The organism is Streptomyces sp. S465, from assembly GCF_026898115.1.
GTDB lineage: Bacteria > Actinomycetota > Actinomycetes > Streptomycetales > Streptomycetaceae > Streptomyces > Streptomyces luomodiensis.
On record NZ_CP114036.1, the window covers coordinates 6,418,995 to 6,880,367 of the forward strand.

General features: G+C 71.3%; 362 protein-coding genes, 6 tRNA genes, 3 rRNA genes, 6 pseudogenes and 2 riboswitches (2 of these 379 running past the window's edge). Of the genes and pseudogenes, 245 read left to right on the top strand and 132 right to left on the bottom strand.

Annotated features, from left to right (window positions below; all coding sequences use genetic code 11):
* From N6H00_RS27250 to N6H00_RS27260, 3 genes are all read left to right on the top strand, one after another.
* Positions 1–43, top strand: the 3' portion of a protein-coding gene (locus N6H00_RS27250) for a 3-hydroxyacyl-CoA dehydrogenase family protein (protein ID WP_268974458.1). 806 nt of this gene lie to the left of the window's left edge; only the last 43 of its 849 coding nucleotides appear in the window; its start codon lies off the left edge, out of view; it ends in the stop codon at positions 41–43.
* A gap of 155 nt (positions 44–198) precedes the next feature.
* Positions 199–522 (top strand): STAS domain-containing protein, encoded by a 324-nt coding sequence (locus N6H00_RS27255; RefSeq protein WP_211123629.1) that lies wholly within the window; start codon positions 199–201, stop codon positions 520–522.
* Between the two features lie 224 nt (positions 523–746).
* The gene (locus tag N6H00_RS27260; RefSeq protein ID WP_268974459.1) at positions 747–3,473 is read left to right on the top strand and encodes an ATP-binding protein; all 2,727 of its coding nucleotides are present in this window, start codon (positions 747–749) and stop codon (positions 3,471–3,473) included.
* A 217-nt stretch (positions 3,474–3,690) separates the two neighbouring features.
* On the opposite strand, the gene nucS is transcribed toward N6H00_RS27260, so the two are convergent.
* Positions 3,691–4,353 (bottom strand): endonuclease NucS, encoded by a 663-nt coding sequence (nucS, locus tag N6H00_RS27265; RefSeq protein ID WP_030823911.1) that lies wholly within the window; start codon positions 4,351–4,353, stop codon positions 3,691–3,693.
* A 211-nt stretch (positions 4,354–4,564) separates the two neighbouring features.
* On the opposite strand from nucS, the gene N6H00_RS27270 reads away from it, so the two are divergent.
* The gene (locus tag N6H00_RS27270) at positions 4,565–4,957 is read left to right on the top strand and encodes an SCO5389 family protein (RefSeq protein WP_182472042.1); all 393 of its coding nucleotides are present in this window, start codon (positions 4,565–4,567) and stop codon (positions 4,955–4,957) included.
* 37 nt (positions 4,958–4,994) lie between these two features.
* Here N6H00_RS27270 and N6H00_RS27275 read toward each other — a convergent pair whose 3' ends face one another.
* Entirely contained in the window at positions 4,995–6,062 is a 1,068-nt protein-coding gene (locus N6H00_RS27275; protein WP_268974460.1) for an LLM class flavin-dependent oxidoreductase, read from the bottom strand.
* 208 nt (positions 6,063–6,270) lie between these two features.
* On the opposite strand from N6H00_RS27275, the gene N6H00_RS27280 reads away from it, so the two are divergent.
* Positions 6,271–6,597, top strand: coding sequence for an ATP/GTP-binding protein (locus N6H00_RS27280; RefSeq protein WP_268974461.1), 327 nt, complete (start codon positions 6,271–6,273; stop codon positions 6,595–6,597).
* Between the two features lie 46 nt (positions 6,598–6,643).
* On the opposite strand, the gene N6H00_RS27285 is transcribed toward N6H00_RS27280, so the two are convergent.
* The 6 genes from N6H00_RS27285 to mce all read right to left on the bottom strand — a co-directional run bounded on the left by N6H00_RS27285 (position 6,644) and on the right by mce (position 16,759).
* Complete coding sequence (locus N6H00_RS27285) at positions 6,644–7,657, bottom strand: ABC transporter permease subunit (RefSeq protein WP_268974462.1); 1,014 nt, start codon at positions 7,655–7,657, stop codon at positions 6,644–6,646.
* Positions 7,654–8,934, bottom strand: coding sequence for an ABC transporter ATP-binding protein (locus tag N6H00_RS27290; RefSeq protein ID WP_268974463.1), 1,281 nt, complete (start codon positions 8,932–8,934; stop codon positions 7,654–7,656). The genes N6H00_RS27285 and N6H00_RS27290 overlap by 4 nt, the downstream gene beginning before the upstream one ends.
* Before the next feature lie 81 nt (positions 8,935–9,015).
* On the bottom strand, positions 9,016–9,927 hold the full coding sequence (locus N6H00_RS27295) for a hypothetical protein (protein ID WP_268974464.1): 912 nt from the start codon (positions 9,925–9,927) through the stop codon (positions 9,016–9,018).
* A gap of 816 nt (positions 9,928–10,743) precedes the next feature.
* On the bottom strand, positions 10,744–11,682 hold the full coding sequence (locus N6H00_RS27300) for a cellulose-binding protein (RefSeq protein ID WP_268974465.1): 939 nt from the start codon (positions 11,680–11,682) through the stop codon (positions 10,744–10,746).
* Between the two features lie 229 nt (positions 11,683–11,911).
* Entirely contained in the window at positions 11,912–16,060 is a 4,149-nt protein-coding gene (gene scy / locus N6H00_RS27305; protein WP_329618562.1) for a polarized growth protein Scy, read from the bottom strand.
* Between the two features lie 246 nt (positions 16,061–16,306).
* Positions 16,307–16,759, bottom strand: coding sequence for a methylmalonyl-CoA epimerase (mce, locus tag N6H00_RS27310; RefSeq protein ID WP_268974466.1), 453 nt, complete (start codon positions 16,757–16,759; stop codon positions 16,307–16,309).
* Between the two features lie 156 nt (positions 16,760–16,915).
* Between mce and N6H00_RS27315 the strand changes: the two genes are divergently transcribed.
* Both N6H00_RS27315 and meaB read left to right on the top strand, forming a co-directional pair.
* On the top strand, positions 16,916–18,091 hold the full coding sequence (locus tag N6H00_RS27315; protein ID WP_268977135.1) for an acetyl-CoA C-acetyltransferase: 1,176 nt from the start codon (positions 16,916–16,918) through the stop codon (positions 18,089–18,091).
* Positions 18,092–18,093: 2 nt separating this feature from the next.
* Positions 18,094–19,053 (top strand): methylmalonyl Co-A mutase-associated GTPase MeaB, encoded by a 960-nt coding sequence (gene meaB / locus N6H00_RS27320; protein ID WP_268974467.1) that lies wholly within the window; start codon positions 18,094–18,096, stop codon positions 19,051–19,053.
* Between the two features lie 219 nt (positions 19,054–19,272).
* Here the strand turns inward: meaB and N6H00_RS27325 are convergent, their stop codons facing one another.
* A complete protein-coding gene (locus N6H00_RS27325; RefSeq protein ID WP_268974468.1) occupies positions 19,273–19,884 on the bottom strand; it encodes a PepSY domain-containing protein in 612 nt (203 codons plus the stop codon).
* 124 nt (positions 19,885–20,008) lie between these two features.
* Here N6H00_RS27325 and N6H00_RS27330 point away from each other — a divergent pair, with 124 nt between their 5' ends.
* Positions 20,009–20,665 (top strand): response regulator transcription factor, encoded by a 657-nt coding sequence (locus N6H00_RS27330; protein WP_268974469.1) that lies wholly within the window; start codon positions 20,009–20,011, stop codon positions 20,663–20,665.
* Entirely contained in the window at positions 20,658–22,070 is a 1,413-nt protein-coding gene (locus N6H00_RS27335) for a sensor histidine kinase (protein WP_268974470.1), read from the top strand. Before N6H00_RS27330 ends, N6H00_RS27335 begins: the two co-directional genes overlap by 8 nt.
* A 67-nt stretch (positions 22,071–22,137) precedes the next feature.
* Here the strand turns inward: N6H00_RS27335 and N6H00_RS27340 are convergent, their stop codons facing one another.
* From N6H00_RS27340 to N6H00_RS27355, 4 genes are all read right to left on the bottom strand, one after another.
* Positions 22,138–22,614 carry a MarR family winged helix-turn-helix transcriptional regulator gene (locus N6H00_RS27340; RefSeq protein ID WP_268974471.1) on the bottom strand — a complete coding sequence of 159 codons (477 nt, stop codon included), beginning with the start codon at positions 22,612–22,614 and terminating at the stop codon, positions 22,138–22,140.
* Between the two features lie 94 nt (positions 22,615–22,708).
* Positions 22,709–23,389 carry an AIM24 family protein gene (locus tag N6H00_RS27345; protein ID WP_268974472.1) on the bottom strand — a complete coding sequence of 227 codons (681 nt, stop codon included), beginning with the start codon at positions 23,387–23,389 and terminating at the stop codon, positions 22,709–22,711.
* On the bottom strand, positions 23,386–24,036 hold the full coding sequence (locus N6H00_RS27350) for an AIM24 family protein (protein WP_268974473.1): 651 nt from the start codon (positions 24,034–24,036) through the stop codon (positions 23,386–23,388). The genes N6H00_RS27345 and N6H00_RS27350 overlap by 4 nt, the downstream gene beginning before the upstream one ends.
* On the bottom strand, positions 24,036–24,674 hold the full coding sequence (locus N6H00_RS27355) for an AIM24 family protein (protein WP_268974474.1): 639 nt from the start codon (positions 24,672–24,674) through the stop codon (positions 24,036–24,038). The genes N6H00_RS27350 and N6H00_RS27355 overlap by 1 nt, the downstream gene beginning before the upstream one ends.
* Before the next feature lie 163 nt (positions 24,675–24,837).
* Between N6H00_RS27355 and N6H00_RS27360 the strand changes: the two genes are divergently transcribed.
* The gene (locus N6H00_RS27360; RefSeq protein WP_268974475.1) at positions 24,838–25,182 is read left to right on the top strand and encodes a DUF3817 domain-containing protein; all 345 of its coding nucleotides are present in this window, start codon (positions 24,838–24,840) and stop codon (positions 25,180–25,182) included.
* A complete protein-coding gene (locus N6H00_RS27365; RefSeq protein WP_030823850.1) occupies positions 25,179–25,472 on the top strand; it encodes an MTH1187 family thiamine-binding protein in 294 nt (97 codons plus the stop codon). The genes N6H00_RS27360 and N6H00_RS27365 overlap by 4 nt, the downstream gene beginning before the upstream one ends.
* Before the next feature lie 81 nt (positions 25,473–25,553).
* Here the strand turns inward: N6H00_RS27365 and N6H00_RS27370 are convergent.
* Positions 25,554–26,341: pseudogene (locus N6H00_RS27370) on the bottom strand (ArsR/SmtB family transcription factor); the annotation flags it as partial.
* Positions 26,342–26,428: 87 nt separating this feature from the next.
* Between N6H00_RS27370 and N6H00_RS27375 the strand changes: the two are divergent.
* The 4 genes from N6H00_RS27375 to N6H00_RS27390 all read left to right on the top strand — a co-directional run bounded on the left by N6H00_RS27375 (position 26,429) and on the right by N6H00_RS27390 (position 30,532).
* Positions 26,429–27,760, top strand: coding sequence for an MFS transporter (locus N6H00_RS27375; RefSeq protein WP_268974476.1), 1,332 nt, complete (start codon positions 26,429–26,431; stop codon positions 27,758–27,760).
* 43 nt (positions 27,761–27,803) lie between these two features.
* Positions 27,804–28,313: a MarR family winged helix-turn-helix transcriptional regulator gene (locus tag N6H00_RS27380; RefSeq protein WP_268974477.1), complete on the top strand. Its 510-nt coding sequence runs from the start codon at positions 27,804–27,806 to the stop codon at positions 28,311–28,313.
* Positions 28,314–28,367: 54 nt separating this feature from the next.
* Positions 28,368–28,700, top strand: a complete 333-nt coding sequence (locus N6H00_RS27385) for a DUF3817 domain-containing protein (RefSeq protein WP_268974478.1) — start codon at positions 28,368–28,370, stop codon at positions 28,698–28,700.
* A 131-nt stretch (positions 28,701–28,831) separates the two neighbouring features.
* Positions 28,832–30,532, top strand: a complete 1,701-nt coding sequence (locus N6H00_RS27390; protein WP_268974479.1) for an acyl-CoA mutase large subunit family protein — start codon at positions 28,832–28,834, stop codon at positions 30,530–30,532.
* Positions 30,533–30,598: 66 nt separating this feature from the next.
* Here the strand turns inward: N6H00_RS27390 and N6H00_RS27395 are convergent, their stop codons facing one another.
* On the bottom strand, positions 30,599–31,282 hold the full coding sequence (locus N6H00_RS27395) for a TetR/AcrR family transcriptional regulator (protein WP_268974480.1): 684 nt from the start codon (positions 31,280–31,282) through the stop codon (positions 30,599–30,601).
* A gap of 137 nt (positions 31,283–31,419) precedes the next feature.
* Here N6H00_RS27395 and N6H00_RS27400 point away from each other — a divergent pair, with 137 nt between their 5' ends.
* The 4 genes from N6H00_RS27400 (at position 31,420) to N6H00_RS27415 (ending at position 35,558) form a co-directional block, all read left to right on the top strand.
* Positions 31,420–32,391, top strand: coding sequence for a tetratricopeptide repeat protein (locus N6H00_RS27400; RefSeq protein ID WP_268974481.1), 972 nt, complete (start codon positions 31,420–31,422; stop codon positions 32,389–32,391).
* Positions 32,392–32,951: 560 nt separating this feature from the next.
* The gene (locus N6H00_RS27405; RefSeq protein ID WP_268974482.1) at positions 32,952–33,569 is read left to right on the top strand and encodes a DUF6230 family protein; all 618 of its coding nucleotides are present in this window, start codon (positions 32,952–32,954) and stop codon (positions 33,567–33,569) included.
* Positions 33,570–33,706: 137 nt separating this feature from the next.
* Positions 33,707–34,234 carry a DUF6114 domain-containing protein gene (locus N6H00_RS27410; RefSeq protein WP_268974483.1) on the top strand — a complete coding sequence of 176 codons (528 nt, stop codon included), beginning with the start codon at positions 33,707–33,709 and terminating at the stop codon, positions 34,232–34,234.
* Positions 34,212–35,558, top strand: coding sequence for a hydrogenase expression protein HypF (locus N6H00_RS27415; RefSeq protein ID WP_268974484.1), 1,347 nt, complete (start codon positions 34,212–34,214; stop codon positions 35,556–35,558). The genes N6H00_RS27410 and N6H00_RS27415 overlap by 23 nt, the downstream gene beginning before the upstream one ends.
* A gap of 129 nt (positions 35,559–35,687) precedes the next feature.
* Here the strand turns inward: N6H00_RS27415 and pyk are convergent, their stop codons facing one another.
* From pyk to pta, 3 genes are all read right to left on the bottom strand, one after another.
* Positions 35,688–37,115 (bottom strand): pyruvate kinase, encoded by a 1,428-nt coding sequence (gene pyk, locus N6H00_RS27420; RefSeq protein ID WP_268974485.1) that lies wholly within the window; start codon positions 37,113–37,115, stop codon positions 35,688–35,690.
* 71 nt (positions 37,116–37,186) lie between these two features.
* Positions 37,187–38,332 carry an acetate kinase gene (locus N6H00_RS27425; RefSeq protein ID WP_268974486.1) on the bottom strand — a complete coding sequence of 382 codons (1,146 nt, stop codon included), beginning with the start codon at positions 38,330–38,332 and terminating at the stop codon, positions 37,187–37,189.
* Positions 38,329–40,437, bottom strand: a complete 2,109-nt coding sequence (gene pta, locus N6H00_RS27430) for a phosphate acetyltransferase (protein WP_268974487.1) — start codon at positions 40,435–40,437, stop codon at positions 38,329–38,331. Before pta ends, N6H00_RS27425 begins: the two co-directional genes overlap by 4 nt.
* A 210-nt stretch (positions 40,438–40,647) precedes the next feature.
* On the opposite strand from pta, the gene N6H00_RS27435 reads away from it, so the two are divergent.
* The gene (locus N6H00_RS27435; protein ID WP_268974488.1) at positions 40,648–41,673 is read left to right on the top strand and encodes an ATP-dependent 6-phosphofructokinase; all 1,026 of its coding nucleotides are present in this window, start codon (positions 40,648–40,650) and stop codon (positions 41,671–41,673) included.
* A 252-nt stretch (positions 41,674–41,925) separates the two neighbouring features.
* The gene (locus tag N6H00_RS27440) at positions 41,926–43,011 is read left to right on the top strand and encodes an XRE family transcriptional regulator (protein WP_268974489.1); all 1,086 of its coding nucleotides are present in this window, start codon (positions 41,926–41,928) and stop codon (positions 43,009–43,011) included.
* Positions 43,012–43,194: 183 nt separating this feature from the next.
* Here N6H00_RS27440 and N6H00_RS27445 read toward each other — a convergent pair whose 3' ends face one another.
* The 6 genes from N6H00_RS27445 to N6H00_RS27470 form a co-directional block, all read right to left on the bottom strand.
* Entirely contained in the window at positions 43,195–47,469 is a 4,275-nt protein-coding gene (locus N6H00_RS27445) for a caspase, EACC1-associated type (protein ID WP_268974490.1), read from the bottom strand.
* Positions 47,470–47,473: 4 nt separating this feature from the next.
* Positions 47,474–47,842 (bottom strand): effector-associated constant component EACC1, encoded by a 369-nt coding sequence (locus N6H00_RS27450; RefSeq protein WP_268974491.1) that lies wholly within the window; start codon positions 47,840–47,842, stop codon positions 47,474–47,476.
* Between the two features lie 68 nt (positions 47,843–47,910).
* Entirely contained in the window at positions 47,911–48,813 is a 903-nt protein-coding gene (locus N6H00_RS27455) for a carbohydrate ABC transporter permease (protein ID WP_443073054.1), read from the bottom strand.
* 225 nt (positions 48,814–49,038) lie between these two features.
* Entirely contained in the window at positions 49,039–50,322 is a 1,284-nt protein-coding gene (locus tag N6H00_RS27460; RefSeq protein ID WP_268974492.1) for an FG-GAP repeat domain-containing protein, read from the bottom strand.
* Between the two features lie 300 nt (positions 50,323–50,622).
* Positions 50,623–51,396, bottom strand: coding sequence for an SDR family NAD(P)-dependent oxidoreductase (locus N6H00_RS27465; protein ID WP_268974493.1), 774 nt, complete (start codon positions 51,394–51,396; stop codon positions 50,623–50,625).
* 18 nt (positions 51,397–51,414) lie between these two features.
* Entirely contained in the window at positions 51,415–52,332 is a 918-nt protein-coding gene (locus N6H00_RS27470) for an SDR family oxidoreductase (protein ID WP_268974494.1), read from the bottom strand.
* Positions 52,333–52,383: 51 nt separating this feature from the next.
* On the opposite strand from N6H00_RS27470, the gene N6H00_RS27475 reads away from it, so the two are divergent.
* A complete protein-coding gene (locus N6H00_RS27475; protein WP_268974495.1) occupies positions 52,384–53,061 on the top strand; it encodes a TetR/AcrR family transcriptional regulator in 678 nt (225 codons plus the stop codon).
* Positions 53,062–53,108: 47 nt separating this feature from the next.
* Here N6H00_RS27475 and N6H00_RS27480 read toward each other — a convergent pair whose 3' ends face one another.
* From N6H00_RS27480 to N6H00_RS27510, 7 genes are all read right to left on the bottom strand, one after another.
* Positions 53,109–53,846, bottom strand: coding sequence for an MIP/aquaporin family protein (locus tag N6H00_RS27480; protein WP_268974496.1), 738 nt, complete (start codon positions 53,844–53,846; stop codon positions 53,109–53,111).
* Complete coding sequence (locus N6H00_RS27485) at positions 53,843–54,982, bottom strand: glycerol dehydrogenase (RefSeq protein ID WP_268974497.1); 1,140 nt, start codon at positions 54,980–54,982, stop codon at positions 53,843–53,845. Before N6H00_RS27485 ends, N6H00_RS27480 begins: the two co-directional genes overlap by 4 nt.
* A gap of 146 nt (positions 54,983–55,128) precedes the next feature.
* A complete protein-coding gene (locus N6H00_RS27490; protein ID WP_268974498.1) occupies positions 55,129–56,046 on the bottom strand; it encodes a carbohydrate ABC transporter permease in 918 nt (305 codons plus the stop codon).
* 13 nt (positions 56,047–56,059) lie between these two features.
* Positions 56,060–57,436 (bottom strand): ABC transporter substrate-binding protein, encoded by a 1,377-nt coding sequence (locus N6H00_RS27495; RefSeq protein WP_268974499.1) that lies wholly within the window; start codon positions 57,434–57,436, stop codon positions 56,060–56,062.
* A gap of 133 nt (positions 57,437–57,569) precedes the next feature.
* The gene (locus tag N6H00_RS27500; protein WP_268974500.1) at positions 57,570–58,568 is read right to left on the bottom strand and encodes a chitinase; all 999 of its coding nucleotides are present in this window, start codon (positions 58,566–58,568) and stop codon (positions 57,570–57,572) included.
* Positions 58,569–58,730: 162 nt separating this feature from the next.
* Positions 58,731–59,438, bottom strand: coding sequence for a response regulator (locus N6H00_RS27505; protein WP_268974501.1), 708 nt, complete (start codon positions 59,436–59,438; stop codon positions 58,731–58,733).
* A gap of 899 nt (positions 59,439–60,337) precedes the next feature.
* Positions 60,338–61,984, bottom strand: a complete 1,647-nt coding sequence (locus N6H00_RS27510; RefSeq protein ID WP_268974502.1) for a sensor histidine kinase — start codon at positions 61,982–61,984, stop codon at positions 60,338–60,340.
* A 164-nt stretch (positions 61,985–62,148) separates the two neighbouring features.
* Here N6H00_RS27510 and N6H00_RS27515 point away from each other — a divergent pair, with 164 nt between their 5' ends.
* Positions 62,149–63,594: a cation:dicarboxylate symporter family transporter gene (locus N6H00_RS27515; protein ID WP_329618563.1), complete on the top strand. Its 1,446-nt coding sequence runs from the start codon at positions 62,149–62,151 to the stop codon at positions 63,592–63,594.
* 202 nt (positions 63,595–63,796) lie between these two features.
* On the opposite strand, the gene N6H00_RS27520 is transcribed toward N6H00_RS27515, so the two are convergent.
* Positions 63,797–63,991 (bottom strand): hypothetical protein, encoded by a 195-nt coding sequence (locus N6H00_RS27520; RefSeq protein ID WP_268974503.1) that lies wholly within the window; start codon positions 63,989–63,991, stop codon positions 63,797–63,799.
* 283 nt (positions 63,992–64,274) lie between these two features.
* Here N6H00_RS27520 and N6H00_RS27525 point away from each other — a divergent pair, with 283 nt between their 5' ends.
* Positions 64,275–67,301: an AfsR/SARP family transcriptional regulator gene (locus tag N6H00_RS27525; protein WP_268974504.1), complete on the top strand. Its 3,027-nt coding sequence runs from the start codon at positions 64,275–64,277 to the stop codon at positions 67,299–67,301.
* Between the two features lie 27 nt (positions 67,302–67,328).
* Here N6H00_RS27525 and N6H00_RS27530 read toward each other — a convergent pair whose 3' ends face one another.
* The 8 genes from N6H00_RS27530 to N6H00_RS27565 form a co-directional block, all read right to left on the bottom strand.
* The gene (locus N6H00_RS27530; protein WP_268974505.1) at positions 67,329–68,750 is read right to left on the bottom strand and encodes a glycoside hydrolase family 16 protein; all 1,422 of its coding nucleotides are present in this window, start codon (positions 68,748–68,750) and stop codon (positions 67,329–67,331) included.
* 146 nt (positions 68,751–68,896) lie between these two features.
* A complete protein-coding gene (gene glgB, locus N6H00_RS27535; RefSeq protein ID WP_443073244.1) occupies positions 68,897–71,137 on the bottom strand; it encodes a 1,4-alpha-glucan branching enzyme in 2,241 nt (746 codons plus the stop codon).
* Between the two features lie 612 nt (positions 71,138–71,749).
* A complete protein-coding gene (locus N6H00_RS27540; RefSeq protein WP_268974506.1) occupies positions 71,750–73,276 on the bottom strand; it encodes a maltokinase N-terminal cap-like domain-containing protein in 1,527 nt (508 codons plus the stop codon).
* A 420-nt stretch (positions 73,277–73,696) separates the two neighbouring features.
* Positions 73,697–75,433, bottom strand: coding sequence for a maltose alpha-D-glucosyltransferase (gene treS, locus N6H00_RS27545; protein WP_268974507.1), 1,737 nt, complete (start codon positions 75,431–75,433; stop codon positions 73,697–73,699).
* Complete coding sequence (locus tag N6H00_RS27550) at positions 75,430–77,424, bottom strand: alpha-1,4-glucan--maltose-1-phosphate maltosyltransferase (RefSeq protein WP_268974508.1); 1,995 nt, start codon at positions 77,422–77,424, stop codon at positions 75,430–75,432. The genes treS and N6H00_RS27550 overlap by 4 nt, the downstream gene beginning before the upstream one ends.
* A gap of 288 nt (positions 77,425–77,712) precedes the next feature.
* Positions 77,713–78,927 carry a S8 family peptidase gene (locus N6H00_RS27555; RefSeq protein ID WP_268974509.1) on the bottom strand — a complete coding sequence of 405 codons (1,215 nt, stop codon included), beginning with the start codon at positions 78,925–78,927 and terminating at the stop codon, positions 77,713–77,715.
* A gap of 182 nt (positions 78,928–79,109) precedes the next feature.
* Positions 79,110–79,901 (bottom strand): pectate lyase, encoded by a 792-nt coding sequence (locus N6H00_RS27560; RefSeq protein ID WP_268974510.1) that lies wholly within the window; start codon positions 79,899–79,901, stop codon positions 79,110–79,112.
* A gap of 31 nt (positions 79,902–79,932) precedes the next feature.
* Positions 79,933–81,783 (bottom strand): rhamnogalacturonan lyase, encoded by a 1,851-nt coding sequence (locus N6H00_RS27565; RefSeq protein ID WP_268974511.1) that lies wholly within the window; start codon positions 81,781–81,783, stop codon positions 79,933–79,935.
* A 243-nt stretch (positions 81,784–82,026) separates the two neighbouring features.
* Between N6H00_RS27565 and glgP the strand changes: the two genes are divergently transcribed.
* The 5 genes from glgP to N6H00_RS27590 all read left to right on the top strand — a co-directional run bounded on the left by glgP (position 82,027) and on the right by N6H00_RS27590 (position 87,472).
* Positions 82,027–85,047, top strand: coding sequence for an alpha-glucan family phosphorylase (glgP, locus tag N6H00_RS27570; RefSeq protein WP_268974512.1), 3,021 nt, complete (start codon positions 82,027–82,029; stop codon positions 85,045–85,047).
* Positions 85,048–85,300: 253 nt separating this feature from the next.
* A complete protein-coding gene (locus tag N6H00_RS27575; protein WP_268974513.1) occupies positions 85,301–85,456 on the top strand; it encodes a hypothetical protein in 156 nt (51 codons plus the stop codon).
* A 141-nt stretch (positions 85,457–85,597) separates the two neighbouring features.
* Complete coding sequence (locus N6H00_RS27580) at positions 85,598–86,014, top strand: nuclear transport factor 2 family protein (protein WP_268974514.1); 417 nt, start codon at positions 85,598–85,600, stop codon at positions 86,012–86,014.
* 125 nt (positions 86,015–86,139) lie between these two features.
* Positions 86,140–86,676, top strand: coding sequence for a VOC family protein (locus tag N6H00_RS27585; protein ID WP_268974515.1), 537 nt, complete (start codon positions 86,140–86,142; stop codon positions 86,674–86,676).
* Complete coding sequence (locus N6H00_RS27590; protein ID WP_268974516.1) at positions 86,669–87,472, top strand: MerR family transcriptional regulator; 804 nt, start codon at positions 86,669–86,671, stop codon at positions 87,470–87,472. The genes N6H00_RS27585 and N6H00_RS27590 overlap by 8 nt, the downstream gene beginning before the upstream one ends.
* Positions 87,473–87,790: 318 nt before the next feature.
* On the opposite strand, the gene N6H00_RS27595 is transcribed toward N6H00_RS27590, so the two are convergent.
* Positions 87,791–88,120, bottom strand: coding sequence for a hypothetical protein (locus N6H00_RS27595; RefSeq protein ID WP_268974517.1), 330 nt, complete (start codon positions 88,118–88,120; stop codon positions 87,791–87,793).
* Between the two features lie 204 nt (positions 88,121–88,324).
* Here N6H00_RS27595 and N6H00_RS27600 point away from each other — a divergent pair, with 204 nt between their 5' ends.
* Together N6H00_RS27600 and N6H00_RS27605 are read left to right on the top strand one after the other, a co-directional pair.
* Positions 88,325–89,176, top strand: coding sequence for a helix-turn-helix domain-containing protein (locus N6H00_RS27600; RefSeq protein ID WP_268974518.1), 852 nt, complete (start codon positions 88,325–88,327; stop codon positions 89,174–89,176).
* A 14-nt stretch (positions 89,177–89,190) separates the two neighbouring features.
* Entirely contained in the window at positions 89,191–89,391 is a 201-nt protein-coding gene (locus N6H00_RS27605) for a DUF397 domain-containing protein (RefSeq protein WP_268974519.1), read from the top strand.
* A gap of 51 nt (positions 89,392–89,442) precedes the next feature.
* Here the strand turns inward: N6H00_RS27605 and N6H00_RS27610 are convergent, their stop codons facing one another.
* From N6H00_RS27610 to N6H00_RS27620, 3 genes are read right to left on the bottom strand one after another with little or no spacing between them, the layout of a single operon-like run.
* Positions 89,443–90,285, bottom strand: coding sequence for a helix-turn-helix domain-containing protein (locus tag N6H00_RS27610; protein ID WP_268974520.1), 843 nt, complete (start codon positions 90,283–90,285; stop codon positions 89,443–89,445).
* Entirely contained in the window at positions 90,282–90,818 is a 537-nt protein-coding gene (locus tag N6H00_RS27615) for a DUF6879 family protein (protein ID WP_268974521.1), read from the bottom strand. The genes N6H00_RS27610 and N6H00_RS27615 overlap by 4 nt, the downstream gene beginning before the upstream one ends.
* Positions 90,819–90,823: 5 nt before the next feature.
* Positions 90,824–91,027, bottom strand: coding sequence for a hypothetical protein (locus tag N6H00_RS27620; protein ID WP_268974522.1), 204 nt, complete (start codon positions 91,025–91,027; stop codon positions 90,824–90,826).
* A gap of 336 nt (positions 91,028–91,363) precedes the next feature.
* On the opposite strand from N6H00_RS27620, the gene N6H00_RS27625 reads away from it, so the two are divergent.
* On the top strand, positions 91,364–91,675 hold the full coding sequence (locus N6H00_RS27625) for a hypothetical protein (RefSeq protein WP_268974523.1): 312 nt from the start codon (positions 91,364–91,366) through the stop codon (positions 91,673–91,675).
* Positions 91,676–91,983: 308 nt separating this feature from the next.
* The gene (locus N6H00_RS27630) at positions 91,984–92,406 is read left to right on the top strand and encodes a hypothetical protein (RefSeq protein ID WP_268974524.1); all 423 of its coding nucleotides are present in this window, start codon (positions 91,984–91,986) and stop codon (positions 92,404–92,406) included.
* Between the two features lie 41 nt (positions 92,407–92,447).
* On the opposite strand, the gene N6H00_RS27635 is transcribed toward N6H00_RS27630, so the two are convergent.
* Positions 92,448–93,092, bottom strand: a complete 645-nt coding sequence (locus tag N6H00_RS27635; protein WP_268974525.1) for a TetR/AcrR family transcriptional regulator — start codon at positions 93,090–93,092, stop codon at positions 92,448–92,450.
* A 113-nt stretch (positions 93,093–93,205) separates the two neighbouring features.
* On the opposite strand from N6H00_RS27635, the gene N6H00_RS27640 reads away from it, so the two are divergent.
* The gene (locus tag N6H00_RS27640) at positions 93,206–94,144 is read left to right on the top strand and encodes an alpha/beta hydrolase (RefSeq protein ID WP_268974526.1); all 939 of its coding nucleotides are present in this window, start codon (positions 93,206–93,208) and stop codon (positions 94,142–94,144) included.
* On the opposite strand, the gene N6H00_RS27645 is transcribed toward N6H00_RS27640, so the two are convergent.
* Complete coding sequence (locus N6H00_RS27645; RefSeq protein WP_268974527.1) at positions 94,134–95,135, bottom strand: GlxA family transcriptional regulator; 1,002 nt, start codon at positions 95,133–95,135, stop codon at positions 94,134–94,136. The genes N6H00_RS27640 and N6H00_RS27645 overlap by 11 nt on opposite strands.
* 158 nt (positions 95,136–95,293) lie before the next feature.
* On the opposite strand from N6H00_RS27645, the gene N6H00_RS27650 reads away from it, so the two are divergent.
* The 3 genes from N6H00_RS27650 (at position 95,294) to N6H00_RS27660 (ending at position 98,889) form a co-directional block, all read left to right on the top strand.
* A complete protein-coding gene (locus N6H00_RS27650; protein WP_268974528.1) occupies positions 95,294–96,256 on the top strand; it encodes an NADP-dependent oxidoreductase in 963 nt (320 codons plus the stop codon).
* Positions 96,253–97,230 (top strand): NmrA/HSCARG family protein, encoded by a 978-nt coding sequence (locus tag N6H00_RS27655; RefSeq protein ID WP_268974529.1) that lies wholly within the window; start codon positions 96,253–96,255, stop codon positions 97,228–97,230. Before N6H00_RS27650 ends, N6H00_RS27655 begins: the two co-directional genes overlap by 4 nt.
* A gap of 105 nt (positions 97,231–97,335) precedes the next feature.
* Positions 97,336–98,889, top strand: coding sequence for a substrate-binding domain-containing protein (locus tag N6H00_RS27660; RefSeq protein ID WP_268974530.1), 1,554 nt, complete (start codon positions 97,336–97,338; stop codon positions 98,887–98,889).
* Positions 98,890–98,981: 92 nt separating this feature from the next.
* Here N6H00_RS27660 and N6H00_RS27665 read toward each other — a convergent pair whose 3' ends face one another.
* From N6H00_RS27665 to N6H00_RS27680, 4 genes are all read right to left on the bottom strand, one after another.
* Complete coding sequence (locus N6H00_RS27665) at positions 98,982–100,628, bottom strand: M4 family metallopeptidase (protein ID WP_268977139.1); 1,647 nt, start codon at positions 100,626–100,628, stop codon at positions 98,982–98,984.
* A gap of 299 nt (positions 100,629–100,927) precedes the next feature.
* Entirely contained in the window at positions 100,928–103,168 is a 2,241-nt protein-coding gene (locus N6H00_RS27670; protein WP_268977140.1) for a M4 family metallopeptidase, read from the bottom strand.
* A gap of 623 nt (positions 103,169–103,791) precedes the next feature.
* Positions 103,792–104,523 carry a dipeptidase PepE gene (pepE, locus tag N6H00_RS27675; protein ID WP_268974531.1) on the bottom strand — a complete coding sequence of 244 codons (732 nt, stop codon included), beginning with the start codon at positions 104,521–104,523 and terminating at the stop codon, positions 103,792–103,794.
* A 43-nt stretch (positions 104,524–104,566) separates the two neighbouring features.
* Entirely contained in the window at positions 104,567–105,379 is an 813-nt protein-coding gene (locus tag N6H00_RS27680; protein WP_268974532.1) for an IclR family transcriptional regulator, read from the bottom strand.
* A gap of 178 nt (positions 105,380–105,557) precedes the next feature.
* On the opposite strand from N6H00_RS27680, the gene N6H00_RS27685 reads away from it, so the two are divergent.
* From N6H00_RS27685 to N6H00_RS27700, 4 genes are all read left to right on the top strand, one after another.
* The gene (locus tag N6H00_RS27685; protein WP_268974533.1) at positions 105,558–106,520 is read left to right on the top strand and encodes a DUF1177 domain-containing protein; all 963 of its coding nucleotides are present in this window, start codon (positions 105,558–105,560) and stop codon (positions 106,518–106,520) included.
* A gap of 73 nt (positions 106,521–106,593) precedes the next feature.
* Positions 106,594–108,291, top strand: coding sequence for an OPT family oligopeptide transporter (locus tag N6H00_RS27690; RefSeq protein WP_268974534.1), 1,698 nt, complete (start codon positions 106,594–106,596; stop codon positions 108,289–108,291).
* 107 nt (positions 108,292–108,398) lie between these two features.
* Positions 108,399–109,160, top strand: a complete 762-nt coding sequence (locus N6H00_RS27695; protein ID WP_268974535.1) for an AroM family protein — start codon at positions 108,399–108,401, stop codon at positions 109,158–109,160.
* 558 nt (positions 109,161–109,718) lie between these two features.
* Positions 109,719–110,393: an aspartate/glutamate racemase family protein gene (locus N6H00_RS27700; protein ID WP_268974536.1), complete on the top strand. Its 675-nt coding sequence runs from the start codon at positions 109,719–109,721 to the stop codon at positions 110,391–110,393.
* A 146-nt stretch (positions 110,394–110,539) separates the two neighbouring features.
* Here the strand turns inward: N6H00_RS27700 and N6H00_RS27705 are convergent, their stop codons facing one another.
* The 3 genes from N6H00_RS27705 to glgX are packed head-to-tail and all read right to left on the bottom strand — an operon-like array spanning position 110,540 to position 116,470.
* Positions 110,540–112,408, bottom strand: a complete 1,869-nt coding sequence (locus tag N6H00_RS27705; protein WP_268974537.1) for an ABC transporter ATP-binding protein — start codon at positions 112,406–112,408, stop codon at positions 110,540–110,542.
* On the bottom strand, positions 112,405–114,240 hold the full coding sequence (locus tag N6H00_RS27710; RefSeq protein WP_268974538.1) for an ABC transporter ATP-binding protein: 1,836 nt from the start codon (positions 114,238–114,240) through the stop codon (positions 112,405–112,407). Before N6H00_RS27710 ends, N6H00_RS27705 begins: the two co-directional genes overlap by 4 nt.
* A 52-nt stretch (positions 114,241–114,292) precedes the next feature.
* The gene (gene glgX, locus N6H00_RS27715; RefSeq protein WP_268977141.1) at positions 114,293–116,470 is read right to left on the bottom strand and encodes a glycogen debranching protein GlgX; all 2,178 of its coding nucleotides are present in this window, start codon (positions 116,468–116,470) and stop codon (positions 114,293–114,295) included.
* A gap of 503 nt (positions 116,471–116,973) precedes the next feature.
* Here glgX and N6H00_RS27720 point away from each other — a divergent pair.
* Positions 116,974–117,413, top strand: a pseudogene (locus N6H00_RS27720) (helix-turn-helix domain-containing protein); the annotation flags it as partial.
* A gap of 68 nt (positions 117,414–117,481) precedes the next feature.
* Here the strand turns inward: N6H00_RS27720 and N6H00_RS27725 are convergent.
* Positions 117,482–118,438: an NADP-dependent oxidoreductase gene (locus N6H00_RS27725; protein WP_268974539.1), complete on the bottom strand. Its 957-nt coding sequence runs from the start codon at positions 118,436–118,438 to the stop codon at positions 117,482–117,484.
* A gap of 58 nt (positions 118,439–118,496) precedes the next feature.
* Here N6H00_RS27725 and N6H00_RS27730 point away from each other — a divergent pair, with 58 nt between their 5' ends.
* From N6H00_RS27730 to N6H00_RS27755, 6 genes are all read left to right on the top strand, one after another.
* A complete protein-coding gene (locus N6H00_RS27730; RefSeq protein WP_268974540.1) occupies positions 118,497–119,114 on the top strand; it encodes a TetR/AcrR family transcriptional regulator in 618 nt (205 codons plus the stop codon).
* A gap of 165 nt (positions 119,115–119,279) precedes the next feature.
* Positions 119,280–120,509, top strand: a complete 1,230-nt coding sequence (locus tag N6H00_RS27735) for a L,D-transpeptidase (RefSeq protein WP_268974541.1) — start codon at positions 119,280–119,282, stop codon at positions 120,507–120,509.
* Between the two features lie 168 nt (positions 120,510–120,677).
* The gene (locus N6H00_RS27740; protein ID WP_268974542.1) at positions 120,678–121,445 is read left to right on the top strand and encodes an enoyl-CoA hydratase/isomerase family protein; all 768 of its coding nucleotides are present in this window, start codon (positions 120,678–120,680) and stop codon (positions 121,443–121,445) included.
* A gap of 277 nt (positions 121,446–121,722) precedes the next feature.
* Positions 121,723–122,232: an ATP-binding protein gene (locus N6H00_RS27745; RefSeq protein WP_268974543.1), complete on the top strand. Its 510-nt coding sequence runs from the start codon at positions 121,723–121,725 to the stop codon at positions 122,230–122,232.
* A 456-nt stretch (positions 122,233–122,688) separates the two neighbouring features.
* The gene (locus N6H00_RS27750; protein WP_268974544.1) at positions 122,689–123,330 is read left to right on the top strand and encodes an N-acetylmuramoyl-L-alanine amidase; all 642 of its coding nucleotides are present in this window, start codon (positions 122,689–122,691) and stop codon (positions 123,328–123,330) included.
* 122 nt (positions 123,331–123,452) lie between these two features.
* Positions 123,453–123,683, top strand: coding sequence for an EF-hand domain-containing protein (locus N6H00_RS27755; protein WP_268974545.1), 231 nt, complete (start codon positions 123,453–123,455; stop codon positions 123,681–123,683).
* Positions 123,684–123,712: 29 nt separating this feature from the next.
* Here N6H00_RS27755 and N6H00_RS27760 read toward each other — a convergent pair whose 3' ends face one another.
* The 8 genes and pseudogenes from N6H00_RS27760 to N6H00_RS27795 form a co-directional block, all read right to left on the bottom strand.
* On the bottom strand, positions 123,713–124,021 hold the full coding sequence (locus N6H00_RS27760; protein WP_268974546.1) for a hypothetical protein: 309 nt from the start codon (positions 124,019–124,021) through the stop codon (positions 123,713–123,715).
* Between the two features lie 190 nt (positions 124,022–124,211).
* Positions 124,212–124,760 (bottom strand): annotated as a pseudogene (locus tag N6H00_RS27765) (glycoside hydrolase family 25 protein); the annotation flags it as partial.
* A 599-nt stretch (positions 124,761–125,359) separates the two neighbouring features.
* Positions 125,360–126,091, bottom strand: coding sequence for a DUF7873 family protein (locus N6H00_RS27770; protein WP_268974547.1), 732 nt, complete (start codon positions 126,089–126,091; stop codon positions 125,360–125,362).
* 163 nt (positions 126,092–126,254) lie between these two features.
* Positions 126,255–127,109: a YhjD/YihY/BrkB family envelope integrity protein gene (locus N6H00_RS27775; protein WP_268974548.1), complete on the bottom strand. Its 855-nt coding sequence runs from the start codon at positions 127,107–127,109 to the stop codon at positions 126,255–126,257.
* 18 nt (positions 127,110–127,127) lie between these two features.
* Positions 127,128–128,480, bottom strand: coding sequence for a hypothetical protein (locus N6H00_RS27780; RefSeq protein ID WP_268974549.1), 1,353 nt, complete (start codon positions 128,478–128,480; stop codon positions 127,128–127,130).
* Between the two features lie 489 nt (positions 128,481–128,969).
* On the bottom strand, positions 128,970–129,350 hold the full coding sequence (locus N6H00_RS27785; protein WP_268974550.1) for a hypothetical protein: 381 nt from the start codon (positions 129,348–129,350) through the stop codon (positions 128,970–128,972).
* A 5-nt stretch (positions 129,351–129,355) separates the two neighbouring features.
* On the bottom strand, positions 129,356–134,548 hold the full coding sequence (locus N6H00_RS27790; protein ID WP_268974551.1) for a DUF6531 domain-containing protein: 5,193 nt from the start codon (positions 134,546–134,548) through the stop codon (positions 129,356–129,358).
* 179 nt (positions 134,549–134,727) lie between these two features.
* The gene (locus N6H00_RS27795; protein WP_268974552.1) at positions 134,728–135,453 is read right to left on the bottom strand and encodes a DUF4386 domain-containing protein; all 726 of its coding nucleotides are present in this window, start codon (positions 135,451–135,453) and stop codon (positions 134,728–134,730) included.
* A gap of 152 nt (positions 135,454–135,605) precedes the next feature.
* On the opposite strand from N6H00_RS27795, the gene N6H00_RS27800 reads away from it, so the two are divergent.
* The 4 genes from N6H00_RS27800 (at position 135,606) to N6H00_RS27815 (ending at position 139,783) form a co-directional block, all read left to right on the top strand.
* On the top strand, positions 135,606–136,172 hold the full coding sequence (locus N6H00_RS27800; protein WP_268974553.1) for a MarR family winged helix-turn-helix transcriptional regulator: 567 nt from the start codon (positions 135,606–135,608) through the stop codon (positions 136,170–136,172).
* A gap of 114 nt (positions 136,173–136,286) precedes the next feature.
* Positions 136,287–138,422 carry an RNase A-like domain-containing protein gene (locus N6H00_RS27805; protein ID WP_268974554.1) on the top strand — a complete coding sequence of 712 codons (2,136 nt, stop codon included), beginning with the start codon at positions 136,287–136,289 and terminating at the stop codon, positions 138,420–138,422.
* Between the two features lie 102 nt (positions 138,423–138,524).
* Complete coding sequence (locus N6H00_RS27810; RefSeq protein WP_268974556.1) at positions 138,525–139,136, top strand: contact-dependent growth inhibition system immunity protein; 612 nt, start codon at positions 138,525–138,527, stop codon at positions 139,134–139,136.
* Positions 139,137–139,216: 80 nt separating this feature from the next.
* Complete coding sequence (locus tag N6H00_RS27815; RefSeq protein WP_268974557.1) at positions 139,217–139,783, top strand: Uma2 family endonuclease; 567 nt, start codon at positions 139,217–139,219, stop codon at positions 139,781–139,783.
* A 115-nt stretch (positions 139,784–139,898) separates the two neighbouring features.
* Here the strand turns inward: N6H00_RS27815 and N6H00_RS27820 are convergent, their stop codons facing one another.
* Both N6H00_RS27820 and N6H00_RS27825 read right to left on the bottom strand, forming a co-directional pair.
* Positions 139,899–140,762 carry an RNA polymerase sigma-70 factor gene (locus N6H00_RS27820; RefSeq protein ID WP_268974558.1) on the bottom strand — a complete coding sequence of 288 codons (864 nt, stop codon included), beginning with the start codon at positions 140,760–140,762 and terminating at the stop codon, positions 139,899–139,901.
* On the bottom strand, positions 140,759–141,328 hold the full coding sequence (locus N6H00_RS27825; protein ID WP_268974559.1) for a carboxymuconolactone decarboxylase family protein: 570 nt from the start codon (positions 141,326–141,328) through the stop codon (positions 140,759–140,761). The genes N6H00_RS27820 and N6H00_RS27825 overlap by 4 nt, the downstream gene beginning before the upstream one ends.
* Positions 141,329–141,571: 243 nt before the next feature.
* Between N6H00_RS27825 and N6H00_RS27830 the strand changes: the two genes are divergently transcribed.
* Positions 141,572–143,725 carry an ATP-binding protein gene (locus tag N6H00_RS27830; RefSeq protein ID WP_268974560.1) on the top strand — a complete coding sequence of 718 codons (2,154 nt, stop codon included), beginning with the start codon at positions 141,572–141,574 and terminating at the stop codon, positions 143,723–143,725.
* Here the strand turns inward: N6H00_RS27830 and N6H00_RS27835 are convergent.
* The 5 genes from N6H00_RS27835 to gcvT form a co-directional block, all read right to left on the bottom strand.
* Positions 143,646–145,055: a hypothetical protein gene (locus tag N6H00_RS27835; protein WP_268977142.1), complete on the bottom strand. Its 1,410-nt coding sequence runs from the start codon at positions 145,053–145,055 to the stop codon at positions 143,646–143,648. The genes N6H00_RS27830 and N6H00_RS27835 overlap by 80 nt on opposite strands.
* A 475-nt stretch (positions 145,056–145,530) precedes the next feature.
* Positions 145,531–146,913 carry an L-serine ammonia-lyase gene (locus N6H00_RS27840; protein ID WP_268974561.1) on the bottom strand — a complete coding sequence of 461 codons (1,383 nt, stop codon included), beginning with the start codon at positions 146,911–146,913 and terminating at the stop codon, positions 145,531–145,533.
* Between the two features lie 183 nt (positions 146,914–147,096).
* On the bottom strand, positions 147,097–148,377 hold the full coding sequence (glyA, locus tag N6H00_RS27845; RefSeq protein ID WP_268974562.1) for a serine hydroxymethyltransferase: 1,281 nt from the start codon (positions 148,375–148,377) through the stop codon (positions 147,097–147,099).
* A 25-nt stretch (positions 148,378–148,402) separates the two neighbouring features.
* Entirely contained in the window at positions 148,403–148,783 is a 381-nt protein-coding gene (gcvH, locus tag N6H00_RS27850) for a glycine cleavage system protein GcvH (RefSeq protein ID WP_268974563.1), read from the bottom strand.
* 187 nt (positions 148,784–148,970) lie between these two features.
* Positions 148,971–150,098, bottom strand: coding sequence for a glycine cleavage system aminomethyltransferase GcvT (gcvT, locus tag N6H00_RS27855; protein ID WP_268974564.1), 1,128 nt, complete (start codon positions 150,096–150,098; stop codon positions 148,971–148,973).
* Positions 150,099–150,274: 176 nt separating this feature from the next.
* Positions 150,275–150,385, bottom strand: a riboswitch (glycine riboswitch).
* Positions 150,386–150,538: 153 nt separating this feature from the next.
* On the opposite strand from gcvT, the gene N6H00_RS27860 reads away from it, so the two are divergent.
* The 11 genes from N6H00_RS27860 to N6H00_RS27910 all read left to right on the top strand — a co-directional run bounded on the left by N6H00_RS27860 (position 150,539) and on the right by N6H00_RS27910 (position 163,861).
* Positions 150,539–151,249, top strand: coding sequence for an AAA family ATPase (locus N6H00_RS27860; protein ID WP_443073245.1), 711 nt, complete (start codon positions 150,539–150,541; stop codon positions 151,247–151,249).
* 296 nt (positions 151,250–151,545) lie between these two features.
* Positions 151,546–152,352 (top strand): enhanced serine sensitivity protein SseB, encoded by an 807-nt coding sequence (locus tag N6H00_RS27865; RefSeq protein ID WP_268974566.1) that lies wholly within the window; start codon positions 151,546–151,548, stop codon positions 152,350–152,352.
* A 111-nt stretch (positions 152,353–152,463) separates the two neighbouring features.
* Positions 152,464–153,258 carry an enhanced serine sensitivity protein SseB C-terminal domain-containing protein gene (locus tag N6H00_RS27870; RefSeq protein ID WP_268974567.1) on the top strand — a complete coding sequence of 265 codons (795 nt, stop codon included), beginning with the start codon at positions 152,464–152,466 and terminating at the stop codon, positions 153,256–153,258.
* Positions 153,259–153,736: 478 nt separating this feature from the next.
* Positions 153,737–154,741 (top strand): ABC transporter permease, encoded by a 1,005-nt coding sequence (locus N6H00_RS27875; RefSeq protein WP_268974568.1) that lies wholly within the window; start codon positions 153,737–153,739, stop codon positions 154,739–154,741.
* 158 nt (positions 154,742–154,899) lie between these two features.
* The gene (locus N6H00_RS27880; protein ID WP_268974569.1) at positions 154,900–156,660 is read left to right on the top strand and encodes an ABC transporter substrate-binding protein; all 1,761 of its coding nucleotides are present in this window, start codon (positions 154,900–154,902) and stop codon (positions 156,658–156,660) included.
* Between the two features lie 135 nt (positions 156,661–156,795).
* Positions 156,796–157,794, top strand: coding sequence for an ABC transporter permease (locus N6H00_RS27885; RefSeq protein WP_268974570.1), 999 nt, complete (start codon positions 156,796–156,798; stop codon positions 157,792–157,794).
* On the top strand, positions 157,791–158,936 hold the full coding sequence (locus tag N6H00_RS27890) for an ABC transporter ATP-binding protein (protein ID WP_268974571.1): 1,146 nt from the start codon (positions 157,791–157,793) through the stop codon (positions 158,934–158,936). Before N6H00_RS27885 ends, N6H00_RS27890 begins: the two co-directional genes overlap by 4 nt.
* 20 nt (positions 158,937–158,956) lie before the next feature.
* Entirely contained in the window at positions 158,957–160,033 is a 1,077-nt protein-coding gene (locus N6H00_RS27895) for an ABC transporter ATP-binding protein (protein ID WP_268974572.1), read from the top strand.
* A 52-nt stretch (positions 160,034–160,085) separates the two neighbouring features.
* The gene (locus N6H00_RS27900; RefSeq protein WP_268974573.1) at positions 160,086–160,745 is read left to right on the top strand and encodes a trimeric intracellular cation channel family protein; all 660 of its coding nucleotides are present in this window, start codon (positions 160,086–160,088) and stop codon (positions 160,743–160,745) included.
* A gap of 274 nt (positions 160,746–161,019) precedes the next feature.
* Positions 161,020–162,189, top strand: a complete 1,170-nt coding sequence (locus N6H00_RS27905; protein ID WP_268974574.1) for a cysteine desulfurase family protein — start codon at positions 161,020–161,022, stop codon at positions 162,187–162,189.
* A 292-nt stretch (positions 162,190–162,481) separates the two neighbouring features.
* On the top strand, positions 162,482–163,861 hold the full coding sequence (locus N6H00_RS27910; RefSeq protein WP_268974575.1) for a hypothetical protein: 1,380 nt from the start codon (positions 162,482–162,484) through the stop codon (positions 163,859–163,861).
* 47 nt (positions 163,862–163,908) lie between these two features.
* Here the strand turns inward: N6H00_RS27910 and N6H00_RS27915 are convergent, their stop codons facing one another.
* Complete coding sequence (locus tag N6H00_RS27915) at positions 163,909–164,586, bottom strand: N-acetylmuramoyl-L-alanine amidase (RefSeq protein WP_268974576.1); 678 nt, start codon at positions 164,584–164,586, stop codon at positions 163,909–163,911.
* A gap of 157 nt (positions 164,587–164,743) precedes the next feature.
* Between N6H00_RS27915 and N6H00_RS27920 the strand changes: the two genes are divergently transcribed.
* From N6H00_RS27920 to N6H00_RS27940, 4 genes are all read left to right on the top strand, one after another.
* Complete coding sequence (locus N6H00_RS27920; protein ID WP_268974577.1) at positions 164,744–165,655, top strand: TIGR03619 family F420-dependent LLM class oxidoreductase; 912 nt, start codon at positions 164,744–164,746, stop codon at positions 165,653–165,655.
* Between the two features lie 45 nt (positions 165,656–165,700).
* Positions 165,701–166,861, top strand: a complete 1,161-nt coding sequence (mnmA, locus tag N6H00_RS27925) for a tRNA 2-thiouridine(34) synthase MnmA (RefSeq protein WP_268974578.1) — start codon at positions 165,701–165,703, stop codon at positions 166,859–166,861.
* Between the two features lie 489 nt (positions 166,862–167,350).
* The gene (locus tag N6H00_RS27935; protein WP_268974579.1) at positions 167,351–167,878 is read left to right on the top strand and encodes a TIGR00730 family Rossman fold protein; all 528 of its coding nucleotides are present in this window, start codon (positions 167,351–167,353) and stop codon (positions 167,876–167,878) included.
* Positions 167,879–168,020: 142 nt separating this feature from the next.
* Positions 168,021–168,710 carry an SDR family oxidoreductase gene (locus N6H00_RS27940; protein ID WP_268974580.1) on the top strand — a complete coding sequence of 230 codons (690 nt, stop codon included), beginning with the start codon at positions 168,021–168,023 and terminating at the stop codon, positions 168,708–168,710.
* Between the two features lie 44 nt (positions 168,711–168,754).
* Here the strand turns inward: N6H00_RS27940 and N6H00_RS27945 are convergent, their stop codons facing one another.
* A complete protein-coding gene (locus tag N6H00_RS27945; RefSeq protein ID WP_268974581.1) occupies positions 168,755–170,020 on the bottom strand; it encodes an outer membrane protein assembly factor BamB family protein in 1,266 nt (421 codons plus the stop codon).
* A 124-nt stretch (positions 170,021–170,144) separates the two neighbouring features.
* On the opposite strand from N6H00_RS27945, the gene N6H00_RS27950 reads away from it, so the two are divergent.
* The 7 genes from N6H00_RS27950 (at position 170,145) to gatB (ending at position 179,828) form a co-directional block, all read left to right on the top strand.
* The gene (locus N6H00_RS27950; RefSeq protein WP_268977143.1) at positions 170,145–171,098 is read left to right on the top strand and encodes a methionine synthase; all 954 of its coding nucleotides are present in this window, start codon (positions 170,145–170,147) and stop codon (positions 171,096–171,098) included.
* A gap of 15 nt (positions 171,099–171,113) precedes the next feature.
* Complete coding sequence (gene ligA / locus N6H00_RS27955) at positions 171,114–173,324, top strand: NAD-dependent DNA ligase LigA (protein ID WP_268974582.1); 2,211 nt, start codon at positions 171,114–171,116, stop codon at positions 173,322–173,324.
* A gap of 386 nt (positions 173,325–173,710) precedes the next feature.
* Complete coding sequence (locus N6H00_RS27960) at positions 173,711–175,807, top strand: putative bifunctional diguanylate cyclase/phosphodiesterase (protein WP_268974583.1); 2,097 nt, start codon at positions 173,711–173,713, stop codon at positions 175,805–175,807.
* 192 nt (positions 175,808–175,999) lie between these two features.
* Positions 176,000–176,296 carry an Asp-tRNA(Asn)/Glu-tRNA(Gln) amidotransferase subunit GatC gene (gene gatC, locus N6H00_RS27965; protein WP_268974584.1) on the top strand — a complete coding sequence of 99 codons (297 nt, stop codon included), beginning with the start codon at positions 176,000–176,002 and terminating at the stop codon, positions 176,294–176,296.
* A 5-nt stretch (positions 176,297–176,301) separates the two neighbouring features.
* A complete protein-coding gene (gene gatA / locus N6H00_RS27970; protein ID WP_268974585.1) occupies positions 176,302–177,795 on the top strand; it encodes an Asp-tRNA(Asn)/Glu-tRNA(Gln) amidotransferase subunit GatA in 1,494 nt (497 codons plus the stop codon).
* A gap of 272 nt (positions 177,796–178,067) precedes the next feature.
* Complete coding sequence (locus tag N6H00_RS27975; RefSeq protein WP_268974586.1) at positions 178,068–178,307, top strand: hypothetical protein; 240 nt, start codon at positions 178,068–178,070, stop codon at positions 178,305–178,307.
* A 15-nt stretch (positions 178,308–178,322) separates the two neighbouring features.
* A complete protein-coding gene (gene gatB / locus N6H00_RS27980; protein ID WP_268974587.1) occupies positions 178,323–179,828 on the top strand; it encodes an Asp-tRNA(Asn)/Glu-tRNA(Gln) amidotransferase subunit GatB in 1,506 nt (501 codons plus the stop codon).
* 69 nt (positions 179,829–179,897) lie between these two features.
* Here gatB and N6H00_RS27985 read toward each other — a convergent pair whose 3' ends face one another.
* Positions 179,898–181,388 (bottom strand): M81 family metallopeptidase, encoded by a 1,491-nt coding sequence (locus N6H00_RS27985; protein WP_268974588.1) that lies wholly within the window; start codon positions 181,386–181,388, stop codon positions 179,898–179,900.
* A 299-nt stretch (positions 181,389–181,687) separates the two neighbouring features.
* Between N6H00_RS27985 and N6H00_RS27990 the strand changes: the two genes are divergently transcribed.
* Positions 181,688–181,876 (top strand): hypothetical protein, encoded by a 189-nt coding sequence (locus N6H00_RS27990; protein ID WP_268974589.1) that lies wholly within the window; start codon positions 181,688–181,690, stop codon positions 181,874–181,876.
* Positions 181,877–182,054: 178 nt separating this feature from the next.
* Positions 182,055–185,189 (top strand): helix-turn-helix transcriptional regulator, encoded by a 3,135-nt coding sequence (locus N6H00_RS27995; protein WP_268974590.1) that lies wholly within the window; start codon positions 182,055–182,057, stop codon positions 185,187–185,189.
* Positions 185,190–185,313: 124 nt separating this feature from the next.
* Here N6H00_RS27995 and N6H00_RS28000 read toward each other — a convergent pair whose 3' ends face one another.
* The 3 genes from N6H00_RS28000 to N6H00_RS28010 all read right to left on the bottom strand — a co-directional run bounded on the left by N6H00_RS28000 (position 185,314) and on the right by N6H00_RS28010 (position 188,028).
* On the bottom strand, positions 185,314–185,481 hold the full coding sequence (locus tag N6H00_RS28000) for a DUF6191 domain-containing protein (protein WP_268974591.1): 168 nt from the start codon (positions 185,479–185,481) through the stop codon (positions 185,314–185,316).
* A gap of 123 nt (positions 185,482–185,604) precedes the next feature.
* The gene (locus N6H00_RS28005) at positions 185,605–186,795 is read right to left on the bottom strand and encodes a PQQ-dependent sugar dehydrogenase (RefSeq protein ID WP_268974592.1); all 1,191 of its coding nucleotides are present in this window, start codon (positions 186,793–186,795) and stop codon (positions 185,605–185,607) included.
* Positions 186,796–187,029: 234 nt separating this feature from the next.
* Entirely contained in the window at positions 187,030–188,028 is a 999-nt protein-coding gene (locus N6H00_RS28010) for an aldo/keto reductase (protein WP_268974593.1), read from the bottom strand.
* A 76-nt stretch (positions 188,029–188,104) separates the two neighbouring features.
* Here N6H00_RS28010 and N6H00_RS28015 point away from each other — a divergent pair, with 76 nt between their 5' ends.
* From N6H00_RS28015 to N6H00_RS28055, 9 genes are all read left to right on the top strand, one after another.
* Entirely contained in the window at positions 188,105–189,103 is a 999-nt protein-coding gene (locus N6H00_RS28015; RefSeq protein WP_268974594.1) for a 2-hydroxyacid dehydrogenase, read from the top strand.
* A gap of 346 nt (positions 189,104–189,449) precedes the next feature.
* The gene (locus N6H00_RS28020) at positions 189,450–192,383 is read left to right on the top strand and encodes a putative bifunctional diguanylate cyclase/phosphodiesterase (protein ID WP_268974595.1); all 2,934 of its coding nucleotides are present in this window, start codon (positions 189,450–189,452) and stop codon (positions 192,381–192,383) included.
* A 230-nt stretch (positions 192,384–192,613) separates the two neighbouring features.
* Positions 192,614–194,464, top strand: a complete 1,851-nt coding sequence (locus N6H00_RS28025; protein ID WP_268974596.1) for an acetolactate synthase large subunit — start codon at positions 192,614–192,616, stop codon at positions 194,462–194,464.
* 33 nt (positions 194,465–194,497) lie between these two features.
* Positions 194,498–195,022, top strand: a complete 525-nt coding sequence (gene ilvN, locus N6H00_RS28030; RefSeq protein WP_030823522.1) for an acetolactate synthase small subunit — start codon at positions 194,498–194,500, stop codon at positions 195,020–195,022.
* Between the two features lie 126 nt (positions 195,023–195,148).
* The gene (gene ilvC, locus N6H00_RS28035; protein WP_268974597.1) at positions 195,149–196,147 is read left to right on the top strand and encodes a ketol-acid reductoisomerase; all 999 of its coding nucleotides are present in this window, start codon (positions 195,149–195,151) and stop codon (positions 196,145–196,147) included.
* A gap of 272 nt (positions 196,148–196,419) precedes the next feature.
* The gene (serA, locus tag N6H00_RS28040; protein WP_268974598.1) at positions 196,420–198,021 is read left to right on the top strand and encodes a phosphoglycerate dehydrogenase; all 1,602 of its coding nucleotides are present in this window, start codon (positions 196,420–196,422) and stop codon (positions 198,019–198,021) included.
* 276 nt (positions 198,022–198,297) lie between these two features.
* Positions 198,298–199,005 carry a TetR/AcrR family transcriptional regulator gene (locus N6H00_RS28045; protein WP_268974599.1) on the top strand — a complete coding sequence of 236 codons (708 nt, stop codon included), beginning with the start codon at positions 198,298–198,300 and terminating at the stop codon, positions 199,003–199,005.
* A gap of 45 nt (positions 199,006–199,050) precedes the next feature.
* The gene (locus N6H00_RS28050) at positions 199,051–200,547 is read left to right on the top strand and encodes an MFS transporter (RefSeq protein ID WP_268974600.1); all 1,497 of its coding nucleotides are present in this window, start codon (positions 199,051–199,053) and stop codon (positions 200,545–200,547) included.
* 187 nt (positions 200,548–200,734) lie between these two features.
* Positions 200,735–201,319 carry a Uma2 family endonuclease gene (locus N6H00_RS28055; RefSeq protein ID WP_268974601.1) on the top strand — a complete coding sequence of 195 codons (585 nt, stop codon included), beginning with the start codon at positions 200,735–200,737 and terminating at the stop codon, positions 201,317–201,319.
* 16 nt (positions 201,320–201,335) lie between these two features.
* Here the strand turns inward: N6H00_RS28055 and N6H00_RS28060 are convergent, their stop codons facing one another.
* Together N6H00_RS28060 and N6H00_RS28065 are read right to left on the bottom strand one after the other, a co-directional pair.
* The gene (locus tag N6H00_RS28060; RefSeq protein ID WP_268974602.1) at positions 201,336–202,292 is read right to left on the bottom strand and encodes a glycoside hydrolase family 6 protein; all 957 of its coding nucleotides are present in this window, start codon (positions 202,290–202,292) and stop codon (positions 201,336–201,338) included.
* A 507-nt stretch (positions 202,293–202,799) separates the two neighbouring features.
* Positions 202,800–204,485 (bottom strand): MFS transporter, encoded by a 1,686-nt coding sequence (locus N6H00_RS28065; RefSeq protein WP_268974603.1) that lies wholly within the window; start codon positions 204,483–204,485, stop codon positions 202,800–202,802.
* Positions 204,486–204,581: 96 nt separating this feature from the next.
* On the opposite strand from N6H00_RS28065, the gene N6H00_RS28070 reads away from it, so the two are divergent.
* Entirely contained in the window at positions 204,582–205,196 is a 615-nt protein-coding gene (locus N6H00_RS28070) for a TetR/AcrR family transcriptional regulator (protein WP_268974604.1), read from the top strand.
* Between the two features lie 31 nt (positions 205,197–205,227).
* Here the strand turns inward: N6H00_RS28070 and N6H00_RS28075 are convergent, their stop codons facing one another.
* Complete coding sequence (locus tag N6H00_RS28075; protein ID WP_268974605.1) at positions 205,228–206,475, bottom strand: PucR family transcriptional regulator; 1,248 nt, start codon at positions 206,473–206,475, stop codon at positions 205,228–205,230.
* A 164-nt stretch (positions 206,476–206,639) separates the two neighbouring features.
* Between N6H00_RS28075 and N6H00_RS28080 the strand changes: the two genes are divergently transcribed.
* From N6H00_RS28080 to N6H00_RS28090, 3 genes are all read left to right on the top strand, one after another.
* On the top strand, positions 206,640–207,566 hold the full coding sequence (locus N6H00_RS28080) for a proline dehydrogenase family protein (protein WP_268974606.1): 927 nt from the start codon (positions 206,640–206,642) through the stop codon (positions 207,564–207,566).
* A gap of 89 nt (positions 207,567–207,655) precedes the next feature.
* Positions 207,656–209,287 (top strand): L-glutamate gamma-semialdehyde dehydrogenase, encoded by a 1,632-nt coding sequence (pruA, locus tag N6H00_RS28085; RefSeq protein WP_268974607.1) that lies wholly within the window; start codon positions 207,656–207,658, stop codon positions 209,285–209,287.
* A gap of 533 nt (positions 209,288–209,820) precedes the next feature.
* A complete protein-coding gene (locus tag N6H00_RS28090) occupies positions 209,821–209,943 on the top strand; it encodes a hypothetical protein (RefSeq protein WP_268974608.1) in 123 nt (40 codons plus the stop codon).
* A gap of 13 nt (positions 209,944–209,956) precedes the next feature.
* On the opposite strand, the gene N6H00_RS28095 is transcribed toward N6H00_RS28090, so the two are convergent.
* Positions 209,957–211,540 (bottom strand): purple acid phosphatase family protein, encoded by a 1,584-nt coding sequence (locus N6H00_RS28095; RefSeq protein ID WP_268974609.1) that lies wholly within the window; start codon positions 211,538–211,540, stop codon positions 209,957–209,959.
* 166 nt (positions 211,541–211,706) lie between these two features.
* Between N6H00_RS28095 and N6H00_RS28100 the strand changes: the two genes are divergently transcribed.
* The 5 genes from N6H00_RS28100 (at position 211,707) to N6H00_RS28120 (ending at position 218,142) form a co-directional block, all read left to right on the top strand.
* Positions 211,707–212,750, top strand: a complete 1,044-nt coding sequence (locus N6H00_RS28100) for a 3-isopropylmalate dehydrogenase (protein WP_268974610.1) — start codon at positions 211,707–211,709, stop codon at positions 212,748–212,750.
* Between the two features lie 201 nt (positions 212,751–212,951).
* Positions 212,952–214,037: a branched-chain amino acid aminotransferase gene (locus N6H00_RS28105; protein ID WP_268974611.1), complete on the top strand. Its 1,086-nt coding sequence runs from the start codon at positions 212,952–212,954 to the stop codon at positions 214,035–214,037.
* A gap of 325 nt (positions 214,038–214,362) precedes the next feature.
* Positions 214,363–215,961: a citramalate synthase gene (cimA, locus tag N6H00_RS28110; RefSeq protein WP_268974612.1), complete on the top strand. Its 1,599-nt coding sequence runs from the start codon at positions 214,363–214,365 to the stop codon at positions 215,959–215,961.
* 308 nt (positions 215,962–216,269) lie between these two features.
* Positions 216,270–217,853 (top strand): acyl-CoA carboxylase subunit beta, encoded by a 1,584-nt coding sequence (locus N6H00_RS28115; protein ID WP_268974613.1) that lies wholly within the window; start codon positions 216,270–216,272, stop codon positions 217,851–217,853.
* A gap of 55 nt (positions 217,854–217,908) precedes the next feature.
* The gene (locus N6H00_RS28120) at positions 217,909–218,142 is read left to right on the top strand and encodes an acyl-CoA carboxylase subunit epsilon (protein WP_268974614.1); all 234 of its coding nucleotides are present in this window, start codon (positions 217,909–217,911) and stop codon (positions 218,140–218,142) included.
* A 131-nt stretch (positions 218,143–218,273) separates the two neighbouring features.
* Here the strand turns inward: N6H00_RS28120 and N6H00_RS28125 are convergent, their stop codons facing one another.
* From N6H00_RS28125 to N6H00_RS28160, 8 genes are all read right to left on the bottom strand, one after another.
* Positions 218,274–218,852, bottom strand: coding sequence for a GTP-binding protein (locus N6H00_RS28125; RefSeq protein ID WP_076970722.1), 579 nt, complete (start codon positions 218,850–218,852; stop codon positions 218,274–218,276).
* Positions 218,833–219,492, bottom strand: coding sequence for a DUF742 domain-containing protein (locus N6H00_RS28130; RefSeq protein WP_268974615.1), 660 nt, complete (start codon positions 219,490–219,492; stop codon positions 218,833–218,835). Before N6H00_RS28130 ends, N6H00_RS28125 begins: the two co-directional genes overlap by 20 nt.
* 82 nt (positions 219,493–219,574) lie before the next feature.
* On the bottom strand, positions 219,575–219,988 hold the full coding sequence (locus N6H00_RS28135; RefSeq protein WP_020868201.1) for a roadblock/LC7 domain-containing protein: 414 nt from the start codon (positions 219,986–219,988) through the stop codon (positions 219,575–219,577).
* Between the two features lie 10 nt (positions 219,989–219,998).
* Positions 219,999–223,085 (bottom strand): sensor histidine kinase, encoded by a 3,087-nt coding sequence (locus tag N6H00_RS28140; protein ID WP_268974617.1) that lies wholly within the window; start codon positions 223,083–223,085, stop codon positions 219,999–220,001.
* A 333-nt stretch (positions 223,086–223,418) separates the two neighbouring features.
* A complete protein-coding gene (locus tag N6H00_RS28145) occupies positions 223,419–224,003 on the bottom strand; it encodes a GTP-binding protein (protein ID WP_268974618.1) in 585 nt (194 codons plus the stop codon).
* Positions 223,984–224,394 carry a DUF742 domain-containing protein gene (locus tag N6H00_RS28150; protein ID WP_268974619.1) on the bottom strand — a complete coding sequence of 137 codons (411 nt, stop codon included), beginning with the start codon at positions 224,392–224,394 and terminating at the stop codon, positions 223,984–223,986. Before N6H00_RS28150 ends, N6H00_RS28145 begins: the two co-directional genes overlap by 20 nt.
* Before the next feature lie 105 nt (positions 224,395–224,499).
* Positions 224,500–224,913, bottom strand: a complete 414-nt coding sequence (locus N6H00_RS28155) for a roadblock/LC7 domain-containing protein (protein WP_020868201.1) — start codon at positions 224,911–224,913, stop codon at positions 224,500–224,502.
* Between the two features lie 9 nt (positions 224,914–224,922).
* On the bottom strand, positions 224,923–229,011 hold the full coding sequence (locus tag N6H00_RS28160) for a nitrate- and nitrite sensing domain-containing protein (RefSeq protein WP_443073058.1): 4,089 nt from the start codon (positions 229,009–229,011) through the stop codon (positions 224,923–224,925).
* A 567-nt stretch (positions 229,012–229,578) separates the two neighbouring features.
* On the opposite strand from N6H00_RS28160, the gene N6H00_RS28165 reads away from it, so the two are divergent.
* From N6H00_RS28165 to N6H00_RS28200, 8 genes are all read left to right on the top strand, one after another.
* Complete coding sequence (locus tag N6H00_RS28165) at positions 229,579–229,785, top strand: hypothetical protein (protein ID WP_268974621.1); 207 nt, start codon at positions 229,579–229,581, stop codon at positions 229,783–229,785.
* A gap of 120 nt (positions 229,786–229,905) precedes the next feature.
* Positions 229,906–230,697, top strand: a complete 792-nt coding sequence (locus N6H00_RS28170; RefSeq protein WP_268974622.1) for a fumarylacetoacetate hydrolase family protein — start codon at positions 229,906–229,908, stop codon at positions 230,695–230,697.
* Complete coding sequence (gene gltX / locus N6H00_RS28175) at positions 230,690–232,177, top strand: glutamate--tRNA ligase (protein WP_268974623.1); 1,488 nt, start codon at positions 230,690–230,692, stop codon at positions 232,175–232,177. The genes N6H00_RS28170 and gltX overlap by 8 nt, the downstream gene beginning before the upstream one ends.
* A gap of 167 nt (positions 232,178–232,344) precedes the next feature.
* A tRNA-Gln gene (locus N6H00_RS28180) sits at positions 232,345–232,416 on the top strand.
* A gap of 50 nt (positions 232,417–232,466) precedes the next feature.
* Positions 232,467–232,539, top strand: a tRNA-Glu gene (locus N6H00_RS28185).
* Between the two features lie 31 nt (positions 232,540–232,570).
* A tRNA-Glu gene (locus N6H00_RS28190) sits at positions 232,571–232,643 on the top strand.
* A 13-nt stretch (positions 232,644–232,656) separates the two neighbouring features.
* Positions 232,657–232,728 (top strand) — tRNA-Gln (locus tag N6H00_RS28195).
* A 38-nt stretch (positions 232,729–232,766) separates the two neighbouring features.
* Positions 232,767–232,842, top strand: a tRNA-Glu gene (locus N6H00_RS28200).
* A gap of 250 nt (positions 232,843–233,092) precedes the next feature.
* Here the strand turns inward: N6H00_RS28200 and ndgR are convergent.
* A complete protein-coding gene (ndgR, locus tag N6H00_RS28205; RefSeq protein ID WP_030834082.1) occupies positions 233,093–233,809 on the bottom strand; it encodes an IclR family transcriptional regulator NdgR in 717 nt (238 codons plus the stop codon).
* 142 nt (positions 233,810–233,951) lie between these two features.
* Between ndgR and leuC the strand changes: the two genes are divergently transcribed.
* The 4 genes from leuC (at position 233,952) to N6H00_RS28225 (ending at position 237,056) form a co-directional block, all read left to right on the top strand.
* Positions 233,952–235,382 (top strand): 3-isopropylmalate dehydratase large subunit, encoded by a 1,431-nt coding sequence (leuC, locus tag N6H00_RS28210; protein WP_268974626.1) that lies wholly within the window; start codon positions 233,952–233,954, stop codon positions 235,380–235,382.
* A gap of 6 nt (positions 235,383–235,388) precedes the next feature.
* Positions 235,389–235,982, top strand: a complete 594-nt coding sequence (gene leuD / locus N6H00_RS28215; protein WP_268974628.1) for a 3-isopropylmalate dehydratase small subunit — start codon at positions 235,389–235,391, stop codon at positions 235,980–235,982.
* A gap of 124 nt (positions 235,983–236,106) precedes the next feature.
* Entirely contained in the window at positions 236,107–236,352 is a 246-nt protein-coding gene (locus N6H00_RS28220) for a hypothetical protein (RefSeq protein WP_268974629.1), read from the top strand.
* A gap of 125 nt (positions 236,353–236,477) precedes the next feature.
* Positions 236,478–237,056 (top strand): HU family DNA-binding protein, encoded by a 579-nt coding sequence (locus N6H00_RS28225; protein WP_268974630.1) that lies wholly within the window; start codon positions 236,478–236,480, stop codon positions 237,054–237,056.
* A 511-nt stretch (positions 237,057–237,567) separates the two neighbouring features.
* On the opposite strand, the pseudogene cofC reads toward N6H00_RS28225, so the two are convergent.
* A pseudogene (gene cofC, locus N6H00_RS28230) lies at positions 237,568–238,182 on the bottom strand (2-phospho-L-lactate guanylyltransferase); the annotation flags it as partial.
* 170 nt (positions 238,183–238,352) lie between these two features.
* Here cofC and N6H00_RS28235 point away from each other — a divergent pair.
* Genes N6H00_RS28235 through N6H00_RS28245 form a run of 3 tightly spaced genes read left to right on the top strand, consistent with a single transcriptional unit; the run spans position 238,353 to position 241,316 of the window.
* Positions 238,353–239,111, top strand: a complete 759-nt coding sequence (locus tag N6H00_RS28235; protein WP_268974631.1) for a lysophospholipid acyltransferase family protein — start codon at positions 238,353–238,355, stop codon at positions 239,109–239,111.
* Positions 239,108–240,109: an NAD(P)H-dependent glycerol-3-phosphate dehydrogenase gene (locus N6H00_RS28240; RefSeq protein ID WP_268974632.1), complete on the top strand. Its 1,002-nt coding sequence runs from the start codon at positions 239,108–239,110 to the stop codon at positions 240,107–240,109. The genes N6H00_RS28235 and N6H00_RS28240 overlap by 4 nt, the downstream gene beginning before the upstream one ends.
* A 34-nt stretch (positions 240,110–240,143) precedes the next feature.
* On the top strand, positions 240,144–241,316 hold the full coding sequence (locus tag N6H00_RS28245; RefSeq protein ID WP_268974633.1) for a D-alanine--D-alanine ligase family protein: 1,173 nt from the start codon (positions 240,144–240,146) through the stop codon (positions 241,314–241,316).
* A 23-nt stretch (positions 241,317–241,339) separates the two neighbouring features.
* On the opposite strand, the gene N6H00_RS28250 is transcribed toward N6H00_RS28245, so the two are convergent.
* Together N6H00_RS28250 and N6H00_RS28255 are read right to left on the bottom strand one after the other, a co-directional pair.
* Positions 241,340–241,792, bottom strand: coding sequence for a DUF3515 domain-containing protein (locus tag N6H00_RS28250; protein ID WP_268974634.1), 453 nt, complete (start codon positions 241,790–241,792; stop codon positions 241,340–241,342).
* Between the two features lie 62 nt (positions 241,793–241,854).
* Complete coding sequence (locus tag N6H00_RS28255; protein ID WP_268974635.1) at positions 241,855–242,088, bottom strand: Lrp/AsnC family transcriptional regulator; 234 nt, start codon at positions 242,086–242,088, stop codon at positions 241,855–241,857.
* A 137-nt stretch (positions 242,089–242,225) separates the two neighbouring features.
* Here N6H00_RS28255 and N6H00_RS28260 point away from each other — a divergent pair, with 137 nt between their 5' ends.
* Positions 242,226–243,194 carry a thiamine-phosphate kinase gene (locus tag N6H00_RS28260; RefSeq protein WP_268974636.1) on the top strand — a complete coding sequence of 323 codons (969 nt, stop codon included), beginning with the start codon at positions 242,226–242,228 and terminating at the stop codon, positions 243,192–243,194.
* A gap of 106 nt (positions 243,195–243,300) precedes the next feature.
* Entirely contained in the window at positions 243,301–244,128 is an 828-nt protein-coding gene (gene thiD, locus N6H00_RS28265) for a bifunctional hydroxymethylpyrimidine kinase/phosphomethylpyrimidine kinase (RefSeq protein WP_268974637.1), read from the top strand.
* Positions 244,129–244,348: 220 nt separating this feature from the next.
* Here the strand turns inward: thiD and rpmB are convergent.
* Positions 244,349–244,459 (bottom strand): annotated as a pseudogene (gene rpmB, locus N6H00_RS40605) (50S ribosomal protein L28); the annotation flags it as partial.
* A 264-nt stretch (positions 244,460–244,723) separates the two neighbouring features.
* On the opposite strand from rpmB, the gene N6H00_RS28275 reads away from it, so the two are divergent.
* The 9 genes from N6H00_RS28275 to mutM all read left to right on the top strand — a co-directional run bounded on the left by N6H00_RS28275 (position 244,724) and on the right by mutM (position 254,167).
* Positions 244,724–246,520 carry a DAK2 domain-containing protein gene (locus N6H00_RS28275; RefSeq protein WP_268974638.1) on the top strand — a complete coding sequence of 599 codons (1,797 nt, stop codon included), beginning with the start codon at positions 244,724–244,726 and terminating at the stop codon, positions 246,518–246,520.
* Positions 246,521–246,689: 169 nt separating this feature from the next.
* Entirely contained in the window at positions 246,690–248,837 is a 2,148-nt protein-coding gene (recG, locus tag N6H00_RS28280) for an ATP-dependent DNA helicase RecG (protein WP_268977145.1), read from the top strand.
* 146 nt (positions 248,838–248,983) lie between these two features.
* A complete protein-coding gene (gene rsmD, locus N6H00_RS28285) occupies positions 248,984–249,571 on the top strand; it encodes a 16S rRNA (guanine(966)-N(2))-methyltransferase RsmD (RefSeq protein WP_268974639.1) in 588 nt (195 codons plus the stop codon).
* Positions 249,568–250,077: a pantetheine-phosphate adenylyltransferase gene (coaD, locus tag N6H00_RS28290; RefSeq protein ID WP_268974640.1), complete on the top strand. Its 510-nt coding sequence runs from the start codon at positions 249,568–249,570 to the stop codon at positions 250,075–250,077. The genes rsmD and coaD overlap by 4 nt, the downstream gene beginning before the upstream one ends.
* Before the next feature lie 123 nt (positions 250,078–250,200).
* Positions 250,201–251,307, top strand: a complete 1,107-nt coding sequence (locus N6H00_RS28295) for a cell division initiation protein (protein ID WP_268974641.1) — start codon at positions 250,201–250,203, stop codon at positions 251,305–251,307.
* Between the two features lie 176 nt (positions 251,308–251,483).
* Positions 251,484–252,074: a YceD family protein gene (locus N6H00_RS28300; RefSeq protein WP_268974642.1), complete on the top strand. Its 591-nt coding sequence runs from the start codon at positions 251,484–251,486 to the stop codon at positions 252,072–252,074.
* A 2-nt stretch (positions 252,075–252,076) separates the two neighbouring features.
* Complete coding sequence (rpmF, locus tag N6H00_RS28305) at positions 252,077–252,250, top strand: 50S ribosomal protein L32 (protein ID WP_009714764.1); 174 nt, start codon at positions 252,077–252,079, stop codon at positions 252,248–252,250.
* Between the two features lie 19 nt (positions 252,251–252,269).
* On the top strand, positions 252,270–253,106 hold the full coding sequence (gene rnc / locus N6H00_RS28310; RefSeq protein ID WP_268974643.1) for a ribonuclease III: 837 nt from the start codon (positions 252,270–252,272) through the stop codon (positions 253,104–253,106).
* A gap of 125 nt (positions 253,107–253,231) precedes the next feature.
* Positions 253,232–254,167, top strand: coding sequence for a bifunctional DNA-formamidopyrimidine glycosylase/DNA-(apurinic or apyrimidinic site) lyase (gene mutM, locus N6H00_RS28315; protein WP_268974644.1), 936 nt, complete (start codon positions 253,232–253,234; stop codon positions 254,165–254,167).
* Here mutM and N6H00_RS28320 read toward each other — a convergent pair.
* Positions 254,083–254,556, bottom strand: a complete 474-nt coding sequence (locus N6H00_RS28320) for a winged helix-turn-helix transcriptional regulator (protein WP_268974645.1) — start codon at positions 254,554–254,556, stop codon at positions 254,083–254,085. The genes mutM and N6H00_RS28320 overlap by 85 nt on opposite strands.
* Positions 254,557–254,639: 83 nt before the next feature.
* Entirely contained in the window at positions 254,640–255,539 is a 900-nt protein-coding gene (locus N6H00_RS28325; protein ID WP_443073060.1) for a CAP domain-containing protein, read from the bottom strand.
* Between the two features lie 191 nt (positions 255,540–255,730).
* Here N6H00_RS28325 and N6H00_RS28330 point away from each other — a divergent pair, with 191 nt between their 5' ends.
* The 4 genes from N6H00_RS28330 (at position 255,731) to N6H00_RS28345 (ending at position 262,453) form a co-directional block, all read left to right on the top strand.
* The gene (locus N6H00_RS28330; RefSeq protein WP_268974647.1) at positions 255,731–256,012 is read left to right on the top strand and encodes an acylphosphatase; all 282 of its coding nucleotides are present in this window, start codon (positions 255,731–255,733) and stop codon (positions 256,010–256,012) included.
* Positions 256,013–256,384: 372 nt separating this feature from the next.
* Positions 256,385–256,588, top strand: a complete 204-nt coding sequence (locus N6H00_RS28335) for a hypothetical protein (RefSeq protein ID WP_268974648.1) — start codon at positions 256,385–256,387, stop codon at positions 256,586–256,588.
* Positions 256,589–256,828: 240 nt separating this feature from the next.
* Positions 256,829–260,818 carry an AAA family ATPase gene (locus N6H00_RS28340; protein WP_268974649.1) on the top strand — a complete coding sequence of 1,330 codons (3,990 nt, stop codon included), beginning with the start codon at positions 256,829–256,831 and terminating at the stop codon, positions 260,816–260,818.
* Between the two features lie 216 nt (positions 260,819–261,034).
* Positions 261,035–262,453: a sugar porter family MFS transporter gene (locus N6H00_RS28345; RefSeq protein ID WP_268974650.1), complete on the top strand. Its 1,419-nt coding sequence runs from the start codon at positions 261,035–261,037 to the stop codon at positions 262,451–262,453.
* A gap of 42 nt (positions 262,454–262,495) precedes the next feature.
* Here N6H00_RS28345 and N6H00_RS28350 read toward each other — a convergent pair whose 3' ends face one another.
* Positions 262,496–263,482, bottom strand: coding sequence for an LLM class flavin-dependent oxidoreductase (locus N6H00_RS28350; RefSeq protein WP_268974651.1), 987 nt, complete (start codon positions 263,480–263,482; stop codon positions 262,496–262,498).
* A 229-nt stretch (positions 263,483–263,711) separates the two neighbouring features.
* Between N6H00_RS28350 and N6H00_RS28355 the strand changes: the two genes are divergently transcribed.
* The 5 genes from N6H00_RS28355 (at position 263,712) to ftsY (ending at position 268,840) form a co-directional block, all read left to right on the top strand.
* On the top strand, positions 263,712–264,110 hold the full coding sequence (locus tag N6H00_RS28355; protein WP_268974652.1) for a hypothetical protein: 399 nt from the start codon (positions 263,712–263,714) through the stop codon (positions 264,108–264,110).
* Positions 264,111–264,250: 140 nt separating this feature from the next.
* Positions 264,251–264,565: a hypothetical protein gene (locus tag N6H00_RS28360; protein WP_268974653.1), complete on the top strand. Its 315-nt coding sequence runs from the start codon at positions 264,251–264,253 to the stop codon at positions 264,563–264,565.
* Between the two features lies 1 nt (position 264,566).
* On the top strand, positions 264,567–267,008 hold the full coding sequence (locus tag N6H00_RS28365) for a sensor histidine kinase (protein ID WP_268974654.1): 2,442 nt from the start codon (positions 264,567–264,569) through the stop codon (positions 267,006–267,008).
* Positions 266,911–267,579, top strand: coding sequence for a response regulator (locus N6H00_RS28370; RefSeq protein ID WP_268974655.1), 669 nt, complete (start codon positions 266,911–266,913; stop codon positions 267,577–267,579). The genes N6H00_RS28365 and N6H00_RS28370 overlap by 98 nt, the downstream gene beginning before the upstream one ends.
* A 34-nt stretch (positions 267,580–267,613) precedes the next feature.
* Entirely contained in the window at positions 267,614–268,840 is a 1,227-nt protein-coding gene (gene ftsY, locus N6H00_RS28375; protein WP_268974656.1) for a signal recognition particle-docking protein FtsY, read from the top strand.
* Positions 268,841–268,969: 129 nt separating this feature from the next.
* On the opposite strand, the gene N6H00_RS28380 is transcribed toward ftsY, so the two are convergent.
* Complete coding sequence (locus N6H00_RS28380; RefSeq protein WP_268974657.1) at positions 268,970–269,644, bottom strand: bifunctional DNA primase/polymerase; 675 nt, start codon at positions 269,642–269,644, stop codon at positions 268,970–268,972.
* 468 nt (positions 269,645–270,112) lie between these two features.
* Here N6H00_RS28380 and nsdA point away from each other — a divergent pair, with 468 nt between their 5' ends.
* From nsdA to ffh, 5 genes are all read left to right on the top strand, one after another.
* A complete protein-coding gene (nsdA, locus tag N6H00_RS28385) occupies positions 270,113–271,612 on the top strand; it encodes a transcriptional repressor NsdA (protein WP_268974658.1) in 1,500 nt (499 codons plus the stop codon).
* A 206-nt stretch (positions 271,613–271,818) separates the two neighbouring features.
* Positions 271,819–273,117 carry an ammonium transporter gene (locus N6H00_RS28390; RefSeq protein ID WP_268974659.1) on the top strand — a complete coding sequence of 433 codons (1,299 nt, stop codon included), beginning with the start codon at positions 271,819–271,821 and terminating at the stop codon, positions 273,115–273,117.
* A complete protein-coding gene (locus N6H00_RS28395; RefSeq protein ID WP_268974660.1) occupies positions 273,114–273,452 on the top strand; it encodes a P-II family nitrogen regulator in 339 nt (112 codons plus the stop codon). Before N6H00_RS28390 ends, N6H00_RS28395 begins: the two co-directional genes overlap by 4 nt.
* 49 nt (positions 273,453–273,501) lie before the next feature.
* Entirely contained in the window at positions 273,502–276,066 is a 2,565-nt protein-coding gene (locus tag N6H00_RS28400) for a [protein-PII] uridylyltransferase (RefSeq protein WP_268974661.1), read from the top strand.
* Positions 276,067–276,247: 181 nt separating this feature from the next.
* Complete coding sequence (gene ffh / locus N6H00_RS28405; RefSeq protein WP_268974662.1) at positions 276,248–277,795, top strand: signal recognition particle protein; 1,548 nt, start codon at positions 276,248–276,250, stop codon at positions 277,793–277,795.
* Between the two features lie 89 nt (positions 277,796–277,884).
* On the opposite strand, the gene N6H00_RS28410 is transcribed toward ffh, so the two are convergent.
* A complete protein-coding gene (locus N6H00_RS28410) occupies positions 277,885–278,772 on the bottom strand; it encodes a methyltransferase domain-containing protein (RefSeq protein WP_268974663.1) in 888 nt (295 codons plus the stop codon).
* A 317-nt stretch (positions 278,773–279,089) separates the two neighbouring features.
* On the opposite strand from N6H00_RS28410, the gene proS reads away from it, so the two are divergent.
* The 18 genes and pseudogenes from proS (at position 279,090) to N6H00_RS28500 (ending at position 293,835) form a co-directional block, all read left to right on the top strand.
* Positions 279,090–280,505 (top strand): proline--tRNA ligase, encoded by a 1,416-nt coding sequence (proS, locus tag N6H00_RS28415; protein WP_268974664.1) that lies wholly within the window; start codon positions 279,090–279,092, stop codon positions 280,503–280,505.
* Between the two features lie 159 nt (positions 280,506–280,664).
* On the top strand, positions 280,665–281,258 hold the full coding sequence (locus N6H00_RS28420) for a hypothetical protein (protein WP_030834213.1): 594 nt from the start codon (positions 280,665–280,667) through the stop codon (positions 281,256–281,258).
* Between the two features lie 155 nt (positions 281,259–281,413).
* Positions 281,414–281,857 carry a 30S ribosomal protein S16 gene (gene rpsP / locus N6H00_RS28425; protein WP_268974665.1) on the top strand — a complete coding sequence of 148 codons (444 nt, stop codon included), beginning with the start codon at positions 281,414–281,416 and terminating at the stop codon, positions 281,855–281,857.
* A gap of 2 nt (positions 281,858–281,859) precedes the next feature.
* Entirely contained in the window at positions 281,860–282,099 is a 240-nt protein-coding gene (locus N6H00_RS28430) for an RNA-binding protein (protein ID WP_005311361.1), read from the top strand.
* A gap of 81 nt (positions 282,100–282,180) precedes the next feature.
* Positions 282,181–282,756: a ribosome maturation factor RimM gene (gene rimM, locus N6H00_RS28435; RefSeq protein WP_268974666.1), complete on the top strand. Its 576-nt coding sequence runs from the start codon at positions 282,181–282,183 to the stop codon at positions 282,754–282,756.
* Positions 282,753–283,583 (top strand): tRNA (guanosine(37)-N1)-methyltransferase TrmD, encoded by an 831-nt coding sequence (gene trmD / locus N6H00_RS28440; protein ID WP_268974667.1) that lies wholly within the window; start codon positions 282,753–282,755, stop codon positions 283,581–283,583. Before rimM ends, trmD begins: the two co-directional genes overlap by 4 nt.
* Positions 283,584–283,715: 132 nt before the next feature.
* Positions 283,716–284,066: a 50S ribosomal protein L19 gene (gene rplS / locus N6H00_RS28445; RefSeq protein WP_268974668.1), complete on the top strand. Its 351-nt coding sequence runs from the start codon at positions 283,716–283,718 to the stop codon at positions 284,064–284,066.
* 72 nt (positions 284,067–284,138) lie between these two features.
* Entirely contained in the window at positions 284,139–284,990 is an 852-nt protein-coding gene (gene lepB / locus N6H00_RS28450) for a signal peptidase I (protein WP_268974669.1), read from the top strand.
* Positions 284,983–286,053: pseudogene (gene lepB / locus N6H00_RS28455) on the top strand (signal peptidase I); the annotation flags it as partial. The gene lepB (N6H00_RS28450) and the pseudogene lepB (N6H00_RS28455), both read left to right, overlap by 8 nt.
* Positions 285,965–287,071 (top strand): signal peptidase I, encoded by a 1,107-nt coding sequence (gene lepB / locus N6H00_RS28460; protein WP_443073246.1) that lies wholly within the window; start codon positions 285,965–285,967, stop codon positions 287,069–287,071. The pseudogene lepB (N6H00_RS28455) and the gene lepB (N6H00_RS28460), both read left to right, overlap by 89 nt.
* Before the next feature lie 96 nt (positions 287,072–287,167).
* Complete coding sequence (lepB, locus tag N6H00_RS28465; protein WP_268974671.1) at positions 287,168–287,941, top strand: signal peptidase I; 774 nt, start codon at positions 287,168–287,170, stop codon at positions 287,939–287,941.
* Positions 287,934–288,464, top strand: coding sequence for an NUDIX hydrolase (locus N6H00_RS28470; protein ID WP_268974672.1), 531 nt, complete (start codon positions 287,934–287,936; stop codon positions 288,462–288,464). The genes lepB (N6H00_RS28465) and N6H00_RS28470 overlap by 8 nt, the downstream gene beginning before the upstream one ends.
* 39 nt (positions 288,465–288,503) lie before the next feature.
* Positions 288,504–288,812 carry a DUF2469 domain-containing protein gene (locus tag N6H00_RS28475; protein WP_009714730.1) on the top strand — a complete coding sequence of 103 codons (309 nt, stop codon included), beginning with the start codon at positions 288,504–288,506 and terminating at the stop codon, positions 288,810–288,812.
* A gap of 93 nt (positions 288,813–288,905) precedes the next feature.
* Positions 288,906–289,265, top strand: coding sequence for a YraN family protein (locus N6H00_RS28480; RefSeq protein ID WP_268974673.1), 360 nt, complete (start codon positions 288,906–288,908; stop codon positions 289,263–289,265).
* Positions 289,265–290,884 (top strand): YifB family Mg chelatase-like AAA ATPase, encoded by a 1,620-nt coding sequence (locus N6H00_RS28485; protein WP_268974674.1) that lies wholly within the window; start codon positions 289,265–289,267, stop codon positions 290,882–290,884. The genes N6H00_RS28480 and N6H00_RS28485 overlap by 1 nt, the downstream gene beginning before the upstream one ends.
* The gene (dprA, locus tag N6H00_RS28490) at positions 290,884–292,239 is read left to right on the top strand and encodes a DNA-processing protein DprA (protein ID WP_268974675.1); all 1,356 of its coding nucleotides are present in this window, start codon (positions 290,884–290,886) and stop codon (positions 292,237–292,239) included. Before N6H00_RS28485 ends, dprA begins: the two co-directional genes overlap by 1 nt.
* 129 nt (positions 292,240–292,368) lie before the next feature.
* A complete protein-coding gene (gene whiG, locus N6H00_RS28495) occupies positions 292,369–293,202 on the top strand; it encodes an RNA polymerase sigma factor WhiG (RefSeq protein WP_268974676.1) in 834 nt (277 codons plus the stop codon).
* A 93-nt stretch (positions 293,203–293,295) separates the two neighbouring features.
* Entirely contained in the window at positions 293,296–293,835 is a 540-nt protein-coding gene (locus N6H00_RS28500; RefSeq protein ID WP_268977146.1) for a TetR/AcrR family transcriptional regulator, read from the top strand.
* Here N6H00_RS28500 and N6H00_RS28505 read toward each other — a convergent pair.
* A complete protein-coding gene (locus tag N6H00_RS28505; protein WP_268974677.1) occupies positions 293,789–294,616 on the bottom strand; it encodes a murein hydrolase activator EnvC family protein in 828 nt (275 codons plus the stop codon). The two genes, N6H00_RS28500 and N6H00_RS28505, sit on opposite strands and share 47 nt — an antisense overlap.
* A gap of 315 nt (positions 294,617–294,931) precedes the next feature.
* Between N6H00_RS28505 and rpsB the strand changes: the two genes are divergently transcribed.
* From rpsB to N6H00_RS28550, 9 genes are all read left to right on the top strand, one after another.
* Entirely contained in the window at positions 294,932–295,813 is an 882-nt protein-coding gene (gene rpsB, locus N6H00_RS28510; RefSeq protein ID WP_268974678.1) for a 30S ribosomal protein S2, read from the top strand.
* 110 nt (positions 295,814–295,923) lie between these two features.
* Positions 295,924–296,760: a translation elongation factor Ts gene (tsf, locus tag N6H00_RS28515; protein WP_268974679.1), complete on the top strand. Its 837-nt coding sequence runs from the start codon at positions 295,924–295,926 to the stop codon at positions 296,758–296,760.
* Positions 296,761–296,915: 155 nt separating this feature from the next.
* The gene (gene pyrH / locus N6H00_RS28520; RefSeq protein WP_137979772.1) at positions 296,916–297,698 is read left to right on the top strand and encodes a UMP kinase; all 783 of its coding nucleotides are present in this window, start codon (positions 296,916–296,918) and stop codon (positions 297,696–297,698) included.
* A 104-nt stretch (positions 297,699–297,802) separates the two neighbouring features.
* A complete protein-coding gene (gene frr, locus N6H00_RS28525) occupies positions 297,803–298,360 on the top strand; it encodes a ribosome recycling factor (protein ID WP_268974680.1) in 558 nt (185 codons plus the stop codon).
* Positions 298,360–299,532 (top strand): phosphatidate cytidylyltransferase, encoded by a 1,173-nt coding sequence (locus N6H00_RS28530; RefSeq protein ID WP_268974681.1) that lies wholly within the window; start codon positions 298,360–298,362, stop codon positions 299,530–299,532. Before frr ends, N6H00_RS28530 begins: the two co-directional genes overlap by 1 nt.
* A 72-nt stretch (positions 299,533–299,604) precedes the next feature.
* Positions 299,605–300,711, top strand: coding sequence for a 23S rRNA (adenine(2503)-C(2))-methyltransferase RlmN (gene rlmN, locus N6H00_RS28535; protein ID WP_268974682.1), 1,107 nt, complete (start codon positions 299,605–299,607; stop codon positions 300,709–300,711).
* Positions 300,712–300,784: 73 nt separating this feature from the next.
* Positions 300,785–300,890, top strand: a riboswitch (TPP riboswitch).
* Entirely contained in the window at positions 300,886–301,959 is a 1,074-nt protein-coding gene (locus tag N6H00_RS28540; RefSeq protein WP_268974683.1) for a thiamine ABC transporter substrate-binding protein, read from the top strand. Its footprint overlaps the riboswitch before it by 5 nt.
* Before the next feature lie 95 nt (positions 301,960–302,054).
* The gene (locus N6H00_RS28545) at positions 302,055–303,668 is read left to right on the top strand and encodes an ABC transporter permease (protein ID WP_268977147.1); all 1,614 of its coding nucleotides are present in this window, start codon (positions 302,055–302,057) and stop codon (positions 303,666–303,668) included.
* Positions 303,669–304,706 (top strand): ABC transporter ATP-binding protein, encoded by a 1,038-nt coding sequence (locus N6H00_RS28550; RefSeq protein ID WP_268974684.1) that lies wholly within the window; start codon positions 303,669–303,671, stop codon positions 304,704–304,706.
* A gap of 115 nt (positions 304,707–304,821) precedes the next feature.
* On the opposite strand, the gene N6H00_RS28555 is transcribed toward N6H00_RS28550, so the two are convergent.
* The 7 genes from N6H00_RS28555 to N6H00_RS28585 all read right to left on the bottom strand — a co-directional run bounded on the left by N6H00_RS28555 (position 304,822) and on the right by N6H00_RS28585 (position 313,535).
* Positions 304,822–305,919, bottom strand: a complete 1,098-nt coding sequence (locus N6H00_RS28555) for an LOG family protein (RefSeq protein ID WP_268974685.1) — start codon at positions 305,917–305,919, stop codon at positions 304,822–304,824.
* A gap of 99 nt (positions 305,920–306,018) precedes the next feature.
* Positions 306,019–307,275 carry a hypothetical protein gene (locus N6H00_RS28560; protein WP_268974686.1) on the bottom strand — a complete coding sequence of 419 codons (1,257 nt, stop codon included), beginning with the start codon at positions 307,273–307,275 and terminating at the stop codon, positions 306,019–306,021.
* Positions 307,257–307,982, bottom strand: a complete 726-nt coding sequence (locus N6H00_RS28565) for an ABC transporter ATP-binding protein (RefSeq protein ID WP_268974687.1) — start codon at positions 307,980–307,982, stop codon at positions 307,257–307,259. Before N6H00_RS28565 ends, N6H00_RS28560 begins: the two co-directional genes overlap by 19 nt.
* Positions 307,983–308,124: 142 nt before the next feature.
* Positions 308,125–309,807 carry a thiamine pyrophosphate-binding protein gene (locus N6H00_RS28570; protein WP_268974688.1) on the bottom strand — a complete coding sequence of 561 codons (1,683 nt, stop codon included), beginning with the start codon at positions 309,805–309,807 and terminating at the stop codon, positions 308,125–308,127.
* A 133-nt stretch (positions 309,808–309,940) separates the two neighbouring features.
* Positions 309,941–311,416: a sodium:solute symporter gene (locus N6H00_RS28575; RefSeq protein WP_268974689.1), complete on the bottom strand. Its 1,476-nt coding sequence runs from the start codon at positions 311,414–311,416 to the stop codon at positions 309,941–309,943.
* A 245-nt stretch (positions 311,417–311,661) separates the two neighbouring features.
* Entirely contained in the window at positions 311,662–313,059 is a 1,398-nt protein-coding gene (locus N6H00_RS28580) for an aspartate aminotransferase family protein (RefSeq protein ID WP_268974690.1), read from the bottom strand.
* Between the two features lie 2 nt (positions 313,060–313,061).
* Positions 313,062–313,535, bottom strand: a complete 474-nt coding sequence (locus tag N6H00_RS28585; protein WP_030834287.1) for an Lrp/AsnC family transcriptional regulator — start codon at positions 313,533–313,535, stop codon at positions 313,062–313,064.
* A 178-nt stretch (positions 313,536–313,713) separates the two neighbouring features.
* On the opposite strand from N6H00_RS28585, the gene N6H00_RS28590 reads away from it, so the two are divergent.
* A complete protein-coding gene (locus tag N6H00_RS28590) occupies positions 313,714–315,165 on the top strand; it encodes a gamma-aminobutyraldehyde dehydrogenase (protein WP_268974691.1) in 1,452 nt (483 codons plus the stop codon).
* Between the two features lie 209 nt (positions 315,166–315,374).
* Here N6H00_RS28590 and N6H00_RS28595 read toward each other — a convergent pair whose 3' ends face one another.
* Both N6H00_RS28595 and N6H00_RS28600 read right to left on the bottom strand, forming a co-directional pair.
* The gene (locus N6H00_RS28595; protein WP_268974692.1) at positions 315,375–316,064 is read right to left on the bottom strand and encodes a glycerophosphodiester phosphodiesterase; all 690 of its coding nucleotides are present in this window, start codon (positions 316,062–316,064) and stop codon (positions 315,375–315,377) included.
* Entirely contained in the window at positions 316,061–317,083 is a 1,023-nt protein-coding gene (locus tag N6H00_RS28600) for an adenosine deaminase (protein WP_268974693.1), read from the bottom strand. Before N6H00_RS28600 ends, N6H00_RS28595 begins: the two co-directional genes overlap by 4 nt.
* Before the next feature lie 112 nt (positions 317,084–317,195).
* Here N6H00_RS28600 and N6H00_RS28605 point away from each other — a divergent pair, with 112 nt between their 5' ends.
* On the top strand, positions 317,196–318,152 hold the full coding sequence (locus tag N6H00_RS28605; protein ID WP_268974694.1) for a DUF4190 domain-containing protein: 957 nt from the start codon (positions 317,196–317,198) through the stop codon (positions 318,150–318,152).
* Here the strand turns inward: N6H00_RS28605 and N6H00_RS28610 are convergent.
* Positions 318,098–318,724, bottom strand: a complete 627-nt coding sequence (locus N6H00_RS28610) for an NADAR family protein (RefSeq protein WP_268974695.1) — start codon at positions 318,722–318,724, stop codon at positions 318,098–318,100. The genes N6H00_RS28605 and N6H00_RS28610 overlap by 55 nt on opposite strands.
* 116 nt (positions 318,725–318,840) lie before the next feature.
* On the opposite strand from N6H00_RS28610, the gene N6H00_RS28615 reads away from it, so the two are divergent.
* From N6H00_RS28615 to N6H00_RS28645, 7 genes are all read left to right on the top strand, one after another.
* Entirely contained in the window at positions 318,841–319,284 is a 444-nt protein-coding gene (locus tag N6H00_RS28615) for a DUF4190 domain-containing protein (protein WP_268974696.1), read from the top strand.
* A gap of 188 nt (positions 319,285–319,472) precedes the next feature.
* Positions 319,473–320,993: a gamma-aminobutyraldehyde dehydrogenase gene (locus N6H00_RS28620; protein ID WP_268974697.1), complete on the top strand. Its 1,521-nt coding sequence runs from the start codon at positions 319,473–319,475 to the stop codon at positions 320,991–320,993.
* Positions 320,994–321,083: 90 nt separating this feature from the next.
* Positions 321,084–322,331, top strand: a complete 1,248-nt coding sequence (locus N6H00_RS28625) for a polyamine ABC transporter substrate-binding protein (protein ID WP_268974698.1) — start codon at positions 321,084–321,086, stop codon at positions 322,329–322,331.
* A 20-nt stretch (positions 322,332–322,351) separates the two neighbouring features.
* Positions 322,352–323,503: an ABC transporter ATP-binding protein gene (locus N6H00_RS28630; RefSeq protein ID WP_268974699.1), complete on the top strand. Its 1,152-nt coding sequence runs from the start codon at positions 322,352–322,354 to the stop codon at positions 323,501–323,503.
* On the top strand, positions 323,500–324,411 hold the full coding sequence (locus tag N6H00_RS28635; RefSeq protein WP_268974700.1) for an ABC transporter permease: 912 nt from the start codon (positions 323,500–323,502) through the stop codon (positions 324,409–324,411). The genes N6H00_RS28630 and N6H00_RS28635 overlap by 4 nt, the downstream gene beginning before the upstream one ends.
* Positions 324,411–325,205: an ABC transporter permease gene (locus N6H00_RS28640; RefSeq protein WP_268974701.1), complete on the top strand. Its 795-nt coding sequence runs from the start codon at positions 324,411–324,413 to the stop codon at positions 325,203–325,205. The genes N6H00_RS28635 and N6H00_RS28640 overlap by 1 nt, the downstream gene beginning before the upstream one ends.
* Before the next feature lie 18 nt (positions 325,206–325,223).
* Positions 325,224–326,681 (top strand): NAD(P)/FAD-dependent oxidoreductase, encoded by a 1,458-nt coding sequence (locus N6H00_RS28645; protein WP_443073061.1) that lies wholly within the window; start codon positions 325,224–325,226, stop codon positions 326,679–326,681.
* A gap of 81 nt (positions 326,682–326,762) precedes the next feature.
* Here N6H00_RS28645 and N6H00_RS28650 read toward each other — a convergent pair whose 3' ends face one another.
* Positions 326,763–327,665, bottom strand: a complete 903-nt coding sequence (locus N6H00_RS28650; RefSeq protein ID WP_268974702.1) for a phosphatase PAP2 family protein — start codon at positions 327,663–327,665, stop codon at positions 326,763–326,765.
* Between the two features lie 102 nt (positions 327,666–327,767).
* On the bottom strand, positions 327,768–329,117 hold the full coding sequence (gene gabT, locus N6H00_RS28655) for a 4-aminobutyrate--2-oxoglutarate transaminase (protein WP_268974703.1): 1,350 nt from the start codon (positions 329,115–329,117) through the stop codon (positions 327,768–327,770).
* Positions 329,118–329,363: 246 nt separating this feature from the next.
* Here gabT and N6H00_RS28660 point away from each other — a divergent pair, with 246 nt between their 5' ends.
* The 3 genes from N6H00_RS28660 (at position 329,364) to N6H00_RS28670 (ending at position 335,177) form a co-directional block, all read left to right on the top strand.
* Positions 329,364–331,529: an ATP-binding protein gene (locus N6H00_RS28660; RefSeq protein WP_268974704.1), complete on the top strand. Its 2,166-nt coding sequence runs from the start codon at positions 329,364–329,366 to the stop codon at positions 331,527–331,529.
* Between the two features lie 155 nt (positions 331,530–331,684).
* Entirely contained in the window at positions 331,685–333,517 is a 1,833-nt protein-coding gene (locus N6H00_RS28665) for a PucR family transcriptional regulator (RefSeq protein WP_268974705.1), read from the top strand.
* Positions 333,518–333,716: 199 nt separating this feature from the next.
* A complete protein-coding gene (locus N6H00_RS28670) occupies positions 333,717–335,177 on the top strand; it encodes an aldehyde dehydrogenase family protein (RefSeq protein WP_268974706.1) in 1,461 nt (486 codons plus the stop codon).
* 100 nt (positions 335,178–335,277) lie between these two features.
* On the opposite strand, the gene N6H00_RS28675 is transcribed toward N6H00_RS28670, so the two are convergent.
* Positions 335,278–338,385: a glycoside hydrolase family 3 C-terminal domain-containing protein gene (locus N6H00_RS28675; protein ID WP_268974707.1), complete on the bottom strand. Its 3,108-nt coding sequence runs from the start codon at positions 338,383–338,385 to the stop codon at positions 335,278–335,280.
* A 427-nt stretch (positions 338,386–338,812) separates the two neighbouring features.
* Here N6H00_RS28675 and N6H00_RS28680 point away from each other — a divergent pair, with 427 nt between their 5' ends.
* The 5 genes from N6H00_RS28680 (at position 338,813) to N6H00_RS28700 (ending at position 345,231) form a co-directional block, all read left to right on the top strand.
* Positions 338,813–340,483 carry an extracellular solute-binding protein gene (locus tag N6H00_RS28680; protein WP_268974708.1) on the top strand — a complete coding sequence of 557 codons (1,671 nt, stop codon included), beginning with the start codon at positions 338,813–338,815 and terminating at the stop codon, positions 340,481–340,483.
* The gene (locus tag N6H00_RS28685) at positions 340,483–341,463 is read left to right on the top strand and encodes an ABC transporter permease (protein WP_268974709.1); all 981 of its coding nucleotides are present in this window, start codon (positions 340,483–340,485) and stop codon (positions 341,461–341,463) included. Before N6H00_RS28680 ends, N6H00_RS28685 begins: the two co-directional genes overlap by 1 nt.
* Entirely contained in the window at positions 341,460–342,419 is a 960-nt protein-coding gene (locus tag N6H00_RS28690) for a carbohydrate ABC transporter permease (RefSeq protein WP_268974710.1), read from the top strand. Before N6H00_RS28685 ends, N6H00_RS28690 begins: the two co-directional genes overlap by 4 nt.
* Positions 342,420–342,499: 80 nt before the next feature.
* Positions 342,500–344,560 carry a beta-galactosidase gene (locus N6H00_RS28695; RefSeq protein ID WP_268974711.1) on the top strand — a complete coding sequence of 687 codons (2,061 nt, stop codon included), beginning with the start codon at positions 342,500–342,502 and terminating at the stop codon, positions 344,558–344,560.
* Complete coding sequence (locus N6H00_RS28700; RefSeq protein ID WP_268974712.1) at positions 344,530–345,231, top strand: glycoside hydrolase family 12 protein; 702 nt, start codon at positions 344,530–344,532, stop codon at positions 345,229–345,231. The genes N6H00_RS28695 and N6H00_RS28700 overlap by 31 nt, the downstream gene beginning before the upstream one ends.
* 107 nt (positions 345,232–345,338) lie before the next feature.
* Here the strand turns inward: N6H00_RS28700 and N6H00_RS28705 are convergent, their stop codons facing one another.
* A complete protein-coding gene (locus tag N6H00_RS28705) occupies positions 345,339–346,355 on the bottom strand; it encodes a LacI family DNA-binding transcriptional regulator (RefSeq protein WP_268974713.1) in 1,017 nt (338 codons plus the stop codon).
* Positions 346,356–346,644: 289 nt separating this feature from the next.
* Between N6H00_RS28705 and N6H00_RS28710 the strand changes: the two genes are divergently transcribed.
* The 7 genes from N6H00_RS28710 to N6H00_RS28740 all read left to right on the top strand — a co-directional run bounded on the left by N6H00_RS28710 (position 346,645) and on the right by N6H00_RS28740 (position 355,960).
* On the top strand, positions 346,645–348,579 hold the full coding sequence (locus N6H00_RS28710; protein WP_268974714.1) for an acyl-CoA dehydrogenase family protein: 1,935 nt from the start codon (positions 346,645–346,647) through the stop codon (positions 348,577–348,579).
* A 64-nt stretch (positions 348,580–348,643) separates the two neighbouring features.
* Positions 348,644–349,906, top strand: coding sequence for a 1-deoxy-D-xylulose-5-phosphate reductoisomerase (dxr, locus tag N6H00_RS28715; protein WP_268974715.1), 1,263 nt, complete (start codon positions 348,644–348,646; stop codon positions 349,904–349,906).
* A complete protein-coding gene (locus N6H00_RS28720; protein ID WP_268974716.1) occupies positions 349,903–351,204 on the top strand; it encodes a M50 family metallopeptidase in 1,302 nt (433 codons plus the stop codon). The genes dxr and N6H00_RS28720 overlap by 4 nt, the downstream gene beginning before the upstream one ends.
* Positions 351,205–351,345: 141 nt before the next feature.
* On the top strand, positions 351,346–352,506 hold the full coding sequence (ispG, locus tag N6H00_RS28725) for a flavodoxin-dependent (E)-4-hydroxy-3-methylbut-2-enyl-diphosphate synthase (protein ID WP_268974717.1): 1,161 nt from the start codon (positions 351,346–351,348) through the stop codon (positions 352,504–352,506).
* Positions 352,507–352,681: 175 nt separating this feature from the next.
* A complete protein-coding gene (locus N6H00_RS28730; protein ID WP_268974718.1) occupies positions 352,682–353,527 on the top strand; it encodes a GNAT family N-acetyltransferase in 846 nt (281 codons plus the stop codon).
* Positions 353,528–353,552: 25 nt separating this feature from the next.
* Positions 353,553–354,122, top strand: a complete 570-nt coding sequence (locus N6H00_RS28735; RefSeq protein WP_268974719.1) for a GNAT family N-acetyltransferase — start codon at positions 353,553–353,555, stop codon at positions 354,120–354,122.
* 125 nt (positions 354,123–354,247) lie between these two features.
* Positions 354,248–355,960 (top strand): proline--tRNA ligase, encoded by a 1,713-nt coding sequence (locus N6H00_RS28740; protein WP_268974720.1) that lies wholly within the window; start codon positions 354,248–354,250, stop codon positions 355,958–355,960.
* A 451-nt stretch (positions 355,961–356,411) separates the two neighbouring features.
* On the opposite strand, the gene N6H00_RS28745 is transcribed toward N6H00_RS28740, so the two are convergent.
* The 3 genes from N6H00_RS28745 to N6H00_RS28755 form a co-directional block, all read right to left on the bottom strand.
* Positions 356,412–357,356: an aminoglycoside phosphotransferase family protein gene (locus N6H00_RS28745; RefSeq protein WP_268974721.1), complete on the bottom strand. Its 945-nt coding sequence runs from the start codon at positions 357,354–357,356 to the stop codon at positions 356,412–356,414.
* A gap of 78 nt (positions 357,357–357,434) precedes the next feature.
* Positions 357,435–357,938 carry a ferritin-like domain-containing protein gene (locus N6H00_RS28750; protein WP_268974722.1) on the bottom strand — a complete coding sequence of 168 codons (504 nt, stop codon included), beginning with the start codon at positions 357,936–357,938 and terminating at the stop codon, positions 357,435–357,437.
* A gap of 57 nt (positions 357,939–357,995) precedes the next feature.
* A complete protein-coding gene (locus N6H00_RS28755; RefSeq protein WP_268974723.1) occupies positions 357,996–358,571 on the bottom strand; it encodes a hypothetical protein in 576 nt (191 codons plus the stop codon).
* A gap of 254 nt (positions 358,572–358,825) precedes the next feature.
* Here N6H00_RS28755 and rimP point away from each other — a divergent pair, with 254 nt between their 5' ends.
* The 8 genes from rimP to N6H00_RS28795 all read left to right on the top strand — a co-directional run bounded on the left by rimP (position 358,826) and on the right by N6H00_RS28795 (position 367,034).
* Positions 358,826–359,374 carry a ribosome maturation factor RimP gene (gene rimP / locus N6H00_RS28760; protein WP_268974724.1) on the top strand — a complete coding sequence of 183 codons (549 nt, stop codon included), beginning with the start codon at positions 358,826–358,828 and terminating at the stop codon, positions 359,372–359,374.
* A gap of 2 nt (positions 359,375–359,376) precedes the next feature.
* Positions 359,377–360,369, top strand: a complete 993-nt coding sequence (nusA, locus tag N6H00_RS28765; protein ID WP_268974725.1) for a transcription termination factor NusA — start codon at positions 359,377–359,379, stop codon at positions 360,367–360,369.
* 96 nt (positions 360,370–360,465) lie between these two features.
* Positions 360,466–360,753, top strand: a complete 288-nt coding sequence (locus tag N6H00_RS28770) for a YlxR family protein (RefSeq protein WP_268974726.1) — start codon at positions 360,466–360,468, stop codon at positions 360,751–360,753.
* Between the two features lie 152 nt (positions 360,754–360,905).
* Complete coding sequence (infB, locus tag N6H00_RS28775; protein WP_268974727.1) at positions 360,906–363,980, top strand: translation initiation factor IF-2; 3,075 nt, start codon at positions 360,906–360,908, stop codon at positions 363,978–363,980.
* Positions 363,981–364,104: 124 nt separating this feature from the next.
* Positions 364,105–364,401: a DUF503 domain-containing protein gene (locus tag N6H00_RS28780; RefSeq protein WP_268974728.1), complete on the top strand. Its 297-nt coding sequence runs from the start codon at positions 364,105–364,107 to the stop codon at positions 364,399–364,401.
* Positions 364,402–364,471: 70 nt separating this feature from the next.
* Positions 364,472–364,945, top strand: coding sequence for a 30S ribosome-binding factor RbfA (rbfA, locus tag N6H00_RS28785; RefSeq protein ID WP_268974729.1), 474 nt, complete (start codon positions 364,472–364,474; stop codon positions 364,943–364,945).
* Positions 364,942–365,856, top strand: coding sequence for a tRNA pseudouridine(55) synthase TruB (gene truB, locus N6H00_RS28790; protein ID WP_268974730.1), 915 nt, complete (start codon positions 364,942–364,944; stop codon positions 365,854–365,856). Before rbfA ends, truB begins: the two co-directional genes overlap by 4 nt.
* Positions 365,857–366,080: 224 nt before the next feature.
* Complete coding sequence (locus N6H00_RS28795) at positions 366,081–367,034, top strand: bifunctional riboflavin kinase/FAD synthetase (RefSeq protein ID WP_268974731.1); 954 nt, start codon at positions 366,081–366,083, stop codon at positions 367,032–367,034.
* Positions 367,035–367,139: 105 nt separating this feature from the next.
* Here the strand turns inward: N6H00_RS28795 and N6H00_RS28800 are convergent, their stop codons facing one another.
* The 3 genes from N6H00_RS28800 to eccE all read right to left on the bottom strand — a co-directional run bounded on the left by N6H00_RS28800 (position 367,140) and on the right by eccE (position 372,726).
* Positions 367,140–370,328, bottom strand: a complete 3,189-nt coding sequence (locus N6H00_RS28800; RefSeq protein ID WP_268974732.1) for an SCO5717 family growth-regulating ATPase — start codon at positions 370,326–370,328, stop codon at positions 367,140–367,142.
* A 269-nt stretch (positions 370,329–370,597) separates the two neighbouring features.
* Complete coding sequence (locus tag N6H00_RS28805; RefSeq protein ID WP_268974733.1) at positions 370,598–371,350, bottom strand: hypothetical protein; 753 nt, start codon at positions 371,348–371,350, stop codon at positions 370,598–370,600.
* Positions 371,351–371,478: 128 nt separating this feature from the next.
* Positions 371,479–372,726: a type VII secretion protein EccE gene (eccE, locus tag N6H00_RS28810; RefSeq protein WP_268974734.1), complete on the bottom strand. Its 1,248-nt coding sequence runs from the start codon at positions 372,724–372,726 to the stop codon at positions 371,479–371,481.
* 225 nt (positions 372,727–372,951) lie between these two features.
* Here eccE and eccB point away from each other — a divergent pair, with 225 nt between their 5' ends.
* From eccB to N6H00_RS28865, 11 genes are all read left to right on the top strand, one after another.
* On the top strand, positions 372,952–374,523 hold the full coding sequence (gene eccB / locus N6H00_RS28815) for a type VII secretion protein EccB (RefSeq protein ID WP_268974735.1): 1,572 nt from the start codon (positions 372,952–372,954) through the stop codon (positions 374,521–374,523).
* 17 nt (positions 374,524–374,540) lie between these two features.
* Entirely contained in the window at positions 374,541–375,788 is a 1,248-nt protein-coding gene (gene mycP / locus N6H00_RS28820; RefSeq protein ID WP_268974736.1) for a type VII secretion-associated serine protease mycosin, read from the top strand.
* Positions 375,789–375,968: 180 nt separating this feature from the next.
* A complete protein-coding gene (locus N6H00_RS28825) occupies positions 375,969–376,307 on the top strand; it encodes a WXG100 family type VII secretion target (protein ID WP_268974737.1) in 339 nt (112 codons plus the stop codon).
* Positions 376,308–376,348: 41 nt separating this feature from the next.
* The gene (locus tag N6H00_RS28830) at positions 376,349–376,630 is read left to right on the top strand and encodes a WXG100 family type VII secretion target (RefSeq protein ID WP_268974738.1); all 282 of its coding nucleotides are present in this window, start codon (positions 376,349–376,351) and stop codon (positions 376,628–376,630) included.
* A gap of 113 nt (positions 376,631–376,743) precedes the next feature.
* Complete coding sequence (locus tag N6H00_RS28835; protein ID WP_268974739.1) at positions 376,744–377,226, top strand: hypothetical protein; 483 nt, start codon at positions 376,744–376,746, stop codon at positions 377,224–377,226.
* Positions 377,227–377,248: 22 nt separating this feature from the next.
* Positions 377,249–378,793, top strand: a complete 1,545-nt coding sequence (locus N6H00_RS28840; protein ID WP_268974740.1) for a WXG100 family type VII secretion target — start codon at positions 377,249–377,251, stop codon at positions 378,791–378,793.
* Positions 378,794–378,845: 52 nt separating this feature from the next.
* Positions 378,846–380,090: a type VII secretion-associated serine protease mycosin gene (gene mycP / locus N6H00_RS28845; protein ID WP_268974741.1), complete on the top strand. Its 1,245-nt coding sequence runs from the start codon at positions 378,846–378,848 to the stop codon at positions 380,088–380,090.
* A gap of 185 nt (positions 380,091–380,275) precedes the next feature.
* Positions 380,276–381,031: a YbaB/EbfC family nucleoid-associated protein gene (locus N6H00_RS28850; RefSeq protein ID WP_268974742.1), complete on the top strand. Its 756-nt coding sequence runs from the start codon at positions 380,276–380,278 to the stop codon at positions 381,029–381,031.
* A 21-nt stretch (positions 381,032–381,052) separates the two neighbouring features.
* Positions 381,053–381,352 carry a hypothetical protein gene (locus N6H00_RS28855; RefSeq protein ID WP_268974744.1) on the top strand — a complete coding sequence of 100 codons (300 nt, stop codon included), beginning with the start codon at positions 381,053–381,055 and terminating at the stop codon, positions 381,350–381,352.
* Positions 381,353–381,385: 33 nt separating this feature from the next.
* A complete protein-coding gene (locus tag N6H00_RS28860; protein WP_268974745.1) occupies positions 381,386–382,123 on the top strand; it encodes a hypothetical protein in 738 nt (245 codons plus the stop codon).
* Between the two features lie 31 nt (positions 382,124–382,154).
* Positions 382,155–382,520: a hypothetical protein gene (locus tag N6H00_RS28865; protein WP_268974746.1), complete on the top strand. Its 366-nt coding sequence runs from the start codon at positions 382,155–382,157 to the stop codon at positions 382,518–382,520.
* A gap of 106 nt (positions 382,521–382,626) precedes the next feature.
* Here N6H00_RS28865 and eccCa (N6H00_RS28870) read toward each other — a convergent pair whose 3' ends face one another.
* Positions 382,627–386,592 carry a type VII secretion protein EccCa gene (eccCa, locus tag N6H00_RS28870; protein ID WP_268974747.1) on the bottom strand — a complete coding sequence of 1,322 codons (3,966 nt, stop codon included), beginning with the start codon at positions 386,590–386,592 and terminating at the stop codon, positions 382,627–382,629.
* Positions 386,593–386,808: 216 nt separating this feature from the next.
* On the opposite strand from eccCa (N6H00_RS28870), the gene eccD reads away from it, so the two are divergent.
* The 6 genes from eccD (at position 386,809) to N6H00_RS28900 (ending at position 395,306) form a co-directional block, all read left to right on the top strand.
* Positions 386,809–388,296, top strand: a complete 1,488-nt coding sequence (gene eccD / locus N6H00_RS28875; protein WP_268974748.1) for a type VII secretion integral membrane protein EccD — start codon at positions 386,809–386,811, stop codon at positions 388,294–388,296.
* Between the two features lie 59 nt (positions 388,297–388,355).
* Positions 388,356–389,030 carry a hypothetical protein gene (locus N6H00_RS28880; protein ID WP_268974749.1) on the top strand — a complete coding sequence of 225 codons (675 nt, stop codon included), beginning with the start codon at positions 388,356–388,358 and terminating at the stop codon, positions 389,028–389,030.
* 256 nt (positions 389,031–389,286) lie between these two features.
* Positions 389,287–389,757, top strand: a complete 471-nt coding sequence (locus tag N6H00_RS28885; RefSeq protein WP_268974750.1) for a hypothetical protein — start codon at positions 389,287–389,289, stop codon at positions 389,755–389,757.
* A gap of 1,601 nt (positions 389,758–391,358) precedes the next feature.
* On the top strand, positions 391,359–392,561 hold the full coding sequence (locus N6H00_RS28890) for a S8 family serine peptidase (RefSeq protein ID WP_443073064.1): 1,203 nt from the start codon (positions 391,359–391,361) through the stop codon (positions 392,559–392,561).
* Positions 392,562–392,899: 338 nt separating this feature from the next.
* Entirely contained in the window at positions 392,900–394,759 is a 1,860-nt protein-coding gene (locus N6H00_RS28895; RefSeq protein ID WP_268974752.1) for an alpha/beta hydrolase, read from the top strand.
* Between the two features lie 73 nt (positions 394,760–394,832).
* Positions 394,833–395,306, top strand: coding sequence for a hypothetical protein (locus tag N6H00_RS28900; protein ID WP_268974753.1), 474 nt, complete (start codon positions 394,833–394,835; stop codon positions 395,304–395,306).
* A 251-nt stretch (positions 395,307–395,557) separates the two neighbouring features.
* Here the strand turns inward: N6H00_RS28900 and N6H00_RS28905 are convergent, their stop codons facing one another.
* Positions 395,558–396,022 (bottom strand): hypothetical protein, encoded by a 465-nt coding sequence (locus tag N6H00_RS28905; protein WP_268974754.1) that lies wholly within the window; start codon positions 396,020–396,022, stop codon positions 395,558–395,560.
* A gap of 224 nt (positions 396,023–396,246) precedes the next feature.
* On the bottom strand, positions 396,247–400,524 hold the full coding sequence (eccCa, locus tag N6H00_RS28910) for a type VII secretion protein EccCa (protein WP_268974755.1): 4,278 nt from the start codon (positions 400,522–400,524) through the stop codon (positions 396,247–396,249).
* A gap of 573 nt (positions 400,525–401,097) precedes the next feature.
* Here eccCa (N6H00_RS28910) and N6H00_RS28915 point away from each other — a divergent pair.
* Positions 401,098–402,687 (top strand): outer membrane protein assembly factor BamB family protein, encoded by a 1,590-nt coding sequence (locus tag N6H00_RS28915; RefSeq protein ID WP_268974756.1) that lies wholly within the window; start codon positions 401,098–401,100, stop codon positions 402,685–402,687.
* A gap of 119 nt (positions 402,688–402,806) precedes the next feature.
* On the opposite strand, the gene N6H00_RS28920 is transcribed toward N6H00_RS28915, so the two are convergent.
* A complete protein-coding gene (locus N6H00_RS28920; RefSeq protein ID WP_268974757.1) occupies positions 402,807–403,037 on the bottom strand; it encodes a DUF397 domain-containing protein in 231 nt (76 codons plus the stop codon).
* A gap of 335 nt (positions 403,038–403,372) precedes the next feature.
* On the opposite strand from N6H00_RS28920, the gene N6H00_RS28925 reads away from it, so the two are divergent.
* From N6H00_RS28925 to N6H00_RS28965, 9 genes are all read left to right on the top strand, one after another.
* A complete protein-coding gene (locus N6H00_RS28925; protein WP_268974758.1) occupies positions 403,373–405,868 on the top strand; it encodes an outer membrane protein assembly factor BamB family protein in 2,496 nt (831 codons plus the stop codon).
* Positions 405,869–405,877: 9 nt separating this feature from the next.
* Entirely contained in the window at positions 405,878–408,178 is a 2,301-nt protein-coding gene (locus N6H00_RS28930) for an outer membrane protein assembly factor BamB family protein (protein ID WP_268974759.1), read from the top strand.
* 5 nt (positions 408,179–408,183) lie between these two features.
* Positions 408,184–410,361 carry a protein kinase domain-containing protein gene (locus N6H00_RS28935; RefSeq protein WP_268974760.1) on the top strand — a complete coding sequence of 726 codons (2,178 nt, stop codon included), beginning with the start codon at positions 408,184–408,186 and terminating at the stop codon, positions 410,359–410,361.
* A 67-nt stretch (positions 410,362–410,428) separates the two neighbouring features.
* Positions 410,429–412,486, top strand: coding sequence for a serine/threonine-protein kinase (locus N6H00_RS28940; RefSeq protein ID WP_268974761.1), 2,058 nt, complete (start codon positions 410,429–410,431; stop codon positions 412,484–412,486).
* A 197-nt stretch (positions 412,487–412,683) separates the two neighbouring features.
* Complete coding sequence (gene rpsO / locus N6H00_RS28945; protein WP_020868053.1) at positions 412,684–412,971, top strand: 30S ribosomal protein S15; 288 nt, start codon at positions 412,684–412,686, stop codon at positions 412,969–412,971.
* Positions 412,972–413,375: 404 nt separating this feature from the next.
* On the top strand, positions 413,376–415,613 hold the full coding sequence (locus tag N6H00_RS28950; protein ID WP_268974762.1) for a polyribonucleotide nucleotidyltransferase: 2,238 nt from the start codon (positions 413,376–413,378) through the stop codon (positions 415,611–415,613).
* A complete protein-coding gene (locus tag N6H00_RS28955) occupies positions 415,610–416,989 on the top strand; it encodes a M16 family metallopeptidase (RefSeq protein ID WP_268974763.1) in 1,380 nt (459 codons plus the stop codon). The genes N6H00_RS28950 and N6H00_RS28955 overlap by 4 nt, the downstream gene beginning before the upstream one ends.
* Before the next feature lie 40 nt (positions 416,990–417,029).
* Entirely contained in the window at positions 417,030–417,782 is a 753-nt protein-coding gene (dapB, locus tag N6H00_RS28960; RefSeq protein ID WP_268974764.1) for a 4-hydroxy-tetrahydrodipicolinate reductase, read from the top strand.
* A gap of 10 nt (positions 417,783–417,792) precedes the next feature.
* Positions 417,793–418,254 (top strand): tetratricopeptide repeat protein, encoded by a 462-nt coding sequence (locus N6H00_RS28965; protein WP_268974766.1) that lies wholly within the window; start codon positions 417,793–417,795, stop codon positions 418,252–418,254.
* 26 nt (positions 418,255–418,280) lie between these two features.
* Here the strand turns inward: N6H00_RS28965 and N6H00_RS28970 are convergent, their stop codons facing one another.
* Both N6H00_RS28970 and N6H00_RS28975 read right to left on the bottom strand, forming a co-directional pair.
* Complete coding sequence (locus N6H00_RS28970; protein ID WP_268974767.1) at positions 418,281–418,832, bottom strand: PH domain-containing protein; 552 nt, start codon at positions 418,830–418,832, stop codon at positions 418,281–418,283.
* Between the two features lie 108 nt (positions 418,833–418,940).
* Positions 418,941–419,183, bottom strand: a complete 243-nt coding sequence (locus N6H00_RS28975) for a hypothetical protein (RefSeq protein WP_268974768.1) — start codon at positions 419,181–419,183, stop codon at positions 418,941–418,943.
* A 179-nt stretch (positions 419,184–419,362) separates the two neighbouring features.
* Here N6H00_RS28975 and thyX point away from each other — a divergent pair, with 179 nt between their 5' ends.
* The 8 genes from thyX to N6H00_RS29015 all read left to right on the top strand — a co-directional run bounded on the left by thyX (position 419,363) and on the right by N6H00_RS29015 (position 429,582).
* The gene (gene thyX, locus N6H00_RS28980) at positions 419,363–420,103 is read left to right on the top strand and encodes an FAD-dependent thymidylate synthase (RefSeq protein WP_268974769.1); all 741 of its coding nucleotides are present in this window, start codon (positions 419,363–419,365) and stop codon (positions 420,101–420,103) included.
* 196 nt (positions 420,104–420,299) lie between these two features.
* Positions 420,300–421,199, top strand: a complete 900-nt coding sequence (dapA, locus tag N6H00_RS28985; protein ID WP_268974770.1) for a 4-hydroxy-tetrahydrodipicolinate synthase — start codon at positions 420,300–420,302, stop codon at positions 421,197–421,199.
* 124 nt (positions 421,200–421,323) lie between these two features.
* Positions 421,324–423,009, top strand: coding sequence for a ribonuclease J (locus N6H00_RS28990; RefSeq protein WP_268974771.1), 1,686 nt, complete (start codon positions 421,324–421,326; stop codon positions 423,007–423,009).
* A 510-nt stretch (positions 423,010–423,519) separates the two neighbouring features.
* Positions 423,520–425,046 (top strand): 16S ribosomal RNA (locus N6H00_RS28995).
* Positions 425,047–425,334: 288 nt separating this feature from the next.
* Positions 425,335–428,455: ribosomal RNA gene (locus N6H00_RS29000) — 23S ribosomal RNA — on the top strand.
* Between the two features lie 71 nt (positions 428,456–428,526).
* Positions 428,527–428,643: ribosomal RNA gene (rrf, locus tag N6H00_RS29005) — 5S ribosomal RNA — on the top strand.
* The 16S, 23S and 5S rRNA genes sit together here, the layout of an rRNA operon.
* A 107-nt stretch (positions 428,644–428,750) precedes the next feature.
* Complete coding sequence (locus N6H00_RS29010; RefSeq protein ID WP_268974772.1) at positions 428,751–429,449, top strand: DegT/DnrJ/EryC1/StrS family aminotransferase; 699 nt, start codon at positions 428,751–428,753, stop codon at positions 429,447–429,449.
* 60 nt (positions 429,450–429,509) lie between these two features.
* Positions 429,510–429,582, top strand: a tRNA-Thr gene (locus tag N6H00_RS29015).
* A gap of 105 nt (positions 429,583–429,687) precedes the next feature.
* Here N6H00_RS29015 and N6H00_RS29020 read toward each other — a convergent pair.
* Positions 429,688–432,315 carry a SpoIIE family protein phosphatase gene (locus N6H00_RS29020; RefSeq protein WP_268974773.1) on the bottom strand — a complete coding sequence of 876 codons (2,628 nt, stop codon included), beginning with the start codon at positions 432,313–432,315 and terminating at the stop codon, positions 429,688–429,690.
* 251 nt (positions 432,316–432,566) lie between these two features.
* Here N6H00_RS29020 and N6H00_RS29025 point away from each other — a divergent pair, with 251 nt between their 5' ends.
* The 9 genes from N6H00_RS29025 to N6H00_RS29065 all read left to right on the top strand — a co-directional run bounded on the left by N6H00_RS29025 (position 432,567) and on the right by N6H00_RS29065 (position 446,922).
* The gene (locus N6H00_RS29025; protein ID WP_268974774.1) at positions 432,567–438,113 is read left to right on the top strand and encodes a HAMP domain-containing protein; all 5,547 of its coding nucleotides are present in this window, start codon (positions 432,567–432,569) and stop codon (positions 438,111–438,113) included.
* A gap of 274 nt (positions 438,114–438,387) precedes the next feature.
* Positions 438,388–439,065, top strand: coding sequence for a response regulator (locus N6H00_RS29030; protein WP_268974775.1), 678 nt, complete (start codon positions 438,388–438,390; stop codon positions 439,063–439,065).
* Positions 439,066–439,232: 167 nt separating this feature from the next.
* Positions 439,233–442,067 (top strand): DNA translocase FtsK, encoded by a 2,835-nt coding sequence (locus N6H00_RS29035; RefSeq protein ID WP_268974776.1) that lies wholly within the window; start codon positions 439,233–439,235, stop codon positions 442,065–442,067.
* A 189-nt stretch (positions 442,068–442,256) separates the two neighbouring features.
* The gene (locus N6H00_RS29040; protein WP_268974777.1) at positions 442,257–443,090 is read left to right on the top strand and encodes a helix-turn-helix domain-containing protein; all 834 of its coding nucleotides are present in this window, start codon (positions 442,257–442,259) and stop codon (positions 443,088–443,090) included.
* 63 nt (positions 443,091–443,153) lie between these two features.
* Entirely contained in the window at positions 443,154–444,650 is a 1,497-nt protein-coding gene (gene rimO / locus N6H00_RS29045) for a 30S ribosomal protein S12 methylthiotransferase RimO (protein WP_268974778.1), read from the top strand.
* Positions 444,647–445,282 (top strand): CDP-diacylglycerol--glycerol-3-phosphate 3-phosphatidyltransferase, encoded by a 636-nt coding sequence (gene pgsA / locus N6H00_RS29050; RefSeq protein ID WP_268974779.1) that lies wholly within the window; start codon positions 444,647–444,649, stop codon positions 445,280–445,282. Before rimO ends, pgsA begins: the two co-directional genes overlap by 4 nt.
* A complete protein-coding gene (locus N6H00_RS29055) occupies positions 445,279–445,794 on the top strand; it encodes a CinA family protein (RefSeq protein WP_268974780.1) in 516 nt (171 codons plus the stop codon). Before pgsA ends, N6H00_RS29055 begins: the two co-directional genes overlap by 4 nt.
* A 109-nt stretch (positions 445,795–445,903) precedes the next feature.
* The gene (locus N6H00_RS29060; RefSeq protein WP_268974781.1) at positions 445,904–446,290 is read left to right on the top strand and encodes a helix-turn-helix domain-containing protein; all 387 of its coding nucleotides are present in this window, start codon (positions 445,904–445,906) and stop codon (positions 446,288–446,290) included.
* A gap of 149 nt (positions 446,291–446,439) precedes the next feature.
* Positions 446,440–446,922: a Dps family protein gene (locus tag N6H00_RS29065; RefSeq protein ID WP_268974782.1), complete on the top strand. Its 483-nt coding sequence runs from the start codon at positions 446,440–446,442 to the stop codon at positions 446,920–446,922.
* 473 nt (positions 446,923–447,395) lie between these two features.
* Here N6H00_RS29065 and N6H00_RS29075 read toward each other — a convergent pair whose 3' ends face one another.
* Both N6H00_RS29075 and N6H00_RS29080 read right to left on the bottom strand, forming a co-directional pair.
* On the bottom strand, positions 447,396–448,202 hold the full coding sequence (locus tag N6H00_RS29075) for a DNA-formamidopyrimidine glycosylase family protein (protein WP_268974784.1): 807 nt from the start codon (positions 448,200–448,202) through the stop codon (positions 447,396–447,398).
* Between the two features lie 218 nt (positions 448,203–448,420).
* Positions 448,421–453,085: an ATP-dependent helicase gene (locus N6H00_RS29080; RefSeq protein WP_268974785.1), complete on the bottom strand. Its 4,665-nt coding sequence runs from the start codon at positions 453,083–453,085 to the stop codon at positions 448,421–448,423.
* Between the two features lie 80 nt (positions 453,086–453,165).
* On the opposite strand from N6H00_RS29080, the gene N6H00_RS29085 reads away from it, so the two are divergent.
* Genes N6H00_RS29085 through N6H00_RS29095 form a run of 3 tightly spaced genes read left to right on the top strand, consistent with a single transcriptional unit; the run spans position 453,166 to position 455,058 of the window.
* Positions 453,166–454,017 carry an AraC family transcriptional regulator gene (locus N6H00_RS29085; RefSeq protein ID WP_268974786.1) on the top strand — a complete coding sequence of 284 codons (852 nt, stop codon included), beginning with the start codon at positions 453,166–453,168 and terminating at the stop codon, positions 454,015–454,017.
* A 1-nt stretch (position 454,018) separates the two neighbouring features.
* A complete protein-coding gene (locus tag N6H00_RS29090) occupies positions 454,019–454,759 on the top strand; it encodes an AzlC family ABC transporter permease (RefSeq protein ID WP_443073066.1) in 741 nt (246 codons plus the stop codon).
* Positions 454,756–455,058 (top strand): AzlD domain-containing protein, encoded by a 303-nt coding sequence (locus tag N6H00_RS29095; RefSeq protein WP_268974788.1) that lies wholly within the window; start codon positions 454,756–454,758, stop codon positions 455,056–455,058. Before N6H00_RS29090 ends, N6H00_RS29095 begins: the two co-directional genes overlap by 4 nt.
* 95 nt (positions 455,059–455,153) lie before the next feature.
* On the opposite strand, the gene N6H00_RS29100 is transcribed toward N6H00_RS29095, so the two are convergent.
* Positions 455,154–456,161 carry a hypothetical protein gene (locus tag N6H00_RS29100; protein WP_268974789.1) on the bottom strand — a complete coding sequence of 336 codons (1,008 nt, stop codon included), beginning with the start codon at positions 456,159–456,161 and terminating at the stop codon, positions 455,154–455,156.
* 79 nt (positions 456,162–456,240) lie between these two features.
* On the opposite strand from N6H00_RS29100, the gene N6H00_RS29105 reads away from it, so the two are divergent.
* The 4 genes from N6H00_RS29105 to recX all read left to right on the top strand — a co-directional run bounded on the left by N6H00_RS29105 (position 456,241) and on the right by recX (position 459,612).
* A complete protein-coding gene (locus tag N6H00_RS29105) occupies positions 456,241–456,435 on the top strand; it encodes a DUF3046 domain-containing protein (RefSeq protein WP_268974790.1) in 195 nt (64 codons plus the stop codon).
* A 79-nt stretch (positions 456,436–456,514) separates the two neighbouring features.
* Positions 456,515–457,720 carry an AI-2E family transporter gene (locus tag N6H00_RS29110; protein WP_268974791.1) on the top strand — a complete coding sequence of 402 codons (1,206 nt, stop codon included), beginning with the start codon at positions 456,515–456,517 and terminating at the stop codon, positions 457,718–457,720.
* 137 nt (positions 457,721–457,857) lie between these two features.
* The gene (gene recA, locus N6H00_RS29115; RefSeq protein ID WP_268974792.1) at positions 457,858–458,997 is read left to right on the top strand and encodes a recombinase RecA; all 1,140 of its coding nucleotides are present in this window, start codon (positions 457,858–457,860) and stop codon (positions 458,995–458,997) included.
* Positions 458,998–459,000: 3 nt separating this feature from the next.
* On the top strand, positions 459,001–459,612 hold the full coding sequence (recX, locus tag N6H00_RS29120; RefSeq protein WP_268974793.1) for a recombination regulator RecX: 612 nt from the start codon (positions 459,001–459,003) through the stop codon (positions 459,610–459,612).
* A 113-nt stretch (positions 459,613–459,725) separates the two neighbouring features.
* On the opposite strand, the gene N6H00_RS29125 is transcribed toward recX, so the two are convergent.
* The 4 genes from N6H00_RS29125 to N6H00_RS29135 all read right to left on the bottom strand — a co-directional run.
* A complete protein-coding gene (locus N6H00_RS29125; protein WP_268974794.1) occupies positions 459,726–460,163 on the bottom strand; it encodes a rhodanese-like domain-containing protein in 438 nt (145 codons plus the stop codon).
* 4 nt (positions 460,164–460,167) lie between these two features.
* On the bottom strand, positions 460,168–460,743 hold the full coding sequence (locus tag N6H00_RS29130; protein ID WP_443073068.1) for a cysteine dioxygenase: 576 nt from the start codon (positions 460,741–460,743) through the stop codon (positions 460,168–460,170).
* Between the two features lie 60 nt (positions 460,744–460,803).
* Positions 460,804–460,884 carry a putative leader peptide gene (locus N6H00_RS40235; RefSeq protein ID WP_311039996.1) on the bottom strand — a complete coding sequence of 27 codons (81 nt, stop codon included), beginning with the start codon at positions 460,882–460,884 and terminating at the stop codon, positions 460,804–460,806.
* 190 nt (positions 460,885–461,074) lie between these two features.
* Positions 461,075–461,373: the 3' end of an FAD-dependent monooxygenase gene (locus N6H00_RS29135; protein ID WP_268974795.1), read on the bottom strand. The gene runs 1,426 nt beyond the window's last position; the window shows 299 of its 1,725 coding nt (coding positions 1,427–1,725); its start codon lies beyond the right edge, outside the window; its stop codon occupies positions 461,075–461,077.

Below are 461,373 nucleotides of genomic sequence, written 5' to 3' on the forward strand. Positions count from 1 at the left end.
GGACATCGGCCGCAAGAGCGGCGAGGGCTTCTACCGCTACTGAGGGTCCTGGTGCGGCGCCAGGGCCGGAACTCACCCTCGCGGGTGAAATCGGTATCGGTTCGCTTACAGACGGCAACTTCCTCGTATGAGAGGCAGTCAGTTCTGTAGACAGAAATGGCGCATTGACGACACGACGCACCGTAGTGGGGAGCGCATATGCACATCAGGGGCGACCACGCCGAGCTGGTCGTCGGGGGCCGACTGGACGTCCGGAGCGCGGCGGACGCCCGTACGGCCCTGCACACCGCCGTCGACGCCGGCGGCGGGGATCTCGTTCTCGACCTCACCGAACTGGACTCCTGGGACGCCACCGGACTCGGGGTGATCATGGGTGCGCACCGCCGGGCCGGCCGGATGGGCAGACGGCTCGTGCTGCGCGGGGTGCCGCCCCAGATGCAGCGGCTGCTGGTGGCCACCCGGCTGCACCGCATCCTGGCGATCGAAGGCGGTCTGGAGGCGGAGTCGCTGCCGCGGGTCTGAGCGGCGTACGCCGGTTGCCCGGGGGCGCGTTGGCGGGGGTGGCGCGTTGCCCGGGGTGGCGCGGGCGCCGTCCGGCGCGGTGGATACTGTGAGCAGGTCAAGGCCGTCGCATACGGCCCGGGGTTCGGTGGACGCCGGACGCACTCTCTACGGCGGCACCGGACCAGAAGCGAAGGCAGGCCGGGGAGCCTTACAGCACGCCACGCCTCTGGGGGGCAAGGACCATGGACCCGAAGAACGACAGACCGGAAGAGCACGGTCACGACGACGCCGGGCCGGGCGGGGCCTCCGGCGCGCCTGTGACGGACGGCGACGGCTCGTCGTCGCGCCCGTCCGCCGCACGTGTGCCGGGGCTGTCGGGAGACGAGCCGACGCCCCCTCCGGGCGGGCCGGTGCCCGGCTCGTCCGCCCCTTCGGTTTCCTCCGCCTCCACCGGCTCTGCTGCCTCCACCGGCTCTGCCGCGGGGCCGGTCCGCACCGCGCGCATCGTCACCGGTGACCATCTGCTGACGGTCAACCCCGTGGACGGCAGCGAGATAGAACCCTGCCCGCCCGGAGAGCGCCCCGACCGCCCCGAGCGCCACGGCCCCGACGAGCGCGAGGAGTTGCGCCGCGCCGCCGCCGCGCCGCGTCCGTCCGGCACCGTCGTACCCGAGCTGCCGGTGCTGGAGCGCGACGACGAGCGGGACCGGCTCGCCCGGCTGGTCGCCCGCGGCCGCTCGGTGCGGGTCACCGGGCCCTCCGGCGCGGGGCGCAGCACCCTGCTGGAGGCTGTCGCCGCCGACTGCGAGCGGCTCGCGCCCGACGGTGTCGTACGCCTCTCCGGCTACCGCCGCACCCCCACCGACCTCCTCCACGACCTCTACGCCGCCGTCTTCAGCGCCCCGCTGTACCGGCCCGACCGGGCGGAGCTGCTGGACGCGGTCCAGGAGATCGGCGCGGTCGTCGTCCTCGACGACATCGAGTTCGGCGGCACCGCGCTGGACGAGTTCCTCGACGCGACCCCCGAATGCGCGTTCCTGATCTCCGCCACTCCCGACGTCCCGGACCCGTCCCCCGACGCGCACCTCGAGGAGGTCTCCCTCTCCGGGCTCAGCCGTACGGCCGGTCTCGAACTGCTGGAGCGGGCCGCACGGCGGCCGCTGGCGGAGGACGAGGTGAGCTGGGCGGCGGATCTGTGGTTCGAGTCCGAGGGGCTGCCGCTGCGCTTCGTGCAGGCGGGCGCGCTGCTGCGGCAGCGGGACGCCCTGCGCGACGCCCCCGCCGAGCCGGAGGCGGACGAGGGCCACGAGGCCGCGCTGCCCTCGCTCGCCGAGGCGGCGTCCCCCGCCGCGCTGCTCGCCGCCCGGCTGAGCGAAACGGCCCGCGACGCCCTGCGGTTCGCGGTCGCGCTCGGCGGCGAATGCCCGCACCGGGCCCATCTGCCCGCGCTCACCGGGGACACCCACGCGGACGCGGCCCTCGGCGAACTGCTCGGCTGCGGCCTCGTCACCCCGGCCGGATCGCACTACCGGCTGGCGGCGGGCGTCACCGCCCACCTCGCGCAGGAGGGCTACGCCGACGAGGACGCCGGGCGTGCGCACACCCTCGCCGAGCACTACGCCTGGTGGGCCGGCCACCGCTCGGTGGCGCCCGAGCGCGTGGCCGCCGAGGCCGACGCGATCCTCGCGGCGATGGCCGCGCTCATCGGCAGCCGCGAGGCGGGCCACGCCGACGCCGCCGTGCGCCTCGCCCGCGCCGCCGCACCCGCCTTCGCCGCGGCGCTGCACTGGGGCGCCTGGGAGAGGGCGGTGCGCCACGGCCAGGAGGCCGCGCGGCTGGCGGGACAGGTCGCGGACGAGGCGTACTTCCACCATGAGCTGGGCGTCCTCGCGCTGTGCACGGGCAATCTGGACCGGGCCCGCGCGGAGTTGGAGGCGTCGATCGGGCTGCGCGGCGTCCTCGCGGACAAGCGGGGCACGGTCGCGGGCCGGCGCGCGCTGGCCCTGGTCGCCGACCGCTCGCCGGGCTCGGCGATGGCCGGGGCGTTCGGGGTGAGCGGCAAGGGCCGTACGGGGGCGGGCGAGGGCGTGGCGTCCTCGAGTGCGTCTTCCGGTGCGCCTTCGGGTACGTCCTCGGGCGCGTTCGCGGGTGCGTCCTCGGGCGCGTTCTCGGCGGCGGGCGCCGGGCCGGACGACACGGAGACCACGATCGTCACCCCGAAGGTGGCGGCGACGACGTCGCTGGCCGCCCTGGGCACCACGGCGGTGACGGCCACGGCGGCGACGGCGGCGATCCCGGCCGTCTCCCGGACCTCGGTGGCCGCTTCCGCCACCCCGGCGGCCCCGGGCGCCGCGTCCGCCTCCGCCGGGTCGTCCGCCGGGCTCTCCGGCGGCAAGCCGCGCGGTCTGCGCCGCCTGGCGGCGCACGGTGCCCGGCGCAATGTGGTCGCGGCGGCCGCCGGTGTGCTGCTGGTGGCCGTGCTCGGCACCGTGGTGACCCTGGGCGCCACCTCGGGCAACGACCACGACGCCCCCACCGACAAGGTCAAGCCGGGCCGGTCGGCCACGCAGCGGGACGACGACCCGACCGCCGACGAGCCCACGAGCGGCACCAGTCAGGCCCCCCAGCCGGGCCTCAGCGGGGCGCCGCAGGCGCCCGCGTCCCCGTCCGTGCCGAGCAGCGGCTCGCCCAGCGGGTCCCCGGCGTCGGGCGGCCCGTCGTCGACGAGCGGCGCGCCCTCGGACAGCGGGCAGCCGCCCTCGCCGCCGTCGTCGGACCCCACGACCCAGCGTCCGAAGCCCACGAGCAAGCCGCCGACGGACAAGCCGACGACCCCGACCGGTCAGCCCAGCGAGCCGACGCCCTCGACCTCCGCCCCGACCACGACCCCCACCGACGGCACCTCCAACACCGCGAGCGCCCCCACCACCCACACGGCCTCGGCCACCGCCGGCCCGGTCGGGGCGTAACCCCGCTCCCGCCGCGGCCGGACGCCGGACGCACACGCACCGGGACACCAGGCGGACGCCGGGCGGACCGCAGGCGGACGCCGGGCGGCCACAGGCGCCGGAACGAGCCGGATCCCGCCCGGCCCCCGTGGCGCGATGTGGTCGGCTCAGGGGCCGGGGAAGGGTCCGTACGACAGAAGAAGGCCCGGGGCCGTCGGCCCCGGGCCCCAGCGGCCGGTCAGAAGAGGCGGAGCTTGTCGTCCTCGATGCCCCGGAGCGCGTCGTAGTCCAGCACCACGCAGCCGATGCCCCGGTCGGTGGCGAGGACGCGGGCCTGGGGCTTGATCTCCTGGGCGGCGAAGATGCCCTTCACCGGGGCGAGATGCGGGTCCCGGTTGAGAAGTTCGAGATAGCGGGTGAGCTGCTCGACCCCGTCGATCTCACCACGGCGTTTGATCTCCACGGCGACCGTCGCGCCGTCCGCGTCGCGGCAGAGAATGTCCACGGGGCCAATGGCAGTGGGGTATTCACGCCGAATAAGCGTCCAGCCATCGCCGAGTGTCTCGATACGGTCGGCGAGCAGCTCCTGGAGATGCGCCTCGACCCCGTCCTTGATCAGCCCGGGGTCCACGCCGAGTTCGTGCGAGGAGTCGTGGAGGATCTCCTCCATCGTGATGATGAGCTTCTCGCCCGCCTTGTTCACGACCGTCCACACATCGCCGTCGCCTTCCTTCAGCGTGCACGGCGGAGACATCCAGTTGAGGGGTTTGTAGGCCCTGTCGTCCGCGTGGATGGACACGCTGCCGTCGGCCTTGACGAGGATCAGACGGGGTGCCGAGGGAAGGTGGGCGGTGAGGCGGCCGGCGTAGTCCACAGAGCACCGGGCGATGACGAGACGCATGGTCGGCAACGCTACTCGACCACCACCGCCTCACGCGATTCGTCCGTCGATGGCCCCCTTCGGCGATGGCTGGTTGTGTGCCCATTCTCCTGGTGCGGGGGCAGTGGCCGAATTACCGTTGAAGCGGGTGGTCGTCGGATGGGTACGCTGCGTCGCCGTCCGCCCTTCCCGTCCCTGAGACCCCGCTCGCGGGGTCGCGAGAGGAGAACCCATGTCGCTCGACGTCTCACCGGCCCTGCTCGAACAGGCCGAGCGAGGCGAGGTCGACGAAGCCGCCTTCGTCGACTGCGTCAGGAACTCCCTACCCTACGCATGGGAGATGATCAGCTCACTGGTGGCACAGCTGAAGGTGGACGGCGGGGAGTTCGCCGACAACCAGACGCCGCCGCCCGACGAGCAGGCACGCGGTCAGCTGCTCCGCGCACTGGCGAGTGACGCGATACGCGGTGCACTGGAGCGCCACTTCGGGGTGCGACTGGCCTTCCAGAACTGCCACCGGGTCGCGGTCTTCCCGATGGACGCCTCCGCCGACGAACGCCTCGCCCGCTTCACCTCGGTCCGGGGGCAGCTGCTCAACCAGTCACCCGAGCTCCGCGACTGCTGACGGGACCTCCGCTGCCGCTCCGCCAGGGGGAGGTGTATCAGCGCAGGAGCGGCAGCACCTCACCACCGAGCCGACGCACATTCTCCTCCGTGGTCGCCAGATCCCCCGACCCCTCGACCAGCAGCGCGAACCGGCGGATACCGGTGCGCTCCGCGGTCGCCGCCAGCCGGTCGGCGCACAGCCGCGGCGACCCCACCGGATGCAGCTCGCACAGCAGCTCCGCGTAGGCCACGGGATCACGCATCCGGCGCGGCCGGCCGTCGACCGTCACATGCGCGTCCAGCCCCTGCCGTAACCAGCCGGGCATCGCCTTGACCAGGGTCTCGGCCGCCGTCTGCCGGGAGTCCGCGACCTGCACCACCCCGGCCGAGACATGCCGCGCCGCCACCGCCTCGACGTCCTCCGGGGCACGGCCCGCCTCCAGCGCGCACTGCCGCCACAGGCCGACCACCTCGGCTTTCTCCTCGTCGCCGCAGTGCATGCCGAGCAGCATGGGCAGCCCGCGCTCGGCGGCGAGCCGCACACTGGCGGGCGAGGTGCAGGCGACGAGCACCGGCGGGACGCCCACCGCCTGCCCTCCCCGTCCTTCCCGGACTTCCGGTCCGCCGAGGGCGTCGTCGGCGCGCGGCACCACCGCCACCTCGCGGAAGGAGTACCGCTCCCCGTCCGCCCCCACCCGTGGCTCGCGCAGCCAGCGCAACAGCAGATCGAGCGATTCGGGGAAGCCCTGCTCGTACGCCCGCAGCCCGGAGCCGAAGACCTCGAGATCCACCCAGGGGCCGCCGCGGCCGACACCCAGCGTGAACCGGCCACCGGAGAGGAGATGGAGCAGTGCGGCCTGCTCACCCAGCGCGACGGGATGCGCGGTCGGCAGTACGCTCACCGCCGTACCGACGCCGATCCGGCGGGTACGTCCCAGCACCAGCCCGGCCAGGGTGACCGCGGACGGACAGACCCCGTACGGAACGAAGTGGTGCTCGGCGATCCAGACCGCGTCCAGTCCGGTCTCCTCGGCCAGCTCGGCCGACCGCACCGCCCGGTGCAACGCCTCTTCCTGTCCCTGGCCAGGGAATTGAGCGGCCAGGATAAAAGCCCCCACATCCATTGCGAACTGCCTCCTTGTCGCGGCTCAGCTGCCGACGCGGGCATTCCCCCTCATAGGCATTAACGCCTGACACGTGCCAAGGGCACGGGCGGGCATGAAGTTTTCATGATGATCGGAGGGCGGGTGTGGACGACGGCTTACCGGGGCGGTGACTGTAGCGCGTACGCTGGTCACAGCCCGTTAGCTCCCAGTTCTGTCGAGGTGCCCCGTGTCTCCACGCCGAAACCGCCCGCGAGGCGGCGAGAAGCCCGAGAAGTCCGTCGGTCGCGAGGGCACGGACCGTTACGGCCTCGATCGCGTGGAGAGCTGGCAGGGGGAGGAGTGGGTGGTCCGGCAGGTCGGCGGCACCGCCGCCGCCAAGCACTACCGCTGCCCCGGCTGCGACCAGGAGATTCCGCCGGGGGTGGCGCATGTGGTCGCCTGGCAGCAGCACATGGGCGCGGACGACCGGCGCCACTGGCACAAGGCCTGCTGGAACGCACGGGACCGCCGGAGCGCCAAGCTCCAGCGGTCCCGTAGTGCGCCGCGATACTGACTCAGGCCCCCCGCCGGCCCTCCTCATCGCTCCTACACGTCAATCGCTACACATCGCGCCTCTCCAGCAGCACATACGCCCCGACCAGCGCCCCCGCCGCGATCGCGGCCAGCACTCCCAGCTGAGGCCAGCCGCTGTTCAGGCTGTCGTCGATCCGGAAGAGGGAGGCCAGCGCCTGGGGCGAGGCGTACTCCTGCATCTTCACGCCCAGATCGCGGAGGCTGTCCGACATCATCAAGAACGCGGGGAGGATGGATGGCAGCAGCACCACACCGAGCATCGTGGTGATGGCGCCCGCGGAGTGCCGCAGCATCGACCCGACGGCCAGCGACAGCAGCCCCAGCAGCGACACATACAACCCCGCGCCGACCGTCGCGCCCAGTATCTGGTCATCCGTCGGCTCCATGACCTCCGGCCCGCTGTGCATCCCCATGCTGGCGTAGGCCACCAGCGTGAGCGCGAGCGTCGTGGTGGTGAACGACAGGGCGAAGAAGACCAGCACCTTGGCGGTGAGCACCCGTGAGCGCTGCGGGGAGGCGGTGAAGGTGGTCCGGATCATCCCGGTGCCGTACTCGGAGGTGATCACGAGCACCCCGAGGGTGACGATGCACAGCTGGCCGAGCAGGATGCCGAAGAATCCGGGGAGGGTGGTGGGGACGTCGTTGTAGTCGGTGTCACTGGTGCCCGCCGCCACCAGCAGCCCGACCCCGGCGACCAGCGCGACCATGACGCTCAGCGTCCAGATCGTGGAGCGCACCGACTTGATCTTCGTCCACTCGGAGGCGAGGGCGTTGCCGAGGTGGGTGCGCCGGACCGGGATCGGCGAGGTGTACGGGCCGACGGCGGCGTATGGCTGCGAGGGAGAGCCGAACGGCATCGGCTGGTGTGCCTGCGGCTGCGGCTGCGGCTGCGGTTGCGCCTGCGCGTGCGGTCCGGGGTGCTGCGGCGCCGCCTGGTGCGGTTGCCGCGGCGGCATCGGCGGGGCTGCTTGCGGAGGACTCTGGGGAGGACCCTGCGGGGGGACGGGCGCCTGGGACTGGTGCTGGTACGGGGTCGTCATCGGGCGTCCTCGGTGTCGCTCTTGTTCAGATCTGCGGGGGCGGGCGGCGCCGCGGGCGGCTGAGCCGGGGGAGCCGGGGGAGCGGTGGGCGGCATCGCGGGCGCGGCGTCGGCCGCGGGCGCGGCGGCGGAGGCGGCTGGCGCGGCGGGAGAGGGTGCCGCGGCGGGAGAGGCCGGTGCGGCGGGCATCGCCAGGCCCGGGGCGTGCGGCTGCGGCGGGGCCGGCGGTTCCGCGTACCCCGGCAGAACGGTCCCGGGCGGGAAGCCCACGGGCTGTCCCGGAGCGCCCGGCGCATAGCCGTACGGCCCGCCCTGCGGCACCGCGCCGGGGACCGCCTGCTGGAGGGCGGCGCGCTCGTCGAGGGTCGAGCGGTAGTCCACCGCGCCCTGTGTCATCCGCATGTACGCCTCCTCCAGCGACGCCTGGTGCGGGGAGAGCTCCCACAGCCGGACGTCTGCCTCATGCGCCAGATCGCTGATGCGCGGCAGCGGCAGCCCGGTCACCCGCAGCGCGCCGTCCTGCTCCGGCAGCACCTGGCCGCCCGCCTCGCTCAGCGCGGCGGTCAGCTTCTCGCGCTGCTGCGGATCGCCCTCGGGGGTGCGGACGCGTGCGAAGTCCGCCGAGTTGTAGGAGATGAAGTCCTTGACGCTCATATCGGCGAGCAGCTGTCCGCGTCCGATCACGATCAGATGGTCGGCGGTGAGCGCCATCTCGCTCATCAGATGGCTGGAGACGAAGACGGTGCGGCCCTCGGAGGCCAGCTGCTTCATGAAGTTACGGACCCAGAGGATGCCCTCGGGGTCCAGGCCGTTGACCGGCTCGTCGAAGAGCAGCACCTGGGGGTCGCCGAGGAGGGCGGCCGCGATGCCCAGACGCTGTCCCATGCCGAGCGAGAAGCCCTTGGAGCGCTTGCGCGCCACGTTCTGGAGTCCCACCACGCCCAGCACTTCCTCGACCCGGCGGGCCGGGATCCCGGACAGCTGGGCGAGGCAGAGCAGATGCTGCCGTGCGCTGCGGCCGCCGTGCACCGCCTTGGCGTCGAGGAGCGCGCCCACCTGGCGGGGGGCGTTGGGCAGTTTGCGGAACGGGTAGCCGCCGACCGTGACATGGCCGGCGGTGGGCTCGTCGAGGCCCAGGATCATCCGCATCGTGGTGGACTTGCCCGACCCGTTGGGCCCGAGGAAGCCGGTGACGGCACCCGGCCGCACCTGGAAGGACAGGTTGTACACGGCCGTCTTGGCGCCGTAGCGCTTCGTCAGGCCGACTGCCTCGATCATTCTCCGCCCCTCATGAGCATGGGTCGGGCGTGCTCGCCCCCGGTGAGGCTTAGGAGGATAACGGCGTGTTGACGGTTCCCGTTATTCGAGGGATGAGAGCGCATCGTAACCCTGGGGCCCTCCGGGGCCGCCGCGCTCGTCCTCCGGGCAGCGCAGGAGGGCGAGTTGGGGCAGCGCCCAGCCCTCCTCCTGGAAGATCCGGGTGCCGGTCGCCCGCACGGCGGGGTCGGCGCCCGCTCGGGCGACCCAGGCCCCAGGGTCGGGGCCGAGGAGTGCGCGCAGCCGCGCCGAACCGGCGAGCAGACGGGTGAGCAGGGCGCTTTGGTCGCCGCCGCCGGGGAGGGGGCGTTCGGTGCCGTCCGGGGACATCAGCACCCCGCGCTCGCCGACGTAGAGATACGCGCCCCGGAGCCGCTCGCCCGACGGCATGACCATCGGGTACTCCGCGCCGGGCAGCAGGACGCGGCGGTAGTTGGGGTACTCGGTGGCGTCCACGGCCGCCAGCTGGTCGGCGTCGAGCCAGCTGACGACCAGGGGGGTGCGGGCTCCGGGCGCCGTGTACGGAGCGGAGGCCACGTAACCGTACCGGCCGATGTGGGCCGAGCAGCCGACCGCGATGCCGTGCACGTCGACCGGGACCATGGGGACGGCGGCCGGGCGGCCGGGGCCGGAGAGCTTGTGGTGCAGCTGGGCGGGGGAGGCGTTGGAACCGACCGCGATGACGGGGTGGCGGTCGGCGGTCGGGGCCCGGCCCAGGCGGTTGAGAACGGCGTCGAGCGGCTCTTGCCGCCTTTGGTTCCGCTCTCCGCTCCGTGCTCCGCCGGGCGTTGTGACGACCGGCCAGGTGCCCAGCCGGCCCGGCGCGGGCTCCAGCTCCCACAGCTCTCCGGCGGTGAGGAGGGTGGGACGGGTGATGGGGCGGCCGGGGTAGGTCAGGGGCTGCTGGGCGGGGACGTCGGCGAAGCCGAGGGCGCTGAGGCTGCGGTCGGTCACGGGGAGTGCCTCCCCCGCCCCGCCCCTCCCCGAAACCGGCCCTGACAAGGGGGCTCCGCCCCGGGCCCCGGCCGTCCCGTGGGGCTCCGTCCCGGGCCCCGGCCGCACGCGGGGGCTTCGTCCCGGGCCCGCGCTGCTTGAGGGGCGGAGGGCTCGTGTTCCGGGCTCTGCCTCGGGTCTCGTGCGGGGTACCGGCCCTCCGGGCCGCCGCTCCGCAAGCTCCGGAGAGCCGGGGCTTACGGAGCGGCGGCCCGGAGGGCCGTCTGACGTCTGCCGGGGGCTGGGCAGCCGCCTGCTCCGGGGCGGAGCCGCCGCGTCGTGGCCGGACGGGGAGTCAGGGGGTGACGCACCGAGGGCGCCCGGAGCGCCGGGACTCGTGTGGCGTCGTGGCCGGACGGGGAGTCAGGGGGTGACGCACCGAAGCGGCCCGGAGAGCCGGGACTTGGGTGGCGGCGGGGCCGGAAAGCCGCCGCCCCCTGCCCAGCGAGCGGCCCGAACGTCTGGCGCGGCGGCCGCCGCGGCCCCCTCCACGGCCCGGTGGGCGGCCACCGCCGGCACCGCCGCGATCGCGGCGGCGGTCGCGGCGGGAGCCGGCCGCGCCGCCGTGCGACACCTGCGTCGCGCCGACGAGGTGATCCAGGATCGTGCCGGGACCGGGACGAAACGGCCGCGTCGTGGCGGGGGCGGAAGCGAGGTGACGTACCGCGGGGGCGCCCCGCAGATCCGTGATGAGAGCGCCGCCGGGCCCCGGACATGCGCGTGCCCCGCGCCGCTCGTGGCGGCGCGGGGCATCGTGGGCTGCGTGGTGAGCCAGGGTCACCGGGTCTGCTGGGCGGGGACGCCGCGGCTGACCGCGTCGTCGTCGCCCTGACCGCCGGCCGCGGCCACGGCCGCGCCGGTCAGCGTGGCCAGCATCTCGCGGACGTTGGTCAGCTGGGCGTTGATGCTGTCGCGACGGTTGGTGAGGGCCGCGAGCTCACGCTCGGACTCGCTGCGGATCCGGTCGGCCTTGGCGTTGGCGTCGGCCACGATGTCCTCGGCCTGGCGCTGCGCGGTCTCCACGGTCTGGCGGGCGCGGCGCTCGGCGTCGGTGCGCAGCTTCTCGGCCTCCAGGCGCAGCTGCTCGGCGCGGTGCTCGATCTCGGCGAGCCGCTTCTCGGCCTTGGCCTGACGGGACGCCAGGTCGCGCTCGGACTGCTCGCGGCGCTTGGCGAGGTTGGTCTCGAAGTCGGCGGCGGCCTGGGCGGCCTTGGCGCGGGTCTCCTCGAAGAGGGCGTCCGCCTCCTCGCGCTTGGACTGGGCGTCCTTCTGCGCGTCCTGGCGCAGCGTGGCCGCCTCGCCCTTCGCCTTCTCGACGATCCGCGCGCCCTCGTCCTCGGCCTTGGCCTTGCGCTCGGCGGCGAACGCCTCCGCGTCGTTGCGGACCTGCTGAGCGGCCGACTCGGCCAGGTCACGGTGCTGTTCGGCGGCCCGGCGAGCCTCCTCGCGCAGTTCCTTCGCCTCTTCCTCGGCGAGACGGAGGATCTTCTCGACCCGGGCGCCGAGCCCCGCGTAGGACGGCTCCGAATCGTTGATCTGGGCCTGAGCGTTCTGCGTCTCGAGGTGCAGCTCCTCGATGCGCTTTTCCAGAGAGGTGATACGGGCCAGTGCACTGTCACGGTCGGCGACGAGCTTGGAAATGCGGTCGTCCACCTGACCGCGGTCGTACCCACGCCGCACGAGCTCGAAGCCGAAGGGGGAGGAAGTGTCGCTCATGGGGTTCCTGTCGAAAGAGACCGGTGAGGTGATAGAGGGAATCCTAGGGGGACAAGCGGCGTGTCATCGAGTCAACGGCTGTTTGATCTGCAATATCTCCAGCCTTTTGAGTGGCGGTAAGGCGGAGACCTCGTCACTCGTCGGGATGATACGGACACGCCCCGAAGGACGCTGCTGACTCAGATTGCCACAACCGGCCCCCGCTCTGCGCGAACGGGCCCCCCTCCGACTACCCTTCCGATCGCTTTCCACTCCTCGTCGCTCCCGCGCCCGCCGCCGTTTTGACTCCGCCGTTCTCCTTGCCGCCCGCGCCGCCCGATGCGGGGGTCTCAAAGGACTCCAACGCCTCGAGCACGTCCTGGACACGGGAGATCTCCGCATTGATGTCCTCGCGGCGCCGCTTGAGCAACTCCAGCTCGCGCTTGCCCTCGTCGACGATCTGCTGGGCCTCCTCCGTGGCCCGGACCCGGATCCGCTCCGCCTCCCGGTCGGCTTCGGTCTTCTTCTGCTCGGCTTCCTTGATCAGACCCTCGGCCTTCTTCACCGCCGCGATCCGCACCCGGCTCGCCTCGCTGTTCGCGTCCGCCACCAGCGACTTGGCCTTCTCCTCGGCCTTCATCAGCTGCGCGGTGGCCGCCGCGACGAGCTTGTCCACCCGCTCGCCGGTGGCCTTCATCTGCTCCGCGGACTCCCGGCGGGCCCGCTCGTGCAACTCCTCGACCTCGGACTCGGTACGGGTGCGCAGCTCCTCGGCGCGCTCCCGGATGGCCGTGGCGTCGCCCCGGGCCTCGCTCAGCATGGTGTCGGAGTCCGTACGGGCCTTCTCCACCAGGGAGTTGGCCTCGGCCGTGGCCTCGGAGACCAGCCGCTCCGCCTCCTTGCGGGCCGCGCCCACCATGGCGTCCGCCTGCTCCTCGGCGGCGGTCGCCGTGCGCAGCGCGGCCTCCTGCGCCTCGGCGGTGAGCCGCTCGGCCTCCGCCGAGGACTCGGTGACCAGCCGGTCGGCCTGCTCGGCGGCGTCGGAGCGCCGCTTGTTGGCGTCCTCGCGCGCCTTGTCGATCAGCCGGTCGGCCTCGGCCTGCGCCTCGTTGCGGATGCGCTCCGCCTCGGCCGCCGCCGCGGCCTCGACCCGCTCGGCCTCGGCGCGGGTGCGCGCCGCGTGCTGCTGCGCCGACGTGACCGTCTCCGCGGCCTCGCCACGCAGCCGCTCCGCCTCGGCGGTGGCCTCCGCGTGCAGCCGCTCGGCCTCGCGGGTGGCCTCGGCGACCAGCCGGTCGGCCTGGCCGGCGGCCTCCGAGCGAATGTTGTTGGCGTCGCCGCGGGCCTGGGCCCGGGTGCGGGCCGCGTCCTGCTCCGCCGTGGCCCGCGCGTCGGACGCCTCGGTACGCAGCGCCTGCGCCCGCGCGGTGGCCTCGGAGACCAGCCGCTGCGCTTCCTCGGTGGCGCCGCTGATCAGTGTGTCGGCCTGTTCGGCGGCCTCGGTGCGGGTCTTGTTGGCCGAGCGGCGGGCCTCGTCGAGCGTCTCGTCGGCCTCGGCCCGCAGCCGCTGTGCCTCCTCGGTGGCGCCGCTGATCAGTGTGTCGGCCTGTTCGGCGGCCTCGGTGCGGGTCTTGTTGGCCGAGCGGCGCGCCTCGTCGAGCGTCTCCTGGGCCTCGGCCCGCAGCCGCTCGGCCTCGTGCGTGGCCTCGGTGACCAGCCGGTCGGCCTGTTCGGCCGCCTCGGTGCGGCGCCGGCCCGCGTCCTCGCGGGCCTGTGCGGTCAGCCGCTCGGCCTCCGCGATCGCCTCCGCGACCGTGTGCTCCGCGAGCGCCTTGCCGGCCTCGGCCTCCTCGTGGGCCTCCTGCCGCACCCGCGTGGCGTCCTGCGAGGCGCGCTCCCGCTCGGCGTAAGCGTCCGCGCGGACCCGGTCGGCCTCCTGCTGGGCCTCGGTGCGCACCTGCTCCGCGGCGTGCTCCGCGGCCGTACGCAGCCCGGTGATCTCCTGCTCGGCCTGCTCGTGCAGCCCCGCGACCGAGTCCCGCACCTGCTGCGCGGTCTGCTCGGCGGCGGCCACCAGGTCGGCGGAGCGCTGCTCGGCCTCCTCGACCAGCCGCTGTGCCTCCGCCTGTGCCTCGGAGACCCGGGTCCGGGCGGCGGCCAGCAGCTCCTCGCTCTGTTCGCGTGCCGCCGTCCGCTCCGCCTGCGCCTCCTCGCGGGCGTCGGCGAGCAGTTCCTCGGCCTCGCGGCGGCGGCGGGCCGCCTCCTCCTGGGCGGCGGCCAGGGCCTCCGCGGCCTCCGTGCCGATCCGCTCGGCGGCGCTCGTCGCCTCCGCCCGCACCCGGTCGGCCGTCTCCTGGGCCTCGGTGCGCAGCCGCTCGGCCTCCGCGGCGGCCTCGCCGCGCAGCCGTACGGCCACCGACTCGCCCTCGGCGCGGGCGTTCGACGCGTCCGCCGCGGCCTCGTCGCGCAGCCGGGCGGCCTCCTCCTCGGCCTGCCGGCGCAAGCCGCTCAGCCGTTCGGCGGACTCCGCGCGCTGCCGCTCGATCTCCTCGGCGGTCTCCTTGCGCAGCCGCTCGGCCTCTTCGCGGGCGTCCCGCAGCGCCTCGTCGGCGGAGGAGAGCCGCTGCTCGGCCTCCTGGTGCAGCCGGTTCAGCTCGGCCTCGGCCTCGGCGCGGCGGTCCTCGGCCGCCCGCTCGGCCGCCTCGCGCAGCTCGTCGGCCGCGGTGGCCGCCTCCGACTTGACCCGCTCGGCCTGCTCCTCGGCCGAGGTCACCAGCTCATCGGCCTCGGTACGGGCCCGCTTCAGCAGGTCATCGGCCTGCCGGCGCAGCGCGTTGGCCCGCTCGATGGCCTCGGTGCGCACCCGCTCGCTCTCGGCGGTGGCCCCCGCGCGGGTCTCCTCGGCGTCGGCCTTCGCCTTGGTCAGCAGGTCCTCGGCGGTGCCGGCCGCCTCCTCGATCTGCTGGACCGCCTCCCGGCGCGCCTCGGCGAGGATCTTCTCGCCCTCGGCGACCGCGTCGGAGCGCAGCTGCTCGGCCTCGCCGCGCAGCCTGCGGGCCTCCTCCTGGAGCTCGACGGTCTTGGCGCGGTACTCCTTGGTGTCGTCCTTGGCCGCGCCCTTGAGCTGTTCGGCGGTGTCGTGCGCCTCGGCCCGCAGCCGGTCCGCCTCTTCCTCGGCCTCGCGCCGGATCCGCTCCGCCTCGTCGGTGGCCGCCTTGGTGGTGGCCTGCGCCTTCTCCGAGGCGCGGCTGAGCACCTCCTCGGCGCTCCGGGCCGCCTTGGCCAGCTGGGCCGCCGAGTCCTCGGCGGCCTTGGCGCGCGCGTCCTCGCCCGCCTCGGCGAGCAGCCGCTCGGCCTCGGCGCGGGCGTCGTCGCGCAGCTGCTCGGCCTCGGCCCGCAGCCGCTCGGCCTCCTTGGTGGCCTCACCGACCAGCCGGGCGACCTCCGCCTTGGCGGTACGGGTGCGCTGCTCGTTGTCCGACTCGGCGGCGGCGAGCTGCTTGGCCGCCGCCTCCTTGGCCTCGGTGACCACCTTCTCGGCCTCGCTGCGCGCCTCGCGCAGCGCCTGCTCGGCCTCCTGCATCCGCTGCTCGGCGGCGCGGGTCTGCTCGGCCGCCGCACGGCGGGCCTGGTCGGCCTCGGTGGCGGTGGTGGCGCGCAGCTGCTCGGCGTGGTCGGTGGCCTCCTGGGCCTGGGCGCCGGCGCTGGTCAGCAGCCGCTCGGCGTCGGCGCGGGCCCGGCGCAGGATCGCCTCGGCCTCGGCGCGGGCGGCCTCCGCCTCCGAGCCCAGCCGCTGGCGGGCCTGTTCGGTCAGGCGCTGGGCCTCGGCACGGGCCTCGGCCAGGGCCTGCTCGGCCTCCGCCCGGGACTCGTCCATCAGCCGGCGGGCCTGCGCCTCGGTACGGGCCCGCAGTTGCTCGGCCCAGGCCACGTTCTCGTTGACGTGCGACTCGACGGTGGCGCGGCGCTCGGCCAGCTCCTGGTCCAGCCGCTGACGCCGTGCCACGGCCTCGGCGTGCAGCTCGGCTTCGAGCCGGGCCTGCCGCTCGGCCTGCTCCTGGAGCAGCCGCTGGGTCTGGGCCCGGGTTTCGCGCAGCTCCCGTTCGGCGTTGGCGCGCAGCTGGTCCGCCTGGATCTGCGCGTCCCGCAGCAACTGCTCTGCCTGGTAGCCGGCGTTGGCGCTGTCGTAGGCGGGGCGGGCCGCCAGATTGCGGCGCGCCTCGTGCAGCTTGGCGCGCAGCACCTCGACTTGGTAGCCGAGGTCGTCGGCGTGCTGGACGGCCTTCTCCCGCTCGGTCTTCAGCCGCTCCATCTCGGCCTCGAACTTCGAGAGCTGATCGTCAGGCTCGTAGCGGTCGTAGCCCCGCACTGCGCGGTCCCATCCGTCCCCTGGTCGCATTGGCGGCCGACTCCGTAACCATCGCGGCCCCCGTGGTCCCTTGCGGTGCCCCGGGGCTCCTCTGCGGTTCCCTTGCGGTACCGACCAGGCGAGGTGCGTGCCGGGTCGGACCGGAGCTGGCCCTTCCGAAGAAATGGTGTCAGATCATCGGCGTAGCCTGGGCCGGACCCCGATCCCTTTCCGATTCCGTACCCGGGCCGATGCTGCACTCTACCGGCCGGGGAAGGGGTAGGTCAGTGGTCCGCTTCAGTGATCCTCTTCGCCCGTGTGCGCGGCGGGGTTCGCGGCGGTGACGAGCTCGGTCAGCACACCGTGACAGTCCTTGGGGTGCAGGAAGGTGATCCGGGAGTCCATCGAGCCACGGCGGGGCTGTTCGTAGAGGACCCGGACGCCCTTGTCGCGGATGGCCTCGGAGTCGGTGTCGACGTCCGCGGTGCCGAAGGCGATGTGGTGGACGCCCTCACCGTTCTTGGCCAGCCACTTGCCGACCGCGGAGTCCTCCCGGATCGGCTCCAGGAGCTGGAGGTACGATGCCCCGCCGTCGGAGGTTTCATTGATCTTGAGCATGGCCTCGCGGACGCCCTGCTCCTCGTTGATCTCGGTGTGGAACACCTCGAAGCCGTAGGTGGCACGGTAGAACTCGACGGTCTTGTCGAGGTCGGAACAGGCGATCCCGATGTGGTCGATTCTCGTCAGCATGGGACCAGTGCACCGCCGCACGGCCGGTTACGCAACGTGCGCGCGATCACACCGGTGGGCCGGTGACCGCGCGGGTACTCGTCAGTACATTGACGATAACCCTCGTTAACTTCCTTCTCCTCGTGAAGGGACGCTCCAATGACTCGTACGACCTCAGTGATGGTGGCGGGCGCCCGTACGCCCATGGGCCGGCTGCTCGGCAGCCTGCGCTCGTTTTCCGGTGCCGACCTGGGCGGAATCGCGATCAAGGCCGCGCTGGAGCGGGCCGGGGTCGGCCCCGAGCAGGTGCAGTACGTGATCATGGGGCAGGTGCTCCAGGCGGGTGCCGGGCAGATCCCGGCCCGGCAGGCGGCGGTCAAGGCCGGTATCCCGATGAGCGTGCCCGCCTTGACGATCAACAAGGTCTGCCTCTCCGGACTGGACGCGATCGCCCTGGCCGACCAGTTGATCCGGGCGGGTGAGTTCGACATCGTGGTCGCGGGCGGCCAGGAGTCCATGACCAACGCCCCCCACCTGCTGCCGAAGTCCCGCGAGGGCTACAAGTACGGCGCGATCGAGATGCTCGACGCGATGGCGTACGACGGGCTCACCGACGCCTTCGAGTCCATCGCCATGGGCGAGTCCACCGAGAAGCACAACACCCGGCTGGGCATCCAGCGCCCCGAGCAGGACGAGTTCGCCGCCCTCTCCCACCAGCGGGCCGCCGCCGCCCAGAAGAACGGCCTCTTCGACGCCGAGATCACACCGGTGGAGATCCCGCAGCGCAAGGGCGACCCTGTGGTCTTCGACAAGGACGAGGGCATCCGCGGCGAGACCACCGCGGAACTGCTGGGCCGGCTGCGGCCCGCGTTCGCCAAGGACGGGACGATCACGGCGGGCACGTCGTCGCAGATCTCCGACGGGGCCGCGGCGGTCGTGGTGATGAGCAAGGCCAAGGCGGAGGAGCTGGGGCTGGAGTGGCTCGCCGAGATCGGCGCCCACGGCAATGTGGCGGGACCCGACAACTCCCTCCAGTCGCAGCCGTCCAACGCGATCACCCACGCCCTGGGCAAGGAGGGGCTGACGGTGGAGGACCTCGATCTCATCGAGATCAACGAGGCGTTCGCCGCGGTCGCCGTGCAGTCGATCAAGGATCTAGGGGTTTCCCCCGAAAAGGTGAATGTGAACGGGGGCGCGATCGCCCTCGGCCACCCCATCGGGATGTCCGGCGCGCGGATCGCGCTCCATCTGGCGCTGGAGCTGCGGCGGCGCGGTGGCGGCACGGGTGCGGCGGGCCTGTGCGGTGGCGGTGGGCAGGGTGACGCGCTGATCCTCCGCGTGCCGGGGAAGTAACCATGGCTGATGTGGCCACGCTGGTGGAGCAGGCGCGGCAGGGGCGGCCGCGTGCGGTCGCCCGGCTCATCTCGCTGATCGAGGGCGACTCGCCGCGGCTGCGCGAGGTGATGGCCGCGCTCGCGCCACTGACCGGGGGCGCGTATGTGGTCGGGGTGACCGGCGCACCGGGGGTCGGCAAGTCCACCTCGACCTCCGCGCTCGTCTCCGCCTACCGGCGGGCGGGGAAGCGGGTGGGCGTGCTCGCCGTCGACCCCTCCTCGCCGTTCTCCGGCGGGGCGCTGCTCGGCGACCGGGTACGGATGTCGGAGCACGCCTCCGACCCCGGCGTCTACATCCGCTCCATGGCCACCCGCGGCCACCTCGGCGGGCTCGCCTGGGCCGCCCCGCAGGCCATCCGGGTGCTGGACGCGGCCGGCTGCGATGTGGTGCTGGTGGAGACGGTGGGCGTCGGCCAGTCCGAGGTCGAGATCGCCGCCCAGGCCGACACCAGCGTGCTGCTGCTGGCGCCGGGGATGGGGGACGGGATCCAGGCGGCCAAGGCCGGGATTCTGGAGATCGGCGATGTGTACGTGGTCAACAAGGCAGACCGGGAGGGGGCCGACGCCACGGCCCGCGAGCTGGGCCACATGCTGGGCCTGGGCGAGGCGCGGGCGCCGGGGGACTGGCGGCCGCCGATCGTGAGGACCGTGGCGGCGCGCGGCGAGGGGATCGACGAGGTCGTCCAGGCGCTGGAGAAGCACCGCGCGTGGATGGAGGAGCGCGGTGTGCTCGCGGAGCGCCGGATGCGGCGGGCGGCGGGCGAGGTGGAGACGATCGCGGTGACGGCGCTGCGGGCGCGGATCGGCGATCTGCACGGGGACCGCCGGCTGGGGGCGCTCGCGGAACGGGTCGTCGCCGGTGCGCTCGACCCGTACACGGCGGCGGACGAGCTGGTGGCGGGGGTGACCGAGCGGGGGTAGCGGGTTCGCCCGGGTGGGCTCGGGCGCGCCGAGAGTGCGTTCCGGGTGCGGGGCCGGGGTTTCCGGGGCGTGGTCCTGGACCGTGTATGTACGGCGCCGACGGCCGTTGAGCGTGGGGTGGGCCGGTGATGGGCGCCACCCCTACACGTAAGTGTCCACAACCCCGCCCCTCCGACCCCGCCCCCTCCCGCCTCGTCGGCGGCTCTCCCCCGGTCCTCGTCAGTCGTCGTCGCCGTGGTCGTCATCGGCCGGGGCCTGGGTGACCTTGCCCGACTGGAGGCCGACGGTCAGGTCGTGCTCCTTGTGGTTCTTGACGACCTCGACCTCCCACACCGCCGTGTGGTCGCCGTCGAACTCCACAGAGGTCACCGTGCCGTGGGACGCGGCCTTCCGGGCCGCCTCGGTGGCGGACACCGCGGCCTTCTTCAGCGCGGCGGCCTCGGCCGCGTCCTCGGCGGCGTCCTCGGCGTCGTCGTCCCGGTCCACCCGCTGGTCCACGACCTTGGCGTCGGAGGCGTCCAGGGTGACCTCGTGCCACGCGCCGTCCTTGCCCAGGACGTCGGCCTCCCACTGGCCGTGGTCCAGGTCGAGGGAGGCCAGCGTGCCCGGGACCGCCTTGAGGGCGGCCTCGGCGGCGTCGGAGAAGGACGCGCGGGTGGTCGTGGAGGCGCCGTCGGCCCGGTCGCCGGACTGGCCGCCGGCCCAGGCGTCCGCGGCGGCGGCGGACGAGGACGGGGCGCGGTCCGCTCCGCCTCCCGCCACGGCGAAGGCCGTACCGCCGGTGAGGAGAGCGGCCGCGGCGACGGAGGCGATGACGATGTTGCGCTTCATGTGTGGGTTCCTCCCCATGCGTGTCCATCCGTGTTCGGACGACAACCACCTTGCGGGAGCGATGCTGAAGGTGACCTGAAGTCACCTGAAGAGTTCTTCAGGTTCGCTCTGGGACGCTGTCCCCATGCGTTTGCTGATCGTGGAGGACGAGCGGCGGCTCGCCGTGTCGCTGGCCAAGGGGCTGCGGGCGGAGGGGTTCGCCGTCGATGTGGTGCACGACGGCCGGGAAGGGCTGCACCGTGCCCGGGAAGGGGTGTACGACCTCGTCGTCCTCGACATCATGCTGCCGGGGCTGAACGGGTACCGGGTGTGCGCGGAGCTGCGGGCGGCGGGCAGCGAGGTGCCGATCCTGATGCTCACCGCCAAGGACGGGGAGTACGACGAGGCGGAGGGGCTCGACACCGGTGCCGACGACTACCTGACCAAGCCGTTCTCGTACGTGGTGCTGGTGGCGCGGGTGCGGGCGCTGCTGCGGCGGCGCGGGTCCGGGGCCTCGCCCGTGGTGCGGGTGGGGACGCTGACGGTGGACCGGGGCACCCGCCGGGTGGAGCGGGACAGCCGGGAGGTGGCGCTGACCGCCAAGGAGTTCTCCGTGCTGGAGCAGCTGGCGACGCGGGCCGGCGAGGTCGTCTCCAAGCCGGAGATCCTGGAGCACGTGTGGGACTTCGCCTACGACGGCGACCCCAACATCGTGGAGGTCTATGTGAGCGCCCTGCGCCGCAAGCTGGGCGCCGGGCTCATCGAGACCGTACGGGGAGCGGGGTACCGGCTCCGTGCGTAGGGTGTTCGGTTCGGTGCGGGCGCGGGCCGCGCTGGGGGCGACCGTGGTGGTGGCGGTGGCCCTGGTGGCGGCGGGGATCGCGGTGCTCCAGGTGCTGGGCGCCGACCTGTCGGACCAGGCGCGGCTGAAGGCCCAGATGGACGCGCGGGGCGTGGCGTCGAAGATAGCCGCCGGGGTGGGGTACCGGGCGCTGGAGCTGGACGAGAGCGTCCCGGTGCAGGTCGTGGACGACGACGGCCGGGTGCGGGCGGTCAGCGAGGACTTGGAGGCCGTGACGGGCACCGGGAGCCGGTCCGTGAAACCCGTCGCCGCCGCCGCGCCGGACGACGACGGCGACGACGGCGACGACAGCGGCGACGGCGACGCGGGCAGCGTGTCCTCCGACGAGGAGTACAGCGAGGGTTCCGCCCGGATCGACGGGGAGACCGGGGACTACGTCTGGGCCGCCGTGGAGGCCACCGACCGGCGGGGCGAGGACGTCACCGTCTACGCGGGCGCCCCGCTGGCCACCGAGCGCGGCGCGGTCTCCACCGTGCGGGACGCGATGCTGATCGGACTGCCGCTGCTGCTGCTGGTCGTGGCCGCCGTGACCTGGCTGGTGACCCGGCGCGCGCTGCGGCCCGTGGAGGGCATCCGGCGCGAGATGGCCGCCATCACGGCCAGTACGGACCTGTCCCGGCGGGTGCCCGAGCCGGGGTCGCACGACGAGGTGGCGCGGCTGGCCCGGACCACCAATGAGACGCTCGCGGCGCTGGAGACGTCCGTGGAGCGGCAGCGGGCCTTCGTGGCCGACGCCTCCCATGAGCTGCGCTCCCCGGTGGCCTCGCTCCGTACCCAGCTGGAGGTGGGCGCCGCCCATCCCGAACTGCTGGACGTGGACGGGGCGGTGGAGGACGTGGTGCGGTTGCAGCGGCTCGCGGCCGATCTGCTGCTGCTGGCGCGGCTGGACGCGGGGGAGCGGCCCCATGGCGAGACCCCGGTCGCGCTGGACGCCCTGGTGCGCGAGGAGCTGGCCCAGCGGACGGCGGACCGGGTGCCGGTGCGCGGCGAGACGGCGCCGGTCGCGGTGCGGGGGTCGCGCGGGCAGCTGGCCCGGGTGCTGGGCAATCTGGTGGACAACGCACAGCGGCACGCCCGGGGCGGGGTGCGGGTGGCGGTGCGTGCGGAGGGCCGGTGGGCGGTGCTGGAGGTGGCGGACGACGGTGCGGGGGTGCCCGAGGGCGAACGGGAGCGGATCTTCGAGCGGTTCGTACGGCTGGACGACGCCCGCAGCCGCGACGATGGCGGGGCCGGGCTCGGCCTCGCCATCGCGCGGGACGTGGTGGCGCGCCACGGCGGCACCCTGACGGTCGGAGCGGCGCCCGAGGGCGGCGCCCTGTTCAGGATGCGGCTGCCGGTCGGTTAGCGGCTGCCGGTCGGTTGGCGGCTGCGGGTCGGTCGGCGGTGGCGGCCGGGGCCGCCCCGGGGCCGCCTCAGACCCGGCCCCGCTGGACGCGCAGATGCTCCGCGACGGGCACCAGCGATCCGTGCAGCGCCTTGAGGTCCTCCGGCGCGAGCAGATCGATGAAGTGCCTGCGCACGGAGTCCACATGGTGGGGGGCGACCTTGCGCATGGTGTCCCAGCCGTCCTCGGTCAGCACGGCGTAGAGCCCCCGCCGGTCGGATTCGCAGTTCTCGCGGCGGACCAGACCGGCGTTCTCCATCCGGGTGATCTGATGGGACAGCCGGCTCTTGGACTGAAGGGTCGCGGACGCGAGGTCGCTCATCCGCATCCGGTGGTCCTCCGACTCCGAGAGGTTGACCAGGATCTCGTAGTCGTTCATCGTCAGGCCGAACGGCTGGAGGTCCTTCTCGAGCTGGTAGGTCAGCAGCCGGCTGACGTCCAGGTGGGTGCGCCATGCACGCTGTTCCTCATCGCTGAGCCAGCGAGTGCCGTTCTCGGTCTCCATGGGATGTATTCTACCTATAGAAGTTGAATTCCGAACCAATGGATGTTGCGGGCTAGAGGTCACACGTTCGACGTTACACTCCGCACGCTCACGCTCACGAACCGGTACCCCCTGTCTCGCCGACCGCTATCTCGGCCATGACCTGCTCCGTGGACTGGAGCAGTACGGTCCCCGCGCCCACGAACTCGAACTGGTGCTCCTCGCCCGAGGTGCCCCCGATGCCGGTGTGCGCCCTGATGCCCCCGAGGACACCGCGCAGATACTCGTGGTCGTAGTGGTGGCACGGGGTGGGGCAGTCCGCCCAGCCCACCAGCGCCTGCGGATCGACCCGGATCGGCGGCTCCATGAAGACCACGGGCCCATTGGAGGCGGCCACGAACTTCCCGGTGCCGATGAGGGTGAGGAAGCCCGGCACGATCGACTGCTTCAGGGACAGCGAGGGCTGGAAGGCGAGCAGATTGCCGGACCGGATGGACAGGTTGCCGTCGTCCAGGTCGTAGGAGTTGACGTCGAAGGCGCGGTCCGCGAGCACCATCTTGCCGTGGCCCTCGGCCACCACCCAGTCCGCCGCGTGCAGCGGGGAGTGGAAGCTGTGCGCGATGAGGCGGTCGAGGTGGCCGAGCCCGACGCCCTGGAAGTCGATCTGCCCGTAGTAGGCGACCATCTTCCCCTTCTGGAGGAACCACTGGCCGTTCAGGTCCACGCTGAAGGCGTACGGATTGATGTTGTCGTCGACGGGCAGCGTCCAGGCGTCGTGGATCACGGGGCCGTTCACAGCTTCTCCTCCGATGCCTGGACGTAGACCATGCCGTTGCCGGACAGCTCCAGTTGGAACGCCTCCCCCGAGCCGCGGCCCACCATTTCGCGCCAGCCGATCGCCGTCGAGAGCTTATTGCGAACATCACCCCGGTGGGCGACATAGGCTTGCGGATCGACATGCACCGGACGTCCCGGGCCGATCGGCAGTTCCAGCACCCCGCCGTGCGCCATGACCGCCGCCGAGCCGTACCCCTCCAGCGTGGTGGTGAACAGCCCCTGCCCGGTGACCTGGCCGCGCACCATGCCCATCACCCCGCCCTGGGAGCCCATGAACATCGTGCCCTGGCGCAGCGATCCGTCGAAGGCCAGCAGCCGGTCCGACTCCACGTAGAGCGTGTCGCCGACCAGGTCGATCACCTGGACGTGGTGGCCGCCGTGCCCGAACATCACCGTGCCCTGGCCCTCGACGGTCATCAGCGGGGTGGCCTCGCCCGCGACCCGCCGCCCGATCATGCCCCGCACCCCGCGCTGCCCGCCGGTGATGCTGGGGGTGAACCGTACGTCCCCGCGGTACGCGAGCATCGCGCCGCGCTGGCTGAACAGGGTCTGCCCGGGGATCACCTGGGCCTCGACCATCCGTGAGGTCAGGGCGGTGAACGGCATCAGAGATCGCCTCCCACCGTGTTGCGCTCACTCGGCTGCACGTACACCAGGCCGTCGCCCTCGAAGCGGATCTGGAAGGACTCCCCGCCGCTCTCGCCTATGAGCGCGCGGAAGTTCACCCCCGACTGGAAGTGCTGCTCGAGACCGCCGGTGTGGGCGATGTACGCGCCCGGGTCGACCTGGAGCGGTGTCTGCGGGGTGACGCGCAGCACGATCGCCGCGCCGTCGGAGACGAGCGCCGCCTGGCCGGTGCCCTCGACGGTGGTGGTGAACAGGCCGTTGCCCTGCGAGGAGCCGCGCAGCCCGGTGAAGGAGGTGCCGGTACGCAGCGCGGCGTCCGTGCACAGCAGGTTGCTGGACTCCACATAGAGCTTCTCGCCGTGCAGCGACACCAGGTTGATCTCGCTCGCCCGGTCGGCGAAGTAGCACGTGCCGTGCCCCTTCACCTCCATGACCTCCATCTGTTCACCGGTGAGCCGCCGGGTCACCATCCCGCGCAGCCCCTCCCCGCCGCCCGTCCTCTTCTTGAAGGTCATCTCCCCCTCGTACGCGACCATCGAGCCGTTCTTGGCCTTTACGGAGTCGCCGGTCAGGTCGACCGCGAGCACCCTGCTTTCCTGGAGCCGAAACTGAGCCACGGAGCCGACGGTATCGGCCCCTGACGTCGGTGGACAGGGAGCACGGGGCAGCGCGGGTGCCCCCGGGGCGGTGACCGCCCGCGCTGCTGCGACAATGGGCGAAGGCTTGTGCATTCCTTCACAAGCCACTCCGTGTCCTCTCTCTTCACGCGAAGGTGCTCTCGTGGACTTCAAGACCGCCACCGCGCTGCGCCGGCTCCGCCTGGTCTCCGCGCCCGAGGCCGTGTCCTTCCTGCTGCTGCTTGTCTGCTCGGTGCTCAAGCGCACCACGGACTTCAACGCGGTGCCGGTGATGGGCATGGTGCACGGTGTGCTCTTCATCCTCTACCTGGTCTTCTGGGCGGACGCCTGGAACCGCGCCAAGTGGACGTGGCAGACCGCGGCCCTGTACTTCGTCCTGTCCGTCCTGCCCACCGGCGGCTTCTTCGCCGAGCGCAAGCTGAAGCGGGAGGCCGAGGCCGGTGTGATCGCGGCCCGCGCCCGCAAGGAGGGCGTGGTCAACGCATGATCGTCGCCTTTTCGGTGACGCCGCTGGGCGTCGGTGAGGACGTGGGGGAGTACGTCGCCGACGCGGTGCGGGTGGTCCGGGAGTCGGGGCTGCCGAACCGTACGGACGCGATGTTCACGTCGATCGAGGGCGAGTGGGACGAGGTCATGGACGTCGTCAAGCGCGCCGTCGCCGTGGTGGAGGCGCGGGCGCCCCGGGTCTCGGTGGTCCTCAAGGCCGATATCCGGCCAGGCGTCACGGACGGTCTGACGTCCAAGGTCGAGACGGTCGAGCGGCACCTGTCCGCGTAGCGGGAACGCCCGGGTCCGGGGGTGGTCCCCGCCCGGGTCACCCTCCTCACGCCCCTCCCGGACCGGGAGGGGCCCGCCTACCCCCCCGCCCACCAGGGCCATCCCGAGCGGGGTGCGCTCGTACAGCACCTGATGGCCCTGGCGCCGTGAGCCGAGCAGTCCGGCGTCGCGCAGCACCGCCAGATGCGCCGAGACCGACGAGGGCGCCAGGCGGTGGCGGGCAGGCCAGGGCCGTGGTGGTGGCCGGTTCCTCCAGACCGGAGAGGATCGGGTGCCGTCGGCCCAGCGCAGGCTCGGCCGCAGATCCGCGAACAGCCGCTCCAGACCGCCGTCGGCCGGCTGCCGTGAGCGATAGGCGATATCGGCCTCCAGCAGGGCCCGCAGCCGGGGCCAGTCCGGTGCGACCAGGGCCCGCCAGGCCCGTTCGGTCAGATCGGCGAGCCGCTGTACGGCCCGTGCGGGGTCGGCCGGCATGGCCCGGCCGTGCGGGGTGTCGGCGGCGCCCGGTGTGCGGTCGAGCGACAGGACCAGCTCACGGTGGGCCACGGCGGGGTCCGTGGCCCGCATCCGGGTCAGCTCCTCCTCGGACGGGGCGTAGGGCACCTGAGGCGGCGGCCCCAGGAAGTCCGGGGTGTAGCCGCCCCGCCCCGGCATCAGCAGCCACAGCTCCGACAGATCGAGCCCGGCCACGGCCTCCCGCACCCGGCGCAGCCACGGCAGGTGGTAGCCGTGCCGCTCGGGGCGGCGCAGGGTGCGCACGGCCCGGGGGCACCTCCCAGCGGTAGCTGGGGGCGGGTCTGGCACAGCGGCGAGACGGCGAACCGGCAGCGCAACAGATCGTCGGCGCCGACGTGCATGTGCAGCGGCACGGCGTCCCCCGTCCCCTCCGGATCCCGAAGATTCGGCTCAGGCCGAAACACTGGAGCCCGCCCCGCCCGCACGGGCACGCTTCCGGCATGTCGACACCCTCCGGGCCCGGTACGACGGGCCCCATCGAGCCGCCCCCCGATGCGCATGCCTCCCGACCCGAGCCCGCGCCCGGCGGTGGCGAGGGGCCGGTGCCGGGTCCGGGGAGCGTCGGCTACGGCGCCGTGTTCGGGGTCCGGGAGTTCCGGGCGGTCTTCGCCGCGCACCTGGTCTCCATGCTCGGCGAGATGATCGGCCAGATCGCGCTGTCCGTGCTGGTGTACCGGATCACCGGATCGCCGCTGCTGAGCGCCCTGACGTTCGCCACCTCGATGGTGCCGTACGCGATCGGCGGCGCCCTGCTGTCCTCCGTCGCCGACCGCTTCCCGGCCCGCCGGGTGCTGGTGGTCTGCGATCTGGTGCACGCCGGTTGCGTGGCCGCCATGGTGGTACCGGGGATGCCGGTGGCCGTGCTGCTCGCGCTGCGCTGTGTGCCCGCCGCCATCTCCCCGGTGTTCAGCGGGACCCGGTCGGCCACGCTCGGCGACATCCTCGGCGAGGGCGACGCCTTCGTCCTGGGCCGCTCGGTCATCCGGATCACCGCGCAGACCGCGCAGCTCGCCGGGTTCGGGGCGGGCGGGCTGCTGCTGGCCGCCGTCTCGCCGCGGGCCGCGCTGGCGCTCACCGCGGCGGCGCTGGTCGGCTCGGCGCTGGTGCTCCGCTTCGGCACCCGCCGCCGCCCCGCGCGGCAGCCGGCCGGGGACGGGGCCGCGCTGCTCGGGGACTCCCTCGGCGGCGTACGGCGGCTGTTCGCGGACCGGCGGATCCGGGCGCTGATGCTGCTGTCGTGGGTGCCGCCGATGTTCGTGGTGATGCCGGAGGCCCTGCTGACGCCGTACTCCGATGGGCTGGGGCTCGGCTCGGCCGGGCTCGGGCTGCTGATGTGCGGGATGCCGGTCGGCGCGATCGCCGCCGAGGCGCTGGTGGGTTCGCTGCTCGGACCGCGCGCCAGGGCCCGGCTGACGCTGCCGGTGGGCGTCGCCGCGATGCTGCCGGCCCTGGGGTACGCCTGCCGTCCGTCGTTCGGCTGGGCGCTGGCCCTGCAACTGCTGACCGGCTGCGGTATCGCCTACAGCCTCGGCCTGGACCAGTGGTTTCTCGCCGCCGTACCGGACGGGCTGCGGGGCCGGGCGATGACGGTGCTGACGGCCGGGCTGATGACCTTCCAGGGGCTGGGCATGGCGGTGTCGGGCGCGGTCGCGGAGTTCGCGCCGGTCCATGTGGTGGCCGCGGCCGCGGGTGGCTGCGGCGCTCTGTGCTCGCTGCTGGTGGCCCTGGAGGTGCGGCGTACCGTCGCCCGGCCGGTCGGGGCCGAAGTGTGAGATGGGGCTGACCGCGATATGACCGGCCGGTAGGGTCGGTGGTGTGCCGAAGCCGCTCAGTCTGTCGTTCGATCCCATTGCCCGCGCCGATGAACTGTGGAAGCAGCGCTGGGGGTCCGTGCCCTCCATGGCCGCGATCACCTCGATCATGCGCGCCCAGCAGATCCTGCTCAGCCAGGTCGACGCGGTCGTCAAGCCCTACGGACTGACCTTCGCCCGCTATGAGGCGCTGGTGCTGCTCACCTTCTCCAAATCCGGTGAGCTGCCGATGTCCAAGATCGGCGAGCGGTTGATGGTCCACCCGACCTCGGTCACCAATACGGTGGACCGCCTGGTCAAATCCGGTCTGGTCGACAAGCGGCCGAACCCCAACGACGGCCGCGGCACCCTGGCCTCCATCACCGACCGGGGGCGTGAGGTGGTCGAATCGGCCACCCGCGACCTGATGGCGATGGACTTCGGGCTCGGGGTCTACGACGCCGAGGAGTGCGGTCGGCTCTTCGCGGTGCTGCGCCCGCTGAGGGTCGCCGCGGGGGACTTCGAGGAGGAATGACGAAGACCCGGGGGCGGCGAAGATCGCCCCGGAACGGACGGTTACGCTCAGGGCATGAAACGCAGCGTGCTGACCCGCTACCGGGTCATGGCTTACGTCACCGCAGTGATGCTGCTCGTGCTCTGCACCTGCATGGTGTTCAAGTACGGCTTCGATACGGGCGAGGGTCTCACGCTCGTGGTCTCCCAGATCCACGGCGTGCTCTACATCATCTACCTGGTCTTCGCCTTCGACCTCGGCTCCAAGGCCAAGTGGCCGTTCGGCAAGCTGCTGTGGGTCCTGATCGCGGGCACCATCCCGACGGCCGCGTTCTTCGTCGAGCGCCAGGTCGTCCGCGAGGTGGAACCGCTGGTCAGCGGCGCCGAGCCGGCGCCCGCGCAGGTCTGACCGAGCCGAGGCCCGGCCCTTCCGCGCGCCGCGTCCGCGGGGCGGGGCGTGCGGAGAATCACCCGATCCGCCCGGCGTGGCGGAGCGTCTCGCGTCGACAATTAGTAGGACGTCCAAGTAAATTTGAACGCATGGACGCCGAAGGCATTGAGGCGGGCCGCCGACGCTGGCAGGCCCGGTACGACGCGGCGGGCAAGCGCGACGCCGACTTCACCACGCTGTCCGGAGACCCCGTCGAGCCGGTCTACGGACCCGCCCCGGGCGACACCGTGGCGGGGTTCGAGCGGATCGGCTGGCCCGGCGAGTTCCCGTTCACCCGTGGCCTCCACGCCACCGGTTACCGGGGCCGGGCCTGGACCATCCGCCAGTTCGCGGGGTTCGGCAACGCCGAGCAGACCAACGAGCGCTACAAGATGATCCTGAAGGCGGGCGGCGGCGGGCTCTCGGTCGCCTTCGACATGCCGACCCTGATGGGCCGCGACTCCGACGACCCACGCGCGCTCGGCGAGGTCGGCCACTGCGGTGTCGCCATCGACTCCGCCGCCGACATGGAGATCCTCTTCAAGGACATCCCGCTCGGTGACGTCACCACCTCGATGACCATCAGCGGCCCGGCCGTCCCCGTCTTCTGCATGTACCTGGTCGCCGCCGAGCGCCAGGGCGTGGACGTCGCGCGGCTCAACGGCACGCTCCAGACGGACATCTTCAAGGAGTACATCGCGCAGAAGGAGTGGCTCTTCCCGCCCGAGCCGCATCTGAAGCTGATCGGCGACCTGATGGAGTACTGCTCCCAGGGCATCCCGGCGTACAAGCCGCTGTCCGTCTCCGGCTACCACATCCGGGAGGCCGGGGCGACGGCCGCGCAGGAGCTCGCGTACACCCTCGCCGACGGCTTCGGCTATGTGGAGCTCGGGCTCTCCCGGGGGCTGGACGTCGACACCTTCGCCCCCGGACTGTCCTTCTTCTTCGACGCGCACGTCGACTTCTTCGAGGAGATCGCCAAGTTCCGCGCCGCCCGCCGGATCTGGGCCCGCTGGATGCGCGACGTGTACGGGGCCACCACCGAGAAGGCGCAGTGGCTGCGGTTCCACACCCAGACCGCCGGCGTCTCGCTCACCGCCCAGCAGCCGTACAACAACGTGGTGCGGACCGCCGTGGAGGCCCTCTCCGCGGTCCTCGGCGGCACCAACTCCCTGCACACCAACGCCCTGGACGAGACCCTCGCCCTGCCCAGCGAGCAGGCCGCCGAGATCGCCCTGCGCACCCAGCAGGTGCTCATGGAGGAGACCGGGATCCTCAACGTGGCCGATCCGCTGGGCGGCTCCTGGTACGTCGAGGCGCTGACCGACCGGATCGAGGCCGACGCCGAGAAGATCTTCGAGCAGATCGCGGAGCGCGGCCGCCGCACGGCGCCGGACGGGCAGCGGCCGAAGTGGCCGATCACCGCCGGCATCCTCCAGGGCATCGAGGACGGCTGGTTCACCGGCGAGATCGCCGAATCCGCCTTCCGGTACCAGCGGGCGCTGGAGAAGGGGGACAAGAAGGTCGTCGGCGTCAACTGCCACGAGGGCTCGGTCACCGGCGACCTGGAGATCCTGCGGGTCAGCCATGAGGTCGAGCGCGAGCAGGTGCGGGTGCTGGGCGCCCGTAAGGCCGCCCGTGACGAGGCCGCGGTCGCCGAGGGACTCAAGAGGATGATCGCCGCCGCCCGCGACGGCTCCAACATGATCGAGCCGATGCTGGCGGCCGTGCGCGCCGAGGCGACGCTCGGCGAGATCTGCAACGCCCTCCGGGACGAGTGGGGGGTCTATACGGAGCCGCCCGGCTTCTGAGCCCCGTCCGGGGCGGGCCCGGCCGGACCGCCGCGAGCTGGGCGGGGGCTTTTCACCGGGGGCTTTTCAGGGGGTGCCCGGTGCGGGGGCGCCCGGCGAGGCGGTGCCCGGCGAGGCGGTGCCCGGCGCGACGCCGGGCCCCGCCCCGGTCAGCCCGTACAGCAGCAGCTCGGTGAAGTTCCGGGACCACCGCGGATCCACCGGCTCCCCGCTGACCATCAGCCGGTGCAGCACCGTCCCGGCGACCACATCGAAGATCAGGTCCGCGTTGTGGGCCGCCTCGTCCGGGTCCTCCTCGCGCGGCAGCTCACCGCGCAGCCGGGCGCGCTCCCGGCCGACGGTGACCAGCTGTTTCTGCCGGTCCACGATCGCCGAGCGGACCCGGGCCCGCAGCGCTTCGTCGTGCACGGCCTCCGCGATGACGGCCATCAGCGCGGTGCCCGTCTCGGGCCGCTCCAGCAGCGCGCCCAGCTGGTTCACCGCGGCCTCCGCGTCGGCCCGCAGGCTGCCGTGGTCGGCCACTTCCAGATGCTCGTCGAAGACCGCCGCGACCGCGTCCACCACCAGCTCGCACTTGCTCGCCCAGCGGCGGTAGAGCGTCGTCTTGGCGACCCCGGCGCGGGCGGCCACATCGCCCAGCGTCAGCTTCGCCCAGCCCAGCTCCACCAGGGCGGCACGCGTGGCGTCCAGGATGGCGCGGTCGGCCTCGGCGCTGCGCGGGCGCCCGGTGCGGCGTGCGGACGGGCTCATGTCCAAAACCCTACCGGCCAGTACCGGAGGGCGTCCCGGGTGAGTTACGCTACGGCTCGTAGCGTAAGGGTGTGCCCGGCCGGTCCGCCGGCTGGAGCGCTTTTCCCTTCACCGGGGGAAGAGGGGAGGATAGGACCATGCAGCCACGGAACATGTCCATGAGTGGAGTGGTCGACCTCGCCGCGGTGAAGGCGGCCGGAGAAGCGAAGCAGAAGGCGGAGAAGGCACGGGCCGAGGCGGCCCGCACCGGGAGCGCGCCCGCGCCCGGCCGTCTGATCTTCGATGTCGACGAGGCGGGTTTTCAGCAGGACGTCCTCCAGCGCTCCACCGAAGTGCCGGTCGTGATCGACTTCTGGGCCGAGTGGTGCGAGCCGTGCAAGCAGCTCGGTCCCGTCCTGGAGCGGCTGGCCACCGAGTACGCGGGGCGGTTCGTCCTCGCGAAGATCGACGTCGACGCCAACCAGATGCTCTTCCAGCAGTTCGGCGTCCAGGGCATCCCCGCGGTCTTCGCGGTGATCGCGGGTCAGCCGGTGCCGCTCTTCCAGGGCGCCGCGCCCGAGGCGCAGATCCGGCAGGTGCTGGATCAGCTGATCCTGGCGGCGGAGCAGCAGTTCGGCATCGTGGGTACACCCATCGAACCCGGCGCCGAGGCCGAAGGCGCCGGACAGGACGGTCCGGCGGCGCCCGAGTCGCCGCGGGACGCCGCGCTCGCCGCGGCCCACCAGGCGCTGGACGCCGGTGACCTGGGCGGTGCGGTGCGGGCGTACCAGAACGTGCTCGCCGACGACCCCGCCAACAACGAGGCGAAGCTCGGTCTGGCCCAGGCCCAGTTGCTGGAGCGCGTTCAGGGTGTGGACGCCACCGAGGTGCGCAAGGCGGCCGCGGACAACCCAGCGGATGTCAAGGCCCAGATCGCGGCGGCCGACCTCGACCTGGTGGGCGGTCATGTGGACGACGCCTTCGGGCGGTTGGTGGACACGGTGCGCCGCACCGCGGGGGAGGACCGGGACGCCGCCCGCGTTCACCTCCTGAGTCTGTTCGAGGTGATCGGCGGTGAGGACCCCCGAGTGGTGGCGGCGCGCGGCGCGTTGGCGCGCGTGCTGTTCTGACCTCTGAGTCCTCAAACGACACAGCGACCGCTCTTTACCAAAACTTGGTAAACGCGGTCGCTGTTACTGCTAGTAAAGAACCGCCCGGTGTTTGTCCGGTCTTGGAGTAAATCTCCCTCTGTTTCCGGTCACTGAGCGGCAACCCTGCGTGCCCGGTCTCGACCGTCCTGCCGCACTTCGGTTATCCGTCCGTTACTCGCTAGTAACGAACCCCTTGTGCCCGCGCCGGGAATGGACCACGATCGGCCAAGCTCGGTCCATCCCCCGTAGCTCGGCATCCGGTCGGTGCGACGGTGTGGTTGGGTCCCCACCGGGCGGCCGGCGGCAGTGGCGCCGGCCATGGACAGGGGGGTCTCTGCCCGACCGGCAGGGCCTGTCCATGAGGTTGCGCGAGATTGCGTGGCCAGTGGTTGTCGCTCGGGGGTGATCGCCGGTGTTGCGGGTGCGGTGTGCGCCTGTGAGACGTGGGCGCTCTCCTTCCCGAGGACGTAGCACTTCTCCCATCCCAGGACCGGGGCCTCGCCCCGGCCGGAGATGTACGTCCGAGAAGGAGGAAAGTCATGGAGTCCGTGGCTCGTGGCGGCACCAGATGGAAGCGGTTCGCCGTTGTCATGGTGCCGAGCGTTGCTGCCACGGCCGCGATCGGCGTCGCCCTGTCCCAGGGTGCGCTCGCGGCCTCGTTCAATGTGTCCGGTCAGCAGTTCAAGGTTTCGGTCGACCGGCTCGACGGCACCGGGTTCGCCCAGTACGGGGCGCTTGACACCCAGCACGGGGGCAAGAACGTCCCCGTCGCCGTGTCGGCGTTCAAGAGCGCGAAGCTCAAGGGCCTGTGCCAGTCCGTGGTGATTCCGGTTCCGCTCTTCGGCGATGTGTCGCTGAAGCTGTCGGCCGGTAACGGCGCCAAGCGGGTCGAGGCCAAGAACCTCTTCATCGACCTCGATCAGCTGGACGCGGACGCGACGTTCCGCGGGATCGACATCGGTGTGGCGGCCGGCGACATCAACAAGGGTCCCGGTATCAAGGACGGCGACAAGGCCATCGCCGGCTCGTTCGCCCAGCAGGCCGATACCGCGACGCTGACCGGTGTGAAGCAGACCGCCTGGGCGACCAGCGCGGGCACGTTCAAGCTCTCGGGCCTTTCGATGAAGGTCAGCAAGGGCAAGAACGAGTGCTTCTGACGCGCTGAGCTGAGGGTGGGGGGCCGCGGCGCTGCCCCTCACCCGGGCATCGCCCGGCAGCGCCAGTGCGCCACGCTTAGTACCGCTGTAGAACATCTGCGATCACACCGATCGCCAGCCCCAGGGAGCTGTTTTCGATGAGTGCCGAGTCGCCGGGGGCGCGTGACCGTATCAGCCGCTGGCGGGGATCCTTCAGGGCGTGGCGCTGGCAGCGCCCGTTCTGGGCGGGACTGTTGAGCCTGCTGGCGGGGTTGCCGATCATGTACTTCCCGTACAACGACCTCAACGCGGGTGGTTTCACCATCAACATGTCCACCACCGCCGGATCGGCCTCGCTGATCATCGGCGTGCTGTTGGTGGTCCTGGGCCTGACCATGTGGTTCCAGCCGATGGTGCGGGTGTTCGCCGGAGTCGCCACGATCCTGCTCGGTCTGGTATCGCTCCCCGTCTCGAACTTCGGCGGCTTCCTCATGGGATTCCTGCTCGCGCTGTTCGGTGGCGGCATGAGCATCGCCTGGGCGCCCGGTGAGACCCCCTCGCAGCAGCCGGCCGAGAAGCCGGGAGCCGCGCCGGAGGACGGTGACGGTGGAAGTGTGCCGGAACCGGCCGGGGCCGGGTCCGCACCGGACCAGGAAGCCAAAAATGGGAGGCACCGTGCGGGGTGAAGACCGACCCGAGCAGTCGGAGGGCTCGAGCCCTCGCCGGGTCAGAACGGGCCCGCGGCACGCGGCGCCGAAGAAGTCGGTGCTCACCCGTCTTCAGGTGCCCGCGGGCAAGGCCATAGCGCTGGCCGCCATGCCCACGGCCGTGCTGATGGGAATGGGACTCACCCCGCAGCTCGCCTCGGCCAACCCCAGGCCGGAGGACCGGTACAAGGCCGGACCGTGTGTGTCCCAGCCGGACGAGACGGACAAGAAGGACGCCAAGAGCGGCAAGGACGCCCCGGATTCGCGGAGCGAGGACCAGGACGCGAAGGACGCCAAGGGCAGCGACGGCGCCAAGGACAACGAGAGCGCCAAGGACAGCAAGGACTCCAAGGACGGCAAGGACGCCGGGGACTCCAAGGGCACCGAGGGTTCGAAGGACGCGTCCGCCGGGTCGTCGGACGACGCGGCCACTCCCACGCCGTCCGCGTCCCGGCAGGCGGAGGAGCCCTCGGCCTCGCCGAGCCCCTCCAAGTCGAAGAACCCCCTGGACCCGCTGGGCCTCGGGGACGCGCTCCACGACATCCTCACCCCCGATGAGAAGGACGCGTCGGCCGAGCCGAGCGCCTCGCCGAGCGCCGGGCCCAGCTCGTCGCCGTCCCCGGACCCGGCGAAGTCCTCGTCCTCCGGCACCTCCACCGATCCGGTCAAGGACACGGTGGACAAGGTGGGCAAGGGCGTCGAGGACACCGTCGACAAGGCGGGCAAGACCGTCGAGGACGCCAAGGACAAGACCGACGAGGCGCTTCCCACGCCGTCCTCGTCCGCCTCCAAGGGCGCCGACGACGGCAAGGAGCCGTTCCCCTGTCCGGAGTTCGACGCCGACGCGTACGAGAACGCCGAGAGCGAGCCGACCGCGAATCTGCTGCCCGAGGACCCCTGGACGCTCAAGAGCACCCTGCTGACCCTGCACGGCCTGGACTACAAGGGCATCGTGGAGGTCAGGACGCAGGGCGGCCAGATCAAGAAGGTCCTGAAGTTCACCGCCTCGGGCGTGGACATCAAGGATCTGCACCAGCTGGTGGTGGGCCCGGCCGGGACCACGACCCATGTGCAGGCGCGTGAGGGATCGACCTCGACCATTCGCAACGGCACGGTGACCATGTACACCGAGGAGCTGTCGGGCAACCTGCTGGGGCTCATCCCGATCACCTTCAGCCCCAAGAGCCCGCCGCCGGTGAACATCCCGGAGGTGTTCTTCACCGGTGTCACGGTCAAGCAGGCCGGTCAGTTCGGTGGCGATCTGACCGTACCGGGTATGCATCTGTTCAAGACCGGGGAGTGATCCCGGGACACCAGGACCCGTTCGGGAGCCGCACATCCCTCCTCCGGGAGGGAAACGCCCGTGGGCACCGCCTCCAGTCGGAGACGGTGCCCACGGTCGCGTTCGGCGAAGGGTTGCGGCGAGCGGGGGTTACGCGCTCGCGCCGCCCAGGTGGTGGACCCGGACCATGTTGGTGGTGCCGGGGACGCCGGGGGGCGAACCAGCGGTGATGATCATGGTGTCGCCCTCGTTGTAGCGGCCCAGCTTCGACAGCTCGGCGTCCACCAGGTCGACCATCGCGTCGGTGTGCTCGACATACGGCACCACGAAGGACTCCACGCCCCAGCTCAGGGTGAGCTGGTTGCGGGTGGCCACATCCGTGGTGAAGGCCAGGATCGGCTGCTGGGCGCGGTAGCGGGAGAGCCGGCGGGCGGTGTCACCGGACTTGGTGAAGGCCACCAGCGACTTGGCGCCCAGGAAGTCGGCGATCTCGGCCGCCGCGCGGGCCACCGAACCGCCCTGGGTGCGCGGCTTCTTGCCGGGCACCAGCGGCTGGAGACCGCGCGAGAGCAGCTCCTGCTCGGCGGCCTGGACGATCCGGGACATCGTCTTGACCGTCTCGATCGGGTAGGAGCCGACCGAGGACTCGGCGGAGAGCATCACCGCGTCGGCGCCGTCCAGGATCGCGTTGGCGACGTCGGACGCCTCGGCGCGGGTCGGCCGGGAGTTGGTGATCATCGACTCCATCATCTGGGTCGCGACGATCACCGGCTTGGCGTTGCGGCGGCAGAGCTCGATCAGCCGCTTCTGCACCATCGGGACCTTCTCCAGCGGGTACTCCACCGCGAGGTCACCACGGGCCACCATCACCCCGTCGAAGGCCGCGACGACCTCCGCCATGTTGGCGACCGCCTGCGGCTTCTCCACCTTGGCGATCACCGGCACCCGGCGGCCCACCTCGTCCATGACGCGGTGCACGTCCCGGACGTCGGCCGCGTCCCGGACGAAGGACAGGGCGACCATGTCGCAGCCCATCCGCAGGGCGAACCGCAGGTCCTCGATGTCCTTCTCGGACAGCGCGGGCACATTGACCGCCGCACCCGGCAGGTTGATCCCCTTGTGGTCGGAGATCACCCCGCCCTCGATGACGATGGTCCGCACCCGGGCGCCCTCGACCGCGGTGACCCGCAGCTCGACGTTGCCGTCGTTGATCAGGACCTGGTCGCCCTTGGACACATCGCCCGGCAGCCCCTTGTAGGTGGTGCCGCAGATGGTCCGGTCGCCCTCCACGTCCTCGGTGGTGATGATGAACTCATCGCCGCGGACCAGCTCCACCGGACCGTCCTTGAAGGTCTCCAGGCGGATCTTGGGGCCCTGGAGGTCGGCGAGCACGCCGACCGCGTGCCCGGTCTCCTCCGATGCCTTGCGGACGCGGTGGTACCGCTCCTCGTGCTCCGGGTGGCTTCCGTGGCTCATGTTGAACCGGGCCACGTTCATCCCGGCCTCGATGAGGGACTTCAGCTGGTCGTAGGAGTCGACGGCAGGGCCCAGAGTGCAGACGATTTTGGAACGGCGCATGGGGCAGATCCTATCGGTTTGTTTCGGAGCGGAATTTTCTAGCTCGGGCAGAGCGGAGCTGTCCCCGGACATCAGGCGCTGACCAGGTCGAACGTCTGGCTGGCGATCTCCAGCTCCTCATCGGTGGGCACCACGGCCACCGCGACCCGGCTGCTCCCCGTGGAGATCAGCCGCGCCGCGCCGGACCGCAGCGCGTTGCGGACGGTGTCCACCTCGATGCCGAACGCGGTGAGGCCACGCAGCGCCGCCTCCCGTACCGCCGCGGAGTTCTCCCCCACGCCGGCGGTGAACGCGATGGCGTCCACCCGCCCGAGCACCGCGGTGTACGCGCCCACATACTTGCGCAGTCGGTGGATGTAGATGTCGAAGGCGAGCTGCGCGGCCGGATCGCCCTCGCCCATCCGGCGGCCGATCTCGCGCATGTCGTTGTCCCCGCACAGCCCGGCCAGTCCGCTGCGCTTGTTGAGCAGCGTGTCGATCTCATCGGTCGACAGACCGCCCACCCGGGACAGATGGAAGATCGCCGCGGGGTCGATGTCTCCCGAACGGGTGCCCATCACCAGCCCCTCCAACGGGGTCAGCCCCATCGAGGTCTCCACGCAGGTGCCGCCGCGCACCGCCGAGGCGCTGGCCCCGTTGCCCAGGTGCAGCACGATCGTGTTGACCTCCGCGGGCTCCTTGCCCAGCAGCGCGGCGGTGGCCCGGGAGACGTACGCGTGCGAGGTGCCGTGGAAGCCGTAGCGCCGCACCCCCCAGCGGTCGGCGGTCGCCACGTCGATCGCGTAACGTGCCGCCGCCTCCGGGATCGTCGAGTGGAACGCCGTGTCGAAGACCGCCACCTGCGGCAGGTCCGGGCGCAGCGAGCGGGCCACCTTGATCCCGGTGACGTTGGCCGGGTTGTGCAGCGGGGCCAGCGGGATCAGCTTCTCGATCTCCTCGACCACCTCGTCGGTGATCAGGGTGGGCTCGGTGAACCGGGTGCCGCCGTGCACCACCCGGTGGCCGACCGCCGCCAGCTCGGGCGAGTCCAGGCCGAGGCCCTGTGCGGCCAGCTCGTCGGCGACCTGCTTGAGGGCCGCCGCGTGGTCGGTGACGGGGCCCTCGCCGATCCGCTCCACGATGCCGGAGGCCGGCCGGGAGCCGTCGGCCATGTCCAGCAGCTGGTACTTCACGGACGAGGAGCCGGAGTTGAGGACGAGGACTCGGGTGCCGTTCACGCGGACTGCGCCTTCTGTGTCAGGGACGGGGCCGGTACGGGGGACTGGGCCTGGACGGCGGTGATCGAGACGGTGTTGACGATGTCCTGGACGAGTGCCCCGCGGGACAGGTCGTTCACCGGCTTGCGCAGACCCTGGAGCACCGGGCCGACCGCGACGGCGCCCGCCGAGCGCTGCACGGCCTTGTAGGTGTTGTTGCCGGTGTTCAGGTCCGGGAAGATCAGCACCGTGGCCTTGCCCGCCACCTCGGAGCCGGGCAGCTTGGTCGCCGCGACCGCGGCGTCCACCGCCGCGTCGTACTGGATCGGGCCCTCGACCAGCAGATCGGGGCGGCGCTCGCGGACCAGCTCGGTCGCCTTGCGGACCTTGTCCACATCCGCGCCGGAGCCCGAGGTGCCGGTGGAGTACGACAGCATCGCGATCCTCGGCTCCACCCCGAACTGGGCGGCGGTGGTCGCCGACTGGATGGCGATGTCCGCGAGCTGCTCGGCGTCCGGGTCGGGGTTGACCGCGCAGTCGCCGTACACCAGCACCCGGTCGGCCAGGCACATGAAGAAGACCGAGGAGACGATCTGGGCGCCCGGGGCGGTCTTGATGATCTCGAAGGCGGGCCGGATGGTGGCGGCGGTGGAGTGCACCGCGCCCGAGACCATGCCGTCGGCCAGGCCCTCCTGGACCATCAGGGTGCCGAAGTAGGAGACATCGGCCACCACGTCGTAGGCCAGCTCGTAGGAGACGCCCTTGTGGGCGCGGAGCCCCGCGTAACTCTCGGCGAAGCGCTCCCGCAGCGGCGAGGTCTGGGGATCGACGATCCGCGCCTCGGCGAGCTGGATGCCGAGTTCGGCGGCGCGCTTGCGGATCGCCTCCTCCTCGCCCAGCAGTGTGAGATCGCACACATCGCGGCGCAGCAGTACGTCGGCGGCGCGCAGCACCCGCTCCTCGGTGCCCTCGGGCAGCACCACCCGGCGGCGGCCCGCCCGGGACCGCTCGATCAGCTCGCGCTCGAACATCATCGGGGTGACCCGGCTGGAGCGGCCCACCGCGATGCGCTCGGTCAGCGCGGCGGTGTCCACATGCCGCTCGAAGAGGCCCAGCGCGGTCTCCGCCTTGCGCGGCGAGCTCGCGGTGAGCTTGCCCTCGATGGCGAACAGTTCGGCCGCGGTCGGGAAGGACCCGCCCGCCACCGACGCCACCGGGGTTCCCGGGGCCAGCCGGGAGGCCAGCGCCAGGATGTCGGGGCCGGGCCGCTCGTCCAGGGTGAGCAGCACCCCGGCGATCGGCGGGGCGCCCGCGCTGTGCGCGGCGAGCGAGCCGACGATCAGGTCCGCGCGGTCCCCGGGCGTCACCACCAGACAGCCCTCGGTCAGCGCGGGCAGGAAGCTCGGCAGCATCGCGCCGCCGAAGACGAAGTCCCGGACGTCCCGGGAGAGTCCGGTCTGATCGCCGAGCAGCACCTCGGCGCCCAGGGTGCGGACGATCTGGGAGACGGTGGGCGCCGACAGCGCCCCGTCCTCGGGCAGCACATAGCTGGGCACCGGGAGCCGGGCGGCCAGCCGCTCGGCGATGGCCCCGCGGTCCTCGGGCGCCACCCGGTTGACCACCACGGCGACGACATCGCAGCCCCGCGCCTGGTAGGCGCGGTAGGCGTTGTGCGCCTCGGCGCCGACCGACTCGGCGCTCTGGTCCTGACCACCGACGACGGTGATCACCGAGGCGCCGGACTCGTTGGCGAGCCGTGCGTTCAGCCCCAGCTCGTCGGGGAGGCTGGTGGCCGCGTAGTCGCTGCCCAGCACCAGTACGTAGTCGAACGCGCCGGCGACCTCGTGGAACCGGCCGACCAGCTGCGAGACCAGCTCGTCGGTGCCCCGCTCGGCCTGGAGCGTGGCGGCTTCCTGGTACGTCATGCCGGAAGCGGACTCCGGCGACTGGCTGAGCCGGTAGCGTGCCCGCAGCAGGTCGAAGAGGCGGTCGGGGGCGTCGTGCACCAGGGGGCGGAAGACGCCGACCCGGTCGACATGGCGGGTCAGGAGCTCCATGACTCCCAGCTCGACGACCTGGCGTCCGTCGCCACGCTCGACCCCGGTCACGTACACGCTGCGCGTCACGCGTGCTCTCCGTTCCTCTGGCGTTCCTCGGTGTTTTCCTTCAGTGCGCCTATCGGACACACATTGGCCACAATGAACGGCCCAGTCCTCTTGACAATACCTGTGGTCGTGATTAAGGCGCTCGTCATCTTGGGGGATACAGCACCACCCCGCCCATGAAACAATCGGACTGGCTCACATCTACCCGTAGGGAGCAGGAGACACAGCACGATGCGCATCGGAGTTCTCACCGCAGGCGGCGACTGCCCCGGCCTCAACGCTGTGATCCGGTCGGTGGTCCACCGCGCGGTCGTCGGCCACGGAGACGAGGTGATCGGGTTCGAGGACGGCTTCAAGGGACTCCTGGACGGCCGGCACCGCAAGCTCGACCTCGACGCCGTCAGCGGCATCCTCGCCCGCGGCGGCACCATCCTCGGTTCCTCCCGGCTGGAGCGCGCCCGGCTCCGCGAGGCCTGCGAGACCTCGAAGGACCACGCCCGCGACTACGGGATAGACGTGCTGATCCCGATCGGTGGCGAGGGCACCCTCACCGCCGCGCGGATGCTGTCCGACGCGGGACTGCCGATCGTCGGCGTCCCGAAGACGATCGACAACGACATCTCCTCCACCGACCGCACCTTCGGTTTCGACACCGCCGTCGGCGTCGCCACCGAGGCGATGGACCGGCTGAAGACCACCGCCGAATCGCATCAGCGGGTCATGGTCGTCGAGGTCATGGGGCGTCACGCGGGCTGGATCGCCCTGGAGTCCGGGATGGCGGGCGGCGCCCACGGCATCTGCCTGCCGGAGCGGCCCTTCGAGATCGACGGGCTGGTGAAGATGGTCGAGGAGCGCTTCGCCCGCGGCAAGAAGTTCGCGGTCATCTGCGTCGCCGAGGGCGCGCACCCCGCCGAGGGCTCCATGGAGTACCAGAAGGGCGAGATCGACCAGTACGGCCATGAGCGGTTCACCGGCATCGGCAACCGTCTCGCGGCCGAGCTGGAGCGGCGGCTGGGCAAGGAGGCCCGCCCGGTCATCCTGGGCCATGTGCAGCGCGGCGGCACGCCCACCGCGTACGACCGCGTGCTGGCCACCCGCTTCGGCTGGCACGCCGTGGAGGCGGCGCACCGCGGCGACTTCGGCATGATGACCGCGCTGCGCGGCACGGACATCACGATGGTGCCGCTCGCCGAGGCGGTCACCGAGCTCAAGACCGTTCCGGTCCACCGCATGGACGAGGCCGAGTCGGTCTTCTGATCTCCTGATCCGCCACCTCCCCGGCCCCCCTTCCGCTTCGTGTCCGGCCGCCGCGGTCTTGATCATCCCCCCGTGGAAGATCAAGACCGCGGCGGCCTTCGTGCTGTTGGCGAGCTCCACTCTTGAACGAGAAGCCGGAGTGAACAAGGCTGTCCCCTGTCCGGGACAGGCTCCGCGACAGTCCCGGACAGGGCTGGGACACAGATGCGGAAACACAGGGGCGGAAACACAGGGGCGGGGGAAGCAGCACAGATGGCCGATGCCGACAGGGCTCCGGATCCACGGCGGGCGCGGAACGCCCGCGAGTTCATCGCCGAGTTACAGGCGCTCAAGGACTGGTCGCGGCTGACCTACCGGGAACTGGCCGCACGCGCCGACGCGCTCGGCGAGGTGCTGCCCCGCAGCACGGTCGCCAATATGCTCGGGCGCGCCACGCTGCCCCGCGAGGAGCTGGTCGCGGTCTTCGTACGGGCCTGTGGTGTGGGGCCCGCGGAACTCACCGTCTGGCTGGCCGTCCGCAAGGACCTCGCGACCCGCGCCACGGAGCCGGACGGTGCCGTGGACGCCGCGACCGCCACCCCGTCCGAGGAGGGGGAGCCGGGCCCGGCCTCTGGCTCGTCCTCCGCTCCGTCCTCCCCATCGGCCGAGGCAGCCGAGGCAGCCGAACCGGCCCCACCGGCCGAGGCGGACCCACCGGCCGAGCCGGGTCCCCGGCGCTCCCGGCTGCCGATGCTGGGGGCGGCGCTCGGACTGACGGTGGTCGTCGCCGCGGCGGCCGTGCTCGCGTGGCGGACGCACGACGACGGGGACGACCGGTCGGACGCGAGCGGTTCCGTGGCGGCCTCCTCCGGCAGCCCGGCGCCCGAGCCCGGGAAGTACCGCATCCGGGCCGTCCACTCCTCGCTGTGCCTGTCCGAACGTCCGGCGGTCGACAAGAAGAGCATCGCCTGGGTCTACCAGGCGCCGTGCGCGGAGGTCTTCCCCGCCTTCTCGCTCGAGCGCCTGGACGACGGGCTGTGGCGGATCGCCACCCTGCACCCCTCGGAAGGTCCGGGCTGCTCCGGAATCATGGGCCAGAGCAAGGCCGAGGGCGCCTGGCTGGGCGACGACTACTGCGAGAGCCGGGGAGCGGCCGAGGAGTTCCGGCTGGAGGCCGTCGACCGGCCCGCCGAGGGGTTCCGGCTGCGGCCCGCGCACACCGATCTGTGTCTGGGACTGCCCGACGGCACGACCCGGCGCTGGGCCCATGTGGTCCAGCTGCCGTGCCGGTCCGGCGCCCCGGGGCAGGTCTTCCGCTTCGACCCGGTGGACTCGGGGGCGAAGGGGCGGACGGAGTAGGGGGGACGGGCGGGGCGCGTGGTTCATGGGCCGGATGTGGCCGCGCCGCGGCACCCTCGTCGTACCGACGGCGGTGGTGGGGACCGGGGAGCCGTCCTCGCACCCGGAGCGCCTGCTCGCGCCACCCGCTCGGCCACTCACCACGGCCGCGCCGGGCCGGCCTCGCCGGGTGGCTGAGGACGGTCAGGCCGCGGGGAGGGGCGGCGGGACGTCGTGCAGGTTCTGGAGCTCCTCCTGGGCCTTCTCCCGGTGTGCCGGGTCGCAGAGCTCATCGGTGGCGATGGCTTCCAGGAGCGTCCGGGCCGCCGCGTGATGGGCCCGGCCGATCCTGCCGATCCGGGCGGCCGCCTGGACGCGGTACTGTGCCGGGCACGAGTCGTCGGCGGCGATGGCCACCAGGGCGTCCACCAGGGGCTCCAGCGCCCTGGGATCGATGCTTGCGAGGTCGTCCGCGGCGTCCAGCCGTATCCCGGTGGCGGTCGCGTCGGTGACCCGGTCCTGGAAGACGCTGATGAGCTCGGTGCGCTCCTGGGCGCCGCCCAGCTCTGTCAGCCCTCTGGCGAGCCAGTAGTACTCACTCGGCTGCGTGGCCGACCCGGTCAGCCGCGACCGCAGGACGCGGACCGCGGCTTCACGCTGTCCCGGGTCGATCTCGGCCGCGGCGGTAGCCGTCAACCACGTGTAGAACGCCCCCGGTTCCGCGGCCGCCTGGCTCATCAGCGTCTCGACGACGCGGGCCTGGACGCGCGGTGCGATACGGACCAGGGCACGCGCGGCTTCCACGCGTTCGTCCGCGCTGAGGGACAGGGACTCCAGCGCCCGGATGAGGATCGTCTTCGTTTCCTCGATGCGTTCCGGAGCGAGCTGGGCCAAGGTCTTGGCCAGTTCCCAGGACTCCCGCAGTCTCGTGTCCGGTGCGCCGATGCGTTCGAGCAGCACGCGGATGACGTGCGTGCGATGGCCGTCACTGAGCTTTCCCAGGTGGCCGGCGGCCTTCGCCCGGTTGCGTGGTTCCACCCTCGGGGCGCTCAGCGCCTCTTCCAGAACGGGGATGACCTGGTCGACGTTCTGCGGGTCCAAGTCGCTCAGGCTCGAGGCCGCGCGAAGCCGTTCGTCCCAGTTGTGGGCGGGATCCACCGCGATGGAGGCGAGCAGGGCCAGGCAGCGGTCCCGCTTGCGGGGCTCCAGGGAAGCGGACTTCACCGCCGACCGGATGCCGGTGCTCGCGTCGCAGTGCGGGGACCGTGCCAGCTGGTACAGCTCATCGGCCATCTCGGCCCGATGTGCCGCGTCGAGATTGGCGAGCCGTTCCGCCGCGTCCATCCGGTCGTCCAGGTCCAGGCGGGTGTTGCGCACCAGGTTCCCCAGCACGTCCACGGCCGGCTCGCCGCGGTCCGGTGCGATCTGCGCCAGTGTCTGGGCGGCCTTCGCCCGGGAAGCGGCGGCGACCCTGCCCGACGTCATCAGGTCTTCGAGCACATCGAGGGAGCGCGGTCTGCGGCCGGGGTCCAGCAGGGCGATGACGCGCAGGAGGTCGATCCGGTTGTCGACGGAGGTCGCCGGGTCCTCGGCCAGTGTTTCCAGGGCCGACAGGGCGTCGGCGGAGGGGACGGGGGAGAGCTTGGCGAGGGTGTCCGCGACCGACACGAGAAGGCGGGCGGGGGCACCGGGGTTCCGCATCAGGTCGACCAGGCATCCGCGTGCCTGCGCCGGACGGTCGCCGCCGAGGTTCGCCAGGGCCTCCGCCGCCCTGCGGCGTTCGGCGACGTCGATCCGGTCGTCACGGGCCGTGGCCAGCAGTGCCTCGGCCGCCCGGTCGCGCGAGGGGTGCCGGGTCCTGGCGACCGCGGCTGCCGCGCGCACCCGGTCCGGATCCGGGATGCGGGGGTTGTCGATGACCGTCCACAGGTAGTCCACGGCCGTGTCCGCCATGGTCCCGCTGCGCTCGCTGAGCAATTGGGCCGCGACGACGCGGCCGGTGGTGGCGGCCGCCTCGTCCGCCATGACCTGGGCGAGCGTCGCCGAGACCTCGGGGTCACCGAGGAGCGCCGCCGTGGTGAGCCAGTCGTCACGTTCGTGCGCCTGGAGGAACAGGACCCGCCGGAGCGTTGCGCAGAAGGTCGCCAGGACCGGCCCGGTGGCTCGGGCTCCGCGCAGCAGCAACTCACCCACCAGCGCCTGGTGGTGGTCCGTGCGCTCCTGGAGCCAGGGGAGCAGGGTGCTGTTCGCGTGGTGGTGGGTGTGCCGGACCAGCACCAGCCGGGCGACCTCCTCCTGCCCGGAGTCGCCGAAGATCCGGTCGAGCCATCCGCGCCAGACCTCCGCCGCCGGGTCGAACGTGGCGGGAAGGCCCGCCTCATGGACCTCCGCCGCCAGATGCTCGGCGAACGACAGGTGCCAGAAGCGGACGTTGTCCCCGTCCCGGGTGACCAGACCGGTGTACTCCGCGAGCGCGAACAGCGTCTTGCGCCACCCGGGAGTGACGGGAATGGCCACGCCCAGTTCCTCGGCGAGTTGCCGGATCCAGGTCTCGGCACGGCCCAGCAGGTCCGTCTCGCCCTGGGAGGCCGCCACCGCGAGCCGCTTGCCCAGCTCCGACCGCCGCTCCCGGATCTGGTCGACCAGCCGTCCACTGTTCGGCAGGTCCTCCAGCAGGGTCCGCAGGCCCTCCTTCACCCGCTTGCCGCGCCCCTCCGCCAGATGCGTCAGGAACTGTTCGTACAGATCGAACCGCTGCTTGGGCAGCGGGGTGTCCGGGGAGTTCTCGAAGACGATCGCGGCGATGGTGGCCAGCAGCGGCACCTTGGCCACGTCCAGGAGGTGGCCCTCGCGGAGTTGGGCGAGGAACCGCTCCGCCTGCCCGGTGGTGGGGGCGTCCTGGAACCACCCCGCCGCGAAGCGCTCCAGGCCGTCCGTGGTGAAGGGCTCCAGGGTGTAGTGGACCATGCCCGCGCGGATCAGCTTGTGGCGGTTGGCCGGAGTCGGCGGCCGGCTGGTGAGGATCAGCCGGAACGGCAGGTCCCGCGGTGGACCCAGGATGCCGTCGAGCCAGTCCACGAGCCGGTCCCGGGCCCCGATCTCGTTGACCTCGTCGAGCGCGTCGATGAGGATCACCCACTGCCCGCCCGGGACGGGCCGGTCCGGCAGCCGGTCCAGCCCGGCGGGGAGCCTGCCTTCCTCGACCGAGGCGGCGATCGCCTCCTGCCAGGGCTTGTGGCTGAGCGCGTGCGGGGCCAGGCGCTTGGCCGTGACCCGGATCGGCACCGCGTCCCCTGGCAGGTCCCGGGGCAACTGGCTGATGAGCGACGACTTGCCCATGCCGGGGCCGCCGGTGATCAGCAGATGGTCCGGCGCCTCCAGGACGGACTTCAGGGTCTGGGACACCCGGCGGTCCTGCTTGCCCTCCAGGGCGGGGGCGCCGGCCTCGGCCCGCCGCTCCTCGCGCTCCCGCGACCGGGACCACTCGCCGGGCCGGGACGGCTCCGGTTCGCCGTCGCCGTAAGTCTCGGCGTCCGGGCCCTGGGCCGCCATCTGCTGGCGTACGTACACCTCGGTGAAGCGGGGGCGGCGCAGCCCCTCCAGGAGGTCCTCGTACGGGAAGCTGTCCGCCTCCTTCTTCTGGGCCTCGATCAGGCGGTCCAGGTGGTACCGGCTCAGCGGTACGGCGGGCGCGGGGGCGTCGCCCGTCGGGGGACAGACCGGTGGCAGCTGCGGCACCCAGGCCCGGTTCCGTACGAGGGCGACGCGATCGGCCTGGTCGGTGGCGAGTTTGTGCGGTCGGGTGAGGCCCTTGTGGGCGGCGGCCCGCCGGATTCCCTGGTAGAGGTCCTCGACGGTGAGCAGCTCCGGCCCGCCCGGCACGCCGTCCTCGACGAGGGACAGCAGCTCGCCGGTGAACTCGGTCAGCTCCGCGCCCTTGCGGGCCCATGACCAGTCGCCGGCCCCGGAGGAGGCCAGGACGTACGCGCCCTCGATCTCCGCTTCGTCCCGGAGGTCGGACGGGCCCATGGCCACCGCCGCCTGTCCGCTGAAGCAGCAGTCGAGCACGACCACCTTGCGCCGGGCCCGCCGTGGCCGCTGGACCTTCTCCCGTACGTCCTTGTAGCGCAGCGCCCAGTGGAGCCGGGCCTCCTGATCGGCGGCCGGAAGCGCCAGACAGAGCCGGTCCGACGGGTCCGTCGCCTGTTTGTCGATCAGTCCGTGACCGGAGTAGTAGACGAACAGCGTGTCCTTCGCCTCGTCGGCCGCCTGCGCGAGCGCGTCGACCACCTCCGGACCGTAGTGTGGCTGGCTGATCACCCGGCAGTGCTCCTTGGGCAGCCCCCACAGCTCCGGGTCGGTGAGCGCGTCGTGCAGCCGTTGGACGTTGTTCTCGACGGCGGGCAGGTCGTCGAGGTGGTCGAACGCGTGGACGCCGATCAGCACCGCCCGCGAGGTGGCCGGGTCTGGCAGGTGCACGCCCTCAGTCCTCCGGCCCGGCCTCGGGCCCGTTCAGGGCCTCCAGCAGCCGGCGCACCGCCTCCGGGTCGTCGGTGTGCACGGTGACGGCCGTCCCGTTCGCCTGGGCGTTCAGCGGGGGTGCGGACGGGTGGGTCTTGCGCCATGTGGCCAGGGCCAGCGCGAGGTTGGCCAGCGCGGTGGCGTGCGTGAGCACGACGTTCACCACGTCCCAGGCGCCGCCCATGGCGCCTTCCTCCGGTGGCGCCTCCGACAGCGAGACCTCGGTCGTCCGCTCCAGTGCGTCGTGCTTGTAGAGCCACTGGTACAGCGACAACAGCGCCTCGCGCTCGTCGTGTTCGTTCTGCTCCTGGATACGGATGCGGAACTCCACCTGCGCCCCTTCCCCGTTCACCTCACCTGCCACCACAGGCCGTGGCAACGGATTTTCTCACGAACCCGTCACCCCTTGACGGCGCCGCCCAGCGCGAAGCCGCCACCCAGGCGGCGGGAGATCAGCACGTAGAGCAGGATCACGGGGGTCGAGTAGAGGATCGAGAAGGCGGCCAGCTGGCCGTAGACGACCTGGCCGTAGTTGCCGAAGAAGGTGAAGATCGAGACGGACGCCGGGAGTTGTTCGGGGGAGAGCAGCAGCATGAAGGGGACGAAGAAGTTGCCCCACATCATGATGAAGCTGTAGATCATCACCACCGTGATGCCGGGGCCCATCAGCGGCAGGATCACCCGCGTCAGGCTCTGGAACCAGGAGGCGCCGTCGGTCCACGCGGCCTCCTCCAGGATCACCGGCACGCCGTCCATGAAGTTCCTCATCAGCCAGATGGCGAAGGGGAGTTGGGAGGCGGCGAGGAACAGCGCGGTGCCGGACATGGTGTCGACGAGGTTCACCTGGACGAAGAGCCCGTAGACCGGAACCATGATCGCGGTGATCGGCAGGCAGGTGGTGAACAGCACCGTCAGCAGATACGGGCGCACCACCCGGGAGCGGAAGCGGGAGAGGGGATAGGCGGCGAGCGCCGCGCAGGCGACGGTCAGCAAGGTGGCGCCGCCGCACAGGAGCAGGCTGTTGAGCATGGGCGTGAAGGTGATCTCGTCCGTCCACACCGCCGAGAAGTTGTCCAGCGTGGGGGAGCCCGGTGCCGAGACCCGCAGGGTGGCGTCACGGTCGACGGAGGCCAGGACCAGCCAGGCGAGCGGCAGCAGGAACGCGGCCGCGACCACCAGCAGCGCGGCGTCGGCGGTCAGCCGGCGGCGCAGTCGCGGGGACCACCAGCGGGAACGGGAGGCGTGCGGCGGGTGGTACGGACGGGGCCGGGGGCGGGCGGTGGGGGCGGAGAGTGCGGACAACCTCGGACCTCCTCGCGCGCTCGCGAGCGCGGTCGATCGGCGTGCCGTCCATGAAACCGTTTGCCACGCGCCCGGGGGAAGACGTGTGCGCGATCGGTCGACCTCGGGCAGCGGCGCCCCCGCGAGCCGTCCACCACCGCACCGCCGGATGTCACGGCCGGTCCCTCCCGCTTGCGTCTCCTCCCGCTTGGGGTCGCGGACCAGGGCGAGGGGCGCCGTCGACCGTCAATCAGCGGACGAGCCCTGGCGTGCCAGGTCCCCGGCGTCGAAGGAAAGCACATCCCGTCCCGCGGCGTCGACGAACCACCAGTCCTTGCCGGCATCCGGCTGGTAGGAGGTGGCCAGGAGGAGTTCGTCGCGGCCGTCGCCGTCGACATCGGCCGCGCCCACCGGCCGGCCCGCCCAGTGCTGCGGTTCCACCGGATCGGGGTCGGGTACGTGGCGGGAGCGGCGCAGGTGACGCCACGGCTGGGAACCGAGGCCGGGGGAGGAGCCGCCGCGCAGGATGTCGACGCTGCCCTCCTCTCCCCAGCGGTCGCCCGCGAGCTGGACGGCGAGTTCGTCGCACCCGTCGCCGTTGAGGTCCCCGGCGACCAGGCCGATGCCGAAGCCGCCCTTGCGGGTGCCGCCCTCGATGACGACGGGAGCCTCGGGCGCCTTGCCGTAACGGATGGTCACCTTGCCCTTGCGGTCGGCCGGTTCCTCCTCCTCGTCCATGGATATGCCGCTGTCGCCGAGGGCGATGTCGGCCCGGTCGTCGCCGTCGAAGTCGCCGACGGCGATGGACTCGCCCTTCGGCAACCGCTCGGGCTCCTCGGCCAGCCCGGTCGCCGTGCCGGCGCCGCCGGCGAGGAGAAGGGGGGCGTCCGCCTCTCCGGGCCGGTACACGATCAGGTCGGTGGCGCGGTCGCCGGTGATCTCCGCCGGGATCAGCTGGAGGTTGGTCACGGCATCGGCTCCCCGCGGGTCCGGGTCGGCGCGCTCGCTGGTCCGCGCGGGCTCTCCGGCGCGCGTGAACGGGCCGTGCAGCACCACCAGCCGCCGCTTGTGCAGACCGGTGCGGTAGGTGGCCAGATCGGTGTGGCCGTCGCCGTCGAAGTCCCCGGCCACCGGCGGGTCCTCGTAGACGTCGTTGCCCTTGCTGATGGCCACCGGGTGGCCCTCGCCGATCCGGGGCAGCCGGACGCGAGCGGGCCGGTGGTCGGGGTCCGGGCCGTGGGGGCCGCCCCACTGCACATGGGCGCTGCCCCCCGCGACGAGGTCGAGGTGGCCGTCGCCGTCCAGGTCGGCGACGGTCGGGCCGGGCAGGTGGCCGGTCATGCCGTCGTGTTCGGGCAGCTGGAAGTCCTTGGGGGTGAACACCGTCCGGTGTTCGGGCCGCGGGCCGTGTGCCGAGCCGCGCACCAGGGCGATCCGGCCGGTCTGGTAGACGTCCCCGTTGCCGGCCGGTACCTCGAGTGCGAGATCGGGGTGGCCGTCGCCGTCGACGTCGAAAGCGGGTGTGCCCACCCGCTCAGCGGGTCCGGACGGGCCGGCCGACGCGGACGCCGACGCCCGGCAGGCGCTGTCCGGGATCGGCGGTCGCAGCTCCTGGTTCCGTGCGCCCGTGACGGTGCCCAGCACCACTACGGCGGCGAGGAGGCCGAGACCCCCTCGCCGCCGGAACCCTGTACGACCATCCGCTGCCGACTCGTGCTTCATAGGGCCACTACAACGGATGTTCACCTTCGGTTCCAGGGGCCGAGATCACTCCGTTACGCCCGAGCGGACGAGAGGATTCCGCACCCGGCCGCCCTCACCGCACGCCGATCAGAACATGCGGGGCTGGCCCGAGGAGGCGCGGAGCCCGCCGTCGACCGGGATGTGGACGCCGTTGACGAACCGGGCATCGGCGCTGGCCAGGAAGGCGATGACGGCGGCGACTTCCTCGGGCTCGGCCGGACGCTGCATGGGGATGCGCTGGCGGAACGCGGCCATGGCGGTTTCGTTGCCCACGAGGGGCGCGGCCATCTCGGTGGCGGTGAGGCTCGGGTGCACCGCGTTGACCCGCACCCCTTCGGCGGCGTGGTCCAGCGCCATGGCGTTGGTCAGATTGGCCACCGCGCCCTTCGCCGCGTTGTAGGCGGCCAGGCCCCAGTCCCCGCCGAGAGCGGAGGCCGAGCCGACGTTCACGATGTTGCCGCCGACGGCCCGCAGATGCGGCAGCGCGGCCCGCGAGGCGTAGAAGGTGCCGTCGGCGACGATGTCCATGACCCGCCGCCAGCCGGCCGTGTCGATGTCCCCGACGGTGCCGACGGTGGCTACGGCCGCGTTGTTGACCAGCACGTCCAGACGGCCGTACTCGGCCGCCACGCCATCGATGACGGCGGTGACAGCCGCCTCGTCGGAGACGTCCGCGACGCGTGCGACGACCGTCGAACCGGCGGGCGCGGTGGCGGCCGTCTTCCGCAGCTTCTCCTCGGTCCGCCCGACCGCGATCACGGTGGCGCCCTCACCCGCGAAACGGTACGCCGTGGCCGCACCGATACCGGACCCGGCGCCGGTGATGAGAACGACCTTGCCGGCGAAACGGTCCTTGCTCACGCTTGTTCTCCTCGGTGGTCATGCTTTTCGGTCAGTCGCCCCTGGAACTGCCCTGTGGGGGGTCGCAGTTGACGGTACGCCCTTCGGGTGGTGGCGGCGCAGGTTGGTGGCGAGGACGCGGTCGAGCGTGCGGTCGGGCAGAAACCGGCCCAGGCGCATGATCAGAGCGGCATCCCGGCCGGCGGTGTAGCGGGTGCGCGGTTTGCGGGTCGTCACGGCCTTGGCGATGACCCGGGCGGCGGCGTCGGCGGTCAGGCCCGACGCGGTACCCGAGGCCATCAGCGCGTTGTTCGCCTCCACCAGGCTGCCGTAGCGCGCCTCCTGGTCCGGCGTCATCCGGGCGGCCAGGTCATTCGCCGTCGCGACCCCGCGGGCGGCTATCTCCGTGCGGACACCGCCGGGCTCGACGACGACCACCTGTACGCCCAGCGGCGCGACCTCCCGGCGGAGCGAGTCGCTGACCGCCTCCAGGGCGAACTTCGAGCCGGCGTACGCGCCGTAGGTGGCCATGGCGAACTTGCCGCCGACCGAGCTGATGTTGACCACGCGGCCCTTGCTGCGCAGCAGCGCGGGCAGGAGCGCCTGGGTGACGGCGATGTGGCCGAACAGGTTGACCTCGAACACCCGCCGCCACTCCGCCATCGGCAGGGCTTCGACCGGGCCGTTCACCTGGATGCCGGCGTTGTTGACGAGCGCGTGCGGCGCGCGCGGGTCGTCGGCGACCCGCGCGGCGAGCGCCTCCACCTGCTCGGACCGGGTGATGTCGAGGATGACCGGCTCGATACCGGTCGACCGGATGGCGTCGGCGTCACGGTCGCGTCGCACGCCGGCCAGCACGTGGAACCCCTGGCGAGCCAGTTCGCGGGCGGCTGCCGCGCCCATGCCCGTGGAGGCTCCGGTGATGACGACCAGCTTCTGTTCGGATGACGTTGTCACCTTGGCTACGCTACCAGCACAGATGACACTGTCAACTGTATGATGGAGGCCATGGTCACTCGTGCGGAATCCGCCGCCCTCACCCGCCGCGCTCTGCTCGACGCGGCCGCCGGCCTCCTCGACCTCGGCGGCCCCGAAGCGGTCACCCTGCGCGAGGTGGGCGCGCGGGCAGGCGTGAGCCGGGGGGCGCCGTACCGGCACTTCACGGGCAAGGACAGTCTGCTGACCGCCGTCGTGACCGAGAGCTGGGAACGGATCGCCGACCAGGTCCACGCCCTGCGGACCGACCCGACCCGGTCGGCCTCCGACAAGCTGCGCGGCGCTCTCCGCACGCTCATCGGCGTCGGCCGGGACCAGCCGCACCTGTACCAGATGTTGTTCAGGCGCCCCGGACACCGTCCCGAGGAACTCGGTGAAGGACTCGATCACGTCCGGCGTCAGCTGTGCGCACCGGCGGGCGACCCGGCCGCGGATCGCGTCCGCGCGGCCGGACGCTTCCAGGACGAGTTCCTGGCCATCGTCGCCGACCTCGTCGGGGAGCGGAACGCACGGCACTACGGCGCCCTGCTGCTGGCCGGCGCCCACGGCGTCGCGGACATGGAGCTCACCGGCCACCTCGACACGGACGCATTGCGCACCACCGCCGAGGAACTCGTCGACACCCTGGTCCGCATGGTCACCGACGTCGGCGAACGACACGGCGACGTCGGCCGTGCGGGCAGCGGGTGAGGGCGGCTGCCCCCGGGGACAGCCGCCCTCACCGCTACCGACAGCACCTACACGGCCGACAACGCCTCGGCGGCGAGCCCCGCGATGACCGCACCGGCGATCGGCCCGGCCACCGGGATCCAGGAGTAGCTCCAGTCCGCCGAGCCCCTGACGGGCAGCAGGGCGTAGGCGACGCGTGGGCCGAGGTCACGCGCCGGGTTCATCGCGTACCCCGTCGGGCCGCCGAGGGAGGTGCCGAGACCGATGACGACGAACATCACGGCCGCGTATCCCAGCGCGGAGTTGCCGAAGTCCGGTATGCCCTCCGGGCCGGGCCGCGCCGCGGGGGTGAGGATGATCCACAGCACCAGCACGAACGTCGCGACGGTCTCGGTGACGAGGTTCCACGGGGTGTTGCGCACGGTGGGCCCGGTGCAGAAGACGCTGCGTGTGGTGTCGGGGTCGTCGTGGGTGTCGAACTGAAGCTTGTAGGCGGCCCAGCAGACGAACGCGCCGATCGTGGCCCCGACCATCTGCCCGGCCAGGTAACAGGGAACCTGGCTCCACGGAACCTGACCGTTGACCGCCAGGCCGATGGTGACCGCGGGGTTGATGTGCGCACCGGAGGGGGCCGCGATGCTGGCGCCGACGAACACCGCGACGCCCCAGCCGAAGGTGACCAGGAGCCAGCCGCCGTCGTACCCGAGCGAGCGGCGCAGGGTCACGTTCGCCCCCACTCCGCACCCCAGCAGGGTGAGCATGGCGGTGCCCGACAACTCCCAGACGAAGATGTGGGCGGCGCTCATCGACCGGCCCCGTGGTGGGGCGCCTTGTACGGGGCCGGGCCCGGCAGCTTCGCGTCCTCGCGGACCCGGGCGGCGAACCGGTCCAGGGCGGCCAGCGCGCCGACGACGTCATCGGCGGCGACGTCGAACGGCATCGAGTGGATGGTCTCTCCCGCCACGGTGGACGCGTCGGCGACGGTGCGCAGCGAGTCCGTGTCATCCGGGTCGAGGCCCACTTCGACGAGGGTCGTCGGCAGCCCCACTCGTGTGGTGAACTCGATGAAATCACGGATTTCACTGGTCGGAGCGCCTTCGAGCACCAACTGCGCCAAGGAGCCGATGTTGACTTTCTGGCCGTGGGCGAGTCCGTGCGTCGCGTCGACGGCCGTGAGCCCATTGTGAATCGCGTGGGCGGCGGCGAGTCCGCCCGACTCGAAACCGAGCCCGGACAGCAATGTGTTCGCCTCGATGAGCTTTTCCACCGCCGGGGTCACCTGATGGTCCCGGACCGCGTCGATGGCGGGCAGGGCGTTCTCCCAGAGAATGTCCCAGCTCAGTTTTGCCAACGCGGTTCCGGTGAGGGTGGGCAGGCCGCCGGCCATCGTCTTCGCATGGGACTGCGCGGTCGCGCGGGCTTCGAGCCAGGTCGCCAACGCGTCGCCCACGCCGGCGATGAGGAAGGACGCGGGTGCGTTCGCGACCACCTGGGAATCGACCAATACCAGATCCGGGTTGCGGGGAAAGAATCGGTATTCCTCGAATGCGCCGTCGTCCGTGTAGATGACGGCCAGCGCGCTGCACGGTGCGTCCGTCGACGCGACCGTCGGGCAGTTCGCCCAGCGGGTGCCCGCCAGAAAGCCCGCGGCCTTGACCGCGTCGATGGTGCTCCCCCCGCCCACCGCCACGACGACGTCCGCGCCGACCTGCTGGATGACGTCGACGAGGCGGGTCACCTCGCGGGAGCTGGCTATTCCGTTGAATGTCTCGCGCCGCAGCGGCAGATTCGCTTTCCGCAGCGATGCCTCGATATCGTGCCCTACGAATCCCCATACGAGGTCGTCAGCCACGAAGAGTGGCGATGAGCCGAGCTGTGCGAGGAATTCGCCCACCCGGTGGATGGCTCCTTTTCCCTGCACATAACGGCCTGGGCTGATCATTGTTCGCATGGTGTGCATGTCGGTCTCCGTCCCGGTGGTGACCCCCATTGACGGAAAGCGACATTAGGCAGCCGGCATCGGACGGGCATCCCCTCGCCTGTCTCACTTTGAGACAAGCGAGGAGGCAGCCGCGTCGCCGGGCCGGGTCAGACCTCTTCCTTCATCAGCCGCAGGTACACCATCGAGAACAGGGCCCCCACCAGCAGCAACAGCAGAGCCACCGCCGTGCCGTAGCCGATCAGGGACTTGTTGAACGCCTGGTCGTACATGAAGACCGGCAGGGTCTGGCTGCGGTTTCCCGGGCCGCCTCGGGTCATCGCCCAGATGAGGCCGAACACCGACAGTGTCTGCAAGGTGTTCAGCATCAGATTGGTGCCGATGGAGCGGCGGATCATCGGCAGGGTGATGTGCCAGAAGCGGCCGAGGCCGCCGGCGCCGTCGACCTCCGCCGCCTCGGTGATCTCCTTGGGGATCTCGGACAGGGCGGCGGAGTAGACCAGCATCGAGAAGGCCGTGCCACGCCAGACGTTGGCGAAGGACACGGCGAGGATGGGCAGGGTGTAGAGCCAGTTCTGGGACGGCAGGCCGAGCCCGTCCAGCAGCGCGTTGAGGGTGCCCTCGCGGCGGAAGAACGCGTACAGCAGGAAGCCCGCCACGATCTCGGGAACGACCCAGGCCGCGATGACGATCGCCCCCGTCAGCGTCCGCACCGGTTTGGAGGCGCGCTGCATCAGAGCGGCCAGGGCCAGGCCCAGGGTGTTCTGGCCGATGAGGGAGGAGAGGAGGGTGAAGACGAGGGTGAGGACGACGGCGTTGCGGAAGTCCTCGTCACCGAAGGCGCGGCGGAAGTTGTCCAGGCCCACGAAGTCCGTGGTGGACGCGCCCGTCAGCTGCATGTCGGTGAAGGCGATGTAGCCGCAGTAGACGATCGGGCCACCGAGGAAGAGCAGCAGCATGACGGTGGCGGGGGCGAGCGGAAGCCAGCGCAGGGGGCGGCCGCGACGGGGACCCGGCCGGGCCGGGGTGACCGTCGGGGCCGCCGCCACCTTGGTCGCGGTTGCCATCGGCGATCGGCCCTCAGCCCCGGTCCGCCGCCGCCACCGTGGCGCCGTCGGCGATGGATGTCAGCTGGTCGTCGTAGGACTTCGCGGCCTTCTCGGGTGAGGAGCCGCCCGCGGTGGCCGCCTCCATGGCCTCGCCGATCGCCGTGGACACCTGCGGATAGACGGGGGTGGTCGGGCGGTAGTGGGTGTACTTCACCAGACTGGTGAAGAAGGTGATCCCCGGCATGGAGGAGGTGTACTTCCGGTCCTGGGCCACATCCTTGCGGACCGCGATCTGGGCGTCGACGATGTCCCAGGTGACAGCGTTGTCCTTGGTCTGGAGCTGTTCGATGAACTTCCAGGCCAGATCGGGATTCCGGGACTTGGCACTGATCGCCCAGGTCCAGCCGCCGGACATGCTGACCTTGCCGGGCGCCTGGCCGTTCTGGGTGGGCATCGCGGCCAGGCCGAGGGTCTTGGACCACTCCGACCAGGGCTTGCCGCCGGTCTCCAGCCAGTTCTGGCCCAGCCAGGAGCCGTCGAGGGCGATGGCGAGCTTGCCCTCGGGCAGCCATTCGCTGTAGACGGTGGTGCCGACGTTGGGGTCGAGGGCGTCGGAGATGTCCGGGCCGAGCTTCTCGGCGTAGACCGTCTTGAGGAAGTTCAGGGCGTCCTTGAAGCCCTTGCCGCCAGTGACCCACTTCTTGGCCTTCGGATCGTAGAGCGGGTCCGCGCCCGCGTCGCCCGTGCCGTACAGCAGCATCTCGAAGCTCTGCATCACGGAGGTCTCGCCCGGGGCCTTGCCGGTGTAGACGTTGAGCGGGATGACGCCGGGGACCTTCTTCTTGATCGTGCGCGCCGCGTCCAGGATGTCGTTCCAGCTCTTGGGCGACCAGTCGGCGGGCAGCCCGGCCTTCGCGAGGATCTTCTTGTTGAACCACAGACCCCGGGTGTCGGTGCCGTCCGGCACCCCGTACGTCTTGCCGTCCTCGGCCTTGGCCGCGTCCTTGGCGGTGTCGACGAACTGGTCCCAGCTCTTCCACTTCGCCAGGTAGTCGTCGAGGGGGCGCAGATAACCCGCCTCGATGTCGGAGTTGATCCGGAAGGTGTCCTCGTAGACCAGGTCAGGGGCGGTCTTGGGGGACCGCATCATCTGCTGGACCTTGGTGGCGTAGTCGTTGTCCTGCGCCTGGATCGGGATCAGCTTGACCTTCTTGCCGGGGTTGGCCTTCTCGAACTGCTTCTTCACCGCGGCCAGGTGGTTGTCCTTGAAGCGGATCTTGTTGTCGGTGGACCGGTTGTAGGCGACCTTGACGGTGTCCGGGTCGCTGCCCGAACCGCCACCGCAGGCGGTGAGCCCGGCGGTGGCGGCGAGGGTGGCGGCGAGGATCAGTGGGGTGGTGGGGCGCACGGGCACGGCCTCCTTGCTGGCCTCTGTGGGCTGCGGGCCGACCGTAAGGTCGTCTTCAACAGAAGGTCAATCCCCGTGACCTGGCTGGTCACTTGATCGCATGCCGTCCCCCTCGGGGCCGAGCGGACGCGGTTCAGCCGTTGTAGCCCGCGAGCACCTTGGTGAAGTCGTACGTGCCCTGCTCGATACCGCTGCACGCGTCCGCCCCCGTGCCGGAGCCGCACGCGCGGTCCCGGTTGAGGGACCAGAAGCTGACCCGGGCCAGGTGGTGGCTGGTGGCGTAGGACACCATGTCCTTGAAGTCGTCGAGCGATATGGTCTCGCCCGCGACGTCGGTCGTACCGTTCATCGAGGAGAAGCCGACCTTGCGGTAGGCGTCGTCGGAGGAGAGGCCGTACGCGCTCGCCACGGTGTCCTTCAGACCGTCCACCGCCGACTTGGTGGCCGCCGCCATGTCGATGTCGCCCTGGCCGAAGTCGAACGGCATGACCGCCCAGCCGTCCACGTCGAGCCCGGCCGCGGCACCGCGCTGGACCAGGTCCTTTCCGTTGGCGTCGGGGCCGGTCGTGGAGGTGCCGAAGGTGATGTACACCTTGACGTCGCTGTTCTTCTCCTTGACCGTCTTGAGCGCGTCGATCACCCGCTGGCGGACCGTCTCGTTCTCGAACTCGGTCGATTCGATGTCGATGTCGATCGACTTGAGCTGGTAGGCGTCGATGACCTTCTGGTACGCGGCGGCCAGGTCGGAGGCGGAGGAGCACTTCTCGCCCAGCTTGTTACCGCTCCAGCCGCCGAAGGAGACGGTGACATCGCCGCCCGCCGAGCGGATGGAGTCGATGGTGGACTGGTCGGCGCCGCCGGTGAGCGCCCGGGAGCCGTCCCACTTGGGCTCGCAGCCCCCGTCGGAGAGCATGAAGGCCATCGTGAACTGCTGGGTGCCGGTCTCCGACATGACGTCCGTGGCGTTGGGCGGGGAGCCCCAGCCGAGGTAGAGGTAGGGGCCGTTGAGCCCGCTGGGGGCGGCGGCGGTGTGCGGCGCCGCCTGCGCGGTGGCCACCGTGGTGGCGGCCCCGGCGATCAGGCCGAGGGCGGCGGAGAGGGCGAGCCTGCGGGTTCGCTTGGAGCGAGGCATGGCGAACGGATCCTCCTGATGTGGGGGGTGGGAGGGAGGTCGGAGCCGAACCTAGCGAGGCGGCATGGCCGCGACAAGATGCCGGATAGGAAAGTTTCCTATCGCGGCTTCCTTGTCGCGGCTCGCCGCAGGTCCCGGTGGCTGACGGCCGCAGTGCGCCCGTCAGTGCTCGCTGAGCCAGCGGTAGAGCAGCTCGGGCCGCCCGATCTGGCCGTAGTGCGGGGCGCGGGCGGCCCGGCCCGCGTCCACCAGATGCTCCAGATAGCGGCGGGCGGTGATCCGGGAGATCCCCACGGTCTCGGCGGTCGCCGCCGCCGAGATCCCCTCCTCGGCGGCGCGCAGCGCCTCGGTGACCGCGTGCAGGGTCGCCTGGGTCAGCCCCTTCGGCATCGCCACGGGCTGCGGCGCCCGCAGCGCGGCCAGCGCCCGGTCCACCTCGTCCTGCCCGCTGGCTTCGCCGGCGGTCGCCCGGAACTCGGCGTACCGGAGGAGGCGGTCCCGGAGGGTGGAGAAGGTGAACGGTTTCAGCACGTACTGCACGACCCCGAGGGACACCCCGTCGCGGACCATCGCCAGGTCCCGGGCCGAGGTGACCGCGATCACATCCGCCCCGTTCCCGGACGCGCGCAGCGCCCGTACGAGCTGGAGGCCGTGCCCGTCGGGGAGGTAGAGGTCCAGCAGCAGCAGATCGACGGGCGTCCGCTCCAGCAGCCGCTGCGCGTCCCCACCGCTCCGCGCGGTCCCGACGACGCCGAAACCGGGGACGCGCTCGACGTACATCCGGTGTGCGTCCGCCGCGACGGGGTCGTCTTCGACGACGAGAACCCGGATCGGCGCCGGTTCCCCCGGTTTCGCCTGCGGCGGGCTCATGGGCGGATTCCTCTCGGACGCGGTGCGCGCGCCCAGCGCGCGAAAAGCTCAGGCTTCCAATTTACGGAGCGTAACTGTCGGCGGCCAGGTCCCGGCGGTGACGATTCGGCTGACCGGCCGTGGTACGCACGGGACTCCCCGCCCGGCACGGCGCGGCGGCGCCGTGCCCACGACGGTGCCGTGCCCACGGCGCCGCCAGCCGGACCCGCCGTGACGGCGGGGCGGGGGGCCGCGGGGCTACGCCCTGGCGCCCGCTCTGGGACGTTTGCCGTCCGGCCGGGCGGCCATGGCCCTCGGCGCTGGGGGCGTTCGCCGTCCGGCCGGGTGGGGCCCCGGCGCCCGCTCAGGGGCGTTGGGCCGTCCGGCGGGGCGGGGCCGTGGGCCGTCTCCGCGAGGAGGTTCGGGCCGCGGGGCCGGCACCCCGGCTGGGTGTGGCTGGACATGGTCGCCCGGCGATGGGCGGATGCGACGGGCGGCGGGCCGGTGGGCGAACGCAGCGGGGCTGTTCCTCGGGCTCGCCCTTGTACGTGGCGGGGCGACGTCATGGGCTGCCCGCGTGAGGGGCCGGGCGGCCGGGCGCCGTGGGGCCGTGGGCCGGATGCGCCGTGGCGGCGGGGCGGGGCGGGACTGCGGGTGCGTGCGGCGGGGCTGCGTCCCGGCCCCTGCTCGGGGGACGTTGCCGTCCGGCGGGGCGGGGCCGTGGGCCGTCCCCGTGGGGAGGTCTGGGCCTCGGGCGTGACGGGCCCGTGGGTCGGGGCCGTCACGGGGTCGAGCCGGGGCCGTCAGGGGTCGGGGCGGGGCCGGGTTGAGCCGGGGGCACCCCGGGGCCGTGGTGGGCCGTCACGGGGTCGAGCCAGGGCCGTCACGGGCCGGGGCGGGGCCGGGTTGAGCCGGGGCCGTCATGGGGCGTGGTGGGCCGGGGCGGTTGGGGTTGTGGCTGGGGTGGTGAGGGGGAGGCGGACGGTGAAGGCGGCGCCGCCTTCCGGTGCGTCCGCCACGTCCACCGTGCCCGCGTTCCGGCGGGTGGCCTGCTGGACCAGGGCGAGGCCGAGGCCGCGCCCCGGCGACTTCGTGCTCCAGCCGCGCCGGAAGACCTCCTCGGCCGCCGCCGGGTCGAGCCCGGCCCCGGTGTCCGCCACGCGCAGCGTCAGCTCGCCGGCGTCCGCGCGGGCGGTGACGGTGACCCGGGCGCTGCGGGGAGCCGTGCCGTGGCCGACGCCCTCGGCGGCCGCGTCCGTGGCGTTGTCGATGAGGTTGCCGAGGATGGTCACCAGGTCGCGGGCGGGCAGACCGGGCGGGAGGACGCCGTCGTCGATGCGGCTGTCGGGGGCCAGGACGAACTCGACGCCGCGCTCGCTGGCCTGCGCCGCCTTGCCCAGCAGCAGCGCGGCCAGCACTGGCTCGGCGACCGCCCCCACCACCTGGTCGGTCAGCGCCTGGGCCAGTTCCAGCTCGGCGGTGGCGAAGTCGACCGCCTCGTCCTCCCGGCCCAGTTCGATCAGGGAGACGACGGCGTGCAGCCGGTTGGCGGCCTCATGGGCCTGGGAGCGCAGGGCCTCGGCGAAACCGCGCACCGAGTCCAGCTCGCCCGAGAGCGCCTGGAGCTCGGTGTGGTCGCGCAGGGTGACGAGCGTGCCACGCTGCTCACCGCTGCTCACCGGTGAGGTGTTGACGACCACGACCCGTTCCGCGGTCAGGTGCAGCTCGTCCACGCGCGGCTCGGTGGCCAGCAGGGCGCCGGTCAGCGCGGGGGGCAGGCCCAGGTCGGAGACGTAGCGGCCGACGGAGTCCTCGGGCAGGCCGAGCAGCTCCCGGCCGCCGTCGTTGATCAGCGCGATCCGCCGCCGGCCGTCGAGCATCAGCAGCCCCTCGCGCACGGCGTGCAGCGCGGCCTCGTGGTAGTCGTGCATCCGGCTCAGCTCGGCCGCGTTCATACCGTGCGTATGGCGGCGCAGCCGGGCGTTGATGACGTACGCGCACAGGCCGCCGACCGCGAGCGCGGCGGCGGCCACGCCGAGCAGCGCGAGCAGCTGGCGGCGCACCTGGGCGCTGATGGTGTCCACGGTGATACCCGCGCTGACCAGCGCGGTGATCCGGCCGCCGGCGCGGTCGTCGCGCACCGGGGCGATCACCCGCACGGAGGAGCCGAGGGTGCCGGTGTAGGTCTCGGGGAAGACCCGGCCGCGCAGTGCGGGCTTGATGTGGCCGAGGTAGGTGGCGCCGATCTGGTCCGGGTCGGGGTGGGTCCAGCGGACGCCGTGGGTATTCATGATCGTCACGAAGGTGACGCCGGTGTCCCGGCGTACCTTCTCCGCGTACGGCTGGAGCCGGGCGCTGGGGTTCTCGGCCCGTACCGCCTCGGCGACCGAGGGCGAGTCGGCGACGGCGACCGCGGCGGCCGTCGCCCGCTGCCGCGCGGCGACCTCCGCCTGTTCGCGGTCGGTGGCGTAGGCGAAGACGGCGCATCCGGCCACCAGGGCGGCGACCAGCACGACCTGCATCGCGAACAGCTGGCCCGCCAGGCTCCGGGGGTGGGGGATGCGCATGGCCATCAGTCTGCACACGCATCTTTGTATGAACGAAATGAACGGAAGGGTGACCCCCATCACAACGTGGGGCATAGTCGCCGGGACCGTTCAAGGCGGTGTGCGAGCCGCACACAAGTACAGCGCCGGGACAGTTGGACGGCAGAACAGAAGGAGGCAGCACCGTGGCTGCGCGGACCTCGACGCCCGAAGCGGGACGTACCGAGCCTGAGCGGGCGAAGAAGGAAAGGATTCACTACCTCTACCTCGCCGTGATCGGCGCGGTGGTGCTCGGCATCATCGTGGGCTTCGCGGCTCCCGGTGTGGCGGTGGAGCTCAAGCCCATCGGCACCGGTTTTGTGAATCTGATCAAGATGTTGATCTCGCCGATCATCTTCTGCACGATCGTGCTCGGCATCGGTTCCGTACGGAAGGCCGCGAAGGTCGGTGCCGTCGGCGGTCTCGCGCTCGGCTACTTCATGCTGATGTCGACCGTCGCCCTCGGGATCGGTCTGGTCGTCGGCAACTTCCTCGACCCCGGCAGCGGCCTGCACATCACCCATGAGGCGGCGCAGGCCGGGCAGAGCCAGGCCGAGGGCGCCCATGAGTCGATGGCGGACTTCCTGGTCGGCATCATTCCGACCACGCTCGTCTCCGCCTTCACCAGCGAATCGGTGCTCCAGACCCTGTTCGTGGCGCTGCTGGCCGGCTTCGCCCTCCAGGCGATGGGCAAGGCCGGCGAGCCGGTGCTGCGCGGCATAGGCCACATACAGCAGCTGGTCTTCAAGCTGCTGTCGATGGTCATGTGGGCCGCCCCGATCGGTGCCTTCGGCGCGATCGCCGCCGTGGTCGGCGAAACCGGTGTGGACGCGCTCAAGGCGCTCGCGGTCATCATGATCGGCTTCTATGTCACCTGCATCCTCTTCGTGGTCGTCGTCCTCGGGACGATCCTGCGCCTGGTCGCGGGCGTGAACCTCTTCCTGCTGCTGAAGTACCTGGCGCGGGAGTTCCTGCTGATCCTGTCGACCTCCTCCTCCGAGTCGGCGCTGCCGCTGCTCATCGCGAAGATGGAGCACGCGGGCGTCAGCAAGCCGGTCGTCGGCATCACCGTCCCCACCGGCTACTCCTTCAACCTGGACGGCACCGCCATCTACCTGACCATGTCCTCGCTGTTCATCGCCGAGGCCATGGGCGAGCCGCTCTCCATCGGCCAGCAGATCTCCCTGCTCGTCTTCATGATCATCGCCTCGAAGGGCGCGGCCGGTGTGACCGGCGCGGGCATGGCCACGCTGGCGGGCGGTCTCCAGTCGCACCGGCCCGAGCTGGTGGACGGCGTCGGCCTCATCGTCGGCATCGACCGCTTCATGAGCGAGGCCCGCGCCCTCACCAACTTCGCGGGCAACGCGGTCGCGACCGTCCTGGTCGGCACCTGGACCAAGGAGATCGACAAGGAGCGGATGCAGCAGGTCCTCTCCGGCCGGCTGCCGTTCGACGCCGCCGCGTTCGCCTCCAAGGGCGGCGGCCACGGCCCGGCCGCCGACGCGGACTCCGATGACTCCGGCGAGGGCGAGGGCAAAACCCTCCCCGAGCCGCGTGACGGTGACACGGCGAAGGAGCACGTCCCCGCCTGACACCCCACGCACCGGCGGCCCTGCCCTCCTGAATCGGGGCAGGGCCGCCGGTGTGTCAGGAGCGCGGCCACACGGCACACGCGGCCTTACGAGACGTGCGGGCAGACGAGAGACACAAGGCGCCTCGCGTCCTCCCCCCGTTGGAAGACGCGAGACGCCGCCCATGGCCCCCGGTGGTCCTGGATGACGTGGCGGCGCCCGCTCAGTGCTCGCCGTCCGCCACGCGGCGGAGCTGCTCCGGGAGGGCCGTCCACTCGGGGCCGTCGTGCAGGGGTTTGACCCAGGCGATGTTGCCGCCGGTGTCGACGTAGGCGACCCGGCCCACGGCCTCGCGTTCGAGGTCGTAGACGAGTTCGCCGATGCGCGGTGTGCTGCGTGTCCCGCCGGCGGTGGTCATAGGCCGTCCCTTCGGCACCTCAACTCCATGCCGTCCCCCGTTCATGGTCGGTGGAGGGTCCCCGGGACCGGCCACGTCCGGCCCGATCGCCGCCGTGGTGGACCGGGGTGCGCTTCTGGTGCCCGTGGGACCCTCGTTGACTCGTAGGGTGCTACGGGCCGCTGATATCCCGCTGATGCCTCGCTGACCCGAACCCGTGGGTAGGCTGCGAAGTGGGCAAGGAAATCTCTGGTACCGACGGGGGCAGTGCGTGGACGGGACCGAGTTTCGCCTGTTAGGACCGGTGGGCATATGGCGGGGCGAGCGGCCGCTGGGGCCGACCGCCGCGCAGCAGCGGTCCGTATTGGCGATGCTGTTGATGGCATCCGGCCGGGTGGTGTCCGTGGACCGGCTGGTCATGGCGGTATGGGGCGAGGACCCGCCGGGGTCCGCGCGCAACGCCGTGCAGGTGCAGATATCCAAGCTGCGGCGGATCCTGTCCGAGCTGCCCGGAGCCGAGCTGACGACGTCGGCGAAGGGCTACGCCCTGACCGTCGCCCGGGAACAGGTCGACCTGCACCGGTTCCGCGATCTGGTGCGGGCCGCGCGGGAGACCCCCAAGGGCACCGAGAACACCGAGAGCGCCGAGGACCGGGCCGCGCGGTTGCTGCGCGCCGCGTTGCAGCTGTGGCGCGGGCCCGCGCTGGCGGATGTCGCGGGCGGCTGGCTCGCCGAAACCCTGGGCGCCGGTCTGGAGGAGGAGCGGCGTACGGCGGTCGAGGAGTGCGCCGCGATCGACCTGCGCTCCGGGCGGCACCACGAGGCCGCCGCGGAGCTGTCCCTGCTGGTGGCCGAACACCCCCTGCGGGAGCGCTCGGTGGCGCTGCTGATGGAGGCTTTACGGCGCTGCGGGAGGCGGGCCGACGCGCTCGCGCTGTTCCGCTCCACCCGCCGCACGTATGTGGAGGAGCTGGGCATCGAACCCGGCGACGCATTGCAGCGGCTCCACCGGCAGGCGCTCGAGGACGGCGGGGACGGCCGCCCCACCACCGATCCGTCGATGTCGTCCGGCATGCGCGGGAGCGCTCCCGCGACGCAGGCCCCCACCCCGGCCCCGGCCCCGGCCGCGGACGAGAGCGCGGGTGCGGCCGCGGCGGAGGCCGCCCCGGCTTCCGACGAGCCCCACGGGCCCGCCACAGCTCCGTCCGCCACCGCCACCGTCACCACGCCCGCGTCCGCCACCGCCGCACCCACACCCGCCGCCACGTCCGAACCGGCCGCCGCCATCACCGCCGTACCGCAGCAACTCCCCTCCGACGTCGCCCACTTCACCGGCCGGGAGCGTGAACTGGCCGGGCTGGACGCCCTGCTGCGCGCGGGCTCGGGCGAGGGCGGGGGACGGGCGCCCACGGCCGCGATGATCACCGTCATCGCGGGCAGCGGCGGCCTCGGCAAGACGACCCTCGCGGTGCACTGGGCCCACCGGGTCCGCGACCGCTTCCCCGACGGTCAGCTCTATGTGAATCTGCGCGGTTTCGGCCCCACCGGGTCGGCCATGACCGTCGCCGAGGCGGTACGCGGCTTCCTGGACGCCTTCCAGGTGCCCGCCCACCGGATCCCCGCGACCGTCGAGGCGCAGACCGCCCTGTACCGGAGCCTGGTGGCCGACCGCCGGATGCTGATCCTGCTGGACAACGCCCGGGACGCCGAGCAGGTGCGGCCCCTGCTGCCCGGCTCACCCGGCTGCCTGGTGGTGCTGACCAGCCGTAACCAGCTCACCAGCCTGGTCGTCGCCGAGCAGGCCCAGCCGCTGCCGCTGGAGCTGCTCGACCGTGCCGAGGCGCGGGAGCTGCTGATCAACCGGGTGGGCGCCGAGCGGGTGGCCGCCGAACCGCAGGCGGTGGAGGAGGTGATCACGGTGTGCGCCGGGCTGCCGCTCGCGCTGGCCATCGTGGCCGCCCGCGCCGCCACCCACCCCCGCTTCCGTCTGGAGGCGCTGGCCGGGGAGCTGCGCGACGCCCGCGGCAGCCTCGACGCGTTCGAGGGCGGCGACGCCACCACCGACGTCCGGGCCGTCTTCTCCTGGTCGTACCACACCCTGGGCACCGACGCCGCCCGGCTGTTCCGGCTGCTGGGCGTCCACCCGGGCCCCGACATCGCCGCCCCGGCCGCCGCCAGCCTGGTGGGCATCCCCGTACCGCAGGCCCGCCGGCTGCTGGTCCAGCTGACCCGGGCGCATCTGATCACCGAGCGCACCCCCGGCCAGTACGGCTTCCACGATCTGCTGCGCGCCTACGCCATGGAACTCACCCAGGCGTTGGACGCGGAGGGCGAGCGCCGCGCCGCGCTGCACCGGGTGCTCGACCACTATCTGCACACCGCCGTGGCCGCCGGGGTGGCCTTCACCCCGCACCGGGAGCCGATCACCCCCGAGCCGGTCCAGCCGGGGGTCAGCGTCGGCGAGTTCAGCGGGCACAGCCAGGCGCTGATGTGGTTCATCCTGAACCATCCGGTGCTGATCGGGGTGTCCCAGCAGGCCGCGGAGGCCGGGTTCGAGACCCACGCCTGGCAACTGGCCTGGTCGCTGGCGGAGTTCCTGGACCAGTTCGGCCACTGGCACGACCAGCGCTCCGTGCACCGCATCGCCCTGGCCGCGGCCCACCGGATCTCCGACCTCACCGGCCAGGCACACGCCTGCCACGGCCTCGGCCTCGCCGATCTGCGGATGGGCCGCTACGACCGGGCCCGCGGCCATCTGATGCGCGCCCTGAACCTGCACCGCGAGACCGGCGACACCATCGGCCAGGCCATGGTCCATGTCGCGCTCAACGTGGCCAGCGAGCGGCAGGGCCGCCACGACGAGGGGCTGGACCACGCGCTGCGCTCCCTGAAGCTGTACCGCGCGGCGGGCCACCGCAGCGGTGAGGCGTACGCCCTGAACAACGTGGGCTGGGCGTACGCCATGCTGGGCGACTTCCAGCAGACCCTCGTCCACTGCGAGAAGGCGCTGAACATGCTGCGCGAGGCGGAGGACGGGCGCGGTGAGTCCGCGGCCTGGGACAGCCTCGGCTACGCCCACAGCCACGTCGGCGACCACGAGCAGGCCATCACCTGCTACCGGAACGCCGTGGAGCTGCGGCGCGGCCGGGGCGAGCGGGTCCGGGAGGCCGAATCCCTCCACCGGCTCGGCAGCGCGCAGCTGGCGGCCGGGGACCGGGCCGGGGCCCGCCGCAGCTGGCGGCAGGCCCTGAGCCGTTTCGACACCCTCGGCCACCCCGACGCCCACCGGGTCCGGGACGGGCTCACCCGGCTGGGCGGGCCCGACGACTGACGGGCGTGGGGGCGGGTCCGGCGCGCGTCAGCTGAACGGAATGCGCACGTACGACTGGTTGCCGATGCCGAGGGTGCTGGCGCCGTTGCCGATCGCGTTCCAGACCTCGACGCGGACCTTGCCGCCCGAGAGGTTGGACAGCGCCGCGCCGGTCGTGGACTTCACGCCGCGGGCCTGGGTGTAGTGCTCATAGCCCGGAACCGGGTCGGTGGCGAAGTACTGGTAGGTCTCGGCGCGGTCCCAGGTCCCGTCGCCCGTGAAGTCGTAACTGACCCTGACCTGCGTCCCGTTGGCGACCGTGGTCCCGGCGTCCACGAACAGGTCGAAGGCGGTCGAGCCGCCGCTGTACGTCCTGGTGATCCCGGACGAGACGTACGTCTGCGGCTGGTACGGCGTCCCGTCGTGGTTGGTGCCGCCCGCCGAGGCCAGGGTCGCCGAGCTGGCGGACGCCGCTTCGCCGAGCGCGCCGCCGGTGCGCAGGTACTGGGTGGCCGAGCCGCCGGGCTCGGTGCCGCCGCCTCCGCCCCGCGTCCACACCGCCACGTAGTCCACCAGCATCGGGTGGCCGGGGTCGGTGGCGGCGGTGGGCGTCCTGGAGCCCTGGACGCCGTCGGGGAAGCCGCCGCCGATCGCCACGTTCAGCAGCAGGAAGTAGCCCGCGTGGTCGGTCATGTTCGACCAGGTGGCGGCGTCCACCTGGCTCTGGCTGACGCTGTGGAACTGGGTGCCGTCCACGTACCAGCGCAGCTGGTTGGGCGAGGTGGAGCGGTCCCATTCGAAGCGGTAGGTGTGGAAGGCGGACTGGCAGCCGGCGCCGGGGCAGGCGCGGTTGGCGCCGAGGCCGCTGGTCTCCTGGCACGGGCCGCCGGGGTTGGTGCCGCAGTGCAGGGTGCCCCAGACGGAGTTGATGCCGTTGACGTTCTCCATGAAGTCGAACTCGCCGATGCCCGGCCAGTTCTGGTAGTTGCCCCGGTAGGGGCTGCCCAGCGCCCAGAAGGCGGGCCAGTAGCCGAGGGCGGCGCTCCCGGTCACGTTGGGCATCTGGATCCGGCCCTCGACCCGCAGCACGCCCCCGGCCGGTGCCTTGAAGTCGGCGCGCTTGGTCTCGATGCGCGCCGAGGTCCAGTTGCCGGCGCCGTCGCGGAGCGGGGTGATGCGGAGGTTGCCGCTGCCGTCGAGGCTGAGGTTGCTGGTGGAACTGGTGTAGCTCTGCACCTCGCCGGTGCCCCAGTTGGATGGGCCGCCGGGGTAGTTGTGCCCGGTGTCGATCTGCCAGTTGGCGGAGGAGGGGAGGGTGTTCGCGGAGCCGTTGAAGTCGTCGCCCCACTGGAGGGTCCAGTCGGGCACCGACGGTATGTCGGCACGGGCCGTGGCCGCGCCGAGGAGCGCCAGTGCGGTGGCGGTGAGGGCGGCGAGGGTGGATCTGAGCCGGTGGCGGCGGATGCGCATGAGGGGACCTCCAGAGGGGGGTGAGAGCGCTCTCACCCCTCTCTTTAGGCGTGCCCACGTCAGGCGTCAATCGTTTGCGCGCAATATGCGCAAGGACGGCTCGCGCCCCGCTGCTCGCGCCAGGCTGCTCGCGCTCGGCGCGACGCTCAGGCGGGCCGCAGCCAGATCGTGGCCAGCGGCGGCAGTACCGGCAGTACGGAGGCCGGACGGCCGTGCCACCCCGTGGCCTCGGCCTTCAGCGGTTCGGAGTTGGCGACCCCGCTGCCGCCGTAGCGCCGGTCGTCGGTGTTCAGCACCTCACGCCACATCGGCACCGCATCCGGCACCCCGATGCGGTACTCATGGCGCACCACCGGCGAGAAGTTGCTGATGGCGAGCAGCGGTGAGCCCTCGGCGTCGAACCGGAGGAAGGCGAAGACGTTGTCCTCGCGGGCGTCGCCCTCCACCCAGGAGAAGCCCTCGGGGCTGGTGTCCCGCTGCCACAGCGCGGGCGTGGCCGCGTACACCCGGTTGAGGTCGCGGACCAGGTCGCGGACGCCCCGGTGGTCGGGTTCGGCGGAGTACGACGGGTCCAGCAGCCACCAGTCGGGCCCATGGGCCTCCGACCACTCGGCGCCCTGGGCGAACTCCTGCCCCATGAACAGCAGTTGCTTGCCCGGATGGGCCCACATGAAGCCGAGGTACGCGCGGTGGTCGGCGCGCCGCTGCCACCAGTCGCCGGGCATCTTGGACACCAGGGACCGCTTGCCGTGCACCACCTCGTCGTGGGAGATCGGCAGCACGTAGTTCTCGCTGTACGCGTACACCATCGAGAAGGTCATCTCGTGGTGGTGGTGCTTGCGGTGCACCGGCTCATGCGCCAGATAGCCCAGCGAGTCGTGCATCCACCCCATGTTCCACTTCAGCCCGAAGCCGAGGCCGCCGAAGCCGCTGGGGCCCGTGTGGTGGGTGGCCCGGGTGACCCCGTCCCACGCGGTCGACTCCTCGGCGATGGTGACCACCCCCGGACAGCGGCGGTAGACGGTGGCGTTCATCTCCTGGAGGAAGGCGACCGCGTCCAGGTTCTCCCGGCCGCCGTGCGCGTTGGGCGTCCACTGGCCGGGCTCACGGGAGTAGTCGAGGTAGAGCATGGAGGCGACGGCGTCCACCCGCAGACCGTCGATATGGAACTCCTCGCACCAGTAGACGGCGTTCGCGACCAGGAAATTGCGCACCTCGGTGCGGCCGTAGTCGAATTCCAGCGTGCCCCAGTCGGGATGCGCCGCCCGCAGCGGGTCGGCGGGCTCGTACAGCGGGCGGCCGTCGAACTCCGCGAGCGCCCAGTCGTCCTTGGGGAAGTGCGCGGGCACCCAGTCCACCAGGACCCCGATGCCCGCCTGGTGCAACGCGTCGACCAGGTACTTGAAGTCGTCGGGGGTGCCCAGCCGGGCCGTGGGCGCGTAGAAACCGGTGACCTGGTAGCCCCAGGAGCCGCCGAAGGGGTGCTCGGCCACCGGCATCAGCTCGACATGGGTGAAGCCCAGGTCCGCCACGTACGCCGGGAGCTGCTGGGCCAGTTGCCGGTAGGTCAGCCCCGGCCGCCAGGACGGCAGATGCACCTCGTAGACGGAGAACGGCAGCTCATGAACGCGCCCACCTTTTCGCCGCGCCATCCACGCCCCATCGCCCCAGCGGTGGTGCGAGGCGTGGACGACGGAGGCGGTGGCGGGCGGGCACTCGGTGCGCCGCGCCATCGGGTCGGCGCGCAGGGTGCGGCCGCCGTCGGGCCGGGTGATTTCGAACTTGTAGAGCGCGCCCTCGCCGACACCGGGCAGGAACAGCTCCCACACACCGCTGCCGCCCAGCGAGCGCATCGGCAGGGCGGTGCCGTCCCAGTAGCTGAAGTCGCCGGTCAGCCGCACCCCGAGGGCATTGGGCGCCCATACGGTGAAGCGGGTGCCGGACACGCCCTGGTGGGTCATCGGACGCGCGCCCAGCGCCCGCCACAGCTCCTCGTGGCGGCCCTCGCCGATCAGGTGCAGATCGAACGGGCCGAGGGCGGGCAGGAAGCGGTACGGGTCGTGCAGCTCCAGCTCGGCGTCCTCGTACGACACGAGCAGCCGGTAGTCCGGGATCTCCCGGAGCGGCAGCACCCCGGAGAACAGCCCGTCCCCCTCGGCCCGCAGCCGGGCGCGCAGCCCGGCTGCGGTGACGGTCACCGACCGGGCGTACGGACGCAAGGTCCGGAAGAGCACACCGCCGCGCACGGGGTGGGCGCCGAGCAGCGCGTGCGGATCGTGGTGCGCGCCGTCCAGCAGCCGCCGCCGCTCCTCGCCCCCGAGCGCGGGCGCGGCCCGCACGCCCCGCTCGGCGTACGCCTCGTCCTCCGGCCGGTCGCCCCCGGCCACCGGCCGCCCGGTGACCCGCGACGGCTCGGCCCCGCCGCCGGGCTGGTCCGCACCACCGCGTCCGGCGCCGGGACCGGCCTCGGCGGCGCCGCCGCGCTCCTCGTGCTGCCCCTCGTCCGCGCGCGGCGCGCGGGGCACGGGCGGGGCGCCGTAGGACACCTGCCTCTCGCGGCCGGAGCGGCGGCTGTCGGCGGCTGCCCGCCGCCCCGGCCCGTCGCCGCCGACGAACGCCTCCCGGCCCGGCCCGCCGACGGCCGCCTCCTGCCCGGCCGGGCCCGCCTCCGGGGCCGCCGCGTCGGCGGGGTTCTCGGGACCGGGCCGGTCCGGGGCCGGGCGCCCGGCCCCGGCCGTCGCTTCCTGGGGATGCGGACGGGTACGGCCGGGGAGGAACGTCGGCGGGACCGCCGGGCCGGTCGGGGCGCCGGGGGCGGCGGGCGGGTGGCCCGGTCCCTTGTCGGACGGGTGTTGGCCGGACGGCGGTCGTGCGGTCACGGGGTGGTCCTCCCGGGGGTGTCGGGGGTCGGGGGTCGGAAGCGGCGGGCGGGCGGCGATCCGGGGGCGGGCCGAGGGGCGGCCGGGGTCCGGACCTGGTGCCGCTCGGCGGTCCCGGGCTCAGTCGCGGGCGTTGGCGAGGCGGCGGATGGCGGTCATGGGGACGGGGAGCCAGTCGGGACGGTGCCGCGCCTCGTAGAGCACCTCGTAGACGGCCTTGTCGGTTTCGTGGGCACGCAGCAGCTCCGGCTCGTCGCGCGGATCGGTGCCGGAGGCGTCGGCGTAGCCCGCGCAGTACGCGGCGCGGGTGCGGCCGGCCCACTCCTGCGGGTGCTCATGGCGTCCGACGGCCGCCGCGTAGTCGAAGGACCGCAGCATGCCCGCGATATCGCGTACCGGCGGCTGCGGACGGCGCCGCTCGGCCAGCGGACGGGACGGCTCGCCCTCGAAGTCGATCAGGGACCACCGGCCGCCCCCTCCGCCACCACCCCGGTCGCCGCCGTCCCAGGTCAGCAGCGCCTGCCCCAGGTGCAGATCGCCGTGGATGCGCTGGGCCGCCCAGGTGCGGCCCGCGCGCCCCAGCGCGGCCAGGTCCCCGTACGCCCCGTGCAGCGCGGCGCGGTACGGCTGGAGGGCGGGCACCGCGGCGGCGGCCGAGTCCAGCCGCTCGCTCATGGTGGCGGCCAGGTGCTCGATCTGCGGGCGGCGCAGCACGGAGGTGGGCAGTGCGCGGGCCATCGCCAGATGCACCTCGGCGGTGGCGCGCCCCAGCGCGCGGGCGGCGTCGGTGAAGTCGCCCCGGGCGGCCAGGGTGTCCAGCGCGAGCTGCCAGCCGTCCCGGGAGCCGGTCAGGAAGGGTTGCAGCACCCCCAGGGTGAACGGTTCCGGGCGCGGCCCGGCGGCGCCCTCGGCGGGTGGTTCGGCCTCGAACCAGGCGGCGGGCGCGGGCACCCGGGAGCAGCCGGTGCGGGCGAGCGCGAGGGGGAGTTCCAGGTCGGGGTTGGTGCCGGGACTGACCCGGCGGAACAGCTTGAGAACAAACGTATCGCCGTAGACCACCGACGAGTTGGACTGTTCGGCGGTCATCAGCCGGGGCGTGAGCGCGGAGGGGATGGCGCTGGACGGCTCCCGTACGAAGCGCAGCGGGCCGAGCCGGCCGGGCATCCGCAGCCGTTCCAGCAGCAGTGTGGTGAGCCGCGGGTCGGACAGCGCCTCGTAGACCGCCTGCCCGTCCAGCGGCCCGCCACTGGGCCGGCCGACGAGCGCGGGGGCGAGCGGCGGCGGGAGGGTGGGGCGCACTCCGAGCAGGATCTGGTAGCAGTCGCTGGCCGCCGCCCCGCGCCGGTGGCCGCAGCCGAAACCGTGCCGGTGGCCGGGCGGCTCGGGCTGCTGGGCGCGGATGAGCAGGTGGAGCAGTCCGGGCGTGCTTCCGCTCGTCGCCCACGGCAGCAGCTCGGTGGCGCAGACCAGCGCGAAGCCGGTGACGGGACGGCCCTTGCCCGCGAACCAGCGCTGCCGGGGCAGCCACTCGGCGAGCAGCGGCGCGAGCGAGGCGAGCAGCCCGGACGGGCCCGCGGCCGCGGCCGTGGCCAAGGGTGCGGCGGTCGGCGGGTGCTGTGCCCCCCGGGAGAACGGAGCTTCCGGCATGGCGTCGCGTCCTTTCCCCGGGCACACGACAGATCAGGGCAAAGTGTCCCGGATTGCGGCATTGACTGTGCGACGGTGCGGGACGTGTCGGGCGAGGATCGTCCGTACGGCGAACTCGGAGTACGCGATCGGGTCCGCCGATGGCGGATGTGAGTATCAGAGTGCCCATGACGCACAGTCGAAAACGCCCGTACGCGCCCGAGATGGACGCGTACGGACGGGCGAGGGGTGCGCCCTGGCCGAAAACCGGCGGGCACCGGAAGAACTCGGCCGCGTCGGAGGGGCCAGCCGCGCGGCAACGGCCCAGCTGTGCCAGAACAACCCAGCCAGGCCGGAGCAGCGACCCACGCGCGCCAAAGCAACTCACGCGCGCCAAAGCAACCCACGCGCGCCAAAGCAACCCACGCGTGCCGGAAAGACTCAGTCCACCCAGTGCCCCACGGCCTCGTTGCGCCGCAGCCGGAACCAGTAGAAGCCGTGCCCGGCCAGGGTCAGCAGATACGGCAGTTCGCCGATGGCCGGGAAGCGGACCCCGCCGATCAGCTCGACCGGGTGGCGGCCCGCGAAGGACTGGAGGTCCAGCTCGGTGGGCTGGGCGAAGCGCGAGAAGTTGTTCACGCACAGCACCAGGTCGTCCTCGCCGTCCCGGGTGGTCGGGGCCTCACGGAGGAAGGCGAGGACGGCCGGGTTGGAGGACGGCAGTTCGGTGAAGGAGCCGAGTCCGAAGGCGGGGTTCTGCTTACGGATCTCGATCATCCGGCGGGTCCAGTGCAGCAGCGAGGACGGGCTGCTCATGGCCGCCTCGACATTGGTGACCTGGTAGCCGTAGACCGGGTCCATGATGGTGGGCAGGAACAGCCGTCCCGGATCGCACGAGGAGAAGCCCGCGTTGCGGTCGGGGGTCCACTGCATGGGGGTGCGCACGGCGTCGCGGTCGCCGAGCCAGATGTTGTCGCCCATGCCGATCTCGTCGCCGTAGTAGAGGATCGGTGAACCGGGCAGGGACAGCAGCAGCGCGGTGAACAGCTCGATCTGGTTGCGGTCGTTGTCCAGCAGGGGCGCCAGTCGGCGGCGGATGCCGATGTTGGCGCGCATTCTGGGGTCCTTGGCGTACTCCGCGTACATGTAGTCGCGCTCTTCGTCGGTGACCATCTCCAGCGTCAGCTCGTCGTGGTTGCGCAGGAAGATTCCCCACTGACAGCCGGAGGGGATGGCCGGGGTCTTGGCGAGGATCTCGGAGACCGGATAGCGGGACTCGCGCCGCACCGCCATGAAGATGCGCGGCATCACCGGGAAGTGGAAGGCCATATGGCATTCGTCGCCGCCCGCCTCGAAGTCGCCGAAGTAGTCGACGACGTCCTCCGGCCACTGATTGGCCTCGGCCAGGAGCACGGTGTCGGGGTAGTGGGCGTCGATCTCGGCCCGGACGCGCTTGAGCAGCTGGTGGGTGCGCGGGAGGTTCTCGCAGTTGGTGCCCTCCTCGGCGTACAGATACGGGACGGCGTCGAGCCGGAATCCGTCGATGCCGAGGTCCAGCCAGAAGCGCAGGGCGGCCAGTACTTCTTCCTGGACGGCCGGGTTCTCGAAGTTGAGGTCCGGCTGGTGCGAGAAGAAGCGGTGCCAGTAGTACTGCTTGCGTACCGGGTCAAAGGTCCAGTTGGAGGTCTCGGTGTCGACGAAGATGATCCGCGCGTCCTGGTACTGCTTGTCGTCGTCGGCCCATACGTAGTAGTCGCCGTACGGTCCGTCCGGGTCGCTGCGGGACTCCTGGAACCACGGGTGCTGATCACTCGTGTGGTTCATGACAAAGTCGATGATCACGCGCATCCCGCGCTGGTGCGCGGCGTCGACGAACTCCACGAAGTCCGCGAGGTCTCCGAACTCCGGCAGTACGGCGGTGTAGTCCGAGACGTCATAGCCGCCGTCGCGCAGCGGCGAGGCGAAGAACGGCGGCAGCCACAGGCAGTCCACGCCCAGCCACTGAAGATAGTCCAGCTTGGCCGTCAGGCCCTTGAGGTCGCCGACGCCGTCGCCGTTGCTGTCCTGGAAGGAGCGGACCAGGACCTCGTAGAAGACGGCGCGCTTGAACCAGTCGGGGTCACGGTCCTTCGCGGGCGTGTCCTCGAAGGTGTCCGGTACGGGCTCGTTGACGATCATGTTGTGGGTGACCCTCCGATCGGTGAGGACGGTCGCAGGGACAGCACATGTGCCGGAGCCATCCGGCGCCCCGGCTCCAGGCGCACATAGTTGTCCCTGCCCCAGTGATAGGTCTCGCCGGTGAGCTCGTCGCGCACCGGGACGGACTCGTGCCAGTCCAGGCCGAGTTCCGGCATGTTCAACGAGACCGTCGCCTCCTGGGTGTGGTGGGGGTCGAGGTTGACGACCGTGAGCACGCAGGAATCGCCGGTGCGCTTGGAGTAGACGATGACGGAATCGTTGTCGGCGTGGTGGAATCTGAGGTTGCGCAGCCGGCGCAGCGCGGGGTGGCGGCGGCGCACCCGGTTCAGCCGGGTGAGCAGCGGGGTGATCGTTTCGCCCGCGCGCTCGGCCGCCGCCCAGTCGCGCGGCCGCAGCTGGTACTTCTCCGAGTCCAGGTACTCCTCGCTGCCGGCGCGCACCGGGGTGTTCTCGCACAGTTCGTAGCCGGCGTAGACGCCCCAGGTGGGGGAGAGGGTGGCGGCCAGCACGGCCCGCACCTCGAAGGCGGGGCGGCCGCCCTCCTGGAGGTAGGCGTGCAGGATGTCGGGGGTGTTGACGAAGAAGTTGGGCCGCATCCAGGCGGCCGCGTCCCCGGACAGCTCGGTGAGGTAGTCGGTGAGCTCCTGTTTGGTGGTGCGCCAGGTGAAGTAGGTGTACGACTGGTGGAAGCCGATCGCGCCGAGGGTGTTCAGCATCGCCGGGCGGGTGAACGCCTCGGCGAGGAAGAGCACATCGGGGTCGGTGCGGTGGATGTCGCCGAGCACCTTCTCCCAGAAGACCACCGGTTTGGTGTGCGGGTTGTCCACGCGGAAGACCCGCACCCCGTGCGCCATCCAGAAGCGCAGCACCCGCTCGGTCTCCCGGACCAGGCCCCGGAAGTCCCGGTCGAAGGCCACGGGATAGATGTCCTGGTACTTCTTGGGCGGGTTCTCGGCGTACGCGATGCTGCCGTCGGCGCGCTGGTGGAACCACTCCGGGTGCTGGGCGACCCAGGGGTGGTCCGGGGAGCACTGGAGCGCGAAGTCCAGCGCCACCTCCATGCGCAGTTCGCGGGCGCGCGCCACGAAGTGGTCGAAGTCCTCGATGGTGCCCAGGTCGGGGTGGATGGCGTCGTGGCCGCCGTCGGCCGAGCCGATGGCCCAGGGCGAGCCCACGTCGAAGGGGCCCGCGGAGAGCGCGTTGTTGGGGCCCTTGCGGAAGGCGGTGCCGATGGGGTGGATGGGCGGCAGATAGACGATGTCGAAGCCCGCGGCGGCGATGGCGGGCAGCCGTTCGGCGGCGGTGCGCAGGGTGCCGCTGACCGGCGGCCGCCCCTCGGTGATCCTGGCCCCCTCCGAGCGCGGGAAGAGCTCGTACCAGGAGCCGAACAGCGCTCGTTCCCGGTCCACCTGGAGCGGCATCGGGCGCGAGGAGCTGACCAACTCCCGCAGGGGGTGGCGGTCGAGGGCGGCGGTCACATCGGGGGCGAGGGCGGCGGCGAGCCGGTCGGCCACCGGGCGGCGCTCGTCGCGCAGTCCGTCGACGGCCGCCAGCACCGCCTCCCGGCCGTCGTTCTTGGGCACACCGGAGGCGGCCCGCTCATGCAGCAGCGCCCCTTCCGCCAGGACCAGATCGGTGTCGATCCCGGCCGGGACCTTGATGCGGGCGTGGTGGCGCCAGGTGGCGATCGGATCGCTCCACGCCTCGACGGTGTACGTCCAGCGGCCGGGCGCGCCGGGGGTGACCTCGGCGCCCCAGCGGTCGGTGCCGGGGGCGAGTTCACGCATCGGGGTCCAGGGGCCCGAGCGTCCGGACGGATCGCGGAGGACCACATTGGCGTTGACCGCGTCATGGCCCTCCCGGAACACGGTGGCGCTGACCTCGAAGGTCTCGTCCACGACCGCCTTGGCGGGGCGGCGGCCGCAGTCGACCAGCGGGCGGATATCCAGAATGGGAATGCGACCGATCATAGGATCACCTGACGGCGTTGCGGGTTGATGCGCTGGGGCGGCTTTTGTCCTTTGTATCGGTTCTGCCGCCGGGCGATGGGTTGCGGGCATGACAGCTCCTGTCCGCGTTCACTCTGGTGGGCGGATGGGGTCGGCCATGGGGGGCGCGCCTGGAAAGCCTTCCCCTGCGGAACGGGCGGACAATCCGGGTTCCCGTTAACTACCGGTTCGTAACGCCGGGTACACGAAACGACCCCGCCCGTAGGCGGGGCCGTCCGGGCGGCGCGTATCGGCCCTTCTGGCGCGTAGTCAGTTGACCACCCGCAGCAGACGGTTCGGCGAGTTGGCGCCCGCGCCGCGCACCCGGCCCTTGCTCGCCATGGCCGTCAGCGCCGCCCCCACCTGGGCCGCGGTGGCACCGCGGTGGCCGGCCAGGTACAGCGCGGCGGCGCCCGCGACATGCGGGGCCGCCATCGAGGTGCCCGACAGCGTCCTGGTCGCCGTATCGCTGGTATGCGACGCCGAGACGATCCGGTCCCCGGGCGCGAACAGGTCAATGCCCGCGCCCCAGTTGGAGAAGGCCGAGCGCCGGTCGGCGCGGTCGGTCGCACCGACCGTGAGCGCCTGCCGCACCCGGCCCGGGGAGAAGGCGGCGGCGGGCCGGTCCTGGTTGCCCGCCGCCACGGTGAAGACCAGACCGGCGGCCGTCCCGGCCCGCACCGCGGCGTCCCACTCGGGCAACGGGGTGGCGGACGCCGCCCCCAGGCTCAGATTGACCACCGCGGGCCGCTCGGCGTGTCGCAGCACCCAGTCCATCCCGGCCAGCACCTGGGCGATGGTGCCCTCGCCCCGGTCGTCCAGCACCCGGACGGCCACGATCGCGGCCCGCTTCGCCACTCCGTACCGGGTGCCCGCCGCCGTGGCGGCCACATGGGTGCCGTGGCCGTTGCCGTCCTCGGCCACCGGATCGTCGTCCACGAAGTCCCAGCCGGAGCGGGCCCGGCCGCCGAAGTCCTCGTGGGAGGCGCGGATCCCGGAGTCGATGACGTAGATCGTGGTCCCGCGTCCGCCGTCGGCGGGCGCGGTGTACGTCCCGTCCAGCGGCCGGTCCGGCTGGTCGATCCGGTCCAGCCCCCACGGCGGGTCCGCCCGGCCCCGGGACGGCGACGGCGGACGCGCCCGGGCCCACCGCGGGGACACCCGCTCGTCCCGGGTCACCGAGGCGATCCGCGGATCGGCCGCCAGCCGGCCGGCCTGTGCCGCGTTCGCCACCACCGCATAGCCGTTCAGCGCCGTGCGGTAGACCCGGCGCACGCGCGCCCCGTACCGTTCCACCAGCGCCCGGCCCGCCGCCGACGCCGCCGCGGGCGCTCCCGCGCTCCGCTTCAGGGCGACGATATAGCCGTGGTCCGGCCCGGCCTGCGTGGGCGCGGCCTGCGTGAGCGACAAGGCCACCAGGACCGCCGCGACGACGGCGGCCGGCGCCGCCATCCTCCGCCGGGGCCCCGCGGATGCGCATGCCATGGAACGATCCCCTCCCCAACTGAGCGACGGCGCCAGCGTGGCGTGGGAGGAAAGATCCCGACAAGGGCGCACCAGGGGGCGTGAAACCGGACCGCCCACCGCCCCGTGGGGACGGGCACGCGCCGTGCCCGTCCCCACGGGGACCGGACACGGCGCGCGGCCAACCGGCGATCAGCCGGCGATCACTTGTAGGTGATGTCGGAGGTGCTGTACTTGCAGTAGGTGCCGTCGGGACCGCTGCCGTTCTTCGAGGGCTCGTCGCCGTCGTCGTTCCCGATGTACTTCTGACACGGGACGATCTTCTTGCTGCTGTCCCCGACGATGGTGATGGAGCGCAGGGTCAGCGAGTCGCCGTAGTTGGTGTTGATCCCGCCGATGACCTTGCCCGGGGCGGTGATCTCGGTGTTGCTCACATTGATGGTGCGCTTGTACTGCGTCGAGCAGTTGCCACAGGACCGGACGAAGGTGGAGAAGTCCTGGCCGGCGAAGTTGGAGATGTTGAGCGTGCCGCCGCCGTTGAACTGGAAGATCTTGTCCTCGGCCTTGCGGGCACCGCCACCGACGACGTTGTACGTCTTACCGCTGCCGCGGAAGGTGGCGGCGTCCTCGCCGACGTCCTCCCACCACACGTTCTGGAGGGTGCAGCTGCCCTCGCAGTGGACGCCGTCGGCGGCCGGGGCGCCGAGGATGACGTTCTTCAGGGTGGCGCCGTCCTTCAGCTCGAACAGCGGGCCCTGGTCCTCGTCCTGGCCGTCCGAGCCGAGGTCGCCGGTGCCGTAGTAGCGCTTCATACCACCGTCGGTGGTCCCGCTGACGCTGATGGTCGTGCCGACCGCCTGGGTGCCGCTGGCCGAGGGCCAGGTGGCGGCGGAGGCCGTGGGCAGGGTCAGACCGGTGGTGATCGCGCCCGCGGTGAGGGCGACGGCACCGAGGGCGCCGGCCAGCGCCCGGTACCTGGTGTGTTGTTGAGCCATGTCGGATCTCCTTCCGGGGGATGTGCGGATTTCAGGGGGTGGTGATGGTCGGCCGCGGCGGGGTCGCCATCTTGTTGCCAATGAAGAAGCTGGGGTGCGGGGGCTGGTTGTAGGCGGTGTTCTGCCAGGCCAGCGCCTCGCGGTACTGCCGGTCGTGGAGCAGCGTGGTGATCTTCCGGTCGGTCTGGTACGGCGTGGAGTAGATCCGCAGCGCCTTGTTGTCACTGGTCGGCCAGACCACCTCCTCGCGCCAGTCGCCGAGGATGTCGCCGGACAGCGACGGGGTGGCCTTGGTGCCGTTGTTGGAGTGCACCCCGGACCCGGTGAGCAGCCGGGTGTCACCGGAGGTGCCGTACTTGTCGATATGCGTGTCGTCCAGCAGCTCGCGCACCGGATCGCCGTCCCACCAGGCCAGGAAGTTGATCGAGGACGGCTTGCGGCCCTTGGCGCCGCCGCCCTCGTCGCGGATCTGGTCGTCCCGCGCGGACCACATCTCGGCGCCGTCGCTGCCCGCCCAGATGTCGTCGGCCACCCCGCGCCCGTTGTCGCCGCCCGACGCGGTCGACCACAGCACCTGGCCGGTGCGGGCGTCGGCGAAGTACGAGCCCGGCTTGGAGGTGTCCTCGTCGACCTTGAAGTACTCCAGGCCCGCCCGGGACGGGTCGAGATCGCCGAGGTGGGCCGCGTCGCCATGGCCGTATCTGTTGGTCCACAGCCCGGCGCCGTTGTCGTCCACCGCCATCGAGCCGTAGACGATCTCGTCCTTGCCGTCGCCGTCCACATCGCCGGTCGCCAGGGCGTGGTTGCCCTGCCCGTCGTAGCCCTTGCCGGTGTTGGTGGAGCTGTTGGTGTCGAACGTCCACTGCCGGGTGAGCTGCCCTCCGCTGAACTTCCAGGCGGAGATCACGGTGCGGGTGTAGTAGCCGCGCGCCTCGATCAGCGAGGGGGTGGAGCCGTTGAGATACGCCGTCCCGGCCAGGAACCGGTCCACGCGGTTGCCGTAGGAGTCGCCCCACGAGGAGACGGTGCCGCGCGGCGGGACGTAGTCCACCGTGCTCATCGCGGCGCCCGTGCGCCCGTTGAACATCGTCAGATATTCGGGCCCGCTGAGCACGTAGCCGCTGGAGTTGCGGTAGTCGGCGGACGCGCTGCCGATGGTCTTCCCGGCGCCGTCGACCGTGCCGTCCGCGGTCTTCATCGCGACCTCGGCCTGGCCGTCGCCGTCGTAGTCGTACACCTGGAACTGGGTGTAGTGGGCGCCGGAGCGGATGTTGCGGCCCAGGTCGATCCGCCACAGGCGCTGCCCCTGAAGGGTGTAGCCGTCGACGATGGTGTTGCTGGTGACGCCCGACTGGGAGTTGTCCTTGGCGTTGGTCGGCTGCCATTTGAGGACGAAGTCCAGGTCGCCGTCGCCGTCCAGGTCGCCCACCGAGGCGTCGTTGGCCTCGTAGGTGTAGTCCGAACCGCCCGACGGGGGCGAGATCGCCACGTCGTAGTACCCGGGGCGGAACTGGACCGCGCTCGGCGAGGCGGGCTGCTCCACCCCGTTCACGATGGCGCGCACGGTGTAGTCCGCGCTGTTCGGGGCGTCCTGGTGGAGGTAGTTGGTGGTGGTGATGGGGGAGGAGTTGACCTTGACCGAGCCCCGGTAGAGGTTGAACGTCACATCGTCCGGGTCGGTGGCCAGCCAGCGCCAGCTGATCAGGTTGTCATCGCCGGTGTGCACGCTCACCAGCCCCCGGTCCAGCTTCTCCAGCTGGGCCGCGGCCACCGCTTTCGGGCTCGTGGCCCCGGCCGTCCGGCTGCCCGGCTCGGCGGCTCCGGAGACGTTCGCCAGGGTGGTGACGGTCAGCGCGGCCGCCGCGCATCCGGCGGCCAGCATCCGGCCGCGGGTCAGCGCCTTCCGGCCGGAGGCCGGCGCTGTCCGGCCGGGTGCTCCGGGCGGATGAGCGGGGGGCGGAGTGGGCGAACTGTCCCGAGAGCGCACGAGGTCCTCCAAGGCATGGGGGGAAGGTGTGCCCCCTAGTCGCCCCCTTGGCCGGAAAGGTTGCCGCCTTGGGGGCGACTTCTCGGGGGCGGGGCGAAACAGCCGAAACGGGGACGCCTCGGCCGCTACCGTCGAAGGGTGAAGGCCATTCGTCGATTCAGCGTGCGCCCCGTGCTTCCGGAGCCCCTGCGACCGCTCAACCGGCTGGCGCGCAACCTGCGCTGGTCCTGGCACCCCGAGACCCGCGAGCTGTTCGAGTCCGTGGACCCCGAGGGATGGCGGGAGACGGGCGGCGACCCGGTACGGCTGCTGGGCGCCGTACCCGTCTCCCGGCTGGCGGCCCTCGCCGAGGACCGCACCTTTCTGCGCCGCCTCACGGCGGCCGCGGACGACCTGCACGACTATCTGACGGCTCCCCGCTGGTACCAGGGGCTGACCGCCGCCCACCAGGGGCGGCCCGCCGCGGATTCGCCGTCCGGCGGTGGGGGTTCACCGTCCGGCGGTACGGGTTCGTCGTCCGGCGCCGGTTCGTCGTCCGGCGGTACGGGGTCACCGTCCGGCCCGCCCCTGCCCTCCGGGCTGCCGTCCACCGCCGTACCCTCCGCCGAGGACGGCGCCGGGCCGCCGTCCACCGCCCCCGTACCCTCCGCCGAGGCCCGTGACGAGCCGCCGTCCGGCGCGCACGAAGGGGGGACCGCCGCGCACGAGGGGTGGACCGCCGCCGAGGCCCGCGGCGGGCCGTCGCTGGGCTCGCTCGCACCGTCCGGTGAGGACCGGGCAGGGCCGCCGCCGGGCTCGGGGTCGCCGCCGGGCTCCGGGCCGCTGCCTGCCGGACCGCGGCCCGGCGGGCCCGCGCCCTCCGTACCGCCGCCGGGCGGGCCGGTGCCCTCCCCGCTGCCTGCCGCGATCGCCTACTTCTCGCCGGAGTTCGGGATCACCGCCGCCCTGCCCCAGTACTCCGGCGGCCTGGGCATCCTCGCCGGTGACCACCTCAAGGCCGCCAGCGATCTCGGCGTGCCCCTGATGGGCGTCGGACTGCTCTACCGCCACGGCTACTTCCGCCAGTCGCTCTCCCGCGAGGGCTGGCAGCAGGAGCACTATCCGCTCCTGGACCCCGACGAGCTGCCGCTCACCCGGCTGTGCGAGGCGGACGGCCGGCCCGTCCGGATCCCGCTCACCCTGCCCGGCGGCCGCCCGCTGTCCGCACGCGTGTGGCTCGCCCAGGTGGGCAGGGTGCCGCTGCTGCTGCTCGACTCCGACGTGGAGGAGAACGGCCACGGCGAGCGCGATGTCACCGACCGGCTCTACGGCGGTGGCAGCGAGCACCGGCTGCGTCAGGAGATGCTGCTGGGCATCGGCGGTGTGCGCGCCGTGCGCGCGTACTGCCGGCTGACCGGCCACCCCGAACCCGAGGTGTTCCACACCAACGAGGGGCACGCCGGTTTCCAGGGCCTGGAGCGCATCCGCGAACTGATGGCCGACGGGGCGGACTTCGATGCCGCCCACGAGGCGGTGCGGGCCGGGACCGTCTTCACCACCCACACCCCCGTCCCCGCCGGTATCGACCGCTTCGACCGCGAGCTGGTGGCCCGCCACTTCGGCGCCGACGCCGAGTTGCCCGGGATCGAGGTCGAGCGCGTCCTCGCCCTCGGCATGGAGACCTACCCCGGCGGTGAGCCCAATCTCTTCAACATGGCCGTGATGGGGCTGCGCCTGGCCCAGCGCGCCAACGGCGTCTCGACGCTGCACGGCCGCGTCAGCCGTGAGATGTTCGCGGGCCTGTGGCCGGGATTCGACGCCGAGGAGGTGCCCATCACCTCCGTCACCAACGGGGTGCACGCCCCCACCTGGACGGCGCCCGAGGTCACCCGGCTCGGCGCCCGCCGGTTCGGCCCCCTCTCCGACGGCGAGCTCTGGGAGCTCCGCCGCACCCTGCGCAAGCGGCTGGTCACCGAGGTCCGGCAGCGGCTGTACGACTCCTGGCGGCAGCGCGGCGCGGGCACCGCCGAACTCGGCTGGATCGACGGGGTACTCGACCCCGACGTCCTCACCATCGGCTTCGCCCGCCGCGTCCCCTCCTACAAGCGGCTCACCCTGATGCTGCGCGACCGGGACCGGCTGATGGAGTTGCTGCTCCACCCCGAGCGGCCGATCCAGATCGTCGTCGCGGGCAAGGCCCATCCGGCCGACGACGGCGGCAAGCGGCTGGTCCAGGAACTCGTCCGGTTCGCCGACGACCCCCGGGTCCGCCACCGCCTGGTCTTCCTGCCCGACTACGGCATGGGCATGGCCCAGATGCTCTACCCCGGCTGCGACGTCTGGCTCAACAACCCGCTGCGCCCGCTGGAGGCGTGCGGCACCAGCGGCATGAAAGCGGCCCTGAACGGCTGCCTCAACCTCTCCGTCCTGGACGGCTGGTGGGACGAGTGGTACGACCCGGACTTCGGCTGGGCCATCCCCACCGCCGACGGCGACGCCATCGACGACACCCGCCGCGACGACCTGGAGGCCGCCGCTCTCTACGACCTGCTGGCACAGCGGGTCGCCCCGCGCTTCTACGACCACGGCCCGGACGGCCTCCCCGGCCGCTGGATCGACATGGTCCGGCGCACCCTCACCACCCTCGGCCCCAAGGTGCTCGCGGGCCGCATGGTGCGCGAGTACGTCGAGCGGCTCTACGCCCCGGCCGCCCGCTCCCACCGCGCCCTGACTCCCACGGCGGCCGCCGGACTGGCCACCTGGAAGGCCCGCCTGCGCGCCGCCTGGCCGGACGTCGCGGTCGACCACGTCGAGGCCCAGCTCACCCCGCCCGCGCCGGGCGGCGCCGCCGAACTCGGCTCCACGCTCTCCCTCCGCGTACGGGTGCGCCTGGGCGGCCTGGACCCGGCGGACGTGGCGGTCCAGGCGGTGGCGGGCCGCGTCGACGACGCCGACCGCATCACCGACCCCACCCCCGTCCCCCTCAAACCCACCACGGGTCCCGATCCCGGGGGCCGCCACCTCTACGAGGGCCCCCTCGCCCTCGACCGCACCGGCCCCTTCGGCTACACGGTCCGCATCCTCCCCGCCCACCGCCTCCTGTCGCACCACGCCGAACCGGGCCTGATCGCCGTCCCGTCGGAGACGACATCCGAAGCCGCCGGAGTCCTGATGCGCTGAGCAGGTGACGGCTAGACTGACGGTGGACCGTGGAGCACGGGGGAGTGTTGCACTCATGTCCGACGTCATGTGGTGCACGGAAAAAGCCGGCCGGACGGCCGGAATTGCCGCGGTCCCGGAGAGCTCTGTTCTCCGTAGCACGCATTGAGATCTTGGACGTCGGCAGGACCTCAGCTGACCACCATACGAGGTGGTCGGGCTGAGCCTGCCGGGCCATCGGTTCGACCACCCGACGTGAGGGGTGTGAGAACTGGTGGACTGGGACACCGTCACCCTGCTCGTGCTCGCCGCCTTCGGCCTGGCCGGGCTGATACTGACCCTGGCAGCGGAGCTTCTGTCCAAGGTCCCGGCCGTCATCGAGGCGTGGCGCCGGGTGCGGAGCACATGGCGCGGAGGCGACGACGGCTAGGCGGTTTCGTTCGGATCATGGTCAGTTCCTGGCTGGGGAGCCTTGACACGGGCTGGGAGCCGTGTACACCGTTCCCCCGGCTCGTCCGAGCCGGCCAGGGCCCAGGGCCCACGGCGCCGCTTCTTCACGTGAGGTTGTCCCATGAGTCATCTCGCCGATCGTGCCGCCATCCACGATCTCAACACTCGTTACGCGGTTGCTTTCGACGGCTTCCGGCTGCATGAGTCCTCCGGCTGCTGGGCCGAGGATGGCGTCCTCGACGAACGCGAGACCGGCTTCGGCCTGTTCCAAGGGCGCGAGGCGATACGCGACTTCTTCCGCGACTCACTCTTCGCCCATGCCCGCAACGTCATCCACGTCATGTTCAACCACCTGGTGACGGACATCGAGGGCAACCGCGCGGCGGGGAGTGTCTTCTGTCTCGTGGAAGTGGTGAAGAACGACGGCGGTTACGTTCGCTCCCACGTCAAGTACGAGGACGAATACGTTCGCGTGGACGGACAGTGGAAGTTCGGCAGCCGCGTCATCAAGCCGTCCTTCCCGGGCGCCCCGTCATGATCTCAGGGAAGTTCCCTCTGGGTCACCTTGCGGACCAGAGGAAGATGCCTGCGATGTGATGCCGGTGGCTTCGTGCGCGGACTCGGCTTGACCCTCACGTCGCGTGAGGCTGTTGGGTGGGGCGCATGAGCGACTACTACAACGCGTTCGAGATGAGTCCCGTGCCCGCTCCCGGTCCGGACGCGGTTCCGCCGGAGCCGTTCCGTGGCATCTATGGAATGCCCGCGTTCGTGACGATCCCCACGAGCGATCTGGCGGCGTCGGTGGACTTCTGGGTGCGTGGGCTCGGGTTCTTCGAGCTGTTCAGCATCCCCGGCGGCGTTGTGCATCTGCGCCGGTGGGCGTTCCAGGACGTACTCCTCGTCCCGGCGGGGAGCGTTCCGGAGCGGGCACCGGCGATCAGCGTCAGTTTCGCGTGCGTGCTCAGCGAGGTCGATTCCCTTGTCGGGGCCTGCCGCGCGGTGCGCCCGGACTCGGTCGACGGTCCACGGGACACTCCCTGGAACACCCGCGACGTGGAGGTGATCACCCCCGAGAACGCACGGATCGTTTTCACCGCGGCGAAGCCCTTCGACCCGGCCAGTCAGGAGGCGCGGAACCTTGAAGCCGTCGGCATCACGGCACCGGGCGTCGGGCGCGGCGACAATGAGGACCATGCCTGACGCAATCGACGCCGATGGCCTGACCGTCGGCCAGGTCTCGGCGCGTCTGGGCGTGACCGTCCGCGCGCTGCACCACTGGGACGAGACCGGTCTGGCGCGGCCGTCGCTGCGCACGGCCGCCGGATACCGGCTCTACACCGCCGCTGATCTGGAACGCCTGCACCGCATCGTCGTCTACCGCGAGCTCGGCCTCGGCCTGGACCGGATCCGGGCCATCCTGGACGACCAGGCGGCGGACGTGCCCGGCGCGTTGCGCGCGCAGCGCACCCAGGTCGCGGAACGGATCGACCGCCTCCAGCAGCTCAGCGCCGGCCTGGACCGGATGATCGACGCCCACGAGCGCGGCCTGCTGCTGACCGCCGAGCAGCAGGCCGCGATCTTCGGCCCCCAGTGGAACCCGGACTGGCCCGCCCAGGCCCGTCAGCGCTACGGGGACACGACGCAATGGCGGCAGTACGCCGAAGCCGCAGCCGGTCGCGGTCCGCAGGAATGGCAGACCGTCGCCGACGCCGTCACCGACCTCGACCGCGCCCTCGGGGACGCGATGGACGCCGGCGTCACACCTGGCAGCCCAGAAGCGAATCAACTCGTCGAGCGGCACCGCGAAGTCTTCGCTTCGTACTTTCCCCTCACCCGGCAGATGCAGGTCTGTCTCGGCCGCATGTATGAGGCCGACCCGGGATTCGCCGCCCACTACGACGGCGTCCGCCCCGGCCTCGCCACGTGGTTCCGCCGCATCATCGACGCCAGCGCACGCGCCCACGGCATCGACCCCGACACCGCGACCTGGCAGTAGCGCGCGGGCCCGGAAGCCCGCGCCCGTGGGGGCGTCCGACGCCGTCACAAACCCGGAGGTTCTCCTGACGCCGGACCCTGTGACCTCGCCCGGCGTCACACAGATGACGGTCCCTGCGCCTGAAACTCCCTGGTGGGCACGGCGTGGTGCCATGCGGCATCACGGACCTGACAGGCGCGGACCACCGCGTTTTTGCTCCTTGGGTGCGTAACGCGTCAGCGACTCGCGCGGGACGACGACGAATGCCTCCGACTTCTTGACGTCTCGAAGCTGGGTGCGGTGCTTGGAGTCGGTTAGCGGCGATCCGTCGTAGGGATCTCAGACGGCCAGTTCGGGGTCGAGTGAGGCGGCGGTGGCCGGGGCGAGCCAGACGAGCTGTGCGGTGACCGCACCCCGGGAGAACCACGCCTCCGCGCGCTCGGCCGAGGCCAGCACCAACCGCTGCCCCGGCCCCACCACTTCGGTGCGCCCGTCCTCGTAGGCCATACCCCATGCCGCGATCTCCACGTCGGCTTCTCCGGTGTCCTCGTACGGGTGGATGCGCGCTACGGCGAAGAGACGGGGCGCGGTGGCGAGGGCGAGTGCGCGGAGCTCTTTGCCGAGGTCGAAGGGGGCGGATTCGGTTCCCTGCGGGGGTGCGGCGGTCATGGTGAGTCTCCTTACCGGGAGGTGGAGTTGATCGCTTCGGGGCCAGGCGCGCCAAATCGGCGACGACAGTGGTCGACTCGGAGTGGTCTGCCTCACAGCGTAGAGCAAGCTCTAGAAGAATTTCTATGTTGTGTTAGATGATCTTCTAGTTGTTGTGGATGTGCGTTCGCGGCACACTGTGCCCAGGTGCGAGAGGGAGGGCCGATGCCACCGAGGGACGTACTGACCGTCCGGCAACGCCGCTTGGGGGCCGAGCTGCGAAAGCTGCGTGAACGCGCGGGCCTTTCCTCCACTGCGGCGGCTGTGCTCAACGGCGTCAACCAAGCACGGATCAGCAACCTCGAGGCTGGTCGGTATGCGGTCAGCGCCGAGAGGGTGCGCACGCTGGCGCGCGGTTACGACGCTGCCGACCCGGCGCTCATCGATGCGTTGGCGGCCATGGCCGGTCGGCGAGAGCGTTACTGGTGGGAGGACTACCGGGATGTCCTGCCCAAGGTGATGCTCGATATCGCCGAGCTGGAGCAGGATGCCTCGGGCCTGCGGGTCGCCTTGGCCGTCCACATTCCTGGCCTGCTGCAAACCGTGGATCACGCCCGCGCGCTCTACCGCGAGACGGTCCCGGCTCTGGAACCGTATGAAGTGGAGCACCGTGTCGCGTTCCGTATCCGCAGACAGGGCATCCTTCACGGCGAGCGTCCGATGCCGTACAAGGTCATCATTCACGAGGCCGCTCTGCGGCTGGGCTGTGGTGGGCCGAAGGTGGCCCGCGCACAGTTGGAGCACCTCATGGCCATGAGCGAGCGCGACAACATCACCGTGCTCGTCATTCCCTTCGGCCGTGGCTCCTTCCCCGGGTCCGGCCAACCGATCGATTACGTATTCGGTCCCGTGCCCCAGCTCGATACGGTGACGCTGGACTCCGATCACGGTTGCGAGTTTCTGGATGCGGAGGCTCAACTGGCGAAATACCGGTCCGTCCTGGACCGGCTGGAGGAGACCGCGCTGACTCCGGAAGCGTCGCGCGATCTGATGCGCCGCGTCGCTCTCGACGCCTGAGAAGGGAACCGTACGTGTCTGAATGCCGTTGGCAGAAGTCCTCCTACAGTGTGGAGGGGTCCAACTGCCTGTATGTCGCAGCGGGGGAGCGCGACACGATAATGCTCCGCGAGAGCGAACAGCCCGAGGTCGTCCTGTCGACCACCCGGGCGCACCTGAGAACCTTCATACGCGCTGCCAAGGCGGGCCAGCTCGACCACGTTACCGAGTGCTGACATTGGCTGAGGCTCGCATCCGTATCCGATGACGTGGACCCGGATGGTGATCTATGAGCGGCTCAGACTGGCCCTTGCGCGTGCGATCAGACGGTGTGCCTGGGCTCCGTAGGCGGCGGACTCGCTGAGCCGTTCCCACACGCGTTTGTACAGGGCGACATCATCCGCCGACTCAAGATGCAGCTCGGTGTTAATCGTTTCGACGATCACACGCTCGTCGTCGAAGATCCAGAAACCGTGCTTGGGCGTGAGTTTGAGAGGGGCGCCGAGTGGGATGACGCCGAATGAGACGCGGCTCATCCCGATGATGCCGACGAGCCGGTCAAGCTGTGCCGCCATCACGTCGCGGGGGCAGACCAGGGCGTGGAGTACGCCCTCCCAGATGAGGATGTCGAAGCGCTTGTCCGGTTCGTAGAGAACCTCCTGCCGCTTGACCCGCGCCCGTACCGCCTCTTCGGTGTCCCGCGGCGTCCGCATCAGTTCGGCGTTCTGCAGCAGCAGGCAGCGGGCGTACTCCGGAATCTGCAACAAGCCCGGGACGACAGTGGCCTCGTAGCCCTGGAGGGTCGAAGTCCGGCGGTATTCAACGACGTATTTCTCCTGTACGCCGCGATGGCCGGCAGCGAGTTGGCGCCGCCACGATCGCTGCTGTGATTCGAGTCCGCGTAGACGTGCCTTCAGATCCTCGGCCTCGGAGCGAGCGCCAACCGCACCGGCCCATGCGTCGAGGTCTCTGGCGGTGGCGGTCTGTTTGCCGTTCTCCAGCCTTGAGACCTTCGAACGCTGCCAGCTGAGTCGGGCCGCCAGTTCCTTGCCGTTGAGACCGGCCTCGGTGCGCAGCTCCCTTAGCCGCGCACCGAGGGCGATACGGCCGACCTGAAAGTCAGTGCTCACACAGACGACGGTACCTGTGCCTGAAACTTCCTGGTCGGTACGGCGTGGTGCCATGCGGCATCACGGACCTGACAGGCGCGGACCACTGATTCCGCGTCCTCCAGGACGTGCACGCCGAGCGTCGTTCCCGCACTGTCGATGACGAACTTGATGACGGAGCGGGAATCGAACAGCCAGAAGTCATAGTCCGGCAGACCGATACGTGCCGCGTCCGACCGGAAGAGATTCCGGATGTCCTCTCCGGCCTCGACGTTGCCGAGCCCGGATGCGAGCAGGAACCGTTGCCCCTCTGTGGGAGGCTGATCCACCAGCCGCACTCGCTCGTAGCGCTTGCCTCGCATCGTCTGTTCGCGGACGTTGGCGTGCCAGGGGCTGTCCGGGTCGTAGCCGAAGGTCTCCCCACGCTGGAAGCGCGGCCAGTTGGGACTGGCGAGGTCGGAGGCGTAGCCCCGCTGTGTCTCAAGCCGCCATGCGGTGTGCTCGAATTCATCGAAGAAGTGCGAGACGTCGTCGAAGGGAATGAGGTTGGGCACGTTTTCTACTCCTTGGGTGCGTAACGCGTCAGCAACTCGCGCGGGACGACGACGAATGCCTCCGACTCCTTGACGTCTCGGAGCTGGGCAAGGTGCTTGGAGTCGGTGAGCAGATCCCCCTGGACGACAAGATCGCCCGTTTCTTCGATCTCGTACAGCGTTGGACAGTTGCCGTGCTCGGACGTTGTGCCGAGGAACCTCAACGCCATGGCGTTCCCCCTCCTGTCGGAAGTCGATCAGGTCATCAGAATGTCGCGGATAACGTCGGCGTGTTAGCTGATTGCGCGGGATTGCGGCTGTCATTCACCCCTGCGTGTCGCTCTTGGCTTCTCTGGGTGCGCGGAAGCCGGTAGTCGTCAGGTATGTCGCTGGACACGAGAGGGCGGGCTGGTCCATGAACCGGGCACGGCGTCCGGTACCAGCCCGTCTGGCCACGACAGCGACCCGCCCGAGCTCGTCGAGCAACTTCCAGCAATCGCGTTGAGCAGCCATGAGTGCGCTCCGTAGCGTCTACGTCACCCACTCGCACGGAGAAGTTGGCAGCCATGAGAATCACCGATGAGGCCATCGACGGCATGCGTTCCGAGCGTCACCGCGCGGCCGGAGCCGAGGCGAGAGCCGTCGCTGAACTGCTTCGCGAGGCGCTGGGCCGTCTCGGTTTCATCCCGGACGTGGCCGTGCCCCACGGAGAAAAGGACGAGGCTCTGTGCTGGCCGGTTCTGCGGGGTGAGGTGACGGTCTCGGGGCATCCGATGGTGGCTCTGGGACGTATTCCGCTGGATAGCGCGAATCGGCTCGTGGACATTCTCATGCGCGCCGCGCTGGAGGAGCGGACCAAGAAGGCCACCGCTCGGTGAGCCGTTTCTGAGACCCCCGTCCCGGCTGGACCGGAGCCCTGGCAGGTCGAGCCCAGCGCGGAACGGGTGCATGTGCACGACGGCGCGAGGAGGGTCCTCACGCTGACCGCACCGGAGGGAATCATCTCGATGCGCTTACGTGGATTCAAGGCTGTTGTCCGCCAGGACCCGGAGGACGACGGGCCGACCGAGGGCGGCCAGCAGGGCGGATGTGGCGACGGTGACGGCTGCGGCCGGCGGTAGGTACGTGAGCTGGACGGGCGGCCCTCACCTCGCGTGGGGGCCGCTCTCACCGAGAGAGCGAGTACATGCACCACCACGGCTACACCTGGTTCGGGTCCGCACACGAGTTGCTCAAGGACGGCCCCCGGCGCCCCTCGCACCTGGAGTTCAGGTCCAGCAGGGTCGTGCCCCTGGAATGCGCCCACTGGCTGCTCAAGCCGGCCTCTTTCGTCCAGGGGACATGGACCGATCCTCGGCAGGCGGCCGAGTGGTTCGGCCGGCAAGTGCGGTCGCACGCCGCATCGTTCGCATCCCAGCACGACCGTGAGACCGCTCCCCGACTCGCCGACGCGGTCGGCGGCAGGGCCGAACGGGTGGCGCGTGGCGAGGATGTGGTCGGCGGCTGGTATCTGACAGGGCAGAGGTTCCTGTCCGTATGCCTGATCGCGTGCGATCCGCACCGCCTGCGGCCCGAGATTCCCTGCCCGGCCGCCACCACCTCTCCGTGACGGCGGTCCGGACGGTGAGCCATGAGCGGCTCAGGCGCGGCTCAGGCGGTGTCGCGCGGGACGTAGCTCTCGATGCGGTCGATCACGACCGACACGGCCTGGCGGTACGCGGTGCTCGATCGGCGGATCTGTGAGAGCAGCATGCCGCCCTGGATGGCGGCCAGCAGGGCGGTGGCCAGGGCGGCGACGTCGGCGCTGTCGCTCAGTTCGCCGCGTGCCTGCATGCGGGCCAGTCCCGATCTGATGGGCGCCTCCCACCGGTCGAAGGAGGCGGCCAGGTCGGTCCGGGCCGAGGGGTCGGTCTCGGCGAGTTCGCTGGCGAGCGATCCGATCTCGCAGCCGCCCGCGCAGCCCATGGCGTCCTGCCGGTCCGCCGCCCTGTCGCACCACTCGCGGAGGGCCTCGATGCTGTCGAGGCTGTCCAGCAGGGGGCGCTGCTGGTCGAGTTTGGTGTCGGTCTGGTAGTCGATGACGGCCAGGACCAGGCCCTGCTTGTCGCCGAAGTAGTGGTAGATCTGCGACGCGCTGACGCCGGCGGCCGCCTGGATGTCCGGGATGCTCGTGCCTCCGACGCCGCGGTGGAACATCAGCTCCGCGGCGGTCTCGATGATGCGGTCCCGGGTTTTCCGGCCGGGCCCGGTGAGCCGGCGCTGTCCTGGCCTTTCGGTGTCCACTGGCGCGTTCATGCGGGCACCGTACCAAGGTTGGAATTGACATTCCAATCGTGCGGCGCATATCTCTGGAGAGCTCATTCCAACTTCCCGCGCGGTCCTCTCGCGGCCCATCGAAAGGCGCCCTCATGTCGCTCGACCCCCAGATCGAGATCCTGCTCGAGCAGATGGCCGAAGCAGGCGGGCCGGCCCCGGAGAGCCTGACCGTCGGAGAGAACCGTGCGGCCGCGAGCGCCTTCACCGCCCTGGCCGGTGACCCCGAGCCGGTCGGCGGCGTGCGCGACACCACCGCGGCCGTCGACGGTCGCGAGATCCCGGTCCGTATCTACCGGCCCGCCGCACCGGGCTCCGGGCCTCTTCCCGTGACGGTCTTCTTCCACGGCGGCGGATGGGTCTTCGGGGACCTGGACAGCCAGGACCAGATCGCCCGCATCATGACCAACCGATCCGGCACGATCGTGGTCTCCGTCGACTATCGGCTGGCGCCCGAGCACCGCTTCCCGGCCGCGCTCGACGACGCCTACGCCGCCCTCACCTGGGTCGCCGCCAACGCCGGCGGCTTCGGGGGCGACGGGGAGAGGATCGCGGTGTTCGGCGAGAGCGCCGGTGGCAACCTCGCCGCGGCCGTCGTACAGGAGGCACAGCGGCGCGGCGGGCCGCGCGTCGCGCTCCAGGTGCTGGCATACCCGCCGGTCGACCGGTTCGACGACAGCCCCTCCATGTACGAGAACATGGCCGGACCGATCCTGACCCGCCCGTGGCTGGAGTGGTTCTGGGGCTGCTACCTCAGCACGCCGGACCAGGGCGCCGACCCGCGCGTCTCGCCGGCGCGCTCGGAGGATCTGGCCGGGCTCCCGCCCGCCGTCGTGGTCACCGCCGAACACGACCCGCTACGGGACCAGGGCGACCGGTACGCGCGGAAGCTCGCCGAAGCCGGTGTGCCGGTCACCCACCTTCCGGTCGAGGGCGCCACCCACGCGCTGCTCTCGTTCACCGGGTCGGTGCGGCTCGCCCGGGATGTTCTCGACCGGCTCGGAACCGCCGTGGCCGCGGCGTTCACGTACTGAGGCCGTAGTGCGCCCTCGTCGCCGCCGGGGCCGGGGCGTTGTGGGCGCGGCGGTAGGCCAGCGGGGACAGGCCGAGGTGGCTGTAGAAGTGTTTGCGCAGGGCCACGGGGTCGCCGAAGCCGCTGGCCGTGGCGACGCGGGCGACGGTCAGGTCGGTGGACTCCAGCAGGTGACGGGCTTGCGCCAGGCGGCGCTGCAACAGCCACTGGAGCGGGCTGGTGCCCACCTCGCCGCGGAACCGCCGGGTGAAGGTGCGCACGCTCATGTGCGCGTGCCGGGCCATGTCCTCCAGCGTGAGGGGTTCGGCCAGCCGGTTCAGGGCCCACTGCCGGGTGGCCGAGGTGGAGCGGTCGGCGTCCTTCGGCACCGGGTGTTCGATGAACTGTGCCTGTCCGCCCTCGCGCCACGGCGCCACGACGCACCGGCGCGCCGCCGCGCCTGCCACCGCCGCCCCGTGGTCCCGGCGGATCAGATGCAGGCAGGCGTCGATGCCGGCGGCCCCGCCGGCCGAGGTCAGGATGCGCCCGTTGTCGATGAACAGGACGTCCGGATCGACCTCCACGTGGGGGAAGAGCCGCGCGAACGCGTCGCACAGCGCCCAGTGCGTGGTGGCGCGCAGGCCGTCCAGCAGCCCGGCCGCCGCGAGCAGGAACGCCGAGGTGCACAGGCTGACGACGCGGGTTCGCGGACCGATCCGGGCGAACGCGGCGGCGACCTCCCCGGGCAGCTCGCCGGTGGCGAGGAGGTGTTCCTCGGGCTCCTGGGTGGCGATCACCACGGTGTCCGCGGTCTCCAGGAGCGACTCGTCATCGTCGACGACGATCCGGAAGCCCTCGTTGCTGCGGATCGGCCGGCCGCCGGGCGAGCAGGTCGTCACCGAGTACAGGGGTGCGCCGGACGGGTCGCGCGCCTGGTCGAACACGCGGGCCGGGATGCCCAGGTCCATGGTCAGGACGCCGTCGAGGGCGAGAACGGCAACACGGTGCGTCATGGCCCGAAGGGTACTGGCCCGGATGCCGCTGGCTCGAATGGTACGACTGATGGCCTTCCGGCCACTCACCGCCTTCGTCGCGGCGGGGCGAAGCTGAGGATCACCGGGCCCCGGTCCGGACCGAAGGAGATACCCGAGCGACACAGAGCGAGGAGAGCATGAGCGAGCACACCATGCGCGCCGTCACCATCAGCGAGTGGGGCGGACCGGAGGTGCTGAGCGTCGGAGAGGTCGCGCGCCCCGAACCGCTGCCGACCGAGGTGCTGGTGCGCGTGCACGCCGCCGGGATCAACCCGGTGGACTGGAAGACCCGCGCCGGCCAGGGCATGGCGGGACTCCAGACGCTGCCGCTGATCCTCGGCTGGGACGTGTCCGGCGTCGTCGAGGAAGTCGGCTTCGGCGTCACCACGCTGGCGCCCGGTGACGAGGTCTACGCCATGCCGTGGTTCCCCCGCCCGGCCGGTGGTTACGCCGAGTTCGTCACGGCGCCGTCCCGCCAGTTCGCGCGCAAGCCCGCCTCGATCGGGCACACCGAGGCCGCGGCCCTGCCCCTCGCGGCGCTCACCGCCTGGCAGGCCCTGGTCGACACGGCCGAGGTCAAGGCCGGTCAGCGGGTGCTGGTACACGCCGCGGCCGGCGGCGTCGGGCACCTGGCCGTGCAGCTGGCCAAGCACCTCGGCGCCGAAGTGATCGCCACCGCCCGTGAGCCCCGGCACGCGTGGCTGGGGGAACTGGGCGCCGACGAGACGATCGACTACACCCGGCAGCGGTTCGAGGACGTGACCGGCGAGGTCGATGTCGTCATCGACCTGATCGGCGGGCTGGACGCCACCGACGTGCGGTCGGTTGCGGTGACCCGGGCCGGCGGCCTGGTCGTCTCCATCCCGAGCGGTGTTTCCGAGGAGCTGGCCGCCGCGGCCGGGCAGGCCGGAGTGCGCACCAGCCCGCTCCTGGTCGAGCCGGACGCCGCCGCCCTGACCACCATCGCCGGCCTGGTCGACTCCGGCGCGGTCCGGGTCGAGGTCGAGCGCACGTTCGCCCTGGAGCAGGTCGCCGAGGCACACCGCCTGGGCGAGACCAACCGTACCCGCGGCAAGCTCGTGCTGGACGTGGCGCGGTGACGGAGACGACCGCACTCGTGATCGGCGGCACCGGCGCCATGGGCTCCCGGGTCGTCCGCGCCCTCGCCGCACGGCCCGGCACCACCGTACGGGTGCTGACCCGGGACCCGTCCTCGCGGCGGGCGCTCACGCTGGCCCGGGACACCCCCGGCGAGGTGCGGCTGGTCCGCGGTGACCTGGACGGCGAACAGTCGCTGAAGGAGGCCCTCCAGGGGGTCGACCACGTCTTCTGCAACACCGACTTCTTCGCCACGGCCAGCCCGGAGAGCGAGTACGCACAGGGGCTGAGGGCGCTGCGCGCGGCACGGGAGGCCGGGGTGGACCGGTTCGTCTGGTCGTCGCTGGACAGCGCCGCGGTCCTCACCGACGGACGGATTCCCGTCCCGCACTACGACGCCAAGGCCGCGGTGGAGGCCCGTATCGCACTGCACCGCTCCGAGGAGGCCATGCGGCAGGAGACCGACGGCTGGTTCTCGCGGCACGTCGCCGTCCTGGTGACGGCACCCTACTTCGAGAACCTGTACGACCTGGCGCCACGGCGGACCCGGCTGCCCGACGGGCGGGACGGTCTGCTGTTCACCCTGCCGCTCGGCGAGGCCGGCCGGTGGCCGCTGATCGGACTCGATGACATCGCCTGGTTCGCCCGCCATATGGTCGACCACTGGGACGACTGGGCGGGCCGGACGCTGCGCGTCGCCGCCGACAGCCTCACCGGTGCGCAGATCGCGGCGACGTTCGAGCGCGTGACCGGGGTGCCGAGCGCCTACCAGGCGGTGGAGCTGGACGAGTTCAGCCGATCCCTGCCCGGAATCGGTCACGACCTGGCCGCCATGTTCGCGTTCTTCCAGGAGTACGACCTGTTCTCCCGGGACCGGGACCCGCGGGCGCTGCGCGCCCTGCACCCCGGGCTGGCCACCTTCGCCGACTGGCTGACCGCCACCGGATGGGATGGCTCCGGCCGGAGCGGAGGTTGAACACGGGACGAACATTGCATGAGAGGCAGGCCACATCGGCCCCCGGCGCGCCATGGGCACATACATTCGCCCCCTGAGGCCATTGCATGTACGGGGGAAAAAACCATGAAGTGGCTGGAACAGCTCATGGCGCCCGAGAACCTCCTGGCGCTGCTCGGTGTCGTCGTCACGGTCGGGGGGCTTTCGTACGAGCGGCTGATCCCGGGGCGGAAGCGGATCGGCTACCGCGTGCAGATGGACACGCTGATCGACGACACCCGCCAGGACGGTCCGGCTCATCAGCGGCTGCGGATGCTGGAGGACACCCCGGACCTGGCCGGGGCCTCGCTGGTGCTGCTGCGGATCGAGAACGACGGGTTCCGCAGCATCGACGCCGACGACTACATCACGGCGCCGTCGACCGAGCACCGCGGGCTCACCGCCACCTTTCCCCAGCGCGTCGTCCAGGACGTGGCCGTGACCGAGCCCAGCCATCCGGATCTGCTGCGGCACCTGCGGCAGCGGGGGACTCCGGAGCGGCCCGGTCTCATCTACGAGGGACACCAGATCTCCCTGCCGAGGGTGCCGCTGAACAAGGGGGATCACTTCAAGCTGCTGGTGCTGCTGACCGGCGCCGGGACCGACAAACCGCCGCATGTGGGCGGACGGATCAAGGAGGGGCGGGTCCGGAACAACGAGAAGTTCCGGCGGCCCAGCAACCGGGTGCTCGGGCTCATCGGGAGCCTGCTGGCCCTGCTGATCCTCCAGTCGTTCGGTACACCGCTGCTGCGGGACGATCCGCTGCCGCGCGGCTGCGCCACGGGCACGTTGACGATCGTCGGATCGACGGCGTTCGCACCGGTGGCCGAGGATCTGCGCGGGGCGTACCAGAGTGACTGCCGGGGCGCCGTGGTGACGGTGGCGGCCCAGGGGAGCGGGCAGGGGGCGGGGACGCTGCGGGCCGCCGGGGAGGCCGCCAAGGGCGGGTTCCCCGCGTACCTCTCCTTCTCCGACGGTCCACAGGGCAACGGCGATCAGCGGCTGAAGGAGCACTTGGTGGCCGTGTCCGTCTTCACCCTGGTGCTGAACAAGGACGTCCGGATGACGAACCTGTCTCTCACCGATCTGCGCAGGGTGTACGCGGGCGAGATCACCAACTGGAAGCAGCTCCCCGGCGGGCCCGATCTGCCGGTCAGGCTGGTGAGCCGGGACGCGAACTCCGGGACGCGCAAGGTGTTCGAGAAGCGCCTCCTGAACCGCAACGAGCTCTCCCGGACGTCCGACGACTGCCGCAGCCCCCAGTTCCGCCACGACAAGGTGGTGCGCTGCGAACTCGGCGGCACCCCGGAGGTGGTGAGGACGGTGGCGCGGACGCCGGGCGCCATCGGCTACACCGAACTGCGCCACGCCGAGGTGCGGGCCGCGCACGGCGATGTCGACCTGCTGGACCTGGACGGTGTCCGCGCCTCCGTCGACGCGGTGAAGGAGCGGACGTATCCCTTCTGGGAGCCCGAGTACGCCTATACGTACACCGCGCCCCCGGACAACTCCCTGACGTCCAAGTTCCTCGACTACATGGCGGGGGACACCGGACGGAACCTCATCGAGAAACACGGCCATCTGCCGTGCTCCGTACCGGAGAACCAGAACGCGTGCCGGCGGGCCGACCGAGGGCGGTAGCCGGGGGCCGGTGGCCGGGGACGGAACACAGCGGTGCCCGGGGCGCGAGGCCCCGGGCACCGGCGAGTGTTCCGCGGTGAACCGCGCGGGGACTACTTGACGTTGACCCCGGCCCAGGCGGCGTCCACGCCCTTGTACTCGGCGCTGTCGGCGCCGTAGAGGTCCTCGGCGGCCTTCAGCGTGCCCTCACGGGCCGCGTGGTAGTCGGTGTTGGAGGTGAAGTACGTGGTCAGGGCCTTGTACCAGATCTGCTCGGCCTTGTCCCGCCCGATGCCCTCGACGGTGGAGCCGTCGGAGGTGGGGCTGTCGTACTGCACACCGTTGATCTCCTTCGCGCCGCTGCCCTCGGACAGCAGGTAGAAGAAGTGGTTGGCGACACCGGAGGAGTAGTGCACATCGAGGTCGCCCACGCTGTCGGACCACTCGTCCGCGGACTGGCCGTCCTTGCTGGGCTTGTCCTGGTAGCGCAGCGGGGTGCCGTCGCCGTTGATGTCGATCTTCTCGCCGATGAGGTAGTCACCGACGTCGGTGGCGTTGTCGGCGTTGAACTCGACGGCGGTGCCGAAGATGTCGGAGGTGGCCTCGTTGAGGCCGCCCGACTCACCGCTGTACTCCAGGCCCGCGGTCGCGGAGGTGACGCCGTGGCTCATCTCGTGCGCCGCCACGTCGAGCGCGGTCAGCGGGGCCTTGTTGCCCTCGCCGTCGCCGTAGGTCATGCAGAAGCAGCTGTCGTCCCAGAAGGCGTTGACGTAGCTGTCGCCGTAGTGCACGCGGGAGTACGCGCCCTTGCCGTCGCCGGCGATGCCGTCGCGGCCGTGCACCTTCTTGTAGTAGTCCCAGGTGGCGGCGGCGCCGTAGTGGGCGTCGACGGCGGCGGTCTGGGGGTCGTCGGGCTTGCCGGTGCCCCAGTTGTCGTCGTCGTCGGTGAACGGCGAGCCCTCGCCGCTCTCCTGGTTCTCCAGGTTGGTGGTCTTGTGGCCGCCGCGGTCGGCGTCGGTCAGGGTGTAACCGTCGCCTTCCTTGCTGGTGCCGAGCTCGACCGAGCCGCTGTACTCGCTCTCGCCCTTGCCGTTCTTGATGCCCTGGTACTCGTAGAGCTTCTTGCCGGTGGCGGCGTCGGTGATGACGTGCAGCTGGTTCGGGGTGCCGTCCTTCTGGACCCCGCCGACGACGGTCTCGTAGGCGAGCACCGGCTTGCCGGTGGCGGCCCAGATCACCTTGCGCGGGGCCTGGTCGGCCGCCGCCTGGGTGGTGTCGTCGGCTTGGGCCGCCTTGACGGCGGCCTTCGCCGCGGCGCTCGGGGCGATCCCGGCCGAGGTGGAGGCGACCTTGATGGTGGCCTTGGTGGCCTTGGTGACGGACTTGACGTCACCGCCCTTGGCGCGGTGGACGACCAGGTCGCCGCCGAGGACGGGCAGCCCGTCGTAGGTGCGGTCGTAGCGGGTGTGGGTGGTGCCGTCGACGTCCTTGATGACGTCCTTGACGACCAGCTTCTCCTTGGCGCCGAGACCCAGCGACGTGGCGGTGTCCGCCGTGGTCGCGGTGGCCTCGCGCAGCAGCTCGGCGCGGACCGAGGCGGTGAGCGCCGCGGGCTGGGCGCCGGCCTTGGCGCTCGCGCCGTCGGCCGGTGCGGCACCGGCGGTGCCGGCGGTCAGTCCGGAGGCGAGCAGGGCCGCCGCGGCGACGGCGGTGCCGGCCGCGATGGCCGAACGGCGCTTGCCGGACGTGGTTATGGGCATGCGGAAGGTCTTGCGCACGCGATCTCCTCGTTGCTGTGGGGGGTCAACGCCGGGCTGCGGGGAAGTGCGGCCCGGTGTTGAACAAGAGGTACTGATGCGTAATGCGTGGGCAGACTGTCACACAAGTCCGGTACATGTCACGGGTTTCACGGCGGGTCCAGGGGAAAATGTTCGTTGAATGCTGATCAATCTTCGGATACCGGACAGTCGAGAGCGGCCGCGCACGCTAGAGAGGCGCCGCCAGGGGGAGTCGGGTCGACCCCTGGCGGCGCCTGTTCATGGGGAGCTCGGACGCTCCGTCAGAAGGTCAGCTTCCAGCTGTTGATAGAGCCGGTGTCCGCCGCGTACAGGTCCTGGACCTGGAGCTTCCAGACTCCGACCGCCCTCTCGGCGGACGCGTCCACGGTGTACGTGGTGCGCACGTCGTCCGCCGAGTCGAACAGGCTGGAGTTCTTGAGCCGGTAGGACGTACCGTCCGGGGCGATCAGGTCGATCACCAGGTCGCCGCGGTAGGTGTGCACGATGTCCACGCCCACCTGGAGGTCGGCGGGCGCGTTGCCGGCCCGGCTCACCGTGATCGGCGAGGTGACCGGCTCACCGGCGTCCGGAATGGAGACGTCCGCGGTGTTCTCGAAGACGTTGCCGCCGCTGGTGTTCACCGTCCAGCCGAAGGACGCGGTGCCGCTCTCGCCGGTCGAGTCGGTCACCGTGACCGTCACCGAGCTGGTGCCCAGGGCGGTCGGCGTGCCGGAGATCAGCCCGGTCGAGGAGTCGATGGCCAGGCCCGCGGGCAGCCCGGTGGCCGCGTAGCTCAGCGCCCCCGGGTTGGAGCTGGTCGCGGTGATCTGGAGGCTGGTGGCCTGGTCGACGATGCTGGTCTGGTCGCCGGGCGGGGTGACGGTGACCCCGTCGGCGATCCGGGTGCCGACGTTGACCCCGGCCCAGGCGTTGGCCACCGCGTTGTACTGGGCGCTGCCCTGGCCGAAGAGCTCGCCCGCCGCCCACAGCGTGGCGTCGCGGGCGCCCGCGTAGTTGGTGCTGGAGGTCATCCGCTGGCTCAGCGCCTTGAACCAGATCTGCTCCGCGTTGTCCCGTCCGATGCCGGTGACCGGGAGGTTGTCGGAGGTCGGGCTGTTGTAGCCGACGCCGTTGATGACCTTGGCGCCGCTGCCCTCGGACAGCAGGTAGAAGAAGTGGTTGGCGATGCCGGACGAGTAGTGGACGTCCACGTTGCCGACACCGGAGTACCAGTTGTCCTTGGACCTCCCGTCCTTGCTGGGCTGGTCCATGTAGCGCAGCGGGGTGCCGTTCCCATTGATGTCGATCTTCTCGCCGACGAGGTAGTCCCCGGGGTCGCTCGCGTTGTCCGCGTAGAACTCGACCGCGGCGGCGAAGATGTCGGAGGTGGCCTCGTTGAGCCCGCCGGACTCACCGCTGTAGGTGAGGTTGGCGGTGGCCGCCGTGACCCCGTGGCTCATCTCGTGGGCCGCGACATCGAGGGAGGTCAGCGGCTTGGCGTTGGCCGAGCCGTCGCCGTAGGTCATGCAGAAGCAGGAGTCCTGCCAGAACGCGTTGACATAGCCGCTGCTGTAGTGGACCCGGGAGTACGCCCCGACACCGTCGCCCCTGATGCCGGTGCGGCCGTGGACGTATCGGTAGTAGTCCCAGGTCTCGGCGGCGCCGTAGTGCGCGTCCACCCCGGCGGTGGCGGCGTCGGAGGTGGTGCCGTCGCCCCAGACGTCGTCGGCGTCGGTGAACAGCGTGCCGGTGCCCGAGGTGGAGCGGTTGAGGTTGTACGTCTTGTGGCCGCCCCGGCCGGAGTCGGTGAGGTTGTACGAGCCCGCGCTGCCCGAGGTGCCGAGGGTGACCTCGCCGCTGTACTGGCTGTTCCCGGTGCCGGTCTTGACGCCCTGGAACTCGAACAGCTTCTTGCCGGTGGCCGCGTCGGTGATGACGTGCAGCTCGTTCGGGGTGCCGTCCTCCTGGAGGCCGCCGACGACCGTCTCATAGGCCAGCGTGGGCGTGCCCTTCGCGGCCCAGATCACCTTGCGGGGCGCCCGGTCGGCCGCGGTCTTCCGCGACCCCTGCGCGTTCGCCGCCCGCACGGCGGCCTTCTCGGCGGTGGCGGGCGCGACGGCGGCGGTGGTGGTCGGGACGGACACCCGGGCCTTGGTCGCCTTGGCGACGGTCAGCGGCGCACCGCTCTTCGTGGCGTCGACGACCAGATCGCCACCGAGGACGGGCAGCCCGGCGTAGGTGCGCTCGTAGCGGGTGTGGGTGGTGCCGTCGGCGTCCTTGACGACGTCCTTGACGACCAGCTTCTCCTTGGCACCGAGCCCGAGATCCTCGGCGGTCGCGCCCTTGGCGGCATCGGCCTTGGCGATCAGCTCGGCGCGCTGGGCGGGGGACAGCTTCGCGGGGAGGGCGCCGGGGTCGGGCGCGCCGGATATCGTGCGGGCGGCGGGGCGGTTGGCCGCGTTCCCGGCGGAGTCGTCCGGGCGGGCGGCGGCGGTACCGCTCTGGAAGCCGACGCCGATCATCGCCGCCGCGACGACCAGCGCACCGGTCGCGATGGCGCGCCGGCCCGGGGCGCGACCGGAGGTGCGGCTGCCGGGTCTGAGGTGCCGTTGGGGGAGAGGTCTCACGCTGACTCCTTCTGCGCTGGCCGCACGGTGGCACGGCCGGGACGACCGGGCGGCTGGGTCGCCGTCCGGGCAGGGCGTGGCAGAACGGGGTACCTTCCCCTGGCGTTACCGGGTGCGCCCTGGCGCAGGTGCGCGACGGGGCGCGGCCGCGGTGCGACCGGGGGTTTCCCTGGCGTTACCGGGTGCGCCCTGCCGCGGACGTACGACGGGGCGCGGCCGCGGTGCGACCGGGGGTTTCCCTGGCGTTACCGGGTACGCCCTGCCGCAGACGTACGACGGGGCGCGGCCGCGGTGCGACCGGGGGCGTGGGGGGGATGGCTTGAGGAGCAGCCTCATTCTGTGGGGATGCCGCACCTCGGCCGAGGGAAGCGTGCCACCGGTGGACTACACCTGTCAGGACCGCGACAAAAAGTTGACCGGAAAGCGTCCGTTGACACGTATGCCGCGTTCGCATCGCGGTGACGTTCGATCAATTCCCGCCACACGCACCGTCAGCGACCCCAGGACGAGGCCCGCCCTCAGCGCACCGCCGTGTCGAAGCGGGGCTCCTCGCGCAGCAGCGCGCTCAGGTCGTCGCCGGGGCGCAGCTCGGCCGGGTCCGTACCCCTGCGGAAGAGGATCGCCCCAGCCTCGATACCGCCCAGCGTCAGCCGGTCCGCGTCCCGGCGCAGCCAGGTGCCCTCGCGCAGCCCGACCACGGGGACGTCGTTCTCCTCCAGGAACTGCTCGAGCCGCTGGGCCCGGGTCTCGCCCATATGCGCGGTGTCCGGCTTGGCGTCGAGATAGTGCGGATTGATCTGGAACGGCAGCAGCCCCAGCGCGTCGAAGCTGGGCGGCTGGACGATGGGCATGTCGTTCGTGGTGCGCAGGGTCGGGCAGGCCATGTTGGTGCCCGCGCTGGAGCCCATGTAGACGGCGCCGGAGGCCACCCGGTCCCGGATCGCCCGGACCAGGTCGCGCTCGTGCAACGCCTTGAGCAGTCGGAAGCTGTTGCCGCCGCCGACGAACACCGCCTGCGCGTCGCGCACCAGCGCGGCCGGGTCGTCGGCGGTGTGCGCACCGGTGACCGCCACGCCCAGCGGCTCCAGGGCCGTGGCCACCTGGGCGGTGTAGCCGTCGTGGTCGGCCAGCGCGTACGGCACGAAGACCAGCCGGCGCGCGCCGTCCAGCGCGGAGGCGATCTCCTCCCGTGCGTGGTCCAGGTAGCCGCGGCCGGGCGCGGTGGAGTTCGACAGCAGCAGCAACTGCATGAGGGGGCCTTTCTCGAGCCGACGGAGGTCGGAGGGGCGGGGCTCAGCGCCGCTCGCGGTGCGGGGCGCGCCGCGGCCGGGCCGGCGTCAGCAGCCTGCCCAGGTCGGCGGTGCCCTGGAGCAGCGGTGCGACCAGCTGTTCCCGGCGGGGGCGCAGCACCTCGGGGGTGGCGGCCAGGGTCAGGGTGCCCACCGGACGTCTGCCCACCAGAACCGGCGCCGCGAGCGCCGCGGTGTCCGGATCGTACTCGCCCTCGGAGTAGGCGTAGCCATTGCGCCGCACGTCCAGGAAGCGCTCCTCCAGCCGCACCGGGTCGGTCAGGGTGTGCTCGCTGAAGCGTGCCATCGGGCGGCCGTACAGCAGTGCGGACCGGTCACCGGGCGGGAGCATACCGAAGTAGGCGCGGGAGGTGGCCCCGGCGTGCGCCGGGTACAGCTCGCCCGCCAGCACGTAATAGCGCAGCGGGCCGGTGGCGCCGTCCACCGCCGCGACGCAGCGCATGTGCACCCCGTCCGGGACCGCGAACAGCGTGTTCACCCCGACCGTCTCGGCCAGCGCCTCCAGGACCGGCCGGACCAGACTGGCCATGCCGCCGCCGCGCTCCCACACCCGGGACAGATGCCACACCGCCGGGCCCAGCCGGTAGCGGCGTGAGCGCTTGTCGGAGACCAGGAAGCCCCGGTAGGCCAGGGCGGCCAGCAGCCGCTGGGCCACCGACTTGTCCAGCCCGAACTCCTCGGCGACCTCGGTGACACCCCACTCCGGGCGCTCCCGGTCGAAGGCGAGCAGCACGTTCAGCACGCGGTCCGCGGTCTGCAGGGGCGGGGCGCCGGTTACGGGCGTCTTCTCAGTCATGATGAAAGGGTAAACATTCTCGGATATCGAGAAACTATTGCGTACTGCGCGACGCCGGGATGACCCTGGCCAGACCGACGCCCGGTGGCAGTGCCCGCCCCGCGCGCCGCTTCCCCTCGTTCGCCCGGTCGGGCCACAGGCGCCGCCGACCGCACCACCCCGCCGTGAGAGGCCACCCGTGCTCAAACACGTCCTTGACATCATCGAACTCCTCGACCGCCCGCAGACCAGCGGCGCTCTCCTCGCCGATCATCTGCGCGCGGTCCAGACCGCGGCCGGAGCCGACCCGGCGACCGCGCCGCGGATCGAGGTACGCACCGTCGAGGGCGACAAGGGCAGCACGGACTTCGTCTCCGTCACCGTCCCCGGCCGCCGCGGCAAGCTCGGCGGCGGCGACGCCCCGACCCTCGGCATCCTCGGCCGGCTCGGTGGGGTCGGCGCCCGCCCGGAGCGGATCGGCCTGGTCTCCGACGCCGACGGGGCGGTGGCGGCGCTGTCCGCCGCGGCCAAGCTGCTGGACATGCACGCCCGGGGCGACGTCCTGGACGGCGATGTGACGCTTTCCACCCACGTCAGCGGCTGGGCCCCCACCCAGCCGCACGATCCCGTACCCTTCATGGACTCCCCGGTGGACACCCTGGTGTGCAACCGCGAGGAGATCTCGCCCGCGATGGACGCCGTCGTCTCCATCGACACCACCAAGGGCAACCGGCTGCTCAACCACCGCGGCGTGGCCCTGTCGCCGACGGTCTGCCAGGGCTGGATCCTGCGGGTCAGCGAGGACCTGGTGTCCGTCCTGGAGAGCGTCACGGGCGAGCCGGCCCGCATCCTGCCGATCACCACGCAGGACATCACCCCGTACGGCAACGGGGTGCACCACCTCAACTCCATCCTCCAGCCCGCCGTCGCCACCACCGCCCCCGTCGTCGGCCTCGCCATCACGGCGGGTACGGCGGTGGCCGGATGCGCCACCGGTGCCAGCCACGAGACCGACATCGCCGTCGCCGCCCGGTTCGCGATCGAGACCGCCAAGGAGTTCGGCCGCGGCACCGCCCGCTTCCTGGACCCCGAGGAGTTCGCGCGCCTCGTCGAGCTGTACGGACCCATGACCCACCTCCAGGCCCTCACCCCGGCGGGGTGACCGACCCGGGGTGACCGACCCGTCCCTACCCGGACCCCCACCCGGGCCCCACCCGGACCCCGCAGGAGTCCCCATGAACACGAACACCCAGGCCACCGCCGCGGCCGCGGACGCCCCACCGCGGTCGCACCCCAGAGCCTTCGAACCCGTCACCCTCGTCCTCACGATCGTGCTGTCGGTCCTCGGCGCCCTGATCGGCATCGTGCTGATCACCACGCTCGGGGTGTCCCCCAACACGGCCGTGATCGGCGCCCTGGTGGCGATGCTCATCGGCCGCATCCCGGTCGGCGTGCTGGCCCGGATGCGCTCCCAGCACCGGCAGAACCTGGTGCAGTCCGCCATCTCCGGCTCCACCTTCGCGGCGGCCAACTCCCTGCTCACCCCGATCGCGGTGCCGTTCGCCCTGGGCCGTAACGACCTGGTGTGGCCGATGCTCGGCGGGGCCGTCATCGGACTGGCCGTCGACAGCTGGGTGCTGTTCCGGGTGTTCGACTCCAAGCTGCTGCCCGCCACCGGCTCCTGGCCGGCCGGTATCGCGGCGGCCGAGACCATCAAGGCCGGGGACACCGGCGGGCGCAAGGCCGCGGTCCTGGGCGTGGGCGCGCTGGTCGGCTTCGTCGGCGCGCTGTTCAAGCTGCCGACCAGCGCCGCGGGTGTGGGCTTCCTGGGCAACATCTGGGCGCTCGCCATGTTCGGCATCGGCCTGACCGTCGGCCAGTACGCCCCGGACTTCGGCTTCGACCTGGGCGCCCGCCATGTGCCGCACGGTCTCATGATCGGCGCGGGGCTCGTCGCCCTGGTCCAGGCGCTGCTGCTGATGCGGACGCGCAAGAGCGGGACGGACGCCGCCGACCGGACTGACCGGACTGACGAGGCGGGCCACGGCCCGGACGCCCCGGCCGCCGACGGCAGCCCCACGGTCCAGGCCCCGCAGCTGCGCCGGGGCCTGCTGGAGGGCATGGGACTCTTCCTCTGCGGCGCGATCGTGGTCGCGATCGCGGGCGGCGTGGTCGGCGGGCTCTCCCTGCCCGCCCTGGTCGGCTGGGTGCTGCTGGCCGGTGTCGCCGCCATCGTGCACCAGCTGATCGTGGGGCTGGCGGCGATGCACTCCGGCTGGTTCCCCGCCTTCGCCGTCACCCTGATCTTCCTGATCATCGGTCTGGTGCTGCACATCCCGACCGTGCCGCTCGCCCTGCTGGTCGGCTACACCGCCTCCACCGGCCCCGCCTTCGCCGACCTCGGCTACGACTTCAAGGCGGGCTGGCTGCTGCGCCGGGACGCCGCGCCCTGGCGGCCCTTCGAGCTCGAGGGGCGGCGCCAGCAGTACCTCGCCCAGCTCGTCGGCTTCGGTGTGGCGCTGGTGGTCGTCGCCGTCGCCTGGAAGACCTTCTTCTCCGACGGCAAGGTGCCGCCGGTCGCCGAGGTCTACGTCACCACCATCAAGACCGGTCTCGAACCCGGCACCATGACCACCATGCTGCTGTGGGCGATCCCCGGCGCGCTCGTCCAGCTCCTCGGCGGACCCTCCCGGCAGATGGGCGTCCTGCTGGCCACCGGACTTCTGGTGGCCACGCCCCAGGCCGGATGGATGGTCCTCGGCGCCCTGCTGGTCCGTCAGCTCTACACCCTGTGGCGACGGCGCGGGATCGCCGACCCGGCGGCCCGCAAGGAGTCCGACGAGCAGGCCGAGAACGACCTGTCGCTGGTCGGCGCCGGACTCGTCGCCGGAAGCTCCCTGAACGACGTCGGCCAGCTCACCAAGGCCCTGTGAGGTAAGGCTCTGTGAACGGCACTGCGAATGGCTCCGCGGACGGCACTGCGGACGGCACTGCGAATGGCTCGGCGGACGGCACTGCGAATGGTCCTGTGAGGGAGAACGTGCGCACTGGGGACGACACCACGCGGACCGCGGACCTCGACCGCCCGGCGGACGCCCCGGCCCTCGGCCTCGTCACCATCGGCCAGGCCCCGCGCGCCGACCTCCGCCCGGACGCCGAGCCGCTGCTGCCCGGGGTGCGCCTGGTCGAACACGGCGCGCTCGACGCCGACCGGTTCGACGGTGACGCCGAGGCCGCGACCCGCCGGCTGCTGGCCCCCGAGGACGGCGAGGCTCCGCTGGTCTCCCGGCTGCGCGACGGCCGCTCGGTGCTCCTCGGACACGGGGCGCTCGTCCCGCGCATCGAGGACGCGATCGGCCGCGCGGAACGGGACGGCGCCGCCGCGACCCTGCTGCTGTGCACCGGCCACTTCCCGGCGGTGCGGGCCCGGCGGCCCCTGCTGTTCGCCGAACCGCTGGTGCAGCAGGCCGTCGCCGCGACCGTGGGCACCGACCCCGTGGGTATCGTCTGCCCGCACCCCGACCAGGCCGAGGACGCCTCCCGGCGCTGGGCGGAGCTGCTGCCCGGCCGCGTCCAAACCGCCGTCGCCGATCCGTACGGCCCCGCCGAGCGGGTCCTGGACGACGTCGCCGCCGCCGCGCGCACCCTCGCCGACCGCGGCAGCTCCTGGCTGGTCCTGGACTGCATCGGCTACACCGAGCGGATGCGCACCGCCGCCCTGCGCGCCGCGGGCCGCCCCGTCCTGCTGGCCCGTGCCATCGCGGTCCGGATGGCGGCGGAGGTGGTGGCGGCCTCGGGCTGAACAGCGCACGGCACCCCCGCGCACCCGCCTCACCTCGGCACCCGCGAGCCGGACCGAGGCGACGTGAGCGCCCACCCGCACCGTCCCATGCGCGCTCGCCCCGCGGCGTCACCGGCACCCGCCTCGTGCGCGCTCACCTCACGGCGCTACCACCGCCCCGTGAGCGTCCACCCGCGTCACCCTCGCATCCGCTCCGTGCGCGTCCACCTCGCGGCGTCACCACCCTCCGCGCCCGCCTCGTGCGCGCCCATCTGGTTGCGTCACCGTCGCAGCCCGCCTCGTGCGCGCCGCTTCACGGCGTCACCACGCCTGCGCCGTCCCGTGAGCGTCCACCTGCGTCACCTCGCATCCGCTCCGTGCGCGTCCACCTCGCGGCGTCACCACTCCCGCGCCGTCCCGTGCGCGTCCACCCGCGTCACCCTCGCATCCGCTCCGTGCGCGTCCACCTCGCGGCGTCACCACCCTCGGCGCCCGCCTCGTGAGCGTCCCCCTCACCTCCACCACCACGTCGCACCCTCAGCCCGCACCCATCACCCACTCACCCACCGGAGGTCCACCATGTCCGTGCCCTCGTCCGCCGTCCCGGCGCGGCCCATCGGGGTGATCCGGGTCCTCACCAGTGACGACCCGGCCGCCGTTGCCGCCCATGGCAGGGTCATCGAGGAGCGTTACGGTCTGCCGACCGTCTCGCGGTGCATCCCCGACCAGCCCCACGGCATCCACGACGACGCCTCCGAGGCCCGCGCCGAGCCGAAGATCGTGGCCCTTGCCCGGGAGCTGGCCGACGCCGGTGCGCACGCCCTGATCATCAGCTGCGCCGCCGACCCGGCGCTCCAGGAGACCCGTCAGGCCGTCGGTACCGGCGTCCCCGTCATCGGCGCGGGGTCGGCGGCCGCCGCCGTCGCCCTGGGCCTCGGCCGCCGGATCGGCGTGCTGGGCATCCGGGACGAGGCGCCGCCCGCCGTGCGGGCGGTGCTCGGCGACCGCTTCACCGCCTCCGCCCGCCCCCACGGTGTCCACCGCACCACCGACCTCCTCGCCCCGGAGGGCCCCGCGGCGGTGCTGGAGGCCGCGGCGGGGCTCGTCGCGGCGGGTGCGGACACCCTGCTCCTGGCCTGCACGGGTCTCAACACCATCGGCGTCCGGCCCCTCCTGGAGCGGCGGCTGGGCGTCCCGGTCGTGGACCCGGTACTCGCCGCCGGGCTGCTGGCCTCCTACGGGCGTGCCGACTGACCGGTTCGTCAGGAGGCCCCTGTCCGGGCCGGGCCCGGGGTGCGACGCCGGACCCGCTGAGCGGTCATCAGGAGGCCCCTGGCCGGGTCAGACCCGGTTGCGAGGCCGAACCCGGTTGCGAGGCCGAATCCCGGTGCCCGGCGCCGTCATACCAAGCTGTCCCGCCATGCCCGGTGCAGCGCGGCGAACCGGCCCTCGCCCGCGATCAGCTGGTCCGGCGGGCCGTCCTCCACGATCCGGCCGTCGGCCATGACCAGCACCCGGTCGGCCGTCTCGACCGTGGACAGCCGGTGGGCGATGACGACCGCGGTACGGCCGCGCAGCACCGTGTGCATGGCGCGCTGGACCGCCCGCTCGCCCGGGATGTCGAGGGAGGAGGTGGCCTCGTCGAGGATGAGGACCGACGGATCGGCGAGCAGGGCGCGGGCGAACGCGACGAGTTGGCGCTGGCCCGCGGAGATCCGGCCGCCGCGCTTGTGCACATCCGTGTCGTAGCCCTCGGGCAGGGCGGCGATGAAGTCGTGCGCGCCGATCGCCTTGGCGGCCTGCTCGATCTCGGCGCGGGTGGCGTCGGGGCGGCCGATGGTGATGTTGTCGGCGATCGTGCCGGAGAACAGGAACGCCTCCTGCGTCACCATGACCACACCGCGCCGCAGTTCGGGCATGGCCAGCTCGCGCAGATCCACCCCGTCCAGCAGCACCCGGCCCTCGCTGGGGTCGTAGAACCGGGCCAGCAGCTTGGCGAGGGTGGACTTGCCCGCGCCGGTGGCCCCGACCACCGCGACCGTCTGCCCGGCGGACAGGGTGAGGTCGAAGCGGGGCAGCACCTCGCCGCCGGTGCGATAGGCGAAGCGCACCCCGTCGAAGACCACCTCCCGGCCGGGGGTCTCCGCCGGGCGCGGCGGCAGCGGCTTGGGGTCGGCGGGCTCGGGGACGGAGGGACGCTGGGCCAGCAGGCCCGCGATCTTCTCCAGCGAGGCGGCCGCCGACTGGTAGGAGTTGAGGAACATCCCCAGGCGGTCGATCGGGTCGTACAGCCTGCGCAGATACAGCGCCGCCGCCGCGAGCACGCCGAGCGCGAGCGAGCCGGAGGCCACCCGGTAGGCGCCCCAGAGCACGATGGCGGCCACCGCCGCGTTGGCGACCAGCCGGGAGCTGACCACATAGCGGGCCATCTCCAGGATCGCGTCCCCGTTGGCGCGCTCATGGCGGTGGTTGAGCTCGCCGAAGCGGGTGTCGTTGGCGCGCTCACGGCGGAACGCCTGCACCGGGCGGATGCCGTTCATGGTCTCGGTGAACGTCACGATCACCGCCGCGATGGCCGTCGACCGCTTGCGGTACACCCGCATGGAGCGGCGCTGGAAGGAGCGGATCAGCAGATACAGCGGCCAGAAGGAGAGCACGGCCGCGCCGCCCAGGCCCCAGTCGAGATACAGCAGCGTGACGGAGATGTAGACGACCGACAGCGCGACCCCGAGCAGCTCCTCCAGGCCCTCGGTGAGCAGCTCGCGCAGCGACTCGACGTCCGTCGTGGCGCGGGAGATCAGCCGGCCGGAGGTGTAGCGCTCGTGGAAGTCCACGCTCAGCGCCTGGGCGTGGCGGAAGATCCGGCCGCGCAGATCCAGCAGCACGTCCTGGCCGATCCGGGCGGAGGAGCGGATGAACCCGTACTGGAGCGCCCCGGAGGCGCACGCACAGCCCAGATAGCCCGCGCCGACGGCGATCAGCGGGCCGTGGTCGCCGTCGCGCAGGGCGGGCACCGCACGGTCGATGGCGTACGCGACGAGCAGCGGACCCGCCTGGAGGGCGGCCTGCTGGAGCAGCAGCAGGACGGCCGCCAGCCAGACCCGCCGCCGGCGCGGGGAGAGCAGTGAACGCAGCAGGGCGAGGGACGCGCCCTTGGGCACCGGCAGGACATCGCGGTCGAACGGGTCGTCGGATGGCGCCCGGCCCCCGTCCCCGGTCCCGTCCCAGTCGTCGTCCGTGTGGTCCCGCTCCTCCTCGACCGTCGTCATGGGCTCCTCTCCCCCTCCTCGGCTTCCTGCCCGGACATCAGCGACCGGTATTCCGCGCTCTCCGCCAGCAGCCGCTGATGGGTGCCGACGGCGGCGATCCGGCCCCGCGACAGCAGCGCCACCCGGTCGGCCAGCAGCACGGTGGACGGCCGGTGCGCGACGACCAGGGCGGTCGTGGACGCCAGCACCTGCCGCAGCGCCGCCTCCACCAGCGCCTCGGTGTGCACATCGAGCGCGGACAGCGGATCGTCGAGCACCAGGAACCGGGGGGCGCCCACGACGGCCCGCGCCAGTGCGAGCCGCTGCCGCTGCCCGCCGGACAGGCTGAGCCCCTGCTCGCCGACCTCGGTCTCGGTGCCCTCGGGCAGGGCGTGCACGAAATCGGCCTGCGCCACCTTCAGGGCCCGCAGCAGGTCCTCCCGGCCCGCGTCGGGGGCGCCCATGAGGACGTTCTCCCCCGCGGTGGCGGAGAACAGCGTGGGCTCCTCGAACGCGACGGCCACCAGGGCGCGCACCTCCTCCCGGGGGAGCGCGGTGATGTCCCGGCCGTCGAGGGTGATCCGCCCGCGGGTGACCTCCAGGAGCCGGGGGACGAGAGCGGTCAGGGTGGTCTTCCCCGAACCCGTCGCCCCGACCAGGGCCATGGTCTCGCCGGGCCGGATGTGCAGATCGACCCCGCGCAGCACGGGCGGCTCCTCCGGCGGCGCGTCCGGGTACCGGAACTCCACCCCCTCGAACCGCAGCCCGCCCTCCTCCCGCGGCCCGCCCTCGCCCTGTCCCCGGGGCGGCGCGGGCCGGGGCTGGTCGGTGGCGGCGGCCGGCTCCGCGTCCCTGACGTCGAAATAGCGGTCGGTGGCCGTGGCCGCGTCCTGGCTCAGGGCGAGGAGGAAGCCGAGCGACTCCACGGGCCAGCGCAGCGTCAGGGCGGTGGACAGGAAGGCGACCAGCGTGCCCGCCGACAGGTCCCCGTCGGCGACCCGCACCGTGCCGAGCAGCAGCGCCGTGCCGATCGCCAGCTCCGGCAGGGTCATGATCACCGCCCAGAGCGAGGCCAGCAGCCGTGCCTTGCCCAGCTCGGTGGAGCGGACCTGCTCGGACAGGACGCGGAAGGCGCGGGCCTGGCTGCGGTGGCGGCCGAAGCCCTTGACGATCCGGACGCCCAGCACACCCTCCTCCACGACCGTCGTCAGATCGCCGGTCTGGTCCTGCGCGGTGCGGGCCACCGTCGCGTACCGCGTCTCGAAGAACGAGCAGAGGATCACCAGCGGCACCGCCGGGACCACCAGGACCAGGCCCAGCGTCCACGCCTGCGCCAGCAGGATGGCGAACCCCACGACTATGGTGACCCCGTTGACCAGCAGGAAGGTGAGCGGGAAGGCCAGGAACATCCGCAGCAGCATCAGATCGGTCGTGGCCCGCGACAGCAGCTGGCCGGAGGCCCAGCGGTCGTGGAAGGAGACCGGCAGCCGCTGGAGATGGCGGTAGAGATCCGCGCGCATCTCGGCCTCGACGGCGGCCAGCGGCCGCGCCACCAGCCAGCGCCGCAGCCCGAAGAGCCCGGCCTCGGCCGTGCCGAGGGCCAGCAGCAGCCCACCGCCCAGCCACACCCCGCCCGGGTCCCGGTGGGCGATCGGTCCGTCCACCATCCACTTGAGGACGAGCGGGATGACCAGCCCCAGGCAGGAGGCGACGACCGCGGCCGCGGCCGCGGTGAACAGCCGCGCCCGCACCGGGCGCACATACGGCCACAGCCGCAGGAGCGAACGCGTGGTGGAGCGGCGCCGCGGGGCGGCTCCGCGTTCCTGGGCGCGGGGTTCACTCGTCACAGCCATCAAGGGGGAAGACTACGGTCCGCCACCGACAGTGCTCACTCGGTTTTTCGGCCTAGGTCCGGTCCGGGCCCGTGGCGGTGAGGGCGCGCAGCAGCAGGACCGAGCGCCCCGGAAGCTCGATGGGCGCGCCCGCCGCGAACCGTGTGCCGGGGGGCGCGTCCTGGTCCTCACGGGCGGTGTCCAGCAGGAGTTCGTACCCCTGGGCCCAGGGCGGGCCGGGCAGGGTGAAGGAGAGCGGCTCCGGGCCCGCGTGCAGCACCGCCAGAAAGCTGTCGTCGGTGGCCGGGGCGCCGTGCGGATCACGCTGGGGCAGATCGCGGCCCCAGAGGTAGGCCCCGAGTGCGGTCGTCGGCGCGTACCAGTCGGATTCGGCCATCTCGGTGCCGCGCGGGGTGAACCACGCCAGGTCGCGCAGCCCCTCCGGGGGCCGGGCCAGGCCCGAGAAGAAGGCCGTGCGGCGCAGCACCGGATGGGCGCGGCGCAGCCGTATCAGCCGGGCGGTGAGCTCGGTCAGGGCACGCCAGCCGGGGTCCTCCAGCAGCGACCAGTCGAGCCAGCCGGTCTCGTTGTCCTGGCAGTACGCGTTGTTGTTGCCGCCCTGGGTGCGGCCCAGCTCATCGCCCGCGACCAGCATCGGCACCCCGGTGGACAGCAGCAGGGTGGCCAGCAGGTTGCGCAGCTGGCGGCGGCGCAGCGCCTGGATGTCCGGGTCGTCGGTCTCTCCCTCCGCGCCGCAGTTCCAGGCGCGGTTGTCGGGGGTGCCGTCGCGATTGCCCTCCCCGTTGGCCTCGTTGTGCTTGCGCTCGTAGGAGACCAGGTCGCGCAGGGTGAAACCGTCGTGCGCGGTGATGAAGTTGACCGAGGCGTGCGGGCGGCGGCCGCTCAACGCGTACAGATCGCTGGACCCGGAGAGCCGGTAGCCCAGCTCGCGGGCGTCGGGCAGTGCCCCGCGCCAGAAGTCCCGCACCGCGTCGCGGTAGCGGTCGTTCCACTCCGCCCACAGCGGTGGGAAGGCGCCCACCTGATAGCCGCCCGAGCCCACGTCCCACGGCTCCGCTATCAGCTTGACCCGGCGCAGCACCGGATCCTGCGCGATGACGGCCAGGAAGGGGGAGAGCATGTCCACGCCGTGCGCGGCGCGGGCCAGCGCGCTGGCCAGGTCGAAGCGGAAGCCGTCCACCCCCATCTCGGTCACCCAGTAGCGCAGCGAGTCGGTGATCAGCCGCAGCACCTGCGGCTGGAGGACGTGCAGGGTGTTGCCGCAGCCGGTGAAGTCGGCGTAGCGGCGCGGGTCCTGCTGGAGCCGGTAGTAGCCGTGGTTGTCCACACCGCGCAGCGAGAGGGTGGGGCCCAGCTCATTGGCCTCCGCGGTGTGGTTGTAGACGACGTCGAGGATCACCTCGATCCCGGCGGCGTGCAGGGCCCGCACCATCCGCCGGAACTCCCCGACCTGCTGGCCCCGGGTGCCGCCGGCCGCGTATCCGGCGTGCGGCGCGAAATAGCCGATGGAGTTGTAGCCCCAGTAGTTGCGCAGGCCCCGCCGCAGCAGATGGTCCTCATGGGCGAACTGATGCACCGGCAGCAGCTCGACCGCCGTGACCCCGAGCCGGGTCAGATGCTCGACCGCCGCCGGATGCGCCAGCCCCGCGTAGGTGCCGCGCAGCTCGGGCGGCACCTGGGGATGGCGCATGGTGAAGCCGCGCACGTGGAGTTCGTAGATGACCGACTCGGCCCACGGCGTCTTGGGCCGCCGGTCGTCGGTCCACTCGTCGGGCGCGCCGGCCGCGGCGTCGTCGCCGACGACTACCCCCTTGGGGACGTACGGGGCGGAGTCGCGATCGTCCCGGACGGTGTCCGCCACATGCTGCTGCGGCCAGTCCCGCACATGTCCGTAGACCTCCGCGGGCAGCGCGAAGTCCCCGTCCACGGCGCGGGCGTACGGATCCAGCAGCAGCTTCGCCGGATTCCAGCGGGCGCCGGTCCACGGGTCCCAGCGGCCGTGCACCCGGTAGCCGTACCGCCGGCCGGGCAGCACGCCGGGGACGAAGCCGTGCCAGACCTCATGGGTGAACTCGGTGAGCGGACAGCGGGTCTCGCGCCCGTCCTCGTCGAACAGACACAGCTCGACGGCCTCGGCACCGCCCGCCCACAGCGCGAAGTTGGTCCCCCACACCCCGCCGGGCCCCCGGCGGGGCCGGGCGCCGAGCGGCTCCGGGCTGCCCGGCCACACGGCGGGACCGGAAGCCGGGGCGGCGCTCCGGCCGCGCTGCGGCGCGGGTGCGGTGGGGTGGTGATGACCGACGGGACGTCCCCCCGCCGTCGCCGAGGGGCGTCCGGGAACGCCGTCGCGCGTCTCCTGCCCGGCTGCACTGGACACATCGGCCTCCGCGGCTCGCGGCCAACCGCCCCGCCCCGTCCGGGGAGGCGGGCAGCACCCGATGGCGGGCCGGCGGACCCCGCGGCGTCCCGTACCGCGGGGCGCGGCCCGCGCCCTCAGCGGTGTTCTGCCCGCGAATCCGCCGGCGCTCCCTCTTTTTCGGGGCTCGGTTCTCCCCCGGCCACCGCCGGGAGGCGCCCCCGGCCGGAAGCTCCCAGCACCCGGAAGCTCCATGGGACCGTTCGGGCGGGGGCCATCGGCCGATCACCTGGTGCTGTGACGGCGTAAGTTCACCGGGGTCGGTGGTCGTAGCGATTGGCTGTGCGGTGACGTCCGATCCGACCGCTGGAGGCGCGGTGGCTGAGCCTGTCCGGGCGCGCAGACTGACCGACCAGGAAGGGCGGCATATGCAGCAGATGGTGCGTCGCGGCAGTACGGGTTCGGTGCGCTATCGGCGATGCTGCTGCTGACCTCGGCCGGCAGGAACCGGGTGCCGGTGATCGCCCAGCTGGTGCAGGCCGACGAGGACACCGTCCGGAACGTGATCCACCGCTTCGGCGAGATCGGTCTGGCCTGCCTGAACTCTCAACGGGCGGAAGGCCGTCCCCGCCTGCTCAGCCCTGACGACGAGGACTTCGTCATGCAGACGGCCACTACCCGCCCTGCGAAGCTCGGACAGCCCTTCACCCGTTGGTCACTACGCAAACTCGACGCCTGCCTGCGGAAAGTCCACGGCCGGGGCATCCGCGTCGGTCGCGAGGCATCACGGTGCCCGCTCGCCCGGCGCGGGGCATCCGCTGGGGCGGACGGCCTCTCTACAACCGCAGCCTGACCGCAACCCGGCAAACCCACGGGGTCACAGCACTAGAGGTGGATGACGACCTTGCCTCGCACGTGCCGGCCGGCCTGGAGCTCGGCCGCGCGGCGGATCTGCTCGATCGGGAAGCTCGCCGCGATGGGCACCCGCAGTCGGCCCGCCGCGATCAGGCGGGCGATCTCTTCCAGGGCGCCGGGAGCCGCGTTCGCGCCGTTGGCCGCCGGCACGCCGTCGACCTGTGCGGCGATGGTGCAGATACGACTGTCCGGGACGCCGAGTTCCCTTGCGGCGTGCACTGTCTCCACCCCGTGCAGGTCGATGGCGGCGGTGACTCCGCCGGGAGCGAGGGCTCGGACCCGGTCGGTCAGGCCGTCGCCGTAGGCGACCGGCTCGGCTCCGAGATCGCGCAGATAATCGGCCGATGCCGCAGATCCTGTCCCGATCACACGCGCTCCTGATATCCGGGCCAGCTGGACGGCGAACACCCCGACCCCGCCCGCCGCTCCGCCGATCAGCACGGTGTCGTCCGGGCCGGGGTCGACCGCGGCGAGGGCGGCGGATGCCGTGCGGCCGGCGATCGTGAGGGTGGCGGCGGTGCGGTCGTCGACGCCGTCGGGCGTGTGGTGGGCCTCGTTCGCCGCGATCCCCCCGGCCGGGTCGATCACCACGAAGTCGGCGACCGCGCGGGACAGGGCGCCACCGAACACCCGGTCGCCGGGTGCGAAGCCGGTCACCCCGTCACCGACCTGGTCAACCACTCCCGCGTAGTCGGTCCCGAACCCGACCGGCAGGCTCAGGCCGAACCGGGCGGCAGTGTCCGCGTCGGCGGTCATGATCCAGTCCATCGGATTCAGACCGGCCGCAGTGACCCGTACACGGACCTGTCCCGGGCCGGCCTGCGGAGGGGGAACCTCGCGGACGTCCAGGACTTCGGGGCCGCCGAATGAATGCAGCCGGACCGCCCTGCTCCCGTCCGTGGGTGGTTGCTCGCTCTGTGTCCGCATGTGTGCCTGTCTCCTTGGGACCGAGGGAACGCATCGAAACGGACTATGCTCCGTTTACATGGATGACCGTAACACAAACGGAGCACGATCCGTTTCGGTTGAGGTGGGGAGCCGCGCGCCACGGGCGGACGCAGCCCGCAACCGTGACCAGTTGCTCGCAGTGGCGACCCGCGTGTTCATGTCGGCCGACACCGAGCCGTCGATGCGTGCGATCGCCCGCGAGGCCGGGGTCGGCATCGCCACGCTCTACCGGCACTTCCCGACCCGTGAGTCGCTGGTCGACGCGGTCTACCAAGACCAGGTCGTGCGGCTGACGACCGGCGCCCGCGAGCTGCTCGGCCAGCTCCCCCCGGCTGCAGCGATGCGGCGCTGGATGGACTTGTTCGGGGACTGGATCGCGACCAAGAACGGCATGCTCGACACGCTGCTCGCGATGATCGAGTCGGGCGAGATCACCCATGCACAGACACGGACCGAGCTTCTGACCGCCGTCACCACGATTCTCGACGCAGGCCGCGCGGCAGGCGACCTCCGTTCCGACGTCACCGCCGAAGACATCACCGCCTCCCTCATCGGCATCTTCACCGTGACCCCCCGGCCGGAGCATGAAGCCAAGGCCAAGCGTCTGCTGAACCTCCTGATGGACGGCCTTCGGCCCGCCGCCCAGCCGACCTGAGTCCGCCCGGTCGGAGCACTGGTGACCGCTCCCGCCTGGGACTGAACCGTGACCATCGAGGTGGAGCCCACTGTCGGTGCCGTGTGATTACCTATCGCCAGGCGCGCCTGCGCGCGTGATCGGGGGTTGTCGCGGGGGCGCGGCCCTGGGGAGGGGAGAGCTGTTGTGACGGTGCGGCGGATATCAGGGGCGGCGCGGGGCGGCCGCAGGGGGCTTCTCGCGCTGCTGCTCGGGGCGTTGCTGATGGCGGTGGCCGCGTGCGGCGGGGGCGGTGGCTCCGACGACGACGGTAAGAAGGGCAAGGACGGCAAGGGCGAGGACCGGTCCAGGGCATCGCGGGCCGTGGTGACGATCGCGCCCAAGGACGGCACCAAGGGCGTGGACACCAGCGGTGCGCTGAAGGTCACCGCGGCCAAGGGCACCCTGTCCTCGGTCGAGGTCAAGGACGCCAAGGGCACTCCGGTCGAGGGGAAGGTCACCGAGGGCGGCAAGAGCTGGCGGCCCGACGCCCATCTCCGCTCGGACACCACCTACACCGTGGACGCGGTCGCCAAGGACGCCGACGGCCTGACCACGGCCGAGCACACGACCTTCACCACGCTGCGCCCCAAGAAGACCTTCCTCGGCGTCTACACCCCGGAGGACGGCTCGACGGTCGGCGTCGGCATGCCCGTCTCGCTCCACTTCACCCGCGGCATCACCCACCCGGCGGCCGTGGAGAAGGGGATCGAGGTCAGCGCCTCGCCGTCGGTGCCGATCGAGGGCCACTGGTTCGGCAACGACCGGCTGGACTTCCGGCCGGAGAAGTACTGGAAGCCCGGCACCAAGGTGACGCTCCGCATGGATCTGGACGGGGTCGAGGGCAGGCCGGGGGTCTACGGCGAGCAGCGGAAGTCCGTGACGTTCACCATCGGCCGCAGCCAGATCTCCGTCGTGGACGCCAAGTCCAAGAAGATGACGGTCAAGCGGGACGGCAAGACCGTCAAGACCGTCCCGATCACCTCCGGCGCGCCCGGCCATGAGACCTACAACGGCACGATGGTGATCAGCGAGAAGCTTCCGGTCACCCGGATGGACGGCGCCACCGTCGGCTTCGACGGTGAGTACGACATCAAGGACGTGCCGCATGCGATGCGGCTGTCGACCTCCGGCACCTTCATCCACGGCAACTACTGGGCGGGCCGGGCCACCTTCGGCTCGTCCAACGTCAGCCACGGCTGTGTGGGCCTGTTCGACCAGCGCGGCGGCGGAGACCCCTCCACCCCGGCGTCCTGGTTCTTCCGTACGTCGCTCATCGGCGATGTGGTCATCGTGAAGAACTCCGATGACGAAACCATTCAGCCGGACAACGGGCTCAACGGCTGGAACATGTCCTGGAAGAAGTGGAAGGCCTGACCCGGGCCCGAGCCTGACCCGGGCCCGAGCCTGACCCGGGCCTGAGCCTGACCCGGGCCCGAGCCTGACCCGGGCCCCAGCCTGGTCTGGCCCCCAGCCTGGTCTGAGCCTCAGGCTGGTCTGGCCCCGCCCCTCCGATTCCGTGTTAGCGGGCGCTAACCTGCGCTCATGACTGTGAACCTCGAGGTCGCCGACGGCGTGGCCACCTTCCGCCTTGACCGCCCCCCGATGAACGCGCTCGACGTCGCCACCCAGGACCGGCTGCGGGAACTCGCCGCCGAGGTGACCCGCCGCGACGATGTGCGCGCCGTGGTCATCTGGGGCGGTGAGAAGGTGTTCGCGGCGGGCGCGGACATCAAGGAGATGCGGGAGATGGACCACGCCGCGATGGTGGCCAGGTCCGGCGACCTCCAGGAGTCCTTCACCGCCGTGGCCCGGATCCCCAAGCCCGTGGTCGCCGCCGTCACCGGCTACGCCCTCGGCGGCGGCTGCGAGCTGGCGCTGTGCGCCGACTTCCGGATCGCCGCCGAGAACGCCAAGCTCGGCCAGCCCGAGATCCTGCTCGGCCTGATCCCGGGCGCGGGCGGCACCCAGCGGCTGGCCCGGCTGGTCGGCCCAGCCAAGGCCAAGGACCTCATCTTCACCGGCCGTCAGGTGAAGGCCGACGAGGCGCTCGCCATCGGCCTGGTGGACCGGGTCGTACCGGCCGAGGAGGTCTATGAGCAGGCCCACGCCTGGGCGGCGCGGCTGGCCCGGGGCCCGGCGATCGCGCTGCGCGCGGCCAAGGAGTCGGTGGACCGGGGGCTGGAGACAGATCTTGACAGCGGCCTGGCCATCGAACGGACCTGGTTCGCCGGGCTGTTCGCCACCGAGGACCGGGAGATCGGGATGCGCAGCTTTGTCGAGGACGGGCCGGGCAAGGCCACGTTCCGCTGACACCCGACCGATTCCGATCATGTCGGCCGGGAGCGCGACCCCGCGCATGCCCCGTGCGAGCGAATTTTCTTCGCCAACGGTCGGCCCTCGGATGACCGGTTCCGGTACGCTGGGTGATCGCGCGTGCGCGCGGTGACACCGCTGGTCGGGTGGGGTGTTGGGGTGCCCCAACTGCCTTTGGCATATGTCGGATCGGTTTTATGGAGCCTGGGGCTCCGGTGTTCGGAATCCCATGGTTCCGCCCCGGATGGCCTTTTGGGCGGCCATGATGGGGGGCATGGCGGGCTTGGAGGGAATGGAGCAGCCGCAGCCGCAGCCGCGCATGGGTACGGCGGCGGTGCGGGGGGCGCCGGCCGTCGAGGACGATCAAGCCCTCAAGGCGCTCGACCTCTTCGGAAACCCCGCCGCCGAGGAGGTGCGGCTGCCCTCCCGCCCCGAGTCCGCGGCGACCGCCCGCCGGCTGGCCGGATTTGTGGTGGTGCGCGACTGGGGTCTGGGCTTCCAGCTCGCCGAGCACACGGTGCTGCTGGTCTCCGAGCTCGTCGGCAACGCCGTACGGCACACCGGCGCCCGTACCTTCGGGCTGCGGATGCTGCGGCGGCGCGGCTGGATCCGGGTCGAGGTCCGTGACCCCTCCCGTGGGCTGCCGTGTCTGTTGCCGGTGGGGGAGCTCGACACCAGTGGGCGCGGGCTGATGCTGGTCGACCAGCTCTCCCAGCGCTGGGGGGTCGATCTGCTGCCGTGCGGCAAGACGACCTGGTTCGAGATGCGGGTGGCCGAAAGCTGATCGCATGGAGAGCCGTGCACACAGGGCCGTACAAAGGGAAGGGGCCCCTGTGCCGTCGCGCACCGACGGCACGGGGACCCCGTCCGGCCCCGGCCGTGGCGCGAAAGGGGTGTTCGCCCTGGCATTCGGGGGAAGCGACCTCGCTCGGGTCAATGGGGGTCGCGGCCCTGACTATCGCAGAGACGGAAGGGCGCTTCCAAGCCAATCCATGGTGAGGTGCAACACTTGCCTTGTTAATGGCGGGTAGCGGGACAAGTTTCCTTCGTTGTCCACCTCTCTCGAACGAATTTCCAGTGGTCCAGACCGTGGCGCGAAATCTTTCTTTGCCTGATGGTCCTTGGCATGGCCCTGCCCAGCGTCCACCATGGAACCGCGCTACGCGCGTCACACCCCCCAACGCGTCACACCTCCACGCGTCACATCCCCTTGTCCCGCTACGACTTCGGGAGACCCCCCATGGAAGCGCACGGCCGCACCCCCACCACCCGGCGCGCCCTGCTCCGCTCGGGCGCCCATCTCGCCACCGCCGCCACCGGACTCGCCGTCACCGGATTCGCCACGGCGGCCACCGCCGCCACCGCCCGCGCCGATGACAGACGCGGCCGCCGCGCGGCCGCCTACCCGCCCACCCACTGGATCCCGGCCTCGACCTCCAACTACCGGGTCTCCAGCCGCCCGACCTCATATCCGATCGACTTCATCGTCATCCATGTGACGCAGGAGACCTTCCCGGACGCGATGAAGATCTTCCAGGACCCGGCCAAGCAGGTCTCGGCGCACTACATGGTCGCCTCGGCCGACGGCTACATCGGCCAGTTCGTCCGGGAGAAGGACGTCGCCTGGCACGCGGGCAACAAGGACTACAACAACCGCAGCATCGGCATCGAGCACGAGGGCTGGGTGGACCAGCCGAAGTGGTTCACGGACGAGATGTACGCCTCGTCCGCCGCCCTGACCGCGGCCATCTGCGACCGCTACGGCATCCCCAAGACCCGCGACCACATCATCGGCCATGTGGAGGTTCCCGGCGCCGACCACACCGACCCCGGCCCGCTGTGGGACTGGGACCGCTACATGTCCTTGGTCAACGGGGCCTGACGTCCCCGGCCGCCGAAGAACAACGGGGTCCGAGCCGCGAACACGGCGACACGGCCGCCGGGCCGTTCGCCACCGACCGCTAATCTGTGCGGGTCAAGCACACGCACGGAAGGGGCGGACAGGTGGCGGACATCGAGGCGGCGCGCAAGGCGTTCGAGCGGTATGACCTCAACGGTGACGGTCAGATCACCGCGGCCGAGTACAAGAGCGTGATGGCGCAGCTGGGGGACCCGTATGTCACGGAGCCCGTCGCCCAGGCCGTCATCAACGCCCACGACTCCAACGGTGACGGGCTGCTCACCTTCGACGAGTTCTGGGCGGCCCAGAACAAGGACGACAAGAAGAAGGTCTGACCGGGCCGCATAGCGGCACGGCCGGCGCGTCAGCGCCAGCCGCGCCGCTGTGCGCTCGCCCGCCGTCTGCGGTCGTTGCACAGCAGACAGCGGCCGTAACCGGGCGGCAGCGGGTCGTCCGGATCCCCGTACAGCGGATCGACGGCCCCGCGCGGATGCTGGGCGCAGCCCGTGGCACCGTGCTCGGCGGTCAGCGACCCCGCCGCGGCGAGCGCCCGGCGCAGGGCGTCGGTGAGCACCTCCGTCTCTCGCCCGGAGGGTGCGGCGTCCAGCGAGAAGGCGATGTCCGACGCGGTGGTGAGCGCGCTGCGGAGTTCGCGCAGGTCTGCGTAGCTCATACCGGGCAGCGTAGGCGCACCCACCGACAACGCTTCGAGCGACCGGTCAGTCCGCGCTCTCCCGCGCCTCCGCCTCGGACCCGGCGGCCTCCTCTGCCCCGGCGGCTTCCTCGGACCCGCCGTCCACGCCCTCCGCCGCGTGGACGTCCTCCGCGTCCGCCGTCTCCTCGGCGGTGAGCGCCGCCGAACCGGGATTGGCCCATGCCTGGAGCGCGGCCTTGCTGGAGAAGTTCGCCACGTCCTTGTCCAGCGGGCGGTCGGTGTACTGGTGGATCTTCCACTTGGCCTTGATGCGCGGCTTGCCCGCCGTCACGTAGTCCGCTATCCACAGGCCGTCCCCGGCGTAGGACGTGGTGTCGTGGTTGAGCCAGAAATTCCGGTTGCAGTAGAGCAGGACGCGGTGCGTCGGACGCAGCTTCTTGACCTCGCGGATGAACCGGTCCTTCTCGGCGTTGCTGGCCCGGGTGCCGGAGCCGGTGGTCTCCCAGTCCACGGCGAGCAGATCGTGCTTCTGGGACGCGCACTTCTCGACGAAGTAACGCGCCTGCGCCGAGATGTTGCCCGGCCACAGGAAGTGGTAGAACCCGACGACACACCCCGCCTTGCGGGCCCGGGAGGCCTGCGAGCTCTGCTTCGGGTTGATGTAGGACCGTCCTTCGGTGGCCTTGATGAAGACGAAGGCCAGTCCGTCCGGGTCGAAGGTGGACTGGTACGAACTCACGTCGATGCCGTTCAGCATGGCGCCTGCCTCGGTTCAAGAACGGGTGAAAACACGGGTGTTATTCCCCCTCTCGCACCAAGGACCCTACTGGGACGGGATCGCGGTCCGCAGGCGTTCGGACGCACACAAAGGGTGCGAAGAGTACGAGAAGAGCGCAGGACGAGCACGAAGAGAAGCGGACCCGAGGGTTTGGCCATCCCCCGGGCCCTGTGGTGCCGCCCAATTGCACACGCCTGCCCGGATGGGAACGGGTCAGTCTGATGTCGTCGTGTTCTTCCGTTGAACTACCGCTCCACGAAGCGGGGCGGGCCGGATTCGAACCGGCATCCGACGACCGAGCCCGTGCCCGGTCGGTGCGGCGATCGGCGGCGAATGCTGAGGCTGGAGCAATAATCTGAGATTGAACGCGTGCCACGGGGGCACGGCCCGCCCGAGGACCGGGGGCTAAACCCGGCTACCTCCGTGAGGCGGACCCTTCCCTCTCGTGACCAAGTGCTCGGAGAGGTGGTCAAAACCTCCCGGACAACCGCGTGCATCACGACGAGCTTCAGTTTCAGCTTGCGCTCCTCGCGCACCCCGCGCCGCCGCTTGACCCGGCGGACGGGGAGTCCATGACGCTACCCGAACAGGTAGCCGAAGACCACCTCACCCACGCGCTGATCGGTGACGTCGATGCCGTTGGCCTCCTCGCGGGCGTACTTGACCGCCTGCTGGAGCTTCTCCACCCGGTCGAGCAGCTCATTGACGCGCCGCGCCGGGAGGGCCCCGGAGAACTTGACCGTCGTCCAGTAGCCGACGGGGATGTCCTCGTAGTAGACCTCGACCTGCGCCGGGTGCTTCTCCGTGGCCTCCGCCTTCACGTGGTTGCGGGGCACCTTCTTCGTACGGACGGTCCGTACGGCCTCGGTCTTCCAGCAGTCCGTCGACGGGTCGAGCGACCACGACTCGGCGGCGTCCAGGGTCGGCAGCCTGCGGATGAGAGCGGCGAGATCCGTCAGCTGCTTCTCCAGGAACAGCAGATACGAGACCGGCACATCGCGGAGCAGTGTGCGCCCCTCGACCTCGATGTCCGCGCGGGCCGCGCAGTTCGTCCAGTCCTTGGTGGCGGTCACATCGAACAGCCGGGTCAGTGTCGTCGCGGTGTCGCGGAGCACATCCTCCGCCTTCACCTGCACCCGCGTCGACTCGGGCGGCAGCTGCTCGCCCTCCTCGTCCTTCGGCTGATAGGTACGGGAAATCCCCGCCAGCAGTGCAGGCTTGTCCAGACGGCGCTGGGACGCCGTGAGGTCCGCCTGCGTCTTGGACTTGACGCCCTTCTCCACTGCGATGATCTGATTGAGTTTCGCCACGTGCGGCACGCTAGCAGGGGCGGCCGACCGTACTCGAACGATATTCGAAGGCGCTTTTTCGAGGCGGCGATTCCGAGTGCGGTGATATCCGGTATCCGAGTGCCGGCGATACTCGAGTGCGGCGATATCCGAGGCGGGCGTCAGGGGGTCTGGTCTCCCGGGGTCACGGGGGCTCCCGTCCGTCGGCGGGCTCCCGGCCCCGCAGCAGGCGGGTGGTCCGCGCGTACCAGGCCGACGAGGCCACCGCCGGCCCGGCCGCGAGACCGGCCACGGCCACCAGAAAGACCACGATGAGCCAGGTCAGAAGCGTGAAGACGGGACCGAGCGGGCCGAAGTCGGCGAGCCCGCGGGCCATCGCCACGGGCATGAGCAACCGGGAGAGGTAACCGAGCAGGACGGTTCCCGTACCGGCGAGCACGGCGCCCGGCAGCAGATGCGCCCAGCTGACCCGGGCGCTCAGCAGCAGATGCTGGGTCCACCACCACAGCAGGGCGGTCGACAGCAGGGACAGCACCAGCCCGGAGACGACCCCCGTACCGAACCCCCTGCGCAGCGGCGCCTGGACGAGGAGCGCCGCGAGCCAGACCAGCAGCCACAGCAGCCAGCGCCACGCCGCCACCCGGACCGTCGCCCTGGGCAGCCCCCAGCACCGTTCGCAGACCGCCTGGAGTGCCCGGCTGAACGCCGTCGCGGACACCAGGGTGACCAGCAGCCCGACGGCCCCCGAGGGGGTCTTGGCCGCTCCGGGGCCGGTGAACGTACGGCGCACCTGGTCGAGGACGTCACCGCGCACGCCCACCACCGAGCGCAGGGAGTCCGCCAGGAGGTTCTGGAGGGTGTCGGGGACGAAGGCCGCCACGACCATCAGCAGGGGCAGGGCGGTGAGGAACGCCTGGGCCGCCAGCCGGGTGGCGGCTTCCAGCGCGTTCACCGCCACCAGCCGCTCCAGGAACCGGGCGGCCGGGCCGCGGCCGACCGCGGTACCGACGCGCTCCCGCAGTGCCCGTAGCGCCCTCATGGCACACCGACCCGGCCGTCAGGGGTTCTCCCCCTGGCGGCCGCCCGCGGCGTCGGGGAGCCCGGTGGCACCGGGCGGGCCGGAGGCGCCGGCGAGGACGCCGAGCAGCGCCAGGACCGCCACGACGATGCCGAGGACGAGGCCGACGGAGGCCGGGGTGGGGTGGTTCCACAGCAGCAGGGCCAGCGCGCCGCACGTGATCACGACACCGGTGGTCCAGGCCCGGTGGGTGTCCAGCCAGCGGCCGAAACCCCCGGTGCGGGCTCCGGCGCGGGCCAGGCCCCGGCCGATGGCGCCGGTGCCGCGCGCCGCGGCCGAGCGGACGGCGCGGGCCCCGCGCCCGGGGCCGTACAGATGGGCGGCGAGCGCGGTGACGATCGCGACGACGAGAAGCGTGCGGGTGCTTTCGCGCAGGAAGCGTACGAGCGTGTCGAAGATGAAGGCCGCCGCGTCCCGGGGCAGGGTCGCGGGCGGGACGGAGTCCAGGTAGACGCCGCGCACCACGGCCAGGGCGACCAGCAGCGCGACCATCATCACCGCCGTGCCGACCCCGGCCGCCAGCAGTGTGAGCCGATGCGCGGGGGAGGCCCACACGGCGGACGCGGCGAGCACGGCCGTCACGGCGGGCAGCCAGGGGGCGACAATGTCGAGGAGACGCATCGCGCCCTGTGCCTCGTCGAGCTTGTCCGTCCGCAGCAGCGTGAACTCCCGGTCGATGTGCGGGATCTTGGCGGCCTTCTCGTAGCCCGCCCGGACGAGGCGCTGTTTGACGTTGTCGATGAGGGTGCCGATGTCCAGGACGACCGCGTTCCCACGGGCCTGGACCGCGCTGGTGCCCTCGCCGGTGAGGACCTTCACGACGGCGGCGTGGGCGCGCCGGTTGGCCGCGTCCCACACCAGCGGGAACTGCTCGCTGGTGATCGCCTTGTGCACCACCCGGTGCACGGCGTCGGTGAGGGCGCCCTCCAGCGGCCCGCCGAGCATCCGGGTGCCGTCCACGATGACGGACGGGGCCCCGGCCTTGTCCAGGTTCCGGGCGAGCTGGGCGGCGATGGCGGGCACGTCGACCTGGTCGACCACGCGTTTGGTGAGCCGGTTGGTGACGGCGGTCTGGACGGAGGGGTTCCTGGCGATCGGGGCGACGGTCTGTACGTACCGGTGCGGGTCGGTGATCTCTTCGTGCAGCCAGATGGCGACGACGGCCAGCGGGGAGAGCAGGACCGCCAGGACGAGCAGCACGCACGCGCCCGCGTGGCGCAGCCGCCGATGACGTACGGCCGCCGCCCCGCGCAGCCGCTCGTACTCCTGCCGCTCGCCCCCGCTGAGTGGGGGCGGCCCGGCGGGGCCGGCGGCGTCTTCGGGCGGAGCCATGAATCCTCCCTCGCGCGGGAGGGGGGAGGCACCACCGGAAAGCGGAGAGCGGCGGCGTTACGGGGCAACTCCTCGACCCGCGGGTCCGAGGTCCGAGATCCTGGAAACGCGGCGGTGGGCCGTAACGATTCGCGTCCGGACACTTTCCGCTGACGGCGGCCCGCACCCGGGACCGGCCCCGGAGGGCGCCGGGGCCGGTCCAGAAGACGGGTGCGGTGCCTCACCCGCCGCCGGGTACCCATGGGGACGGCGCCGGGACGTGGACCGCCCGTGGAGGCGTGGACGTCGTTCACCACCGCCGTGCGCGGCGGAGAGTTCCCGACCGCCTGAGTCGTGGCGCCACGCGGCCTCGTCGTTCTCGCTCGCACCCGGGAACAACGGAGCCGCGTCCCTTGGGTGTGCCCCAAGAAGCCGTAAGAAAATAGATCCACCCACGGCGACCGTGAGCTGGACAGTCGGGCAGACTGGGCGTGGCGTTGCCGGGATGGTTCAGTTCGCCTCGGTGGCTTGTGAGGCGGTGATGATTTTCTGTTTTTCCGACTCGTAAACTTCCAGAGCTGAAGGGTCGTGATCGTAGTAGGACTCCCAGAACCCTGGTCGGCTCCATGGTTCTGGGCACAGGGTGAACGACCCTGTTTCGTAATGTGCGTAGCGCCAAGTTGGTGGCAGGGCGGTTGAGGTCACGGTGAAAACCCTGCTGTCGAACAACGCCGGCTGCTCGCTCTCCGTGAATTCGATCCGGAAAAGTGCGCTTCGGCCGTAGGGAGTAAAAATTTCAAGGACGATGTATTCTCTTCCCTCTTTGAGGGCGTCGGTTCCTTGCAGCATCACGGTGTCTTCTGTGCGTGGTGGTGTGAACCTTGCGCGCATCTTTGCTATCTCCTGTTCAGGACGGCTTTGTAGTCATAGTTCAGCATTCGCCCTGTGGCGGGATTGTAGTAGTAGTGCACCTGGAAATCTCCGTAGGGTGATTGATGTGTGAGTGTTGTGTATTTACCCCAGTCGCTGAGTGTGCTGCCGTCCGAAGTCATGAGCCTGCGCACCTCGGGATTGCCGATCTGATCGCCGGGAATTATTCGGTACGATTTTGCTCTTGCCTCCGGGGTGAGCCAGCCGTTCTCGTTGAAGGGAGATGTGGCTGATTCTCGACGCAAGTTGTCGGCTAGGTGTTTTCCTCTCGCCGATCCAGATACAAAGTTTTCATTGGTGTCTTTCCCGTCCTTTCCCAGTACGTTCAGGCATTTCGGAGCCAGCCCATGGAGGTCCGTCCAGGTGTGGGGGTTGTGGACGTAGGTGGCCGGGTTGGGGGCAGGGGCGAGGCCCAGGGGGTCGGGGGTGAGATAGCGGGCGGAATCCGGATCGTAGTAGCGGTGGTGGTTGTAGTGGAGGCCGGTTTCGGGGTCGAAGTATTGACCGGGGAAGCGGAGAGGGGTGTATGTCGTGCTGTCGGCGGCCCAGGTGGTGGTGCCCCAGAGGGTGGTGCGGGTGTGCCACGCGATGGTGCCCGATTCGTCGACGAGCTCGGTGGGGGTGCCGACCAGGTCGGTGACGATCGCGAAGAAGCGGGCGTCGATCTCGCGTTGGGTGGTGGTGTCGGTGACGCGCTCGGTCTGGGCCAGGGGGCGGAGTCCGTCGTGGTCCCAGGTGAGGGTGACCGGGTGGGGGAGGTCCGGGGCGGTGGTGGTCTGTTCTATGAGGGTGGGGCCGTCCCAGGTGAAGGTGGTTTCCTCCGCGACATCACCCGTGGCGGTGAGGCGTTGTTTGGCGGTGCGGCGGCCGAAGGGGTCGTAGTGGTAGCGCCAGACCGTGCCGTCGGGGGTGGTGACCGAGGTGAGGCGGTCTTCGGTGTCCCAGGTGTAGTGCCAGATGTCGGGTTTGCGGGAGAGACGAGTCTGCTGGCGGAGGGTGAGGCGGCCGGCGGCGTCGTGTTCGTAGCGGACCGAGCCCGCGCCGGTGATGCGCGTGCCGGTGTAGGTGCGGGGGCCCGTCGCCTCCTGCGCGGGTTGTGTGCTCGGCCAGGTGGCGTGGGTTTGGTTGCCCGCTTCGTCGTAGGCGTAGGTCTCGGTCCAGCCGTCGGCGTGGACGGTGGTCACCCGGCCTGTCGGGTCCAGGCTGAAAGTGCGCCGGCCTGACAGGTGGTCGTCCACCGCGATGAGGTGGCCGTCGGGTCGGTAGATGTACGCCCGGTGGTGGATGGTGTCGGATGCGCCGGCCAGCGATTGCGTGGTCAGGCGGCCGAGCGGGTCCCAGGCGTTGGTGAGGGTGAGGGTGTGGCCGATGCGGCGCGTGGTTTCGCGGCCCGCCGCGTCGTGTGCGGAGGTGAGGGCGTGGTTCCCGGCGGTCAGCGTGGTGCGGTTGCCCGCCGCGTCGTAGGCGTAGGTGGTCTCCGCTCCTGCCGGGGTGCGGCGGGAGACACGCTGCCCCGCTGCGTCGTAGGCCAGGTGCAGGCTGCGGTTGTCCACGGTCTCGGACAGCATGCGGCCGACGGGGTCGTAGGTCCGGGTCAGTCTGGCGTCCGGGCCGACGGCCTCGAGTAGTTCTCCGGTCGGGCTCCAGCGGAAGGTCGATACCTGCCCGGCGGCGTCCCTTGCCACCAGGCGGCCCAGCGCGTCGTGGACGTAGCGGGTGCGCCGGCCCAGCGGGTCGGTACGGAGGCTGAGTTGGCCGGCCGCGTCGTGCTCGTACGTCACCCTACGACCGTCAAAGTCCGTCTCCGCTATCAGGTGGCCTGCCGGGTCGTAGGTGTAATTCCACGTCAGGCCCTGCGGGTTGGTGACCTGGGTCAGCCGCGCCGCCGCGTCGTGGGTGAAGGTGTAGCGGGCCCCGTCCGGGTCGGTGCGGGCGGCCGGCAGGTCGAAGTGGGTGTACTCGTACACGGTCGTACCGCCGACGGCGTCGGTGTGCGTGGTGCAGTTGCCCTCGCCGTCGTACGTCCACGACTCCGTCGACCCGTCCGGCCGGGTGCGGCGCAGGAGTTCGCCTTCCGGGTTCCACTCGTAGCGGGTCACCGCGCCCAGGGGGTCGGTCTCGGCCACGACGCGGCCGAACGCGTCCCGCCGGTAGTGGGTGGTGGCTCCCAGCGGGTCCGTGATCTCGATCGGGAGCCCGGCCCCGTCGCAGCGCACCCGGGTCGTCGCGCCCAGCGGGTCGGTGATGGCGAGCAGGCCGCCGCGCGCGTCGTAGAGGTAGCGGGTGGTGGCGTCGAGCGGGTCGGTGAGCGCGGTGCGGTTGCCCGCCGCGTCGAAGGTCTGCCGCCACACCGCGCCGCCCGGGTCGGTGATCCGCACCGGGTTGCCCTGTACGTCGAGCACCGCGTTGATCTCGCTGCCGTCCGGGCGGATCACGGCCGTCGGATGCCCGTGCTCGTCGTAGCGCAGGCCGGTGGTGCGGCCCAGCGGGTCGGTCTCCGCGACCGTACGGCCGGCCAGGTCATACGTGGTGCGGCTGACCGCGCCGGCCGCGTCGATCTCCCCGACGACCTGGTGCGCCTCGTCGATCAGACAGCGGGTGACCGCACCGTCCGGCGAGGCCAGGGTGGTGATCTTCAGACCGGGGAAGTCCGGGTCCACTCCGTCGTAGCCGATGCGGAGGGTGTGGTGACCGCCCTCGCCGCCCTCGGCGATGACCCGGTCGTGCTCGTCGTAGGCGTAGGAGTACCAGCGGTGGTTGGTGTCGGTCCAGGACGTGATCCGCCCGGCCTGGTCGTAGCCGAAACGCAGCGGCAGCCCCGCGGAGCCCGTCACTTCGGTGAGGTGGCCGTCGGTGTAGCCGTAGCCCCGCACCCGCACGTCCGCCACGTACAGGCCGGTGATCCGCTCGTTCTCCGACGTCAGCCGCAGCCGGTAACCACCGCTGTGGAGGATCTCGACAGGCGTGCCGGAAGCGTCGTAGGTGAAGGTGACGCGGTTGCCGTTGCGGTCGGTGATCTCCCGCAGCAGTGCCAGTGCCTCGTCGCGGTACGGGGTGAAGGCGCGGACGAGTCCGGTCCGCGGGTCGGTGACGGTGTACGTGCCGCCGTCCGCCGTCCGTGCCAGGGGCCACCGCGGCCCCTCGGCGGGCAGGACCGCGGTGCCGCCCGGCACCGGATGCGGATAGCCCAGCAGCAGGCCGTCCTCGGTGAAGAAGACCACGCCCTGCTGGTCGAACTCCAGTCGCTGGTCGGCCGTTGAGGCCCAGGCCGGGCCGAACCACCGCCCGGCGCGGTATCCGGAGTCCACCCGGCGGGAGAACACCAGCGGCAGCACACCCGGCAGCGCCACATCCGTCTGCGGCAGGAACATCCGTCCGGTCGCCACATCCACCGGATCGGTCCGGCCGTGCCGCACCCGGTCCCAGGTACGGGAGAACGCACCCCGGCCACGGCTCCGGAGGGCGCCGCGCGCCCATCGCATCGCCTCACGCGTCGCCAGTCTGGCCCCGACGCGGGAGGCGATCGGGGCCAGGGCACGCGGGGCGAGGCCCATCAGCAGGGTGTCTCCCAGCCCTCCACCCATGGCGAGTTCCAGCGGCAGCGCGTACGGCATGGCGAACATGGCCAGGGTGAGGAGAAGGGGAAGGCCGACCTCGAGGAGCTTTTCCAGAAGGAAGCGGTCGGTGCCGAGGATGTCGTAACCGGCGAGCGGGGCCTCGCCGTCGGCGATCGCCGGCCAGCGGGACAGCAGCAGGACGCCGACCACGAGGGTGCCCGCGCAGACGGCGACGCGGAACTGGACCAGGGCGACGGTCTCGCCCAGGGGAGAAGCGCTCGCGGCCCGGTAGCCGCGTACGGCGGAGATCAGGCGCCACAGGGTCAGGGCCAGCCCGGCCAGGCCGACGCCGATCAGGATGCGCAGCCCGGTGCCCTCGGCGAAGTACTCCTGGAGATCCTTCGTGGCCGGGAAGGAGCCCACCGCCAGATACAGCAGGGAGGGGACGGCCAGCAGCAGGCTGAGCATCAGGAGGACCTTATCGTGCCGTGGCCGGCGGGGCCGCTGCTCCTTCGCCCGGCGCCACAGCTGCCGTAAGGTCACGCCGTGCCATGCCTCCTGGCTGGAGGTGGCGTCCATGCGCCGGGTCTGCTCGGCGACCGGCTCGCGCAGCGGCCGCAGCTTCTCCGCGCGGGTGCGGGGGTGGGCCGTGGCGTACAGCAGAGCTCTGCGCCGCCGGGCGTAGCCCAGGGCGATGATCCAGGTGGCCGGGGAGCGCAACAGGGCGTATCCGAAGAGAGTTTCGGGGGCGGTCCGGCCCTGGCGTTCGGCGGCCAGCGCGACCTCGGGCTCGCGCCGCCGGCCTGCGCGGGACCGGCGCAGATCCCAGATCCACGCGGCGGCGAGGCACCCCAGGATGATCCACAGGCCCCACTCCCCGGCCAGCCTCTCCCGCCACTCCATCGCGGTGTCGTTGCCCTGGAAGGCGGCGGCGTAATTGGTCACCCAGTGGATCGCCACCGCCCCGGCCATCGGCAGCAGCGCCGCCGCCCGGGTCAGCGCGCGGGTACCGCACCACAGCAGGCCCACCGCCAGCCCGCCGAGCACGCCGGCGACGATGTGTACCTCGTAGGGGAGTGTCGGCCCGTCGACGACGTCGATGGTGCCGGCCGGTGACGGAAACCAGCTGCCGAGGATCTGCCCGAGGCCGGGAACGTACGGTTGACCGCTCAGTCCCTGGGCGATCAGCCAGCCTCCCTCATCCGAGGGAACGGCCTTGCCCGCGGACTCGGCGTACATCAGAAGGTTCTCCAGCAGGCTGAACCCCGCCCCGGCGGCGCCGCCCAGCACCACGAAGTCCGCCAGACCCCACTGCATCCGCCCGCGCAGCGCCCACCCCACGAGCAGGAGCGGTGCGACCTTCAGCAGCTCCTCCACCGCCGGGGCCGTCGTCCACGACACCACATCCATGACGGCCGCCAGAGACTTTTGCCTCGCGGTGGCCAACTGCCGTGCCACCACGAGCTCCAGCAGCATCGAAAGCACACCGCAGCCGTACGCGCCCACCCCGAAGGCGAGGAGCACCGTCGGCCACCGCACCGTCCGCACCGGCCAGGACAGCAACAACAGCTGTAGCACGGCCCATACCGACGCAAGCGCCATCCATAACGCCACGCCCCCAACCCCTCCGACGGTGTTACCGATCCGTCACGCTAAGTCGAACCGCCGTGCCGGACAAGGGACTTCATGGGCGAGTGGTACGGATGTGGCCGCACCGGAACGTGAACGAGTGCGCCACCCCTCGGGGTGGCGCACTCGGCCACGTTCCGGGCGTCCGGCGCTCACTGGTGCCGTGACGGGCGGGTGCGGGGCAGCAGGGCGGCGGTGATGACCAGCCAGACGAGCCCGCCGAAGCGCACGACCGGCAGCAGGTAGCTGAACGGGTCGGCCACCAGCGAGAGCATGGAGAGCATCCCCGCGGCGGCCAGGGCCAGCCCGGTCCAGGTCAGCGGGCGGGGCAGCAGGCGGGCCATCAGCCCGGTCACCGAGATGCCGGCGACGAGCATCGCGAACGTCACCGAGTAGGCGGCGCCGCCGGACAGGAACGACAGGTCGGCCAGCGCGCGGGCCAGGGCCGGATCGGCGTCCATGGGCAGGCGGCCACCGGCCCAGCCGAACAGCGCGCTGCCGCTCAGCGCCGCGGCCGCCAGCACCCCGCCCACCAGCGTGATCGCCGAGCCCGGTGCGGTGATGCCCAGCGCCCGCAGCCGGCGGTAGAGCACCGCTGCCATGAGCGCCAATGGCGTGGCCGAGGCGAACAGCAGCAGCGAGCCCAGCTCGATGGTGGTGCCGTGGTCCCGCGCGTACGTCAGCACGTCCTTGCCGGAGGCGTCGGGGCGCGGGGTCGAGCGGTTGACGACGACGTAGCCGATGGTCAGGACGGCGAACGCGAGCACGGGGGCCAGCAGCGGGGGCCCGCCCTGGGGGCGGCGGCCGGGGGTGTGCTCACCGGGGGTCGTCCGGGTGGGAGGGGTGGGGGATGTGGTCTGGGGGGTCGTGCTGGGCATGGCTTCTCCTCCGTTGGTCGGCCGGGTCCGTCGGTCGGGTCCGTCGGTCGGCCGGGTCCATTGGCCGGTCAGGACCGCTGGTCTGCCAGAAAACCGATACGGAAGATAATGATTACAAGTTGGAACGATTGTCAACCGAGTACGATGTCCGCATGGGAACGACCAACGAAGGTGAACGGCCACCAGGCCCACCCCCCACCGGTGCCGCCTTTCTGCTGGCCCAACTCGGCGCCCACGCCGCCAAGCTGTTCGCCGAGCGCTTGGTGGAGCTGGACCTGACCCCGCCGCAGGGCGGCCTGCTGCGGCTGCTGGCCGGTTCCCCGGGCCGCAGCCAGCGCGAGCTCGCCGACGACTTGGGCATGCCGCCGAGCCGGTTCGTCGCGTTCGCCGACGAACTGGAGCGGCGCGGGCTGATCGAGCGCCGTAAGAACCCTGTCGACCGGCGCCTGTACGCGGTCCATCTGACCGACGAGGGCGGGAAGGTGCTGGCAGAGCTGCGGAAGGTGGGCGCGGAGCACGAACGCCGGATGACCGAGGGCCTCTCGGAGGAGGAGCGGGAACAGCTGACCGGGCTGCTGCGGCGGCTGGCGGACCGGCAGGGCCTCAGCCCCGGCGTCCACCCCGGCTTCCGCTCCGTACGCGCCGAGCGCTCCGGCCGCCGGGCGGGCCGTCAGCAGACCGCGTCTGCCGGTGACGTGGAAGCCGACCCCGCCCCGTAAGCGGCGGACGAGTGGCTCCGCGCGCGGCGGTGCGCCAAGGCGTCATCTTGTCGCGCTCATGGGCCAAGGCATAGCCTCGCCACCCGAATCGGACGGCCGTTGGGGGAGGCCGGTGTGGCTCTGCTGATGCTGGCCGCGACCGTGTACGGCGTGGCGCAGTTGCTCGTGTTGTCGTCGCCGACACGGTCCGTGCGGATGTCCACGGCGCTGCTGGCCATCGCGGTCGGCGTCTACGGGTGCGGGGTCGCGGCGGCGCTGCTGGAGTTGGCGTACACGCGTGGGGTCGCCGAGGCCACTGGGGAGTCGCCGGCCGAGGTCGTGAAGGCTGCGAGCTATACGGCTGACCCGGTCATCGAAGAGCTGATGAAGCTGGCTCCCTTGCTGTTCGTGGCGTGGAACGTCAGGGTCCGCCGGCAGTGGGGGCTCACGGATTACGTGGTGCTCGGGGCGGCTCTGGGGGCCGGTTTCGGGCTGCTGGAGGCGGTGGCGCGGTACGGGCTGGATGCGGACCGGGCGATTCCGCACCCGGCCGGCGGCTGGGTCATTCCCGACAGCCTCCGCGCGCCGTACATCCCGGGCGTTGAGCAGGTCTTCTCCGCCTGGCTCCCCGCGCCGCAGGGGGTTGTGGAACTCGGTGAACGGACCCCGGCCGCTGTCACCAGCCCCCACCTGGTCTACACGGCCCTGGCAGCGCTCGGCGCCGGCGTTCTGCTGCGCGGCCGGGGCTGGATGCGCGCGCTCGGCGTACTGCCGTTGGTCGCGACGTCCGCGCTGCACATGCTGACCAATTACGCCGCCGCGCACCCGATGGACCGGGAGGCGGCGTCGCGGGTCGACACGGTCGAGGGAATGCTGTGGGCGGTGCCGCTGGGGTGTCTGGCGGTTGCGGTGGCCGTCGACCTGCGGCAGTTGTGGTGGGGGAAGGCGGTCGTGCCGGGCATCCTGCCGCAGGCGGAGCGGGCGGGCCGGTCCGGTGTGAGCGCGCTGGCGGCGTACGGTGCTTGGTGCGTGCCGTGGTCCACGCTGATCGCCTTACGCTTCGCCCGGCTGCGGCGGTCTCTGCTGTACGGGGCGGCGGCTGGGGAACCGTATCCCGGTGCCGAGACCCTGCACCGTACGGTCGCCTGGTCCGCCACCCAGATCGACGCCTCCGACCGCGAACACGCCTGGCGGGGTGTCGGCTTACGGGCTGTGGCGCAGGCTGCTCGTGGCCTGCGGGACCGGCGCCGCAAGTGGTACGTGCTGGTATCCGTCGGCCTCGCGATGCCGGCGTTACTCCTCCTGGTCATCGGCTCTTTCCCGGCCACGGCCGGTCTTCAGCGGCGCTTGGGGTCGGGCACCGGCCTGTACGTCCTGGTCGGCTTCGGGAGCGCGGGCTTGCTGTGGACGGGCTGGCAGCTCGGGCGGCTGCTGCGCGCCTGGCGGACGGCCCACGCGCTGCCGCACGGCGAGGTGCTCGCCATCATCCGCTTCCGCGTAGGGACCGCGCTGGGCGGCTGCCTCGTCGGCGCCCTCCTGCTGCTCAGACTGGGGAACGGCGCGGCCCCGGACGCCCCGGTGATCCGTAACCTCCACCTCCTGGACGCGCTGAACAACTTTCTCGCCTACCTCGGCTTCGCCCTCCTCCTGCTGTCCCTCCTGGCCCTCGTCTCACCCGGCGGCGGCCTCGGACTCGCCCTGACGGGCGTCCGTGTGGGCGCGACGGTCATCACTCCCGAAGCCGCCATCCACGCGGCCACGTACGGAGCCCTGGGTATCGTCCTCATGGCGGCTTCCGGAGGCGGGTCCGGGGTAAACGCCGAGGGTCGGAACGCGTGGCCACGGGAAAAACGCAAAGGGGCGACCAAGCAGCAGCACCGCGCAGACATCAAGGGAGACGAGGGGAAGAACGGATCTCACACCATTGAGCGCCACGTGGAGAAGACGACCCAGGATATGCGAAATCGCCTGAGGTCGGAGCCAGGGATAGAGGCCGACTCGCGGTTCATCGATGAGGGATCGGCTCAACGGTTTGTGGATGAGACGCTGGCTCGATACCAGGGCAGGATTACAACGTGGCTGAACGGCACAAAACCGAAACTCCCTCTCCCCGCGACCGAATTCAGCGAGCGCACGGGGCTGACCCTGAGCAGGGACAGTTACTTGAGAGGCGATCCGCCAAGCTGGGTTAATAAGGTGAGGGTCGTCCTCAAGCGCGACCCATCAGCGGCATCCGGATACCGGGTGCTCACCTCCTACCCTGTTCCCTGACCGCTTCGAGCCGATTGGATCGCCATGACGCACCCACCCGCGCCTGGGCATCGCTTCCAGGAGATCCAAAATCTCCTTCGCGCGTATACTCAGGCGGGTTATGTGTTCACCGACACTCCGAGCATTCCGGGGCCGGCCTTGCGGGGATATCTGCGCGTGATCTCGCGGTTCCCGGAGCGGGGCGTCCGTGCGGTCCAAGAGATCGACGACCTCCTCGCCGCGGGACTGTTCTCCTCCGAAGTGGCGGACGAGGTGAACCTGATGCCCCGGGTGCGTCCCGTGGAAGGGAAGAGCGTCGAGGAATGTCTCAGTATCGCCCGCGACCACATTCGAGCCGCGCTGCGGAATCCGCAGAATCACGCAGGGCAGGTGCCGCAAATGGAATGGGAATGGGAGGACGCCTTTCCCTCCCTGGGAGAGCTCATGGGGGGATATTTTCACCAGGATTTCCCACACGAATACTCTTCGCATCGCGAAGCCATCGATGACTACCTACAGGGCATGCCCGATGAGGACCTCCACCGGGCTCTCCTCGAGATCCCGGAGCTGCTCGCCATGGCGGAGTCCGATGAGGACCTCACCCGCGCGGTCAGGGCACTGGGCATGGGCGTCAGGCCGCCGAACGGCGTCAGCCTGAGGCAATGGCTCCTCGATGTAGCGCACATCATTCGACGGCATCTGGGCGGCCGACCGGTCGGAGACGGGGATCGGTGAGTCCAGAAGCGGGGGCGCCGACCCCGGTACGCTGAGCGCAACAGCATCAGGTCCGTCGCGCAGGTTCGGGGAGGTGAGTCATGACCGCTGAGATGGTCGCTCCCGCGTGGATGCACGAGCAGATCACGGCGGAGCAGTACGACTCCTGGTCCGAGGAGCAGTGCGCGGGCGTCGAGATCGTGGACGGGATGGTCGTGGTGAGCCCCAGCGCGTCCAAGCGGCACAACCGCCTGGCCCGGATCCTCGCCAACGCCCTGGACGACGCCGCGGGCGCCGATTGGAACGCCGATACGGATTTCGACGTACGGCTCCAGGATGTGCCGCTCACCAATCGCCGTCCGGACGTGGTCGTGTACCGCGCGGAGACGATCGACGTCACGCCCACCCGTCCCGAGCACGTGCTGCTGGTCGCCGAGGTCGTATCGCCGGGTTCGGAGACCACCGACCGCGTCGTGAAGGTCGATCAGTACGCCAAGGCCGGGATCGCCTTCTACTGGCGGATCGAGCAGGCCGCCACGGGCGTCCCGCTCGTCTACACCTCCGTTCTCGACCCCGCGACCAGGACGTACCGGGAGGGAGACGTGTTCACCGGAGTGGTGAAGGTCGCGGCTCCGTTCCCGGTGGAGATCGACCTGGGGCAGATCTGAGGGCCACGGTCCGCTGAGCGCGTCGGTGATCGCCGCCGGGCCGACCGGCGGCGGGCCGACCGGCGGCGGGCCGACCGGCGGCAGGGCGACCGGCGGCAGGGCGACCGGCGGCGCCTCACGCCTGTGTCCGCGCCAGGTGCCGCAGCTTGTCCGGGTTGCGGATGATGCGGATCTCGGTGATGCGGGCGTCCGCGATCTCCGCGCAGGCGACGGTGTCCGGGCGGCCCGCGACCGTGAGGAGCAGTCCCGGGCGGCCGTTGACGTCGACCGGGTGCACCTGGGGGTCGTCCATCGGCTGGGAGACGACGGCGGCGAGGAAACGGGCGACCTTGTCCGCGCCGTGCTGCGGGCGGAGCGCGGCCTTCACCTTGCCGCCGCCGTCGCTCCACGCCGTCACATCGGGGGCGAGCAGTTCCATCATGCGGTTGAGGTCGCCGCCGAGACAGGCGGCCAGGAACTCATCGGTGACCCGTCGCCGCACCTCGTCCGGTGCGTCGTAGCGCGGTCGCCGGGCCTGGACGTGTGATCTGGCCCGGCGGCCGACCTGCCGTACGGCCGCCTCGCCGCGTTCCAGCATTCCGGCGATCTCCTTGAAGGAGAAGCCGAAGACCTCCTTGAGCACGAAGACCGCCCGCTCCAGCGGGGAGAGGCTTTCGAGGACGACGAGCAGGGCGAGCGACACCGATTCGGCCAGCTCCACCCCCTCGCCGGCGTCGGGCTGGGTGACCAGCGGCTCGGGCAGCCAGGGACCGACGTACCGCTCGCGGGTGGCGGCGGCCGAGGTGAGCCGGTTGAGGGCGAGGTTGGTGACCGTACGGGCCAGATAGCCGGCCGGGTTGTCCACCGGGGTGGACACCTGACTACAGCGCAGCCAGGTGTCCTGCACCAGGTCCTCGGCGTCGGCGACGCTGCCGAGCATGCGGTAGGCGATGCCGAACAGCATGCGCCGGTGTTGTTCGAAGGTGGTCGCGTCGATCACGTCCGCGACGGTACCCCGGACGGTACGCCGCAGGTGTCCGAGAATCCCTGACTGGTCAGGCCGAAGGCGCTGTTGACGCGCGAGCGGTAGTTCTCCAGGCCGACCATGGCGGTGAGTTCGACGAAGGCCGCCTCACCGAGCCGCTCGATCAGGGCGGCCGCGAGCTCGTCGGTGACGCGGGGTTCGGTCTCGGTCATCGCCTCGGCGTAGTCCAGGACGAGCAACTCCAGCTCGGTGAAGGCGTCCTGGTGGTCGCGCCATCCCGGCACCTTGGAGATCTTCTCCATCGGGAGTCCGAGGGAGTCGGCCTCCCAGTGGCCGAAATCCAGGCACCACGAGCAGTTGATCCTGGCCGACACGGCCATGACCGCCAGGTGCTTGAGGCCCGCGTCGAGGCGGTTCCACTTGGCGGCACCGCGCTCGGCCCGGACGTAGGTGAGCAGCACCCGCGCGTTGTGCCCGGCGGCCAGACCGGGGTCGAGCACCTTGCCGTAGGTGCGCCGGGAGTACCAGGCGCCGATGCGGTTGAGCAGCGTGTCGGGCGGGGTGAGCGAGATACGGACCATGGCGGGTCTCTCCATCGTGTCGTACGGATCGCGGGTCGCACCCGTGACTCGGGCGGCTGCCGAGCGGGGCTCACGAAGGTTTCCGCAGGTGCGACAGACCAGGCCGCCGGAGTGTGACATCCGGGGGTTACTCGTCGCGGCGAACCCGGCCGGGGGCCGCCGAGGCCGGATGGTTTTCCCGGGCAGGTAGTGCGGGGATACAGTCCGGCCAGGGACCGGACCGGGACCAGGGGAGGGGCCGGTGTGATCGAGATCGTCACGGTGAGCGCGCTCACCGCATTCCTCGCGGCGGTGGGGAACGGCGCGGCCGGAGAAGTGGGCAAGCAGCTGCTCGTGTCGACGGGCACGCTGGTGAGACGGACCCTGGGCCGGGAGACGCCGCTGCCGGCCACCGCGGAGGGGCGGGAGGCACTGGCGCGGCAGATGCACGCGCGCCTGAGTGACGAGGACGGGCGGTCCGGCGAGTGGGCCCTGCTGCTGCGGAGCCTGCCGGACGCGGCGGTGGCGCTGCGCCCCGTGGCGGGACTGCCGCCCGCCACACGGGACTTCACCGACCGCGAGAGCGTCCTGAGGCAGCTGAAGCGGGAGGCGACCCGTGCCGCCGCCGGGCGGCCGCGGGTCGCGCTGCTGCACGGGCCGCCCGGCATCGGCACCAGCGCGGTGGCCCTGCACTGGGGCGCCGCCCAGATCGCGCGGTACCCCGACGGGCAGTTCTACGTCGATCTGCGCGACGCGGCCGGGGAGGGTGGGCTGGAACCGGCCGCCGTCCTGCTGCGCCTGCTGCGGCAGATGGGCGTCGAGCCCGAGCGGATTCCGCCCACGGAGACGGGGCGGGAACAGCTCTACCGGCGGTTGACGGCCGGCCGCCGGGCGCTGGTGGTGATCGACCACGCCTCCTCGGTGGCGCAGGTCCGCCATCTCGTTCCGGCCACGCCGGAGGTCTTCTTGCTGGTGGTGGCCTCCGGTCCGCCGTTCGCGCTGGAGGCGCTGCGCATCGCCGTACCACCGCTGGGCGAGCGGGACGCGCTGCGGATGCTGAGGAAGGTGGCCGGGGCCGAGACGGTCGCGCGGGTCAAGCCGCGGCTGCCCGCCCTGCTGGACACCTGCGCGGGCAATGCCTTCGCTCTGAAGGCGGCGGCGATGCGCCTGTTGGCGGAGGGTACGGCCGAGGAAATGAACGATGCGCCGGACTGCCCGGATGTATCCCCCGCGTCCGCGCGGTCTCATCCGGTGCACACCGTGACACGGGAGGCGTGTCGCCGTCTCGGGCCGGAGCCGGCGCGGCTGTGCCGGCTGACCGCGCTGGGTGGCTGGCCCGCGATCGACGCCCGGCTGGCCTCGGACGCCGCCGCCGTCACCGAGGCGGAAGCCGCCCGGATGCTCGCCGAGGCTGCGGACGCGCAGCTGGTGGAGCCGGTGGGGGACGGACGGTACCGCTTCCGGCCCGAGGTGCGCCGCCATCTGGCCGACGCCGCCGGGCCGGAGCACGGTATTCCGGAGTGCTTCGCGGCGGTGTCACGGGTGCTCGACGGGCTGCTGAACCGGGCGCTGCACGCCGCCCACGCCGCCCTGCCGCAGAGCTGGCGGACCGAGCCCGCACCCGCGCGGGGGACTCCGTACGGTGGCGCGGCCGAGGGCATGGCGGCCCTGCTGGCCGAGGCCGGGAACCTGGTGCGGGCGGTCTCGGTGGCGGACGAGTACCAGTACATCGACACGGCGCTGCGGCTGGCCCGCGCGCTGTGGCCGCTTCAGCTGAAGGCCGGACACTGGGACGAGGTGCTGCCCGCCCTCCGGATCGCGGCCCGGTGCGCCGACGAGCACCAGCCGCGCACCCGCATGGCGGGCGCGCTCCACTTCCAACTGGGCCACTGCCTGGGCGAGCTGGGGCGCTGGGAGGAGGCCGAGCACGCGGTGCGCGCCGCCGTCGCCGGTGAGCGGGCGGCGGGCCACGTACGCGGTGAGGCGTCGTCCGTGGAGTTCCTCGGCCTGTTGTCGCTGTACCGATGGCGGTACGACGCGGCGTACGAGCGGTTCGTCGAGGCGGAGGGCATCTACCGGCGGATCGGCCCCGGCCAGGAGGGCGCGGCGGACCTGCCGCGTGCCCTCGCCCTGATCGAGCGCCACCAGGGGCGTGCCCTGCGCGGCCTGGGACGGCTGGCGGAATCCCGCCTCCGTCTGGAGGCCGCGCGGGACTTCTTCGCGGACCGGGGAGAGGCGTACAACCAGGCCCGTACGCTCACGGACCTCGCCGAGACGCTGCACGACGCCGGTGAGCACGCCGAGGCTCTGACGAGGATCGCCGAGGCTGAACGCCTGCTCAGTCCGGAACAGGCGACTGTGCACCTGGGTTATCTGGCCCGGCTGCGGCTGCGCTGCGAGGCCGCCCGGTCCCGGTAGCGGGGGTCACCGTCACCGGGTGCACACGGCCGGCCGTGTGCACCCGGAGGGTCACCCCGCCCGGCGGCACCGCACCGCCACCGGCCAGCCACGCGTGCAGGGCCGAGGCGTAGGCCGCCGGATCGGCGTCCGCTCCCGGGGCCGCCGACAGCTGGAACACGCCGTGCCGCCGGGCGCGCACGGTGCAGCTGTGCGGACCGGTCACATACCCGGCGAGCGAGCAGTGCGGATACCGGCGCAGCACCTCGGCGGTCCACTCCGCCGGGCCGCCCAGGCGGGGGTCGTCCGGCCGCCCGTCCCGGTAGATCACATCAGCCGACGTCAGGTCGCCGGGGTCGCGGGTGTCCTCGTGGACGGCGCGGTGTGTCTCGCCGGCCGTGTCGTACGGCCTGCCGTATGCCGTGTCGTACGCCGCCTCGTACGGGTGCCCCATGGAGCGTTCGATCCAGACGTCCTCCGCTCCCCGGGCCCGCGCACCCACATGCGTACGGACGTCCAGGGGAGCCGTACGCCGTGGGGGTTCGTACGGCGGCAGGGGCAGCGGTTCCAGCAGGGCGGGAGCCGCGGGCTCGGGCAGGTCCATCAGCGTGTAGAAGAGCCTCCGCAGCAGCCCCGCCGAGGCGCCCGGTGCCGAACTGGTGAACTCCGCCGGACCGGCCGGCGGGCGGTGCCGCGCCAGCAGGTCCTCCAGCTGGCCCCGCAGCGGGCCGTACGGGTCGAGCCGGGGGGCCTCCCGGACGAACGTCGCGAGCGGCGCTTCGGGGTCCAGCCGGTCCCGCGTGGCCGACGCGAGCAGCACGGGGATGCCCAGCGCCGCGGCGTAGTAGGACACCGCCCCGAAATCCCCCAGTACGACATCCGCCGCCAGCAGGGCCTGCCGCCACGCGTGCACGGGGTCGATCAGGGTCAGTCCGCCGCGGCGGGCCCGGTCCAGCCAGACGCGGATCTGCCCCGGCCCGTGCCCGTACCAGATGTTCGGATGCAGTACGGCCGCCAGCCGGTAGTCGTCGGCCGGCAGCTCGGAGGCGAGGCGCGGCAGCAGGCCCGGCAGGACGTCCTGGCCGCCGCCGTTCCCGAAGAAACCCTCGGGGTTCCAGGTGGAGTTCAGTACGACGAGCCGCTGACCTCGGCGTACGCCCAGGGCGCGGCGGAACCGCTCCCGGTGGCGGCGCCCGGCCAGCATGCGGTCGAAGCAGGGGTCGCCGGCGAGTACGGAGGTCTTCTCGGCTTCCGGGCACACCCGCCGCAGCCGCTCCAGCTGCTCCGGGTGGGAGAGGACGAGGCCGTCCACGAACGGCTCACCGTCCGCCAGCAGCCACTCCCGCGACAGGCCGAAGGTCGGCTCGGGGTTCGGGGGGCTCGCGGCTCTCGTGTCTCGTGTCTCGTGACTCGTGACTCGTGACTCGTGACTCGCCCAGTTTCTTAGTGTATCCAACTCCATGGGACAAAACAGCCAATTTGCCTTGTATGTCCTGAAGTTGCCCACCGAAGCTCGCGGAAACCGCCAGATCCACCGGTGTCGCCAACGCCTGTTCCCAGGGCAGCACGGGCAGCCCCAACTCCGCGAACAACGCCCCGATTCCGCTCTGGAACGCGGATGACCCGGTCGAGGTGACCAGGAGTTGGACCCGGAAGTCGTCGTGGAACAGCGGCAGTACGTCCAGCAGGCGGCCGGCCGAGGTGACGTTGTGCACCACGAACAGGACCCGTCGGCTCGTCGCCCGGCTGGCCCAGCGTTCCGCGCCCTCCCCGACCGGCACCCGTAGCGCCGGGGCGTCAGCCCACCCCACTCGCCGTTCCCTCCGTCAGCACTCGATGACGTTGACCGCGAGTCCGCCCCGCGCCGTCTCCTTGTACTTGACCTTCATATCGGCCCCGGTGTCCCGCATGGTCTTGATGACCTTGTCGAGCGAGACATGGTGGCGGCCGTCGCCGCGTAGCGCCATCCGCGCGGCGGTGACCGCCTTGACCGAGGCCATGCCGTTGCGCTCGATGCAGGGGATCTGGACCAGGCCGCCCACGGGGTCGCAGGTGAGGCCGAGGTTGTGTTCCATGCCGATCTCGGCGGCGTTCTCCACCTGTTCCGGGGAGCCGCCGAGGACCTCGGCGAGACCACCGGCGGCCATGGAGCAGGCGGAGCCGACCTCCCCCTGGCAGCCGACCTCGGCGCCGGAGATCGAGGCGTTCTCCTTGAAGAGCATGCCGATCGCTCCCGCGGCGAGCAGGAAGCGGATGACGCCCTCCTCGTCGGCGCCCGGGACGAAGCGGGTGTAGTAGTGCAGGACGGCGGGGATGATGCCGGCCGCGCCGTTGGTCGGGGCGGTGACCACGCGTCCGCCCGCCGCGTTCTCCTCGTTGACCGCCATGGCGTAGAGGGTGATCCACTCCATGGCGCGGGCGGCCGGGTCGCCCTCGGAGCGCAGGGCGCGGGCGGCGGTGGCGGCGCGGCGGCGGACCTTGAGGCCGCCGGGCAGGATGCCCTCCTGGGACATGCCCCGGGCCACGCACGCCTTCATGACGTGCCAGATCTCCAGGAGGCCCGCCCGGACCTCCGACTCCGTGCGCCACGCCTTCTCGTTCTCCAGCATCAGGCCCGAGATGGACAGACCCGTCTCGCGGGAGAGCCGCAGCAGCTCGTCACCGGTGCGGAAGGGGTGGGTGAGGACGGTGTCGTCGAGCTTGATGCGGTCCTCGCCGACCGCGTCCTCGTCCACCACGAAGCCGCCGCCGACCGAGTAGTACGTCTTCTCCAGCAGCGGATGGCCCTCGGCGTCGTACGCCAGCAGCGACATGCCGTTGGCGTGGTACGGCAGGGAGCGGCGGCGGTGCAGGATCAGCTGGGCCGGCTCATCGAAGTCGATCTCCTGGCCGGAGCCGATCTCGGCGCCGAGCAGCCGCAGCCGCTTGGTGGCGCGGATGCGCTCCACCTCGCCGTCGGCCGCCTCGACGTCGACGGTGCGCGGGGAGTGGCCCTCCAGGCCCAGCAGTACGGCCTTCGGGGTGCCGTGACCATGACCGGTGGCGCCCAGTGAGCCGAAGAGCTCGGCCCGGACGGAGGCGGTGTGGGTCAGCAGGCCCTCGTTCTTCAGCCGGCGGACGAACATCCGCGCGGCCCGCATCGGGCCGACGGTGTGCGAGCTGGACGGGCCGATGCCGATCGAGAAGAGGTCGAAGACGGAGATGGCCACCGGGGGACTCCTTTGTCTGCACGTGAGGGTGCGTGCGGGGGTGGTGCGGGGGCGCGCCGGGGTGGGCGCGCCCCTGTGCCCGGGACGGTTCCGGGACCGCTGCGGCGTTCGGCCGGGTCCGGCCGGGGTCGCTCCCGAATCCGGCCGGGTCCGCTCCGGAACCCGGCCGGGTCCGCGCCGGGGTTACTCCGACAGATGCGCGTACAGCGGGTGCTTGTCGGCCAGGGCGGTGACCCGTGCCTTCAGCGCCTCCGCCTCGGCCGCCCCGAAGGAGGAGGACGCCTTGAGCGTCTCGGCGATCACGTCGGCGACCTCGCGGAAGTCGTCGGCGGTGAAGCCGCGCGTGGCCAGCGCCGGGGTACCGATCCGCAGACCCGAGGTGACCATCGGGGGCCGGGGGTCGTTCGGGATGGCGTTGCGGTTGACCGTGATGCCGACCTCGTGGAGCCGGTCCTCGGCCTGCCGCCCGTCCAGCTCGGAGTGGCGCAGATCGACCAGGACCAGATGGACGTCGGTGCCGCCGGAGAGGACGGAGACGCCCGCTTCGCGCACATCGGGCTGGGCCAGGCGCTCGGCGAGGATCTTGGCGCCCTCCAGCGTGCGCTCCTGGCGCTCCGTGAAGGCGGAGCTCGCCGCGACCTTGAAGGCCACCGCCTTCGCGGCGATCACATGCTCCAGCGGACCGCCCTGCTGACCCGGGAAGACCGCCGAGTTGATCTTCTTGGCCAGCTCGGCGGTGGAGAGGATCACACCGCCGCGCGGACCGCCCAGGGTCTTGTGGGTGGTGGTGGTCACCACATGGGCGTGCGGGACGGGCGAGGGGTGCAGCCCGGCCGCCACCAGACCCGCGAAGTGGGCCATGTCGACCATCAGGTACGCGCCGACCTCGTCCGCGATCCGGCGGAAGGCCGCGAAGTCCAGCTGGCGGGGGTAGGCCGACCAGCCCGCGATGACCAGCTTGGGGCGGTGCTCCTTGGCCAGCCGCTCGACCTCGTCCATGTCGACCAGACCGGTCTCGGCGTCCACGTGGTAGGGCACCACGTTGTACAGCTTGCCGGAGAAGTTGATCTTCATGCCGTGGGTCAGGTGGCCGCCGTGCGCCAGGTTCAGGCCCAGGATCGTGTCGCCGGGGGAGAGCAGCGCGAACATCGCGGCCGCGTTGGCCTGGGCGCCCGAATGCGGCTGGACGTTCGCCGCCTCCGCGCCGAAGAGTTCCTTCACCCGGTCGATGGCGATCTGCTCGACCACATCGACGTGCTCACAGCCGCCGTAGTAGCGGCGGCCGGGGTAGCCCTCGGCGTACTTGTTGGTCAGGACCGAGCCCTGGGCCTCCATGACCGCCGCCGGAGCGAAGTTCTCGGAGGCGATCATCTCCAGGGTGGACTGCTGGCGGTGGAGTTCGGCGTCGACAGCGGCGGCGACGTCCGGGTCGAGGTCGTGCAGGGAGCTGTTGAGAAGCGACATCAGGGTCCCGATCGGAAGAGGAGGGTCAGTTTTCGGCGAAGGCGGTGTACTCGTCGGCGGAGAGCAGGTCCTCCGGCTCGCCGGTCACCCTCACCTTGAACAGCCAGCCGCCCTCGAAGGGGGCGGAATTCACCAGCGCCGGGTCGTTCACCACGTCCTCGTTGATCTCGGTGACCTCACCGGAGACCGGCGCGTACAGGTCGCTGACCGACTTGGTGGACTCCAGCTCACCGCAGGTCTCACCGGCGGAGACGGCGGAGCCGACGTCCGGGAGCTGGACATAGACGACGTCGCCGAGCGCGTTGGCCGCGAATTCGGTGATGCCGATCGTCGACACGCCGTCCTCGTCGGCGGCCGACAGCCACTCGTGCTCCTTGCTGTAGCGCAGCTGCTGGGGGTTGCTCATGGTCCGATTCTCCTGGATAGGGGGGAGGGCTTGGGAAATGGGTCTTAGCTGGTGGGATGCGACGCGCCGGGGAACGAGGGGACGCCTCCCGGGGAGCCGTCTTCCGGCAAGCCGTCTCCAGAGAAGCCGTTCCCTGGTAAGCCGTCTCCCGGGAAGGCGTCTCCCGGACAAGGGCGAGGGCGGTGGCTCAGCGCTCGCGCCGGTAGAAGGGGAGCGCCACGACCTCGTACGGCTCCTGGCTGCCGCGGATGTCCACCGAGACCCCCTCGGTGCCGGGCTTGGCGTACTCCGCGTCCACGTACGCCATGGCGATCGGCTTGCCCAGCGTCGGGGAGGGCGCGCCCGAGGTGACCTGGCCGATCCGCGAGCCGTCGGCGGCCAGCACGGCGTATCCGGCGCGCGGCACCCGGCGGCCTGAAGCGACCAGGCCGACCAGGGTGCGCGGGGTGACGCTGTCCGCCCGGCGGGACGCGGCCTCCAGGGCCTGGCGGCCGATGAAGTCGCCCGGCTTGTCGAACTTCACCACCCGGCCGAGCCCCGCGTCGAAGGGGGTGGTGTCGGTGGACAGCTCATGCCCGTACAGCGGCATCCCCGCCTCCAGGCGCAGGGTGTCCCGGCAGGACAGACCGCAGGGCACCAGGCCCACCGGGGCGCCCGCCTCGGTCAGCGCCTCCCAGACCCGCTCGGCGTCGCCCGGCGCCAGGAACAGCTCGAAACCGTCCTCGCCCGTGTAGCCGGTGCGGGCGATCAGGGCCGGGACGCCCGCGACGGTGCCCGGCAGCCCGGCGTAGTACTTCAGCCCGTCCAGGTCGGCGTCGGTCAGGGTGCGCAGGATGCCCGCGGACTCGGGCCCCTGGACCGCGATCAGTGCATACGCGTCCCGGTCGTCCCTTACGACCGCGGTGAAACCGCGGGCGCGCTCGGTCAGCGCGTCCAGCACCACCTGGGCGTTGGCGGCGTTGGCGACGACCAGGAACTCCTCGTCCCCGAGGCGGTAGACGATCAGGTCGTCCAGGATGCCGCCCTCGTCGTCGCAGATCATGGTGTAGCGGGCGCGGCCCACGGCGAGCGCGGACAGATGGCCGACCAGCGCGTGGTCCAGGGCCTGCCCGGCCTGCGGACCGATGAGAGAGATCTCACCCATGTGGGAGAGGTCGAAGAGCCCGGCGCGGGTGCGCACCGCCGTGTGCTCATCGCGCTCGCTGCCGTAGCGCAGCGGCATGTCCCAGCCGGCGAAGTCGGTCATGGTGGCGCCGAGCGCGCGGTGCCGCGCGTCCAGCGCGGTACGGCGTGGGGTGGGCGGGGCGTCGGTCACGGTTCAGGCTCCAGGAGGTCAGGTCGGGGTCGCGCGACGGAGAGGTCGGACGGCAAGGACGCGTACGTCCTCCCCATCTGTCATCGGAACCTGAGAGGTTCGCCGTGACGCCCGTAAGGGGCCCGGCTTGCACCGTGGGTGGAGCCGCGCCCGCGCGGCCCGCTTTTCAGATCTGCCTCGTCCGCGCGGTATCGGGGCCTGAGAGATTCAAGGGAGGACTTGCTCCTTCGGCGCCCTGGACCTCCGGCACCACGGCCGGTGACCAAGGACTCTCCCGCGCGGCTTCAAACGGCCGGTATGGAGTTGCGGGGCACATCATCGCACGTATGGCCGAGAAGGGAAGTCCCGATCCGGGCGGTCCGCCGGAGGCAGCCTTGATGGACATTACCTTTTCTTGACACTCTGCGGGTACGAGCAGCGATGACCGACCTGGGAGGACGATCACGGTGCATGGGCAGGGAACGTACGCGACCGCACACAGGCTCCTGCCGACGCCGCCCGGCCGCGTCCCCTCCGGGCCGGCGGTCCGTCCCGGCCGAAGAGCCCCGGTGCGCGATCTGCGCGGCGCGGCGCCGGGCGGGGAGGCCGGCGCGGCCCCGGGCGAGTTGCGCTATCCGGCGGGAGACGTGCTGGTCGCCTCCGGGTTGCCGGGCAGCGGCAAGAGCACGCTGATCAATCGGACGGTGCCCCTGGTGGACGAGACGGGCGCCGTCGTCATGCGGGTGGACTCGCAGCACACGCGGGAGGCGTGGGAGCGCCGGCTGCCCGGCTGGCTGCCGTACGCGCTCTACCGCCCGCTGGTCCGGTGCGCCCACTACGCGGGGCTGCGCCGGGCGCTGCGCGCGGACGTGAGCGTCGTGGTGCACGACTGCGGTGCGCTGCCGTGGGTCCGCCGCTGGCTGGCGCGGGACGCCCGGCGCCGGGGCCGCAACCTCCATATGGTGCTGCTGGACGTGGACGCCACGGTGGCCCTGGAGGGGCAGGCCGCCCGCGGCCGCGGCGTCTCCGGCTATGCCTTCGCCCGGCATCTGCGCGCGATGCGGCGGCTGATCGAGAGGATCGAGCGGGGACGGCCGCCGGAGGGGTGCGCCTCGGCGGTGCTGCTGGACCGGCCGGCCGCGAGCGCGCTGCGCGGTATCTCGTTCGAGTGATCCCCGCGTCCCGTACGAGCGATCCCCGCCTCTCGTGCGAGCGATCCCCGAGTCTCACGCGAGCGATCCCACCCGCGCCGAAGGACCGGTGAGCGCCGGGTGACCTTGGCGGAAACCAGCCCTCCGCACCTCACCCAGCGTGACGACGGCGAGCCGGGCGGCGGAGGGGAGCGCCGCGGCCGCGGGCCGGGCGAGGTGGGGAAGTGCTGTGGAGATGACGCCCGCCCCGCAGGTCCCGCGCCGCCCAGCCGTTAGGGTGCTTTGGGCAGGTCGGACGAGATGGCGGTTGGACGAAGATGAGCTTCCCGGAGCAGTACGGTGTGGCACCGGCTCATGGAGGATTCCCCGACGGCGCGCATGCCGCGTATCCGGCGTTTCCCGGCAATGAGCTCGAAGAGGTGCTCGCCGCCTCCGTGGACGTCCCCGGGGCCGGGGCGCGCATTGTCGAGACGCTCTCCCGCAGCCACGTCTGGGTTCCGCTGCCCAACGGCGGGGGTCCGGACAGCCCGAACCTCGATCTGCCCACCATGGAGCTCGAAGGCGCCGCGTATGTCCCGGTGTTCAGCTCCGAGCAGCAGTTCCTCCAGGTCGTCGGCTCCCATATGTCCTTCACCATCGCCCCGGCGGTGGAGTTCGCCCGCGGCTTGCCGCCCCAGCTCGGCATCGCGGTGAACCCCGGTGGCGCGGTGGTCGTACCGCTGCCCCCGCCCGCCGTCCGGGAGCTGTGCCGCGCCGGGCGTACCGAGCTCGACGGCCCGGCCACCGGCGGCCGGGTGCGGCTCTTCGAACCCGACTGGCAGGACGAGCCGGTGGACTTCCTGGCCGCCGCCGGGATCGAGTTCGCCAAGGGCACCGGAGTGCGGACCGCCCGGCGCGCCCTGGCCAGCGTCGAGGGCGACGAGCCCGCGCTCTTCGTCGGCGTGCAGCTCGACACCCCGGGCCCGGACGGCCAGGCGCGCGCCGTGGACGCGCTGGGCCGCGCCCTCGGCGCGGTGCCGGTGCCGTGGAAGGTCCAGCTGGTCGCGCTGGACGTGGCGCAGGGGGACCCGGTGGCCGACTGGATGCTGGGGCGCGTACGGCCGTTCTACGACCGTGACCTCTGACGTACCCCGGGGTCCGCTGCCGGGGCCCGTAAGCTGGTTTGATGACCAGGCGGAGTGTGAGCACGCTCCCCGGTGAGATGCGGGCAAGGCCGAGAGAAGGGGCGGACCCAGGTGAGCGCGGGCGCGGATTGGGGGGCGGCGGCCGGCCAGGTTGAGCGAGCGTTGCAGCAGGTCGCTCCCGGCCGGTACGACGCCTATGAGGCGCTGTTGCACGCCATCGGCGAGGGCCAGGTCTGGATGCTGCTGTGGCACGGCGCGCCCGGCTCGCCCGACGCCCAGTACGGCAACATGGACGTGGACGGCCTCGGTTACGCCCCGTGCGTGACCTCCGCCCAGGAACTGGCCGCGAGTGGCTGGAACCGCGCGCACGAGGTGGTCGACGGACGCCTGATCGCGGACTCCCTCTACCGCGACCGCTACGGCCTCTGGCTCAACCCGCACGCCCCCGGCGGCGGAGTCGGCATCCCCTGGCTGGACCTGCGCCGGATCGCGGGCGGTCTCGACCGGCTGCCCGCCGGGCCGCTCCGGGTGAGCGAACCCGGTATCGACATCCCGCAGTTCTACGCCCTGCTGGGGCAGAACGCGCATCGCACCCCCGTGGTGCGGTCCCTGCGGCGCGCCTGGGTGCAGCCGACGCTGGGCGCCCCGTATCTGGCGATCGGTCTGGATCTGTACGACACCAGCGCACCGTCCGTGCAGTCGGTGCGGCTGATGATGGAGCAGTCGATCACCGCTGTGCCGGACGGGCTGCCGGTCTCCACGGTCGCGCTCTCCGACGAGTACGACCCGGTCGCCCTGTGGATGCGGGCCAACGCCCGCCCGTTCTTCGACCGTGACGCCTACGGCACCGCGCCCGCCGCGCCGTCCTACGGCTACGGCTACCCGCCGCCGCGGCACGCCTACTGATCCGGGGCCGGGTCACGCGTACGGACCTGGTGCCCGGTCACGCGTGCTGATCCGCCGCCGCGTCGCGCCTGCTGATCCGGACGCCATGGGACGGTACCGCCCGCCCGGCCGGCGGGAGCGCCTGCCCCGCTGACGGGACCGCCTGCCCGGCCGGCGGGTTTGCCCGCCCGGCCTTCCGGGTGAAAGAGGCCGAACACCCCATAGCGAGCGCGATGTTACTGCTGCGTTCTCGTGTCGCGACCGTCCGTATAGCGGAGGGTCCTCCTCACATCACGGTTAGGCATCCATTGCCCGGGAGCACTGGCGGGTGATCACGAGCGCGTTGAAGACTCCCGCTCCAAGGGGTGCGGTTCCCGCGTACGTCCCCTTCCGACAAGGTTCCGTACGACAACGCGACTTTCGCCCAGGTTGTGAACAGAGCCGCCACAGCGGCGAGTCGTGGGCCGGTCACCACCGGTCGAGAGGGGTCTCCACCACGATGACGGCACCATTGCACGGCACGAGCACGGACAGCGATCCGGTCGCGACTGCCGATGTAGCGGCGGATGTGGTCAAGGCATCCGTCGAGGGCAGATCGCTGCGCCAGATCGCCTGGACGCGTTTGAAGCGAGACAAGCTCGCGCTGGCGGGTGGCATCGTTGTCGTCTTTCTGATCCTGGTGGCGATCTTCGCCCCGTTGATCGTGAGTCTGCTCGGGCATCCGCCCAACGAGTTCCACCAGGAGGAGATCGACCCGCTGTTCGGCACCCCGAAGGGCGGACTGGGCGGTATCAGCTCGGACTTCCTCTTCGGCGTGGAGCCGTCCAACGGCCGCGACGTGTTCAGCCGGGTCGTCTACGGCGCCCGGATCTCGCTGCTGGTGGCCTTCCTCGCGGCGCTGGTCGCGGTGGTCCTCGGCACCGTGTTCGGCATCATCGCCGGATATTTCGGCGGCTGGGTGGACTCGCTGATCAGCCGGGTGATGGACATGCTGCTGGCCTTCCCGCAGCTGCTCTTCATCATCTCCCTGGTCTCGGTGCTCCCCAACGATCTGCTGGGACTCACCGGCAGCGGGGTGCGCATCGCCATCCTGGTCTCGGTGATCGGCTTCTTCGGCTGGCCGTACGTCGGCCGTATCGTGCGCGGCCAGACGCTGTCGCTGCGCGAGAAGGAGTACATCGAGGCCGCGCGGAGCCTGGGCGCCGGCCGGCGCTACATCCTCTTCCGCGAGCTGCTGCCCAACCTGGTGGCGCCGATCACCGTCTACACGACGCTGATGATCCCCACCAACATCCTCACCGAGGCCGCGCTCAGCTTCCTCGGGGCGGGCGTGAAGCCGCCCACCGCATCCTGGGGGCAGATGCTCTCCAAGGCGGTCGGCACCTATGAGGACGACCCGATGTTCATGATCATCCCGGGTGCGGCGATCTTCATCACGGTGCTGGCCTTCAACCTCTTCGGCGACGGCGTCCGCGACGCGCTCGACCCGAAGGGCACCCGATGACGGCGAGGCCCGCGGCACCGTCCGCGCAGGCCGCGGCACCCACCGCGCAGGGCCTGCCGCACCCGAACGCATCAGCCCCTGCCACAGCCGGCAGAAGGCTCCCCGAAGAATTCCGCGGCGCCATGCCCAGAACCGCTACCCCGGAGGTTGCAACCACTATGAAACGGCTCTCGAGAAGCAGGCGGATCGCCGGAGCGGCGGCTGTCGTAGGCGCTCTCCTGGCCACCGCGGCCTGTGGCGGCGGCGGTTCCGACGACGAGGGCTCGGGTCCCGGGTTCAACGCCGCGGTGAAGGGCATCGCCAACAAGTCCGCCAAGAAGGGCGGCACCCTCAAGTTCATCAACAAGCAGGAGTTCGACTCCCTCGACCCGCAGCGTCAGTACTACGGCTTCGCCTGGGACTTCTCGCGTTTCTACGCGCGCCAACTGATCTCCTACGCACCCAAGCCGGGCAACGCCGCCAACGAGCTGGTCCCGGACCTCGCCACCTCCACCGCCAAGATCACAGACGGCGGCAAGACGTACACCTACACCCTGCGCGACGGGATCACCTGGGAGGACGGCTCCCCGATCACCGCCCAGGACGTCAAGTACGGCATCGAGCGCATCTGGGCCAAGGACGTGGTCTCCGGCGGTCCCGGCTATCTGCGCCAGGTCCTGGACCCCAAGGGCGAGTACAAGGGTCCCTACAAGGACAAGTCCAAGGACAAGCTGGGCCTCAAGGCGATCCAGACCCCGGACGAGAAGACCGTGGTCTTCCACCTCGCCAAGCCCAACGGTGACTTCGAGCAGATGCTCGCGATGCCGACCGGCTCTCCGGTGAAGGCGGACAAGGACACCGGCGCCAAGTACACCAACCGGCCGTTCTCCTCCGGCCCGTACAAGGTGCAGTCGTACACCCCGGGCAAGAGCCTGTCGCTGGTCCGCAACCCGAACTGGAAGAAGGAGTCCGACCCGATCCGCCCGGCCCTGCCGGACAAGGTCACGGTCACCTTCAACTCCAACCTCGAGGCGATAGACCGGCTGCTGATCAAGGGTGACTACGACGTCTTCCTCAGCGCCACCGGCATGACCCCCTCGGGCCGCAACGACGCGCTCAAGCAGCACAAGGGCAACGTCGACAACATCACCACCAGCTTCGTCCGGTACGTCGACATCGCCACCAAGGTCAAGCCGTTCGACAACATCCACTGCCGCAAGGCGGTCATCTACGGCGCCGACTACAAGTCGATCCAGACCACCCGCGGCGGCCCGCAGGCCGGCGGTGACCTCGCCACCAACATGCTCCCCAAGAGCGTCAAGGGCGCGGACGACTACGACCCGTACGGCATCCTCAAGCGCGGCGGCAAGCCGGACGCGGCCAAGGCCAAGGACGAGCTGAAGCAGTGCGGCAAGCCGAACGGCTTCTCCACCACCATCGTGGCCCGCAACGACCAGCCCGCCGAGGTCGAGGCCGCCGAGGCGCTCCAGGCGTCGCTGAAGAAGGTCGGCATCACCCTCAACGTGGAGCCGATCCAGGGCCAGTCCTCCGCCAGCATCACCGGTTCGCCGTCGGTGATGAAGAAGCGCGGCTACGGCCTGTCGATGACCGGCTGGGGCCCGGACTTCCCCACCGGCCAGGGCTTCTCCCAGCCGCTGATCGACGGCCGCTTCATCGAGCAGACCGGTAACTACAACGTCTCCGAGACCAATGACCCGGAGATCAACAAGTTCTTCGACGAGGCGCTCAAGGAGACCGACCCCACCAAGGCCGGTGCCATCTACCAGCAGATGAACCACAAGGTCAGCGACCTGGCCGTGCAGATGCCGTTCATCTACGAGAAGAACATCACCTGGCGCAGCTCGCGGCTGACGAACGCCTTCTCGTCGGCGGCCTACAACGGCCGCTACGACTACTCCCAGCTGGGCGTCGTCAAGTGACGGCCGGTCACCCGATCCGCCGCACACCTCAACCTCGCCGCACCCGATAGGCCCGAAGGGCAGGTGATGGCCGCGGGTGGTGGCCCGTGATCCCCCTCCTCCGGGGGACCACGGGCCACCCCTGGGCCGCGCACAGTGCTTGCTTATCTCATCCGGCGCTTGTTCGCCGTCGTCGTGATGCTGTTGGTCGTCACCCTCACGACCTTCGCCATCTTCTTCGTGATCCCGAAGTGGGCCGGTACCGACCCCGCGCTGCTGTTCGTCGGCAAGCAGGCCGACCCCGCGGCCATCGAGGGCATCCGGGAAAAGCTCCAGCTCGGTGATCCGGTCCTGGTGCAGTTCTGGCACTTCGTCCAGGGCCTCTTCGTCGGCCGGGACTACGCCAACGGCACGGATGTCACCCACTGCCCGGCGCCCTGCTTCGGCTACTCCTTCCGCACCGAGCAGGCGGTGTGGCCGCAGCTGACCGACGCGATGCCGGTCACCCTCTCGCTCGCCGCGGGCGCCTGTCTGCTGTGGCTGATCGGCGGCATCACCACCGGTGTCGTCTCCGCGCTGCGCCGGGGCAGCCTGTGGGACCGCTCGGCGATGACGGTCGCGCTGGCCGGTGTCTCGCTGCCGATCTACTTCACCGGTCTGCTCTCGCTGGCGATCTTCAGCTACTCGCTGAAGTGGGTCAACGTGGACTACAAGCCGTTCGGCGACGATCCGGCGATGTGGTTCGAGAGCCTGATCCTCCCGTGGATCACCCTCGCCTTCCTCTACGCGGCGATGTACGCCCGGCTCACCCGGGCCACCATGCTGGAGATCATGGGTGAGGACTACATCCGCACCGCCCGCGCCAAGGGCCTGCGGGAACGGGTGGTCATCGGCCGGCACGCGATGCGCTCGACCTGGACCCCGATCCTCACCCTGCTCGGCCTCGACCTGGGCGCGCTGCTGGGCGGCGCGGTCCTCACCGAGTCCACCTACAACCTGCCCGGCCTCGGACGGCTCGCGGTGAACGCGATCACCGACAAGGACCTGCCGGTCATCCTCGGCGTCACCCTGATCGCGGCCATCTTCATCGTGGTCGCCAACCTCGTCGTGGACCTCCTGTACGCCGTCATCGACCCGCGAGTGAGGCTCGGATGACCGATATGACCAAGTCCGGACAGCCCGAGGGCGGCGCCGGCGATCAGCCGGCCACCGGGACCGCCGCGGTGGGCGAGGTGGCCGCGGCCGGCTCGCCCGCCCCCACCGCCTTCCTCGAGGTGCGTGACCTGCGCGTGCACTTCCCGACCGACGACGGTCTGGTGAAGTCCGTGGACGGGCTCAGCTTCCGGCTGGAGAAGGGCAAGACCCTCGGCATCGTCGGCGAGTCCGGTTCCGGCAAGTCGGTCACCTCGCTCGGCATCATGGGGCTGCACACCGCCGGGCAGTACGGCCGCCGCAAGGCGCGGATCTCCGGTGAGATCTGGCTGAACGGCCAGGAGCTGCTCGGCGCCGACCCCGACGAGGTGCGCAAGCTGCGCGGCCGCGAGATGTCGATGATCTTCCAGGACCCGCTGTCCGCGCTGCACCCCTACTACACCATCGGCCGTCAGATCGTCGAGGCGTACCGGGTGCACCACCAGGTCACCAAGGAGGTGGCCCGCAAGCGCGCGATCGAGCTGCTGGACCGCGTCGGCATCCCGCAGCCCGACAAGCGCGTGGACAGCTATCCGCATGAGTTCTCCGGCGGGATGCGGCAGCGCGCGATGATCGCGATGGCGCTGGTCAACAACCCCGAGCTGCTGATCGCCGACGAGCCGACCACCGCCCTGGACGTCACCGTGCAGGCGCAGATCCTCGACCTGATCCGCGACCTCCAGAAGGAGTTCGGCTCCGCGGTCATCATCATCACCCATGACCTGGGCGTGGTCGCCGAGCTCGCCGACGACCTGCTGGTGATGTACGGCGGCCGCTGTGTCGAGCGCGGCCCGGCCGAGAAGGTCTTCTACGAGCCCCAGCACCCGTACACCTGGGGGCTGCTGGGCTCGATGCCCCGGATCGACCGCGACCAGACCGATCGGCTCATCCCGGTCAAGGGCTCCCCGCCCAGCCTGATCAATGTGCCGTCCGGCTGTGCCTTCCACCCGCGCTGCCCGTACGCCGATGTGCCCAAGGACAACATCACCCGTACCGAGCGGCCGGAGCTGCGGGAGGCCGGCGGTGGCGGGCACTTCTCCGCGTGCCATATGACGCAGGAGGAGCGCACCCGGATCTGGACCGAAGAGATTGCGCCGAAGCTGTGACCGACACGAAGGATCCGAAGATGACGGTCCCGGAGAAGGCGACGACGTCGCCCGAGCCCCTGCTCAAGGTGTCGGGCCTGGTCAAGCACTTCCCCATCAAGAAGGGGCTGCTGCAACGGCAGGCCGGTGCGGTGCAGGCGGTCGACGGGCTCGACTTCGACGTCCGGCCGGGGGAGACCCTGGGCGTGGTGGGCGAGTCGGGCTGCGGCAAGTCCACCATGGGGCGGCTGGTCACCCGGCTGCTCGAACCCACCTCGGGAAAGATCGAGTTCGAGGGCAAGGACATCACCCACCTGGGCACCGCCCAGATGCGGCCGATGCGCCGTGACGTCCAGATGATCTTCCAGGACCCGTACTCCTCGCTGAACCCCCGGCACACCGTCGGCGCGATCATCAGCGCGCCCTTCCGGCTCCAGGGCGTCACCCCGGAGGGCGGCATCAAGGCGGAGGTCCAGCGGCTGCTGGCGCTGGTCGGGCTCAACCCCGAGCACTACAACCGCTACCCGCACGAGTTCTCCGGCGGTCAGCGGCAGCGCATCGGCATCGCTCGCGCGCTGGCCCTCAAGCCCAAGCTGGTCGTCGCCGACGAACCGGTCTCGGCGCTGGACGTGTCGATCCAGGCGCAGGTGGTCAACCTGCTGGATGACCTCCAGGAAGAGCTGGGCCTCACCTACGTGATCATCGCGCACGACCTGTCGGTCATCCGGCACGTCTCGGACCGGATCGCGGTGATGTACCTCGGGAAGATCGTCGAGCTGGCGGACCGCAAGGACCTCTACGAGCGGCCCATGCACCCGTACACCAAGGCGCTGCTGTCCGCGGTGCCGGTGCCGGACCCCAGGCGGCGCGCCAAGCGTGAGCGGATCCTGCTCAAGGGCGATGTGCCCTCGCCGATCTCCCCGCCGTCCGGCTGCCGCTTCCACACCCGGTGCTGGAAGGCGACCGAAGTGTGCAAGAGCCAGGAGCCGCCGCTGGTGGCGCTGGCCACCGGCCACCAGGTGGCCTGCCACCACCCGGAGAACGCATCGGACCAGGTACCGCAGGAGAAGGCCGGGGCCGAGTCGGCACGGAAGGTGACGAAGAAGACCGACAGCTGAGACGGGACGGGGCCGGGACCGGGCTCGGGGCATCCGCTGTTAACAATGGCGGGTGCTCATCGAACTGTTCACCCCGTCCGTCCAGCACGCCCTCGAAGTCGCCGGGATCTTCGTCTTCGCGATATCCGGCGCGCTGCTCGCCGTGCGCAAGAACTTCGATGTCTTCGGCATGGCGGTGCTCGCGGAGGTCACCGCGCTGGGCGGCGGGGTCTTCCGCGACCTGGTGATCGGCGCGGTGCCGCCCATCGCCTTCACCGACCTCGGCTACTTCCTCACCCCGCTCGTCGCCACCGCCATCGTCTTCTTCCTGCACCCCGAGGTCGAGCGGATCACGGCGGCGGTCGGCGTCTTCGACGCGGCCGGACTGGGGCTGTTCTGCGTCGAGGGCACGATGAAGGCCCATGACTTCGGACTCGGTCTCACCTCGTCCGTGACCCTCGGCATGGCCACGGCGGTCGGCGGCGGTGTGCTCCGCGACCTGCTCGCCCATGAGGTGCCCTCGCTGCTGCGCTGGGACCGGGACCTGTACGCCGTCCCGGCCCTCGTCGGCGCCTCGATCGCGGCCCTGCTGCTCCACTTCCACGTCCTGACGGCCGCCACCAGCGCGCTCGCGGCCGCCGTGGCGTTCGTGGCCCGGCTGCTGGCGATGCGGTTCGGCTGGCGCGCGCCGAGGGCGTGGAACCGGCGCAGCACGGCGACGGAGGAGGTCTGACGTCCTCCTGCACCAGGCGGCCGGCGCCCGGGATCAGCTCCCCGCCACACGTACGACGAGAACGGCGTGCCGTGCAGAGCACGACCGGCGGCGCGTCCGGTGAGCCGAGCTCGGCCCAGCGGACCTCGCCGGAGGCGCTGCGGTAGGTGCGGTCTCGCTGTCGAGGGGCATGGCGAGGCGGCGGGGTAAGACGGGGCGGAAGGCGGCGCGGAAGCCGTGCGCACAGGCACGCGGTACGTCGCACTCCCGCAACGCCTCGTAGAATCGGGGCACCATGGTTTATCTCGACCACGCCGCCACCACCCCGATGCTCCCGGAGGCGGTGCAGGCGATGACCGCCCAGCTCGCCGTCACGGGCAACGCCTCCTCGCTGCACGCCGCCGGCCGGCGTGCCCGCCGTACCGTCGAGGAGTCGCGTGAATCCCTCGCCGCTTCGCTGGGCGCCCGCCCGAGCGAGGTCGTCTTCACCGCCGGTGGGACCGAGGCCGACAACCTCGCGGTGAAGGGGCTCTACTGGTCCCGCAAGGACGCCGACCCGAGCCGCGTCCGGGTGCTCGCCAGCCCCGTCGAGCACCACGCCGTCCTCGACGCCGTCGACTGGCTCGCCGAGCACGAGGGGGCACGGGTCGAATGGCTGCCGGTCGACTCCCTCGGGCGGGTCCACCCCGACGCGCTGCGCGAGGCGATCGCCCGCGACCCCTCGGACGTCGCCCTCGCCACCGTCATGTGGGCCAACAACGAGATCGGCACCATCCAGCCGGTCCGCGAACTCGCCGCCACCGCGGCAGAATTCGGCGTTCCGCTGCATGCCGACGCGGTCCAGGCGTTCGGTCAGGTCGAGGTCGACTTCGCCGCCTCGGGGCTGGCCGCGATGACCGTCAGCGGCCACAAGATAGGCGGTCCCTACGGCATCGGCGCGCTGCTGCTCGGCCGTGAGCACACCCCCGTGCCCGTACTGCACGGCGGCGGTCAGGAGCGTTCGGTGCGTTCCGGGACCCTCGACACCCCGGCCATCGCCGCCTTCGCGGTCGCCGGTGCGTACGCCGCCGAGCGCCGTGAGGAGTTCGCCCGCGAGATCGGCGCGCTGCGCGACGGGCTGATCACCGCCGTCCGTACGGCCGTCCCCGACGCCGTGCTCGGCGGCGACCCCGACCCGGCGGGCCGGCTGCCGGCCAACGCCCACTTCTCCTTCCCCGGCTGCGAGGGCGATTCGCTGCTTCTGCTGCTGGACGCGCAGGGCATCGAATGCTCGACGGGCTCGGCCTGCACGGCCGGTGTCGCCCAGCCCAGCCATGTGGTCCTGGCCACCGGCAGCGACCCCGACCTGGCCCGTGGCACCCTGCGCTTCTCGCTCGGCCACACCTCGACCAAGGCCGATGTCGAGGCCGTCGCGGAGGCGATCGGCCCGGCGGTGGAGCGGGCGCGCGGCGCGGGGCTGAGCTGACCGACCCGCCGGAGCGAGTAAAAGCACCGGAACGCGGCCCATCATAACCAGGGAATTCCCATTGTTCTCCCGGTCATTTCACCTGACCTACGGAACAGCGGTTTCCGCTTGAAAACGCGGAGATTCGTGGGAAAGGATTTACCCCGTCAACGGACCTGCCATGCGCGGAAAGCGCATACGTCATCTCGCAGGTTGTTTTGCAACGGGGAAATCCGGGAGTTCATCGATGTCGCAGCCTTCGCTGCCGCCGCACCACCCATCACCGCATCGGCCCGCGCGGCCGCGTGGGCCGATGCGACCGTCGTCGCCGTCGGGCCGGCGTGCCAAACCGGCCCTGAAGCTCATCGCGGGCGGGGTCCTCGCGGTCGCCCTGGTCAGCGGCTGCGGGTCCGGAGGTGATGACGACGGCGGTAAGAGCGGAGGGTCCTCCGGGGGCGCCCAGGCGAAGACGCTGGGCAAGGTCGCCATGCCGAAGGTCGGCAAGGAGACCAACACCATGGGCACCTGGGTGACGGACACGAATTTCGTCAAGGGTGAGGTCAATGAAATCGTCGGCTACTCGCTCGACGGTGCCACGTCGAAGTGGAAGATACCGCTCGACGGACAGATCTGCTGGGCGTCACCGCATATGACCGAGGAGGGTCTGACCGCGGTCCTGTTCCGGGATGGCGCAGGGGAAGACGCGCTGTGCACCCAGGTCGGTCTGGTCGACCTGAAGAAGGGCAAGCTGGTCTGGCAGAAGGAGGGGTCGGACACCGAGGGCAACGCCGGGGTGCAGTTCGACCAGGTCACCATCGGCGGTGGCACCGTGGCCGCCGGCGGCAGCGGCGGCGGGGGAGCCTGGTCGCTGGACGGCACACCCCTGTGGAAGCCGGAGTACCTCGCGGACTGCGACGACAACGGCTACGCGGGCGGCGATGACAAGATCGTCGCGATCCGGGGCTGCGACAGCGAGGACTCCAGCACCCAGCGGCTGGAGGTGCAGACGGTGAATCCCCGGACCCGTGCGGTGACCTCGTCCTACCCGCTGGACGAGAAGGTCGAGTACGCACACGTGATCTCCACCGCGCCGCTCGTCGTGGCCGTCGACACCGGCGACTCGGACGCCGGAACGGGCACCACGGACATCCTGACCATCGACGACAGCGGCAAACGGGGCAAGCTGCTCAGCACGATCGACGTGCTGGCCAAGGGGTACCAGCCCAACTGCCCGGCCACGAGCGTCGAGGGGTGCACCGAGCTCGCCCTCGACAAGGCGAGCAGCACCCTCTACCTCTCCTCGGAGGTGGACGTGGACCACGGCGGCCCGGGGGACCGGATCACCGGCCTGAACCTGAAGACCGGCAAGGAGACCGGCAGGACGAAGATGGCCGAGAGCCGGTCGCTGACCCCCGTCCAGACCGAAAAGGACGGCTCCCTCATCGCCTATCTGGGCTCGATGTACAGCGAGGCGGGCGGAGTCGTGCGCATCGACCCCACGTCGTTCGCCATGGAGACGCTCCAGAAGCACCCGGACGACATGAAGGACGCGGAATCCGGCATGGACGTCTACGGGGACTGCACCATGATCTACAAGGGCAAGCGGCTGTACATCGGCGACAGCCGGGCGTCCAGGCCCACCAGCGGCGACGGCGGGACCCGCCCGCTCGCGGTCGTCTTCGGCACGGCCTGATCCGCTGATCCGCACGGCCTGATCCGCACGCCCTGATCGCGGGCCGGTCAGCTCGCGGGCTGCTCCACGCGCACCGCTCGCACCAGCCGCATATAGCGGTCCCAGTCCCAGTGGCGGCCCGGGTCGGTGTGATCGGTGCCCGGCACCTCCACATGGCCGACGATGTGCTCCCGGTCCCTCGGTATGTCGTACCGCTCGCAGATCGACGCGGTCAGCCGTGCCGAGGAGCGGTACATCGCGTCCGTGAAGGAGCTGGGCTCGCTGACCCACCCTTCGTGCTCGATGCCGATGCTGCGCTCGTTGTACGGGCGGTTGCCCGCGTGGAACGCCACGTCCAGCTCGCGGACCATCTGAGCGATATGCCCGTCGCGGCGCACGATGTAGTGCGCCGCGGCGAGGTGCTCGGGGTCCTTGAAGACCCGCACCGCGTCGTCGTAGCTGCCCTGGACCACATGGATCACCACCCGGTCGATCGGGTAGTCGTCCGGCCGGTCCGCCCACCGCCAGTTGGCCCCCGAGGCCGCGATCCACTCCGCGCCCGGCTGGTCGACCGCGCCCGCCGTGCGCGGCTTCTCGATGCCGGGCAGCCGCCACCACATCCGGGCCAGTTCGTCCCGCGCGGCATACGCCGCGACACCGGCCGCGCCGAGCCCGGCCGCCGAGCCGCCGAGCAGCAGCGTACGTCTGCTGACCCGGCGTCCGCCGCCGGTCGTGGTCTCGCTCACGGAGGGTTCAACGCGCGGCGGAGGCCGTCCGGTTCCGACATTTTCCGGATCATGGCGGGAACCGTTCGTTCCGCGCCGTCGCCCTCTGGTCTCCGGTGTAGATGAACGTTGAACTGTCCATGGTCTGTGTCCATCCGCTCGACGAGGAGCTGACGGTATGCGCATCGGTTTCGCCCTCCCCCAGTTCGGCCCGCTGGCCCACCAGCCCGAGGACATCGCGAGATTTGCCCGCCGGACCGAGGAGCTCGGCGCGGACAGCCTGTGGGTCGGCGACCGCCTGCTCGCCCCGGTCGACCCGAGCGTCGGCTACGGGGGTACCGATGTGATCCCGCCGGAATTCCGCACCGCGCTGGACCCCTTCACCGTGCTGGCCACCGCCGCCGCGGCCACCGAGCGGGTGCGGCTCGGCAGCGACGTCATCAACGCCCCCTGGTACCCGCCCGCGGTGCTCGCCCGCTCCCTCACCACCATCGACCTGCTGAGCGGGGGCCGGCTGCTGGTCGGACTCGGCACCGGCTGGTCCCCCGAGGAGTACGAGGCCGTGGACATCCCCATGAGCGAGCGCGGCCGGCGCCTCGACGAATGCCTCGACGCCCTGCACGTCTGGTGGACCGAGAACCCGGTCGAGTACCGCGGAGACCACTGGACCGTGCCCGCCTCCCACATCGACCTCAAACCGGCCTCCCGCCCCCACCCGCCGGTCTACCTCGCCGCCTTCGCCCCCGCGGCCGTGCGCCGGGTGGCCCGGCGCGCCGACGGCTGGCTGCCCGTCGCGGTCGTACCCGCCAAGCCCGGAGCCCCCGACCCCGTCGCCGCGCTCACCGAGCAGCTGGGCGGGGTACGGGCGGCGGTCGAGCGGGAGGGACGGGACCCGGCGGCGTTCGACGTGATCCTGCGCATCAACCCAAGCGCCGACGCCTCCGTGGACGACATCGTGACGACCCTGGTCCGGGCCGAGCGGGAGGCGGGCGTCCAGCACGCCTTCGTCGATCCGACCTACCTCGCGAAGAACGCCGACCAGGCCCTGGACCTCGTCGAGCGGGTGCTGGAGCGGGCCCGCGCGAGCTGAGCGGCGCGGCAGTAGCCGCACACGTGGCTTTATGCTGGCCTGGTTATGACTGACTTCCCCGGTGCGCCCACAGGTCCTCGCGACGGCCGTCGGCTGCGCGTCCTCGCCGCCATGTCCGGCGGTGTGGACTCCGCGGTCGCCGCCGCGCGGGCGGCCGAGGCGGGCCACGATGTGACCGGCGTCCACCTCGCGCTCTCCGCCAATCCGCAGTCGTTCCGCACCGGCGCCCGTGGCTGTTGCACCATCGAGGACTCGCGGGACGCGCGGCGCGCCGCCGATGTGATCGGCATCCCCTTCTACGTGTGGGACCTCGCCGAGCGCTTCCGCGAGGACGTGGTCGAGGACTTCATCGCCGAGTACGAGGCGGGCCGCACCCCCAATCCGTGCCTGCGCTGCAACGAGAAGATCAAGTTCGCCGCGCTGCTGGACAAGGCCATCGCCCTCGGCTTCGACGCCGTCTGCACCGGGCACTACGCCACGATCGTCACGCGCGAGGACGGCTCCCGGGAGCTGCACCGGGCCAGCGACATGGCCAAGGACCAGTCCTACGTCCTCGGCGTGCTCGACGAGCGCCAGCTCGCCCACGCGATGTTCCCCCTCGGCGACACCCTGACGACCAAGGACGAGATCCGTGCGGAGGCGGAGCGGCGGGGCCTGGCCGTCGCCAAGAAGCCCGACAGCCATGACATCTGCTTCATCGCCGACGGCGACACCCAGGGTTTCCTGGCCAAGCACCTCGGTACGGCCGAGGGCGACATCGTCGACGAGGACGGCCGCAAGCTGGGCACCCACGAGGGCGCGTACGGCTTCACCATCGGCCAGCGCAAGGGCCTGCGCATCGGCCACCCGGCGCCCGACGGCAAGCCGCGCTACGTCCTGGACATCTCCCCGGTGAACAACACGGTCACGGTCGGCCCCGTCGAGGCCCTGGACGTCGCGGCGCTCACCGCCATCAAGCCGCGCTGGTGCGGAGCCCCGCCGACGGGCCCCGGCACCTACACCGCCCAGCTGCGCGCCCACGGCGGCGAGACCGAGGTGACGGCCGAGCCGATCGGGGGCAGTGAGCTGCGGGTGACCTTCACCGAGCCGGTACGCGGCGTCGCCCCGGGCCAGGCGATCGTGCTCTACGACGACACCCGCGTGGTCGGCTCGGCGACCATCGCGACGACCGAACGGGCGGCGGCCCGGACGGCGACGGCGAGCTGAGGCCGACGCCTCCCGCTCGCACCAAACAGCGACACGCCGACGTGACGGCGCTGATCCGACCGCCCGGCCCCCGCTCGACCCGCCGCTCCAGCCAGCCCTCCGCCTCCAGCTCGTTGAGCGCGGCGGAGATGCGGGCCCGGCCCTCCTTGAAGTGGGCGCAGAGCGCGTCGATGCGGATGGAGGCGCCGTCGGGGAGCGACCGCCCCACCGGGCGACGGCCACTCGGCATCCGGTCCGACAGGAGGCTCTTGGTGACGACGCAGCCGTGGACGCCGACGGGCGATCGCGTCCACCACGCCGCAAGGCATCTGACCACGCTCAGTTGATGTTGGCCCGGGGCTGGCGGACGGCGAAGGCGATGAAGTCCGCCCAGGCGGGCGCGGTGACGGTCAGGGCCGGTATCGCCGTGTCCTTGACACCCTCCGCGTGGCGCGGAGCCGTGTGGGTGGGTGAGGGTGGGTGTCCGACCCGGCTCGTAGAGTGGCGGCCATGAACATCTGCGTCTTCTGCTCCGCCGCCGACCTCGACGACCGCTACACCGCCCCCGCCCGCGAATTCGCCGAGCTGATCGGCAAGGGCGGTCACACCCTCGTGTGGGGCGGGTCCGACGTCGGGCTGATGAAGGTGATGGCGGACGGCGTGCAGGAGCACGGCGGGCGGCTGGTCGGGATCTCGGTGGAGTTCCTGGCCGCCAAGGCCCGGGAGAACGCAGACGAGATGGTGATCGCCAAGGACCTCGCCGAGCGCAAGGCGCAGCTGCTGGCCCGTGCCGACGCCGTGGTGATCATGGTGGGCGGGACCGGGACGCTGGACGAGGCCACCGAGATCCTGGAGCTGAAGAAGCACGGGCTGCACATCAAGCCGGTGGTGCTGCTCAACGCGGCGGGGTTCTACGACGGTCTGAAGCAGCAGTTCCAGCGGATGGAGGAGGAGGGGTTCCTGCCGGTGCCGCTGAGCGAGCTGGTCTTCTTCGCGGAGAACGGGGTGGAGGCCATGACGTACCTGGAGTCCGTCTAGTCCACGCGCCCGTTACGGGGAGCGCCGTGCCCGTTACCGGACGGGAGCGGCCGGCGGGAAGCCCGCGCCCGTTCCGGGCGTGGGATCGCGCCAAGCCGGGACCGTCGTCGGGGCGCACCCCTGGGTGAGGCAAGCTGGGGGCATGGGAACGCATCTGATCACTGGGGCAGGCTCGGGCATCGGCGCGGCGGTCACCGAGCGGCTGGCCGAGCGCGGCGAGGAGCTGTGGCTGCTCGCGCGGGACGCGGGGCGGGCGAAGGAGCTGGCGGGGCGGTTCCCGGGAGTGCGGACGGTCGTCGGTGACCTGGCGGACCCGGAGAAGCTGTCGTGGGCGTTCGGCCACCAGACGCTGCCCGACCGGCTGGACTCGCTGCTGCACATCGCCGGAGTGGTCGACCTGGGCGAGATCGGGGAGCTGACCCCGAAGGCGTGGAACCGCCAGCTCGCCGCCAACCTCGTCGCGCCCGCCGAGCTGACCCGGCTGCTGCTGCCCCAGCTGCGGCTGGCCCAGGGGCACGTCGTCTTCGTCAACTCCGGCGCCGGACTGCGCGCCAACCCCCAGTGGGGCGCGTACGCCGCCAGCAAGCACGGGCTCAAGGCGCTGGCCGACGCGCTGCGCGCGGAGGAGAGCGGCAACGGCGTACGGGTGACGACGGTCTACCCGGGGCGCACGGCCACCCCGATGCAGGTGAAGGTGCACCAGCAGGAGGGCAAGACGTACGACGCGGAGCGCTGGATCGCGCCGGAGACCGTGGCGACGACCATCCTGACCGCCCTCGACCTGCCGCGCGACGCCGAGATCACCGACCTCCAGGTGCGGCCGCGCGGCTGACGGGCGCGCCCCGCCCGGTTCCGCCGAGAGCCCTCGTCACGGCGTCAGTCGCTGACGATGGTGAGGCTGCCGGCAGCGTCGCCGGGAACGCCCTGCCATCCCACGGCCACGATGCCGTCCCGCACCGCCCGAACGTCCAGGCTGTCCTCGGAGTCCTCCCGGTCAGGCACGGGTACGGGGGCGGTGTGCAGCGGCTTCCCGCTTGTCAGGTCAAGGGCCAGGAGCCGGGCGGGACCGCGCTGACGGCTCTCTTGCGGCTGCTCCACGACGTACACGCGGCCGTCGGCGACCAGCGCCCGGCCGAACCTCCTGTCCTTCGGCGCGTGACGGGTCCACCTGACGCGGCCATCGTCCGTGCCGCGCGCTCGGAGCACGTTGTTTTCCTTCCACTGCTCGCCCTCCTTCCCGAACGTCGTCAGCACGGTGGTGCGGTTCTGTCCGTCCCAGGCCAGGTCCGGGTTGGGCGCGGTGCGGATGACCGGCTTGGTTCCGGAGACGTCGATCACGGCCCCGCGGTCCGCGTTGTTCCAGTGGGGGGCGTACACGGTGTGGTCGGTGAGCGGCAGATAGCGAAGGCCGCCCATCCAGTCGGGGTGACGCCAGCGCACCGTGCCGCGCCGGACGTCGATCCCCAGGACGACGTCTTCGGGGCGGGGCCCGCTGCCGCAGGTGGCCTCGACCCCGAAGGCGGTGCCCACGGTGAACACGACGTCGCCGAGGTCGCAGGATGCGGGCACGTCGGCGGTCCACGACCGCTTCCCGGTCGTCAGGTCGACCGCGATGAGCTTGTCCCCGGTGTACGTCGCCACGACGCCGTTCGCTATCCACAGCCGGTCGCCGAAGCGGGACTTCTTGGGAAGGTCCTGGCGCCAGCGCCGCTCGGCGGAGCGCGCGTCGATGGCGATCAGCGTGCCGTCGTCGTACCGCAGGACCGCGGTGCCGTCCACGACGCGCACGGCCCTGATGACGTTCCCGCCCCGCTGGTAGTGCCAGTACGTCGTGCCGGTACGCAGGCTGCGGGCTGTCAGGCCCTCGGGGGAGCCGTCGTCGTTCTCGTCGGCCTCATGGAAGGAGAGCCCGCCGTCGACCGCCACGGCGTTGTCGACCTTCCGCACGAAGCGGCCGGGCGCGGCCGGGGCGCCGGTGCCGAGGGTGGCGGGGTACGCGCCGTGCGGGCCGCTGACCCGCTCGCCGTATGGGGGGTCCGGGCGGGTCAGCCACCAGGTCACCCCGGCGCCGGCGGCCAACGCGAGAACGACCAACAGCCCTAACGACCGGCGCGACCGCCAGTTGACCTCGACCACGACCATGCCCCCCCGGTCTCTGCGGCGTGACCATGACACCCTATCCAGTCGCGATCACCCCTACCCTTTCGGCGTGAGCGAGAAGCAGAAGCACAGTTGGGGCGCCGGGGCCGCGAGTGGCGTCGGCTCGATGCCGGGCGGTGATGCCCGGGAGGCCGTGAAGACCGTCACCGGGTCGCTGGAGACGTTGCCGTATCTGCCGGAGCTGCCCGCGCGGGGGCCCGGCGCGGACATGATCGGGCGCACCGCCGGGCTGCTGGTCGAGCTGTACGCGCATGTGGAGCCGAGCGGGTGGCGGATCAGCGACCGGCCGGGCCGGGACACTCGGCGGGCGCGCTCCTGGCTGGGCGAGGACCTCGACGCGCTGGAGGAGTTCACCCAGGGGTACCAGGGGGCGCTCAAGGTGTCGGCCGTGGGGCCCTGGACCCTGGCCGCCTCCCTCGAACTGCGCGGCGGCGAGGCCGCGCTGAGCGACCCGGGCGCCTGCCGCGATCTGACCGCCTCGCTCGCCGAGGGGGTGCGGGCGCATCTGGCGGAGGTACGCCGCCGGGTCCCGGGCGCCGAGGTGGTACTCCAGCTCGACGAGCCGTCGCTGACATCGGTGCTGCGCGGCAGCGTCCGTACGGCCAGCGGCTACCGCACTCACGCCGCCGTGGACCGGGGCGTGGTCGAGGGCGCGCTGCAGACTTTGGTGGAGGCGGCCGACGGGCCGGTGGTGGTGCACTCGTGCGCCCCGGCCGTGCCGTTCGGGCTGCTGCGGCGCGCGGGCGTCGCGGGGGTCTCCTTCGATCTGTCGCTGCTCACGGAGAGTGAGGAGGAGTCGATCGGGGAGGCCGTGGAGGGCGGGACGTCCCTGTTCATCGGCGCGGTGCCGGGCACCGATGCCCCGTTGTCGGACCCTGCCGGTAGCGTCGGGGGTGTCAGGACGCTGTGGCGCAGGCTGGGGCTGTCACCGGGGACTCTCGCGGAGTCCGTGGTGATCACCCCGTCGTGCGGGCTCGCGGGCGCGTCGCCCGGGTACGCCCGTGCCGCGCTGGCCCACTGCGTCCGGGCGGCGAGATCGCTCGCGGACAACCCTGAGTAACGGGAGGACGACACGGTGGCCGGCGAACAGCAGTCGACGGTGCCCGCGGAGGCACGGGATGAGCACGTCAAGCTCGCTGAGCAGGTCGAGGAGCACCGCTTCCGGTACTACGTGAAGGACTCCCCGGTCATCAGCGACGCGGAGTTCGACAAGCTCCTGCGCAGGCTGGAGGCGCTGGAGGAGGAGTACCCCGAGCTCAGGACGCCGGAGTCGCCCACCCAGAAGGTCGCGGGCGCGTACGAGACGGAGTTCACCGAGGTCGAGCACCGCGAGCGGATGCTCAGCCTGGACAACGCCTTCGACGACGAGGAGCTGGCCGGCTGGGCGGACCGCATCGCCAAGGAGCTGGGCAGCGGCTCGTACCACTTCCTGTGCGAGCTGAAGGTGGACGGCCTCGCGGTCAACCTCACCTATGAGCACGGGCGGCTGACCCGCGCCGCCACCCGTGGTGACGGCCGCACCGGCGAGGACATCACGCCCAATGTGCGCACGATCGCCAAGATCCCCAACCGGCTCACGGGCGACCGCGTCCCGGCGCTGGTGGAGGTGCGCGGCGAGGTCTTCCTGCCCCGGGAGCGGTTCGCCGAGCTGAACGCGCGGCTGGTGGAGGCCGGCAAGCCGCCGTTCGCCAACCCGCGGAACGCGGCGGCTGGTTCGCTGCGCCAGAAGGACCCGAAGGTCACCGCGAGCCGGCCGCTGGACATGGTGGTGCACGGCATCGGCGCCCGGGAGGGCTTCGACATCGACCGGCTGTCGCAGGCGTACGAGCTGCTGCACGAGTGGGGGCTGCCGACCGCCGCCCACTTCAAGGTGGTGGACTCGATCGAGGGCGTCCGTGAGTACATCGCGTACTACGGGGACAGCGAGCACCGCCACTCGGTGGAGCACGAGATCGACGGCGCGGTCGTCAAGCTGGACGAGATCCCGTTGCAGGGGCGGCTCGGCTCCACCTCCCGGGCGCCGCGCTGGGCGATCGCCTGGAAGTTCCCGCCCGAGGAGGTCAACACCAAGCTGGTCGACATCCGGGTGGGGGTGGGGCGCACGGGGCGGGTGACGCCTTATGCGGTGGTCGAGCCGATCACGGTCGCGGGCTCGGAGGTCGAATTCGCGACACTGCACAACCAGGATGTCGTCAAGGCCAAAGGCGTACTGATCGGTGACACCGTGGTGCTGCGCAAGGCGGGCGATGTCATTCCGGAGATCCTGGGGCCGGTCGTCGATCTGCGGGACGGCAGCGAGCGGGAATTCGTGATGCCGGCCGCGTGCCCCGAGTGCGATACGCCGCTCCAGCCCGCCAAGGAGGGCGATGTCGATCTGCGGTGCCCCAACAGCCGGTCCTGCCCGGCGCAGTTGCGCGAGCGGATTTTCTATCTCGCGGGGCGCAAATCCCTGGACATCGAGAACCTCGGTTATGTGGCCGCGGCCGCCCTCACCCAGCCGTTGGAACCCGCCGAACCGCCGCTGAGGGACGAGGGCGATCTGTTCGATCTGAAGATCGAACAACTGCTGCCCATTCGCTCGTACGTACTCGACCCGGACAGCGGACTGCCCAAGCGCGATCCGGAGACCGGCGAGGAGAAGGTCGTCACCTTCTTCGCCACCCAGAAGGGTGAGGCGAAGAAGAACGCCCTGGCGATGCTGGCCAATATCGAGGCGGCCAAGGAGCGCCCGCTGGCCCGGATCATCACCGGTCTTTCGATCCGTCATGTCGGCCCCGTCGCGGCCACCGCGCTGGCCCGTGAATTCCGCTCCCTGGACCGGATCGCCGAGGCGGACGAGGAGGAGCTGGCGGCCGTGGAAGGGGTGGGCCCGACCATCGCCGCCTCGGTCAAGGAGTGGTTCGCGGTCGACTGGCACCGCGAGATCGTCGAGAAATGGCGGCGAGCCGGGGTCCGGCTGGAGGAGGTGGGCGGCGAGGACGAAGGGCCCCGTCCGCTGGCGGGACTCACCGTCGTGGTCACCGGCACGCTCCAGTCGTACACCCGGGACGGTGCCAAGGAGGCGTTGCAGAGCCGTGGGGCCAAAGTCACCGGATCGGTTTCGAAAAAGACTGATTTCGTGGTGGTCGGCGACAATCCGGGTTCCAAGTACGACAAGGCCGTGCAGGTGAAGGTTCCCGTGCTCGATGAGGGCGGATTCGGCGTGCTGCTCGAACAGGGGCCCGACGCGGCGCGAGAGGCCGCGCTGACGCCTCCGGAAGAGTCGGGGGAGCAGGCCGGTGAGTAGCCAGGTGAGTAGGCGGGGGAGTAGGCCGGTGAGTACTCCCCGGGAGTAGCCGGGGAGTAGTCCGGGAGTGGTCCTCGGGAGTGGTTCGCGAGTAGTACGGACCGCCCGTGGAGCGGCGGTTGGCGTAGCCGTTCCACCCATCCGGCGCAGTGGCCCGGCCATCTTGTCCGTTCAACGGGTACAAAGCTGGCCGGATTACGACTGGGAGCACTTCCCGGCTACAGCCGGCGGGCATCACCCTTACAGCGCATAGCAGAAGGTCATGGATCGTCGGGCGGCATTCGGGGAACCGTCGCCGATCGCCGCCCGTCTTCCCCTTCTGCCGCCTACTGTTGAGGTGTGCGCCTGCCGTGGCGCTGGCACCGCCGGCTGTGAGAGGGACGGGTATGAAACCGACCGAAAGCGCCGCCCCGGCGTCGCGGCTGCGCCGGGCCGTGCTGCCCGCGCTGCCCGCCATGGCCGCTTTCGCACTCGGCATCGGAGTTTTCCGAGTGCTCGACGCGGGCAACGCGCTCTTTCCGGACGGCACCGTGGGCTGGTCGCTCGCCGTGCTCACCGGAATCATCGTCGGCCATCTGGTCGCCCTCGGCCGCGACCGCTGGTGGGGCGGCACCGGCTCGGGGGCCGCGTTAACCCTGGCCGCACTGCTGCTCTACGGCTGGATCCCGGCCGTGCTGGTCAGCCTGGCCGTGGTCGTCCTGGTCGGCGCCGCCCGCCGGCACCGGTGGCGGCAGGCGGTCCTGCACGGCGCGGTCGACATCCTCGGCGTGGGCGCGGCCGCCCTCACCCTCGCCGCCTTCGGCACCACCCCCTCCGTCGAGCACCCCTGGGTCACCGACACCTGGCACATGTCCGCCGTCCCCCAGACGGCCCTGGCGGCCTTCGTCTATCTCGCCGTGTCCCGCGCCCTGTTGTGGTGCTCCCTCGCCCCGCCCGGCGCCGGACTGCCCACCGTCGCCCGCACCGCCCTCTTCCGGCAGGCCCTCGTCGGCATCGCGCTCCTCGGCATCGCCCCCCTCATCGTCGTCGTCGCCGGGGACACCCCGCTGCTGCTCCCGCTGTTCGCGGTGCCGCTGGTCGCCCTCGACTCCACGCTGTGGATCGCCCGGGTCCGCGCCGAGGAGCAGCTGCGCGACCCGCTCACCGGGCTGCCCAACCGCCAGTGGCTGCTGGAGCGCACCTGGACCGCGCTGGACGAGGCCGAGCGGGCCGGCACCCGGACCGCGCTGGTGCTGCTGGACCTCGACCGGTTCCGCTCGGTCAACGACACCCTGGGCCATCTGGCCGGCGACCGGCTGCTGCTCCAGATCGCCGAGCGGCTGCGGCTCGCCCTGCCGCGCGGGGCGGAGGTCGCCCGCCTCGGCGGTGACGAGTTCGCGGTGCTGCTGCCCACCACCGACTCGCTCACCAGCGCCCAGCGCAGCGCCCGCGTGCTCGTCGGCGATCTCGGCTCCCCCCTCGATCTGGACGGGCTGACCCTGGTGCTGGAGGCCAGCGCCGGGGTCGCCGTCTACCCCGACCACGCACTGGACGCCGAGGGGCTGCTGCGCCGCGCCGACGTCGCGATGTACCAGGCCAAGCGGGACCGCAGCGGTGTCGAGCTGTACGAGGCGCGGCGGGACGGCAACACCCCCGACCGGCTCGGTCTGCTCGGCGACCTGCGGCGCGCCCTGGACGCGGGTGACGTCGAGCTGCACTACCAGCCCAAGGTCGGCTTCGACGGGCATGTGGCGGGCCTGGAGGCGCTGGTGCGCTGGGTGCACCCGGACCGGGGGAAGGTGCCGCCGGACGAGTTCATCTCCATGGCCGAGAGCTCCGGGCTGATGCCACGGCTGACCGAGTACGTCCTGGAGACGGCGCTCGGCCAGGTCGCGCGGTGGCGCGCCGACGGCCTCGAGGTGCCGGTCGCCGTCAACGTCTCCCCGCGCGACGTCCACACCCCCGGTTTCGCGGGCGCGGTCGCCGGGCGGCTGGCCCGGCACGGGGTCCCGGCGGGCGCCCTCCAGCTGGAGATAACCGAACACGTCCTGCTGGAGGACCCGCAGCGGGCCGCCGACACGCTGGCCGGGCTCACCGGCCACGGCGTGAAGATGTCGCTCGACGACTTCGGAACCGGCTATTCCTCGCTGGTCCACCTGCGCCGGCTGCCGGTCAGCGAGCTGAAGATCGACCGTTCCTTCGTGGCCCGGCTGGCCGTGGACAACGAGGACGCGGAGATCGTCCGCTGCACGGTCGACCTCGCGCACTCCCTGGGCCTGCTCGTGGTGGCCGAGGGCGTCGAGGACGACGAGACCTGGGAGCGGCTGCGGGACCTGGGGTGCGACGCGGTGCAGGGCTGGCTGGTGGCCGCCGCGATGCCGCCGGAGGAGATGACGGCGTGGCTGCGGGCGCGGGGGGAGGGCGGCTGGCACCGCGAGCCGGCGGAGCCCTCGGACCAGGAAGCCGCTCCCGCGGAGGAGGACGCGGACCAGCCCGTGACCTGAGGGCGTCGCCCCTCGGCGTTTTGTCGCCGGATGCGGGCCGGTGAGTGGCGTGGTGCGCGCCCGCCGGCCCGCGGAACGACCGCCCGTGAACGACTGCCCGTAACGGGGCGCACCCAAAGCCTTTCGCGTGGCGAGCGTGGGGAGCCATAGGATTGGGCCGAAACACTCCACACTCACCCTGAGGATCGCTGCATGCCTGGCATCACGCGCGAGGAGGTCGCCCACCTCGCCCGGCTGGCGCGTCTGGAGCTGAAGGCCGAAGAGCTCGACCACTTCGCCGGACAGCTGGACGACATCATCGGCGCGGTCGCCCGCGTCTCCGAGGTCGCCGACCAAGACGTTCCGCCGACCTCTCACCCGCTGCCGCTGACCAACGTCATGCGCTCGGACGAGGTCCGTCCGTCCCTGACCCCGCAGCAGGCGCTGGCCTGCGCCCCGGCCCAGGAGCAGCAGCGTTTCAAGGTGCCGCAGATCCTGGGGGAGGAGTGACCACCGTGACCGATCTGACCAGGCTCACCGCGGCCGAGATCGCCGCCAGGATCGCCTCCGGCGAGGTCACCGCCGTCGAGGTGACCGAGGCGCACCTGGCCCGTATCGAGGCCGTCGACGAGAAGGTGCACGCCTTCCTGCACGTGGACCGTGAGGGGGCGCTCGCCCAGGCGCGCGCCGTCGACGAGAAGCGGGAGCGCGGTGAGGAGCTGGGCCCGCTGGCCGGCGTTCCGCTCGCGCTGAAGGACATCTTCACCACCAAGGGGATCCCGACCACGGTCGGCTCCAAGATCCTCGAAGGGTGGATCCCGCCGTACGACGCGACGCTCACCAAGCGGCTGCGCGACGCGGACGTGGTCGTCCTCGGCAAGACCAACATGGACGAGTTCGCCATGGGGTCCTCGACCGAGAACAGCGCCTTCGGCCCCACCGGGAACCCCTGGGACCTCACCCGTATCCCCGGCGGCTCCGGCGGCGGCTCCTCCGCCTCGCTGGCCTCCTTCCAGGCCCCGCTCGCCATCGGCACCGACACCGGCGGCTCGATCCGCCAGCCGGCCGCCGTCACCGGCACGGTCGGGGTCAAGCCGACGTACGGCGCGGTCTCCCGCTACGGCATGGTGGCCTTCTCCTCCTCGCTCGACCAGGGCGGCCCCTGCGCCCGTACCGTGCTGGACGCGGCGCTGCTCCACGAGGTGATCGCCGGGCACGACCCGCTGGACTCCACCTCCATCGACGCGCCGGTCCCGGCGGTCGTCGAGGCCGCCCGCAACGGCAGTGTCCAGGGCATGCGCGTCGGTGTCGTCAAGGAGTTCGCGGGCGAGGGCTACCAGGCCGGTGTCATGCAGCGCTTCAACGAGTCGGTGGAGCTGCTGCGGGAGCTGGGCGCCGAGATCGTGGAGCTCTCCTGTCCGTCCTTCGACAAGGCGCTGGCCGCGTACTACCTGATCGCGCCGTCCGAGTGCTCCTCCAACCTGGCCCGCTTCGACGCCATGCGCTACGGCCTGCGGACCGGCGACGACGGCACGAAGTCCGCGGAGGAGGTCACCGCGCTCACCCGCGCGGAGGGCTTCGGCCCCGAGGTCAAGCGCCGGATCATGCTCGGCACCTACGCGCTCAGCTCCGGCTACTACGACGCGTACTACGGCTCCGCGCAGAAGGTCCGCACGTTGATCAAGCGTGACTTCGAGAAGGCGTTCGAGCAGGTCGACGTGGTGGTCTCGCCGACCACCCCGACCACCGCCTTCCCGATCGGCGAGCGCGCCGACGACCCGATGGCGATGTATCTGGCCGACCTCTGCACGATTCCCGCGAACCTCGCGGGGAACGCGGCCATGTCACTGCCCTGCGGTCTGGCGCCGGAGGACGGTCTGCCGGTCGGACTGCAGATCATCGCCCCCGCCATGGCCGACGACCGGCTCTACAAGGTCGGTGCCGCGGTCGAGGCCGCGCTCACCGCCAAGTGGGGCCACCCGCTGCTTGAGGAGGCACCGTCACTGTGAGCGACGCGCGCGCGGCCACCGGGCCGCAGATGATGTCGGAAGCCGCACCTCTGCGCCGCGCGGGCGGAGAAGCGAACGGAGAGACCCTGTGAGCGACGCGCGCGCGGCCACCGGGCCGCAGATGATGTCGGAAGCCGCACCTCTGCGCCGCGCGGGCGGAGAAGCGAACGGAGAGACCCTGTGAGCGACGCGCGCGCGGCCACCGGGCCGCAGATGACGTCGGAAGCCGCACCTCTGCGCCGCGCGGGCGGAGAAGCGAACGGAGAGACGCTGTGAGTGCGATCAAGAAGGCCAAGGGCTTCAAGAAGTCCAAGCCCGGCACCTACCTGTCCATCGCGACGTCGCTGTTCGGCGCGGTCAGCGTGGCCAAGCAGGTCAAGAAGGCCCGACTCGAGAACGACAAGCTACAGCTGGCCGACGCGGTGGTCTCGGCCGCCGCCATCGTCACCGGCGTCGCCCTGCTCGTCCGCGAGCTCAAGCGCATGGGCGACGACGACGTCCTCGCGGACTGAGAGGTTAGTTTTTCCGTGACCGTCACTGAACTGGTGTCGTACGAGGACGCCCTCGCCGCCTACGACCCCGTGATGGGGCTCGAGGTGCATGTCGAGCTCGGCACCAAGACCAAGATGTTCTGCGGGTGTGCCACCACGCTGGGCGCCGAGCCCAACGCGCAGACCTGCCCCACCTGCCTCGGCCTGCCCGGCTCGCTGCCGGTGGTCAACGCGACCGGCGTCGAGTCCGCCATCAAGATCGGACTCGCGCTGAACTGCGAGATCGCCGAATGGTGCCGCTTCGCCCGGAAGAACTACTTCTATCCGGACATGCCGAAGAACTTCCAGACCTCGCAGTACGACGAGCCGATCGCCTACAACGGCTATCTGGACGTCGAGGTCGACGGGGAGGTCTTCCGCGTCGAGATCGAGCGCGCCCACATGGAGGAGGACACCGGCAAGTCCACCCACGTGGGCGGCGCGACCGGCCGTATCCACGGTGCCTCGCACTCCCTCCTCGACTACAACCGGGCCGGTATCCCGCTGATCGAGATCGTCACCAAGCCGATCGTCGGCGCCGGGGACAAGGCCCCGGAGGTCGCCAAGGCCTACGTGACCGAGCTGCGCGAGCTCATCAAGGCGCTCGGAGTCTCCGAGGCGCGCATGGAGATGGGCCAGATGCGCTGCGATGTGAACCTGTCGCTGCGCCCGCAGGGCGCCGAGAAGTTCGGCACCCGCTCCGAGACCAAGAACGTCAACTCGCTGCGGTCGGTCGAGCGGGCGGTGCGCTTCGAGATCCAGCGCCACGCCGCGGTGCTGAGCGGCGGCGGCACGATCATCCAGGAGACCCGTCACTTCCACGAGGAGGACGGCTCCACGACCTCCGGCCGGGTCAAGGAGGAGGCCGAGGACTACCGCTACTTCCCCGAGCCGGACCTGGTGCCGATCGCCCCCTCCCGGGCGTGGGTGGAGGAGCTGCGCGCCGGGCTCCCGGAGCTGCCGCGGGTGCGCCGCAAGCGGCTGCGCGAGGAGTGGGGCCTGTCCCGGCACGAGATGCAGTCGGTGCTCAACGCGGGCGCGATCGACCTGATCACCGCCACCATCGACGAGGGTGCCCCGGCCGACCAGGCCCGTAAGTGGTGGATGGGCGAGCTGGCCCGCCGCGCCAACGAGGACGGTGTGGAGCTCGCCTCGCTGCCGATCACTCCGGCGCAGGTCGCCCGGGTGTGCGCGCTGGTCAAGGAGGGTTCGCTCAACGACAAGCTGGCCCGTCAGACGATCGAGGGCGTCCTCGCGGGCGAGGGCGACCCGGACGAGGTCGTCGCCAAGCGCGGACTGAAGGTCGTCTCGGACGAGGGCGCGCTGGGCGCCGCGGTCGACGAGGCCATCGCGGCCAACGCGGCCATCGCCGACAAGATCCGCGGCGGCAAGGTCGCGGCGGCGGGTGCGCTGGTCGGCGCGGTCATGAAGGCCACACGCGGCCAGGCGGACGCGGCGCGGGTGCGTGAGCTGATCCTGGAGAAGCTGGGCGTCGAGGGCTGATCAGCCGTCCGTACGGCGGCGGGGTGTGCCAGGTGCACGCCCCGCCGCCGTCGTTCGTCCGGGCCCCGGTCACAGCAGCAGCGGCTCCAGGTGCGGGACCTCGAACCCCTCGTCGTCGAAGGGGTACAGCGGCCGGGCGAGGCGCCGGTGGCCGAGGCGGGCCAGATCCTGGTCGACCCCGCCGGGGGTGAGCGCGAGCCGCCAGTCCGCCGCCAGGTCGTACAGTTCGGGCTCCGGATAGCCGATCTTGACGACGACGAGGTCGTAGCCGCGCGGGTCCAGCTCCCCGAAGTCTGCCAGGGTGTGGAACGGTTTGCGGCGGCTGACCAGCACCGCCGTGACGCCCCCGTGCCGCACCGCCGCGAGGTCCCCGCCGACCGGGTCGTCCCGGCGCAGGGCGACCACCTCGCCGGTCAGCTCGCAGGGCTCGGCGTGGTCCGCCGTCCCCCGGCTGATCCCGCCGCCGACGGACAGCCGGACCGTGGCGCCCGGCCCGGCGGCGAAGCACTCCGCGACCGCCGCCGGATCGGTGATCCCGAGGTGCAGGGCGGTGGCGCGGCCGGCGGCCAGATCCTCGTTGGCCAGCAGCCGCCCGAGCATATAGGCCAGGTCCCCGGCGCCCCCGGCCGTGGGGTTGTCGCCCGAGTCGCTGATCAGGAACGGGCGGGCGGCGGAGGCGACGGCCTCGGCGACGCACTCGTCGGCGCCCCCGGTGGGGCCGACGAAGGCGAAGTCACGGCGCATCTCCCAGTACTCGCGGGCGAGCGAACGCGTCTGCTCGACCGCGAGCACGGGGTCGTCGCCGGTCACCACCACGGCCGCCCGGCAGCGCGGCTCGTCGGCCCAGGCGTAGCCCACCCACATCGCCGCGTCCACGACGCCGTCCATCGCCTCCACGGCGGCCAGCCGCCCGTACAGCGACTTGGCGGGCTCCAGGCGGGTGCTGGTCCGCTCGCCGGGCAGCAGCACCGGGATCTGCACCCAGGCCAGATGCGGGCGGCCCTTGCCGGAGGCCAGACGCTCCACGAGCTTGCGGGCGGCGCGCTCACGGGTCTCCCAGGCATCCTCGTGCGGGGCGAGGCGGTGGGCGGTGATCAGGTCGAGCCGGCCGGCGAAGCGGCGGGAGACATTGCCGTGCGGATCCATGGCGGCGGAGATCAGCGCCTCCGGCCCGATCGCCTCCCGTACGGCCTCGGTCAGATCGCCCTCGGCGTCCTCCATACCCACCACGCTCATCGCGCCGTGGACGTCGTACACCAGCCCGTCCAGCGGCCCGGCCGCCCGCAGCCGCTCGATCAGCTCGCCCTTGATCCGGTCGTAGGCGCCGGGCTCGACCGGGCCGCCGGGGAGCGAGACGGCGTGGAGGATGGGCACCCACTCCACCCGCCCAGCGAGATCGCCGTCCGGGCGCGCCCAGGCGTAGCGGTCCAGCAGCTCGGCGCCGCGGGTGATGCGGAAGTCGTCGTAGCCGGTGCGGTGCGGGCTGAAGGTACTGGACTCGATGTGCATACCGCCGATGCCGATGCGCGGGCGGCGGCCTCGGGACGCGATGGAGGTCATGCTCTCCCTCTGGGTCATGCTCTCCGACTTCCCGCACATTCATGGAGTGAAGTCCACAAAGGGGGTAAAGGGAATTTTCCGCTGGTACGGAGTGCACCGACGTCCCGGGGCTGATACGGCACGGTCGACGGTGCCCTGACGGTGCCCTAAGGACCCTCCCCGGGCTTCCTCGGCCGTGCCGGTACGGCGCCTAAGGCCCTGGGCCGAGCGGAGATCGGGCAGCCTCCCGATGTGCCGGACCCTCCTGGGCGGCGAGGGTGGACGCATTCCACGAAACCGTCGCCACCAGGGAGAACGCCATGTTGCACCACGAGTTGCACCGCATCCGCGAGGCCGAGCTGCTGCGTGAGGCCGCTGCCCACCGGCTGGGCCGGGAGGCGGCGGTGGAGCCCGGCGGCCGGTCGGCGGACGACTTCGCAGGACGGGTGAGCCCGGCCCCGCGGTGGCGCGGCCGTCGCGCACAGCGGTCCTACCGCACGGCGGCCTGACCGCGGCCGGGGAGTGCCGCTCAGCGTGAGCACCGTAAGGACGGCCGCCGCGACAACGGGCGCCGTAAGGGTGGATGCCGGGGGAGCGGGCGCTGGGGGAGCGGGCGCCGGGAAGGCGGGTGGTGCCGGGGACACCGGGGCCCGAAAAGCCGGTGCAGCCGGGGCGGGGCCCTGTGCGATGCTCGTCGACGTGCACACCACGTCTGTCAGCCCGGTGTTCGTCGGCCGCGCCGAGGAGTTGGCCACCCTCAGGGACGCGCTCGCCCGCGCCACCGCGGGCGAGCCCCAGGTGCTGCTGGTGGGCGGGGAGGCGGGGGTCGGCAAGACCCGGCTCGTCGACGAGTTCCTGGCCTCGGCCGTGGCCGAAGGGGCCGTCGCGGCGGTCGGCGGCTGCGTGGAAATCGGCGCCGACGGTCTGCCGTTCGCGCCCGTGTCCACCGTGCTGCGCTCACTGCGCCGCACGCTCGGCCCCGAGCTGGACGGGGCCGCCGCCGGCCAGGAGGGCGAACTGGCCAGGCTGCTCCCCGAGTTGGGCGAGACCGCCCGCGCGTCCCACGACGGGGACGGCCGGGCCCGGCTGTTCGAGCTCACCGTCCGGCTGCTGGAGCGGCTGGCCGCGGAGCGCACCCTCGTCGTCGCCATCGAGGATCTGCACTGGGCCGACCGCTCCACCCGCGAACTCCTCGGCTATCTCTTCCGCTCGCTGCTCAGCGCCCGGCTGCTGGTCGTGGCCACCTACCGCTCCGACGACATCCACCGCCGCCATCCGCTGCGCCCCTTCCTCGCCGAGGTGGACCGGATGCGCGAGGTGCGGCGCATCGAGCTCCGCCGCTTCACCCGGGGCGAGGTGCACGCCCAGCTCACCGGGATCAACGGGGCCGAGCCCGAGCGCGACCTGGTCGACCGGATCTTCGAGCGCAGCGACGGCAACGCCTTCTTCGTCGAGGAGATCGCCCGCTCCCTCAACGAGGGCTGCGGCACCGGGCTCAGCGAATCGCTGCGCGATCTGCTGCTGGTGCGGGTCGAGGCGCTGCCCGAGGAAGCCCAGCGGGTGGTGCGGATCCTCGCCGAGGGCGGCTCCTCCGTGGAGTACGCACTGCTGCGCGCGGTCGCCCGGCTCGGCGAGGACGAGCTGATCGACGCCCTGCGCTCGGCCGTGGGCGCCAACATCCTGCGCCCCACGGCCGACGACAGCGGCTACCGCTTCCGGCACTCGCTGGTGCGCGAGGCCGTGGTGGACGATCTGCTGCCCGGTGAGCGCTTCCGGATCAACCGCCGCTTCGCCGAGGCCCTGGAGGCCGAGCCCGTGCTGGTGCGGGCCGACGAGCGGGCCGCCCGGCTGGCCAGCTACTGGTACCACGCGCGGGACCCCGCCAAGGCCCTCCCCGCCGTGCTCAGGGCGTCCGTCGAGGCACGGCGGCGGTACGCCCACGCGGAGCAGCTGCGGCTGCTGGAGCGGGCCATGGAGCTGTGGGAGGACGCCCCCGAGGAGATACGGGAGGCGCAGCGCCCCCTGGACCACGCGGAGGCGTACCCCGCCTGCGGCTGTGCGGACCAGGCGCTGCGCCGGCTCGATCTGCTGGCCGAGGTGGTGGTGGCCGCGCGGCTGTCCGGGCAGCGGGAGCGGGCGCTGGCCGTCAGCAAGCGGGCGCTGCGGGCCCTGCACCGAAGCGGTGACGACCCGCTGCGGGCCGCCTGGTTCTGGACCCAGCGATCCGGGCTGATGACGGGCCTGGCGCGGGGCGACGGCTGGGCGGAGCTGAGCCGCGCCCAGGAGCTGGTGCGGGGACTGCCGCCGTCCCCCGTGCACGCCGAGGTCATGGCGCAGGTGGCGGGCTGGACGATGACCCACCGGCCCGGCCCGGAGGGACTGGCCGCCGCCGAACGGGCGGTGGAACTGGCCCGGATGGTGGGCGCCGAGAGCACGGAGCTGAACGCCCGGCTGACGCTGGCCTACTTCATCGCGGACTCCGGAGACCCCGACCACGGGCTGGCCGAGATGCGCGAGGTGTGCGCCCAGGCCGTGGCGCTCGGCGACATCAGCGTCCTGGGCCGGTGCTACGTCAATCTTGCCTCGGCGCTGGAGGGGGTCGGCCGGTCGGCCGAGGCGGTGGAGACCGCCGAGGAGGGCGCCCTGATCCTGGACCGCGTCGGTCTGGTGGACTCCCGGGCCTGGGTGTACGGGAATCTGGCCGAGTCGCTGTTCGCCCTGGGCCGCTGGGACGAGGCGGAGGCGGCGGCCCTGAAGACCCGGCGGCTGGCCCTCGGCACCAAGCCGCGCGGCACCGCCGCCAGCCGGCTCGCCCAGCTCGCACTGGCCCGCGGCGAATGGGACACGGCGGAGCGCGAGCTGGCCGCCGCCCGCGAGCACTACGGCGCCCACAACACCGAACCGCAGTACACCCTCCAGGTCGCGGGGCACACCATCGAACTCGCGGCGGCGCGCGGCCGGATCCTGGAGGTCCGGGCCGTGCTGGACCAGGTCGTGGAGGCCGGCTTCCCGCCCGGGACGCAGCGCTACGCCTGGCCGCTGCTGTACGCGGCCACCGCCGCCGAGTCGGCCGCCCGCGGACTGCCCACCGCCGAGCCGGGCCGGGGCGAGGTGCTGGCCCGCATCCGCGCCGCCGCGAAGCGGGTGTCGCAGCCGGTGCCGGTATGGCGCGCCTACGCGGCGATGCTCCAGGCGGAACTGGAGCGCGCCGAGGGGCGGGACCGGCCCGACCTCTGGGCCGAGGCCACGGATGCCTTCGCGGCGCTGGACTGCCCGTATCCGCTGGCCCGTGCCCGCAACCGCTGGGCGGAGGCGCTGCTCGCCCCGGGCCGGGGCGCCACGGCCACGGCCCAGGCCGATCGCGAACACGCCGCCGAACTGCTCGCCCAGGCGCATGCCGTGACCGAGTGGCTGGGCGCCCGCCCGCTGCGCGAGGAGATCGAGCTGCTGGCCCGGCGCGCCCGGCTGCCCCTGGCCTCCGCCGCGAGCCGCGCCGCGCTCGACGCGCCCACGGCAGGCGCCCCCGCGCTGTCCCCGGCCCTGGGCTCCCCGGCGGGCTCCCCGGCCCCCGCCGCCGAACCCGCCGATCCGGCCGAGCAGCTGGGACTGACGCCCCGGGAGCGGGACGTGCTGCGGCTGGTCGCCGCGGGGCGCAGCAATCGCCAGATCGCCGAGAACCTGTTCATCTCCCCCAAGACGGCGAGCGTGCACGTCTCCAACATCCTGGCCAAACTGGGCGTCTCGGGTCGGGGCGAGGCGGCGGCCGTGGCCCACCGGCTACGGCTGGTCGACGGCCTGACCGACGGCGCGACGGCACGCTGACCGCTCACCTGAGGACGGACGGGCCGCCCGGGACGGACGGGCCACCCGGGACGGACAGGCCGCCCGGGACGGACGGGTCGCGCTAGGTAGGTGCGCGCTGTGCGAGCGCCGGCAGCTCCCCGGGTCAGCCGCCTTCGCGGGGCCGGATCACCACCCGGCCGGAGTCGAGGTCTATGGGGCCCTTCCCCGGGTCGTTGCTGCCCGTCTCGTCCAGCGTGAACTCCAGCCGGTTGCGCTCTTCCTCGGTGTGTTTGCGGCTGGGCGCGAACAGTTCCTCGATGAGGTTGAACATGACGACCCCCGTAGGCGTGCGACTGCCGCCAGTGTAGGCAGACTCTTCACAGAACGGGCACGCCGCGACATGTCCGGCGAACTCGGCGCCACGATTGGCCGGTTCGCCCGCCCTTCGGCCTCCTCAGCGGACCTCCAGCCGCAGGATGCGGTCGTCCTGCCCACCCGGCTTCCCACGTCCGTCGGTGTTGCTCGTCGTCAGCCACAGCCCCCCGTCGTCCGCCGCCACCACGCTGCGCAGCCGCCCGTACTTCCCGTCCAGGAACGACTGCGGCTTCGCCGTCGGCTTGTCGCCCTTCAGCGGGATGCGCCACAGCCGCTCACCGCGCAGCCCCGCCATCCAGATCGAGCCCTCGGCGAAGGCGATTCCGCTCGGCGACGCGTCCTTGGGCTTCCACTGCTCGACCGGGTCGACGAAGCTCTTCTCACCGGCCTTGCCCTCGGCCTTCGGCCAGCCGTAGTTCTTGCCCGGTTCGATCAGATTGAGCTCGTCCCAGGTGTCCTGGCCGAACTCGGAGGCCCACAGCCGCTTGTCCTCGTCCCAGGCCAGGCCCTGCACATTGCGGTGCCCCCAGGAGTAGACGGCCGACTCGGCGTCCGGATTGCGGGGCGCGGGCTCGCCGTCCGGGGTCATCCGCAGGATCTTGCCGCCCAAGGAGTCCGTGTCCTGGGCGAGCCCGCGGTCACCGCTCTCTCCCGTGCCCGCGTAGAGCATCTTGTCCGGACCGAAGGCGATCCGGCCGCCGTTGTGGATCGTGCCCTTGGGGATGCCCTTGAAGATCGTGTCCGGGGCGCCCAGCTGATCGCCCGCGGGACGCCTGTCGTCGTACATCATCCGGGCGATGCGGTTGTCCGAATCGGTGGTGAAGTACGCGTAGATCATATGGTCCGCGCCGAAGTCGGAGGAGACCGCCAGCCCCAGCAGCCCGCCCTCGCCGGCGGCGGAGACCCCCGGGACGGAGCCCACCTCGGTCTTCTTCCCCGTGTCCGCCGAGACCTTGAAGATCTTCCCGGTGTCACGCGAGGAGACCAGCAGATCCCCGCCGGGCAGCGCCGCGAGCCCCCAGGGGGAGTCGAGCTTCGTGGTGAGGGTGCGCACCACCTTCACCGAGCCCTTCGCGGGCGCCGCGGACTCTGTCGGCGAAGGCGTGCCCGCGTCGGACCTTTCGCTTCCCGACTTCGCGGGTGTGGAAGTCCGGCCGACCGGTCTGGTGATGCTGTCGCCGTCGGACGAGCAGCCGGCCACGAGCAAGACGGCGGCAGCGGCGAGAACAGAGGTGACGCGAGGACGTCGCACGGTCGGATTCCTCTCCATGAACACGTGTGCCGCGGCACGGCACTGATTCTTATACACCGCTGCCCCGCACCGGGTTCCCGTCCCCGGACCGAGCCCGGACCGGGCCCCGTTCCCCGCACCGGCCCCCAGCGCCACGACCTCAGCGCCACGATCCCGCCCCACGGCCCCGGCTTCCCCGCCCCACGGCCCCGGCTTCCCGGCCCCTCGGCCCCGGCCCCTCGGTCCCGGCCCCACGGCCCCAGCCCCACGGCCTCAGTCCCACGACCCCAGCGCCGTCGGCAGTTCCGCGATCTCCGCGAGGTCCTCGTGCGACAGCAGCACATCGGCCGCCGCGCAGTTCTCCGCCGCCCACCGCGCCCGCTTCGTCCCCGGCACCGGCACCACATGCGGCCCCTGCGCCAGCAGCCAGGCCAAGGCCACCTGCGCCGGGGTCACCGTGTCCCCGTGCCGCTGGGCGACCCGCCGCAGACCGGCCACGATCGGCTGGTTCGCGGCCATCATCTCCGCCGTGAACCGCGGATGCCGGGCCCGCATGTCGTCCGGCTCGAAGCCCTGCCCGGGGGTCAGCGTCCCGCTCAGGAAGCCGTTGCCGAGCGGCATCGCCGCCAGGAAGCCGACCCCGCGCGAGGCGCACCACGGCACCAGCGCCTCCAGCGCCTCGGGCGACCACACCGACAGCTCCGCCTGCACACAGCTGACCGGGAAGACCTGTTGGACCCGCTCCAGCTGGCGCACCGTGGCGTCGTGCATCCCGGCGCCCGCCCGCCGCTGCGCCCGTGCACCCACGGCGCACAGTCCCAGCGCCCGCACCTTCCCGGCCGCGACCAGCTCCGCCATCGCGCCCCAGGTCTCCTCTATCGGCACCTCCGGGTCGGCCCGGTGGAGCTGGTAGAGGTCGATCACATCGGTCTGGAGCCGGCGCAGCGAGGCGTCGCAGGCCCGTTTCACATAGCCGGGCCGCCCGTTGGCCACGATGTGCTGCTCACCCACCAGCAGTCCGCATTTGGTGGATACGAAGGCGTCCGCCCGTCGCTCCCTGAGCACCCGCCCCACCAGCAGCTCATTGGTGAAGGGGCCGTACATGTCGGCGGTGTCCAGCAGGCTCGCGCCCGAGTCGAGCGCGGCGTGCACGGCGCGCTCCGAGTGCTCGCCGCTGCGCTGCGAAGCGGTGTACGCCCAGCTCATCGGCATGCATCCAAGGCCGATCGCACCCACTTCGAGCGCCGCCGCTCCGAGTCTCCTGCGCTCCACCTGGCCTGACCCCTCCCGTTCCCTCGGACCCCAAACTAACCTCTGCCAACCCTGGGTGATCGCATAGCCTCCTGGCATGAGTGCAGACCACAGCGATACGCTCCGGCGCCACGACGCGACGCACGGTTCATCCGAGGCGCGTGACCTGGTGTGGCTGCCGATCCCGCCCGAGGAGATCGACGGCCTGCCCGACACCCTCGAATACGCCCACTGGGACGGCGGTCCCGACTTCCCCACCGACCCGGCGCGCTGCGCGTTCTACTGCGTCCCCTACATGAAGAAGCCGGAGGTGTGCACCCGCCCGCTGGCCGCCATGACCAACCTGCGGGTGGTGCAGACCCTCACCGCCGGAATAGACCACATCAAGCCCGCGCTGGCGGATCTCGCGCCCGGAGTGCGGCTGTGCAACGCGCGCGGGGTGCACGACGCGAGCACCGCCGAGCTCGCCCTCACCCTCATCCTGGCCTCGCTGCGCGGCATCCCCGACTTCGTCCGGAACCAGGACGCCGGGGAGTGGCGCTCCGGCTTCCGTCCCGCGCTCGCCGACAAGTCGGTACTGATCGTCGGCTACGGGGCCATCGGCAGCGCCATCGAGGACCGGCTTGTGCCATTTGAGTGCGAGCGGGTGGCGCGCGTCGCGCGCTCCCCGCGCACGACCGAGCGCGGCCCGGTGCATCCGATCGACGAACTGCCCCGACTGCTTCCGGAAGCCGATGTGGTGGTGCTGGTCACACCGCTCACCGAGGCCACCCGCGGTCTGGCCGGGGCGGACTTCCTGTCCCGGATGAAGGACGGGGCACTGCTGGTGAACGTCGCGCGTGGCGCGGTGGTGGACACCAAGGCCCTGCTCAGCGAGGTCGAGTCGGGTCGGCTGCGGGCCGCGCTCGATGTGACCGACCCCGAACCACTGCCCGCCGGGCATCCGCTGTGGCACGCTCCAGGAGTGCTCATCACCCCGCATGTGGGCGGCCCCTCGTCGGCGTTCCTCCCGCGTGCCAAGCGGCTCTTGCGGGACCAGCTGGACCGCTTCGCGCGCGGTGAGTCGCTGGAACATCTCGTCGCCACCACGGGGTAGACATGCCTCTGGCACCACATACAGGCACCGATTGACTTCACTCCGTATATACAACGCCGTAGTCGGTTACGGTGCGTAGATGGCCTATGTCCCTGAGTGACCAGTCTGGTGTATCGTCCCGAACGGGGGCTGCGCCACTGACCTGACGGCGTCAGCGATGGACCGGAACTCGAGGGGGGCGACGGGCGATGTGTGGCCGATGGACCGACAACCCGACGCAGCTCAGGCGTCAACCGCGACACTTCCGCGCAGCCGCGCGGTTCTCCGACTCGATGAGGCCCGCGGGGATAGCGCTCCCGGGGTTCCCGAGGCGTCAGCGGTCCGCCACGCAGTGGATGGCAGTCCGGTGAGCGCCTCCGGAGCGGTGCTCGCCCGGTCGTCGGTCTCCGGCGGCGCGGGGCTGTTGCCGCAAGTGGTCCTCGTCCTGGCCTGCGGCGGCTACGCGGCGGGCGCGGCCCTGGGCTGGGGCTCGTCCCGGCTGGCCCTGTTCATGGGCGACTTCGGGCTGAGCGCCGTCGCGTTCGCCGCCGCGGCGTCCTGTCTGTGGCACGGCCGGCGGCACGCCGGGCGGCTGCGCCCGGCGTGGCTCATGTTCGCGGTCTCCTCGGCCATGGCCGCGCTGGGGAACGCCGTATGGGGCTGGTACGAGGTGGTGCTCGGGCGCCCCGTGCCGACCCCCTCGGCCGCCGACTTCTGCTTCCTGCTCTTCGCCCCGCCCGCCATCGTCGGGATGCTGGTGCTCGCCAAGCGCCCGACGAGCCGGGCCCGGTGGATCTGTCTGGGCCTGGACGCCTGGCTGATCGCCGGATCGCTGGTCACGCTCTCCTGGAGCCTCGCCCTCGCCCACACCGGACAGTTCGGCGGGGACGGCGCCTCCGTGGCCCGCCGGGCCCTGGCGCTCGCCTATCCGCTGCTGGACATCGTGCTCGTCAGCATGGTGATCGTGCTGCACTTCCGGCGCTCGTCGGCCAACCGCTCCGCGATCAACACCGCGATCGCCGCCTTCGCGCTCACCGTGCTGTGCGACGCGCTGTTCACCTCGCCGCTGCTGCGCGAGCACTACCGCTCCGGGCAGATACTCGACGCCGGGTGGTTCGCCGGGTCCGCGCTGCTGGCCTACGCCCCGTGGGTGGCCCGCCGCGAGGCCGCCCAGAACCCGCCGCCGGCGCGCCGCTCCGCCCAGCAGAGCGTCCCCATCGCCGGCTCGCTCGCCGCACTCGCGCCCTATCTCGCCGCCGCCGTCTGCACCCTGGGGGTCCTGTTCAACGTGATGGACGGCCGGCCGATCGACGGGGTGGTGCTCCTCACCGCCTGCGCGGTCGTGCTCGCGCTCGTCGTCCGGCAGGCGATCATGCTGATGGACAACATCCGGCTCACCCAGGAACTGGCCCAGAAGGAGAACCACTTCCGCTCCCTGGTGCAGAGCTCCAGCGATGTGATCATGATCGCCGCGCCCACCGGGATCCTGCGCTACGTCAGCCCGGCCGCCTCCGGGGTCTACGGCCGTGACGCGGATGAGCTGGAGGGCTCCGAGCTGGCCTCCCTCATCCACCCCGAGGACCTCGGATCGGTGGTGCACGAGGTGCGCCGGTTCCTGGCCGCCTCACCGGGCGAGGAGCCCACCACCCGCATCGAATGCCGCTTCCGCTCCGGCTCCGGCGACTGGCTCAACGTGGAGTCGACGATCAACCGCCACCACGGCGGGCTGATCTTCAACAGCCGCGATGTCACCGAGCGGGTCCGGCTCCAGGCCCAGTTGCAGCACAATGCCGAGCACGACCCGCTCACCGACCTGCCCAACCGCGCGCTGTTCACCCGGCGGGTCCGGCACGCGGTCGCCGGCCGCCGCCGTACGGACGCGGGCACCGCCGTGCTCTTCATCGACCTCGACGGCTTCAAGGCGGTCAACGACACCGTCGGCCACCACGCCGGTGACGAACTGCTGGTGCAGGCCGCCCGCCGGCTCCAGGAGTCCGTCCGGTCCGGGTCCGGCGACTGCGCGGCCCGGCTCGGGGGCGACGAGTTCGCCGCTCTCATCGTCGGCGACGGCGCGGGGGACGAGGGCGCGCGCGAGCGGCGCATCATGGAGATCGCCGACCGGCTGCGGGTCCGGCTCTCCCAGCCCTACCGGGTCGAGGGCGGCACCGAGGTCCGCGTGGCCGCCAGCATCGGCGTCGCCTTCGCCGAGCCCGGGACCAGCCCCGGCGCCCTGATGCGCAACGCCGATCTGGCGATGTACCGCGCCAAGGCCGCGGGCAAGAACCGCGTCGAGCTGTACGCGCCGCAGATGCAGGCCGAGGTGGCGCGCCGGGCCGAGGTCGCCACCAGACTGCGCGCCGCCCTGCACGACGGGGAGTTCGTCCTGCTGCACCAGCCCGTCGTCGAGCTGACCAGCGGCCGGATCACCGCGGTCGCGGCGCAGGCCCGCTGGCGCTCGGCCCAGGGCATCCTGTTCACCCCCGCCGAGTTCCTCCGGGTCGCCGACAACGGCCGTGGCGGCGGCGAGGACACGACCCGCACCGCCGAGCTGGCCCACTGGATGCTGGAGGCGGCCGTGGAGCAGGCCGCCCAGCGGCGCCGCGACGGCCACCTCGTGCCGGTCTGCGTACGGCTCCCCGCGAGCCGGCTGGTGGACAAGTCGATGCCGCCCAAGGCCGTGGAGGCCCTGCTGACCCGCCATGGGCTGCCGTCCAGCGCGCTGATCCTGGAGCTGACCGACAGCGATCCACGCGTGCCGCTCGACGAGCTCGAGCACCGCCTCGGCGCGCTGCGCCGCCTGGGGGTGCGGATCGCCCTCGACGGCTTCGGCAGCGGCTATGCCGCGATCAGGGCGCTGCGCAGGCTCCCCATCGACGTACTGAAACTGGACCCCGGGCTGGTCGAGGGCGTGGTCGAGTCCTCACGGCTCCACAAGATCACCGCAGGGCTGCTGAGGATCGCCGGCGACCTCGGGATGCAGTCCATCGCCGAGGGGGTGGAGTTGCCCGAGCAGATCGTTACCCTGCGCGGTATGGGATGCACCCACGCCCAGGGGGCGGCCTTCAGCGGACCGCTCGATGAGCACCGGCTGCGCCGGGCGCTGCTGCGCGGCGGTTATCCGGTGCCGCGCTCGGAGCCCCCGCTGCTGGTCGGCGGCGGCGTCCTGCCGCTCCGGCACGGTGGCCACGGCGGACATGCCGGCCACGGGGGCCACGGCGGCTCCCATGGGCCGCGCCGTACGGAACCGCACACCCACCCGCCGACCCGCTCAAATACTGAGACGCCCGTCCCACCCACTTGACACCCGATATGCGCCGGGGGGAGGGTCGGAGCCATGCGCACCCGAATTCTCGTACTTGGACAGCGCGTCGGCTGAGCAGGGTTCCTTGAAACCCTGCGGACCCTCACCGGCGCGCTCCCCTCGCTTGCCTAACGGCACGAGGGGTTTTTTGTTGCACTGGCACTTGGTGCACCGTCCCGCACCGCCCTCTCCCTCCCGCACAGAACCTCATCTTCGAGAAGAGATTGCCGATGACCGAGCAGGCCTCCGGGTCCCATCATCCCCAGCCTCGGCCCCGTAGCGGCGGACCGCAGTCCGCCCCGGTCGAGCACGTCACGGGCGCTCAGTCCCTCATCCGCTCGCTCGAGGAAGTGGGTGCCGACACCGTCTTCGGCATCCCCGGCGGCACGATCCTCCCCGCCTACGACCCGATGATCGACTCCTCGAAGGTCCGGCACGTGCTCGTCCGCCATGAGCAGGGCGCGGGCCACGCCGCCACCGGCTACGCCCAGGCCACCGGCAAGGTCGGCGTCTGCATGGCGACCTCGGGCCCCGGAGCCACCAACCTGGTCACCCCCATCGCCGACGCCAACATGGACTCGGTCCCGATGGTCGCGATCACCGGCCAGGTGGCCTCCAAGGCCATCGGCACGGACGCCTTCCAGGAGGCGGACATCTGCGGCATCACCATGCCGATCACCAAGCACAACTTCCTGGTCACCAAGGCCGAGGACATCCCGCGCACGATCGCCGAGGCGTTCCACATCGCCTCCACCGGCCGCCCCGGCCCGGTCCTGGTCGACATCCCCAAGGACCTGCTGCAGGCGCAGACCACCTTCTCCTGGCCGCCGCAGACCGATCTGCCGGGCTACCGCCCGGTCACCAAGCCGCACGCCAAGCAGATCCGCGAGGCCGCCCGCCTGATCACCCAGGCCGAGCGCCCGGTGCTGTACGTCGGCGGCGGCGTGATCAAGGCCCAGGCCACCGCCGAGCTGAAGGTCCTGGCCGAGCTGACCGGCGCGCCGGTCACCACCACCCTGATGGCGCTGGGTGCCTTCCCCGACACCCACCACCTCCACCTGGGCATGCCGGGCATGCACGGCACCGTCGCCGCGGTCACCGCCCTCCAGAAGTCCGACCTGATCGTGGCGCTCGGCGCCCGCTTCGACGACCGCGTCACCGGCAAGCTCGACTCCTTCGCCCCGCACGCCAAGATCATCCACGCGGACATCGACCCGGCCGAGATCGGCAAGAACCGGGCCGCCGACGTGCCGATCGTCGGGGACGCCCGCGAGGTCCTCGCGGACCTGGTCGTCGCCGTCCAGGCCGAACACGACGCGGGCCGCACCGGTGACTACACCGGCTGGTGGGAGGACCTGAACCGGTGGCGGGAGACCTACCCGCTGGGCTTCGACCAGCCCGCCGACGGCAGCCTCTCCCCGCAGCAGGTCATCCAGCGGATCGGGCAGCTGGCGCCGGAGGACACGATCTTCACCGCGGGCGTCGGCCAGCACCAGATGTGGGCCGCCCACTTCATCGACTACGACACCCCCGCGACCTGGCTGAACTCCGGCGGCGCCGGCACCATGGGCTACGCCGTCCCGGCCGCCATGGGCGCCAAGGCGGGCGTCGGCGACCGTACGGTCTGGGCCATCGACGGTGACGGCTGCTTCCAGATGACCAACCAGGAGCTGGTCACCTGCGCGCTGAACAACATCCCGATCAAGGTCGCGATCATCAACAACGGCGCGCTGGGCATGGTCCGCCAGTGGCAGACCCTCTTCTACAACCAGCGCTACTCCAACACCGTGCTGCACTCGGGCCCCGACGCGGTCGGGCAGCCGAACGCGGGCACCCGCGTCCCCGACTTCGTGAAGCTCGCGGAGGCCATGGGCTGCGTCGGGCTGCGCTGCGAGGACCCGTCCGAGCTCGACGCCGTGATCGAGAAGGCCAACGCGATCAACGACCGCCCGGTGGTCGTGGACTTCATCGTCCACGAGGACGCCATGGTCTGGCCGATGGTCGCGGCCGGCACCTCCAACGACGAGATCCTGGCGGCGCGCGACACCCGCCCGGACTTCGGCGACGGCGAAGACGACTGAGGCCAGGACCGAGAGAGAGAAGAGACCGAGCCCATGTCCAAGCACACGCTCTCCGTCCTGGTGGAGAACACCCCCGGCATCCTCGCCCGGATCGCCGCCCTGTTCTCCCGCCGCGGCTTCAACATCGACTCGCTGGCCGTCGGCGTCACCGAGCACCCCGACATCTCCCGCATCACCATCGTGGTGAATGTCGAGGAGCTGCCGCTGGAGCAGGTCACCAAGCAGCTCAACAAGCTCGTCAACGTCCTGAAGATCGTCGAGCTGGAGGACGGCCAGGCGATCCAGCGGGAGCTGGTCCTGGCCAAGGTCCGCGCCGACAACGAGACCCGCTCCCAGATCGTCGAGATCGTCCAGCTGTTCCGCGCCAAGACCGTGGACGTCTCCCCGGAGGCCGTGACCATCGAGGCCACCGGCAGCAGCGACAAGCTCGAGGCCATGCTCAGGATGCTGGAACCGTACGGCATCAAGGAGCTGGTCCAGTCCGGCACCATCGCCATAGGGCGCGGTGCCCGCTCCATCACCGACCGGAGCCTGCGCGCGCTCGACCGGTCCGCCTGACCCTCCCGACCAGAGGGCGGTCCGGCGCGGGAGCCCGCGCCGGACCGTATGGCGAGACCCCGAAACCTTCACCCGCCCGCCCGTCATACGGTGGGACGCACAACCCACACACGAGGAGTTCCCGAAGTGGCCGAGCTGTTCTACGACGACGACGCCGACCTGTCCATCATCCAGGGCCGCAAGGTCGCCATCCTTGGCTACGGCAGCCAGGGGCACGCCCACGCGCTGTCGCTGCGCGACTCGGGCGTCGACGTCCGGGTCGGTCTGCACGAGGGCTCCAAGTCCAAGGCGAAGGCCGAGGAGCAGGGCCTGCGCGTGGTCACCCCGGCCGAGGCGTCCGCCGAGGCCGACGTGATCATGATCCTGGTCCCGGACCCGATCCAGGCCAAGGTCTACGAGGAGTCCGTGAAGGACAACCTGAAGGACGGCGACGCGCTGTTCTTCGGGCACGGCCTCAACATCCGTTTCGACTTCATCAAGCCCCCGGCCAACGTGGACGTCTGCATGGTCGCCCCCAAGGGCCCGGGCCACCTGGTGCGCCGCCAGTACGAGGAGGGCCGCGGCGTGCCGTGCATCGCGGCCGTCGAGCAGGACGCCAGCGGCAACGCCTTCCCGCTGGCCCTGTCGTACGCCAAGGGCATCGGCGGCACCCGCGCCGGCGTCATCAAGACCACCTTCACCGAGGAGACCGAGACCGACCTCTTCGGTGAGCAGGCGGTCCTGTGCGGCGGCACCGCGGCGCTGGTCAAGGCCGGGTTCGAGACCCTGGTCGAGGCCGGTTACCAGCCGGAGATCGCGTACTTCGAGTGCCTCCACGAGCTCAAGCTGATCGTGGACCTGATGTACGAGGGCGGCCTGGAGAAGATGCGCTGGTCGATCTCCGAGACCGCCGAGTGGGGCGACTACATCTCCGGTCCGCGGATCATCAACGACTCCACCAAGGCCGAGATGAAGAAGATCCTCGGTGAGATCCAGGACGGCACCTTCGCCAAGAACTGGATGGCGGAGTACAACGCCGGCCTGCCGAAGTACAACGAGCTGAAGAAGGCCGACGAGAACCACCTGCTGGAGACCACCGGCAAGGAGCTGCGCAAGCTCATGAGCTGGGTCGACGAGGAGGCGTAAGCGCGCCTGGCGGCGCGGCGGCCGCGCCCCGGGTGCGGTGGGGGTTCCGCGAACCCCCACCGCACCCGGTTCGCGCTTTGTCCATCGCGCACCACCACGTGCGGGTGATCCAGCCGCATCGGCGCATGACGCAGGCCCGAACGCCACTACACTCATCAACAGCAAGCGCGTCAGGCTCACAGCGTCGTGCGTCTTCCACGCGGCTGACCCCTTCACCGCCAGCGGCCGTCGGGACGGCCGTCCGCTGAGGACTAGTGAGGACTGAAGACCACGTGAGCACTGCTTCCACTGGTAAACCCGTCGTACTCATCGCCGAAGAGCTCTCTCCGGCGACGGTTGATGCCCTGGGCCCGGATTTCGAGATCCGGAACTGCAACGGCGCGGACCGAGCCGAGCTGCTTCCCGCCATCGCCGATGTGGACGCGATCCTCGTCCGCAGCGCGACCAAGGTCGACGCCGAGGCCATCGCCGCGGCGAAGAAGCTGAAGGTGGTCGCTCGCGCGGGCGTCGGCCTGGACAATGTGGACGTCTCGGCCGCCACCAAGGCGGGCGTCATGGTCGTCAACGCGCCGACGTCCAACATCGTCACCGCCGCCGAGCTCGCCTGCGGTCTGCTGGTGGCCACGGCCCGGAACATCCCGCAGGCCAATGCCGCGCTGAAGAACGGCGAGTGGAAGCGCAGCAAGTACACCGGTGTGGAGCTGAGCGAGAAGACCCTTGGCGTCGTCGGCCTCGGCCGCATCGGCGTCCTGGTGGCTCAGCGGATGTCCGCGTTCGGCATGAAGGTCGTCGCGTACGACCCGTATGTGCAGCCCGCGCGGGCCGCGCAGATGGGCGTGAAGCTGCTCTCGCTGGACGAGCTGCTCCAGGTCTCGGACTTCATCACGGTCCACCTCCCCAAGACCCCCGAGACGGTCGGCCTGATCGGCGACGAGGCGCTGCACAAGGTCAAGCCGGAGGTCCGGATCGTCAACGCCGCGCGCGGCGGGATCGTGGACGAGCAGGCGCTGGCCGCCGCCCTCAAGGAGGGCCGGGTGGCCGGGGCCGGGCTGGACGTCTTCTCCAAGGAGCCGTGTACCGACTCCCCGCTGTTCGAGTTCGACAATGTGGTGGTCACCCCGCACCTGGGCGCCTCCACCGGTGAGGCCCAGGAGAAGGCGGGTATCGCGGTCGCCCGCTCGGTGCGGCTGGCGCTGGCCGGCGAGCTGGTCCCGGACGCGGTGAACGTCCAGGGCGGTGTCATCGCCGAGGACGTACGCCCCGGGCTGCCGCTGGCCGAGAAGCTGGGGCGGATCTTCACCGCGCTCGCGGGCGAGGTCGCGGTCCGCCTCGATGTCGAGGTGTACGGCGAGATCACCCAGCACGACGTCAAGGTGCTGGAGCTGTCGGCGCTCAAGGGCGTCTTCGAGGACATCGTCGACGAGACCGTGTCGTATGTGAACGCCCCGCTGTTCGCGCAGGAGCGCGGTGTCGAGGTGCGGCTCACCACCAGCTCGGAGTCGACCGAGCACCGCAATGTGGTGACCGTGCGCGGCACCCTCGCGGACGGCGAGGAGGTCTCGATCTCCGGCACGCTGGCCGGCCCCAAGCACCAGCAGAAGATCGTCGCGGTCGGCGAGTACGACGTGGATCTGGCGCTCGCCGACCACATGGCCTTCCTCCGCTACACCGACCGCCCCGGTGTGGTCGGCACGCTCGGCCGCATCCTGGGCGAGGCGGGGATCAACATCGCGGGCATGCAGGTCTCGCGGGCGGTCGCGGGCGGTGCCGCGCTGGTGGCGCTCACCGTGGACGACACGATTCCGCAGCCCGTGCTCACTGAGATCGCCGAGGAGATCGGCGCCACCTCGGCCCGCTCGGTCAATCTGGTCTGAGATCCGGTCTGACACTGGTCCGAGACCCGGTCTGATCCGGTCTGATCCAGTCTGAGACTGGTCCGAGCCGCGTAGGCAGTCACCCACCTGGGCCCGGCCCCCCGCTTCGGCGGGAGGCCGGGCCCAGGTCTTTGTATGCCGAGGCGACAGCCCTGCCGAGGGGGCTCGGAGACTATTTCATCGAGTGTTGAATAAAGCGCGTCGGCTCGCTACGCTCAGAGCTATATGGAGAAAATTTCTCCATATAGCTGTCCTATGCGCTGTCAGGAGAGCCCCGTGTCCGCAGACACCGACGCCACCGCCGACTCCTCGGCCCCCATGCGCGCCGACGCGCGGCGCAACCGGGAGCAGATCCTGCGCGCCGCCCGCGAGGTCTTCGCCGATCAGGGGCCGGACGCCCCGCTGGACGAGATAGCCCGGCGCGCCGGGGTGGGCATCGCCACCCTCTACCGCCGGTTTCCGCGCCGCGCCGATCTGCACCGAGGGGTCGCCGTCGAGGTCCTGACCGCGCTGGGCGAGGCCGCGCACCGAGCCGCCGCCGAGGAGCACGATCCTTACCTGGCGCTGCGCCGCTTCATGCACGCCGCCCTCGACCTCAAGATCGGCTCGGTGATGCCCTCGCTGCTGGGCCGTTTCACCGTCGACGACATCCTCGACGGCGTCCCGGGCGACGCCGTCGACCCGGTCGACGCGCTGCTCGTCCGCGCCCAGGCCCAGGGGCGGATCCGGCTCGATGTGGTCTTGGGCGACATCACGCTGATGATCGTCCGGCTGTCGCGGCCGCTGCCCGGTGGCGGCCGGTTCTCCGCCGACGACGCCCTCGCCCACCGTCAGCTGGACGTCTACATCGACGGCCTGCGCCCCACCGGCTCCCCACGGCCCACCACTGAGCTCGGCGGCCCGGCCGTCGACGCCGTGGCGTTCAAGCGCTTCCGGGAGCAAATGATCGGCGAGGCGTACGACGCCCAGGCCGACGACGACTGACCTCCCTCTCCGCCCGCCTTCGGGAAGACCCAGAAAGGCATCGCCATGTCCCAGTCCCAGCCCTCAGACGTGCCGCCCGGGGCGAACCCCCGGCGCTGGCTCGCGCTCGTCGTCATCGGCCTGGCCCAGCTGATGATCGTCCTCGACATCACCATCGTGAACATCGCCCTGCCGTCGGCCCAGAAGGACCTCGGCATCTCCGACGGCGACCGGCAGTGGGTCATCACCGCCTACACCCTGGCGTTCGGCAGTCTGCTGCTGCTCGGCGGCCGGATCGCGGACTACACCGGCCGCAGGCGCACCTTCCTCATCGGCCTGGCGGGCTTCGCCGGGGCCTCCGCGCTCGGCGGCACCGCCCCCGGCTTCGAGGTGCTGCTCTCGGCCCGCGCCCTCCAGGGCGCGTTCGCCGCGCTGCTCGCCCCCTCGGCGCTGTCGCTGCTCGCGGTGAGTTTCACCGAGGCTCGTGAGCGCGCCAAGGCGTTCGGCATCTTCGGCGCGATCGCGGCGGGCGGCGGTGCGATCGGTCTGGTCGTCGGCGGACTGCTGACCGAGTACCTCGACTGGCGCTGGTGCCTGTACGTCAATGTGCCGATCGCCGTCGTCGCCGCGCTCGGCTGGTCCGTGCTGCCCGGCGACGCCCGTGCCGAGGGCCGGGCCCGCTTCGACATCCCCGGCGTGCTGCTGGCGGTGTGCGGGCTGGTGGCGGTGGTCTACGGATGCAGCGAGGCCGAGTCCGAGGGCTGGGGCTCCCGGCTGGTGACCGGGCTGCTCATCCTGGGCGCGGTCCTGCTCTTCGCCTTCGTCATGGTGGAGCGGAGCGTGGCGCGGCCGCTGCTGCCGCCGCGCGTGATCGGGGACCGCACCCGCGGCAGCGCCTATCTGGCGGTCGGCCTCTCGGTGGTCGGCATGTTCGCGATGTTCCTCTTCCTCACGTACTACATGCAGCTCGTCAAGGGGTACTCGGCGCTGCTCACCGGGGTGGCGTTCCTGCCGATGACCGGGGCGGTGCTGGTCGGCGCGGGCGGAGTCGCCTCGCGCCTCATCCCCAAGGTGCCGCCGCGCCTGCTGGTGGTGCCCGGTCTGCTGATCACGGCCACCGGTGTCGCCCTGCTGGTGCCCCTGGACGTCGACAGCTCGTACGCGGCGGGGGTGCTGCCCGCCGAGCTCCTGGTCGGCTTCGGCATGGGCCTGGTGATGGCGCCCTCCATGAACTACGCGACCCACGGGGTGGGGGAGGGGGACGCGGGCGTCGCCTCCGCCACCGTCAACACCGCGCAGCAGATCGGCGGATCGATCGGTACGGCGATGCTCAACACCATCGCCACCAGCGCGACCTCCGACTACATGGCCTCGCACGCCGGACTGCCGACACGGCGGACCGCCAAGGCCGGTCTGGTCGAAGGCTTCTCGGACGCGTTCGTCGTCTCGTCCTCGATCCTCGTGGGCGCCGCGGTGGTCGTGGCGCTGCTGATGAACACTCCGCGCCCGGTACGGAAGCCGGGTGCGGACAGCGGCACCCCGGTCCCCGCGCACCTGGGCTGACGGCCGCGGTCCGCGTTCCGGCGGCCCTCCGCTCCACGACCGGAGCGGAGGGCCTGTGCCCAGGGCGCGGAAAGCGGTCGGCCCGTGTCAATGCCGGGAGGCGCCGCCACTCGTGTGGGTGGCGTCCCCGGCGTTCCTGCCCGCTACCCTTGGTCACGCGGCCAGAATCCCGTCCATGGGAGGAACCATGACTGCTGAACCGCTTCCGGCCTGGGCGTTTCCGCCCCCGGGCGGATTCACCGCAGACGATCTTGACCGCATGCCGGAGCTCCCGCCGCACACTGAGCTGATCGACGGGAGCCTCGTCTTCGTGAGCCCGCAGAGGCGTTTTCATTCGCTGGTCATGTACTTGCTGGAGAAGGGACTCTGGGCATCGGTACCTGAGTCACTCCGGGTCTGTCGCGAGATGACCATCGCCCTCGACAAGCGCAACCGGCCCGAGCCCGATATCTCCGTCCTACGCGCCGAGGCCCTATCCGCTGAGGCGCGTGAGACGGGTTATGACGCGGCCGACGCCGTGCTCGTGGTGGAGGTTGTGTCGCCCGAGTCGGAGTCACGTGACCGCAAGCGCAAGCCGCAGCTCTACGCCGAGGCGGGGATTCCGCACTTCTGGCTGGTCGAGCAGGGTGCGGGCCGCCGTCCGGTCGTCCAGGTCTTCGAGCTGAACACGGTGACGCGCACGTATGTGCCGACCGGCATCTACCACGAGCGGCTCAAGCTTCCGGTCCCGTTCACCATCGACATCGACCTGACCGAGATCGACCACTTGTGAGCCGGGAGCGCGTCTCTCAGCCCGCCAGCTCGTACGCGTAATCCGGTGAGAACGTGCCCGCCGCGCCCGCGCAGCCGTCCAGTTCGCCGGGCGGTTTGATCCACAGGTAGGCGTCGATGGCGGGGTCGCCGGTGTTGGCCGTCGGGTTCTCGCCGACCTTGCGGCCGTGGGGATCGCACCAGGTGTTGTCGGAGGCGGGGCCGTTGCCGTTGCGGCTGGTGTCGATGACGGCGGTGAGCCCCGAGGAGGTGCCGAGCTGGGTGAGCACGCTCTTGGCGAAGGCCACCTCGTCCGTCGTGCGGCGGAAGTTGGAGACATTGCTGTAGATGCCGTCGCCGCTGGTCAGCACGCCGGCCGAGCGGAGCCGTGACGCCTGGACGGCGGCGCTGTTCCAAGCGGAGTGGCCGGCGTCGAAGTAGACCCGGGCGTTGGGGTTCGCGCTGTGGATGGCGGTGGCGGCGCGGGCCAGCGAGGCGTAGCGGCCGCTCAGCTCGGAGGACGACAGACAGCTGATGAGCGCTATCGAGTCGGGTTCGAGGATGACGACGACGGGCCCGCTGCCCAGCCCGGCGGCGAAGCCGCGCACCCATGCGTCATAGCTCGCGAGGTCGGGGGCGCCGCCCGCGGAGGCCCCGCCGCAGTCGCGGTTGGGGATCTGATACGTCACCAGCACGGGGGTCTCGCCCTTGGCGGAGGCGGCGGAGGTGACCTCACGGACGTCCTCGGTGACGGTGGTGGGGGTGTACCGGGAGAACCACACCGCCTGGGGCTGACTGGCGATCCGCGAGGCGATGCGCGGCTGTCGGGAGTCACCCGGATTGGCCGCGACCCACTTGTTGACCTGCGATTCGGGGTCGTTGAAGAAGCGTGTGCCGCCCGGCAGTTCGCCCGCGACGGCCTGTGGTGTGTGGGCCGCGCCGATCAGGAAGGCGGCGGCGAGCCCGGCCGCCGCTAACGCTCTGGTGATGCGCACGGTGCGTCACTCCTCTCGCGTGGGGCTGCTCAGTCCATTGGCCGCCGTCCCTGGCCGCCGTCCTCTGGTTGCCGCCGGGTGGGAGATGGTTGCCGCCGTTCGACGGAAATTCGACGCGCGCGGCCCCGGTGCGCCGTACCGGGGCGGGGTCGCCGTGCGGCGTCCGGGTGTCCGCGGTGGCCGTGCGGCGTCCGGGTGCGTGCGGTCGCCATGCGGGGTACCGACGCGTGACGCCGCCGTGCGGCGCATCGAGTCCGTGTGGCTACCGTGCGCCGTATGGACGCATGGGGTCATCGTGTGCCGTACCGAGTGCGCGCGGCCACTCTGGTTCGTACGGACGCGTGCGGACACGACGCGGTGCACCGCGCGCGTACGGCAGCCACGCGGCGTACCGACGTGTGCGGCTACCGAGCGCGTGAGGTCGCCATGCGGCGTACCGCGTACCGTCCGGCTGCCACCACCGGAGGGGCCCCACCGCCTGGCGGGGCCCCTCCGACGTTCCACGGCTCAGCGGCCCGGCACCGTCTCCGGCGCCGCCGTGTGCGCCGCCCCGCCGTGGTGGCCCATCGCCCCGCCGTGGCCCGCCGTCCCCGCGCGGTCGGCCGTCCCGCCGGCGCCCGTTGAGACGGCATCATCGGCCGCCTCGTCGGCCGTGGGCCCCACCCCGCGCAGCGTCATCAGGGCCAGGACGGCGGTGGCGACCAAGACCACCGCCCCGGCCGCACACGCGAGCCGCATCCCGTGGGTGAACGCCTCGCGGGCCGCGTCCAGTAGCTCTGTCCCGGCTTGCCCCTTCAGCCGGCCGGCCACCGCGATGGCGGCACCCAGGGTCTCGCGCACCTGGTCCAGCGCGTCGGTGGGCAGTGAGCCGGTGCCGGCCGCCGAGTCGTGGACCTCGCTCCGGTAGACGGCGGTGCCGACGCTGCCGAGTACCGCCATGCCCATCGCCCCGCCGAACTCCTGGCCCGTCTCCAGCAGTGCGGCCGCCGAGCCGGCCCGCTTCGGCGGGACGGTGCCGATGGCCATGTCGGTGACCAGCGACATCACCATGACGATGCCGCTGGCCAGGACGGCGGCGCCGATCAGTACGGTCCGCAGCGCGTCCGTACCGGCCAGGGCCAGGATTCCGTAGCCGATGGCTCCGGTCAGGAAACCGGCGCCGATCACATGGGCCCGGTTCGCCCCGCGCTGGACCAGCGCGGCCGCCGCCGGCCCGGCGATGCCGACGCAGACCGACGGCGCCAGGCTCCACAGCGCCGCCTCCAGCGGGCCCTTGCCGAGCACCGACTGGAGGTACTGGGTGGTGAAGTAGGCCGAGCCCATCATGGCGAAGGTGGCCAGCGCGTTGAGCGCGATCGACGGGCCGAAACCGCGGTGGTGGAACAGCTCCGGGCTGATCATCGCATCGCGCCGGGTGAGCTGACGCCGTACGAAGACGGCGCCGATGGCGAGTCCGGCCACGATGGCCAGTACCGGGATCGGGCCGGCGCCGTTGTCGGCGGCCGTCTTCTTCAGGCCGTAGATCACCGGAAGCACGGCGGCCATCGACAGCGGCACGCCCGCCAGATCGAACGCCCCGGGCTTCGGGTCCTTGAACTCCGGCACCAGGAGCGGCACCAGGACCAGCAGCAGCACCATCGCCGGGACATTGATCAGGAAGACCGAGCCCCACCAGAAGTGCTCGATCATCACCCCGCTCAGCACCGAGCCCAGCGCGACGCCGCCCGCCATGGCCGACGACCAGATCGCGATCGCCTTGGCCCGCTGCTTCTCGTCGAGGAAGAGATTGCGGACCAGCGCCATCGTCGAGGGCATCAGCGTCGCGCCGCCGATCCCGAGCACCGCCCGTGCCGCGATGAGCATTTCCGCGCTCGGCGCGTATGCCGCCGCGACGGACGCGGCGCCGAAGGCGGCGGCCCCGAACATCAGCAGCTTCCGCCGTCCGAAGCGGTCGCCCAGCGCGCCCATGGTGATGAGCAGCCCGGCGAGGGCGAAGGCGTAGATGTCGAAGAGCCACAGCTGCTGGGTGGCGCTGGGGTGCAGCTCCCGGCTGATGGCCGGCACCGCGAAGTACAGCACCGACACATCCATGGAGACCAGGAGGAGCGGCAGCATCAGGACCACGAAGGCGGTCCATTCCTTGCGCCCGGCGCGGCGGCCGGTGGCGGGCGAGGGCGGGGTCGAGGTCGTCATGGCGGCGAATATACGGATGTATTAAACGTGCGTCTAGTACGGCCGTGTAAAACAGGCGTCTTGGACGCTCGTATGGGGCCGGGATACCCTGGGGCCATGGGACATCGAGAGGATCTGCTGGCCGGTGCCAAGCGCTGTTTGCAGGAGAAGGGCTGGTCCCGTACGACGGCCCGGGACATCGTGGCCGCCTCGGGCGCCAACCTGGCCTCCATCGGCTACCACTACGGCTCCAAGGACGCCCTGATGCGGGAGGCGCTCTTCGCGACCATGAGCGACTGGGCCGATGACGTCCAGCGGTCCCTCGAGGCGGAGGCCACGACCGGCGAGGGCTCGGACGCCGGGCTGCGGGATCGGTTCGAGACCGGGTGGACCCGGGTGCTCGAGCTGTTCGACAAGCACCAGGCGGTGTGGCGCTCCCAGTTGGAGGCCACCTTGCAGGTCCGGCACGACCCCGAGCTGCGCGAGGCCTTCGGCCGGGTCCAGCCGGCGGGGCGCCAGGGACTCGTGGCACTCCTCCACGGCATCGACGAGGGCGAGGTCGACGAGGAGACCTCACGGGTCATGGGCGCGTTCTACATGACGCTGGTGAGCGGGATGGTCGTCCAGATGGCCATCGACCCCGACCTCACGCCCAGCGCCCAGGACCTGGTCGAGGCGATGCGGCGGATCGTCGGCGACGCCCCCGCGGCCCCCGCGCCCCCCGCCGGCTGACCTCGAGTCTCAGTGCCGCTGACCTCGGGCCTCAGCGCCACGGCGGCCCGAGGCGGGCGGCTTTGAGGGTCATGTGGAGCAGCAGCCGGTCCTCGCCCGCGTCGAGGTCGAGCCCGGTGAGCTGCCGCACCCGGGAGAGGCGGTAGTACAGCGTCTGCCGGTGGATGCCCAGCCGCTGGGCGGTGCGTCCGGCCTGGCCCGCACAGTCGAGGAAGGTCTCGGCGGTGCGGGCGAGTTCGGCGTGGGCGGGCTCCAGCAGGGGGCGTACGGCGGCGTCGGGCCGCAGCGCGGGCAGGGTGGCCAGCAGGCGGTACGGGCCGATGGCGGACCACTCCGCGACCGGGCCCAGACGGGCATCGGCGTGCGCCGCCCGCGCGGCGGCCAGGGCCTCCTGCCAGGCGGCGGACAGCTCCTCCAGTCCGCGCCGGGGAGCGCTGACCCCGGCGGCCGCCTTCGGGGGCGGTCCGTCCGGGGCGCTGCCGGCGGTGGTGGCCCGCGGGGAGCGCAGCAGTTGCTCGGCCGTCGCGCGGGCCGGGTCCAGGGCGGTGGCCGTGCGCAGCCGGATCAGCGCCGCCAGACCCGCCCCGGCCGCCGTGCTCCCGGGCAGCACGCACGCGGCCACGATGCCCGGCAGATGGGGGAGGCCGGGATGGTCCGCGTCCTCACCGGTCCCCGGCGTCCAGGGCACCACCGCCACCAGCGCCAGTGGCCCGTCGGCCGCCCCGCGCAGCGCGGCCCCCAGCCCGGCGCGGGCGGCGTCCCGGCCGGCCGGCGGCCCGGTCAGCACCTCGCGCAGCAGCTCGCCGAGTTCCTCCCCGGCCCGTGCCTCGGCCGCCAGCAGCGCTCCGATGCGGGCCGCGGTCTCCATCGCGCGGGCCAGCCGGGGGTCCGGTGCGCCGCCGGGGCCGCCCAGCTCCAGATCGGCCAGATGGCCGTCGTCCAGCAGCCAGACATAGCCGTGTACCACCCCGCGGTGCCGGACGGGCAGGCAGATGCGGCCCATGAAGACCCCGGCCGCCGGGTCGGGCGGAATCCGCAGCGGCGCCTGCGCCCGTGCGATGCCGAACGCCTCGAACCAGGCCCGCACCGCCGCCGTCGAGCGGCGCTGGAGGATCGAGCGGGTGCGGACCGGGTCCAGGGCCGGCTCCTCCGTGTCGTCACTGTCGTCGCTGTCCTGGGCGCCGAAGGCGATCAGCGCGAAGTCGCGGTTCTCCAGGGTCGCGGGCGCCCGGAGCACCGTCGTGATCTCGTCCACCAGCTGCTGGTAGTCGTCGCGCATGGGTCCCGCCTTTTCCCGGATTCGCCCCTCACATTCTCATACAGATGTCTGAGATCTCGGCCACGGATGCGTGACAGCTGTCGATGGCCCGGGATCCGAGCGATCCTTAAGTTTCACGGTGAGTTGTCGATGCCGTTCGTCGGCCGTCATCGTGGAGGTGCCCCGTGCTGGGTCCCGTACTGCTCGCCGCTTCGCGCAGTGCCGCCATCCGCCGTGCCGTCTCGGCCGCGCCGGTCACCCGCCCGATGGTGGACCGCTTCGTCGCCGGGGAGCGGCTGGCCGAGTCCCTCGCGGTCGTACGGTCGCTGACCTCCCGCGGCCTGGAGGTCACCCTGGACCATCTGGGCGAGGACGTGACCGACCGGGCCGAGGCGCTGCGCAGCCGGGACGCCTATCTGGCGCTGACCGAGGCGCTGGCCGCCGAGGGGCTCGCCGGGCGGGCGGAGATGTCCGTGAAGCTCTCCGCCTTCGGACAGGCGCTGCCCGGGGGGCACGATCTGGCGCTGTCCCATGTCACCCCGGTGGTGGAGGCCGCCGCCGCGGCGGGCACGACGGTCACCCTCGACATGGAGGACCACACCACCGTGGACTCCACCCTCGCCGTCCTCGGCGAGCTGCGCACCCGGTTCCCGCAGACCGGCGCGGTCCTCCAGTCCTATCTGTTCCGGACCGAGGACGACTGCCGGGCGCTGGCGGGGGAGGGTTCCCGGGTGCGGCTGGTGAAGGGCGCGTACGACGAGCCGGCGGGCGTCGCCTACCAGGACAAGCGCGATGTGGACCGCTCGTATGTGCGCTGTCTGAAGATCCTGATGTCCGGTGAGGGCTATCCGATGATCGGCTCGCACGATCCGCGCATGGTCGCCATCGCCCAGGATCTGGCGCACCGGCTCGGGCGCAAGCCCGATGAGTACGAATTCCAGATGCTGTACGGGATCCGCGTGGCCGAGCAGGAGCGGCTGGTGGCGGAAGGTCACCGTATGCGGGTTTATGTTCCGTATGGCACAGACTGGTATGGGTACTTCATGCGCCGTCTTGCCGAGCGCCCCGCCAACCTCACGTTCTTCCTGCGCTCGCTGGTCGGCCGTCGCTGACCCCGGGCCGCCCCCGACCCCCGAGGCGCCCCGAAGACCCCTCGGCATCGCAGACCTCGTAACGACGATCGAAGGAGACAACGGCCACCATGGACGCCGTCACCCAGGTCCCCGTGCCGGTGAACGAGCCGGTGCACACCTACGCCCCCGGCACCCCGGAGCGCGCCCGCCTCGAGACCAAGCTCAAGGAGCTCGGCGAGAACCCCATCGACCTGCCGATGACCATCGGCGGGGAGAAGCGGATGGGCGGCGGGACGCGCTTCGACGTCGTCCAGCCGCACCGCCACTCCGCCCGTCTGGGCACCTACGCCAACGCCACCCGCCAGGACGCGCAGGACGCGATCGACGCCGCCCTGGCCGCGGCCCCGGCGTGGCGCGCGCTGAGTTTCGACGACCGTGCCGCGGTCATCCTGAAGGCCGCCGATCTGCTCTCCGGCCCGTGGCGGGAGACGCTCGCCGCGTCCACCATGCTGGGGCAGTCGAAGACCGCGCAGCAGGCCGAGATCGACACCCCCTGCGAGCTGATCGACTTCTGGCGGTTCAACGTCCACTACGCCCGCCAGATCCTGGCCGAGCAGCCGGTGACCAACTCGCCCGGGGTCTGGAACCGCACCGACCACCGGCCGCTGGAGGGGTTCGTCTACGCGATCACCCCCTTCAACTTCTCCGCCATCGCGGGCAACCTCCCGACCGCCCCGGCCCTGATGGGCAATGTGGTGATCTGGAAGCCGTCCCCGACCCAGACCCACGCGGCCGTGCTGCTGATGGAGCTGCTGGAGGAGGCCGGGCTGCCCAAGGGCGTGATCAACCTGGTCACCGGCGACGGCAAGGACGTCTCCGAGGTGGCGCTGGCCCACCCGGACCTCGCGGGCATCCACTTCACCGGTTCGACCAAGACCTTCCAGTACCTGTGGAAGACGGTCGGCAACAACATCGAGAACTACAAGACCTACCCGCGCCTGGTCGGCGAGACCGGCGGCAAGGACTTCATCGTCGCCCACCCGTCCGCCGACCCGGCGGTGCTGAAGACGGCGATGACCCGCGGCGCGTTCGAGTTCCAGGGCCAGAAGTGTTCCGCGGCCTCCCGCGCCTATGTGCCGCGCTCCCTGTGGGAGAACGGCCTCAAGGAGGAGTTCGCCACCGAGGTCAACGGGCTGACCATGGGCGATGTGACCGACCTCGGCAACTTCATGGGCGCGGTCATCGACGAGCGCGCCTTCGCCAAGAACAAGGCGGCGATCGACCGGGCGAAGTCCGATCCGACGATCGAGGTCGTCGCGGGCGGCACCTACGACGACAGCGAGGGCTGGTTCGTCCGCCCGACCGTGCTGGTCTCCACCGACCCGGAGAACGAGATCTTCAGGGACGAGTACTTCGGCCCGATCCTCGGGGTGTTCGTCTACGAGGACGACGAGTACGACGCGATGCTCACGCAGATGGAGTCGGCCGCCCCGTACGGGCTGACCGGCGCCGTCATCGCCCAGGACCGCGCCGCGGCCGCCGCCACCTGCGAGGCGCTGCGCTTCGCGGCCGGCAACTTCTACATCAACGACAAGCCGACCGGCGCCGTCGTCGGCCAGCAGCCCTTCGGCGGCGGCCGCGCGTCCGGCACCAACGACAAGGCGGGCGCCAAGCAGAACCTGATGCGCTGGACCTCCACCCGCTCCATCAAGGAGACCCTGGTCCCGCCGACCGACTACCGCTACCCGCACATGGGCTGACCCCGCGCCCCGCGCCCCCGGTGCTCCGCCCCCGGACCGCTTCGGCGCGGTCCGGGGGCGGAGCGCTGTGCGGAAGGGGGGCGCGTAGGGGCGAATCTGTGGACGTCCGGCGCGCGGCGGTGCTAGCGTCAAGCGGTCAAGTAGGCACTATTTACCGCAGTTTACGTGGGTAACCAGGAATCGGGTCGCCCGCGGCGATCTGTGATCGGCCGCCGTGGTCGAGGTCGGACGGGGGTCGGCCTCGGCCGCCGGTGGAACGCCGACTGCTTGATCACCCTGAGTCAGTGGCCGGTATCGCGCTGTTCGCGTCTCAGATAGTAGGACGTCCCACTAATTGTGCAGACACTGACGTCCCGCTGCCTTACTTTTGTGGAAGCCGAACGTCTCGCTGCATCCAGCGATGGCGGCCGCGGCCGGTGCACCGGCGCAGGCGACCCCTGCCGCACCCAGGCCCCCGCCCCTTCCGGCAGCCACCTTCTCGGGGAACTTTCCTTCCTCCCGGTCCGCCGGGGTTCAGCAGAGGAGACGTGATCATGGCCGAGACGACTGTCCGCAGGCGCCGCCGCAAGACCGACGACACCGACCGCAAGAAGGCCGCCGCCGCGCTCCAGCGCGCCCTCGACCGCCGGGACAACGGCGGCGCCACCGGTCACTGACGGGCGCCACCGGTCACTGACGAGGGGGCCGGGTGACCTCGAAGCGGTCCACCCGCTCGCCCGACTCCGCCAGGGCCGTCACGGTCAGCCTCGGACGGGAACCCGCCTCCACCTCCACGGCGAGGAAGGAGAAGCCGGTGTAGCGGACCCGGGACCAGTCCGCGGTGTCCTGGCTCTTCTCCCCGTCCTTCGTCCAGTGGTAGGTCTTCACCTCGTCGAGGTCCTCGATGTGCCCCTCGTAGCTGTCGGGCACCGGGAACTCGTACAGGCGCGCTCCCGCTCCGCCCGCCGTCACATAGACGATCCCGTCGTGCACCGCGTCGGCGCTTCCCTCCACGGGGACCCGGCGCGCCACCTTGCCGCCCCGGATGGCGTCGGTCCGCTCGTAGACGTGGTTGTGGCCGTTGATGACCAGGTCCACCTGGTGCTTGTCGAACAGCGGCACCCAGGCGTCGCGCACCCCGCCGTCCGAGGCGTGGGCGCTGGTGGTGGAGTAGGCGCAGTGGTGGAAGAAGACCACCAGGAAGTCGATGTCGGGCCGCTCGCGCAGCTGTTCCAGGCGCCGGTCCAGCCAGCGGGTCTGCGCCCCGTCCGTGTACCCCGTGTTGGCGGTGATCTCGTACGACACGTCATTGGCGTCCAGGGCGACCACGCCCACGTTGCCGTAGACGAACGCGTAGACACCGGGTGCCTTGCGCGGGTCCGGGCCGTTGTCCGGCAGGGACCAGCGGGCCAGCTGGCCGCCGTAGCCGTCGGGGGAGTACCACGCCTCCATGTCGTGGTTGCCGGTGGTCACCATCCACGGCACGCTCGCCGCGACCGAGTCCGTCTGGGCGAGGAAGGAGTCCCACACCCGCGCGTCATAGAGGTCGGACTTCTTCCCGTGGCCGGTGGTGTCGGCGTAGCACAGGTCCCCGGCGTGCAGATGGAACGACGGGTTCTGGCCGAGGATCAGCTGGTCGTTGGCGAGCGCGTCATAGCTCACCCCCTGGTCGCCGAAGGCGGTGAAGACGAACCTGCCGGGTCGGTCCGGCGCGGTGCGGAAGGTGCCCACGGACGCGAAGTGGCGCGGCTCGGCCGGGTCGCGGTCCGCGTGACCGACGCCGTAGTAGTAGGTGACCCCGGGGCGCAGGCCGTCCACCGCGGCGTGCAGATAGAACTGCTCCACGGCGGGCAGCCGGTCGCCCAATGACGGGGTGTGCAGATGGCGGACCTCGGCCTCGACCTTACGGGTGAGCTCCAGCGGGCTCGTGCCGATCCGCACATACGGCTTGCGTACGGCGAACGGCACCTGCCAGGAGATCCGCATCTGCGTGCGCGGATCTTCGCCGAAGGCCAGATGACGGCCGAACGGGGCGACCAGCGCCCCGTCCACCGTGGCCGACCCCGGCCGCGGACTCACCGCCGGAGCCGGCCCCTGACCGGCGGCGCGCGCCGCTCCGCCCAGCAGCCCGGCGCCCGCCGCCGTCCCGGCCGTGGCGGCGGCGCCGCGCAGCACCCGGCGGCGGGTGAGCCGGGCCCGCAGATACTCATGCTGCTCCGCCATGGTCATCCGCTGGGCGAGCCGCTCGGGTACGCCGAACCGTGGTGTGTCCATGAACCGGAATGTCCCCCGCCCGGTCGACGCCGCTCCGTACACGGGGTGAACGGGGGCTTTCCAATGCGGAGTCCGGTGCGGAGTCCGACGCGGAGTCCGGCACACCGGTGTGTCCGAATGGCGGACGCTCTATGTCAATCCATGGGACGAGCGGTAGGGTCCGGGTATGTCTCGCAGCATTCGCCTCGCAGTGATCCCCGGTGACGGTATCGGCCAGGAAGTCGTGGCCCAGGGTCTGAAGGTCCTGTCCGCCGCCCTTCCGCAGGACGTGAAGCTGGAGACCCAGAGTTACGACCTCGGCGCCCGGCGCTGGCACGCCACCGGCGAGACCCTGCCGGACGCGGACCTGGAGTCGCTGAAGCACCACGACGCGATCCTGCTCGGCGCCATCGGCGACCCGTCGGTGCCCTCGGGCGTGCTCGAGCGCGGGCTGCTGCTCAAGCTGCGCTTCGCCTTCGACCACTACGTCAACCTGCGTCCGTCGAAGCTCTTCCCGAACACCCCGTCCCCGCTGGCCGGCCGCCCCGACATCGACTTCGTGGTCGTCCGCGAGGGCACCGAGGGCCCGTACGTGGGCAACGGCGGCTCGCTGCGCACCGGCACCCCGGCCGAGATCGCCAACGAGGTCAGCGTCAACACCGCCTACGGTGTCGAGCGCGTGGTCCGGGACGCCTACGAGCGTGCCAACGCCCGTCCGCGCAAGAAGCTGACCCTCGTGCACAAGAACAACGTCCTGGTGCACGCCGGCCACCTGTGGAAGAACGTCTTCGACCGGGTCGGCCAGGAGTACCCCGAGGTCACCACCGACTATCTGCACGTCGACGCCGCGACGATCTTCTTCGTCACCCAGCCGGAGCGGTTCGACGTGATCGTCACCGACAATCTCTTCGGTGACATCCTCACCGACCTCGCCGCCGCGGTCACCGGCGGTATCGGGCTCGCCGCGAGCGGCAACATCAACCCCTCCGGCGCCTTCCCGTCGATGTTCGAGCCGGTCCACGGCTCCGCGCCGGACATCGCGGGCACCGGCAAGGCCGACCCGACGGCGACCGTCCTGTCGGTGGCCCTGCTTCTGTCGCACCTCGGCTACCGGGACGAGGCGGCCCGTATCGAGACCGCCGTCGCCGAGGACCTCGCCGAGCGGGACGCGGCCGCGCCGCGCACCACCGACGAGATCGGCGACGCGCTCGCCGCCCGAGTATCCGGCTGACCCCAGCCTGTGCCAGCGCGCGGCTGGGTGCGACCATCGACCTGGGCCGCGCGTATCGCACGCATCCTTCCCCGGCCCCACCTAGGAGATAATCCCCGGTGGGGCCGTTGCGCGAAGGGAAGCTTGGACGTCCTAGTACCGATCATGGTCAGGATGGGATGAGCGCGGTCCGCCACAACCGAAGGTGAAGGACTACCTGCCATGACGACGCCCACGATCGAGCTCAAGCCCTCCTCCCACCCGCTGCCCGCCGCCGAGCGGGAGAAGATCCTGGCCAACCCCGGATTCGGCCGCCACTTCACCGACCACATGGTGACCATCAAGTGGACGGAGGGCCGCGGCTGGCACGAGGCCCAGCTCGTGCCGTACGCCCCGCTGTCGCTCGATCCGGCGAACATGACGCTGCACTACGCCCAGACCATCTTCGAGGGACTCAAGGCGTACCGCCAGCCCGACGGCACCGTGGCGACGTTCCGCCCCGAGCAGAACGCCGAGCGGTTCCAGGCGTCCGCGCGCCGTCTGGCCATGCCCGAGCTGCCCGTGAAGACCTTCATCGAGGCGTGCGACGCGCTGGTCACCCAGGACAAGGCGTGGGTGCCGGGCCATGGGGAGCAGTCCCTCTACCTGCGGCCCTTCATGTTCGCCACCGAGGTCGGGCTGGGCGTCCGGCCCTCGAACGAATACCTCTTCGTGGTGATCGCCTCCCCGGCCGGCGCCTACTTCACCGGCGGCGTGCAGCCGGTCTCGGTCTGGCTCTCCGAGGAGTACGTCCGGGCCGCGCCCGGCGGCACCGGCGCGGCCAAGGCGGGCGGCAACTACGCGGCCTCCCTCGTCGCCCAGGCGCAGGCCGCCGAGCAGGGCTGTGACCAGGTGGTCTGGCTGGACGCGATCGAGCGCCGCTGGATCGAGGAGATGGGCGGGATGAACCTGTACTTCGTGTACGGGAACCGCATCGTGACTCCCGAGCTGTCCGGTTCGCTGCTGCCGGGGATCACCCGTGCCTCCCTGCTGCGGATCGCCGCCGACCTCGGGTACGAGGTCGCCGAGGGCCGGATCTCGGTGGACGACTGGCGCCAGGGCAACGCCGACGGGACCCTCACCGAGGTCTTCGCCTGCGGTACGGCGGCCGTGATCACCCCGGTCGGCTCGGTCAAGTCCGCGCGGGCGAACTGGACGGTGGCCGACGGTGAGCCGGGCGAGGTGACGCTGCGGCTGCGCAAGGCGCTGCTGGACATCCAGACCGGCGCCGCTCCGGACACCCATGGCTGGATGCACCCCCTCGGCTGATCGCGGGCATCACCTCGTTGACGCCGGGGGTTCGCATCCTGAGACGGGCGCGAGCGCGGGGGCGGAATATGCGACACTGCCTCCGTGCTCTCGTTCGCCATGATTATTGGCAGCAGGCGCGCCGGTCCGCAGTGACCGCCCCGTACGACCCGGTACGGCGCGGCCACCGTGCCCCAGACCCGCGCGCAGACCTCTCGCACCCGCGAGGGGTCTTTTCGTTTTCCGGACCATCCCGCCGGACGCGAAGCGTGAGGGATCATAGGAGGGCGCGGAGCCGGTTATTCCGGTTAGACCGAGATTTATCCGACAGGAGTGCCAGACCACCATGAAGGATCTGCCCGACGACAGTTTCCACGTCTTCGACACCACGCTGCGCGACGGAGCGCAGCGCGAGGGCATCAACCTGACGGTCGCCGACAAGCTGGCCATCGCCCGGCACCTGGACGACTTCGGTGTGGGCTTCATCGAGGGCGGCTGGCCCGGTGCCAACCCGCGCGACACGGAGTTCTTCGCACGGGCGCGCGCCGAGATCGACTTCAAGCACGCCCAGCTCGTCGCGTTCGGTGCCACCCGTAAGGCGGGCGTACGCGCCGAGGACGACCCCCAGGTCAAGGCGCTGCTGGAGTCCGGGGCCGAGGTGATCACCCTGGTGGCGAAGTCGCACGACCGCCATGTGGAGCTGGCCCTGCGCACCACGCTCGAGGAGAACCTCGCGATGGTCCGCGAGACCGTCGCCTACCTGCGGTCCCAGGGCCGCCGGGTGTTCCTCGACTGCGAGCACTTCTTCGACGGCTACCGCGCCAACCCCGGCTACGCCAAGCAGGTCGTCTCCGCCGCCCACGAGGCGGGCGCCGACGTGGTGATCCTCTGTGACACCAACGGCGGCATGCTCCCCGCCCAGATCGACGCGGTGGTCCGCACTGTCCTGGCCGACACCGGCGCCCGGCTGGGCATCCACGCCCAGGACGACACCGGCTGCGCCGTCGCCAACAGCCTCGCCGCCGTGGACGCGGGCGCCACCCACGTCCAGTGCACGGCCAACGGCTACGGCGAGCGCGTGGGCAACGCCAATCTCTTCCCGGTCGTCGCGGCCCTCGAGCTCAAGTACGGCCGCCGGGTCCTGCCGGAGGGCGCGCTGGCGGAGATGACCCGGATCTCGCATGCGATCGCCGAGGTCGTCAATCTGACGCCCTCCACGCACCAGCCCTACGTGGGGGTCTCCGCCTTCGCCCACAAGGCCGGGCTGCACGCCTCCGCGATCAAGGTCGACCCGGATCTGTACCAGCACATCGACCCCGAGCGGGTCGGCAACACCATGCGGATGCTCGTCTCCGACATGGCCGGCCGGGCGTCGATCGAGCTCAAGGGCAAGGAGCTGGGTGTCGACCTCGGCGGCGACCGGGCCCTGGTCGGCCGGATCGTCGAGCGGGTCAAGGAGCGGGAGCTCGCGGGCTACACCTACGAGGCCGCCGACGCCTCCTTCGAGCTGCTGCTGCGCCGGGAGGTCGACGGGCGGGCCCGCCGCTACTTCCGTGTCGAGTCCTGGCGGGCGATCGTCGAGGACCGCCCGGACGGCACCCACGCCAACGAGGCCACCGTGAAGCTCTGGGCCAAGGGCGAGCGCATCGTGGCCACCGCGGAGGGCAACGGTCCGGTCAACGCCCTGGACCGGGCGCTGCGGGTCGCGCTGGAGCGGATCTACCCGCAGCTGGCCACGATGGAGCTGGTGGACTACAAGGTCCGCATCCTGGAGGGCAAGCACGGCACCGAGTCCACGACCCGGGTGCTGGTCTCCACCGCGGACGGCCAGGGGGAGTGGTCGACGGTCGGTGTCGGGGAGAACGTGATCGCCGCGTCCTGGCAGGCGCTGGACGACGCCTACGCCTACGGACTGCTGCGGGCCGGGGTGGACCCGCAGGAGTGACCCCGGGCGCGTGCCGCGGGGCCGGCGGCCGCCGGAGTAAGGTGCGGGGCGCGGACCGATGCGGTCCGCCGCCCGGTCCGGCCGCACCACCGCTCCGGCGGCCGCCGCCCATCCGGGTGGTCGAGCCTGTCCGGTGCACGGTCGCCACGAGGGAGTTTGTGGGGTGCCGACAGGGCCGATTGCCCTTGAGGACACCAGGTAGTGAGAAAGGCGCTGTCCAGTTCTGTTCTGCTTGCCCACCAAAACGCCCTTGACGTTGTAGGGAATTGACATGCGTTTCCGGGGGCCCGGGAACGTACCGTCGTTCCATGACCAATCTCGAAGGTGCGCCTGCTGAGGCGAGTGACGTTCGCGGGCGCGTCGCCGAGCTGCACGCGATTCGCGAGCAGGCTCGGCGCGGCCCGAGCGAGCGGGCGACCGAGGCGCAGAAGGCCAAGGGGAAGCTGACGGCTCGCGAGCGGATCGATCTGCTGCTTGACGAGGGGTCCTTCAACGAAGTGGAGCCGCTGCGGCGGCATCGCGCGACCGGGTTCGGCCTGGAGGCGAAGAAGCCTTACACCGACGGCGTCGTCACCGGCTGGGGGACCGTCCACGGACGGACGGTGTTCGTCTACGCACACGATTTCAGGATCTTCGGCGGGGCGCTGGGGGAGGCCCACGCCACCAAGATCCACAAGATCATGGACATGGCCATCTCGGCCGGGGCGCCGCTGGTGTCCCTCAACGACGGCGCCGGTGCCCGTATCCAGGAGGGCGTCTCGGCGCTCGCCGGATACGGCGGCATCTTCCAGCGGAACACCAAGGCGTCCGGGGTCATCCCCCAGATCAGCGTGATGCTCGGCCCGTGCGCGGGCGGGGCGGCGTACTCCCCGGCGCTGACGGACTTCGTCTTCATGGTCCGGGAGACCTCTCAGATGTTCATCACCGGACCCGATGTGGTCCAGGCGGTGACGGGCGAGAAGGTCACCCAGAACGGACTGGGCGGCGCGGATGTGCACGCCGAGACCTCGGGCGTGTGCCACTTCGCCTACGACGACGAGGAGACCTGCCTGGAGGAGGTGCGCTACCTCCTGTCGCTGCTGCCGCAGAACAACCGGGAGAACCCGCCGGCCGTCGAGTCCGACGACCCGGTCTCCCGGCGCGGCGACGCGCTGCTGGACCTCGTCCCGGCCGACGGCAACCGCCCGTACGACATGCGGAAGGTCATCGAGGAGATCGTCGACGACGGCGAGTACCTCGAGGTCCACGAGCGCTGGGCGACCAACATCATCTGCGCCCTCACCCGGCTCGACGGCCAGGTGGTCGGCATCATCGCCAACCAGCCCCAGTCGCTGGCCGGGGTGCTGGACATCGAGGCGTCGGAGAAGTCCGCGCGCTTCATCCAGATGTGCGACGCCTTCAACATCCCGCTCGTCACCTTCCTCGACGTGCCCGGCTTCCTGCCCGGTGTGGACCAGGAGCACGGCGGCATCATCCGGCACGGCGCCAAGATGCTGTACGCGTACTGCAACGCCACCGTGCCGCGGATCTCCGTCATCCTGCGCAAGGCGTACGGCGGTGCGTACATCGTCATGGACTCCCAGTCCATCGGCGCCGACCTGACCTACGCCTGGCCGACCAACGAGATCGCGGTGATGGGCGCCGAGGGCGCGGCCAACGTGATCTTCCGTCGCCAGATCGCCGGCGCCGACGACCCCGAGGCCATGCGCGCCCGCATGGTCAAGGAGTACAAGTCCGAGCTGATGCACCCCTACTACGCGGCCGAGCGGGGGCTGGTCGACGACGTCATCGACCCGGCCGAAACCCGTGAGGTCCTGATCCGGTCCCTGGCGATGCTGCGTGACAAGCACGCCGACCTGCCGTCCCGTAAGCACGGCAACCCGCCGCAGTAGTCCTGGTGTTCGTGACCTCGCGCGCGACCCGCGCGACAAGGGAGAAGAGACAACCATGAGCACACCCACCGATATCGCCGATCCCGGCGCCGCGGCCACCCTGGTCCGGGTCGAGAAGGGCCACGCCGACGCCGAGGAACTCGCCGCGGTCACCGCGGTGCTGCTCGCCCGCGCGGCCGCCGGCACCCACCGCACCACCGGCTCCGCCCGCCCGAGCCGCAGCGCCGCGCGCTGGCGCCGTCTGGAGCGCCGTCCGGCGTTCAGCGCGCCGCACAGCTGGCAGGGCTGACCGGCGCCGCCTCCGGACGGCCGCACACCGCCCGGCGGCGCACCGGACCCCTCCGGAGCGTCCGGCGACAGCACAAATCCCCTGTTCTCCTCGGAGAGCAGGGGATTTCTGGCTTCCTCGGCCGGTCCCGGCTACCGCAGCCGGGCCATCAGCGCATGCTCGACGAGGGTGATGAGCGCGCTCTTGGCCTCGCTGCGGTGGCGGGCGTCGGTGGTGATGATCGGCGCGTCGGGGCCGATCTGGAGGGCCTCGCGGACCTCTTCGGGGCTGTAGGGCTGGTGTCCGTCGAAGCCGTTGAGGGCGATGACGAAGGGCAGTCCGGAGTTCTCGAAGTAGTCGACCGCGGGGAAGCAGTCGGCGAGGCGGCGGGTGTCGACCAGCACGACGGCGCCGATGGCACCGCGGACCAGGTCGTCCCACATGAACCAGAAGCGGTCCTGACCGGGCGTACCGAACAGGTACAGGATCAGGTCCTGGTCCAGCGTGATGCGGCCGAAGTCCATCGCCACCGTGGTGGTGGTCTTGTCCGGCGCGTGGGTGAGATCGTCGATCCCCGCCGAGGCGGAGGTCATCACGGCTTCGGTGCGCAGCGGGTTGATCTCCGAGACCGCGCCGACGAACGTGGTCTTGCCCACGCCGAAGCCGCCCGCCACCACGATTTTCGCGGAGGTGGTGGAGCGGGCTGCACCGCTAGAGCTTGCGAAGTCCACTGAGCACCCTTTCGAGCAGTGTCACGTCAGGCTGACCGCCGGCGGACTCGTCGCCGCCGGGCTGATGAATGGCGACGAGCCCCGCCTCGGCCAGGTCGGCTACGAGGATGCGGGCTACGCCGAGGGGAATGGTGAGCAGTGCGGAGATCTCGGCGACCGACTTGATCTCGCGGCACAGTTGGCAGATCCGCTGGTGCTCGGGCAGTTGGCCCTGGAGCTGGGCGGGATCGGCCGTGGTGTGCACCAGTGCCTCGATGGCGAGCTGGTACCGGGGCCGGGTCCGGCCCCCTGTCATGGCGTACGGGCGCACCAGAGGGTTATGCGCGCCGCCCGCGGGGGAAGGTTCCGGGACGAGGCGCTCAGGTGGCTGTACGGGCTGGATACGCGGCGCGGGCGGCGCGTCGTACCAAGACCCCTCCGACGGCCCGGGAGGCGCGTAGGAGGGCGTGTACGGCTGTTGCTGCGGCTGCTGCGGCTGCCGCCGCGGGGGCCGGGGCTGCTGCGGCGGCTCCGGCTGCTGCTGGGAGCGGGCCTGGCGGCTGGGCGCGGAGGGGAAGTTGTAGCGCTTCGGTGGGGTTTCTCCGCGCGGCTCGGACGGCTGCCCGTGGGCGTACGGATATCCACTAGGGGGCGTTGCCACGTGTCCTCCTCCAACTCGCCTGTCTTGCCGGTCGCGCCACCGCACCCTATGGCGCGGTGGCGCGAAACGCACTCCATGTTTGCTAGTTGAGAAGACTCCCCTGCAATTCCGCGCGCAGATCCGGGGTGAGAACGTTGCCGGCGCGATCGACCAGCAGGGCCATCTCGTAGCCGACGAGGCCGATGTCGCACTCCGGGTGGGCGAGTACGGCGAGGGAGGATCCGTCGGAGATGGACATGATGAAGAGGAAGCCTCGTTCCATTTCGACGACGGTCTGGTTGACCACGCCGCCTTCGAAGATGCGGGAGGCTCCGGAGGTGAGCGAGGTCAGGCCGGAGGCCACCGCCGCCAGTTGATCGGCTCGGTCACGGGGGAAGCCTTCGGACATCGCCAGAAGGAGTCCGTCGGCGGAGACCACCACGGTGTGGGACACCCCGGGGGTGTTGTCCACGAAGTTGGTGATCAACCAGTTCAGGTTCTGCGCCGCCTGGCTCATCGGGCTCACACTAACGCTCCTGATCGTAGGTGCTGCCGGGGCCGAAGCCCTGTTGGTCATGCCGGTCACGCCCGGGGGTCCCGGATCCTGCCGCGCGCCCCCGCTGGACACCGCGGCGCAGGTTGCTCAGCCTGCCGCGGACGTCCTCGGGGGCACGGGAGACCTGGGGGCCGCCCTGTCCGGTCAGTTCCGCGGCGCCCTCGACCAGGTTGGCCTTGGGCACCCGCCGGGGCAGCCCGGAGGGCGTGACCCCGCCGGCCTTCGGCTCGCGCAGCTGCTCGGCACGGTGCCAGCGCTGGTCGTTCTCCGACTGCCACGGGGCACTGTCCTCCTGCTGCTGAGGGACCTGTCGGGGCACCTCCGGCGCCGCGGGCGCCATCGGGTCCCCGGCCACCCCCTGTGCCCCTGTCTCCTCGGACGGTCGCCACTGCACGTCCCGACGCGGAAGTCCGGCGTCGGTCATCGAGTGGATTCCGCTCGGGGAGGGGCCCGGACGGTGGAACTCTACGCGGTCCCGGGAAACTTCGGGAGCGCTGGGTCCTGATTCCGCTTCGGTCCCGAACTGCGACCCGAAGGGCATCTCGAAAGATCCGGAATCGCCCCACTCTCCCTGCTGGGAGGGCGAGTTGTAGCCGACGTATGGCCGCTGTCCAGATTCCGTTTGAGTTGTGTAATCCGCCTCCGGTTGCGTAAAGGCGGAATTCTGGTAGGAGGACTGCGCCAGCGGATCGGCAGCCGCCTGGTCGTGCCGCGGCTCCTGCTCGGGCGCGGTGGCGTCCATTCCGCCGTACTGGCCCTGGAACCGGTGCTGGCCCTGGAGCTGGTTCTGCTCCTGGAACCGGTTCTGGTCCTGGAGCTGGTTCCGTCCCTGCTCCCGCTCGTACGCGGAGTCGTCGAAGCCCAGCTCGGCGGCGGTACGCGAGGACTCCGCGCTCGGCTCCTGGACGGCCGGCCGCGGCTCGGGGACGATCCGGGAGACCGTGAAGTCGTCCTGGGGCAGCTCCTCGCCGCCACCGCCATGGGTGATCGCCTCGGGCAGCATCACCAGCGAGGTGGTGCCCGCCTGCTCCCCGGAGGGGCGCAGCTGGACCCGGATGCCGTGCCGGTCGGCGAGGCGGCCGACCACGAAGAGTCCCATGCGCTGGGAGGCCGTCGCGTCCACCGTCGGCGGGTTGGCCAGCTTGTGGTTGATGTCGGCGAAGTCCTCGGCGGTCAGGCCGATGCCCTTGTCGTGGATCTCCACCACCACCCGGCCGTCGGGCAGCCGGGTCGAGGTGACCCGCACCTTGGTGTGCGGGGAGGAGAAGGTGGCGGCGTTCTCCAGCAGCTCGGCCAGGAGGTGCACCAGGTCGGTCACCGCGGTGCCGTGGATCTCGCTCTCGGAGACCCCGGCCAGCTCGATGCGCTCGTACGACTCCACCTCCGAGGAGGCGGCGCGCAGCACATCGATCAGCGGCACCGGCTGGTTCCAGCGGCGGCCGGGCTCCTCGCCCGCGAGGATCAGCAGGTTCTCGCCGTTGCGCCGCATACGGGTGGCCAGGTGGTCCAGCCGGAAGAGGTGCTCCAGCTGGTCCGGGTCGGCCTCCCGGCTCTCCAGTTCGGAGATCAGGGTCAGCTGCCGCTCGATCAGTCCCTGGTTGCGACTGGAAAGGTTGGTGAAGATGGCGTTGACGCCGCCGCGCAGCATCGCCTGCTCGGCCGCGAGCCGGATCGCCTCGCGGTGCACCTGGTCGAAGGCGCGGGCCACCTCGCCGATCTCGTCCTTGGTGTTGATCGGTATCGAGCTGACCCGGGTGTCCACTCGTCCCGGGTCGGTGCGGGAGAGCTGGTCGACCACCGCGGGCAGCCGCTTGCCGGCGACCTCCAGAGCGGCGTTGCGCAGTTGCTGCATCGAATGGCTCATCGAACGAGCCATCCGGCCGGCCACCATGAAGGCGGCGAACAGTGCCAGCACCACGATCACGGCGTTCACGATCGCATCGCGCCGGGCGTCCGAGGAGATCTCGGCCGCGTCGTTCACGGCCTTGTCCACCAGGGTCTGCTCGGCCTCCCGGTAGGCGCTGAACTTGATCGTGGAGGCGTTGAACCAGGAGTCCGGGGTGATTCCCTGGGCGGCCAGTTCGGTGGGCGTCGCGCCGCTGCCGATGGCCTTGACCATCTGCTCCATGCTGGGCGGCGCCACGAACTTCTCACCGGCCGCCTCGGCCTTGCGCTTCGCCTCGGCTATTTGCGTTCGCGCACGCTTCTCCGCCGCCGTCAGGGTGTCCTCGAGCCGGGTCACGTCCTGCGGTGTGCCGGCCGCCTCGAACTCCCCGAGCGCGATGCCCTCGAGGTAGGCGTACGAGGTGAAGGCGGTCAGCTGGGCCTTGCGGTCGGTCGCGGACGGACCGGGCTTGACCAGCAGATGGGTACCGATGGAGCGTTGCAGCGACTCCGCGCCCTTGGCCAGGGATACCGCGTAGACGGTACGGCCGTATGAGGTGATATTGCCGGTGCCCAGGCCCAGTTCATTGGCGAACTCGGTCAGCCCGTGCTCGACGGTGACATAGCCCTCTTCGGTCTTCACCCCGTTCAGCCGGTCGGTGTAGGCGTTCCGGCGCAGGGCGGCGAGCTGCGGTTCGACGGCCCTGAACGCTCTGAGGCGGCGTTTGAGGACCGCCGTCTGCGGCATATCGGTGACGGCCGCGTCGAAGTCCCGCTTCGCCGCGTCGCTGGTGGCCCGCGCCTTGGCCACCACGGCCTCGTTGCTGTCGGTGAGCAGCGGGCCCGCGCTCAGGTCGCGCTCGTTGACCAGGGCGTGGGCGTAGGAGCTGGCGGCCCGCACGACCTGGGCGGTGCGCTCGGCGTCCCGCGCCTCCATCCAGGTGGAGACCGAGGAGGCGACCTGGAAGCCACCGAAGACCAGGGCGATGAGCACGGGGATGAGCAGGATCGCGTACAGCCGGCCGCGCACCCGCCAGTTCCGTGGTGAGATCCGGCCGCCGCTCGGGGCGGGCGGCCCGGACACCTCGGCGGGCGACGCCGCTGTACGTGTGCGCGGCGGCGGGGTGAAGTTCCCGCGCGTCTTTTGCGCGGGGTCCGGCTTGCTTCGCCTCACTCGACCAACAACCTCTCGGCGTCGGCACCTCGTCCGTGCCGTTCCCAGCTGAGCCCTGACTGCCCAGTTCAGGGAATTCCAGCACGCCCCGCAGGTGCTTTCCAAACAGTGCGTGAAGCGCTCAGTCCGTTGTCCGGACCAGAGATAAAACGGGCGTTACGGATGAGCCGTGTCAAACGCCGAACCATTCGAATGCACAACGGAGCTGTCCGAACGCACTCAGTGTCGACGGCCGGACCAGATCTCTGTCGAAACGTTATGAACGACGAGCGGGCCGTGTCGAACAACACGGCCCGCGCTGCGTCGCGCCCGACAACTTCCGGACAGCGGTCCCTACTTGAGCCGGGCCATCAGCGCATGCTCGACGAGGGTGATGAGCGCGCTCTTGGCCTCGCTGCGGTGGCGCGCGTCGGTGGTGATGATGGGGGTGTCCGGGCCGATCTGGAGGGCCTCGCGGACCTCTTCGGGGCTGTACGGCTGCTGTCCGTCGAAGCCGTTGAGGGCGATGACGAAGGGCAGTCCGGAGTTCTCGAAGTAGTCGACGGCGGGGAAGCAGTCGGCGAGTCGCCGGGTGTCCACCAGGACCACCGCACCGATGGCACCGCGCACCAGGTCGTCCCACATGAACCAGAAGCGGTCCTGACCCGGTGTGCCGAACAGGTACAGGATCAGGTCGTCGTCCAGCGTGATACGGCCGAAGTCCATCGCCACGGTCGTCGTGGTCTTGTCCTGGACGTGGCTCAGATCGTCGATCCCCGCCGAGGCCGACGTCATCACGGCTTCGGTGCGCAGCGGGTTGATCTCCGAGACCGCGCCGACGAACGTGGTCTTGCCCACGCCGAAGCCGCCCGCCACCACGATCTTCGCGGAGGTGGTCGCGCTGGCCGGAGGAGCGCCGCTAGAGCTTGCGAAGTCCACTGAGCACCCTTTCGAGCAGTGTCACATCCGGGGTCCCGCCCGCTTCCGAACCGCCCCCGGGCTGGTGGATGGCCACCATGCCGGCCTCCGCCAGGTCCGCCACCAGGATCCGCGCCACACCCAGCGGTATGTTGAGCAGCGCCGAGACCTCCGCGACCGACTTGACCTCCTGGCACAGCTGGCAGATCCGCTGGTGCTCGGGGAGCAGTCCCTGCAGGTGCATGGGGTCGGCCGTGGTGCTGACCAGCGCCTCGATGGCGAGCTGGTAGCGCGGCCGGGTCCGGCCACCGGTCATGGCATACGGGCGCACCAACGGCTGGTCGCCTTCACCCCCGTACGGCGATTGGTGATGGCCGCCGTACGGGCCGGGCGGGGCAGGGGGCGGGGTCATTGGATCCTCCGGTCGGACAACAAGGTGACGGTCGCGCCGTCGGTCGGTGCCGGTGGGGGCCTGCCCGGCCGGGGCCGGGTGGACGGGCGTCGGATGGTCGATGGGTCAGTTCAACAGGCTGCCCTGTAGTTCGGCACGCAGGTCCGGGGTGAGGACGTTGCCCGCGCGATCGACCAGCAGGGCCATCTCGTAGCCGACGAGGCCGATGTCGCACTCCGGGTGGGCGAGTACGGCAAGGGAGGATCCGTCGGAGATGGACATGATGAAGAGGAAGCCTCGTTCCATTTCGACGACGGTCTGGTTGACCACGCCGCCTTCGAAGATGCGGGAGGCTCCGGAGGTGAGCGAGGTCAGGCCGGAGGCCACCGCCGCCAGTTGATCGGCTCGGTCACGGGGGAAGCCTTCGGACATCGCCAGAAGGAGTCCGTCGGCGGAGACCACCACGGTGTGGGACACCCCGGGGGTGTTGTCCACGAAATTGGTGATCAACCAGTTCAGATTCTGCGCCGCCTGGCTCATCGGGCTCAACTAACGCTCCTGCTGGTAAGTCGGGCCAATGCCGCGATCATGGTTGTCGCCGAGTCCGGTGCCGGCCCGACGACCCTGCTGAATTCCCCGGCGGAGGTTGGTCAGCCTTCCGCGTACATCATCGGGCGCGCGAGACACCTGCGGCCCAGTCCGGTCGGGCTGCTGCGGCTGGTGTGCGGCGCCCTCCACGAGGTTCGCGCGGGGCACCCGCCGTGGCAACCCGGACGACGTGATACCGCCGGCCGCTGGTTCGCGGATCTGCTCGGCGCGGCGCCAGCGCTCGTCGTTGTGGGGCGACGTACGCCAGTGGGACCCCGTCAGGTCGTGTCCGTCCAGCCCGGCGCCGTTGGCGCCGGAGCCGGCGAACTCGCCCGTGCCCCGGGAGGCCGACTGCGGCTCGCGGGACGAGAGGGGTGGCACGGCCGAGGCGGGCCGGCCGGGGGTGGGCTCGGGCGCGGAGGACTCGGACGGGAACCGCCGGCCCCCGTCCTGGAAGTCCGCAGCGCCCGGGTCCTCGTCCTGGTTGCGAAGCCAGGTCGACTCGATGGTGTCGAAGATCGGCGTACGGCCGTCGCCGGGACCGGCGGGCGGCAGCGGGTCGCCGGTGCGCCCCTCGCCCTGGGGGCCCTGGGGCAGCGGGAACTCGCCGGTGCCCCCCATGTCGGGCCGGGCGAACTCTCCGGTGTCGCCGGGGCCGCCCACGTCGGGACGCTGGAACGCGCCGGTGTCACCGGGAGCCTGGCCGAGTTCGGGGTGGAGGAACTGGCCGGTGTTACCCGGTCCCTGGCCGAGCTCGGGGCGGGCGAACTGGCCGGTGTCGCCAGGGCCGCCCACGTCGGGACGCTGGAACGCGCCGGTGTCGCCGGGGCCCTGGCCGAGCTCGGGCCGGGCGAACTCTCCGGTGTCGCCGGGGCCGCGGTCGTAGTCGGGACGCTGGAACTGGCCGGTGTCGCCGGGGCCCTGGCCCAGTTCGGGGCGGGCGAACTCTCCGGTGTCGCCGGGGCCGCGGCCGTAGTCGGGACGCTGGAACTGGCCGGTGTCGCCGGGGCCCTGGCCGAGCTCGGGGCGGGCGAACTCTCCGGTGTCGCCGGGGCCGCGGTCGTAGTCGGGACGCTGGAACTGGCCGGTGTCACCCGGTCCCTCGCCGCCCCGCGATCCGCTGGGCGCGCGGCGCGGCTCGAACATGCTGGGGCCGTCGCCCAGCTGCGGCAGCTCGCCGGTGTCGCCGGGACCGCGGTTGCCGAACGGATCGCGCCGCTCCGGGGTGTCGCCGAGGTCCGGCTGGGCGAACTGCCCCGTCGAGTCGAACTCCTCGTGTCCGCGCGGGGTGTCCCCCGCGTCGCGCGGGGCGGTCGGCCAGTCGTCCTCGCCCGCCGCGGCGCGGCGCGCGCCCCAGCTGGTGCCGGGCTGGGTGGGGGCCGGAAGCTCGGGCGCGGGGCCGCGTGTGGGCAGCTGCGGGCGGCCGCCCTGGTCGCCCGCGTCGGCACGGGCCGGGGCGCCGGTCGGCGGGGCGACGGTCGGGCGCTCGCCGCGCTGCGGAAGCGAGGGGCGGCCGGAGGAGTCGCCGGGGCCACTGGGAACACCGGGACCGCCCTGAACACCGGGACCGCCCTGAGCGCCGGGGCCCGAGGGGGTGCTGGGCCGGGGGCCGGGAGGCCGTCCGCCCTCGAAGAAGTTGGTGCCGCTGGACGGGGCACCGCCCGAGGGGCCCGCACCGGCGCCGACCGGACGGGTCGGCAGTCCGCTGCCGGTGGCTTGGCCCGGCAGCGCGGACCGCGGACCCCCGCCCGGAACCTGGCGGCGCGAGGGCGACGAGCCGAGCAGTCCGGCCGAGCCGTTGCCCTGACCGCCGCCGGCCGCGTCCTGCCCGCCCTGGCCCGCCTTGCCGCCGGGGCCCTGCGGGGCCGGCTTCCGGCCGCCCTGGGCGACGTCGACGGGCAGCATGACCAGCGCCGTCGTACCGCCCGAGTCGGACGGCCGGAGCTGGATGCGGATGCCGTGGCGCAGCGACAGCCGGCCGACCACGAACAGACCCATGCGCCGGGAGACCGACACATCGACCGTGGGCGGGGAGGCCAGCCGCTCGTTGATCGCGGCCAGGTCCTCGGGGGAGAGCCCGATACCGGTGTCGTGGATCTCGACCAGCACCCGCCCGTCGGGCAGGGCGTGACCGGTGACCTTGACCTTGGTCTGCGGCGAGGAAAAGGAGGTGGCGTTCTCCAGCAGCTCGGCCAGGAGGTGCACCAGGTCGTTGACGACCCGGCCGGCGACCTCGGTCGCCGGGACCGAGCTGAGCTCGATGCGCTCGTACTGCTCCACCTCGGAGGCGGCCGCACGGAGCACGTCCACCAGCGGCACCGGCCGGGTCCACCGGCGGCCGGGCTCCTCGCCCGCGAGGACCAGGAGGTTCTCGCCGTTCCGGCGCATACGGGTGGCGAGGTGGTCGAGCTTGAAGAGCGAGGACAGCTGGTCCGGGTCGGCCTCGCGGCTCTCCAGCTCGGAGATGAGCGAGAGCTGGCGCTGGATGAGGCCCTGGCTGCGGCGCGAGAGGTTGGTGAACATCGCGTTGACGTTGCCCCGCAGCAGCGCCTGCTCGGCGGCGAGCCGGACCGCCTCGCGGTGGACGTCGTCGAAGGCCGCGGCCACCCTTCCGATCTCGTCCCGGCTGTGCACACCGACGGACTCGACGGAGGTGTCCACATCCTGCGGGTCGGACTCGGAGAGCTGCTTGACCAGTTCGGGCAGCCGCTTCTGGGAGACCTCCTGCGCGGTGTCCTGGAGGCGGCGCAGCGAGCGGACCATGGAGCGGGCGACGACGAAGGCGCCGACCAGGGAGACGCCGAGGACCAGCAGGATCAGCGCACCGTTGAGGATCGCGTCCTGCTGGGCGGAGTCGCGGAGCTCACGGGCCTTCTGCTGCATCTCGCTGAGCAGCGTCTGCTCGATCTTGCCCATCTCTTCGATCTTGATGCTGTCCTGGTCGTACCAGTCCAGATCGGTGCGCTTCTCCGCCTTCAGGCCCTCCGGGTCGCGCACCGCGCGGTCGGCGTACATGGTCGCCGCCTTGATGTCCGGGCGGCTGTCCAGGGGCTCGAGCAGATCCTCGGAGTTGCCCTGGCGGATCTGCTTGAAGCGGCTGAGCGCCTCGTTCTCCTTGTCCACCGCCGTTCTGGCGAAGCGGCGGTCGTTGGCGGAGAAGTCGGCGCCCTTGGGGTCGGCGAGGGCGGCGCTGATGAGCGCGCGCTGGATGGAGGCGTACTCCTTGGCGGAGGAGAAGGTGGCGAGCGCGCGGGTGTTGTTGATCATCGCGCGGTTGCTGGTCGCCTGCGCCATGTCCTGGGAGAGCGACAGCAGCGAGTTGATCAGCTCGTTGTAGTCCTGGACAGTCAGCGAGTAGTACTGACTGTTGTCGTACGCGTTGTCGCGGACCTCGTTGATCTTGCCGAGCTGACGGTCGATGTTGACGAGCGTGGACTGGACACCGGCCATCGACTGGTCGCCGGGGTCGATCTTGTGCGTGGCGTCGCGGAAGGCCGCGATGGCGCGGTTGGTGTCCTCGCGGGTGGAGACGACCCGGTCGTCCTTGTCGTTGCCCTTGCCGGCCAGCGGACCGGCCGACTTGTCGCGCTCCTCCTGGAGCGCGCTGGCCAGCTGGGTGGCCTGCTGCGTCATCTCGGTGAGCAGCTTCATCTGGTCGAGCTGCTGGATGTTCTCCAGCGAGCCCTCGATGCGCAGCGCCCCCAGGGTGGTCGCGGCGACCACCGGGAGCGCGAGCAGGGAGACCAGTCGGGTGCTGATGCGCCAGTTGCGCAGGGCCAGGCGGCTGCCGGGCCCGCTGGGGCCGCCGGGGGTCTTCGGCTTGGCCGGCTGGTCCGCGGCCTCTCCGCCGCCGGGCGCACTGGGCCGGGTGGCGCTCCGCGCACCGGACTCGGGGCTCTGATCGCCCGGCGTCCTGCCGTTGCTCTGGGCGCGCTGGGGCGAGGAGCCGCGGTCGGCCCCGCCACGCGGCTCCGGGTCCGCCGAAGCTTCCCCTCGGCCCTGGCGGGCCTGGGGAGCCCCCACACCATCCCTCTTGAAACGTCCCTGCACTAGCGTCGCAACCTCTGGACCAGGCGCCCCGCCGACGGTGCGGCGGAGCGGTGTCGAGTCATGGGGGACCGCGATCCCCCCTGTCGGTCGTGAGTGACCGGCGCGCTTCCTTTCCTGTCGACAAGAGGAGCCCCCCGCCGCTCGGCGCCTCTGTGTTGCGCCCCCGTGCGCGCCGGCCGATTCCTGCGGCGGTCCCGGGAATTCCAGCACAGTGCCGGATGCTGCAACAAGGGCAACGGAAAAGGCTGTGATGCGCGTGACGCTCAGTACGGTCCTTATTACCGGACGTAGAAAGCCATGTCGGCGATAACGGACTTTCGGTTACGAATCGATGGCCGCGACCTGGTGTCCGGCTAGCGATGATCAAGAGCGGAACGTCAGGTTCGGGTATGTGATGTCCGGTTGGTTCGATTGAATCGACCGCCCGCTATGAGGCATTTGCCCGATCGGTCGTGAGCAATATCACATGCTTGCGGTGACTTTTCCTGTGAATCCATGGGCAAGGCGGCCTCTAGCCTGACGCTTTACAGAGCCGGTACGAACGACAAACAGCGAGGCATAGACCAAGTGAAGACGACGATGATGTTCCGCTCCATAGCCAACCCGCGGCGCACCACCCTGGCGCACCTCAAGGACGTCAAGGAGATCAAGGAGGTCGTGGACGCGGCGGAACTGCCGGCCGAGTCCGAGCAGCGGCCGGAGCCCCGCGTCGAGCTGCCGAGCCGGACCGCGAACCCCAAGCGCACCGTGCTGACCGAGGTCCCGGGCCGCTGATCCCCCGGGTCACGGCAGACGCCACCACCGCCGGCGGGCGGGACGGCGGGGCGCGAGGCGCGGAGCGATAGCCTGGAGCGTCAGTCTCCAGCCAGTTCAGTCAAGGAGCCAAGGCTTCCCGTGCGCATCGCCAGATTCTCCATCGACGGCAACGTCGCCTTCGGCGTGGTGGAGGGCGAACCGTCCGGTCAGGACGGTCCCGTCATCGACATCATCAAGGGCCATCCCTTCGCCGAATTCGAGCGCTCGGGCCAGAAGGTCCCGCTGAGCAAGGTCCGGCTGCTGCCGCCCGTCCTGCCCAACAAGGTCGTCGCGATCGGGCGCAACTACGCCGAGCACGCGGCGGAGCTGGGCAACCAGGTCCCCGACGTCCCGGTCGTCTTCTTCAAGCCGTCCACCTCCGTGATCGGCCCCGGCGACCCCGTCGTCTACCCCTCCTTCTCCTCCGAGGTGCACCACGAGGCCGAGCTGGCCGTGGTCATCGGACGGATGTGCCGCGAGGTCCCGCGCGAGCGCGTCAAGGACGTCATCCTCGGCTACACCTGCGGCAACGACATCACGGCCCGCGACGCCCAGCAGCGCGAGAAGCAGTGGGCGCGGGCCAAGGGCTTCGACACCTCGTGCCCGCTGGGCCCCTGGGTGGAGACCGATATCGACCTGACGCGCGCCGGGGATCTCGGCATCATGTGCACCGTCAACGGTGAACAGCGTCAGCTCGGCCGGACGAGCGAGATGGTGCGCCCGATCGAGGATCTGATCGTGCACATCACCGAGGCGATGACGCTGCTCCCCGGCGACGTCGTGCTCACCGGCACCCCGGCGGGCGTCGGCCCGCTCTCCGTCGGCGACGAGGTCGCCGTCACCATCGAAGGCATCGGCACTCTCACCAACAAGGTGATCAAGCGTGGCTAGCGCACCCTCCTCCGCCCCCGTGCGGGTTCGTTTCTGTCCCTCGCCGACCGGCAACCCCCATGTCGGCCTGGTCCGCACGGCCCTGTTCAACTGGGCCTACGCCCGTCACCACGGCGGCACCCTGGTGTTCCGTATCGAGGACACCGACGCCGCGCGCGACTCCGAGGAGTCCTACGCGCAGCTGCTGGACGCCATGCGCTGGCTGGGCTTCGACTGGGACGAGGGCCCCGAGGTCGGCGGCCCGCACGCCCCGTACCGCCAGTCGCAGCGGATGGACATCTACCGCGAGGTCGCGGACAAGCTGCTCCAGGCGGGCCACGCCTACCGCTGCTACTGCACCGCCGAGGAGCTGGAGGAGCGCCGCGAGGCGGCCCGCAAGGCCGGCCGGCCCTCCGGCTACGACGGCACCTGCCGCACCCTGACCGCCGAGCGGATCGCGGAGTACGAGGCCGAGGGGCGCGACTCGATCGTCCGCTTCCGGATGCCGGACGAGCCGATCACCTTCACCGACCTGGTGCGCGGTGAGCTGACCTTCACCCCCGAGAACGTCTCGGACTACGGCATCGTGCGGGCCAACGGCGCTCCCCTCTATACGCTCGTCAACCCCGTCGACGACGCGCTGATGGAGATCACGCATGTGCTGCGCGGCGAGGACCTGCTGTCCTCCACCCCGCGCCAGATCGCGCTCTACCGGGCGCTCGCCGAGATCGGCGTGGGCCCCGGCACGGTGCCGGTCTTCGGCCACCTCCCGTATGTCATGGGCGAGGGCAACAAGAAGCTCTCCAAGCGCGATCCGCAGTCCTCGCTGAACCTCTACCGGGAGCGCGGCTTCCTCCCCGAGGGGCTGCTCAACTACCTCTCCCTGCTGGGCTGGTCGCTCTCCGCCGACCGGGACGTCTTCTCGATGGAGGAGATGGTCGAGGCGTTCGACATCTCGGCGGTGAACGCCAATCCGGCGCGCTTCGACCTCAAGAAGGCCGAGGCGATCAACGCGGACCACATCCGGCGGCTGGACGTGAAGGCGTTCATCGAGCATTGCGAGCCCTGGCTGAAGGCCCCGCACGCACCATGGGCCCCGGAGGCCTTCGACGCGGCCGGCTTCGCGGCGCTGGCCCCGCTGGCCCAGACCCGGCTGACCGTCCTGTCCGACATCACCGCCAACGTGGACTTCCTCTTCCTCGACGAGCCGGTGGCGGACGAGGCGTCCTGGACCAAGGCGATGAAGCCGGGCGCCGACGCGCTGCTGGCCTCGGTCCGTACCCGGCTCGCCGAGGCGGACTGGGACGCCGAGACCCTGAAGGCCGCGGTCCTCGCGGCCGGCGAGGAGCACGGCCTCAAGCTGGGCAAGGCCCAGGCCCCGCTGCGCGTCGCCGTCACCGGCCGCACGGTCGGCCTGCCGCTGTTCGAGTCCCTGGAGGTCCTGGGCCGCGAGCGCACGCTGGCCCGGGTCGACGCGGCGCTGGCGAAGCTGGCCGGATAGGGACGCGGGGCGCCGCCCGTGCCCGCGCGGCGGCGCCACTCGCGGTGATACTCGTTTTGGTGGCCCGTCCACCATCGGGTAATGTTCTTCCTGCGCCGGACGGGCGGCCGAGAGGTCGGGCCGGGGGCGCAAACCAAACAAAACCCCTTACGGGGGTGGCGTTTTGGTGGGGTATGGTGTAATTGGCAGCACGAGTGATTCTGGTTCACTTAGTCTAGGTTCGAGTCCTGGTACCCCAGCAGGAGATTCCTCGGTTCTCTGGTGGATCTCTTGATCAAAGCAGGACCAAGCCCCCGTTGTGTAGCGGCCTAGCACGCTGCCCTCTCAAGGCAGTAGCGCCGGTTCGAATCCGGTCGGGGGTACGGATCTCCTCGAAAGACGGAGATCGCTAGGGCCCCCGTTGTGTAGCGGCCTAGCACGCCGCCCTCTCAAGGCGGTAGCGCCGGTTCGAATCCGGTCGGGGGTACTGGTCTATACCATGGGCTATGGTGTAATTGGCAGCACGAGTGATTCTGGTTCATTTAGTCTAGGTTCGAGTCCTGGTAGCCCAGCGCTGTACATGACGCACAGCAGCATGTACGGAAAACAGGCCCCCGTTGTGTAGCGGCCTAGCACGCCGCCCTCTCAAGGCGGTAGCGCCGGTTCGAATCCGGTCGGGGGTACCAGTGAGCAGCCCTCCGCGACAGCGCGGAGGGCTTTTCCGTCTCCCGGTCACTCTCCGAAGCGGCGGCCGGATTCCTCGGTGTGCGGGAGCCGCCGCAGCTGAGCAGCACCGGTTCGTAGAGCCCCGTGAGCGCCACCACGGCCTCGATCCGCTCGGGCGGGTCGTTCCGGTCGGCCGCCGCGGGGAGCGCGCGGCCGACCGGTTGTCGCTGAAGCGGGCGTAAGGGCGCCATGGGCGCCGTAAGGCGGTGATCAATTTCCCCGGCGCAGCGCGTCCGTCAGGCGTGCTGCCGCGTCGATCACGGCCTGGGCGTGCATCCGGCCCGGGTGGCGGGTCAGCCGCTCGATCGGTCCGGAGACCGAGACGGCGGCGACCACGCGGTTGGAGGGGCCGCGCACGGGGGCCGAGACGGATGCCACGCCGGGCTCCCGCTCGCCGATCGACTGGGCCCAGCCCCGTCGCCGTACGCCCGACAGGGCCGTGGCGGTGAAGCGGGCGCCTTGCAGCCCGCGGTGCAGTCGCTCGGGCTCCTCCCAGGCCATCAGCACCTGGGCCGCCGAGCCGGCCTTCATGGGGAGGGTGGAGCCGACCGGCACGGTGTCCCGCAGTCCGGACAGCCGCTCGGCCGCGGCGACGCAGATGCGCATGTCTCCCTGGCGCCGGTAGAGCTGCGCGCTCTCGCCGGTCACGTCCCGGAGGTGGGTGAGTACCGGACCGGCCGTGGCGAGCAGCCGGTCCTCGCCCGCCGCCGCGGCCAGCTCGGCCAGGCGCGGGCCCAGAATGAAGCGTCCCTGCATGTCCCGCGCCACCATCCGGTGGTGCTCGAGTGCTACCGCGAGCCGGTGTGCCGTGGGGCGGGCGAGACCGGTCGCCCCGACCAGTCCGGCGAGGGTGGCCGGACCGGACTCCAGGGCGCTCAGCACCAGAGCCGCCTTGTCGAGAACGCCGACACCGCTAGTGTTGTCCATGAAACGATACTCGCGTCTCACACTGTGAAACGCAAGTTCAATTTCCTGGGATACCCGCCACTCTGTAAATGGTGGGCCCGCAGACCAGGGCACGCACTCGACACGAGTTGGGCCGGCACTGGCGCCGGCCGGAGGGAAAGCGATGGGACGGACACTCGCGGAGAAGGTCTGGGACGACCATGTCGTCCGGCACGCCGAAGGCGAGCCTGACCTGCTCTTCATCGATCTGCACCTGCTGCACGAGGTGACCAGCCCGCAGGCGTTCGACGGCCTGCGCAAGGCGGGTCGCACGGTCCGTCGTACCGATCTCACCCTCGCGACCGAGGACCACAACACCCCCACGCTCGACATCGACAAGCCGATCGCGGACCCCGTCTCCCGCGCCCAGTTGGAGACGCTGCGCAAGAACTGCGCGGAGTTCGGCGTCCGTCTGCACCCGCTCGGCGATGTCGAGCAGGGCGTCGTCCACGTGGTGGGACCGCAGCTGGGACTGACCCAGCCCGGGACGACCGTGGTCTGCGGTGACAGCCACACCTCGACCCACGGCGCCTTCGGCGCCCTCGCGTTCGGCATCGGCACCAGCCAGGTCGAGCATGTGCTGGCGACCCAGACGCTGCCGCTCGCGCCGTTCAAGACCATGGCGATCACCGTCGAGGGCGAGCTGCCCGAGGGGGTCACCGCCAAGGACCTGATCCTGGCGATCATCGCGAAGATCGGTACCGGCGGCGGTCAGGGCTATGTGATCGAGTACCGCGGCTCCGCCATCGAGAAGCTCTCGATGGAGGCCCGGATGACCGTGTGCAACATGTCCATCGAGGCGGGCGCCCGCGCGGGCATGATCGCCCCGGACGAGACCACCTTCGCCTATCTGGAGGGCCGCCCGCACGCCCCCCAGGGCGCCGACTGGGACGCCGCCGTCGCGTACTGGCGCACCCTGCGCAGCGACGACGACGCGGTCTTCGACCGTGAGGTCGTCATCGACGCCTCCGAACTCGCCCCGTTCGTCACCTGGGGCACCAACCCCGGCCAGGGCGCGCCGCTGTCGGCCTCGGTTCCGGACCCCGCCTCCTTCGAGGACGCCAGCGAGCGGTTCGCCGCCGAGAAGGCCCTGGAGTACATGGGCCTGACGGCGGGTCAGCCGCTGCGTGACATCGCGGTGGACACCGTCTTCGTCGGTTCCTGCACCAACGGCCGCATCGAGGACCTGCGCTCCGCCGCCTCGGTGCTGTCCGGCCGTTCGGTGGCCGACGGCGTACGGATGCTGGTGGTCCCCGGCTCGGTGCGGGTCGCCCTCCAGGCCGTCGAGGAGGGCCTGGACAAGGTGTTCACCGCCGCCGGCGCCGAGTGGCGGCACGCGGGCTGCTCGATGTGCCTGGGCATGAACCCCGACCAGCTCGCGCCCGGTGAGCGGTCGGCGTCCACGTCCAACCGCAACTTCGAGGGCCGGCAGGGCAAGGGCGGCCGGACCCACCTGGTCTCGCCGCAGGTCGCCGCCGCCACCGCGGTGCTCGGCCACCTGGCCTCGCCCGCCGACCTGTCCGACGCCGCCGTATCGACTCCCGTGGGGGCCTGAGCAGTCATGGAAGCATTCACCACGCACACCGGCCGGGCCATCCCGCTGCGCCGCAGCAATGTGGACACGGACCAGATCATCCCCGCGCACTGGCTGAAGAAGGTCACTCGCGACGGCTTCGAGGACGGACTCTTCGAGGCGTGGCGCAAGGACCCGGAGTTCGTGCTCAACAAGGCCGAGTACAAGGGCGGAACGGTCCTGGTGGCCGGCCCCGACTTCGGCACCGGTTCCTCGCGTGAGCACGCGGTGTGGGCGCTGCAGAACTACGGTTTCAAGGCCGTCATCTCGTCCCGCTTCGCCGACATCTTCCGCGGCAACTCCCTCAAGAACGGACTGCTGACCGTCGTCCTGCCGCAGGAGACCGTGGACCGGCTGTGGAAGCTGGTCGAGGCGGACCCCGCCGCGGAGGTCACCGTGGACCTCGTCGCCCGCCAGGTTCGAGCCGAGGGCATCACGGCTGATTTTGAGCTTGACGAGAACGCCAGGTGGCGACTCCTGGAGGGGCTGGACGACATCAGCCTCACCCTCCGGGAGGAGGAGCACATCGCCGCGTACGAGGCGCGCCGACCCTCCTTCAAGCCGAGCACCGTGGAGGTCTGACCCCCCGGTTTCCCCTGCGTAGAGCGGGTTTGGCAAGATGCGCCGCCGGTCCTCGGACCGGCGGCGCATCGGCATGTTGAGGCCCCATGAAGCGACAACTCGCCTCAGATGGCACAATCAGTGCATGGAACGCGACGGCCAACTCGAGCTCTACGGCCTCGTCGCCGACCGGCTCAAGGAAGCGCACGCAAAGGTGCGCGCACTGCAAGTCCCGGAGGGCGTACGGATGGCGCTGTCCCGGAAGCTGCTGGTCATCACCTCGGCGGCGAAACACGATCTCGCGGGCGCGGCAAAGCGTCTGGAGCGGTTGATGAACGACATCGACGAGGGGCGTTTCCCCCAAGATCCCGACACCGACGGAAGTCCGTGACGATCTAGTGCGTTGCGGCACAAGGGTGATTAGCCCGTTTCGTGTTTGATTTGCGGTATATATCTGCCTAACGTGCGAAAAAGCTTGAACACATTGATTCCGGCAATGCCTCCGAAGGGGAAGACGTGAACAAGGCGCAGCTCGTAGAAGCGATTGCCGACAAGCTCGGCGGCCGTCAGCAGGCCGCCGATGCGGTCGACGCCGTCCTGGATGCCATCGTCCGGGCGGTCGTCGCCGGGGAGCGAGTTTCGGTCACTGGATTCGGCTCGTTCGAGAAGGTGGAACGTCCTGCCCGGTACGCCCGTAACCCGCAGACCGGGGAGCGCGTGCGGGTCAAGAAGACCTCGGTGCCCCGCTTCCGTCCCGGCCAGGGGTTCAAGGACCTGGTGAGCGGCTCCAAGAAGCTCCCGCGCGGCGGCGAGGTCGCCGTGAAGAAGGCCCCCAAGGGCAGCCTCCAGGCGGCGGCGAAGAAGGCCGCGGCCAAGAAGGCGGCCAAGAAGGCTCCCGCGAAGAAGGCGCCCGCGGCGAAGAAGGCCCCCGCCGCCAAGAAGGCCCCGGCCAAGGCGGCGGCGAAGAAGGCCCCGGCCAAGAAGGCCCCCGCCGCCAAGAAGGCACCCGCCAAGGCCGCGGCGAAGAAGGCCCCGGCCCGCAAGACCACCGCGCGCAAGACCACCGCGAAGAAGACCACCGCGAGGAAGCGCTAGTCGGCAGCGCACAGGCGCCGCACCGTTCACGCGCCGGGCCGGGCTCCCTGAGGGAGCCCGGCCCGCGGTGCTGTCGGCACCCGGTCCGGCGTCGCCGCTCCGGGTGTTCCAGGTCTTCCGGGCGTTCCAGGCCGCCTGTCACCTCCGGACCCGTGAAAGGTCCGTGCTCAGAGCGTCCGCCTCGCTCAGAACGTCCGCAGCCCAGAACGTCCGCGTCGCTCAGGGCGTCCGCAGCTCAGAACATCCGCGTCGCTCAGGGCGTCCGCCTCGCTCAGAACGTCCGCGGCTCAAAAGTCCGCGTCGCTCAGAACGTCTGTAGCGTGACCAGGACGACCCGGCGCTCCTCGCCCTCGCCCGCCACCTCGATCCGCACCCGCTGCCCCGGGCGCAGCATCCGCAGCCCCCCGGCGTCGAAGGCCGCGGTGTCGAACGGCAGCGGGGTGCCGTCGTCGAGCAGCACGCTGCCGGCGCGGGTCTCGGGGTCGTACGTATAGGCGGTTCCCTGCATGTCCGCCAGCCTAGCCCTGGTGTGGACGCCCACACCCAGTGCCACCGCCGCGCGCAGATCCCCGGCCGTGTCCACGTCCCGCCGCACCGAGTCCACCGCCGCCAGTTCGATCTCCCGCGCCCCCGACGCCCGGTGCCGGGCCCGGGAGGGGCCGCCGAAGGCGGGCGCGAGGTCGGCCCCCGGCGCCGCCGAGAGCAGCGTGGTGCCCACCCCCGCGGCGTCCGCCAGAAAAGCGCGTGAGAAGCCGGCGGCGGCCTCGAGCACCAGATCGAGCTCCGCGGTCCGCAACGCCGGGAGATCGGCGTTCAGCGCCGCCACGGCGGCCTCCGGGCGCTCCTCGCGGACCGCGTGGGCGCCGTGCGCCAGCGCCGCGTTCAGACCGCGCCCGGGGAGATCGGGCAGGATCCGGGCGCCGAGGGCCGACAGCTCGCGTCCGGCGAGCGGGTCGTCGGTGACGACGGTCACGCCCCGCACCCACCGGCTCGCCAGCGCCGCGCCCACCGTGTCCTGCGCGAACGCGAGCGCGAGTGAGGCCCTGGGACCGTCCCCGGCGGCGTCGGAGAGCCTGGTCTTGGCTCGTGACAAGGGCTTCAGCGGCACCACGAGGGTCCAGGTCACACGGGCTCCGTTTGTTCCCACGGACCTCATTCTGACCTGCCGCCCGGCTCGCCGAAGACGTGCGGGGTTACGGTGTCCTCGACAGACGGGGTACCTGGAGCGACACTTGTGCGGCTGCCCGGACGGCAGCAAGCCAGCAGGTCAGCAGGGTCCAAGAGAGGATGTTCCGAGTGTCCGGCCGCAGAATCGGCTTCTGGTACCGCATGGCAGCGGTCTTGATCAAACCGCCGCTGGTGGTTCTGTTCAAGCGGGACTGGCACGGAATGGAGCACATTCCCGCCGACGGTGGATTTATCACCGCGATCAATCACAACTCGTATCTCGACCCGCTCTCCTACGCGCACTTCCAGTACAACACCGGAAGGGTGCCGCGCTTCCTCGCCAAGGCCGCCCTCTTCCGGGGCGGCTTCGTCGGCAGCATGCTCCGCGGCACCGGACAGATCCCCGTCTACCGCGAGTCCACCGACGCCGCCAACGCCTTCCGGGCCGCCGTGGACGCCATCAACAAGGGCGAATGCGTGGCCTTCTACCCCGAGGGCACCCTCACCCGGGACCCCGACATGTGGCCCATGCGCGGCAAGACCGGTGCGGCGCGGGTCGCGCTGCTCACCAAGGCCCCGGTGATCCCCATCGCCCAGTGGGGCGCCAACGAGGCCGTTCCGCCGTACGCCAAGGAGAAGCGGCTGCGCCTCTTCCCCCGCAAGACCCTCAAGGTGCACGCCGGCCCGCCGGTGGACCTGTCCGAGTTCTACGGCCAGGAGCCCACCGCCGAGGTCCTCCGGGCGGCCACCGACACCATCATGGACGCCATCACCGACCTCCTGTCCGAGGTGCGCGGAGAGCCCGCGCCCGCCCGGCGGCCCGACCGGCCCACCCGCCCCCGCACCGACGGCCGACCGTTCCCGGTGGCCGATGAGGAGAGCAAGTGACGCGCTGCGCCGTCTTCGGCACCGGCTCCTGGGGCACCGCCTTCGCGATGGTGCTCGCCGACGCCGGCTGCGAGGTGACGCTGTGGGGCCGCCGGCCCGGTGTCGTCGAGGCCATCAACACCGAACGCGTCAATCCCGACTATTTCCCCGGTGTCCGGCTGCCCGACGGCATCCGGGCCACCACCGACCCGGCCGAGGCCGCCCGCGACGCGGAGTTCACCGTCTTCTCCGTGCCCTCCCAGACGCTGCGCGGCAACCTCGCCGAGTGGGCCCCGCTGCTGCCCGGCGACACCGTGCTGGTCTCCCTGATGAAGGGCGTCGAACTCGGCACCGCCAAGCGGATGAGCGAGGTCATCCAGGAGGTCGCCAAGGCGCCCGCGGAGCGCGTCGCGGTGCTCACCGGGCCCAACCTCGCCAAGGAGATCGCCGCCCGGCAGCCCGCCGCCTCCGTGGTGGCCTGCCCCGACGAGGACGTGGCGCGCCGCCTCCAGACCGCCTGCCACACCGCGTACTTCCGCCCGTACACCAACACCGACGTGGTCGGCTGCGAACTGGGCGGCGCGGTGAAGAACGTCATCGCGCTGGCCGTGGGCATCGCCGACGGCATGGGGCTCGGCGACAACACCAAGGCGTCGCTCATCACCCGCGGCCTCGCCGAAACGACCCGGCTGGGCCTGGCGATGGGCGCCGACGCGCACACCTTCGCGGGCCTGGCCGGTATGGGCGACCTCGTGGCCACCTGCTCCTCCCCGCTCTCCCGCAACCACACCTTCGGCACCAACCTGGGCCGCGGGATGACACTGGAGGAGACCATCGCGGTCACCAAGCAGACCGCGGAGGGCGTCAAGTCGTGCGAGTCCGTGCTGGATCTCGCCCGCCGCCACGACGTCGACATGCCCATCACCGAGACCGTGGTCGGGATCGTGCACGACGGCAAACAGCCCCTTGTCGCACTCAAAGAGCTGATGTCCCGCAGCGCCAAGGCCGAGCGGCACTGACGCGGCGCGGACCGCAAGGTAATCTCAACGCGATATGAGCAGCCAGACCCCTTCCCCAGGCCCTGTTCCGGCTTCCTCCGGAGGTGAGCGGCGGAAGCCGCGCGTCGCCGTCGTCTTCGGCGGCCGCAGCTCCGAGCACGCCATCTCGGTGGTCACCGCCGGCGCCGTGCTGCGCGCCATCGACCGCGAGAAGTACGACGTGCTGCCGATCGGCATCACCGTGGACGGCCGTTGGGCGCTGACCGCCGACGAGCCCGAGCGGATGGCCATCGCGGGCCGCGAGCTGCCCAGCGTCGAACGGCTCGCCGAGTCCAGCGAGGGTTCGGTCGTCCTCCCGGTCGACCCGGGGAACCGCGAGGTCGTCTACAGCGAGCCGGGCGCGGTGCCCAAGGTGCTGGGCGACGTCGACGTCGTCTTCCCCATGCTGCACGGCCCGTACGGTGAGGACGGCACCCTCCAGGGGCTGCTGGAGCTGTCCGGGGTGCCCTATGTGGGCGCCGGGGTGCTCGCCTCCGCCGTGGGCATGGACAAGGAGTACATGAAGCGGGTGTTCGTCTCCTTCGGGCTGCCCGTCGGCCCGTACGAGGTGATCCGCCCCCGGGCCTGGGAGCAGGATCCTTCCGCCGCCCGCCGCAGGATCGTGGAGTTCGCCGAGGAGCACGGCTGGCCGCTCTTCGTGAAGCCCGCGCGCGCCGGCTCGTCCTTCGGCATCAGCAAGGTCGAGAACGCGGCGGACCTGGACGCGGCCATCGAGGAGGCCCGGCGCCACGACCCGAAGGTCATCGTGGAGGCGCTGCTGCGCGGCCGCGAGATCGAATGCGGGGTGCTGGAGTACGAGGACGGGCCGCGGGCCAGCGTGCCCGCCGAGATCCCGCCGGTCTCCTCCCACGCCTTCTACGACTTCGAGGCGAAGTACATCGACTCCGCGGACGGCATCGTGCCCGCGCCGCTCACCGAGGAGCAGACCCGGCGGGTCCAGGAGCTCGCGGTGGCCGCCTTCGACGCGGCGTCCTGCGAGGGGCTGGTCCGGGCCGACTTCTTCCTGCTGGACAGCGGCGAGTTCGTGATCAACGAGATCAACACGATGCCCGGCTTCACCCCGATCTCGATGTACCCGCGCATGTGGCAGGAAAGCGGTGTGAGCTATCCCGAGCTGGTGGACCGGCTGCTCCAGGCCGCGCTGCGCCGCTCGACGGGGCTGCGCTAGGCCGCTCCCGCCGGCCGGCGCACCTAGGCCACGCCCTTGGGCACCGTCTCCTTGACGGCGTGGGCGAGGTCGAGCAGGACGTTGATCTCGGGGGCGTACTTCCCGGGCACGGTGACCTCGACGTATGCCCGGCGCAGTACGGTGGTGAAGCGGTAGCCGTCCTTCTGCTTCTCCGGGAGCCAATCGACGCCGTTCACCTCGACCGACTCGGTCGCGGAGGTCATCGCCTCCGGCCGGGGGACCCCGCAGCGCAGCCGCACGGCGGGGTCGCCCCATAGGGCGGTGTAGTCCGAGGCGGGCTCGGCGGTGCGCCGCTCGAGCCCGTTCACGGTCCCCGGCAGTTCCTTGTGCAGCGCCCGGCATATCGCCACCGCTTGCGGGGACGGGGTGGGGACCGGCACTTCGGCGTCGCCGGAGTCCTTGGCGAAGGAGCAACCCGCCACCGGCACCAGAGCGAGCGCCACGGTGGCGGCCAACGGAACGAGCCTTCGGGTGAGACTACGGTGTGCGGAATTCACCGGCCGAGCATACGGGGGAGCTAGAGATGGACGACCGGGCAGGTCAGGGTGCGGGTGATGCCGTCCACTTGCTGGACTTTCGCGACCACCATGCGGCCGAGCTCATCGACCGTCTCGGCCTGGGCGCGCACGATCACGTCGTAGGGGCCCGTGACGTCCTCCGCCTGTATCACTCCGGGAAGCTTGGCGATGACGTCGGCCACGGCCGAGGCCTTGCCGACCTCGGTCTGGATCAGGATGTACGCCTGTACCACGGAACCTCCAGGGCGGCTACGAGGATCATGTGGAGAGAAGGGACGCCACGGTACCGCGTCGTCATGCGGCGCGGGGAGACCCGCGCGGGGAGCGCGGCGCGGCGGGCAAGCGGCCACGAGCACGAAGGGGCGATGGGATGAAGGGCACCGTGGGCGAGTTGGGGGAGTTCGGGCTCATCAGAGAGCTCACGTCCCGGCTCACCAGCACCCCGGCGGTGAGGCTGGGTCCGGGTGACGACGCCGCGGTCGTGGCCGCGCCCGACCGGAGGGTCGTGGCCAGTACGGACCTCCTGCTGGAGGGCCGGCACTTCCGCCGGGACTGGTCCACCGCCTATGACGTGGGCCGTAAGGCCGCGGCCCAGAACCTGGCCGACATCGCGGCGATGGGCGCGGTGCCGACCGCCCTGCTGCTCGGCCTGGTCGTCCCCGCCGATCTCCCGGTGACCTGGCCGACCGAGCTGATGGACGGCATCCGCGACGAATGCCAGGTGGCGGGCGCGGCCGTGGTCGGCGGCGATGTGGTGCGCGGGGAGACCATCACCGTCGCGATCACCGCACTGGGTGATCTGCGCAACCACGAACCGGTCACCCGATCCGGTGCCCAGCCCGGCGACGTTGTCGCCGTCACCGGCTGGCTGGGCTGGTCGGCGGCCGGGCACGCGGTACTCTCCCGCGGCTTCCGCTCGCCGCGGGCCTTCGTCGAGGCGCACCGCCGGCCGGAGCCGCCGTACCACGCCGGGCCCGCCGCCGCCGGGCTCGGCGCGACCGCGATGACCGATGTGAGCGACGGACTGGTGGCCGACCTCGGGCATATCGCGGAGGCCAGCAAGGTCCGCATCGATCTGCGCTCGGGGGACATCGACATCCCCACGCAGATGTCGGACATCGGCCAGGCGGTGGGCGTCGATCCGCTGCAGTGGGTGCTCAGCGGGGGAGAGGACCACGCGATCGTGGCCACCTTCCCGCCCGACGCCAAGCTGCCGGCCCGCTGGAAGGTGATCGGCGAGGTGCTGAACCCCTCGGCGCTGCCCCAGGTGACGGTGGACGGAGCTCCCTGGACACACGGGGGCTGGGACCACTTCGGCGACGGTAAGGGCGCCGAGTAGACGGTAAGGACGCCGGGCGGGGGCGCCGGGTGAGACGGTGAGGGCGCCGAGCAGACGATAAGGGCGCCGCGTGGGGGCGCCGGGAGGGCCGGGTAGATTCGGCCATATGGCCATACCTCCCCGTGTCCCCCGCCCCTCCCAGGACGACTCGGCACCCGTGCGCGTGCTCACCGTCGCCGGATCGGACTCCGGCGGCGGTGCGGGCATCCAGGCCGATCTGAAGACGATGCTGGCCCTGGGCGGCCACGGCATGAGCGTGATCACCGCGGTGACGGCGCAGAACTCACTGGGCGTCCAGGGCGCCTGGGAGCTGCCCGCCGAGGCCGTGCGCGCCCAGTTCCGCAGCGTGGTCGACGACATCGGCGTCCAGGCGGTCAAGACCGGCATGCTGGCGACCGCCGAACTGGTCGAGACCGTCGCCGCGCTGCTGGCGGACCTCTCCGTGCCGGTGGTCGTCGATCCGGTCGGGGTCTCCAAGCACGGCGATCCGCTGCTGGCCGCCGAGGCGCTCGACGCGGTCCGTACGAAGCTGTTGCCGACCGCGACCGTCGCCACGCCCAACCTGGACGAGGTGGCCCAGCTCACCGGCGTCCGGGTGGAGACGGAGGGCGACCAGCGGCGGGCGGCCGGGGCGGTGCTGGCCCATGGACCGCGCTGGGCGCTGATCAAGGGCGGCCATCTGCCCGGCGACGAGGCGGTGGACCTGCTCACGGACGGCACCGAGGAGCACTGGTTGCGGGCGCCCCGCCACGACAACCGCCATACGCACGGCACGGGGTGCACCCTCGCGGCGGCGATCGCCACGTATCTGGCGGGCGGGTACGAGGTTCCCCAGGCTGTCACGGCGGCCAAGGACTACGTCACGGGCGCCATCGCGGCAGGCTTCCCCCTGGGCGCGGGGATCGGACCGGTCGACCACGGCTGGCCGCGCTAGCGACTACAGGGGTCCGGGTCTTCCGGCCGGGGGGTGCCTCCCAGCGGTGCCCGGGGGAACCGAGCCGGAAAACACGGAGCCGGTCCACACCAGTGGTGGACCGGCTCAGGCGACCGGATCCCGCTCCAGCGGGGAGGCCGGGCGACTAGCGCGAGACCTTGCCGGCCTTGATGCACGAGGTGCAGACGTTGAGCCGCTTCGGGGTGCGACCGACCACAGCGCGCACCGTCTGGATGTTGGGGTTCCAACGACGGCGGGTGCGGCGGTGCGAGTGCGAGATGTTGTTGCCGAAGCCCGGCCCCTTGCCGCAGACGTCGCAGTTGGCAGCCACGGGTTACTCCAAAGACGGGTCAGCCTCGCTTCCCGCGAGGAGACAGGACACTTGACGGATGCCCCGGGCGTTGCCTGGATCGTGGAGGATCGGCGGCGCCTGGGGGAATGGCCCGATTCGCATCGGGCAACCGGAGCAGCATACAACGGCCACTCCCGTACAACGAAACTATCATGGCTGGCCCGGCCCCCGCCGAGGGCGGCGACTACCCTGCGATGACGCGCCGCCCGACCCCGCCCCAGCAGCCTCCGAGGAGGACGTTACGTGCCGCACACGCTCGACGCCGATGCGGTACGGATGTGGTGCGGGCTGGCGCTGGACGCGCTGGGCCGGGCCCGCGCGGACATCGACGCGATCAATGTCTATCCGGTCGCGGACGGGGACACCGGCACCAATCTGTATCTGACCGTCGAGTCCGCCGCCCAGGCCGTCGACGCCGCCTTCAACGGCCACGCCGCCTCGGCCGCCGCCTCCCGTCCCACCCTCGCCGATGTGGTGCGCGCGATGGCCCATGGCGCCCTGATCGGCGCGCGGGGCAACTCCGGCACGATCCTGGCGCAGCTGCTGCGCGGTATGGCGGACGTCCTGGCGGACGGCCAGGCGCCGGGAGACGGGGATGAAGGCGGAGGCAAAGGCGGCGACGGGGACGCTCCCGCCGTCGGCCGGGGCGAGGCCGATGACCTGCGCCGAGCGCTGCGGCGCGCGGTCGACCTCGCCTATCTGGCCGTCGCGCACCCCGTGGAAGGCACCGTCCTTACGGTCGCCGTGGCCGCCGCCGAGGGCGCGGAGCGCGCCACGGGCGACATCGCCACCGTGGCCCGCGCGGCCTACGAGGGCGCCCGTGCGGCGCTCCAGGCCACCCCCGGCCAGCTCGACGTCCTCGGCCGCGCGGGGGTGGTCGACGCGGGCGGCTACGGCCTGGTGACGGTCCTGGGCGGGCTCGCCGAGGCCCTGTCGGGCGAGGCCCCCGCCGCGCTCGCGCCGGTCCGGCCCCGCCGTGGCATCCGCCCGCCCGCGGCGGCCGACGGACACGACCCCGCGGGCTGCCCCGCCGACGGCGCCCCGGATGGCGGACCCGCCTTCGAGGTGATCTACCTCCTGGAGGCCGACGACACGGCCGTGACCGCCCTGAGGAAGCGGCTGGACGCCCTCGGCGACTCCCTGGTGATCGTCGGCGGGGACGGTCTGTGGAATGTGCATGTGCACGTGGACGACGCGGGGGCGGCCGTGGAGGCGGGTATCCAGGCCGGGCGCCCGTACCGGGTCCGGATCACCCACTTCGGCGGCGCCGCCGTCCGTAAGGCGGGCGCCGACGGTCCGGACCGGCCGGACCCGGCCGTCGTCCTGCCGGACCAGCCCGGCTCCCAGGGCCCCACCGGTGCCCCGCGCGCCGAGCGCGCGGGCCGCGCCGTGGTCGCCGTCGTCCCCGGCGACGGCCTCGCCGCACTGTGCGCCGAGGCCGGCGCGACCGCGGTCGCCACCCGCCCCGACGAGCCGCCCGCCAGCGGCGAGCTGGTCGACGCGATCCGCCGGACCGACGCCCGGGAGGTCGTACTGCTGCCGAACGGCACCGAGCTGCACCACACGGCCGCCGCCGCGGCGGCCCAGGCCCGCGCCGAGGGCGTACGGGCCGCGGTGATCCCCACCCGCTCCGCCGTCCAGGGCATCGCCGCGCTCGCCGTCCACGAGCCCGGCCGCAGCTTCGACGAGGACGTGGTCGCCATGACCTCGGCCGCCGGCGCCACCCGCTACGCGGAACTGGCCGTCGCCGAACACCAGTCCTGGACCATGGCCGGGGTGTGCCAGGCCGGGGACGTCCTGGGCATGATCGACGGTGATGTGGCGGTGATCGGCTCGGAGCTGGCCGCGACCGCCGAGACGGTGCTGGACCGGATGCTGGCGTCGGGCGGCGAGATGGTCACCCTGGTGCTCGGCGCGGGCCTTCCGGACGAGGTCGCCGAACGGCTGGAACGCCATGTGCGGGAGGGGCACTTCGCCGTCGACACGGTCGTTTACCACGGCGGTCAGCCCACCGCACCGCTGATCATAGGCATCGAATGAGCCCAAGGCATCGAACGCGCCCGAGGCGTCGAAGAGGCATCGAACGAGCCCGGCGCCCGGCCCCGGCCGCTGCATCATCCCGCTTGTCGGTCCCGTGGTGTGCAATGGACGGGTGCCCGTGCTGGATGAACCCCTGAAGAAGGTCCTGGGCGGCAACACCGCGAAGGTGATGGCCGACCATCTCGACCTGCACACCGTCGGCGATCTGCTGCACCACTACCCGAGGCGGTACGCAGAGCGCGGTGAGCTGACCCGGCTGTCCGATCTGCCCCTGGACGAGCATGTGACCGTCGTGGCGCAGGTCGCCGACGCCCGGGTGCACACGTTCAACGGCGGCCGGGGCCGGCGGCTGGAGGTCACCATCACCGACGGCAGCGGCCGCCTCCAGCTGGTCTTCTTCGGCAAGGGCGTCCACAAGCCGAAGGCGGAGCTCCAGCCCGGCACCCGCGCGATGTTCGCCGGGAAGGTCTCGGTCTTCAACCGCAAGCGGCAGCTGGCCCACCCGGAGTTCAAGACGCTGGGCGCGGAGAGCGGCGCGGACGCCGTGGAGGCGTTCGCCAACCAGCTGCTGCCGCTGTACCCGGCGTGCAAGCAGATGGAGTCCTGGCAGATCCAGCAGGCCGTCGACACCGTGCTGGGTCCGGTGGGCCACGAGGAGGCCGCGCTGGCCGGGCTCGTCGACCCGCTGCCCGAGAGCCTCCGCGAGGGCCGGGGGCTGGCCACGCTTCCCGAGGCGCTGCGCCAGATCCACCGACCGCGCACCAAGACCGATATCGCCAGGGCCCGGGACCGTCTGAAGTGGGACGAGGCGTTCGTCCTGCAAGTGGCGCTCGCCCGGCGGCGGCGGGCCGACGCCCAGCTGCCCGCGGCGCCCCGCAAGCCCGCCCCGGACGGGCTGCTGACCGCCTTCGACGCCCGGCTGCCCTTCACCCTCACCGAGGGTCAGCGCCGGGTCAGCGAGGAGATCTTCGCCGACCTCGCCACCGAGCACCCCATGCACCGGCTGCTCCAGGGCGAGGTCGGCTCGGGGAAGACCATGGTCGCGTTGCGCGCGATGCTCGGCGTGGTGGACGCCGGGGGACAGGCGGCGATGCTCGCGCCCACGGAGGTGCTCGCCCAGCAGCACCACCGCTCGATCACGGAGATGATGGGCGAGCTGGCCGAGGGGGGCATGCTGGGCGGTGCGGAGCGGGGCACCAAGGTGGTGCTGCTCACGGGCTCGATGGGCGCCGCGGCCCGCCGCCAGGCGCTGTTGGACCTGGTCACCGGCGAGGCGGGGATCGTGATCGGCACCCATGCCCTGATCGAGGACAAGGTCCAGTTCCACGACCTGGGTCTGGTGGTCGTCGACGAGCAGCACCGCTTCGGGGTCGAGCAGCGCGACGCGCTGCGCTCCAAGGGCAAGCAGCCCCCGCATCTGCTGGTGATGACGGCCACCCCGATCCCGCGCACCGTCGCCATGACCGTCTTCGGCGACCTGGAGACCTCCGTCCTGGACCAGTTGCCCTCGGGCCGTTCCCCGATCGCCTCCCATGTGGTGCCCGCCAAGGACAAGCCGCACTTCCTGACCCGCGCCTGGGAGCGGGTGCGCGAGGAGGTGGCCGCCGGGCACCAGGCGTACGTGGTGTGCCCCCGGATCGGGGACGAGGAGGACGAGTCCAAGGCGGCGAAGGACAAGAGCCCCGAGGACGATGCCGAGAAGCGGCCGCCGCTGGCCGTGGTCGACGTCGCCGAGCAGCTCACCAAGGGCCCGCTGCGCGATCTGCGGGTGGAGGTGCTGCACGGGCGGATGCCGCCCGAGGCCAAGGACGAGGTGATGCGCCGCTTCGCCGCGGGTGAGGTGGACGTCCTGGTGGCCACGACCGTCATCGAGGTCGGGGTCAACGTCCCCAACGCCACCGCCATGGTGATCATGGACGCCGACCGGTTCGGCGTCTCCCAGCTGCACCAGCTGCGCGGCCGGGTCGGCCGTGGCTCGGCCGCCGGGCTGTGTCTGCTGGTGACCGACATGCCCGAGGGCAGCCCCGCACGGGCGCGGCTGGGCGCGGTCGCGGCCACGCTCGACGGCTTCGAGCTGTCCCGGATCGACCTGGAGCAGCGCCGGGAGGGCGATGTGCTCGGCCAGGCCCAGTCCGGGGTCCGCTCCTCGCTGCGGGTGCTGGCCGTCATCGACGACGAGGAGGTCATCGCGGCGGCCCGGGAGGAGGCCGCCACGATCGTCGCCGCCGATCCGGAGCTGGCCGGATACCCGGAGCTGCGGACCGCGCTGGACGCCCTGCTGGACAAGGAGCGCGAGGAGTTCCTCGACAAGGGCTGAGCCCGCGTCTCGACAGGGGCTGAGCCCGCAGGGGGAGCGCGCGGCCACCGCCCGCCGCCGGACGCCATATCGTGGAGGTGCGGCGGCCTGCCCGGACGGGCGGGGTGCGCCGCTGCCCCGACCACCGCGAAGGACTGCCACCACCCATGACCCGCGTGATCGCCGGAGCGGCCGGCGGCCGCCGCCTGGCCGTGCCGCCGGGAAACGGCACCCGACCCACCTCGGACCGGGCGCGAGAGGGCCTGTTCTCCACCTGGGAGTCGCTGCTCGGCTCGCTGGACGGGACCCGCGTCCTCGACCTGTACGGCGGCTCCGGCGCGGTCGGCCTGGAGGCGCTGTCCCGCGGCGCCGCCCATGTGCTGCTGGTCGAGTCCGACCCGCGGGCGGCCCGTACGATCCGGCAGAACGTCCGGGCGCTCGGTCTGCCCGGCGCGGAGCTGCGCACCGGCCGGGCCGAACAGACCATCGCCGGACAGGCCCCCGTCACCGGTCCGTACGACGTCGTTTTCCTGGATCCGCCGTACGCGGTCACCGACGGCGAAATCCGGGAGATCCTGCTCACACTCCTGGGGAAGGGCTGGCTCGCTCCGGACGCGCTGGCCACCGTTGAGCGCAGCACACGAGGCGGGGAATTCGGGTGGCCGGCCGGATTTGAGGGGCTGCGGGCCCGTCGCTACGGCGAGGGGACGCTTTGGTACGGTCGCGCCGCCTCGACGTGCGAGAACGCGTCATGACCGGACCCGAGAGCGAGGAACTTCCGTTGCGCCGCGCAGTCTGTCCGGGGTCGTTCGACCCCGTCACCAATGGACACCTCGACATCATCGCCCGTGCCTCCAAGCTCTATGACGTCGTGCACGTCGCCGTGATGATCAATAAGTCCAAGCAGGGCCTGTTCACGGTGGAGGAGCGGATGGACCTCCTCCGCAAGACCACCGAGGAGTACGGAAACGTTCAGGTGGAGTCCTTCCACGGGCTCCTCGTCGACTTCTGCAAGCAGCGGGACATCCCCGCGATCGTCAAGGGGCTGCGGGCCGTCAGCGACTTCGACTACGAGCTCCAGATGGCCCAGATGAACAACGGCCTCTCCGGCGTGGAGACGCTGTTCGTGCCCACCAACCCCACCTACAGTTTCCTGTCCTCCAGCCTGGTCAAGGAGGTCGCGGCCTGGGGCGGTGACGTCTCCCACCTGGTGCCCCCGGTGGTCCTGGAGGCCCTCTCCGAGCGGCTCGGCAGGAAGTAGCGGCCGGCGGGGCCGGCTGACGGGGCGTCAGTGGCTGTCGGGAAGAGGCCCGCTGGCCGTACAGTCGTCCCGTTCGTTGTCCTCCGTTCCCATCCGCATCCAGAGAGTCTGCGAGCACCCACAGTGGACGTGCAGAAGAAGCTCGACGAGATCGTCGACACCGTCGGCAGCGCCCGGTCCATGCCCATGTCGGCCTCGTGCGTGCTCAACCGCGCCGAGCTGCTCGCCATGCTGGAAGAGGTGCGCGCGGCCCTCCCGGACTCCCTGGCCCACGCCCAGGAGCTGATCGGCGGCCGGGACCAGATGGTCGAGGAGGCCCGCCGGGAGGCCGAGCGGATCATCGAGTCCGCGCACGCCGAGCGCACCTCGCTGATCTCGGACACCGAGCTGGTGCGCAAGTCCCAGGCGGAGGCCGACCGGATCCTCGCCGAGGCCCGCCGGGAGGCCGAGGAGATCCGCGTCGAGGCCGACGACTACGTCGACAGCAAGCTGGCCAACTTCGAGGTCGTGCTCACCAAGACGATCGGCTCGGTCGACCGCGGCCGGGAGAAGCTGCTCGGCCGCGCCCCCGGCGGCGAGGACGGCCTCGGGCACCCCGAGGAGGGGCCGGAGCGCAGCGCCGACCCGGCGACCCTGCGGCAGCGCGCCGACGAGTACGTGGACACCAAGCTCGGGGCCGTCTCGGCGGTCCTCGTCAAGACCCTGGAGGCGGTGGGCCGGGGCCGCCAGAAGCTGCTCGGCGCCCGGCCCATCGATGAGCTCGGCGCCCATATGGCGGCCCAGGACGAGGCGGGCATGGCCCTGCGGACCACCGACGACGACTATCTGGCGGACCTGGCCCAGTCCCAGGCGGCCGTCGCCCAGCCGGTCGCCCAGCCCGACCAGGCCGCCGCCGACGCCGCGTACTACGCCGCCACCGCGGGCTACCAGCAGCAGGACGCGTACGGCTACCCGCAGCAGGGCTACGTCCCGCAGCAGGACCCCTACGCCGCGCAGGGCGGCTATCAGCAGGACGCCTACGCCTGGCAGCAGCAGGCCCAGGCCCAGGGCTACGATCCGAACGCGGGCTACGCCGTCCCCCAGCAGCACCAGCACCAGCACCATCAGCAGCACGAGCAGCAGCACCAGCATCATCAGCAGCAGCCGGGGGCCACGCTCGACGAGACCAGCCTCTTCGACACGAGCATGATCGACCTCGATCAGCTCCGCCAGTACGAGCAGGGCCGGTAGCGCCCGTCCCCACCGGGCGGATTGGGTCTACGGCGGCCCGTCCAGTATCCTGGCTCTTCGGTCGCGCGTACGTCCGCGATCTCGGCTGCCCGTTTCGTAGCAGGTGATCGGGCGGTCCGCCGCAGCGTAGAAAGCAGGAAGCCCTGAACGCCCGCCTCGACCACCGCGCCCCTCTCGTGTTCGACACGCGTGAGCTGGGCCGCCGTCCCGGTGCGCTCAAAAGGGTCTCCCGTTCCGTGGCGGCCCCGAAGGACCTCGGCATCGAGGTCATCGGGGTGCGGGAGGGCGCGACCGTGGAGCTGGACCTCCGCCTGGAGTCGGTCATGGAAGGGGTGCTTGTCACAGGCACCGCCCGTGCGCCGCTGACGGGGGAGTGCGTAAGGTGTCTGGAGCCGCTGGAGCGAGAGCTCGAAGTGGACTTCCAGGAGATGTACTCCTACCCCGACGCCGACGACCGGAGCCGCCACGCGGACACCGGCGACGACGCCGAGGAGGAGGACATGCTCTTCCTCGAGGCCGACCTGTTCGACCTCGAGCCCGTGCTGCGCGACGCGGTGGTGCTCGCACTGCCGCTGCAGCCGGTGTGCCGGGAGGACTGCCCGGGGCTGTGTGCCGACTGCGGCGCGCGGCTCGCGGACGACCCGGACCACCACCACGACGCCACCGACATCCGTTGGGCGGCACTGCAGGGACTCGCCGAGACCATCAGGGACGGCGAGAAGGACAACGCACCCCGCGAGCGCGGGGATGACTCACAGGAGAAGTAGCCGTGGCTGTTCCGAAGCGGAAGATGTCGCGCAGCAACACGCGCCACCGCCGGTCGCAGTGGAAGGCTGCGGTCCCCACCCTGGTGGCGTGCGAGCGCTGCCACGAGCCGAAGCAGCAGCACATCGCGTGCCCGAGCTGCGGCACCTACAACCGCCGCCAGGTCCTCGAGGTCTGATCGGCGGGTGACAGGCTCTATGTCAGACGCCACTACGCCCCCGCGCAAGCGCGGTGAAGCGTCCCAGGCGGACACGGCCTCGTCCCACACGATCCTGGAAGGGCGGCTCGGGTACCAGCTCGAGTCCGCCCTTCTGGTGCGTGCGCTGACCCACCGCTCCTTCGCGTACGAGAACGGCGGGCTGCCCACCAACGAGCGGCTGGAATTCCTCGGGGATTCGGTGCTCGGCCTGGTGGTCACCGACACGCTGTACCGCATCCACCCCGACCTGCCCGAGGGCCAGCTGGCCAAGCTGCGGGCCGCGGTGGTCAACTCGCGCGCGCTCGCGGAAGTGGGCCGCGGCCTCGACCTCGGCGCCTTCATCCGGCTCGGCCGGGGCGAAGAGGGCACGGGCGGCAGGGACAAGGCTTCCATCCTCGCCGACACCCTTGAAGCGGTGATCGGAGCGGTCTATCTCGACCGGGGACTCGACGCCGCGGCGGAGCTGGTGCACCGGCTCTTCGACCCGCTGATCGAGAAGTCCTCGAACCTCGGCGCCGGCCTGGACTGGAAGACCAGCCTCCAGGAGCTGACCGCCACCGAGGGTCTCGGGGTCCCGGAGTACCTGGTCTCCGAGACCGGGCCGGACCACGAGAAGACCTTCACGGCTGCCGCCCGCGTCGGTGGTGTCGCGTACGGCACCGGCACCGGCCGCAGCAAGAAGGAAGCCGAGCAGCAGGCGGCCGAGGCCGCCTGGCGCGCGATCCGCGCGGCTGCCGACGAGGCCCAGGCGAAGGCCAAGGAGGCCGACGCCACAACCACGGCCACGGCGGCGGACGGCGGAGCCGCCGCCGACACGGCCTCCACGGCACGCTGATCGCCCTTCCGACCCCTACCGCACCGTCCGCACGTCCGTAACGCCTCTCCCCGCCCCCGTGGCGGACGGCCCGCCCGGCCGTTCCGCCCGGGGGCGGTGAGGGCTCAAGGCCAAGGAGGCCCCCGTTGCCCGAGTTGCCCGAGGTCGAGGTGGTCCGCCGCGGACTGGAGCGCTGGGTCAGCGGCCGTACGGTCGCCGAGGTCCAGGTGCTGCACCCCCGCGCGGTCCGTCGCCACCTCGGCGGCCCGGAGGACTTCGCGGCCCGCCTCAGGGGCCGCCGCACCGGGACCGTCCGCCGCCGCGGCAAGTACCTGTGGCTGCCGTTCGACGACGACGGCGCCGCCGCCGAGTCCGTCCTGGCCCATCTCGGGATGAGCGGGCAGCTGCTGGTCCAGCCCGCCGAGGCCCCCGACGAGAAGCATCTGCGCATCCGGGTCCGCTTCGCCGACGACGCGGGCACCGAGCTGCGCTTCGTCGACCAGCGCACCTTCGGCGGACTCTCCCTGCACAACACCGTCCCCGGCGACCTGGAGGGACGGCCGGACGTCATCGCGCACATCGCGCGCGACCCGCTGGACCCCGCCTTCGACGAGGCGGCCTTCCACACCGCGCTGCGCCGCCGTCGCACCACGATCAAGCGCGCCCTGCTGGACCAGTCGCTGATCAGCGGGGTCGGCAACATCTACGCCGACGAGGCGCTGTGGCGCGCCCGGCTGCACTACGACCGGCCCACGGCCACCCTCACCCGCCCGCGCAGCGCCGAACTCCTCGGCCATGTGCGCGAGGTGATGACCGCGGCGCTGGCCGTCGGCGGCACCAGCTTCGACAGCCTCTATGTCAATGTGAACGGCGAGTCGGGGTACTTCGAGCGCTCCCTGGACGCGTACGGCCGGGAGGACGAGCCGTGCCGCCGCTGCGGCACCGCGCTGCGCCGCCGCCCCTGGATGAACCGCTCCAGCTACTTCTGCCCGCGCTGTCAGCGCCCGCCGCGCCCGGCCACCGCGGCCCGTCCGGCATCCCGCCCGGCCGCCGCACCGCTTTCGGCGCGCGCCGCGTCGTAGCGCTCCCGGGCCGTGAGCACCTCGGGCATCCGGTCCTCGACCAGATTGATCAGGGCCAGCAGCCGCTCGGCGATCGCGCCGCCCAGCGGGGTCAGCCGGTAGTCCACCCGCGGGGGGTTGGTCGGCTGCGCCTCGCGGTGCACCAGGCCGTCGCGCTCCAGCGCCTGGAGCGTCTGGGACAGCATCTTCTCGCTGACGCCGTCGACCCGCCGCCGCAGCTCGTTGAAGCGGAAGGTGCCCTCGCGGAGCGCGCCCAGGATGAGGCCGCCCCATTTGCCGGTGACATGCTCCAGCGTGCCGCGCGAGGGGCAGGCGCGGGCGAACACGTCGAAGGCCAGGTCCGCCACGTCCGCCGTGGAGGACACATCGCCGGTGCGTTCACTGTCCATGACGACACCATACGCGCCCTCAGCGCTGACTTAAGGGGAGCGCTTTCGGCTGGTGAGCATGCTGGGACGGCCGCTGCATGGGTTCAGTAGCCGAAGTCCTGGGTCCACCAGGGCCCGCCGGTGCCGAAGTGCGCGCCGACGCCCATCCGCTTGAACGAGCAGTTGAGGATGTTGGCGCGGTGGCCGGAACTGTTCATCCAGGAGTCCATCACGGCCTGTGCGTCCGACTGGCCGCGGGCGATGTTCTCCCCGCCCAGGTCCAGGATGCCCGCGCTCTCGGCGCGGTCCCAGGGGCTGTCGCCGTCGGGGTTGATGTGGTCGAAGAACTGCCGCAGGGACATGTCCTCGCTGAAGTCCTCGGCCAGCTGGGCGAGTTGGGGATCGGCCGTCACGGGGGCGCAGCCGGTCCGCTCGCGCTCCTCGTTGACGAGCGCGAGGACCTCCGCCTCCGCGGCGGTCTCCGCGCCGGCCGACTCCGCCGGGGGCGCGGACGCGGTCGGCTCCGTCGTGGGCGTACGGGACGGGGCCCCGCCCCCGCCCTTCGAGCCGCCCTCGCCGTCGTCGCCGGATCGGCCGGTCCCGGAGGACCCCGGCTGCCCCGAGGGCGTGGCGGACGGCGTCCCGGAGGGTTTGGGCGTCTTGGAGGGAGTCGTGGAGGGTATGGGAGAGCGGTCGTCGGCACGGCCGGCCGGTGCCGTGCTGCGTCCCGTGGGGGCCGCGGACTGCGAGCCCTGCGTCTCCAGCCCTGCCGGGGGGCCGCCCGCCTGCACCTGTCCGGCGGAGTCATTGCCCCCGCCCAGCTTGTAGTCGCCTCCGGGAACCAGTCCGGAGGCCATCGCCACCGCGCCGACCGCGACAGCGGCGGACACGCCCAACAGTCCGGTCCGGACCGGAGCGAGCGGGCCCCGCTGCGGTCCCCGGTGGCGGCCTGCGGCGGCCGTCTGCGCCGCGGTACCGGGGGCAGATCGTCGATGGCGGCCCATCTCCTGCCTTCCTTGTGAGCTCGGCGTCAAGGGTCACTCGAAATGTGTCACTCGTGTGCGCGAGTCATGTACCACTCGTGTGGGTGAGGCTCGTTGAGCCGGGACTGTACGCCATTCGGGCCCCAACGCGCGTGTCCCGTGGGCAAATCGACGGCTTAGCGGCTGCTCGCGCGGGGGGTTAGCGTTCGCGTATGAACGAGAGAGTCCGCCTCACCGTGTGGGTCCGTGGCCGCGTCCAGGGCGTCGGCTTCCGCTGGTACACCCGGGCCAACGCACTGCGCATCGGGGGCCTCGTCGGCTTTGCCTCCAACCTCGCCGACGGGCGGGTGCAGGTGGTCGCGGAGGGCCCGCGCGCGGAATGCGAACAGCTGCTCGAATGGCTTCGGGACGGCGACACGCCGGGGCGCGTCGAGGGAATCACCGAGATCTGGGACACACCGCGCGGTGGCTACGACACCTTCGAGATCCGTTGATCAACTCACCGGAGGCACCCTCCGCGACACCCCGCCGACCATGCCTTCCGTGCGCACGGTGAGCGGAAACGGGCTGATGGTTGCCAACGGCGCCGCTCCGTGGAAGGCTGCGGAGTCACGGAAGATCCCCTGACCGCCACGGACCCTCCGCAGAGGGCTCGCACAGTCCGCCGCCGGTGTGCTATCGACCCCCGCGGCCCCGTCGGCGTGTGATCGTGTTGACCCTCAAACCAATTGGTGAGACGCTGGAAGCCCCGCGCACCTTAACTGTTTGCCGCGCAGCACGGTAGTAATTCGGCAGGCATCGCGGGTGCAAATCCCTCACGACCCACACCGCTTCGGTCGGTCACTCATTGTGGAGGACCATCCATCATGGCAAAGGCGCTTCTCGGTTACGTCGGCGGCTCCGACCCCCGAGTCCTCGCCGAGATGCGACGGCTTCAGCAGCGCGTTCAGGATCTTGAATCCGAGCTTATCCGGATCCAGGCCGAGAACGACGCTCTGTCCGCCGCCGCTCGTCGCGACTCGCTGCTCGAAAGCATCGACGTATCCCAGGCGGAGCCTGCGCTCGCCTGACCCAGCCCTAGGGCCGGTCGGGCTGCATCGTCAGCCGCTTGAGAATCTTCAAGGGACGCCTCGGCGTCCCTTCGTCGTATCCCCGGTGCTGCCTCCGTGCCACCCTTACCGACTGATGTGCCCCTCTCTCCCAGCGGTGAAACCGATCATTGCTGAAACCGAGAAAAAGCCGGGACGGGCGCGCGGCGCCGCCTTCGCGGGACGGTGCCGGAGGAAGGGCGGCGGGTAGAGTCCAAAGGCGTGCATCTCAAGAGCCTGACCCTGCGAGGGTTCAAATCCTTCGCCTCCGCCACGACGCTCCGGTTCGAGCCGGGTATCACCTGCGTCGTCGGCCCCAATGGCTCGGGCAAGTCCAATGTCGTGGACGCCCTTTCCTGGGTCATGGGCGAACAGGGTGCCAAGTCCCTGCGCGGCGGGAAGATGGAGGACGTCATCTTCGCCGGGACCACCGGCCGTCCCCCGCTCGGCCGTGCCGAGGTCTCGCTCACCATCGACAACGCCGATGGCGCGCTGCCCATCGACTACGCCGAGGTCACCATCACGCGGATCATGTTCCGCAACGGCGGCAGCGAGTACCAGATCAACGGGGACACCTGCCGGCTGCTGGACATCCAGGAGCTGCTCTCCGACTCCGGTATCGGCCGTGAGATGCACGTCATCGTCGGGCAGGGCCAGCTCGACGGGGTGCTGCACGCCGACCCGACCGGCCGCCGCGCCTTCATCGAGGAGGCCGCGGGCGTCCTCAAGCACCGCAAGCGCAAGGAGAAGGCGCTGCGGAAACTGGACGCGATGCAGGCCAACCTCGCACGCGTCCAGGACCTCACCGACGAGCTGCGCCGCCAGCTCAAGCCGCTCGGCCGGCAGGCCGCGGTGGCCCGGCGGGCCGCCGTCATCCAGGCCGATCTGCGCGACGCCCGGCTGCGGCTGCTCGCCGACGACCTGGTGACCCTGCGCGAGGCGCTGCGGGCCGAGATCGCCGACGAGGCCGAACTCAAGCGGCGCAAGGAGGCCGCGGAGGACGAGCTGCGCGCCGCACAGCAGCGCGAGGCGGCGCTGGAGGAGCACGTGCGGCGGCTCGCGCCCCGGCTCCGGGACGCCCAGCAGACCTGGTACGAGCTCTCGCAGCTCGCCGAGCGGGTGCGCGGCACGATCAGCCTGGCGGACGCCCGGGTCAAGAGCGCCACCTCCGCCCCGGGGGAGGAGCGGCGCGGCCGCGACCCGGAGGACATGGAGCGCGAGGCGGCCCGCATCCGGGAGCAGGAGGCCGAGCTGGAGGCCGCCCTGGAGGCGGCGAGCCGGGCCCTGGAGGACACCGTGGCGCACCGGGCCGAGCTCGAGCGCAGCCTGGCGGAGGAGGAGCGCCGTCTCAAGGACGTGGCCCGCGCCATCGCCGACCGCCGCGAAGGGCTCGCCCGGCTGCAGGGTCAGGTGAACGCGGCCCGTGGCCGGGCCGGTTCGGCGCGCGCCGAGATCGAGCGGCTGGTCGCCTCCCGCGACGAGGCACAGACCCGGGCGGTCGCGGCGCAGGAGGAGTACGAGCAGCTCAAGGCGGAGGTCGACGGACTCGACGCGGATGACGTGGAACTGGCGCAGCGCCATGAGGCCGCGAAGCGCGAGCTGGCCGAGGCGGAGGCCGCGCTGAGCGCGGCCCGCGAGGCCGCCACGGCCGCCGAGCGCGAACGCGCCGCGACCTCCGCCCGCCATGACGCCCTCGCCCTCGGGCTGCGCCGTAAGGACGGCACGGGCGCCCTGCTGGCGGCCGCCGACCGCCTCGGCGGACTCCTGGGCCCCGCCGCCGAACTCCTCACCGTCACCCCGGGCTTCGAGGTCCCCGTCGCCGCGGCCCTGGGCGCCGCCGCCGACGCCATCGCCGTCACCGGCCCCCGTGCGGCGGCCGAGGCGATCCGCCTCCTGCGCGCCGACGACGCCGGCCGCGCCGCCCTCCTCCTGGCCCCGGCCGCCGCCTCCGACGGCCCGACCGCCGCCCCTGCCGCCGCCGCGCCGGGGCCGGGCGGCTCCGGTGAGCCGTCTCCCGGGCCCGACGGCGGGCCCGCTCCGGGTGACGGCCCCGACGTCGTGCCCGGGACGCGTGCCCCAAAGGGTCCGGCGGACGCCTTCCCGGGCGCGGGGGACGCCACGGCCGCGGCGCGGCCGGGTGCCTCGGCTACCGCTTTGGAGCCGGGCGTGCCGGGCACGTCGCGGCCCGCCGCCGAGCCGGCGGGGGAGCGGCCCGGCGCGGGTGAGGGCGGCCCCGTCGTACCGGGGACGCGCGTCGAGGGTGCCGGTCCGGTGTCCCCGGCCGGGGCGCCGGGCGCCGGCGTGGGCGTCGTCGCCGACACCGGCGAGGGGCGGGGGACGGGGGAGCCCTCCGTGGCGGTGCCGCGTCCCGCCGGAGAGGCGAGTCCGCCCGGGTCCGGCGCCACCGGGGGGACGGTGCGGGCGGTGGATCTGGTGGGCGGGCCCGCCGGGTTGGTGGCGGCCGTAAGGCGGCTGCTCGACGGCATGGTGGTGGTCAGGACCCTGGAGGAGGCCGAGGAACTCGTCGTGCTGCGGCCGGAGTTGACGGCCGTGACCGCCGAGGGCGATCTGCTCGGGGCGCACTTCGCGCAGGGCGGGTCCGCCGGGGCGCCCACGCTGCTGGAGGTGCAGGCGTCCGTCGACGAGGCGGCGGCGGAGCTCGAGCGGCTCGCCGTACGGTGTGCGGAGCTGGCCGCGGCGCAGCGCGCGGCGCAGGAGCGGCGGGCCGAGTGCCGGGAACTGGTCGAGGAGCTCGCGAGCCGGCGGAGCGCGGCGGACCGGGAGAAGTCGCGGGTCGCGCAGTCGCTGGGGCGGCTGGCGGGACAGGCCCGCGGGGCCGCCGGGGAGGCCGAGCGGACGGCCGCGGCCGTCGCCAGGGCCGAGGAGGCGCTGGAGCGGGCGACGGAGGAGGCGGAGGAGCTGGCCGAGCGGCTCGCCGTGGCGGAGGAGGAACCGGGCCAGGAGGAGCCGGACACCTCCGTACGGGACCGGCTGGCGGCCGACGGCGCCAACGCGCGGCAGACCGAGATGGAGGCGCGGCTCCAGGTCCGTACGCATGAGGAGCGTGTCAAGGGGCTCGCGGGGCGGGCCGACGCGCTCGACCGGGGCGCGCGCGCCGAGCGTGAGGCACGGGCGCGCGCCGAGCAGCGGCGCGCCCGGCTGCGCCACGAGGCGCGGGTGGCCTCCGCGGTGGCCGCCGGTGCCCGTCAGCTGCTGGCGCATGTCGAGGTGTCGCTGGAACGGGCCGGGCAGGAGCGGGACGCCGCGGAGCGCGCCAAGGCCGAGCGCGAACGGGAGCTGGACGCGGCCCGCGCCCAGGGCCGTGACCTCAAGAGCGAGCTGGACAAGCTGACCGACTCGGTGCACCGGGGTGAGGTGCTGGGCGCGGAGAAGCGGCTGCGGATCGAGCAGCTGGAGGCCAAGGCGCTGGAGGAGCTGGGCGTCGAACCGGCCGGGCTGATCGCCGAGTACGGCCCCGACCAGCTCGTCCCGCCGTCCCCGCCCGCCGAGGGCGAGGTGCTGCCCGAGGATCCCGAGCATCCGCGCAATCAGCCGGTGCGGTATGTGCGGGCGCAGCAGGAGAAGCGGCTGAAGGCCGCGGAGCGTGCGTACCAGCAGCTCGGCAAGGTCAATCCGCTGGCGCTGGAGGAGTTCGCGGCGCTGGAGGAGCGGCATCAGTTCCTGAGCGAGCAGCTGGAGGACCTCAAGAAGACCCGGGCCGATCTCCTTCAGGTGGTCAAGGAGGTCGACGAGCGGGTCGAGCAGGTCTTCACGGAGGCGTACCGGGACACCGCCCGCGAGTTCGAAGGGGTCTTCTCGCGGCTGTTCCCGGGGGGTGAGGGGCGGCTGGTGCTGACCGACCCCGAGCACATGCTGACCACGGGCGTGGATGTGGAGGCCCGGCCGCCGGGCAAGAAGGTCAAGCGGCTGTCGCTGCTGTCCGGCGGTGAGCGCTCGCTGACCGCCGTGGCCCTGCTGGTGTCCATCTTCAAGGCGCGGCCGAGCCCGTTCTACGTGATGGACGAGGTCGAGGCGGCGCTCGACGACACGAATCTGCAGCGGCTGATCCGGATCATGCAGGAGCTACAGGAGGCGTCCCAGCTGATCGTGATCACCCATCAGAAGCGGACGATGGAGGTCGCGGACGCGCTGTACGGCGTCTCCATGCAGGGTGACGGCGTCTCCAAGGTCATCAGCCAACGCTTGCGGTGACCGTTTCAACACTTGAAGTCAAGACATCAACCGGTGTGTCGGTGTGCTGGGGAGACTTCTTGGTCACACCCTATTGACTTCGAAACTTGAAGGAATAGTCTCTGCAACGTTGCTTTTACCTTCAAGTGGTGGTCGGCTCCTTCGCAGCCTCCGCTGGAAGGGCCAGCCATCCCCCCACGTCCGGCAGCGCTGCCGGACGGGCGTCAGGAGTTCACGTTGTCCACCACCGCGCAGGCGCAGGGAGCCGAGGGCCGCAAGGCCCAGCCGGATCACCTGGGCCATGTCATCTTCATCACCGCCGCCGCCGCGATGGGCGGATTCCTCTTCGGCTACGACAGCTCGGTGATCAACGGGGCGGTCGAAGCCATCCGCGACAAGTACGACATCGGCTCCGCGGCCCTCGCCCAGGTCGTGGCCATCGCCCTGATCGGCTCGGCCATCGGCGCCGCCACCGCGGGCCGGATAGCCGACCGGATCGGGCGCATCCGCGTCATGCAGATCGCCGCCGTCCTGTTCACGATCAGCGCGGTCGGCTCGGCACTGCCCTTCTCGCTGTGGGACCTGGCGATCTGGCGAGTGCTCGGCGGTATCGGCATCGGCATGGCCTCGGTGATCGGCCCGGCCTACATCGCCGAGGTCGCCCCGCCCGCCTACCGCGGCCGGCTCGCCTCGTTCCAGCAGGCCGCGATCGTCGTCGGCATCGCCGTCTCCCAGCTCGTCAACTGGGGCATCCTCAACCTCGCCGACGACGAACAGCGCGGCAAGGTCGCCGGGCTGGAGGCGTGGCAGTGGATGCTCGGCGTCATGGTGATCCCCGCCGTCGTCTACGGACTGCTGTCCTTCGCCATTCCCGAGTCGCCCCGCTACCTGATCTCCGTCGGCCGGACCGACCAGGCCAAGCAGGTCCTGGAGGAGGTCGAGGGCAAGAGCGTGGACCTCGATGTGCGGGTCGCCGAGATCGACCAGGCCATGCGCAGTGAGGAGAGGTCGACCTTCAAGGACCTCCTCGGCGGCCGGTTCGGGCTGCTGCCCATCGTCTGGATCGGCATCGGGCTCTCGGTCTTCCAGCAGCTCGTCGGCATCAACGTGGCCTTCTACTACTCCTCGACGCTGTGGCAGTCCGTCGGCGTCGACCCGAGCAGCTCGTTCTTCTACTCCTTCACCACGTCGATCATCAACATCCTCGGCACCGTGATCGCGATGGTCTTCGTCGACCGGATCGGCCGCAAGCCGCTCGCGCTCATCGGCTCCGTGGGCATGACGGTCTCCCTGGCCCTGGTGGCCTGGGCCTTCTCGGCGGACCTGGTCGACGGCAAGCTGCCGCACACCCAGGGCGTCCTGGCGCTGATCGCGGCCCACGCCTTCGTGCTCTTCTTCGCCCTCTCGTGGGGTGTGGTGGTCTGGGTCCTGCTCGGCGAGATGTTCCCGAACAAGATCCGCGCCGCCGCCCTCGGCGTCGCCGCCTCCGCCCAGTGGATCGCCAACTGGGCCATCACCGCCAGCTTCCCGAGCCTGTCGGACTGGAACCTGTCGGGTACGTACATCATGTACACGGCCTTCGCCCTGCTCTCGATCCCGTTCATCCTCAAGTGGGTGCCGGAGACCAAGGGCAAGGCGTTGGAGGAGATGGGCTAACCCCCCGCCGCCCACTCCTCGCATCAGGAGAACTGCCCCGCCTCAGTCCTTGAGGCGGGGCAGCACTCGTTCCGCGAACAGCCGCAGGGACCGCCAGCCCTCCTCCACCGGCATCCCCCCGCACAGCGGATGGAGCACCAGGCTCGCCATGTCGCCGCCCTCCGCCGCGTACGCCACGCACTCCTCGGGGGTCACGATGCGGTAGACGCCCTCCCGGCGCAGCGCCGTCACGTCCTCCGCGCGCGAGCGCACCGCCGAGCGCACCGTGCCCCGCTGCCAGGACGCGTACCTGCGCGCCTCGTACAGCAGATGCGTGCCGTACCGCGCCCAGGCCCGCTCCGGGTCCTCGGACAGGTGCAGCAGCGGGGTGACCGCCGGGGGCATCAGGCACCAGCCCTCGGTGCCGTACTCCACCCGCCGCGCGTGGTAGTACGCCTCCAGCTCCGGCAGATGCGCGCTCGGGAAGAACGGCAGGCCGAGCCGGGCCGCGCGGCGCGCCGCGACCCGCGAGCTGCCGCCGACCAGCAGCGGCGGATGCGGCCGGGTGTACGGGCGCGGGGTGATCCGGACGGTGCGGCCCCGGTAGTCGAAGGGCTCGCCCGTCCAGGCCGCGAGCAGCGTCTCCAGCGCCTCGTCCTGTAGCGCGCCGCGCCCCTTCCAGTCCTTGCCGTGGGCCGCGTACTCCTCCGGCCGGTAGCCGATCCCCGCCACCGTGACCAGCCGCCCGCCGCCGGCCAGATCCAGCACGGCGAGGTCCTCGGCGAGCCGCAGCGGGTCGTACAGCGGCACGATCAGCGCCGAGACGGTGACGGTGATCCGGCGGGTGGCGCCCAGCAGCGCGCCCGCGAAGGCCAGCGGGGCGGGCAGCCAGTTGTCGGGGGACCCGTGGTGCTCCTCGGTCTGAAGCGTGGAGACGCCCCGCTCATCGGCGAAGGCCGCCATCTCCAGGGCGGCGCGGTACCGCTCGGCCAGGCTGCGCGGGGTCGCGTCGGGATCGACGAGGTTGAGGCGTACGACCGTGACGGGCATGGCGGATGTCCTCCTTCGCGCGGAACTTCGTCGCGGAACGGGGTCGCGGAAGCGGCAGCCGGACCGTAGCTGACGCATCGTCAAATAGCCACCTACGTGGGCCGTTCGGCCCATCGCACGGGCGCGGCCGGGACGGATGACTCATGCGCCTGGGACGCGGGGCGGCCGATCGTAAGGACCGGCCCGCCACCTGGGCCACAGCCCGCATACGCCATCCGAGGAGGGGCGCGTGACGATCAGCACGGGGGAATCACTCATCACCGCGGCCGACATCGACGACCTCATCATCCGGGTCCGGCAGACCGCCGGCGACCCCGGATACCTGGAATCCGCCAAGACCGCGCTCTTCTCCGGCGCCGGCCCGGCCCCCGACACCGCGCGGCTCATCCGGCAGCGGCTGCTGGTGACCGCCCTGCGCCACGGGGGCGCGCTGCTGGCCAAGCTGCTCAGCCGGCTCAGCCCCCGCGAGACCGCGATGGTGCGCCGCTACGCACACCGGCTCGCCAACTTCCTGGACACGCTCCAGGTCTGGGCGGCGCAGCCCATCATGCTCGCCCTGATGCGGTTCGGACTGCCTTACGGAGAGGCGGAGACCATCGCCGTCGCCGTTCTGCTGCTCGTGTGGTGAGAGCCCGCCCCTCGGCACCGCCGCCGGTCGATACGGAACGGGGGTGCTAGGAGGTCACCGGTTCGGGTGGGCCGGGGCGGTCGCGCACTTCACGGCCGTGACGGCGGGTAGGGCTCGGGGCAAACACAAGGAGAACGCCCATGCGCCCTACCCGAATCCGCACGGCGATCGCACTCGGCATGAGCGCCGGGGCCGTCGCGTGGACCGCGGCCGCCTTCCCCGCCACCGCCTCCTCCCAGACCACCGCATCCGACGACGCCTGGCGGGAGGCGGGGCACTACGACACCACCGTGGCCTGCCGGCGCGCGGGCGAGGCCGGCGTCCGGCGGCACACCTGGGACGAGTACAAGTGCCGCCCCGGCCGCGGTGACAACGACGTCACGCTGTGGGCCAAGGGCGGCGGCTCCGGCGCCGGCGGGGCGCGTCCCCTCGCCACCGGGCCGGCCGCCGGCTGAGATGCGGCATGCCGCGCTGCCGAAGGACCGGGCCGTGCGGGCCGCGGGCGGGGCTTCGGCACTGATCGTGGTGGTCCTGGCCGGGTGGGTGGCCGGACTGCTGAGGGTCGACGACCAGTGGGCCGCGCTCGCCTACCCACGCCCCCGGGGCGCCACCGTGCTGACCAGGGTCGCCGTGGGCGTCCCGGTGCTGGGCGTCGGAGTGCTGCTGCTGGCCGAGCGCTCGGCCCGGCGCTACGGCGGCGTCCTGCTGGTGGCCGGCGGCCTGTGGCTGCTGCCCTCGGCCGCGGCCGGGCTGCTGGGCCTGGCCGACCTGGGCACGACCGGCGCCGTGGTGTCCCTGCTGCTCGCCGCCGCCAAGATGGCCTGCCGCCCGCTGACCGTCCTGCTGCTGCCGCTGTGGCTGTTCCCACGGGGCGGACCGGCCGGCGAGCCGAAGGACGCGCCGGCCGGCCCCGGAGGTGGTGAGGCACCGGTGCCGGCACCGGACCGGAGCGCCCGGAGGCGAGCCGACCGCCGAGGGGCCCGGCGGTGGCAGTGGTGGGCGATCAGCGTGGTCGCGTCCGGCTACTGGCTGGGGTACGCGGCGCTGTGGCTGATCAGCGAGCCCCTGGTGGGCTCGGTGCCCAACCCGGCGTTCCGCACCGCGGCCGGTCAGTGGGCCTTCGACCATCTGGATGCCTACGCCGCGGCCGAGACCTGGGTACTGCGCACCGTCGCCGCCGCCGTGACCGCCGCCCTGTGCTGCCGCGCCGCCGTCTCCCGCGGTGCCGAGCGGCGCGACTGGGCACTGCTCGCCGCCGCCTACCCCGCCTGCGTCTCGCTCCTGCTGTCCCAGTGGGGCGAGGGCGTGCCCACGATCGTGGCCCGCACGGCCGGCAGCGCCGTATGGGCCGCCGCGATCTGCCTCGGCGTCGCCCGCACCGGCATCTGGCGGCTGGACCGCTCCACCAGCCACCGCCTCGCCCGAGCCTTCGTGCTCACCTCACTGGCCGCGGTGGTGGTCTGCACGGTCGTCGCCGTCCAGGCCGGACTCCCCTCCGTACGGAGCGGGGCCACCACCGTCACCGCCGGGTGCGCCCTGGTGCTGGGCTGGGGGCTGCGGCCGAGCGCCCGCCGGCTCACCCGCTGCGTCGAGCGCGCCTTCTACGGGCCCCGGGCCCGCCCGCACGAGGCCGTGAGCGCCCTGGCCGTACGGCTCCAGCAGGCCCCGCACCCGGGCGAGGTGCCCCAGCAGATCTGCCGCAGCGCCGTGGAGGACCTCGGCGTCTCGGGCGCCGCCGTCAGCGTCGACACCCGCGCCGGACCCCGGCGGCTGGCCTCCGCCGGGGCCCCGCTGACCGGCCCGGTCCAGACGTTCCTGCTGCGCCACCACGGCCGCACCGTCGGCCGCCTGGAGGTCTCCCGCGACGGTTCCGGCACCCCGGCCGGACGCGACAGCGGGCTGCTCTCCCTCCTCGCCGACCAGGCCGCCCCCGCGCTCGCCGCGCTGCGCCTGGCCGAGGAGGCCCAGGCCGCCCGGGAACGGCTGGTGCTCGCCCGCGAACAGGAGCGCCGCCGGCTGCGCCGGGAGATCCACGACGGACTCGGCCCGCAGCTGGCCGCCGTAAGGCTGCGTCTGGACATCGCGCAGACCTCCTGTCCGCCCGGTCACCCCGCCACCCCTCAGCTGTGCGAGGCGGCCGAGACCCTTGCCGAGGCCCTGGTCGAGGTGCGGCGCATCACCGCGGGCCTGGCCCCGGCCGCGCTGGCCGAGCGCGGGCTGGCCGGCGCGGTCCGGGACCTGGCGCACCGGCTGGGCGTCGACGGGCTGCGAGTGAGCGTGGCCAGCCGCCCGGCCGCGCTGCCCCCGCTGTCGCCCGGTGTCGAGACGGCCGCGTACCGGATCGCGGCGGAGTCGCTGACCAACGCCGTACGACACGCTCGGGCGCGCCAGGTGAGCGTCGAGCTGACCGCGGGCCCGGACACCCTGGAGGTCAAGGTCACCGACGACGGAAGCGGGCTGCGCGAGACCGCGGTGCCGGGTGTGGGCCTGGCCTCGGTCACCGAACGGGCCGAGGAGATCGGCGGCTCCTGCTCGGTGACCGGATCGGCGACCGGCACGGTGGTGCACGCGGTGCTGCCGCTCGCCGGGCCGGGCGAGCACGGCAACCCCGAGGAGCGCCGCGAGCCCACCGGGCACGAGGCGTGCCGGGCGCTCATCGCGTCGAGGACGTCCGAGGACGCGCCGACGCAACCCGAGCCGATGAAACCCGAGCCGATGAAACCCGCGCCGGCGCAATCCGAGCCGACGAGACCCACGTCGACGCATCCCACGTCGACGCAACCCAAGGAGAGGACAGCGGGTGACAGCGGTCGTGGAACCTCCGCAGTGGCGGGTACTGCTGGTGGACGACCATCCCCTCTTCCGCGAGGGGCTGGCCGCCGCCGTCAACCTCGATGACGCGTTCGCCGTCGTCGGGCAGGCGGCCTGCGCGGACGGGGCGATAGCCGAGGCCGTGCGCACCGGCCCGGATCTGGTGGTCATGGACCTCGGGCTGCCCGGCCGGTCCGGTCTGGAGGCGACCCGGCGGATCCTGTGCGATCACCCCGAGACCCGGGTGCTGGTCATGACGATGTCCGAGGACGACGACAGCCTGCTGGCCGCCGTGCGGGCCGGGGCGCGCGGCTATCTCCTCAAGGGCGCGGGCCGGGACGAGATCCTGCGCGCGCTGCACACCGTGGCGCGCGGCGGCGCGGTCTTCAGCCCGCGGATGGCCGAACGGCTCGGGGTGCTGCTCGGCGCGTCCGGCTCCGCGTCCGCCAAGGAGGCGTTCCCGACCCTGACCGCCCGCGAGCGCGAGGTGCTGGACCTGCTCGCAGCCGGACTCGGCTACCGCCAGATCGCCCAGCGGCTGGTGGTCACCGACAAGACGGTGCGCAACCACGTCGGCTCGATCTTCGCCAAGCTTCAGGTGCACGACCGCGCCCAGGCGATCGTGCGCGCCCGGCAGGCCGGGCTGGGAGGCGAATGACTCGCTTCCCCTCGTGGCTGATACTGGGGGCGTTATGGAATACCTCATCCTTGCCGTAGTCATCGCTGTGGTCGCGGTCGCCGCGATCAGCGGGCTCGTGATCAGCGGCCGCAAGAAGAAGCGGCTGCCCCCGCCCCCGCCGAGCAGCCCCACCGTCACCGCGCCGCCCGCCGAACCGCACGTCGGCGAGGAGGCCGAAACCCCGCGTGAGGAACCACGCAGAACCATCGAGGAGGTGGATCTTCCGAGGGCCGAGGCCCCGGCCACGACCGCGGAGGCGCCGGCCCCCGCCGTGCCCGAGGTCCCGCCGATCGAGGTCCCGGAGCCGACCGCCGGCCGGCTGATCCGGCTGCGCGCCCGGCTGTCCCGCTCCCAGACCACCCTGGGCAAGGGGCTGCTGACCCTGCTGTCCCGGGAGCACCTGGACGAGGAGACCTGGGAGGAGATCGAGGACACGCTGCTGACCGCCGACGTCGGCGTGGCGCCGACCCAGGAGCTGGTCGAGCGGCTGCGGGAGCGCGTCAAGGTGCTCGGCACCCGTACCCCCGAAGAGCTGCGCACTCTGCTGCGTGAGGAGCTGCTGCACCTCATCGGCACCGAGGCCGACCGTTCGGTGCACACCGAGAGCGGCGTGGGCGCGAACGGCGAGGAGAAGCCGGGCGTCGTCATGGTCGTCGGTGTCAACGGCACCGGTAAGACCACCACGACCGGCAAGCTCGCCCGGGTGCTCGTCGCGGACGGCAAGTCCGTGGTGCTCGGCGCGGCCGACACCTTCCGTGCCGCCGCCGCCGACCAGCTTCAGACGTGGGGCGAGCGGGTCGGCGCCCGTACGGTCCGGGGGCCGGAGGCCGGTGACCCCGCCTCGGTCGCCTTCGACGCGGTGAAGGAGGGCATCGCCGAGAGCGCGGACGTCGTCCTGATCGACACCGCCGGGCGGCTGCACACCAAGACCGGTCTGATGGACGAGCTGGGCAAGGTCAAGCGGGTCGTGGAGAAGCACGGCGCGGTGGACGAGGTGCTGCTCGTCCTCGACGCCACGACCGGGCAGAACGGCCTGGTGCAGGCGCGGGTGTTCGCCGAGGTGGTGGACATCACCGGCATCGTGCTGACCAAGCTGGACGGCACCGCCAAGGGCGGCATCGTCGTCGCGGTCCAGCGTGAGCTGAACGTCCCGGTCAAGCTGGTGGGGCTGGGCGAGGGCGCGGACGATCTCGCGCCGTTCGAGCCGGAGGCGTTCGTCGACGCGCTGATCGGCGGCTGAGGCCCGTGGTGGGGGGATCACCCGTAGCGTGCCGGACGGGCCGGGGCTGACTCCCGGTCCGTCCGGCGTTTGTGCAGCGGGATGAGGACTTCCGGCCGTCCGGCGTTCGCGCGGAAGGGGCGAGCCGCCTCAGGCCCCGGCGGCCCGGTGGCTCAGATAGGCGAGGGTGCCCAGGACCAGCCGGGCGTGCGGCGGGCGGCCCGCCGTGTCGAGGGTCGGCGGGCGCAGCCAGCGGACCGGTCCCAGGCCGCCGAGGTCGGAGGGCGGGGCGGTGATGTGGTCGCCCGGACCCAGACAGCGCAGGTCGAGGTCGGCGTCGTCCCAGCCCATGCGGTACAGCAGCTCGGGCAGTTCGGCGGCGGCGCCGGGGGCGACGAAGAACTGGGCGCGCCCGTGCGGGGTGACGGCCACCGGACCGAGGGGCAGGCCCATCCGCTCCAGCCGGACCAGCGCGTGGCGACCCGCGTACTCCGCGACCTCCAGGACGTCGAACGAACGGCCCACGGGCAGCAGCACGGCCGCCCCCGGGACCTGCTCCCACGCGGCCGCGGCGGCGTCCAGGGTGGCGCCCGCCGGGACGGCGGAGGCCAAGGAGAGGGGGTGCGCGCCGGGGGAGGAGCAGTCACGCACACCGCATGAACATTCGTTTCTGCTGCCCCCCGAGCCCCGTGTCGCCCGCGCGCCCGGCACCACGTCCCAGCCCCACAGGCCGGTGTACTCCGCCACCGTCGTGGACTCGGACGTGCGGCCGCGGCGCCGTGAGCCGGACCGCATGTCCCGGATGCCGCCGATCGTGAAGCCCATGCCCCCTCCAACGGGTCCCGCTCTCGATGGTTACGAACCGGAGCGCGGCCATGACGCTCCGTCGTCGACCTGGTGCGACGTGTACGTTCCGGTGGGACGGAGCCGTGAGCGCGGGACGCGTCCCATGCGCCCCATATGCGCCCCTTCACCTGTTCCCGTCGCCCCGGTGTCAAGTCAATCGCGGGAAACGGCGACGGGGTTCATTCGAAGGGGTGGCGAATGGTGGCGTTTTCGGGAATCGCCTCACAGGGAGCGTGATCGTAAGATTACTTTCAGTGTGCGATCCCCTGGGCGTGGTGCTCGCTCAAGTGTGAGTTGACGATGGGCGGAATACGGGTCGGTACATGCCACTGGCATGAGGCGGTTCCCCGTCCGGACGGTTGATGCGTTGTATCGCGGGGACAACTGACCGTGACAGAAGGCATTCTGGTGGCGGTCCGGGAAAATTCGTGGGATGGGGGCATTCCGGTGGGCGACGGCGGCGGCGGTGCTGGGAAGCGCCCCAATGCGCAATTGGGCTCGTGGTTCGTGCGCAGCGGCTGGTCGAAGGGGGAGCTGGCGCGCCAAGTCAACCGCAGAGCACGGCAGTTAGGCGCCCATCACATCAGTACGGACACTTCGCGGGTGCGCCGCTGGCTGGACGGTGAGCAGCCCCGGGAGCCCATTCCACAGATCCTCTCCGAGCTGTTCTCCGAGCGCTTCGGCTGTGTGGTCGGCATCGAGGACCTCGGGCTGCGCTCCGCCCACCGGTCACCGTCCGTGTCCGGTGTGGACCTCCCCTGGGCCGGTCCCGAAACGGTCGCGCTGATCGGCGAGTTCTCCCGCAGCGATCTGATGCTCGCCCGCCGCGGCTTTCTCGGCACCTCCCTCTCGCTGGCCGCGGGCCCCGCCCTGATCGAGCCGATGCAGCGCTGGCTGGTGCCCTCGCCCGGCGGGCAGCCCGGCGGGGCCAAGGCGGCGGACGGCGGGCGCACGCGCCGGGTCTCCCGGCTCTCCGAGCCCGAGCTGGAGCTGCTGGAGTCCACCATCGTGATGTTCCGCACCTGGGACGCCCAGTGCGGGGGCGGGCTGCGCCGCAAGGCGGTCGTCGGCCAGCTGCACGAAGTCACCGATCTGCTCCAGGAGCCGCATCCGGAGGAGGTCTCCGGGCGGCTGTTCAAGGTGGCGGGCGAGCTCGCCGAGCTGGCCGGGTGGATGAGCTACGACATCGGGCTCCAGCCCACCGCGCAGAAGTACTTCGTGCTGGCCCTGCACGCCGCCAAGGAATCCGGTGACCGCCCCCTCGGCTCGTACATCCTCTCCAGCATGAGCCGTCAGATGATCCACGTCGGGCGGCCCGACGACGCGCTGGAGCTGATCCACCTCGCGCAGTACGGCAGCCGGGAGAGCGCCACCCCGCGCACCCAGGCCATGCTGTATGCGATGGAGGCCCGTGCCTACGCCAACATGGGCCAGCCCAGCAAGTGCCACCGCGCCGTGAAGATGGCCGAGGACACCTTCGCCGAGTGCGCCGAGGGCGACGGCGACCCCGACTGGATCCGCTTCTTCTCCGAGGCCGAGCTCAACGCGGAGAACGCCCACTCCTACCGCGATCTCGCCTATGTGGCCGGCCGCAGCCCCACCTACGCCAAGCTCGCCGACCCGGTGATGCGCAAGGCCGTGCGGCTCTTCGGCCAGGAGACCGAGCAGGACGGCGGCCCCCAGCGTTCGTATGCGCTCAATCTGATCGGCATGGCCACCGTCCACCTCCTCCAGAAGGAGCCGGAGCAGGCCGCCGCGGTCGCCCGGGAGGCGCTGCCGCTCGCCAAGCGGGTGCGCTCGGAGCGGGTCAACAACCGGCTGCGCAAGACCGTGGACACGGCGGTGCGCCAGTTCGGCGACGTACCGGAGATCGCCGACCTAGGCGATCGGCTGGCCACCCTGATGCCCGACACACCCGAAGCGGCGGGGCCCGGCCGGGCCGTCTGAGCGGTCCCCGCGGTGGTTGCGACACGGTAACGGAGGGCGTGGCCCTCCTCACCGCGGTTCATCGGTACGTAACACTCCCGCGTCCTTCGTCACTGCGGCGAAACATCGGGTGGCATCGACTGAAACGGCGCTGCGCCAACCTCGAGGCGAATACCGGCCCCCGATGTCCTGCCCGCACGGGCCGTCGTTTCGAGGAGACGTCCACATTGAATGGCGCAAATACCGCGTTCGTATTGATCAGCGCCGCGCTCGTGATGCTGATGACCCCCGGCCTGGCCTTCTTCTACGGCGGCATGGTGCGGGTGAAGAGCGCCCTCAACATGCTGATGATGTCCTTCATCTCGCTGGGCGTCGTCTCGCTGCTGTGGGTGCTGTTCGGTTACTCGCTCGCCTTCGGCGACGACATCGGCGGCGGGCTGCTCGGCAATCTCGACCACATCGGCTTCAAGGGCATCGAGCCCACCTCGCTGTGGGGTGACAAGCCCGACGCGATCCCGGTCCTGGCCTTCGCGTTCTTCCAGCTGATGTTCGCCGTGCTCACCCCCGCCCTGATCAGCGGAGCCGTCGCCGACCGCGTCAAGTTCGGCGCCTGGACGCTGTTCATCACCCTGTGGGCCACGGTTGTCTACTTCCCGGTCGCCCACTGGGTCTGGCAGGCCGACGGCTGGCTGTTCAAGCAGGAGGTCATCGACTTCGCGGGCGGTACGGCGGTCCACATCAACGCGGGCGCCGCGGGCCTGGCCGTGGCCCTGGTGCTCGGCAAGCGCATCGGCTTCAAGAAGGACCCGATGCGGCCGCACAACCTGCCCCTGGTGATGCTCGGCTCCGGTCTGCTGTGGTTCGGCTGGTTCGGCTTCAACGCCGGCTCCGCCCTCGCCGCCAACGAGACCGCCGCCAACATGGCCTTCAACACCCAGATCGCCACCGGTGTCGCGATGCTCGGCTGGCTCGCCTACGAGCGCATCCGGCACGGCGCGTTCACCACGCTGGGCGCCGCCTCCGGCGCGGTCGCCGGCCTGGTCGCCATCACCCCCTCCGGCGCCGCGGTGAACGCCTGGGGCGCCATCGTGATCGGCCTGGTCGCCGGTGTCGTCTGCTCCTGGGCCGTCAGCCTCAAGTACAAGCTGGGCTTCGACGACTCGCTCGACGTGGTCGGCGTGCACCTGGTCGGCGGTGTCCTCGGCACCCTCCTGGTCGGCGTCCTCGCCACCGACGGCGTCGGCGGCGCGACCCAGCTGGGCAAGCAGGCCCTCGGCGCCTTCACGGTGCTGATCTTCTCCTTCGTCGTCTCCTGGGTGCTGGCCAAGCTGATCGACGTCACCATCGGCTTCCGGGCCGGCGAGGACGACGAGATCGGCGGCGTCGACCAGGCGTACCACGCCGAGACCGCCTATGACTTCAGCGCGGTCGGCGGATCGCCCCGTAGTACGGTGCCCGCCACGGGCCAGGCCACGACCGGCGCGTCCGCGCCGCAGAAGCCGCACAACAAGAAGGTGGACGCGTGAAGCTCATCACCGCGGTAGTGAAGCCGCACCGACTCGACGAGATCAAGGAAGCGCTTCAGGCGTTCGGCGTCCAGGGGCTGACCGTCACCGAGGCCAGCGGCTACGGCCGGCAGCGCGGCCACACCGAGGTCTACCGGGGCGCGGAGTACACCGTCGACCTGGTGCCCAAGGTGCGCATCGAGGTGCTGGCCGAGGACGACGACGCCGATGACCTCATCGACGTCGTGGTCAAGGCCGCCCGCACCGGAAAGATCGGGGACGGCAAGGTCTGGAGCGTCCCCGTCGAGACCGCGGTCCGGGTCCGCACCGGCGAGCGCGGTCCGGACGCCCTCTGAGGGCCCGCCCCACAGGGCCACGGACAACCAGCGCGGACAGGGAGCCGAGTTGACGGAAAGCCTCGAGACCACGACCGACACCACCGACTCGGGGCCCGGCGGCTACGCGGCGGCCCGGCTGCGACTCCTCCAGGAGGGGGCGCGGTCCGGGCCGCCGCGCCGTTCCGCGCTGGCCGACCTCACCGACCAGTGGCTGGCCACGCTGCTCACCGGCGGGGCGCGGGCAACGGGGATCGGCCGGGGCGTCGCCCTGGTCGCGGTCGGCGGCTACGGGCGCGCCGAGCTCTCCCCGCGCAGCGACCTCGACGTGCTGCTGCTGCACGACGGCTCCGCCGACCGCTCGGCCCTCGCCGCGCTCGCCGACCTCGTCTGGTACCCCGTCTGGGACATGGGCCTGGCCCTCGACCACTCCGTGCGCACCCCGGAGGAGGCCCGCAGGACCGCCGCCGAGGACCTGAAGGTCCAGCTCGGCCTGCTCGACGCCCGCCATATCGCGGGCGACGCCGAGCTCAGCGCCGGTCTGCGCACCGCCGTCCTCGCCGACTGGCGGGCCCAGGCCCCGGGGCGGCTGCCCGAGCTCCACGAGCTGTGCCAGGAGCGCGCCGAACGCCACGGCGAGCTTCAGTTCCTGCTCGAACCCGATCTGAAGGAGGCCCGCGGCGGGCTCCGCGACGCCACCGCGCTGCGCGCCATCGCCGCCTCCTGGCTCGCCGACGCGCCCCGCGAGGGCCTCGACGACGCGCGGCGGCGGCTGCTGGACGCCCGCGACGCGCTCCACCTGTCCACCGGCCGCGCCACCGACCGCCTCGCGCTCCAGGAACAGGACCAGGTCGCGGCCGGCCTCGGGCTGCTGGACGCCGACGCCCTGCTGCGCCAGATCTACGAATCCGCCCGGATCATCTCCTACGCGAGCGATGTCACCTGGCGCGAGGTCGAGCGGGTGCTGCGCGCCCGCTCGGCCCCCCGGCCGCGGCTGCGCGGACTCCTCGGCGGCCGTGGCGCGCGCACCGCCGGACGGGGTGCCGGAAGTGGCCCGGACGCGGAGCGCAGCCCGCTCGCCGAGGGCGTCGTGGAACAGGACGGCGAGGTGGTGCTGGCCCGTGCCGCGCGCCCCGACCGCGACCCCGTGCTCTCGCTGCGGGCCGCCGCGGCCGCCGCCCAGGCCGGACTTCCGCTGTCGCCGCACGCCGTAAGGCGGCTGTCCGCCGCCGCCCGGCCGCTGCCCGTGCCGTGGCCGCCCGAGGCCAGGGAGCAGCTGATCACTCTGCTCGGCGCGGGCGAGTCCACGGTCGGGGTCTGGGAGGCCCTGGAGGCCGAGGGGCTGATCACCCGGCTGCTGCCGGACTGGGAGCGGGTGCGCTGCCGGCCGCAGCGCAACCCCGTGCACCGCTGGACCGTCGACCGGCATCTGGTCGAGACCGCGGTCCGGGCCAGCGCCCTCAGCCGCCGGGTCGGCCGCCCCGATCTGCTGCTGGTCGCCGCGCTGCTGCACGACATCGGCAAGGGCTGGCCCGGCGACCACTCGGTGGCCGGGGAGACCATCGTCCGCGATCTCGCCGCCCGCGTCGGCTTCGACCGCGCGGACGTCTCGGTCCTCGCCACCCTCGTACGCCACCATCTGCTGCTCATCGAGACCGCCACCCGCCGCGACCTGGACGACCCGGCCACGGTGCGCTCGGTCGCCGAGGCCGTCGGCACCGCCAGCACCCTGGAGCTGCTGCACGCCCTCACCGAGGCCGACGCGCTCGCCACCGGGCCCGCGGCCTGGAGCGCCTGGCGCGGCTCCCTCGTCGCCGACCTGGTCAAGCGGGTCTCGGCGGTGCTCGCGGGCGAACCCGAGGACGACTGGTCCACCCCGCAGCGGACGACGGCCGAACAGGAGCGGCTCGCGGTCGAGGCATGGCGCACCGGCGGCCCGGTGCTGGCCCTGCACGCACGCTCCGAGGCGCTGCCGCCGGGCGAGGCGGGCCTCCTTACGGACGGCACCGAGGGGCCTTCGGAGGACGGGACCACCGGCTCCGAGCCGATCGGCGTGGAACTGCTCATCGCCGTCCCCGACCAGCCCGGCATCCTGCCCGCGGCGGCCGGCGTCCTGGCCCTGCACCGCCTTACGGTGCGCGCGGCGGATCTGCGCGCCGTCGAGCTGCCGTCGGAGCTGGAAACCGGGGGCGGCACGGGCGGAGTGCTGCTGCTGAGCTGGCGGGTGGCGGCCGAGTACGGTTCGCTGCCGCAGGCCGCCCGGCTGCGCAACGACCTGCTCCGGGTCCTGGACGGCTCGCTCGACATCGCCGCCCGGCTCGCCGAGCGCGAGGCCGCCTACCGCAAGTACCCGCGCCGCCGCGGGGTGCACGCCCCGCCACCGCGGGTGACGGTCGCGCCCGGCAGCTCCCAGCTCGCCACGGTGATCGAGGTCCGCGCCCAGGACGCACCCGGTCTGCTGCACCGGATCGGCCGCGCCCTGGAGGACGCCGGAGTCGCGGTGCGCAGCGCCCATGTCTCCACCCTCGGCGCCAACGCGGTGGACGCGTTCTACGTCACGGACGGCTCCGGCGCGCCCCTGAAGCCCATGCGGGCGGCCGAGGTGGCCCAGGAGGTCGAGCGGGCGTTGCGGTAGCGGCGGGGAGGGAGCGAAGACGGCGCGCGGGGAGCCGCGGCGGGCAGGGGTGGCAGGGAGCCGCGGCGGGCAGGCGCCCGAGCGGCGCACGGCCCCCAGGGGCAGACCGTTCGCCCGGCGGGCGGATACCCTTGGAGGCCGACCACCGACCCGACATCCGAGCGAAGGATTCGCGACCACCGTGTTCGATACCCTCTCCGATCGCCTCGCAGCGACTTTCAAGAACCTCCGGGGCAAGGGCCGCCTCAGCGAGGCGGACATCGACGCCACGTCGCGTGAGATCCGGATCGCCCTGCTCGAGGCCGATGTCGCGCTGCCCGTCGTACGGTCGTTCATCAAGAGCGTCAAGGAGCGGAGTCTGGGCGCGGAGGTCTCCCAGGCGCTCAACCCCGCCCAGCAGGTCATCAAGATCGTCAACGAGGAGCTGATCGGCATCCTCGGCGGCGACGCCCGGCGCCTCCGCTTCGCCAAGCAGCCGCCGACCGTGATCATGCTCGCGGGTCTGCAGGGCGCCGGTAAGACCACGCTCGCCGGAAAGCTCGGCCGCTGGCTGAAGGGCCAGGGCCACGCCCCGCTGCTCGTCGCCTGTGACCTTCAGCGCCCCAACGCCGTCAACCAGCTCTCGGTGGTCGCGGAGCGGGCCGGCGTCGCGGTCTTCGCGCCCGAGCCGGGCAACGGCGTCGGCGACCCGGTGAAGGTGGCGCAGGACTCGATCGAATTCGCCCGGACCAAGCAGCACGACGTCGTGATCGTCGACACCGCGGGCCGCCTCGGTATCGACGAGGAGCTGATGCGGCAGGCCGCCGACATCCGCGACGCGGTCCGCCCGGACGAGGTCCTCTTCGTCGTCGACGCGATGATCGGCCAGGACGCGGTGAACACCGCGGAGGCGTTCCGCGACGGCGTCGGATTCGACGGTGTGGTGCTCTCCAAGCTCGACGGCGACGCGCGCGGCGGTGCCGCGCTGTCCATCGCGCACGTCACCGGCCGCCAGATCATGTTCGCCTCCAACGGCGAGAAGCTGGACGACTTCGACGCGTTCCACCCGGACCGCATGGCGTCCCGCATCCTGGGCATGGGCGACATGCTCAGCCTGATCGAGAAGGCCGAGCAGACCTTCAGCCAGCAAGAGGCCGAGAAGATGGCGGCCAAGCTGGCGAAGGGCCCCAAGGAGTTCACGCTCGACGACTTCCTGGCCCAGATGGAGCAGGTCCGCAAGATGGGCTCCATCTCCAAGCTGCTCGGCATGCTGCCGGGCATGGGCCAGATGAAGGACCAGATCAACAACCTGGACGAGCGGGACGTGGACCGCACCGCGGCCATCATCAAGTCGATGACCCCGGCCGAGCGCCAGGACCCCACGATCATCAACGGCTCGCGCCGCGCCCGTATCGCCCGTGGTTCCGGTGTCGAGGTGAGCGCGGTCAAGAACCTGGTCGAGCGGTTCTTCGACGCGCGCAAGATGATGTCGAAGATGGCCCAGGGCGGCATGCCGGGGATGCCCGGGATGCCGGGCATGCCGGGTATGGGTGGCGGCACCAAGCGCAAGGGCAAGCAGCAGAAGAAGGCCAAGGGCAAGCAGCGCTCCGGCAACCCCATGAAGCGCAAGGCCGAGGAGCAGGCCGCCGCGGCGCGCCGTGAGCAGGGCGGCGCGTTCGGGCTGCCCGCCGGCGGCCAGGGCGGCCAGGACTTCGAACTCCCCGAGGAGTTCAAGAAGTTCATGGGCTGAGCCCACTCCGGGCTCGCGAGCCGACTCCGGACGAAACGAACCGTAAGGCCCCTGCGCGCACCCTCAGGGGCCTTACGCTTCGGTCGCGTTCAGACGCGGCAGATCAGATAGCGGAACACATTGGGCATCCACACCGTGCCGTCCGCGCGCTGGTGCGGATGGAGCGCCTCGGTGATCTCCTTGCGGACCTGGGTCGGGTCCGTGGCCCGCTCCGCCGCGTCGAACAGCCCCGTCGACAGCAGTCCGCGCACCGCGCTGTCCACGTCGGCGTACCCGAACGGACAGGCCACCCGGCCCGATCCGTCCGGCCGCAGCCCGGCCCGCGCGGCCAGCTCCTCCAGGTCGTCCCGGCCGCACGGCCGCCAGCGGCGGTAGCCGGGGGAGCGCATCGGGTCGGCGAGCCGGGCGCCCACCCGCAGCACCCCGGAGGTGGCGCAGCGCTCCGGCGGCCCCCATCCGGCGAGCACCACGGCCCCGCCCCGCTCGGCGAGCGCCGCGGCGTCCGCGAGCGCGGCCGCCGCGGCGGACACCGCCCCGCCGGGGTCTTCCGCGGCCGGCGCCGACAGCGGCTCGAAGGCGGTCACCACGGTGAAGGCCGCGTCCGCCGCGGCCTCCCGCACCCAAGCGTTCTCCGGGCCGCCGGGACCCAGCCGGGCCGGCCGCGCCGCGTCGCCCCGCGGCGCGCCCGGGGCCGTCAGCCGCTCCCGTGCCAGGTCCAGGCGCCGCTCGTCCGTGTCCACCCCGCAGACCGCGGCGCCGCGTGCGGCCGCCATGAGGAGGGCGAGCCCCGAGCCGCAGCCCAGGCCCAGCAGCCGGGTTCCGGCGCCGACGTCCAGCCGTTCGTACACGGCCTCGTACAGCGGGACCAGCATCCGCTCCTGGATCTCCGCCCAGTCGCGGGTGCGGGCGTGGGCGTCCGTCGTGTGCGATGAGGAGGAGGGGTGCGGGCGGTGCCGCCGTACGAGCGTAGGTGTCATCGCAAGGGCCCCAATCAGCGAAGAGCAGTGCCGTCGTCAGATTCGGTGTCGCATCCGCCGTCGTGCGCTGTGGCGTCCCACCCCCATATGCCAGGGAACTCCGCATCCGTCCCCGCGTCCAGAGCTTTCACGGCCGTGCTTGCGTGCCCCCTTTGTGCGCCCCCGCGCACCTGTGCGTCCGACTCGCTCCCGGAACCGCCCCCCGACCTCCACCGGTCCTCGGACGGTCCTCGGACGGCCTGGGGTGATGGCCGGCACGGATCGGCGCGTTTGGTCCGATTCACGGTTCTGTGCACCGTCGCCGTACGATCGGCGCCATGGTCAAGGCTCCCGTGCTCACCCCGCGGGCGGAGGACTTCCCCCGCTGGTACCAGGATGTGCTGAACAAGGCCGAGCTGGCGGACAACGGCCCGGTGCGCGGCACCATGGTGATCCGACCGTACGGGTACGGGCTGTGGGAGCGGATGCAGCAGGACATGGACGCCCGCATCAAGGCGGTCGGCGTCCAGAACGCGTACTTCCCCCTCTTCATCCCGCAGTCCTATCTGGCCAAAGAGGCCGACCACGTCGAGGGGTTCGCGCCGGAGCTCGCGGTCGTCACCCATGGCGGCGGTAAGGAGCTAGAGGAGCCGGTCGTCGTCCGGCCCACCTCCGAGACGATCGTCAACGAGTACTTCTCCAAGTGGGTGCGGAGCTACCGCGATCTGCCGCTGCTGATCAACCAGTGGGCCAATGTGGTGCGTTGGGAGCTGCGCCCGCGGCTGTTCCTGCGGACGACCGAGTTCCTCTGGCAGGAGGGCCACACCGCGCACGCGTCGTACGAGGACGCCCGCGACTTCGCCGCCCGGATCCACCGCGAGGTCTACGCCCGGTTCCTGGCGGACGTCCTGGCGATGGACGTGGTCCTGGGCCGCAAGACCGCCCGGGAGCGGTTCGCCGGCGCCCTCAACACCCTCACCCTCGAAGGGATGATGGGCGACGGCAAGGCGTTGCAGCTGGGCACCAGCCACGAGCTCGGCCAGAACTTCGCCAGGGCCTTCCACACCAGCTATCTGTCCAAGGACGGGGAGCAGGAGCTGGTCTGGCAGACCTCCTGGGGCAGCACCACCCGGATGGTCGGCGCGCTGGTGATGATGCACGGCGACGACAACGGTCTGCGGATCCCGCCCCGGCTGGCCCCGATCCAGGTCGTGGTGCTGGCGGTCAAGGGTGATGAGGCGGTGCTCGCCAGGGTCCGCGAGCTCGGCGAGCTGCTGGCCGCGGCGGGTGTGCGGGTCCACGTCGACGACCGTACGGACACCCCCTTCGGCCGGCGCGCGGTCGACTGGGAGCTCAAGGGGGTTCCGGTCCGGGTCGAGATCGGCCCGCGCGACCTGGAGGCCGGCACCGCCATGGTGGCGAGGCGGATCCCCGGCGGCAAGGAGCCGTTGCGCGCCGAGCTGCTGCCGGAGCTGCTGCCCAAGGTCCTGGAGGAGGACCAGGCGCTGCTGTTGCGGCAGGCTCGTGAGCGCCGTAAGGCGCGCACCACGGAGGTGACGACCGTGGAGGAGGCCGCCGAGGCCGCGGCGGCGGGCGGCTGGGCCCGCATCCGGTGGGCGGACCTGGGGCCGGAGGGCGAGGCGGCGCTCGCCGAGCGGTCCGTGTCCGTCCGGTGTCTGGTCACCGAGGACGGGGCGGTGCCGGACGCCGATGACGCGCCCGGTAACGTCGCGTTCGTCGCGAGGGCCTACTGAACCGGTACGTACCGGCTTGATGCGCGGTGCGTGGCTCATCCACACATTTACGCACCCGCCCCTCGTCGCGGCACATCACCGCGAACTGACTGGTACGTGCAAATTATTTGGGATGCCCCGGAATCGGAACACCGGACCACTCCTGCTCGTTAGCACGACGTGAGCACGACACCACCTGTTCTCGCCGCAGAGCTGGCGCAGGCGTGGGCCGACATTCAACGGCACCACCCCGAGCTGCCGGATCTCGCCGCGCCCGAATCGCTGATCGGAGAGTCGTCGTCCGCATGTGGCGCCGAGCTCTCCTTCGAACGGCTGCTGCATGAGGCAGTCCATGGGATCGCCGCCGCCCGCGGTGTCCGTGACACCTCACGCGCCGGCCGCTACCACAACCGCCGGTTCCTGGCGATCGCCGAGGAGCTGGGGCTGGACCACCCCGAGGAGCCGCATCCCAGCAGCGGCTTCTCGCTGGTCACCCTCAGTCCCGAGGCGAGAAAGCGCTACCGGACCACGATCGACCGCCTCCAGCGTGCGCTCAAGGCCCACACCGTGGCGACCACCGCCGAGACCTCCCGTACCTTCCGCGGGCCCGCCGCGCGGCACGGTTCGTCCGGGGGCGGTGTCCGGGTGAAGGCGGTGTGCGACTGCGGGCGCAATGTCCGCGTCGTCCCGTCGGTGCTGGCCCAGGCGCCGATCATGTGCGGTGGATGCGGTAAGCCGTTCCGCATTCCGGAGCCGGTGGCCGCGGTCGGCTGACCTGTCACGGTGTGGCAGAATGGTCTGCTGTACTCGACAGCCGACCAGGACCCCTCTCTCCTCCGGCTGACGCGTCCATCGGGCACTCGGGTACCGCAACCCCACGCGGCACGTCGCAGTGCTCAACCACGTCAAGACCAGGAGACACCACTCCCGTGGCAGTCAAGATCAAGCTGAAGCGTCTGGGCAAGATCCGTTCGCCTCACTACCGCATCGTCGTCGCCGACTCCCGCACCCGCCGTGACGGCCGGGCCATCGAGGAGATCGGGCTGTACCACCCGGTGCAGAACCCGTCGCGCATCGAGGTGGACTCGGAGCGTGTGCAGCACTGGCTGAAGGTCGGCGCGCAGCCGACCGAGCCGGTGCTGGCCATCCTGAAGGTCACCGGTGACTGGCAGAAGTTCAAGGGCCTGCCCGCCCCGGCCCCGATGAAGGTCGCCGAGCCGAAGGCCGACAAGCGCGCCCTGTTCGAGGCGGCCGCCAAGGACGCCGGTGACGAGCCGAAGGGTGAGGCGATCACCCCGAAGGCGAAGAAGGCCGACAAGAAGTCGGACGAGGCGGCCGGGTCCGCTGAGTCCACCGCGTCGACCGAGGCCTGAGGATGCTCGAGGAAGCCCTCGAGCACCTGGTGAAGGGCATCGTCGACAACCCCGACGACGTGCAGGTGGCCTCGCGCAACCTGCGGCGTGGGCGTGTGCTGGAGGTCCGGGTGCACCCCGATGACCTCGGCAAGGTGATCGGCCGCAACGGCCGCACCGCACGCGCCCTGCGCACCGTCGTGGGCGCCATCGGCGGCCGTGGGATCCGCGTCGACCTCGTCGACGTCGATCAGGTCCGCTGAGGCGATCAAGAAGAGCACCGGCACGGGCCGGGGAGGGCTTTGGGCCGTCCCCGGCCCGTGTGTGTGAAGGGACATCGCATCGTGCAGTTGGTTGTCGCGCGGATCGGCCGTGCCCATGGCATCAAGGGCGAGGTCACCGTCGAGGTGCGGACGGACGAGCCGGAGCTGCGGCTCGGCCCGGGGGCCGTGCTGACCACCGAGCCCGCCTCGGCCGGGCCGCTGACCATCGAGTCCGGCCGGGTGCACAGCGGCCGGCTGCTGCTGCGCTTCGAGGGGGTGCGGGATCGCAACGCCGCGGAGGCGCTGCGCAACACCCTGCTGATCGCGGAGGTCGACCCCGAGGAACTTCCGGAGGATCCCGAGGAGTTCTACGATCACCAGCTGATCGACCTCGATGTGGTCACCGTGGGCGGGACGGAGGTCGGGAGGATCTCCGAGATCTCCCATCTGCCGTACCAGGACCTGCTGATCGTGAAGCGCCCCGACGGGGGTGAGGTGATGATCCCGTTCGTCTCCCAGGTCGTTCCGGAGATCGATCTGGAGGCGCAGCGCGCCGTGATCGACCCGCCGCCGGGCCTGCTCGACGAGGCCGACGCCGAGATCGCGGGCAGCCGCGGGGGCGAGGCCGAGGGCGGTCGTAAGGATGAGTCGTCATGAGGCTCGACGTCGTCACGATCTTCCCCGAGTACCTGGAGCCGCTGAACGTCTCGCTGGTCGGCAAGGCGCGCGCCCGGGGCCGGCTGGATGTGCGGGTCCACGATCTGCGCGCCTGGACGCACGACCGGCACAACACGGTCGACGACACCCCCTACGGCGGCGGCCCCGGCATGGTCATGAAGCCCGAGCCCTGGGGTGAGGCGCTTGACGAGGTCATGGCGTCGGGCGAGGCGGAGGGGCTGGTCAAGCCCACGCTGATCGTCCCGACCCCGAGCGGCCGCCCGTTCACCCAGGCGCTCGCCGTCGAGCTCGCCGAGCGCCCCTGGCTGGTCTTCGCGCCCGCCCGCTACGAGGGCATCGACCGCCGGGTGATCGAGGAGTACGGCGAGCGGCTCGAGGTCCACGAGGTCTCGATCGGCGACTACGTCCTGGCCGGCGGCGAGGCCGCGGTGCTGGTGATCACGGAGGCGGTGGCCCGGTTGCTGCCGGGGGTGCTGGGCAACGCCGAGTCGCACCGCGACGACTCCTTCGCGCCCGGCGCGATGGCCGATCTCCTGGAGGGGCCGGTCTACACCAAGCCCCCCGAGTGGCGCGGCCGCTCCATTCCGGAGGTGCTGGTCAGCGGCCACCACGGCAGGATCGCCCGCTGGCGGCGGGACGAGGCGTTCCGCCGCACCAGCGAGAACCGCCCCGATCTGATCGAGCGCTGCGACCCGGCGACGCTCGACAAGCACGACCGCGCCCTCCTGGCCGAGCTGGGCTGGGAGGAGTTGCCCGGGACCGGTGGGACCCGATTTGGGCGGCCGGACCGGGCCGTGGAAGAATAGGGCGCTGCCGTACGTCCGGGCGTGCGCCCCTGCCACAGGGGGACCGACGCCCGCCCGATGAGGGCGGCACTCCGAATCATCATCCGATATTCCGCTGATGACCTGTGGCATCGGCGAGGAAAGCAGACGATCATGTCTCACCTGCTCGACACCGTCGACTCCGCGTCGCTGCGCAGCGACATCCCGACCTTCCGCCCCGGCGACACGGTCAACGTCCACGTCCGCGTGATCGAGGGCAACCGCTCCCGTGTCCAGCAGTTCAAGGGCGTCGTCATCCGCCGCCAGGGCTCCGGTGTCCGCGAGACCTTCACCGTCCGCAAGGTGAGCTTCAGCGTCGGCGTCGAGCGCACCTTCCCGGTGCACACCCCGATCGTCGAGAAGATCGAGGTCGTCACCCGCGGTGATGTGCGCCGGGCGAAGCTGTACTACCTGCGCGAGCTGCGCGGCAAGGCTGCCAAGATCAAGGAAAAGCGCGAGAGCTGAGATCGCGGCGATTTTGCGCGACTACTGAGCTACCGACGGATCTTCCGGCCGGGGCGGATAGGCTCTGGCCCGATGGACAGCGAAGGACAGCTCGCGGAGCGCGACGGCTCCCCGGACTCCGAGAAGGAGCACGAGGGGCGGTCGCGCTCTTCGCGTGCTCCGGCGCGGACCGGGGAGCCGGTCGCCGCGGAGCCCGCGTCCGCCCGGCGGCTGCCGCGGTGGCCGGCCGGGGGCGGGCGAGGGCGGCGGATGGCGCTGCTCGCCGCGGTCTGTGTCGCGCTGGTGCTGCTGGTGAGCGGCTTTGTCGTACAGCCGTTCCTGATCCCCAGCGGCTCGATGGAGAACACCCTCCGGCCCGGGGACCGGGTGCTGGTGAACAAGCTCGCCTACCGTTTCGGGGACGATCCGCGCCGCGGCGACGTTGTCGTGTTCGACGGGGCCGGTTCCTTTCACGAGGAGGAGCCGTCCGGGAACCCGGTGACCGGTCTGCTGCGCAAGGCGGCCGCGGCGGTCGGGCTGGCCGAACCGGCCGAGTCCGACTACGTCAAGCGCGTGGTGGGCGTCGGTGGTGACCGGGTCACCTGCTGCGACAAGCGGGGGAGGATCGAGGTGAACGGCCAGCCGGTGGACGAGCGCTATCTGCACCCCGGGGACAGCCCCTCGCGGGTGCGCTTCGACATCGTCGTGCCCGAGGGCCGGCTGTGGGTGATGGGCGACCATCGCGACGCGTCCCGGGACTCGCGGGACTATCTGGGCGCACCGGGCGGGGGCGCGGTTCCCGTCGACAAGGTGATCGGCCGCGTCGAATGGATCGGCTGGCCGATCGGCCGCTGGTCCGGTGTGCCCCGGCCGGACGCCTTCGCGAGCGTGCCCGAGGAGCCCGGCGACATACCGTCCGCGGCCTCCGGCGGTGCCCATGGGTAGCCGCGGGCGGCCCCGTACCAGGACGCGCGGGGCGGACGCGCCCACCGGCGCCGAGACCCCCCGGGGGCCGGGGGAGCACCGGGTCGGCGGACGCGCGGAGCGGCGCCGGATCCAGCGCCGTATCAAGCGCAGGCGGCGCCGTTCGGCCGTCAAGGAGATACCGATCCTGGTGGGCGTGGCGCTGGTGATCGCGCTCGTCCTGAAGACCTTCCTGGTGCAGGCGTTCGTGATCCCGTCCGGTTCGATGGAGCAGACCATCCGGATCGGCGACCGGGTGCTGGTGGACAAGTTCACCCCGTGGTTCGGGTCAAAGCCGGAGCGCGGCGATGTGGTGGTGTTCAAGGATCCGGGGGGCTGGCTCAAGGACGAGGGGAAGCCCGCCCAGGACGATCCGCCGGTCATCAAGCAGGGCAAGGAGTTCCTGACCTTCATCGGTCTGCTGCCGTCCTCCGACGAGCAGGACCTGATCAAGCGGGTGGTCGCGGTGGGCGGCGACACGGTGGCGTGCTGCGATACGAACGGTAAGGTCACCGTCAACGGAACCCCGTTGAACGAACCGTATCTGCACCCCGGGAACCCGCCGTCGCAGCGGCAGTTCAAGGTGACCGTTCCCAAGGGGCGGCTGTTCGTCATGGGTGATCACCGGTCCAATTCGGCGGACTCCCGGGTCCATCTGGACGAGCCGTACCAGGGCACCGTGCCGGACGGCAATGTGGTCGGCCGGGCCGTGGTGATCGCCTGGCCGTTCGGGCATATGCGGCGGCTCGAGGAGCCGGACACCTACGCCTCCGTGCGGGACGCGCCGAGCGGGGCGACACAGGCCGAGGGGTCGGCGCATAGGCTGTCCCCCATGGATCAGCAAGGAATGATCCAGCTCCCGACCCCTGCGGAACTCCCGCTCGTTATGGGAGTGGTGATCCTGCGCCGTTCGTGGGGCAGGCGGCAGTCAGGCGTGAGGAGTGGATGTGGGGGATTTGGCGGTCGGCGCACGATCCGGTCACGAAGAGCCCGAGCGGCAGCCCGGGACGAGGGGCGAGGGCTCCGCGGACGGGGCGGCCGAGACGCCCGAGGCCGGTGCCCCCACGGACAAGGCGGCCGCGGCGCCCCAGGCGTCGGGTCCCCCTGGTGCCGGGGGCGGACAGGACTCCTCCGGCGCATCCGACGGGTCCGGGGCGGCTGATCCGTCCGGACCCGGGGACGAGACACCGGCGGACCGGGGCCCCGGGCAGCCCGGTGGACCCGGTAAGCCCGGTGGGCCCGGAAAGCTCGGCAGGCCCAAGAAGGTGCGCTCCTTCTGGAAGGAACTGCCGATCCTGGTCATCATCGCGCTGGCTCTGGCGCTGCTGATCAAGACCTTCCTGGTGCAGGCGTTCTCGATCCCGTCCGACTCGATGCAGAACACATTGCAGCGGGGCGACCGGGTGCTAGTGGACAAGCTCACCCCGTGGTTCGGCTCCGAGCCGGAGCGCGGTGAGGTGGTCGTCTTCCACGACCCGGGCGGCTGGCTCGGCGAGACGCAGACGCAGAGCTCCGGCCCGGTCGCCGAGGGCATCCAGAAGGCGCTCAGCTTCATCGGGCTGATGCCTTCGGCGGAGGAGAAGGATCTGATCAAGCGGGTCATCGCGGTGGGCGGGGACACCGTCTCCTGCAAGCGCGGCGGCAAGGTCATGGTCAACGGCAAGCCGCTGGACGAGCCGTACATCTTCCCCGGGAACACGCCCTGCGACGAGAAGCCGTTCGGCCCGATCAAGGTGCCCGAGGGCCGGATCTGGGTGATGGGCGACCACCGCCAGGACTCGCTGGACTCCCGCTACCACCAGAACCTCAACAACGGCACGGTCTCGGTGGACGATGTCGTCGGGCGCGCGATCGTCATCGCCTGGCCCATCGACCGCTGGTCCACCCTGTCGGTGCCGGGCACCTTCGACCAGCCGGGGCTGGGCGCGGCCGCCGCGATGGCCCCCTCGGCCATGGGATTCGCCGGCGCGGTGCCGATCGTGCTGTGGCGCCGCCGCAGGCTGATCGCCAAGGTCCGGGCGGACGCCGAGGCCCGCGCGGAACGGCGGACCGCTGACTGCTGACGAGGTCGGTACCGCCGGGTAAGGTGCGGTTCCGTGTGCCCCGGGGCACACGGAATCTGATCTTCTACGTCTGTTGCGTACGGCGGGAGCACTGGGATGAGCGGAGCCCGAGGGGCGGGGGGCGGCAAACCGCCGGGGCGTACGCCGGGCAGCGTGCTGTCCGGGCTGGCGGTGGCCGTCGGGTGTGTGCTGTTCCTGGGCGGCTTCGTGTGGGGCGTTGTGCTCTACAAGCCGTACACCGTCCCGACCGACTCCATGGCGCCGACGATCGGCAAGGGCGACCGGGTGCTGGCGCAGCGGATCGACGGTGGCGAGGTGCGCCGCGGCGATGTGGTCGTCTTCCACGACCAGGTGTGGGGCGACCTGCCGATGGTGAAACGGGTCATCGGGGTCGGCGGCGACCGGGTCGAGTGCTGTGACAAGCAGGGCCGGCTGCGGGTGAACGGCAAGGTCCTCGAGGAACCGTATCTGCGCTCGGGTGAACAGGCGTCCTCGACGGCCTTCTCCACCACGGTGCCCAAGGGCCGGCTGTTCCTGCTGGGCGACCATCGGAGCGACTCCCTCGACTCACGGGTGCACCTCACCGACGAGGCCGGCGGCGCCGTGGAGCGGGGCGCGGTGACCGCCCGGGTGGACGCCACCGCCTGGCCGCTGGGGGCCTGGGGGACGGTGGGGCGGCCTGAGGCGTTCCAGGCCCTGCCGGGCGGTGTGTCGCAGCCGGGGCCGCTGAGGCTGATCCTGGTGGCGGTCGTCGTGGGCGCCGTGCTGATCCTGGCGGGCGCGGCCCATGGGCCGTTCGTCCGGCGCAGGGCGGGCGGCGGCGCGCGGCGGGACCAGGCGGCGGAGGGGAAGGTGGCCGCGCATGGCTGAGCGGACCGGCGAAGCCCAGCGGACCGGCACGGACGAGCGGCGGCTGCGGAAGGTCGCGCGGGTGGTGCTGCTGGATCCGCAGGACCGCATTCTGCTGCTGCACGGCTTCGAGCCGGACGATCCCTCCTCGACGTGGTGGTTCACTCCGGGAGGCGGTCTGGAGGACGGGGAGAGCCGCGAGCAGGCAGCCCTCAGGGAGCTCGCGGAGGAGACCGGGATCACCGATGCGCGGCTCGGCCCGCTGCTGTGGCGGCGGATCTGCTCGTTCCCGTTCGACGGGCGGCGGTGGGACCAAGACGAGTGGTACTACCTGTGTCGTACCCGACAGATCGAGGCCCGCACCGGCGGCGGGCTGACCGAGCTGGAGCGGCGGAGCGTGGCCGGGCTGCGGTGGTGGACGGCGGAGGAGCTGGCCGCCGCGACCGAGCCGGTGTACCCGACCCGGCTGGCGGAGCTGTTGCGTACGCTGCTCGCCGAGGGACCGCCGAGTGCACCGGTGATCCTGGAGACTGAGCGCGTCTGACGCACAATGGGGGGACGCACGGCTGAAGGGGAACATGCCATGAGCGCCGAGGACCTCGAGAAGTACGAGACCGAGATGGAGCTGAAGCTCTACCGGGAGTACCGCGATGTCGTCGGTCTGTTCAAATATGTGATCGAGACCGAGCGTCGCTTCTATCTCACCAACGACTACGAGATGCAGGTGCACTCGGTCCAGGGCGAGGTCTTCTTCGAGGTGTCGATGGCCGACGCCTGGGTCTGGGACATGTATCGCCCGGCCCGCTTCGTGAAGCAGGTACGCGTTCTCACGTTCAAGGACGTGAATATCGAGGAGCTGAACAAGAGCGACCTCGACCTTCCGGGTGGCTGAGTTGTCCACAGCGGCCCGGCCGTCCACAGAAATGCTCCAAGATCCCTGAGCGGGGTGCGGGGGCGTCACAGTCGGTGCCGGAGGTGGTGCCGAATGAACGCCCGAGGAGCACTGGGCCGCTACGGCGAGGATGTGGCGGTGCGCCGGCTGGCGGAAGCCGGGATGACCGTCCTGGAGCGCAATTGGCGGTGCCGGGACGGCGAGATCGACATCGTCGCGCTCGACGCCGGGGCGCTGGTGGTGTGCGAGGTCAAGACGCGCCGCGAGGGCGGGTACGAGCATCCGATGGCGGCCGTCGGCCCCGACAAGACCGAGCGGCTGCGGCGGCTGGCGGAGCGCTGGCTGGAGCGGCACGGCGGCCCGCCGCCGGGCGGAGTGCGCATCGACGTGGTGGCGGTGGTGCTGCCGCGCAGGGGCGCGCCCGTGGTCGAGCATGTGCGGGGGGTGGCCTGATGGGGTTCGCCCGCACCTGCTCGGTGGCGCTGGTCGGGGTCGAGGGCGTCGTGGTGGAGGTCCAGGCCGATCTGGAGCCGGGAGTGGCGGCCTTCACACTCGTCGGGCTGCCCGACAAGAGCCTGGTGGAGAGCCGGGACCGGGTCCGCGCGGCCGTCGTCAACTCGGGATGCGAATGGCCCCAGAGGAAGCTCACGGTGGGACTCAGCCCGGCGTCCGTCCCCAAGGGCGGCAGCGGCTTCGACCTGGCTGTGGCCTGTGCGGTGCTCGGGGCGGCCGAGCGCGTCGACCCGCGGGAGATCGCCGATCTGATGATGATCGGGGAGTTGGGCCTGGACGGCCGGGTCCGGCCGGTGCGCGGGGTGCTGCCCGCCGTCCTCGCCGCCTCCGAGGCGGGCTACCGGCAGGTTGTGGTCCCCGAGCAGACGGCGGCGGAGGCGGCCCTCGTGCCGGGCGTCTCGGTGCTGGGCGTGCGGAGCCTGCGCCAGCTGATCGCGGTGCTGACGGACGAGCCGGTGCCGGAGGAGGAGGCCCAGGAGCTGGGCCGCCCCGATCCGATGCTCGCCGGGCTCACCGTGCCCGGCGCCGGTATGGGCACCGGCGTCGCCGCGGTGCCCGGGGCCGGGGCCAGGCGGCCCGATCTGGCCGAGGTGGCCGGGCAGCGGGCCGCCCGCACCGCCCTGGAGGTCGCGGCCGCGGGCGGGCACCACCTCTTCCTCAGCGGGCCGCCGGGCGCCGGCAAGACCATGCTGGCCGAGCGGCTGCCCGGTCTGCTGCCACCGCTCACCCAGCAGGAGGCCCTGGAGGTCACCGCGGTCCACTCGGTCGCCGGGGTCCTCCCGCCGGGCCAGCCGCTGGTGGACACCCCGCCCTACTGCGCCCCGCATCACTCGGCGACCATGGCCGCCCTCGTCGGCGGGGGCAACGGTCTGCCGAGACCGGGCGCGGTCTCGCTCGCCCACCGCGGGGTGCTCTTCCTCGACGAGGCTCCCGAGTTCAGCGGGCAGGCGCTGGACGCCCTGCGGCAGCCCCTGGAGTCGGGGCATGTGGTGGTGGCCCGGTCCGCCGGGATGATGCGGATGCCGGCACGCTTCCTGCTGATGCTGGCGGCCAACCCCTGCCCCTGCGGGCGCCATGGGCTGATGGGCGACGTCTGCGAGTGCTCGCCCGCCACGGTCCGCCGCTACCAGGCGCGGCTGTCCGGTCCGCTGCTGGACCGGGTGGACCTGCGCGTCCATGTCGAGGCGGTGAGCCGCGCCGAGCTCACCGGGGCCGGTGGCGCGGCGGAGAGCAGCGCGTCCGTCGCGGCCCGGGTGCGGGAGGCCCGGGAGCGGTCCGCCGCCCGCCTCCAGGACACCCCCTGGCGGCTGAACAGCGAGGTGCCCGGCCATGAGCTGCGCACCCGCTGGCAGCCGTCCCCCGGCGCGCTGCGTGAGGCCGAGCGGGACATGGAGCGCGGGCTGCTCACCGCCCGAGGGCTCGACCGGGTGCTGAGGGTCGCCTGGACCGTCGCCGACCTGGCCGGGCACGACCGGCCCATGGCGCCGGACATCGCCCAGGCGCTGCAACTGCGCACCGGGGTCAGCCGCGGGGTGCCGGTCGGAGCGGGGGAGTACTGATGTCCGTTCCTTCGGCGGGCGGCCCCGGCGCCGTCCCCGCCCTGTTCCGCGAGCCCCGGCAGGGGCGCGATGTGCCGGGCGACGGCCGCGACACCCGGGGCGAGGGGTGCGACCTTCCGGGCGCGGGGCACGAGGTTCCGGATGAGGGGCAGGGGCTCCCCGGGCGGCGGGGTGTCCCGGAGGAGGAGCGCCTGGCGCGGGCGGCGCTCACCCGGCTCGTGGAGCCCGGGGACCAGACGGTGGGGCGCTGGCTGCGCCGCATGGGGCCGGAGGCGCTGTGGCGGGCGCTCACCGGCAAGGGCAAGCCACCGCCCGGGGCGACCGGGGACCGGCTGGCCGGGTGCGCCCTCCGGGCGGCCGCGCTGGACCCGGCCGCGGACCTCGCAGCGATCGCCCGGTGCGGAGGACGGTTCATCTGCCCCGGCGATCTGGACTGGCCCGGTCAGCTCGACGACCTCGGTGACACTCGCCCGGTCGGGTTATGGGTGCGCGGCCGGGCATCGCTGCGGATGTGGGCGCTGCGCTCGGTCGCCGTGGTGGGCGCGCGGGCCTGCAGCGACTACGGCGCGCATGTCGCGGCGACCCTCGGTGCCGGGCTGGCCGAGCGGGGCTGGGTGGTGGTCTCCGGGGCGGCCCACGGTGTGGACGGCGCCGCTCACCGAGGGGCGCTCGCCGCGGACGGGGCCACCGTCGCGGTGCTCGCCTCCGGTGTGGACGTCCCCTATCCGCGCGGGCATGCCGAGTTGATCGCGCGCATCGCGGAACAGGGCCTGGTGCTCGCCGAGTTGCCGCCCGGAGCGCATCCGACACGGGCCAGATTCGTGCTCCGCAACCGGGTCATCGCCGCCCTGACCCGCGGCACGGTCGTGGTCGAGGCCCAGTACCGCAGCGGATCGCTGGTCACCGCGCGCCGGGCACAACAGCTCGGGCGGTCCACCATGGGGGTGCCGGGACCGGTGACCAGCGGGCTCTCCGCCGGGGTGCACGAACTGCTGCGCGGGGAGGCCGTCCTGGTCACCGATGCCGCCGAAGTCGCCGAGCTCATCGGCGGCATCGGAGACCTCGCCCCCGAGCGGCGGGGGCCGCTGATCGAGCGGGACCTGCTCGATCCCGTGACGGCACGGGTGCTCGAAGCGTTGTCGGCACGGGGCGGCAACGACCTGCGGGAGGTGGCCCGGGAATCCGGGACCGGCTGCGACGAGGCCCTGGGCCGGCTCCACGAACTGCTCGCCCTGGGCTTCGTCGAACGTCATGGCGATCGCTGGGAGTTGATGCGTCCGGTGCGCCGGAGTGACGGCGCACGGCGAGGCGATCCCCCGAATCGGGGCAATCGGGTGAAAGGGTTGAGGCGATGACCGTATCCGCACACCGCCGAGCCGATGCCCTTCGCATACCGCGACGCCGCAGTCACGCTACGCTCACAAGGTTTCCGGCGGAAGCGTACGTCCGCACCCATGTCATGGCAGAACGGCTCAAGGCGACGAATGCCCCAGCACATCTCCGGGTCTGACAGCGCGGCGCCGCCCGCGGCCCGCGGCGCGGTGCGCCCTGCCGCGCCCTCATCGCTCGACGAGCTGTGGCGGTCGTACAAGACCACGGGCGACGGCCGGCTGCGGGAGCAGCTGATCCTGCACTACTCACCGCTGGTGAAATATGTGGCCGGCCGGGTCAGCGTCGGACTGCCCTCCAATGTCGAGCAGGCGGACTTCGTCTCGTCCGGGGTCTTCGGACTGATCGACGCCATCGAGAAGTTCGACCCCGAGCGCGCCATCAAGTTCGAGACCTACGCGATCACCCGCATCCGCGGCGCGATGATCGACGAGCTGCGGGCACTGGACTGGATCCCGCGGTCGGTGCGCCAGAAGGCTCGGGCCGTGGAACGGGCGTACGCCACGCTGGAGGCCCGGTTGCGCCGCACCCCCTCGGAGGCCGAGGTGGCCGCCGAGATGGACATCGGCCTCGAGGAACTGCATGGCGTTTTCAGCCAGTTGTCGCTCGCCAATGTGGTCGCCCTGGAGGAGCTGCTGCACGTGGGCGGCGAGGGCGGTGACCGGCTCAGCCTCATGGACACCCTCGAGGACACCGCCGCGGACAACCCGGTCGAGGTGGCCGAGGACCGGGAGCTGCGCCGGCTGCTCGCCCGCGCGATCAACACCCTCCCGGAGCGGGAGAAGACCGTGGTCACGCTCTACTACTACGAGGGGCTCACGCTCGCCGAGATCGGTCAGGTGCTCGGCGTCACCGAGAGCCGGGTCAGCCAGATCCACACCAAGTCGGTGCTCCAGCTGCGGGCGAAACTCGCCGACGTCGGACGCTGAATCGTCCCTTCGGCATCGCCCTCCCGGCGGCCTCTTCCGTAAAGTGGACGGGTGCCCAGGATTCGAGCGGCCTCAGTGGCCGAGCACCGGACGATGCAGCGCGCGGCCCTGCTGGAGGCCGCCCGCTCCCTGCTGTCCGAGGGCGGAACGGAGGCGCTGACCTTCCCCGCCCTCGCCGAGCGCACGGGCCTCGCGCGGTCCTCCGTCTATGAGTACTTCCGCTCCCGCGCCGCCGTGGTCGAGGAGCTGTGCGCCGTCGATTTCCCGGTCTGGGCCGCCGAGGTCGAGGCCGCGATGGAGGGGGCCGACGGACCCGAGGCGAAGATCGAGGCGTATGTCCGCCGGCAGCTGGCGCTCGTCGGCGACCGCCGGCACCGCGCCGTGGTGGCGATCTCCGCCGGTGAGCTGGACGCCGGCGCGCGGGAGAAGATCCGGGCCGCCCATGGTGGGCTGATCGCCATGGTGGTCGAGGCCCTCGCGGCCCTCGGGCATGAGCAGCCGCGGCTCTCGGCCGTGCTGCTCCAGGGCGTCGTGGACGCCGCGGTCCGGCGCATCGAGCTGGGCGCGGCCGAGGACCCCGAGCGGATCACCGAGGCGGCCGTCGCCATGGCCCTGCGCGGCGTCCGGGGCTGACCTCCGCTCTTCGGTTTCTTCGCCGCCCCACCGGATGCGTGGGGCGGCGGCCCAGGCGGATCCGCGCCCAGACAGACGCCCCCACCAGCGCCGCTGCCGCCGGCAGCCGGGTGCCCCCGGCGGGGGAGGCGAGGGCGGTGACCACGGGCGCGTCGCGCACACCGAACACCGGAAGCAGTCGGGAGGGGCCGCCTCGCAGCATCGACGGCGGCAGCAGCGACAGGGGGTCGAGATAGCGGTCCGCGCGCCGCAGCCCCCAGTGCAGGCAGCCGGACCGGCAATGGAAGGGGCCCGGCGCCACCACGCCGACCACCTGCCCCGCCCTCACCCGCTCACCCTTCGCCACTGTGGCACGCACCGGTTCGTAGGTGGTGCGCAGCGGAGGGGAGCCGGTCCCGGACAGCTCGACCACCAGCACGCCACGGCCCGCGACCGGCCCCGCGAAGCTCACCCGGCCCGCTCCCGCCGCCCGCACCCGCTCGCCCGCGCGCGCCGCGAGATCGACCCCGCGATGCCCTGCCGCCCAGGGCGCCGGCGGTGGCCGCCAGCCCCTCAGCACGCTCGGCCGCACCGCGCCCGGCCCACCATCGACCGGCCAGGACCGCTCGCGGCCCCCGCCCGGATCCGCCACCGCGCTCCGTTCCGCCGCTGCGCTCCGTTCCGCCGCCGCGGCCGGTGTCGCCGGCAGGAGTGCCGCCGGAAGAGCCGGAAGAGGTGCCGCCAGCACCGGCAGCGCCAGAATCACCAGGGCAAGCGCCCGTCCCACCACAAGCCTTCGCATGTCCTCCACGGTGGCCCGGCGGCTCGAAACGGGTGGATCATGGGCGGAATCGGGGGACTACTCACGGGTTGTGGATAACGCCGTCACCCGGCACCGTACCCGTCCCGTACACTTCTTATGGCGATCCGGGTCACCGGATCGACTTCGCACGCCCCGCCACCGGCGCTCCGATCGCGCATCGGTCAGCTCGGTGGCCGCGCCCCTCGGTCTTCGGACGACACCTGAAAAGGGCCCCGTCCGTGGCAGGCGCGTCGGGACGTCAGGAGCGGCGGCCGCCCGGCCGCCGTGGAACCGAGTACCTCAAGGAGTACGGCCATGGCCGTCGTCACGATGCGGGAGCTGCTGGAGAGCGGCGTCCACTTCGGGCACCAGACCCGCCGCTGGAACCCGAAGATGAAGCGCTTCATCTTCACCGAGCGCAACGGCATCTACATCATCGACCTGCTCCAGTCGCTGTCGTACATCGACCGCGCCTACGAGTTCGTCAAGGAGACCGTTGCCCACGGCGGCTCCATCATGTTCGTCGGCACGAAGAAGCAGGCGCAGGAGGCCATCGCCGAGCAGGCGACCCGCGTCGGCATGCCGTACGTCAACCAGCGCTGGCTGGGCGGTATGCTCACCAACTTCTCGACCGTCTACAAGCGCCTTCAGCGCCTGAAGGAGCTCGAGCAGATCGACTTCGAGGACGTGGCCGCCTCCGGCCTCACCAAGAAGGAGCTCCTGGTCCTCTCCCGTGAGAAGGCCAAGCTGGAGAAGACCCTCGGCGGTATCCGCGAGATGCAGAAGGTGCCGAGCGCCGTCTGGATCGTGGACACCAAGAAGGAGCACATCGCCGTCGGTGAGGCGCGCAAGCTCCGGATCCCGGTCGTCGCGATCCTCGACACCAACTGCGACCCGGACGAGGTCGACTACAAGATCCCGGGCAACGACGACGCGATCCGCTCCGTCACCCTGCTCACCCGGGTGATCGCCGACGCCGTCGCCGAGGGCCTCATCGCCCGCTCCGGCGTCGCCACCGGTGACGAGAAGGCCGACAAGGCCGCGGGTGAGCCGCTCGCCGAGTGGGAGCGCGACCTGCTCGAGGGCGAGAAGAAGGCGGACGAGGGCGAGGCCAAGCCCGCCGAGGCCGCCGCGGACAAGCCCGCCGAGGACGCCAAGCCGGCCGAGGCCCCCGCTGCGGGCGCCGAGCAGGGCTGACCACTCAGACGTCACTCAGACGGTGTATGACGGCGGGGGACGGTGCCGGTGGCGCCGCCCCCGCCGTTCACCCGTAGAGCTTTCGACTTTCGAGAAGAGATTCACAGATCATGGCGAACTTCACCGCCGCTGACGTCAAGAAGCTCCGTGAGCTGACCGGCGCCGGCATGATGGACTGCAAGAAGGCGCTGGACGAGGCCGAGGGCAACGTCGACAAGGCCGTCGAGATCCTGCGCGTCAAGGGCCAGAAGGGCGTGGCCAAGCGCGAGGGTCGCAGCGCCGAGAACGGTGCTGTCGTCTCCGTCATCGCGGACGACAAGTCCTCCGGCGTGCTGGTCGAGCTGAAGTGCGAGACCGACTTCGTGGCCAAGGGCGACAAGTTCGTGGCCGTCGCCGACGCCATCGCCGCCCACGTCGCCAAGACCTCCCCGGCCGATCTGGAGGCCCTGCTCTCCTCCGAGATCGAGGCGGGCAAGACCGTCCAGGCGTACGTCGACGAGGCCAACGCGACCCTCGGCGAGAAGATCGTCCTGGACCGCTTCGCGCAGTTCTCCGGCGGCTACGTCGCGGCGTACATGCACCGCACCAGCCCGGACCTGCCGCCGCAGGTCGGCGTCCTGGTCGAGCTGGACAAGGAAGACGCCACGGTCGCCAAGGACGTCGCGCAGCACATCGCGGCCTTCGCCCCGAAGTTCCTCACCCGTGACGAGATCCCGGCCGAGACGGTCGAGAACGAGCGCCGGGTCGCCGAGGCCACCGCTCGCGAGGAGGGCAAGCCCGAGGCCGCCCTGCCGAAGATCATCGAGGGCCGCGTCAACGGCTTCTTCAAGGAGAACGTCCTGGTGGACCAGGCGTTCGCCAAGGACAACAAGAAGTCCGTCCAGAAGATCCTGGACGAGGCCGGTGTCTCGCTCAAGCGCTTCGCCCGTTTCCGCGTCGGCGTCTGAGCCGAGCAGCGAATGACCGGCGACCCCGATAGGGTCGTAGGCAGCCAACCGTCAACCGGTCGGCCGCAGATGTGACGAGGAGGCCATTGCCGCAGAGGTCGTAACAGGACCCGTCCGGCAGTGGCCTTCTTCGTATGTGCACGAGGAGATCTCCAATGAATCACGGCGCGGACGCCAAACAGGCCGCCGACGACAAGAAAGCGCACGGCGCGGCCCAGCACGGCCGCTTCCTGCTGAAGCTGTCCGGCGAGGCGTTCGCCGGAGGCGGGGGACTCGGTGTCGACCCGGACGTCGTGCACGCCATCGCCCGCGAGGTCGCCGCCGTGGTCCGGGACGGCGCCGAGATCGCCATCGTCATCGGCGGCGGCAACTTCTTCCGCGGTGCGGAGCTACAGCAGCGCGGTATGGACCGGGCCCGCTCGGACTACATGGGCATGCTCGGAACCGTCATGAACTGCCTCGCCCTCCAGGACTTCCTGGAAAAGGAGGGCATCGACTCCCGCGTCCAGACCGCCATCACCATGGGGCAGGTCGCGGAGCCGTACATTCCGCTGCGCGCGGTGCGCCATCTGGAGAAGGGGCGCGTGGTCATCTTCGGCGCGGGCATGGGCATGCCGTACTTCTCCACGGACACCACCGCGGCCCAGCGCGCCCTGGAGATCGACGCACAGGCCCTGCTCATGGGCAAGAACGGCGTGGACGGGGTCTATGACTCCGACCCCGCCCGCAACCCCGACGCGGTGAAGTTCGACGCGCTGGAGTACGGCGAGGTGATCACCCGGGACCTCAAGGTCGCCGACGCCACCGCGATCACCCTCTGCCGGGACAACAAGCTGCCCATCCTCGTCTTCGAGCTCCTGGCCGAAGGAAATATCGCGCGCGCGGTGAAGGGTGAGAAGATCGGCACTCTGGTGAGCGACCAGGGCTCCCGGGCCTGACGGCTCGTACGGGGGATGGACAACGGCCTGCCGGTCGGACACCGTGCAGGAGAAGACGCACGCAGGGGCGAGGCTCTGCTTACTGATAACACCAGGAGCAAGTGGTGATCGAAGAGATCCTCCTCGAGGCCGAGGAGAAGATGGAGAAGGCCGTTGTGGTCGCCAAGGAGGACTTCGCCGCGATCCGCACCGGGCGTGCGCACCCGGCGATGTTCAACAAGATCGTGGCGGACTACTACGGTGCGCTGACGCCGATCAATCAGCTGGCGTCGTTCTCGGTGCCCGAGCCGCGGATGGCCGTGGTCACGCCGTTCGACAAGACCGCGCTCCGCAACATCGAGCAGGCGATCCGGGACTCGGACCTGGGCGTCAACCCGAGCAATGACGGCAATATCATCCGGGTGGTGTTCCCCGAGCTCACCGAGCAGCGCCGCAAGGAGTTCATCAAGGTCGCCAAGGGCAAGGGCGAGGACGCGAAGATCTCGATCCGCAGCGTCCGGCGCAAGGCCAAGGAGTCCATCGACAAGCTGATCAAGGACGGAGAGGTCGGCGAGGACGAGGGGCGCCGTGCCGAGAAGGAGCTCGACGACCTCACGGCGAAGTATGTCGCGCAGGTGGATGAGCTGCTCAAGCACAAGGAAGCCGAGCTGCTCGAGGTCTGATGAACGACTCTTCCTGGGGGGCCCCACCGAGCGCCGGACTCCGGGGACCGGATCAGGGCACCGCACCCGGCTATGGCTGGGAGGTGCCCTCTTCTTCGGCGGGTCCCGTGCACGAGGTGGGTGGGGCGGCGCAGACTCGCCCCATGCCCACCGTGCCTCACGCAGGCGGCGACTCCGGCGAGGCCGCCGACCGTGACCGGGGGGCCGCCCAGCCGGGTGGCCCCCTCTTCCGCGACGAGCGGGAGCCGCCGCCCGGATCCCGGCAGCCCGCCGGGCATCCGCCGACGCCCCCCGACCCCGCGCCCGACCCGGCCCCGGCCGGCGGCGCGCGCAGCGGCGGTGCGGGGCAGGGGAAGAAGAAGAGCGCCGGCCGCAATCTGCGCGCCGCGATAGGGGTGGGCGTCGGCCTCGGCGTGATCATCGTGGCCTCGCTCTTCATCTACAAGCCCGTGTTCATCGGCGTGATAGCGGTCGCGGTGGTGGTCGGTCTCTGGGAGCTGACCTCGCGGCTGGCCGAGCGCAAGGACATCCGGGTCCCGTTGGTGCCGCTCGCCGTCGGCGGCGTCGCCATGGTCGTCGCCGGCTATGTGCGCGGAGCCCAGGGCGCGGTGGTGGCGGTGGCGCTCACGGCGCTCGCGGTGCTGGTCTGGCGGATGACCGAACCGCCCGACAACTACCTCAGGGACGTCACCGCGGGTGTCTTCGCCGCCTTCTACGTACCGTTCCTGGCCACCTTCGTGGCGCTGATGCTCGACACCGGAGACGGCCCGTGGCGGGTCCTCACCTTCCTGCTGCTGACCGTGGTCAGCGACACGGGGGCGTACGCGGTGGGCTGGCGCTTCGGCCGGCATCCGCTGGCGCCGCGGATCAGCCCCGGCAAGACCCGCGAGGGACTGCTGGGCGCGGTGACCTTCGCGATGGCCGCGGGCGCGCTGTGCATGCAGTACCTCATCGACGGCGGCGTCTGGTGGCAGGGCCTGCTGCTCGGCCTCGCCGCCGCGGTCAGCGCGACCCTCGGCGACCTCGGCGAGTCCATGATCAAGCGAGACCTCGGCATCAAGGACATGGGCAAGCTGCTGCCCGGCCACGGCGGGATCATGGACCGGCTCGACTCGCTGCTGCCCACCGCGCCGGTGGTGTGGCTGCTGCTGGTGATCTTCGTGGGCGGCTGACCACACCGGCCCACGGGCCCCGCGCCGCTCATGGCGCGGGGCCCTTCGTACGTCTGCGACACTGGGTGAACCATGCCTAAGCCCGGAGAACTCACCTTCGTCGCGCCGCGCGGGGCCAAGAAGCCGCCGCGGCACCTCGCCGACCTCACGCCCGCCGAGCGCCGGGAGGCCGTCGCCGCCCTCGGGGAGAAGCCCTTCCGGGCCGGTCAGGTGTCGCGTCACTACTTCGCCCGCTACGCCGACGACCCCGCCCAGTGGACCGACATACCGGCGGCCGCGCGCGAGAAGCTGGCCGCCGGGCTGCTGCCGGAGCTGATGAGCGTGGTGCGGCACATCAGCTGTGACGACGACACCACCCGCAAGACCCTGTGGCGGCTCTTCGACGGCACGCTCGTGGAGTCCGTGCTGATGCGCTACCCGGACCGGGTGACCATGTGCATCAGCTCGCAGGCCGGCTGCGGGATGAACTGCCCGTTCTGCGCCACCGGCCAGGCGGGCCTGGACCGCAATCTGTCCACCGCCGAGATCGTGCACCAGATCGTGGACGGGATGCGGGCCCTGCGCGATGGTGAGATCCCCGGTGGGCCGGCCCGGCTGTCCAACATCGTCTTCATGGGCATGGGCGAGCCGCTGGCCAACTACAACCGCGTCGTCGGCGCCATCCGCCGGCTCACCGACCCCGAGCCCGACGGTCTCGGTCTTTCCCAGCGCGGCATCACCGTCTCCACCGTGGGCCTCGTCCCGGCGATGCTGCGGTTCGCCGACGAGGGGTTCAAGTGCCGGCTCGCGGTCTCGCTGCACGCGCCCGACGACGAGCTGCGCGACACCCTCGTCCCGGTCAACACCCGCTGGAAGGTGCGCGAAGTCCTGGACGCCGCGTGGGAGTACGCGGAGAAGTCCGGCCGCCGGGTCTCCGTCGAGTACGCGCTGATCAAGGACATCAACGACCAGGCGTGGCGTGCCGACCTGCTCGGCCGGCTGCTCAAGGGCCACCGGGTGCATGTCAACCTCATCCCGCTCAACCCGACGCCCGGCTCCAAGTGGACGGCGTCCCGGCCCGAGGACGAGAAGGCGTTCGTGGCCGCCCTGGAGGCCCACGGGGTGCCGGTGACCGTCCGGGACACCCGGGGACAGGAGATCGACGGGGCCTGCGGGCAGCTGGCGGCTGCGGAGCGCTGAGGACCGGCTGATACGGTGCCTGAGCATCATCGCGTCATGTGATCGTCGCGGCGGTGAACCTTCGTACAAATGAACATTCCGACAGGGGAGCGCTGAAGAGCGCTGAGAGTGCGGCACGGCCGCAGACCCTCGGACCTGATCCGGGTCATACCGGCGTAGGGAGTCAGCATCACCATGAACAGCCAGTTTCGGCATGCCATCGCGGCCACCCTCCTCGGCTCACTCGCCCTGGGCACGCTCGTCGGCTGCGGCGAGGGCTCCAAGAGCGGCTCGGACTCCAAGACGGTCACCCTGGTCACCCACGACTCGTTCGCGGCCTCCAAGGGGGTCCTCAAGGAGTTCACCGAGGAGACCGGCTACACGGTGCGGGTGCAGGCCGGGGGCGACGCGGGGGCCGCCGTCAACCAGGCGATCCTGTCCAAGGGCCACCCCCAGGGCGATGTGTTCTTCGGCGTGGACAACACCCTGCTCTCCCGCGCGCTCGACAACGACCTGTTCACCCCCTACGCGGCGAAGGGCCTGGACAAGGTCCCGGCCGCCCTCCAGCTCGACCGGGCCGAACACCGTGTCACCCCGGTCGACTTCGGCGACATCTGCGTCAACTACGACCGCGAGTACTTCGCCGACAAGAAGCTGGCACCGCCCCGGACGCTCGACGATCTGACCAAGCCCGCCTACAAGAACCTCCTCGTCACCGAGAACGCCGCCACCTCCTCCCCTGGTCTCGGCTTCCTTCTCGCCACGGCCGCCACGTACGGCGACGACGGCTGGCAGGGCTACTGGAAGAAGCTGCGGGCCAACGGCGTCGAGGTGGTCGACGGCTGGGAGCAGGCGTACTACGACCGGTTCTCCGGCTCGGCCGGCGGCGGCAAGGGCGACCGGCCGCTTGTCGTCTCCTACGCCTCGAGCCCGCCCGCCGAGGTGGCCGACGCCAAGACCAAGCCCGCCAAGGCCCCCACCGGGGTGGCGACGGGCACCTGCTTCCGGCAGGTGGAATTCGCCGGGCTGCTGAACGGCGCGGGCAACACCAAGGGCGGCAAGGCGCTGCTGGACTTCCTGCTGAGCAAGCGGTTCCAGGAGGACGTCCCCCTGAACATGTACGTCAACCCGGCGCGCGAGGACGCCAAGCTGCCGGATCTGTTCACCCGGTACGGGGCCACGATCGCCGACTCGGCCACCCTGGCGCCGCAGAAGATCGCCAAGAACCGTGAGCAGTGGGTCAAGACATGGTCCTCGCTGGTCCTGTAGAGCCCCGCGAGAACCGTAAGAAGGCCGACGGCCTCCGTAAGACAGGCGAGGCCGACGGCGGCGGCCGTCGCGCGACCGCCCTCCGGCTCGCCCTGATGGCGGTGCCGCTCGCCTTCTTCGCGGTCTTCTTCGCCTATCCCGTGGCCGCCATCGTCACCCGGGGGCTGCGCGTCGGCGGGCGATGGCGGTTCGGCCGGATCGCCGAGGTGATGACCGATCCGGCGACGCTGGACGTCCTGTGGTTCACCTGCTGGCAGGCGGTGGCCTCGACCGCCTTGACGCTCGCGGTCGCGCTCCCGGGCGCCTATGTCTTCGCCCGCCTCGACTTTCCCGGCAAGGGACTGCTGCGGGCCGTGGTGACCGTGCCGTTCGTCCTGCCGACCGTCGTCGCCGGATCGGCCTTCCTGGCCCTGCTCGGCCGGGGCGGGCTGCTGGACGAGCTGTGGGGCGTACGGCTGGACACCTCCGTCTGGGCGATCCTCCTGGCCCATGTCTTCTTCAACTACGCGGTGGTCGTACGGACCGTCGGCGGGCTGTGGGCCCAGCTCGACCCGCGCCAGGAGGAGGCCGCGCGGGTGCTCGGCGCGGGCCGGCTGTCGGCCTGGCGCCGGGTGACGCTGCCCGCGCTGGCCCCCGCCGTGGCCGCCGCCGCGCTGATGGTGTTCCTGTTCACCTTCACCTCCTTCGGCGTGATCCAGATCCTCGGCGGCCCCCGCTACGCCACCCTGGAGGTGGCGATCTACCGGCAGACCGCACAGCTGCTCGACCTCCCCACGGCGGCGGTGCTCACCCTCGTGCAGTTCGCCGCGGTCGCGGTCGTCCTGGCCCTGCACGCGTGGACCGTAAGGCGGCGGGAGAGCGCCCTGCGGCTCGTCGACCCCGGCCGTACGGCGCGCCGCCCGAAGGGCCCGGCCCAGTGGGCGCTGCTGTGGGGGGTGCTGGCGGTGGTCGCGCTGCTGATCGTGGCACCGCTGGCGGTGCTGGTGGAGCGCTCGCTGAACGGGCCGGACGGCTACGGATTCACCTACTACGAGGCGCTGCGGTCGGCCGCCGACAGCGGGGGCACCTTCTTCGTGGCCCCCATGGAGGCCGTCGGGAACTCCCTGCGGTACGCGGCGGTCGCCACCGTCTTCGCCCTCGTCGTGGGCGGCCTCGCCGCCGCCGCGCTCACCCGCAGGGCGGGGCGGCTGGTGCGGGGCTTCGACGCGCTGCTGATGCTGCCGCTGGGCACCTCGGCCGTCACCGTGGGCTTCGGGTTCCTGATCGCCCTCGACGAGCCCCCATTGGATCTGCGCGCCTCCTGGGTCCTGGTGCCGCTCGCCCAGGCCCTGGTGGGCGTGCCCTTCGTCGTGCGGACCATGCTGCCCGTGCTGCGGGCGGTGGACCACCGGCTCCGGGAGGCGGCCGCCGTGCTCGGGGCGTCTCCGTGGCGCGTCTGGCGGGAGGTGGACCTGCCGCTGGTCGGACGGGCCGTGGCGGTCGCGGCGGGCTTCGCGTTCGCCGTCTCCCTGGGTGAGTTCGGGGCCACCGTCTTCATCGCGCGCCCCGACCACCCGACCCTCCCAGTGGCCATCGCCCGCTTCCTGGGCCGGGCCGGACAGCTCACCTATGGGCAGGCGATGGCCCTGAGCACGATCCTGATGCTGGTCTGCGCCGGGTCGCTGCTGGCGCTCGAGCGCATCCGCACCGACCGTTCCGGAGAGTTCTGAATGACGCTGCTGCGACTGGACGAGGTGACCGTGAGGTTCGGCCGGCGCGACGCGCTGGACGCCGTCGACCTGGAGGTCGCCGAACACGAGACGGTCTGTGTGCTGGGACCGAGCGGAAGCGGTAAGTCCACCATGCTGCGCGTGGTGGCCGGGCTCCAGCGAGCCGACGCCGGCCGGGTGTGGCTCGCCGGACGCGACCAGAGCGGGGTGCCCGTCCACCGGCGCGGAGTGGGGCTGATGTTCCAGGACCACCAGCTGTTCCCGCAGCGGGACGTGGGCGGCAACGTCGCCTTCGGGCTGCGGATGCGCAAGGTGGGCCGCGCGGAGGCGGACCGCCGGGTCGCCGAGCTGCTGGAGCTGGTGGGGCTGCCGGGCGCGCAGCGCCGCCCCGTCGACTCGCTCTCCGGCGGTGAGCAGCAGCGGGTGGCGCTCGCCCGCGCGCTGGCCCCGCGGCCCAAGGTGCTGATGCTGGACGAGCCGCTGGGCCAGCTCGACCGGGGGTTGCGGGAGCGGCTGGTCGTCGAGCTGCGTGAGCTCTTCGAACGACTGGGCACCACCGTCCTCGCGGTCACCCACGACCAGGGGGAGGCGTTCGCGCTCGCGGACCGGGTCGTGGTGATGGAGAACGGCCGGATCGCCCAGACCGGCAGCCCGCTGGAGGTGTGGCAGCGGCCCGCCACCGAGTTCGTCGCCCGCTTCCTCGGCTTCGACAATGTGGTGGAGGCGGTCGTACGCGGCGAGACCGCCGAGACCCGCTGGGGCGAGCTGCCCGTTCCGCCCGGCTCCCGGCCGGGCCCCGGCAGGCTGCTGGTCCGCCCGGCCGGGGTGCGGCTGACGGACCCCGGGGAGGGGCTGGCGTGCACCGTGGCGGCGCGCACCTTCCGCGGCGACCATGTGGCGCTCGTCCTGCGGCCCTCGGACCCGGCCGCGCCGCGTCTGGAGGCGTCCTGCCCCCTGAGGGACGCCCCGGAGGCGGGGACCCGGGTCGGGGCGGCCTTCGACCCGGCGGAGGTCGTGGTCCTGGACCCCGCGCCCTGACGCCGGGGCTCGGGACGCCGCGAGCGGCCCAGCCGGCCGGGCCCCCGGCACCGGGATCCGTGACGCCGGGACTTCTGCCTGCCGGGCTCCTGCGCCCAGGGCTGCTGACGTCGGCTCAGCCCAGCATCGAGACGAGCGCATCGGGGGCCTCGTCCACCGAGTCCACCAGCGCGATACGGGCCTTCATGGACCGTCCCTCGGCGAGCGCTTCGAGCAGCGGCCAGGTCGGCAGCCGCCGGGTCCAGTGGTCCCGGTCCACCAGCACCATCGGGGTCGGCTCACCGCGCGACTCGTAGTAGTTCGGCGTCGCGTTGTCGAAGATCTCCTGGACGGTGCCGGCGGCACCCGGCAGGAAGACCACGCCCGCGGTCGAGCGGGCCAGCAGCCCGTCCTCGCGGGTGGCGTTGGCGAAGTACTTGGCGATATGGGAGGCGAACGCGCTCGGCGGCTCGTGCCCGTAGAACCAGGTGGGGATGCCGACCGACGTCCCGCCGTCCGGCCAGCGCTCGCGCACCTCGAAGGCCGCCTCGGCCCACGCCCCGATGGACGGCCGGAAGGAGGGTGTCTTGCCGAGCAGTTCGAGCGCCTCGTCCAGCATCGCGTCCTCGTGCGGCGCCGCGTAGGCGCCCAGGTTCGCGGCCTCCATCGCGCCCGGCCCGCCGCCCGTCGCGACCGTGAGACCGGTCCGCGCCAGGGCCCGCCCGAGGCGTGCGGCGCCCGCGTACCCGCTGGTGCCGCGCTCCAGCGCGTGGCCGCCCATGACGCCCACCACCCGTGTCCCGACGAGGAGTTCGTCGAGCGCGTCGGAGATCGCGTCGTCGTGGATGGAGCGCAGCATCGAGGCGAAGATGTCGCCGTCCGTCTTGGTCCGCTGGAACCAGGCGTAGGCGAGCGCGTCCGGCGTCCGTGCGTAACCACGTTCCGCGAGACCCTCGAAGAGTTCCCCCGGCGAGTAGAGGGAGCCGCGGTACGGATCGAACGGCAGATTCGGCACCGGCGGGAACACCAGCGCACCTCCGGCCCGCACCTTCGCCGCCGCCTCGGATTCCATCGGGCAGCCGAGGAAGACCGCTTCGCTGGTGTCGGTGGAGAGGAGCGCGGCCGTACGACCCGTCAGGTCCACGGACTGGACCCGGAACCCGGCCAGGGTGCCGTGGGCGACGACCTGGTCGAACTCCTCGATGGACTCTATTTCCCGGTCTGGTTCCTGCACGCCGACATGCTAATCACACCGGAGGTGGGGGGCTGTGGATGGGGGGAACCGCGACCGGGCCGTCTGGCCGCACAATCCAGGTGTGAACACCCGAGACCCTCAGCGGTGGAACGGCATCGCCGTCAGCTGCGCCACCACCCACACCAGCGGCGCCAGGAGCGCCAGCAGAGCCGTCGCGCGCAGCGCGGCAGCCCCGCGGAGCAGCCGGGCCGGGGCGCCGAGGCGCAGCAGGGCGGCTGTCGTCCGCTCGCGTGCGCTCCTCGCCTCCAGGGCCGCCGTCAGGGCCGTGGCCGCTGCGCACAGTGTGACCAGGGCCGCGCCCAGACCGGTGAGCGGGCCGAAGGCATGGGCTCCGGACGGCCCGGAGACCCTTCCGTACAGCTCCAGGACGGTGTACGCGGCGGAGGCCAGGGCGCACAGCACGCCGACCGGACGTCCGATCAGCCCGGCCTCCTGCTGGAGCACGCGCCCGGCCAGCAGCCGCAGCAGGCCCGGCCGCCCGACGGCCAGCAGCATGCCGCACAGATGGGTCAGACCGGGGCCGGCCAGCACCAGCCCGAGCGCCGCCAGCGCCCAGCCGCCCACCACACCGGGCGGGTTGCCGCCGAGCTTGCCGGGTACGGCGAGCAGGGCGTCGGGGTGTGGGGGCGTGTCGCCGCTCGCGTACGCCTGGAGGGCGAGTCCGGCCGCGGTCAGCGCGATGCCCCAGGGAAGGCCGGAGGTGGCCTGGTGGGGCTGCGGCGCGACCGGCCCTGTCACGACGGTGGGCCGGGCCGGGGCCGCCGGGCGGCGGGTGCCGCGCGGTCCGCGGGCCGGCCGGTGCCCGGTCCGCGGCGGCCGGGGCCACAGCCCGGCCGCACACACCGCACCCACCAGCACGGGGACGACGGCGATCAGGGTGACCGTGCCGACCGGCGGCAGCGGCCGCCCGCCGCCGAGCTGCCGGCTCGCCGCCCCGCTTCCGGCCCAGCTCAGCCAGGAGCCGCCGAGGTCGCCGCGCAGATGCAGAAAGGCCAGCAGCGCCAGCACACCGCCGAGTGCGCAGGCGGCCGTCATCGAGGCCGCCGCGAGCAGGGCCGAACGGGCCGGGCCGAGCCCGGCCGCGGTGAAACCGGGGCCCGGCCCGGTGCTGGGATCGGCGCGGGCCACGGCGACGGCCAGATGGACGGTCGCGGCCAGCGGCACGACGCACCACAGCAGCCGCCCCACCGCGTCCCGCGAGTCGGCAGGGTGGCCCGAGGCGAACCCCAGGGCGCACAGCAGCAGAAAGCTCGCACCCGCCGCCGCGACGGTGACCAGCGACCGCCGCAGCAGCACCGACGGGCGGGCACCGCGGGCTAGGCGGAGGCTGAGCACGCGGCCCTGCCTTCCGCCCCGGCGGGGTCCGGGTCCACCCGGCGGCCGTCGAGCAGGGCGACGGTGCGGTCGGCCAGGGTGGCCACCTCCGGCTCATGGGTCGCGAGGACGACGGTGACGCCCTGGGAGCGGGCGGCCGAGGTGAGGGCGCGCAGTACCTGGGCGCGGTCGGCCCGGTGCAGCGGTGCGGTGGGCTCGTCGGCGAAGAGCACACGGGGCCCGGCGGCCAGCGCACGGGCGATCGCCACCCGCTGGCGCTGCGACTGCAGCAGTGCGGCGGGCCGCACCCGGGCGCATTCGCCGACGTCGAGCCGGTCCAGCCACTCACAGGCGGCGCTCTTGGCGGCGCGCCGCCCGGTGCCGCGCAGCATCAGGGCGAGCGCGGCGTTCTCCCAGGCGGTGAGCTCGGGGACGAGCTGGGGTTCGGTGCCGATCCAGCCGAAGTGGTCACGCCGCAGCCGTTCGAGACCGAGCGGTGGGAGGGAGTACACGGGGGCCTCGTCGAACCACACCTCCCCGCTGTCCGGGACGAGCTGGCCCGCCAGACATCTGAGGAGGGTGGTCTTGCCGCAGCCGCGCGGACCGGTGACGGCGAGGATCTCACCCTCCCGGGCGCCGACGGAGACCCCGAAGAGGGCGGGCGAGCCTCCGTAGGCATACGACACGGTGCGTGCCGAGAGCACGTCGTCGTCCGGCGGAGCCACCATCCCGAGCACCTCGCCTTACCTGCGATCGTCTCCTTCCCCCGGTTGGGGGAACGAGAGCGGAGCCAATGGGTCACTGGCACGGTAAGGACTCGGGTGGGGGCCCGCGCCCAGGCTCGGCGCGGGCGGCCCCCATTTCCTCCGATCAGCCCTGATCGGGACCGGGACCGCCGGAGCGGCGGTTATCGGCGAGCCGGTCGAGGTGGGTGGGTGCGAACATCCGCAGCAGCGCGGGCAGCACCACCACCGACGGCCCGGGGGCCGCGAGCGCGTCGGCGAGGTTCGCGCGCAGCCGCTCGGGTGTGGTGCGCACCGCCGGGACGCCGAAGGACTCGGCGAGCGCGACGAAGTCCGGGCGGGCCAGCTCGGTGGCGGTCGCCTCGCCGAACGCGTCCGTCATGTACTCGCGCAGGATGCCGTAGCCGCCGTCGTCCACGATCAGCCAGGTGACGGGCAGTCGGTACTGGCGGGCGGTGGCGAGTTCGGCGATCGAGTACATCGCGCCGCCGTCGCCCGACACGGCCAGCACCGGGCGGCCGCGGTCCGCGGCGGCGGCCCCGAGGGCGGCCGGGAAGCCGTAGCCGAGGCCGCCCGCGCCCTGTGCCGAGTGCAGGGCGCCCGTGCGCGGGTCGAAGGCGGACCAGGCCCAGTAGGCGAGGATCGTCATGTCCCAGAAGCTGGGGGAGTCATCCGGCAGGGCCTCCCGCACCGCGTCCAGCACCCGCCGTTCCAGCTCCAGGCCCTGCGCCTCGATCCGCTCGCGCACCCGGGCGAGCAGACCGGCCGCGGCCTCGGCCGCCGTGGACCGGGGGCGGGGTGTGACGGCCCCCACCAGGGCGGCCAGCGCCGCACGGGCGTCGGCGTGGATGCCGAGCGCGGGATGGTTGGACTCCAGCTTGCCGAGGTCGGCCTCGATCTGGACGAGGCGGCCGCGCGGGCGGAACGTGTGGTAGTTGGAGGAGAGTTCACCGAGCCCGGAGCCGATGACGAGCAGGACGTCGGCGTCCTCCAGGAACGCGGTGGTGTGCGCGTCCTCCAGCCAGGACTGGAGCGAGAGCGGATGGTCCCACGGGAAGGCGCCCTTGCCGCCGAAGGTCGTGGCCACGGGCGCGTCCAGTGCCTCGGCCAGCGCCAGCAGTTCCTGCCGCGCCCCGGCGCGCACCACGCCGCCCCCGGCCAGGATCACCGGACGCTCGGCGGCGCTCAGCAGCCTCGCGGCCTCCGCCGTCAGCTCGGGCCGGGGCGGCAGCGGACGGGGCGCGGCGTGCAGCGAGCTCACCGGCGGCACGGAGACCGGTGCGAGCAGCACGTCCTGCGGGATCTCCAGCCACACCGGTCCCGCGGGCGCCTCCAGCGCGGACGCCCAGGCGGCGGCGAGCGCGGAGGGGATCTGGGAGGCCGTACGGACCGGGTGGACGGATTTGACGATGTCGCGGAACGACGCCTTCTGGTCGATGAGTTCATGGAGGTACCCCTTGCGCCCGCCGCCGAGCCCGGCGGTCGGCACCTGGCTGCCGATGGCCAGGACGGGCGCGGACGCCGCCGCCGACTCCTGGAGCGCGGCGAGCGTCATCAGCGCCCCCGGCCCGGTGGACACCAGCAGCGGTGCGACCGATCCGGTGACGCGTGCGAAGGCGTCGGCGGCGAACCCCGCGTTGTTCTCCGTCCGCAGCCCCACATGGGCGAGCCCGGACCGCCGCAGCGCGTCGAACGCCCCGAGAGCGTGCTGTCCGGGCAGCCCGAACACGGTGCTCGCGCCGAGCGCGGTGAGGGACTCCACGACGAGATCGCCGCCGTGACGCGCGCGCTGTGCGGAGGGCGTGGGCATGCGGTGGTGCCTTTCTGCCGGGTCTTCGATCGGTCTCTGACGGGTCTTCGATCGGTCTCTGGTGGGTCGTACGGAAAGGGTGCGCATGGGGCCGTGTGGAGGGGTGCGCAAGGGGTGCGAGGCGAACGGGGCGTCAGGCGCCCGCGGTGGCCGGGCCGGTGGTCTCCGAGGCGGCGGCGGGCGGCTCACCGGCGAGGCGGCGGCGCCACACGTCGAGGATCGCCGCGTCGGTGGGCTTCGTGGCGAGGCTGACCGTCACATACGTCACCAGCGAGGCCAGCAGCCCCCCGTAGATGGGCTCGTTGGCGAGGACGCCCTGCCACGCCATCAGCGCGATGACCGTAAGGCCGCCGACGGCGACCGAGGCCAGCGCGCCCGCGCCCGTGCCGCGCTTCCACAGCAGCCCGCCCAGGATCGGCGTCAGCAACCCGCCGACCAGCACGTTGTAGGCGACGGTCAGCGCCTCGACGACGTCGTTGAGCGCGACGGAGATGCCGATCACGGCGAGGCCCATGACGAGGATGAAGACGCGGTTGCCGCCGACCTCGTCCTGGGAGGTGCCGTTCGTACGGAGCGTACGTCCGCGCAGCCGGGCCCAGACGTCGTTGTTCGCCACCGTCGCACAGGCGATGAGCGCACCCGAGGAGGTGGACATCACGGCCGACAGCGCGGCGGCCAGCACCAGCCCCTTCATCCCCACCGGGAGGGCGTCCTCGACGATGGTCGCGAACGCGTCGTCCGGGGCGCCCAGCTCGGGGTACAGCACCTTCGCCGCCGTGCCGATGACCGCGCCCGCGACCGCGTAGACCAGGCAGTACGTACCGGCCGCGGTGCCGCCGAGGCGGGCGACCCGGTCGTCGCGGGCGGTGAAGACCCGCTGCCAGATGTCCTGGCCGATCAGCATGCCGAAGGAGTAGATGAGCACATAGGTGAAGACGGTCCGGCCGCCGATGCCCATGGGGGAGAAATAGCCGTGGGGGAGTTCGGACCTCATCGCGGCGAAGCCGCCCGCCTTCACCACCGCGACCGGCAGCAGCAGGAGCAGCACGCCCACCGTCTTGACCACGAACTGCACCATGTCGGTGAGGGTGATCGACCACATGCCGCCGAGCGTCGAGTAACAGACCACGATCGCCCCGCCGAGCACGATGGCGACGACCCGGTCCAGGCCGAAGATCACATCGAAGATGGTGGCGTAGGCGATGGTCGAGGTGACGGCCAGCATCAGGGTGTAGGCCCACATCACGATGCCCGATATCAGCCCGGAGGAGCCGCCGTAGCGCAGATCCAGCATCTGGCTGACGGTGTAGACCTTGAGGCGGGCGATGCGCGCCGAGAAGAACACCGACAGCGCCAGCAGCCCGAGGCCGATGGTGAGGACCATCCAGGCGCCGGAGAGCCCGTACTGATAGCCGAGCCCGACACCGCCGATGGTGGACGCGCCGCCGAGCACGATCGCGGCCATCGTCCCGGAGTACATGACCGGCCCCAGCCGCCGGCCCGCGACCAGGAAGTCGCTGGTGGAACCGGTGCGGCGCATCCCCCACCAGCCGAGCGCGAGCATGCCCGCGAGATAGACGACGATCACGGTGTAGTCGACGGCGGTCATGGCGGTGCTCCTCGGTCCGGCGGGGGGCGGGTGGCGGCCGGGGGAACGCGGACGCGCGGGAAGACCCTAGGTGTCGCCGGAGCGCCCGGGAAGGGCACGTTCCCCCCACTCCCGATCCCCCCGGCCCTCCACTCCCGATCCTTCCGGGCCCCCGCTCCTGATCCCCGGGAGGTACGAACCGTCCCCGCGCGGGGCCCGCCGTGTTGAACGACCGCGTCCCCGGGGAGCATGCGGGCGCGCGGGCGTCAGAGCTTGGTCCACGCCTCCGTCAGCACCGTCCGCAGCACCTGCTCGATCTCGTCGAAGAGCGCCTGGTCGGCGGTGAGCGGCGGGGCCAGCTGGACGACCGGGTCGCCGCGGTCGTCGGCCCGGCAGTACAGCCCGTTCTCGTACAGCGCCTTGGAGAGGAAGCCGTAGAGGATCCGCTCGGTCTCCTCCGCGTCGAAGGACTCCTTGGTGACCTTGTCCTTCACCAGCTCCACGCCGTAGAAGAAACCGTTCCCCCGGACATCGCCGACGATCGGCAGATCGTGCAGCCGCTCCAGGGTGGAGCGGAACGCGGCCTCGTGGTCCAGCACATGCTGGTTGAGCCCCTCGCGTTCGAAGATGTCGAGGTTGGCCAGGGCCACCGCGGCCGAGACCGGATGGCCGCCGAAGGTGTAGCCGTGCAGGAAGGTGTTGCTGCCCTGGTAGAAGGGCTCGGCGAGCCGGTCGGAGACGACGCACGCGCCGATCGGGGAGTAGCCGGAGGTCATCGCCTTGGCGCAGGTGATCATGTCCGGGACGTAGTCGAACTTGTCGCAGGCGAACATCGTGCCCAGCCGGCCGAAGGCGCAGATCACTTCGTCCGAGACGAGCAGCACGTCATGGCGGTCGCAGATCTCGCGGACCCGCTGGAAGTACCCGGGCGGCGGCGGGAAGCAGCCGCCCGCGTTCTGCACCGGCTCCAGGAAGACCGCGGCCACGGTGTCCGGACCCTCGAAGAGGATCTGCTGTTCGATCTGGTCGGCGGCCCAGCGGCCGAACGCCTCGGGGTCGTCGCCGAAGACCGGAGCCCGGTAGATGTTGGTGTTGGGGACCTTGTGGGCGCCGGGGACCAGCGGTTCGAACGGGGCCTTGAGCCCCGGCAGTCCGGTGATCGACAGGGCTCCCTGGGGGGTGCCGTGGTAGGCCACGGCGCGGGATATCACCTTGTGCTTGGTGGGCTTGCCGGTGAGCTTGAAGTACTGCTTGGCCAGCTTCCAGGCGGTCTCGACGGCCTCGCCGCCGCCGGTGGTGAAGAAGACCTTGTTCAGGTCGCCGGGGGCGTAGCCGGCGAGCCGCTCGGCGAGTTCGACGGCCTTGGGGTGGGCGTAGCTCCACACCGGGAAGAAGGCGAGCTCCTGGGCCTGCTTGGAGGCCGTCTCCGCCAGCTCGACCCGTCCGTGGCCCGCGTTGACCACGAACAGGCCGGACAGGCCGTCGATGTACCGCTTGCCCTTGTCGTCGTAGATGTACGTGCCCTCCCCGCGCACGATCGTCGGCACGGGGGAGTTCTCGTATGACGACATGCGGGTGAAGTGCATCCACAGGTGGTCGTACGCCGTCGAGGAGAGGTCGGCGGAAAGGTCGGCAGGGAGATCGGCGGAGAGGTCGGCGCTCATGGCTATCTCGTTCCCCAGGTATAGGTCTGCTTCCGGAGCTTGAGGTAGACGAAGCTCTCGGTGGAGCGCACACCGGGCAGCGTGCGGATCCGCTTGTTGATCGTTTCGAGGAGGTGGTCGTCGTCCTCGCAGACGATCTCGATCAGGAGATCGAAGGAGCCCGCGGTGACGACCACGTACTCGACCTCGTCCATGGCGGTCAGCGCGTCCGCGACCGGGTCGAGATCGCCCTCGACGTTGATGCCGACCATCGCCTGCCGCCGGAACCCCACGGTCAGCGGGTCGGTGACGGCGACGATCTGCATCACGCCCTGGTCGAGCAGCTTCTGCACGCGCTGCCGCACGGCCGCCTCGGAGAGTCCCACGGCCTTTCCGATGGCGGCGTACGGCCGTCGACCGTCCTCCTGGAGCTGCTCGATGATCGCCAGGGATACGGAGTCGAGGGACGGCGTGCCGTTCTTGTCAGGTGTGGCCACGACCCTCACTGTGCACGAGCCTCGTCCGTGTCGCAAGCCTTCATTGATGAATTTCGTCGTCATGGGATCGCTAAAACACTGATTCCGTTGTTCTGGTGTGGCGGGTATGTCGAAAGCGCAGCCTCGGCGACTACTGTGGGTGTCTCACCCATCGGACAGCTGACAGGAGGGGTGGCACGTGACCACCGAACTGCGTCGTCTGCGCAACTACATCGACGGAGAGTTCCGGGACGCCGCGGACGGGCGGACCACGGAGGTGGTCAACCCGGCCACGGGCGAGCCCTACGCCACCGCGCCGCTCTCGGGCGCGGCGGACGTCGACGCGGCGATGGCCGCCGCGGCGGCCGCCTTCCCGGTCTGGCGCGACCTGGTGCCCGGCGAGCGGCAGAAGGCGCTGCTCAAGATCGCCGACGCCTTCGAGGCGCGGGCGGAAGAGCTGATCGCCACCGAGTCCGAGAACACCGGCAAGCCGCTCGGTCTCACGCGGGACGAGGAGATCCCGCCGATGATCGACCAGATCCGCTTCTTCGCGGGTGCGGCCCGGATGCTGGAGGGCCGCTCGGCCGGTGAGTACATGGAGGGGCTCACCTCGATCATCCGGCGTGAGCCGGTCGGGGTGTGCGCCCAGGTCGCGCCGTGGAACTACCCGATGATGATGGCCGTATGGAAGTTCGCCCCCGCGCTGGCGGCGGGCAATACGGTCGTCATCAAGCCCTCGGACACCACGCCCGCCTCCACCGTGCTGATCGCCGAGATCATCGGGGGAGTGCTGGCGGAGCTGGGCCATCCGCAGGGCGTGTTCAACGTGATCTGCGGTGACCGCGAGACCGGACGCCTGATGGTCGAGCACCCCGTGCCCGCCATGGCGTCCATCACCGGTTCGGTGCGGGCCGGCAAGCAGGTCGCGGAGAGCGCATCGAAGGACGTCAAGCGGGTGCATCTGGAGCTCGGCGGCAAGGCGCCCGTCGTGGTCTTCGAGGACACCGACATCCCCAAGGCGGTCGAGGACATCTCGGTCGCGGGCTTCTTCAACGCGGGCCAGGACTGTACGGCCGCCACCCGGGTGCTGGTCCACGAGGCGATCCACGACGAGTTCGTCAGCGCGCTGGCCAAGGCCGCCGCCGAGACCAAGACCGGCGCGCCCGACGACGAGGACGTGCTGTACGGCCCGCTGAACAACGCCAACCAGCTGGCCCAGGTCTCCGGCTTCATCGACCGGCTCCCCGCGCACGCCAAGGTCGAGGCGGGCGGCCACCGGGTCGGCGACAGGGGCTTCTTCTACGCGCCCACCGTGGTCTCCGGGCTCAAGCAGGACGACGAGATCATCCAGCACGAGGTCTTCGGCCCGGTCATCACCGTGCAGTCCTTCTCGGACGAGGAGCAGGCGGTCTCCTACGCCAACGGCGTGGAGTACGCGCTGGCGTCGTCGGTGTGGACCAAGGACCACGCCCGCGCGATGCGGATGTCCAAGGCGCTGGACTTCGGCTGCGTCTGGATCAACACCCACATCCCGCTGGTCGCCGAGATGCCGCACGGCGGCTTCAAGAAGTCCGGCTACGGAAAGGATCTTTCGGCGTACGGCTTCGAGGACTACACCCGCATCAAGCACGTCATGACATCGCTGGGCTGATTCCCGCGGCCGCGGCCGGTCCGTCGTCCGGTCTGGCGTCCCGTCCGTCGTCCGGGCCGTCGCCCGACCTGTCGCCCGGTGGTCGTCCGGTCTGCCACCCGGTGCGTGTCACTGGGGCATGGCAGGGTCACCTGTCATGCCCCAGTGGGGGAGTCCGGGCTCCACGGTGCACGGTGTGCGGTGGCACGACGCTGACCGGGGGCGCGCGGTCAGCCGCTGAGCAGAAGGGCCGCCAGGGCGCCGACCCGGTTGGTGGTGATGGCGTCGACGCCCGCCCCCAGCAGCCGGGACATCGACCGCCGGGTGTCGGCGGTCCAGGCGGAGACCAGCAGCCCGTCGGCGTGATGGCGGGCGACCAGCTCCCGGGAGACCAGCCCGAAGCGGTAGTTGAGCCACCGGGGGCGCAGCGCGGCCAGCAGGGTCGGACGCGGCGGGGCGAGCGTGGTCCAGGTCAGCGCGATCTCGGCGTCCGGGTCCGCGCGGCGCACGGCGTGCAGGGCCGCCAGGGCGCCGCAGTAGTACACCCGGTCGCCCGCCCCGCTCTCCCGGACCTGGGCGACGGCGGCGGGCGCGGCCGAGGCGTCCGGCAGGTCGATCAGCAGCCGGGCCGAGCCGGCGCACGCGAGGGCCTCGCGCAGGGTCGGGACGCCGCCTCCGGTCAGCTGCCGCACCTCGTCTGCGGTCAGCCCGGACAGCGGCCGGTCGTGGCCCCACAGCCGCTTCAGCGTGGCGTCGTGCAGCAGTACGGGGACACCGTCCCGGGTCAGCCGTACGTCGATCTCGACCGCGCCGGCGCCCGCGCTCAGCGCGGAGCGGATCGAGGGCAGGGTGTTCTCCCGGCACACATACGGGTCGCCGCGGTGGCCGACCGGGACGCACCCCGCCCCCGCCGACCTCATCGGCCCGCGACCGCCGTGTAGGCGTCGATCTCCGCCGTGAGCCGCGCCTTGCCCTCGGCGTCCAGGAAGGACGCCTCGACGGCGTTCTTCGCGAGGGCCGCGACGCCCGCCGCGTCCAGGCCGAGCAGCCGGGCCGCGACCCCGTACTCGGTGTTGAGGTCGGTGCCGAACATCGGCGGGTCGTCGCTGTTGATCGTGACGAGCGCCCCGGCCTCGACCATCTGCTTCAGCGGGTGCTCATCGAGGGTGGCGACGGCGCGCGTGGCGATGTTGGAGGTCGGGCAGACCTCCAACGGAATGCGGTGCTCCGCGAGATGGGCGAGCAGCTTGGGGTCCTGCACGGCGCTGGTGCCGTGGCCGATGCGCTCCGCCCGCAGCTCGGTGAGGGCGTCCCAGATCGTCTGCGGCCCGGTGGTCTCGCCCGCGTGCGGCACGCTGCGCAGCCCGGCGGCGATGGCCCGGTCGAAGTACGGCTTGAACTGGGGGCGCGGCACCCCGATCTCCGGGCCGCCGAGGCCGAAGCCGACCAGGCCCTCGGGGCGCAGCTCACAGGCGATGCGGGTGGTCTCCTCGGCGGCCTCCAGGCCGGCCTCGCCGGGGATGTCGAAGCACCAGCGCAGCACGGTGCCGAACTCCGCCTCGGCGGCCTTACGGGCGTCCTCGATCGCCTCGACGAAGGCGGTGTCCGGGATACCGCGCCGGGTCGAGCTGTAGGGGGTGACGGTCAGCTCGGCGTAGCGGATGTTCTGCCGGGCCATGTCGCGGGCGATCTCGTAGGTCAGCAGCCGGACGTCATCGGCGTCGCGGATCAGGTCCACCACGGAGAGGTAGATCTCCACGAAGTGCGCGAAGTCCCGGAAGACGAAGTAGTCGACCAGGGCCTCGGGATCGGTGGGCACCTTGGAGTCGGGGTGGCGGGCGGCCAGCTCGGCCACGATGCGCGGGGACGCGGACCCCACATGGTGCACATGCAGCTCCGCCTTGGGCAGTCCGGCGATGAAGGTGGTGAGATCGGCCAACGAAACCTCCGTAAGACGGCCGCCGACGGCGGGTTCCGGTCATCGTATTGGGTGGCGCCGACGGGCCGGCCACAGGCCGTAGCATGGGCGGACGTCTTTGTGGGGGAGCTCCATGGCCGACCAGCACGACCCGTCCGGGCCGCAGGATGAGCCGCGGCGACCCGGGCAGCCGAAGCCCGAGCCGCGGGACCGCGATCCCTGGGCTCCGCCGGCGCAGCGGGTCGCGGGGGACGGGCCGGACAACGGCACGATGGGCGAACAAGGCGAGCAAGCCGAACAAGGCGAACGAGGCCGGCCGACTCCCCGGCCCGCGGTGGCCGAGCAGCCGACGCTCACCTCCCACCCCGCCATGCCGAGGCCGACGCCCCCGATGCCTGCGCCGCCCCCGCCCCCGGCGAGCCCCGTACGGCCGTCGGGCTCCGCGCCCCCGCCGAGCGCGGTGCCCCCGCCGCCGCCCGCGCCGACCGGCCCCGGCACCCCGAGCGCCTACCCGTCCGGGCCGTACGGACCGGCGGGCCACGGCCAGCCCGGATACGGGCAGAACGGATACGCGCAGGCCGGGTACGGACAGAACGGTTACGGACAGCAGGCGCCCGCGTCCTATCAGCAGGCCCCGTACGGCGCGGCGGCCGGCCATCCCGGCTACGGCTACCCGGGCACCGCCTACCCCGGTTCCGGTTACCCCGGTGCCGCCTACCCGGCCGGGGCGTACGGCCAGGGCTGGCCCGGTGGCACCTATGTGCCGAACAACGGCCATGGCACGGCCGCCCTGGTGCTCGGCATCATCGGCCTGATCCTCTTCGCGAGCGTCGCCTTCGGCATCGTCCTCGGTGTGCTCGCGATCATCTTCGGGCTGCTCGGCCGTGCCAAGGCGGCCAGGGGCGAGGCGAACAACGGCGGTTCGGCGCTCGCCGGGGTGATCCTCGGAGTGGTCGCCGTGGTGGCGAGCGTCGCAGCGCTCTTCGTCTATGTCGCCGTCTCGGACGACGACTCGGACAGCGATGACGATCCGGGCTATGCCAGGGCCCCGGCCGCGGTGGTGCTCCCGCTCGCCGATATCAGCCGCTGACGCGCCTCCATCAGCGCGAAGCCCAGCAGATTGAGCCCGCGCCAGCGGGCGGGGTCCGCGGCCCGCTCGTCGTCCGCCGCGAGTCCGATGCCCCACACCCGGTCCACCGGGCTCGCCTCCACCAGCACCCGCGATCCCGTGCCGAGCAGATAGGCGCGCAGCTCGGGGTGGTGGCCGAACTTGTGCACATTGCCCTCGACCACGAGATCGAAGCGACGGCGCCGCCACGTCTCCTCGTCGAAGCCGCGCACCGCGCGGCCCGCGTCCTTGGCCTGCTTGGGGTGGGAGGCGCCGAGCGCTCGCCGCTCGGCCTCCGCGTCGCCGAACAGCCGCGCCTTGCCCGCCATCATCCAGTGCTCGGCCGTCGCATAGGTGATCCCGTCCACGGTGAACGGCGAGGGCCACCACTGGCTGAAACACCCCGAACCCACGCTTCCGTCCGGCCGGGGCCGATGGCCCCAGAACCAGAGGTACTTGACGCGCTCACCGCGCGCCGTCCGCTCGACCAGCTCCTCGACCGACCGGGGACCCCCGTCCGCCGCAACCGATTCCGCCGCCCCGTTCGTCTCCATGCCCGGGATTCTCGCATCCGCCACCGACAGCGCCGCCGACCTGGGCAGTTGAGCTGCCCAGGGATAAGTCGTGCTCATAACATTGCCCGGACGTTCATCAGGAGGGGAGACCGACGATGTCCAGCAGCACGCCCGGTCCGCAGCAGGGGCCGTACGACGCCGAAGCCAATCCTTACGCCACGCCCACGCCCCCGGCCCAGCCACCGCAGTACCCGGCCCAGCCGCCGCAGTACCCCGGGGCCGGCTACCCCGCCGCGCCGCCCGTCTACCCCGGGGCGGCCGGAACGCCGATGCACATGAACAACGGCATGGGCACGGCCGCGCTGGTCTGCGGCATCGTCGGCCTGGTCTGCGGGATCACCTACTTCCTGTGGGTCTTCGCGATCATCCTCGGCATCCTGGCGATCATCTTCGGCGCCGTCGGCAAGGGGAAGGTCGGCCGGGGGGAGGCGAACAACGGAGGCTCGGCGACCGCCGGTCTGGTCTGCGGAATCATCGGCATGGTGCTCCCGGCGATCTACCTCGCCGCGCTGGACGCCGCCCTCGACTCCATCTTCTAGTCCGAGTTCGCCGTCCGCGCTTCCCATCCGCGCTTTCCACCCGGGCTCTGATCACTGAATCCGTCGCGAAACCAAAAAGCAACAACGGAATCCCTTGTTGAAGCGAAGGCTCTCTGTCAGGATCAGCCTTCGATTCCGGTTGGAGCTACGCCGCCCGCCCTGGGCGGACCGGCGGAGGAGAGCACGCGATGGATCAGCGGTTCGATGTGACGGAGCGGTTCGCCGAGGGCGCGCAGTACATCGCGGGCCGGCTGCGCCAGGGCGGCTCCGAGAACACGCACCAGGTCGTGGATCCGGCCACCGGCGAGCGGGTGTTCGACTACCGGCTCGCCGGTCCGGCCGATGTCGACGCCGCCGTGGCCGCCGCCGAGGCGGCCTTTCCCGTATGGGCGGGCGCCACGCCCGGCGAGCGGTCCGACGCCCTGCACCGCTTCGCCGCGGCGCTCACCGAGCGGGCCGACGACCTCGCCCATGCCGAGTCGTCGCAGTGCGGCAAACCCATCAAGCTCAGCACCGAGTTCGATGTGCCCGGCACCATCGACAACACCGCCTTCTTCGCGGGCGCCGCCCGCCACGTGGAAGGCAAGGCCGCCGCCGAGTACAGCGGCGACCACACCTCGTACGTCCGCCGCGAACCCATCGGGGTCATCGGTTCCATCGCGCCCTGGAACTACCCCCTCCAGATGGCCGCCTGGAAGGTCCTCCCGGCCATCGCCGCGGGCAACACCATCGTGCTGAAGCCCGCCGAACTGACGCCCCTGACCTCGCTGATGTTCGCTCAGGCGGCCACCGAAGCGGGCCTCCCGGACGGTGTGGTCAACGTGGTGAGCGGCACCGGCCCCGAGGCGGGCGAGCACCTGGTCTCCCACCCCGCCGTGGCGATGACCTCCTTCACCGGATCGACGGCGGTCGGCAGACGCGTCGCCGCCCTCGCCGCCTCCACCGTCAAGCGGATCCATCTCGAACTCGGCGGCAAGGCACCCTTCGTCGTCTTCGACGACGCCGACCTGGAGGCCGCCGCGCACGGCGCCGTCGCGGGCGCGCTGATCAACACCGGACAGGACTGCACCGCGGCCACCCGCGCGTATGTGCAGCGCCCGCTGTACGAGGCGTTCATCGCCGCGGTCGCCGATCTCATGGCGTCCGTACGGCTCGGCGACCCGTTCGACCCGCACACCGACCTCGGCCCGCTGGTCTCCCACGCCGGGCGCGACCGTGTGGCGGGCTTCGTGGACCGGGCCCGCGGCTACGCCACCGTCGTCACCGGCGGTACCGCCCCGGGCGGCGCACTCGCCAAGGGCGCGTACTACCGGCCCACGCTCATCACCGGCGCGCCCCAGGACAGCGAGATCGTCCAGTCCGAGATCTTCGGCCCGGTCCTCGTCGTCCTCCCCTTCGACGGTGACGACGAGGGCATCGCACTCGCCAACGACACCCCTTACGGTCTCGCCGCCTCCGCCTGGAGCCGCGATGTCTACCGGACGGGCCGCGCCTCCCGGGAGATCCGGGCGGGCTGCGTCTGGATCAACGACCACATCCCGATCATCAGCGAGATGCCGCACGGCGGGATGCGGGCGTCCGGCTTCGGCAAGGACATGTCGGTGTACTCCTTCGAGGAGTACACGCAGGTCAAACATGTGATGGTCGACAACACCGCGGTGGTCCGCAAGGACTGGCACCGCACGGTCTTCGGGGACCGGCGGACCTGACGGCGGGGGCCGGCGGACCTGAACGCGCGGCCCGCCCCTCCGTGGCCTCGGCCGGCCGCCACCGGCCAACACCCTCGAAAGGCACAGCCCATGGATGCACGGCACGAGCCCGAGAGTCTGTCCCCACCTCAGACAGCCGCGATACGGCGCTCCCTGACCAGCGGCCGTATGGCGGTCACCCGCCGCTCCCTGCTGCGCGCGGGAGGCGCCGGGGCGATCGCCGTCGGCGGGCTCGGGACGCTCAGCGGCTGCGGAATCCCGCCCGCCGGGCGCACCGAGGCGGACAACTCCGCCGATGACCACTCCGCCGAGGAGAAGAAGGTCGTCTTCTCCAACTGGACCGAGTACATGGACGTCGGCAAGGGCAACCGCCACCCGACCCTCGACGCGTTCCAGCGCCGCACCGGCATCACGGTGAAGTACACCGAGGACATCAACGACAACGTCGAGTTCTTCGGCAAGATCAAGCCGCAGCTCGCCGCGGGCCAGGACACCGGCCGCGACCTGATGTGCGTCACCGACTGGCTGGCCGCGCGGATGATCCGGCTCGGCTGGATACAGCCCCTGGACGCCGCCCAGCTGCCCCATGCCTACACCAACCTGGCGAAACCTTTTCGCACCCCGGACTGGGACCCGGGCCGCGTCCACTCCTACCCGTGGACCGGTATCCCCGCCGTCATCGCGTACAACAAGAAGGCCACCGGCGGCCGTAAGGTCACCTCCGTCTCCCAGCTGCTGGACGACCCGAAGCTCAAGGGCCGGGTCGGATTGCTGACCGAGATGCGCGACACCGTCGGGCTGACCCTCCTGGACATGGGCAAGCGCCCCGAGACGGTCACCGCCGACGAGTACGACGCCGCGATCGCCCGCCTCCAGAAGGCCGCCGACCGGGGCCAGATCCGCCGCTTCACCGGCAACGACTACACCGGCGACCTCACCAAGGGGGATCTCGCCGCCTGTATGGCCTGGGCCGGGGATCTGATCCAGCTCCAGGCGGACAACCCCGAGATCGCGTTCGCCATCCCCGACGCCGGCTATATGACGGCCACGGACAACCTCCTGATCCCGGCCAAGGCGCGCCACAAGAGGAACGCCGAACGGCTCATCGACTACTTCTACGAGCCCGAGGTCGCCGCGAAGATCGCCGCCTACATCAACTACGTCTGCCCGGTCGACGGGGTACGCGACGAACTCGCGAAGATCGACAAGGCGCTGGCGGACAATCCGCTGATCCTCCCGGACGACGAGATGGCCCCCAAGTCCCATGCCTTCCGCTCACTGTCGAGCACGGAAGAGGCGGCATTCGAGGACAAGTTCGCCAAGCTCACCGGCGCCTGACAAGCGAGGAAGCGCACCCCATGACCCAGCCCAGCTCCGGCGGCGACGTCCGGCTCGACCGGATCAGCAAGACCTACGGTTCCTTCACCGCCGTCCACCCACTCGATCTGCACATACCCGCCGGCTCCTTCTTCGCCCTGCTCGGCGCCTCCGGCTGCGGCAAGACCACCACCCTGCGCATGATCGCGGGCCTGGAGGAACCCACCACCGGCACGGTCCGCCTCGCCGGTAAGGACGTCACCGGCCTCCCGCCCTACAAGCGGCCGGTCAACACGGTCTTCCAGAGCTACGCCCTCTTCCCGCACCTCGACATCTACGAGAACGTCGCCTTCGGACTGCGCCGGCGCGGCATCACATCGGTGCGGAAGCAGGTCGGCGAGATGCTGGAACTGGTCCAGCTCGGTGACTTCGCCCGCCGCAGACCGCAGCAGCTCTCCGGCGGCCAGCAGCAGCGCGTCGCCCTCGCCCGCGCGCTGATCAACCACCCCCAGGTGCTGCTGCTCGACGAGCCGCTGGGCGCGCTCGACCTCAAGCTGCGCCGTCAGATGCAGCTGGAGCTCAAGCGCATCCAGACCGAGGTCGGCATCACCTTCATCCATGTCACCCACGACCAGGAGGAGGCCATGACCATGGCCGACACGGTCGCGGTGATGAACGGCGGCCGGGTCGAACAGCGGGGCGCCCCCGCCGAGCTCTACGAGAACCCCGGCACCACCTTCGTCGCCAACTTCCTGGGCACCTCCAACCTCATCGAGGCCGAGCTCACCGACAAAAGCGGCGGCGACCTCGTCCTCACCGCCCCCGGCGGCAGGCTCTCGCTGCCCGCCGACCGATGTAGCGCCCCCGTCCGCACGGGCGGGAAGCTGCTGGTGGGGGTGCGTCCCGAGAAGATCACCCTCACCCACGCCGAGGACGCCGACACCGTTCCCGAGGGGCGCAACCGGCTCACCGGCCGGATCGCCGACACCAGCTTCACCGGCGTCTCCACCCAGTACGCCGTCACCACCCCCGGCTGCCCCGAACTCGCCGTCTACGAGCAGAACATCGAGCGCGACGCCCGCCTCGTACCCGGCGCCGAGGTCGTCCTGCACTGGAACCCCGCCCACACCTTCGGCCTCGACGCGGCGCAGAACATCGACGCGGGTACGGAGTGGGACGAGGAGGCCCCATGAGCGTGTCCCGGCGCGCCGCGCGGACGCCCCTCCGCGAGAACGCCGTCCGCAAGCGGCTGGTGCCGTACTGGCTGCTGCTCCCCGGCATCCTCTGGCTGCTGGTCTTCTTCGCCGCGCCGCTGGTCTACCAGGCGTCAACGTCCGTCCAGACCGGATCACTCGAAGAGGGCTTCAAGGTCACCTGGCACTTCTCGACCTACTGGGACGCGCTGAGCGCGTACTACCCGCAGTTCCTGCGCTCGGTGCTGTACGCCGCCACCGCCACCGTGCTGTGCCTGCTGCTCGGCTATCCGCTCGCGTATCTCATCGCCTTCCGGGCGGGCCGCTGGCGCAATCTGCTGATGATCCTGGTCATCGCGCCGTTCTTCACCAGCTTCCTCATCCGCACCCTCGCCTGGAAGACGATCCTGTCCGACGGCGGCCCGGTGGTGGGCGTGCTCGGCTCGCTGCACGTCCTGGACGTCACCGCGCACCTCGGGATCACCGAGGGACAGCGGGTGCTGGCCACACCGCTCGCGGTGGTCTGCGGACTGACGTACAACTTCCTGCCCTTCATGATCCTGCCGCTCTACACCTCCCTGGAGCGCATCGACGGCCGGCTGCACGAGGCCGCCGGGGACCTCTACGCGCGGCCGGTCACCACCTTCCGGAAGGTGACCTTCCCGCTGTCCATGCCGGGGGTCGTCGCGGGCACGCTGCTCACCTTCATCCCCGCCGCGGGCGACTACATCAACGCCGAACTGCTGGGCTCCACCGACCAGAAGATGATCGGCAACGTCGTCCAGTCGCAGTTCCTGCGGGTACTGGACTATCCGACGGCCGCGGCGCTGTCCTTCATCCTCATGGCGGCGATCCTCGCGATGGTCACCGTCTACATCCGCACGTCCGGGACGGAGGACCTGGTGTGATGCCCCTGACGCGCTGGATACGGCGGAACCTGGTGGTCCTCGCGGGGCTCGGCACCCTCGGGTATCTGCTCCTGCCCAACGTCGTCGTCCTGGTCTTCTCCTTCAACCAGCCCAACGGCCGCTTCAACTACGCCTGGCAGCGGTTCTCCACCGACGCCTGGACCCATCCGTGCGGCGTCGCCGACCTGTGCGGCTCGCTCTCCCTGAGCCTGAAGATCGCGGTGTGGGCGACGATCGGCGCGACCGTGCTCGGCACGATGATCGCCTTCGCGCTGGCCCGCTACCGCTTCCGGGCCCGCCCCGCCGTCAACAGCCTGATCTTCCTGCCGATGGCGATGCCCGAGGTCGTCATGGCCGCCTCGCTGGCCACCCTGTTCCTCAACATGGGCGTGGGCTTCGGCTTCTGGACGATCCTCATCGCCCACATCATGTTCTGCCTGAGCTTCGTGGTGACGGCCGTCAAGGCGCGGGTGATGTCCATGGACCCCCGGCTGGAACAGGCCGCCCAGGACCTCTACGCCTCACCGGCGCAGACCTTTGCGCGCGTCACCCTGCCGATCGCCGCGCCCGGTATCGCCGCGGGCGCGCTGCTGTCCTTCGCGCTCTCCTTCGACGACTTCATCATCACCAACTTCAACGCCGGCTCGACCGTGACCTTCCCCATGTTCGTCTGGGGATCCGCACAGCGCGGTACGCCCGTACAGATCAATGTGATCGGCACGGCGATGTTCGCGGTCGCGGTGGTGTGCGTCCTCGCCGGCCAACTGGTCGGCGCCCGCCGCAAGAGGAGCTGAGAACAGGAGCTGAGAACCATGGCCCCGGACGCCATGACCCGCTCGTCCGGGGGCGCCGACGCCCCCGTCCCGTCCCGTTCGTTCCCTCTGAAGGCCCTGGCCGACGCCGCGTACCGGCCGTACTGGCTGGACGACCCCGGCAGGCCCCGCCCCCGCCCCGCCCTCGTCGGGGACGAGCACTGCGATCTGCTCGTCGTCGGCGGCGGCTACAGCGGACTGTGGACCGCCCTGATCGCCAAGGAGCGCGACCCCGGCCGCGAGGTGGTCCTGGTCGAGGGTCAGGAGATCGGCTGGGCTGCCTCCGGACGCAACGGCGGCTTCTGCGCCGCCTCCCTCACCCACGGCCTCGGCAACGGCGCCGCCCGCTGGCCGGAGGAGCTGGCCCAACTCGAACGGCTCGGCCACCACAACCTCGACGCCATCCAGTCCGCCGTCGACCGCTACGGCATCGACTGCGACTTCGAACGCACCGGCGAGATCGATGTGGCCACCGCACCTCACCAGGTGGCGGAGTTGCGCGAGACCGCCGCACAGGCCGCCGCCCTCGGCGTCGAGCCGCCCGAGTTCCTCGACCGCGACACGGTGCGCGCCGAGGTCGACTCGCCCACCTTCCTGGCCGGGCTCTGGGACCGCCGGGGCGTGGCCATGCTGCACCCCGCCCGGCTGGCCTGGGGCCTGGCGCGGGCCTGCGCCGGGATGGGCGTACGGATCTACGAACACACCCCGGCCGAACGGCTGGCGAGCACCGGGGCGGCGATGGCCGTCCGCACCCCTTACGGCCGGGTCCGCGCCCGCCAGGTGGCGCTCGCCACCAACGCCTTCCCCTCCCTGGTGCGCCGCGTCCGCCCCTACATCGCCCCCGTCTACGACCATGCGCTGATGACCGAACCGCTCACCGCGGAACAACTCGACGCGATCGGCTGGCGGCGACGACAGGGGCTCAGCGACACCGCCAACCACTTCCACTACTTCCGGCTCACCGCCGACCGGCGCATCCTGTGGGGCGGCTATGACATCGTCTACCGCTACGGCGGACGGGTCCGCACCGAATACGACCACCACCCCGCCACCTACCGCACCCTCGCCCAGCACTTCTTCCGCTGCTTCCCGCAGCTGGAGGGCGTGCGCTTCAGCCACGCCTGGGGCGGCGCCATCGACACCTGCTCACGCTTCTCCGCGTTCTTCGGCCGCGCTCACGGGGGGCGAGTGGCCTATGCCCTCGGTTATACGGGCCTGGGTGTCGGGGCGACCCGCTTCGGCGCCGAGGTGATGCTCGATCTGCTCGCCGGGGAGCGCACCGAGCGCACCCGCCTGGAGATGGTGCGCAGCAAGCCGCTGCCCTTCCCACCGGAGCCGGTGCGATGGGCGGGCATCGGGATCACCCAGTGGTCGATGACACGGGCCGACGAGAACGGCGGACGCCGCAATCTGTGGCTGAAGGCCATGGACAAGGTGGGGCTGGGCTTCGACAGCTGAGGTGCTGAGGTACGGGCACGGACGGGGCAGGCGCGGGCGATCTGAGGTTCAGTCGTAGTCGTGGCTCTCAGCTGCCGTGGCTCAGTCGCCGCCCCTCAGCCGGCTCATCCGCGGCACGGCCCACAGCAGCGGACCGGACAGACACCAGCTCGCGACGGTGTCCAGCGGCCAGTGGTAGCCGCGCCGGACCAGCCCGGCCGCCACGGCGAGGTTCAGCACGGCGACGGCCACCAGGAGGGGCCGCCGCAGCCGCGGGCGCAGGAGGGGGAGGAGGAGCAGCGCGGCCGCGCCGTAGGCGACGGCGGCCGTCGCGGCGTGGCCGGAGGGGAAGAACCCGGTCTCGCCCGCCAGCGGGCCGGGCGGGCCGGGGCGGTCGACCAGCGCCTTGAACGGAACGACCAGCGCCGGGACCGCCACCATCGCCACCGCGGCCGTCAGCGGCGGAAGCCACCAGCGCGGCGCCCCCGCGCGCCGGGCGCGCCACGCCACCCAACCGGCGGTGACGGCGAGGACGGGGACCGCCACCGCCGTATTGCCGAGGTCGGCGAGGAATTCGGCGACGGGGGAGGGGAACGGCGAGCCGGCGATCGCGCGGCCGAGGCGTTCGTCGTAGGCCCGCAGCGGGCCATGGGCGGCGATCTGCCAGGTGCACAGCGCGAGCAGCGTGAGCGACGCGATCAGGGCGAGGGGTGTGACGAACGACGCCCATGGCGTGGAAGGGGCCCACGGAGTGGAGGGGGCCCACGGTGTGGAGGGGGAGAGGACAGTCGGCGACCCCGGAACAGGGGGGGTGGTTCCGGGGCCGCCGTGGTGACCGGTGTGCCGCGCGCCCCGGGGGGTTTGGGGCGGGCGGCCGTCCGATCGGTGAGGAGATCCGGAGCCGGAGGCTCCAGTGGTGTGCGCGAGGGCACAGCCGGGTCGGGGCTGGGGAAGCACCGGCTCGGCGTCGCCCGCAGTCCCCTGCGAGCGGGGTGTTTCTCTCATCTGGAATGACCGTACGGCAGCGCGGCCGCGCCGGACAGACCGATCACCCACCTGTCATCGGCCCCGCACATCTTCTTCACTCCACCCATCGAGCACTCACAGTCACAGCTCGGCGAAGGCGCCCTCGAGGATGTCCAGGCCCTCGTTCAGAAGGTCCTCGCCGATCACCAGCGGCGGCAGGAAGCGCAGCACATTGCCGTAGGTTCCGCAGGTCAGCACCAGCAGCCCGGCCGAGTGGCAGGCCTTGGCGACGGCGGCCGTGGCCTCGGGGTCGGGGTCCTTGGTGCCGGACTTCACCAGTTCGATGGCGATCATGGCGCCGCGGCCGCGGAGGTCGCCGATGATGTCGTACTTCTCCCGCAGCGCGGCGAGGCGGCCCTTCATGACCTCCTCGATCCGCTTGGCCTTGGCGTTGAGGTCCAGTTCGCGCATCGTCTCGATCGCGCCGAGCGCCGCCGCGCACGCCACCGGGTTTCCGCCGTAGGTGCCGCCGAGTCCGCCGGAGTGCGCCGCGTCCATGATCTCCGCACGGCCGGTGACGGCGGCGAGCGGCAGACCGCCCGCGATGCCCTTGGCGGTGGTGATCAGGTCCGGCACGATGCCCTCGTCCTCACAGGCGAACCACTGGCCGGTGCGGCAGAAGCCGGACTGGATCTCGTCCGCGACGAAGACGATGCCATGGGCCTTGGCGAACTCGGCGATCTGGGGCAGGAAGCCCTTGGCGGGCTCGATGAAGCCGCCCTCGCCGAGGACCGGCTCGATGACGATCGCGGCCACGTTCTCCGCCCCGATCTGCTTGCTGATCTGATCGATGGCCTGCGCCGCGGCCTCCTCGGCACAGTGCTCCGGGCCGGTCGGCCAGCGGTAGGGGTAGGCGAGCGGAACGCGGTAGACCTCGGGCGCGAAGGGGCCGAAGCCCTGCTTGTACGGCATGTTCTTGGCGGTGAGCGCCATGGTGAGGTTGGTCCGGCCGTGGTAGCCGTGGTCGAAGACGACGACCGCCTGGCGCTTGGTGTACGAACGGGCGATCTTCACCGCGTTCTCCACCGCCTCGGCGCCCGAATTGAACAGTGCCGACTTCTTGGCGTGGTCACCGGGCGTGAGCCGGGCCAGCTCCTCGCAGACCTCCACATAGCCCTCGTACGGCGTGACCATGAAACATGTGTGCGTGAAGTCCGCCAGCTGCGCGGCCGCCCGGCGCACGACGGCCTCGGCGGAGGAGCCGACGGAGGTCACGGCGATACCGGAACCGAAGTCGATCAGCGAGTTGCCGTCCACGTCCTCGATCACACCGCCGCCCGCACGCACGGTGAAGACCGGCAGCACACTCCCCACCCCACCGGCGACCGCCGCGTTCTTACGGGCGAGCAACTCCTGCGACTTCGGGCCGGGAATGGCGGTGACGACGCGGCGCTCCTGGGGGAGGGACGGGCCTCCGGACAGTTCGGTCATGAGGGGCTCCAGGGAAAACGGGGGTCTTAGTCGCAGGCTAGGGGCGCGGCGACGGAGGAGGCATGTTCCGTTGGGGAGCGGTGCGGATGCCGCATTGTCCGCGGTGGCCATAGCCTTCATGTCCGCTTACGGACCCCGCGAGCGAGGCCGTACCGCCCGGGTCGGTGAACTCCCCGCGCGGGAACACTAGATTGAGCGGTGGCGCGACAGCCGAGGAACAGCCGGTCAGGGGGCAAGGGGCAGGACATGGACACCGAGGGCACGTTCGACTCACGCAGCACACGCCACAATCCGCCCCCACCTCCGCCTCCGCAATCCCCGCCCTCCTTTCCCACCGCCCCGCCGCCGATGCCGCCGACCGCGCCCCCGGCGCCCCCTGGCGCCGCTCCGGTGCCCGGACCGCCCGCCCCCCCGTCCTTCGTCGCCTGGCTGCGAGCCCCGCGCCCCGAGGCGGGGCCGGGGGTGTGGACGTACGAGCACAAGCCGAAGGCGCCGGAGGAGCCGGACCGGATTCCAGGGCGGCGGCTGCTCAGCGGAGCCCTGATCTCGGCCCTGTGTGGCTGGCTGGTGTGGTCGCTGCTGTGGAACGGGTATCTCGGCGGTTATTGGCTGTGGCCGCTGGCCCTCCTCACGCCTGACTCCTGGGCCGAGACCGGCAACATGGCCTACGTCATAGCGACGTACACCTACTACGGCGTCTTCCTCTGCGCCATTGCCGTGATCTTCGGCCGCGTCGGCCACTGGTCCGAAGTCTGGCGCCGCTACATTGCGCCCCTCTTCCGGCGGGCCTGGGATGAGCCCGCCCCCGGGGCGGGCGGTGCGGTGGGGCCGGAGGGGGACCCCGTCGAGTGGCCGCACTTGCGGGCCGCGGGGGCGCACAGTGCGGCTGATCGGTTGGCGGCGGAGGCGCGGGCCGGGGCGATGAACGACGTCGACCAGGCCCGGATCGAGTACGCCTGGCAGTCCGTGCGGGCCGGGAGGAACTCCCTCGCCTCGTTCACCGACACCGTGCTGCGCCACGGCGCCGCCTCGTACGGCCATCCGTCCGGGGCGCGGGATCTGCCCGTCCGTACGGCGCGGCATGACCTTGTCGCGCATCAGGTGCGCCTCGGTACCGCCGCCGACGACCGCCGCAACCCTTACCAGCACCGAGGAGTCGGGATCGCCCTCGATCCCGAGGTGCTCGGCACCTCGCTCCTGGCCGTCGGGCCGCCCGGTTCGGGGAAGACGGGGCGGATGGTGCGGCCCGTTGTGGAGTCGCTGTGCCTGCAGGCGCTCGCCGGGCAGGTCGCCGTCGTGGCGGTCGGGGCGGCGGGGGCCGGACTCGGGGCGGATGAGGCGTTCGACGTCGTCGTGAAGATCGGCCGGTCCGACTCCGTCTACGACTTGGACCTCTACGGCGGCACCACCGACCCCGACGAGGCCGCGGGCATCCTGGCCGAGGCCCTGATCGGCGACATGGCCGCCTCGCTGCCCGGCGGGGACAGCCGGCGCGCCGCCACCGCGCTGGCCCAGCTGCTCGGCCCCTACCGCGCCGCCCACGGCCGCTTCCCGTCCGTCCCGGATCTGCGCGAGCTGCTGGACGGTTCCAAGACGGCCATCAACGCGCTGCGCGAGGCGCTGGACGAGGCGGGCGAGCGGGCGCAGGCCCGCGAGCTGGAGGCACGGGTCCGGCAGTCCGGTGCGCCCGGGGACGTGGGCGCGCTGCTCGCGGACCGGATCGCGCTGCTGGACCGGCCCGCGTTCGCGGAATTCTTCACCACCGACGGCGACCGCCGCCCGTTCTCCCTCCGCGCTCTCGAACATCCCCTCCGGGTGCGTATCGATCTGCCCGAGCGCGGCCATGCCGAGGCGTCGCGGATGCTCGCGCGGCTGGTCCTGGCACAGTTCACCGAGTGCGCCGTGGGCCGCGCCGACCGTTCGCTGTTCGCCTGCCTGGTCCTTGACGACGCCTCGCACACCATCACCCCCGAGGCCCTGCGCGGTATCCAGCGGCTCCGCTCCGCCCACGCGGGCGCCGTGCTCACCCTCCGCACCCTCGACGACGTCCCCGAGGCGCTGCGCAGCGCGCTGCTCGGCGCGGTCGGCTGCCGGATGGCCTGCGCCGGGGTGACGACCTGGGACGGGGCGCGGTTCGCGGAGGTGTGGGGGACGGAGTGGGTGGAGACCCGGGACGTCACCGACCGGCAGATCATCGCCGAGGAGCCGTTCACCAAGGTGCTGCACTTCATCCGTAAGGTCGTCACCGGCAAGGCGGTGACCACGCAGTCGGTGACCGTACGGACGGTGGAGCGCGAGCGCTGGTCCGCCTCGGAGCTGGCCCACGCGGTGCCCGCCGGGCACGCGGTGCTGTCGGTGACCTCCGTAAGGGGCGAGAGCGGGCCGCCGGTGCTGGTGGACCTCCGCGGATGACCGGTCGCTCCTATGGGTTCTCGGTCCGGGGTCCCTTACGGTCAGGTTGGTGGCGGAATCACGCCGTCATTTCCGCAGATTCCTCCATTGAGGCAGAATCGGTAGGAGCCGTTCATACGGGACGGTGAAGTCGTCGCATTCGCATCGAAGGTGCCATGCCTCCCACGCTCGCCTCGCTCGTCCGCCACCCTGGCCTCAAGCTGTCCGTGCTGGCGGGCGAGGACCGGCTGGAGACGCCCGTGCGCTGGGCACATGTCAGCGAGCTCGCCGACCCCGTGCCCTATATGGAGGGCGGCGAGCTGCTCCTGATCACCGCGATGCAGATCGAGGCCGAGGACCCGGACGAGATGCGCCGCTATGTGCGGCGGTTGGTGGGCGCGGGCGTGGTCGGGCTCGGCTTCGCGCTCGGCGTCAAATACGCCGAGGTGCCGCCCGCCCTCGCGGCGGCGGCCAAGGAGGAGGGGCTGCCGCTGCTCGGCGTGCCCCGCCGCACCCCCTTCATCGCGATCAGCAAGGCGGTCTCCGCGGCGATAGCCGCCGACCAGTACCGTGCTGTGACCGCCGGGTTCGAGGCGCAGCGCGAGCTGACCCGCGCCGCCATCGGGGCCGAGGGGCCTGCCGCGCTGCTCGCCCGGCTCGCCTCCCATGTCGACGGCTGGGCCGCGCTCTACGACGCCTCCGGCGCGGTGGTCGCCGCCGCACCCGACTGGGCCGCCCGCCGCGCCGCCCGGCTCACCGCCGACGTCGAGCGGCTCCGCTCCCGCCCCGGCCCGGCGAGCATCGTGGTCGGCGGTGTCGGCGGTGTCGGCGGCGTCGGCGGAGCCAGGACCACGGGCGCGGAAGCGGCCGAGGACACGGCCGTCGCGGACCGGGTGGAGCTCCAGTCGCTGGGCACCGGGCGGCGTCCCCGCGGTGTGCTCGCGGTCGGCACGGGCGCGCCGCTGGGCACCGCCGAGCGCTATGCCGTGCACTCGGCGGTCGCGCTGCTGACCCTGACCACCGAGCGTTCCCGCGCCTGGCAGGAGGCCGAGCAGCGGCTCGGCGCCGCCGTGCTGCGGATGCTGCTCGCGGGCGAGCCCGACCACGCGCGGGCGGTCGCCGGACCGTTGTACGGCGGGCTGCTCGACGCGCCGTTCCGGATGCTCGTCGCCGAGGTGCCGTCCGGCGGCGCGGCCCAGCAGACGCACGCGACGCCCTCCGGCACGGGCGGAGTCCCGGCGGAGCACCCCGCGGAACCCGCCGCCGCGAGCGCGAACGCGGGCACCAGAACGGGATCGGGCACCAACGTGACGGGCACGGGCATCGGGACGGGAACAGGCGCGGGCGCGGCCGTCGGCGAACCGGAGGCGGCCGATCCGCTCGGCACCCTCGTCGACACCATGGAGGCGGCCGCGGCCCGCACCGGCGAGTCGTTGCTGGTCGTGCCCGACGGTGAGCGGCTCATCGTGCTGGCCCCGGACGGCGGGGCGGCGGCCGCGGCCTGTGCCGAGCACGCCCGCGCCGTGGAGAGCCGCCGCGGTACGAAGGCCCGCCCCCGCGACCGAGGCGCCGCCGCGCCCCAGGGCGACGAACTCGTCATCGGGCTGTCCGCCCCCGCGGGCCCCATCGCCGCCGCGGCCGCCTACCGCCAGGCGGAGCAGGCGCTGTCGGTGGCGCGCCGCCGCGGCCGGATGCTGGTTGAGCATGAGCAGGTCGCGGCGGGTTCCGTACTGCCCCTGCTCGCCGACGACGCCGTCCGGGCGTTCGCCGACGGCATGCTGCGTGCCCTGCACGAGCACGACGCCACCGGCCGGGGTGATCTGGTCGCCTCGCTGCGCGCCTGGCTCTCCCGGCACGGCCAGTGGGACGCGGCCGCCGCCGACCTCGGCGTCCACCGCCACACCCTGCGCTACCGGATGCGCCGCGTCGAGGAGATCCTGGGCCGCTCCCTGGACGACCCGGACGTCCGCATGGAGCTGTGGCTCGCCCTCAAGGCCACCTCGGTCTGAAGTGCGCCGACACCTCGGTCTGAAGTGCGCCGGCACCCCGGCCTGAACCCGCACCGAGCAGGCCATAGCGCGATAGCGCCATAGCGGAGCACGTACGGCCCCGACTGCTACGTCCCGGACAAGCGCCGAGCGGGCCGGGCCCGCCTACGGTGGGAGGGGAGACACCATCGCAGAAGGTTCAGAAGGGTCGGGATCCACTGTGCCGGACACAAACGAAGCTGCCACCCACGCGTTCTGGCTCGCCGGCCGCAAGGCGACGGGCGAGGACACGCTCGAGGTCACGTCGCCCTGGGACGGCCGCCGCGTCGGCGTGGTGAGCGTTCCCACCGACGCGCAGATCGAGGAGGCCGTCGCCGCGGCCGACGCGGTGCGCGAGGAGTTCGCCGCGACCCCCGCGCACGTACGGGCGGCCGCGCTGGACCATGTGTCGCGCCGGATCGCCGAGCGCACCGAGGAGATCGCCCGGCTGATCGCGGACGAGAACGGCAAGCCCCTCAAGTGGGCGCGGGGCGAGGTGGGCCGTGCCGTGTCCGTGTTCCGGTTCGCGGCCGAGGAGGCCCGCCGGTTCAACAGCGGGGAGGCCCAGCGGCTGGACACCGACGCCGGTGGCACCGGGCGGCTCGCGCTGACCCGCCGCTTCCCGCGCGGCACCGTGCTCGGCATCGCGCCGTTCAACTTCCCGCTGAACCTGAGCGCCCACAAGGTCGCCCCGGCCATCGCCGTGGGCACTCCGATCATCCTCAAGCCGGCCCCGGCGACCCCGCTGTCCGCGCTGGTCCTCGGCGAGCTGCTGGCCGAGACCGAGCTCCCGGCGGGCTCCTGGAGCGTCCTGCCGGTGCCCAACGACCGGATGCCCGCGCTGGTCCAGGACGAGCGGCTGCCGGTCATCTCCTTCACCGGCTCGGAAAAGGTCGGCTACTCGATCAAGGAGTCGGTGCCGCTCAAGCACTGCACCCTGGAGCTCGGCGGCAACGGCGCCGCGGTCGTCCTGTCGGACTACTCCTCCGACGCCGACCTCGACTGGGCGGCCACCCGCATCGGCACCTTCTCCAACTACCAGGCCGGCCAGTCGTGCATCTCCGTGCAGCGGGTGATCGCGGACGCGGCCGTCTACGAGGAACTCGTGCCGAGGATCGTCGCGGCGGTCGAGGCGCAGGTCACCGGCGACCCGACCGATGACGCCACCGACGTCGGCCCGCTGATCAGCGAGGACGCCGCCAAGCGCGTCGAGTCCTGGGTCGAGGAGGCCGTCCGGGCCGGTGCGAAGCTGCTGACCGGCGGCAGGCGCGAGGGCGCGAGCTACGCCCCGACCGTCCTCGCGGACGTCCCCGCGGACACCACGATCGCCTGCGAGGAGGTCTTCGGTCCGGTGCTCACCCTGCACAAGGTGACCGGTGAGGACGAGGCGTTCGCGGCCGTCAACGACTCCAAGTACGGCCTCCAGGCAGGGGTCTTCACCCGCGAGGTGCGGACCGCCTTCCGCGCCCACCGCGCGCTGGAGGTCGGCGGCGTGATCATCGGCGACGTGCCCTCGTACCGCGCCGACCAGATGCCGTACGGCGGTGCCAAGAGGTCCGGTGTCGGCCGTGAGGGCGTGCGGTTCGCGATGGAGGACTACACCTACGAGCGGGTCATGGTCCTCACCGGCCTCGACCTCTGATCCGCCTCGCCGGATCCCGTACCGCCGGGCCCCGCTCCTGCTCCGCCGCGGGGGCGGGGCCCGGCGTAGGGGCACGGCCCGCCCCGGCCGCTCCGGGCCCTCAACCGGAGAAGCCGAGGCGGGCCAGTCTCAGGGCGCCGCGCAGCGTGACGTGCAGGTCCTGGACGCCGGTCGGCGGCGCGGCCAGGGCGGCGCGGACCGTGGTGTAGGCGTAGCGGCCTCCGGTGGGCGGGACGGCGACGGTGGCCAGGGTGGTGCCGTCGGCGAGATGGACCTCGACCGTCGCGTCGTCGCCGTCCCCGTCCCCGTCCCCGGCCGCGTCGCCGTCCTCGTCCCCGGCTGTGTTCCCCGTCGCCTCATGCGCGGCCGCCACGGTCATCGACGTCGCGCCCGCGCCGAAGTCGCAGGCGCGGAAGAGCAGCCGGCCGACCGCGTCGGCACGGGCGGCCACCGCGTCCCCGCGCACCTTGGTGCGGTCCACCAGCACGATCCCGTCCGCCGCGTCGTAGTCCGCGGCCTCCAGACCGCACCGCAGCACCGGGCGCGGCGCGGGCGGCGGGCCCTCGACGGTGACGGCGGCGGTGCGGCGGATGTCCGCGCTGGAGGCGCCCGCGTGGATCTCGTACGTCCCCGGGTCGACGGTCCAGCGGCCGTGCGCCACGTCCCAGAAGCCCAGCGCGTCCTCGACCGGCACGGTGAAGAACAGCCGCACCTTCTCGCCCCGGCGCAGCCACACCCTGCGGTGCGCGATGAGCCGGCGGTGCGGCAGTGGGACCCGCGCGCCCGGCGCGCTCGCGTAGATCTGCACGACCTCGTCGCCGTCGCGCGGACCCGAGTTGGTGACCTCACACTCCACGGTCAGGCCCGCCTCCCGGGTCAGGCCCGCCTCCCGGGTCAGGCCCGCCTCCCGGGTCAGGCCGGAATCCCGGGACGGGCCCGAGTCCTGCCGCACCGACAGCTCGCCGTAGGCGAAGGCCGTGTACGACAGCCCGTGCCCGAAGGGGAAGAGGGGAGCGCCGTCGAAGTACAGATAGGTGGCGCGCGAGGCGATGATGTCGTAGTCGAGCAGATCGGGAAGATCGTGGTCGGCGAGGTACCAGGTCTGCGGCAGCCGCCCCGCCGGTGAGACGTCCCCGAACAGCACCCGGGCCAGCGCCGTGCCCGCCGCCTGGCCGCCGTGCGCCGTCCACAGCAGCGCGGGCAGCGTATCGGCCGCGTCCCCGACCGCGTACGGATAACTGGACGTCAGCACCAGCGCGGTCCGCGGATTGGCGGCGTGGGCCGCGCGCCACAGCCGCTCCTGCTGGGCGGGCAGGGCGAGGGTGGTGCGGTCCTCGGTCTCCCGGCCGCCGATGTGCGGGTCGTTGCCCGCCACGACCACCACGGCGTCCGCCTGGGCGGCGGCGCGGGCCACCGCGTCCTCGCCGCGCTCGACGACCTCCAGCCGGAAGACGGTCCCCTCCTCGCCGCCGTCACGCTCGGCAACCTTCAGCCCGCCCGCGGCGACACAGACGTAGCCGCCCGTCCCCGCGTGCCTGAGGAGGTGTCCGTCGCGGTGCGCTTCCAGCGTGAACGTCTCCTGGACCACCCAGCCCCCGGGCTGCTCGGCCGCCGCGCGGACGAATCCGTCCCCGGCCACGGTCAGATAGCGGCCGGAGGGCGCGCGCAGGGTGAGCACACCGTCGCCCCAGTCGGCCATGGCCAGGTCGGTGGCGGTGTCGCCGATGGTCAGCGGCGGCAGAGCGGTACGGCCCTCCGTATGCGCCGGGTTGAGCGAGCCCTCGTCCGTCCGTTCCGCGTTCTCCGCCTCCCCTTCCGCCGCCGCGTCCGGCACCCGCACCCAACCGGCCGCGGTGCGCAGCCGTACCGTGTCCAGGCCGTCCGTGAACACCACCCGGTCCGCGCCGAGCCGTTCGGCCAGCGCCTCGCGCGGCGAACTGCGGCGGATCAGACTCCCGCTGTACCAGTCGAGCTTGCACTCGTCGGCGAGCGGACCGACGACGGCGAGGGTGCGGACGGCGCTGTGGGAGAGCGGCAGCAGACCGTCGTTGACGAGCAGGACGACGGCCTGTTCGGCGGCCTCCTGGGCGAGCGCGCGATGGGCGGGGGTGTCGAAGGCACCGTCGTCGGAGCCGTCCCTCGAGCCACCGGAGCCACCGGAGTCCCTCGAGCCACCGGAGCCACCGGAGTCCCTCGAGCCGTCGGAACCGTATCCGAGCGGTCCGGCAGGGCCGTCCCCCGGCGGGGCAGCCCCATTCGCCGGTCCGGCCAGGCCGCCCCCCGGTCCGGCGGGTTCGTCGAACTCGCCCAGCGCACACCGCATCGCCAGCAGCCGCCGCACCGCCGTATCCACCGTGGAGGCGTCGATCAGTCCGCGCTCCAGCGCGCCCCGCACCCGCGCGATCGTCTTCGACGCGTCCTGGTCGTGGTCGGTGAAGCTGTCCACCCCGGCCAGCAGGGCCGCGGCGATGGCCTCCTCATGGGTGTCGAAGTAGTGCTCGGAATCGACCAGATTGGACGGCGCGCCCGCGTCGGAGCAGACCACCAGATCCTGGTCGGTCCAGGTGCGCAGCTGGTCGCGCAGATACGGGGAGACGTGGTTGGGCCGCCCGTTGACCAGGTTGTACGCGGGCATCACCCCGGCCACCGCACCCGCCCGCACCGCCCCGCGGAAGGCCGCCAGATCGTATTCGTGCAGCACCCGCGGCCGTACGGAGGAAGAGGTGGTGTCCCGGTCGGTCTCGTTGTTGTGCGCCAGCCAGTGCTTGAGGACGGGCGCGGTGCGCCAGCGCTCCGGATGGCCGCCGCGCAGCCCGTGGGTGTAGGCCGTGGCCAGGGCCGAGGTGAGACATGGGTCCTCGGCGTACCCCTCCTCATTGCGGCCCCAGCGCGGATCGCGCAGCAGATTCACCGTCGGCGACCACACATTGAGTCCCACCCGCGGATCGCGTGCGCGCATCGCCCGTGCCTCGCGGCCGACCGCCTCGCCGACCCGCCGCACCAGCTCCGCGTTCCAGGTCGCGCCCAGGCCGACGGCCTGGGGAAAGACGGTCGCCGGGCCCATCCAGGCGACACCGTGCAGCGCCTCCTGCCCGGTACGGAACGGCGCGAGGCCGAGCCGCTCCACTCCGGGCGCGAACTGGTGCAGCATCGCGATCCGTTCATCGAGCGTGAGCCGGCCCAGCAGATCGTCCACGCGTATGCGCACCGGCAGCCGCGGATCACGGAAAGGCGGCCGGGTAACCGAATCCCCATTCGGTTCGTTTCTCCGGCCGCGCGGCGCGGATGCGGCATTCGTGTCCGTCTGCGGCCCGGTTGCCGCGCGTCCGTCACTCATGGGTACGCATCCCCTTACGCCGTTGGTCGGAGGTGTCACGTACAACCTGATGCGCCATCAATTCGAAGCGCTTCGATGCTGAGCGCACCATACCGGCCCTGTCAAGGCTCAACGGCGCAGCGTCGCCCAACCGCCCCCACGGTCGCTCAGGCCCTCGGAGGCCAGACATCCGACGATTCTTTTCGGCATCGCTCTTGCGCGACCTCACCCCCCGACTTAACCTCAGCGCAATATCGAAGCGCTTCGACCATCAGCGACCATCAGTCGTACGGCGGGTACGCCACGAAGGGTTGACGCAATGCCGAACTCCCAGGCTTCGGCCTCCACTTCCTCTCCCAGCCGGAGAACCTTCCTGGCCGCCACGGCGGTCGCCGCGGGAGGGGCTCCGCTGCTGTCGGGGTGCTCCACCGAGGAAGGCTCCGGTAAGGGCGGCACCACCTCCGGCAAGGAACTGAAGAACCTGCTGCCGGCCTATGTGCCCTCGAAGGTGGCGGACCCGGACATCCCCAGCGTCAACGGCTCCAGCCCCGGCTACACCAAGGCCCCGCCGGCCGCCCAACTGGTCGCCTCCGTGCCGGGCAAGCCCGGCCACGGCGGCGGCTACACGATGTTCGCACCGCTGTGGGGCACCCCGCCGCCCAAGAACAACGCCTACTACAAGGCGGTCGACGACGCGCTCGGCGCGACCATCGACCTCCAGCCTCAGGACGGCAACACCTACGGTGAGAAGCTCAGCGCCGTCCTCGCCTCCGGCGATATCGCCGATATCGTGACGATCCCGCTGTGGGAGATGGGCGGAAGGATCCATGGCGCGGTGAGCGCCAAATTCGCCGACCTGGGGCCGTATCTCTCCGGCGACAAGGTCAAGAAGTATCCGAACCTCGCCGCCATCCCCACCGCCGCATGGCAGATGTCCGTCTTCGGCGGCAAGCTCCGCGGGCTGCCGATGCCGTCCCGCCCGCTCGGCGGCGTCGTTCCGTACTACCGCGAGGACATCTTCACCAAGGAGGGTTACCAGGTTCCCGAGAGCCCGGATGAATTCCTCGCCCTCGCCAAGGAGATCACCCGCCCCAAGAGCAAGGTATGGGCCTGCGACGACATGTGGTGGTCGGCGCAGCGGTTCTTCGGCTGCCCGGGGGAGAAGCCGTACTACTGGGTGGAGGAGAACGGCAGGCTCGTCCACAAGGTTGAGACCGAGAACTACCTCGAGGCCCTGGAATGGTGCCGCAAGCTCTTCGCCGAGGGCTATGTCCACCCGGACGCGGTGGCGGGCAAGGCCAATGACGCGCTGACCCGCTTCACCTCCGGGCAGACGCTCTTCTACAACGACGGTGACGCCAAATGGTACGGCGCCACTTTCGAACAGGCCGGTTCCCACCCGGAATTCAAGATCCAGGGAATGGACTGGTTCGGCCCCGACGGCGGTGACCCGGTCATCTATCTCGACCCGCCCGCCCAGATCTGGTCCTTCCTCAACAAGAACCTCGCCAAGGACCGGATCGAGGAAATCCTCGCGCTCGCGAACTTCATCGCCGCGCCCTTCGGCACCAAGGAACAGCGCCTCATCGACTACGGCGTCGAAGGCGTGCACCACGACATGAGGAAGGGGGTGCCGGTCAAGAACGCCAAGGGCGTCAAGGAGGTCCAGGACACCTACCGCTTCATCGTCTCTCCGCAGGCGAGCGTGGCTTACCCCGACTTCCCGCAGATGGTCGAGGACTACTGCGGCTGGATGCAGCGGATGGGGAAGTTCGCCAGGAAGCCGCTGTTCTACGGGATGCAGATTCAAGAGCCCAACCGCTACGCCTCGCTCTACACGCCCTTCGAGGACCTCGCCAAGGACGTCACCCGCGGCCGTAAGTCGGTCAAGGACGCCCAGCAGGCCGTCAGCGACTGGCGCAGCGGGGGCGGCGACCGGCTCCGCGACTGGTACGCGAAGCTCCTCGACCAGAACGGCAGCGGCGCCTGATGGCCCTGGACGTCCGCGGTCGGGCGAGAACCCGCGGTGGCCCGGCGGGACGCGGCACGCCGGCCGGTCGCACCGGATGGTGGCACCGGCTGCGCCGGGACCGCACCCTGCTGCTGATGGCCGCGCCCGCCGTCGGTCTGCTGCTGCTGTTCAACTACGTCCCGCTGATCTGGACCACGGTGGCTTTCAAGGATTACGACCCGTTCACCCAGGGGCTGTGGACCAGTCCCTGGGTGGGCCTGGACAACTTCACCCTCCTGTTCGAGGACAGCCGCTTCTGGGACGCCTTCGCCAACACCCTCTCCATCACCCTCATCCAGCTGGTGCTGTTCTTCCCGGTGCCCATCGCGCTGGCGCTGCTGCTCAACAGCGTGCTCAGCGACCGGATCCGCGGTCTGGTGCAGTCGATCCTGTACCTGCCGCACTTCTTCTCCTGGGTGCTGGTCATCACCATCTTCCAGCAGATGCTCGGCGGCGCCGGGCTGCTCGCCCAGCAGCTGCGCGCCCATGGGCACGAGGGCTTCGACCTGATGACCGACCCAGGGGTCTTCAAGCTCCTGATCACCGCCCAGCTGGTGTGGAAGGACGCGGGCTGGGGCGTGATCGTCTTCCTGGCCGCCCTCTCCGCCGTCAACCAGGACCTCTACGAGGCCGCCGCCGTGGACGGCGCGAACCGCTGGCGCCGGATGTGGCACGTCACGCTGCCCGCGCTGCGCCCCGTGGTCGCCCTGCTGCTGGTGCTGCGCGTCGGCGACTCGCTGACCGTCGGCTTCGAGCAGATCCTGCTCCAGCGCGACGCGGTGGGACCCGGCGCCTCGGAGGTCTTCGACACCTATGTGTGGTGGGTCGGCATCGCCAACACCGACTACGGGATCGCCGCCGCCGGCGGTCTGATCAAGGGCGCCTTCAGCCTGGTGCTGGTGCTGATCGCCAACAAGGTCGCCCATATGCTCGGCGAGCAGGGGGTGTACCGGAAATGACCGCGACCGAGCGGATCGCGGCCCGGCCCACCCCGCCCGCGCGCCCCGACCGCCCCCCGCGGCGCCGTCACCAGAAGCGCCCGGTGTGGGAGGAGGAGCCCGGCAAGGCCGGCCAGGGCCTCAAGGGGGCCACCCTGGTCGGGGTGTGTCTGGCGATCCTCGGCCCGCTGTGGGTGGTGATCGTCACCAGCCTCTCCGACCAGAAGACCATCACCGACGCCGGCGGGCTGGTGATCGTCCCCAGGACGGTCACCTTCCGCGCCTACACCGAGCTGCTGAGCGGCGGCACGGTGACCCGCGCGACGATCGTCAGCCTCGCGCTCACCGCCGTGGGCACCGTGATCAGCACCGCCGTCTCGGTCCTGTGCGCCTACGGACTGTCCCGTTCGGGGTCCTTCCTGCACCGGCCGATCCTGCTGGTGCTGCTGGTCACCATGTTCTTCAACGCCGGTCTCATCCCCACCTACCTGCTGGTCACCGGCGTCGGCCTGGAGGGCAGCTACTGGTCGATGATCCTTCCCGGGGCCGTCTCGGTCTTCAACGTCCTGGTGCTGAGATCGTTCTTCCAGAACATCGCGCCGGAGCTGATCGACAGCGCCCGGATCGACGGCGCGGGGGACTGGCGGATCCTGTTCCGCATCGTGCTGCCGCTGTCCAAGGCGGTGATCGCGGTGGTCTCGCTCTTCTACGCGGTCGGCTACTGGAGCCAGTGGTTCAACGCCATGCTCTACCTCAACGACCAGGAGATGTGGCCGCTCCAGATGATCCTGCGCCAGCTGGTCATCAAGCAGCAGGCACCGCAGGGCATGTCCCAGATGATCTCCACCCAGCAGATCCCCGCGCTGTCCGTGCAGATGGCCGTCATGGTGCTCGCGCTGATCCCCGTCGCGGTGCTCTACCCCTTCGTCCAGAAGCACTTCACCAAGGGCATGCTCACCGGCGCCGTCAAGGGCTGACGCGGCGTGCCCCCGTCCCCAGCGCTCCCGACATCTCCGATATCCCCCATGCCCCCAGCCGACCCGAGACGAGAGCCGGTATGCCCGACCTGCACGACGCCACCCGCGGCCGCATCCTCTACGGCGGCGACTACAACCCCGAGCAGTGGCCCGAGAGCGTCTGGCACGACGACATCCGGCTGATGCGCCGGGCGGGCGTCACCACCGTCACCGTCGGCGTCTTCTCCTGGGCCCGGCTCGAACCCCGGCCCGGAGCCCGGGACTTCGGCTGGCTGGACCGGGTCATGGACCTGCTCCACGACGGCGGCATCGAGGTGTGCCTGGCCACCCCGACCGCCTCCCCGCCTCCCTGGATGGGCTCCCGACACCCCGAGACCCTGCCGCGCGACGAGACCGGCTCCGTCGTCTGGTACGGCTCACGGAACCAGTTCTGCGCCTCGTCCCCCGTCTACCGCGACTACGCACTGCGCATCACCGAGGACCTGGCGGACCGCTACGGCGGCCATCCGGCCCTGCGGATGTGGCACGTCGGCAACGAGTACGGCACCCACTGCTGGTGCGACGAGACCGCCCGGCACTTCCGCCGCTGGCTGCGCGCGAGGTACGGCGAGCTGGAGGCGCTCAACGAGGCGTGGGGGACGGCCTTCTGGAGCCAGCGCTACGACTCCTGGGAGGAGATCATCCCGCCGCGCCGCGCCCCGTACCTGATCAACCCCGGCCAGGCGCTGGACTTCCGCCGCTTCACCAGCGACGCCCTGCTGGAGTGCTTCACCGCCGAACGCCAGGCGCTGGCCGCACGCACCCCGCACACCCCGGTCACCACCAACTTCATGCCGCTGTTCAGCGGCCAGGACGGCTGGGCCTGGGCGGCCGAGGAGGACGTGGTCTCCGTCGACCTCTACCCCGACCCCGGGGACCCGCACGGGGCGGCGTACGGGGCGATGGTCCAGGACCTGACCCGCTCCCAGGCGGGCGGGCCCTGGGTGCTCATGGAGCAGGCCGCCGGCCCGGTCAACTGGCGTGAGGTGAACCGTCCCAAGCCCGACGGACTGATGCGGCTGTGGTCCCTCCAGGCCGTCGCGCGCGGCGCCGACGGCGTCTGCTTCTTCCAGTGGCGGCAGTCCCGACAGGGCGGCGAGAAGTTCCACTCCGCGATGGTGCCGCACGCCGGTGAGCCGAGCCGCACCTTCGCGCGGGTCTGCGAGCTCGGCGCCGAGCTGCGCGCACTGGCCCCGGTCGTGGGCACCGACGTGCCCGCACGGGCCGCCGTCCTGCACGACTGGCACTCCTGGTGGGCCTCCGTCCAGGACGGCCGCCCCTCCTCCCTGGTCTCCTACGAAGGGCTGCTGCGCACCTGGCACCAGGCCCTGTGGGAGCGGAACCTCACCACCGACTTCGCCCATCCGCACGCCGACCTCACCGACTACGCCCTCGTCGCCGTCCCCCAGCTGTACCTGCTCACCGACGAGGCACTGGACAACCTCGCCGCGTATGTGCGGGGCGGCGGCACCCTCGTGTGCGGCTTCTTCACGGGCGTCGCCGACGAGGACGACCGGGTGCGCCCCGGCGGGGTGGACCGGCGGCTGCGCGATCTCCTGGGCATCCGTACGGTCCACGAGTGGTGGCCGCTGGCCGAGGGCGAGGCGCTGAACGCCGAGGGCCCCCGGCTCGGCCCGTTCCGGGGCACGCTCTGGTCCGAGGACCTGGAGCCGTCCACCGCCGAACCGGTCGCCCGGATCAAGGGCGGTGAACTCGACGGCCGCCCCGCCCTCACCCGCAACGCCTACGGCGCGGGCACCGCCTGGTACGTCTCCACCCTCCCCGAACCCGCCGCCCTGCGCGCCCTGCTGGCCCGCGCCGCCGAGGAGGCGGGGCTGGCCCCCGTGCTGCCCGGTCTCCCCGAGGGCGTCGAGGCGGTGCGGCGCGGCCCGTTCCTCTTCCTCCTCAACCACGGCCGCACCCCGGCCGTCGTCCCCCTCCCGTCCACCCGGACGGATCTGCTCACCGGGCGTGTGCACCACACCAGCGTCCGGCTGGACCGCTTCGCGGTCATGGTTCTGGCTCCGCTCGCATCCCGTCATCCGACCCCCCACCCGAAGGGAGCAGTCCCGTGCAACGAGCCGCCCGAACGCTCTTCCTGACCCCGCTGATCGCCCTGCTGGCGCTGATCGGCTTCGCCGCCGCCCCCGCCCAGGCCGCCACCTGGTCCTCCTCGGACCAGTGGGGCACCTGGTCCAACGGCGGCTACACCCTCTACAACAACATCTGGGGCTCCGGCGCCGGAGCCCAGACCATCTGGGCCAACTCCTACAGCGACTGGGGAGTGTGGGCCGACCACCCGGGCACCGGCGGCATCAAGTCCTACCCCAACGCCAAGAAGGTCGTCGGCAAGAAGATCAGCGCCATCTCCAGCCTGACCAGCACCTACAACGTCACTGTGCCGTCCTCGGGCGCGTACAACACCTCGTACGACATCTGGGACACCAACTACGACTACGAGATCATGCTCTGGGTCAACAAGACCGGCGCGGTCGGCCCGCTCGGCACCGCCCAGGGCAATGTCACCCTCGGCGGCCACAGCTGGAGCGTCTACAAGGGCAGCAACGGGGCCAATGAGGTCTTCTCGTTCCTCCGCACCTCCAACTCCACCTCCGGCTCCGTGGACATCAAGCCCATCGTGAACTGGATCAAGAACACCAAGGGCTGGTTCGGCGATGTCACCATCGGCGACGTCCAGTTCGGCTACGAGATCACCTCGTCGGCCGGCGGTCTGGACTTCCGGACCAACAGCTTCGGCGTGAGCGCGAGCTGACGCCCGCGTACCCGGTGCCGGGCGCGCCCGGCACCGGGGCAGCTGGTACGGGACGCGGCGGGCGAGGGGGCGGGCGCGCGGACGGAGGCAGGACGTGCCGGACGGGGTCAGGACGTGCCGGGCGCCGGGCCCGAGCTGGCCCGTACGGTCAGCTCCGGGGCGAGCAGGGCCACCTGCTCCTCGGGGGCGTTCCCTTCGAGCTTCGCCACCACCAGCTCCACCGCGCGCCGCCCCATCTCCTCCGCCGGGATGGCCACCGAGGTGAGCCGCACCGACGCCTGGGTGGCCACCTGCTCGGGGCAGACGGCCACCACCGAGATGTCCTCGGGGACCGCGCGCCCCTGCCGGCGCAACAGGCTGAGCAGCGGATCGATGGCCGCCTCGTTCTGCACCACGAAGCCGGTGGTGCCGGGCCGCTCGTCGAAGATCCGGGAGAGGGTGCCGTCCATGGACTCGTAGCTGCCCTCGCACGGGCGGTGCAGCAGCCGCAGGCCCAGCTCACCGGCGCGGCGGCGCAACCCCTCCAGGGTCCGCTCGGCGAACCCGGTGTGGCGCTCGTAGACGGCCGCGGCCTCGCCCACGACGGCGATCTCCCGGTGGCCGAGGGCCGCCAGATGCTCGGCGCACAGCGCACCGGTGGCGGTGAAGTCCAGATCGACGCAGGTCAGGCCGACGGTGTCGGCGGGCAGCCCGATCAGCACGGTGGGCTGGCGGGCCGCGTGCAGCAGCGGCAGCCGCTCGTCCTCCAGCTCCACATCCATCACGATCATGGCGTCGGCGAGCCCGCTGCCGGTCACCCGGCGCACCGCCGCCGGGCCCTCCTCGCCGGTGAGCAGCAGGACGTCATAGCCGTGGGAGCGGGCGGTGGTGGCGACCGCGATGGCGATCTCCATCATCACGGGCACGTACATGTCCGTCCGCAGTGGCACCATGAGCGCGATGATGTTGGAGCGGCTGCTGGCCAGGGCGCGGGCTCCGGCGTTCGGGTGGTAGCCGAGTTCCTTGATGCTGTGCTCGACGCGCTCGCGGGTGGGGGCGGAGATCGACCGCTTGCCGCTGAGGACATAGCTCACCGTGCTGGCGGAGACTCCGGCGTGGCGGGCGACCTCGGCGAGGGTGACCATGCGGGGGACTCCATCCGGTGGTGAGGGCAGAGGGACGACATCAGACGGATCAGCAGGCGGGTGAAGCGCTTCGACGCATAAGCCGAATTCCTCTCCGGCCGACGATCGGATTGACAGTAAACCCATAGCGCAGGGCTGTCCAGGGGTCGCTGAAGCGCTGTCGAAGCGCTTCAACGACTCTCCCGCCCCGGCGTTCCCTCGCTTTGCCGTCCCGTCGGACCGGAGGCACACTGGCAGCGGTACGTGCCGGTAATGTCACGAGATCGTCATTTGCGGCAAGGGAGCACCGATGACCGCATCATCCGTCAGGCCGGTGTCCGAGCGTGAAGCGCGCCAGGTCGCCGAGGCCGCACGCGAACAGGTATGGCATAAGCCGAGCTTCGCCAAGGAGCTCTTCCTCGGCCGCTTCCGACTCGACCTGATCCATCCGCACCCCACCCCCGCCCCGGACGACGTACGCCGCGGTGAGACCTTCCTCGCCAAGCTCGGCGCGTTCTGCGAGACGCGGGTCGACGCCGCCCGTATCGAGCGCGAGGCGCAGATCCCCGACGAGACCATCAAGGGGCTCAAGGAGATCGGCGCGCTCGGCATGAAGATCGACACCAAGTACGGCGGTCTCGGCCTCACCCAGGTCTACTACAACAAGGCCCTCGCCCTGGCCGGCTCCGTCAGCCCGGCGATCGGCGCGCTGCTCTCCGCCCACCAGTCCATCGGCGTGCCGCAGCCGCTGAAACTCTTCGGCACCCAGGAGCAGAAGGACCGCTTCCTGCCGCGCTGCGCCCGCACCGACATCTCGGCCTTCCTGCTCACCGAGCCGGACGTGGGCTCCGACCCGGCCCGCCTCGCCACCACCGCCGTGCCCGACGGCGACGACTACGTCCTCGACGGCGTCAAGCTGTGGACCACCAACGGCGTCGTCGCCGACCTCCTCGTGGTGATGGCCCGGGTGCCGCGCTCCGACGGCCACAAGGGCGGTATCACCGCCTTCGTCGTCGAGACCGCCTCCGAAGGCGTCACCGTGGAGAACCGCAACGCCTTCATGGGGCTGCGCGGCCTGGAGAACGGGGTGACCCGCTTCCACCGGGTCCGGGTCCCGGCCGCCAACCGGATCGGCCCCGAGGGCGCCGGCCTCAAGATCGCGCTGACCACGCTCAACACCGGACGGCTGTCGCTGCCCGCGATGTGCGCGGGCGCCGGGAAGTGGTCCCTGAAGATCGCCCGGGAATGGTCCGCCGCCCGTGAGCAGTGGGGCAAGCCCATCGCCCGGCACGAGGCCGTCGGCGCCAAGATCTCCTTCATCGCGGCGACCACCTTCGCCCTGGAGGCCGTCATCGACCTCGCCTCCCAGATGGCCGACGAGGACCGCAACGACATCCGTATCGAGGCCGCGCTCGCCAAGCTCTACGGCAGCGAGATGGCCTGGCTGATGGCCGACGAACTGGTCCAGATCCGCGGCGGCCGGGGCTATGAGACCGCGGCCTCGCTGGCCGCCCGCGGAGAGCGGGCCGTCCCCGCCGAGCAGATGCTGCGCGATCTGCGGATCAACCGGATCTTCGAGGGCTCGACCGAGATCATGCACCTCCTCATCGCCCGCGAGGCCGTGGACGCCCATCTGTCGGTGGCGGGCGACCTCATCGACCCCGACGCGTCCCTGTCGGACAAGGGCAAGGCGGCGGCCAAGGCCGGCGGCTTCTACGCCCGCTGGCTGCCCGGCCTGGTCACCGGCCCCGGCCAGCTGCCCCGCGCCTACGCCGAGTTCCATCCGCGGGGCCATCGCGACCTGTCCCCGCATCTGCGCTACGTCGAGCGCTCGGCGCGCAAGCTGGCCCGCTCCACGTTCTACGCCATGTCCCGCTGGCAGGGCCGGATGGAGACCAAACAGGGCTTCCTCAGCCGGATCGTCGACATCGGCGCGGAGCTGTTCGCGATGAGCGCGGCCTGCGTACGGGCCGAGATGCTGCGCTCCCGCGGTGACCACGGCGTCGCGGCGTACCAGCTGGCCGACGCCTTCTGCCGGCAGGCCAGGATCCGTGCCGACGAGCTCTTCGGGCGGCTGTGGAACAACACCGACGAGCTCGACCGCAAGGTCGTCTCCGGTGTGCTCTCCGGTGCCTACGAATGGCTCGAGCAGGGCATTGTCGACCCCAGTGGCGACGGCCCCTGGATCGCCGACGCCACCCCCGGACCGACCGCCCGACGAAACGTCCACCGGCCCGTTCACTGAGCCGCCGATCACCGGATCCCGGGGCTCGTCCCGAGCCGCCGCCCCTTGCCTCCACAATGGGGGGATGACGGAATCCCTGGCTGACCCGCACGTGCGTTTTCCGGCGGCCACCGCCGCGGCGAGCGTGCGCGACATCGTGATCCTGGGCTCCACCGGTTCGATCGGCACCCAGGCCATCGACGTCGTGGTGCGCAACCCCGACCGCTTCCGCGTGACCGGCCTGTCCGCCGCCGGGACCCGGGCCGGTCTGCTCGCCGAGCAGGCCCACCGGCTGCGGGTGGAGAGGGTCGCGGTCGCCCGGCCGGAGGCGGTGGCCGAGGTGCGCGAGGCGCTCGGCGCGCGCTACGGCGCCGGTGAGCCGCTCCCCGAGATCCTGGCGGGGCCCGACGCGGCCACCGAGCTCGCCCGCTCCCAGTGCCACACCGTGCTCAACGGCATCACCGGCTCCATCGGCCTGGCGCCGACCCTGGCCGCCCTGGAGGCGGGCCGGGTGCTGGCGCTGGCCAACAAGGAATCGCTCATCGTCGGCGGGCCCCTGGTCAGAGCCATCGCCAAGCCCGGTCAGATCGTCCCGGTCGACTCCGAGCACTCCGCGCTCTTCCAGGCGCTGCTCGGGGGCGCCCGGGAGGAGGTCCGCAAGCTCGTGGTCACCGCATCCGGCGGCCCGTTCCGCGGGCGCACGAAGCGGGAGCTGGCCACGGTCACCCGGGAGCAGGCGCTGGCCCACCCCACCTGGGACATGGGCCCGGTGATCACGATCAACTCCGCGACCCTCGTCAACAAGGGCCTGGAGGTGATCGAGGCCCATCTGCTGTACGACATTCCGTTCGAGCGGATCGAGGTGGTGGTCCACCCGCAGTCGTACATTCACTCGATGGTGGAATTCACCGATGGCTCGACGCTCGCCCAGGCGAGCCCGCCCGATATGCGGATGGCCATCTCGCTCGCTCTCGGCTGGCCCGAGCGGGTGCCCGACGCCGCGCCCGGCTGCGACTGGACCAAGGCCCACACCTGGGAATTCTTCCCGCTCGACACCGAGGCGTTCCCCTCGGTCGGCCTCGCCCGCCACGTCGGCCGCCTCGGCGGCACCGCCCCGGCCGTCTTCAACGCGGCGAACGAGGAGTGCGTGGCCGCGTTCCTCGGCGGAAAGCTGCCGTTCAACGGAATCGTCGATACGGTCGCGGAGGTGGTGGCCGAGCACGGCACCCCCACCGCGGGAACCCGGCTCACCGTCGCGGACGTCCTCGAAGCCGAGACATGGGCCCGTGCCCGCGCAACGGAACTGGCCGCCCGAGCGGCGAAGGCGACCCCGGAGGCTCGCGCATGACGACACTGATGACGGTCCTCGGCATAGTGGTGTTCGCCGTCGGCCTGCTGATCTCGATCGCCTGGCATGAGCTCGGCCATCTCTCCACGGCCAAGCTCTTCGGCATCCGGGTGCCGCAGTACATGGTCGGTTTCGGGCCGACGATCTTCTCCCGGAAGAAGGGCGAGACCGAGTACGGCGTCAAGGCGGTCCCGTTCGGCGGCTACATCCGCATGATCGGGATGTTCCCGCCGGGCGACGACGGCAAGATCACCGCACGCTCCACCTCACCCTGGCGGGGCATGATCGAGGACGCCCGGTCGGCCGCCTTCGAGGAGCTCCAGCCCGGCGACGACAAGCGCCTGTTCTACACGCGCAAGCCGTGGAAGCGCGTGATCGTCATGTTCGCCGGGCCGTTCATGAACCTGGTCCTCGCGGTGGCGATCTTCCTCGGGGTGATGATGAGCTTCGGCGTCAACACCCAGACCACCAGCGTGGGCACCGTCTCCCAGTGCGTGGTCGCGGCCTCGGCCGACACCGACACCTGCCCCAAGAAGGCCAAGGACTCCCCGGCCAAGGCCGCCGGTCTGCAGCCCCGGGACAAGATCATCGCCTTCAACGGCCACCGCACCCCGGACTGGGGCACGCTCCAGCAGGACATCCGCAAGACCACCGGTCCCGCCACGATCACCATCGAGCGGGACGGCGTCCGCAAGACCCTGCACGCCAACCTCATAGAGAACCAGGTCGCCAAGTCCGACGGGCACGGCGGCTATGTCGAGGGCGAGTACGTCACGGCCGGCTTCCTCGGCTTCACCCCGGCCAGCGGGGTGGTCAAGCAGTCCTTCGCGCAGTCCGTGGACCGCATGGGCAACATGGTCGAGGACGGCATCGACTCCATGATCGCCCTGCCCTCCAAGATCCCGGACCTGTGGAACGCGGCCTTCGGGGACGCCCCGCGCAAGGCGGACTCGCCGATGGGCGTCGTGGGCGCGGCCCGGGTCGGCGGCGAGGTCGCCAACCTCGACATCCCGCCCTCCCAGCGGATCGCGACCATGCTCTTCCTGGTCGCCGGGTTCAACCTCTCGCTGTTCCTGTTCAACATGCTGCCGCTGCTGCCGCTGGACGGCGGTCACATCGCGGGTGCGCTGTGGGAGTCCATCCGGCGCCACACCGCCCGGCTGGTCCGGCGGCCCGACCCGGGCCCGTTCGACGTGGCGAAGATGATGCCGGTCGCCTATGTGATCGCCGGAGTCTTCATCTGCTTCACACTGCTGGTCCTGGTGGCCGACGTCGTGAACCCCGTGAAAATCTCCTGATGACTCGGGTTGTCCTGAAGTTCGCCTTTGGGTGGACTTCAGGAGCGGAGTGTGCTGAGGACATGACCGTTGCCGTAATCTCGGAGATCGGAGCCCGCTGATCTCCGGCCACTCATACACCTTCTTGGGGTTACGAACCAGATGACTGCGATTTCGCTAGGAATGCCGTCCGTACCGACCAAACTCGCCGAGCGCAGGGTCAGCCGGAAGATCCAGGTCGGGTCGGTGGCCGTCGGCGGCGACGCTCCGATCTCCGTTCAGTCGATGACGACGACGGTGACGGCGGACGTCGGGGCGACACTGCAGCAGATCGCGGAGCTGACGGCGTCCGGATGCCAGATCGTGCGGGTGGCGTGTCCGTCGCAGGACGACGCGGACGCGTTGCCGGTGATCGCGAAGAAGTCGCAGATTCCGGTGATCGCCGACATCCACTTCCAGCCGAAGTACGTGTTCGCGGCGATCGACGCCGGGTGCGCGGCGGTGCGGGTGAACCCGGGGAACATCCGGCAGTTCGACGACAAGGTCAAGGAGATCGCCCGAGCGGCCTCGGACGCGGGCGTGCCGATCCGTATCGGGGTGAACGCGGGGTCGCTGGACAAGCGGCTGCTGGAGAAGTACGGCAAGGCCACGCCGGAGGCGCTGGTGGAGTCGGCGTTGTGGGAGTGCTCACTGTTCGAGGAGCACGGCTTCCGGGACATCAAGATCTCGGTGAAGCACAACGACCCGGTGGTGATGGTCAACGCCTACCGCCAGCTGGCCGCCCAGTGCGACTACCCGCTGCACCTGGGGGTGACGGAGGCGGGTCCGGCGTTCCAGGGGACGATCAAGTCGGCGGTCGCCTTCGGCGCGCTGCTGAGCGAGGGCATCGGGGACACCATCCGGGTGTCGCTGTCGGCCCCTCCGGCCGAGGAGGTCAAGGTCGGCATCCAGATCCTGGAGTCGCTGAACCTGCGGCAGCGGCGGCTGGAGATCGTCTCGTGCCCGTCGTGCGGCCGGGCGCAGGTGGATGTCTACAAGCTCGCGGACCAGGTCACGGCCGGTCTGGAGGGCATGGAGGTCCCGCTGCGGGTCGCGGTCATGGGCTGTGTCGTCAACGGCCCCGGCGAGGCGCGCGAGGCGGACCTGGGCGTCGCCTCCGGCAACGGCAAGGGGCAGATCTTCGTCAAGGGCGAGGTCATCAAGACCGTGCCGGAGTCGAAGATCGTGGAGACCCTGATCGACGAGGCCATGAAGATCGCCGAGCAGATGGAGAAGGACGGCGTCGCCTCCGGCGAGCCCCAGGTCTCGGTCAGCGGCGACTGAATATGCGCGGTCCGGTCTGTCTCGGGGTGTCGTAAAGCCCGCGTGGGGGGTTCTCGGGCCAGTGGTGGCTGGGGAGAACCGAGCCTGGGAAGAAGGGGCGCCGGGCGTGCGCGATAGAGTCTGAAGAATCGAATCCCCGGCCCGCGGGCCCGCACCACGTGAGGCAGACCGACACGTGCTGACCACGTCCACCACCAGGGTCCTCGAGCCCCATGAGCTCGACTCGGCCCTCGCGGTGCTCGACCGCGACCCCGTCTCGAACGCCTTCGTCGCCGCCCGCGTCCAGGTCGCCGGCCTGGACCCGTGGCGGCTCGGCGGTGAGATGTGGGGCTGGTACTCCGGCGGCCGGCTGGAGTCGCTCTGCTACGCCGGAGCCAACCTGGTGCCCATCTGCGCCACCCGCGAAGCCGTGCGCGGCTTCGCCGAGCGCGCCCGCCGGGCCGGCCGCCGCTGCTCCTCGATCGTCGGCCCGGCCGACACCACGGCCGAGCTCTGGTCCCTGCTCGAGCCCAGCTGGGGCCCGGCCCGTGAGGTCCGCGCCCATCAGCCGCTGATGGTCACCACCTCGATGCCCGCGGACATCCAGCCCGACCCGCTGGTGCGCCGCGTCCGCAAGGACGAGATGGACGTGATCATGCCGGCGTGCGTGGCGATGTTCACCGAGGAGGTCGGCGTCTCACCGCTCGCGGGCGACGGCGGGCTGCTCTACCAGGCGCGGGTCGCCGAGCTGGTCTCCGCCGGGCGTTCCTTCGCCCGCGTCGAGGACGGCCGGGTGGTCTTCAAGGCCGAGATCGGCGCGGCCACCCCGCACGCCTGCCAGATCCAGGGCGTCTGGGTCGCCCCCGAGTACCGCGGCCGCGGCCTCTCCGAGACCGGGATGGCGGCCGTGCTGCGCTATGCGCTGGGCGAGGTGGCCCCCGTGGTGAGCCTCTACGTCAACGACTTCAACACCGCGGCCCGCGCCGCGTACCGTCGGGTCGGCTTCCGGGAAGTCGGCGCGTTCATGAGTGTGCTGTTCTGATCGACGGGCCAGTAGGGTGCCGCCCATGCTGCATCTGCCCGGGGGGCGGACCCCGGAACCCGAAGACGTCGTCGTCGGGCCGCTCGACCTCGCCGCACGCGTGGACGAGGCGCTCGCCGTCCAGGCCGTCGCCTTCGGGCTGACGGACGAGGAGGTCGGCGTACGACGGCATATCGTGCTGCGCCACCTCAAGAGCCCCGGCGCCCGCGCCCTCGGCGCGACCACCCCCTCCGGGCGGCTCGTCGGCTTCGTCTACGGCATGCCCAACGACCGCACGCACTGGTGGTCCACGGTCGTCCAGCCGTATCTGCGCGCGGCCGGGCACGAGGACTGGCTGGACGACTCGTTCGTCATCACCGAACTGCATGTCCACCCCGACTACCAGAACCGGGGCATCGGCCGACGGCTGATCACGACCATCACGGACGGCGCCGCCGAGCCCCGCTCGATCCTCTCCGCCATCGACACCGACAGCCCGGCCCGTGCGCTCTACCGCTCACTGGGCTACGGCGACCTCGCCCGCCCCGTGCTCTTCCCGAGCGCCCCGAGCCCGTATGCCGTGATGGGAGCCCCGCTGCCGCTGCGCCGCCGCTAGCAGGAACCCCCTGGCCCCCCGGCCGGCGGGCCGCTGGCCCCCGGCGCATCCGGAAACCGCATTTCCGGGAAACCGACCCGTGCGGCTAACCTCCTGAACATCCCATCGCACGCAGGAGAGACCCCATGGCCCACGCCGTCAACGTCCAGCGCTTGTCCACGATGATGCTGAAGACGCTGCGCGAAGACCCGGCGGACGCCGAGACCGCCAGCCACAAGCTGCTCGTCCGCGCCGGTTACGTCCGCCGCGCCGCCGCGGGCATCTGGACCTGGCTGCCGATCGGCAAGAAGGTCCTGGATAACGTCTCGAGGATCGTCCGCGAGGAGATGGACGCCATCGGCGCCCAGGAGGTCCTCCTGCCCGCCCTGCTGCCCCGTGAGCCGTACGAGACGAGCGGCCGCTGGGACGAGTACGGCGATCTGCTCTTCCGGATCAAGGACCGTAAGGGCGCCGACTACCTCCTCGGCCCGACCCACGAGGAGATCTTCACCCTGACGGTCAAGGACCAGTGCACGTCCTACAAGGACCTGCCGGTCATGCTGTACCAGATCCAGACCAAGTACCGGGACGAGGCCCGCCCCCGCTCGGGTGTGCTGCGCGGCCGTGAGTTCCAGATGAAGGACTCCTACTCCTTCGACACCACCGACGAGGGCCTCGCCGAGTCCTACCGGCTGCACCGCGAGGCGTACCAGCGGATCTTCCAGCGCCTCGGCCTGGACTACCGCATCGTCTCCGCGGTCTCCGGCGCCATGGGCGGCTCGGCCTCCGAGGAGTTCCTGGCCCCGGCGGCGGCCGGCGAGGACACCTTCGTCGACTGCCCGAACTGCGACTACGCCGCGAACACCGAGGCGGTCACGGTGACCGTCCCGCCGGTCGAGGACGCCGACCACGGCCCCCTCGAGGAGCTGGACACCCCCGACACCCCCACCATCGAGTCCCTCGCCGAGTACCTCGGCGTCCCGGCCTCCGCCACCCTGAAGAACCTCCTGGTCAAGGTCGACGGCGAGATCACCGCGGTGGGCGTCCCCGGCGACCGCGAGGTGGACCTGGGCAAGCTGGGCGAGCACCTCGCCCCCGCCGTCGTCGAGCTCGTCACGGCAGAGGACTTCGAGGGCCGCCCCGAGCTGGTGCGCGGCTACGTCGGCCCGCAGGGCCTGGCGGGCAAGTCCTTCCGCTACATCGCCGACCCGCGCGTCGCCCCCGGCACCGCCTGGGTGACCGGCGCCAACAAGCCCGACACCCACGCGCGCAACGTGGTCTGCGGCCGTGACTTCGAGGTCGACCAGTACCTGGACGTCGTCGTGGTCGAGGCGGGCGACCCCTGCCCCCGCTGCGGTGCGGGCATCGAGCTGGACCGGGCGATCGAAATCGGCCATATCTTCCAGCTCGGCCGCAAGTACGCCGATGCCTTCCAGCTCGACGTCCTCGGTCAGAACGGCAAGCCGGCGCGGGTCACGATGGGCTCGTACGGCATCGGCGTCTCCCGTGCCGTCGCCGCCCTCGCCGAGCAGACCCACGACGAGTCCGGCCTCTGCTGGCCCCGCGAGGTCGCCCCGGCCGACGTCCACATCGTCGCGGCGGGCAAGGCCCTCCAGACCGAGCTGGCCCTCGACATCGCCCAGAAGCTGGGCTCGGCGGGCGTCCGCGTCATGGTCGACGACCGCGCCGGGGTCTCCCCGGGCGTGAAGTTCACCGACGCCGAGCTGATCGGCGTCCCGACCATCCTGGTCGTGGGCCGCGGGGCGAAGGACGGCGTCGTCGAGCTGAAGGACCGCCGTACGGGGGAGCGCGAGGAGCTCCCCGTCGACGAGGCCGTCTCCCGCCTCATCACCGCCTGACGGCCGACCCCGCCCCTGCCCCTGCTGTCCCCGAACCCCCGGCTCCCGCCCTCCTGGGAGCCGGGGGTTCGGGATGCGTGGTCGGGTGCGGGTTTCGCCTCGCGCCTTCGGCGATGGCCGGGGCCCCGCCGGACTGAGGACAGGCCGCCCTCCGGGTACCCTCCCTGAAAACGCTTGATCTGGCGCAACTAATTTGTCAATCAGTTTCCAGAGGGGTGCCCTACCCCTGCTGCCCGGCACCGGCCTCGACCCCCGGCCACGGAAGCCGCCACCGGCACCCGCCCCACCGGCCCGGCGCCCGGCGACGCCGCCCGCGCCCCCTACCCCCTGCCCCGCTGCTCAAGTGCGCCGAAGGCGCGAGACGAAACCCGCACCCGCCCACGTCGCCCATCACCACAGCCCCAACAGCCCCCGCCCACTGGCCGAGGCCAGCGGGGTCCGCGGAGCCCCTTTACAGCCAGCCCGCGAACTCCAGCAGCAGCTCCGCTCGGCGGCGATCGCCCACCGCGGCCTCGCGCAGGCCCGCCTCGACGGCGCGGTAGAGGGACCAGCCCCGCAGCCGGTCGCGGTCGACGTCCAGCGAGTCCGCCAGCTTGGCGACCCGGCGGCGCGTGGCCGCGGCGGGGCCGGAACCGGCGGCCAGGTCCTCGCAGCGGTCGAGCACCAGCCGCGCCAGGTCGTACGCGCGCTCGCCCACCACCGGCACCGGACCCACCGCGAGCCACGGCAGGCGCTCCCCGGCCAGCACCTTCCCCTGCCGGAACTCGCCGTGCAGCAGCACCTCCTCGGGCGGCTCGGCGGGCAGCGCCGCCCGCAGTTCCAGGGCCTCGTCGGTCAGCGGACGGACGTCCGCCGCCCAGGCCCCCGCGCCGAGCACCCGCATGACCTCGCGGTCCTCCTCCGTACGCCCGGTGACCGACGCGAACGGATGTCCCTCGGGCGGCGCCACCCACAGCCGCCGCACCGTGCCCGCCGCCTCCAGCAGCGCCTTCGCCTCGGGCAGCGAGCGCAGCGACACCGCGCTGCGCAGCCGCTCGATCAGCAGCGCCCCGGTGTCCGGGTCGGCGCGCAGCAGCCGGGCCGCGCCCCAGCCGTCCCAGTGCGCGAGGGCGGCCCGCTCACGGTCGGCGTCCGGGCCGGGGACCGGGAACTTCAGCGCCGCCGGGGTGCCGTCCGCCTGTCGTACGAGCGCGACGAGACCGTGTCGGCCCCCGGGCGTCACCACCCGCTCCAGGGTCAGCTCCCACGCCGTCAGCTGCCGCTCGACCGTCTCGGGCAGGGCGTCCAGCCAGCTCCGTACGGCGCTCGCCGGACTGTCGCTCAGCGCGTCCAGAAGCCGCTTCGGCACATGGACACGGGCCGTGTCGTGGCCGCCGGGCTGTGGTGCCGATGCCATCCCTGAGCTGTTCCCTCCACCATCAATGACCTCTACGCCCTCATGGGCCCCGTCGGCCTCACCCAGCACACGTGCCGGTCACACGCCGTCCGCCCCACCGCTCGGTGACGCGGACGGAGCGGCCGGTGCGGCGCGTTCGGTGAGCCCAGGGAAGGCTACGCCGCCGCCTCGCCAGCGGACCGCCCGGACCGCCGCCTCCCGCAGCGCGCCCGCCGCCTGGCGGCGCAGGGACCCGGTCGAGGCCCGTACGAGGTCGGCGTAGACGGCGGCCACCCGGTTCTCCAGCTCGGCGGCGAGCCGTACCGCGGCGGGCGCGTCGGGTACCGCGAAGGGCAGGGCGTAGGCGGGTGCCGCGCTCTCGGGGTCGCCACCGAGGTCGCGCACGGTGCGGGTGAGGTCGTCCCGGCGCGCGCGGTGCGCGGCGTAGCCTTCGCGCGCCTCCGCGAGCCGGTCGTCGCCGATCCGCCCGCCGACGACGCCGTACCCGTACACCGCGGCGTGCTCGGCGGCGAGCGCCGCCTGCGCGGCCCTGAGCGCCGCGGCGCGTTCGCCGACGGCCGTACGTCCTGCTCGAAAGGCCATGTCAGTACCCCTTCCCGGTGGTCCCGAGCGTGGTCATGAGCGTGGTCACCAGCGTGCTCATGAGTCCGCGTCGTGCTGCGTGAGGAGAAAGACGTGGGCGGCGCCGCAGGCCGCGACGGAGGCCAGCAGCCGGGCGAGTTCGGGCGGTGCGGTGGTGAGCGCGGCGGTGCGGGTGTCGGCGGTGTGGCGTTCGGCCTGGGCGAGGGCGGCCAGGGCCTTCTTCTCGTCCTTGGGGACCTCCGGCACCCGCTGCCCGCCCGCCGAGGGCGAGCGCGACGCGGTCGCGGAGGGGGAGGCGGACCGGTCCTCGGAGGTGAAGACCGCGACATGCCGGGCCGTTTCCTCCCGCAGCGGCGTCAGCCGCTCGGCCAGGGCGGGATGCGCGTCCACGGTCGCGTCGTAGCGTGCGAGAAGCGCGGTGGAGTCCCGCGCGCCCCGCGCCCGCAGTAACGCGACGGCCGCCGCCCCGCCGCCCGTGTCGGGCCGGGACTTCGAGTCGTCGGAGCAGCCGCTCAGCAGCGCGACGGCCCCCAGCACCCCGCCGCCCAGCAGCAGACTCCGCCGCCGGGACACCGGGGCGGCGAACCCCGGGGACACGGCGGACCCCGAGGGCGCGGAGGAGACCGCGGCCATCGCGTCGGACGCGGACGCGGAGCGGGATGGGGCGGATGTGGGACGAGGTGGGGGAGTCGTGATCGGCACGTTCCTCTTTCCAGGCTGCGGCCGCTCCCGGCCGCCGGTAGTGATCACAGCAGGCGAGCGTACCCGCGCCGAGCCCGTCTGCCCGGCAGCGGCCACCGAATCGTCAGCCCGCCGCCGGAACAGATAGGCTTTGACCTGACACGCGACCTTCCCACAACAGCACACGCGGCCGAGGAGTCACCCGGATGAGCACCACCCAGAGCGAAAGGCTGCGCGGACTTCTGGAACCGCTCGTCAGCGCGCGGGACCTGGATCTGGAAGAGGTCGAGGTGACACCGGCCGGACGGCGGCGTGTGCTGAGAGTGGTCGTGGACTCCGACGACGGCGTCCAGCTGGACACGTGCGCGGAGCTGAGCCGGGACATCTCCCAGACCCTCGACGACACGGACGCGATGGGGCAGACCCCGTACGTCCTCGAGGTCACCTCTCCCGGCGCCGAGCGCCCCCTGACCGAGCCGCGCCACTACCGCCGCGCCACCGGCCGCCTGATGCGAGCACGACTCGCCGACGGCGGCGAGCTGGTCGCCCGGATCGTCTCGGTGGACGACGGGGGCCTCGATCTGGAGGTCCCAGGGGTGAAGGGGCGCAAGCCCACCGCCAGACGGCTGGCCTTCGAGGAGATCTCCAAGGCGCGGGTGGAGATCGAGTTCAACCGCAAACCCGCGGACAAGCTCACGGAACAGGCCCCGGAGACGTCCGTGGGCGACGGCGGCGAGAGCAAGGAGGAGGCGTAGCCGTGGACATCGACATGAGTGCCCTGCGGGGTCTGGTGCGAGAGAAGGAGATCTCCTTCGACCTGTTGGTCGAGGCGATCGAGTCGGCCCTCCTCATCGCCTACCACCGCACCGAGGGAAGCCGTCGCCGGGCCCGGGTGGAGCTGAACCGCGACACCGGCCATGTGACCGTATGGGCCCGTGAGGACGCCGAGGACCTGGCGGAGGGGCAGGAGCCCCGCGAGTTCGACGACACCCCCTCCGGCTTCGGCCGGATCGCCGCGATGACCGCCAAGCAGGTCATCCTTCAGCGGCTGCGGGACGCCGAGGAGGAGATCACCTTCGGCGAGTACGCGGGGCGGGAGGGCGATGTCGTCGCCGGTGTCGTCCAGCAGGGCAAGGACCCCAAGAACGTGCTGGTGGACATCGGCCGGCTCGAGGCGATCCTGCCGGTGCAGGAGCAGGTCCCGGGCGAGGACTACGCACACGGCACCCGGCTGCGTACGTATGTGGTACGAGTCGTCAAGGGTGTGCGCGGCCCGTCGGTGACCCTTTCGCGTACGCATCCCAACCTGGTCAAGAAGCTCTTCGCGCTCGAGGTGCCGGAGATCGCGGACGGTTCGGTGGAGATCGCGGCGATCGCCCGTGAGGCGGGCCACCGCACCAAGATCGCGGTGCGGTCCACCCGTCCGGGGCTGAACGCCAAGGGTGCGTGCATCGGCCCGATGGGCGGCCGGGTGCGCGCCGTGATGGCCGAACTGCACGGCGAGAAGATCGACATCGTCGACTGGTCGGACGACCCCGCCGAACTGGTGGCGAACGCGCTGTCACCCGCGCGGGTGAGCAAGGTCGAGGTGGTCGATCTGTCGGCCCGCTCGGCGCGGGTCACGGTGCCGGACTACCAGCTGTCCCTCGCCATCGGCAAGGAGGGGCAGAACGCCCGGCTGGCGGCGCGGCTGACCGGCTGGCGGATCGACATCCGGCCGGACACCGAGCAGCCGGGCGATCAAGGCTGATTCCGGTCGGAGTCGCTCGGGGTCCAGTCGAAATCAGTGACGGTTCGATCACTCCCCCCAAGGGGTGGTGTCGGCACAGGGAGGTAGACTTAAGCAGTGTCTGGCCGCACGCGAGCTGGTGCCTGCCCTGAGAGAACGTGTGTGGGATGCCGGGATCGGGCGGCCAAGAACGATCTGCTGCGCATCGTGGCGGTCGAGGGTGTTTGTGTCCCCGACCGGCGCGGTACGCTCCCCGGTCGGGGTGCCTATGTGCACCCCACACGGGTTTGCCTGGACCTGGCGGTCCGCCGCCGGGCCCTCTCTCGGGCCTTCAGGGGGCCGGGAGCGCTCGACACCACGGCACTGCGCCGGTTTGTCGAGCAGGGTGAGCAGGCGACACCCTGAGTAGTTGGAAGAACGGCACGGGACACCGTGCGGTCAGGTACCTCGCGAGTCGGAAGTAGGTCGAGATTGCGATGAGCACTCGATGAGTACGCGATGAGTACGCCCATGAAGTAGCGACGGTCCGGCGGCAACCCGGACCTAAAAGGAGCGAAGTGGCTAAGGTCCGGGTATACGAACTCGCCAAGGAGTTCGGAGTTGAGAGCAAGGTCGTCATGGCCAAGCTCCAAGAACTCGGTGAATTTGTACGTTCGGCGTCCTCGACGATCGAGGCGCCGGTTGTGCGCAAGTTGACTGACGCTTTCCAGGGTGGCAACGGCTCCGGCCGCGGCGCTGGTAAGCCCTCGGCGCCGCGCAAGGCGACGCCCAAGCCGCCGACCCCCGGTCCGGCGGCCGCGGCCCGTCCGGCCGCCCCCAAGCCCCCGACGCCCGGCCCCAAGCCGGGTGCCCCCGAGGGCCAGCGCGGCACGCCGCCCGCGGCGCCCACTCCGGGCCCGCGTCCCACGCCGGGCGCCCGTCCGACCCCCGGCCCCAAGCCGGGCCCCGCGCCGGCGGCTCCGGCGCAGCCCGAGTTCACCGCCCCGCCGGCCCCCGGTCCCAAGCCCACCGCGGCCAAGCCGGGCGCGCCCGGCAAGCCGGGTGCCACGCCTGGTCCGCGCCCCGGCGCCCGTCCCGGCGCACCGGGTCAGGGCCAGGGCGGCCAGGGCCAGGGCGGCCGTGGTGCCCCGCGTCCGGGCCAGGAGCGTCCGCGTCCGGGTGCGCCCCGTCCGGCCGGTCCCCGTCCGGGTAACAACCCCTTCACCTCCGGTGGCTCCACCGGTATGGCGCGCCCGCAGGCGCCCCGTCCCGGCGGCGCCCCGCGCCCCGGCGGCCAGCCCGGCCCCGGCCCGCGCCCGCAGGGCGGCGGCCAGGGCGGTCCGGGCCGCGGCCAGGGCGGTCCCGGCGGCCCCCGGCCCACTCCGGGCCAGATGCCCCGTCCGCAGGGCGCCCAGGGCGGCGGCCCGCGTCCGGGTCCCGGCGGCGGTCCGCGCCCGAACCCGGGCATGATGCCGCAGCGTCCGGCCGCCGGCCCGCGTCCGGGCCCCGGCGGCGGTCGCGGTCCTGGCGGTGCCGGTCGTCCCGGTGGCGGTGGCGGCGGGCGTCCCGGTGGCGGTTTCGCCGGCCGTCCCGGTGGCGGTGGCGGCGGTCGTCCCGGCGGCGGCGGCGGTTTCGCCGGTCGTCCCGGTGGTGGCGGCGGCTTCGGTGGCGGCGGTGGCCGTCCCGGCTTCGGCGGCCGTCCGGGTGGTCCCGGTGGCCGTGGTGGCACCCAGGGCGCGTTCGGCCGTCCCGGCGGTCCGGCGCGTCGTGGCCGCAAGTCGAAGCGGCAGAGGCGCCAGGAGTACGAGGCCATGCAGGCCCCGTCCATCGGCGGTGTGATGCTGCCGCGCGGCAACGGCCAGACGGTCCGGCTGTCGCGGGGTGCCTCGCTCACCGACTTCGCGGAGAAGATCAACGCCAACCCGGCGTCCCTGGTCCAGGTGATGTTCAACCTGGGCGAGATGGTCACCGCGACGCAGTCCGTCTCCGACGAGACGCTTCAGCTTCTCGCCGACGAGATGAACTACAACGTCGAGATCGTGAGCCCGGAGGAGGAGGACCGCGAGCTCCTTGAGTCCTTCGACATCGAGTTCGGCGAGGACGAGGGCGGCGAGGAGATGCTCGTCGCGCGTCCGCCGGTGGTGACCGTCATGGGTCACGTCGACCACGGTAAGACCCGCCTGCTGGACGCGATCCGCAAGACCAACGTGGTCGCGGGCGAGGCCGGCGGCATCACCCAGCACATCGGTGCCTACCAGGTCTCGACCGAGGTCAACGACGAAGAGCGCAGGATCACCTTCATCGACACCCCGGGTCACGAGGCGTTCACCGCCATGCGTGCCCGTGGTGCCAAGTCGACCGACATCGCGATCCTCGTGGTGGCGGCCAACGACGGTGTGATGCCCCAGACGATCGAGGCGCTGAACCACGCCAAGGCGGCCGACGTGCCGATCGTGGTCGCGGTCAACAAGATCGACGTCGAGGGCGCGGACCCGACCAAGGTGCGCGGTCAGCTGACCGAGTACGGCCTGGTGGCCGAGGAGTACGGCGGCGACACCATGTTCGTCGACATCTCCGCCAAGCAGGGTCTGCACATCGACAGCCTGCTGGAGGCCGTCGTCCTCACCGCCGACGCCTCGCTCGACCTGCGGGCCAACCCCGAGCAGGACGCACAGGGCATCGCGATCGAGGCCCACCTCGACCGCGGCCGCGGCGCCGTGGCCACCGTGCTGGTCCAGCGCGGCACCCTGCGGGTCGGCGACACGATGGTCGTGGGCGACGCCTACGGCCGCGTCCGGGCGATGCTCGACGACAACGGGAACGCGCTGGAGGAGGCCGGTCCGGCGACCCCGGTCCTGGTCCTCGGTCTGACCAACGTGCCCGGTGCGGGTGACAACTTCCTCGTCGTCGACGAGGACCGCACCGCTCGCCAGATCGCCGAGAAGCGCGCCGCCCGCGAGCGGAACGCCGCCTTCGCCAAGCGCACCCGCCGGGTCTCCCTGGAGGACCTGGACAAGGTGCTCAAGGCCGGTCAGGTCCAGCAGCTCAACCTCATCATCAAGGGCGACGCGTCCGGTTCGGTGGAGGCTCTCGAGTCCTCGCTGCTCCAGCTCGACGTCGGCGAAGAGGTGGACCTGCGGGTGCTGCACCGCGGTGTGGGTGCGGTCACCGAGACCGACATCGACCTGGCGACCGGTTCCGACGCCATCGTCATCGGCTTCAACGTGCGCGCCGACGGGCGTGCCACGCAGATGGCCGAGCGCGAGGGCGTGGACGTCCGCTACTACTCGGTCATCTACCAGGTGATCGAGGAGATCGAGGCGGCCCTGAAGGGCATGCTCAAGCCGGAGTACGAAGAGGTCGAGCTCGGTACGGCGGAGATCCGCGAGATCTTCCGCTCGTCCAAGCTGGGCAACATCGCGGGTGTGCTCATCCGCTCCGGCGAGGTCCGGCGGAACACCAAGGCCCGCCTGCTCCGCGACGGCAAGGTCGTGGCGGAGAACCTCAACATCGAGGGTCTGCGTCGCTTCAAGGACGACGTCACCGAGATTCGCGAGGGCTTCGAGGGCGGTATCAACCTCGGCAGCTACAACGACATCAAGGTCGACGACGTCATCGCGACGTACGAGATGCGCGAGAAGCCGCGCGGCTGACGAGCGGCTGTCCATCCGGGGCCGGTCGGCGGAGGAATTTCCGTCGATCGGCCCCGGCCCTTGCGTGTACGGTGCCAGAAGTCCGCATTCTCAAAGGCCCCACGGGTGGCTAGACCCGGACCGCATGTATGTAGGGACGTTGTCCTTTGACCTGCTTCTCGGCGACGTACGGTCGTTGAAGGAGAAGCGCTCCGTCGTCCGCCCGATCGTCGCCGAGCTGCACCGCAAATTCGCGGTGAGCGTGGCGGAGGTCGGAGACCAGGACCTGTATCGCAGGGCCCGGATCGGCCTCGCGATGGTCTCCGGGGACACGGGCCACCTCAGCGAGGTGCTCGACCGCTGCGAGCGGCTGGTGGCGGCGCGGCCGGAGGTGGAGCTGCTGTCGGTGCGGCGGCGGTTCCACGGTGGCGATGATGAATGAGGGCCGGACCGGCGGTCGCAGACCGTCCCCGGCCATCGATGACTGACGCGAAGAAGAGAGAAGAAGACGCATGACCGACACCGCGCGGGCACGCAAGCTGGCGGACCGCATCCGGGTCGTGGTCGCGGAGACCCTACAGCGGCGGATCAAGGACCCGCGGCTGGGCTATGTGACCATCACCGACACCCGGATCACCGGTGATCTGCGGGAGGCGACCGTCTTCTACACGGTCTTCGGCGACGACGAGGAGCGGGCGGCCTCCGCCGCGGCCCTGGAGAGCGCCAAGGGCGTGCTGCGGTCGGAGGTCGGACGGCAGACCGGGGTGCGCTTCACCCCGAGCCTGACGTTCGTCCCGGACGCGCTGCCGGAGAACGCCCGCACCATCGACGATCTGCTCGCCAAGGCCAAGGCCGCGGACGCCGAGGTGCGCCAGGCGTCCTCGGGTGCCGCTTACGCCGGCGACGCCGACCCCTACCGCAAGCCCGGCCAGGAGACGGACGACGAGGAGCCCGGCACGGACGGCAAGGGTTCATCGGACGTATGACGCGCAACGGCAAGGCCGGTTCCGGGGCACCGGACGGCCTGGTGATCGTCGACAAACCGGCCGGTTTCACCTCGCACGACGTCGTCGCCAAGATGCGCCGCTTCGTCGGCACCCGGCGGGTCGGCCACGCCGGGACGCTGGACCCGATGGCCACGGGCGTGCTCGTGGTCGGCGTGGAGAAGGCGACCCGGCTGCTGGGCCATCTGGCGCTGACCGAGAAGGAGTACCGGGCCACCATCCGGCTCGGCCAGACCACGGTCACCGATGACGCGGAGGGCGAGATCACCTCCTCGGACGGCGCCGCCGGGCTCGCGCCGAGCGCCGTCCAGGCCGGGATCGAGGAGCTGACCGGGGACATCCAGCAGGTCCCGTCGAAGGTCAGCGCCATCAAGATCGACGGCAAGCGTTCCTACGCACGGGCGCGGGAGGGCGAGGAGTTCGCGATCCCGGCGCGGCCGGTGACCGTCTCCTCCTTCGTCCTCCACGACCACCGTGAGGCCAAGGCGGAGGACGGCACCGCCGTATCCGACCTGGATGTCACGGTGGTGTGTTCCTCCGGCACCTACATCCGGGCGCTGGCGCGCGACCTGGGCGCCGGGCTGGGCGTCGGCGGCCACCTCACGGCCCTGCGCCGGACCCGGGTCGGCCCGTACGGGCTGGCGGCGGCCAGGACGCTGGAGCGGCTGGAGGAGTCGCTGGAGGTCATGCCCATCGCCGAGGCCGCGGCCGCCGCCTTCCCGCGCTGGGACGTGGACGCCCGCCAGGCCCGGCTGCTGGGCAACGGTGTGCGGATCGACATGCCGTCGGCGGGCGCGCCGGGGCCGGTCGCGGTCTTCGGGCCGGAGGGGCGCTTCCTGGCCCTCGTGGAGGAGTCGAAGGGCAAGGCGAAGAGCCTGGCCGTCTTCGTATGAGGCCATCGACGTGCGAGGCCATCGACGTGCGAGGCCACGTGCGAGGCCACGTGCGAGGCCATCGACCCCAGGCCGCGTTGCGAGCGCCCGAGCCGGCCGCCTACGGTGGCTTCCGGCCGGTCCGGGCGCTCGCGGCGACCACCGATGCGAGGTGGACGCCTGGGACATGGCAGTCTTAGACCTGCGAAGTCGACAGACAAAGGTTCGGGCGAGGAGCGGGCAAAGTGCAGCGCTGGCGTGGCTTGGAGGACATCCCTGAGGACTGGGGGCGCAGCGTCGTCACCATCGGTTCCTACGACGGGGTGCACCGAGGACACCAGCTGATCATCGGCCGTGCCGTGGCACGGGCGCGTGAGCTGGGTGTACCGGCGGTCGTGGTCACCTTCGACCCGCATCCGAGCGAGGTCGTGCGGCCGGGCAGCCATCCGCCGCTGCTCGCCACGCATCAGCGGCGCGCGGAGCTGATGGCCGGGCTGGGTGTGGACGCGGTGCTGGTCCTGCCGTTCACGGCCGAGTTCTCCCGGCTCGCCCCCGCCGACTTCGTGGTGAAGGTGCTGGTCGACAAGTTGCACGCACGGGTCGTGGTGGAGGGCCCCAACTTCCGCTTCGGCCACAAGGCCGCCGGGAACGTCGCCTTCCTGCGCGAACTCGGCACCACCTACGACTACGAGGTCGAGGTCGTCGACCTGTACGAGCGCGGCGAGGCGGGCGGCGGCGAGCCGTTCTCCTCCACACTGGTGCGCCGTCTGGTCGCGGAGGGCGATGTCACGGGCGCGATGGAGGTCCTCGGCCGGCCGCACCGCGTCGAGGGTGTGGTGGTGCGCGGGGCGCAGCGCGGCCGTGAGCTGGGCTTTCCGACGGCCAACCTGGAGACCCCGGCGCACACCGCGATCCCGGCCGACGGCGTCTACGCCGGCTGGCTGACGGCGCGGGGCGAGGCGATGCCCGCGGCCATCTCGGTCGGCACCAATCCGCAGTTCGACGGCACCGAGCGGACGGTCGAGGCGTATGCGATCGACCGGGTCGGGCTGGATCTGTACGGGCTCCATGTCGAGGTCGACTTCCTCGCCTATCTGCGGGGCCAGGAGAAGTTCGACTCGATCGAGGCGCTGCTGGAGCGCATGGCGGCCGATGTGAAGCGGGCCCGCGAACTCGTCGAGGAGCACGACGGCAGCTGACGCGCCGTGTGGTGAGCGCGGCCGCGCCGCCCGTGCGGCGCCAACGCACATGCGCCCCGTGGGACCGGATCACCGGCCCACGGGGCGCATCGCTTCTCCCGCTCGCTACCGCTGCGGCCCCGGGGGCTGCTGCCAGGGCTGCCCCGGCTGACCCTCCTGGCCCGGCTGGGCCTGCTGCCACGGCTGGCCGGGGTGCGGCTGCTGCCCCTGCCCGTACGGCTGCTGCCAGCCCTGCTGGCCGCCCTGCTGCGGATATCCGGGGTACTGCGGCTGCTGGCCCTGCTGAGGCGCGTAGGCGCCCGGGTAGGGCTGCTGCTGGGCCTGGCCGGGCATCGGCGGGGCCACCTGCGGCGGCTGGGACCCGCCCTCGCCCGTCCACAGGCCCTGTTCCTGCTGGGCCCGGGTGAAGTCCTCCGCGACCATGGCCGAGAGGTTGAAGTACGCCTCGCGGGTCTTGGGCCGCATCATGTCCAGGTCCACCTCGGCGCCCGCCGACAGATGCTCGTCGAAGGGCACGACGATCACCCCGCGGCAGCGGGTCTCGAAGTGCGACACGATGTCCTCAACCTTGATCATCTTCCCGGTCTCCCGCACCCCGGAGATCACCGTGATGCTCCGCGAGACCAGATCCGCGTAGCCGTGCGCGGACAGCCAGTCGAGGGTGGTGCTGGCGCTGCTGGCACCGTCCACGGAGGGCGTGGAGATGATGATCAGCTGATCGGCGAGGTCGAGGACGCCGCGCATGGCGCTGTAGAGCAGCCCCGTGCCCGAGTCGGTGAGGATGATCGGGTACTGCTTGCCCAGGACGTCGATGACGCGGCGGTAGTCGTCGTCGTTGAACGTGGTCGAGACCGCCGGGTCCACGTCGTTGGCCAGGATCTCCAGCCCCGACGGCGCCTGCGAGGTGAACCGCCGGATGTCCATGTAGCTGTTGAGGTACGGGATCGCCGTGACCAGGTCGCGAATGGTCGCACCGGTCTCCCGCCGCACGCGCCGGCCGAGGGTGCCCGCGTCGGGGTTGGCGTCGATCGCGATGACCTTGTCCTGGCGCTCGATGGCCAGGGTCGCGCCGAGGGCGGTGGTCGTCGTGGTCTTGCCGACACCGCCCTTGAGGCTGATCACCGCGATCCGGTAGCAGGAGAGCACCGGCGTGCGGATCAGCTCCAGCTTGCGCTGCCGCTCCGCCTCTTCCTTCTTACCGCCGATCTTGAAGCGGGAGGGGCCGGGGGTGTTGTTCTTCTTCGGCTTCTGCTTGCCCTTGATCAGCCGGTCCGAGGAGAGCTCGACCGCCGCCGTGTACCCGAGCGGCGCCCCCGCGTTCCCCGCCTGTCGCCGCTGGTCGGGCGTGACGGTGGGCCAGCCGCCGGTGCGGGGGTCGGCCGGGGCCGCGGGAGCGGCGTGGGCGTCGGGGCGCGGATAGCCATAGCCGTCCTGCGGCTGCGGCATGGCGGTGCCGTCGCCGGGCTGTGGGAAGCCGTAACCGCCCTGCGGGCCCGGCACGCCGGGCTGCTGTCCCGGGAACTGCTGCCCCTGGACGGGGCCGGGCGGGACGTACGGTCCGGACTGGCCGGGTTCGCCGGGCTGGCCCGGGTACGTCCGCTGGGGCTCGGGATAGGGCTGGTGCTGCTGCGCCGGGGTGGCCGTCTGCGGGAAGCCGTAACCGCCCTGGACGGGCGGCGGGCCCTGGCCCTGATCGGCCGGGCCGGGGGCGGGCTGGGCGCCGGGCTGCGGATAGCCGTAGTGGGGCCCCTGCGGAGCCGACGGGGTCTGCGGGCCGGGGCCCGGAGCGGCCGGACCGGGCTGCTGATAACCGTCCTGCGGGCCGGGCACGTTGGCCGCCGGGGGCGGCCCGCCCTGGGCCTGGGGCGGCAGCGGGCCCGGACCGGCCTGGCCGGGGACCGCGCCGGGCTGGCCGGAAAACCCTGCGGGCGCGCCCTCACCGGGACGCGGATAGCCGTAACCGCCCTGAGGTCCGGGCCCCGCGGCGGCCGGCTGACCGGGCTGACCCTGCGTCTGGGGCGGCGGAGGCGCCCAGGCCGCGTCCTGCTGAGGCGGGAGCGGTGCGCCGGTGCCGGGGACGGCAGGCCCGGCAGGTCCATCAGGTCCGTCCGTCCGCTGCTCCGGAACCGGAGCGGGAGCCGGAGCCGGTGCGGCGCTCTCGGGCGAGGCGGGCTGGAAGTCCGGCGGCAGGGGCGGCAGCCCCGACTGCGGAACGGGCGGCGGAGCCCAGGTGGCGGCGGGCTGTTCGGGGGCCGGCGCGCTCGGCGGCACGGCGTCCTCGGGCACCGCGTCCTGCGGCTCGGCGCTCGCCTCCTGCCTCAACTCCTCCATCTCCCGCCGCAGCGCGGCCGTGGAGAAGCGCAGCGTGCCCTCGCTGCGCAGATGGCCGCCCGTACGGTCGTCCGTGTCCGCAGAGCCGGCATCGGCGCCCGCACCGGACCCTGAACCAGCACCGGAAGCAGCGAACGAACCAGAACCGGAAGCCGAACCGGAACCGGAATCAGTCGCGCCGACCGCGTCGGCCTCGGCGTCCTCACCCCGCTTCGCGGCCACTTCGCGCCGCAGCGCGGCGGTGGAGAACCGCACGGTGGAGTTGCTGACCACATCGCCGTTGTCGCTCTCGTCGGAGCCGGACTCGGAGCCGGGCTCGGAGGCGTCGTCCCGAGGGGCCGCGGCGGGCGCCAGTGTGAAGTCGTCGTCATCGACGGAAGCGGGATCCGGTGCCGCCGGGACCTCCGCCTCGTCCTCGGAAGCCTCGCCGGAGGACCCCAGGGGCTCAGGGCCGTCCGATGCCGTGTCACCCTTCGCGGTGTCAGCCGCGGGCGGAGTCGCCGCATCCCGCTCATAGTCGGACAAAGGAGGTCGACGGGTCTCCTCCTCGGACTCCTTGGCCTCCGGTTCGGGCCGCGCCTCGTCCTCCGCCTGGGCGTGGACCTCCTCCACCTCGGAGGCGTCCGACGCGACATCGGCGGAGGGTGCCGCGGCCGGCGTCGGCCAAGCACTCGGAAAGCCGCTCGGCTCCGGCGCCCCCGGCACGGACACCGGAGCGCCCGTGGGCGGCGGAGGCGGCGGAATCGGCGCCCCGGCACCCGCGCCCGCCCCGATTCCACCGGAACCACCGGCCGACGCCGGGCCCGTGGAGGCCGGTGAGGACGACGACGAAGCGTTCTGCGTGTACCACGCGGGTGGGGTGTAGTCGATGGTGAACTCGCCCGTGTGCTCGGTCTCCGCGTCGGACCGATCATCGCCGGGTGTGTTTCCGCCCGTGCGGATCTCGTCCCGATCGCTGCTCACAATGCCTCCTGGTGTGGTCGAACACCCTTGAAATTCTTGGCGAGGCCGATCTGTTGCCGATCGCTACTGTCGTCCGACCGTTCGGCTTTCCCCTTTTGTGACGTTGGGGATCCCTGATCAGGTCCCCCACCGCGTACCCCAAGACTAATCACCATGGGTGCCGCGGGGGCAGGCCTGTCCCGCCACTCGAAGCCGTCCACCACATGATGTGGACCGCTCTCGAGCGACGTCGATCAACGACGGACCAACCCTGAGGGGTTCTGCCCGGGTCAGTCCACCCGACGCGGAGATCCCAGCAGCCCCGTCTCGGCATCCGTCGCCTGCACGGTGACGAACTGCCGTCCGGCGCGTGTACACCAGAGGGTGACCCAGTCGGGAAGGGTGGACAGCGCCGTGACGTCGCTCTGCGGCAGGCCCATGATGCGACCTATCTCCCGGGCCTCGTCCGGCGAAACGCGCTGAATGCCGACCAGTCCGGCGTGCTCGAGCAGCCGGGGCGCGACCGGGCTCAGATACGGCAGCAGGGTCAGCACCGACTGCCAGGGCAGAGCGGAGACCCGGCCGCGCGGCGGACGCATGCCGCAGTCCCGGACGACCAGGACCGGGCTGCCCACCGAAGGTCCTTGCGGTGGCACACGGCCCACGTCGAAGACGGTCATGCACTGCTGTCCGCCGCCCGCGACCTGGACGAGGTTGGTCCACAGATGCGGCCGCCCGGTCTCGATGGCGATACGGGCACCGGTGGCCGCCGCCCGGAAGGCCAGGACCTGCGCGGTCCACAGTCCGCCGACGAGGACCACGTCGAACGGTTCGGGGCGGTTGAAGCCGAGGACGGCGGGCTGGTTCTGCTCGTCCACGCCGATGATGACGCCGTCGTCGCCGATGGGCAGCGCCAGCGCCGCCAAGTCCTCCAGGGGCAGTGTCTGCCGTCCGCGCCGGGGACCGATGAGCCCGTAACCGGGGTGCGTCCGGTGTGCCGCGCCCGGGACACCGGACGCCCCGGGGGCACCGCCGGAGACCATGGGACCGGAGCCCAGACCCGCTCCGGGACCGGAACCCGGATCGGAACCATGCCCGAAAGAACCCGAAGGGCCGGAAGATCCGGAAGGACCGGAGGCAGAAGCGGCGGGGGAGAAGGCGGAAGTGGCCATCAGCGGGTGCCTCCCAGCGGGAGCGTCGCGAGCACACCGGGCAACTGCTCGCGGTCGAGACGTACCAGCCCGACCCGCACCCCCCGCGCGGCGCGCTCCAACGCCTTGCGGGCGGTGACCAGGTCGGTGTCGCTGCGCCCGGTGACCCGGATGTGCCCGGTGACCGAGGAGGCGTTACGGCTGCCCTCGTCATGCTTCAGGGTCAGACTGAAGGTGGACGCGAGCGCGGGCATGGAGGTCAGCAGCGCGACGAGTTGCGGCAGCGGCACCGATTCCGGGCCCATCTGCGGCCAGCGGCCCACCCAGTAGGTGGTGTGCCAGCGGTCGTCGCAGCGCCAGGCGCGCGAGGTCTCCACCGTCCGGCGCGTGGGTGTGCTCGCGCGCCCCGCCTGGGTCGCCGCATGCGGGTTGACGCACGCCGAGGTGGCGATGGCAGTGGTCAGTTCGCCCTCGGCCAGCGGCCGCGCCGAGAACCCGGCGCCGGTCAGCCGACTGGCCAGCTGGTCCACCGCGCGCAGCAGGGACCGCTGAGCACCCTCCAGACCGCCGCCGCGCGCCCGTACGGCCTCCGGGCACAGCTCGGGAGTCAGCTTGAGCGCCACCCAGGTCAGCCGGATGGCGGGTGCTCCGGCCTGCTCCTGCAGCGGGGCGTAACTGCGCGCCGCCGCGGCCTGTTCGGGCAGATGGGGCGCGGGCGCCGTCTGGGAGTGCTGCACCACCTGCACCGACTCCAGCCGTATGCCGTCCACCTCCAGCGCGTCCTGCAACAGCGAGAGCGGCAGCGGCCGCTTGGTGCGCAGCGGCCGCAGTGGAGCGTCGGTCGACTGGACCTGGAGCACCGCGGTGAGGAACGTACCGTCGCCGATCATTCCGATCTCGCGGCGGTCCCGCGCCACATAGGCGTAGGTGCGCAGCGCCGGATCGCATTCCACGGCGGGCGCGAGCGACGGGTCGACACCCGCCGGGACCGGCCCCTTGGCCTGCTTCTGCCGGGCGCGCAACGCGCTGATGGTGATGAGCCAGTCGATGAAGGGCTGCTGTCTGCGCCGCAACACCGCGAGCAGCACCAAGACGAGGGCGACGATCCCGGCGGGTATCAGCAGCAGTGAGTCGACGGTCCAGGCGACGACGAGGATCGCGGCGGCCGCCTCGATGAGCACGAGCTGATACAGCCGCAGGGGACCCAGGCTCGCCGTGCGTGAGGGCTGCCGTGGTACGGCGGCATGCGCATGGGTGGCAGAGCTCATCCCGGAGACCCCCGCTATGTCCTGGTGCTGTCCTGGTCGATTGTGTGTTTACGGTATCGGAAAGGCGCGTGAAGGGTGGCTGGGGTGTCAGATGACCCGAGTGGATGAGTAATCTCCTACGGGGACTACGGGACTACGGGGACACGGCGACTACGTCGACTACGGCGACTACGGCGACCAAACGTAGGCACTGCACAAGCACACACGGGGAGAAGCGGGCGAGACATGGCATCGCGGCGGGATGAGCTCAATGCCTACACCTTTGCGAAGAAACGGATGGTTGCCTCGTTCGTGCAGCCCTCGCCCACCGTCATGGACGACGGTGCGCCGCGCCCGCTGCGCGCGTTTCTCCCGGGTGTCGTCGTCGCGGCGCTGATCCTCGCCGGATTCGGCGCATGGGGCATGATCCGGCCGACCGCGCCGAAGGGGTGGGACGACACCGCGTCCCACATCATCGTCGGCAGCGATTCGACGACCCGTTACGTGATTCTCAAGACCGGCGGGAAGAAACAGCTGCACCCGGTCCTCAACCTCGCCTCCGCGAAACTCCTCCTGGACCAGAACAAGTCCGACATCATCCGGGTGAAGGAGTCGCAGCTCGACAACGGCGACATTCCGCGCGGGCCGACGATCGGAATTCCGTACGCCCCGGACCGAATGCCCTCGGCGAGCGAGGCCGTCAAGCAGAAGCGCTGGGTGGTCTGCGAGCAGCCTGGGGGCGGGCAGGACAAGACCGCGCAGAAGGCGGTCTTCGTCCTCGCCGACCGTGAGGCGTCGAAGGTCGAGGGCCCGGAGCGGCTGCGCGGCGGCCAGGTGCTGTACGTCGAGGGGGATTCGGGCCGCTACCTCGTCGACCGGTCCGGCACCAAGTACCTGCTCGGTGGCCCCAAGGGCGAGAAGAGCATGTCCGCCGGTCAGTACAACCTGCTGCTGCGCACGCTCTTCTCGGAGGGCGCCAAGCCCCAGCGGGTGACCGACGACTGGCTGGACACCCTGAAGGACGGTGCGCCCGTGGTGTTCCCGCAGGTGCCGGGGGAGCCGAACACCTCGGCCGGCATCGACTCGCTGCCGGACAAGGCCAACAGGGTGGGCATGGTGCTCCAGGCCCAGACGGGCGGCGGCGTCCAGCACTATGTCGTGGTGCCGGGAAAGGTGCAGCCGGTCTCCGACTTCACCGCCAAGCTGCTGCTCAACAGCGAGCAGCTGAGCGGACTCAACCAGCTCAGTAAGCCGATGCAGGTCAACCCGCAGGACTTCGTCTCCGACTCCACCGTCTTCGCCGGTGACACCACCTGGCCGGCCGAACCCCCGCGTCAGGTGAACTCCGCCGAGGGCGGGAGCGGCGCCCGGGACACCGTGTGCAACATCCTCACCAAGGTGGCCGACAACGGCACGCCCACGCTCGAGACCTGGGCGGGCCGGGACTACCCCGCGACCATCGTGGACGGCGCCACCAGCGCGTACGTCACGCCGGGCACCGGCCTGTTCTACCGGCAGTTCCAGGGCCGGGCGACCAGCACCGGTCAGGTCTTCCTCGTCACCGACACCGGCCTGCGCTACCAGGTGCAGGCGAACAACGACGGCAGCTCGGGCAAGTCGAAGATCGGCGCTGACGGTTCCGGCTCCGCCGCGCAGCAGGACGCGCAGTCCGGCGGGCAGACATCGGCGAACCAGGCTCAGGTGAGGCTGGGATACGGCGATGTGAAGCCGCTGCCGGTGCCGCTCAACTGGTCCCAGTTCCTGCCGATCGGGCCGCGGCTGGACACCAACAGCGCACGGCAGCCGCAGGGTTCATGACGATGGAGCAGCCACGTATGAGGCGCATCGCCGCCCTGTCCTCGGCGGTGGCACTGGCGTGCCTCACCGGTGCGACGGGCGCCGCCGCCGCACAGCCCGCCGCCGTGCTCGCCCTGGACGGCAACGGCGAGTGCACGTTCCCGATGAAGAAGCAGATCAAGGGCACCCCCTGGTCGCTTCAGCGGCTGGTGTTCGACCGCTTGTGGGAGGACACCAAGGGCAAGGAGAAGAACGGCAAGCCGGTACGGGTCGCCGTCATCGACACCGGTGTCGATGACACCAACATCCAGCTGAAGACCGCCGTCGACAAGGCGAGCGGGGCGAATTTCCTGCCCCCGGCCAAGGACGCCTCCAAGGAGGAGCGGAAACTCGCCGAGGACCCGACGGTCGACGAGGTCGGGCACGGCACCAAGGTCGCCGGCATCATCGCGGCCCGCCCGCGCGAGGGCACCGGCTTCGTGGGGCTGGCGCCCGAGGCGACGATCATCCCCCTCAAGCAGAACAACGCCGAGGGCAAGGGCACGCCGCAGAAGATGGCGGAGGCCATCCGGAAGGCGGTGAAGGAGGGCGCGCGGGTCATCAACATCTCCCAGGACACCAAGGGAGCCCGCTCGCAGATCGACCTCGAGCAGGCGATCGCCTACGCGGTCCAGCAGGACGTGGTCGTGGTCGCGGCCGCCGGCAACGACGGCGCGGACGGCGAGTCCAAGCGCACCTATCCCGCGTCCTACTCCGGTGTCCTCGCCGTCGCCGCCTCCGACCGCAACAACGAGCGCGCGTACTTCTCGCAGAGCGGCGATTTCGTCGGCGTCGCGGCGCCCGGTGTCGACATGGTCTCCACCGTGCCCAAGGGCGGGCAGTGCGTGGACAACGGCACCAGCTTCGCCGCCCCGTACGTGGCCGGGGTCGCGGCCCTGATCCGCGCCAAGCACCCCGACTGGTCGCGGCAGGAGGTCATCGCCCAGATCGAGCAGACCGCGGAGCGGGGCGTCAACGGCCGCGACCGGTACATCGGTTGGGGTGTCGTCGACCCGGTCAAGGCCCTCACCGACGACGACAAGAAGATCGAGCGTCCCACGGTCGACACCGGCCCGGCGGCGAACGTCCCGAAGCCCGAACCCGGCCGCCTCACGCTGGGCGAGACCCCGCAGGAGCGCCGTACCCGGCTGGCCACGTACGCCCTGGGAACGGGCGCGGTGGTCGTGGCGATCACCGCGGGCGGTGCGGTGGTGCTGCGTGACTGGCGTCGTCGGCGCGACGCATGAGGCCAGGTCGTCACCCGGCCGTCTCCGGCGTCCCATCCGTGTAACAACCGCATACGTGTTGGTCATGCACACGGGGATGCTGACTAGAGTGATCCTTGACAGCTTTGGTCGATGCCCACACGGGACGGTCACAGAGCACCGCATGTCCCGCGGCATCCGATTCATGGGGGAAGGTGTGCCATGGCGGAGAAGCTCCGCGTAGAAGGTCATGATTTCAAGACCCTCGAAAGCGCCATCGACTGGATGGAAGGTCAGCTGACCGAGCGGATCGGGAAGCTCAATGGCGTGATCGACCACGTCGAGGGCCACTGGAAGGGCATCGCGGCAGGCGCGTACAACAACCTCCAGACGGAGGTCAACAACGACGTGCGCCGCGTGAACCAGCTGCTGAGCTTCACCCGCGAACTGGTGAAGGCGAGCCGGGACGGGTTCGACCAGGAGGAACTCGACCAGCTCAGGAACATCAACAGCGTCGGAGGCGGGGAGAGCGGCATCCTCGGCTCCTTCCACGCCTCTTGATCCTCGTGACCCGTCCGCCTCGCATCAGGAGTTAGAGCTCAATGGAGATTACGTACGAAGGCGTCGTCGAAGCCTCGAACACGGTCAGGACCGAGGCCAACCAGCTCAAGACCGACCTCGACACCATCATGAGGCAGGTCAAGGCGGTGTCCGAGTCCTGGACCGGTGAGGCACAGCGCGCGTTCAACGAGCGTCAGCACGAGTGGAACCAGCGCGTCGACCACCTGCACACCACCCTCCTCACCATCTCGAGGAAGCTGCTGGAGGCTACGGAGGGCTACAAGGCCAATGACCACCGTCAGGGCCAGCGGTTCGCTTCGTAGTCACAGACGCAGCGGCACAGCCTGCGGTCGTGTCGTGGGTGCGGGACACGCGACCCGGGTCGCGTGTCCCGCACCCACGAGTGCTGGAATCCAGGTATTGAAGGAGGTGCTTCATGGCTGAGTTGGCGCCGGACGGGGGTGGCTCCGCTACGTCCCCTTCTTCGCCGGACCTCGACGCTCCCACCGAATCCCTTCAGGAGTTCAAGAAGCGCGTTGACAGGCTTCTGACCGAACTCGACAAGTCGAGCGCCGCACACGGCAAGATCTCCGAGCAGAAGGTGACCGCCACCGCCTACGGCAAGAACTTCCCCGAGGCGCTGTCGCTGTCGAGCGCGTACGAGCTGGTGCACGGACGGCTGGAGCTGCTCTCCCAGACCCTGGGCGAGCAGCTGGAGGCGATGGGCATCACGGTGAGCGCGGCCGACAGCGACTACCAGACGGTGGACCACGAGCACGGAGAGCGCCTGAAGGCCATTCAGAGGCGTACCCAGGCGTATTACGAGCAGTATCAGAAAGAGCACGACCCGAAGGGCCATGACAAGACCGGCGAACCCAAGACGGGCGGCGGTAAGAGCAGTGGCCACGACGGCATGTGATGGGTGAACGGGGGATGTAGACATGGGCGAATCCAGCAAGCTGCCGCCGCTCAGGATGTGCTACAACATCACCAGTTTTGAGCATGCGTCGTTCGAAGACATGCTCGCCATGATCGAAGGTACGGATGAGCAAGAGATCATCCGGCGAGGCAATGCGCTGACGAAGGCGCAGGGCGAGATCGAGAAAATCGGCGACGAGCTCAAGAAGCGCGTCGGCAGGGTCACCTGGAAGGGTGAGGGCGGCGACGCGTTCCGGAACTGGGGCGACGACTTCGCCAACCAGGCACTGAAGCTGGCGAGCTTCGCCGGCTCCGTCGGCACCGCCATGGAGACCGCGGGCCAGGCGCTCAGCGAGGTCAAGAAGTCGATGCCGGATCGGCCGGCGGGCTCCCAGGTGTGCTACGCCGACCAGGAGAAGGAAGAGAAGCGCCTGGAGGGCCTGAAAAAGGTCCGCGACGAGGCGCTTCCGCAGATGTACAAGCTGGCCTCGTACTACAGGTCGTCGCAGGAGACCATCGCGGCTGCCCAGGAGGACGAGCCGGTCTTCAAACCGCTGCCGAGTCAGATGCTCCCTGACACCGCAGTGGGCGGCGGACAGGAGAGCTACAGTACGTCCGGTGGTTCCGGGAGCACCTTCCACACGACGGGCGTCTCCGGCGGGGCGTCGCCGCATGTGACCAACCCGTCCACGGTGACTCCGGGCTCGCCAGGGCATGTCTCGCCGGGACATGTCAGCACTCCGTCGATCCCGGAGAGCCCGGGGCACGTCACCGTCCCGGATTCCACGCACACCAACATCGACAGTGTGCAGCACTTGCCGCCCACCACCACCCCGCCGCAGCTTCCCACCGGCGGTGCGCCCCCGGTGACGCCGGTCGGTGACGGACCCGGGCCCGTGGGCCTGCCCGTATCGCTGCCGCCGACGACCAGAACCACACCCGGTGTGGGCAAGGTCAACCCTTCTGTGGGCAAGGTCAATCCCACGGTGAGCAAGGTCAACCCCTCCGTGGGGAAGGTCAATCCCACCGTGGGGACCGGCGGCACGAGGGACCCCATCGCCAATCCCAGGCTGTCGAACGGACAGGTCCAGCCGGTCAACGCCCGGCCCAACAACACCGCGCGCGCCGACAGGAGCATCGTCGGCGGTATGCCCAACCCCCAGGCGGGCACGAGCGGGAACCCCCGAGGGACTCGGGGGACGGTCATCGGCAGGGAAGCGACCGGGCCTGTGGGCCGCGTGGGTTCCGGTGCGGGGCCTGGGGTGTCCGCGGCCGGTCGGCCGGGAGGCGTCATCGGCGCCGGTCCGAACCGGCGGGCTGCGGCCCCGGGCCGGACCGAAGGTACGGTGCGTCGCACCAGCGAGCTGCGGACCGGCGGGGAGTTCACCCCCGGTGGGAGCGGGCTCGTCCGGGGGGCGACCGAAGGACGGGGCCCCGCCGCGCCGGGACGCACCGAGCGACGGAAGAGTCAGCGCGAGGAAGGCCGGGAGGTGCCCGACCATCCGACCGAGGACGAAGAGACCCGGAACGAGGGCCGGTGCGGCACCGTGCCTCCCGTGATCGGGTAAAGCCCCTCCGCAGAAGCCGCGGACGATGGCGAGCACAGGACGAACAGGCGATATGGAAACAACGCTCAACCAGTTCCGGAGCCGGACGGCAGTGGTCATCTCGCTGCTCGCGTCCTTGCTCGCCATCATGGGGCTGATCGCCCCCGCCGCCACGGCGGAGAGCATGCGGGAGCGCCAGTGGTATCTGGACCGCATGCAGGCGGAAAGCATGTGGAAGGTCACCACAGGCGAGGGCATCACGGTCGCGGTCCTTGATTCCGGGGTCGACGCGTCAGCCCCGGAGCTGAAGGGGAAGGTGCTCAAGGGCAAGAACTTCGTGGAACCGAGCAAGGACGCCCGTACGGACCCGGACGGGCACGGTACGGCTATTTCCATGCTCATCGCCGGAAACGGAGACAACGGCCAGGGCATCAAGGGTCTCGCTCCGGATGCGCGCATTCTGCCGCTCACGGTATTCGGTTCGACGAAAGAGTCAGGAACCAATAGCGTTCCGGGTCTCATCAATGCCATTCGCTACGCTGCGGACAGCGATGCCCAGATCATCAACATGTCGCTGGCCTACCCGTACTATCAGCTCAACAAGAGTGAACAGGGCAAGCTACAGAAAGCGGTGGACTACGCGGTCAGCCGTGGCAAACTGCTCCTCGCCGGTTCGGGTAACGACGGGGAGACGTCAAACGACGTCACCTATCCGGCAGCCAGCAAGGGGGTGGCCGGAGTAAGCGCAGTCGACTCCTCGTCGACGGTGACCAAGTTCTCGAACCACGGATCGTTCGTCGCTCTTGCCGCACCGGGTCAGGACATCCCGATCCGCTGTATCGGCAAGGCCGGCTACTGCCGCAGCTGGGGCACCAGCCAGGCTACGGCCATCGCCTCCGGCGCAGCCGCTCTCATCTGGGCCAAGCACCCGTCCTGGAACGGTAATCAGGTGCTGCGCGTCATGATGGACACCGCGGGAAAGCCCACCGAGGGTGAGATTCCCAGTCGCTACATCGGCTACGGCACGATCCGTCCCCGCTACAACGTCCTCGAGAACAAGGGAGAGCCGGGCTCGGCCGACACCAACCCCCTGGTGCCGGCGCAGGCGGACGGCTCCCCGTCCCCCTCCTCGTCGCAGGGCCAGTCCCCGGCCCCGGCCAAGGGCGGCTCCTCGGCGAGCGACACCGCGGCCGACAGCAGCGACGACGGCGGCAGCGGCAGTGGCGTTCTTCCGTGGGTCCTGGGCGCGGTCGGCGTCCTCGTCGTGGTCTGCCTCGCGCTGTTCGCGGTCCGCCGCCGGGCGGGCTCGCCCAGGTGATGACCCGTTCGAACCGACGTATTCCCCAAGCACGTTCCGAATTCGCTACAGGAGCAGTTGCCCCATCGGTGACAGCCGTTACCTCGTGCTAGCGTGCGAAGCAAAGGTTATGCAACACATCTGCGCTCTGGCCATTTGTTCGCAAAGGTATGACGGTTTCGCGAACTGGTCAGTAAGGGGGAAGCGTGAGCGAGGACATCTTCCGTGAACTGCAACAGTTCCAGCAGTATGCGGAGAATCTACAGCGGCTGATGTCGGACATGCGCGACCGAGTGCCCCAGAGTTCCGAAGGAACGGACCCGCAGGGTGCCGTCTCCGTGTCCCTGGGCGCCGACGGACTTCCGGAGTCGATCAAGATCGCGTCGGACTGGCAGCGCCGACGGGCCGTCGGGGACCTCGGCAGCGCCGTCGTCGAGGCGTTCGAGTCCGCCATGAGCGACCGTCTGGAGCGCTGGTCACGTTCGCTGGAGCAGTCCGGCTGGGAAGCGCGGGCCGAGCAACTCGACGACGGCCCCGCCTCGTCCGCGTCGACGGCACCCGCCCGTCCGTTCCCCGAGATCTCCGACCACGATGTGCGTTACGTCCTCCGCAGGCCCATGGACGAATCGATCGAGGACGCCCTCACGGCACTCGACGCCGTCGACCAGCTGGACGCCAACGCGTTTCTGCCGCCGGAGGTCACGGGAGATTCCGCCGCGCGCCGGGTCACCATCACCGTCACCGCGCATGCCCTGGTCTCCTGCGAAGTGGACCCGCAGTGGGCCGCCGGGCAGTCGACCGTCCGGCTGAACCAGGCGCTCAACGAGGCCCTGAACGACGCCCGCGGCAAGCTCGGCAGCGCTGAGAGCCCCGGCGCGGCCGGCGTCGCGAACCTGCATGCGGACGGTCTGATGAACGAGTTCCTGGCCATGATCAAGGACCCTCAGCGCTTCTTGGACTGATACGGAAAGGAGAGAGGGCCCATGAGCAAGCTCAAGGTCATCACGGACGCGATACGCGCTGACGCCAAAATGTGGGACGAGCAGGGCAGGGCGATCGGCACGGTCGGGACCAACATCAGCGGGTTGAAACGCGATCGGCTCCAGGTGGGCATGTACCAGATGTTCTTCGGTGCCTACATGGATGCCATCGACCATCTTTCGGGGCGGTGTTCCGAGGGAGAGAAGCGGATGACGGAAATCGCCGACGCGCTGGTCAAGAACGCGAAGGCGTACGACGATCATGAAGTGGAAACCACGAAGTCCGTGGAAGACGCCTACTAGCAGCCGGCGGCGTACGGGGAGACGGGGAAGGCGATGGCATTCAGTCAGACGCAGTTCGAAACGCTCATAGAGAAGATCGAGGACAAGCTGGACAAGCTCGTCAAGGACCTCACCACTTTCGGCAAGAACATCAACGGGGCGGTGGATCACTGGTACGTTCCCGCGACCGTGGCGAAAGCGGTGGTCGCCGCGGCGAACAAGCTCATCGAGTGGGTGAACGGGATCCTCACCAAGATCGGCCACTTCCTTGAGGGCGTCGTCGCCCCGGTCATGTTGTTCATCGACGCCAACAGCTGGAAGGGCAAGGGCATTCACGGCGACGCGACCACCGCCTCGTCCAGCACCCAGAAATTCAACCTCCAGGCTCCCAAGCAGTGGAAGGGCGAGGGAGCTGACGCGTACACCAACGCCGTCTTCCCGCAGTCCGCCGCGGCCGGTCAGGTCGCGAGCAACGCGAATTCGATCGCGGATATCCTGCTCACCGCCGCCATTGCCGGAGTGGCCTTCTACGGAGCGATCGCTGCTTTCCTGATCCAGTTCATCCCCGCCATGGCCGGCGCGCTTGCCGCGAGTACGACCGTCGTCGGCGCCATCCCGGCCGCGATCGTCGCCATGGGTGAGGGAGTGGCCGGCTGGCTCGTCATCGCCGGCGCGGTGACTACTCTGCTGGGCGTGCTGGGCGACCAGGCCAAGGCCATGGCCGACCTGAAGAGCAACGCCAACGACAACAGCTCGTTTCCGAACGGCCATTGGCCGGTGGGCACGGCCTGACGTGCCCGACATGACGATCTGAGGAGAGCCTGTGTACGGACCGCGCGTCGCCCTCTGGGCCGTCGGGGTGGCGTCATTTGTGTGGCTGGTGTCGCCATTGCTCACCGACTGGGCCATCGGTCTCCCTCCGATCTGGGTGATCTGTCTCCTCTTCGCGCTTGTGGTCCTCAGCCCGGCGACTGCCGAGTTGCTGGCGAGGCGGCATAAGGAGCGGCAGGAGCGGGCCTGGTACGCCGAGAACTTCGCGTCGTTCGAGGAGTTTCGCGGCTCCGTGGACTGTGCGGCCGTGCTGCGGATCCGGGAGACGAGGGGTGTGGGGCGAGCTCTCCTCGAGGTCAGGCGCCAGTACCCTTCAGTCCCGCTCAAGGTGGCCGCTCGGCTGGTCAGGGAGCTGTGAGCGGCTGGGAGAGCGCTCGCTGAGCGGCAGGGCTCGTACGGGCCGGGACAGCCCGGCCCGTACGAGCCCTGCCCTGCTCCAGGCCCGGCCAGACGCTGCTCCCGCCTCAGTCCACCGTCGGCACCCACGCCGTCTGGATCAGCGACGCCCCGCCGCGCCGGGAGACGAAGAAGCCCCGCCCCGGCGGCAGCGGCCGCGCCTTGACCTGGCCCAGCAGCTCGCCTTCGCCCGGCGAGCCCGACAGCACGACGCCCTGTGCGCCCAGCTCCTTGAACCGCTGCATGAACGGCTCGTACGAGGAGCGTCCCGCGCCGGCCGTCGTCCGCGCCACGATGATGTTGACACCGGCGTCCCGCGCGTAGGGCAGGTTGTCCACCAGCGCGGCCATCGGGTTGCCGGACGAGGTGGCGACCAGGTCGTAGTCGTCCACCACGATGAAGGCCCGCGGCCCCGACCACCAGCTCCGGTTGCGCAACTGCTGCGGGGTGACGTCCGTCCCCGGGATGCGCTGGCTGATGAGGGTGTTCATATCGGTGATGTACTTCTCGAAGGCGTTCTGCGTCGTGCCGTAGCCGACCAGATGGGGCTGGGGCACGACCTCCAGCAGACTGCGCCGGTAGTCGCCGACCACGAACAACCCCTGCTCCGGGGTGTAGCGCTCGGTGATCTGCTTGATGAGCAGCCGCAGCAGAGCCGTCTTCCCGGACTCCGACTCGCCATAGATGGCGAAGAAAGGGTCGGTTTCGAAGTCGATGAAGACCGGTTCGAGGTTCATCTCGTCGATACCGATCGCGATACCCCGCTCCGGCTGCTCATGACCGGACGGGATCTCCCGCACCGACAGCGATCGCGGCAACATCCTCACCTGCGGCGCGTGCGGACCGGGCCAGTTGTCCACCGAGGCCCTGACGAACGCGGCGGTCGCCTCGGCCAGGTCCTCGGGGTTGCCCGACGTGCCGTCGATACGCGGCAGACCGCCCAGGAAGTGCAGCTTCTCCGGGGTGAGGCCGCGCCCGGGGGTACCCACGGGCACGTTCGCGGCGACCTTACGGTCGAGCTCGGAGTCCATCGGGTCGCCGAGCCGCAGCTCCAGCCGGGAGAGGAACTGGTCCTTGAGCGCCGCTCGCATCTCCATGTAGCGGGTGACCGTGACGATGAGGTGCACCCCGAGGCCCAGGCCGCGCGTCGCGATGTCGGCGACGATCGGCTCGAGCGCCTCGTAGTCCGTCTTGAAGGACTGCCAGCCGTCGATCACCAGGAAGATGTCGCCCCATGACTCACCCGGCAGCTGCCCGGAGGCGCGGAGCTGCCGGTAGGTACCGATGGAGTCGATGTTGTTGTCCCGGAAGAACTCCTCGCGCCGGTTCAGCACGCCGGTCACCTCGGCGATCGTACGGCGGATCTTCTCCGGGTCCAGACGTGAGGCGACGCCGCCGACATGCGGCAGCCCCTCGATGGCGATCATGCCGCCACCGCCGAAGTCCAGACCGTAGAACTGCACCTCGTGCGGGGTGTGGGTGAGCGCGAAGGACCCGGCCAGGGTGCGCACGACGGTCGACTTCCCGGAGCGCGGACCGCCGACGATCAGCATATGGCCCTGCGCGCCGGAGAAGTCCCGGTAGAAGATCTCCCGCCGCTGTTCGAACGGCTTGTCCACCATGCCGATCGGGACGCACAGACCACCGCTGCGGGCATAGCCGGAGGCGTGCAGACCGCGCTCGGGCGACACCGCGAGCTGCGGCATCAGCTGGTCCAGGGACGACGCCTCGGTGAGCGGCGGCAGCCACACCTGGTGCGCCGCCGGACCGCGTCCCTCCAGCCCGTGCACGATGACGTCCAGCACCGTGTCCGCGAGCGCGTCGTCCCCCCGGTCGCTGTCCGCCGTGTAGGTGAAGGCCGGATCGGGCTCGGCGAAGCGGACCGGCACCGGGGAGGCGGTGAACAGCACCGGGCGGCGGTCGGTCGGGATGGGGCCGCTGCCCACCACGGTCGACGTGGACGAGCGGTAGGGGCCGGACACATAGGCCGCCTTGAAGCGGACCATCTCCTCCGTACCGAACTTCAGATACCCCGAACCGGGCACCGACGGCAGGTGATAGGCATCCGGAACGCCGAGCGCCGTACGGGACTCGGCGGCGGAGAACGTCCGCAGACCGATGCGGTACGACAGATAGGTGTCCAGACCCCGCAGCCGGCCCTCCTCGAGACGCTGGGAGGCCAGCAGCAGATGCACCCCGAGCGACCGGCCGATGCGGCCGATCTGGATGAACATCTCGATGAAGTCGGGCTTCGCCGTCAGCAGCTCGCTGAACTCGTCGATGACGAGGACCAGGGAGGCCAGCGGCTCCAGCGGGGTGCCCGCCGCACGCGCCTTCTCGTAGTCGTGGATATTGGCGTAGTTGCCCGCGGAGCGCAGCAGCTCCTGGCGGCGCTGCAGTTCACCGGTGATCGAGTCGCGCATGCGGTCGACCAGCGTCAGATCGTCCGCGAGGTTGGTGATGACCGCCGCGACATGCGGCAGTTCCGCCATGCCCGAGAAGGTCGCGCCGCCCTTGAAGTCCGCCAGGACGAAGTTGAGCGTCTCGGAGGAGTGGGTGACGGCCAGGCCCAGCACCAGCGTCCGCAGCAGCTCCGACTTCCCGGAGCCGGTCGCGCCCACACACAGGCCGTGCGGGCCCATGCCCTCCTGGGCCGCCTCCTTCAGGTCGAGCATGACCGGGGCGCCGCTCTCGCCGACCCCGATCGGCACGCGCAGCCGTTCCGCCGTCGAGCGCGGCCGCCAGGTGACCGCGGGGTCGATGGACGCCGCGTCGCCCAGATTGAGCAGATCGGTGAACTCCAGGTTGGTCAGCAGCGGCTCGTCGTCCCCGCCGCCCGCGGAGATCCGCAGCGGGGCGAGCTGCCGCGCCAGCGCCTCGGCACCGGCCAGCGAAAGGGCGTCCGGTACGCCCTCGTACACGGCCGACGCCGACTCCACCCGCAGCAGACCCGGCCGTACGATCAGCGACAGACCGCCGCGCAGCTCGTCCAGGCCGCCACGGATGACCTCCAGCACCGTCACGCCCTGGAGGCCCTCCTGGGCGGCCAGCAACGAGTCGGGCGGCACCAGACCGCCGTCCAGGATCACCACCACATGCGGCGCGTCCAACAGCGGCTGCCCGTCCCGGTTGAACCGCGAACGGCCCTCCAGCTGGTTCTTCAGCAGATCCTCGACCTCGGCCAGATTGTCGCTGAACAGCCGCTTGGTCCCGGCTCCGTCCACCGATCCGGGCACCTGGGTGTGCGGCAGCCACTTGACCCAGTCCCACTCCTCCGTGGCGCCCGCCGCGGCCACCACCGCGATCACCAGGTCCTCGGGCGAGTGCAGCGCGGCAAGGCTCGCCACCAGGGCCCGGCTCGTCCCCAGGGCGGTCTCCGGCTCGCCGGAGACCGTCAGGTGGTAGAAGGCCCGCAGGCTGACGGCCATCGGCATACCGTCCAGCGACCGGTGGACCGCCAGGAACTGCTGCATGGCGCCCGCCGACAGCGGCTCCAACTCCTCCACCGGGGCGGTCTCCGGTGCCACCAGCGGGGTCCACAGCTCCTGGGGCCCGAGCCCGATCCGCACCTGGACGAAGTCGTCATCGGTGATCCGCCGCTCCCACAGCCGGCTGCCCTCCGCCACCAGCGACCACAGCTGCTCGGGGGAGGGGTGGAGGAAGAACTGCGCGTCGCGCTGCGCGCGCGCCGTACGCTGCACCCTCCGCCGGGTCTTGGCGAGGTATTTGAGATAGTCGCGGCGGCCCTCCACCGCTTCGCCCTGCGCGCCTTTGCGATACCGGATCGCCTGTGCGATGGCCATCGATACGGTCGACAGCAACATCATCACGCCCATGATCTTCATGAACGGTGCCGAATTCGGCATGAAGAAGAAGACCACCGACGACCCCATGCCGAGCATGGGAAGCAATTGCATCGCCATGCCTTCCTGAGTGCCGCGGGGCAACTCAGGAGGGGATTCGAGTCGGAGTTCATCCGCGGGCATCTCGGGCGGAGTCTCCCGAGGCGGACGTTTCACGATGATCTGGCTCATCGGCCTGTCTATCCCCCGATACGGCTGAACAATTGAGGACCTGCTGAGGACCGCGCGCACGCTCGCGGCGTGTCATTGCGGCGCCTGCCCGGCAACGAACCGATCCTACGTGTCGGGACGATAATCGGCGCCCGGTAGGGTGACCTCCCGCACACTGTCAGACATGACGCGTCCGGACGGAAGACGCGGCGAGACGCTAATGAGAGGGCCCCGCAGGTGAGTTCGACCACATCGACCGGTTTCTGCCGAGTGACGGTCGTCGCACCCGACAGCCGCATCGACGTCGCCCTCCCCGACGACATAGCCCTTGCGGATCTGTATCCGGAGATGCTCCGGCTGACCGGCCAGACCCAGCCCACGGGAACCCCGGTCGGCTACCACTTCGTCCGCCGCGACGGCACCGTCCTGGACGGCTCCCGCTCCCTCGCGGCGCAGCGCGTGCTGGACGGCGACGTGCTGTCCATGCGTCCCTTCGCGCAATCGCTCCCACCCGTCGTACGCGACGACGTCTCCGACGCCATCGCCTCGACGGTGGCCGGCGACCACGCCCTGTGGAACGCCCGCTACCTGCGCGCCTGCGGCCTCTTCGGCGGGGCCCTGCTCCTGGTCTTCATGGGCTTCGTGCTGTGGTTCGCCGATCCGGTCAAGCACGACATGCACGGCCTGCCCGGCATCATCGCCGGCGGTGTCGGCCTGCTGCTCGCGGTCTTCGCCGGCGTACGGGCCCGGGTCTACGACGACCGGGGCTCCGCCGTCGCCCTCGGCCTCGCGGCACTCCCGCACGTGATGATCGGCGGCTCCGGCGCCCTGGCGCTGGACCCGGGCGAGGGCATCGGGCGGCTTCAGTTCCTGCTCGGCAGTGTCGCCGTCCTGATCGTGTCGGTCGCTCTGGTCGCCGCCATGCCCTCCGGCGACGCCCCGTTCGTCGCCGCCGTCGTCCTCTCGGCCTTCGGCACGGTGGCCACCTTCTGCCAGATCCTGACCGACACCAGCGCGGCGGGCACCGCGGCCGTCTGCGTGGCGGTCGCCATCGCCGCCATCGCGTTCCTCCCCGGCCTCTCCGCGCGCGCCGCCCGGCTGCCCATCGGATACGTCGCCCCCCGCGACACCTCGCGCAACGACTACGGCGCCTCCGGCGGCCTCGACCCGGACACCCCGTCGTCCGCCGCCGCCCGGCCGGTCGACGGCGAGCGGATCGCGGCCCAGGTCAAGCGCGGTCACGAGCTCCTCCTCGGCCTGGTCGGCGGGTGCGCGGCGGTCGTCGTCGGTTCGTCGGCGGTCCTCGGTTTCTCCGACGGCGCATGGGCCCAACTGCTCGCCCTGGCCGCCGGTCTGGCGATGCTGCTGCGCGCCCGTCTCTTCCGGTACACCTGGCAGGTCGCCTGCGTCCTGGCGTCCGGCATCGTCTCCCTCGCCCTCCTCATCCTGGGACTCGCCCTCAACCCGCCGACGAGCGCCGTGATCGACCTGCTCAGCGGCGACAGCGGCCCGCTGAACATCCGTACCGTCTGGCTGACCGCCTCCGTCGCCTTCGGCGCCCTGATCCTCATCGCGATCGCCTTGATCGTCCCGAAGAAGAGCGTGACGCCCTTCTGGGGCCGCTTCGGAGACCTGGTCGAGGGAGCGATGCTGCTGTCGATCACACCGCTGGTGCTCGCCGTCCTGGATGTGTACGCGACGGCGCGCGGCCTGGTGAGCAAGTGACGTTGTCCGCTTGGCGGGGTTGGCGGGGTCGGCATGTGCCGACCCCGGACCGGTGACACATGAGCCGTTTTTTATGGCTGCGCACGCCGGACACGCCGGGGTGGGGGGACAGGCCGAAGGACGAGAGTGTCTCCGCCCAGATACGTGCGTTGCCCGAGGGGCGCAGATGGCCCATCGAGACGCTGGCACACCCCGAGCGCCGTTCCCAGCCCGGCGCGGGCGGCGACCCCCTCGCCCCCATCACCCTCTGGGCCGACCCGTACCGAACGCGCGTCTACGCCCACCTCGTGCCGCAGGCCGCCGGCAAGGGCTCGCCGGTCACGTACCACGTGACCGGCGCGGCCGGTGAACACCTGGCGACCATCACCTACGAACCGGCCCTGCGCGGCGGCCGGTTGAGGCCACGGTGGACCGTGCGACAGACGGGGGCACCGGAGGCCGTGGGGCTCAAGGGGCGGATGGTGTGGTGGTGGCTGTGGTGGCTGCTCGCCCCGGTGCACATCCCCCTCGCGATCGCGCTCAGCTTCACCCTTGAGGAGGACATCGCACTGCCCTTCCCACGCCGGATCAGGTGGCGGACGGGCGGCACGGGCAGGGCCGTCCTGGACTGGCGAAGAGTCGGCCGCAGGAACGAGAGCGTCGAGCACGACAGCCGCTTCAGTCCGTGGCTGCATGTGGCGGCGGACTGGTGGGATCCGCGGGTGGCCGCTGCTCTGCTGGCGTTGCTCAGCTGACGCCGGTGGACAGCGGACACACAATCCCCTCGGCGGATCGACCACAGCCCGCCGGAAACTCACTCAACCCTTCTCCCGATAAGCCCGATGCCCGAACTACCCGAACTATCCAACCTATCCGAACTATGCCCGGGAAACGCCAACGCGGCCGTACCGCAATGTAGTTGGGCCGTGCACCCTCTGCCACTAAGGTGGTGCCGACCGTCATCATGAACACCGCAGGGGGAATCTCGATGAGTGAGAGGCGCGGGTCCCGGTGAGCGACGCCGGCGCGAGCAGGGCACGCGGCGACTCCGACCTCAAGGTGGAGGCCGAGACACTGGCGAGCTTCAAGAGCCGGATCGACAAGATCCTGATCGACCTCGAGGAATCACCGGCCGCCAAGGGCAAAATCAGCGACCAGACGGTCGCGCACGCCGCCTTCGGCGCGGGCTTCACCGCCGCCGGCGACCTCGCCGGCGCCTACGAGAAGCTGCACGCCCGGCTGGAGCAGTTCTCCAAGACACTGGGCGACCAGCTCGAGGCCCTCGGCATCGCCGTCCAGATCTCCGACCGCGGCTACGAGAGCATCGACGCCGAGCAAGCAGCCCGCCTCCGCGCCATCCAGCAGCGCACGGCCGAGTACTACGGCCCGAACGCGGACGGCCGGCCCGGCGCGCACCAGGAGAAGGACACACCGCAGACCGGCACGGGCAAGTCCGGCACCGCCGACTCGGACTTCAGGTAGGGGGAGACATGGGGAACGGGGAGTTCGAGGGCCTGTCGGTGGAGGCGCTACGGGCCATGCTGGCCAACGCCGACCCCGACAAACTGACCGCAGCCGGCACCGCCCTGGGCGATGCCGGCCCGAAGATCCTCGACATCGGCTCCGACCTGCGCCGCCACGTGTCCCGCGTGGAATGGACCGGCGAGGGCGGCTCCGCCTTCCGCGAATGGGCCCACGACTTCGCCCTGGAGGTCATGCGCTTCGGCCAGTTCACCTCCACCGTCGGCCAACACGTGGCCCAGGCCGGCCAGGCCCTCTCCGAGACCAAGTCCGCCATGCCCGAGTCCAGGGACCCCAAGGCAGCCCACGAGGACCCGGCCGCCCAGGAAGCCGCCCGACGCGACACCGAAGAGGCCAAGCACCAGATGGAGCGCCTCTCCTCGGCCTACCGGGCGGCACAGGAGACGATGGCGGCGGAGCGGGAGCCGCAGTTCAAAATGCTGCCTTCTATGCTGGGTGATCCGCAGAACGCCGAGCGGAGATACGACTCGGGCTCAGGAGCAGAGGGGGTGCCTGACACAGGGCCAAGTGTGAGCCGTTTGCCACAGGCGCAAGGGAATGCGCCAATGACGGCACAGAACGTGGAAACGCGACCGAGCCACCGCGAGGCGACGGGCACTCACATCGACTCGACCACCACGCTCCCCAAGGCGCCCATGCATACGCCGGCTGACGGCCCGGTACCGCCTGTGGACCCGCCTCGCCAGCCCAGCCCCAGCCCGATGCCCGCGCCGTTCGTTGGGTCTGGCAGCCCAAGGATCCCTCGAACCGTAACGCCTGAGGCCGGGAGGAGCACGTCGCGCCTCCCGATGAACGAACCATCGACGGGTATGGGAGGCGAGACTCCGCGTCGCCCGCTAGTCCCTCGTGGACCTGTGGAGCGTGACGTCGTAGGGGGCCAGCAACGACGCGTCAGTTCTTTGCCCCGTCTTCCACGTGGAGTGGTCGCGGGGGAGGAGAACACCCCGATGTCCCGTGGCCCCATGGGAGGGGGAGGGAACCCTACAGCGAGGGCAACCGGCGTGCCAAGGACAGAAGGCATGCCGGCCGGGCGACGATTTGCTTCAGATCCCGGAGGACAGGTCGGCAGCCCACGCACGCCGAATCCTGGTACCAGGGGTGCACGTCAGCGCGTCGTGGCCATCGGTGACGAAAACGGGGCCACCACACGAGGTGCCGCGCCACGTGCTGCTTCTTCGGCTGTTTCAGACACGGTAAACACTCCTTTGAGTGAGTCGGGAAGAGGACGTAGAACCGCGACCGAGCCAGGGGGCTCCATCGCGGAACCTCGCTCGTCTTCCAGAAGAACAGTTGCTTTCACTCGTGGGGGCACTGGACTCGTTCGTTCTGATCAGGCCGAACAGCCAACACTCCCTCATCTGGGGACCTATCACACCAGTCGTCGTCCCGATAACGGATCGGGGCAAGCGGCCGAAGATCAGGAAGTCTGGGAGCTGGGGCGCCGGGATACGCTGCCTCCCGTCATTGAATAGTCCGCACTTGAAGTCTCAGGAGATTTCGCAGGGATGTCAGTCTTGTCCGGTGGAAATACGAGGCGGCCGGTGCGTGGCTTGACGCTGCTCGCTGCCTTTGCTGCGTGCATGGGAAGTTTTGTTTCCCCAGCGACTGCCCAGGATATACGTGCACGGCAGTGGTACCTCGACGCAATGAAGGCTGACCAGATCTGGGAGACCAGCACAGGCAAGGGTGTCACGGTTGCGGTACTGGACACGGGGGTAGACGACTCGATCCCTGAACTGCGTGGTCAAGTCCTGGAAGGGGAGGACTTTTCCTACAAGCCGAAGGGAGCAGATGTCGACACGGATGGTCATGGCACGGATATGGCCGCCCTGATTGCTGGGACGGGACGTTCTGGCGGTGTCCAGGGGTTGGCGCCTGGTGTGAAGGTGCTTCCCGTCAAGGTTGGCTCAGGGAAACCTGGAATCGGCGATTCAACTCCCGCTTACCTTAAAGCAATACGTTATGCCATCAAGCGTGGGGCGCGCATCATCAATCTTTCACAGAGTATCGTCAGCCCATTGGATGAGGATGCCCAAAAGCGACTTCAAGACGGCCTGGACGAAGTAAACACAAACGGCGCGCTCGTATTTGCCGCATCAGGAAATGATGGTGAGTCCGATAACTTTGCGGGCTATCCATCGAGGCTTGAGGGGGCTATCGGGGTGGGATCCGTCAATCAGAGTGGCACCGTCTCCAAATTTTCGACCCATGGCCCACAGGTGGCTCTCGCTGCTCCTGGTGAAGGTATTCCTGGGCATTGTGCGAGCCAGACAGATTCGTGCACGGAATCAGGTACCAGTTCCGCTACCGCCATAACCTCGGCATCGGCCGCCCTTATCTGGTCCGCGCACCCCAAATGGACGGCTAACCAGGTCCTGCGCGTCATGATGCAAACGGCGAGCAAGCCCAAGGGCAAGGTTCCCAGCGAGTACATCGGCTACGGCATCATCCGCCCCGGCCAAGTCCTGCTCGACGGTAAGGGCGACCCGGGGCCGGCGGACGTCAATCCGCTGTTCCCGGACTACCACCCAGGGCAGGACTCCTCCGCAACGCCGTCCTCCCCTTCGCAGACCGATGCCCCGTCGGAAGCATCGGACACGCAAAACAAGGACTCCGCCCCCTCTGCATCAGGCGACGATGACGGCGATGGCAACACCCTGATCTACGTAGGAGTTGGTGTCGCCGTAGTTCTGGCCGTAGGAGGCGGGACGTTCGCCTTGGCGCGCCAGCGGAGGCGGGCATAGGGCGTATGACGCGAAGCACTTGATCTAGCGAGCCCACGCGCGAGGCGCGAGCTGACTACCTGCCCCTCCGGGCGCGGCGTCCAGCACAGAGCAGGAGACGGGTGCTGTGGCGTCAGGCAGTACGAGACACGAATATGCATGGGAGGATGCATGGTTGGTCTTACAAGTACCCAACTCGACGGTGCGAGCGGGAAGCCGTTGCGGGGGCGAACCCGGCGGGCGAAGTCGGATCACAGGACGTGGAATACCCGGATCGGAATGGCCGTCTTGCTGAGTAACGGGGGGTATGTAATAACCACCGAGGCCATCGGCGAGGACAAGGGTCGGTGACCTGAACGGTGGATTACGCGACTTTGAAGGGCCTCAAGCCCAGCGAGTTCGAGGGCGCGGCCGACGGCTACCAGACGATCAGCGACATGGCTGGCCGGGCCAGGCAGGATCTGGAGAGCCGGATCACCGCCCGAATGCGAGAGGCTCTGGACGGTGAGGCCGCCACGGCAGCGTACGACCAGTTACGGAACCTCTCGGAGAACTTCCACTACGTGGAGGTCGAGTGCGGCCTGGTCAGCACCGCCCTGAACGCTCTGGCTTTCGATCTGCGAGCGGCGAAGAAGAAGCTGGACGCGGCAATCGAGGATGCTGAGACCGAGAAACTAACGGTGAACCCGGACGGCTCTGTGAGTTATCCGCCCGGTGGTGACAAGGTCGATGGCAAGACCCCGAAGGGCGGCAAGGTCACCGGCAGCGGCGCGGCACACGAGTCCGGTGCCCCCATCGATCCGGGCAAAGACGCCAATGACATCGCCGATGCCCTGGACCGGCAGGCTGCGAACCAGCACCCGAACCCGTACTTCGGGCGGGCGATCGAATACGCCGACCGGATCGCCCAGGCTGTCCAGGAGGCGACCGAGGCAGACGAGCGGTGGGCTCCGAAGCTGCGGAAGTTGAAGGCCGATGACGATCTGAACGTCTCTGACAAGGACTGGATTGATGTCGACAAGGATACCGCCGGGGTCAGGTCGGGCGCCAAGGAGTACCTGCAGCACATCAAGCACCCGCCGAAGGAGGGCAGTCCCAAGGAGAACGCCGAATGGTGGAAGGGTCTGTCCCAGGACGAGAAGGACGCCTACATCGCCCTCCACCCGAAGACCGTGGGCGGCATGAACGGGTTGCCCGCAATCGTGCGGGACGAGGCCAACCGCACGCACCTGGACGTGATGCATGCCAAGTACCAGGAGGAACTGAATGCCATCCCCAAGGAACCTGTGGCCAAATACAAGACGATTACCGGCAGTGGCGGTTACCCGGCGCAGGTTCCTACCGACGAATACGCGAATTGGTATTATAAGTACAAGGATCGCAGGGATCACCTGAACGCTGCTCTCGACGGCATGAAAGCGATTCAGAAGCGTTTCGACGAGACCGGCGGCAAGGAGCACATACCCGAGGCGTATCTACTCGGCTTCGATCCAGAGAAGAACGACGGCCGCGTCATCTTGGCCACCGGGAACCCGGACACCGCCGATCACACGGCGGTGTACGTGCCAGGCACCACGACGCATATCGGCAGCATCGGCGGTGACCTGGACCGCGGGGAATATCTCTGGATGCAAAGCAATAAACTGGAACCGCACTCTAAGGTATCCACGATCACCTGGCTGGGGTATGACGCCCCGGACGCTATTCCGGACGCACGGCATGACAAATATGCGGCCGCTGCGGCGCCCCACCTCCGTGAGTTCCTCGATGGCAACCGGGCGGCCCATGAAGCGGCAACCGGCAACCATGGCCATACGACTCTCATTGGTCACAGTTACGGCAGCACGGTCATTGGCGACGCTACCAAGTCACACACTTCCTATGCCCCTCATGGCGGTACCTTGCCCGTTGACGACATCGTCGCGGCGGGCAGCCCCGGCATGCAGGTGGGGCACGCGTCCGACCTCGGTGTCGGGAGCGAACATGTCTGGGCTATGAAGGCCGGCGGTGTATTGGGAGACGACTGGTGGGTCCGGGAAGGAGGGCGGAGCGTTGGGCTCGGTGATGACGGGAACATCCCCACCGACCCCGAGTTCGGCGCCCATGTCCTGAAGTCAGGCGTCGAGAGCCATGGTGACTATTGGGACGACAAAACCGTTGCGCTGCGGAATCAGGCCGCCGTGATCACCGGACTCTATGACAGGGTTGTTTATGAGTGAATTTACTTCCAGGAAAGTTTATGCGACCCTTTTCATGATTCCGGTTCTCGCGTTTATTGTGGGGTGTTCTCAGGTGGGCGACAAGAAGACTGCAGATAAGGTAGATGTCCGCGATGTCAGTAGCATGGAAAGGAAAACGGAGGAAATGTCCAGCAGGATTCTGGACATCATTGACCTGAAGAAGGCGAAGGTCACCGAGCCAGGTCCGGGGACATTGCCGTGCTCGGGATACCCCGAAGGTGCAGGAGTGCAGCGAATGCATCATCCCTGGAGTGTCTACGACGTACCTTTCGATGATTTGTCCCATGGTTTTGATCGGCTCCGCGCAGAGCTTCCCAAGCATGACTGGGAGATCGTCAAGGACGGGCCTGATGGAAGTCCAGCGAAAACACCGCAGATCGTCGCTAATTTCACCAGGGATCACTTCTCTGCAGATATCCGACTCCTCGACCAGCGCAAGCACCCTGACGCAACGTCATTGATTGAGGTGACGGTCGTCTCCGACTGCTTCCGCAGTAAGTCGAACGAGACTGGGGAGCCCGGCTGAGGGTGCGTCTTCGGGCTGGCAGGCGGGACACTGGCCGACCTGTGCGTCGGCCCTGACCCGTTAGAGCGCGCATCCCGCGACCATGCCTGGCGTTCTTCGCTTAGGCGCCAGGTATCAAACGGCCGGCCGACACGGCTCATCGCCGAAGTCGCTCAGCTCAACATCGGCGAGCACGCCTGCCGTTCCGGGCTGGCGCAACGAGGCTATACCCTCGCGCCGGGCATCCGAGGGTTGCATAATTGGCGCTCACATCACCTTCGTTGGTTCTCGCCGCCGACAGGGCCCGTATCCTTATAGTGTCCAGTCAATCCGCTGAAGGCGTCTCGGGTGGCTTCGTCGTTTTTGTAGAAAGAGTCACCCGCCTTCTCAAGTAGGTCCTGGAGTGCGGTGCATCGCCCGCTCACGTCGTCCAGGTAGCGCTTCCAAGAGTGGTACAATTCCCGCTCAGCTGCCGCACTGTGTACTCCGTCACCGGTATCAGTACCTGCCTCCAATCCTTTTTGCTCATGTTCCAGCCGGGTCAGCGCTTTCTTGATGTCACTTTTAAGTGAGCCGACAGAGTTCGCGGCCGTTTGCCAAGCAGTTTTCTTGGACTTGAGGCGGCCTTGTCCCTTGGTCTCCCATCCTGCAGGACCGTCAGCGCTTGCCAAATTCATACCGGCATTGGCCGATGCCTGGCGCTTGAAGTGTGCCCACTCTTCTTCGAAAGCGACCATCGGTCGACTACCCCCTATTCCGGTCTACGTGCACAGTGTCAGATCAGTCGTCAAGCATAGGGTGGTGACATTCCGTTGGGTATAAGTACTCCTACTCAGTTAGCGTGAGGATCCGCTAGGCCCCCCAAGTTTCGCTTGACGTTTCCAACCTGATGGTCTGTGGCGCTCCCGTCAGCTGGTTCAGGCTGGCGCACCCACATATCGTGACGCACGTCGAGACACGCCTACTCGCTTTCGAACTTTTCGGGCAGCCAGCCCAGTTGGATCAGTGAGGGGCCGCCCCTGCGGGTGATCAGGGTGCCGCGGCCCGGGGGGAGGCGGCGGGGGCGGGTGGTGCCGAGGAGGTCGCCTTCGGCGGGGTCGCCCGAAAGGATGATGCCCTGGGCGCCGAGTTCCTTGATGCGTTGCATGAAGGGCTCGTACGAGGAGCGGGAGGCGCCGGCCGTGTTGCGGGCGATGATGAGGCGGACGCCTACGTCGCGGGCGTAGGGCAGGGCGTTCGTCAGGAAGTCCAGGGGGTTGCCGCCGCTCGTCGCGACCAGTTCGTAGTCGTCGATGAGGATGAAGAACAGAGGGCCGCTCCACCAGCTGCGGGTGCGGAGTTGCTGGGGGGTGACGTCCGGGCCGGGGGCTCGGTGTTCCATCAGGGCGCTCAGGGCGTCCATGTGCATGTCCAGTGCCGGGGCGGCTGGAGCGTATTCCAGGAGGTGGGACTCCGGTACGGCCTCCAGGAGGGTGCGGCGGTAGTCGCCGACGATGATGCGCGCCTCGTCGGGGGTGTAGCGCTCGGCGATCTGCCGGGCCAGCAGGCGCAGCAGGGAGGTCTTGCCGGATTCGCTTTCGCCGAAGACCACGAAGAAGGGGTCGGTGTCGAAGTTGATGAATACCGGCTCCATGCGGTCTTCGTCGATGCCGATCGGCAGGCCGAGGTGCGGGTGTTCGAAGCTCTTGGGGAGCTGATCGGCGGGGAGTTCGCGCGGGAGCACGCGGACCTCGGGGGCGCGCGGGCCGGTCCAGTGGGTGTTCACGGCGCGGACCAGGGCGGCTGTCGCGCGGGCGGAGCCGGTCGGTGCCGGCCAGGTCGGCTCCGGTCCGGTTGATCCCGGTCCGGTTGATCCCGGTCCGGTCGGCATCGGTACCGGCGTGGGGGAGGCGGCCGGGGCGGCCGTGGCCGGCTCTGTCGACGGATGCGCGTCGGTCGTTGGTCCGTCCGCCTCCGCCCGTAGGGCGCCGTCGGCCCGCGGCTGCGCGGCCAGGAAGTGGAGCCGTTCGGGGATCTGGCCGCGGCCCGGTACGCCGACGGGGACGTTGGCTGCGACCTTACGGTCGAAGTCGGAGTCCAGGGGGTCGCCGAGACGGAGTTCCAGACGGTTCATGAACTGGTCTTTCAGCGCCGCCCGTACCTCCATGTACCGGGTGGCCGACAGCACCAGGTGGACGCCATGGCCCAGCCCCCGCGTCGCGAGGTCCATGACGATGCCCTCGAACAGCTCGTACTCCTGCTTGAAGGTGCCCCAGCCGTCGATGACCAAGAAGACATCTCCCCGGACCTCGTCGGGGAGTTCGCCCGCCGCCCGCCGCTTGCGGTAGGTGGCGATGGAGTCGATGCCGTACGTGCGGAAGAGCTCTTCGCGATGGGTCAGCACGCCGGTGACCTCGGCGATCGTACGGCGCACCCGGTCCGGGTCGAGACGTGTGGCCACTCCGCCGACATGGGGCAGGTCCGCGATCGCGCTCAGGCCCCCGCCGCCGAAGTCCAGGCAGTAGAACTGCACCTCGTGCGGGGTGTGGGTCAGGGCGAAGGATGCGATGAGCGTGCGCAGCAGGCTGGATTTACCGGACTGTGGGCCGCCCACCACCAGCAGATGGCCCGCGGCGTCCGAGAAGTCGCGGTAGAGGATCTCGCGGCGCTGCTCGAAGGGCTTGTCGACCAGCCCGACCGGGACCACCAGCCCGCCCGAACCGGCGTAGTCCGGCGGATGCAGACCACGCGCCGGCGAGACGGCCAGCGGGGGCAGCAGTTCGTCGAGGGCGGGGGAGGTGTCCAAGGGCGGGGGCCACACCTCGTGCGCGGCCGGACCCTGATCCTCCAGCCGCCGGACGATGACGTCCAGCACGGTGTCCGACCGCGCGTCGTCCGTGAGACCCGGAGCGGCGGAGGGGGCGGGCGCGGAGTAGGACAGGGGCACCGGAGCGGCCGTGAACAGTGCCGGTCGGCGGTCCAGCCGCAGTGAGCCGCCCGATCCGTCGTCCGTCAGCGGCTCGGCGGTGCGGTACGGACCCGAGACGTATGCCGCCTTGAAGCGCACCATCTCGTCCGTACCGAATTTCAGATAGCCGGAGCCGGGCAGCGACGGCAAATGGTGGGCGTCCGGCACGCCCAGCACGGCGCGCGACTCCGTGGCGGAGAAGGTGCGCAGACCGAGTCGGTACGACAGATAGGTGTCCAGACCGCGGAGCCGCCCCTCCTCCAGCCGCTGGGTGGCCAGCAGCAGATGGACGCCGAGCGACCGGCCGATGCGGCCGATCTGGAGGAACATCTCGATGAAGTCGGGTTTGGCGCTCAGCAGTTCGCTGAACTCATCGATGATCAGGACGAGGGAGGGGAGCGGCTCCAGCGGCGCACCCGCGGTCCGCGCCCGTTCGTAGTCGTGGACGTTGGCGTAGTTGCCCGCCGCGCGCAGCAGCTCCTGGCGGCGTTGCAGCTCGCCCCGGATCGAGTCCTCCATGCGGTCCACGAGCGTGAGGTCGTCCGCGAGGTTGGTGATGACCGCCGAGACATGGGGCAGGCCGGCCATGCCAGTGAAGGTGGCACCGCCCTTGAAGTCCGCGAGGACGAAGTTGAGCTGCGCGGAGGAGTGGGTGACGGCGAGGGCCAGGACCAGCGTGCGCAGCAGCTCGGACTTTCCCGACCCGGTCGCACCCACGCACAGACCGTGCGGGCCCATCCCGCCCTGTGCCGCCTCCTTCAGGTCGAGCATCACCGGTTCGCCGTCTTCGCCGACGCCGATGGGGACGCGTAACCGCTCGCTCACCATGCGGGGCCGCCAGGTACGGGCCACGTCCACGGAGGCCGCGTCGCCGAGGTCCAGCAGATCGGTGAAGTCCAGCTCGGCCAGGAGCGGCTCGTCGTTGTCCCCGGCGCCGACGCGCAGTGGCGCGAGCTGGCGGGCCAGGGCCTCGGCCGCCGCCACGGAGAGCACGTCCGGCTCGCCCTCGTAGACCAGTCCGGCGGCGGACTCCAGGAACAGCCTTCCGGGGCGTACGTCGATCGACAGGCTGCCGCGCAGCTCGTCCAGTTCGCCCGGCACCACCTCGGCGACCGTGACGCCCTGGATGCCGTCCGCGCCGGCCAGCAGGGAGTCCGGCGGGACGGTGCCGCCGTCCAGCACGACGAGAAGGTGGGGGGCGTCCAGGACCGGCGGCCCGTCGGGGTCGAACCGGGGGCGCTCGGCGAGCGAGCGGCCGGGACTCCCCAAGCCGTCCGAGCCGCCGGGGCCACCCAAGCCGCCCGGACCGCCGAAGCCGCCCGGACCGCCGAAGCCGCCCGGACCGCCGAAGCCGCCCGGACCGCCGAAGCCGCCCGGCCCGTCCGTTCCGCCCGCCCTGACGGCGCCGTTCACCGCCAACAACTCCTCCAGCTCGCCCGCGTCCCGGCAGAACAGCCGCCGGGTGCCCGCCCCGTCCAGCGTTCCGGGGACTTGGGAGTGCGGCAGCCACTTCGTCCATTCCCAGCGCTCGACCGCCTCCCGGCCGTCCGCCAGGACCGCGACGGCCAGGTCCTCCGGCGAGTGGAGGGTGACCAGCTGGCACACCAGCGCGCGTGCCGTGCCCTGGGCCGTGGCCGGGTCGCCGGACACCGTGAAGTGGTAGAAGCGGCGCAACGACACCGCGACCGGCAGCCCGTCCACCGCGCCGTGCAGCATCAGGAACCTCTGCATCGCACCCGCCGTCAGCGGCTCCAGCTCCTCGATCAACGCCGTGGTGGGGGCCACCAGAGGCGTCGACAGCTGCTGGGGCCCGACACCGATGCGGACCTGGCCGAAGTCCTCGTCGCCGACCCGGCGTTCCCACACCCGGCTGCCCTCGGCGGCCACCGCCCAGAGCTGGTCGGGCGCGGGATGCAGATAGTGCAGCACCTCGAGCTGCGCGCGGGCCGTACGGTGGACACCGCTGCGCATCTGCGCGAGGTACTTCAGGTAGTCGCGGCGCAGGCCCGCCGCCCGGCCCTCCGTGCCGCGCCGGAAACGCACGATCTGGGCGACGACGGTCGCGAGGGCCGAGGCCAGCATCATCCAGCCCATGACGCGCATGAACGGACCCGCGCCCGAGTTGAAGAAGTAGACCATCGACCCGCCCATGCCGAGCAGGGGCACCAACTGGGTCAGCAGACTTTGCCGTTCGTCGCGCGGCAGCTCGGGGGGCGCGCTCAGTTCGACTTCGTCCGTGGGCACGGTCGGCGGCAGCGCCCGGGGCGGACGCTTGACGACAATCTGGCTCACCGGGCGGTCAGTCCCCCTTCTGCGGTCTCCCGTGCTGGGAGCGAGATTTTCCAAGGCGTCGCTCGATACTCCGGCGACGCGATCCCCCGAACTCGGTGAGCCTACCGACACGTGCTGTCACCATGCGGTGCCGCCTCGGCGTGTCGTGAGCATGAACAGGAAATCGTCACGCGCCAAGGTGGGTTCCCGGGTGGGTCCCTGCGTCGTGCGGCCACGGATCCGGGGGCCGGGGACGGAGCGTCCGGTGATACAAAGATTTCCTGCTCCCGGAAGGTCTTCGCCCAGCGGGGTCTTCCAACGGACTCGCCGAAGAGGTAAGTGCTGATGTCTCAGCCACCCCAGCCCCCCGACCAGCCACCCTCCGGCGGTTTCGGCGCGCCCCAGGAACCCGGTCAGGGCGGTGAGCCTGCCGCGGACGGCTTCGGCGCGCCGGCGCGACGTCCGGCCCCGCCCGTTCCGCCGGTGCCGCCTGCCCCGCCCTCCGTACCTCCGGCGGTCCCCCCGAACGGGCATGTCCCGCCGCAGATATGGGACACCGGCGCGCTGCCGGCAGGCCCGTCCGCGGCGCCCGGTGTGCCCGCCCCTCCCCCGACCGCACCCGCCAACCCGTACGCACAGAATCCGTACGGGCAGAACCCGTACGCCTCAGGGCCGGCAGGGCCGGGGTACGGCACCTTTCCGTCCCAGGGCGTCCCACCCGAGGGCGTGCCGCCCCAGGGCGGAGGCGGCGGGGGCAGGAAGCGCAAGGCCGTCGTCATCGCGGTAGCGGCGGCGGTGCTGCTGGCGGCAGCCGGCGGGGTCTACGCGGCCGTGAGCGGCGGTGACGACGGCAAGAAGCCCACCGCCGCCTCGACGACTACGCCAGCCGGTCAGAAGCGGCAGGACCCGACCTCCGGGCCGACCGGAAGCGGCGGCAGCGCCGGCGGACGTGAGCCGGGAGGACCTGAGAGCGACCCCAACGATGTGCGCCGGCCCGGCGAGGCGAAGGTCCTCTACCAGACACCCGCGCCCGAGCTGTCCAGGCGGAGCGTCGACGTGCCCGGCTTCTGGGTGATGAAGGGCTATGTGGTCAAGGCGGTCGAGGACAAGATCGTCGCGTACAAGGACGACGGCACGAGGAAGTGGACGCTCTCCCTGCCCAAGGCCGTCTGCGCGGCGCCCAACTCCACGACCGCGGGCAAGGTCGTGATTGCCTACGAAGGCCATGGCAAGGACTCCTGTAGCCGACTGGCCCTGATCGACCTGGACAAGGGGACCAAGCTCTGGGACCACGACGCTCCGGAGGCGGACTCCTACGGCGGCGGTTACAGCAGTATGGGCATGGCACAGAGCGGCGATCTCGTCGGCATGTCCTGGATGGGCGGGTCGGCCGTCATCAAAGTCGGCGACGGTAAGGAGGTCGCCGTCGAGAAGCCGAGCCCGAGCTGCTCCGTCGATGGCTACGCGGGAGGGAAGGCGCTGCTGCGCACCTACTCCTGTAGCAATGGCCCGGCCAAGCTGCAACGGGTGACGTCGAGCGGCGCGATCAAATGGACCTACGTCGTCCGTAAGGGCTACAAGGTCGACAAGATCTTCTCCACCAGCCCCGTCGTGATCGCCCTCAGCGACGAGAACCGTACGTCCGGCGGCATCCTGGCCATCTCGGACAGTGGCAAGGAGCGGTCGGCCCTGGCCCTGGGCAAGCAGTCCTATCAGCCGCTGTGCGAAGCGGACCTCTTCGGCACCAATGTGGCGGGCTGTCAGGGGGTCGCCGCCTCCGCCGACACCTTCTACCTGCCCACCGAGATGACCCAGGAGAGCGATGGAAGCTCGATGAGCGAGATCCACGCCTTCGACCTGGACAGCGGGAAGAGGAAGTGGGCGGCGAAGGTGGACGGCCGGATGCTGCTTCCGCTGAGTGCGGACGGTAAGAACCTGATCGCCTACGAGGAGCCCTCGTCCGAGGCGGCCGGCCTGGTCGTGAGCATCGGACCGGATGGCGGTGAGCCGAAGACCCTGCTGCGGCTGCCCCGAGCCACCCGTGACGCGGAGAACGGTTTCTACTCCGCCACCCACGAGTACCGGAACGGCAATTTCTACGTCGCCTCGAACCGGGTCACCGGCACCGACAGCACCGATGGCACCAGCGAGAAGCTCATCATGGCTTTCGGCCCCTGGAGCTGAGCCGCACGCCGAACGCCGAATGCCGACGGCTGACGGCTGACGGATGGGCGGATGGGCGGATGGGGCGGGCCCCGGCCGGGGCCCGCCCCATCGCTCACGCCGATGGACCGCTCGCGCTCCTAGCGCAGATCGAACTCGCCGTCCCGCGCCCCCAGCACAAAGGCCCGCCATTCGGCCTCCGTGTAGCGCAGCACCGTCTCCGGGTCGGCGGAATTCCGCATGGCCACCGCCCCGTTCGGCAGATAGGCGATCTCCACCCGGTCTTCGGAGGTGCTGCCAGGTGCGCTGAGCCACTCGGCACCGGAGATGTCGAGGGCGTACAGCTCTTCCTTCTCTTTGGCGTCGGCCACTTGTGGAGAACCCCTTCGGATACCGCGGAAACCATCCCGCCCGGCCTTGGGCGGGAGGCGAGGGCGGGCCACTGCGCCCGGACTCCCGCCATGTCCGACAGTGTTGTCCACCACGGGTGGGGCGGCAATCGAACACGGCGACAAAGGCCCCGGTAGGGTGGCCGCCGCGCGCATGACGCGGGCGGGCGATCCGACGGATCCAAGGCAAGGGGGGCCTTCCGCATGAGCATGGATGACGGCTCGCACGGAGCCGGAGCGGCAGCTGAGACCGTCCGTCCCGGCGGCCCGGGACGCCCAGGTCGTCCGGGCCGCTCCCGTCATCGCGGGAGGCGTGTGTGGAGCCGCTGAGCCGGGACGACCCGCGGCGGCTCGGCCCGTACCACGTCATCGCGCGGCTGGGGCCGAGCGCGGGCGAAGTCCCCGCTACGGCCCGCCACTTCATCGCGCGCAGTGCCGCCGGGGATCGTACGGTCGTCGTCACCGCACCGCCGGAAGAACTCGCGCACGACGTCGGGTACCGGGAGCGCTTCCGGGCGGAGGCGGAAAACGCTCGCCTTCTCGGCGGTGGACGGCCTCCCCTGTGGCTCGCTCCCGTTGTCGAGATCTCGGACGGGGGCGTAGGGACACCCTGGAGTGCCACGCCGTTCCTGCCGATGCTGTCGCTGTCCGCCGCGCTGGAAGCGAACGGGGGCCCGCTTCCCGTGCGCACCGTAAGGGCGTTGGGAGCCGCGCTTGCCGAGACGCTCGCGGAGGTGCACACGGCGGGCTTCGCTCACGCGGGTATCGCACCGGGCACCGTGTACCTGGCGGGTGACGGCCCTCGGCTGGTGAGCTACGGCGCGGTGCGGGCCGCCGCTTCGGACGGTGAGGCGCGCGTGGGACTCCCGGGCCTGGAGGACGACGCCCTGCCCCCGGAACAGGCCGCGGGCGGGCGGCCGCGGCCGCTGGGGGACATCTTCGCGCTGGGCGCGGTGCTGGCGTACGCGGCGACCGGGCGACGGCGGCCCGACGCCGACGAGCTGCCTAAGGACGTGCGGAGCGCTGTGGCCCGGTGCCTGGCCCAGGACCCGGCCGACCGGCCGACGGCGCGGGCGCTGCTGGACGAGTTGACGCGCGGTCTACGCGTCCCCCTGCCCTCGAATGCCGTCCGGGCGCCCGCTGGGGCGCCGCCGACGGTTGTCGACGGTGGCTCCGAGGGCCCGTACGGCGGTACGGCACGGGGGGCGGGGCCGGGATCGACCGCGCTGGACAGCGCCGGTGGCATCAGCCGGGCTGCGGGCGCGCTGGGGGCGGGCTGGCTGCCGGGGCGGGTGATCGCCGCGTTGTCCGAACTGTCCTCGGTGGTGCTGGCGGCGGAGATCGAGCCGGCTGAGGTGTCCTCGTCGGCTGAGACGCCCTTACCGGTGGCGGCGGGCGTGCCGCCGGCGGGGCCGGCCACCGCTTCGCACCAGGCGGGGGCGGAGGGGCTCGGTGCCGCACCCGTGGCGCCCGACCGCGGTCCGGTGCCGGGGGCCGGGAGCGCCGGGACTGCGGGCGGCTCATCCCGGAAGCCCCTCGTCCCGTCCCTCAGCCCTTCCCGGCGCCGCCTCCTGCTGGGCGTCGCCGGCGGTACGGCCGGGCTCGCCGTCGGCGGCGGCGCCACGTGGCTGGCGACGGCCCCTGAGCCGCCCGCGCCGCTCACCCCGGCCCAGCGCCTCGCCGCCCACCGCCCGCGCCACCGGCTTCCGGGCGCGCCGCCCACGCCTCTATGGCGCTACGACGTCACAGGGGCGGCTTCGACGTATGCGCCGCTCGTCTGGCGGGAGGCGGTCGCCGTCATCACGGGGGAGCGGGCGGTCACCGGGATCGATCTCCGTACGGGCAAGCGGCTGTGGACCCGGGAGGAGCTGCGCCCGGCGGGTCAGCCCTGGGTGGCCGGCGGGGACGCGCTGGTCGTCCCGGGCGACGGTCTGGTGTCGCTGGAACCGCGGACCGGCCGCATCCATTGGCGCTCGAACGACTTCCGGCAGGATGCGCGGAGCTCCTTCACGGGGCTGCTCGCGGTGGACGGGACCACGGTCTGGTTCACCGCGACGGTAAGGGGCGAGGGGAGCGGGGGCGCGAACGGCGACCGTGTCGTGGTCGCCTACGACGTCCATGAGGGCGCGGAGTTGTGGCGCGGCCCCCTCGCGGCGGGTTTCGACGAGGGACATCTGCTGAAGGAGGCGCTGGTGGTGATGGCCGGCGCCGACCGGGGGAGGACGGGTCCCAGGAGGGCCATCGCGCTCAGCCGCGACCGGGGCGAGGAACTGTGGCAGCGGGTTTATCCGGGCATGACCGCTGAAGGGCTCGTCACCACCGACGGCCGGCGCACCCTCATCGCGGCCCTGGGCACCACCTTGCGGGGCTTCGACGCGACCCGGGACAGCGCTGCCCTGTGGTCCGTCGGTGCCAAGGGAAAGGACGCCAAGGGCCGTCTTGCCGACTTCGGGGTGCCGCTCGTCCACGGGAAGACCGCGTATGCCGCCGACGGGGGTTTCGCCCTCCACGCGGTCGAGGCGGCGACCGGCGAGATCCGGTGGCAGCGCGCCTATGGCTTTGTGATGAAGGTGCTCGCGGCGCCGCGCACGCCGGACACACTGGTCAGCCCGGCCGGGCGCAGGGTGCTGATGGCCGGTGACGCCGAGGTGGACGCGTTCGACGCCGAGGACGGCTCTTTGCTGTGGCGCTTCACCGACGCCGGAGCGGATCCGGGCCCGCGCTCCCGATCGCCGCGCCGTAAGGTCGCGTTGACGGATGACAGGGTGGTCGTCGTCGGGAGCGGAAGCGTCTACGCGCTGCCGCTCGATTAGGAAGGTCGTATGGAACCGCCGATGCCGGACCGCCGGACGGGACGGACCGATCACGATGCTCCACGGCGCACCGACCACGATGCTCCACGGCGCACCGACCACGATGCTCCACGGCGCACCGACCACGACGGTCCGCGGCGGATCGGCCCGTACCGCGTCCTGGCCGCCCTGGACGTGCCCGGGTACGCCGATGAGGCGCGCCGCTGTCTCGCCCGGGACGTCCGAACGGGCCGTACCGTCGTGCTGACCCTGCCGCACGCGGCGGCGGCCGACGACGCCGGTTACCGGGTACGGTTCCGGGCCGAGGCGGAGAACTCCCGTCGGCTGCGCGGCCCCTGGGTGGCTCCGGTGGTCGACGTCGCCCCGCCCGGTGCGGAGCTTCCCTGGGTCGCCCACGACTGCTTCCCCGCCCTGACGCTGCCCGGAGCGCTGGCCGCGCACGGCGGCCCGCTCCCCGAGGACACCGTGCGCGCGCTGGGCGCGGCGCTCGCCGAAACCCTCGCGGTCGCGCACGCCAACGGCCTTGTCCACGCCGGGATATCGCCCCAGGCGGTGCTCCTGACGCGGGACGGTCCCCGGCTGACCGGTTACGGGCTCCTCCGGGCCCGCGGGGTCGCCGCCCCGCACACCGGCCGCCCGGCCGGGGCCCACGGCGACGTCCCGGCCGGACTGCCGCCCGAGCAGCACGCGGGCGAACCGCCGCGTCCTCACGGTGACGTCTACGCCTTGGGTGCCGTGCTGGCCTACGCCGCGACCGGCCTCAAGGATGTCGCGGCCGACCGTAAGGGCCCCGCGACCGACCGTAAGGGTCCCGCGATCAACCGTATGGACGCCGCGACCGGCCGTAAGGACGCCGGGCTCGCCGCCCTGCCGCCGGGGCTGCGCGAGACCATCGCCGCCTGTCTGTCCCCGGACCCGGCGCACCGGCCCCAACCCGCCACCCTGATCCGGGAGTTCCGCTCCTCCGTGGCGCCCGTCTCCCCGGCCCGCCTGCCCGGCGCCATCGGGGCGGCCCTCGCCGACCAGGCCGCGCGCCACCCCGCCGACGCCCCGCCGCCGGAGCCCGTGGAGCCCGCCGACCGACCCTCTTCCGCGCGTCAGGGGTGGTCCCGGCGCTCCGTGGTCGTCACCGCCCTAGGCGGCGCCGCCGGACTGGCCCTGGGGGTCGGCGGAACGGCCCTGTGGCGGGCCGTGACGGACGAGCGGCCCGCCCGGCCCGAGCCCCTCGCCGTGCGCGGGGTTGCCCCGGCCCCGCTGTGGCGCCGCCGTATCGAGACCGAGATCGAGAGCCCGCCACTGCTCTGGGGGAACAGCCGGCTGCTCGTGCCGGGTGCCGGTGTGGTGACGGCGGTAAGGGTCCGCGACGGACAGAAGGCCTGGACACGTGACAACGTATGGGGGATCGGCCCCCTCAGCTCACTCGGCGGCGACCTGGTGCTGAGGCCGGGCACCAGGGAGCTCATCGCCCTGTCGGCGCGCACCGGGCAGGTCACGTGGGTGGAGCGGAGCTACGACGGCGAGAAGCGCCCGCAGTTCCGCTATCCGCTGGCGGCCGACGGGAGGACCCTCTGGTTCCTGGCACAGAACCAGAACCAGGAGAAGACCGCCACCGTCGTCGCCTATGACCTCAAGACCCGTAAGGAGCGGTGGCGCACCTCCGTTCCCGGCGGTTTCGGCGGCTACGACGAACACTCCGCGGTGCTCCGCGCGGACTCCCTCCTGCTGTCGAACCGCAGTGAGTCGGCCCCCGACACCCCATGGACCTATCTGGCCCTGGGCCGGCACGACGGCGCGAAGCTGTGGACGCGGACCTACAAGGGCGTCCATACGGTCGCGAACGATCCAACAGAGATCGTCTCCGGGGATCTCCTGATCACTTTCGCCTCGGATGTCGTATCCGCCCATGAGATATCCAGCGGCGCCGTGCGCTGGCGCTTCAGCTGCGAGGACTTCCTGTACACCGATGGCGCGCTGCACGGCCGGACGCTCTACGTGACCGACGGCAACGCCGTCACCTATGCCATCGACGTGGTCCACGGCAGGCTTCGCTGGCGCCGCCGGTCCGCCGTCGACGCGGCCTCCCCCATGTCGGAGAGCGAGACCGTGCTGAGCCACTCCGGCCGGACCGTGTTCCAGGTCAACGCCTCGGAGGTGGAGGCGCTGGACGCGGCGGACGGTTCACTGCGCTGGCGCTTCGCCCCCGTGGCCGAGGGAGCGTCGGCCGGAGCCCTCACCGGTTCCGTCCTCAGCGCGCCCGGCGTGGCCGTCGTCCGGAACGATCGAACCTTCTACGCATTGCCGGTGGACTGATCCCGATGGCCCATCCCCTCACCCCTGACGACCCCCAGCGCCTCGGTCCGTACACCCTCGTCGCCCGGCTCGGCAGCGGGGGCATGGGCACGGTGTACCTGGGCCGCTCATCCGGCGGCCGTACGGTCGCGCTGAAGACCATGCACGCGCGGTTCGCGGCGGAGGCGGAATTCCGCACCCGCTTCCGGCTGGAGACCGATGCCGCGCGGGTCATCGGCGGACGGTACGGAGCGCAGGTGATCGACGCGGACACGCTCGCCCCGACCCCCTGGCTCGCCACCGAATACGTCCTCGGCCCGCCGCTGGACGACGCGGTCGCGCTCGGTGGAGCCCTGCCCGAGCGGGCCGTACGGGCGCTGGGCGCGGCCCTGTGCGACGCGCTCGCCCAGCTGCACCGGTCCGATGTGGTCCACCGCGACCTCAAGCCGTCCAACATCCTGCTGACCGCCCTCGGCCCCAAGGTCATCGACTTCGGCATCGCCCGCGCGGTGGGCGACGACCGGCTGACCCGTACGGGCGCCGCCGCCGGAACGCCCGCCTATATGTCGCCCGAACAGGTGGCCGGTGGTGAACACGCCGCCGCGGGCGATGTGTTCGCCCTCGCCGGAGTGCTCGTCTTCGCGGCGACCGGCCGGCCCCCTTTCGGCGGCGGACAACCCGCCGATCTGCTCTACCGGGTGCGGTACACCGACCCGGACCTGTCCGGGCTGCCGGGGGATCTGCGCACCGTACTGGAGCCGTGCTTCGCCAAGGACCCGGGTCGGCGGCCCGGCACGGCCGAGCTCGGGCCGCGGCTGCACGACGGAGGCGGCCACTTCGCCGATCATCTGCCGGACCCCGTCCTGGCGGAGATCGCCCGGCTCGGCGCGGCCGTATGGGAGATCCAGCCGTCCAGGACGCCCGCGCCGGTGGCGGAGGGGACCACAGCCGGAGCGCACCGGCCAGCCGGGCCGGCCGGGATCTCCCGCCGTAAGGCCGTCACGATCGGCGGGGGCGGAGCGGTCGCGGCCGCCGCGGCCGCCGCCTGGGTCTGGCTCCGCCCCGACGGCGGTGCGAGCGGTAGCGCGGCCCGGACACCGGCGCCCACCCCACGGCCGCCCGGGACCCCGCCGCGTATGTCGTGGAAGGTCACTCCGCCCTCCGAGACCGCCATGGCCGAATGCGCGGTCCTCCTCGCCGGGGACCACGCCGCGATCATCGCCGACACCGGGCTGTACTGGATCGACCCCGGCACCGGGGCCAGGCGCGGTACCAACGACCTGGTCACGAAGGCACAGCACGCCGTCTTCGACGGCCGGCGGCTGCTCGCCTGCGACTCCAGTGCCGAGCACGTCCGGATCGCCCCCGTGGACCCCGGGACCGGCAACTTCCGGACCCCGCTCGCCACGGTCAAGGACCTGGAGACCGACGGCGTACGGCTGCTCGCCGCCACCTCCGACACGGTCTTCCTGGAAGGGACCGGCCGCAAGGGCCCGGTGCGGATGGCCATCGACGCGCGGACGGGGGAGGAGCGGTGGCGGCGGGCGAGCGACACCCCTGAGTTCCAGGACCCCCTGGCGACTCCCGCCGGCTCCTCGCTCGTGCTCTCCTTCCGCGAGCGGGTCACCGTGGTCGACGCCGCCGACGGCAGCCGCCGCTGGTCGAAGATGCTGGCCAAGGAGAACTACCTGATCCTTCCGGGGACGCGGCGGCACACCTTCTCGGACGGGCTTCTCTATGTCGGCGGGAAGGACCTCCTCGCCGTGCGGCTCTCCGACGGCGAGGTCGTCTGGCGGTTCGGTGCGGGGCGGAAGGCCGGCGACGAGAACGAGCCGGAGTCCGCGCGATACGGACCGCCCCTGCTCAGGGACGGCGTGGTCTACAGCCTGGAGACCGGCACCGGCCTGGTCGCCGTGGACGCCAGGAGCGGAAAGCCGCGCTGGGAGCAGAGGAAGGGCACAGGCCCCGCGCTCAACTTCCGCCCGCCGCCCGCCCTCGGCAAGAGGTACCTCTACGCCTTCCCCGACGTCGGAACCGACCAATGGGCGACGGCGATCGACCTCCGCGGCCACAAGGCGGCCTGGACGTTCCAGGGCCCCGGCACCGCCATGGCCGCGGTCAACCCCACCATGACCGTCCATCGGGGCGCCGGCCGGCTGATCATCGCGGGCGGGTCCACCGTATGCGCCATCCCCCTCGAATGACCGGCGCCGCGGACCCGTCCCGGCGCGCCGCCCCGCCCGCCCCCACCGTGACCAGGAGAGCCCGACCATGAACCCCCTCGGCACCGGCGATCCGCTGCGCCTCGGCCCGTACCGGCTCACCGGCGTGCTCGGCGCCGGCGGTATGGGCCAGGTCTACCTCGGGCGGGACTCCGAGGGCCGGACCGCGGCGGTCAAGGTGCTGCGGCCCGAACTGGCCCATGATCCGCAGATGGCCCGGCGCTTCCTCCGCGAGGCGCACGCGGCCCAGGCCGTACGGGGCGAGGGTGTGGCGCGGGTGCTCGCGGCGCGGACCGAGGGCGGGCGGCCGTGGATCGCCACGGAATTCCTCGCCGGACCCACCCTCGACCAGGCCGTGGAGCGGTACGGCGCCCTGGACGAGCCCGCCGTAAGGGCGTTGGGAGCCGCGCTCGTCCGCACGCTCCGCGACATCCACGGCGCCGGGCTGGTCCACCGCGACCTCAAACCGTCCAACATCGTGCTGACCTCCCGCGGCCCGAGGATCATCGACTTCGGGATCGCCCGGCCCGAGCACGGACTGACGCTGACCACCACCGGACAGACCGTCGCCACCCCCGGCTACGCCGCGCCCGAGCAGGTCCTGGGGCGTCGGACCGGCCCCGCGGGGGACGTGTTCTCCCTCGGGGTGGTCCTCGCCTACGCGGCGGGCGGGCGGCCGGTCCACGAGGGCGGTCATGTGGCCGCCGTGCAGTACCAGGTGGTGCACGGCGAGCCGGAGCTGGGCTCGGTGCCCGAGGCGCTGCGGATCCTGGTCGAGCCCTGTCTGGCCAAGGACCCCGGCAGCCGCCCCGGCCTCGACTGGATCGGCCGGGCGCTGGCGCCGCCCCGGGGCGCGGACCGGGCCTGGCGGAGCGGGCCCCTGGCGCAGGACATCGCGCGGCGCGAGGCGGACGCCCGGCGCATGGCCGCCCTGCCCGGCGACCGGCCGGGCCCCTCCCGGCGGCGGCTGATCGGCACGCTCGCCGCGGGCGGCGCCGTGCTCGCGGCGGGCGGCGGAGGTGTTGCGTGGTGGCTGCTGCGCGGCGACGGGGCGGAGGCCGGCGCACGGCCCTGGGAGGCCGAGCCGCTGGCCCACTACGACGAGGGGACGGCCCCGTCGCCCCTGTGGGGCCCGGTGGACCTCGGCTCCCTCGGCGTCGCCGACGCGCGGGTACCGGCCCCGCTCACCGTAAAGGACCTCGTCGTGGCCCCGGCCGAGGGCGGCCGGCTGCGGGCCTTCGACGTCCGCACCGGCCGGCCCCGCTGGACCTCCCGGACCGCCGGACTGACCGGGCGGCCCCTCGCCGCGGCCGATGACGCCGTCCTTACCGTCGACAGCAACGGCGTGCTCCACGCGCTGAACGCCAGGGACGGCACGGAACGGTGGAAGGCGCCGGCAGCGGACGCGGCGACCCTGCTGGCCGTGGACGACAAGGCCGTCTATCTCACCACCCGTGACGGTGAGCTGCGCGCCGTCGCGCTGACGTCGTACACGGCCCTGTGGACGGTGCCCTCGCCGGTGAGGACATCCGAGAAGAGCCCGGCGGCGGCCGCGGCGGCCACCGGGCATCTGGTGGTCTGTGGCGACGACGGCCAGGTCGTGGCGCTCGACACCGCCCGCGGGAAGACCCTCTGGGGGCCCACCCGGCGCGGCACCACGGCCCTCGCCCCCGCCATCGCGGACAACACCGTCTATCTGGGCGGCCGCTCCCTTACGGCACTCGCGCTGTCCACGGGCGAGGAGAAATGGTCCCGGCCCAGCGGCGGCGGGCGCGGCTGGAGCGCACCGGTCGTCGCCAAGGGCGTCGTCTACGCCGTGGACGCCACCGATCTCTCGGCCCGCCGTACGGACGACGGGACGGACGTGTGGACGCTCACCTTCGCCTCCGAGGACAGCCCGCAGGACGCCCCGGTGATCGCGGGCAACAGCGTGTGGGCGGGCGCCGGGGAGGCCGGTGCGCGGGGCGTCGCGGCGATGGACACCCGCGGCGGACGCCTCGCCTGGCCGTACACCCAGGGCACCGAGGGCCGCTGGGCGCTGTCCGCGGCCGGCAACCGCGTCTTCATGCTGCACAACGGAACGCTGACCGCCATGCCCGTCTTCTAGCCCCACCACCCATGCCTCCTCCCACCCCCGGCCAGGACGCTGGTAACCTGTCTGCTGGCCGTTTGCGTACGCGTCCCCGGAGACCCCGAGTCTCGGGAGACAGCGCCCAGCGGACCCCGCCTCCCGAGTCACGGAAGATCCCCTGCGACAACGACCAGGGGCACTCGGCGGCCGATGACGAAAGCAAGGAGTACCGAGTGTCGCTCGACGCCGCTACCAAGAAGCAGATCATGACCGAGTTCGCCACCAAGGAGGGCGACACCGGCTCCCCCGAGGTCCAGGTCGCGCTGCTCACGCGCCGCATCTCCGACCTCACCGAGCACCTCAAGACCCACAAGCACGACCACCACTCCCGCCGGGGTCTGCTGCTCCTGGTCGGCCAGCGCCGCCGCCTGCTGCAGTACCTGGCGAAGAAGGACATCACGCGCTTCCGTGCGCTGGTCGAGCGCCTCGGCATCCGCCGGGGTGCCGCGGGCGCCAAGTAAGACGCACAGAAGGGAGCGGTTCCCGCGACGGGGGCCGCTCCCTTTGCCGTACGCGGCTACCGCACCGCGCCGTGCGGTTTCGGCCAAAGGTGGCCCGTACGGCCTTCACGCCGGTGCGTAGCGTGCTCGCTACGTACCGTAGGGGCCGGACGGTGCAGCCGTCGTGATGACGGCGGAAGCTTTGTAGTCTGGTCCCAACAACGCCATAACGAACGAGGAGGAGCGCCTCATTCCCGCCGCACCGGCGCCACAAGAGCCGGTCCTCGGTAGTGGCTCCCGGAACTGGCAATTCCGGTGGCTTCGATCGAAGACCGGCCCGGCCGCCGGCCCTCAAGGCCCGGGGCGCTGCTCCACCACCGTCCACCGTCACACGGACGAGGGACGCAGAAGAGGAGATTTTCCTGGTGGAGAACGAGACCCACTACGCCGAAGCCGTCATCGACAACGGCACCTTCGGCACCCGCACCATTCGTTTCGAGACGGGCCGCCTGGCCCGTCAGGCCGCCGGTTCGGCCGTGGCCTACCTGGACGACGACACCATGGTGCTGTCGGCCACCACCGTTTCCAAGAACCCCAAGGACCAGCTCGACTTCTTCCCGCTCACGGTCGACGTCGAGGAGCGGATGTACGCGGCGGGGCGCATCCCTGGTTCGTTCTTCCGCCGTGAGGGCCGCCCCTCCGAGGACGCGATCCTCACCTGCCGTCTGATCGACCGCCCGCTGCGCCCGTCCTTCAAGAAGGGCCTGCGCAACGAGATCCAGATCGTCGAGACGGTCATGGCGCTCAACCCCGACCACCTCTACGACGTGGTCGCGATCAACGCCGCCTCCTGCTCCACGCAGCTGGCCGGGCTGCCCTTCTCCGGTCCGATCGGCGGCACCCGCGTCGCCCTGATCCAGGGCCAGTGGGTGGCCTTCCCGACCCACTCCGAGCTGGAGGAGGCCGTCTTCGACATGGTCGTCGCCGGCCGGGTGCTGGACGACGGCGATGTCGCGATCATGATGGTCGAGGCCGAGGCCACCGAGAAGACCATCCAGCTGGTCAAGGGCGGCGCCGAGGCGCCCACCGAGGAGGTCGTCGCCGCCGGTCTGGAGGCGTCGAAGCCCTTCATCAAGGTCCTGTGCAAGGCGCAGGCGGACCTCGCCGCCAAGGCCGCCAAGCCGACCGGCGAGTTCCCGATCTTCCTCGACTACCAGGACGACGTCCTGGAGGCGCTGACCGCCGCCGTCCGCGACGAGCTGGCCCAGGCGCTGACCATCGCGGGCAAGCAGGAGCGCGAGACCGAGCTGGACCGCGTCAAGGGCCTGGCCGCCGAGAAGCTGCTGCCGCAGTTCGAGGGGCGTGAGAAGGAGATCTCCGCCGCGTACCGCGCGCTGACCAAGACCCTGGTGCGCGAGCGCGTCATCAAGGAGAAGAAGCGCATCGACGGCCGCGGCGTCACGGACATCCGTACGCTCGCCGCCGAGGTCGAGGCGATTCCGCGGGTCCACGGCTCGGCGCTGTTCGAGCGGGGCGAGACCCAGATCCTGGGCGTCACCACGCTGAACATGCTCCGCATGGAGCAGCAGCTGGACACGCTCGCGCCCGAGACGCGCAAGCGCTACATGCACAACTACAACTTCCCGCCGTACTCCACCGGTGAGACCGGCCGCGTCGGCTCCCCCAAGCGCCGCGAGATCGGCCACGGCGCCCTGGCCGAGCGGGCGCTGCTGCCGGTGCTGCCCACGCGCGAGGAGTTCCCGTACGCCATCCGCCAGGTCTCCGAGGCGCTCGGCTCCAACGGCTCGACCTCCATGGGGTCGGTCTGCGCCTCGACGATGTCGCTGCTCAACGCCGGTGTGCCGCTGAAGGCCCCGGTCGCGGGCATCGCCATGGGCCTGATCTCCCAGGAGATCGACGGCGAGACCCACTACGTCACCCTCACCGACATCCTCGGTGCGGAGGACGCGTTCGGCGACATGGACTTCAAGGTCGCCGGCACCAAGCAGTTCGTCACCGCGCTTCAGCTGGACACCAAGCTGGACGGCATCCCGGCGTCCGTGCTGGCCGCGGCCCTCAAGCAGGCCCGCGACGCCCGGCTGCACATCCTCGATGTGATGAACGAGGCCATCGACGTCCCGGACGAGATGTCCCCCAACGCGCCGCGGATCATCACCGTCAAGATCCCGGTCGACAAGATCGGTGAGGTCATCGGCCCCAAGGGCAAGATGATCAACCAGATCCAGGAGGACACCGGCGCCGACATCACCATCGAGGACGACGGCACCATCTACATCGGTGCCGCCGACGGCCCGGCCGCCGAGGCCGCCCGCGCGACCATCAACGGCATCGCCAACCCGACCATGCCGGAGGTCGGCGAGCGCTACCTGGGCACGGTCGTGAAGACCACCACCTTCGGTGCCTTCGTCTCCCTGCTCCCGGGCAAGGACGGCCTGCTGCACATCTCGCAGATCCGCAAGCTCGCCGGCGGCAAGCGCGTGGAGAACGTCGAGGACGTGCTGAAGGTCGGCGCCAAGGTCCAGGTCGAGATCGCCGAGATCGACCAGCGCGGCAAGCTCTCCCTGATCCCGGTCCTCGAGGACGAAGAGGGCGGGGACGAGGCAAAGGCGGACGAGACGAAGAAGGACGAAGCCTCCCAGTGACGTCCCGCGCTCAGGCGGCGACGGCCCGCACCTCTTCGGAGGCGCGGGCCGTCGCCCGTACCCAAACGCTGCTCGAGGGCGAGAACGGCATCGGCACGGTCCGCAGGACGACCCTTCCCGGCGGTCTGCGCGTCGTCACCGAGACACTGCCGTCCGTGCGCTCGGCGACCTTCGGCATCTGGGCACACGTCGGCTCGCGCGACGAGACCCGTACGCTCGGCGGCGCCACCCACTACCTGGAGCACCTGCTCTTCAAGGGCACCCGGCGGCGCAGCGCGCTGGACATCTCCGCCGCCATCGACGCGGTCGGCGGCGAGATGAACGCCTTCACCGCCAAGGAGTACACCTGCTACTACGCACGGGTGCTCGACACCGATCTGCCGCTGGCCATCGACGTCGTCTGCGACATGCTGACCGGCTCGGTGATCGACGCGGCGGACGTGGACGCGGAGCGCGGTGTCATCCTCGAAGAGATCGCGATGACCGAGGACGACCCGGGCGACTGTGTGCACGACCTGTTCGCCCACACCATGCTCGGTGACACCCCGCTCGGCCGCCCGGTCCTGGGCACCGTGGACACCGTCAACGCCCTGGGCCGCGACCAGATCGCCCGCTTCTACCGCAAGCACTACGACCCGACGCATCTGGTCGTCGCCGCCGCGGGCAATGTGGACCACGACGACGTCGTCCGCCAGGTGCACGCCGCGTTCGACCGCGCGGGCGCCCTGTCCCGTGCCGACGCCGCCCCGGTCGCCCCGCGCGCCGGCACCCGCGCGATCCGTACGGCAGGCAAGGTCGAGCTGCTGAACCGCAAGACCGAGCAGGCCCATGTTGTCCTCGGCATGGGCGGCATCCCGCGCACCGACGACCGCCGCTGGGCGCTCGGGGTGCTCAACACCGCGCTCGGCGGCGGTATGAGCTCCCGGCTCTTCCAGGAGGTCCGGGAGAAGCGCGGGCTCGCCTACAGCGTCTACTCCTACACCTCGAGCTTCGCCGACTGCGGACTCTTCGGCGTCTACGCCGGCTGCCGCCCGAACCAGGTGCACGACGTCCTCAAGATCTGCCGCGACGAGCTCACCCAGGTCGCGGAGAACGGCCTGAGCGACGAGGAGCTGCGGCGCGCCGTCGGCCAGCTCGCCGGCTCCACCGTGCTGGGTCTGGAGGACACCGGTGCGCTGATGAACCGGATCGGCAAGAGCGAGCTGTGCTGGGGCGAGCAGATGTCGGTGGACGACATGCTCGCGCGGATCGCGGCGGTCACCCCGGACGAGGTGCGCGAGGTGGCGCGCGATGTACTGGGGCGGCGTCCTTCGCTGTCCGTCATCGGCCCGCTGAAGGACAAGCAGGCGGCCCGACTCGACGAGGCCGTCGCCTAGTCCCGTGCCAGAGCTATCCGGATCGAAGGAAACAGGATCGATGAGCAAGCTGCGTGTGGCCGTCCTCGGCGCCAAGGGCCGGATCGGCTCCGAGGCCGTACGAGCCGTCGAGGCCGCCGAGGACATGGAACTGGTCGCCGCGCTGGGGCGGGGCGACCGGCTCGAGACCCTGGTCGAGGCGGGCGCCGAGGTGGCGGTCGAGCTGACCGAGCCGGCCTCGGTGATGGACAACCTCGAGTTCTGCGTCCGCCACGGCATCCACGGTGTCGTCGGCACCACCGGCTGGACGGACGAGCGCCTGGCGGCGCTGCGCGGCTGGCTCGACGCCTCGCCGCGCACCGGCGTGCTCATCGCGCCGAACTTCTCCATCGGCGCCGTGCTGACCATGCGGTTCGCCCGCCAGGCCGCCCGGTTCTTCGAATCGGTCGAGGTCATCGAGTTGCACCACCCCAACAAGGTGGACGCCCCCTCCGGCACCGCCGCGCGCACCGCGCAGCTGATCGCCGAGGCCCGGCGGGAGGCCGGCTGTGCCCCGCAGCCGGATGCCACGGCCACCGGACTCGACGGGGCACGGGGTGCGGACGTGGCCGGGGTACCGGTGCACTCGGTGCGGCTGCGCGGGCTCCTCGCCCATCAGGAGGTCCTGCTGGGCGGCGAGGGCGAGACGCTCACCATCCGCCATGACTCCACCCACCACAGCAGCTTCATGCCGGGCATCCTGCTCGGCGTCCGCCGCGTGGGGACCGCCCCCGGCCTGACCTTCGGCCTGGAACACTTCCTGGATCTGGACTGAGGGCACAGCGGTGCGCGCAAAGATCACGTATTTCGTTCTCGCGGCCGTCCTGGTCGTCTACTTCGTGCTGGTCGGCGACCGCGGGGTGCTGCTGATCCGGGAGGGCACCCCGGTCACCGTCGCCTTCGGCGTGGCGGTGCTGGTGATGCCGCTCATCGGCGCCTGGTTCCTGTGGCAGACCACGCAGTTCGCGCGGAGCGCGGACCGGCTCGCCCGCGAGCTGGAGGCGGAGGGCGGCCTTCCGGTCGATGAGCTGGTACGGACGCCCGGCGGGCGGATCGACCGGGACTCGGCGGACGCCGTCTTCGCCAAGCGCCGGGCGGAGACGGAGCGGTCGCCGGACGACTGGCGGTCCTGGTTCCGGCTCGCCGTGGCCTACCACGACGCCCGGGACACCGCGCGCGCCCGTAAGGCGATGCAGCGCGCCATCGCCCTGCACGACGGCAAACCGGTGCGGGCGGCCCGGGGCTGACTCCGGGCCACCCGCACCGGTACGGCTCAGTGATGGGCGGCGGCCCAGTCCTCGACCGCGTCGGCGGCCGCCTCGAAGCTCTCCACGCGGCCCAGGAAGTCGGCGTCATGGCTGGTGAACAGGGTGCGCGGGGCTCCACCGCGCGCCGGTTCGAGCAGCACCGCCTCGCCCTGGACGGTGCGCGGCAGGCCCAGCCAGCGGACCGGCTGCTGGACCGTGCGTATCGCGGCGATGTCCTGCCACCGCACGGTGGTGCTCCGCAGGAGGCCGGTCCGGCGCAGCCCCTGGGCGCTCACCTCGACGCCCGCGCGTACCAGCCTTACGGCTGCCACGATCATCAGCGCCCCGAGGGCGGCGCAGACGCCCGCCGCGCCCAGCGATCCCGCCAGCGCGATGATCAGCGCGGAGAAGAGCACATACGAGGCGAGCAGCAGCGCGACGGCGGAGCCCCCGACCCTCCAGGGCCCCGGTCGGTAGGGACGGCGCCAGCGGTCCCGGTCCTCGTAGCCGAGCGGATCCGCTCCGGCCGCCACGTCGTCGTCGCGGGCGCGGTCGGCGGTCAGGAAGGGCAGGGGCACGGAAGGTCCTCACTCACACACATGTCCGGATGGGCCTGTGCTGGGTGAGGCTATCCCAGTGCTGGGCGGGGTCCGCTCCAGTGCCGGGTGAGGCTGGTCCGGCGCCCCTCAGCGCCCGTCGGACGCCTCGGGTTGCTGGATCTGCTGGGTGGGGTGCGACTGGCTGTCCAGGGCGGGCATCCCGAACATCAGCGAGCCTATGAATCCCGCGACGATCGTGAGACCGATCAGTGTCCGTCCGGCGATCTGGGACGGTGTGGCGCGGGGGCGGGGCGGTGGGGTGACATTGCTGCGGAAACGGTCGGCTTCGGCGATGAAGGCGAACGGCACGGGCTCTCGCCGGCGGGGCATCTGCGGGCTCTCCTTGGAACCTCGAACGTGAGTACTTCAATGTGTAGGACGTGTGAACGGCCCATTGGGTGCCCGGTTCCGCCGACTTCGGTCAAAAAAATCTCGCTGAGCGGTGCTGTCGGTGGTGGCCCGTAAGCTGGGCGCCGCCCCGAGCGAACGCACCATGGAAGGACCCGCCGGTGACCCAGACCCCCGCCGAGACCGAGAAGGCCCGTTTCCGCAGCGATGTGACCGTCGAGCTGGTCAAGCACAGCGCCGCCGACTCCGACGTGCTGTGGGCCGCGCGGGTGTCCACCGCGGGCGAGCAGTCCCTCGAGGAGGTCACCAAGGACCCGGAGCGCTCCAAGGGGTTGATCAACTTCCTGATGCGGGACCGGCACGGCAGCCCGTTCGAGCACAACTCGATGACCTTCTTCATCAGCGCCCCGATCTTCGTCTTCCGCGAGTTCATGCGGCACCGCGTGGGCTGGTCGTACAACGAGGAGTCCGGTCGCTACCGCCGTCTCGAGCCGGTGTTCTACGTGCCGGGGGAGGACCGGAAGCTGGTCCAGCAGGGCCGCCCGGGGAAGTACGAGTTCGTCGAGGGCACCCCGGCGCAGCACGAGCTGACCGGCCGGGTGATGGAGGACACATACCGCCACGCGTACGCGGCGTACCAGGAGATGCTGGCCGCCGGAGTGGCCCGCGAGGTGGCCCGGTCCGTGCTCCCGGTCGGCCTGTTCTCGTCGATGTACGCGACGTGCAACGCCCGCTCGCTGATGCACTTCCTGGGCCTGCGCACCCAGCATGAGCAGGCGGCGGTGCCCTCGTTCCCGCAGCGGGAGATCGAGATGGTCGGGGAGCGGATGGAGGCGGCCTGGGCGCGGCTGATGCCGCTCACCTACGCCGCCTTCAACGCCAACGGCCGAGTGGCCCCGTAGCCGGGCACGGTCGGTGCCCGGACGGATCATCGGGCGAAGTGTCCGTATTGCGGCGTTTCAAGAAGTTCATCTAGGCTGAACAAACGGGCCCGGCACTGCTTGAACCCCCGAGCAGGCAGTGCCGGGTCCCATCTCTTCGCTCCGTCCGCCGCCCCGAGCGAGCGCCGCGGGCCGCGCTACGAGTAGCGTGGGCCCCATGGCACCGACATCCACATCGCAGACCCCTTTCGGGCGGGTGCTGACCGCCATGGTCACGCCATTCACCGCTGACGGCGCGCTCGACCTCGACGGCGCCCAGCGACTCGCCGCTCATCTGGTGGACGCCGGCAATGACGGCCTGGTCGTCAACGGCACCACCGGCGAGTCCCCCACCACCAGCGATGCGGAGAAAGCCCAGCTCGTACGCGCCGTGGTCGAGGCGGTCGGTGACCGCGCCCACGTCGTGGCGGGGGCCGGTACCAATGACACCCGGCACAGCGTCGAGCTCGCCCGCGCGGCCGAGCAGGCGGGTGCCCACGGGCTGCTGGCCGTCACGCCGTACTACAGCAAGCCCCCGCAGGAAGGCCTCCTCCGGCACTTCACCGCCATCGCCGACGCCACCGGCCTGCCGGTCATGCTCTACGACATCCCCGGCCGCAGCGGCGTCCCGATCGGCACCGAGACCATCGTCCGGCTCGCCGAGCACCCGCGCATCGTGGCCAACAAGGACGCCAAGGGCGACCTCGGGCGCGCCAGCTGGGCCATCGCCCGCTCCCGCCTCGCCTGGTACTCCGGTGACGACATGCTGAATCTGCCGCTGCTGTCGGTCGGCGCGGTCGGCTTCGTCTCCGTGGTCGGCCACCTGGTCAGCCCCGAACTGCGGGCGATGCTCGAAGCCCATCTCGCGGGCGACGTCGCGAAGGCAACGGAGATCCACCAGAAGCTGCTGCCGGTCTTCACCGGCATGTTCCGCACCCAGGGAGTGATCACGACCAAGGCCGCGCTCGCCCTCCAGGGCCAGCCCGCGGGGCCGCTGCGCCTGCCGTTGGTCGAGCTGACCGCCGAGGAAACGGAACAGCTCACGCGCGATCTCGCCGCCGGCGGGGTACAGCTCTAAGCAACGAGGCGATGGTTCGCACCTTCGTACTTCACAACTGCATACAGACACATCAGCAAGTGCACGAATGTCACGCGCGCCATGTGCCCAGGGGGCATGTGGCGCGCGTGGTGAGGAGAGTCTTTTGAGTCATCCGCATCCCGAACTCGGCCCTCCGCCGAAGCTCCCCGAGGGCGGCCTGCGCGTCACCCCGCTCGGCGGCCTCGGTGAGATCGGCCGGAACATGACGGTCTTCGAATACGGTGGCCGGCTGCTGATCGTCGACTGCGGGGTGCTCTTCCCCGAGGAGGAGCAGCCCGGAGTCGACCTGATCCTGCCGGACTTCACATCCATCCGGGACCGCCTCGACGACATCGACGGCATCGTCCTCACCCACGGCCACGAGGACCACATCGGCGGCGTCCCCTTCCTGCTGCGCGAGAAGCCCGACATCCCGCTGATCGGTTCCAAGCTGACCCTCGCCCTGATCGAGGCGAAGCTGCAGGAGCACCGGATCCGTCCGTACACGCTCGAGGTCGAGGAGGGCCACCGCGAGCGGATCGGCCCCTTCGAGTGCGAGTTCATCGCGGTCAACCACTCCATCCCGGACGCCCTCGCCGTCGCCATCCGCACCCCGGCCGGCATGGCCGTGCACACCGGCGACTTCAAGATGGACCAGCTGCCCCTCGACGGCCGCCTCACCGACCTCCCCGCGTTCGCCAAGCTCGGCGAGGAAGGCATCGATCTGCTCCTGGTGGACTCCACCAACGCCGAGGTCCCCGGGTTCGTGCCGCCCGAGCGTGACATCTCCGGCGTGCTGCGCCAGGTCTTCGCCAACGCACAGAAGCGGATCATCGTCGCGAGCTTCGCCAGCCATGTGCACCGCATCCAGCAGATCCTCGACGCGGCGCATGAGTACGGACGCAGGGTCGCCTTCGTCGGCCGCTCGATGGTCCGCAACATGGGCATCGCACGGGACCTGGGCTATCTGCGGGTGCCGGCCGGTCTCGTGGTGGATGTGAAGACCCTCGACGATCTCCCGGACGACGAGGTGGTGCTCGTCTGCACGGGCTCCCAGGGCGAGCCGATGGCCGCGCTGTCCCGGATGGCCAACCGCGATCACCAGATCCGGATCGTCCAGGGCGACACGGTGATCCTGGCCTCGTCGCTGATCCCCGGCAACGAGAACGCGGTCTACCGGGTCATCAACGGCCTGACGCGATGGGGCGCCAATGTCGTCCACAAGGGCAACGCCAAGGTCCATGTCTCCGGCCACGCCTCGGCCGGCGAGCTGCTGTACTTCTACAACATCTGCAAGCCCAAGAACCTGATGCCGGTGCACGGCGAATGGCGCCATCTGCGCGCCAACGCCGAGCTGGGCGCGTTGACCGGAGTGCCGAAGAACCGTTGTGTCATCGCCGAGGACGGTGTCGTGGTCGACCTCGTCGACGGCGTCGCCAAGATCGTCGGCAAGGTGCAGGCGGGATACGTGTACGTGGACGGCCTCTCGGTCGGCGATGTCACGGAGACCTCGCTCAAGGATCGCCGCATCCTCGGCGAGGAGGGCATCATCTCGATCTTCGTGGTCGTCGACAGCACGACCGGCAAGATCGTGGGCGGTCCGCATGTCCAGGCCAGGGGCTCCGGGATCGAGGACGCCGCCTTCTCCGCGGTCCTCCCGAAGATCGAGGACGCCCTGGCCAAGTCGGCCTCCGACGGGGTCGCGGAACCGCATCAGCTCCAGCAGCTGGTGCGCCGCGCGGTCGGCAAGTGGGTCTCCGACAGCTACCGCAGGCGCCCGATGATCCTGCCCGTGGTCGTCGAGGTCTGACCTCCTCCCTGACGTCCCCTCAGCACCCCACCGGCGCTGAACACTCGGCGGGGCTCCCCGATTTGCATCGAGGAGCCCCGCTCCAGTACGTTTACGGCTCCGCCAGAGGGGAACCCGGAGCGCCGCACGGCCTCCGAAGGAGCCCGACGGCGGGGGTGGAAATCGACTCGGAGAAATTCTGATAAAGTCGACGAAGCCGAAAGGCAAGGCCCTCCAGCGGCCACCGGAAACGGAATTCGGATCGGAAACGGACCGGAAATCGGATCTGGTAAGGTTGGAAACACCGAAGGGAAGCGCCCGGAGAAACCGGTGAAAGGGTTTCGAAGGAAGCGTCCGTTCCTTGAGAACTCAACAGTGTGCCAAAAGTCAACGCCAGATATGTTGATAACCCCGTCCTTCTCGGACGAGGTTCCTTTGAAAAACACAGCGAGGACGCTGTGAACGGGACTGGATTATTCCTCCGGTTCTGTTCCGCTCTCGTGCAGTGTTTGCCGGGATATCCCGGAAGCATTCACGGAGAGTTTGATCCTGGCTCAGGACGAACGCTGGCGGCGTGCTTAACACATGCAAGTCGAACGATGAACCGGTTTCGGCCGGGGATTAGTGGCGAACGGGTGAGTAACACGTGGGCAATCTGCCCTGCACTCTGGGACAAGCCCTGGAAACGGGGTCTAATACCGGATATGACCGCTGACCGCATGGTCTGGTGGTGGAAAGCTCCGGCGGTGCAGGATGAGCCCGCGGCCTATCAGCTTGTTGGTGGGGTGATGGCCTACCAAGGCGACGACGGGTAGCCGGCCTGAGAGGGCGACCGGCCACACTGGGACTGAGACACGGCCCAGACTCCTACGGGAGGCAGCAGTGGGGAATATTGCACAATGGGCGCAAGCCTGATGCAGCGACGCCGCGTGAGGGATGACGGCCTTCGGGTTGTAAACCTCTTTCAGCAGGGAAGAAGCGCAAGTGACGGTACCTGCAGAAGAAGCGCCGGCTAACTACGTGCCAGCAGCCGCGGTAATACGTAGGGCGCAAGCGTTGTCCGGAATTATTGGGCGTAAAGAGCTCGTAGGCGGCTTGTCGCGTCGGATGTGAAAGCCCGGGGCTTAACTCCGGGTCTGCATTCGATACGGGCAGGCTAGAGTTCGGTAGGGGAGATCGGAATTCCTGGTGTAGCGGTGAAATGCGCAGATATCAGGAGGAACACCGGTGGCGAAGGCGGATCTCTGGGCCGATACTGACGCTGAGGAGCGAAAGCGTGGGGAGCGAACAGGATTAGATACCCTGGTAGTCCACGCCGTAAACGTTGGGAACTAGGTGTGGGCGACATTCCACGTTGTCCGTGCCGCAGCTAACGCATTAAGTTCCCCGCCTGGGGAGTACGGCCGCAAGGCTAAAACTCAAAGGAATTGACGGGGGCCCGCACAAGCGGCGGAGCATGTGGCTTAATTCGACGCAACGCGAAGAACCTTACCAAGGCTTGACATACATCGGAAACACTCAGAGATGGGTGCCCCCTTGTGGTCGGTGTACAGGTGGTGCATGGCTGTCGTCAGCTCGTGTCGTGAGATGTTGGGTTAAGTCCCGCAACGAGCGCAACCCTTGTTCTGTGTTGCCAGCATGCCTTTCGGGGTGATGGGGACTCACAGGAGACTGCCGGGGTCAACTCGGAGGAAGGTGGGGACGACGTCAAGTCATCATGCCCCTTATGTCTTGGGCTGCACACGTGCTACAATGGCCGGTACAATGAGCTGCGAAGCCGTGAGGTGGAGCGAATCTCAAAAAGCCGGTCTCAGTTCGGATTGGGGTCTGCAACTCGACCCCATGAAGTCGGAGTCGCTAGTAATCGCAGATCAGCATTGCTGCGGTGAATACGTTCCCGGGCCTTGTACACACCGCCCGTCACGTCACGAAAGTCGGTAACACCCGAAGCCGGTGGCCCAACCCTTGTGGGGGGAGCCGTCGAAGGTGGGACTGGCGATTGGGACGAAGTCGTAACAAGGTAGCCGTACCGGAAGGTGCGGCTGGATCACCTCCTTTCTAAGGAGCACATAGCCGACTGCGGGCGAATGTCTCGCACGGTTGCTCATGGGTGGAACGTTGACTATTCGGCATCGTCTTGGGTGCTTTCTCTGCTAGTACTGCCTCTTCGGGGGCGTGGAACGCGGGGTGAGTAAGAGGCGGTGTCGGGCACGCTGTTGGGTGTCTGAGGGTACGGGCGAGAGGGTTTCGCTTGTTCCTTCGGCCGGTCCTGGTGACTGCACGTGAGTGTGGGTGACGGGGTACGGGTCGTTGTTTGAGAACTGCACAGTGGACGCGAGCATCTGTGGCCAAGTTTTTAAGGGCGCACGGTGGATGCCTTGGCACCAGGAACCGATGAAGGACGTGGGAGGCCGCGATAGGCCCCGGGGAGCTGTCAACCGAGCTGTGATCCGGGGGTGTCCGAATGGGGAAACCCGGCAGTCGTCATGGGCTGTCACCCATACCTGAACACATAGGGTATGTGGAGGGAACGCGGGGAAGTGAAACATCTCAGTACCCGCAGGAAGAGAAAACAACCGTGATTCCGGGAGTAGTGGCGAGCGAAACTGGATGAGGCTAAACCGTATGTGTGTGATACCCGGCAGGGGTTGCGCATGCGGGGTTGTGGGAGCGAGCTTCGGTCGTCTGCCGGCGGCTGGGTGAGTCAGAAACCATTGCGATAGGCGAAGGGCATGCGAAAGGCCCGGCGTAGAGGGTAAGACCCCCGTAGCTGAAATCGTGGTGGCTTGCTTGCTTGTTTCCCAAGTAGCACGGGGCCCGAGAAATCCCGTGTGAATCTGGCGGGACCACCCGCTAAGCCTAAATATTCCCTGGTGACCGATAGCGGATAGTACCGTGAGGGAATGGTGAAAAGTACCGCGGGAGCGGAGTGAAATAGTACCTGAAACCGTGTGCCTACAAGCCGTGGGAGCGTCGGACATCAGCTTGCTGGTGTCTCGTGACTGCGTGCCTTTTGAAGAATGAGCCTGCGAGTTTGCGGTGTGTTGCGAGGTTAACCCGTGTGGGGGAGCCGTAGCGAAAGCGAGTCCGAAGAGGGCGTTTGAGTAGCACGCTCAAGACCCGAAGCGGAGTGATCTAGCCATGGGCAGGTTGAAGCGGAGGTAAGACTTCGTGGAGGACCGAACCCACCAGGGTTGAAAACCTGGGGGATGACCTGTGGTTAGGGGTGAAAGGCCAATCAAACTCCGTGATAGCTGGTTCTCCCCGAAATGCATTTAGGTGCAGCGTCGTGTGTTTCTTGCCGGAGGTAGAGCACTGGATAGGCGATGGGCCCTACCGGGTTACTGACCTTAGCCAAACTCCGAATGCCGGTAAGTGAGAGCGCGGCAGTGAGACTGTGGGGGATAAGCTCCATGGTCGAGAGGGAAACAGCCCAGAGCATCGACTAAGGCCCCTAAGCGTACGCTAAGTGGGAAAGGATGTGGAGTCGCAGAGACAACCAGGAGGTTGGCTTAGAAGCAGCCATCCTTGAAAGAGTGCGTAATAGCTCACTGGTCAAGTGATTCCGCGCCGACAATGTAGCGGGGCTCAAGCGTACCGCCGAAGTCGTGTCATTGCAGTATGTACCCCTAACGGGGACTGTGATGGGTAGGGGAGCGTCGTGTGCCGGGTGAAGCAGCCGTGTAAGCGAGTTGTGGATGGTTCACGAGTGAGAATGCAGGCATGAGTAGCGATTCACACGTGGGAAACGTGTGCGCCGATTGACTAAGGGTTCCTGGGTCAAGCTGATCTGCCCAGGGTAAGTCGGGACCTAAGGCGAGGCCGACAGGCGTAGTCGATGGACAACCGGTTGATATTCCGGTACCCGCTTTGAAGCGCCAACGCTGAACCAGGCGATGCTAAGTCCGTGAAGCCGCCCTGGATCCTTCGGGTGAAGGGGAGTGGTGGAGCCGACGGTCCAGACCTGTAGTAGGTGAGTGATGGGGTGACGCAGGAAGGTAGTCCAGCCCGGGCGGTGGTTGTCCCGGGGTAAGGGTGTAGCCCGAGGGGTAGGTAAATCCGTCTCTCATTGTGGGTGAGACCTGATGCCGAGCCGATTGTGGTGAAGTGGATGATCCTATGCTGTCGAGAAAAGCCTCTAGCGAGTTTCATGGCGGCCCGTACCCTAAACCGACTCAGGTGGTCAGGTAGAGAATACCGAGGCGTTCGGGTGAACTATGGTTAAGGAACTCGGCAAAATGCCCCCGTAACTTCGGGAGAAGGGGGGCCATTGCTGGTGATGGGTTTTGCACTCGGAGCTGGTGGTGGCCGCAGAGACCAGCGAGAAGCGACTGTTTACTAAAAACACAGGTCCGTGCGAAGCCGTAAGGCGATGTATACGGACTGACGCCTGCCCGGTGCTGGAACGTTAAGGGGACCGGTTAGTCACATTTCGGTGTGGCGAAGCTGAGAACTTAAGCGCCAGTAAACGGCGGTGGTAACTATAACCATCCTAAGGTAGCGAAATTCCTTGTCGGGTAAGTTCCGACCTGCACGAATGGCGTAACGACTTCTCGACTGTCTCAACCATAGGCCCGGTGAAATTGCACTACGAGTAAAGATGCTCGTTTCGCGCAGCAGGACGGAAAGACCCCGGGACCTTTACTACAGCTTGATATTGGTGTTCGGTTCGGCTTGTGTAGGATAGGTGGGAGACTGTGAAGCCGCAACGCCAGTTGTGGTGGAGTCGTTGTTGAAATACCACTCTGGTCGTGCTGGATGTCTAACCTGGGTCCGTGATCCGGATCAGGGACAGTGTCTGGTGGGTAGTTTAACTGGGGCGGTTGCCTCCTAAAGGGTAACGGAGGCGCCCAAAGGTTCCCTCAGCCTGGTTGGCAATCAGGTGTTGAGTGTAAGTGCACAAGGGAGCTTGACTGTGAGACCGACGGGTCGAGCAGGGACGAAAGTCGGGACTAGTGATCCGGCGGTGGCTTGTGGAAGCGCCGTCGCTCAACGGATAAAAGGTACCCCGGGGATAACAGGCTGATCTTCCCCAAGAGTCCATATCGACGGGATGGTTTGGCACCTCGATGTCGGCTCGTCGCATCCTGGGGCTGGAGTCGGTCCCAAGGGTTGGGCTGTTCGCCCATTAAAGCGGTACGCGAGCTGGGTTTAGAACGTCGTGAGACAGTTCGGTCCCTATCCGCTGTGCGCGTAGGAGTCTTGAGAAGGGCTGTCCCTAGTACGAGAGGACCGGGACGGACGAACCTCTGGTGTGCCAGTTGTTCTGCCAAGGGCATGGCTGGTTGGCTACGTTCGGGAGGGATAACCGCTGAAAGCATCTAAGCGGGAAGCCTGCTTCGAGATGAGGGCTCCCACCTCCTTGAGGGGTTAAGGCTCCCAGTAGACGACTGGGTTGATAGGCCAGATATGGAAGCCGGGTGACCGGTGGAGTTGACTGGTACTAATAGGCCGAGGGCTTGTCCTCAGTTGCTCGCGTCCACTGTGTTGGTTCTGAAGTAATGAACCGTGTTGTTTCCGGTTTTATCTTCATAGTGTTTCGGTGGTCATAGCGTTAGGGAAACGCCCGGTTACATTCCGAACCCGGAAGCTAAGCCTTTCAGCGCCGATGGTACTGCAGGGGGGACCCTGTGGGAGAGTAGGACGCCGCCGAACAAATTTTGCAGAGAGCCCTGTCGGGACTTCGGTCACCGGCAGGGCTCTCTTCTTTTGTTGTGCTGTGAGCCACTCGGTGTTCATGTTGTATGGGCACGATGCCGCCCATGGGGACTCCTACGGATGAGCTGCTGCATGAGTTGACCCGGGCAGGTGTACGGCCGGGCGACGAGGTGATCGTGCCGTCCTACGGCACTCCCGAGGCCGCGGAAGCGGTGCTGCTGGCCGGCGCCAGGCCGGTGTTCGTGGACATCGACGCCCGCACCTACTGCATAGACCCGGCCGCGGTGGCCGAGGCGCTGACGCCCCGGACCGCGGCCGTCGTGGCCATTCACACCTTCGGCCACCCCGCGGACATGGCGGCCCTCACTGAGCTCAGCCGACGGCACGGCGTGCTGGTGATCGGCCACGGTGCGGTCTGCGAGCCCGCGGGGGAGATCCTGCGGCGGCAGGCGAACGCGGCGTACCTGGACGGGAAGCTGCGCGGTGTTCTCACGCCGGCGGTCGCCCCCGGAGTGGAACACACCTATCAGCAGTACGTCGTCCGGGTCCCCGGCAATGGCCGGCCGGACCGGGACGCCTTCGCCCGTACGCTGCGTTCACGCGGCGTCGTATGCCATGTCCCCGTACAGACGCCCGCGCACCGTACCGCGCGCTTCCGGCGCGATCTGTGGCTCGTGGAGACCGAGCGGGCGGCCGATGAGTGCCTGGCGCTGCCCGTCGATCCGACCATGTCGCGGCGGGAGTTGCAGCGCGTGGTCTCGGCCTGCAACGCGCTGGGCGGGCTGCTCCAGTCAGCCGCCTGAGCCCCGGGGCGGGTGGTCGGGAGCGCACTCGAGTTCGGGTATGATCTATCTCGTCGACGCGCCCCAATAGCTCAGTCGGCAGAGCGTCTCCATGGTAAGGAGAAGGTCTACGGTTCGATTCCGTATTGGGGCTCTCCTGCGAAGGCCCCCGCCATGTGGCGGGGGCCTTCGTCATGCGGCGGGATGTGGCGGGCACCGTAGGGGGAACACCCGGCGCCCGACCCCCGGCCGGGCCGCCTCAGGAGTCGGCCGGCTCGGGGACGCGCATGGCCAGGATCGCCATGTCGTCGGACGGCGGGTCCACCGCGAAGCGCTCGACCGCCCGCAGCACCCGGGCGGCCACCGCGCCCGCCGTAAGGCCGGTGCAGGTCGTCAGGACGTCGACAAGGCCGTCGTCGCCGAGCATCCTGGTGCCCTCACGCCGCTCCGTGACGCCGTCGGTGACGCACAGCAGCACGTCTCCCGGGTCGAGCGTCACCGTCTGCTCGTACAGCTCCAGATCGTCCATGACGCCGAGCAGCGGCTGGGGCTCGGCCGCCGCCTCCACGGTGCCGTCCTGGCGCAGCCGGAGCGGCAGGGGGTGTCCGGCGCAGACGACCTTGAGGACCGCGCTGCCGTCATGCTGCGGCCACAACTCCCCGTAGAGGAGGGTCAGGAAGCGGCTGCGGGCGCCCTCGTCGAGGATGGCCGCGTTGAGCCGCTCCAGGACCGCCGGGCCCCCGAAGCCCTCGCGGGCGAGCAGCCGCAGGGCATGCCGGGCGAGTCCGGTGACCGCGGCGGCCTCCGGTCCGGTGCCGCAGACGTCGCCGATGGCGAAGCCGTACGCCCCCTCGCGGATCGGGAAGAGATCGTAGAAGTCTCCGCCGACCTCGTTGCCCTCGCCCGCTGCGCGGTAGATGACCTCGACCTCGACTCCGTCGACCTCCGGCAGTTCGGGCGGCAGCAGACTGCGCTGCAGGGACTGGCTGATGGCGGTGCGCTCCGAGTAGAGCCGCGCGTTGTCCAGCGCGAGCGCCGCCCGGCGGGAGAGGTCCTCGGCGAGCTCCAGGTTCTCCTGGCGGAAATGCTCGTCGGTGGGCTTGCCGAGGACGAGCATGCCGATGACGCGGTTACGGGCCACCAGGGGCAGCACGACCGTCTCCCCGCCGACCGCGGAGGCGGTCGCCAGCGAGGCGCCGGGGCCCGAGGAGGGACGGGCGGAATCGCCGAGGCTGAGGCTGCGCAGCGAGGTGCGCAGGGCGGCGGCGTGAGCCGCGTCATAGGGACCGGACCAGCTGCGGGCTCCGCCGGTGGGGACCTGCTCCGGCGGGTCGATCTTCATCAGCAGGGCCTTGAGTCCGTCGATGCGGTCCTCGTCCTCGTGCAGCACGTACGACAGCTCGGGCTCGGACGCCTGGTCGGCGACCGTATAGACGGCGCACCAACTGGCCAGTGTGGGCACCGTCATCTGGGCCATGAGGGCCAGCGTCTGATCGCGGTCCAGGGTGCCCGCGAGGAGGTCGGACGCCTCGACGAGGAAGGACAGGGAGCCGCGGCGGAGCCGCTCCAGCTCGGTGAGGCGGGCGCGCTCGACGGCGAGGGCGATGCGGTCGGCGGCGAACTGGAGCCGCAGGGCCTCTTCGTTGCTGTAGCGGGCGGGGGCCTCGGCGGCGACGCCGAGCGAGCCGGTGAGCCGGCCCTCGACCTTCAGCGGAACGGTGACGACGGAGCGCATCCCGGTGTTCACCAAGAGCGGAACAGCCCCGGGCACCGCGGACAGGTCCTCGTGGACGGCGGGCATCCGGGCCGAGCCGTAGCGCCCAGAGCCCGCTTCGACGGGGACGCGGGCGAAGCGCTGGCGGGCGGAGGGCAGCCCGGTGGAGGCGCGGACCTCCAACTCGGTTTCGTCGTCGGTGGCCAGCAGCAGATACGCGGCGTCGCCGTCGAGCATGTCGCGGGCCCGCTCGACGGTGCGCTGGAGCAGCCCGTCGAGGTCGTCGGGGGCCGGCGAGCCGATGAAGACCTCGAAGGCGTCGGTGGCCGGGCCCCGCTCGGCCGTGTCGGTGGTGTCGCCCCCGGCACCGCGCATCTGGCTCTGCAGCACGGCGCGCTCGCGGTCGCGCACCAGCAGGCAGACGGTGGACGGCTCGCCCTCGGCGTCGCGGACGCGCAGATGGGAGGCGTAGACGGGGGAGACCCGGCCGTCGGCGCCGCGGATGCCGTACGAGCCCTCCCAGCGGGAGAGCAGCAGCGCCTCGGCGACCCCGGTGCTGGTGCCGGGGGTGTGCGGCCAGGCCGCGAGATCGGTCAGCGGTTTGCCGATGACCTGCTCCGGTGGGTAACCGAACAGTGCCTGAGCGTCCTCGTTCCAGGCGCTGATCAGACCGCCGCTGTCGACCTGGACGACGCCGACCCGCACCCGGGAGTCGGCGATGGGCAGGGCGCTGGAGGGCAGGGCGGGGCCGGCGGCCCGGGTGCCCGCCGGACGGTCGGGGAAGTCGAGGTGGAACCAGACGTGCTTATGGGTCGCGGTGTACTCGACGCCCCAGCGGGCGGCGAGCGCGGCGCACAGCAGCAGTCCGCGGCCGCCCTCGCGGTCGGGGTGCCCGAAGTGGTGGCCGCCGTTGCTCTGGAGCGGGACCTCGCGCTCGGGGTAGCGGTCGGCGACCTCGACGCGTACGCCGGTGTCGGCGCGGATGCAGACCACGTCGGCGGTGGTACCGGCGTGCACCACCGCGTTGGTGACAAGTTCGCTGGTGAGGACGACGGCGTCGTCCACGATGTCGGTGAGGCCCCACCCCTGAAGGGTGTCCCGGACAAAGGTGCGGGCGGCGGCGACCGAGCGTCCCACCGGTTCGAAGGTGGCGGCTGCCCGCGCGGTGATCACAGGTCTCCTCATATGTGTCTCGGCGAACTGCTCACCCATGTCGCAGCGCCCCTCCGATGCCCTGGCCGGTTGCCAGGTTACTTACCATCGACGCCCGCGCGAATGCCGGTCGGCCCCGATTCCACCCAGAGTGTGCTGTCGGCGGTGTGCGATGCTGCCGAACTGTTATGGCCTGGTTGGGGCATGGTGAAACACTGGGGAAGCTGGAAGAAGAACCCGACGAGGACGGTCAACCCTGCGGGAGGGACACGGTGGAGTCTGGCGCAGCGGCGCGGGGCACGAATACGCGCGCGAAAGGCGGACGGTCCCGGAGCAATGGGACGACTGAAGTGGAGACGGCGGCCCTGAACCGGCTGCTGACCGCGATGACGGCCATGCGGGACGGGAACTTCCGCAAGCGGCTGACGGTCTCGGGCGAGGGCGTCATGTCCGAGATCGCGGCCGTTTTCAACGAGGTCGCGGATCGCAATCTGCAACTTACCGGCGAGCTGACCCGGGTACGGCGGGTGGTCGGCCGGGAGGGCAAGCTCACCGAGCGGCTGGAGACCGGCGCCTGTGAGGGCCAGTGGGCGGCGGCCATCGATGCCTCCAACGCACTGGTGGACGATCTTGTGCGGCCGGTGTCCGAGGTGGGCCGGGTGCTGTCGGCGGTCGCCGAGGGCGACCTGGAGCAGCGCATGGACCTGCGGGCACAGGGCGCCGACGGGTCGGCGCATCCGCTGCGCGGTGAGTTCCTGAAGGTGGGGCGCACCGTCAACGGCCTGGTGGATCAGCTCTCGGCGTTCACCGATGAGGTGACGCGGGTCGCGAGCGAGGTCGGCACCGAGGGCAAGCTGGGTGGCCAGGCCCGAGTGCGCGGAATGTCGGGTTCGTGGAAGGACCTGACGGAGTCCGTCAACACGATGGCCTCCCGGCTCACCGCTCAGGTGCGTGATATCGCTCTCGTGACCACGGCGGTGGCGAAGGGTGATCTGTCCCGGAAGGTCACGGTTCATGTGTCCGGGGAGATGCTCGAGCTGAAGGAAACCGTCAACACGATGGTGGACCAGCTCTCCTCGTTCGCCGCCGAGGTGACCAGAGTCGCCCGTGAGGTGGGCACCGAGGGTGAGCTCGGCGGTCAGGCGCAGGTGCCGGGCGTCGCGGGGGTCTGGAAGGACCTCACCGACTCCGTCAACCTGATGGCCGGGAACCTGACCGCGCAGGTGCGCGGGATCGCCCAGGTGACCACGGCGGTCGCCAATGGCGATCTGTCGCAGAAGGTGACGGTGAGCGCACGCGGCGAGGTCGCGCAGCTGGCCGACACGATCAACACCATGACCGAGACGCTGCGCACCTTCGCCGACGAGGTCACGCGGGTGGCCAGCGAGGTCGGCGCCGAGGGGCTGCTGGGCGGTCAGGCGCAGGTGCCGGGTGCGGCGGGGACGTGGAAGGATCTCACCGATTCGGTGAACACCGCGTTCCGGAACCTCACCGCTCAGGTGCGGGACATCGCCCAGGTGACGACGGCGGTGGCGAACGGCGATCTGTCGCAGAAGGTCACCGTGGACGTGGCCGGGGAGATGCTGGAGCTGAAGAACACCGTCAACACGATGGTGGACCAGCTTCAGTCCTTCGGCGCCGAGGTGACGCGGGTGGCCCGGGAGATCGGCGTCGAGGGCGAGCTGGGCGGTCAGGCGCAGGTGCCGGGTGCGGCGGGGACGTGGAAGGATCTCACCGATTCGGTGAACACCGCGTTCCGGAACCTCACCGGACAGGTGCGCAACATCGCCCAGGTGACCACGGCGGTGGCGAACGGCGATCTGTCGCAGAAGGTCACCGTCGATGTCTCCGGTGAGATGCTCAAGCTGAAGAACACCGTGAACACCATGGTGGACCAGCTGTCCTCGTTCGCCGACCAGGTGACCAGGATGGCGCGGGACGTGGGCACCGAGGGCCGGCTGGGCGGCCAGGCCCGGGTGGACGGGGTCAGCGGTGTCTGGAAGGACCTCACCGACTCCGTCAACTCCATGGCGGGGAACCTGACCGCTCAGGTGCGCGGTATCGCCCAGGTGACGACGGCGGTCGCGCGCGGCGATCTGTCGCAGAAGATCGACGTCGATGCGCGCGGCGAGATCCTGGAGCTGAAGAACACCATCAACACGATGGTCGACCAGCTCTCCGACTTCGCCGAGCAGGTGACCCGGGTCGCCCGCGAGGTGGGTACGGACGGCCGGCTGGGCGGTCAGGCGCAGGTGCCCGGTGTGGCCGGTGTGTGGCGCGATCTGACCGACTCGGTGAACGGCATGGCGGGCAATCTGACCGCTCAGGTGCGCAATATCGCGCAGGTCGCCACGGCGGTCGCGCGCGGTGACCTCTCGCAGAAGATCGACGTCGATGCGCGCGGCGAGATCCTGGAGCTGAAGAACACCCTGAACACGATGGTCGACCAGCTGTCGTCGTTCGCGGAGGAGGTCACCAGGGTCGCCCGTGAGGTGGGCACCGAGGGCCAGTTGGGCGGCCAGGCCGAGGTGCAGGGCGTCTCCGGGACGTGGAAGGACCTCACCCAGTCCGTCAACAGCATGGCCAACAACCTGACGTCCCAGGTGCGTTCCATCGCCGAGGTGACGACGGCGGTCGCCAAGGGCGACCTGTCGAAGAAGATCACCGTCGATGCCAAGGGCGAGATCCTGGAGCTGGTCACCACCGTGAACACGATGGTGGACCAGCTGTCGTCGTTCGCCGAGCAGGTGACCCGGGTGGCCCGTGAGGTGGGCACCGAGGGGCAGTTGGGCGGTCAGGCGCGGGTTCCGGGTGTGACCGGCATCTGGAAGGACCTGAGCAACAACGTCAACCTGATGGCCAATAACCTGACCATTCAGGTGCGGAACATTTCGCAGGTCTCGGCCGCGGTCGCCAACGGCGATCTGACGAAGAAGGTCACGGTCGAGGCGCGCGGCGAGGTCGCGGCCCTGGCCGACACCGTCAACACGATGGTGACGACGCTGTCCTCGTTCGCCGACGAGGTCACGCGGGTGGCCCGCGAGGTGGGCACGGACGGCATCCTGGGCGGTCAGGCCCGGGTGCCCGGCGTCTCGGGGACGTGGAAGGACCTCACCGAGTCCGTGAACTCGATGGCGTCCAACCTGACCGGACAGGTCCGCAACATCGCCATGGTCACCACGGCGATCGCCCAGGGTGATCTGACCAAGAAGATCGACATCGAGGCGCGGGGCGAGATCCTCGAGCTCAAGACCACGATCAACACGATGGTGGACCAGCTCTCGTCGTTCGCCGACCAGGTGACCCGGGTGGCCCGTGAGGTGGGCACCGAAGGGCAGCTGGGCGGCCAGGCTCGGGTGCGGGACGTGGCCGGCACCTGGAAGGACCTGACCGAGTCGGTGAACGAGATGGCCGGCAACCTGACCCGTCAGGTGCGCGCCATCGCCGAGGTCGCCACCGCGGTGACCCGCGGCGATCTCAACCTCAAGATCGACGTGGACGCCTCGGGCGAGATCCAGGTCCTCCAGGACCACATCAACACCATGATCGCCAACCTGCGCGAGACGACGCTCGCCAACAAGGAGCAGGACTGGCTCAAGGGCAACCTCGCCCGGATCTCCGGTCTCATGCAGGGCCGGCGCGACCTGGAGGATGTCGCCCGGCTGATCATGAGCGAGCTGACCCCGGTGGTCTCCGCCCAGCACGGCGCGTTCTTCCTGGCCGTACCGCCCGGTGAGGGCACCGAGGTGGTCGCGGACAGCACCTCCGACGACGGCTACGAACTGCTCCTGGTCGGCTCCTACGGCTACACCCACGGCTCGATGCCCACGCGCTTCAAGCCCGGGGAGACGCTGATCGGCACGGTCGCCGAGGAGAAGCGCCCGATCCTGGTGGAGAACGTGCCACCGGGCTATCTCAAGATCGCCTCGGGGCTCGGCGAGGCGGCCCCGGCCCATGTGATCGTCCTACCGGTGCTCTTCGAGGGGCAGCTGCTGGGCGTGATCGAACTGGCCTCGTTCCAGCCCTTCGCCCAGATCCAGAAGGACTTCCTCAACCAGATCGCCGAGATGATCGGCACCAGCGTCAACACCATCAGCGTCAACACCAAGACCGAGGTGCTGCTGAAGCAGTCGCAGGAGCTGACCGAGCAGCTGCGGGAGCGGTCGGCCGAGCTGGAGAACCGGCAGAAGGCGCTCCAGGCGTCCAACGCGGAGCTGGAGGAGAAGTCCGAGCGGCTGGCCCGGCAGAACCGCGACATCGAGGTCAAGAACACCGAGATCGAGGAAGCCCGGCAGGTGCTGGAGGAGCGCGCCGAGCAGCTCGCCGTCTCGATGCGCTACAAGAGCGAGTTCCTGGCGAACATGTCGCATGAGCTGCGCACACCGCTGAACTCCCTGCTGATCCTCGCCAAGCTGCTCGCCGACAACGCCGACGGCAACCTTTCGCCGAAGCAGGTGGAGTTCGCCGAGACGATCCACGGCGCGGGCTCGGACCTTCTTCAGCTGATCAACGACATCCTGGACCTGTCGAAGGTCGAGGCGGGCAAGATGGACGTCAGCCCGACCCGGATCGCCCTGGTCCAGCTGGTCGACTACGTGGAGGCCACCTTCCGGCCGCTGACCGCCGAGAAGGGCCTGGACTTCTCCGTAAGGGTTTCGCCGGAGCTCCCGGCGACACTGCACACCGATGAGCAGCGGCTGCTCCAGGTGCTGCGCAATCTGCTGTCCAACGCGGTGAAGTTCACCGACAGCGGCGCCGTGGAGCTCGTCATCCGCCCGGCCGGCGCGGATGTGCCCCACGCCATCCGGGAACAGCTGCTGGAGCACGGTGCCTTGCGCGACGCGGACGCCGAGATGATCGCCTTCTCGGTCACCGACACCGGTATCGGCATCGCGGCGAGCAAGATGCGGGTGATCTTCGAGGCGTTCAAGCAGGCCGACGGCACCACCAGCCGGAAGTACGGCGGCACCGGACTCGGCCTGTCCATCAGCCGGGAGATCGCCCGGCTGCTGGGCGGCGAGATCCACGCGGCCAGCGAACCGGGCCGCGGCTCGACGTTCACGCTCTACCTGCCGCTGCACCCCAGTGAGCTGCCGCCCCAGGGCTACCCGCAGCTCGCGCCGAGCAGCTCGGACTCCGGTCGGCTGGCGCTCGAGGCGCTCCCCAGCGGCGCGGAGGAGACCGCGGAGGACGGTGCCGAGGCGGAGGAGGAGGCCGCGCGGGACGCCGCCCCGGCGCCGCGCGCACGCGGCGGCTCCGGGCTGTCCCGGCGGCGTCAGCGGGCCGAGCAGGAGGCGGCACAGGCCGAGGTGCAGCAGTCCCCGCCGCAGGCGGAGCCGAGCCGTCGGTCGGCCGGCCGCCGACCGGGACGGCAGGCGCAGGCCCCCGAGCCGTGGCTGCTGGGCGGCCAGGACCTGGTGGCCCCGGAGCCGGCGGGCGGTTTCCACGGCGAGAAGGTGCTGATCGTCGACGACGACATCCGTAATGTCTTCGCGCTGACCAGCGTGCTGGAGCAGCACGGGCTGCAGGTCCTGTACGCGGAGAACGGCCGGGAGGGCATCGAGGTCCTGGAGCAGCACGACGACGTCGTGCTCGTCCTGATGGACATCATGATGCCGGAGATGGACGGCTACGCCACGACGGCCGCGATCCGCAGGATGCCCCAGTTCGCCGGGCTGCCGATCATCGCCCTCACCGCGAAGGCGATGAAGGGCGACCGGGAGAAGAGCATCGAAGCGGGCGCGTCGGACTACGTCACCAAGCCGGTCGACACCGATCATCTCCTTACGGTGATGGAGCAGTGGATGTCGGGGGAGTGACCCGCGGCGCGCCCGGCCCGGCCGTGGTGTTGACTGAGTGTCGCCGAACACGTGTGGGAACGCGGTATTCGGGGAACTTTCTGGTCCCCCACCGCGTTTCTGCTACGTGCACAGTGACATCGCGGTGACAGGGTGTGGCGAACAGCGGGGTGCGGCTACCATGACCGGCACAAGGACGGGCGGCGCAAGGGAGTCGTCCCCTGGGGCGGCGCCCGGTGCTTTCCCCGGCTCTTCGAGCTGGGGAGAACCCACGCCGGGACGAGGAGGACGGGGCATGGTGCAGAAGGCCAAGATCCTCCTGGTCGATGACCGGCCGGAGAATCTGCTGGCGCTGGAGGCCATTCTCTCCGCGCTCGATCAGACCCTGGTGCGGGCATCGTCAGGGGAGGAGGCGCTCAAGGCGCTGCTGACGGACGACTTCGCGGTGATTCTGCTGGACGTCCAGATGCCGGGCATGGACGGATTCGAGACCGCCGCGCACATCAAGCGCCGGGAGCGGACCCGCGACATCCCGATCATCTTCCTCACGGCGATCAACCATGGCCCGCACCACACCTTCCGGGGCTACGCGGCCGGCGCGGTGGACTACATCTCCAAGCCGTTCGACCCCTGGGTGCTGAGAGCCAAGGTCTCGGTCTTCGTGGATCTGTACATGAAGAACTGCCAGCTGCGGGAGCAGGCCTCGCTGCTGCGGCTGCAGTTGGAGGGCGGTCAGCCCGCGGCCGGGGACGCCAAGGAGTCGGCGGGGCTGCTCGCCGAGCTCTCCGCGCGGCTCGCCGCCGTCGAGGAGCAGGCCGAGGCGCTCTCCAAACAGCTGGACGAGTCGGCCGATGCCGCCGCCGTGGCCACCGCGGCTCATCTGGAGCGCAAGCTGACCGGTCTGCGGCGGGCGCTGGACGCGCTGGAGCCGGGCGCGGGCAGCGGGGCCGGCCAGGTCCCCTCGCAGAACTGAGCGACCGCCCCACCGTCACTGCCGGTCGGTCATCGCCGACCGGGGTCTCGCACGTTGACGTGCCGTCACGGCCGGCTCGTCGGCATGCGGCACCGGTGTGACACCAGCGGTGCCTGATACCCCCGCCATGCGTGCTCCGTACGGCGGACGCGGGTAACCTCGCCTGCATGGCCTCTCGTACGTCCGGCAAGGGTTCCCAGAGCACGGCGGGCACCTCGAAGAAGCGCGCCGGGCAGCCCGGGGGCACCGCGAAGAAAGCGCCCGCGAAGAAGGCGGCGGTCCAGAAGGCGCCCGCCAAGAAGTCCGCCGCGCCCGTGAAGAAGGTCCCGCCGAAGAAGAAGGCGGCACCACCTCCCGCGCCGAATCCCACCAGTGGGGTGTACCGCGCCGTGCGCGCCGTGTGGATGGGCGCGGCACGGGCCGTCGCGGCGATGTTCCGCGGCATAGGGCGCGGCGCCAAGGGACTCGACCCGGCGCACCGCAAGGACGGCAGTGCCCTGCTGCTGCTCGCCCTCACTCTTATCGTCGCCGCGGGCACCTGGGCCGATCTGGAAGGGCCGGTCGGCAGGCTGGTCGAGATGCTGGTCACCGGCGCCTTCGGCCGCCTCGACCTGGTGGTGCCGATACTGCTGGGCACCATCGCCACCCGCCTGTTCCTCCACCCGGAGCGGCCGGAGGCCAACGGACGGATCGTCATCGGCCTCTCGGCGCTCGTCATCGGCGTCCTGGGGCAGGTCCACATCGCCTGCGGCGCCCCGGGGCGCGGCGAGGGCACCGAGGCGATCCGGGACGCCGGCGGTCTGATCGGCTGGGCCGTCTCCCGGCCGCTGATCTACCTGATGGGCGATGTGCTGGCCGTACCGCTGCTGGTGCTGCTCACCGTCTTCGGGCTGCTGGTGGTCACCGCGACGCCGGTCGCCGCCATTCCGCAGCGGCTGCGGCAACTGGGCATCCGGCTGGGCCTGGTGCGGGACGACGAGGACGCGTACGCGTCGGGGGCCGGCTACGAGGCGGAGTACGCCGACGAATGGCGCGAGACGCCCGCCAGGCGGCCTCGCAGGACCTCGCTCACCAAAGGGGCCCCGGACGGTGCGAGCGGCCCGGAGCCGGCCGAGGAGGAGTCGCTGCGCAAGCGCCGGCGTTCGCGCCGCTCCTCGTCCGCGCAACCGCCGCTCGACCGGCCCATGGACGCCGTGGACGTCGCGGCCGCGGCCGCCGCCGCGCTGGACGGGGCGGTGCTGCACGGTGTGCAGCCCTCGCCGCTCGTCGCCGGGCTCAGCAGCGGGATGTCGGGCGAGCAGGAGGACGGGGCCGCGAGCGGCGGGGTGCCGGGCGCGCGCGATGCCGGTAAGGACCCCGGGAAGGCCGCGGGGAAGAGCGGCGCCAAGGGCAAGGCGGCGGGCGGGAAGGGCCGTCCGGGCGGAGCCGGCGATGTGGACCCGCACCGGGTCCCCGACCTGACCCGGCCCGTGGCCGAGGTGAGCGAGCCGCTGCCGCCGCGCGCCGAGCAGCTCCAGCTCTCCGGGGACATCACCTATTCCCTCCCCTCGCTCGAGCTGCTGGAGCGCGGCGGCCCCGGCAAGACGCGCAGCGCGGCCAACGACGCGGTCGTGGACTCGCTGACGAAGGTGTTCACGGAGTTCAAGGTGGACGCCGCCGTCACCGGCTTCACCCGGGGCCCGACGGTCACCCGCTACGAGGTGGAACTGGGCCCGGCCGTCAAGGTCGAGCGGATCACCGCGCTGACCAAGAACATCGCCTACGCGGTCGCCAGTCCCGACGTCCGGATCATCAGCCCGATCCCCGGCAAGTCGGCCGTCGGTATCGAAATCCCCAACAGCGACCGCGAGATGGTCAACCTGGGCGACGTGCTGCGCTCGGCGGACTCCGTCGGTGACGAACACCCGATGCTCGTCGGGCTCGGTAAGGACGTCGAAGGCGGCTATGTGGCGGCCAATCTGGCCACGATGCCGCATGTGCTGGTGGCGGGCGCGACCGGTTCCGGCAAGTCCTCCTGCATCAACTGCCTGATCACTTCGATCATGGTCCGGGCCACTCCGGACGATGTGCGGATGGTGCTGGTCGACCCCAAGCGTGTGGAGCTGACCGCCTACGAGGGAATTCCGCATCTGATCACACCGATCATCACCAACCCCAAGCGCGCCGCCGAGGCGCTCCAGTGGGTGGTGCGGGAGATGGATCTTCGCTACGACGACCTCGCCGCATACGGCTTCCGCCATATCGACGACTTCAACGCGGCGGTCCGTAAGGGCAAGGTGAAGCAGCCGGAAGGGAGCGAGCGGGAGCTCAAGCCCTATCCGTATCTGCTGGTGATCGTCGACGAGCTGGCAGATTTGATGATGGTCGCACCGCGGGACGTCGAGGACGCGATCGTGCGGATCACGCAATTGGCGCGCGCGGCCGGTATCCACCTGGTGCTGGCCACCCAGCGGCCCTCCGTGGACGTCGTCACCGGACTGATCAAGGCTAATGTGCCCTCCCGACTCGCCTTCGCCACGTCCTCGCTGGCCGACAGCCGCGTCATCCTGGACCAGCCCGGCGCCGAGAAGCTGATCGGCAAGGGCGACGGCCTCTTTCTGCCGATGGGCGCGAACAAACCCGTCCGGATGCAGGGCGCCTATGTCACCGAGGCCGAGGTCCAGGCCATCGTCGCGCACTGCAAGGAGCAGATGGCACCGGTCTTCCGCGACGACGTGACGGTCGGGTCGTCGAAGAAGAAGGAGATCGACGAGGAGATCGGGGATGATCTCGACCTGCTGTGCCAGGCCGCTGAGCTGGTGGTTTCCACCCAGTTCGGCTCGACGTCGATGCTGCAGCGCAAGCTGCGGGTGGGGTTCGCCAAGGCCGGGCGGCTGATGGATCTCATGGAGTCGAGGAACATCGTCGGCCCGAGCGAGGGGTCCAAAGCGCGCGATGTGCTCGTCAAACCGGATGAATTGGATGGCGTGCTCGAGACGATCCGCGGTAAGGCTCACTCATAAGGGTTCGGCAGGCAACCGTTTCCCCTACCGAAACGTCAAGTTGAGGGAGGTGGCGGAGTGAGACCCCAGAATCGTGATCGAATGGCAATCCCGATGGCGGACAAACTCCGTCCTCCCGCTTGCCCGACCCTTTCGCCCCACCCCTAGACTGAACCTCCAGCAGGTGGCTCACGCTCGAAAGGCGCCCCCGTGTCCATCGGCAACCTTCCCGAAGACGGCAACTCCCCCGAAGACGACCGGCTTTCCATCGGTCGTGCCCTCCAGCAGGCCCGTATCTCCGCTGGGCTGACCGTCGACGAGGTCAGTTCCTCGACCCGGGTGCGCACCCCCCTCGTGCGGGGCATCGAGCAGGACGATTTCTCGCGCTGCGGTGGCGATGTCTACGCCAGAGGCCACATCCGCGTGCTCGCGCGCGCCGTGGGCCTCGACCCGGAGGCCCTGATCGCGCAGTTCGACGCTGAGCACGGCGGCCGGCCCGCGCCGACCGCGCCCGCGCCGCTGTTCGAGGCCGAACGGATCCGCCCCGAACCCCGGCGCCCCAACTGGACGGCCGCGATGGTCGCGGCGATCGTCGCCGTCGTCGGATTCGTGGGCTTCACCCTTGTCAGCGGTGGCGACGAGGGCGACGGCTCGACGGTCGCCGAGGAGACCTCCTCGCCCAAGCCCAGCGCCTCCGCGCCCACCAACAGCGCCGCCCCCAGCAAGCCCGCCACGCCGAACAAGCCCGACCCGTCCGACAGCGCCATCGCCGGCGTCCCGGCGGACAAGGTCACCGTCAAGCTGACCGCCGAGGGCGGCCAGAGCTGGATCTCCGCTCAGGATCACAACGGCCGGCTGCTCGAGGAGGGCGTGCTGCGCGAGGGCGACTCCAAGACCTTCAGCGACAGCAGCCGCATCGACCTGGTGCTCGGCAACGCCGGGGCGATCAAGCTGTTCGTGAACGGCAAGGAAGTGAAGAACGTGGGCACCAGCGGGGCCGTCCAGCGGCTGTCCTACACCAAGGGCGACCCCGAGGCGGGCTGAGCCGCCGGAAGATCGGGAGCCCTGCCAGCGTGGGCTGTCGTGGGGACGAAGTAGTCTGAGCGCATGCCCGAACGCCGCACCGTCGCCCTTGTCACTCTTGGCTGCGCCCGTAACGAGGTGGACTCGGAGGAGCTCGCAGGCCGCTTGGCGGCGGACGGGTGGGAGCTCGTCGAGGAAGCCGCCGACGCGGACGTCGCCGTCGTCAACACCTGTGGCTTCGTCGAAGCCGCCAAGAAGGACTCGGTCGACGCCCTGCTGGAGGCGAACGACCTGAAGGACCACGGCCGCACCCAGGCCGTGGTGGCCGTCGGCTGCATGGCCGAGCGCTACGGCAAGGAGCTCGCGGAGGCGCTGCCCGAGGCCGACGGAGTGCTCGGCTTCGACGACTACGCCGACATCTCCGACCGGCTGCGCACCATCCTCTCCGGCGGCATCCACGCCTCCCACACCCCCCGCGACCGCCGCAAGCTGCTGCCGATCAGCCCGGCCGAGCGGCAGGACGCCACCGCGGTGGCGCTGCCCGGCCACGCCCAGGACACGGCGCCCGAGGACCTGCCCGAGGGGGTGGCCCCGGCCTCCGGGCCGCGGGCCCCGCTGCGCCGCAGACTGGACAGCAGTCCGGTCGCCTCGGTGAAGCTGGCCTCCGGCTGCGACCGGCGGTGCTCGTTCTGCGCCATCCCGTCCTTCCGCGGCTCCTTCATCTCGCGCCGCCCCTCCGACGTCCTGGGCGAGACCCGCTGGCTGGCCGAGCAGGGGGTGAAGGAGATCATGCTGGTCTCCGAGAACAACACCTCGTACGGCAAGGACCTCGGGGACATCCGGCTGCTGGAGACGCTGCTGCCGGAGCTGGCCGCGGTGGACGGCATCGAGCGGATCCGGGTCAGCTATCTGCAGCCCGCCGAGATGCGTCCCGGACTGATCGACGTGCTCACCTCGACCGAGAAGGTCGCCCCGTACTTCGATCTGTCCTTCCAGCACTCGGCGCCCGGGGTGCTGCGCGCCATGCGCCGGTTCGGCGACACCGACCGGTTCCTCGAACTGCTGGAGACGATCAGAGGCAAGGCGCCGCAGGCCGGTGCCCGGTCGAACTTCATCGTCGGCTTCCCCGGCGAGACCGATGAGGACCTGGCCGAGCTGGAGCGTTTCCTCAGCGAGGCGCGGCTGGACGCGATCGGCGTCTTCGGGTACTCGGACGAGGACGGCACCGAGGCCGCCACCTACGAGAACAAGGTCGACCCCGAGGTGGTCGCGGAGCGCCTGGAGCGCGTCTCGCGGCTCGCGGAGGAGCTGACCGCCCAGCGGGCGGAGGAGCGTCTCGGCGAGGTCGTCGAGGTGCTGGTGGAGGAGATCGACGACACCGGGGCCGTCCTGGGCCGCGGCGCCCACCAGGCGCCGGAGACCGATGGCCAGACGCTGCTCAGCACCGACGGGGAGCCGGAGGTGGGCCGTATGGTCCAAGCGAAGGTGATCGCGACGGAGGGAGTGGACCTCGTCGCGGAGCCGCTTGAGCCGCTGGAGCGGCGGGACGGCGGCGCGTCCACCGGGGAGGCGGACAGATGACCGATGTCCCGGCCTCCACCGCGGGAGGCCACCGCCGTCCGGCGGCCGCTGCGGTCAGCCCCGCCGGATTGTGGAACATCGCCAACATTCTCACCATGGTGCGGCTGCTCCTGGTGCCCGCGTTCGTGTTGTTGATGCTGCACAATGGCGGGTACGACCCGGCGTGGCGCTCCTTCGCCTGGGCGGCGTTCGCCATCGCCATGATCACCGATCTTTTCGACGGTCATCTGGCTCGCCGGTACAACCTGGTCACCGACTTCGGGAAGATCGCCGACCCGATCGCTGACAAGGCGATCATGGGCGCGGCGCTGATCTGTCTGTCGGCTCTGTCCGACCTCCCCTGGTGGGTCACGGGCGTGATCCTCTCTCGTGAGATCGGGATCACACTGATGCGTTTCTGGGTGATCCGGATCGGGGTCATCCCGGCCAGCCGGGGCGGAAAGCTGAAGACGCTCGCGCAGGGCACCGCCGTCGGGATGTACATCCTGGCGCTGACCGGGCCGCTGGCCACGCTGCGATTCTGGGTGATGGCCGTGGCCGTGGTCCTTACCGTGGTCACCGGCTTCGACTACGTTCGGCAGGCGATCGTGCTGCGCCGGGCAGGCCGGGCGACGGAGGAGGCCACGAGGTGAGCGAGGGAACGGCGGCCGAGGTGCTGGCGCTGCTGGAGCGGCGCGGGCAGACCCTGGCCGTCGCCGAATCGCTCACCGGCGGTCTGGTGGCCGCCGAGCTGACCGCGGTGGGCGGTGCTTCCCGCTCCTTCCGCGGTTCGGTCACGGCGTACGCCACCGACCTCAAGCGCGAGCTGCTGGGCGTGGACGGGGCCCTGCTGGCCGAGCGCGGCGCGGTCGACGCCGAGGTGGCGCGGCAGATGGCCCGGGGCGTACGGCGTGCGCTGGGCGCGGACTGGGGTGTGGCCACCACGGGTGTGGCGGGTCCCACACCGCAGGACGGCCAGCCCGTGGGCACCGTTCACGTGGCCGTCGCGGGGCCCTCGGACGCGGTGGCCGCGGCGGCGCTGCGGCTCGACGGAGACCGCGCCGGAATCCGCGGAGAGACCGTCCGCGCCGCGGTCAAGCTGCTGTTCAGCGAATTGATCGCGACGACGGGGGCACAGGATACGGAACAACACGGCGGGATTTGATGTTTGCAGCCCTGAGTGAACACGACATCGCTCCCCGCACGGGCACAGCCAGAGGCGGTACGGTGGGGCGTGAAGGATCCGGATCCGAGGTCCGAGGAGGGAGCCAGCGATGATTCTGCTCCGTCGCCTGCTGGGTGACGTGCTGCGCCGGCAGCGCCAGCGCCAGGGCCGTACTCTGCGCGAGGTTTCCTCGTCCGCCCGGGTGTCGCTCGGCTATCTGTCAGAGGTCGAGCGCGGTCAGAAGGAAGCCTCATCCGAGCTGCTGTCGGCGATCTGCGACGCCCTGGAGGTGCGGATGTCGCAGGTCATGCGAGAGGTCAGCGATGAGCTGTCGCTCGCCGAACTGGCCGAGTCGGCCGCGTCCACAAGCGAGAAGGTGCCCGCCCCTATGCGGCCCGTGCTCAATCCCGTCTCCGTGACGTCCGTGACGGGTGTCCCGGACGAGCGGGTGACCATCAAGCCGCCCAAGGAAGCCGTGGACGTCGTGGCGGCTTGAGAAGTCCACACCGGGTATCTGAAGTTCTTCGAGGCCCCGGCCGGTAGCCATACCGGCCGGGGCCTCGATGTTTGTCCGGCCGGATTCGGGTCACCCAGCATGGAGAGAGGTAACCAAGGGGGGCCAAACGGTCGAACAGGAGGAAGTGGATGACTGTGGTCAGGAGCCCGCTGTCGGAGGAGAACCTCAAGGTCGTCGGTGACGCGCTGCAAGGCGCCCTGGTCGATCTCGTCGACCTCCACCTGGTGGGCAAGCAGATCCACTGGACGGTCGTGGGCCCGCGATTCCGCACGATTCATCTACAGCTCGACGAGGTCGTGGCAACGGCCAGGGAGCACGCCGACACGGTGGCGGAGCGGGCCTCGGCGCTCGGGCTGCCGCCGGACGCACGGGCCCAGACGGTCGCCGCGACCAGCGCTGTCGACGCGGTCAAGGACGGCTGGACCGATGACACGCAGGCCATACGGACGCTCGTGGACGCGCTGGGAGCGGTGATCGCGCGGATGCGGGAGCGCATCGACGCGACCGACGCACCGGACCCGGTGACGCAGGACATTCTCATCGAGGTCACCCGTGACCTGGAGAAGCATCACTGGATGTTCCAGGCCGAGAACGGCGGTCAGCGAGGCTGAGGCGGAATCGGGTATTCGGACCTCGAGCGAGCCGAGGCCGGTCCGGACACCCGATCCCGTGCGGTTTTTCCAGCTCTTCGTCCGGTGTCCCGGCTCGTCGGCCCGCTCTGGGTGCGCCGCATGGCCCGGCTGGGCAGACTGGGGGGAGCGCGAGTGTCCGACACGCGCCGACGTGCCTCCTGTGCGCCCTCCCGCCGTGTGCGAACAGGCGTCTAGCGTCGCCCGAAGGAGGCAGTCATGGCAGCCGTCGGAGGGGCCGACACCCAGGGCCGAAGGCCGGTCCGATGGGTGCTCGCGCTCGCTCTGGGTGGTGTCTGGTGGTGGTCGGTGCTGCGGTTGGCGGTGCAGCCAGGGGAGGCCGGGCCGGTGGAGGGGGCGTTCGCGGTCGGCGGCTGGGGGCTGAGCCTGCTGCCGGTGCACTGCGGACCCTCACCCGGAAGAAGAGGCGGCTCACGCAGGGGCGGCCCCCCAGGTCAGGACAGTGCGGGCCGCCGCGGCCCCGGCTGGCAGGTCGGGCACCAGAAGGTCGAGCGCTCCTGATCCGCAGGGCCCTGGCCCGCGGCGCGCAGCGGCGTACCGCAGCGCCGGCAGGGCCGCCCCGGGCGCCCGTACACCCACAGTCGGCGGTCGGAGCGCGGCTCGGCCGTGGTGACCCGGGCGCGCCGGTTCCTGTTGGCCTCCAGGAGCCTCTTCGCGTGGGCCACCAGGCGCTCGGGAGCGGACACCTCGCCGATCGGCAGCCAGGGCGACACGCGCAGCACGAAGCACAGCTCGGACTTGTAGACATTGCCGATTCCGGCGAGGTTGCGCTGGTCCAGCAGCGCTTCGCCCACGGGCCGGGACGGATCCGCGAGCAGCCTTCGCAGCGCCTCGTCCGGATCCCAGTCGGGCCCCAGGAGGTCGGGCCCGAGATGGCCGACGACCCGGTCCTCGTCGCTGGTGCGGAGCAGTTCCAGGACGGGGAGGCGGTAGCCGACGGCGGAGTGCTCGGCGGTGGCGAGGATGGCCCGGATCTGGTGGTGCGGGCCGCCACGCCATCGCTCGTCCGGCCCGTACACCCGCCATGCGCCGTCCATCCGCAGATGGGAGTGGAGGGTCAGCCCGCCCTCGACACGGGTCAGCAGATGTTTGCCGCGCGGGACGACCTCGAGGACCCGGCGGCCGGTGAGGTCCGCGGTCGCCAGACGGGGGACCCGCAGGTCACTGCGGATGAGCGGGGGACCGGCGAGGGCTTGGTGAAGGCGCTGGGCGGTCTGCCAGACGGTGTCTCCTTCGGGCATGGCATCCATGATGCCCGCGGGCGATGGCAGACGGGAGCGCCGTCGGACAGGGCGCTCCTCCCGCGGGCTGTTGGCGGGCCAGGGAGCCGCACCCGCCAGGGGGGCCGTATGGGGCGGCGGCGCTGCACGGGCGGGGCGGCCGCAGGGGGCGGGGTGTGGCGCGGGTGCCGAGCGCGCACTGCACGGGGGTGTCGTATGCGCGCAGAAGCCTTCGCCGATCAGGGACGCAGCCGGAAGCCCCGTGGCGTCGGGTGGAAGCCCGCCGATTCCAGGAGCTTGCCCGTCGGGGACGAGAGCGCCTGGCCGCCGTTGACCCGCTCCACGGTGACCGAGCCGAGCGCGCCCGCGCGGGCGGACTCGGCCAGCGCCTCCACCGCCGCCCACAGCCGGGCGTCGTCCTCCGGGGAGGCGGCCTCGGCCTCGCCCGCGGGCCAGGCGAGCAGGGTCTTGCCGCCCCGCTCCATGTAGAGCGTCAGCTCACCGTCGACGAGCACCACCATCGCTCCCGCCTTACGCCCCGGCCGGTGGCTCGCGTCGGCGGGCGGATCGGGCCAGGGGAGCGCGGCGCCGTAGGCATTGGCCGGGTCGGCCGCGGCGAGTACGACGGCGCGCCGGGACTCCCGCCGCTGTCCGTCGAAGGCGGGGGCCGCCGCGCGGTCGCGGGCCGTGCTGACCGCGCGCAGCCGGTCCACCGCGCCGTCCATCGCGAACTGCGCGGCGCCGAGCCCCTCGACCACATACCCGCGGCGCGCCTGGCCGGTTTCCTCGAACGCGGACAGCACCCGGTAGGCGGCGGAGAAGCCGCCCTCGACCCCCTCGGCGGCGACCGCCCCGCGGGTGACCACCCCGTGCCGGTCCAGGAGGGTGCGCGCCAGGGCGTGGGCACGGTGGGTGGGCTCGGGCTCGCGCTCCGGCAGCAGGGACCAGCGCCCGGCGACGGTGGGCGGGCCGTTGCGCGACGCCGTGGGCCGGCCGGTGCGGCCCGTAAGGCCGCCGTAGCGCCCCCGGGGGACCGTGCGCTTGGCGCGGTGAGCGGTGGAGCCGGCCGTACGGCCCGAGCCCAGCAGGGAGCGCAGCGGGGCGAGGGTGTCGCCGGTGACCCGGCCGGCCCAGACCAGGTCCCACAGGGCCTCGGCGAGCTGGGGGTCCTGGAACTCGTGACCGGCGGCTCGGGCCTGGTCGGCGATCTGCCGGAAGAACAGCCCGTACCCCCCGGCCAGGGCGTCGAGGACGGCCTGGTGGAGAGGGCCCGCCTCGAGCGGATGCGGGGTGTGCAGCAGCAGCGGCGCGGTGTCCGCCAGGTGGAGGGTGACCCAGCCGTCCTTCCCGGGCAGCGCTCCCGCCCCGGCCCAGACGACCTCCCCGGAGGCGGTGAGCTCGTCGAGCATCGTGGTGGTGTAATCGCTCACCCGGGACGGCAGGACCAGCTTCTCCAGGGCCGACGCGGGGACGGGCGCGCCCTGGAGCTGCTCGATCGCGCGCACCAGCCCGTCGATACCGCGCAGGCTGTGGGTGCCCAGATGCTGCCACTGCGGAAGGAAGGCGGCGAGTGCCGAGGGCGCCACGGGCTCCAGCTCATGGCGCAGCGCGGCCAGGGAGCGGCGCCGCAGCCGGCGCAGAACGGCCGCGTCGCACCACTCCTGGCCCACCCCCGAGGGGTGGAACTCGCCCTGGACGACGCGGCCGCTCGCGGCGAGGCGGTGCAGGACGCCCTCGGTGACGGCCGTGCCGAGGCCGAAGCGGGCGGCTGCCTGTGCCGAGGTGAACGGGCCGTGGGTGCGGGCATAGCGGGCCAGCAGATCGCCGAGGGGGTCCTTGACCGGCTCGGTGAACGCCTCGGGGACGCCGACCGGCAGTGCCGTGCCGAGCGCGTCCCGCAGCCGCCCCGCGTCCTCCACCGCGGCCCAGTGGTCCTCGCCCGCGATCCGGACCCGGATGACGCGCCGGGCCCCGGCCAGGTCATCCGCCCACCCGGGCTCAGCGCCGCGCTCGGCCAGCTCGGCGCCGGTGAGCGGGCCCAGCAGCCGCAGGACGTCGGCGACCCCCTCGGCGTCCTTGACCCGGCGGTCCTCGGTGAGCCACTGGAGCTCGCGCTCCAGCTCGGCCAGGACGTCGGCGTCGAGCAGCTCGCGCAGCTCGGCCTGGCCCAGGAGCTCGGCCAGCAGCCGCGAGTCGAGGGAGAGGGCGGCGGCGCGCCGCTCGGCGAGCGGGGAGTCGCCCTCGTACAGGAACTGCGCCACATAGCCGAAGAGCAGCGAGCGGGCGAAGGGCGACGGCTCGGGGGTGGTCACCTCCACCAGCCGGACCCGGCGGGCCTCGATGTCGCCCATCAGCTCGGTGAGGCCGGGGACGTCGAAGACGTCCTGGAGGCATTCGCGGACGGCTTCCAGGACGATCGGGAAGGAACCGAACTCGCTGGCCACCTGGAGGAGCTGCGCGGCACGCTGGCGCTGCTGCCACAGTGGGGTGCGCTTGCCGGGGTCGCGGCGGGGCAGCAGCAGGGCGCGGGCGGCGCATTCCCGGAACCGGGAGGCGAACAGCGCCGAGCCGCCGACCTGATCGGTGACGACCTGGCCGATCTCGCCCTTGTCGAAGGCGACGTCGGCCGCGCCCACCGGGGACTGCTCGGCGTCGTACTCCACGCCCTGGCGCATCGGGTCCGCGTCGAGGAGGTCGAGACCCATCAGATCGGCGTCCGGCAGCCGCAGCACGATGCCGTCGTCGGCGTGCATGACCTGGGCGTCGATGGCGTACCGCTCGGCGAGGCGGGCTCCCAGGGCGAGCGCCCAGGGGGCGTGGACCTGCGCGCCGAACGGGGAGTGGACCACCACGCGCCAGTCGCCCAGCTCGTCGCGGAACCGCTCGACGACGATCGTGCGGTCGTCCGGCACATGTCCGCAGGCACGGCGCTGCTCGTCCAGATAGCCGATGACGTTCTCGGCGGCCCAGGCGTCCAGACCGGCGGCCAGCAGCCGCAGCCGGGCGTCCTCGGGCGCCAGGGCGCCGACCTCCCGCAGGAAAGCGCCCAGGGCTCGGCCCAGCTCCAGGGGGCGGCCGAGCTGGTCGCCCTTCCAGAAGGGCAGCCGGCCGGGGACGCCAGGGGCGGGGGAGACCAGGACGCGGTCGCGGGTGATGTCCTCGATCCGCCATGAGGTGGTGCCCAGGGTGAACACATCGCCCACCCGGGACTCGTAGACCATCTCCTCGTCGAGCTCGCCGACCCTGCCGCCGCCCTTTTTGGTGTCGGCGCCCGCCAGGAAGACACCGAAGAGCCCGCGGTCGGGGATGGTGCCGCCGGATGTCACCGCGAGCCGCTGCGCCCCCGGGCGCCCGGTGACCGTATGGGCGACGCGGTCCCACACCAGACGCGGCCGCAGCTCGGCGAAGGCGTCGGAGGGGTAGCGGCCCGCGAGCATGTCGAGGACCGAGGTGTACGCCGACTCCGGGAGCGAGGCGAACGGTGCGGCGCGGCGGACCAGGGCCAGGAGCTCGTCCACGTCCCAGGTGTCCATGGCGGTCATGGCGATCAGCTGCTGGGCGAGCACGTCCAGCGGGTTGGCGGGCACCCGCAGCGACTCGATGGCACCTTCGCGCATCCGCTCGGTGACCACCGCGGCCTGCACCAGATCGCCGCGGTACTTCGGGAAGACCACGCCGGTGGAGACCGCGCCCACCTGGTGGCCGGCCCGGCCCACCCGCTGCAGACCGGAGGCCACCGAGGGCGGCGACTCGACCTGGACGACCAGGTCCACCGCGCCCATGTCGATGCCGAGCTCCAGGCTGGAGGTGGCGACGACGGCGGGCAGCCGGCCGGCCTTGAGGTCCTCCTCCACCAGCGCCCGCTGCTCCTTGGACACCGAGCCGTGGTGCGCGCGGGCCAGCAGCGCCGGCGCGCCCCGGGCCGCGCCGGCCTCGGCCATCAGCTCGGCGGGGGAGTGGTCCTCGGGCAGGGCCTCTCCGGTGGCCCGCTCGTAGGCGATCTCGTTCAGCCGGTTGCACAGCCGCTCGGCCAGGCGGCGGGAGTTGGCGAAGACGATGGTGGAGCGATGGGCCTGGACGAGATCGGTGATCCGCTCCTCCACATGGGGCCAGATCGACGGCCGCTCGCCCGCCTCCCCCTCCTGGGCCGGGGAGCCGCCCAGCTCGCCCAGATCCTCCACGGGCACGACCACCGACAGGTCGAACTCCTTGCCCGACGGAGGCTGGACGATCTCCACCTTGCGCCGCGGCGACAGGAACCGCGCCACCTCGTCCACCGGGCGAACGGTCGCGGACAGGCCGATGCGCCGGGCGGGGTGCTCGAGCAGCTCGTCGAGGCGCTCCAGGGACAGCGCGAGATGGGCGCCGCGCTTCGTCCCGGCGACGGCGTGGACCTCGTCCAGGATCACGGTCTCCACCCCGCGCAGCGCCTCCCGGGTGGCGGAGGTGAGCATCAGGAACAGCGACTCGGGGGTGGTGATGAGGATGTCCGGCGGCCGGGTGGCCAGGGCGCGGCGCTCGGCGGGCGGGGTGTCGCCCGAGCGGGTGCCCACTCGGATCTGCGGCTCGGGCAGGCCCAGCCGGACCGCCTCCTGCCGGATACCGGTCAGCGGGCTGCGCAGATTGCGCTCGACGTCCACCGCCAGGGCCTTCAGCGGGGACACGTACAGCACCCGGCAGCGCTTCTTCGGCTCGGCGGGCGGCGGCTCACCGGCCAGCTTGTCCAGGGCCGCCAGGAAGGCGGCCAGGGTCTTGCCCGAGCCGGTGGGGGCGACGACCAGGACGTCCGAGCCCTCGCCGATCGCCCGCCACGCGCCCTCCTGCGCGGGCGTGGGCGCGGTGAAGGCACCCGTGAACCATCCGCGGGTGGCCGGGGAGAATCCATCGAGCGCCGAACGTGCCATGCCCCCCATCGTGCACCGGACCACTGACAATGGCCGGAGCCGCAGGTCAGAGGCGGTCGGGTGGGGCGCACAATGGTGCCATGGCCAACCGGGAGAGCGCGCGGCACTGGCGGTACCCCCAGCTTCCGGGCGTCGACCTGCTGCGCGCCCGCTACATCGACAAGACCTTCGTATGGCACACCCACGAGACCTTCGTGATCGCGGCGGTCACCGAGGGCGTCGAGGAGTTCCACCACCGTGGCACCGTCGAGCGCACCGGGCCCGGCGGGATCGCGCTCATCAACCCGGAGGTTCCGCACACCGGACGGGCCGGGGCGCCCGAGGGGTGGGCGTACAGCGTGCTGTACCCGGCCCCGGACCTGGTGGCCGGTGTCGCCGCCGAGACGACCACGCTCCGTGGAATGGCCGGATTCCGGGTTCCCACCGTCGACGACCCCCAGGCCGCGCGGCTCGTCACAGCGGTGCACCGGGCCGCGGAGGAGGGCAACGCGCTCGCCGCCGACAGCCTGCTGCGCATCGCCCTCGTCCGGCTGTTGCGCGAGTACGGGGGCCCACTCCCCGAGCGCACGGCGCGCACCGCGGGGGCGCGCACGGCGGCGCGCGCCCGCGCGATCCTCCAGGAGCGGATGGCGGATCCGCCGTCCCTGGAGCGGCTGGCGGCCGAGCTGGGCACCGGACCCTTCGCCCTGCTGCGGGCCTTCCGCGCCGTCTACGGGATGCCGCCGCACACCTGGCTCACCGACGCCCGGGTGCGCCAGGCCCGGCGGCTGCTGGACGCCGGGAGCGCGCCCGCCGAGGCGGCCGTTGCCGTCGGCTTCACCGACCAGTCCCACCTGAACCGGCACTTCACCCGCATCGTGGGGGTGCCACCGGGCGCCTACCGTCGGGAGCGTGCAAGAACGTACAAGACCGAATCCAAAGCGGTCTCCTAACGTGCGCGATGTGCCAGAACAGATAGAGACACAAACCGATCCCGTCGCGCTCCCGGCGGACTCGGCCGTCGTCCGGGACGCCCTGGGCGTCGGCGTCGCCGTGGGACTCTCCGGCTTCGCCTTCGGAGTGACATCGGCGGGCGCCGGACTCGGCCTGCTCCAGACCTGCGCGCTCAGCCTGCTCGTCTTCACCGGGGCGTCGCAGTTCGCCCTCGTGGGCGCGCTGGCGGCGGGCGGCAACCCGTTCACGGCCGCCGCCGGGGCGTTCTTCCTCGGGGTGCGCAACGCCTTCTACGGGCTCCGGCTGTCCGGACTCCTCGGGCTGCCGCGCGCGGTGCGCCCCCTGGCGGCCCACTGGGTCATCGACGAGACCTCGGCCGTCGCCCTCGCCCAGCCCGACCGGCGCACCGCGCGCCTGGGTTTCACCGTCACCGGGCTGACCCTGTACGTCCTGTGGAACCTCACCACGTTGCTCGGTGTCCTGGGGGCCTCCGCCCTTGGGGACACCGACACCTGGGGCCTGGACGCCGCCGGGCCCGCCGTCTTTCTCGCCCTGCTGGCCCCCATGCTCAGCGGCACCGTCGAACGGGCCGTGGCCGCCCTCGGCGTCCTGCTGGTACTGCTCTCCCAGCCGGTGCTGCCCGCCGGGGTTCCGGTCCTGGTGGCGGCGCTCGCCGCTCCCGTCGTCCTTACGGTGCGCGGACGCGTCTCGCGCACCACGGAGCCGGGTGAGCGCCGATGATCACCTGGATCGCCATCGGCGTCACCGCGGTGGGCTGCTACCTGGTCAAACTGCTGGGGCTCTCGGTGCCCGCCGGGGTCCTGGAGCGCCCGCTCGTCAGGCGTCTGGCCGCGCTGCTGCCCGTGGCCCTGCTGGCCGCCCTCACCGCCCAGCAGACCTTCGGCGACGGCCCACACCTGGTCCTGGACGCGAGGGCGGCCGGGCTGGGGGCGGCGGCGCTCGCGCTGGTGCTCCGCGCCCCCTTCCTGGTGGTGGTCGCCGTGGCCGTCGCCGTCACCGCCGGCGTCCGGGCCCTGTGACCGAAGGACGCCCGCCGATCGGACCGGCCGTCCCTACGCCGCGCTCGGACGGCCGTCCGCATGCCCGCGCTCGGACCGGCCGTCCGCATGCCCGCTCAGACCGGCCGTCCGTACGCCCGCAGCGTCAGCAGCGCCTCGATGGTCGACAGCGACCGCCACTCCAGCGCGGCCCCCGGCGTCCACGCGCGCTCGCGCGGCGGCCAACCGCCGTCCTCCTGCTGCGCGGCCACGAGTGCGTCCAGGGACCGCTCGACCTCGGCGTCGGTGAACCACCGGCGCGCCAGCGAGCCGGGCGTACGGGCGATGTCGTGTACGCGGAGGGGCCCGCCGGGGCCGTGGTCCGCCGACAGGGGGCGGTCCTGGGCGGCCTCGACGGCCGGGGCCGGCACGGGCTCGACCAGCCGCTCCTCCCGCACCCGGCGGCCGAGCCGCTCGGCCGCCGCCTCGGCGCGGGCCCGGTCCGGTACCCCGTCGAGGAAGGCGACGGCCGCCGCGACCGCGTACGGGCGCGTCATCGCGCCGCCCTCCGCCAGGGCCGTGACCGCCGCCCAGCAGAAGTCCGTGGCCCGGAACAGCCACGCGTGCCACACCTCGTTGCGGTGCAGCAGTCCTACCACCGGCCCGGTGGTCAGCAGATCACCGCACCGATCATCCGCCGAAGGAACCCAGGGGGCCGCCGGATAGCCGCGCAGCGAGGGGTGGCACGCGGGCAGCGCGCCGTCCGGGGTGGACACGGACGTCAGATAGCGGCACAGGCGCTCGACCCGCTGCCCGCCGCAGCGCCCGATCCCGTCGAGCACCCGTAAGGCGTGCACGGCGTGCAGCGGCTGGCTCACCGGGCCGCGCAGATCCGGCTCCAGCGCGTGGCCGTAGCCTCCGTCGGCTCCCAGGTACGCGGCCAGCGCGGTCTCGACCGCCTCGGCGCCGCCGCCCAGGAAGTGGTAAGCGAATCTGCGCTGCTCCAGCACCCGCGCGGTCAGCCAGACGAACCGCTCGGCGCGGGAGAGCGCGGAGGACTCGGCCGACTGGGCCGGATCGGCGGACCCGGGTGGGGGAACGGAGGGCGACGACGGCGAGGAGGGGAGGCGTGCGGATCGGTCCATGGACAGACCGTAGGACGGAAGACACCCTCGGTAGGGGGCTCATGCCGGGGTGCACCCCCGGGAGCGCGATACTGGTCACATGCGGTTGACGGACTTCTGGCAGCGAATGGCGGACCACTTCGGCGCGGCGTACGCCGACTCCTTCGCGCGTGATCATGTGATGTCGCAGCTCGGCGGCCGGACGGTGCACCAGGCGCTCGAGGACGGCTGGGAGGCCAAGGACGTCTGGCGCGGGGTCTGCGCCGCGATGGAGATCCCTGAGGGCAAGCGCTGAGCGGCCTTCGGACGCTCCGGCCGCACCAGGTTCCCGGGGTGGCCGGATTTCTTCTTCCGATGTACGCCACACTTGGCCAGTGGCCCCGACCGAAGAGACGTTCTCCCCCGACGCCGACGACACCCCGAGCGCCGCTCGGGCCTCCTCGGATTCCCCGCAACAGCCGGCGCGCATGCCGCGCTGGCTGCCGCGCGCCATGGTGCTCGCCCTCGCCCTGGTGGCCTGTTACCGGCTTGCGACCTGGGCCTTCGATCAGCTGACCGGACTGTTGCTGAACATCCTGATCGCGTTCTTCCTGGCGCTCGCGATCGAACCGGCCGTGGACCGGATGGCCGCCCGCGGCATGCGCCGGGGGCTGGCCACGGCGCTGGTCTTTCTCGCCATCCTCATCGGCACCGCGGGCTTCTTCACCCTGCTCGGCTCGATGCTCGCCGACCAGATCATGACCATGGTCCAGGACTTCCCGCAGTACCTCGACAATCTGGTCAGCTGGACCAACGACACGTTCCACACGCATCTGTCGCGTCTGGAGATCCAGGACAGCCTGCTGCACTCCGACTGGCTCCAGAGCTACGTCAAGAACAGCGCCGACAACGTCCTGGACGTCTCCGCACAGGTGCTCGGCGGGTTGTTCAAGGTGCTGACGGTGACCCTGTTCGCCTTCTACTTCGCCGCCGACGGGCCCCGGCTGCGCCGCGCCCTGTGCTCGGTGCTGCCGCCGACCCGGCAGGTCGAGGTGTTGCGCGCCTGGGAGATCGCGGTGGCCAAGACCGGCGGCTACATCTACTCCCGCGGACTGATGGCCCTGATCTCCGGTGTGGCCCACTACATCCTGCTGGAGGCCCTGGGCGTGCCCTACGCCCCGGCGCTCGCCGTCTGGGTGGGGCTGATCTCGCAGTTCATCCCGACCATCGGCACCTACCTGGCCGGGGCCCTGCCGATGCTGATCGCGTTCACGGTCGAGCCCTGGTACGCGCTGTGGGTCCTGGTCTTCGTCGTGGTCTACCAGCAGTTCGAGAACTATCTGCTCCAGCCGAGGATCACCGCCAGGACGGTGGACATCCACCCGGCCGTCTCCTTCGGATCGGTGATAGCGGGCACCGCGCTGCTGGGCGCGGTGGGCGCGCTGATCGCGATTCCGGCGACCGCGACGCTGCAGGCGTTCCTCGGCGCGTACATCAAGCGCTACGACGTGACCGACGATCTGCGGGTGCACGGGCGCACGCGGCGGCGCGGCGCGTCGGCCCTCGCGCGGATGCGCGCCGCACTGGCGCGGCGCAGTTGACACAAAAATCGAACATCCATTCTTATGGAGGTCCCGGCAGGTTATCCACAGGCCGAGGACGTCCGGGCCGCTTGTCAGTGGCAGGCGCTAGCGTCATGGACGTGAAGCGATCGACTCAAGCAAACCGGGTGGGACCCATGGCAGGAACCGACCGCGAGAAGGCGCTCGACGCCGCGCTCGCACAGATTGAACGGCAATTCGGCAAGGGCGCCGTGATGCGCATGGGCGAGCGGCCGAACGAGCCGGTCGAGGTCATCCCCACCGGGTCGACCGCTCTCGACGTCGCCCTCGGCGTCGGCGGTCTGCCGCGTGGCCGGGTGGTCGAGGTCTACGGCCCCGAGTCCTCCGGTAAGACGACCCTGACCCTGCACGCGGTGGCCAACGCCCAGCGGGCCGGCGGCACCGTCGCCTTCGTGGACGCGGAGCACGCCCTCGACCCGGACTACGCACAGAAGCTGGGCGTGGACACCGATTCCCTGATCCTGTCCCAGCCGGACAACGGCGAGCAGGCGCTCGAGATCACCGACATGCTGATCCGCTCCGGCGCCCTGGACCTCATCGTCATCGACTCCGTGGCCGCGCTGGTGCCGCGTGCGGAGATCGAGGGCGAGATGGGCGACTCCCACGTCGGCCTCCAGGCCCGGCTGATGAGCCAGGCACTCCGAAAGATCACCGGTGCGCTCAACCAGTCCAAGACCACCGCGATCTTCATCAACCAGCTCCGTGAGAAGGTCGGCGTGATGTTCGGCTCTCCGGAGACCACGACCGGTGGCCGGGCGCTGAAGTTCTACGCGTCGGTGCGGCTGGACATCCGCCGGATCGAGACGCTCAAGGATGGCACCGACGCGGTCGGCAACCGCACGCGCGTCAAGGTCGTCAAGAACAAGGTCGCGCCGCCCTTCAAGCAGGCCGAGTTCGACATCCTCTACGGCCAGGGCATCAGCCGCGAGGGCGGTCTGATCGACATGGGCGTCGAACACGGATTCATCCGCAAGTCCGGTGCCTGGTACACCTACGAGGGCGATCAGCTCGGCCAGGGCAAGGAGAACGCCCGTAACTTCCTGAAGGACAACCCCGATCTCGCCAATGAGATCGAGAAGAAGATCAAGGAAAAGCTCGGCATCGGGGTGAAGCCCCAGGACCCGGCGGACGCGGAGCCCACCGCGGACGCGGCCGGTGCCGCGGGCGTTACCGCCGCCGCACCGGCGAAGGCCGCGGCAGCCCCGGCGGCCAAGTCCGGGGCGAAGGCGGCCAAGACCGCCGCGGCCAAGAGCTGATCCATGACACGGCGGACCGAATGGCCGGACAGCACGGGCCGTCCGGAGCGCCCGGACCGTCCGGACAGCGGCGCCCCCTCCTTGTCGAGGGCCGAGCAGGGGCCGCCGCCCGGCCCGGAGGAGCAGGCGCGGGCGATCTGCCTGCGCCTGCTCACCGGGACCCCACGCACCCGTAAGCAGCTCGCGGACGCGCTGCGCACCCGAGGCATCCCCGAGGATGCGGCGCAGGAGGTGCTGTCCCGGTTCGAGGACGTCGGGCTGATCGACGACGCGGCGTTCGCCGGGGCCTGGGTGGAATCCCGGCACCACAGCCGCGGGCTCGCCCGGCGCGCCCTCGCCCGTGAGCTGCGCACCAAGGGCGTGGACTCCGCCCTGATCGAGGACGCCGTGGGGCAGCTCGACTCCGATCAGGAGGAGCGGACCGCGCGTGAGCTGGTCGAACGCAAGCTGAGGGCGACGCGCGGCCTGGACCGGGACAAGCGGATCCGCCGCCTCGCCGGGATGCTGGCCCGCAAGGGCTACTCCGAGGGGCTGGCGCTGCGGGTGGTGCGGCGCGCGCTGGAGGAGGAGGGAGAGGACCCGGAGCTGCTGGAGCATCACCTCCCCGACCTTTGAGGTCTCCCCGGCCCCAAAGTCCCGAGAAGTCGGTGAATCCGGAGACGCTGGTCGAGCCCGAGAAGCCGGTGAATCTTGAGAAGCTGGTGGCCCAGGCCGATCCAGGGACCCAGTCAGGCTGGAAGAGCGGTGTCCGGCCGCGCGTCATCCGGCCCGTGTGGGGGCCGGTGCACCGGGAGGCCCGCCGCGCGCCACGCCTGGAACCCACCGATCAGGTCGGTCGCCCGCTCCAGCCCCAGCCGGCGCAGTGAGACGGCAGCGAAGCTCGACGCGTACCCCTCGTTGCACACCACCACGACCCGCAGATCGTGGTGGGTGGCCTCGGGCAGCCGGTGGTCGCACTGCGGGTCGAGCCGCCACTCCAGCTCGTTCCGCTCGACGATCAGCGCTCCGGGGATGGTGCCGTCGCGCTCCCGCAGCGCCGCATACCGTATGTCCACCAGCAGCGCGCCCTGGACCTGCGCCGCCGCGGCGTCGAGGGGCTCCAGCCGGTCGAGTTCCTCACGGGCCTCGGCCAGCAGCTCGTCCACGCTCCGCTTCGTCGTGCCCATCGGGTTATCCCCACTCCTCGGGCCGCTCGATCTGCTCCAGCCGCAGGGTCTGACCGGTGCGGCTGTAACGCCGCATGAGTGGCAGCGGCGGGTAGTAGGCGTGCACCGACACCGCATGCTCGGTGGCGGACGGATTGATCACCTCATGGACATGATGCGGCCCGAAGGCGCGGCCCCGCCCGGCGGGCAGCCGCCGCTCGCGGTCCACACCGTCGGCCAGTTCGAGGGTCTTCCATCCCTCGGTCGGAATGCGCGCCGCGAGGGACTGCTCGGTCAGCTCACCGGCCGCCGAGACGAAGGCGCCATGGGAGCCGCCGTGGTCGTGCCAGCCGGTGCCGGTGCCCGGAGGCCAGCCGATCAGCCAGGCCTCGCTGCCGCCCGGCCCGTCGAGGCGCAGCCAGCTGCGGCCCTCCGGATCGAGCGGGAGCGAGGCGACGAGTTCGGCGTCGGCGGCGGTCCGGCGGGCGAAGTCGAGCAGCTCCGCGGCGCTGGGCGGAGCGGCAGCTCCGGATGTGGGGTCCGCGGCGAGGTCCGTGGAGGGGCGCACGGGAGCGGGAATGGACGTGGGTACGTCGGGCACAGGGAACCGTCCTGAGTGATCGCGAAGAGGCGCGGGCGCACCGCGCGGGGCAGAAGCGGATCAACAGAACGGACGACAGACACAGCCCGCGTAGCGGACCAGGTCCAGATGGACCCTCCGCCAGAAGCGAGGCAAGCACATGTCGGTCACGCTGCGCAGTGAATCATGCGCCGGAAAGGAAGGTCAACCTCACCGGCTCGTGCCCGGACCGCGCACGCCCGAGGAAGGACCGCGCACGCCCGAGGACGGGTCGCACCCCCCGAGGACGGGCCGAGCACCGCGGACGGGCCGCGCGCCCGAGTGCGAGCCGGCGCGCCTCGTCGATTCCGCACTACTGCCGCGCGCTCGCCTCCGCCGGTACGCCCCGCGCCGCGTTCCCGCCCCGGGCCGCGTCCGCGCACGCGTACAGCCCGCTCGGCCGCACCCCGGACAGCGCCCCGGCCAGATGGCCGTCCGGCCGCACCAGCAGCACGGTGTGCGCCGGGGCTCCCGGATACGCCTCGGTGACCAGCAGCTCGGTCGCCAAGGGCAGCGCCGCGACGGCCGCCGCCAGCCGTGGCATCAGCCCGGCGCGCATCCAGTGGCGGCGGTCCCACACCCCGGTGCCGGGGGCGACCAGCACCACCAGCA

What these genes read in the sequence shown, in the direction of transcription:
- N6H00_RS27255 (WP_211123629.1), top strand. Translation starts at nt 199, where the DNA reads ATGCACATCAGGGGCGACCACGCCGAGCTGGTCGTCGGGGGCCGACTG.
- N6H00_RS27260 (WP_268974459.1), top strand. Translation starts at nt 747, where the DNA reads ATGGACCCGAAGAACGACAGACCGGAAGAGCACGGTCACGACGACGCC.
- nucS (WP_030823911.1), bottom strand. Translation starts at nt 4,353, where the DNA reads ATGCGTCTCGTCATCGCCCGGTGCTCTGTGGACTACGCCGGCCGCCTC.
- N6H00_RS27270 (WP_182472042.1), top strand. Translation starts at nt 4,565, where the DNA reads ATGTCGCTCGACGTCTCACCGGCCCTGCTCGAACAGGCCGAGCGAGGC.
- N6H00_RS27275 (WP_268974460.1), bottom strand. Translation starts at nt 6,062, where the DNA reads ATGGATGTGGGGGCTTTTATCCTGGCCGCTCAATTCCCTGGCCAGGGA.
- N6H00_RS27285 (WP_268974462.1), bottom strand. Translation starts at nt 7,657, where the DNA reads ATGACGACCCCGTACCAGCACCAGTCCCAGGCGCCCGTCCCCCCGCAG.
- N6H00_RS27290 (WP_268974463.1), bottom strand. Translation starts at nt 8,934, where the DNA reads ATGATCGAGGCAGTCGGCCTGACGAAGCGCTACGGCGCCAAGACGGCC.
- N6H00_RS27300 (WP_268974465.1), bottom strand. Translation starts at nt 11,682, where the DNA reads ATGAGCGACACTTCCTCCCCCTTCGGCTTCGAGCTCGTGCGGCGTGGG.
- scy (WP_329618562.1), bottom strand. Translation starts at nt 16,060, where the DNA reads ATGCGACCAGGGGACGGATGGGACCGCGCAGTGCGGGGCTACGACCGC.
- mce (WP_268974466.1), bottom strand. Translation starts at nt 16,759, where the DNA reads ATGCTGACGAGAATCGACCACATCGGGATCGCCTGTTCCGACCTCGAC.
- meaB (WP_268974467.1), top strand. Translation starts at nt 18,094, where the DNA reads ATGGCTGATGTGGCCACGCTGGTGGAGCAGGCGCGGCAGGGGCGGCCG.
- N6H00_RS27325 (WP_268974468.1), bottom strand. Translation starts at nt 19,884, where the DNA reads ATGAAGCGCAACATCGTCATCGCCTCCGTCGCCGCGGCCGCTCTCCTC.
- N6H00_RS27330 (WP_268974469.1), top strand. Translation starts at nt 20,009, where the DNA reads ATGCGTTTGCTGATCGTGGAGGACGAGCGGCGGCTCGCCGTGTCGCTG.
- N6H00_RS27340 (WP_268974471.1), bottom strand. Translation starts at nt 22,614, where the DNA reads ATGGAGACCGAGAACGGCACTCGCTGGCTCAGCGATGAGGAACAGCGT.
- N6H00_RS27350 (WP_268974473.1), bottom strand. Translation starts at nt 24,036, where the DNA reads ATGCCGTTCACCGCCCTGACCTCACGGATGGTCGAGGCCCAGGTGATC.
- N6H00_RS27365 (WP_030823850.1), top strand. Translation starts at nt 25,179, where the DNA reads ATGATCGTCGCCTTTTCGGTGACGCCGCTGGGCGTCGGTGAGGACGTG.
- N6H00_RS27375 (WP_268974476.1), top strand. Translation starts at nt 26,429, where the DNA reads ATGTCGACACCCTCCGGGCCCGGTACGACGGGCCCCATCGAGCCGCCC.
- N6H00_RS27385 (WP_268974478.1), top strand. Translation starts at nt 28,368, where the DNA reads ATGAAACGCAGCGTGCTGACCCGCTACCGGGTCATGGCTTACGTCACC.
- N6H00_RS27390 (WP_268974479.1), top strand. Translation starts at nt 28,832, where the DNA reads ATGGACGCCGAAGGCATTGAGGCGGGCCGCCGACGCTGGCAGGCCCGG.
- N6H00_RS27395 (WP_268974480.1), bottom strand. Translation starts at nt 31,282, where the DNA reads ATGAGCCCGTCCGCACGCCGCACCGGGCGCCCGCGCAGCGCCGAGGCC.
- N6H00_RS27400 (WP_268974481.1), top strand. Translation starts at nt 31,420, where the DNA reads ATGCAGCCACGGAACATGTCCATGAGTGGAGTGGTCGACCTCGCCGCG.
- N6H00_RS27405 (WP_268974482.1), top strand. Translation starts at nt 32,952, where the DNA reads ATGGAGTCCGTGGCTCGTGGCGGCACCAGATGGAAGCGGTTCGCCGTT.
- N6H00_RS27410 (WP_268974483.1), top strand. Translation starts at nt 33,707, where the DNA reads ATGAGTGCCGAGTCGCCGGGGGCGCGTGACCGTATCAGCCGCTGGCGG.
- N6H00_RS27415 (WP_268974484.1), top strand. Translation starts at nt 34,212, where the DNA reads ATGGGAGGCACCGTGCGGGGTGAAGACCGACCCGAGCAGTCGGAGGGC.
- pyk (WP_268974485.1), bottom strand. Translation starts at nt 37,115, where the DNA reads ATGCGCCGTTCCAAAATCGTCTGCACTCTGGGCCCTGCCGTCGACTCC.
- N6H00_RS27435 (WP_268974488.1), top strand. Translation starts at nt 40,648, where the DNA reads ATGCGCATCGGAGTTCTCACCGCAGGCGGCGACTGCCCCGGCCTCAAC.
- N6H00_RS27440 (WP_268974489.1), top strand. Translation starts at nt 41,926, where the DNA reads ATGGCCGATGCCGACAGGGCTCCGGATCCACGGCGGGCGCGGAACGCC.
- N6H00_RS27475 (WP_268974495.1), top strand. Translation starts at nt 52,384, where the DNA reads ATGGTCACTCGTGCGGAATCCGCCGCCCTCACCCGCCGCGCTCTGCTC.
- N6H00_RS27480 (WP_268974496.1), bottom strand. Translation starts at nt 53,846, where the DNA reads ATGAGCGCCGCCCACATCTTCGTCTGGGAGTTGTCGGGCACCGCCATG.
- N6H00_RS27485 (WP_268974497.1), bottom strand. Translation starts at nt 54,982, where the DNA reads ATGATCAGCCCAGGCCGTTATGTGCAGGGAAAAGGAGCCATCCACCGG.
- N6H00_RS27490 (WP_268974498.1), bottom strand. Translation starts at nt 56,046, where the DNA reads ATGGCAACCGCGACCAAGGTGGCGGCGGCCCCGACGGTCACCCCGGCC.
- N6H00_RS27500 (WP_268974500.1), bottom strand. Translation starts at nt 58,568, where the DNA reads ATGCCTCGCTCCAAGCGAACCCGCAGGCTCGCCCTCTCCGCCGCCCTC.
- N6H00_RS27505 (WP_268974501.1), bottom strand. Translation starts at nt 59,438, where the DNA reads ATGAGCCCGCCGCAGGCGAAACCGGGGGAACCGGCGCCGATCCGGGTT.
- N6H00_RS27510 (WP_268974502.1), bottom strand. Translation starts at nt 61,984, where the DNA reads ATGCGCATCCCCCACCCCCGGAGCCTGGCGGGCCAGCTGTTCGCGATG.
- N6H00_RS27520 (WP_268974503.1), bottom strand. Translation starts at nt 63,991, where the DNA reads ATGACCACCGCCGGCGGGACACGCAGCACACCGCGCATCGGCGAACTC.
- N6H00_RS27530 (WP_268974505.1), bottom strand. Translation starts at nt 68,750, where the DNA reads ATGCGCATCCGCCGCCACCGGCTCAGATCCACCCTCGCCGCCCTCACC.
- N6H00_RS27540 (WP_268974506.1), bottom strand. Translation starts at nt 73,276, where the DNA reads ATGCCGGAAGCTCCGTTCTCCCGGGGGGCACAGCACCCGCCGACCGCC.
- treS (WP_268974507.1), bottom strand. Translation starts at nt 75,433, where the DNA reads ATGATCGTCAACGAGCCCGTACCGGACACCTTCGAGGACACGCCCGCG.
- N6H00_RS27550 (WP_268974508.1), bottom strand. Translation starts at nt 77,424, where the DNA reads ATGATCGGTCGCATTCCCATTCTGGATATCCGCCCGCTGGTCGACTGC.
- N6H00_RS27555 (WP_268974509.1), bottom strand. Translation starts at nt 78,927, where the DNA reads ATGGCATGCGCATCCGCGGGGCCCCGGCGGAGGATGGCGGCGCCGGCC.
- N6H00_RS27560 (WP_268974510.1), bottom strand. Translation starts at nt 79,901, where the DNA reads ATGGCTCAACAACACACCAGGTACCGGGCGCTGGCCGGCGCCCTCGGT.
- N6H00_RS27565 (WP_268974511.1), bottom strand. Translation starts at nt 81,783, where the DNA reads ATGCTGGCCGCCGGATGCGCGGCGGCCGCGCTGACCGTCACCACCCTG.
- N6H00_RS27580 (WP_268974514.1), top strand. Translation starts at nt 85,598, where the DNA reads ATGAGTCATCTCGCCGATCGTGCCGCCATCCACGATCTCAACACTCGT.
- N6H00_RS27585 (WP_268974515.1), top strand. Translation starts at nt 86,140, where the DNA reads ATGAGCGACTACTACAACGCGTTCGAGATGAGTCCCGTGCCCGCTCCC.
- N6H00_RS27590 (WP_268974516.1), top strand. Translation starts at nt 86,669, where the DNA reads ATGCCTGACGCAATCGACGCCGATGGCCTGACCGTCGGCCAGGTCTCG.
- N6H00_RS27595 (WP_268974517.1), bottom strand. Translation starts at nt 88,120, where the DNA reads ATGACCGCCGCACCCCCGCAGGGAACCGAATCCGCCCCCTTCGACCTC.
- N6H00_RS27600 (WP_268974518.1), top strand. Translation starts at nt 88,325, where the DNA reads ATGCCACCGAGGGACGTACTGACCGTCCGGCAACGCCGCTTGGGGGCC.
- N6H00_RS27620 (WP_268974522.1), bottom strand. Translation starts at nt 91,027, where the DNA reads ATGGCGTTGAGGTTCCTCGGCACAACGTCCGAGCACGGCAACTGTCCA.
- N6H00_RS27625 (WP_268974523.1), top strand. Translation starts at nt 91,364, where the DNA reads ATGAGAATCACCGATGAGGCCATCGACGGCATGCGTTCCGAGCGTCAC.
- N6H00_RS27630 (WP_268974524.1), top strand. Translation starts at nt 91,984, where the DNA reads ATGCACCACCACGGCTACACCTGGTTCGGGTCCGCACACGAGTTGCTC.
- N6H00_RS27635 (WP_268974525.1), bottom strand. Translation starts at nt 93,092, where the DNA reads ATGAACGCGCCAGTGGACACCGAAAGGCCAGGACAGCGCCGGCTCACC.
- N6H00_RS27640 (WP_268974526.1), top strand. Translation starts at nt 93,206, where the DNA reads ATGTCGCTCGACCCCCAGATCGAGATCCTGCTCGAGCAGATGGCCGAA.
- N6H00_RS27645 (WP_268974527.1), bottom strand. Translation starts at nt 95,135, where the DNA reads ATGACGCACCGTGTTGCCGTTCTCGCCCTCGACGGCGTCCTGACCATG.
- N6H00_RS27650 (WP_268974528.1), top strand. Translation starts at nt 95,294, where the DNA reads ATGAGCGAGCACACCATGCGCGCCGTCACCATCAGCGAGTGGGGCGGA.
- N6H00_RS27660 (WP_268974530.1), top strand. Translation starts at nt 97,336, where the DNA reads ATGAAGTGGCTGGAACAGCTCATGGCGCCCGAGAACCTCCTGGCGCTG.
- N6H00_RS27665 (WP_268977139.1), bottom strand. Translation starts at nt 100,628, where the DNA reads ATGCCCATAACCACGTCCGGCAAGCGCCGTTCGGCCATCGCGGCCGGC.
- N6H00_RS27670 (WP_268977140.1), bottom strand. Translation starts at nt 103,168, where the DNA reads ATGATCGGCGTCGGCTTCCAGAGCGGTACCGCCGCCGCCCGCCCGGAC.
- pepE (WP_268974531.1), bottom strand. Translation starts at nt 104,523, where the DNA reads ATGCAGTTGCTGCTGCTGTCGAACTCCACCGCGCCCGGCCGCGGCTAC.
- N6H00_RS27680 (WP_268974532.1), bottom strand. Translation starts at nt 105,379, where the DNA reads ATGACTGAGAAGACGCCCGTAACCGGCGCCCCGCCCCTGCAGACCGCG.
- N6H00_RS27690 (WP_268974534.1), top strand. Translation starts at nt 106,594, where the DNA reads ATGAACACGAACACCCAGGCCACCGCCGCGGCCGCGGACGCCCCACCG.
- N6H00_RS27700 (WP_268974536.1), top strand. Translation starts at nt 109,719, where the DNA reads ATGTCCGTGCCCTCGTCCGCCGTCCCGGCGCGGCCCATCGGGGTGATC.
- N6H00_RS27705 (WP_268974537.1), bottom strand. Translation starts at nt 112,408, where the DNA reads ATGACGACGGTCGAGGAGGAGCGGGACCACACGGACGACGACTGGGAC.
- N6H00_RS27710 (WP_268974538.1), bottom strand. Translation starts at nt 114,240, where the DNA reads ATGGCTGTGACGAGTGAACCCCGCGCCCAGGAACGCGGAGCCGCCCCG.
- N6H00_RS27725 (WP_268974539.1), bottom strand. Translation starts at nt 118,438, where the DNA reads ATGCGGACACAGAGCGAGCAACCACCCACGGACGGGAGCAGGGCGGTC.
- N6H00_RS27730 (WP_268974540.1), top strand. Translation starts at nt 118,497, where the DNA reads ATGGATGACCGTAACACAAACGGAGCACGATCCGTTTCGGTTGAGGTG.
- N6H00_RS27740 (WP_268974542.1), top strand. Translation starts at nt 120,678, where the DNA reads ATGACTGTGAACCTCGAGGTCGCCGACGGCGTGGCCACCTTCCGCCTT.
- N6H00_RS27745 (WP_268974543.1), top strand. Translation starts at nt 121,723, where the DNA reads ATGGCGGGCTTGGAGGGAATGGAGCAGCCGCAGCCGCAGCCGCGCATG.
- N6H00_RS27750 (WP_268974544.1), top strand. Translation starts at nt 122,689, where the DNA reads ATGGAAGCGCACGGCCGCACCCCCACCACCCGGCGCGCCCTGCTCCGC.
- N6H00_RS27760 (WP_268974546.1), bottom strand. Translation starts at nt 124,021, where the DNA reads ATGAGCTACGCAGACCTGCGCGAACTCCGCAGCGCGCTCACCACCGCG.
- N6H00_RS27775 (WP_268974548.1), bottom strand. Translation starts at nt 127,109, where the DNA reads ATGAGGGCGCTACGGGCACTGCGGGAGCGCGTCGGTACCGCGGTCGGC.
- N6H00_RS27780 (WP_268974549.1), bottom strand. Translation starts at nt 128,480, where the DNA reads ATGGCTCCGCCCGAAGACGCCGCCGGCCCCGCCGGGCCGCCCCCACTC.
- N6H00_RS27785 (WP_268974550.1), bottom strand. Translation starts at nt 129,350, where the DNA reads ATGCGCGCAAGGTTCACACCACCACGCACAGAAGACACCGTGATGCTG.
- N6H00_RS27790 (WP_268974551.1), bottom strand. Translation starts at nt 134,548, where the DNA reads ATGGCGCTTGCGTCGGTATGGGCCGTGCTACAGCTGTTGTTGCTGTCC.
- N6H00_RS27795 (WP_268974552.1), bottom strand. Translation starts at nt 135,453, where the DNA reads ATGCCCAGCACGACCCCCCAGACCACATCCCCCACCCCTCCCACCCGG.
- N6H00_RS27800 (WP_268974553.1), top strand. Translation starts at nt 135,606, where the DNA reads ATGGGAACGACCAACGAAGGTGAACGGCCACCAGGCCCACCCCCCACC.
- N6H00_RS27815 (WP_268974557.1), top strand. Translation starts at nt 139,217, where the DNA reads ATGACCGCTGAGATGGTCGCTCCCGCGTGGATGCACGAGCAGATCACG.
- N6H00_RS27825 (WP_268974559.1), bottom strand. Translation starts at nt 141,328, where the DNA reads ATGGTCCGTATCTCGCTCACCCCGCCCGACACGCTGCTCAACCGCATC.
- glyA (WP_268974562.1), bottom strand. Translation starts at nt 148,377, where the DNA reads ATGTCGCTTCTCAACAGCTCCCTGCACGACCTCGACCCGGACGTCGCC.
- gcvH (WP_268974563.1), bottom strand. Translation starts at nt 148,783, where the DNA reads ATGAGCAACCCCCAGCAGCTGCGCTACAGCAAGGAGCACGAGTGGCTG.
- N6H00_RS27865 (WP_268974566.1), top strand. Translation starts at nt 151,546, where the DNA reads ATGAGCTTCCCGGAGCAGTACGGTGTGGCACCGGCTCATGGAGGATTC.
- N6H00_RS27875 (WP_268974568.1), top strand. Translation starts at nt 153,737, where the DNA reads ATGACGGCACCATTGCACGGCACGAGCACGGACAGCGATCCGGTCGCG.
- N6H00_RS27880 (WP_268974569.1), top strand. Translation starts at nt 154,900, where the DNA reads ATGAAACGGCTCTCGAGAAGCAGGCGGATCGCCGGAGCGGCGGCTGTC.
- N6H00_RS27890 (WP_268974571.1), top strand. Translation starts at nt 157,791, where the DNA reads ATGACCGATATGACCAAGTCCGGACAGCCCGAGGGCGGCGCCGGCGAT.
- N6H00_RS27895 (WP_268974572.1), top strand. Translation starts at nt 158,957, where the DNA reads ATGACGGTCCCGGAGAAGGCGACGACGTCGCCCGAGCCCCTGCTCAAG.
- N6H00_RS27905 (WP_268974574.1), top strand. Translation starts at nt 161,020, where the DNA reads ATGGTTTATCTCGACCACGCCGCCACCACCCCGATGCTCCCGGAGGCG.
- N6H00_RS27910 (WP_268974575.1), top strand. Translation starts at nt 162,482, where the DNA reads ATGCGACCGTCGTCGCCGTCGGGCCGGCGTGCCAAACCGGCCCTGAAG.
- N6H00_RS27920 (WP_268974577.1), top strand. Translation starts at nt 164,744, where the DNA reads ATGCGCATCGGTTTCGCCCTCCCCCAGTTCGGCCCGCTGGCCCACCAG.
- mnmA (WP_268974578.1), top strand. Translation starts at nt 165,701, where the DNA reads ATGACTGACTTCCCCGGTGCGCCCACAGGTCCTCGCGACGGCCGTCGG.
- N6H00_RS27935 (WP_268974579.1), top strand. Translation starts at nt 167,351, where the DNA reads ATGAACATCTGCGTCTTCTGCTCCGCCGCCGACCTCGACGACCGCTAC.
- N6H00_RS27940 (WP_268974580.1), top strand. Translation starts at nt 168,021, where the DNA reads ATGGGAACGCATCTGATCACTGGGGCAGGCTCGGGCATCGGCGCGGCG.
- N6H00_RS27945 (WP_268974581.1), bottom strand. Translation starts at nt 170,020, where the DNA reads ATGGTCGTGGTCGAGGTCAACTGGCGGTCGCGCCGGTCGTTAGGGCTG.
- N6H00_RS27950 (WP_268977143.1), top strand. Translation starts at nt 170,145, where the DNA reads ATGCCGGGCGGTGATGCCCGGGAGGCCGTGAAGACCGTCACCGGGTCG.
- N6H00_RS27960 (WP_268974583.1), top strand. Translation starts at nt 173,711, where the DNA reads ATGAAACCGACCGAAAGCGCCGCCCCGGCGTCGCGGCTGCGCCGGGCC.
- gatC (WP_268974584.1), top strand. Translation starts at nt 176,000, where the DNA reads ATGCCTGGCATCACGCGCGAGGAGGTCGCCCACCTCGCCCGGCTGGCG.
- N6H00_RS27985 (WP_268974588.1), bottom strand. Translation starts at nt 181,388, where the DNA reads ATGACCTCCATCGCGTCCCGAGGCCGCCGCCCGCGCATCGGCATCGGC.
- N6H00_RS27990 (WP_268974589.1), top strand. Translation starts at nt 181,688, where the DNA reads ATGTTGCACCACGAGTTGCACCGCATCCGCGAGGCCGAGCTGCTGCGT.
- N6H00_RS27995 (WP_268974590.1), top strand. Translation starts at nt 182,055, where the DNA reads ATGCTCGTCGACGTGCACACCACGTCTGTCAGCCCGGTGTTCGTCGGC.
- N6H00_RS28000 (WP_268974591.1), bottom strand. Translation starts at nt 185,481, where the DNA reads ATGTTCAACCTCATCGAGGAACTGTTCGCGCCCAGCCGCAAACACACC.
- N6H00_RS28005 (WP_268974592.1), bottom strand. Translation starts at nt 186,795, where the DNA reads ATGGAGAGGAATCCGACCGTGCGACGTCCTCGCGTCACCTCTGTTCTC.
- N6H00_RS28015 (WP_268974594.1), top strand. Translation starts at nt 188,105, where the DNA reads ATGAGTGCAGACCACAGCGATACGCTCCGGCGCCACGACGCGACGCAC.
- N6H00_RS28025 (WP_268974596.1), top strand. Translation starts at nt 192,614, where the DNA reads ATGACCGAGCAGGCCTCCGGGTCCCATCATCCCCAGCCTCGGCCCCGT.
- ilvN (WP_030823522.1), top strand. Translation starts at nt 194,498, where the DNA reads ATGTCCAAGCACACGCTCTCCGTCCTGGTGGAGAACACCCCCGGCATC.
- N6H00_RS28050 (WP_268974600.1), top strand. Translation starts at nt 199,051, where the DNA reads ATGTCCCAGTCCCAGCCCTCAGACGTGCCGCCCGGGGCGAACCCCCGG.
- N6H00_RS28055 (WP_268974601.1), top strand. Translation starts at nt 200,735, where the DNA reads ATGACTGCTGAACCGCTTCCGGCCTGGGCGTTTCCGCCCCCGGGCGGA.
- N6H00_RS28065 (WP_268974603.1), bottom strand. Translation starts at nt 204,485, where the DNA reads ATGACGACCTCGACCCCGCCCTCGCCCGCCACCGGCCGCCGCGCCGGG.
- N6H00_RS28070 (WP_268974604.1), top strand. Translation starts at nt 204,582, where the DNA reads ATGGGACATCGAGAGGATCTGCTGGCCGGTGCCAAGCGCTGTTTGCAG.
- N6H00_RS28075 (WP_268974605.1), bottom strand. Translation starts at nt 206,475, where the DNA reads ATGCGCGACGACTACCAGCAGCTGGTGGACGAGATCACGACGGTGCTC.
- pruA (WP_268974607.1), top strand. Translation starts at nt 207,656, where the DNA reads ATGGACGCCGTCACCCAGGTCCCCGTGCCGGTGAACGAGCCGGTGCAC.
- N6H00_RS28090 (WP_268974608.1), top strand. Translation starts at nt 209,821, where the DNA reads ATGGCCGAGACGACTGTCCGCAGGCGCCGCCGCAAGACCGACGACACC.
- N6H00_RS28095 (WP_268974609.1), bottom strand. Translation starts at nt 211,540, where the DNA reads ATGGACACACCACGGTTCGGCGTACCCGAGCGGCTCGCCCAGCGGATG.
- N6H00_RS28100 (WP_268974610.1), top strand. Translation starts at nt 211,707, where the DNA reads ATGTCTCGCAGCATTCGCCTCGCAGTGATCCCCGGTGACGGTATCGGC.
- N6H00_RS28105 (WP_268974611.1), top strand. Translation starts at nt 212,952, where the DNA reads ATGACGACGCCCACGATCGAGCTCAAGCCCTCCTCCCACCCGCTGCCC.
- cimA (WP_268974612.1), top strand. Translation starts at nt 214,363, where the DNA reads ATGAAGGATCTGCCCGACGACAGTTTCCACGTCTTCGACACCACGCTG.
- N6H00_RS28115 (WP_268974613.1), top strand. Translation starts at nt 216,270, where the DNA reads ATGACCAATCTCGAAGGTGCGCCTGCTGAGGCGAGTGACGTTCGCGGG.
- N6H00_RS28120 (WP_268974614.1), top strand. Translation starts at nt 217,909, where the DNA reads ATGAGCACACCCACCGATATCGCCGATCCCGGCGCCGCGGCCACCCTG.
- N6H00_RS28135 (WP_020868201.1), bottom strand. Translation starts at nt 219,988, where the DNA reads ATGAGCCAGGCGGCGCAGAACCTGAACTGGTTGATCACCAACTTCGTG.
- N6H00_RS28150 (WP_268974619.1), bottom strand. Translation starts at nt 224,394, where the DNA reads ATGACCCCGCCCCCTGCCCCGCCCGGCCCGTACGGCGGCCATCACCAA.
- N6H00_RS28155 (WP_020868201.1), bottom strand. Translation starts at nt 224,913, where the DNA reads ATGAGCCAGGCGGCGCAGAATCTGAACTGGTTGATCACCAATTTCGTG.
- ndgR (WP_030834082.1), bottom strand. Translation starts at nt 233,809, where the DNA reads ATGGACAACACTAGCGGTGTCGGCGTTCTCGACAAGGCGGCTCTGGTG.
- leuC (WP_268974626.1), top strand. Translation starts at nt 233,952, where the DNA reads ATGGGACGGACACTCGCGGAGAAGGTCTGGGACGACCATGTCGTCCGG.
- leuD (WP_268974628.1), top strand. Translation starts at nt 235,389, where the DNA reads ATGGAAGCATTCACCACGCACACCGGCCGGGCCATCCCGCTGCGCCGC.
- N6H00_RS28220 (WP_268974629.1), top strand. Translation starts at nt 236,107, where the DNA reads ATGGAACGCGACGGCCAACTCGAGCTCTACGGCCTCGTCGCCGACCGG.
- N6H00_RS28245 (WP_268974633.1), top strand. Translation starts at nt 240,144, where the DNA reads ATGAGCAGCCAGACCCCTTCCCCAGGCCCTGTTCCGGCTTCCTCCGGA.
- N6H00_RS28260 (WP_268974636.1), top strand. Translation starts at nt 242,226, where the DNA reads ATGAAGGGCACCGTGGGCGAGTTGGGGGAGTTCGGGCTCATCAGAGAG.
- thiD (WP_268974637.1), top strand. Translation starts at nt 243,301, where the DNA reads ATGGCCATACCTCCCCGTGTCCCCCGCCCCTCCCAGGACGACTCGGCA.
- recG (WP_268977145.1), top strand. Translation starts at nt 246,690, where the DNA reads ATGGCCGACCATCTCGACCTGCACACCGTCGGCGATCTGCTGCACCAC.
- rsmD (WP_268974639.1), top strand. Translation starts at nt 248,984, where the DNA reads ATGACCCGCGTGATCGCCGGAGCGGCCGGCGGCCGCCGCCTGGCCGTG.
- coaD (WP_268974640.1), top strand. Translation starts at nt 249,568, where the DNA reads ATGACCGGACCCGAGAGCGAGGAACTTCCGTTGCGCCGCGCAGTCTGT.
- rnc (WP_268974643.1), top strand. Translation starts at nt 252,270, where the DNA reads ATGTCAGACGCCACTACGCCCCCGCGCAAGCGCGGTGAAGCGTCCCAG.
- N6H00_RS28320 (WP_268974645.1), bottom strand. Translation starts at nt 254,556, where the DNA reads ATGGACAGTGAACGCACCGGCGATGTGTCCTCCACGGCGGACGTGGCG.
- N6H00_RS28325 (WP_443073060.1), bottom strand. Translation starts at nt 255,539, where the DNA reads ATGGGCCGCCATCGACGATCTGCCCCCGGTACCGCGGCGCAGACGGCC.
- N6H00_RS28330 (WP_268974647.1), top strand. Translation starts at nt 255,731, where the DNA reads ATGAACGAGAGAGTCCGCCTCACCGTGTGGGTCCGTGGCCGCGTCCAG.
- N6H00_RS28335 (WP_268974648.1), top strand. Translation starts at nt 256,385, where the DNA reads ATGGCAAAGGCGCTTCTCGGTTACGTCGGCGGCTCCGACCCCCGAGTC.
- N6H00_RS28350 (WP_268974651.1), bottom strand. Translation starts at nt 263,482, where the DNA reads ATGCCCGTCACGGTCGTACGCCTCAACCTCGTCGATCCCGACGCGACC.
- N6H00_RS28360 (WP_268974653.1), top strand. Translation starts at nt 264,251, where the DNA reads ATGCGCCCTACCCGAATCCGCACGGCGATCGCACTCGGCATGAGCGCC.
- N6H00_RS28365 (WP_268974654.1), top strand. Translation starts at nt 264,567, where the DNA reads ATGCGGCATGCCGCGCTGCCGAAGGACCGGGCCGTGCGGGCCGCGGGC.
- ftsY (WP_268974656.1), top strand. Translation starts at nt 267,614, where the DNA reads ATGGAATACCTCATCCTTGCCGTAGTCATCGCTGTGGTCGCGGTCGCC.
- N6H00_RS28380 (WP_268974657.1), bottom strand. Translation starts at nt 269,644, where the DNA reads ATGGGCTTCACGATCGGCGGCATCCGGGACATGCGGTCCGGCTCACGG.
- N6H00_RS28410 (WP_268974663.1), bottom strand. Translation starts at nt 278,772, where the DNA reads ATGACACCTACGCTCGTACGGCGGCACCGCCCGCACCCCTCCTCCTCA.
- proS (WP_268974664.1), top strand. Translation starts at nt 279,090, where the DNA reads ATGGTCAAGGCTCCCGTGCTCACCCCGCGGGCGGAGGACTTCCCCCGC.
- N6H00_RS28430 (WP_005311361.1), top strand. Translation starts at nt 281,860, where the DNA reads ATGCTCGAGGAAGCCCTCGAGCACCTGGTGAAGGGCATCGTCGACAAC.
- trmD (WP_268974667.1), top strand. Translation starts at nt 282,753, where the DNA reads ATGAGGCTCGACGTCGTCACGATCTTCCCCGAGTACCTGGAGCCGCTG.
- rplS (WP_268974668.1), top strand. Translation starts at nt 283,716, where the DNA reads ATGTCTCACCTGCTCGACACCGTCGACTCCGCGTCGCTGCGCAGCGAC.
- lepB (WP_268974669.1), top strand. Translation starts at nt 284,139, where the DNA reads ATGGACAGCGAAGGACAGCTCGCGGAGCGCGACGGCTCCCCGGACTCC.
- lepB (WP_268974671.1), top strand. Translation starts at nt 287,168, where the DNA reads ATGAGCGGAGCCCGAGGGGCGGGGGGCGGCAAACCGCCGGGGCGTACG.
- N6H00_RS28470 (WP_268974672.1), top strand. Translation starts at nt 287,934, where the DNA reads ATGGCTGAGCGGACCGGCGAAGCCCAGCGGACCGGCACGGACGAGCGG.
- N6H00_RS28475 (WP_009714730.1), top strand. Translation starts at nt 288,504, where the DNA reads ATGAGCGCCGAGGACCTCGAGAAGTACGAGACCGAGATGGAGCTGAAG.
- N6H00_RS28480 (WP_268974673.1), top strand. Translation starts at nt 288,906, where the DNA reads ATGAACGCCCGAGGAGCACTGGGCCGCTACGGCGAGGATGTGGCGGTG.
- N6H00_RS28485 (WP_268974674.1), top strand. Translation starts at nt 289,265, where the DNA reads ATGGGGTTCGCCCGCACCTGCTCGGTGGCGCTGGTCGGGGTCGAGGGC.
- dprA (WP_268974675.1), top strand. Translation starts at nt 290,884, where the DNA reads ATGTCCGTTCCTTCGGCGGGCGGCCCCGGCGCCGTCCCCGCCCTGTTC.
- whiG (WP_268974676.1), top strand. Translation starts at nt 292,369, where the DNA reads ATGCCCCAGCACATCTCCGGGTCTGACAGCGCGGCGCCGCCCGCGGCC.
- N6H00_RS28500 (WP_268977146.1), top strand. Translation starts at nt 293,296, where the DNA reads ATGCAGCGCGCGGCCCTGCTGGAGGCCGCCCGCTCCCTGCTGTCCGAG.
- N6H00_RS28505 (WP_268974677.1), bottom strand. Translation starts at nt 294,616, where the DNA reads ATGCGAAGGCTTGTGGTGGGACGGGCGCTTGCCCTGGTGATTCTGGCG.
- rpsB (WP_268974678.1), top strand. Translation starts at nt 294,932, where the DNA reads ATGGCCGTCGTCACGATGCGGGAGCTGCTGGAGAGCGGCGTCCACTTC.
- tsf (WP_268974679.1), top strand. Translation starts at nt 295,924, where the DNA reads ATGGCGAACTTCACCGCCGCTGACGTCAAGAAGCTCCGTGAGCTGACC.
- pyrH (WP_137979772.1), top strand. Translation starts at nt 296,916, where the DNA reads ATGAATCACGGCGCGGACGCCAAACAGGCCGCCGACGACAAGAAAGCG.
- N6H00_RS28530 (WP_268974681.1), top strand. Translation starts at nt 298,360, where the DNA reads ATGAACGACTCTTCCTGGGGGGCCCCACCGAGCGCCGGACTCCGGGGA.
- rlmN (WP_268974682.1), top strand. Translation starts at nt 299,605, where the DNA reads ATGCCTAAGCCCGGAGAACTCACCTTCGTCGCGCCGCGCGGGGCCAAG.
- N6H00_RS28540 (WP_268974683.1), top strand. Translation starts at nt 300,886, where the DNA reads ATGAACAGCCAGTTTCGGCATGCCATCGCGGCCACCCTCCTCGGCTCA.
- N6H00_RS28545 (WP_268977147.1), top strand. Translation starts at nt 302,055, where the DNA reads ATGGCGGTGCCGCTCGCCTTCTTCGCGGTCTTCTTCGCCTATCCCGTG.
- N6H00_RS28550 (WP_268974684.1), top strand. Translation starts at nt 303,669, where the DNA reads ATGACGCTGCTGCGACTGGACGAGGTGACCGTGAGGTTCGGCCGGCGC.
- N6H00_RS28565 (WP_268974687.1), bottom strand. Translation starts at nt 307,982, where the DNA reads ATGGTGGCTCCGCCGGACGACGACGTGCTCTCGGCACGCACCGTGTCG.
- N6H00_RS28570 (WP_268974688.1), bottom strand. Translation starts at nt 309,807, where the DNA reads ATGCCCACGCCCTCCGCACAGCGCGCGCGTCACGGCGGCGATCTCGTC.
- N6H00_RS28575 (WP_268974689.1), bottom strand. Translation starts at nt 311,416, where the DNA reads ATGACCGCCGTCGACTACACCGTGATCGTCGTCTATCTCGCGGGCATG.
- N6H00_RS28580 (WP_268974690.1), bottom strand. Translation starts at nt 313,059, where the DNA reads ATGAGCGCCGACCTCTCCGCCGATCTCCCTGCCGACCTTTCCGCCGAC.
- N6H00_RS28595 (WP_268974692.1), bottom strand. Translation starts at nt 316,064, where the DNA reads ATGAGGTCGGCGGGGGCGGGGTGCGTCCCGGTCGGCCACCGCGGCGAC.
- N6H00_RS28605 (WP_268974694.1), top strand. Translation starts at nt 317,196, where the DNA reads ATGGCCGACCAGCACGACCCGTCCGGGCCGCAGGATGAGCCGCGGCGA.
- N6H00_RS28610 (WP_268974695.1), bottom strand. Translation starts at nt 318,724, where the DNA reads ATGGAGACGAACGGGGCGGCGGAATCGGTTGCGGCGGACGGGGGTCCC.
- N6H00_RS28615 (WP_268974696.1), top strand. Translation starts at nt 318,841, where the DNA reads ATGTCCAGCAGCACGCCCGGTCCGCAGCAGGGGCCGTACGACGCCGAA.
- N6H00_RS28620 (WP_268974697.1), top strand. Translation starts at nt 319,473, where the DNA reads ATGGATCAGCGGTTCGATGTGACGGAGCGGTTCGCCGAGGGCGCGCAG.
- N6H00_RS28625 (WP_268974698.1), top strand. Translation starts at nt 321,084, where the DNA reads ATGGATGCACGGCACGAGCCCGAGAGTCTGTCCCCACCTCAGACAGCC.
- N6H00_RS28630 (WP_268974699.1), top strand. Translation starts at nt 322,352, where the DNA reads ATGACCCAGCCCAGCTCCGGCGGCGACGTCCGGCTCGACCGGATCAGC.
- N6H00_RS28635 (WP_268974700.1), top strand. Translation starts at nt 323,500, where the DNA reads ATGAGCGTGTCCCGGCGCGCCGCGCGGACGCCCCTCCGCGAGAACGCC.
- N6H00_RS28640 (WP_268974701.1), top strand. Translation starts at nt 324,411, where the DNA reads ATGCCCCTGACGCGCTGGATACGGCGGAACCTGGTGGTCCTCGCGGGG.
- N6H00_RS28645 (WP_443073061.1), top strand. Translation starts at nt 325,224, where the DNA reads ATGGCCCCGGACGCCATGACCCGCTCGTCCGGGGGCGCCGACGCCCCC.
- N6H00_RS28650 (WP_268974702.1), bottom strand. Translation starts at nt 327,665, where the DNA reads ATGAGAGAAACACCCCGCTCGCAGGGGACTGCGGGCGACGCCGAGCCG.
- gabT (WP_268974703.1), bottom strand. Translation starts at nt 329,117, where the DNA reads ATGACCGAACTGTCCGGAGGCCCGTCCCTCCCCCAGGAGCGCCGCGTC.
- N6H00_RS28660 (WP_268974704.1), top strand. Translation starts at nt 329,364, where the DNA reads ATGGACACCGAGGGCACGTTCGACTCACGCAGCACACGCCACAATCCG.
- N6H00_RS28665 (WP_268974705.1), top strand. Translation starts at nt 331,685, where the DNA reads ATGCCTCCCACGCTCGCCTCGCTCGTCCGCCACCCTGGCCTCAAGCTG.
- N6H00_RS28680 (WP_268974708.1), top strand. Translation starts at nt 338,813, where the DNA reads ATGCCGAACTCCCAGGCTTCGGCCTCCACTTCCTCTCCCAGCCGGAGA.
- N6H00_RS28685 (WP_268974709.1), top strand. Translation starts at nt 340,483, where the DNA reads ATGGCCCTGGACGTCCGCGGTCGGGCGAGAACCCGCGGTGGCCCGGCG.
- N6H00_RS28690 (WP_268974710.1), top strand. Translation starts at nt 341,460, where the DNA reads ATGACCGCGACCGAGCGGATCGCGGCCCGGCCCACCCCGCCCGCGCGC.
- N6H00_RS28695 (WP_268974711.1), top strand. Translation starts at nt 342,500, where the DNA reads ATGCCCGACCTGCACGACGCCACCCGCGGCCGCATCCTCTACGGCGGC.
- N6H00_RS28705 (WP_268974713.1), bottom strand. Translation starts at nt 346,355, where the DNA reads ATGGTCACCCTCGCCGAGGTCGCCCGCCACGCCGGAGTCTCCGCCAGC.
- N6H00_RS28710 (WP_268974714.1), top strand. Translation starts at nt 346,645, where the DNA reads ATGACCGCATCATCCGTCAGGCCGGTGTCCGAGCGTGAAGCGCGCCAG.
- dxr (WP_268974715.1), top strand. Translation starts at nt 348,644, where the DNA reads ATGACGGAATCCCTGGCTGACCCGCACGTGCGTTTTCCGGCGGCCACC.
- N6H00_RS28720 (WP_268974716.1), top strand. Translation starts at nt 349,903, where the DNA reads ATGACGACACTGATGACGGTCCTCGGCATAGTGGTGTTCGCCGTCGGC.
- ispG (WP_268974717.1), top strand. Translation starts at nt 351,346, where the DNA reads ATGACTGCGATTTCGCTAGGAATGCCGTCCGTACCGACCAAACTCGCC.
- N6H00_RS28735 (WP_268974719.1), top strand. Translation starts at nt 353,553, where the DNA reads ATGCTGCATCTGCCCGGGGGGCGGACCCCGGAACCCGAAGACGTCGTC.
- N6H00_RS28740 (WP_268974720.1), top strand. Translation starts at nt 354,248, where the DNA reads ATGGCCCACGCCGTCAACGTCCAGCGCTTGTCCACGATGATGCTGAAG.
- N6H00_RS28745 (WP_268974721.1), bottom strand. Translation starts at nt 357,356, where the DNA reads ATGGCATCGGCACCACAGCCCGGCGGCCACGACACGGCCCGTGTCCAT.
- N6H00_RS28750 (WP_268974722.1), bottom strand. Translation starts at nt 357,938, where the DNA reads ATGGCCTTTCGAGCAGGACGTACGGCCGTCGGCGAACGCGCCGCGGCG.
- N6H00_RS28755 (WP_268974723.1), bottom strand. Translation starts at nt 358,571, where the DNA reads ATGGCCGCGGTCTCCTCCGCGCCCTCGGGGTCCGCCGTGTCCCCGGGG.
- rimP (WP_268974724.1), top strand. Translation starts at nt 358,826, where the DNA reads ATGAGCACCACCCAGAGCGAAAGGCTGCGCGGACTTCTGGAACCGCTC.
- N6H00_RS28780 (WP_268974728.1), top strand. Translation starts at nt 364,105, where the DNA reads ATGTATGTAGGGACGTTGTCCTTTGACCTGCTTCTCGGCGACGTACGG.
- rbfA (WP_268974729.1), top strand. Translation starts at nt 364,472, where the DNA reads ATGACCGACACCGCGCGGGCACGCAAGCTGGCGGACCGCATCCGGGTC.
- truB (WP_268974730.1), top strand. Translation starts at nt 364,942, where the DNA reads ATGACGCGCAACGGCAAGGCCGGTTCCGGGGCACCGGACGGCCTGGTG.
- N6H00_RS28805 (WP_268974733.1), bottom strand. Translation starts at nt 371,350, where the DNA reads ATGGTCTCCGGCGGTGCCCCCGGGGCGTCCGGTGTCCCGGGCGCGGCA.
- eccE (WP_268974734.1), bottom strand. Translation starts at nt 372,726, where the DNA reads ATGAGCTCTGCCACCCATGCGCATGCCGCCGTACCACGGCAGCCCTCA.
- eccB (WP_268974735.1), top strand. Translation starts at nt 372,952, where the DNA reads ATGGCATCGCGGCGGGATGAGCTCAATGCCTACACCTTTGCGAAGAAA.
- mycP (WP_268974736.1), top strand. Translation starts at nt 374,541, where the DNA reads ATGAGGCGCATCGCCGCCCTGTCCTCGGCGGTGGCACTGGCGTGCCTC.
- N6H00_RS28825 (WP_268974737.1), top strand. Translation starts at nt 375,969, where the DNA reads ATGGCGGAGAAGCTCCGCGTAGAAGGTCATGATTTCAAGACCCTCGAA.
- N6H00_RS28830 (WP_268974738.1), top strand. Translation starts at nt 376,349, where the DNA reads ATGGAGATTACGTACGAAGGCGTCGTCGAAGCCTCGAACACGGTCAGG.
- N6H00_RS28835 (WP_268974739.1), top strand. Translation starts at nt 376,744, where the DNA reads ATGGCTGAGTTGGCGCCGGACGGGGGTGGCTCCGCTACGTCCCCTTCT.
- N6H00_RS28840 (WP_268974740.1), top strand. Translation starts at nt 377,249, where the DNA reads ATGGGCGAATCCAGCAAGCTGCCGCCGCTCAGGATGTGCTACAACATC.
- mycP (WP_268974741.1), top strand. Translation starts at nt 378,846, where the DNA reads ATGGAAACAACGCTCAACCAGTTCCGGAGCCGGACGGCAGTGGTCATC.
- N6H00_RS28855 (WP_268974744.1), top strand. Translation starts at nt 381,053, where the DNA reads ATGAGCAAGCTCAAGGTCATCACGGACGCGATACGCGCTGACGCCAAA.
- N6H00_RS28860 (WP_268974745.1), top strand. Translation starts at nt 381,386, where the DNA reads ATGGCATTCAGTCAGACGCAGTTCGAAACGCTCATAGAGAAGATCGAG.
- eccCa (WP_268974747.1), bottom strand. Translation starts at nt 386,592, where the DNA reads ATGAGCCAGATCATCGTGAAACGTCCGCCTCGGGAGACTCCGCCCGAG.
- N6H00_RS28880 (WP_268974749.1), top strand. Translation starts at nt 388,356, where the DNA reads ATGAGCCGTTTTTTATGGCTGCGCACGCCGGACACGCCGGGGTGGGGG.
- N6H00_RS28905 (WP_268974754.1), bottom strand. Translation starts at nt 396,022, where the DNA reads ATGGTCGCTTTCGAAGAAGAGTGGGCACACTTCAAGCGCCAGGCATCG.
- N6H00_RS28930 (WP_268974759.1), top strand. Translation starts at nt 405,878, where the DNA reads ATGGAACCGCCGATGCCGGACCGCCGGACGGGACGGACCGATCACGAT.
- N6H00_RS28935 (WP_268974760.1), top strand. Translation starts at nt 408,184, where the DNA reads ATGGCCCATCCCCTCACCCCTGACGACCCCCAGCGCCTCGGTCCGTAC.
- N6H00_RS28940 (WP_268974761.1), top strand. Translation starts at nt 410,429, where the DNA reads ATGAACCCCCTCGGCACCGGCGATCCGCTGCGCCTCGGCCCGTACCGG.
- dapB (WP_268974764.1), top strand. Translation starts at nt 417,030, where the DNA reads ATGAGCAAGCTGCGTGTGGCCGTCCTCGGCGCCAAGGGCCGGATCGGC.
- N6H00_RS28975 (WP_268974768.1), bottom strand. Translation starts at nt 419,183, where the DNA reads ATGCCCCGCCGGCGAGAGCCCGTGCCGTTCGCCTTCATCGCCGAAGCC.
- dapA (WP_268974770.1), top strand. Translation starts at nt 420,300, where the DNA reads ATGGCACCGACATCCACATCGCAGACCCCTTTCGGGCGGGTGCTGACC.
- N6H00_RS29010 (WP_268974772.1), top strand. Translation starts at nt 428,751, where the DNA reads ATGGGGACTCCTACGGATGAGCTGCTGCATGAGTTGACCCGGGCAGGT.
- N6H00_RS29030 (WP_268974775.1), top strand. Translation starts at nt 438,388, where the DNA reads ATGGTGCAGAAGGCCAAGATCCTCCTGGTCGATGACCGGCCGGAGAAT.
- N6H00_RS29035 (WP_268974776.1), top strand. Translation starts at nt 439,233, where the DNA reads ATGGCCTCTCGTACGTCCGGCAAGGGTTCCCAGAGCACGGCGGGCACC.
- rimO (WP_268974778.1), top strand. Translation starts at nt 443,154, where the DNA reads ATGCCCGAACGCCGCACCGTCGCCCTTGTCACTCTTGGCTGCGCCCGT.
- pgsA (WP_268974779.1), top strand. Translation starts at nt 444,647, where the DNA reads ATGACCGATGTCCCGGCCTCCACCGCGGGAGGCCACCGCCGTCCGGCG.
- N6H00_RS29060 (WP_268974781.1), top strand. Translation starts at nt 445,904, where the DNA reads ATGATTCTGCTCCGTCGCCTGCTGGGTGACGTGCTGCGCCGGCAGCGC.
- N6H00_RS29065 (WP_268974782.1), top strand. Translation starts at nt 446,440, where the DNA reads ATGACTGTGGTCAGGAGCCCGCTGTCGGAGGAGAACCTCAAGGTCGTC.
- N6H00_RS29075 (WP_268974784.1), bottom strand. Translation starts at nt 448,202, where the DNA reads ATGCCCGAAGGAGACACCGTCTGGCAGACCGCCCAGCGCCTTCACCAA.
- N6H00_RS29080 (WP_268974785.1), bottom strand. Translation starts at nt 453,085, where the DNA reads ATGGCACGTTCGGCGCTCGATGGATTCTCCCCGGCCACCCGCGGATGG.
- N6H00_RS29085 (WP_268974786.1), top strand. Translation starts at nt 453,166, where the DNA reads ATGGCCAACCGGGAGAGCGCGCGGCACTGGCGGTACCCCCAGCTTCCG.
- N6H00_RS29095 (WP_268974788.1), top strand. Translation starts at nt 454,756, where the DNA reads ATGATCACCTGGATCGCCATCGGCGTCACCGCGGTGGGCTGCTACCTG.
- N6H00_RS29100 (WP_268974789.1), bottom strand. Translation starts at nt 456,161, where the DNA reads ATGGACCGATCCGCACGCCTCCCCTCCTCGCCGTCGTCGCCCTCCGTT.
- N6H00_RS29105 (WP_268974790.1), top strand. Translation starts at nt 456,241, where the DNA reads ATGCGGTTGACGGACTTCTGGCAGCGAATGGCGGACCACTTCGGCGCG.
- recA (WP_268974792.1), top strand. Translation starts at nt 457,858, where the DNA reads ATGGCAGGAACCGACCGCGAGAAGGCGCTCGACGCCGCGCTCGCACAG.
- recX (WP_268974793.1), top strand. Translation starts at nt 459,001, where the DNA reads ATGACACGGCGGACCGAATGGCCGGACAGCACGGGCCGTCCGGAGCGC.
- N6H00_RS29125 (WP_268974794.1), bottom strand. Translation starts at nt 460,163, where the DNA reads ATGGGCACGACGAAGCGGAGCGTGGACGAGCTGCTGGCCGAGGCCCGT.
- N6H00_RS40235 (WP_311039996.1), bottom strand. Translation starts at nt 460,884, where the DNA reads ATGTGCTTGCCTCGCTTCTGGCGGAGGGTCCATCTGGACCTGGTCCGC.